Genomic DNA, 387622 nt, shown 5'->3' with positions numbered 1-387622 from the left:
CATCAAGGACCCGACGCAGAACATCGTGTGGGTCACGCCGGAAGGCGGCGGCGGGCCGAATTACCCGAACATGTAACGCAAACGCATCCCCGCGCCCGCAGGCGCGAACGAACCGGAGTGAAACGATGAGCAATGCAGCGAAGGAAGTCGTGGTGGTGAGCGGTGTCCGTACCGCGATCGGCGATTTCGGCGGGAGCCTGAAGGATTTCTCGCCGACCGATCTCGGTGCGAAGGTCGTGAGCGAAGTGCTGTCGCGTGCGAACGTTTCGGGTGACGCGGTCGGGCATGTCGTGTTCGGCCACGTCGTGAATACCGAGCCGAAGGACATGTATCTCGCGCGCGTCGCGGCGATCAACGGCGGTGTCGCGCAGCACACGCCGGCGCTGACCGTGAACCGTCTGTGCGGCTCGGGCCTGCAGGCGATCGTGTCGGCCGCGCAAACGATCATGCTCGGCGATGCCGACGTCGCAATTGGCGGCGGCTCCGAGAACATGAGCCGCGCGCCGTACACCGTGCCGGCCGCTCGCTTCGGCCAGCGCATGGGCGATGCGAAGCTCGTCGACATGATGCTCGGCGCGCTGCACGACCCGTTCCAGACGATCCACATGGGCGTGACGGCCGAGAACGTCGCACGCAAGTACGGCATTTCGCGTGATGCGCAGGATGCGCTCGCGCTCGAATCGCATCGTCGTGCGGCGCGCGCGATCGCGGAAGGCCGCTTCAAGGACCAGATCCTGCCGATCTCGATCCGCACGAAGAAGGGCGAGGTCGCGTTCGACACCGACGAGCACGTGCGTCACGACGCCGGCCCGGACGATTTCACGAAGCTGAAGCCGGTGTTCGTGAAGGAGGACGGCACGGTGACGGCCGGCAACGCGTCGGGGATCAACGATGCCGCCGCCGCGGTGCTGATGATGAGCGCGGACGCCGCGCGCGCGCAAGGCGTGAAGCCGCTCGCGCGTTTGGTCGCATACGCGCATGCGGGCGTCGATCCGGCGTACATGGGCATCGGCCCGGTGCCGGCTACGCAGAAGGCGCTCGAGCGCGCGGGCCTGAAGATCGCCGATCTCGACGTGATCGAGGCGAACGAAGCGTTCGCCGCGCAGGCATGCGCGGTCACGCAGGAGCTCGGCCTCGATCCGGCCAAGGTCAACCCGAACGGCTCGGGCATTTCGCTCGGTCACCCGATCGGCGCGACGGGCGCGTTGATCACGGTCAAGGCGCTGTACGAGCTGAAGCGCATCGGCGGGCGTTATGCGCTCGTGACGATGTGTATCGGCGGCGGCCAGGGGATTGCGGCGATCTTCGAGAACATCTGATAATCGAACGCTCAGCACCCGAACACACAGGAATCGTCATGGCCATCGAAACCGTCGGCGTCGTGGGCGCCGGAACCATGGGCAACGGCATTGCGCAGACCGCCGCCGTTGCAGGACTGAACGTCGTGATGATCGACGTCAGCGATGCGGCACTCGACAAGGGTGTCGCCGCACTGAAGGGCAGCCTCGAGCGGCTCGTGTCGAAGGAGAAGCTCGACGCCGCCGCACGCGATGCCGCGCTTGCGCGCATCACGACGTCGACCGATTACGCGAAGCTTGCCGCGGTCGACATCGTGATCGAAGCCGCGACCGAAAACGTCGAGCTGAAGAGCCGCATCCTGAAGCAGATCGAGTCGGTCGCGCGGCCGGACGCGATCATCGCGACCAACACGTCGTCGATCTCGATTACCGCGCTCGCGGCGCTGCTCGCCGATCCGTCGCGCTTCGTCGGCATGCACTTCTTCAACCCGGTGCCGCTGATGCCGCTCGTCGAGATCATCCGAGGGCTGCAGACGAGCGACGCGACCGCGTCCGCCGTGCGCGCGCTGACCGAGCGTTTCGACAAGTCGCCGATCGGCGTGCGCAATGCGCCGGGCTTCGTCGTGAACCGGATCCTCGTGCCGATGATCAACGAAGCGTTCTTCGTGCTGGCCGAAGGCATCGCGTCGGCCGAGGAGATTGACGCGGGGATGAAGCTCGGTGCGAACCATCCGATCGGGCCGCTCGCGCTGGCGGACCTCGTCGGGCTCGACGTGTGTCTCGCGGTGATGGACGTGTTCCTGAAGGACTTCGGCGACACGAAGTACCGTGCGTGCCCGCTGCTGCGCGAAATGGTGTCGGCGGGGCGGCTGGGGCGCAAGACGGGGCGAGGGGTGTACGACTACAGTAAGTAAGCGGTGCCGCATGGTCGCGGCGAATCGGGTGCCCGATCGTCGCGGCCATGCATGTTTCCTGACCGACGGTCGTCGGTGCCGGACAAGAAAATTCTAAATATCAATCCCGTTCCCGAGTCCTTTCAGCAGCGTTTGTTTGAGTATCGAACCGTTGCTGTGCCGCTTCCCGCGGTATTTCGATCACATAGCAAACAGGTATGGCGATTAGTGTCGCCATCTTTACAAATAGACGTGAACGAACGCGCGGCGTGCGATTTCGTCTATCCGCACGATGTATCTGGAGCAGATCATGTCGCGCGGTTTGTGCTCGACCTATTGGTTCGTTGACATATTCGCTAACGTATCAAGCGAGCCACGCGAACAGGGTGTGTCGTGTTGGCACATGCCGAATGCTCTCGAGTCCGTGGCGGGTCCTTCGAAAAGATAGGTGCGTGGGCGAAACGTGCAGATCTAATCTCGCAACTCCATCGGGGATTTTTTGAGATGGCCTTTGCGGATAGTATCTGGCGATGGAGTGGGGCGTAACGCAGAGCCGGACAAATTTTCGCCACGCTCCTCTTTCATCTCGTCTTTTGCGGGCGTTTACGTGTCTCGAAATAGTCCACGTTGTAAGAAGAAACAGTTTGTTCCGTCAGATATCCCGGTCGTTGATTCCTCGCGCGTCATTCGATTGCCTAAGCATATGTTGGGAATTCCTGTTGTTGATGGAATTCCCGATCTCTTAAGCACTCGATGCATTAATTTTGCCATGGCGTTATTTTGTCTAATTGGATTTTTGGGTGTCGCCGTTGCACTTGTAATGGACAATCGAATCCAGTGGACGGTAGAGCTGGGAATTGTAGTGGGTGTATTAATTTTATTAATGGCGGGTTCCGCTATTGCGCTGACGCGCGAGGGATTGAAGGCAGGAGCATGGTTCCGAATCGATGAAGTCGGATTATCGTATGGCACTGGAACGTTGTCTGAGGGTGACGTGTTGTCCACGGGAGAACGAATTAACTGGGATGAAATAGTCCACAAACCGAATGCTGGATGTGACGTGCGAACCGAATACCGGACATACAGATCATTCACAAAGAATTTCGTGTTATGGCGTCGCTTGGCGACAGGTGAAATCGTCGAGCATCGTATCCCGATGCGACTTACGTCCAATATTGAGCGATGCGTTCGGTTCAAGAATCACGATGCACTGACTGTCGCGATCCTACGTGGCCTTGCCAGTCAATCCAGTTTACGTTTTGACCTTGATGTGTTCGTTGATGCAGGTGTGAATCCGGAAACTTGGATGCCGATGAAGCGGCCGCGATGGATGGCGAAATGTTCGTACGCATTGAGTTCCTTATTGGGCGTTTTGTTTGTCATGCAATTCGTATTGACATTGTCAATTTGGATGACGATTGGTGGGATGCTTGCAGTATCCGCCATCGCGTCTTTACTAGGAAATGCGCTGTGGAAAGGCTGCTATCGTGACTTGACTGGTATTGTCCGATTTGATGGTCATGAGTGAACGATCATGTTATGCGATATTTATCGCATAATGAAGTTTGTTTGAAGCGGGTGCATTCGCAAATCGTGCTAACTCGCATGATCGCAGATAGACTGATTTCAAATATCAAGTATTCTCAGATCCCGAGGCAACGTCCGCTTGAACATCGCGAGCAGCTGCATGCTGCCTTCGGCTGCAACGTGATCGCATGCCGCGCGGCCGGAGCGATCTGAATCATCATCAGCTCCGCGAACGCGTTGCGTGCGCGTGGCGCTGGGTGCCACGTTGGCTAACGCGTCGGCGAGTAGACCGGCCAGAAGCTCCCCATCGGCTCGGTGAGCGCCTTCAGCGCACGGTCGGCCTTCGTCGCGCGCCAGCGGCTCGTCGACGAACATCCGGTAATTGCTGTCAGCGTTGCGCGCGAGCGCATCGTCCAGGTCACCCGAACCCGCGTGCGATGCGGGCCAATGACCGGTCAGAAGCCTGAAGCACTGACGTTTCGTGCCCCATCGATCCGCGCGGCCGATCCGCCCCGGCGCACGAGATTTCAGAACTGAAACTTCGATTCCATATCTGCGCCGCTACCGGCCCGCGCTTCGCATCCGATCCCCGTACATCAACGCCGTCCGTCTTGTAGCGGACGTGGCCTGGTTTTTGCGTTAACCGGACGACATGCTCGATGTCCTCCCGTCTGACCAGTCTTTCCTGACGAAACGACACGGACACATCGAGAGGCGACTCGCTTTTCAATCGTAAGGTGAATGCAATGACTGGCAGCGGTAAACGAAACACGGTACCGGGCAACGACGCGCGCCGCGTAGCGCCGGAGCGCGAGGCGGACGCAGATCGATCCGCGACGACGCGCGAATCGTCCAGTGAACGACGCCCCGATACCAACTGGGCATGGGCAAAGGGAACGGCGGGCTACGACTGGATGGATCACGCACCGCTGTTCGATCACCGCGATTGATCCTGTCGCGAACGTAGGTCGTGCCGCGGGATCGCCCCGCGGTTCGACCGACGACGATCGATGACCGGCCGGAGAGCCGGTCCCTTATTTCCCGCTGGTCGGCTGGATGCTATTCGTCGTCGCGATGTCGATAGCGGCCATCCGGCGATCTGGCGAACATGTCGACTGGCGAAAGCCAGGGACGATGCAACCTCGAATGACCGACGCGTGAATCCGCACGCCGCCCAGCGAAGCAGGCGGGTGGAGGACGGCGCGTCGGCGAGCTCAATTCAACCATTCACTTTCCATGGCCGCCGTGACGCCTAACCCCATCCAGTCCATCCTGATCGCGAACCGCTCGGAAATCTCGATTCGCGTGATGCGTGCCGCCGCCGAACTGAACATGCGTACGGTGGCGGTGTATTCGAAGGAAGACCGCCTTGCGCTGCACCGCTTCAAGGCGGACGAGAGCTACCTGATCGGCGAAGGCAAGAAGCCGCTCGCCGCGTATCTCGACATCGACGACATCCTGCGCGTCGCGCGGCAGGCGAAGGTCGACGCGATCCACCCCGGCTACGGCTTCCTGTCCGAGAACCCCGATTTCGCGCAGGCCGTGATCGACGCCGGCATTCGCTGGATCGGCCCGTCGCCCGACGTGATGCGCACGCTTGGCAACAAGGTGGCCGCGCGCAATGCGGCGATCGCGGCCGGCGTGCCCGTGATGCCCGCGACCGAGCCGCTGCCGCACGATCTCGACGCGTGCCGGGCGCTGGCCGCGGAAGTCGGCTATCCGCTGATGCTCAAGGCGAGCTGGGGCGGCGGCGGGCGCGGGATGCGCGTACTGGAAAACGCTCAGGACCTCGAAACCTTGCTGCCGGTCGCGCGGCGCGAGGCGCTTGCCGCGTTCGGCAACGACGAGGTGTACGTCGAGAAACTCGTGCGCAATGCGCGGCACGTCGAGGTACAGATACTCGGTGACCTGCACGGCACGGTCGTGCATTTGTACGAGCGCGACTGCACGGTGCAGCGGCGCAACCAGAAGGTCGTCGAGCGCGCGCCGGCGCCGTATCTCGACGCCGCGGGCCGACAGGCGCTGTGCGAATCGGCGCTGCGCCTGATGCGCGCGGTCGGCTACACGCATGCAGGCACCGTCGAATTCCTGATGGATGCCGACACCGGCCAGTTCTACTTCATCGAGGTGAACCCGCGCATCCAGGTCGAGCACACGGTGACCGAGATGATCACCGGCATCGACATCGTGAAGGCGCAGATTCGCATCACGGAAGGCGGCCGGATCGGGCTGGCGGAGGACGTCGTGAACGGCGACGGCGCGATCGTCGAACGTGCGGCCGGCGTGCCCGCTCAGCAGGCGATTCCGCTGAACGGCAACGCGTTGCAATGCCGGATCACGACCGAGGATCCGGAGAACGACTTCCTGCCCGACTACGGGCGGCTCACGGCGTATCGCAGCGCGGCGGGCTTCGGCGTGCGCCTCGACGCCGGCACCGCCTATGGCGGCGCGGTGATCACGCCTTACTACGACTCGTTGCTGGTCAAGGTGACGACCTGGGCGCCGACGGCCGCCGAATCGATCCACCGGATGGATCGCGCGCTGCGCGAGTTCCGGATCCGCGGCGTCACCTCGAACCTGCAGTTCCTCGAGAACGTGATCAATCACCCGGCCTTCATCGCGGGCGACGTGACGACGCGATTCATCGACAGGACGCCTGAATTGCTCGCATTCGCGAAGCGCGGCGATCGCGCGACGAAGCTGCTGCGCTATCTCGGCGAGCTGAACGTGAACGGCAATGCCGAGATGAACGGCCGCACGCTGCCGGCGCTGCCGTTGTCGAAACCCGTGCTGCCGAAGGTCGATACGGCGATGCCGATTCCGGCCGGCACGCGCGATCGCCTGCGCGAGCTCGGCCCCGAGAAGTTCGCGCGCTGGATGCTCGACCAGAAGCGGGTGCTGCTGACCGACACGACGATGCGCGACGCGCACCAGTCGCTGTTCGCGACGCGCATGCGCACGGCCGACATGCTGCCGATCGCGCCGTTCTACGCGCGCGAGCTGTCGCAGCTGTTCTCGCTCGAATGCTGGGGCGGCGCGACCTTCGACGTCGCGCTGCGCTTCCTGAAGGAAGACCCGTGGGAACGCCTTGCGCTGCTGCGCGAACGCGTGCCGAACATCCTGTTCCAGATGCTGCTGCGTGGCTCGAACGCGGTCGGCTACACGAACTACGCGGACAACGTCGTGCGCTTCTTCGTGCAGCAGGCCGCAAGCGCGGGCGTCGACGTGTTCCGCGTGTTCGATTCGCTGAACTGGGTGCGCAACATGCGCGTGGCGATCGATGCGGTCGGCGAGAGCGGGATGCTGTGCGAAGGCGCGATCTGCTACACCGGCGACCTGTTCGACACGTCGCGCTCGAAGTACGACCTCAAGTATTACGTCGGCATCGCGCGCGAATTGCAGCAAGCCGGCGTGCACGTGCTCGGCATCAAGGACATGGCCGGTATCTGCCGTCCGCAGGCGGTCGCCACACTTGTGAAGGCGCTCAAGGAAGAAACCGGGCTGCCCGTGCATTTCCATACGCACGACACGAGCGGGATCGCGGCGGCGTCGGTGCTCGCGGCGGTCGGTGCGGGCTGCGATGCGGTGGACGGCGCGCTCGATGCGATGAGCGGGCTCACGTCGCAACCGAACCTGTCGAGCATCGCGGCGGCGCTGGCCGGCGGCGAGCGCGATCCGGGGCTGGACCAGGACCGCCTGCACGAAGCCTCGATGTATTGGGAAGGCGTGCGCCGGTATTACGCGCCGTTCGAATCGGAGATTCGCGCGGGCACGGCCGACGTGTACCGCCACGAAATGCCCGGCGGCCAGTACACGAACCTGCGCGAGCAGGCGCGCTCGCTCGGCATCGATCATCGCTGGACCGAGGTGTCGCGCGCGTATGCGGACGTGAACCGCCTGTTCGGCGACATCGTGAAGGTCACGCCGACGTCGAAGGTGGTCGGCGACATGGCGCTGATGATGGTCGCGAACGACCTCGCCGTGGACGACGTGCGCAATCCGGACAAGGACATCGCATTCCCCGAGTCGGTCGTGTCGCTGTTCAAGGGCGAGCTGGGCTTCCCGCCCGACGGCTTCCCGGCGGACCTGTCGCGCAAGGTGCTCAAGAGCGAGCCGCCGGCGCCGTATCGTCCCGGCGACCAGATCCCGCCGGTCGACCTCGATGCGGTACGCAAGCAGGCCGAGGCCGCGTGCGAGCAGCCGCTCGACGACCGTCAACTCGCGTCGTACCTGATGTATCCGAAACAGACGGTCGACTATTACGCGCACGTGCGTGCATACAGCGACACGTCGGTCGTGCCGACGCCGGCGTTCCTGTACGGACTGCAGCCGCAGGAGGAAGTGGCCATCGACATCGAGCCGGGCAAGACGCTGCTCGTGTCGCTGCAGGGCCAGCATGCCGATGCGCAGGACGGCATCGTGAAGGTGCTGTTCGAGCTGAACGGTCAGTCGCGTTCGGTGCTGGTCGAGCAGAAGAGCGTCGTGCAGGCGGGCAAGGAGCGTCATGGCCTGCAGCGCGCCGATCCGGCGAATCCGCTGCACGTGGCCGCGCCGATGCCGGGCTCGGTCGTGACGGTGGCCGTGCAACCGGGGCAGCGTGTGTCGGCCGGCACGACGCTGATCGCGCTCGAGGCGATGAAGATGGAAACGCACATCGCGGCCGAGCGCGACTGCGAGATCGCGGCCGTGCATGTGAAGCCGGGTGATCGGGTCGCGGCGAAGGATCTGCTGATCGAGTTGAAAGACCCGACGCAATGAGGGGGGCCGCGATCGGTCGTGCGTGGTGACCGAGCGGTGCATCGCAACCGGCACGCCGCCTGGTGGGGGCGGCGTGCCGAACTGTCCGGCGTCGGCTGCCTGCGCGTCGTTACGTGCCGACGCGCAGGCAGCCGGTCCGCCATCGGTCAGTACGCCGCGTCGCTGCCGCCCTGGTCGGTGACGATCGCCACGCCCGAACTCGTGCCGAGCCGCGTCGCGCCGGCCTCGAGCATCGCAAGCGCGGTGGCGCGGTCGCGCACGCCGCCCGATGCCTTCACGCCGAGCACGGGGCCGACCGCGCGGCGCATCAGCGCGACGTCCTCGAGTGTCGCGCCGCCGTGACCGAAGCCGGTCGACGTCTTCACGAACGCGACGCCGAGGTCGCGGCACATCTCGCACACGCGCACCTTCTCGTCGTCGGTCAGCAACCCCGTTTCGAGGATCACCTTGAGGTGCACCGTGCCGCAGGCGCGGTGCACCGCGTCGATGTCGGCCTTCACGTCGTCGTCGCGGCCGCTCTTCAGCGCGCCGAGGTTGATCACCATGTCGATCTCGCGCGCGCCCGCCGCGATCGCGGCCGACGCTTCGAACGCCTTCGCGGCGGACAGGCCCGCGCCGAGCGGGAAGCCGACCACCGCGCACACGAGCACGCCGGTGTCGGCCAGCTCGCGCGCGGCGAGCGGCACGTTCGCCGAATTCACGCAGACCGAATAGAAGCGATGCTCGGCCGCCTGGCGGCAGAGTTCGCGGATCTGCGCGTCGCTCGCGTCGGGCGCGAGCAGCGTGTGATCGATGGTTTGGGCGAGCTGGGCGTTGGAAAGCGGCATGTGTCGAAACTCCACGGATCGTGTGCCGAAAAGGTACACGGAAAGTTGATGTTTTCACATCGGTTTGTGACGAACGCGACATCGCTGATGAGGGTGCTGCGAGGGCATCCGTCGTCCCCGACGACCGTGCCCAGGCCGAGGCTGACGCCGCATGAGGCGACGGTGTGAAAGATCGGGCGCGCCGCCGCTATACGTCGACGACTCCGCGCCCGAGTGCCACCACACGGCCGCCGACGCCGATCGCGCCGTGCTCGCTGACCGACAACCGAAGCAGGCAAGGCCGGCCGACGGCTTCGCCTTGTTCGACCTGAAACGCGGCGGGCAGCGGATGACCGGCTGCAAGCAGCCAGCCGCCGAGATTCGCGCAGGCCGAGCCGGTGCCCGGGTCTTCAAAAATCCCGCCGCCCTGTTTCGCAAAGAAATAGCGGGAGACCACTTTCCCGGGGCGATTCGCTTCGAACGCGAACACGTAGGCGGTCTTGCGGCCGAGGCTGCTGGTCGGCCAGATATCCAGGCAGGCGCTGTCGGGCCGGGCGCGGCGCACGGCGGCCGGGTCCTTGACCGCGACCAGCAACTGATCGGCGCCCGTATCGACCCAGCGCGGCGGCGCGAGCAAATCGTCCTGCGTCAGCCCCAGCATGGCGGCCGTTTCGGCATCGGACAATGCGCATGGTGCCGTTTTCGGCACGCCGGCGTGCGGCGCTATGAACGTCCACACGTCGCCGGTGGCCTTGACGTCGACCACGCAGGCCTTGAATTCGAGCGAAAAATCGTTGCCGGCATTCAGCAGATCGCGTAAGACATGCGCGGTGCCGAGCGTCGGATGGCCCGCGAACGCCATTTCATGGCCGGGCGTGAAGATGCGCACGCGTGCACGCGCACGCTCCGACGGCAGCACGAAGGTCGTTTCCGACAGGTTGAACTGCACGGCCAGTGCCTGCATGGTCGCGTCGTCCATGCCGCGCGCATCCTCGAACACGCAGAGCGGGTTGCCGCCGAACGTGGATTCGGCGAATACGTTGAGCAGGCGGAACGCGTACTGTGTCATCGGGATCTCGCGTGGGCGGGTCTTGCCGGTCGGGGCGCGTGAGCATCGACGGCGTGTCGGGCTGCTTCGGCGCGATCCCGTATTCTGCCGGACGCATTGCGCCGATCGATACGCGGCCGATCGGAATTTCAGTTTTCATGCATCATCGGGTCTGTCCGATTCGTCGACGGCGATCCGGCCCGGGCATTCCAAATTTCGCAATGATCGCGGATATTTTTTCGCCGGAGCGCGCGGTCGCCCGAGAATCCGTAATCATTCGATTCGATCACGCCGCCGCCGTGCCCATGCAACGCACGACGCTTGCCGAATCAGTCAGGCAGGAGGAAGACATGGCGCTGCTGAATCCCCGATCTGCCGCGGCAATTCCGTGACGGGGAACGCCCGGCCCCCGGTATGGGCGGCCCAGACGCAGGACATCCGGGGCATGACCGCGCTCATCCTGAAGTCGCTGGCGGATCTGGTGCGCGACGCCGCCAGCGGCTCAGCCAGTCAGTGCGACGACACGAACACCGCATCGTCGAACGCCGCCGGAATCGCGAACTGCGCACGCATGCGCTTCGTTTCTTGCGCGGGCGTCTGGCCGAACAGCCGTTTGAATTCCCGGCTGAACTGCGACGCGCTCGCATAACCGACCGCATGGCCGGCCGCCTCCGCGGTCAGGTCCTGGCGCACCATCAACAGGCGCGCCTGATGCAGCCGCGTCGACTTCAGGTACTGCATCGGCGACACCTGCGTGATCGCCTTGAAGTGGGCGTGGAAGCTCGGCACGCTCATGCCGGCTTCCGCGGCCAGTTGCGTCACGTCGAGCGATTGCGCGTAGTCGGCGTGGATCATGCGCAGCGAACGGCCGATCCGGCCGAACTGTCCACGCATCGCCAGCGCGTTCCTCATTGCGCCGCCCTGCGCGCCGGTGAGCACGCGGAAATACAGCTCGCGCAGCAACCCGGGGCCGAGCACCGCCGCTTCGAGCGGGCGTTGCATCGCCTCGACGAAACGCAGCACGGTCGCGTGCATCGCATCGTCCATCGGCGTCGACATCATGCTTTTCGGCGCCTGCACGGGTTCGGCGATTCCCTCGCGATCGATCCGCGCGGCCAGTTCGGCGGCCATCGGGAAATCGAGGTGCAGATACAGCGCGAGCAGCGGGCGCTCCGCCGTTGCGTCGGTTTCCATGCTGAACGGCACGGGCACCGATACGGCCAGGTAGTGATCCTCGTCGTACAGATAGCGTTCGCCGCCGAAATAGCCGCGCTTGCTCCCTTGGCACACGATCACGATGCCCGGGTCGTACAGCACCGGCGTGCGGGATAGCGCGCGGTTCGAACGCAGGATGCGCACGCTCGGCAGCGCGGTCAGGTTGTAGCCTTCGTCCGGCGCCAACGCATGCAGCAACGCGATCAGGCGTTTGCGGCCGCGCGCGGGCAGCGACGGCGAGCGGGGCGGGAAGGGTGCGGTGCTCATAGTTTCAGGCAAGAAATTCAGCGGAATCGGGCTTATTCGACGTGGTTCGTCAGACTAGCATGCATGCTTCGATCGACATTCGGGAGAAGTTCACATGGCATCCGGCAACATCATGCTCATCACCGGCGTCAGCAGCGGCTTCGGCCGTGCGCTCGCGCAAGCGGCCCTGGCCGCGGGTCATACGGTGGTCGGCACCGTGAGAAGCGAAGCGGCAAAACGGGCGTTCGAGGCGCTGTCCCCGCGTGCGGCCCTCGGGCGCGTGCTCGACGTGACCGACTTCGAGCGCATCGACGGTATCGTCGCGGAAATCGAGTCGAGCGTCGGCCCCGTCGACGTGCTGGTGAACAATGCCGGCTACGGGCACGAAGGCATCATGGAGGAGTCGCCGCTGTCGGAGATGCGTCGGCAGTTCGACGTGAACGTGTTCGGCGCCGTCGCGATGATGAAGGCCGTCGTGCCGTTCATGCGCGAACGCCGGCGCGGCCGCATCCTGAACATCACGTCGATGGGCGGCCACATCACGATGCCCGGCATTGCCTATTACTGCGGCAGCAAGTTCGCGCTGGAAGGGATTTCCGAGACGCTCGGCAAGGAGCTCGAGCCGTTCGGCATCGCGGTGACGGCGGTGGCGCCGGGCTCGTTCCGTACCGACTGGGCCGGTCGTTCGATGACGCGAACGCCGCGTTCGATCGCCGATTACGACGCGCTCTTCGATCCGATCCGCCAGGCGCGCGAGGAGAAAAACGGTCGCCAATCGGGCGATCCGGCGAAGGCGGCACGCGCGATGCTGGCGCTCATCGCGGCGGATCGTCCGCCGGCGCATCTGCTGCTCGGCAGCGATGCGCTTCGGCTCGTGCGCGCCAAATGGTCGGCGCTGGAAGACGAAATTCGTACGTGGGAGGCGGTGACCGTGTCGACGGACGGTTGACGCGCGATCGGCGGTACGTGACGCGTCACACGGCGGGTGGTGTTGAAAGTCACGCCTGCGGGCACCGTTGCGCGCAGGAGGCCCGATGCATGACGGTATGTAATTGGTTTCATGACACGGTCGCGGTTTTCCGCTACAACACTGGGGTGCTGCGTCGACCGACGCGGTGTGCCACCGCGCCGCAGTTCGTGACCGACACCCGCCCGGGTGGCCGGCCGGCACGTGATGTTCACCTACCTCAAAGGAGCCTGCAGCCATGCCGTACATCACCACGAAGGACAACGTCGACATCTTCTACAAGGATTGGGGCCCGAAGGATGCGCAGCCGATCATGTTCCACCATGGCTGGCCGCTGTCTTCCGACGACTGGGATGCCCAACTGCTGTTCTTCGTTCAGAAGGGCTACCGCGTGGTCGCGCACGATCGCCGCGGCCACGGCCGGTCGGCGCAGGTTTCCGACGGCCACGACATGGATCACTACGCGGCGGACGCGTTCGCGGTGGCCGAAGCGCTCGACCTGCGCAACGCGGTGCATATCGGTCACTCGACCGGCGGCGGCGAAGTCGCGCGCTACGTGGCCCGCCACGGCGAGCCGGCCGGACGCGTTGCGAAGGCGGTGCTGGTCAGCGCGGTGCCGCCGCTGATGCTGAAGACGGACGCGAACCCGGAAGGCCTGCCGCTCGAGGTTTTCGACGGTTTCCGCAAGGCGCTCGCCGACAATCGCGCGCAGTTCTTCCTGGACGTGCCGTCGGGCCCGTTCTACGGCTTCAACCGGCCGGGCGCAGTGGTGCACCAGGGCGTGATCCAGAACTGGTGGCGCCAGGGCATGATCGGCGGCGCGAAGGCGCACTACGAAGGCATCAAGGCGTTCTCGGAAACGGACCAGACCGAAGACCTGCGCTCGATCTCGGTGCCGACGCTCGTGCTGCACGGCGAAGACGACCAGATCGTGCCGATCGCGGACTCGGCGCTGAAGTCGGTCAAGCTGCTGAAGAACGGCACGCTGAAGACGTATCCGGGCTATTCGCACGGGATGCTGACGGTCAATGCCGACGTGCTGAACGCCGATCTGCTGGCCTTCATCCAGTCGTAATGCTAACGGCGCATGCCCGCTTTCGCGGGCTGCGCCGTGCTGGCCGGTCACGCCGGCCGCCTCGGCTCCGATTTGCTTCGGCATCCTGTGCGTTGTGCAGCGCGAGGACATCGCGTCGACTTGCCACCGAGCCGATGTGTCGGCTGCGTCGCGCGTGCGGCCGGACCGCGCCGCACGCGTCACGCATCACGCATCGTTTGCGGCGCTGTCGCCGACATCGCCTTCGATCGCGGCCATCAGATCGTCGACGCCCACCATCAGCGCTCGAACCTGGCGCAGCGATTCGTACTGATGCAGCACCGCGCGCCATGACGGCAGTTCCAGCAGCGCTTGCCAGACGACACCGAGGCCGTGCGGATCGGCATCCGCGTGCCGTGCCAGCGCGCTCGCGTATTCAAGACTCGCCGGCGCCGACAGCAGCTGCATCCGGCTCGCGGCACCCAGCAGGCGCGGCGCGGGATCTGCCGACGCATCGCAGCAATACAGCACCTCGCGCTGCAGTGCCGCGTCGTCGATCGTCAGCGCGTGCAGCGACGCGCCGTGCAGGCGTACCGCGCCTTCGCGCGTATCGAACGCATAGACGGTGTCCGGATCGGCTTGCGCGAGCAGGCTCAGGCCGCGCAGCAGGCGCGGCAGGTCGGTGGTCGCGGCATCCGCGGATGCTTTCGCTTCGACGAGAAACAGGACGTGCCACGCTGCGGACGGATCGTCGCCGCGCGCACGCTCGAGCAGCACCGCATCCCACTCGGTTTTCGCGCGGTCGTGCTTGCCGGGTATCGAGGCCGGCACGCGCATCGACGTGACCACGCGATACGTGCGGTGCGCGTCGCTCGCATCGAGCTGCGCGGCCAGGGCATCGAGCGCCTGCGCGGCCAGCGCTTCGACGGCCGCGCCCCGCTGTTGCGACGAGACGCCTTGTGCGACGGCGAGCGCGCTGCCTTCGAGCGGACCCTGGCGGCTCCACAGCGTGCGGTACCGCTGGACGTCCGGATCCGGCGACAGTGCATCGAGACGCTGCAGCCGGGCGAGCGCGGCGCTGTCCTTCAGTTTGGCGATGTCCTGTTCGAACGCGGTATCGGTCGCCATCTCCGGTTGCGCGAGCAGGTGCCGCAGCGTGGCATCGAGGTCGTCCCACGATGCGGCGGCCGCGGCCGCATGCAGCCGTGCGAGCGGCTCGCGTTGCCATGCCTGTGCACGCCGTTCGAGCCGGGCCGGATGCGCGATCGTGTTGACGGCCGAGCGCAGCGTGCGCCGATCCTGCTCGGCATGCGCGGCGAGCGACGCGTATTCGCGCACGGCCGCGGCACCATGTCGAAGCACCGCGGCCTGGAATGCGGGGTCGCCGGATTGTGCGTCCATCGCGTCGCCGATCATCCGCGCGAGCGCGTCGATGAAGCGGCGTTGCAATGCCGGGGCGGGCGTGAGGCCGTCGGCCTGCATCCGGCGTGCTTCCTCGATCACGATGGCGATGATGGTGGCCGGGTTCGCGGCGTCGGTCAGCGACGCTGCGCGCACGAACGGCGGCAGCCGGTAGCGGCGATCGACGGTTCTCAGGACTTCGTCCAGCAGGGCAGGCAACGGTGTCGGCGGCATGGCGAATGACGGGAGGGGCACGCGGTCCGCGCGTGACGGGCGATGTGCAACGGTATCACGCAGTGCCCGCATGCTGCAGCGTGTGCTGCGGTGAAGCTGCCGTTCGCGTGGCGCCCCACTGCGCGCGGACGACGAAACGCGCGGCGTTGCCCGTCGCCCGCCGCCGGACGTCAGGCCGTCAGCGTCACCGACAGGCTGCCGAGTTCGCCGAAGCGCACCGTCAGCGCATCGCCGAGCGGCACGTCGATCGCACCCGCATACGAACCGGTCGTCACGATCTGGCCGGCACGCGCGCCGTCGCCGCGCGATGCGAGGAAATTGACCAGCCACACGAGCGGCTTGAGCGGATCGCCGTCCGGATGACGGCCGTCGATCGTGCGATTCAGCGCGCCCTCGAACGACAGCGCGAGCGTCTCGAGCGGCGCGTTCAATCCGTCGGGCACGACGGGCCCCACGCACAATCCCTGGTTGAACTGTCCGTCGGCGAGCAGTTCGAACTTCGACGCGCGCGCGGGCTCCGCATAGCGGCAACCCAGCACCTCGAGCACGATGCGCACTTCGCGGATCGCGCCGCGCACGTCGTTCTCGTCGTATGGCTGCGCGCGGGCGGGCAGGTCGCGGTCGAGCACGAACGCGATCTCCGGCTCGATCCGCACGATCGGGCCGCCGACGACGCGATACGGCGCATCGGCTTCGCGGATCGTCGACGCGAAGATCGGCGCGACGATCACGCGGTCGGGCGGCGGCAGCGCACATTTCCATCCGCCGATGGCTTCGCCGAGCAGATCGGCGACGCGATGCTGGATCGCCAGCGCGGTATCGACGTTCTCGGGACGCAAGGCGTCGGGCAGCAGCGGGCCGGGCATGCCGGCATGGCGGGCGGCGACGAGATGCTGGGCGGCGCCGTCCACGCGTTCGGTAGTCGTTGTCATGTCGGTTGAGCGAGTTGAAAGTGGGCCGGCAAAAAAGGGCCGGACGAAGGTCGCAACGTCGATGATAGCGCCTTCGGCGCCATGGCCGCCCGGTTGCGCGGTGCGGCCGCGCGGACGGCGCGCCGTTTTTGCGCGTGGCGCTTTGCCGCACGCCGCGTTTTTGGTGGACCTTGATCGCCGTCAAGCTTCGAACCGGCTGTCCGCCGATGATGGGGACATGGCCGCACGCGACCGCGCGCGGCAACTCACCCCAGCGAGGTTCGCATGTACAAGAAGATCATGGTGGCCATCGACGGCAGCGCTTCGTCGAAACAGGCGCTTGCCGAGGCAGTGAAGGTGGCGGTGGCGGGCGATACGCACGTCAGCGTCGTGTACGTGGTCGACAAGTCGGTGCTGTTCACGTACGCGGGTCGTTTCGATCCGCACGCGCTCATCGAGGAAATCCGCGACGACGGGCGCAAGGTGCTGCGTGAAGCCGAACAGGTTCTCGCGCAGGCCGGCGCGAAGGGCGAGGCCGAACTCGTCGAAACCGAGAGCATCGGCGAGGACGTCGCGGAGCGCCTGCAGCGTTACGTGAAGGAGCGCGGGATCGACCTCGCGGTGGTCGGCACGCACGGGCGGCGCGGCATCCGGCGCGTGCTGCTCGGGAGCGTCGCCGAGCGCTTCGTGCGTGGCTCGAAGTGCCCGGTGCTGCTGATTCGCGGCGACGATACCGGCGAGCCGGCGTCCGCCGCGGCAGCCTGACGCGGCGGCGCGCGATGATACGTCGTCAATACCGGATCGTCGTCGCGGCGATTGCCGTATTCGTGTCGCTCGCCGGGATGATGGCCGTGGTGACGGGGCTGCTGTTCGACGAAACGATCGCGCTGCGTGGCGGCGCGGTCGCGTTGATCGTCGGCGTGGCCGGCTTCGTCATCATGCTCAACCCGGGGCCGAAGGGCGAGGGGTGACGCGCGGCACTTCTCCGATTTCATGCAGGACCGGAACCGCAGCAGCACCGCCGGTCCGGCTTTCCGCGTCTTTCCGTCCGTCATGTCCGGCGCATTCGCGCCATCCTGCCCGGCCGGCATCTCCCTGGCCGGCATCTCTCATCTCATCGATTCCGCATCGGGCAGCGCACGCTTCGATTGAATGACGCGCGTGCACGAGCACGCCGCTTCTTATCTCATCGCGGCGGTCGAGTCCTGTCCTCGCCGCTTTCCTTCGGCGGCATGCCCGTATTTGATCCGGCCTGACACGGCAGCCGGTCGCGCGCATGCGGCCGCGACTCGTGCGTGATTGCATCGCGGCGCGAAAACGCGTGACGTCGCAACACTGCGGCTCGCATGCATAAACGCGTGATCGAGCGCCGGCCTGTAACCCGTCAAACCCTGACGCGAAAGTCCGGTGCCGAGCATGCCATTGGCACGCCTGTATCCATCCCCATTTCGCAACGATGCGTGCAGGTGCAACGATATCGTGATTTGTATCAAGTCGTGATATGTCGATCCGAAAGAGAATTCATTCGACCCGGACGCAAGTGATGGAAGCGAACGCAACGAGCCGAATGCCGCCCGTCCTTCACATCCGGGATATCACCTCCTTAAATATTCAGGGTCTGCCAAAAGACCGGAAAAAACGAGATCCCCATGAGCCATTTCCTGGATAGATTGCGTTATTTCTCCACCACGAGGCCAACCTTCTCCGACGGACACGGCGCCGTCACGGACGAGGACCGCAAATGGGAAGACGGCTATCGGCTGCGCTGGCAGCACGACAAGATCGTCCGTTCGACCCACGGGGTGAACTGCACGGGTTCGTGTTCGTGGAAGGTCTATGTGAAAGGCGGAATCGTCACCTGGGAAACCCAGCAGACCGACTACCCGCGCACGCGCCCCGACATGCCGAACCACGAACCGCGCGGCTGCTCGCGCGGCGCTTCGTACTCCTGGTATCTGTATAGCGCGAACCGTCTCAAGCATCCGATGGTGCGCAGTGCGCTGGTGAAGCTGTGGCGCGAGCGTCGCCGCACGCTCGCGCCCGTCGACGCATGGCGCTCGATCGTCGAGGACGACGACGCGCGGCGCTCGTACCAGAGCCGGCGCGGGCTCGGCGGCTTCGTGCGCGCGAGCTGGGATGAGGTCAACGAGATCGTTGCGGCCGCAAACGTTTACACGGTCGAGCGGCACGGCCCCGATCGCGTCGTCGGGTTCTCGCCGATCCCGGCGATGTCGATGGTGTCGTATGCGGCAGGGTCGCGCTACCTGTCGCTGATCGGCGGCGTGTGCCTGAGCTTCTACGACTGGTATTGCGACCTGCCGCCCGCGTCGCCGCAGACCTGGGGCGAGCAGACCGACGTGCCGGAATCGGCCGACTGGTACAACTCGACGTTCATCATGATGTGGGGATCCAACGTCCCGCAGACCCGCACGCCCGACGCGCACTTCCTCGTCGAGGCGCGCTATCGCGGCACGAAGGTCGTGTCGGTGTTCCCCGATTACTCGGAAGGCGCGAAGTTCGGCGATCTGTGGTTGCATCCGAAGCAGGGCACCGACGCGGCGCTCGCGCTCGCGATGGGTCACGTGATCCTGAAGGAGTTCCACCTCGCGGGTAAGAGCGACTATTTCATCGACTACTGCAAGCGCTATACCGACATGCCGGCGCTCGTGCGCCTCGTGCCGCACGGCGACGGCTACGTGCCCGAGCGTCTCGTGCGTGCGTCCGATTTCGACGACGCGCTCGACGAGGCCGCGCATCCGGAGTGGAAGACCGTGATGATCGACGACGCGACCGGGGAGTTCGTCGTGCCGGTCGGCTCGATCGGCTTCCGCTGGGGGCAGCAGGCCAAGGACGGAGCGAGCGACAAGGGCAAGTGGAACCTGCGCGGCGAGACGTCGAAGGGTGCGGCGCTGTCGCCGCGGCTGTCGTGCACGGCCGAGCACGACGACGTGGTCGACGTGCTGTTTCCATACTTCGGCAACCAGCCGCACGCGCATTTCAACTCGACGCAGCACGGCTCCGAGCTGTCGCGCCGGATCGGCGTGCGGCGCGTCGCGACGCGCGACGGCGAGATGCTGGTCGCGACCGTCTACGACCTGTTCGTCGCGAACTACGGGCTCGACCAGGGGCTGGGCGGCCGCGACGTGGCCGCGAGCTACGACGACGATCTTCCGTATACGCCGGCGTGGCAGGAAACGATCACGGGCGTGAAGCGCGCGGACGTGATCTCGGTCGCGCGGCAGTTCGCGGAGAACGCGCACAAGACGCAAGGCAAGTCGATGGTGATCATCGGCGCGGGGATCAACCACTGGTTCCACATGGACATGTCGTACCGCGCGATCATCAACATGCTGATCATGTGCGGATGCGTCGGCAAGCCGGGCGGCGGCTGGTCGCATTACGTGGGCCAGGAGAAGCTGCGTCCGCAGACGGGCTGGACTGCGCTCGCGTTCGCGCTCGACTGGAACCGCCCGCCGCGGCACATGAACGCGACGTCGTTCTTCTACGCGCACACCGATCAGTGGCGCTACGACACGATGGATCCGGGCGCGCTGCTGTCGCCGCTCGCGGACAAGACGCAGTTCCACGGTTCGCCGATCGACTACAACGTGCGCGCCGAACGGATGGGCTGGCTGCCGTCCGCGCCGCAGCTCGCGGTGAATCCGCTGAAGGTCGGTGCAAGTCTCGGCGACCCCGCTCAGGCCGGCGCCGATGTCGCGCGGCAACTGAAGGCCGGCATGCTGCGGATGGCGTGCGAGGACCCGGATTCCCCCGACAACTTCCCGCGCAATCTGTTCGTGTGGCGTTCGAACCTGCTCGGTTCGTCGGGCAAGGGTCACGAGTATTTCCTGAAGCATCTGCTCGGCACGACCAACGGCGTGCAGGGCGACGACCTCGGCGCGACGGGCGGCGCGCGCCCCGAGGAAGTGAAGTGGCACGACGAAGCGCCGCGCGGCAAGCTCGACCTGCTCGTCACGCTCGACTTCCGGATGTCGACCACCTGCATGTATTCGGACGTCGTGCTGCCGACCGCGACGTGGTACGAGAAGGACGACATGAACACGTCCGACATGCACCCGTTCATCCATCCGCTGTCGGCGGCGGTCGATCCCGCGTGGGAATCGAAGAGCGACTGGGAGATTTTCAAGGGGATCGCGAAGCGCTTCTCCGAGCTGTGCGACGGGCATCTCGGTGTCGAACGCGACGTCGTGCTCGCGCCGATCGCGCACGATACGCCGGGCGAACTCGCGCAGCCGTTCGACGTGCAGGACTGGAAGCGCGGCGAATGCGAGCCGGTGCCGGGCCGCACGATGCCGGCGGTGATCGCCGTCGAGCGCGATTATCCGAACACCTATGCACGCTTCACGTCGCTCGGCCCGCTGATGGACAAGCTCGGCAACGCGGGCAAGGGCATCGGCTGGGACACGAAGGACGAAGTGAGGCTGCTGGGCGCACTCAACTACACAGTCGCTCATGGCGCCGCGCAAGGGCGCCCGCGCATCGACACCGCGCTCGACGCAGCCGAGGTGATTCTCGCGCTCGCGCCGGAAACCAACGGCGAAGTCGCGGTGAAAGCATGGCGCGCGCTGTCGGGCATCACCGGTATCGATCACACGCACCTGGCCGCCGCGCGCGCGGACGAGAAGATCCGCTTCCGCGACATCCAGGCGCAACCGCGCAAGATCATCTCGTCGCCGACGTGGAGCGGGATCGAATCCGAACACGTGTCGTACAACGCCGGTTACGTGAACGTGCACGAGCTGGTGCCGTGGCGCACGCTGACGGGCCGTCAGCAGCTGTACCAGGATCACGCGTGGATGCGCGCGTTCGGCGAGTCGCTGTGCGTGTACAAGCCACCGATCGACACGGGCAGCTACGCGCACATGGTCGGCAAGCGCTCGAACGGCAACCCCGAGCGTGTGCTGAACTTCCTGACACCGCATCAGAAGTGGGGGATTCACAGCACGTATACGGACAACCTGCTGATGCTGACGCTGTCGCGCGGCGGCCCGATCGTGTGGATGTCGGAGGACGACGCGAAGGCGATCGGCGCCGTCGATAACGACTGGATCGAGTGCTACAACTCGAACGGCGCATTGTGCGCGCGGGCGGTCGTGAGCCAGCGGATTCCGTCCGGGATGGTGATGATGTACCACGCGCAGGAAAAGATCGTGAACACGCCGGGCTCCGAGATTACCGGCACACGCGGCGGCATTCACAACTCGGTCACGCGCATCGCGCTGAAGCCGACCCACATGATCGGCGGCTACGCGCAGCTGTCGTACGGCTTCAACTATTACGGCACGGTCGGCTCGAATCGCGACGAGTTCCTGATCGTGCGGAAGATGAGCAAGATCGACTGGCTCGACGGCGAGGACACCGCGGTCGACCCGACAACACAGGCCGTACGGGATGGAGAAACGTCATGAAGGTACGCGCACAGATCGCGATGGTGCTGAACCTCGACAAGTGCATCGGGTGCCATACCTGCTCGGTGACCTGCAAGAACGTGTGGACCAGCCGCGAAGGGATGGAGTACGCATGGTTCAACAACGTCGAAACGAAGCCGGGCATCGGCTATCCGAAGGACTGGGAGAATCAGGAGCGCTGGCGCGGCGGCTGGCAGCGCCGTGCGGACGGCCGGATCGAGCCGCGTCTGGGCGGCAAGTGGCGGCTGCTCGCACAGATTTTCGCGAACCCGCACCTGCCCGAGATCGACGATTACTACGAGCCGTTCACGTTCGACTACGGCCATCTTCAGGAAGCGGGCAACACGCGCGCGATGCCGGTCGCGCGACCGCGTTCGCTGATCAGCGGCCAGCGGCTCGAGAAGATCGAGTGGGGGCCGAACTGGGAGGAAATCCTCGGCGGCGAGTTCGAGAAGCGTGCGAAGGACACCAACTTCGAGTCGGTGCAGAAGGAGATCTACGGGCAGTTCGAAAACACTTTCATGATGTACCTGCCGCGCCTATGCGAGCACTGCCTGAATCCGGCGTGCGTCGCGTCGTGCCCGTCGGGCTCGATCTACAAGCGCGAGGAAGACGGCATCGTGCTGATCGACCAGGACAAGTGCCGCGGCTGGCGCATGTGCGTGTCGGGTTGCCCGTACAAGAAGATCTACTACAACTGGCAGAGCGGCAAGGCCGAGAAGTGCATCTTCTGCTATCCGCGCATCGAGGCCGGCCAGCCGACCGTGTGTTCGGAAACCTGCGTGGGCCGCATTCGCTACCTCGGCGTGCTGCTGTACGACGCCGACAGGATCAGCGAAGCCGCGAGCGCGGAGAACGAGAAGGACCTGTACGAAGCGCAGCTGTCGCTGTTCCTCGATCCGGAGGACCCGGCCGTGATCGCGCAGGCCGAGCGCGACGGCGTGCCGGCCGCGTGGCTCGACGCCGCGCGCCGCTCGCCGACCTACAAGATGGCGATCGACTGGAAGATCGCGTTCCCGCTGCATCCGGAATACCGGACGTTGCCGATGGTCTGGTACGTGCCGCCGCTGTCGCCGATCAACTCGGCCGCGAACAGCGGCGCGCTCGGGATGAACGGCTACCTGCCGGACGTCGAATCGCTGCGCATTCCGCTGCGTTATCTGGCGAACCTGCTGACGGCCGGCGACGAGGCGCCCGTGAAGCGCGCGCTCGAACGGCTGCTCGCGATGCGTGCGTTCATGCGCGCGCGTCACGTCGACGGCATCGATGCGCGCGGGGTGCTCGATCAGGTCGGTCTGTCGCTCGCACAGGTCGAGGAGATGTACCGCTATCTCGCGATCGCGAACTACGAGGATCGCTTCGTGATCCCGACGACGCACCGCGAGTATGCGGAGAACGCATACGACCTGCGCGCGTCGTGCGGCTTCTCGTTCGGCAACGGCTGTTCCGACGGCCGTTCGGAGGGCAGCCTGTTCAGTCCGAAGAAGGGCACGAAAACCATTCCGATCCACGAGGCGTCCCGATGAGCACCGCATCCGATCCGACCTATGCAGCGTTCGCGGCGCTGCTCGACTATCCCGACGAAGCGCTCATCGACGTGCTCGATTCGATCGAAGCTCACCTGCGCGAAAACGTGCGCGTGCCGAAGGCGGTGCGCGCGGGCCTCGACCGCTTCTTCGCCTACGTGCGCGAGCGCGACCTGTTGACGCTGCAGGAGAACTACGTCGCGCTGTTCGATCGCGGCCGCGCGACGTCGCTGCATCTGTTCGAGCACGTGCACGGCGAATCGCGCGACCGCGGGCAGGCGATGGTCGACCTGCTGCAGATGTACGAGCGGCACGGGCTGACGTTGAACCCGGGCGAGCTGCCCGACTACCTGCCCGTGTTCCTCGAATACCTGTCGCGGCTGCCGGCGGCCGATGCGCGCAACCTGCTCGGCGAGACCGGCGAGATCCTGCGCGCGCTGGCCGGCCAGCTCGCGCAGCGCGGCAGTCATTACAGCTTCGTCGTCGGCGCGCTGCTGCCGATGGCCGGCCTCGCGCCGGTCGACGCGCCGGCGGCCGCGGACGACGACGTCGCCGCCGAACGGCCGAGTGCCGACGATTACCGCGCGCTCGACGCGTCGTATGCGGACGAGGCGGTGCGCTTCGTCGGCGCGGCAACGCCGGCCGAGCAGACGGTGCGGTTCCACGACAAGCGGCCGGCCCGCGGCGCGTAAGCGCGGGCCCAACTGGGGAAAGACATGAACGCTTATTTGCATCAGTTCCTGTTCGGGATCTATCCGTACATCTGTCTCGCGGTGCTGCTGGTCGGCAGCCTGATCCGCTTCGACCGCGAGCAGTACACGTGGAAGAGCGATTCGTCGCAGCTTTTGCGCCACGGGATGCTGCGGCTCGGCAGCAACCTGTTCCACTGGGGCGTGCTGGTCGTCGTGCTCGGGCACTTCGGCGGCTTCCTCGCGCCGCACTGGCTCGTGTCGCCGTTCCTGTCGGCGTCCGGGCACCAGCTCGTCGCGATGGTGGCGGGCGGTGCGGCCGGCGTCGCGGCGATCATCGGGCTGACGATCCTGATCTGGCGACGCCTAGGCGATCCGCGCATCCGCAAGAACAGCCGCAAGTCCGACATCGTGATCGTGCTGATGCTGTGGGTGCAGCTCGCGCTCGGGCTCGGCACCGTCGTGCTGTCGACGCGCCACATGGACGGCGTGATGTTCGAGCAGCTTACCGACTACGTGAAGGGCGTCGTCACGTTCCGGCCGGACATCGCGAGCCTGCTGGCCGGCGTGCCGCTGACGTACCGGCTGCATATCCTGCTGGGCTTCACGATCTTCCTCGTGTCGCCGTTCACGCGGATGGTGCACATCTGGAGCGGCATCGCGTCGGTCGCGTACCTGATCCGGCCGTACCAGCTCGTGCGCAAGCGCTGAGGAGGCCATATGAACGAGGTTCTCTCCGAAATCGCGAGCGCGCCGCTGACGATCAACGGCATTGCGATCGACGAAGCGGCCATCGCGACCGAGGCCACGCATCACGACGACGCGCCCGATCCGCTCGACGCGGCACGGCATGCGCTCGCGGTGCGCGAATTGCTGCGGCAGCGCGCGGTGTCGCTCGCGCTGATCGACGCAGGCGCGCCGCTCGACGATGCGGCAGTCGACGCATTGCTCGAACGCGAGCTGACGCACGTGCCCGAACCGGATCGCGCCGATTGCGAGCGCTATTACGCGCAGCATCCGGCGCGCTTTCGCCGCAACGACATCGTGTATGCAAGCCACGTGCTGTTCGCGGTGACCGACCGCGTGCCGCTCGCCCCGCTGCGGCAGCGCGCGGAACGTGCGCTCGCCGACGTGGTGGCCGCACCCGACACGTTCGAAGCGGTCGCGCGCGCGTCGTCGAACTGTCCGTCGGCGCAAGTCGGCGGCAGCCTCGGACAACTTCTGCGCGGCGACACCGTGCCGGAATTCGAGGCCGCGCTGTTCGACACGGACGGGCTCGGCGTGCTGCCGAAGCTCGTCAACACCCGCTTCGGCTTCCACATCGTGCGCATCGAGCGCCGCGTGCCGGGCGACGTGGTGCCGTTCGACGAGGCCGCCGGCCAGATCGCCGCGCACCTGTCGGAACGCGTGCGGCAGCGGGCGATGCGGCAGTACGTGGCGATACTCGCGGGCGGCGCGCGGGTCGAAGGCGTGACCTTCGACGGCGCGAGCGGGCCGCTTGTCCAATGAAACGAGGTTTTGCGTATGGCAACTCAACAAGGTAACGTCGGCCCGGCCGCGGACACGCAGGCCGTCCCGTTGCGTGCGTGGTCGGTGCTGGCCGCGAGCACGCTCGCGTTCATGGTGTGTTTCGTCGTGTGGATGATGTTCGGCGTGCTCGGCGTGCAACTGCGCACCGATCTTGGCCTGAACAGCACGGAATTCGGGCTGCTCACGTCGACGCCCGTGCTGACCGGCGCGCTGATGCGCTTGCCGCTCGGCACGTGGACCGACCGCTTCGGCGGCCGCATCGTGATGACGGTGCTGCTCGTCGTGTGCGCGATTCCCGTCTACATCGTCAGCTATGCGACGCAGCTCTGGCAGTTCCTCGTGATCGGGCTGTTCCTCGGCTGCGTCGGCGCGTCGTTCGCGGTCGGCACGCCGTACGTCGCGCGCTTCTTCCCGCCGAAGCGGCGCGGGCTCGCGATGGGCGTGTTCGGTGCGGGCACGTGCGGCGCGGCGGTCAATCTGTTCGTCACGCCGCTGCTGCTGTCCGCGTATGGCTGGCGTCTCGTGCCGCGCGTCTACGCGGTTGCATTGCTCGTCACGGCCGCGATCTTCTGGGTCGCGTCGGCGCCCGATCCGGGGGCGGGCAAACGAGGCGGATCGATGCTCGACGCGTTCAAGGTGCTGCGCGATCCGCGCGTGTGGCGGCTCTGCCAGTACTACTCGATCACGTTCGGCGGCTTCACCGCGCTGTCGCTGTGGATCCCGCAGTACCTGAAGAGCGAATACGGGATGTCGCTCGTGATGGCCTCCGCGTTCGCGGCCGGCTTCTCGCTGCCGGGCTCCGTGCTGCGCGCGCTCGGCGGCGCGCTGTCCGACCGCTTCGGCGCGCATGCGGTCACATGGTGGGGGCTGTGGGTCGCGTGGATCTGCCTGTTCCTGCTGTCGTATCCGGCGACCGACTTCGTGATTCACACGATCGACGGCACCGCGTCGCTGAATCTGTCGATGCCGGTGGCAGGCTTCGTCGCGCTGACCTTCGTGCTCGGTGCGGTGTTCGCGTTCGGGATGGCGTCGACCTTCAAGTACGTCGCCGACGATTTCCCGGACAACATGGGCGTCGTCACGGGCATCGTCGGCCTCGCGGGCGGGCTCGGCGGCTTCCTGCTGCCGATCCTGTTCGGCTTGCTGCTCGACCTGCTGCGCGTGCGCACGACCTGCTTCATGTTCCTGTACGGGATCGTGTGGGTGTCGCTGATCCTGATCTATCTGTCCGAGGTGCGGCGCACGCCCGTGACGGGCTGAGCGTTCGTGCGCGATGCCGGTAGCCGCCGGCGTCGCGCATCCATCTTGCGGCACGCCGGGCGTTTTCGAGCGTCCGCAGTTCTGTCAAACTGGCGCCCATGACACCGCGCCTCGCCTTACCGCCTTCCTCCGATTCCTCACCTGCGCCCGCAGGCTATCCCGACGCCGACGAACTGGCCGCGCTGCGCGCGTGGTACGCGGGCATGACCGTGCGTCAGGCGGTCGAACGCTATCTGCCCGACCGGCTCGGCGAACGGCGGTCGGCGCGCGGCGTGATCGGCGGGATTCGTCGCCGCCTCGCGCGCGTCGCGCGGCAGGTCGGGCGGCCCGATCTCGCCGAGCAGCTCGCGCATGCCGACAGCGCGCGCGTCCAGATGGCGAAGGCCGCGACCGATGCGATCGGCCTGCTGCGCCATGCGCGTGCGCCGGTGCCGCAAATCAGCGATGACATCGGCTTGTGGCTGCCCGCACGCGCGGTCGTCGCGTTGCGTGCGCACGGGATCGCGACGCTCGCCGACCTGACCGTGCGGATTCCGCGGCGGCGTCAGTGGTGGCGCGCAATAGCGGGGCTCGGCATGGCGAGCGCGCGGCATATCGAGACGTTCTTTTCCGCGCATTCGGACCTGACCGAGCGGGCGCGCGCGCTGATCGCGGCGACGCCGCGCAGCGCCATCGTGCCGTGGGAGCAACTGAAGCTGCCGCACGAGGTCGACGGGTCGGCCGGCACGTTCCGCGCGCCGCGCGCGACCAGCACGCTCGACGCGGACAACGATTACGCGGCCGTGCACGCTTGGCTGTCGCTGCACGAATCGGCCGCGACGCGCCGCGCGTACCGGAAGGAGGCCGAGCGGCTGATCCTGTGGGCGATCGTCGAGCGCGGGCGTGCGCTGTCGTCGCTGACCACCGAGGATGCGGTCGCGTATCGCGCGTTCCTGCGCAACCCGACGCCGCACGAACGCTGGATCGGCCCGGTGCGGCCGCGCGGCGCGCCGGACTGGCGGCCGTTTTCGGGCGGATTGTCCGCGCGTTCGGCCGCGTACACGCTGTCGGTTCTCGGCGCGCTGTTCCGCTGGCTGATCGAGCAGCGCTATCTGCTCGCGAATCCGTTCGCGGGCGTCAAGGTGCGCGATACGCGCGGCGCGAATGCGCTGGACACGTCTCATGCGTTCACCGAAGGCGAGTGGTTGCTCGTGCGCACGATCGCGGACGGGCTCGAGTTTCGCAAGGACAAGCCGTCCGGCGCATCGCAGTCCGGCTGGACGCCGGCGGCCGCGCAACGGCTGCGCTTCATTCTCGATTTCGGCTATGCGACCGGGCTGCGTGCGAGCGAACTGGTCGGCGCGACGCTCGGCGACATCGAAACGGACGCGCACGGTGATGCGTGGCTGAAGGTGATCGGCAAGGGCAGCAAGGCCGCGCGCGTCGCGCTGCCGCCGCTCGCGCGCACGGCGCTCGATCGTCATCTGGTCGCGCGGCGGCTGCCGGTAACGCCGGTGCGCTGGCGTCCCGATACGCCGCTGATTCCGAGCCTTGCGGAAGACGGGGCGGCCGGGATCACGAGCGTGCGGCTGTGGAAGGTGATGCAGCGTTTCTTCACGCAGACGGCCGCGCTCGTCGACGACGACAACCCGGCGCTCGCGCAGAAGTTGCGCCAGGCGAGCCCGCACTGGATGCGTCATACGCATGCGACACATGCGCTCGCGCGCGGCGCGGAGCTGATGACGGTGCGCGACAACCTGCGGCATGCGTCGATCTCGACGACGTCGATTTATCTGCACGGCGACGATGTGAAGCGGGCGCGGCAGATGTCGAGTGCGTTTTCGGCTGACAAATGAGCAGGACGCACGCGTGATCGCGTGGGATTCGAACGGAACGGCACCGCGTCGGTGACGGTCAGAAGGGTTATTCGGTAACGGAGCGGATGGATGGCATCGAGTCAGGGAACCGTCGATTTCGTCGTCGAGCAGATGGCTGCGGTGGGCGCCGTGTCGGCGCGCAAGATGTTCGGCGAATACGGCATCTACTGCGACGGCAAGATGGTCGCGCTGGTGTGCGACGACCGGTTGTTCGTCAAGCCGACGCCTGACGGGCGTGCGTTTCTCGGCACCTGCGACGAAGCGCCACCGTATCCGACCGCGAAGCCGCATCTCGTCATCGGAGGCGAGCGCTGGGACGACCGCGAATGGCTGTCGACACTGATCCGGATCACTGCCGCGCAACTGCCGGTGCCGGTGAAGCGGAGTCGATAGCGGTCGGCGTATTCTGTGAACCATGTGCGCGACCACCGCGCCCCCGCTGGAGCACAAGAATGGAGACATCCCAACATCCGCAAGCACCGCGCTACGCGCGCCGCGCATGGCATGCGCTCGTCGCGGCCGTGTGCCTCGGCTGGAGCGCGCTGTCGTTCGGCGCGGACGGCGCGGCGGCGCTGCTCGACCGCTATCACAGCCTCGGCGAGCAACTGAAGAACAACTCGTTCCATCGCCCGCTGTACCTCGAATCGTCCGAGGCGTCTTCGTCGCTGAAGGGCGACATCTATGCCGTCGTCGACTATCCGTTCTCCGTCGTGAACGGCAAGCTCAACGATCCCGCGCAAGGCCCCGCGAACTGGTGCGCGGTGCTGATCCTGCACCTGAACACGAAGTACTGTCGTGCGTCGACCGGCAGCGACGGCCCGGTGCTCGACGTGAACCTCGGCCGCAAGATCGAGCAGAAGCTGTCGGATACCTATCGCGTGCAGTTCCGCTACCGCGTGGCCGCCGCGACACCCGACTATTTCCAGGTCGACCTGGCCGCCGACAGCGGCCCGATGGGCACGAAGGACTACCGGATCGTGCTGGAAGCGGTGCCGGTCGGCGGATCGCGCACGTTCCTGCACCTCACGTATTCATACGGCTTCGGCGCGGTCGGCCGCATGGCGATGAAGACCTACCTTTCGACGGTCGGCAGCGACAAGGTCGGGTTCACGGCAGCCAGCGGCGCATCGGCGGCGCAGCCGCAGTACATCGGCGGCGTGCGCGGATTGCTGGAGCGCAACACGATGCGCTACTACCTCGCGATCGACACGTATCTCGCGACGCTCGACAAGCCGCTCGACCAGCGCCTTGCGCGCTGGTTCGACGCGACCGAGCAGTATCCGAAGCAACTGCACGAAGTCGAGCGCGGCGCGTATCTGCAGATGAAAGCGCAGGAGGTGCAGCGGCAACAGGCGGAGCGATGACGCCGCCCGTTGCCGGGCTGCCCGGCGTCGATCAGTTCGACGCGCCGCCGACCGTGCGAATGCTGTGCCACTGCCCCTGTTCGACGCGGAACAGCGTGTAGGGCGGCTTGATCAGGTCGCCGCGCTCGTCGAACGAGATCTTCCCCGTCACGCCCGTGACCGACACGCCCGGCAGGCTCGCGACGATCTTGCCGCGGTCGACCGAATCCGCCTTGCGGATCGCCGCGATCATCGCGAGCGCCGCGTCGTACGCGAACGGCGCATACAGCTCGATCTTGCCGGATGCCGCAGACGCGACCGCGAGCTGCGCGACCACACGGTACCGCCTTCGAATCCCCGGCCACCGCATCCATTTCCCAGCCCCTGCGTCAAATCGTAAGACGTACAGTTCGCCCGAAGTCGCGAATTCGCGCCGAACTGTACTCTTGTGTGCATATCCGATGTGTGTACTCCGCATTAACTGTTCTGCTCTTACGATTCCATCATCAAGTGCACAGTGCCGCAGGCCCAGACATCACGGGCTTGACGGCGCATCTTCAAAAGCGAGCCACGACGATGGAAAAGGCAAAACCGGAGGGAGCAATCAGGCATCACGACAGCCCGGTCGGCGGGCGGCACATGCACGGATCGGGCGTGCGCGGGGCGGCGGGGAGCACGCGATGAAGCTCTACGAAAAACTCGCGGACGACATCGAACGCCTGATCCGCCAAGGCGTGTACCGGCACGGCGACCGGATTCCGTCGGTGCGGCAGGCGAGCCAGCAGCACCGGATCAGCATCACGACCGTGCTGCACGCATATCTGCTGCTCGAAAGCCGCGGACTGCTGGAAAGCCGTCCGCAGTCGGGCTACTTCGTGAACCTGCGTCGCGACGACAACCACGCGCCGGTGCGCGAACTGCGGCCGTCGAAGCCGATCGCAATTTCGTCGTCGGTCGACATGAGCCGGCTCGTGCTGTCGACGCTGCGCTCGATCGGCACCGACGACGCGGTGCCGCTCGGTTCGCCGTATCCGGACCCGAGCCTCTTTCCGTTCGAGAAGCTGAACCGCTACGCGTATGCGGCCGGCCGGGACAAGTCGCTGTGGGGCGTGACCGACGGGCTGCCGCCCGGCCATCCGCGTCTGATCCGGCAGATCGCACGACGCTACCTGGAAAACGGGATGTCGGTCGATCCGAACGAGATCATCGTGACGGTCGGTGCGACCGAGGCGATCAACCTGTGCCTGCAGGCGGTCGCGAAACCGGGCGACACGATCGCGGTCGAGTCGCCGACGTTCTACGCGATGCTGCACGCGATCGAGCGGATGGGGATGAAGGCGATCGAGGTCGCGACGCATCCGGAATACGGGATCGATATCGCCGCGCTGGCGGCGATCGCAAAGTCGCAGTCGATCGCCGCGTGCATGGTGATGCCGAATTTCCAGAATCCGCTGGGCTTCCAGATGCCCGACGAGCGCAAGCGCGAACTGGTGGAATTCGCGACCCGCGTCGACATGCCGCTCATCGAGAACGGTGTGTATAACGAACTGTATTTCGGCGAGTCGCATCCGAGCACGCTGAAGTCCTGCGATCGCAACGGGATCGTGCTGCATTGCGCATCGTTCTCGAAGAGCCTGACGGCGGCTTACCGGGTTGGCTGGGCGTTGCCGGGCCGCTATCGCGATCAGGTCGAGAAACTGAAGTTCCTGAACACGCTGGCCACGCCGTCGCTGCCGCAGCTCGCGATCGCCGAGTTTCTCGAACGCGACAGCTACGAGCATCACCTGCGACGCTTGCGCAAGGCGTATGCGCAGCAGGCGAACCTGATGCGCGCGATGGTGTCGCGATTCTTCCCGGAAGGCACGCGCATCTCGAGCCCGGCCGGCGGCTACGTGCTGTGGGTCGAGTTGCCGGTTCAGGTCGACGCGATGCGGCTGTATCAGCTCGCGCTGGAGCAGGGAATCACGATCGGCCCCGGCTACATGTTCTCGATCACCGACAACTACCGGAACTTCATCCGGCTGAACTACAGCAGCGCGTGGTCGCCGGAGATCGAGCAGGCGGTGATCGCGGTCGGGAAGCTCGCGGCGTCGTGCATGCGCTAAGGCTGGCGGCGTCGGTGGCGTGGGTCGCATTGCGCTCGGCGCGTCCATGGCGCGCGGCGTTGAGCGTCGCCGCCGCCGCGAACGTGTTGCAGGAAGAAATCGCGTGCGGCCGGCTTTGTGGGGAAGCGGTGAGCGCGCTGCTGAGGGAGGGCGCATCCGCCGTCACGCGTGTCGCGAGTCGCGCGCCGCATGACGGCCCGCGCCTGTCCGCGCGGGAAATCGACGTGCTGCGCGCGATTTCGCGCCCTGCATCACGGCCGGTTGCGTTCGGTGCCGAACGTCGCTCGGGCGTGGGGACGGGCAGCGGGGCGCCCCGCGGGTGTCCGCCCGAGCGAGATGCCCAATCCCGCGCCGATGCTCAGGAAGAACGCGATACCGAGAATCGCGACGATGAACGCGTGCGCGATCGCAGCGGGATCCTGACGCGAGCCGAGGACCGTATAGAAAATTCCGCCGATGATCGCGACGCTGAGCGACGTGCTGACCTGCAGGGTCGAACTGGCGATGCCGGCGATCATGCCCGACAGCGCCGGTGCGACACGGCCTGTGACCATTCGCATCAGCGTCGGCAGCGCGAGCCCTTGCCCGAAACCGATGATGAACAGAACGGCGGCAAGCGGGATCGTGGCGAGCGGCATGCCGAGCGGTGTCGCGGCGATCAACCAGGCCAGGCTGACGAGGCCGACGACCTCGAGGCCCATGCCGAACGGATTGACGTACGCGCCGAGAACGCGTGAGCAGTGCGGCGTCGACAGCGGCCCCAGCAGAAAGCCCACGCCGAACGGCAGGAACACGAGGCCCGCGCTCAGCGCATCGACGTGCAACGCGCTTTGCAGATAGATCGAAAACAGCAGGAAGAACGCGCCGATCGAGTACAGCAACAGCGCGATCAGCAGCGCGCGGCCCAGCCCCGGCGCGCGCAGCGCGGCCGGATCGAGCAGCGGGGCGCCGCCGCTGCGGGCGAGCCGGCTCTCGTAGCGCCAGAACAACCATGCGAGCGCCGGTACCGCCATCAGCGACATCCAGGCCAATAGCGGCCAGCCTGCGTCACGCCCTTCGATCAACGGCACGACCAGCGCGCCGAGCGTTGCCATCGACAGCGCCGTGCCGCCGAGGTCGAGCTTGCGTGCATGCTGCGCGCGCGTTTCCTTCAGCAGCGGGATGCCGAACAGCACGACCAGGATCGCCAGCGGCAGGTTGACGAGGAAGATCGTCCGCCAGCCGAGATTGAACAGATTCAGCGAAATCAGGATGCCGCCCAGTGCCTGCCCGACGACCGCGGCGAGCCCGAAGACCGCGCCATAAAGGCTGAGCGCGAGCGGCTTTTCCGATTCGGGGAAGATCGCCTGGATCGACGCGAGCGCCTGCGGCGCCATGACGGCCGCCGTCAGCCCCTGCAACGCCCGGCCCGCGATCAGTGTCCACGGCGAACTCGCGAGGCCGCATAGCGCAGATGCCGTCGCGAATCCGATCAGTCCGAGAAAGAACATGCGCCCCCGCCCGAACAGGTCTCCCAGCCGCCCGCCGGTAATCAGCGTTACGGCGTACAGGCCGGCGTACGACGAGATGACGAATTGCTCGGCCGAAGACGACGCGCCCAATTCCCCCCGGATCGACGGCAGCGCGACATTGACGATGAAGAAGTCCAGCGGAGGCAGGAATGCGCCGACGAGCAGGACCGAGAACATTGCCCAGCGGCGCGGGTCCGGCGAGACGGAATCGTTGCGGGTCATGGGTGAGCCTCCATATGGGACCAATCAGTTCCAAATTGGCCAAAAAAATTAATCGAGAACGCGCATCGTGTTGTCGACGAGCGCGAGCATGTCCGCTTCCGATACGCCGGTTTTGCCCAGCACGCGCATTCCCTCGACCTGGCAGAGCAGGAAACGCGCGAGCGCCTGTTCGTCGCGTTCGGCCATCTCGCCGCTTGCCTGCCCGCGCACGATCGCGCCGGCATAAAGCTGCTGCAAACGCCGGAACATGCGTGCCGTGCGTTCCGCGACATCCGGATCGCGGGCCGCCATTTCGGTAGTCATCGCGATCGCGAGACATCCGCGTCGGCCTGCCTCGCCGACGGAAAGGCGCGCATAGCGCAGCAGCGAATCGCGAATGGCGTCCTTCACCGTGCCCGGCTGCGACAGGATGTCGGCGGTTGCCTTCAACCCGTCGGCCATATACAGGTCCAGGGCCGCCAGCAGCAGCCCTTTCTTGTCGCCGAACGCCTTGTAGAGGCTGCCGCGCGACAAGCCGGTGCCGGCAATCAGATCCGGCAGCGACGCGCCTTCGTAGCCGCGGTCCCAGAAGACTTGCATCGCGTCGCGCGCGGCATCGTCCAGTTCGAATTCGCGCGGACGTCCAAGACCGGTCGGATGTGCCATGGGTGAGATCTCCTGCAATTTGGCGTCAGTATATGGACCAATCGGTTCCTATGTCAACGCGTGGATCCGGCCGGGGAGGGGGATGAACGCCTTCGGACGATCATGCGGGCAACCATCCCAGACCGAACCGGGACGGGCAAAAAAGGCTCTTCGTGGATTTTCGTGGTCGTCGCTTGTCGACCCGAAGCGGTCCTTCAGATTCATCCAAAGCGGCCAATCGTTGTGACCTGCGGCGGGATTTTGTAGCCACGCTCGATGAGTATCTTGGCCTCGGCGCGACTGCGGAATCATTCCCGATTAAATCGCTTCTCGCGCAGCGTGCCGTTGGAACCTTCAACGGAGTCGTTCTGCCAAGGGCGGCAAGAACGGACACAGCGTGTACGATCTGGTCTTCAAGAAAACCATCCAAGGAGAGTGGAATGAATCCGGAACAGGCCCGAGCCGAAGAAACCCAGGCGATGGAGCGCATGGTGGCCGCCACGCTGCGCGTGCAGAGTACGTTCGCCTCGATGCAGAAGCAATTTCCGCCGCAAGGCAGCGGCGAGCCTTCGCCGTTCGCGCTGCAAACCTTTGATGCCGCCCTGCAGGAACTTGAAGACGCACAGGCCGCGTTCGATGCGCTGCTGAACGATCTGATCGACGGTAACCGCTAAAGGCTACGCCCTTATCTGCACCGATTGTCGACGATCTAAAAAGCTGTGTCGAACGGCCGTTTCTGGCCGGCAATTGCCCGAAACTGCCTACCGTGACCGACTTGCAAAGAAGCTGGGCCGACACCTATGCATCGATCACGTGCGGTCCAAATACGCGACCTGACGCTCATACCAAGCTTGCGGATATGGGAGAAGATCGCCGTCGGCTTGGGACGTGTACTTTTCATAGCCGACGAATTCGTAATAAACGCACATCGCCTCCGCATGTGACGATGCCCAAAACGTCCATATCCATTCGCTACCCGGCTCATTGAGAGCCCTGGCAGCATCTCCGTCCGGTCCATGGGCAATGCATGCGGGAAGAGCGTTGCCGAACTCGTCCGGGCAGAGCCAAACCTCGTGCAGGTAGCCCAGTGTCTTCCTCATCCGGTACGATCTCCAAGGACATTCCTATACCGCCCCGAATTGTCGACGATTTTCTTCGGAAGGTCGAATGGCTGAAACTGGCCGCCCGTCACCTGCGGAGGAGGCTGTGATCGGCCCCTCGCCCGAAAAACACTTGACCTTGTCATAGTGACAAGGTGTCCACTGTCGGGCGAGGAGGCATTCATGATCCGTCACTATCCCCCGACTTCCCGTCACGCATTGACCACGGCACTCGAGCATCCGGACGCTTCGCTCCGTCTTGCGGCTGCGCTTGGTGCCGGCACGGCTCCCGATCCAGGCCAGATCACGCTACTGGTGAAGCGTTGCGGTGTCGAACCGGATTTCTTCGTTCGCGACATGCTCACCTGGGCGCTCACCCGGCACACGCAGGATCTGACCTTGCCATTGCTGCTTGACGAGCTGCGCTCGCCGCTGGCGCAAGCGCGTAGCCAGGCGCTACATACGCTCTCGAAGATCGGCGACCCTGCAACCTGGTCAGCGATCACAAGCGGGCATCTGCATGACCCCGATCCGGAGGTGGCACGAACTGCGTGGCGCACCGCAGCGGGGTTGGTGCCGACCTGGCAACGAGCCGCCTTGGCACGCGAACTGATTCGCGAGCTAGGCCGCGGCGACAAGGACCTCAAGCGGAGTCTGAGCCGGGCATTACTCATGCTTGGAGACGACGCCATGGCCCCGCTCGTTGCGGCGGCGGCCCGACACACGGACCCGGCGGTTCGCATTCATGCCTGCGCGAGCCTCAGGCTCATCGCCGACCCGGAGAGTGCGTTCGTGCTCGATCCAGCCGATGCGTGGCGCGCAGGTGCACCGTTGCCCGACGCCGATGAACAGGCGGGTTGACGGCGATCGATGTGATGAGCCACGTGTTGGCCGAGGTGATGGAAGCCGTTGGCGGTTTGTTAGAATTTTCGAGGCTCGATTGGAGCCAAGGCCGAGACACAGGGCGGCGTGAACCAGATGACACCGGAGACAAGTGATGCGCATCAGCGAGTTGGCCAATCGTTCCGGCGTCAGCGCGCGCATGCTGCGGCACTACGACGCGATCGGACTGGTCAGCCCGTCGGGACGTACGGAAGCGGGATACCGCGAGTATTCGCAAGCCGATGCCTTGCGCCTGTTCCAAGTGGAGAGTCTGCGTTCGCTGGGCCTTGGGCTGGCCGAGGTGCGTCAGGCGCTCAGCCAGCAAGCGCCTCACCCCGATGTGCTCATTGACGCGCTGATGGTTCGCAGCCGCGAGCGGCTGGCCGCAGAGCAAGCGTTGCTTTGCCGGCTGACTGCTGTGTCCGCCACCTCTCCCGATGATTGGTCAGCTGTGCTTGATGTCGTGCATCTGCTGAAAGGACTGGAGTCGACGCATGCACCTGAGAGACAGCGTGCTGCGTTTGACGCCGCGTCCAGCGATGCCCCGCTTGCAGCACTCATCGCCCACGCACTGCTCCAGGAACAGGAGCCGAATGTCGCAGGTGCGCTGCACTGGGCGCTGGGAAGAACCGTAGGCAGCGGCACCAGCGTACTTGGCGCGGCGCTTCAACAGCCCGATCCGGCAGTACGCGAACGGGCCGTGCTCGCGCTGGCGAAACTCGGCGGTTCCGATGCGGTGGAGACCTTGCGCGGCTCGCTCCTCGACCCCGCGGAGCGCGTGCGGTATCGCGCTGCGCGGGTGCTTGGCGGATGGGGGATACGCGACGCCATTCCCCTGCTGATCGAGCAGGTTCTTGGCGGGATTCACGATGTCGAGGCGGCCGATGCGTTAGCCGATTTGGCGGAAGACCCTGCGATCGCAAAGCAAATTGTGGAGCGCTTTGAAGCAGCGATCTCAGACGGTCCAGCCGATGTCCAGACCCGTGTACGGATTTGTCAGGCGCTCGCCGAATTCAATGGCACGGCGTCGGCCCTGCTTGCCCGGCTGGCCGCCGATCCAGACCCGTCCGTGGCGCGCAATGCTCGTTACGTGATGTGCATTCGCAACGACGCGCTAACGTAGTCGAGTTTGAGTTTGATAGCAGGCCTCTTCCTTGGAGGCGAATGCCCTCGTTTCCTGTCTCTCCTGGATCCGTCGGTGGGGAAATAGTCTGCTCGCTTGCTCGGCAGCAGGCGTGCGCTTGTCCGAGAGCGGCTTATATCAGGAGCGACCGGAGATAGCCGAGAAGCCAGCATTTTCGACTTCAGACGCCAAATGTCAGCTAGTGGCCGAGCGCCGACGTTCCTCGCCGGCGTCCTCCCACCACGGAAATCCACGAAGAACCAAAAAAAAGCGCCGCGGGCATTCAGCCCGCGGCGCCTTCGCGTGTCGCCACGACGGGCACAGCCCGCCGCAGCTCGACCGCATGCTTAGATCTGCACGGTGTCCGCGACTTCCTTGAAATCTTCGATCTGGTCGAAGTTCATGTACTTGTAGATCTTGTCGCCGTTGGCATTGAGCACGCCCATGTCGGCCATGTACTCGTCCTTGGTCGGGATCTTGCCGAGACGCGAGCAGATTGCCGCCAGTTCCGCCGAGCCGAGGTACACGTTCGTGTTCTTGCCCAGACGGTTCGGGAAGTTTCGGGTCGACGTCGACATCACCGTCGCGCCTTCGCGCACCTGTGCCTGGTTGCCCATGCACAGCGAGCAGCCCGGCATTTCGGTGCGGGCGCCGGCCGTGCCGAACACGCCGTAGTGGCCTTCTTCCGTCAGTTGCTTCTGGTCCATCTTGGTCGGCGGCGCGACCCACAGCTTGACCGGGATGTCGCGCTTGCCTTCCAGCAGCTTCGACGCGGCACGGAAGTGACCGATGTTGGTCATGCACGAACCGATGAACACTTCGTCGATCTTCGCGCCGGCGACGTCGGACAGCGTCTTCACGTCGTCCGGATCGTTCGGACACGCAACGATCGGTTCATGGATGTCGGCCAGGTCGATCTCGATGACGGCCGCGTATTCGGCGTCGGCATCCGGCGACAGCAGTTGCGGGTCGGCCAGCCACTGCTCCATCGCCGCGATACGGCGCTGCAGGCTGCGCGGATCCTGATAGCCCTGCGCGATCATCCACTTCAGCAGCGTGATGTTGCTGTTCAGGTACTCGATGATCGGTTCCTTGTTCAGGTGCACCGTGCAACCGGCTGCCGAACGCTCGGCCGACGCATCCGACAGTTCGAACGCTTGCTCGACCTTCAGATCGGGCAGGCCTTCGATTTCGAGGATGCGGCCCGAGAAGATGTTCTTCTTGCCTTGCTTGGCGACGGTCAGCATGCCCTGCTTGATGGCATACAGCGGAATCGCGTTGACGAGGTCGCGCAGCGTGACGCCCGGCTGCATCTTGCCCTTGAAGCGGACCAGCACCGATTCCGGCATGTCCAGCGGCATCGTGCCGGTGGCGGCCGCGAACGCGACCAGGCCCGAGCCTGCCGGGAAGCTGATGCCGATCGGGAAGCGCGTGTGCGAGTCGCCGCCGGTGCCGACGGTGTCGGGCAGCAGCATGCGGTTCAGCCACGAGTGGATCACGCCGTCGCCCGGGCGCAGCGCGATGCCGCCACGGGTGCTGATGAAGTTCGGCAGCGTCTGGTGCGTCTTGACGTCGACCGGCTTCGGATAAGCGGCGGTGTGGCAGAACGACTGCATCACGAGGTCGGCCGAGAAGCCGAGGCAGGCCAGATCCTTCAGTTCGTCGCGGGTCATCGGGCCCGTGGTGTCCTGCGAGCCGACCGAGGTCATCTTCGGTTCGCAGTACGTGCCCGGACGCACGCCCTGGCCTTCCGGCAGACCGCATGCGCGGCCGACCATCTTCTGCGCGAGCGAGAAGCCCTTGCCGCTGTCGGCCGGCTGGTGCGGCAGGCGGAACAGCGTCGACGGCGCGAGGCCGAGCGCTTCACGCGCCTTCGCGGTCAGGCCGCGGCCGATGATCAGCGGAATGCGGCCGCCGGCGCGCACTTCGTCGAACAGCACGTCGGACTTGACCTGGAATTCGGCGATCACGTTGCCGTCCTTCAGCGCCTTGCCTTCGTACGGGCGCAGTTCGACGACGTCGCCCATGTTCATCTGCGACACGTCGAGTTCGATCGGCAGCGCGCCGGCGTCTTCCATCGTGTTGTAGAAGATCGGGGCGATCTTGCCGCCGAGGCACACGCCGCCGAAACGCTTGTTCGGGACGAACGGGATGTCTTCGCCGGTGAACCACAGCACCGAGTTGGTGGCCGACTTGCGCGAGGAGCCGGTGCCGACCACGTCGCCGACGTAGGCGACCAGGTGACCCTTGTCCTTCAGCGATTCGATGAACTTGACCGGGCCGCGCTTGCCGTCTTCTTCCGGCGTGATGCCGGGGCGCGCGTTCTTCAGCATCGCCAGCGCGTGCATCGGGATGTCCGGGCGGGTGGTGGCGTCCGGGGCCGGCGACAGGTCGTCGGTGTTGGTTTCGCCCGTGACCTTGAACACGGTGATGGTCAGGCTTTCCGGCACTTCCGGACGGCTCGTGAACCATTCGGCGTCGGCCCAGCTCTGCAGCACGGCCTTCGCGTGCGCGTTGCCCTTGTCGGCGAGTTCCTTCACGTCATGGAACTGGTCGAACATCAGCAGGGTTTTCTTCAGTGCGTCGGCAGCGACGGCCGCGACTGCTTCGTCGGACAGCAGCTCGATCAGCGGCTGGATGTTGTAGCCGCCCAGCATCGTGCCGAGCAGTTCGGTCGCGCGCTCGCGCGAGATCAACGGGCAGGCCGTCTCGCCCTTCGCGACGGCGGCCAGGAAGCCGGCCTTCACGCGCGCGGCTTCGTCGACGCCGGCGGGGACGCGGTGGGTGATCAGGTCGAGCAGCGTCTGCTCTTCGCCGGCGGGCGGGTTCGCCAGCAGTTCCACCAGTTCGGCGGTTTGCTGAGCCGTCAGCGGCAGGGGAGGAATACCGAGCGCGGCGCGGGCGGCCACGTGAGCACGAAAGTTTTCAAGCATGGGGGGACCTGCTGAGATTGCGTTTCAGGGGAAGGGCTTTCCAGGCACGCCGAGGCTGCTGTTCCGGACACTGCTTCACTGCTTGGACGGGATTCTAGTCGCAATATGGTCAGGCGTCAAATGTCTTATGTCTTATATAAGAGTTGCGTGTGGGGCATATGGCCGGTCGCAGATGCGGCGTTCGTCCGACCGACGCGATTTCATCATGTGGAAAATTCGGGGCAAACCGTTCGAGGCCGGTCGCCCGAGGCGGCGCAATATCGGCGCCGCCGCGCGCGCCGTCCGCATGGGCAAAACGCCAATCGAAAAAGGCGAGGCGTTGCGAATTTGCGAAAAATGGGGCGAATGAAAGCAGAAATGCCGACATCCTGCGCAACGAAGCCTCAAGATCCCAACGCAAGATAGGCAAGATGAAGACATCGACACCGATCCAGGCGATCTCGACGGGCAGTGTCTTCGAGGAATGCGCCCATCACGACGGAGTGCGCGGTGAAGACGGTGAATGCAAGCAGTTTCGCTCCGATCACGCCGCGAATGTTGGCGCGTCGTCGATCATCGGCGGCGCGGGTGAATACAGCGCCTTCGTCGCCGCAACCTCGTCGGTCAATCGAACCACGAGTTCCCGCGGCCCGAGCACTTTCAACTCCGCACCATATCCAAGCAGCTTGCGCGCACCGTGCTCGATCGATTCGATCGGCATCAGGAATTCCTTCCATCCTGGCGGGACCGCGCTACTGCCGGCGCTATCCGAGACGGGCGCGACCTTGACGCGCGCATTGATCAGCCAGCTCTCTGCGCGCGCCGACACCGCGACGTGCGCGCTCAACCGGTAAAGCTCCGCTTCATACCGGCTCATCGCATCACGCCAGTGCCGGGCCAGATCGAACCGCGCGGGCCGCTTGAATCGGCGGCGCGACGCTGCGAGTTCCCGAATGTTCGCGAGCCGAAAAGTCAGCGCATCGCGCTTGCCGGCGACCTTCGCCACCACGTACCACGCACCGCCCTTGAGCACCAGCCCGAGCGGATCGAGTGCGCGGCGCGACACACCGCGCCAGCTCTCGTATGTCACCTCGATTCGCTGCGACTGCCACACGGCATCGGCGACTTCACGCAGAAACGCCGGCGTTTCCTGCGCCCGATACCAATCCACGGTATCGACATGCAGCCGGCTCGCGACACGATCGGCATGTTCGCGCGAGTCCGGCGGCAGGCTCGCGATCATCTTCAGCCGCGCGGACGCAGCCATCCCGTCGAGCCCGAGTTCTCCCGCCGGCCCCGGCAGGCCGGCCAGAATCAACGCATGTGCCTCCTGCTCGGTCAGCCCCGTGAGATCGGTACGCCAGCCGTCCTGCAACTGAAAGCCGCCGTTGCGTCCGCGATCGCCCCAGATCGGCACGCCGGCCGTCGACAGTTGGTCGATATCGCGCAGGATAGTCCGCTCGGACACTTCCAGCGCGGCGGCCAGCGCCGGCGCGGTCATGCGGCCGCGCGCCTGCAGCATCATCATGATCGACAACAGCCGGCTGGCTTTCATGAGTGGCACCTCATCCGGAATACATGACACGGGATGTCATGTTATCGGATCCATAATTCGACACATCCGCGCTCGGCTGGCGCGCAACGGAGTCGGGCGCGGGCTTGCCGACGCGCGGGCGGTGTTCATGTGAGAGCCACTGCGCGAAACCCGACGAGGAGAGCGATACATGAAAATCATGACCGGTCCGCTGAGCATGTTCGGCGCGAAAGTCGAGATCGCGGCGCACGAGAAGGGCATCGCCTTCGAGCGCGTGCTGGTGCCGTTCAGCCAGCAGCGCGGCTACGACCCGAAGCATCCGGACGTCTTGCGCATCAATCCGAAGCGTCAGGTGCCGGTGCTGATCGACGGCGACCTGGAGATTTTCGATTCCACGCAGATCTTCGAGTACCTGGAAGACTTGAAGCCCGATCCCGCGCTATGGCCCGCGCAGCCGAAAGCGCGCGCGGTGGCGCGTCAGCTCGAGCACTGCAGCGACGAGGTTTATTTTCCGCACGTGATCCGGCTGATGGGCCTCGAAGAGACGCCCGATCACCCCGCGGCACAGGCCGCACGCGACGAAGCGCGGCAATACTATCGACGCATGGAACGCGTGCTGGCGGACCGTGAATTCCTTGCCGACACTTATTCGTACGCCGACATCGCGTTCTACATGGCGCAGTTGTTCGGCGCACGCAAGGGCGCACCGATGACGGCGGAGACGCCGAACCTGCTCGCCTGGCGCGAACGGATGACCGCGCGTCCGGCCGTGCGGAAAGTGGCAGGTGCGATGGCGGGTTATCTTGCTTCGATCGACCATCCGGTTCCGGATTTTCTTCGCGGGCTCCATTAGCCAACCCGTCGCGCGTCGAACGGCTACGATCCGTCAGTCGCTGCCGGATGTGAACGCATCACCCGCCGGTCACCGGCGGAAAGAACGCCACCTCGCTATCCTCCCGCACGACGAATCCGCCGGGCACCATCTCGAGGTTCACGGCCGCGCGCACGGGTCGATCCAGCCGCAGCGCTTCGCCACTGCGCGCGTCGCGTGCGGCGAGCGCGGCGCGCAGCGCGTCGACGGTGAGCTCATGCGCATCGATCTCGACGACTTCCTCGTCGGTATGCAATTGTTCGCGAATGCTCGCAAAGTATTTGATCGTCAGTTTCATTACGATGTCCTGAGCGAAATCGGTGCAATCGGCGGGATCGGAAAGGCGTTGGCCGGCACGTTCATCCCCAGCGGCGCATCGCCTGATCGTCATGCGCCTTCGGCTCGACCCAGCCGACCACGCCGTCGTGCCGGATCTCCTTCTTCCAGAACGGCGCATGCGTCTTCAGGAAGTCCATGATGAATTCGCACGCATCGAACGCCGACGCGCGATGCGCGGCGGCCACGACGACGATCACGACCGCATGGCCCAGCGGAATGCGCCCGACGCGATGCACGACCTTGGCCGCCTCGAGTCGCCACCGCGCGCTGGCCTCCTCGACGATGCTCCAGAGCGCCTGCTCGGTCATCGTCGGATAGTGCTCGACTTCCAGCGCGATCACGTCGTCGACGTCGCCTTCGTTGCGCACGACACCGAGGAAATTCACGACCGCACCGACATTCGGATTGCGAACGATCGGCGCGATCTCGGCGCCGGCGTCGATCGCCGTGTACTGCACACGCACCTCGAAACCGGCTGCGATCGCCGGCGGCGGCTCGTTTGATGACGCGGCACGGGATTCGGTGAAACTGGTCATGACGGTTCTCCAGTAGGCGGTTCGCTCCGCTTCGCGCGGCTGCCGCCCATCAGCCGCCGACGAGCGACATGCGCACGGTCGGGTAGGTCTTGCCGGACGGCCTGGCCGCGTTCGTGGCCCGCCGTTCGGAATAGCGGTCGTCGCGTAGCGTCCATCGTGCGCGCACGACGTGGGCCAGGCCGTCGATCGATGCGGCGTCATCGAGCCACGGCCGCAGGTCGGTGCCCTGCATCGCGAACAGGCACGTATAGAGCTGGCCATCGGCCGACACGCGGGCGCGCGAGCACGTGCCGCAGAACGGATGCGACACGCTCGCGATGAAACCGACCTCGCCCGCGCCGTCGATGTGCCGGCAGCGGATCGCGGTGGCATCGTGTCCCGGTTCGCCGACGAGCATGAGCGGATAGCTCGCTTCGATGAGCTCGCGCATCCGCGCGGCCGGCACGACCTTGTCGCCGGACCACGCGCTCGCGCCGCCGACGTCCATGTATTCGATGAAGCGAACGGCCACGCCGCTATGACGGAAGTGACGCACGAGCGGCAGGATCTGGTCGTCGTTCGCGCCGCGCTCGATCACCGCGTTGACCTTCACGGGCGCGAGCCCGGCCACCTGCGCGGCCTCGATGCCGGCCAGCACGCGCGCCACCGGCACGTCGGTGTCGGTCATCCGGCGGAATACGATGTCGTCGATCGCGTCGAGACTCACGGTCACGCGCGACAAGCCTGCATCGCGCAGCGTGCGGGCCTTGGCGGCGAGCAGCGAACCGTTGGTCGTCAGCGCGATTTCGACGGGCTTGCCGTTGACGGTCGTCAGCATCGCGAGCCGTTCGATCAGCGCTTCGAGGTTGCGGCGCAGCAGCGGCTCGCCGCCGGTGAGGCGGATCTTTTCGACGCCGAGCGAGACGAACGCGCGCGCGATCTTCTCGAGTTGCGCGAACGACAGCCGCTCGGACGACGGCATGAACGCATAGTCGGGCCCGAAGCTGTCGCGCGGCATGCAGTAGCCGCAGCGGAAATTGCACTGGTCGATGACGGACAGCCGGAGGTCGCGCAGCGGCCGCGCAAGCGTGTCGAACGGGCGGGAGAAGATGCGGGGCGATGCGCCGCCGGTTGCGGCGGCGACCGGCGCGGAAGCGATGGCATTCACGATGGGTTCGGCTGCCTGCATGAAGTGATCGGAACGGCATCGCCGATCGACCGTGCATGCGCAGAGGTGTCGGCGCACGGGTCGTGACGAGCCTCGTCGTGAGGATAGGCCGCTGGATTCCATCGGCAGAGACACAATCCCGCCCGAAATGCAGGAATACAGTTCGTCGTCCTGGATGCGCGAAAGGCGGGCATGATGCGCCAATCCATGCTCATGTTCGTGCTCACGCGAGCCAGTGCGCGAAATCGTAATACGGCACGGCGCCGTCGCGATCGCACCAGGCGGCCGCATGGATGCCGCCAGGTCGCTGGGCTGCATGCTGTTTTCTCCTGGGGCATCGCCCGGCGCGTGGGCCGAGCGATGGGCGCGAATTCGGCGTCGAGGCGGTGCGCGGTGTCGCGCCAACTCGCCACAGGCAGGCCACGAGCCGATGGTACGTTCGGCCGTGCCGCGGATGCACAGCGTCGCAGTGCGGAAAGCAGTACAGCCGACAGCCTCGCGGCCCCGCAACGGGTTTTCCGTACACACATCTTCGGCCCCGGAGAAAGCACAGTTTCCGCGCACGTTCGCGCGATTGCGAGTATCGTCGCAAACGCGATATCGTCATTCACGCTTCGTTGCCGCGCCCCGCGTCCGTTCTTGTCCGCACGTGCCGTCGCGAAGCCGTCGCGCGATTTCATGCTTCGAGCTGACGTCCTCACAATCACGAGCAAATTACGGTCATGGAAATCTTCGATGCGTTCCATCTCGCCCGATTGCAATTCGCGTTCACGGTGTCGTTCCACATCGTGTTTCCGGCGATCAGCATCGGCATGGCGAGCTTCCTGGCGGTGCTGGAATGGCGCTATCTCGTCACCGGCGACGCCGCCTATAAATCCATGTTCCAGTTCTGGTCGAAGATCTTCGCGATCGGCTTCGGGATGGGCGTCGTCTCCGGCGTCGTGATGGCGTACGAGTTCGGCACGAACTGGGCGGGCTTCTCGCGCGTCGCGGGCAACATCACCGGCCCGCTGCTTACTTACGAAGTCCTGACGGCCTTCTTCCTCGAGGCCGGCTTTCTCGGCGTGATGCTGTTCGGCTGGCAGCGTGTCAGCCCGCGTGCGCATTTCTTCGCGACGCTGATGGTCGCGGTCGGCACGCTGATCTCGACGTTCTGGATCCTCGCGTCGAACAGCTTCATGCAGACGCCGCAGGGCTACAGGATCGAGAACGGTCTCGTCGTGCCGGTCGACTGGTTCAAGGTCATCTTCAACCCGTCGTTCCCGTATCGCCTCGTGCACATGACGATCGCCGCGTTCATCGTCGCGGGCTTCATCGTCGCCGCGTGCGGTGCGTGGCACCTGCTGAAGGGGCGCCGCGACGAGCCGGTGAAGCGCAGCTTCTCGATGGCGCTGTGGATGTTGCTGCTGCTCGCGCCGGTCCAGATCGTCGTCGGCGATGCGCACGGGTTGAACACGCGCGAATACCAGCCGGCGAAGATCGCGGCGATCGAGGGGCTGTGGGAAACCGAGAAGGGCGGCACCGCGCTGAACCTCGTCGGTCTGCCCGACATGCAGGCAGAGACGACGCGCTATGCGATCCAGGTGCCGCACCTCGGCAGCCTGATCCTCACGCACAGCTGGGACGGCGAGATTCGCGGGCTGAAGGAATTCCCGGCGCAGGATCGCCCGTATTCGCCGATCGTGTTCTGGACCTTCCGGATCATGGCCGGCCTCGGGATGCTGATGCTGCTCACCGCGCTGCTCGGCTTGCTGCTGAGAAAAGGCGGACGCCTGTATGAAACGCGCTGGTTCCAGTGGTTCGTCGTGTGCATGGGGCCGTCGGGCATCGTCGCGCTGCTGGCCGGATGGATCACGACCGAGGTCGGGCGGCAGCCGTGGACCGTGTATGGCGTGCTGCGCACCGTCGATTCGGTCGCGCCGCTCAGCGCGCAGCAGGTCGGCGTGTCGCTGCTGATCTTCGTGGTCGTGTATTTCCTGGTGTTCGGAACGGGGATCTACTACATGATGCAATTGATGAAGCGCGGGCCGGCCGCCCAGGCCGGATACATCGAGCTGCACCGGCATCCGGGGCTGCGCAAGAGCGCGCTGTCCACGCCGCTGAACGTCACCGAAGCGGAGTAAGTGATGCACATCGATCTTCCTGTCGTGTGGGCCGCGATCATCGGCCTCGGCGTGTTCATCTACGTGATGCTCGACGGCTTCGATCTCGGCATCGGCCTGCTGTTTCCGTTCTTCGACGCGAAGGCCGAACGCGAAGTCATGCTGAATACCGTCGCGCCGGTATGGGACGGCAACGAGACCTTTCTCGTGCTCGGCGGCGCGGGCCTGTACGGCGCGTTTCCGGTCGTCTACTCGACGCTGCTGCCGGCGAACTACCTGCCGCTGATCCTGATGGTGGTCGGGCTGATCTTCCGCGGCGCCGCGTTCGAATTGCGTGCGAAGGCGAACCGCACGCAGCACCTGTGGGATCTCGCGTTCATCGGCGGCTCCGCGCTGGCCGCGTTCTGCCAGGGGATCACGCTCGGCTCGCTGCTGCAGGGCATCCGGATCGTGAACAACCAGTTCGCGGGCGGGCCGTTCGACTGGCTGTCGCCGTTCAGCCTGTTCTGCGGGATCGGCGTGCTCGTCACCTATGCGACGCTCGGCTGCGGCTGGCTGATCCTGAAAGTCGACGGCGAGCTGCAGCGCAAGATGCGCCTGCTGATGAAGCCGCTCGCGGGCGTGCTGCTCGCGGTGATGGGCGTGGTCAGCCTGTGGACCGTGATCGGGCTGCCGGCCGTTGCGCATCGCTGGTTCGGCAGCGGCAATCTCGGCTGGTTCCTGCCGGTGCCGATCCTCGTCGTCGCGTGCGTGTGGGGCATCTTCCGCACGGTGAAGCGCGAGCACGAGGCGACGCCGTTCCTGCTGACGCTCGCGCTCGTGTTCCTCGGCTACACCGGCCTCGTGATCAGCATCTGGCCGAACATCGTGCCGCCGTCGCTGACGATCTGGGACGCGTCGTCGAGCCATTCGAGCCAGTTGTTCGCGCTCGTCGGCACCGTGATCGTGCTGCCGATCATCCTCGTGTACAACGCGATGCAGTACCGCGTGTTCCGCGGCAAGGTGCGCGAGGGCGACGCCGGTTATCACTGACCGGCGCGCCCCGGTGACGGGGCAGGGCGTGCGCGGGCGTATCATCATTCGCAAGCGCGGTGAAGCGCGTCACCCGGCCCGCCACGCGCGGGCCGTTGCACATCGGGCGGCGGCGATCCGCATGGCGTATTTCATCGGCAGTCGAGACAACACCATGATCGTCAGACCACGACAAAACTGGCTCAGAATGCTGTTCATATGGAACGGCTCCGTGCTGCAGTCGATCATTCCGCAACTCGTGTTCATGGCGATCGTCAGCACGCTGGCGGTCTTCACGAACGGGCGCATCTTCGGCGAGAAGATTCCGCTGAACACCGCGCCGTTCACGCTGTTCGGGCTGGCCCTCGCGATCTTTCTCGCGTTTCGCAACAACGCGAGCTTCGAGCGTTTCAAGGAGGCGCGGCTTCTGTGGGGCAACCTGCTGATCGCGGCGCGCACCGTCACGTCGCAACTGCGGCGCTATTTGCCCGACAGCGTCGGCGATACGGAGCGCGACCGGCTCGCCGATCTGCTGATCGCGTTCACGTATGCGTTGAAGCATCAGCTGCGTCATACCGATCCGGCGCAGGACCTGCAGCGCATCCTCGGCGCGGAGCGCGCCGCCGCGTTCGCGCACAAGTGCTACCAGCCCGTCGCGATTCTCGATGAACTGCGCGGCGGAATCGTCCGCGTGCTGGGTCGCGCGCCCGGCAGCGAAGCAACGTGCTGGATGTTCGATGCGCAACTGGCCGAGTTGGGCAAGGCCGTGGGCGGCTGCGAGCGCATCCTGACGACGCCGATCCCGTTCTCGTACAGCGTGCTGCTGCATCGCACCGTCTATGCTTATTGCGTGCTGTTGCCGTTCGGCCTCGTCGATTCGACGGAATTCTTCACGCCGCTGATTTGCGTGTTCATCTCGTACACGCTGATCGCGCTCGAAGCGATCGCGAACGAGGTGGCCGAGCCTTTCGGCCTCGCGCCGAACGCGCTGGCGCTCGATGCGATGGCGCGCACGATCGAGCGGTCGGTGCTCGAGCTGGGCGAGCGCGCGATGCCGGAGGAGTTCGTGCCGGCATCGACGTATCAGATCACGTAAGCGGCGACGCGCGTCGCGGCGCGCACGATTGGGAGAACTTCGCATGCGCATCTACGTGACGAGTATTTTTGTCGACGATCAGGACAAGGCGCTCGCGTTCTATACCGACATCCTCGGCTTCCGGTTGAAGAACAACGTGCCGGTGGGCGCGTACCGCTGGCTGACGGTCGTGTCGAAGGATCAGCCCGACGGCACCGAGCTGATGCTCGAACCGAGTCATCATCGCGCGGTCGGCCCTTATCGTCAGGCGCTGTACGAGGACGGCATCCCGGCGGCGTCGTTTCAGGTCGACGATCTCGACGCCGAGTACGCGCGGCTCGACGCGCTCGGCGTGCACTTCACGCTGGCGCCGATGGACGCGGGGCCCGTGCGGGTCGCGGTGCTCGACGATACGTGCGGCAACCTCGTGCAGCTCATGCAGATGAAGTGACGCGTTGTCCGCGAGGAGCCGCTCGGGTTCGTTTCAGTCGCGCCGGTCGATCATTTTGTGGGGCGTCATGATGGCGTGAAAGGGCGCAGGCGCGACATCGGCGGAGTCGACCAAGGAAGTTTGTGTAGACTCGTGCTCGTTCAATGGAGCCAACATCATGCAACTTCTTGACCACGTGTCCATCGGCGTTCCGGATATCGATCAGGCACGCCCCTTCTACGACGGTGTCATGGCCGCGCTGGGCGCGACCAAGGTTTATGACCGCGGCACCGCGCTCGGTTACGGTGAACGTTGCAGTGCCACCGACACCGCATCGACCTTCCTGGCGATTTATCTGGATCCCGCCGAAGTCGGGACGAGCAAGCGACACTGGTGCTTCAAGGCGGCTTCCCGCCAGCAGGTGCACGCATTTTTCGAGGCGGGGCTGTCCGCGGGCGGGCGGCCCGACGGCGACCCCGGCTTGAGGCCGCACTATCACGCCGACTACTACGCGGCCTTTGTCGTCGATCCGGCCGGCAACCGGATCGAGGCCGTGTGCCACGGCGCGCCACCGGCGCACGAGCGGCCGTGACGACACTCGCCGACGACTGATCGCCCGCGGCACGGTGTCGTGCCGTCGGGTCGCGGACAAGCGCGGCGCTAGTCTCGTTTGCTGCGCGCGGCTCAATCGAAGTACGTCAGCCCCATCGCGCCCTTCACCTCGGCCAGCGTCGCGCCGGCCACCTCGCGCGCATGCATCGTGCCGCGCTTCAGGATCGCCATCACCTCCACCTTGTCCGCTTCGAATTCGCGACGGCGCGCACGGATCGGCTCGATCAGCGCCTGCAGCCGCTCGTTCAGCACGCGCTTGACGACGCTGTCGCCGAGGCCGCCACGGCGATAGTGCGCCTTCAGTTCGTCGACTTTCTGCACGTCGGGCTCGAACGCGTCGAGGAACGTGAACACGACGTTGCCCTCGACCTGACCGGGATCGTTCACGCGCAGGTGGTTCGGATCCGTGTACATGTCCTTCACCGCTTGCGCGATTTCGTCGGGCGTCGAGCCGAGCGTGATCGCGTTGCCGAGCGACTTGCTCATCTTCGCCTTGCCGTCGATGCCGGGCAGCCGCGTGACCGCCGACAGCACGGCCTCGCATTCCACCAGCACGGGCTTGTCGACCGTCGCGTTGAAGCGGCGCACGAGTTCGTTGGTCTGCTCGATCATCGGCAGCTGGTCGTCGCCGACCGGCACGTGCGTCGCCTTGAACGCGGTGATGTCGGCGGCCTGGCTGACGGGGTAGGTCAGGAAGCCGGCCGGGATGTCGCGCTCGAAGCCGCGCAGGCGGATCTCTTCCTTGATGGTCGGATTGCGCTCGAGGCGCGCGACCGTCACGAGGTTGAGCAGGTATTGCGACAGCTCGGCGAGCTCGGGCACCTGCGACTGGACGACGATCGTCGAGATCGCCGGATCGATGCCGACGGCCAGGTAGTCGAGCGCGACCTCGATCACGTTCTCGGTGACGCGCTGGCGGCGGCCCATGTTGTCGGTCAGCGCCTGCGTGTCGGCGAGCAGCAGGAACTGCGTCGCTTCGTGCTGCATCTGCACGCGCGCGCGCAGCGAGCCGATGTAATGGCCGAGATGCAGCGGGCCGGTCGTGCGGTCGCCGGTGAGAATGATCGGTCGGGTCGGGTGCGTCATGGTGTGGATTGGCTCCAGGTTATCGAAGCCACCAGCCATGACGTGAGCGCAGAAACGACAATGCCGCCATGGCTGGCGGCATCACGTTCGGGACATGCAAAAGGAAACGGGCCGCCTGGGTCAGGCGCGCCACCAGCAATGCACGTTCGGCGAGGCAGGTTTGGTTTCCATTGCGCGAGTATAGCGTAGCGGCGGCGAGCCGTGCGTCAGCGTACGACCGATTCCAGCGCGAGGTGCGCGACTTCGGCGGACGGCCATAGCAGGTATAGCAGGCCGACCATCAGCAGCAGCGCGCAGACGCGCACCGCCGGCGTACGGTCGATCTCGCTCAGGGTGCGGATGTGCTGCTTCAGTTTCTTCATGCTTGGAGGCGCGACGTGCGCCACTTCAACGGTTGCTGCAACGGGGCCGGGGGGGAGCGGCGCCGGGGGCTACGGGTTCAACGAGGGGCCGGGCGGGCGCGGTACGGAGTTCGCGCGAAGCTCGCGTGCGGACAGATAAAGGGCTCGATCATGAGGCCGGTGGCGCATTGCATGAGGTGAGGCGACGCGCATCCTACCAGTTCGGGAGAGCGCACACCGTCAAGAATTGTCCGGCAGCGGGCGGGTGGAGGCGCAGTTGCACGTTGAGGTAAGGGGAATAGTCAATAAAATCAAAGGTCTGATTCATTTATTTTTGCCGTGATTTCGTGCCGAATGATGCGTCGCTCCGGAGATATTCGGTGTGCCGTCAGTCAGTCGCGATTATCTCGACGAGATTATTTTTGTGTGAACGTTGCATTTAAAATCAACGGCTAAACAATTAAGTGACGCGCGCAGGCGACGTGGCGATCTAAGCGCGCCGTCGCCGAATACCAATCGACACGTGAACGTGACCGAAAGGCGAGCGGGGCGCGTCTCGACTACGATCTCTATCCGGCACTGCTCTCGCCGGCGGCGCAAAGCTCCAAGGATCTCGGCGATAAGGCGTCACTTGCAGAATCGCTGAATCAAATGGGTATTCGGACGCTTGTCGGTAGCCTCTGGACCTTTGACCGAAATTGGCGCAGTTCCAAGTTGAGCACGGAGATGGCGAGCCAGCAGGCTCGCTGGGACGAATATGTAAACAAGCAGCAAGCCAAGGGCGAGTTGCCGGATCCGGATCTGGCGCCGATGCTGCCGTTGCCAACGCAGGCGATTGCAGCGCGGTACCGGGAAATCTACATCCACAGTAAATTGCTGCTGATCGATGACAGTTTCTTTACGCTGGGCAGTGCCAACCTGAATTTGCGAAGCATGGCGGTGGACGCGGAGATCAACGTAGGCAGCGATGATCGTGCCAAGAGCACCGATTTGAGGAAGCGGATCTGGAAGTTGCATACCGGCGGCAAGCATGATGGTAGCGACGGCAGCCCTATCGCGATCAAGGAAACGTTCATGAAATGGCAGAAACTCATGGATACCAACGCCATTCAGAGGAAGCGTGGGCTCGAACCGGCGGGCTTTCTGATGCCATTTCACGACGAACGCACATCCAGTGTTCGGCTGGCATAGTGCGCATTCAGATCATGCGAGTTCCGATGACTTCGACAATATCCAAATGTATGCGCCTGGCAGGCGTGTTTTCTCTCTTTCTGTTCTTTGCTTGTACAGCTTGCTCAATGAACGACTCCCTTCCGCGAAACATGTCCCTCGACGCTTTCAATCCGCATCGCGAGACGTTTGTTTGCGTGCATGAAGCATCGGTGGTTCCGGCAGTTGATCCAGAGGCGGATCGCTGGAATCAGCAGGCGCTGTCCATGACAAGCGCGTCGTTGTGGCCAAATCAGCGTGACTACGCCGGCGCTGTCGCGTTGTGGAGCAAGGCCGCCGAACGCAAGCACTGGAAGGCAATGGTGAATCTCGCGAATGCTTACGCCCAGGGGTTGGGCGTGGATCGCAATACCGAGCGCGCCGTGCAAATCACGGAGCAAGCCATGAAGTTGGGCATCCCGGCTGCGTACGATCTGATGGGTACGTATTACATGAACGGGACCGGGGTAAAGCAGGACGCCAGTCGTGCATTCGCATTCTGGCAACTTGCGGCGGACAAGGGAAGTCCGAGCTCCATGGCCTATTTGGGCAGCAAGCTCGATGCGGCCTATGATGATCCGAAAGCCGGTTTTTGGGGCAACCGCAAGGTTGCACTCAAAATGCTCGAGTGCGGATTTGCCCAAGGTAACGGCGATGCCGCATATGCACTCGGAACGACACTTGTTGGTTCCGACAAGTCGCTTGGCGAAGACAACGAGCGGGCTCTCAAAATCCTGCATGAAGGCGTGAAGTACGGGAGCGCCAAGAGTGCAGGTTATTTGTTCGGTGCGTTCGATGACGGCGATCCTGTAGCAGGCAATGTGAAGGATCGGGCGCGTGCCGAGCGTTACAGCGTGCTCGCCGACCGCCTCGAACGCGATCCGGACCTTCGCCTCCCCAATCTGGACAAGGTGGTGCCATTGCCGCCGTCCAAATTGCCCAAGTGGGACGGCAACAAGGAGACGCTGATCAATGCGGCAAAGGCCGTGATGTCGGCATCGACGACGCCGTCCAAATCCGCCGCTCATCCGGTCTCGCTACGTACTGGTCGCGCACATGTGCCCGATGGTTATACGTTGCCGGAGAAGCCGCCTGTCACCGTTTCTCCGCAGGCGGAAACCACCGCGGCGCCGGTGGGCGGCTATTGGCTCGCGCAACTCAAGTATCCGACTGCCGAACGTCATTTCGCCTGGAATCCGGCGCAGGTGCCGATGCATTACAGCAAGGACGAGCTATTCGATCGCAGTCGCCCCGGCCTTGTTCCGGAAGATGGGCGCATCTTCTTCCATTACGTCGGCGACGCGATTCCGGTGGCAGTACAACAACCTGCATCGGAACCTCGCGTGACACAGGGTATCGCGCGCGCCGCTGAATTTCCCGATCCGGCGATCCGGTGTCGGGGCACACGCACGTGCCCGGCGACGGGCGTCTGGCAGGCCAGTGTGCCCGAGGACCATCCTCGGGCACCGACGTTCAACCAGTGGTATCGCCAGGCCTATGTCGCGCAGGGCGATACGTTCCCCGACCCGCGGGACGTGCATCTGGATGTATCGCCGGCGGACGTGACCTGGACGTGGTGGAACGAAGCCAATCGCCTCGGATTCGCGAAACTGCCGGAAGTCAGTGTAGGCAACGCGTCCGGTGACGCCTGACGGAGCCAAGTATGCGCAAGTCGACAATAGCCGCGATCGTCGTGGTCGGCGGCCTGATACTGGTTGCCTGGGGTGTCATCGCATCCGTGGGCGCGGTGTCCCAGATCAGTGGAGGCAGCTACGGTTCGCATGATGTCAGCGATTTTGCGATCGAGAATTTCCTGTTCCTGGGCCTGATGATTGCACTGGGCGGCCTGGTCGCCTGGCTCGCCAGCCGCGACTCGGCGGCGCCCGACGACGACGAACAGATGGCCGGCAATGGCGAAGGTGAATCGTCTGCTTCCACGCATCGAGACTCACACTCATGAGCAGTTCTGAAATCATCTATAAGCACGACCTGTGGCGCAAGGGTGCGGGTGGTATGCCGGCAGGGCTGTCTGGTCAGACCGACAGTTCAGCCTATGCTGGGCTGGATCTGGGACTTTCGCAATTCGCCGGCAGCAGCTTCAGCGGCAGCAGTTTCAGCGGCACGTCATTCCGGCAGGCCGGCTGGACAGGCTGCCGGTTCTCCGCCTGTACGTTTGCCCGTTGCGACTTTTCGGGGATCGCAATTTCCGGATGCACGTTCGTCGATTGCACCTTCGACGAAGCCGCCTTTCAGGGCAGCACGTTCAATAGCGTGAAATTTCTCGGGTGCAAGTGGAACGGCGTTCGGTTCGACGGCAACACGTGGCATTCGGTGCAAGTGCTGGACTGCACGGGAAGCACGGTCGAAGCGCATGGACTCAAGGGGCTGGACGTGGATTTCACAGGCACCCATTTCGAGCATCTGGCATTCGAGGACACGGAAATCAACGGCGGGCATTGACTCGAGCGCGTGACCTTACGGCCTCCCGCCGGAATGCGCGACGCGAACATCGGGCAGGCGTCGCACCCCCCAGCTTTTTTCTCGTCAACAACCACAAAAAACATCATTTCGCCCACGCGGGCCTGTCAGCAGAATGTCTCCATTCCCACTCGCGCAACGACACGAGCGTCGCAGCGAGCCGCACTTCAAGGAGACAGCCGTGGCAGTGGAAACAACCTCAATCGATACGCTGGTCGTCGGAGCCGGGCAGGCCGGCGTGGCCATGAGCGAGCACCTGGGCAAGCTCGGCGTGCCGCATCTCGTGCTGGAGCGCGACCGCATCGCCGAGCGCTGGCGCACCGGGCGCTGGGATTCGCTGGTCGCGAACGGCCCCGCGTGGCACGACCGTTTTCCGGGGCTCGAATTCGACGGCCTCGATCCCGATGCGTTCGCATCGAAGGACCAGGTCGCCGATTACTTCGAAGCCTATGCGCGCAAGTTCAATGCGCCGATCCGCACCGGCGTCGAAGTGAAGAACGTCGTGCGCAACACGGGCAAGCCGGGTTTCATCGTCGACACCTCGGACGGCACGATCGAGGCGAACCGCGTGGTCGTCGCGACGGGCCCGTTCCAGCGCCCGGTCATCCCGCCGATCGCGCCGGACGATGCCGGCCTCATGCAAATCCACTCGGCCGATTATCGCAACCCGGCGCAATTGCCCGACGGCGCGGTGCTGGTGGTCGGCGCGGGTTCGTCGGGCGTGCAGATCGCCGACGAGCTGCAGCGCGCGGGCCGGCAGGTCTATCTGTCGGTCGGCCCGCATGACCGCCCGCCGCGCGCGTATCGCGGCCGTGACTTCTGCTGGTGGCTCGGCGTGCTCGGCGAATGGGACAAGGAAGTCGCGACGCCCGGACGCGAACACGTGACGATTGCGGTGAGCGGCGCGCGCGGAGGCCACACGGTCGATTTCCGCGCCCTCGCGCACCAAGGCGTGACGCTGGTGGGGCTGACGAAGGCGTTCGACGGCGGCGTCGCGGTGTTCGAGCGCGATCTCGCGATCAATCTCGCCCGCGGCGACGAGAACTACCTGGCGCTGCTCGATGCGGCCGACGCGTACGCGGCGCGCAACGGCCTCGACCTGCCCGAAGAGCCTGAAGCCCGCCGCATCCTGCCGAATCCGGATTGCGTCACGCAGCCGATCCTCGCGCTCGACCTGGCCGGCGCCGGCGTCACGTCGATCGTCTGGGCGACGGGCTACGCGGTCGACTACGGCTGGCTGAACGTCGACGCGTTCGCCGCGAACGGCAAGCCGCAGCACCAGCGCGGCGTGTCGAAGGAGCCGGGCATCTATTTCCTCGGTCTGCCGTGGCTGTCGCGGCGCGGCTCCAGCTTCATCTGGGGCGTGTGGCACGACGCGAAACACATCGCCGACCACATCGTCACGCAGCGCAAGTACCTCGACTATCACGACGCGTCGCAACGCCGCGCGCAAACGCGCACCGGGCACGACGACACGTCGCATGCGGGGCAGGCCGATGCGCGCCCGCTGGTCGACGCGATCGACTGATAAGCGCTCGCGCCACGTGCCGCGCCCGGCAAGGCGCCCGGACGCGGCGACCCCGCTACAACCGGAACCCGCCGCGACCGCTCCCGGCGCGGCGGGCGAACACACCGTCAATCGAAGGACCTCGATGAGCCAGCCTACCCACACCCGTATCCGCATGTTCAATACGAAGGATACCTACCCGAACCAGACGCTCGACAACGACCTGTGCCAGGCCGTGCGCGCCGGCAACACCGTCTACGTGCGCGGCCAGGTCGGCACCGATTTCGACGGCAACCTGATCGGCCTCGGCGATCCGCGCGCGCAGGCCGAGCAGGCGATGAAGAACGTGAAGCAGTTGCTCGAGGAAGCCGGCAGCGACATCACGCATATCGTGAAGACGACGACCTACCTGATCGACCCGCGCTATCGCGAGCCCGTGTACCAGGAAGTCGGCAAGTGGCTGAAAGGCGTCTACCCGATTTCGACGGGACTCGTCGTCTCGGCGCTCGGCCAGCCGCAGTGGCTGATGGAGATCGACGTGATCGCGGTGATCCCGGACAACTGGCAACCGATCCGCGCATAGGAGGCGACATGACTTTCTCCATCGTCGGGCGATGCCCGGAAACGGGGCAGCTCGGGATCGCGATCAGTTCGTCGAGCATCGCGGTGGGCGCGCGCTGCCCGTGGGTGCGCGCGGGCGTCGGCGCGGTCGCCACGCAGAACGTCACGCTGCCGGCGCTCGGCCCGCAGATACTCGACCTGATCGAGCACCGGCAGCTCGCGCCGGCGGCCGCGCTCGACCGCGCGCTCAACGCGAACGGCTGGAGCCAGTACCGGCAGGTCACGGTGATCGACGGGCAGGGGCAGACCGCGTGCTTCACCGGGAAGGAGGCGCTCGGCACGCACCATGCGGTTGAGGGCGAGCAATGCGTGGCGGCGGGCAACCTGCTGGCCGCGCCGGGCGTGATCGACGCGATGGCGCGTGCGTTCGAGCAGTCGCCCGGGCTGCTGGCCGACCGCCTGCTGGCCGCGATGCACGCGGCGATCGCGGCGGGCGGTGAGGCCGGGCCGGTGCATTCGGCCGCGCTGAAGGTGGTCGGCGACGTGACCTGGCCGATCGTCGACCTGCGCGTCGACTGGGCCGATGCCGATCCGATCGGGCAACTGGATGCGCTGTGGCAAGCGTATCGCCCGCAGATGCAGGATTACCAGACACGCGCGCTGAACCCGACCGCCGCGCCGAGCTACGGAGTGCCGGGCGATGAGTGACACGTCGAGCCGCGCATTGCTCGAACGGTTGATCGGCTTCGCGACGGTCAGCCGCGATTCGAATCTCGCGATGATCGAATTCATCCGCCATTACCTCGACGGCCTCGGCGTCCCGAGCGAGCTGTTCTACAACGCGGAACGCACGAAGGCGAGCCTGTACGCGACGATCGGGCCACGCGATCGCGGCGGCATCGCGCTGTCGGGCCATACCGACGTGGTGCCGGTCGACGGGCAGGCGTGGACGGTCGAGCCGTTCCGGCTGACCGAGCGCGACGGCCGGCTGTACGGGCGCGGCACGGCCGACATGAAGGGCTTCATCGCGTCGGTGCTCGCGGCCGTGCCGGCGTTCGTCGCGCGGCCGCTGCGCCTGCCGGTGCATCTCGCGTTTTCGTATGACGAGGAAGTCGGCTGTCTCGGTGTGCGGCCGATGCTCGATGCGCTGGCCGCGCGCGAGCACCGGCCGCGCCTGTGCCTGATCGGCGAGCCGACCGAACTGAAGCCGGTGCTCGGTCACAAGGGCAAGCTCGCAATGCGCTGCCACGTGAAGGGCGCCGCGTGTCACTCGGCATACGCGCCGCTCGGCGTCAACGCGATCGATTACGCGGCGAAGCTGATCGGTCGGCTCGGCGAGATCGGCGCGGCGCTCGCGCGGCCCGAGCATCACGACAGCCGCTTCGATCCGCCGTTCTCGACCGTGCAGGCCGGGTTGATCAAGGGCGGCCGCGCGCTGAACATCGTGCCGGCCGAATGCGAATTCGATTTCGAAGTGCGGGCGCTGCCGGCGTTCGACGCACATGACGTGCCGAGAAAGCTGCAGGATTATGCGGAATCCGAACTGTTGCCGAAGATGCGCGCGGTGCAACCCGATACCGATATCCGACTGCAACCGCTCGGTGCGTATCCGGGGCTCGCGACGTCGCCGGACAGCGAGGCCGCGCGGCTGCTCGCGATGCTGAGCGGCTCCGACGCATTCGGCACGGTCGCGTTCGGCACCGAGGGCGGGCTGTTCGGGCAGGCCGGCATTCCGACCGTGGTGTGCGGGCCGGGCAGCATGGATCAGGGGCACAAGCCCGACGAGTTCGTCGCGGTCGAGCAGCTGCACGGATGCGACGCGATGCTGGGCCGTCTCGCGGCGTATCTCGCTTCGGATGACTGATCAGGCCGCGGAGCCGCATGCCGCATCTCGAACGCTGCCGCTTCGCGGCGCGTGCGGTTTCCTTGTTGCTATCGCGCCGATTCCGCGACGATCTGCGCCAGCCGCTCGCGGCAGAACTCAACGAACGACTGCGCCTGCTTCGTCAGCTGACCGCGCTTCAGCCGCGCGCTCACGAGCCCCGACGGGCTCACCGTTTCGCTGAGGGCGATCGTCACGACGCGCCGGCCGTCGTACGTGTATTCGGAGTGCGGCCGCGTGACGAGCAGCGAGAAGCCGAATCCCTGGCCGACCATGCCGCGCACCATTTCGATCGACGGCGAAGCGAACACGATGTTCGGCGTGAGACCGAGCTCGCGAAACAGGCTGACGAAGTATGTGCGGCTCGGCAGCACGTCGAGGAGAATCATCGGCTCGACGCTGAGGTCGTGCAGCGATACGTGCGACTGGCCCGCGAACCGGTGGTTCTCCGGCAGCAGCACGTATGGCTGCTGCGGCGGCATCAGCGGCTCGGTTTCGATCGTGCCGTCGAGATCGTGGTCGTAAAGGAACGCGAGATCGAAGGTGCCGGCCGTCAGGCCCTGCACGAGCTCCTGCTGGTCGCCGTCGCGCAGCCGGATGTTGACGCCCGGATAGCGCTCCCGAAAACCCGCGATCAATTGCGGCAGATAGAGCGGCGCGACGGTCTCGAAGCAGCCGATGTCGATCTGCCCGGTGATCACGTCGTTGTCGGCGAGCGCGTTCTGTTCGAATTCGTGCGCGATGCGCAGCAGTTCCTGCGCCTTCCGGTAGAAACGCGTGCCGGATGGCGTCAGCGACACGCCCTGCGCGTGATGACGGATGAACAGCTTCACGCCGAAGCTTTCCTCGAGCCCCTTGATCGCGCTGGAGATCGACGGCTGCGCGATGAAGAGCTGGCGCGACGCCTCGGCGACGCTGCCGGATTCCACCGTCGTCACGAAATATTTCAGTTGCCGCAAAGTGTAGTGAGCCACAGGCACCTCTGATACTCGGCCCCGGCGCACATGCGTCGCCGGAGCGCGTAATCGGTCCATCGTTTCGGGTAGCACCTTACCTGAAGAAAATCGGCGCCGACATTTCCGCTGCAGAGCTTTTTCGTATGTCTCGGAAATATTTTTAGTATTTTCCGGGCGCCGCATGCGTGGCGCACCATCGTCTCCAATCCGGATCGCGACAAAAGCGCGCATGCGCGCGGCGAACTGCCGCCAGCGTATCCGGACCCGATTGCAGGCGCGCGCTTCGGCGCGCGCCGGCTGACACGGCACGCGCGCATCGCCGCGCAGGACAGGAGACTTCGCCATGACGACCGCGGACCGCAACGCGTCCCCCATGATAGAGAAACACACGATCGGCTACGTGCCGCCCGCAGAACGCCACGGCAAGGTGCGCGACCTGTTCACGCTCTGGTTCGGCGGCAACATCGCGCCGCTGCCGATCGTGACCGGCGCGCTCGGCGTGCAGCTCTTTCACCTGAACCTGATGTGGGCGATCGTCGCGATCGTCGTCGGCCAGGCGGTCGGCGGCGTGCTGATGGCGCTGCATTCGGCGCAGGGGCCGCAGATGGGCATCCCGCAGATGATCCAGAGCCGCGCGCAGTTCGGCTCGTGGGGCGCGCTGCTGGTCACGGTGATCGCGGCGGTGATGTACGTCGGCTTCTTCGCATCGAACATCGTGCTGGCCGGCAAGTCGGTGCACGGCATCGCGTCGACGGTGCCGGTGCCCGTCGGCATCGTGATCGGCGCGGTGGGATCCGGGCTGATCGGGATCGTCGGCTACCGGTTCATCCATATCCTGAACCGGATCGGCACGTGGGTGCTCGGCATCGGCATCGTGGTCGGCTTCTGGATGATCCTGTCGCACGTGAGCACCGCCGATTTCCTCACGCGCGGCGGCTTCGACTTCGCCGGGTGGCTGGCGACGGTGTCGCTGTCCGCGTTGTGGCAGATCGCGTTCGCGCCGTACGTGTCTGACTATTCGCGTTACCTGCCGGAGGACGTCGGCGTCGCGTCGACGTTCTGGGCGACCTATCTCGGCTGCACGATCGGCTCGACGCTCGCGTTCATCTTCGGCGCGGTCGCGGTGCTCGCGGTGCCGGCCGGCGCGGACACGATGGATGCGGTCAAGCAGGCGACCGGCCCGCTCGGCCCGCTGATGCTTGTGCTGTTCCTGCTGAGCGTGATCAGCCACAACGCGCTGAACCTGTATGGCGCGGTGCTCGCCGTCATCACGTCGGTGCAGACCTTCGCGTACAAGTGGATTCCGACCGCGAAGACGCGCGCGGTGGTGTCGGTGGTGATCTTCATCGCATGCTGCTACGCGGCGATCGGCGCGTCGACGAACTTCGTCGGCAATCTCGTCGATCTCGTGCTCGCGCTGCTCGTCGTGCTGGTGCCATGGACGGCGATCAACCTGATCGACTTCTACGTGATCCACAAGGGCAAGTACGACATTCAGTCGATCTTCATGGCGGACGGCGGCGTATACGGCCGCTTCAATCCGCAGGCGTTGCTCGCGTATGCGATCGGGATCGCCGTGCAGATTCCGTTCATGAACACGCCGATGTATGCGGGCCCGATTCCCGCGCATCTCGGCGGCGCAGACCTGTCGTGGCTCGTCGGGCTGGCGCTGACGTCGCCGCTGTACTACTGGCTCGCGACACGCGACAGCGCTTACCGGCGCCGCCAGACGGGCGCGCAGCTGCCGTCGTCGGCGGCGCGGTAAGCGGATCGTCTCTCGACGTGACGAAAGGAAGCGGCCGCCGCATCGGATGCGACGCGGTGGCCGGGAGACGGGGAAGAGGGGCGGCGAGCCGGTTCAGGCGCGCGGCATGTCGTACCGGACGTCGCAACCTCGCCCGCGCCGCGAATCACACACCCACGGAACGCGCGACCCGCACCGGCACCGACTTGTACGACGGCGTGCCGCTTTCCTTGTCGATGTAGTCGAGCGGCACGAGCACGTTCGCTTCCGGGTAATACGCGCCGACCGACCCCGGCGCGATGTCGTACTCGATCGCGGTGATCTTCTCGAGACGCAGCGTGCGGCCGGATGCGGTGATCGTCTCGACGTCGACGAGGTCGCCGTGTTCGAGCCCGTACTTCGCGAGATCGGCCGCGTTCATGAACAGCACGTCGCGTCGCCCGAACACGCCGCGATAGCGGTCGTCGAGCCCGTAGATCGTCGTGTTGTACTGATCGTGGCTGCGCAGCGTGATCAGCCGCAGCACCTGCTCGGCGCCGAGCACGTCGGCGTCTTCCTTCACGCCCTTGTAGACCGAGAATGTCGCCTTGCCGGTCGGCGTGGGCCACACGCGCTCGGTGGGCGGCAGCGGCAGGCGGAAGCCGCCCGGCGTGCGGATCCGTTCGTTGAACGCCTCGAAGCCGGGCACCGTGCGATCGATCAGGTCGCGGATGCGGTCGTAGTCGGCGATCAGGTCGAGCCATGCGACCTTGCTGTTCGGCAGCGTCGCATGCGCGATTCCGGCGACGATCGCGGGCTCCGAGCGCAACTGGTCGGACGCCGGCTTGAGCTTGCCGGCCGATGCATGGACCATCGACATCGAATCCTCGACGGTGATCGACTGCCGGCCGCTCGCCTGCATGTCGAGCTCGGTGCGGCCGAGCACGGGCAGGACGTAGGTTTCCTTCGCCACCAGCAGATGCGAGCGGTTCAGCTTCGTGCCGAGATGCACGCTCAGATCGAGCTTCGCCATCGCGGGGAACGACAGCTCGGGATCGGGCAGCGCGACCGCGAAGTTGCCGCCGAGGCACAGCAGCGCCTTGGCCTGGTCGTCGATCATGGCCTGCATCGCCTGCACCGCGTCGTGCCCGTGATGCGCGGGCGGCTTGAAGCCGCACACGTCCTCGATCTTCTGCAGGAATTCGGCCGACGGCTTCTCGGTGATGCCGACGGTGCGGTTGCCCTGCACGTTGGAGTGGCCGCGCAGCGGGCATATGCCTGCACCGGGCTTGCCGAAGTTGCCGCGCATCAGCAGCAGGTCGGCGATCAGGCGCACGGTCGCGGTGCCCTTGTTGTGCTGCGTGACGCCCATCCCGTACGTGACGATCGTCGCGTTCGACTTCGCGTAGGCGAGCGCGACCTGTTCGAGCTGAGCCTGGCTCAGGCCGCTCGCGCGCTCGATGTCGTCCCACGACGCCGCCTGCAGGTCGGCGGAGAACGCGTCGAAGCCGTCGGTGTGCTGCGCGATGAAGTCGCGGTCGAGCACGTCGCCGCGCTCGGTCTCGAGCTGCAGCATTGCCTTCATGATGCCTTTCAGCGCAGCGGCGTCGCCGCCCGCGTCGACCTGATAGTACGTCGAAGCAATGCGCGTCGAGCCGAACGACGCCATCTCGATCATGTCCTGCGGATCCGCGAAGCGTTCGAGCGCGCGCTCGCGCAGCGGATTGAACACGATGATCGGCACGTTGCGGCGCGAGCACTCGTGCAGCGTGCCCATCATTCGCGGGTGGTTCGTGCCGGGATTGTGGCCGATGGAGATGATCAGCTCGCAGTGGTCGAAATCCTCCAGCGACACCGTGCCCTTGCCGATTCCGATCGACTGCGGTAGGCCGACGCTGGTCGGCTCGTGGCACATGTTCGAGCAGTCGGGGAAATTGTTGGTGCCGAGCTCGCGCGCGAAGAGCTGATACAGGTACGCGGCTTCGTTCGACGCGCGGCCCGACGTATAGAACTCGACCTGCTCGGGCGGCAGCGCGCGCAGCACCTCGCCGATGCGCGCGAATGCGTCGTCCCATTCGACCGCGCGGAACGTGTCGGTCGCGCGATCGTAGACGAGCGGATGCGTGAGCCGGCCCTCGTTCTCCAGCTCGTAGTCTGACAGTCGCAGCAGCGACGACACCGTGTTCGCCGCGAAGAACTCGGGCGTCACGCGCTTGGTCGTCGCTTCCCACGTGACGGCCTTCGCGCCGTTCTCGCAGAACTGGAACGTCGACTTGTGTTCCTTGTCGGGCCATGCGCAGCCGGGGCAGTCGAAGCCGTCGGGCTGGTTGGTCCGCATCAGCACGATCGGCGCCTCGATGGTTTCCATCTGCGTGCGCACGGCCTCGGCCGTCGCGCGAAGCGCGCCCCAACCGCCGGCGGGCCCATCGTACTTTCTGATGCTCGGCACTTCGCGTCGATTTGTCATGTGAATCTCCATGAGCCGGACCCGCTGCGGGGTGGCTCGGGTTGCGCCGCGTCGCGGCATGGGGCGGTTCCGGCCCGCGGACGGAGCCGGTCATGCGGGCCCGTGCATCCGGACCCGTCGGGTTTCAGTGCGCGTCCATCCTCGCACCGGACGACGTCTTGCCGAATGCCTTCGCGACCGGTCGCGCGCATGCCGAGGCCGTGCCCTCGTGCAGCACGCACCGGCCGGCGACCGGTCGCGTTCGACGCCAGCAACGCCGGCGCTTCGCGGAGCCCGCGGCATTGCTTCGACTGCGTTCAAAATAGCGAATCGGACCGGGGCCTCCAAGACACAGTTCCGCATCGGCGCGGCCGCGAATTGCACCCTCACATGCATGTGCTCGGGAGATGCAAGGAGTACAGACGAGCGCGCACGCGGGTGCGGCGTGCGGGATACGAAAAGGTGGCGGCGCGCGATGCGCGCGCGTGGGTGCGCATCGCGGCGAAGCGGCGTCAGTCGGAGAGCGTCATCGCAAGTCGCTGTCGTGCGATCTGCTTCACGGCGGATGACAGGGCTGCATCCTGCAGATCGTTGGCCCAGACGGAGAATGAATCCTCGATCAGGTTGCGGGTGTCGGGCGGCAGCTCGGCCAGCATCAGCGCCACCACGGTGAAGAGCACGGCGGTGTCGCCGGCGTGGCGGCTCGCGTTCGCGTCGACGGCCTGCTTCAGGCTGTCGACCGACGCTTGCAGCGCCTGTAATGCGTCATTCGATTCGCTCATTTCACGCCTCCATTCAGGATGGTGCGGCGACGACGAACGTGCGGCCGGCAACGCGGCCGGTGCACGCGATGTCCGGCAGGCATCGCGCGCGGGCGGGACGTCAGGTCGCCGCGGTGGCCTGCGGCGCCACGGCCACCGATGCCTCGCTCGTCAGCATCAGGAACGTGAACGTTTCGCGCAGGTACAGGCGAACGACCTTGTCGGTGTGACTCGTGTAGCCGATCGACACGTCTTCGCCGAGGTGCAGTTCATAGTCGCCGCCGCGGGTGGACAGCACGCAGCCGCCGCTGATCGCCGGCGCCCAGATGATCTCGCCGCTGACGATGCGCTTGATGTGGCCGAGGACCGGGTAGCCCTGGTCGCGCGCTTCGCTCAGCGCCGTGTAGGCGTCCGAACCGAGCACGACCGAGTACGGGCCGTCGACGCCGGCGAGCCGCAGTGCTTCCAGCGCATCGCTGATCGCGTCCGGGTACGCGCCGACGTCGGCCGGCAGCGTGAGCTTGCGGTTCGACGTGCCTTCGCGGATGCCGACGATGTCCGCGGCCAGGTAGCCGTCGAAGATCGCGCCGTCTTCCGCGAATGCGAGCCGTTGCGCGGCGTCCTTCGCCGGCTGCCAGTCGGCGTCGCGCGCGCCGCGCTCGACGCTGTCGATCGCATCGCGACTCAATTCGAACGGCACCGTGAGCTCGACGATCGTACGCGCTTCGCGTAACCGTGCGCTCACCTGCTCGCGCGGCGCGGCGACCTCGCGCAGATGCCCGGTGCCGACGGCCGACAGTGCGGGGCCGGCCGGGCCCTCGACGTCGACCACGCGGCGCCCGGCCACCGAGCGCTTGAAGGTGCGTGCCACTTCCTCCTCGATCTGTTCCCAGGCGGCGGAGGAAACGGGCGCGAGTTCGCGGTGCAGGTTATTCATGGGCTTTGGCTCCTTTCAGCGATCCGATGTTCAGCGAGCCGTCACGACGCGACTCGGGCGAGGTGGGGGCCGGCTGCGAGGCGGTGGCGGCGTCGGCGGCCGGTGAGGCGCGATCGGCGAGCGCTTCGAGCAGGTCGGCCGACGGCACGAAGAACAGCGAGCCGGTGACCGCGCGGCTGTAGTCGAGCAGCCGGTCGTAGTTGCCGGGCGGGCGGCCGACGAACATGTTCTCGAGCATCTGTTCGATCGGCGCCGGCGAGCGCGCGTAGCCGATGAAATAGGTGCCGAATTCACCGTAGCCGGGGCGCCCGAACGGCATGTTGTCGCGCAGGATCTTCACTTCCTTGCCGTCTTCGTCGAGCGTGGTCAGCGAGCTGTGCGAGCACGACGGTTTCACGTCCGGCGCGAGCTCGATGTCGGACAGCTTGGTGCGCCCGATGATGCGCTCCTGCGTCTCGACCGCGAGCGCGTTCCAGCCGGCCATGTCGTGCAGGTACTTCTGCACGATCACGTAGCTGCCGCCCGCGAATGCCGAATCCTCACCGCCGATCACCGTGAAGTCGACCGCCTCGCGGCCTTCCGGGTTCTCGGTGCCGTCGACGAAACCGATCATCGCGCGCTGGTCGAAGTTGCGGAAGCCGTGCACCTCGTCGACGACCGTGACCGCGTCGCCGAGCGCGCCGAGCAGTTGGGTGGCGAGTTCGAAGCACAGGTCCATCGCCTCGGCGCGGATGTGCAGCAGGATGTCGCCCGGCGTCGCGACCGCGACACGCTGGCCGGCGCCGAATTCGCGGAACGGATGCAGCGACGCGGGGCGCGGATCGCCGAACAGCGCATCCCATGCGTCGGCGCCGAAGCCGCACACGCAGGACAGATTGCCGCCCGGCACGCGCTTGCCGACCGAGCGCACGAGCGCGGCGATGTCGCCGCACCACGCGCGGATCGTGTCGGCGCGGTCGGCGCCCGGGTTGACGGTTGCGACGAGGAAGATCGCGCTGCGCGTGATCGGACTGTGAACGGCCTGGGAGAGCGGGGGAAGGGTTTGCATCGCGGCCTGCCGGTCAGTCATGTCGGGACGGACGGGCCGCGAATGCCGCGGCGCGCGAAGACGAACGGTTGGACTGTGTCATGCGACTGTTCTCTTTGTGACATGCGGATGAAGGACGTTCGTTGCGCATGCGTCGCGCAACGGGCCACGGCGGCGGCCTGCCGCCCGGGCGCAACGGGTGGCAGGGGTGGCCGCGCATTCGCCCGGCGCGTGACCTTGCCGCACCGCGTGACGGCGTCGAGCATGCAATCTAGCAGCTTCGGCGGGTCTTTGGAACACGTATCGGCGAACTGTCATTCGAATGGATTGATCGGGGTCCGATTTCGCGCAGCGGGCGTGCAGCTGTACTCCTGAAGCGCGCGGCGCTGTGCTCTTGAGCGGACGTGGCGCGTGCAGTAGATTGGATTCGCTCCGCCCGCCGACGAGAACCATCATGATGAACCTTCTGGAAGAGACGCGTATTTTCGGTGCAGTGATCGAGCATGGCGGGGCGTCCAACCTGATGGTGGGCAACGCGCAGGTGAACGCGCGGCTCGATCGCCTCGAACGGTATCCCGGCTGCCGGTTGTTGCCGGACCGAACGGGCGACGAGATGCCGGCGTCGCGTTCCATGAGTGCTATCGCCCGGATAGATGCGTGCGCAACCGTTCATCCTCGCGAAACCATCCGCCGTGTCGATGGAGTATCGATCGCGGCGCCTAAGCCATTGCACGGGTCATCGTTTTGAATACGTCCACCGTTTCCGCCGATACGGCCGCCGAGCGCATCCGCCGCCGTTTCGGACACTTCCTCCATGCGGCCGAGCTGGCCGGGCTGATCGTGATCGGTCTCGCGACCGCGTTCGCGATGACGCAGGAAGCGTGGAAGGTCGTGCTCGCGGGCGAGGTGTCGCTGACCGACCTGCTGTTGATGTTCCTGTATCTCGAAGTGCTCGCGATGGACGTGCGCTACCTGCGGCTCGGCCGGCTGCCGGTGCGCTTTCCGCTGTTCATCGCGATGACGTCGCTTGCGCGCGACCTGATCCTGCGCGGCGCCACCGACAGCCCCGAACGAATGCTGATGACCACGTTCGGGATCGTGCTGCTCGCGGTGGGCGTACTGATCCTCAGTTTCGGTCAGCATCGTTTTCCGGCGGAAGTCGACGATGTCGAGGAAGATGCGCACACGCGTCGGTAGCGCCGCCCGCGTGCGCGTGGCCGGCGCTGTCGGCGAAGAACGAAGGATTCCACATCGATGGCGGGGTCATCGTTGAAATGGCGGCAACCGGGAAGCTCGCCGTGTCCGGCGCGGATTGGCCGTTCAAGAGCGGCCCGCCCGGGATGCTCGCCAGACCGCACACCGCGCACGGCATGCGGATTGCTTCGCCCGCTTGACACCCGCGCACGCGTATCCAGCGTGTTGCGCCGCAACGTCGATGACGTTCCGCGCCGGTTGCGGATCGCGTACGAGCCACGGTTCGCGTTTGCGTGCGCCGCGGGGTCGTCCGCCCCTGCTCTTTTCAGGAAGGACGCCGATAATGGGATCGTTACCTCAGCCGGGAGCCGCGCCATGTCCGGAAGCGACGCATCGTCTTCACGCCCCGATCTTGCGCAGGGCATTTCGCTCGATGACATCGCCGACGGCGCGATGATCGAGGGCCGGGTCGGCGACGACGCGGTGCTGCTGGTGCGCCGCGCCGACGCCCTGTTTGCCGTCGGCGCGCAATGCCCTCACTACGGCGCACCGCTGGCCGACGGGCTGCTGGTCGGCGACACGATTCGCTGCCCGTGGCATCACGCGGCGTTCTGCCTGCGCACCGGCGAACGGCTGCGTGCGCCGGCGCTCGACGGCCTGACGTGCTGGCGCGTCGAACGTCGAGACGGCCGCGCGGTCGTGCTCGGCGCGCAGCCTGCCGCGTCGCCGCCCGTGTCGAATGCGCCCGGATTGCCCGAATCGATGGTGATCGTCGGCGGTGGGGCGGCCGCGATCTCGGCGGCCGTGACGCTACGGCAGGAAGGCTATCCGCACGCGATCACGCTGCTGAGCGCGGACAGCGAGCCGCCGTACGATCGACCGAACCTGTCGAAGGACTATCTGGCCGGCACGGCCGAAGCCGACTGGCTGCCGCTGCGCGGCGCGTCGTTCTATACCGACCAGCGCATCGACGTGCGCTGCGGCACGCGCGTCGCGCGGATCGACTCCGCGCAACACGCGGTCGAGCTCGCGGACGGCAGCCGCGTCGGCTACGGCGCGCTGTTGCTCGCCACCGGCGCCGAGCCGAACCGCCTGACCGTACCGGGCGCCGATCTTCCGCACGTGTGCGTGCTGCGTTCGCGTGCCGATTGCGATGCGCTGATCGGCAAGCTGAAGACCGCGCGGCGCTGCGTCGTGGTCGGTGCGAGCTTCATCGGCCTCGAAGCGACCGCCGCGCTACGCACGCGCGGGCTCGACGTAGACGTGGTCGCGCCCGATGCGCGGCCGATGGCGCGCGTGCTCGGCGACGCGCTCGGCGATACGATCCGCGCGCTGCACGAGTCGCACGGCGTGGCGTTCCATCTCGGCGCGACGCCCGCGCAGATCGCGCCGGATCGCGTCACGCTGTCGAACGGCGACGTGCTGCCGGCGGATGTCGTGCTGGTCGGCATCGGCGTGCATCCGAACGTCGCGCTTGCGCAGGACGCGGGGCTGGCCGTCGATCGCGGCGTGACGGTCGACCGTTTCCTGCAGACGAGCGCGCCGGACATCTACGCGGCCGGCGACATCGCACGCTGGCCCGATCCGCTGACGGGCGAACGCATTCGCGTCGAGCACTGGGTCGTCGCGGAGCGGCAGGGGATCGTCGCGGCGCGCAACATGCTCGGCCGGCAGCAGCCGTTCGACGCCGTGCCGTTCTTCTGGAGCCAGCACTACGACCTGACGGTGCGCTATGTCGGACACGCGGAGCAATGGGATCGCGTCGAGATCGACGGCGACCTGCGCGCGCACGACGGTTCGGTGACGTACTGGCGCGGCAACGCACGGCTCGCGGTCGCGACGATCGGTCGCGATCTCGATTGCCTGCGCGCGGAAGCGGCGCTCGAGCAGCAGGGCGCGACGCACGCGTGAGCGGGCTGGCGACCGTGCGTTGACGGATGCACGCTCCGGTCAACGCGTTGCGTATGCAACGGTCGTTGCAGCGTCGCGACAAGCACTGAGGCCGGTGTACCGCGACTCCGGTTGCGCCGTCGACGCGTTTGCGACGCTGTTCGCGACGACGAACCAAAACGCGAACCGCCCGGTATTCCCCTCGCCGACGGGCGCGCGCCTTGCTCGAACAGCACGACGGTATCCACACCGTTTCCGCTTTCGACAAGGAGGGCCTGACATGAAAGCAGTCGTATTTCACGGCATCGGCGATATTCGCATCGATACGGTACCCGACCCGGAAGTCGCCGACGTGACCGATGCGGTCGTGCGCCTCACGGCCAGCGCGATCTGCGGCACCGACCTGCACATGGTGCGCGGCACGCTCGGCGGGATGAAGCCGGGCACGATCCTCGGCCATGAGGGCGTCGGCATCGTCGAAACGGTCGGGCGCGACGTGCGCAACCTGAAGCGCGGCGATCGCGTGCTGATTCCATCGACGATCGCGTGCGGCAGCTGCGTGTACTGCCGCGCGGGCTACACCGCGCAATGCGACGTCGCGAACCCGGGCGGGCCGCGCGCGGGCACCGCGTTCTACGGCGGACCGGCCGACACGGGGCCGTTCGACGGGCTGCAGGCCGAATACGCGCGCACGCCGCTCGCGAACGCGAGCCTGATCCGGCTGCCCGACGCGATCGACGACGACCGTGCGATCCTGATGTCCGACATTTTCCCGACCGGCTACTTCGGCGCGCAGCTCGCGGAGGTCAAGCCCGGCGACACGGTGGCCGTATTCGGCGCCGGGCCGGTCGGTCAGTTCGCGATCGCGAGCGCGAAGCTGATGGGCGCCGGTCGCGTGATCGCGATCGACCGCATCGCGTCGCGGCTCGAGATGGCATGCGCGCAAGGCGCCGAGACCATCGACTTCTCCGAGGAGGACCCCGTCGACACGGTGCTGCGGCTCACCGGCGGGATCGGTGTCGATCGTGCGATCGACGCGGTCGGCGTCGACGCGATGCGCGCCACGCACGGTCCGGCCACCGCCGATCGCGACGCGGCGCGCGCGTTCGATGCGGAAGTCGACGCCGTCGCACCGCGCCGCAAGCCGGACGGCCGCTACTGGATACCCGGCGACGGGCCGTCGCAGGTGCTGCAATGGGCGGTGCGCGTGGTCGCGAAGGCCGGCACGGTCGCGATCATCGGCGTGTATCCGCCGCAGGCGCGCGTGTTCCCGGTCGGCGAGGCGATGAACCGGAACCTGACGATCAAGATGGGCAACTGCAATCACCGGACCATCACGCCGCGGCTGATCGAGCTCGTGCGCAGCGGGGCGTTCGACCCGGCGTCCGTGCTGACACGCTGCGAGCCGCTGACGAACGCGATCGACGCGTATCGCGCGTTCGACGTGCGCGAGCCTGGCTGGATGAAGGTGAAGCTGACGCCATGACGATGCGAACCGGAAGGAGGAGGGCAGTGATGAACGAGATCGACGATCGCTACGACAACTGCATGGCCGCATGCGACGCGTGCGCGCATGCGTGCGACGCTTGTATCGCGGGATGCCTGGCGGAACCCGAGGCGCACACCCTGACCGCCTGCATCGCGCTCGACATCGAGTGCGCGCAGCTGTGCCGCCTTGCATCGGGCGCGATGGCGCGCGCCAGCGTGCTCGCGCCCCAGGTGTGCGCGCTTTGCGCGCTTGCATGCGATCTGTGTGCGGCCGAATGCCTGCAGCACGCGCACGACCATTGCCGGCGCTGCGCGCTGGCATGCGATACCTGCGCCGCGATGTGCCGCGCGATGGCCTGAACGGTCAGCGCGTGTCGTGAACCTGGCGGGCGACGCGCTGCAGCAGCGCGTCGAGCACCGCCATCTCGACGGGCTTGACGAGGTGATCGTCGAAGCCCGCGCTCGCGGTGCGTGCGAGGTCGGCCGGGCTCGCATGGCCGGACAACGCGACGCAGGTCGTGTCGGCCAGCACGTCGATCGCACGCAGTTCGCGCAGCAGCGTGAAGCCGTCGACGTCGGGCATCGAGAGGTCGACGAGCATCAGGTGCGGAACGACCTCGCTCGCGAGCGCCAGCGCGTCGCTCGCGTTGTACGCGACGTGCGGCGCGTGACCCTTGACCTGCAGCAGTACGGCGAGCGTGTCGGCGGAGTCGCGGTTGTCGTCGACGATGACGATGCGCAGCGGCGCACCGGCCGGCTGCTCGGCTGCGCGCGGTGCGGGCGCGTCGCCGGGCGCCGCGCGCGTCGCGTGCTCGATCGGCAGCCGCACCGTGAACGTTGCGCCATGGCCGGGGCCGCTGCTTTCAGCGGCGATCATCCCGCCGTGCAGCTCGACGAACGACCGGCAGATCGCGAGGCCGAGCCCGAAGCCGTCCGACGGGCGCCGGCCCGACGCGCCTTCCTGTTCGAACAGGTCGAAGATCGATTCGAGCGCGCCCGGCGCGATGCCGACGCCGTGATCGGTTACGCGGATCGCGACGGTCGGCCCTTCGGCGCGCGCGCAGACGTCGATGCGCCCGCCCTGCGGCGAGAATTTCGACGCGTTGTCGAGCAGGTTGTGCAGCACCTGGACGAGCCGCGCCACATCGCCGCGCACCACCAGCGGATCGGCCGGCAGGTCGACGCGAATGTGCTGCTCGCGCACGGCCAGCTTCGGCTGGATGCTTTCCACGCCGCGGCAGACGAGGTCGCGCACGGTCACCGGCGCGTCGTCGAGTTCGACCTTGCCGGCGGTGATGCGCCCGACGTCGAGCAGGTCGTCGACCAGCCGCGTCAACTGTCCGACCTGGCGGTGCACGGCGTCGCGGCATTGCGCGAGCGCGGGCGCCGGATCCGGCAGGCTCTGCAGCACGCCGACCGAATGGCGCAGCGGCGCGAGATGGTTGCGCAATTCGTGCGCGAGCATCGCGATGAACACGCTGAGCCGGTGCGTCGACACTTCGAGCTCGGCGAGCCGCTTGCGCTCGGTCATGTCGCGCGTGATCTTGATGAAGCCGGCCAGCTGGCCCGCGTGGTCGCGCACGGCCGTGATCGTCACGCTGGCCCAGAACAGCGAACCGTCCTTGCGCACGCGCCAGCCTTCGTCCTCGAAGCGACCGTGCGCGACGGCTTCCCGGAGCGCGAATGCGGGCCGCCCGGTGGCGATCGCGTCGGGCGGATAGAAGCGCGAGAAATGGTGGCCGACGATGTCGGCCGTGCGATAGCCCTTGATGCGCTCGGCGCCCGCGTTCCACGTCGCGACGTTGCCATGCGTGTCGAGCATGAACACCGCGTAGTCGGTGATCGCACCGACGACGGTCTCGAAGCGAAACTCGGCGAAGCGGTGCAGCAGATCGCGCGCGTCGTTGGGTCCGAGCGGCGGGGGCGGATCGGAAATGGTGTCGTTTGTCTTCATCGTCACGGCAAGTCGGATGCGGGCGGAAGAACGCCGCCCCGCCGCAGCCGGCCCGGCCGGCGGCGGCCATTCAAATCGGATTGACACGCCCGAAAGCATAAGGGAGGTCAATTCACCTGATCAATGGGGGCGCATGGCCTGTGCCGCGCGGCGCGCGCGGCGCGAAATCCTGCCGGCGGACGGCCGGGCGGTGGCGGTGCGGCATGGCGATTGCATCGCCGTCCGGTCCGCACGCCGCGACGGGACGGGCGCGAGAGCCCCGGCCGGGAGCGGTGCGACGCTTTGCGGCTACACGAGGGCATCGACATGAACAGCACATTGAACCCCGACAACGAACCGGCCGGCCCGGACGACGACAACGCGCGGCGCGGGCGCGACGGCCGCGCGCTGGGGCCGAGCGACTCGTCCGACAGCGGCAGCGACACGGCGGGCGCGCGGCGCCATCCGTTCGACGTCGATTCGCCGCTCGACGAACACGCGCTGGAGCGCGGCGACGCGGCCCTCGACAGCGATACGGACCGCGCGGGCACCGGCGAGCGCGCGTCCGCGGATGGCGACGCGGGGCTCGAGGAAGGCGCCGACATCGAGCCGGATCGCACGGAACGGCTGAGCGAGCCCGGCCGCGTCGACGATCCGGACGCGCCTGAGGAACCCGGCACGGGCGACGTATAGGGTCGTTGCACGGCGACCGGCCGCGCAAAAACTGCAATCCCGTTGCAGATAGGGAGGCTCGGCAAGGGGCGTTCGGCAACGAGTGACCGGTCAGCGTCGCCCGTCCGTGGGCATCGGGCGCGAGATACGGCGATCACGGCGTGGACTGGACTATTGACGTCGGCGCGCCGCCTCTGCGCGACGGCCGGCCACGCGGCACGTGACTTGCAACCGGTTGACCGACGCGCGCCGCGACGCGACATGGGGCCGAGCGCGGCACAGCCGCGAACAAGGAGAGACACGATGCAACGACGATATCCCGGACGGCAAGCCGAACGGAGCGGCCCGCCCGACTGGCAGGAGCGCAGCGCACGCGCGTACCGGGACACCGGCGAGCGCGATCTGCGCGGCGACGAATCCCGACGGCAGGATGCCGACTACGAATCCGCGTACCGGCGCTTCGCGAGCGAGGACGTCGGCCCGGAAGACTGGGGCAGCGAATGGAGCGAGCGCTCGGCACGCTCGTCGGCCGAACAGCGCGGCGCGAGCGGTGACTGGCGCGACGCACCGGGCGACGCGCGCGATCCGGCATGGGAAGCCGAACGCGGCTATGGCGACCGAGGCCGTCGCCCGGAAGACGGCCTCGGTCGTCCCCGCCGCTACGGCGGCGACCAGCAGGGATTCCGTGGCCATCACCGGATGGCCTGGTATGGCGGCGAACGCGATTACGATTCTCGCGATCCGTCGCGCTTCGGCAGCGATGCGCAACGCGACGCCATGCGCCACCGTCGCGGCCCGAAAGGCTATACGCGCTCGGACGAGCGGATTCGCGAGGACGTTTGCGAGCGACTCGCGCATGCGCTCGACATCGACGTGAGCGATGTTTCCGTGCAGGTGCGCGACGGCCGCGTCGAACTCGACGGGACCGTGCCGTCACGCTGGATGAGGCACGACATCGAGGACATCGCCGACAGCTGCATGTGCGTGCGCGACGTCGAAAATCGTGTGCGCGTGCAACGCAACAACGGCGACCACGATACGGGCATGGTGCTGCATCCGTCCCAGCGCACGGTCACCCCGACGCAGCCTGCGGTGCGTGAGCCGGAACCGGGCAGCGGCGCCGGCCGCGATCGCGACACGCGCCGTTAAAGCGCCGTTGACCGCCGATACGAGGATGATTCAACCGCGGACACAGGCATCGCGCGCATGACGACCGGCACTGACGACCGGCCACGTGACGATCGCGACGCACGCGGCCTTCGCGTGCGCTTCGCGGCGAACGCGCCGAACGAAGTGGGCGACATGGCTTTCGTGCAGGTCACGCAGCGCACGGCCGCATCGTTTACGGTGCGCACGTTCGGCCATCTGCACAGGCTGGGGCGCGCGCTTTCATTCGCGGCACGATGACGATCGATGATCTCGTGCTGATCAACGCGTACATCATTCAGATCAACCTGCCGCTGAACGCGCTCGGCTTCGTGTTCCGCGACGCTCCGTGCGCTCGCGTTTTCCTCTGGAGATATCCATGCCGAACTTTCCGAACCCGGCGACATCCGAAGCCCTGACCGAGCGTCGCGCCGGTAGCGCATTCGCCAACCGCCAGGCCGCGGTCGCGGCCGTCGAACTGCTGTTGCCGACGTTGTCGGCCGCGCTGCAGAGCGACTTCGTCGGCGACAGCGGTTGCCTGCACATCGTGATCATGGATCCGGCGCTCGGGCCGCGCGACGCGGCGTTCGAGGACGCGATCCTCTACGAGTTCTCGCTGCCCGACCCGAAGGACTGGGACGCCGACTATCGCGCCTATGCGCGCGCGAAGGCGCGACTGTCGTGGGAAACCGGTCGAGACGGCCACGTCGTGCAGGCGCTGGAGCCGTACCGGCTGCGCGCGGGCGACACGAACCTGTGGGGCGGCGTCGCGCAGCACGGGATCGTGGTCGGCGTGTCGGGCGCGCAGCCGTGGTTCGACGAGGCGTTCGCGGGCTGCATCGCGCACTGCCTGCGCGCGCTCGCGAAGCACCGCGCGCAGGCGACGCCGGACGGGCTCGCGATCTGAGCGCCGCGGGCCGCGCCGGTTTTTACAGCAGCTTATAAAAAAGCCCGTCGGCGGGCGCGGCGGCCCGATGCGGCGCGGCCGTGCGCAGTCTGGCACGGTTCTCGCTGTACCTCCTGCACCGGCGCTTGTCGCGGCAAGCGTCACGGCCACGATTCTTCGAACACTCGCAGGAGGTGCATGTTGAACGCGACTCACGATCCAGCCCGAACGCCGCTCGCCGGCCGCACCGCGCTCGTGACGGGCGGCGGCCGCGGCCTGGGCGAAGCCATCTGCGAGGAACTCGCGCAACATGGCGCGCACGTGATCGTCGCCGATCTCGACGGCGATCGCGCGGCGGCCGTCGCGCAGCGCCTCGAGCGGCATGGCGGCCAGGCGGTCGGAAGGCCGCTCGACGTGCGGGACGAGGCGTCGGTGCTGCAGGTCGTGCACGACGCGCGCGAGGCGCTCGGCGATCTCGACGTGATCGTCAACAACGCGGCGATCGACGTGACCGCGCCGATCGACGACGTCAGCGTCGCCGCCTGGCAACAGGTGCTGTTGACCAACTTGTTCGGCCCGTACCTGATGTGCCACGCGGTCGTGCCGATGATGAAGGCGCGCGGCGCGGGGCACATCGTCAACATCGCGTCCACCGCATCGAAACGCGCATGGCCGAATGCGTCCGCGTATCACGCGACGAAGTGGGGGCTGCTCGGGCTGTCGCATGCGCTGCATGCGGAGTTGCGGCCGGCCGGCGTGAGCGTGTCCGCGATCGTCGCGGGCGGGATGCGCACGCCGTTCCTGCTCGACCGCTTCCCCGACATCGACGAGGACACGCTCCAGCCGCCGGAGCACGTCGCGGCCGCCGTGCGGTTCGTGCTGACGCAGCCGCCGGGCACCGTCGTGCCGGAACTGATGGTGTTGCCGATGAAGGAGACGTCATGGCCCTGAGGCGTGAGCGACGGCTGCCCGGCGCGGTGCTGCTCGACAAGGACGGCACGTTGCTGGAGAACGTGCCGTACAACGTCGACCCCGCGCGGATGCGGCTCGCGCCGGGCGCCGCGCGCGCGTTGCGCACGCTCGGCGCGACGGGCATGCCGATCGCGGTCGTGTCGAACCAGCCGGGCGTCGCGCTCGGCTACTTTGACGAATCGAAGCTTGGCGCGGTCCGTCAGCGTCTCGCCGAATTGTTCGAAGCGAACGGCGCGACCCTGGCGGATTTTTTTTATTGCCCGCATCACCCGGCCGGCAGCGTGCCGCGCTATACGTGCGACTGCGTCTGCCGCAAGCCGCGCCCCGCGATGGTGCGCCGCGCGATCGCCACGTTCGGCGCGGTCGCGGAATGGAGCTGGATGATCGGCGACATTCTCGACGACGTCGAGGCCGGCCGCGCCGCGCGCTGCAGCACGATACTCGTCGACTGCGGCAACGAGACCGAATGGCGGCTCGATGCCGCGCGCACGCCGCACCATGTGGTCGACCGTCTCGATCTCGCCGCCGACATCGTCGTACGCGAGGCCGTGCGCCGTCACGGCTCGTGGGTGCGGCGATGAGCGCCGCCTGGGAGCGCGCCCGACGCATCCTGTGCGTGCGGCTCGACAGCCTCGGCGACGTGCTGATGACGACGCCCGCACTGCGCGCGCTGAAGGAGAGCGGGCATGGCCGCCGGCTCACGCTGCTGACGTCGCGTACCGGCGCCGCGCTGACGAAACACCTGCCGATGGTCGACGACGTGTGGACGTATGACGCGCCATGGGTCAAACATCCGGACGTGCACGGCGATCCGGTGACCGATCTCGACATGATCGACCGGCTGCTGGCCGGCCGCTTCGACGCGGCGGTGATCTTCACCGTGTACAGCCAGAGCCCGCTGCCCGCCGCGATGATGTGCTGGCTCGCCGGCATCCCGCTGAGGCTCGCGCATTGCCGCGAGAATCCGTACGAACTACTGACCGATCGCGTGCCCGAAACCGAGCCGGATTCCCACGTGCGTCACGAGGTCGCGCGCCAGCTTGCGCTGGTGCGCGCCGTCGGCGCGAAAACCTCCGACTGGCGGATGGCGTTCGAGCCGGGCGATGCGGCGCGACGCGCGTTGCACCAGCGGTTGCGCGCCGCGTTGCAGCGGATCGGCGGTCCGCGCCGGCCGGGCCCGTCGCGCGCGCGCTGGCTGGTCGTGCATCCGGGCGCGAGCGCGGCGTCGCGCCGCTGGCCCGCCGAGCGCTTCGGCGCCGCGGCCGCGCGGCTTGCGCCGCTGTTCGACGGCATCGCGGTGACGGGCAGCGCCGACGAGCGTGAGCTCGTCGATGCCGTGTGCGAACGCGCGGGACCGCGCGCCGTGGCGCTCGCGGGCACGCTGCCGCTCGGCGAACTCGGCGCGCTGATCGAGACGGCGGACCTGCTGCTGTCGAACAACAGCGGCCCGGTGCATCTCGCGGCCGCACTCGGCACGCCGGTCGTCGACCTGTACGCGCTGACCAATCCGCAGCACACGCCATGGCGTGTGCCGCACCGCGCGTTGAACGTCGACGTGCCGTGCCGCAACTGCTACCGCAGCGTATGCGACCAGCCCGGCCATCCGTGCCTGCTCGGCGTGAGCGTCGACGACGTCGTCGAGGCGACCCACGCGCTGTTGCGCGGCAGCGCGCGCCATGCGCAACGCGCGGCCGCGCTGGCCGCCGTGCGCGGTGCCGAGCCCGCCGCGGCGAACGCGTCGAACGTGATTCCGTTCGCGCACGTCACCACGAGGAACTGACGCATGCCCGCTCCGACCTATACGCTCGGCATCAACGCCGCCTTTCACGACAGCGCCGCCTGCCTCGTGCGCGACGGCATGGTGATCGCGGCGGCCGAGGAAGAACGCTTCACGCACGTGAAGCACGCGAAGCGGCCGGTGCCGTTCTCGACGTGGGAGCTGCCGTATCACGCGATCGATTACTGTCTCGCGGAAGCGGACATCGCGCTCGCGGATGTCGACCACGTCGCATATTCGTACGATCCGTGGCTCGAGCTCGATCGTCATGGCACCGAGACGGCGCTGACGCTGCCGCTCGCGCCGTCCGCGCATGCGCCGCGCGCCGACGGCGTGTCGCCGTGGCATCCGTTGTTCCTGTCGTCGATCGTGAACGCGCCGCGTCAGCTCGCCGGCGGCGCGCCGCACCACCTGCAGCGACGGTTTCGCGGCGTCGCGCACGACGGGCCGTTCCGCTGGCACTTCATCGAGCATCATCTCGCGCACGAGGCCAGCGCGTTTCTCGCGGCGCCGTACGAGCATTGCGCGGTGATGACGATGGACGGGCGCGGCGAACGCGCGACGACGAGTTACGGCGCGTTCGACGGCCAGTCGTACCGGCGGCTCGGTCAGGTCAATCTGCCGCATTCGCTCGGCCTGCTGTACGAGCGCGTGACGCGCTACCTCGGCTTCCTGCATTCGTCCGACGAGTACAAGGTGATGGCGCTCGCGTCGTACGGCAAGCCGGTGTTCGCCGACGAGATGCGCAAGCTGGTGAGCTACCGCGGCGACGGACGCTACGAGATCGTCGATGCCGATCTCGTCGCGCTGTTCGGCGCATCGCGTGCACGCGGCGGACCGATCGAGCCGCATCATTGCGACATCGCGCACGCGCTGCAGCTGGTGCTCGAGGAGACGACGCTGCAGGCGGTCGACTGGCTCGCCGCCGAGACCGGCGAGCGGCAGCTCGCGATGGCGGGCGGCGTCGCGCTGAATTGCGTGATGAACGCGAAGATTCGCGATCGCGGCCCGTTCGACGACGTGTGGGTGCAACCGGCCGCCGGCGACGCGGGCACCGCGCTCGGCGCCGCGCTGTGGACCGACTTCCGGATGCGCGGGATGCGCGGCGAGTGGCGGATGGATCACGCGTATCTCGGGCCGTCGTACAGCGACGACGCGATCGAGGCCTTTCTGACGGAAGCGCAACTGCCGTATCGGCGGCTCGCGGACGTCGCCGCCCAGACCGCCGCGCTGCTCGCGGCGAACCGTGTGATCGGCTGGTTCCAGGGCCGCATGGAGTTCGGGCCGCGCGCGCTCGGCGCCCGTTCGATTCTCGCGTCGCCGATCGATCCGGGCATGCAGCGCAAGCTGAACCGGATCAAGGATCGCGAGGACTTCCGGCCGGTCGCGCCGGTCGTGCTCGAAAGCAAGGCGCATCAGTGGTTCAACGGCGGCCGGCGTATGCCGCTGCGTGCGCCGTTCATGCTGTTCGTGTACGACGTTGCGCCGGGGGCGGAAGCGACGATTCCGGCGGTGCGCCACATCGACGGCACCGCGCGCGTGCAGACCGTCGATGAAGACCAGCATCCGCTGCTGCATGCGCTGTTGACCGAGTTCGACGCGCTGACCGGCGTGCCGGTGCTCGTCAACACGTCGTTCAACACGCGCGGCGAGCCGATCGTCTGTTCGCCGCGCGACGCGATCGAGTGCTTCTGGACTTCACCGCTCGACGCGCTCGTGATCGGCTCGTTCCTGCTGGAGAAGCCGAGATGAATATGCGCGACGTGCAACTGCCGCCGGTCGTGTCGGTCGTCGTGCCGACGTATCGGCGGCCCGACCTGCTCGAGCGCTGCCTTGAAGCGCTGTGCGTGCAGGTGTTCGATCCGACCACCTACGAGATCGTCGTCGTCGACGACGACCCGGCCGGCAGCGCATGGGAGACCGTCGACGCATGTCGCGCACGCGTGAACGACGTGCCGGTGATCCGGTACATGACCGCGCCCGATACGCAGGGGCCGGCGGGCGCGCGCAATATCGGCTGGCGCAGCGCGCGCGGCGCACTGATCGCGTTCACCGACGACGACACGATTCCCGATCCGACCTGGCTGCGTCATGGCGCGGCCGCGCTGCTGGCCGAACCGGCGGCGGTGGCCGCGGCGGGGCGGATCGACGTGCCGCTGCGCGCGCGTCCGACCGACTACGAGCGCGACGCGGCCGGCCTCGCGCATGCGGAATTCGCGACGGCGAACTGTTTCGTGCGGCGCACGGCGCTCGAGTGCGTCGGCGGGTTCGACGAGCGCTTCACGCGTGCATGGCGCGAAGACGCCGACCTGATGTTCGCGCTGCGCGAGCACGCGGGACCGATCGTCGGCGTCGACGCCGCGCGGATCGTGCATCCGGTGCGCCCCGCACGCTGGGGCGCGAGCATCGGCCAGCAATCGAAGGTGTATTTCGACGCGCTGCTGTACAAGAAGCATCGCGCGACCTACCGGCGTCATATCCGTGCGATGCCGCCTTGGAATTACTACGCGGCCGTGCTGTTCGTGCTCGGCGCGATCGGCTGCTTCGCGGCCGGATGGCGCGCGCCGGGCATTGCGTGCGCGGTGGCCTGGGCCGTGATCACGGCCGCGTTCTGCGTAAAGCGGCTGCGCGGCACGCGGCTCACGCCGTCGCATGTTGCCGAGATGATCGTCACGTCGATCGCGATTCCGCCCGTGTCGTTGTATTGGCGCGTGCGCGGCGCACTTCACTTCCGGGTGTTTTTCCTATGATGCTCGAATCCGATTCATCGTCCGGCCCGGCACGCATCGCGGTATTCCGTGCGCTGCAGCTCGGAGACATGCTGTGCGCGGTGCCGGCGCTGCGCGCGCTGCGGCGCGGCGAGCCGCACGCGCGCATCACGCTGATCGGCTTGCCGTGGGCGCGCGAGTTCGCGTCGCGCTTCTCCGATTACGTCGACAACTTCATCGCGTTTCCCGGTGCGCCGGGCCTGGGCGAGCAGCCGGACGCCGATCCGGCCGCGCGCGAGGCGTTCGTCGCGGAATGCCGTGCGCGCGACTTCGATCTGGCGATCCAGTTGCACGGCAGCGGCGCGCAGACCAACGCGATCGTCGCGTCGCTCGGTGCCACGCGCACCGCCGGCTTCGTGCCGCCCGACGGCGGCACGACCGCGCTCGACTGCTCGGTCGTCTGGCGCGACGGCGAACCCGAGGTCACGCGCTACCTGGCGCTGACGCGCAAGCTCGGTTATCCGGACTGGGGCGATTACCTGGAATTTCCGCTCGGCGGCCTCGACTATGCGCTATGGCATGTGCTGTGCGACGAACATGCGCTCGATGCGGGCCGCTACGTGATCGTTCATCCGGGCGCGCGGATGGCGTCGCGGCGCTGGCCCGTCGAGCGCTTCGCGAGCGTGGCACGGCAGCTCGCGGACGATGGCTGGCAGATCGTGCTGACCGGCACGCGCGCGGAACTTGCGCTGGCCGGTGCGTTCGTCGAACATCTCGCGCGGCCGTGCGTGAACCTGTGCGGGCGCACGCCGCTCGGCGCGCTGGCCGCGCTGGTCGGCCGCGCGCGTCTCGTGCTGTGCAACGACACGGGCGTGTCGCATGTCGCGGCGGCGTTCGGCACGCCGAGCATCGTCGTCGCCTGCGGCAGCGATACGGGACGCTGGGCGCCGCTCGACGCGGAACGCCATCGCGTGCTCGCGAACTATCCGGCCTGCCGGCCGTGCATGTTCGACACGTGCCCGTACGGGCACGAGTGCGCGACGGCGATCGGCGTCGACGACGTGATGGAACGAGCGGGCGAACTGCTCGCGGAGGAGAGACGTCATGTCACGTAAGCGGTTGCGCGTGCTCACCTGGCACGTGCATGGCAACTATCTGTATTACCTGTCGCAGGCGCCGCACGATTTCTACATCGTGACGAAGCCGCAGCATCCGCCCGGTTACGCGGGGCGGGTCGGGCACCTGCCGTGGGGCGACAACGTGTATGAGGTGCCCGTCGAGTGCGTGCGCGACACCGAGTTCGACTGCGTGCTGTACCAGCATCACAATCACTACGCGCACGACCGGTTGCGGCTCCTGAGCGACGCGCAGCGTGCGTTGCCGGCGCTGTTCGTCGAACACGATCCGCCGCGCGAGCATCCGACCGACACGCTGCACCCGGTGCAGGACCCGAACGTGTTGCTGGTGCACGTGACGCCGTTCAACGCGCTGATGTGGGACAGCGGCGTCACGCCGACGCGCGTGATCGAACATGGCGTGCTGATTCCGGACGGCGTCGAGTATCGGGGCACGCTGCCGAAGGGCGTGACGGTCGTGAACAACATCGCGCGGCGCGGGCGGCGTCTCGGCGCGGACCTGTTCGAGTCCGTGCGTCACAGCGTGCCGCTCGATCTGGTGGGCATGGGCTCGACCGCGCTCGGCGGCATCGGCGAGGTGCCGAACCCGGCGTTGCCGCAATTCCTGTCGCACTACCGGTTCTTCTTCAATCCGATCCGCTACACGAGCCTCGGGCTCGCGGTGATCGAGGCGATGATGATCGGGCTGCCGATCGTTGCGCTCGCAACGACGGAGATGGCGCAGCTCGTCAAGAGCGGCAGCAACGGCGTCGCCGATACGCGGCCGGCAGTATTGATCGACGCGATGCGCATGCTGATCCGCGATCCGGATCTCGCGCGCGAGTGGGGCGCGGCCGCGAAGCGCGATGCGTGCGAGCGGTTCGGGATCGAGCGGTTCGTGCGTGAGTGGGATAGCGCGTTGTGCGACGTCGCGTCGTGAGCGGTTCAGCCGCCGGGGCGGTGTGCTTACGGGTTCGTTGCATTCGGTGGCGTGCCCGCGCTCGCGGTGCCGCCGCCGCCACTTGCACCACTTGCACTGCTCGTGCCCGACGCCGGCGCTGCCGCGCCGTTCGCCGCGTTGCGCTCGTGTTCGGACAATAGCGCGAGGCGGTTGTACAGCGTCTTCAGGCTGATGCCGAGGGCCTTCGCGGTGCGCGGCTTGTCGCCGTTGAAATGACGCAGCGACGCGACGATGAAGCGCTGCTGCGTATGCGCGAGCGTCGTGCCGATATGCAGCGTCATCGCGTTGTGTCGGACTTCGTCGCGCGGCAGTTGCCGGCGCGGCAACTGCAGTTCGATCTGTTCGTCCGCGAGGATGAACGCGCGCTCCAGCGCGTTGCGCAGCTCGCGCACGTTGCCGGGCCACGTGTACGCGCGCAGCGCCTTCATCGCCTGCATCGACAGCCGCTTGCGCGTGCGGTGCCGGGCGTTCAGCCGGTCGACGATCTGCAGCGCGATGTCGCCGACGTCGTCCTCGCGCTGCCGCAGCGCGGGCACGTGCAGCGCGATCGTCGCGATCCGGTAGAAGAGATCCTCGCGCAGCCGGCCGCTGCGCACGGCCTCCACGGGGTCGTGATGGGTGGCCGCGACGATCCGCACGTCAAGCGGAATCGCTTCGTGACCGCCGACGCGCATGATCGTGTTCGACTCGAGCGTGCGCAGCAATTTCACCTGCAATTCCGCCGGCATTTCCGCGATTTCGTCGAGAAACAGCGTCCCGCCGCGCGCGGCTTCGAACATGCCCACATGTTGTGCAACGGCGCCGGTGAAGCTGCCTTTTTCATGTCCGAACAAATGGGATTCCGCGATGTCCTTCGGGATCGCGCCGCAATTGACGGGCACGAACGGCCCGCGCCGGCGCGGGCTCATGTCGTGGATGAGCCGCGCGACGATGTCCTTGCCGGCGCCGCTTTCGCCGACCACCAGCACGCTGACGCGCGTAGCGGCGACGCGCGATACCTTCAACAGCAGATTCTGGATCGTTTGCGAGCGGCCGAACAATCGCGTGCCGTCATCGTCGGATTTCGACATGAGTGATATCGCGTTGGGAAGTATTGACCGAAATCGTCGAGGGCTGGATGAAAAAATGACCGTCATGCGTCGTTTTTTTCATGTGGAAATCATACCTTTTATGCTCGAATTGCCGGATTGAATCTGGCAATGCGACCGTGGTCGAGGGATAGATTTATTCGATGAGCGGCGATCGCGCGACGTGCTTCTTCTATACTGCTAAGCACTCGTTTGTCATTGCAGGACAGCTAGTCTGCTCATTCGCGTGCAATGCGGACGTGGCGCCAGAGGGCGGCGTCGTACCCCGCATCGCATGACCGCCGCGGTTTCGGCGATCTTGGCGCCCGAGCCGCACCACCAAGGAGCTTCGATGCCTTATGTCCTGATCGTCGAAGACGATGCCGATACGCGCACGATGCTCGCGACGCTCGCACAGGCGCAGCAACTCGCCTGCGACACGGCCGCGACGCTCGAAGAAGCGCGCACGCTCGTTTCAACGCATACCCCCGATCTCGTGCTGTGCGATCTCGTGCTGCCGGACGGCAACGGGATGGATCTGTTCGACGCATTGCCCAAGCACGCGCATTGCGAAATGGTGCTGACCACCGGTCACGCAAGCCTCGAAACCGCGATCGACGCATTGCGGCGCGGTGCGACCGACTACCTGGTGAAACCGCTCAACATGCAGCGGCTGAACAGCATCTTCGCGCGCGTGCCGCGCACCACCGCCCTGCACGAGGAAATCGCCGAACTGCGCTCCGAGCTGAAGCGTCTCGGCCGCTTCGGCCGGATGCTCGGCAGCTCGCCCGCGATGCAGGCCGTCTACGATGCGATCGGCCGCGTCGCGCGAACCGAAGCGTCGGTGCTGCTCACCGGCGAGTCGGGCACGGGCAAGGAGCTCGCCGCGCAGACGGTTCACGATTTGAGCCTGCGCCGACGCGGCCCGTTCCTCGCGGTGAACTGCGGCGCGATCGCGGCGAACCTCGTCGAGAGCGAGATGTTCGGCCACGACCGCGGCAGCTTCACCGGCGCCGAGCGGCAGCACAAGGGCTTCTTCGAACGCGCGGACGGCGGCACGCTGTTCCTCGACGAAATCACCGAGATGCCGGTCGAATCGCAGGTCAAGCTGCTGCGCGTGCTGGAAACCGGGCGACTCACGCGGCTCGGCTCGACGCGCGAGATCGACGTCGACGTGCGCATCGTCGCGGCCACCAACCGCGATCCGGAAGGTGCGATGGCTGAGGGCAAGCTGCGGCCCGACCTCTATCACCGGATCAACGTGTTTCCGATTCCGCTGCCGTCGCTGAGCGAGCGCGGCGACGACATCCCGATGCTCGCCGATGCGTTCCTGCAGCGCTACAACGAGGAAAGCGGCCGCAACCTGCGCTTCGCGCCCGCCGCGCGCGAAGCGCTGAAGACTTACGCGTGGCCCGGCAACGTGCGCGAGCTGCGCAACTTCGTGCAGCGCGCGAGCATCTTCAGCGACGCGGACGTGATCGACACGCTGCCGCCGCCGATCATGGAAGAACTGTCGAACATGGTCGACTCGAACGAGGAGCGCGTGACGGTGCCGTTCGGCACGCCGCTCGAGGAAGTCGACCGCAAGCTGATTCTCGGCACGATCGCGCAATGCGGCGGCGTGAAGGCGCAGGCGGCGGAGGTGCTCGACGTCAGCCTGAAGACGATCTACAACCGGCTCGCGCAACTGGAAGACGAAGTGGAGAAACCGGATTCCTGATGTCGTGCCCGACAGGCTCATGCGCGCGCGCCCGCACGGCGGCGCGCATCGTCGTCGAGGCGGCGACGCATGCGCTCGACATGCGGCGGCAGCGCGCGCCGCTCGCGCAAGATCCACGGCACGCCCGCGAACGCGGGCGCGATGCCGCGTTCGCGCCACAGGCGCGGCAGCATGTGCAACGTATGCGCGAGCGCCGCGCCGGCCGGCCACCTGAGCCACGCGGTCCATACCGCGTTGCGTGCGGCGACGCTCGCGCGCGCGTGCACGTCGCGTTGCATCGAAGGGTGATGATGAACCGTCAGATGCGGTGCATAGACGAGCCACGCGCCCGCGCGATACAGGTCGAGCGCGAGCAGCGCTTCCTCGCCGCCGAGGAAGTAGCGCGGGTGATATCCGCCCGCGGCGAGGAACGCGTCGCGCCGGAACGCGGTCGCACCGGCCAGCAGCCCGAGGATCGGCCGGCCCGGCAGCGCGACGGGCGCATCGAGCGGGCTGTCGGCCATCAGCCGGCAGGTCGGGTCCTCGCGCTGCTCCGGCCCGACGAGCACGCGCGCGGTGACGGCCGCGACGTGCGGATACGCATCGAGCAGGTTCGCTGCTTCGGCGAGCGAGCCGGGCGCCCACCAGGTGTCGTCGTCGCAGAACGCCACGTGGCGCGTGCGCGCGACGGCCGCGCCGAGGTTGCGGCCGGACGCGCCGAGATTGACCGGCGCATGCACCAGCGTCGCGTGCGGAAAGCGGTTGCGTACGAGCGCCGCGGTTGCATCGTCCGATCCGTTGTCGACGACGACGATCGCCGGCCGGTCGGGCAGGCTGGAGAGTCGTGCGAGCGTGCGCGCGAGTTCCGTCGGGCGCCGCCAGGTCAGCACGACCGCGGTCACGCGCGCTTCGCGTGGCGGCAGCACGACATGCGCGGGCGTTATGCGGACGAGCCGTCGCATTCGAGCCGCCAGAATGTTTCGGGTTCCTGGAGATCGGCACGCATATGAGGCTCGAACAGCGCAATCTGGCTCGCATACGCGTCCACGGCGGCGGCCTTTGCTGCCGCGCCGTCCATGCGGCTGCCGGTCGGCGCGCCGACCGGATGGCCGGTCCAGCCGCGTTCGCGCCAGCCGATCACGCGCCTGGCCATCAGCCCGTCGATCCGCCGGTATGGCACGTCCTCGTAGAAGCGCCACATGCGCGATGCATCGCCCGACCGACCGTCGTCGCGCAGCAGCGTCAGCATGGCCTGCTGCACCTGCACGTGATCGCGATGGAACAGGCCGGCCGGCGCGAGCACGCCGAAGCCCGGGTGCGCGTCGATGGCCGCGGCCACGCGCGCGGCGATCGCCGTCGACGCGGCCGGCATGCCGTACTGGTCGTCGAGGAAATCGAGCCACACCGCCTGCGCGTCGAGCGTCTCGAGCGCGTGCCGATCCTCGTCGCGGCGCGCGCGCATGGCTTCGTCCGCCGTGCGGAAACCTGCGCGCCGGTCCCACGGCGGCGCGGCCGTCCCGCGGGCCGGTATCCCCGCGAAGACCGTGACGACGACCGAGCCGGGCGACTGCGCGAGCAATTCGCCGCAACTGAAGACGGCGTCGTCGAGATGCGGCGAGATGGCGAGCCAGCGTGTCGGAATGGTCATGGCGTGAAGGTCTCCCGGGTCGGCGTAAGCGGCCGAGCATGTGACGTGCCCATCCGTTCACGCGTGGCCCGCCGCCGCCGGTTCGCCGGCAGGAGCGTGTCGGATGATTGATTTTGCACGGCCGCCGGCCGGAAATTACGCCACCGCCGTGATGCTCGTCGCGATCGCGACCGTGCTGCAGGCGCTGGCGATCCGCTTCGGCGGCGTCAACCTGTCGCTCGTCCTGTACTACCCGATGCTGGCCGGCGCCGCGTGGGCGACGTCGTTCGTGTTCGGGATCGCGTCGACCGCGGCGAGCGGGCTGCTGGTCTGGACGCTGTTCCTGTCCGATCCCGGCGCCTATACCGAACCATTGCCGGCCCGCCTCGTGCGGCTCGGCACCTTCTTGCTGGTCGGCGCGCTGGTGTGCGCGGTCGCGGCGATGCTGCGCCACGCGCGCCTCACGAACGAGCTCGCGCGCCAGCGGGAAGCCGACTCGCGGCGGCAGCTCGATGCCGTGCTGCAGGCGCTGCCGCACGGCGTGATCGCGACCGATGCGAAAGGCCGGGTGACTTACCTGAATGCGGCGGCGGCCGAACTGGCCGGCTGCGGCCTGGACGAGGCGGCAGGTCGACCCGTGCGCGACGTGCTGCGCGAGTTCGATCACGACGGCCGGCGCGTGCAGACGACGCCGCTCGACCGTGCGCTCGGCGGCGCGCATGCGTTGTCCGACCGGCACTGGCTGCACGGCGCCGACGACAGCCGGCCGGTGCCGATCGTCGAGGCGGCGTCGCCGATCGCCGATGCGGACGGCAACATCGACGGCGCGGTGCTGCTGTTGCGCGATGGCGGCATGGCACGCGTGCTCGCCGACAAGTCGCGGCTGCAGCTCGCGGTCGTCGAGGCATCGCCGGACGCGATCGTCGGGATCGACGGCCATGGCCGCATCGTGAGCTGGAACCCGGCTGCGCAGCGGATCTTCGGGTACGACGAGGACGACGCGTGCGGGCGGCCGCTCGAAACGCTGATCGCGATGCGCTGGCTGGCGCGCAACCCGCTGGCCGAGACGTTCGACGCGTTGCGCGAACCGGTCGGCCCGCTCGAGCTGCTGTGCGTGCGCCGCGACGGCCGGCGCTTTCGCGCGACGGTATCCGCATGCCCGGTGAAAGGCGACGCGCGCAGCTGCGTCGCGCTGTCGCTGACGCTGCGCGAGACCGGCGCGCAGCGCCGCCGCGACCTGCGCGCGCACCGTTCGCTGCAAGGCGCGCGCGACGCGCGCGATCAGGCCGACACGTCGAACCGTCTGAAGGACGAACTGCTCGCGACCGTATCGCACGAACTGCGCACGCCGCTGAACGTGATCTACGGCTGGGTCGAGGTGCTGCGCAATTCGCGCGACGACGCATTGCAGCAGCAGGCGATCGACGCGATCGACCGCAGCGCGCGTTCGCTCACGCGCATGGTCGGCGACATCCTCGACGCATCGTCGCTCGCGACCGGCAAGCTGCGGATCGAAGCGATGCCGGTGGACGTGGTGCGGCTGTTCGCCGATGCGACGAACGCATTCCAGACGGCCGCGTCGTCGGCCGGCATCGCGCTCGGATTCGACTGCGCCGCGCCGGCATGCGTGGTGTCGGGCGACGCCGAGCGCTTGCGGCAAATGCTGTCGAATCTCGTGTCGAACGCGCTGAAGTTCACGCCGGCGGGCGGTGCGGTGACGGTCACGCTGTCGCGCGACGCCGCGCACGCGACGCTGACCGTCTCCGACGACGGGCAAGGCATCGCGCCGGAGTTCATCCCGTACGTGTTCGACATGTTCCGCCGCGCGGACGATTCGCCCGCGTCGTCGCGGCGCGGGCTCGGGCTCGGCCTGTCGATCGTGCGGCATATCGCCGAGCTGCACGGCGGCACGGTCCGCGTCGAAAGCGCGGGCCGCGATCGCGGCGCCACGTTCACCGTGACGTTGCCGGCCGGCTGGCAGCCGGTGGGGGCAATGGCGTGGGGCGTCGCGCAGCACGACGGGCTGCTCGATCCGCTGATGCTCGACTCGCAGCGCATCCTGATCGTCGACGACGACGCCACCACGCGCGCGAGCCTGACCGCCGCGCTGAGCACGCTCGGCGCGACCGTCGCCATCGCGTCGTCGGGCCGCGACGCGCTTGCGATCGTCGCGGACGTGAAGCCGACCGTCGTGCTGTCCGATCTCGCGATGTCCGACGGCGACGGCTTCTGGCTGCTCGACGCGTTGCGCAGCGGCGCCGCGGACGGCGGCACCTCGCCCGATATGCGCGTGCTCGCCGTGACCGCGCACGCCGGCCTCGCCGACGAGCGCCGCGCGCTCGAAGCGGGCTTCGACGGCTATCTGTGCAAGCCGGTCGACGTTCGCGAGCTGGCGCACAAGATCGCGCGCGTGACGACGCCCGACCGCTGACGTGCGACGGGCACCGGCCGTCGCGCGTCACGCCGTCCCGCTCAGGTCGCCGTCGGCCGGTTCCGTGTGCTGATCTGCGCGAGCATGTGCGATGCGATCTGCGTGCTGCGCACGAGATCGCCCGGCGTGTGATGCACGACCTGCCGATGGATGAAATACCGCGCGGTATGCGCGAGCCCGCTCGCGAGCGGTGTCGTCGCGCGCCAGCCGAGGCGCCGGCGCGCGGCGTCGAGATCGGGCCGCCGCTGGCGCGGATCGTCGGACGGCAGCGGACAGAACTCGATCGCGACCGTCGTGCCGACGATCCTCACGACCTCGCGCGCGATGTCGATCATCGCGATCTCGTCGTCGCTGCCGAGGTTCACGGGCTCGCATGCGTCGCCCGGTTCGTCCATCAACCGGACCAGCGCATCGACCATGTCGTCGACATAGCAGAACGAGCGCGTCTGCTTGCCGTCGCCGTAGACGGTCAGCGGCTCGCCGGCCAGCGCCTGCGTGATGAAGTTGGAGACGACGCGTCCGTCGGCCGGATGCATGCGCGGGCCGTACGTGTTGAAGATCCGCGCGATCCGGACGTCGACGCCGTACTGGCGGTGATAGTCCATGAACAGCGTTTCCGCGCAGCGCTTGCCTTCGTCGTAGCACGCGCGCACGCCGATCGGGTTCACGCGGCCGCAGTAGCGCTCGTCCTGCGGATGCACGTCGGGGTCGCCGTACACTTCGCTCGTCGACGCCTGCAGGATGCGCGCCTTCACGCGCTTCGCGAGGCCGAGCAGGTTGATCGCGCCGTGCACGCTGGTCTTGGTCGTCTGCACCGGGTCGCGCTGATAGTGCACGGGCGATGCCGGGCATGCGAGGTTGTAGATTTCGTCGACCTCGACGTACAGCGGAAACGTCACGTCGTGCCGCATCAGCTCGAAGTTCGGCGCATCGAGCAGGTGCGCGATGTTGTCCTTCGTCCCGGTGTAGAAATTGTCGACGCACAGCACGTCGTGTCCGGCCGTCACGAGGCGCTCGCAGAGATGCGAACCGAGAAACCCGGCGCCGCCGGTGACGAGCACCCGTTTGCGATCGTAGCCCTTCATCATGCGTTCTCCTTGCGGTTCGCGAGTACGCCCGGCGTGGTCGCGACGGGCGTTCGGCGGCTGCTGGCCGCCGTGCCGGCGCGTTGCGGATGCGCGACGTCGCGGTAGATGTCGACGAGGCGGTCGGTCACGCCGCGCCACGTATAGAAGCGGTGCGCGCGCAGATAACCGGCCCGGCCGAGCGCATCGCACAGGTCCGGTCGTGCGCGCAGCTGCACGAGACGCTCGGCGAGCGTGGCCGGATCGCGCGGCGGCACCAGGTAGCCGGTCACGCCGTCGTCCACCGTCGTGCGGATGCCGCCGACGTCGCTGCCGATCACCGGCGCGGCACATGCCATCGCCTCGACCGGCGTGATGCCGAACGGCTCGTACCACGGCGTCGTCACGAAAACGTCCGCCGCGCTGTAGTACAGGTGCAGCGTGTCGCGCTCGCGCCGGCCCACGAAGGTCACGTGCTCCGCGATGCCGGTGTCGCGCGCGAGCGCGGCAAGGCGCGCGAGTTCCGGATCGCGCGCCGGGTCGGGCGTCGCCTGGCTGCCGCCGACGATGTAGAGCCGCGTCGGCCGGTTCGGGTCACGCGGCATTCGCGCGAGCGCGTCGATCACGGTGTCGATTCCCTTGCGCGGCACCAGCCGCCCGAGCTGCAGCACGACGAATGCATCGTGCGGCCAGCCGAGCCGCGCACGCGCGTCGACACGCGGCACGGGCCGGAATTCCCGCGCATCGAATCCGCAGGGCACGATCTCGATGCGCGCGGCATCGGCGCGGTAGTGCGTGGTGAGGTCGAGCGCATCCTGCGGGCACTCGGCGATCAGCCGGTCCGCGCGGCGCGCGAGCGTGTCCTCGATCGTGAAGCGTTCGTCGGGGAAGCCGTCGGCCGCGCCCTGATGCAGCCGGCGCACGCGGCCGAGCGCATGGAAGGTCATGACGAGCGGAATCCCGAGACGCTTCTTCACGCGCAACGCGGCCTCGCCCGACATGAAGAAGTTCGCATGCATCACGTCGACCGGGTCGGGCTCGCGCCGCATGCGTGCCGTCATGTAGTCCGCGAACGCGCCCATGTAAGGCAGCAGCCGTTCCTTCGGGATATCGGCGGGCGGCCCGACCGGCACGTGGATCACCCGCATGCGCGGACCGATCCGCACGACTTCCGGCAGGTGCGGATTGTCGCAGCGCGTGTAGACGTCGACGTCGAGGCCGCGCTCCGCCAACTGCTTCGCGACGTTCGCGACGTAGATGTTCTGCCCGCCCGCATCCACGCCGCCGATCACCCCCAGCGGCGACGCATGTTCACTGATCAACGCAATTCTTTGCATGGTGTTGCTCCCGAGGTCGGGGCCGCGCCGGCGAGCCCCGTTGCGTCCCTCTCCGGCAATCGCCATACCCGGCACTTCGCGGGGCGCGTGCCCCGCCCATGTGCCGCAAAAATTACAACGCGTTGGATGAAAGGGCGTCCGATCAGCGTGCCGCGCGTGCACGCGGCGTGTTGCGCGCGGCACGCGATTTGCGCCACCCGGATGTCCGCCGGCCATGCCGGCATCACACGACAGGAGGTCACGATGAAGATATTCCCGCTGCAAGCCCGCGCCCCGCGATTCCGCCGTCGCGCGGCGAAGCGTCTCGGCATGGCGGTCGCGATCGCCGCGGCCACCGCCTGTATCGCCGTCGCGCCGAACGTGTTCGCCGCCGGAGACGACGGTGGATCGTCATCCTCATCCATGTCGTCGTCGACGCATTCGAGCACCGGCACGAAGATCCGCGACGCGACCATCACGACCAAGGCGAAAGCCGAATTGGTCGGCACGAACGGCCTGTCGGCCGGCGACATTCACGTGAAGACGCGCCACGGCGTCGTGATGCTGACCGGCAGCGTGCCGGACGACCAGCAGCGCATGCAGGCCGCCAGCGTCGTCAAGCAGATCGACGGCGTGCAGGACGTGCGCAACCAGTTGACCATCCGCCCGAAATAACCTCGGCCCCGTAGAAGGAGTCCAGTGATGAACTGCATGCTCAAACCGGTCGGCGAGCAGACGATCGTGATCACGGGCGCCACGAGCGGCATCGGCCTCGTCACCGCGCGCAAGGCGGCACGGCGCGGTGCGAAGCTGGTGCTGTTCGCGCGCAACGAGAACGCGCTGAACACGCTCTGCGAGGAAATCCGCCAGCACGGCGGCCTCGCGGTGCCGGTCGCCGGCGACGTCGGCATTCTCGAGGACGTGCAACGCGCGGCCGCGATGGCGGCCGACACCTATGGCGGCTTCGATACGTGGGTCAACAACGCGGGCGTGTCGATCTTCGGCACGGCGGCGTCGGTGCCGCTCGAGGATCAGCGCCGGCTGTTCGACACCAACTACTGGGGTGTCGTGCACGGCTCGCTGGTCGCGTCGGATCATTTCCGGCGCAAGAGCGATTTCCACGGCGGCGCGATCATCAACATGGGCAGCGAGGCGTCCGATGCGCCGGTGCCGCTGCAAAGCGCGTATGCGGCGTCGAAGCACGCGGTCAAGGGCTTCACCGATTCGCTGCGTCTCGAGATCGAGTCGGATCACCTGCCCGTGTCCGTCACGCTCATCAAGCCGGCCGCGATCGACACGATGTTCGTGATGCACGCGAAGAACTACATGAACGTCGAGGCGAAGCTGGCGCCGCCGATCTACGACCCGGACCTCGTCGCCGACGCGATCCTGTTCGCCGCCGCGCACCCGCGCCGCGCGCTGTTCGTCGGCGGCGCCGCGAAGCTGGCGTCGGCCAGCGCGTATCACGCGCCGCGCCTGTTCGATCGCGTCGCGGCCACGCTGTTCTCGCGCGGCCAGCGCACGGTGCGCCCCGCGCGCCCGCGCGACGACAACGCGTTGTACGAGTCCCGCCACGCGCTGCACGAGCGCGAAGGAATGGACGGGCCCGTGCTGCGCGGCTGTGCGTACAACGCGGTGGTGCAGCAGCCGAAGGTCGCGGGTGCGGTCGCGCTCGGCGCGGCGGCGCTGGTGGTCGCCGCGCTGGCACGCGCGCGGCGCGCGTCGTCGTAATCGCGTTCCTTTCCGGTTCCCCGTTTCTCATTCGAAGGAGGTTTCCATGTCATCCCGACAACATACGGGCCACGAATACAGCCATTCTCGCGCGCACGAAGGCGAGCGCATGCAGCAGGACCACGACAAGGGCGGCCACCAGACGGGGCACGGCAAGGCGCCGAGCCCCGTCGACGTGCAGAAGGCGCTGAAGGGGATGGACTATCCGGCGAGCAAGGCGGACGTCGTCCAGTGCGCGGAGCGGTCGCATGCCGATCCGCGCGTGCTCGACATGCTCAGGCAGATTCCCGATCGCGAATACGGCACGCCGGCATCGGTGTCGAAGGAGCTCGGGCGGCTGATGTGAGCGCCGCCACGTCGCGTCGCGTACGCCGTCGCGTGCGCGGCGCCTTACGGTCACGAGGAGCACGAACATGGCGATGATCGTCGCAGGACGCTTCACGACGTTCGATGAAGCGGAAGGTGGCGCGCGCCACCTTTACGAGCGCGCGTTCGGCCCGGACGACGTGTCGATCTTCTTCCTGAACCCGGGCGGTCAGCACGCGCGCTTTCCGATCGGCGGCGACGTGTATGCCGATACGGCCGCGAAGCCGGGCGGTCGCGGCGCGATGGTCGGCGCGCTGCGCGGGCTGCTGATCGGCGCGATCGTCGGACTGATCGTCTATGCGCTCGGCGTGCACTACTGGTTCGTGCCGGCAGCGGGCGCGCTCGCCGGTGCGTATCTCGGCGCGTTCGGCGGCGCGCTCGGCCGGATGCGCGGCGAGCAGGCCGAAGGCAAGGGCACGCTTGCGCATACCGAAACCGGCGTGATCCTGGCCGCGCGCGTGACGGCGACGACCGCGGCCGCCGCGGAAGACGTGCTGCGCGCGACCGGCGCGCAGTCGATCGAGCGCGTCGAAGGCGACTGGCAGGACGGCGAGTGGCGCGACTTCGATCCGGTGCGCCGGCCGGACGGCACCACGCAGGGCAGTCCGCGCTGAACGAGTCGTTTCCGCATGCGCGTGCCACTCGGCGTGCGGCTACGCGGTACACGGCACGCCGTTTGCGATGCCTTCGCGACACCCGTTCAAGGAGGAAACCATGACCACCGCCAGGACACCGCCGCCGCAGACGCAGACGCAACAGCCGGGCCGCGAGCGGGAGATGCATCCGAAGCCGCACGACGAAGCGGCCGATTACGTCGGCAGCGGCAAGCTGGCCGGCAAGGTCGCGCTCGTGACGGGCGGCGACAGCGGGATCGGCCGCGCGGTCGCGATCGGTTTCGCGAAGGAGGGCGCGGATGTCGCGATCGTCTATCTGAAGGAATCGGACGATGCCGCGCACACGAAGCGCCTGATCGAGCAGGCGGGGCGGCGCTGCGAGGCGATCGCATGCGACGTCGGCGACCGCCGGCAGGCGCGCGACGCCGTCGCGCGCACGGTCGAGCGACTGGGGCGGCTCGACGTGCTCGTCAACAACGCGGGCGAACAGCATCCGCAGCCGGGCATCGAGGACGTGACCGAGGAACAGCTCGAGCGCACGTTCCGCACGAACGTGTACGGAATGATGTTCTGCACGCAGGCCGCGTTGCCGCACATGAAGGCGGGCGGCCGCATCGTCAATACGGCGTCGGTGACCGCGTATCACGGCAGCCCGAAGCTGCCCGACTACTCGGCGACCAAGGGCGCGATCGTCGCGTTCACGCGCTCGCTGTCGATCGAGCTGGCCGAGCGCGATATTCGCGTGAACGCCGTCGCACCGGGGCCGATCTGGACGCCGCTGATTCCGTCGACCTTCACCGCCGAACAGGTATCGAAGTTCGGCGCGAACGTGCCGCTCAAGCGGCCGGGGCAACCGGACGAGCTGATCGGCTGCTACGTGCTGCTCGCGTCCGAAGGCGCGAGCTACATGACGGGACAGACCTTGCATCCGAACGGCGGCTCGATCGTCGGCGGGTGACGATGCTGTCCACACCAGGAGAAAGCGCATGAAACAACCCAACTGGACGATCGCGGCGCTCGCCGCGGGCGTGCTCGCCGTGTCGGGATTCGCGCGTGCACAGATGCCGAGCGAGCCGCCCGCATCGAATTCGCATGTGCCGGGCGGCGTGATCAACCCGACGTCGGGGGCCGGGGCGGGCGATGCCGGCATCGCGAAGGCGCCGCAGGGCGTCGATGCGGAATTCGTCGACAAGGCCGCGCTGGCCGGCAAGGCCGAAGTGCAGGCGGGCCAGCTCGCGTTGCAGCAGGCGCAGTCCGCGGACGTGCGCGCGTTCGCGAAACGGATGGTGACCGACCACGGCAAGGCGAGCATGAAGCTCGACGAGATCGCCGCGCGCAAGGGCATGAAACCGCAGGTCGACCAGATCCAGGATCCGGACGTCGAGGCGCTGCGCGGCAAGCGCGGGCACGACTTCGACACCGCCTATGTCGCCGCGGTCGGCCCGGACGCGCACAAGAAGGCGGTCGCGCTGTTCGAAGACGAGGCGCGCGACGGCAAGGACACGCAACTGCGTGCGTTCGCGACATCCACGCTGCCGACGCTCAGGCATCACCTGAGCATGGCGGAGGCGCTCCAGCGCAAGGTGGGCGCGCAGTAACGCGCGCCCGTTTCAACCCCAGGGCCGCGCGGGCGGCCCGTTGTTTCGGAGAAGCAGTCATGGCCCAACGGCAATCGAAGCATGCAGGCATCCTCGAACTGCTCTGCCAGGCATACGAGACCGAGCTTGGCGGCGCGAAGATCTACGAGGCCGCGCTCCAGTGCGCGACCGACGAGGACCTGCACAAGGAATGGGAGAAGTACCACCGCGAGACGATGCATCACCAGGACGTGCTGCGTCAGGTATTCGACACGCTCGGCCTCGATCCGGATACGAAGTCGCCGGGCCGCGCCGCCGTGGAGGCGACCGGCAAGTCGCTCGTCCAGGTGATCGAGCAGGCGAGGAAGCAGGCCGACCCTGCGGTCGCGCAGGTCGTCGCGGCCGAATGCGTGGTGCTGGCCGAAACCAAGGATCACCTGAACTGGGAGCTGATCGGCTACGCGGCCGACCAGTTGCGCGACGGCGACGCGGCGAAGGCGCTGAAGGCCGCGCACGATGAAGTCGAGGCCGACGAGGACCATCACCTGTATCACACCCGTGGCTGGGCGCGCGAGATGTGGATCGACTCGATGGGCTTCAAGGCGGTGCTGCCGCCGCCTGAGGAAGTGAAGAAGGTCGAATCGGCGGCCGATGCGGCGCGTGCCGAAAAGTCGCGCGGCAAGATGATGTAACCCTGCCTCTCGGACAACCGGGCCGCGCCGCTCGCGCGGCCGCCCGGCTGTCCGATATCGTTGCTTCGCCGGTCCGGTCCTTCCTCCCTGGCTGAACGGTTGCGAACGCAACCACACCACGGTTCCGGTCAGGTCAGCATGTCCACGACCATCACGACCACCGACCCCGCCATCAGCACGACCGCCAGCCACCCGAACGCCTTCGACGCGATGCCGCTGCCCGGCTGGCCGGCCGCATCGCGTCGCCGCGACAACAGCATCACGAGCACCAGCATCGGCACCGCCGCGACGCCGTTGAGCACTGCGCTCCAGTAAAGCGCCTTGATCGGATCGACGGGACTGAAACAGATCGCGATGCCGACGAGCACGCAAGCCGCCAGCACCGCATAGAATGCCGGCGCGCGCCGCACCGGCTCGTTCAGGCCTTCCCGAAAGCGCCACGCCTCCGCGCAGCCGTACGCGGCGCTGCCCGCGAACGCGGGAATCGCGAGCAGCCCGCAGCCGACGATGCCGAACGCGAACACGACGAACGCCGCTTCGCCGGCGATCGGGCGCAGCGCCTCGGCAGCCTGCGCGGTGGAGCCGATGTCATGCCTGCCGTTCGTGAAGAACACGGCCGCGCCGATCACCATGATGCAGAACGACACCGCGTTGGTCACGATCATGCCGGTCCAGGTGTCGAACGTGATGCGACGCTCGGTCTCGCGGCGCGCGCCGGGCGCGCATGCGGTGTCGCCGTTGCGGCGCTCGGCCTGGGTTTCCTCGACTTCGAGCGCGGCCTGCCACACGAACAGGTACGGGCTCAGCGTCGTGCCGAGCACCGCGACCGCCGTCGTCGCATAGTCGTGCGTGAACGCGATGTGCGGCAGCACGATCGCCTGCAGCAGGCTGCGCCAGTCGATGTGCACGAAGCCGAGTTCGAGCACGTACGCGAGCAGGCCGAGCGTCATCCATTTGAGCCAGCGTGCGTAGCGTTCGTAGGACAGCAGGACCTGCAGCGCGAGCGACGCGATGCCGTAGACGGGCGCATACCAGTAGCTGCGGCCGCCGACGACGAGCGCGGTCGCGTCGCCCATCGCGGCGAGGTCGGCGCCGACGTTCACGACGTTGACGATCACGACCGTCACGATCAGGGCCTTGGCGAGGCGGCTGGAGAACTGCTCGCGGATGGCCGCCACGAGGCCTTCGCGGTTGGCGCGCCCGATGAATGCCGACGCGAGCTGTACGGCCACCATCATCGGCAGCGTGATCACGGTCATCCACAGCATGTGGAAGCCGAACTGGCTGCCGGCCTGCGCATAGACGGCGACGTTGCTCGGATCGGCGTCGGACGCGCCCGCGAGCAGGCCGGGGCCGAGCCGTCGGTACCACGGCCGGGCGGGGGATGCGGCGCTCGCGGGGTCGCGCACCGCGTCGTCGCCGCGCAGGTCGCTCATTCGGCGTCTCCCGGTGCGCCGCGCGCGAGGCGCGCCGCAGTGCGCAGCGCGTCCACGAGCGTCCGGTATGCGTGCTCGCGCGAATCGGCGCCGCGCGTGCGCAGCACGTAGGACGGGTGATAGGTCGCGACGACGAGACAGCCGTCGGGCGAGCGCACCGGCTTGCGCGTGCGCTCGAGCGTTACTTCGTTGTCCTGCAGCACCGCGCGCAGCGCCGTCGCGCCGAGCGCGACGACCACGCGCGGGCGCATCGCATCGAGTTCGCGTTCGAGCCAGTAGCGGCACGCGGCGACCTCGCGTTGCGCGGGCGTCTTGTGCAGCCGTCGTTTGCCGCGCGGCTCCCACTTGAAGTGCTTGACCGCGTTGGTCAGATAGACGGACGTGCGCTCGATCCCGGCCTCGTCGAGCGCGCGGTCGAGCATGCGGCCCGCCGCGCCGACGAACGGGATGCCCGCGCGGTCTTCCTGGTCGCCCGGCTGCTCGCCGACCAGCATGATGCGCGCATCGGCAGGCCCCGCACCGGGCACCGGCTGCGTCGCGTGTTCCCACAGTCCGCAGCGGCGGCAGGCGTCGAGCGTGGCAGGCGCATCGTCGTCGGCGGCAATCGAAACCGCCGCGCGCTTTGCGGGGGCTTGGCGCGTCACGGGGTGCTTCCTGTACCCATCTGCGCCGCGCGCGCGTCGACGTGCGCACGACGGCGGATGGCAAGCGGGGGGAAGATCCGGGCGAGTCGGATCATCAGCGGCTCCCATATCGATGCTGTGCAATGTGTGCAGCAACCGGCATGCCGCATGCAGTCGACATGCGGGCACAGTTTGCGTCGGGACGGCATCCGGCTACAGGCGAGAGCCGCCGCGGGCGATCGAGCGTAGCCAATCGCGGGCCTTACACGGCGCTTGTAAAACGGTATCGGGCGCCATCACGCCGCGCGCATTCGCCCGCCGCACGCGGCATGACGGCGCGCCCGGAGCGTCGCGGTCGGGCATGTCCCGGCTGGGTGTGCTTCTCCGAATCGTGCACAATACGCGGCATTCGAGATGCGGAGACCAGACCCGTGGGAATCAACTTCGATTTGACCGACTTGCAGGCGTTTCGCGCGGTGGTGGAGCTGGGAAGCTTCCGCAAGGCCGCCGAGGCGATCAGCATTTCGCAGCCCGCGTTGAGTCGCCGGATTGACAAACTGGAGGAAGCGCTCGGCGTGCGTCTGTTCGAGCGCACGACGCGCAGCGTCACGCTGACGACGGTCGGCCGCGTGTTCGCGCCGAGCGCCGAGCAACTGCTGGACGATCTCGACGCGGCGCTGCTCGGCATCCGCGACGTTTCGTCGAGCCGCCTCGGTCACGTGACGATCGCGTGCGTGCCGTCGGTGGCCTACTATTTTCTGCCGAACGTGATCGCCAGCTATCATCGCCGCTTTCCGCGCATCAGGGTCAAGCTGCTGGATGCGAGCGCGAACGAGGTGCTGAGCGCCGTCATCAGCGGCGAGGCCGATTTCGGCGTGAGCTTCATGGGCAGCCAGGAGTCCGAGGTCGAGTTCAAGCTGCTGCTGCAGGAGCGATTCGTTGCCGCGTGCCGGCGCGATCATCCGCTCGCGCGCAAGAAGCGCGTGACTTGGAACGAGCTTTACGAATACGAGTACGTGTCCGTGGACAAGACGTCCGGCAACCGCCTGTTGCTCGACCAGGCACTGACGAGCGTCGCGCCGCGCGCGCCGAGCGTGTGCGAGACGCGCCACGTGACGACCATGCTCGGGCTGGTCGAAGCGGGGCTCGGCGTCGCCGCGGTGCCGTCGATGGCGATGCCCGGACACGACCATCCGCTGCTCACGAGCGTGCCCCTCGTCGAACCTTCGGTCAAGCGCCGGGTGGGCATCGTGAAACGGCGCGGACGCCCGCTGACGCCCGCCGCGGAGGAATTTCATCGGGCGGTGATCGACGCCAGGCGCGGCGGTGCGCCGCGCAGCGATGCATCGAAGTAATGCTCGTGACGAATACGACCGGAACATCGAGGAAGACCGCAGCATGAGGCTGGCAAGACCGCTTCGTTCGCTTTACGTGCAGGTTCTGCTGGCGATGGCGCTCGGCGTGAGCGTCGGCCACTTCTGGCCGTCGGCCGGCGCGGCGCTCAAACCGCTCAGCGATGCATTCGTCGGTCTCGTGCGGATGATGATCGCGCCGATCGTGTTCTGCACGATCGTCTCCGGCATCACGTCGCTGGCGAACGGGCAGGCCATCGGACGCACGATCGTCCGCGCGCTGGTGCTGTTCTATCTGCTGACCGCCGCCGCGCTCGTATTCGGGCTCGTCACGGCGTTCGTGCTGCGGCCCGGCGCCGGCATGCACGTCGACGTGCGCCATCTCGACGCGAGCGTCCTGGCGCAATACGCGCAGCATGCGCAACCGCGCGGCCTCGTCGCGTTCGCGCTGAGTGTGATCCCGGATACGATGCTCGGCGCGTTCCAGCAGGGCGAGGTGCTGCCCGTGCTGCTGCTGTCGCTGCTGTTCGGTTTTTCGCTGAACGCGTATCCGCAGGCCGGGCGGCCCGTGCTGGCGCTGATCGACGGTGTCGCGCAGATCGTGTTTCGCGTGCTCGCGATGATCATGCGGCTCGCCCCGCTCGGCGCATTCGGCGCGATGGCCTTCACGGTGGGGCGCTTCGGCATCGGCTCGGTCGGCTCGCTCGCGTGGCTGATGGCGTCGTTCTACGTGGCCTGCGCACTGTTCGTCGCGCTGGTGCTCGCGCCGCTCGCGCGATTGCACGGCTTCGCGTTGTGGCGGCTGTTGCGCTACATCCGCGAGGAGTTGCTGATCGTCCTCGCGACTTCGTCGACGGAGCCGGTATTGCCGCGGCTGATCGTCAAGCTGGAGGCGCTCGGTTGCGACAAGGGCGTCGTGGGGCTTGTGCTGCCGGCCGGTTACTCGTTCAACCTGGACGGCACCGCGATCTATCTGACGCTCGCCGCGTTGTTCATCGCCCAGGCGTGCGATGTGCCGCTTTCCGCGCCGCAGATCGCCGCGATGCTGGCCGTCATGCTGCTGACGTCGAAGGGCGCGGCCGGCGTGTCGGGCAGCGGGCTCGTCGCGCTCGTCGCGACGCTCGCCGTGATGCCCGACCTGCCGGTTGCCGGCGTCGCGCTTCTGGTCGGCATCGATCGCTTCATGTCCGAGGCGCGTGCGCTGACGAGCGTGATCAGCAACGCGTGCGCGGTGATCTTCGTTTCGATGCGGGAAGGGGCGTGCGATCGCGCGCGTCTCGCGCGGATGCTGAACGGGACCGGACCGGCTGGCCCGAATGGCGCCGATGACGCGGAGGCCGGCGCCGGGCCCGACGGGAAGGCGGTCTGACGCGCACCTTCCCGTCGGTCGTGCTCAGTGTGCGGAGACGGAATCCAGCCCGGTCGATTTCACTTCGGCCTGCACGTCGGGCGACGCGAGATAGTCGAGAAGCGCCTTCGCTTCCTGCGGGTGCTGCGCGCCGACGGGGATGCCGGCCGCGAAGCGCGTGACCGACTGCAGCGATTCGGGAATCTTCCCGACGAAGGTCGCGCCCTTCACGGGCAGCAGTTCGCTCACCTGCTGAAAGCCGATGTCGTAGTCGCCGTTCGCGACCACGGATGCGACCGGGATCCGCGGGATCATGGCCGCCTTCGATTTCACCTGGTCCTCGATGCCGAGCTTTTTGAACAACTCGCGCTCGATGTAGACGCCGCTGGCGCTGTCCGAGTAGGCGATCGACTTCGCATGCAGCAGAACCTGCTTGAGGCCTTCGGCCGTGCTGATGTCGGGTTTCGCCGCGCCGTCGCGCACGACCATGCCGATGCGCGAATCGGCCAGCTCGACGCGCGATCCGGCGATGACCTTGCCTTGCTTGATCAGATCGTCGAGCGCATAGCCGACCATGATCACGACGTCCGCCGGTTCGCCGCGCGCGAGCCGGTTCGGAATCGCTTCAGGCGACTTGCCCATCGACGGGCCGAGCGCGGTTTCGAGCGTGTTGCCCGAGCGGGACGCGAACTGCGGGCCGAGCAGCTTGTAGGCGGCGGTGAAGCCGCCCGAGCTCATCACGTGCAGGTCGGCGGCCTGCACGTTCGCGGCGACCGCCGAGGTGGCGACGAGCGCGGTCGCGCAGAGTTTCAGGAGCAGGTTCTTCATGGTCGTGGTCTTGGACGTGTGGAGTCGGGACGGGTCGTTCGGCGTGAGGCTTCAGTGCGCCGGCGTCAGCGTGGCCGTCTGCCGGCGATACAGGGCGAACGTCGCGAGCAGCGCGCACACCGCGGCGAGGCTCATCCAGTAGCCGGGCGCGGCCTTGTCGCCGGTCATGTGAATGAGCGCCGTCGAGATGGCCGGCGTAAAGCCGCCGAACACGGCCGTGGCGAGGCTGTAGGCGAGCGAGAAACCCGCCACGCGCACCTCGACGGGCATCACTTCCGTCAGGGCGACGACCATCGCACCGTTGTAGATCCCGTACATGAACGACAGCCACAGAAGCACGAGCAGCATGTTGACGAACGACGGCGCATGGGCGAGCAGGGACAGCGCCGGGTACGCGGTGGCGATCGCGAGCAGCGTCATGCCGACGAGCAGCGGCCGGCGGCCGATGCGATCGGACAGGGCGCCGCCGATCGGCAGCCACACGAAGTTCGACACGCCGACGCACAGCGTGACGAGCAGGCTGTCGGCCGTGCTCAGGTGCAGGACCGTCTTGCCGAAGGTCGGCGCGTAGACCGTGATGAGGTAGAAGCTCGTGGTGGTCATCGCGACCAGCATCATGCCGGCGATCACGACGCCCCAGTTCCGCGCCAGCGTCCCGAACACTTCCTTCATGCCCGGACGATGCTTGCGGGCCTTGAACGCCTGCGTTTCCTCGAGGTTGCGGCGCAGCATGAAGATGAACGGCACGATCATGCAGCCGACGAAGAACGGCACGCGCCAGCCCCACGAGGCGATGGCCGACGTGCTCAGCCATTGATTGAGCGCGAAGCCGAGGCCGGCCGCGACGACGATCGCGACCTGCTGGCTGGCGGACTGCCAGCTCGTGTAGAAGCCCTTGCGGCCGGGCGTGGCCATCTCGGCGAGATAGACCGACACGCCGCCGAGCTCGGCACCCGCCGAAAAGCCCTGCAGCAGGCGCCCGACCAGCACGAGCACGGGCGCGAGCAGGCCGATCGTCGCGTAGCCCGGCACGAACGCGATCAGGATCGTGCCGCTCGCCATGATCGCCAGCGTGACGATCAGGCCCTTGCGGCGGCCCACGTCGTCGATGTACGCACCCAGCACGATTGCGCCCAGCGGCCGCATCAGGAAGCCGGCGCCGAAGACGGCGAAGGTCATCATCAGCGACGCGAACTCGCTCGCGGCGGGAAAGAATACGGCGGAGATCTGGGTTGCGTAGAAGCCGAACAGGAAGAAGTCGAACTGCTCGAGGAAGTTGCCGGCCGTCACGCGGAATACCGCGGCGGCCTTCGACCGTGCGGTCGGAAGGCTGGGCGAGGGGTGCATCAGGGTGTCTCCAGGAAATCGGGAAGCATGCGCCGGGGAGCGGTCGATTGTCGTTTCGCCAATATTCGCCCGGAGACGGACAAACGATAAGTGCGATTTTTGGAAGGATTGATGTCGTATGGTTATCAATCAGGCGGCGCGGCGCGCCGGACGCATGCACGGACGGTGGTCGGCGAGGCCAGCCTCGGTGGATCGGGCCGGCGCCGGGATCCGTCAAAAAGCCAAAAAAAGCCCCGCATTCGCGGGGCCTGTTGCCTGAACCACCGGCAAATCACGAACGGTCAGTGCCGCCCGCGCGTGCGAGGATCGTTCAGTTCCTCGGTCGGATCGGTGAGCCCGAGCTCGTCGCCCGCGCTCCAGTACGGCGCGCTGCCGTAGAACTCGTGCAGCGGCTCGGCCCATTGCGGGTCGGCCATCGCCGGCCAGTGATCCTTGTCGAAGCCCGGCGCGTTGCGGATCCGCTCCGACGACACCGACAGCAGGAAACACTTGCGTTCGGTATCGAGCGTGAGCGCGCTCCACGGGATCGCGAGCAGCTTGTCGCCGATGCCGAGCACGCCGCCGCTCGACAGCACGGCGTACGCGACGCGGCCCGAGCGCACGTCGAGCATGATGTCCTTGATCTTGCCGACGTCGTCGCCGTCGGTCGTGTAGACCTTGTCGCCTTCCAGCGTGTCGGCCGCCATCACGTCGGGGCCCGGGCCGGCCGCCGTCGCGGCGCCCTTGCCGATGATGCGCGTCTGTCCTCGATCAGAAGTCTGCATGGTTGTCCTCCTGGTTGCGTGGAGCGCGACCGTGCCCGGGATGGGCCCTGCGGGTCGCGCGGGGTTGTCGGGCGGGGCGAGGATCGCCCCGTCACGTACGCTTCGGTTGCGACACGCCTTCGAGCGTGTTCGCGACGTCGTCGCGCGCGGGGCCGGCCGTGCGTGTCGCGATGTCCGCGAGCGACAGCATGCCGACGAGGCGCTTGTCGTGATCGACGACGGGCAGGCGGCGCAGTTGCGCGTCGGCCATGTAGTGCTGGATCTCGTCCAGCGAATCGTCCTCGAAACACCATTCGATCGGGCCCGACGCAACTTCGTGGATCCGCGTCTCCGGCGGCTTGCCGGCCGAGATCGCGCGCACCGCGAGGTCGCGGTCCGTGACCATGCCGATCAGCCGGTTGTTGTCGCACACGGGCAGCGCGCCGATGTCGTAGCGCTCCATCAGTTGCGCCGCATGACGGATCGAGTCGGTCGGCGCGATGCGCACGACGTCCTGCGACATGATTTCGTTGACGCGATGCATGAAGTCCTCCTTGCAGGTTTGAGTCCGGGCCGTACGAGTCAGCAAGCGGCGTGCCGTTCGGCACGCGTGTTCGTCGAATCGCCGACGGTCATTCGTCGCGGCGCTTGGCCGGGTCCTGCCACGGGCCGTCGTCGTGCGTGCCCGGCGGCGTGTCGGGCTCGATGCGCGTGACGCCGCCGGTCGCCGGCGGATCGCTCGCGGGGAACGTGTCCTCCAGCTGCTTGTCGATATGCCGCTCGGAGTGGCGCGTTTTCGTGTGGTCCTGGTCCTTCAGCGGCGGCGACGGATCGGGATGCGGTTCGTGCGTCGGCGCGTCGCGGCCGGAACGGGTCGAATCCTTCATGGCATGCCTCCGTGTCGGTGACGTCGAGGCGCACATCGCGCAACGGCCGTGCCCGCTGCATCGCGGCGGCACGCGACTTGCCATGTCGGTAGCAACGACGACGACACGCGGCGCCACGCGCCGCATGCACACGCACATCGAACGGGAGGGCACGATGACGATTCCGAAACGGCGGCCGGGAGTGCGCTATGAAGTCAACGTCTGCGGCGGAGGGTTCGAGTCGGTGAAGAGCCACTTCATCACGTGGAAACAGGAGCCGCTGATTTACCGGCCCGATCGCCGCATGTTCGAAGGCAAGGCCGACGTGCGGCCGCTCGACGAGACCTTCGGCTCGACCGAGCCGGCGCGCTTCGCGCTGCAGCGCGCGTGCGAGCCGGCCGATTCGTATGCGCTCGCCGCGCGGGTGCGCGACGACGACCACGAGTTGTGGCTCGTGATGGCCGCGTACGACGGGTAACGCGATGGCCTTGAAAGAATTGCAGCGCGCGGTGTAGCGAATGCACGTCGCGCCGCGCGGCGGGTTGCATGTCAGCTTGCGGGGCGGCGCGTCGACAAGCGAAAAGCGGCACGAATGACCGGCACGCCGCTTGCGGCCACCGAGTGCGTAGCGCATCGAGCGGCGAACGTGCCGCAATCCGATGCCGTCACGACAGCACAACGAACGAATGCCCATGAACCGAGATGTCGTCCGAAATCCCGCTCAGTCGCTGCATCGGCCCGAGCCGGTGATTCCCGACGTCGAGCCCGACCCCGAACCGCCCCCGCCGGACGACCTGCCGCCCGGCACACCCGAGCCGTATCACGATCCGGAAGGCGATCCGCCGGAGCGGCCGCCACCGGAACGCGAGCCGCCGACGCGGGAGCCGCCGATCCACGCGCCGCCGACGGGCGTGCCGCCGGTGGCGTTCACCCGATTCAAGGAGGGGCCACGATGAGCATTCGCGTGAAACCCGGCATGCTGCGCGACGTGGCCGAGACGCTCGGCCGCCATTTCGAGGCGCGCGCGATGCCGTTCCATGTCGAGGAGCAGCCGGCCGGCGCACTGCATTTCGGCTTTCGTGTCGATGGCCATCCGGCGTCGCTGACCGTCACCTTCGACGCCGATGCATTCACGGCGCTCGAGCAGGCCGGTACCGAGCGGCAACGCGGCGCGCTGGCCCGTGTCGCCGCCGAATTCGACATGATGATGGCGCGCCGCGCGCCCACCGCGTATGCCGGCGATTTTCATTTCAACCGGCTCTGAGCCGTGTCGCCACGGCCGGCCCCTGCCGCCGACTCAACGGAGGATTCCGATGAAACCGATCCAGACGATGCGTATCGGCGCCTGTGCGTTCGCCGCCGCGTGCGCGCTGGGCGCATGCACGCAACCGCAGGGCCCCTATGGCGCGCACGGCGCGCCGCCGGCGCCGCCGGACGGCCATGGTGCGTCACCGACCACGACGATGCCGGACGCGAATACGCGCTACGACACGCGTCCGTCGCCGTACAACACGCTGCCGGCGGGCGCGGCGGGCGGTGAGCCGGCCGACGTGCCGCCGCCGGGGCCGAACGGTGTGCAGGGCGACCGGACGATGCCGGGCACGCCGCCGCCGATGCAGTACTGACGCGCGGAACGTCGCGCGGTGGCCGCACGCGGATAAGCCGGCGCGCTGCCGGTGTGTCCGCCCGGCGCGAATTCCGTGCCCCTAACTTGCCGGCGCTTGTAAAAAAGTCGGCACCCGGAGCCGCCGCGGCCGGGGTGCGAACCCGCGAGAGCCGCGCCGGACGGTGCTTCGCCGCCTTGGCATGGAAGCTGCGTGAATGCGTGTGAACGCAATTCCGTACACCGTCAGGAGGGCATCGATGTCCGTCACGCTTGCGCTCCAGATGCGACAGCATCTGGCACTCACGCCGAGGCTTCAGCAGTCGCTTCGCCTGCTGCAGTTGTCTTCGCTCGAATTCCAGCAGGAATTGCGGCAGGCGCTCGACTCGAATCCGTTTCTCGAAGATGGCCAGGGCGACGACGAAGCCGCCGCCGACGCGCCCGAACCCACCGCCGAAGCCGCGCCGCCCGAGCCGCCGCCCGAGCGCGAGGACGTGCGTCCGCCTGACGGCGAGGTGTCGTATACGGCCGCTCCGGCGCCGCGCGGCACGAGCCGTCAGGCCGACGACGCGAGCGACCTGTCGCCCGGCGAGTGGATGGCGGCCGAGCCGTCGCTGCACCAGCAATTGCACGATGCACTGCGCCTTTATCCGCTGAACAAGCGCGACCGCGAGGCCGCGCGCATCGTGATCGATGCGCTCGACGAGGACGGCTACCTGCGTCAGGAGCTGGCCGAGCTGCTGGTCGCGGCCGATCCGGCGCTGCTGCTGTCGGAACAGGATCTCGCGGTCGCGCTGCGGCTCGTGCAGATGCTGGACCGCCCCGGCATCGCCGCGCGTTCGGTGTCCGAATGCCTGGTGCTGCAACTCGACGCGATTCCGGCCGGCACGCCGGCGCTCGCGGAGGCGAAGGCGATCGCGCGCGAGCACCTCGAACGGCTCGCGCGGCGCGAGACGGCGGAAATCCAGCGACGCCTGGGCTGCAGCCAGCCGACGATGCAGGCCGCGTGCGCGCTGGTGCGCACGCTCGATCCGCGTCCCGGCAATCACTACGGCAGCACGCGCGGCGACTACGTGATACCCGACGTGATCGTGCGCCAGGTGCGCGACGAATGGATCGTGACGATCAATCCGGCCGTGCTGCCGCGCGCGCGCTTGCACGAGCGCTACGCCACCTTGTTCGCGCAGTCGAGCGGCGAGCGCGATTCGCCGCTCGGCCAGCAGTTGCAGGAAGCGCGCTGGCTGATCCGCAACGTGCAGAAGCGCTTCGACACGATCCAGCGCGTCGGCGAATGCATCGTCGCGCGCCAGCGCGATTTCTTCCGCTACGGCGAGATCGCGATGAAGCCGCTCGTGCTGCGTGACATCGCCGAGGAACTCGACCTGCACGAATCGACCGTGTCGCGCGCGACGGGCAACAAATACATGGCCACGCCGCACGGCACGTTCGAGTTCAAGCATTTCTTCCCGCGCAAGCTGGAAGCGGCCGGCAAGGGCGTGTGCTCGGCGTCGGCCGCGAAGGTGCTGATCCGCGACATGATCGCGGCCGAGCGCCATACCGATCCGCTGTCGGACGTCGCGCTCGCGCAGAATCTCGCGGGGCGCGGCATCCTTCTTGCGCGTCGCACGGTGACCAAGTATCGCCAGGCGATGAAGATTCCGCCCGCTGAACTGCGCCGGCGCGACGCCGCGTGACGATACCGTCCGAACCGCGCGCGGCCCGCGACCCGCGGTGCCCGCGCGCATCACCGAGAGGAGAACAGCCATGCCAGCCAAGTCCCAGGCCCAGCAGCGCGCCGCGGGGGCCGCCTTGTCGGCCAAGCGCGGTGACACGAAGATGAAGGACCTGAAGCCGCCTGCGAAGTCGATGGCCAAGTCGATGAGCGAGAAGGAACTCGAAAAAATGGCTTCGACGCCGGCCCACGGCAAACCCCGGCACAAGCACGATTCTTGATCGTGCGGCGACACGCGTCGACGATTCGTTATTCAGGACTGCAGGAGGCATTCATGCTTCGATACGCCATCATCTTCTTCATCATCGCGCTCGTCGCCGCCTTGTTCGGCTTCGGCGGCATCGCGGCCGGCGCGGCCGAGATCGCGAAGATCCTGTTCTACATCTTCGTCGTGATCTTCCTGGTCACGCTGCTGCTGGGAGTCGTGCGCCGATGACGATCGCCCCCGACCGTTCGCAGCGCATCGCGGAACTCGAACATGCGCTCGCGAACGGCTTTCCGTCGCAGTCGACGGTCGTCGTGCATGCGGACGACGCGTCGGGGCGGCTGACGATCCAGGTGTCGTGGGTGCGCGTGCCGTCCGATGACGACGCACGTCAATGGCGCTGCGCGGTCGACCTGCGTTTCGATCCCGACGTGCTCACGCGCTATGCATCGCTCGGTACGGCCGACCGGTTGCGCGTCCGGACGCATGTGTGCGACATGGCGCGGCGCGCGGTGGACGAACAGAAACCGCGCGTCGAGGACGCCGAGATCGAATGCAGCGTCGCGCTCGACGTGACGCGCGACGAACTGGATCGCGCGCTGCGCGCGCCCTGACGGCGCGGCTACCGCCCGTCGCGACACCGTAGCGGGCCGCCGCGGCACGCGCCGCGCGGCGCGTCCGTTTCCCGTGATGGCTGCGTGTGCGCCGCGACACGGCCACGCACGCCGCCGTCCATCACCGAACCGATGCGAGGATGCGCATGACGAATCTCCCCGATCCGGCAATCGACCGCAACCCGACGGCGCGCAATCGCGCCGCCTCGCGGAACGTCGCGCGGGGGAGCCGGTTCGCCGCGCGGGCGTGCAAGCGGCAAGGAGGACAGGCATGGCACCGCGGATGATCTGGAAAGGCGCGATCAGCTTCGGGCTCGTTCACGTGCCCGTGCAGCTGTTTCCCGCGACGCGCACCGTGAAGCCGTCGTTCCGGCTGCTCGACAAGCGCTCGATGGATCCGGTCGGCTACCGGCAGATCAACAAGCGCACCGGCAAGGAAGTCACGCGCGAGGACATCGTGCGCGGCTACGAATACGAGAAGGAACGCTACGTCGTGCTGACCGACGACGAAATCCGCGCGGCGAACCCCGAATCGACGCAGACCGTCGACATCCTGACCTTCGTCGACGAGGACGCCGTGTCGTTCCTCTATCTCGACACGCCGTACTACCTCGTGCCGGACCGCAAGGGCGAGAAGGTCTATGCGCTGCTGCGCGATGCATTGAAGGACAGCGGCAAGATCGGCATCGCGCTGGTCGTGATGCGCGACCGACAGCATCTCGGCGCGCTGATTCCGGTCGGGCCGCTGCTCGCGCTCGACACGCTGCGCTGGCAGGAGGAGTTGCGGCCGCTCGACGAACTGTCGGTGCCGGCCGACGACGCAAAGGGCGCGGGCGTGACCGCGCGCGAGCTCGCCATGGCGAAGAAGCTGATCGACGACATGGCCGGCAAGTGGACGCCCGACGAGTATCACGACACGTTCCGCGACGACATCCTCGAGCTGGTCGAGCGCAAGGTGCGCGCGGGCAAGATCGAGGAGATCGAGGAACGGCCGGCGCAGACGAGCCGCGCGGCGACCAACGTGGTCGACCTCACCGAGTTGCTGAAACGCAGCCTGAAGGGCGGCGGCGGAGCGCGTGCGGCGGATTTGCGCGACGCGGGCGACGACGAGGACGCGAATACGGAAGGGGCATCTTCGTCGTCGCGCGGCGGCGGGCGCCACAAACCGGCTTCGAAAACCGCGGTGAAGGGCGCGGCTACGAAAACCGCGGCGGCGAAACGGCCGGCCGCGAAACGTGCCGCGCACGGCGAGCATGCGGTGAAGAAAGCCACCGCGCGCCGCAAGCACGCCGCATGACGCCGCGCGAATCGAGGTGATGCGATGCCCGGCAAGCTCGATCCCTATCGCCGCAAACGCCACTTCGGCGCGACGCCGGAACCGGAGGGCGCGCACGGGCGTCGGCGCGCGAAGGCGGATGCGACACCTTCCCGGCGCACGCGCGCGGGCACCGGCCATCCGCTGCGCTTCGTGATCCAGGAGCATCATGCGCGGCGCTTGCACTACGATTTCAGGCTCGAACTCGACGGCACGCTGAAGTCGTGGGCCGTGCCGAAGGGGCCGAGCTTCGATCCGTCGGTGAAGCGTCTCGCCGTGCATGTCGAGGACCATCCGCTCGAATATGCGTCGTTCGAAGGCGAGATTCCGGCCGGGCATTACGGCGCGGGGTCGGTCGTCGTATGGGACGAAGGCACGTGGACACCCGACGGCGGCCTCGCGCAGGCACGCGACGGCTATCGCGCGGGCAAGCTCACGTTCCGGCTCGACGGCGAAAAGCTGCACGGCGGCTGGGCGCTCGTGCGCAGCGGGCGCCAGCAAGGGCGACAGGAGCAGTGGCTGCTGATCAAGGAGCGCGACGACGACGCGCGCGACGCGGACGAATTCGACGTCGTCGGCGAGCGGCCGGGGAGTGTGCATGATGGCGCGGCGTCTGCGACGCGCGCGGATTCGGCCGACGGCGCGAAGCATGCGCGCCGGACGCCGCGCGGCCGCGGCGACAAGGCCGCGAAACGCGATGCACGTGGCGCGCGGCACGACGAACACGACGAGCGTGAACGCCCGCCGGCCGATCCGTCCGGGATCGAAGGCGCGGTGCGCGCGCCGCTGCCCGAGCGCGTCGCGCCGCAACTCGCGACGCTGGTCGACGGCCCGCCCACGCAGGGCGACTGGCGCTACGAACTGAAGTTCGACGGCTACCGGATCCTCGCGCGTATCGCGGGCAAGGGCACACGCCGGCATGTGAAGCTGATGACGCGCGAAGGCCGCGACTGGACCGCGAAGCTGCGCGCGCAACGCGATGCGCTCGCCGCGCTCGCTGTCGACGACGCATGGCTCGACGGCGAGGCCGTCGTGCTCGGCGCGCACGGCCTCCCCGATTTCCAGGCGCTGCAGAACGCCCTCGGCGCGGGGCGCTCGGATGCGGTCACGCTGTTCGTATTCGATTTGCCCTTCCTTGACGGTTACGACCTGCGCGACGCGCCGCTCATCGCACGCCGCGCGCTGCTCGAACCGCTGCTGGCCGACAGCGACCCCGCGCGACTGCGCTTTTCGCCCGATCTCGGCGACGACGTCGCGTCGCTGATCGCAAGCGCATGCGATACGGGCCTGGAAGGGCTGATCGGCAAGCGCGCGGACTCGCGCTATCGGGCCGGACGTTCGCCTGCATGGATCAAGCTCAAATGCCGACGCCGGCAGGAGTTCGTGATCGGCGGCTATACCGAGCCGTCGGGCAGCCGCCACGGCTTCGGCGCGCTGCTGCTCGGCGTGCACGAACCGGCGCCGGCCGGCAAGCGGCGACGCGGGCCGACACCGCTGCGCTATGTCGGCCGGGTCGGCACCGGCTTCGACGCACGCATGCTCGACCGGCTTGCCGCGATCCTGCGCAAGCACGAGCGCGACACGCCGCCGTTCGATCCGCCGCCGCGCGAACGCTCGCGCACGCGCGTGCACTGGATCGAACCGACGCTCGTCGCCGAATGCGAATTCGCGGAGTGGACCGGCGACGGCATCGTGCGGCAGGCCGCGTTCGTCGCGCTGCGAGAAGACAAGCCGGCCACGCAGATCGTCCGCGAAGTGCCGAAACAGACGGAAAATGCGGAAACGGAGATGACGATGGATCGACAGCGAACCACGCACGACGACAAACATCCCCGCAAGCACGCGTCGCACGCGGCTCATGAAGCGAATGGCCGCGAACACCACGCGCGTTCACGGTCATCCACCCGCACGGCCGGCGACGATGCCGGCCCGGATCAGCTCGGCCGCGTGCGCATCACCCATCCCGACCGCGTGCTCGACCCGCAAAGCGGCACGCGCAAGATCGATCTCGCGCATTACTGGCAATGGGTCGCGCCGTGGCTGTTGCCGGACCTGAAGGGGCGACCCGTGTCGCTCGTGCGTGCGCCCGGCGACATCGCCGGCGAGCTGTTCTTCCAGAAGCACGCGGAACGCCGCGAGATTCCGTTCGTCACGCAACATGCCGGGCTCGATCCGGGACACGGTCCGCTGCTGTCGCTCGACAGCGTCGACGCGCTGCTCGGCGCCGCGCAGATGGGCACGATCGAACTGCATACGTGGAACGCGCACGCGTCGAACATCGAGCGGCCCGACCGGATCGTGTTCGACCTCGATCCTGATCCCGCGCTGCCGTGGAGCGCGATGATCGAGGCCGCGCAACTCGTGCGCGGGCTGCTCGACGAGCTGGGGCTCGCGTCGTTCTGCAAGACGAGCGGCGGCAAGGGGCTGCATGTGGTCGTGCCGATCACGCGACACCTCGGATGGGACGACGTGAAGGACTTCTCGCGCGCCGTCGCGCAACACGTCGCGAGCGCGCTGCCCGACCGTTTCACCGCGACGATGGGCCCGCGTCATCGTCGCGGCAAGATCTTCATCGATTACCTGCGCAACGGCCGCGGTGCGAGCACGATCGCGGCGTACTCGGCGCGTGCGCGGCCCGGGATGGGCGTGTCGGTGCCGCTGCGCTGGGACGAGGTGCCCGACACGACGGGCGGCGCGCAATGGACGATCGACACGCTGCACGAACGGCTCGACCGGCTCGCGCGCGATCCGTGGGAAGGCTACGACGAGACGCGGCAGCGCATCTCCGCGCAGATGCGCGCGCGGCTCGATGGGTCGTGACGTCGCCGGCGCGGTCAGCGGCGGCGCTGCTGCAGGCGGTAATACCAGTCCATCAGCGGCGTCGCGGAGATGCCGTGCGCGATCACCGACGCCGACACGACGGCCAGCACCGGCGCCGCCAGCGGGCGCACCGCGCTGGACGGTCCGTGTTCGAGCGCGAACAGCAGGTAATAGAACGAGCCGATTCCGCGTATCCCGAACCACGCCATCAGCCGCCGCTGCGCGTGGGTCGCGTGCGAGCCGGTCAGCGACAGCAGCACGGCGAGCGGCCGCACGGCCACGAACAGCACGAGGGCGAGCGCGATAGCGCCCCACGTGATGAGCGGCGCCGACAGCGTCGTGAGCACGCTGCCGATCATCGTCATGATGAGCGCCTCGGCGATCCGTTCGAGCTCGATCGTGAAGTCCAGCACCGATTCGGTCATGAACGCGTGCACCTTCTCCGGATGCTTCTCGGTCGCGACCACGTCTTCCGAATCGATCCGGCCGATCACTTCGCGCGGACGCCGGTCGCCGCTCGCGCGATGCTCGACGCGGCGCATCGCGACGCCCGCGGCGAACGTCGCGATGAAACCGAACGTATTCGCGAGCTGCGCGGCGCCGAACGACAGCACGATCAGCGCGAGTGCGAAGAAGCCTTCGAAGCCGAGCGCCTGCGCGTGGCGGGTGCGCAGCCAGCCGATCGCCTTGGTGGCGGCTGCGCCGAGCACGCCGCCGATCGCAGCCGCGCCCGCGATGCCCCACAGCGCGGCCAGCGCGAATGCGCCCGTCAGCGCCGGCCGCGCGTGCGGCGTGTCGGCCGCGCCGCAGAGCGCGAGGCCGGCGAGCGCGAACGGCAGCGCGATGCCGTCGTTCAGCCCGCCTTCGCCGGACAGCGCGAAGCGCACCAGGTCGCGGTCGCCGGGATCGTGCACCTGCACGTCGTGCGCGAGCACCGGGTCGGTCGGCGCGAGGATCGCCGCGAGCAGCAGCGCGGGGCCCCAGCCGAGCCCGAGCGTCAGCACCGCGCAGCCGGCGAGCAGCGGCACGGTGACGCTCATCGCGAGCAGGCCGAGCCGGCAGGGCACGAGCCACAACGGGTCGGACAGCGGCACGCGCAGCCGCAGCCCGATCGCGAACAGCGACACCAGCAGCGCGACCTCGACGATCTCGCGCAACAGCGACGCGTCGCGTTCGATGTCGAGATGCAGGAGGCCGGCGCCGGACGGGCCGAGCGCGACGCCGAGCGCGAGATAGATCATCGCGCTGCTGCAGGGCAGGTGACGCAGCGCCGATGTCGCGACGCCCATGCCCATCAGCACCGCGCCGACGATCAGATACCACAGCGTTTCATGCATGCGTGCAGGCGGAGCAGGTCGATACGGAGCGGGCGGGGGGCGTCACGGCTTGCGGCCGAACGCCTCGCGCAGTTTCCGCTTCGCGCGTTCGAGCGTCGCGCGGCGTGTTTTCGGCAGGTTGCGGCCCGCGCGGTTCAGATAGAAGTTGAGCATCGACATCGCCGACTGGAACGGCGGCGCCTTGCGGCGGCGGCTGTGTTCGGCCGAGCGCTTGAGCGACGCCGCGATCTCGCCCGGGTCGTCGGACTTGAAGATCGCGGGTTCGATGTCCAGCGCATCGCTCTTTTTCATGACGTCGGCGGACCAGCGCTTGCGATGATGCGGATCGTTGCTGCGCGCGCGGCCGGGGCGGCGCGTCACGCGTTTGCCGTGCGGATGGGAAGCGGAAGCTGAAGGCATGACAGGGCTCCGTACGGGATCGGGATGGGCTGGTCGTGGGACGCGCAAATCGCGTGCCGCGCGTCGCCGACGGCACGCGCCTTGCTGAACCAGGGATGCAGGAAATTCCACGACAGCCATTCCATTGAGGGAGAACGTTCCATGAAGCCAGTATTCGAATCGAAATCTGCCGTGCGCCGGATCCTTGCGTGCGCGGCCGTCGCACTCGTCGCGGCCGCACCGGCCGCGTGGGCACAGAATTCGCAGCGCTCCGACGAGGGCACCGGCGCGCCGATCCTCTCGCCGCCGGACACATCGGCACAAGGCGCCGGCGACAGCATGTCGAACGGCAATACGGCGGCGCCGCCGCCCGCGACCCGCATGCAGGAGCCGCGCGCCATGCGTTCGCACGCGCGGCCGCATGTGCACACCAAGCCAGGCGGCCCGAGCGGCGCCGGCACCGGCGGCAGCGGCAGCACGGGCGGCTCCAATGGCGGCGGCAGCGCGGGGGCGGGCGCGACGGGCGCGGGCGGCGGCGCGGGTTCCAGCGGCTATTGACGATCACGGTGTCGCGCCGGCGACCGGCGCGGTGCGATGGCGGGCGTCGGCCGCGGGGCCGGCACACCGCCACCACGCAGGAGGACATCATGCAATCGAATTCACGGATCTCGATCGACCACGACGAACTGGACACCGACACGGTCGATACCGACGATCTCGATACGACGGTGCATCTCGACGTCGAGACCGGCAGGATCACGTTTCATGCGGCCTGGGCGCTGGCGCCCGATGCGCCGCCCGATACCGCGCGGCACGCCGTGGTGCTCGCACTCGACTGCGACACGATGGAGCGCTATGCGGATCTCGACGACGGCGCGCGGATGCGCGTGCACGCGATGCTGCACGATGCCGTGCAGGCCACGCTCGACACGCTGCCCGACGTTACCGAGGACCTGACGCTGACGGTCGAGCTGACCGACGCGATGCTCGATGCGGCGCGTCACTTGCAGTGAGCGTGTCGGGCCGATAGCGACCCGCGCACGGGCGCGGCCTTGCATGACGGCGCCGGGCGGCAGTCGCCGCCAGTCGCGTTACATCCCGTTGAAATCTTTGCAGACGCGGCACGGCGCGGCGTGACTCAGGCCCCCACGCGTCACGCGGGGGCGCGCGTGCGTGAGGCCGCCCAGCGATTGCGGGTCGCGCCCCACCGACGCGATCGTGCGCGCGGCACGCAAATTGCTGCGCGACGGGCATGGCACGACGGGTGCCGCAACATCAACAGGGAGGCGCTCCATGATCGGCAAGTTGGACCATTGCAAGGTGGCGATACTCGCGGTCGACGGTTTCGAGGAAGCCGAGCTCGTCGAGCCGCAGCGCGCGCTCGAGGCCGAAGGCGCGCAGGTCGACGTGATTTCGCAGAAGCGCGGCGAGATCCAGGGGCTCAGGCACGTCGACAAGGGCGATCGCGTGAAGGTCGACCGTACGTTCGACGACGCGCGCGAAGGCGACTACGACGCGGTCGTGCTGCCGGGTGGCGTCGTCAACGGCGACGCGATCCGGATGCTGCCGGCCGCGCGCGAATTCGTGACGGCGGCGGTCGGTGCGGGCAAGCCGATCGCCGCGATCTGTCACGGCGGCTGGCTGCTCGTATCGTCCGGGCTGGTGGACGGCCGCACGATGACGAGCTGGCCGAGCCTGCAGGACGACATCCGCAACGCGGGCGGCAAGTGGGTCGACCAGGAGGTCGTGCGCGACGGCAACCTGATCACGAGCCGCAAGCCCGACGATCTGCCCGCATTCAACGGCACGCTGGTGCAGTGTCTCGCGTCGCGGGGAGGCTGAGCGATGCCGGCCGATTCCGTCCATCACGTGACGCTGACCGACGCGCCGCCCGAGTTCGACGGTGCGGCGCTGCAGATGCGCTTCGTCGTCGAGGTCGACGGGAAACCGCTCACGTGCGCGATCACGGTCGAGGCGCTCGAGGACCATTTCGGCGCGCGCTCCGCGCTCGAAGCGGACCTGCGCGACGCGTTCGAGCGCGGCCGTGCGCGCATCGAGGCCGCGTGCGAGGAAGTGCTCGCGGACGGCAAGGGCGGCGTGGAGCTGCATAGCGGCTATTTCCGCGTGCGCGACAAGGCGGCGGGCAAAACGGCGCGGGCCGGGCTGTTTCGTTCGAGGAAGTCGTGAGCCGCGCGGCTGCGGAATGCCGGCGCGGGCCGGCCGGCGCACCGTGCGCGTGCTCGCTTACACACCATTGAAAACTTTGCAGCGGCCATCACGCGGTTTGCGGTGACACATCGCGCCGCGCGCCGGTCGCGCACGGGGCGGCCGCGTCCCACAATCTGGCACGCTCCCTGCATGCTTCTGTCGTCGCCGGCGCACGTTTCGCGCCGTGCGTCGCCGCGATGCCGCCGCTGCATCGTGCGAAGCCTTCAACGGGGAAACAAGCATGCTGACCGCCCATGAATTCGCCGCGCTGTTCCTGGTGCATCGCGCACCGGAACAGATCCAGACCGACCGCGAGGACATCGTCGCGCTGGTCGAACGACAGTTGATCGTGATGTGCCCGGATGCGTCGGGCACGAGTCGCCCGGCTTTGACCGCCGACGGGTTGACCGTCGTCCGGTGCGTGCAGCGGCACGACGGCCGCGACGCCGGCGATCTCGACGCGTGACACGCGATGCATGATGCATGACACCCGCACGCGTGGCCGACGCGCGGTTCAGCGTGCGATCGCGACCGGCGCGTTGACCTGCACGACCGGTGTATCGCCGTCGAACGGCGGCGCGAACGGGAAGCGGTCGATCACGCCGGTCTCGAACAGCAGGCAGCAGGTCGAGCCGCCGTACTGGAAATAGCCGATCTCGTCACCCTTGTCGACGCGCTGCCCCGGCACGACTTCGACGATGCAGGACGAGACGTCGCCCATGCCGACGAACACGGCCGCGACGGTTCCAATCCCGGGATCGTCGCAGTCGATCGCGACGATCGCGCGCGCGGCGACGGCCGTCATGTAGCCCTGCGAATCGTTGAGGCCGGCCGGGTCCGGGCCTTCCGCCTCGGCGACCGAATAGTAGGTGCCGTCGACCCGGTACGCATGCGTGACGGTGCCGCGCACCGGCGCGTGCCAGCGATGATAGTTGTACGCGCTCAGATACGCCTGGTACAGATCGCCGCCGACGAACCGTTCGGCGAGCGGCAGCCGCGCGGGCGTGAAGATGTCGCGCAGCGAGTAAGGCTGGCCCTTGACCCAGAACGTGTCGCGGATCTTCACGTTCGATGCGGTGTGATACGGCGCGGCCTCGCATGCGCTGACGATCACGTGCGCATCGTCCGGCGCCGCGACCGGCCGCGCGCCCGCGCGAAAGCGTCGCGTGAAGAAGTCGTTCCACGAGTCGAAGCCCCAGTGCGGCTGGTCCTCGCGATACTGGAACTGCGACAGGCCGAGACGCTTGCGCGCTTCGTCGCAGAACCAGCCGTCGGGCGGCGACGTGTCGAGATGCGCGCGCGAATGCGGGCCGCCGAGGAAATCGCACCACACGTTCAGCACCTGCTTCAGGTGCGCGTTGACCGCCGCGTCGCGAAACACCGCGTGGCCCGACGGCATGCACATCGGCCAGTCGAGGAACGCGTTCAGCGGGCACACGATCAGGCTCGTTTCGCTGAATGGCGGCGTATAGGTCATCAGGTGATCGATCACCGTCATCAGTTCGCCGATCGAGGTGTAGCCGAGCGTGCGGCCCGCTTCGCGTGCCTCGTCGATCGCGCGGGTCAGGCTCATGCGCAGCACCGCGTCGTCGTCGAACAGCCGCGCGAGTTCCTGCACGGCCGGCGTGCGCAGCCGTTCGCCCGCATGCGCGCGTGCGTCGTTCGCGATGCCCTCGCGGTATGCGGCCATGTGCGATTCCTCGCGGGCCATCCATTCGCCGAGGCGATGGCGCGTGGCGGGCGACGTGCTGGGATCGGTCGGCATGCTCACCTCCGGCAAGGATTGCGATACGAACGCAGGTAGCAAGGCGCTTGCCCGGTGCGCGGCACCGAAATTGCTGCGCTCGGGCGACGGATGCTTTCACCGACACAGGAGAGGACACATGAGCGCAGCTTCGAATGTGCGACAGACGAACGATGCGGCGTCGACCGACGAGCGCCGCAGCGGTGAACAGCGGACCGTGGCGCCGACCCGCACGCGGGCACGGGTGCGCGCGTCGACGTCGCATAACGATGCGCGGCGGGCCGAACGCGGTGGCGGGAACGGCCCGGTGGCGCCGAGCCGCGGTCACGAGACCGGCGAGCCGCATTGGGAGGATGACGGCGGCGCGATGCCGCCGGAAGAGTGGTCGTGACTTCGAGCGCCTGCTGTTCGCCCGTCGGTCGCTCGGGGCCATAGGTTCGATCGCGGGTAACCATGGATGCGGCGCCGATTTCTTCATTTCCATATTTCGAGTATTATCGAAATATGGAAATGAACCAGACCATCGCCGCCCTGTCGGCCCTCGCGCACGAGTCGCGCCTCGCCGTATTCCGCGCGCTCGTGCAGGCCGGCCCGTCAGGCTTGCCTGCCGGGCAAATCGCGACGCTGCTCGACGTGCCGCCGTCGTCGCTGTCGTTTCATCTGAAGGAACTGGCCCACGCGCAACTCGTCACGAGCCGCCAGGAAGGCCGCTTCGTGTTCTATTGCGCGAACTTCGCGACGATGAACGGGCTGATCGGCTACCTGACCGAGAACTGCTGCGGCGGCAATCCGTGCACGCCGGCCACCGCCTGTTCGACCTCCTGCTCCGATCCAACGTAAGCACACGTCCACGCACCCGCCGATGACCACCAACGTCCTGATCCTCTGCACCCACAACTCCGCCCGCAGCGTGCTCGCGGAGGGCATGCTCAATCACTGGGCCGCGAAACTCGGCCGCGACGTGCGCGCCTACAGCGCCGGCAGCGCGCCGAGCGGCCGGCTCAATCCGTTCGCGCTGGACGCGTTGACGCGCGCGGGCGTCAACGTCACCGGCTACCGCAGCAAGAGTTGGGGCGAATTCGTCGGCGACGGCGCGCCGCGGATGCGCATCGTCATCACGGTATGCGACAGCGCGGCCGCGGAGGCTTGCCCGTACTGGCCCGGCAGCCCGGTGAAAGTGCACTGGGGCTACGCCGATCCGTCGAACGCCGAGGGTGGCGATGCAGGCAAGCGGCTCGCGTTCGAACTAACGCGCGAGGCGATCGGTTACCGGATGCTGCAACTGCTGGCGTTGCCGCTCGACCGGTTGAGCGACGCCGAACTCCAGGCGGCGTTGATCGACATCTCGCGGAACTGAGCGCCCGCACGGGGCACGCGCGAACTCGTGTGCCCCGTGCGTTTTTCCAGCATCGAATCCTGTCCGATGAATACGTCCAACACCATCCCGCCTTGCAACGCCGCCGCGAAGCCGGCGATCAACTTCTTCGAACGCTATCTGACGGTCTGGGTCGCGCTGTGCATCGTCGCCGGCATCGCGCTCGGCCAGGTGCTGCCCGGCCTGTTCCAGCGGATCGGCCGCATCGAGTACGCGCAGGTGAACCTGCCGGTCGGATTGCTGATCTGGGTGATGATCATCCCGATGCTTGTGAAGGTCGACTTCGGCGCATTGCATGAAGTGCGGCAGCACGTGAAGGGGATCGGCGTCACGCTCGCCGTGAACTGGCTCGTCAAGCCGTTCTCGATGGCTTTCCTCGGCTGGCTGTTCATCCGCCAGCTGTTCGCGCCGATGCTGCCGGCGGACCAGCTCGACAGCTACGTCGCCGGCCTGATCCTGCTGGCCGCCGCGCCGTGCACGGCGATGGTGTTCGTGTGGAGCCGGCTCACGGGCGGCGATCCGCTGTTCACGCTGTCGCAGGTCGCGCTGAACGACAGCATCATGGTGATCGCGTTCGCGCCGCTGGTCGGGCTGCTGCTGGGGATGTCCGCGATTACCGTGCCGTGGGCGACGCTGCTCACGTCGGTGCTGCTCTACATCGTGATTCCGGTCATCCTCGCCCAGCTCTGGCGCAAGCGGCTGCTGCGGAGCGGGCAGGCGGCGTTCGATGCCGCGATGGCGAGGATTGGCCCGTGGTCGATCGCCGCGCTGCTCGCGACGCTCGTGCTGCTGTTCGCGTTCCAGGGCGAGGCGATCCTCAAGCAGCCGCTGGTGATCGCGCTGCTCGCGGTGCCGATCCTGATCCAGGTGTTCTTCAACGCGGCGCTCGCATACTGGCTCAACCGCGCGGTGGGCGAGAAGCACAACGTCGCGTGCCCGTCCGCGCTGATCGGCGCATCCAATTTCTTCGAGCTCGCCGTCGCGGCCGCGATCAGCCTGTTCGGTTTTCACTCCGGTGCGGCGCTTGCGACCGTCGTCGGCGTGTTGATCGAGGTGCCGGTCATGCTGCTGGTGGTGCGCATCGTGAACCGGTCGAAGGGCTGGTACGAGCGCGCCTGAGCCAACCACGGAATCCATTCATGACCGACCGATTGACCGACCTGCCGCAACTCGACCCCGAACTCTTCCGCGTGCCGGACGCGAGCCGCTTGCGGCCGGCGTCGCCGTCCACGCATCCGCCGCGTTTCCTGCTGCTGTACGGTTCGCTGCGCGAGCGTTCGTTCAGCCGCCTGCTGGTCGAGGAGGCCGAGCGCCTGCTCACGGCGATGGGTGCCGAGGTGCGCGTGTTCAATCCGAGCGGTCTGCCGTTGCCCGACGATGCGCCCGAGAGCCACCCGAAGGTCGTCGAGCTGCGCGAACTGGTGCTGTGGTCGGAAGGGATGGTGTGGTGCTCGCCGGAACGACACGGCGCGATGACCGGCATCATGAAGTCGCAGATCGACTGGATTCCGCTGTCGGTCGGCGCCGTGCGGCCGACGCAGGGCAAGACGCTCGCGGTGATGCAGGTCAGCGGCGGCTCGCAGTCGTTCAACGCGGTGAACCAGATGCGCGTGCTCGGGCGCTGGATGCGCATGCTGACGATCCCGAACCAGTCGTCGGTGGCGAAGGCGTTCATGGAATTCGACGAAGCGGGGCGGATGAAGCCGTCGGCCTATTTCGATCGCGTGGTCGACGTGATGGAGGAACTGGTGAAGTTCACGCTGCTGACGCGCGACATCGGTCCGTATCTGGTCGACCGGTACAGCGAGCGCAAGGAGAGCGCGGAGGCATTGTCGAAGCGGGTGAATCAGCGGGCGATTTGAAGTCGCGGTGTGTGCGTCGTCTCGCAAGTCGCAATCGATATCGGCAGCGCGGCGAGCACGATCCATACCGATCCGGACCGACTCAATCCCGAACGCGTGCCGCGACCAGCACCGCAACCGGCAACGCGGCCAGACAGCGATCGAGCCGAATCACGCCGCCCGGCGCCGCGACTTCGCTACCGTCGCTCAGCCAGTCGATCCACCGCTCGCCGGCGGCGCGCGGCACGACCACGGCCGTATCGCCCCATTCCCGTGGTTCCACGCGCGGCAGCGCCGGCGCTTCGCCGAGCAGCCGGCACGCGAGCCGTGTCACCGCGACCACGACCGTCGCCGCTTCGTCGCAGCGCGCGAACGCCACCGCATGCCGCCCGAGTTTTCCGCGCACGCGCAGCGGCACGTACGCGCCGTCCGCGAACGTGGTCGGCCAGCGCGCGCGCAACGCGAGCATCCGCTCGACGAGCGCGCGCTTCACCCGCGCGTCGGGCCAGTCGCGCAGGTACGCGGCGACCGGCTCGTCGACCCGCTCGGCCGCCAGCTTCGCAAACGGCACGTCGCGCCGGTTGTCCGGATCGACGAGCGAGTGATCCCATGACTCGGTACCTTGATACAGATCGGGCACGCCCGGCGACGCCATCCGCAACGCCGCCTGCGCGAGACTGTTGACGACGCCGGCCGGCGCGAGCCGCGCGACGAATGCATGCAGGCGATGCACGAAATCGCCCGTGCCGTGCGGCGTCAGGATCGCGCGGACGAACGCCTCGCAAGCGCGCTCGTAGTCCGCGTCCGGCACGAGCCAGTCCGTGTGCCGTTTCGCCTCGCGCAGCGCCTTCGTCTGCCACCGCACCACGCGCTCCGTGAGCGCCGCGAGTCCGGCCGCATCGTCCGGCGCGAGCCCCGGCGGCCAGCAGCCGACGAGCGTCTGGTACAGCATCGCCTCCGCGGAAGGCCCGGGCGTCCAGGCAAGATCGCGATGTGCGCCGCCGCGCCGAGGCTGGTTCAACGCGGACCAGTCGAGCGACACCGTGCGCCACAGGTCCGGCACTTCGCTCAGCACCGCGAGCCGCGCGCGCGCATCTTCGCCGCGCTTGTGATCGTGCGTCGCCGTCGCGACGAGCGTATGCGGCGCGGTGCGCGCGCGTCGCCGGTTGCGTGCATGGAACGCGCCGCGCGACAGGCCGAACTCGCCGGCATCAGCGCCGACCTCGTTGCGCGACAGCAGCCGTCCGTAGCGATAGTTGGCCGTGTCCTCGACGCCCTTCGCGGCTAACGGCGCGGTGAGCTGCGCGAACGCGACACGCGCCGCGTGCAGCGCCGCGGCATCCGCGCGCGGCACACGCGTGCCGGGCAGCCCGAGCCAGCCGGCGACGCGATCGAGCGCGTAGCGATCGGACGGATCGATCGTGGCGCACGCCGCGTCGTACGCGCGCGCCAGCACGCGGCGATCGGAGGCGGTCGCCTCTTCGCCGAGGGTCGGGTACATCCGGTACACGGGCAGATGCACGGCGAGCTCGCCCAGCACCCGATGGATCGCAATCCTGCTGATGTCGCGCGTCGCGGGTGCGGCGCGGGCGACGCGGTGCAACGCCCGCGCGACGCGTTCATGCTCGCCCGCAAGCTGCCGTGTCAGCACGCGCCGCTTGCCGGCCACCGCTTCCCGAGCGAACGAGCGCGACGATCCCGACACGGCTGCCCAGTGCGCGGCGAGCGGCGCGGCGCCGGCCGGGTCGTGCAGCAGCGCGGCGACGTCGTTCATGAAGTCGTAGCCGGTCGTGCCGTCGACGCGCCAGTCCTCGCGCAGCGTCTCGCCCGGCGCGAGGATCTTCTCGACGACGACATACGGCCGCTCGTCGCGCTGCGCGGCGAGCCGCGCATGCAGGCGCCGGCAGTACGCGCGCGGGTCGGCGAGGCCGTCGACGTGATCGACGCGCAGGCCGTCGATGAAGCCGGCCGCATGCAGTTCCAATGGCAGCGCGTGCACCGCGTCGAACACCGCATCGTCTTCGACGCGCACGGCCGCGAGCGTCGCGATGTCGAAGAAGCGCCGCCAGTTCAGTTCGTCGGCGGCCGTGCGCCACCATGCGAGCCGGTAATGCTGGCGTTCGAGCAGCCGGTGCAGGCACGCGCGCGAGCGCGCGCGGCGTGGATCGGCGCCGCGCAGAATCGCGTCGAACGCATGCGGGCCGTGGGTGGCGGCATAGTCGCGCAGCGCCGTGTGCGCATCCGCGAGGCGCGCGCTGCCGCGAATCGCCGCGGCAGCGAAACGTTCGGCGAGGGCGTTCAGGTCCGCACGATTGGTGATGCGCAGGATTTCCGCATAAGTGGCGGCGGCGACCGGCAACCTCCTGCCCGGGCATGCGATGAAGAAGCATCCGGCCGCAGCATCGGCGCCCAGCGTGATGTCGCCGGCCGCGAGCGCGTCGCCGTACGGCGCGCCGAGGCAGGGCAGCAGCACCTTGCCGTCGAGTGCCGCATCGGGCGAATGCCAGTCGATGTCGAAGTAGTGCGCGTACGGGCTGGCCGGCCCCCATTCGAGCACGTCGTTCCACCAGCCGTTCGATGCGCCGCCGACGCCCATGTGGTTCGGCACGATATCGACGATCACGCCGAGGCCGCGCGCACGCAGCGCGTCGACGAGGCGGCGGAAGCCGGCTTCGCCGCCGAGTTCCGCGTTGATCGCGCGATGGTCGACGGTGTCGTAGCCGTGCGTCGAGCCGGGCTCGGCCGTCGTGATCGGCGACAGGTACAGGTGGCTCACGCCGAGCCGCGCGAAATAGTCCGCATGCGCGGCCGCGTCGTCGAACGTGAAGCCTGCATGCAGTTGCAACCGGAGGGTCGCGCGCGGGGTCATGCTTCGTCCTCCGGTGCGTCGCGCGCGCGCTCGATCGCCGCGATGCGTGTGCGCACGTCGGCGTCGAACAGCGCGTCGACCGTGCGCGGCAGCCGGCGCAGCCAGTTCGGATGGCCGCATGGCGGGCCGGGCAGGTTCGGCTGTTCGGGCAGTGCGAGCAGATCCTCGAGCGGCACGATCGCGAGCGGCGACGGGCTGCGCGCGACGTACGCGAGGACGGCGCCGACGGGCGGCGCATCGGCGGGCGGGATCGGATCGCTCGCCGGTGCGCAGCCCGCGTGCTGCAACGCGCGCCACAGCATCGCGCGGTCGGTGGCACGTTCGGCCCGGGCGGCCGCGAGGTGCGGGGCGGGCGACGGTGTGTCCGGTGCGGAGGGCGCGCCGTGGCTGCCATCCGTGGCCGGCGTATCGTCACGCATGACCGATTCGTTCCGTTCATCGCGGCCCGAGCCGCGTGCGGCCGCGGCGCGACCGATGTCGTCGCCGGCATCGTGTGCACGCGCGACGCGCTGCACGTGGCCGCTCCGGTCCGCCGCGCCTGCATGATTGGCCGAATCGGCATCGGCCACGACCCGCCGCCATTCGAGATCGACACCACGCCACCAGCCGGCCAGGGTCGGCAGATCATGCGTCGACGTCATCGCGATCGTGTCGCGATCCCACGCCGACGGCGGCCGAAACGCGCGATCGGCTTCACGTTCGAACCACAGCACGCGCATCCCCGCGATACCCTGCGCACCGAGCCGCTCGCGGAATCCTTCCGGCACCGTGCCGAGATCCTCGCCGATCGCGACCGCGCGATGCCGTGCCGCCTCCAGCGCGACGAGCCGCACGAGATCGTCGAACGGGTAGCGCAGGTACGCGCCGTCGCGCGGCGACCGGCCCTCCGGCACGATCCACATCCGCGCGAAGCCGAGCACGTGATCGATGCGGATCCCGCCCGCATGCGCGAAGGCCGCGCGCAGCAGCTCGACGAACGGCGCGAAGCCGTTCGCGCGCAGCGCGGCGGGCGTCCACGTCGTCACGCCCCATGCCTGGCCGTCCGCATTGAACAGGTCGGGCGGCGCGCCGACCGACACGCCGCGCAGCAACGTCGCGCCGTGCGCCCACGCATCGCTGCCGGCCTGATCGGAGCCGACCGCGAGATCGGCGATCAGCCCGATCGTCATCCCCGCATCGCGCGCCGCGTGCTGTGCGTTGTCGAGCGCGTCCGACGCGCACCATTGCAGGAACGTATGGAACGCGATCGTCTCGGCGTGCGCATGCGCGAAGGCGTCGACCTCGGACGACGCCGGCGTCCGCCACTGCGCGGGCCATTGCCGCCAGTCCGCGCCGATCCCGTGTTCGATGCAGAACGCCTGCAGCGCGTCGAAGCGCGCATGCGCGTCGAGCGCCGCGCCGCCGGCCGCGCGGAACCGCTCGAACGCGTCGCGCGACGGCTCGCCGTTCGCGCGCCACGCGTCGAAGCACGCGCGCAGCCGGCGCAGCTTCAGCGGCAGCACGTGCGGCCAGTCGATCAGCGGCGCGTCGCCCGCGTTGGCGATGTCCGGCGCCGCACCGCGCATTCGCCGCACGATGTCGGCCCCCGGCACCGCATCGCAGTCGAGATACGCGACGTTGTGCCAGCGCCGCGACGACGGCGAATACGGACTGTCGTGTTCGGGCAGCGCCGGATACCCGGCATGCGTCGGACTGATCGCGACCGCGTGCGCGCCGTGCCGCGCCGCGCGCGTGGCGAGGCCGGCGAGCGCGGTGTAGTCGCCCGCGCCGTCGTCGCCCGCGCGGCGCAGGCTGTAAATCTGAGCCGCGATGCCCCAGCGACGCTGCGCGTCCGGCGCGCCGTCGCGGGCGTCGAACGGCCGGGTCCGCGGCGGCGCGATCGCAAGGCCGATCCGTTGCTCGCCGATGTCGAGCGCGTGATAACCGGGCAGCGCGAGCGGCGGCAGCGTGCCGTGTTCGCCCGCGCCGGTCACGCGCCCGTCGACGTGTCCGCCCGTTTCAAGTGAAATCCGGAAGCGCGCGCCGGGCGGTGCGACATCGCGCGGCAGCGTGAGCGGCACGCCGGCGTCGCCGGTCACGACGCGCGGCGTCGCGTCGTGCGCGTCGGCGAGCGCCGCCGCGCTGTCGACCCGCTCGATCGGCGTGCCGCACGGCCAGCCGAGCGCATCGACGAGCGCGATGAGCGCGTCGTCGTCCACTCGCCGGGCGACGCCGCCCGAATCGACCCAGTCGGGCTCCAGCCCGGCCGCACGCGCGAGATCGGCGATCGCGACGTCGGTCGTCATGGCCGCGTATGCCCGTTCGAGCGGTGGCTCAGCGCATCGTGGTTCACCGCGCCGTCGCGCCACGCGATGCAGGTGCGCGCGGGCAGCCGCGCGTCGGCCAGCCGGTCGCGCGCGCGCGGCGGCGTCTCGAACACGATCTTGCCGACCGGCAGCGCGGGCAGCATCGCGTCGTGCGAGCCGGGATTGAACGCGATCGTCAGCGTGCTGCCGTCGCCGAGCCGCCAGCGTGCGACGAGCGCCTCCGCGGCGCCGTCGCCGTTGCAGGCCAGCAGCTCGACGCCGAGCGCGCGGGCGCCCGGCAGGTGCGGCGTCACGAGCGCCGCGCGCACGGTCAGCGCGCTGCGATAGAAGCGCCGCCACGCGTCGGCGTCGGGCCATGCGTCCTCACCCGCATGGCCGGGCGACGAGCGCACGAAGGTGCCGACGTCGTTCGGATCGGGAATCGCGTCGCGATGCGCGGGATCGGCGAACGCGGGAAACGCGGCGAACTCGCGGCGCCGGCCTTCGCGCACGGCGTCGGCGAGCGCGCCGCGATAGTCGGTGAAGAACTGGAACGGCTGCGTGCTGCCGTCTTCCTCGCCCATGAACAGCAGCGGAATCTGCGGCGCGAGCAACATCAGGGCGGTGGCCGCGCGCACCGCGTCGTCGTTCGCGAGCGCGCGCAGCCGTTCGCCGAACGCGCGGTTGCCGATCTGATCGTGATTCTGCAGGAACGTGACGAACGCGGTCGGCGGCAAATGCGCGCTCGACTCGCCGCGCGGCGCGCCGCCGTGCAGCGGCGATGGCTCGCCCTGGTACGCGAACCCTTCGCCGAGCGTGCGCGCGAGATGGCGCAGCGGCGCATCGGCGTACGCGCGGTAATAGCCGTCGCGCTCGCCGGTCAGCAGCACGTGCGCGCTGTTGTGGAAATCGTCGTTCCACTGCGCGTCGAAGCCGTCGGGCCCGAGCAGGCTCGCCGCATTGCGTTCGTTCTCGAGCACCAGGTGCACGTGACGCGCGTCACCCGCATACGCGCGCACGCGGCGCGCGAGCGTGAGCAGCCACGCGTCGTCGTCGATCGCATGCGCGGCGTCGATGCGCAGGCCGTCGAAACGGAATTCGTCGAGCCAGTACAGCGCGTTGTCGATGAAGAACGCGCTCGTCTGCGCGCGCGAGAAGTCGATCGCGGGCCCCCATGCGGTCTGCCGGTCCGTGCGGAAGAATTCCGGCGCATAGCGTGGCAGCAGGTTGCCCTCGGGGCCGAAATGGTTGTACACGACGTCGAGCAACACCTGCAGCCCGAGCCCGTGCGCCGCGTCGACGAGCGCCTTCAGTTCCTCGGGCCGTCCGTACGACGCGTCGGGTGCGAACGGCAGCACGCCGTCGTACCCCCAATTGCGCGTGCCGGGAAACGCGTTGACGGGCATCAGCTCGATCGCGGTCACGCCGAGCGCGGCGATCTCCCGCAGGCGCCGCTCGACGTTCGCATAGCCGCCGCACGCACCGACGTGCAGTTCGTACAGCACCGTCTCGTGCCAGGGCCGGCCGCGCCACGCGTCGTTGCGCCAGCGGTACGCGGCGGGATCGACGACCTGGCTCGGGCCATGCACGCCGTTGGGCTGAAAGCGCGACGCGGGATCGGGCACGGCGAGGCCGTCGTCGAGCAGGAAGCGGTACAGCGTGCCGGGGCCATACGGCGCGACGACCTCGAACCAGCCGTCGCCGGCGGCCGGCATCGGGATTCGCTGCTCGCCATGCAGTTCGACCGTGGCCGTGCGGCTCGCGGGTGCCCACAGGCGAAAGCGCGTGTGTGCTGCGTCGATGCAGGTCGCGCCGAACGACGACGCGAACGCGTGCGTGCCGGGCGGATGGGCGGTACGTGACGTCATGGCGGTACCTCACGAGGGCGGGGATGGCGGCACGGCCGCGACCGCGATCACGGCGGCGTGCGCGGCGACGTCGAGGCCGGCCTCCGGCCACGAGCGCGGGCCGGCGTCGGGTGTCGCGGTGTCGAGCAGCACGCGGTAGTCGAGCACCGGCGCGGGCAGCTTGAACGTAATGGCATGGGTCGACGCATTCAGCATCACGAGCAACGCCTCGGTGCGCCCGGTGCGGCCCGTGCCGACCCGACGCATCGTCAGCGCGCGGCGCTCGCCGTCCTCCCACGCAGGCACGCTCATCGCGCCGCCGCGTTCGTCGAACCAGTCGATCTCGTGCATCCCGGGCGCGCCGTCGCGGTCGCCCGACGGATAGCGCGGCGCGGACATCACCGGATACATGCGCCGCAGCGCGGCGAGCCGCGACACGAAGCGCATCATCTGCTCGCCTTCGTCGCTGTGCGCAAGGTCCCAGTCGAGCCACGACAGTTCGTTGTCCTGGCAATACGCATTGTTGTTGCCATGCTGCGTGCGGCCGAATTCGTCGCCGGCGACGATCATCGGCGTGCCGAGCGCGGTGAACAGCGTCGCCAGCATCGAGCGCGCGACGCGCGCGCGCAGGTCGCGGATCGACGCGTCGTCGGTCGCGCCCTCGACGCCCCAGTTCGCGCTGCAGTTGTCGTCGCGGCCGTCGCGATTGTCCTCGCCGTTCGCGTCGTTGTGCTTGTGCGCATACGACACGAGATCGGCGAGCGTGAAGCCGTCGTGCGCGGTGACGAAGTTCACCGACGCCCACGTATGGCGCCGTTGATGATTGAACAGGTCGGCCGAGCCCGCGAGGCGCGCGGCGAGTTCGGGGCGCTGCCTGGCGTCGCCGCGCCAGAAGCGCCGCACGGTGTCGCGAAAGCGGTCGTTCCATTCGGCGAAGCCGGGCGGGTGGCGGCCGAGCTGATAGCCGCCGGGGCCGAGGTCCCACGGCTCGGTGATCAGCTTGCGCTGCGCGAGCACCGGGTCCTGCCGCAGCGCGTCGAAGAACCCCGCGCCCGGCTCGAAGCCGTGATCCTCGCGGCCGAGCGTCACGCCGAGATCGAAACGGAAGCCGTCGATGTTGAACGCGGTGGCCCAGTAGCGCAGCGAGTCCATCACCATCTGCACGACGCGCGGGTGCGACATGTTCAAGGTGTTGCCGCAGCCGGTCTCGTCGACGTGGTAACGCGGGTCGTCCGGCCGCAGCCGGTAGTAGCTCGCGTTGTCGAGGCCGCGCCACGACAGCGTCGGGCCGAGCTCGTTGCCTTCGCACGTGTGGTTGTAGACGACGTCGAGCACGACCTCGATGCCGGCCGCATGCAGCTGCCGGATCGCGATGCGCATTTCGTCGAGCCGCCGCGTCGACAGATACGACGGCTCCGGCGCGAAGAACGCGGCCGTGTCGTAGCCCCAGTAGTTGCGCAGCCCGCGGTTCACGAGCGCGCGCTGTTGCAGGAACGCGTGCACGGGCAGCAGCTCCACCGTGGTCACGCCGATCGACAACAGGTGATCGATGAACGCCGGATGCGCGAGCGACGCGAAGGTGCCGCGTTCCGGCGCACGCAGCCCGGCGCGCCGCATCGACGCGCCGCGCACGTGGGCCTCGTAGATCACGGTGCTGCGCCACGGCACGTCCGGGCGCCGGTCGGTGCGCCAGTCGAACGCCTCGTCGACGACCACGGCCTTCGGCATCGCGGGCGCCGAGTCGCGGCGGTCCATCGACAGGTCCGCGCGGTTCGAATGCACGCGATAGCCGAACAGCGCGTCGGACCAGCGGAAATGACCGACCAGCTTGCGTGCGTACGGGTCGAGCAGCAGCTTGGTCGGATTGAAGCGATGGCCATGCTGCGGCTGGTACGGGCCGTCCGCGCGAAAGCCGTACACGGTGCCCGGATGCGCGTTCGGCAGGTAGCCGTGCCACACCTCGTCGGTGCATTCGGGCAGGTCGAGCCGCGCGAGTTCCTTGCGGCCGGTCGGATCGAACACGCACAGCTGGATGCGCTGCGCATGTGCGGAAAACACCGCGAAGTTGGTGCCGAGACCGTCCCAGGTCGCACCGAGCGGATAGGCGCGGCCGGGATCGAGTCGGGATGGCAAGGCGGTCGGCATGGGGAGGGTCTCCGTGTCGAGGTCGCCGGGTGTCAGGCCGGACTCAGCCATACGGTCGCGAGCGGCGGCAGGCGCAACGCGGCCGACCACGATTCGCCGTGCGCGGGCACGGCTTCCGCCCATACGGCGCCGTCGTTGCCGGCATTGGTGCCGCCGTACACGGCCGCATCGGTGTTCATCAGTTCGCGCCACTGGCCGGGCGCGGGCAGCCCGATGCGATAGCCGGCGCGCGGCACCGGCGTGAAGTTGCTGACCGCGACCACGAGGCGGCCGACGTCGTCGCGGCGCGCGAACGCGAATACGCTGTTGTCGCGATCGTCGCCGATCAGCCACGCGAAGCCTTCCGCGTGGCAGTCGAGCGCATGCAGCGCCGGTTCGGCCGCGTACACGCGGTTCAGGTCGCGCACGAGCCGTTGCACGCCGCGATGCGGGGGCGCGTCGAGCAGGTCCCAGTGCGGCGTTGCGTCGTGCGCGAACTCGGCCCATTGCGCGAATTCGCTGCCCATGAACAGCAGCTTCTTGCCGGGATGCGCCCACATGAAGCCGAAGTACGCGCGCAGCGTCGCGAGCCGCTGCCACGCGTCGCCGGGCATCTTCGCGGCGAGCGAGCCCTTGCCGTGCACGACCTCGTCGTGCGACAGCGGCAGCACGAAGCGCTCGGAGAACGCATAGACGAGCCCGAACGTCATCCGGTCGTGGTGATAGCGGCGATGGATCGGATCCTCGCGCAGATACGCGAGCGTGTCGTGCATCCAGCCCATGTTCCACTTGAAGTCGAAGCCGAGCCCGCCGTCGCCGGTCGACGCGGTGACGCCCGGCCACGCCGTCGATTCCTCCGCGAAGGTGACGACGCCCTGCGGCGCGAGCGCGCCGTGCAGCGTGTCGTTCAGCGTGCGCAGGAATGCGACGGATTCGAGATTCTCGCGTCCGCCGTGCACGTTCGGCACCCATTCGCCTTCCTTGCGCGAATAGTCGCGGTACAGCATCGACGCGACCGCGTCGACGCGGATTCCGTCGACGTGATAGCGCCGTGCCCACGCGAGCGCCGACGCGACGAGGAACGCGCCGACCTCGTTGCGCCCGAGGTTGAACACGCAGGTGTTCCAGTCGGGATGCATGCCTTCGCGCGGATCGGCATGCTCGTACAGCGCGCTGCCGTCGAACTGCGCGAGACCGTGCGGGTCGTTCGGGAAGTGCGCGGGCACCCAGTCGACGATCACGCCGATGCCGGCCGCATGCGCGCGGTCGACGAAGCGCGCGAAGCCGTCGACCGGCCCGAAGCGCGCGGACGGCGCGAACTGCGCGAGCGGCTGGTAGCCCCACGAGCCGCCGAACGGATACTCGGAAATCGGCATGAATTCGACGTGCGTGAAGCCCATGCCGTGCACGTACGGGATCAGCCGCTCGGCGAGCTCGTCCCAGGTCGCGCTGCGGTCCATTTCCTCGGGCACGCGCTGCCACGATTCCGCGTGCACCTCGTAGATCGACCACGGGATGCGGAAGCGGCGGTCCGCGTGCGGCCGCGCGTGCAGCCAGCCGTCGTCGTGCCACGCGAACGCGTCGAGCGCCGCCGTGTCGGCGACGATGGACGCGGTGCGCGGCGGCGCCTCGGTCGCGCGCGCGCACGGATCGGCCTTGTGCGGCAGCACGCGTCCGTCGCTCGCGCACAGCTCGTATTTGTAATGCTCGCCGGCGCCGATGCCCGGCACGAACAGCTCCCAGACGCCCCACGGCCGCCGCAGCCGCATCGGATGCCGGCGGCCGTCCCATGTGTTGAAGTCGCCGACCACCGACACGCGTTGCGCGTTCGGCGCCCATACCGCGAAGCGCACGCCGTCGACGCCGTCGATGCGCGCGGGCGTCGCGCCGAGGCAGTCGAGCACGGCGGCCGGGTCGCCGGCCGCGAAACGCGCGAGCGCCGCATCGTCGAGCAGCATGCCGAACGCATAGGCGTCGTCGGTCACCTGGCGAGTGTCGGGCCAGTCGATCGCGAGCCGGTAATGGCCGTCGTGCGCGAGCGTCCCCGCGAAACAGCCGGCGTCGTTGACGCACGCGAGCGTGCCGAGTTCGTCGCCGTCGGGCGTCACCGCACGCACGCGCCGCGCGCCGGGCAGCAGCGCACGCACGACGATCCGCCCGGCATCCCCGTGCGGGCCGAGGCACGCGAACGGGTCGGGGTGGCGGCCGGCGAGCAGCGCATCGATATCGCGGCGGTCGAACAGCGTGTCGGTCATCGGGTGCCTCCGTTGTCGGGTGTGCGGTCCGCGTCGAGCAGGCGTTCGACGAGCGCGGCGAGCCCGCCGACCGGCACGCCGAGCCAGTCGGGGCGGTTCGCGGCCTCGTAGCAGAGTTCGTACGAGGCCTTGTCGATCAGGAACAGCGCGAGCAGGCGATCGGCGTAGCGCGGGTCGACGAAGCGATCGGGCGCCTGGTCGGCGGCCGCGCGATAGCATTCGACGAAGCGGTCGGCGGCGGCCTGCCCGAAGCGGTCGAACAGCGCGCGCTTGCGGCCAGCCGCCTGCGGCGGCGCCTTTTCGATCGCGAACTGAGCGGTCGCGCTCACGTACGACAGCGAGCGCAGGAAGCCGGCCACGTCGCGCAGCGGATGCGACTTCGCGCGGCGCCGCTCGAGCGGCCGTGCGGGCTCGCCTTCGAAGTCGATCAGCAGCGCGTCGCCCTGCACGTCGAGCACCTGGCCGAGATGGAAATCGCCGTGAATCCGCGTGCATTGCGCGTCGAGCGTGCGCGGCACCAGTTCGCCGAGCGCCTGCACGGCCGCGTCGCGCGACGCGAGCAGCGTGTCGGCGGCGGCGCGCATGGCCGGATCGAGCGCATCGAGCCGCGTGCCCAGCACGTCGAGCGCGTGCCTGAACGACGCGATCGCGTCGAGGCACCAGCCGTCGACGTGCTCGGGCGTCGCGCGCTCCGGCGTGAAGGCCGGGTCGTCGGACGGCTGCGCGAGCGCGACGTGCAGCTGGCCCAGCCGCGTGCCGACGATGCCCGCGAACGCCGCGTAGCCGAGCAGCGCGTCCGGTTCCTCGTCGGGCTCGGCCGCTTCGCCGTCGGCGACGGCGGGCAGCGCGAGCTCGTCGACCGCGCGTTTCAGGAAGTCGAACGAACGCGTCCACGCGTCGCCCTGGTTGTCGACGTAGCGCTGCAGGATCGCGACCGTATGCGGCGAGCCGTCCGGATCGACGTGCACGACTTCGCCGGCGAGCGTCGCGGTGTTCGCATAGCCGATCCGCGTCAGGTGGCGGCTCATCTCCGCTTCCGGATGGATGCCGTGCGCGACCTTGCGCACGAGCTTCAGCACGATCTCGTCGCCGATCACGAGCGAGCTGTTGCTCTGCTCGGCCGCGAGCCAGCGCACCTCGGCGTCGTCGCCGGGGTCGAGCGCGGCGAGCGCATGTTCGGGCAGGAAGTCGAGGCGGCCGCCGTCGGACGTCGGCACCGTCGCGCCGTCGCGCAGCTTGCGCAGCATCCCGCGCGCGAACGCGGGCAGCGCGAACGCGTCGGTCAGGTAGCCGACCGTGTGGCCGCGCCGCACCCGCGCGAGCGCGAGCTGCGCGAACAGCGGATGCGACGTCTCGCCGCCCCACGCGGCGGCCAGCGGCACGACGTAACGCTCGACGCCACCGTCGCTCGCGGACACCCATGCCTCCGCATACTGGAACGGTTCGTCCGGCATCGGCGTGACGACATTCAGCCACGCATCGCCAATCTTGCGGTCCTTCGACGCGAACCAGCGCCGCCGCGCGAGCCACGACGCGAGCGCATCGTGCGCGAGCGTATGCAGCTGCCCGACGTCGGGCCGCACGTCGCCGCGCCGCATCACGATCGTCACGTATTCGGGCAGCGGCTCCGCGTGCGGCTGCCGCCACGACGGCTCGCGGCCGTGCTCGGACAGCACGAACCAGAGGAATCCGTACGGCGGAAAGGTGAGCAGGTAAGTGAGCTGCCCGATCGGCGGAAACGCCGAGTCCGACGTCATCTCGATCGGCACGCGGCCCGCGAATTCGGACAGGTCGAGTTCGACCGCCTGCGACGAGCGCGACAGGTTCGCGACGCACAGCACCGTCTCGTGGCCTTCGAGTTCGCGCAGGTACGCGAGCACCTTGCGGTTCTCCGGGCGCAGGAAACGGATCGTGCCGCGCCCGAACGACTGCGTCGCGCGGCGCGTCGACAGGATGCGGCGCGTCCAGTTCAGCAGCGAATGCGGGTCGCGCGTCTGCGCCTCGACGTTGACCGCGTCATAGCCGTACAGCGAGCCCATCACGGGCGGCAGCACCAGCAGTTCCGGGTCCGCGCGCGAGAAGCCGCCGTTGCGGTCCGACGACCATTGCATCGGCGTGCGCACGCCGTCGCGGTCGCCGAGATGGATGTTGTCGCCCATCCCGAGTTCGTCGCCGTAATAGATCACCGGCGTGCCGGGCATCGACAGCAGCAGCGAGTTGATCAGCTCGATGCGGCGCCGGTCGCGCTCCATCAGCGGCGCGAGGCGGCGCCGGATGCCGAGGTTGATCCGCGCGCGCCGGTCGGACGCGTAGGTCTGCCAAAGAAGGTCGCGCTCGGAATCGGTCACCATCTCGAGCGTCAGCTCGTCGTGATTGCGCAGGAACACGGCCCACTGGTTGCTCGGCGCGAGCGCCGGCGTCTGCCGCATGATGTCGACGATCGGGAAGCGGTCCTCGCTCGCGATCGACATGTAGATGCGCGGCATCAGCGGGAAGTGGAACGCCATGTGGCATTCGTCCTCGCGGCCGAAGTATTCCTGCACGTCCTCCGGCCACTGGTTCGCTTCCGCGAGCAGCATGCGGTTTGGATACTCGGCGTCGATCGTCGCGCGGATGCGCTTCAGGATCGCGTGCGTCTCCGGCAGGTTCTCGTTGTTGGTGCCTTCGCGCTCGACCAGGTACGGCACCGCATCGAGCCGCAGCCCGTCGATGCCGAGATCGAGCCAGAAACGCATCACCTGGAGCACCTCGCGCACGACGGCCGGATTGTCGAAGTTCAGGTCCGGCTGGTGCGAGTAGAAGCGGTGCCAGTAATACTGGCCGGCGATCGGGTCGTGCGTCCAGTTCGACGTTTCGGTATCCAGAAAGATGATCCGCGTGCCGGCGTATTTCGTGTCGGTATCGGACCACACGTAGTAGTCGCGATGCATCGAGCCGGGCTTCGCGCGCCGCGCGCGCTGGAACCACGGATGCTGGTCCGACGTGTGATTGATCACCAGTTCGGTGATCACGCGGATGCCGCGCGCGTGCGCTTCGCGAATGAAGCGCCGCACGTCGGCCAGCGTGCCGTAGTCGGGATGCACGTCGCGATAATCCGCGATGTCGTAGCCGTCGTCGCGGCGCGGCGACGGGTAGAACGGCAGCAGCCAGATCGTGTCGACGCCCAGCTCGGCGATGTAGTCGAGCTTCATGATCAGGCCGGGGAAGTCGCCGATCCCGTCGTTGTTCGAGTCGTAGAACGACTTCACGTGCACCTGATAGATGATCGCGTCCTTGTACCACAGCGGATCGTCCGCGCAGAGCGCGGGCGCGCGGCGCCGCGACCGGCGCCGGCGCGGCGTGCCGGCCGGCGCGAGCGACGGAAACTGCGCGCGGCGCACGTCGTCGAGGGAGTCTTCGCGTTTCATCATGCGTGTGCTCCGGAAGGGTGTCGGGCGTCGCCCGGCTCGGGCGCCGCCGCTCGCGCGGCGCCGGGGGACGGCGAGAGCCGCCAGATCGCATATGGTCGGACGTGCGGGTCGAGCGACACGTACTGGCGATGCCCGCGCCAGGTTTCGGCATGCGCGGCGTCCTGTTCGAGCGCGTCGAGCGGTTCGCCGTCGACGAGCCCGAAGCCGCGCCACAGCGACGCATCGAGCGTGAAATTCGCGGCCTGCGGATGCCACGGGTCGAGGCTGATCGCGATCGCGACGACGCTGTCGTGCGCGGGCGTCGCCTTCACGAACACGAGCACCTGGTCGTTGTCCGCGTCGGCGAACGTGAGGCCGAGGTGGGTCTGCAGCGCCGGATGCTCGCGCCGCGCGCGGTTCAAACGTGCGATTTCGGCGCCGATGTGCGCGGCCTTGTTCCAGTCGCGCGTGCGCAGTTCGTATTTCTCCGCATCCGCGTATTCCTCGCTGTCGGGCAGCGGCGCCGATTCGCCGATCTCGAAGCCCGAATACAGGCCCCACGACCCGGCGAGCGTGGCCGCGAGCGCCGCGCGGATCACGAACTGCGAGCGCGGCGCGTTCTGCAGGTGGCGCGGATTGATGTCGGGCGTGTTCACGAAGAAGTTTGGCCGGAAGAACTCGCGGGGCGGGCCGGCCGTCAGCTCGGTCAGGTAATCGATGAACTCGCGCTTCGTCTCGCGCCACGTGAAATACGTGTACGACTGCGAGAAGCCGACCTTCGCGAGCCGGTACATCATGCCCGGCCGCGTGAACGCCTCCGACAGGAACACGACGTCCGGGTGCTTGCCGCGCACGTCGGCGATCATCCATGCCCAGAACGGCAGCGGCTTCGTGTGCGGATTGTCGACGCGGAAAATCCGCACGCCCGCGTCGACCCAGAACAGCACCGCGTCGCGCAGCGCGAGCCACAGGTCGGGCTGCGCATCCGGCGCGTAGAAGTCGGGATTCACGATGTCCTGGTAGCGCTTCGGCGGATTTTCCGCGAAGCGCAGCGAGCCGTCGGGCCGCCATGCGAACCAGCCCGGATGCGCGGCGAGCCACGGATGGTCGGGCGAGCACTGGATCGCGAAGTCCAGCGCGATCTCGAGCCCTTGCGCGCGCGCCGCATCGACCAGCGTGCGGAACGACGCGAGCGTGCCGAGCTGCGGATGGACGGCCGTGTGGCCGCCGTCGGGCGAGCCGATCGCGTACGGGCTGCCGACGTCGTCCGGGCCGGCCTTCAATGTGTTGTTGCGGCCCTTGCGCGCGGTCGTGCCGATCGGATGGATCGGCGGGAAATACAGTACGTCGAAGCCCATGTCGCGGATGCGCGGCAACTGCGCGATCACGTCGTCGAACGTGCCGTGCCGGTGCGGATCGTTGCTCGCCGAGCGCGGGAACATCTCGTACCAGCTCGAGAAGCGCGCGGCACGGCGCTCGACCTCGACCGGATAGACGGTCTTGTCGTGCGTGGCGAACGGGCGGTAGCGCAGCGCCGCGTATGCGTCGGCCAGCGCGGGGTCGCCGATCAGTGCAAGCCGGTGTTCGTGCGACGCGTCCTTGAAGTCGGCTGCCAGATGCTCCATCTGCCGGACCGCGCGCGGATCGGCGGGCGCGGCGCACTTCAGCGCGGTCGCGAGCAGCAGCTCCGCTTCGCGCACTTCCAGCGTCACGTCCTGGCCGGCCGCGTGTTTCTTCGCGATGTCGGTTGCGAGCGACGCCCAGTCGTCGCGCCACGCGATCACGCGGAACGCATGGCGGCCGAGCCGGTCGAGCGCGATGCGCGCGTGCCAGCGATCGTTCGGCTCCGCGACGAACGGCACTTCGCGCCAGTCGTCCTCGTCGTCCGCGCGCCATTGCAGCGCGGCCGCGAGATGCGCGTGGCCGTCCGAGAAGATCGATGCGTGCACAACCAGTGTTTCGCCGATCACGCGCTTGATCGCGAAGCGGCCGCCGTCCACGGCCGGCTCGACGCGCTCGATCGCGATCCGGTCGGCCGCGAGCGCGGCGGACAGCGCGGTGCGCTCGTCGGCGGCATCGGCGCGCGAGGTCGCGGGCGGCGCGTGCGACGCGTCGAGCAACGCATGACCGCCGGGTTCGAGCGTGAAGGCGGGCAGCGCGACGAGCGCGTGCCGATGCGGTCCGTCCGGTGTCGCGACGTGCGTGAAGCCGCCCGGCACGCCGGGCAGGATCGCGGCGGGATCGACCGGCGCATCGGCATCGAGATCGGGATTCAGCACGATCAGCAGTGCCGCGTCGTCGTGTTCGAGCGACGGGCCGGTGCCGCGCAACAGCGCGGTCGCGGCTGCGCCGGGCGCGCTCAGTTGCGCGATTTCGCCGCGCTCGGCCGCGAGCGGCGTCGCACGGCGCCATGCGTTCGCGTCGGCGATTGCGCCGGACAGGTCGAAGCGCGCATCGTCGAACGCGGCGCGATAGCGCGTGGCGTCCGCATCGCGCGCCATCAGCGGCAGCGTGACGCCGCGCTCGAAGCCCATCGGCACGAGCCACCCGGTGCCGAGCGCCGCCGCGGTCCACAACGCGCGGCGATACGCGCGGGCGAGCGTTTCGTTCGGCGCGTCGTGCCAGTCGTCGGCGAGACGCGGGCCGTCGTAGGCGTCGGGAAACGCGATCGGCGAGCCGATGCGCCGCAGCAGCCGGTGTTCGTCCGCGAACCACGGCGAGCGCAGATCCCACCAGCGTGCCGACGAGAACACCGCGTCGAAGCCGGCCGCCTCGAATTGCGCGAGCGCGTCGCGCGCATGGCCGGGCACGCCGGCCAGCACGGCGACGTCCGGGCGCGCGCGACGCAGCGCCGCGCGCCAGCCGGGCCACCACGCGGCCGGCAGATGATGCGGCGCGTCGATCAGGAAGCCGGCCGCGCCGGCGTCCGCGAACGCGGCGAGATGCGCGCACCACCATGCGGCGAGCGCGTCGTGTGCCGCGTCCTCGCCGACCTGTGCATGCGCGACGTCGAGTTCATGCGCGGCGCGACGCGGATCGATCAGCGCGTCGTCGTGCGAGCGCTCGACGTACCAGTCCGGATGCTCGGCGCGCAGCGGGTTGTCGCGCGCGATGCGGTCCGGTATCACTTCGAGCATGACGCGCAGCCCGTGGCCGTGCGCGATCTGCGCGAGCCGCGAGAACGTCTCGAGCGCGCCGGCGCGCGTCGCGAACGTCGCGGCCGGCCGGTGGAAGTCGGCGACGTGACGCGGAAAACCCGCGACGCTGGCGGCCCAGAAGCCGCCGATCAGCACGTGATCGAAGCCCATGCCCGCGATGTGGGCGAAGGTGTCGGGCCATACGTCGAGCGGACCGACGAGGCGGGCGTCGCAAAAGTAGAGATGTGGGGCGAAGGGTGGCGTGACGTTCATGGAGTGGCGTGAGCGGGCGGCGGCGAACGGTAACGGCCGTGCGCCGCAACCCGCGTGCCTGCGGCGCGGCGCCCCGAGCGGCAACGTGCGTGCGGGACGCCGGATACGGAACCCCTGTCGTTTTTACATGAGCGCTGTACGGTCGCTGCATTGCGCGCCGGGCGGCGCCGGCGCGTTCGGCGCCGTCACATGCGCGGAATCGAGCGGATGTCCGAACGGTCGCCGGTGGCCGGATCGGCGTCCGCGTCGGGAAGCGGCGCTCCGGGGTCGTAACGCACCGGCGTCCCGCGCTCGATCCGGTGCGCGAACGACGGCGGAGGATCGACGTCGTCGCCGAAGCGCGCCCGCACGAATGCGCGCAGCAGCGCGGTTCGTCCATCGGGCGCGCGCGCCGCGCAGGTCGACGGGCCGTCGATGAAGCTTGCGTCGCATTCGACGCCGTCGCCGCGTCGTGCGATCCGCAGGTCGCCGACGCGATCGAGCACCGCTCCCGCGTCGGCCCACGACGCCGACGGCGCGAAATGCGCGTCGAGGCGCCGCAACGCGTCGCACGCGGCGGTCACGATCAGTTGCGGCTCGACGGCCGTGAAGCACAGCGTGTCTTCGTCGTCCGCGCACAACGCGCGCGCGCACCAGTAGTCGAGGGCCGTTCCGGCGAGTTCGTCGGTTCGCATGGGCAAGCTCCGTCAGGGTTCGTCAACGCGGTGGGGCGCGTGTGCAAGCGGCGTGCCAGGCTAGGGCCTGTTCACGCTAATAACGGGCTTGCGAACGTGCCTTGCCGGTCGTAGTGCAAGGAGCACGGAGCGCCGTTTGGCCGAGCCAAACAAGCGACGTGCGACGCCGCAATGCGGCCGGCAAGGCTCGTTCCCCTGTTCCGAAAAAATTCATTCGTGGGGCTGGCCCCCAGAAGGGCCGATCGCTGCGTCATGCTCCTTGCGAATACGTCGAGTATTCGCTTCGTCGCATTCCTTGCGCTCGGCCCTTCTGGGAGCCAGCGCAAGCCCATTATTAGCGTGAACAGGCCCTAGGACGTCAAGCGCATTCGCGCGACGAGCGGGTAATGATCCGACGCGTGCCGGGCCAGCATGCTGCGATGCACGTTCACGTCGACCAGCAATTCGCCCGGATGAATCCAGATGCGGTCGAGCGAGAACACCGGGCACAGCGTCGGGAACGTGCGCGGCGCCGGCGCGCGGCGAAACCGCGTGACCAGCGTCTGCAGCGCGCGGCCGCGCACGAACCATTCGTTGATGTCGCCCATCAGGATCACCGGCATCGCGCCGGTGTCGAACGCGGCGAGCAGCCGCTGCACCTGCGCGCTGCGTTCGTTCGCCGACAGCCCGAGATGGGTCGCGACCACGCGCAGCGTGCCCGCGCCGCAGTCGATGTCCGCATCGAGCGCGCCACGCGGCTCGCGCTGGTGGAACGACAGGTCGAGCGTGCGCGCCGCGCGGATCGGGCAGCGCGACAGCACGGCGTTGCCGTAGCGGCGCTCCGGCGTATCGATGGTCGGACCGGCCGCCGCGTGCATGCCGGTCGCGTCGCGCAGGTGCGCGAGCACGTCGGGCGCGCGCGACCCGCCGAGCGGCACCTCCTGCAGCGCGATCACGTCCGCGTCGAGTTCGTGGATGACTGCCGCGATCCGGTCGGCCGCGCGCGCGGGCCATGCGCCGTAGCCGCCGCGGATGTTGTACGTCGCGATCCGCAGGTCGCGCCCGCCGGGCGCGGCGGCGGGCGAGGCGTCCGACGTGACGATGTCCGGCGGCGGGGCCGGTTGCCGGCTCAGCGCCATCGCCGCAGCACCCTGACGAGCAGCACCGACACGCCGACCAACGCGACGCCGATCGCCGCGAGCCACGCGAACGCGCGGGGCCCGGGATGGCTGAACGCGGCGGTCAGCTGGTGCGCGAACGTGACGGTCAGCACGATGCCGGGCAGCATGCCGATCGCGGTGCCGACCAGGAAGTCGCGCAGGCCGATGTGCGATGCGCCGGCAACCAGGTTCACGATCGTAAACGGCGCGACCGGCAGCAGCCGCAGCACGGCCATCGCGACCACGCCGCGCCGGCCGATGTGTTCGCTGAGCCGGTTCGCGCGCGCGCCGGCGAGCCGGCGCACCGCGTCGCGTCCGAGCCAGCGGCCGATTCCATAGGTCACGGCGGCGGCCGCCATCGTGTCGGCGGACGCATACGCGAAACCCGGCCACGCGCCGAACACGAGGCCCGTGACGGTGATCAGCAGCGTGATCGGCACCGACAGCGTCGCCGCGACCACGTAGCCGGCCAGCAGCAGCGCGGGTGCGCCCGGCAGTTGCGCGGCGTGGGTGGCCGCTTGCGCGAGCGACGCGACGTTCAGCGCCTTGCCGAGCGGCGAGAAGCGCCACGCGAGCGCGAGGGCGGCGATCAGCAGCACGGCCGCGCCGAGCACGAAAAAGCGCGCGGTCAGCGAGCGGTGCTGTTCGCGCGGCACGAACTCGCGGACGAACCGGTCCGGCTCGATCGGCTGTTCGGGGTCGAGCCGCGCGCTGACCGGCACCAGCGCGTCGAGCTGCGGCGCCACGGCCGGGTCGAGCGTGCGCAGCGTGCGGCCCGGTTTCGCGCGCAACAGGTCGAGCGCGGCGTTCGGCCGGCCGGCTTCCGCGAACGCGGCGGCCACTGCCGCCGGCGTCGTGCCGAGATGTTCGGCCAGCAGGCGGTCGCGCAGCCCGGCGATCGCGGCACGGATGCGCGTCTCGCCGGCCGCGACGAGCGCGATGCAGCATTCGGTGTCGAGCACCATCGACCGGTTGTTCAGGTTCGCGCTGCCGATCACGATGCATTCGTCGTCGACGATCTGGATCTTGCTGTGCACGTTCACGCACGTGTCGCCGAGGCCGTCGACATGCGGATACAGCAGCCGGTAGCGGTCGAAGCGGTCGGCGGCTTGGAGCGTCGCGTGCAGCCGCGCGCGCAGCACGCCCATCGTCGCTTCCTGCAGCCAGCCGCTCTGCACGCGCGGCGCGACGACCGTCACGTCCGGCCCGTGCGCGTCGGCCAGCCGCGCGGACAGCGTCTCGCGCACCACCGTCGCCGTGAAATACTGGTTTTCGATGTACAGGTGGCGGCGCGCGGCGCGGATCGTATCCTCGACCAGCGCGCGCACCTGCCGCACGGGCTCGCGACCGCGGTGGCCCGGCGCCGTATACGCGATGCCGAGCCGCACGTTGCGCATGTCGACGCGCGCGCCGGGCGGCCACGGATCGACGTCTTCGTCACGCTCGAGATGCCGCTGCGCGCGGATCGCGATCGGACGCCCGCAAGCATTGAGCCAGCGCGAGCGTGCCTGCTCGCCGATCGCGGCGGCCGCGTCGCCGTCGAACATCGCCTGCACGTCGTGAAACGGCCCGTACGGCATCCCGCGTGCATCGCGACGGCGCGGGTCGTCGGCCGCGTGCGCGGGCGTATCCCAGCGTTCGCGCGTCAGGTCGAGCCCGCCGACGAACGCGAGCCGGTCGTCGATCACGACGAGCTTCTGGTGATGCGACGCGCCGCGCGGATGCGTGTCGTCGAGCCGGAAGCGGATGCCGCGGTGCGCACGCCACGCGGCGCGATAGACGGGGGGCCAGTCGCGCTCCAGCGCGTAGATCATCGCGAAGTCCCACGCGAGCACGTAGATGCGCAGGTTGTGCCGCGCGGCCGCGAGCGCGTGCAGGAATGCGGCGAGCGTGCCGGGCAGGCCGTCGCCGGCGTCGGCGGGCGACAGATGCATCTGGCTGTCGACGTCCCAGCCGACGATGAAGACGGTGTGGCGCGCCCGCCGCAGCGCGGCGCGCAGCGTCGCGAAATATGCGTCGCCGTCCACCAGCATCGCGAAGCGGTCCGCATCGCGGATCGTGTCGCAGTTGCGACCGCATTCGAGCAGCCCGTGTCTTGCCGGCTCGTCCGTGTGCGAGGGGGCGGCAACCGCGTCGTCGGGGCCTGCCGTCGCGAATGCGGTGCGCGGCATGCGGTCCGGCACGATCATCGGGCATCGACGTCCGGGTCGCCGTCGATGCGTTGCAGCAGCGCGTCGCAACGCGCGCGCAGCGCCAGCAGTTCCGGCGAATCGGCGTCGATCCGGATGCGTTCGCCGCTGTCGGGATCGCCGTAAGCGGCCGCGATCTCGTAGATGCCTTGCGCGATCGTGGTGGACGCGTTCGCGATCCGGATCCGGTCGAGCCAGCCGCATTCGGCGTGACGGCACGCGAGCCATGCGCGCAGCGCGCCGACCACCTGGCTGGTCGTGAGCCATGTGCCGCTGCGCATGCGCGCGGCCAGCTGACTCGTCACGAGGTAGGAGAGCAGTTCGGTCTGGGTCACGCGAAACTCCTTGACGAGGTGTCGGGACTGCAGGTCCGCACGCCGGCGATGCCTTGCAGCGCTTCGCAGATCGCCGCAAATTCCGCGCCGCTCGTGCGCGAGAACGACACCGAGATGTCGTCGGTATCCGGATCGTCGTCGGACTGCTGGACGATGAACCGCTTCACGCGCACGCGGCCGGTGCCGAGCGTGTCGTGCAGCGTGCCGAGCGTCAGGCCGCCGCGCTCGACGACGAGCCGCAGCGTGCGCTGCTGCCGCTGCGCGATGAAGCGACGCTCGATCGGCTTCACGCCCGCGAGGATCGCGAGCACGATCGCCGTCGCGCCGATCGACCCGACATACATGCCGCCGCCGGCCGCGAGGCCGACGCCGGCCACCGCCCAGAGGCTCGCGGCCGTCGTCAGTCCGCGCACGACTTCGCCGCGCAGCAGGATCGAGCCGGCGCCGAGAAAGCCGATGCCCGAGACCACCTGCGCCGCGACCCGCGACGGATCGAGCACGACGCCGTTTTGCCCGCGCACGTCTTCGAAGCCGAAGGTGGAGACGAGCATCACGAGCGCCGAGCCGACGCACACCAGCATGTGCGTGCGCAGGCCGGCGGCCCAGTTGAGCCGTTCGCGTTCGAGCCCGACCACGCTGCCGAGCAGCGCGGCGAGCAGCAGGCGTCCGAGGAGTTCCAAATGGCCGATCATCGTGGCCTCCCTTTTTTGTCTGGCGTTCCGGAGCAGTCCGTGCGCAAGAGGGACGCAAGGTGCGTGCCGGGCGGCCGGACAGCGGGCACGGCTTGTGCGCGGGGGGCCGACGGCGCGCGCGGCGATCGTGCGGCGCGCATTTTTTGCATCGCCATCGCAGATAAGCACAGGGGGCCAGCATGCAGCATCAACAGGACGCACAGGTGCGCGACCCGTATCGCGGCCACGAGATTCGCGTCTGGGCGCGGCGCAACGCGCGCGGCGCGTGGGATGACGAAGTGCAGGTGTATGTCGACGGCGCGCGCATCGAGCTCTACGTGCCGGAGCCGGACGGCCTGGAATGGAAGACGGAGGACGAGGCGCTGCGCGCGGGCGTCGAGCGCGGGCGTTATCTGGTCGACAAGCGCGTCGACGACGATTGATCCGACCCGACCGGCGCGGCCGGATGCGTGCACGCGGGGCGACGCGCCGACGAAGGCGACGCCGGAGGGCCGGCGCCGCGGGTCAGGCGGACGATTCGGGCCTCACGGCCGCGCCGCGATCTCGTCGAGGTGCCACAGCAAATCCGCCGGATCGTCGTACACGCGCAGCGCGCCCGCGCGTTCCAGCTCGTCGCTGCCGTAACCGCCCGACAGCAGCCCGACGCCCAGCGCGCGGCAGCGGCTCGCGGCGAGCATGTCCCAGATGCTGTCGCCGACCACCACCGTATGCTCGATCGGCACGTTCAGCTTCGCGGCGGCCGTCAGGAACAGATCGGGATCCGGCTTCGCATACTTGACCTGATCGCGCGTGACGACCACGTTCTTCGCCGGATCGACGCCGAGCGCCTCGAGGTTGATGGCGGCCGTTTCCATCCGCCCGCTGGTCGCGATCGCCCAGCGGATGCCCGCGTTCGACAGCGCGGCCAGCAGCTCGCGCGCGCCCGGCAGCGGCCGGACCTGCGCGCGCAGCCGCTGGTAAGCGGCCGCATGCAGCCGCGCGAGCCGTTCGACGCGCTCGGCGTCGATGTCTCCGGCCGTCTCGCGCAGCAACTGGTTCAGGAACAGGCCGCCGCTCATCCCGATCTTGCGGTGGATGCGCCACACCGACAGCTCGATGCCCTCGGCATCGAGCGCTTCCTTCCATGCGAGCACGTGCTGGTAGACGCTGTCGACGAGCGTGCCGTCGAGATCGAACAGAAACGACGTTTCAATGCGCATGTGAATCTCCTGGCCCGATGAAATTCGGGCGAATCGTCCGCGAAAAGGCCTTCGACGCATTATCGGCGCGCGGCCGTGTCATCGCCATGTCCCGGCGGCGACGTGTCATTTGCCGCTGGTACAATCGCGCCGATGCGCCGGGCGCCGATGCGCCGGGCCGCCTGCCCGCGCCGCACGCGCCCCCAACCCTCGTCGAATTCCCGTATGGCAACTCCGGACGCCGTCAGTTCCGAACAGTCGTGGTGGGGCGTCCTGGCCCTGGCACTCACTGCCTTCATCTTCAACACCACCGAATTCGTGCCCGTCGCGCTGCTGAGCGCGATCGGCGACAGCCTGCGGATGCAGCCGACCGACGTCGGCCTGATGCTGACGATCTACGCGTGGGCCGTCGCGGTCGTGTCGCTGCCGTTGACGTTCGTCACGCGCCACGTCGAGCGGCGCAAGCTGCTGAGCTGCGCGCTGCTGGTGTTCATCGGCAGCCACGTCGTCACCGGCGTCGCGTGGAATTTCACGGTGCTGATGATCGGCCGGCTCGGCATCGCGTGCGCGCATGCGGTGTTCTGGTCGATTTCCGTCCCGCTGGCCGTGCGGCTCGCGCCGAGCGACCGCAAGAGCCGCGCGTTGAGCCTGCTCGCGATGGGCACGGCGATCGCGATGGTCGCCGGCATTCCGCTCGGGCGCGTGATCGGCGAGGCGCTCGGCTGGCGCGTGACGTTCCTCGTGATCGGCGGCGCGGCGGCCGTCGCGCTGCTGATGCTGCGCATGACGCTGCCGGCGCTGCCGAGCCAGGGCGCCGGATCGCTGTCCAGCATCGGCATGTTTCTCAGGAAGCCGGTGCTGGTATCGCTGTATGCGATCACCGTGCTGGTCGTGTCCGCGCATTTCACGTCGTACACGTACATCGAGCCGTTCGTGCAGAGCGTCAATCATGCGAGCAGCAGCCGGATCACCTACGTGCTGATCCTGTTCGGCGTCGCCGGCATGCCGGCCGCGGTCTGCTTCAACCGCGTGTTTCCCGAGCGGCCGGCCGATTTCCTGCTCGCGTCGATCATCGCGCTGTCGGCGTGTCTGCTGATCCTGTTCCCGAGCGCGCTGAACATCGTCACGCTGTCGGTTCACACGCTGGTGTGGGGCGGCGCGATCGTCTGCTTCGGGCTCGCGATGCAGGCGTGGGTGCTGAAGCTCGCGCCCGAGGCGACCGATCTCGCAGTGTCGATCTTTTCCGGGCTGTACAACGTCGGCATCGGCGCCGGCGCGCTGCTCGGCAACCATATCGCCGGGGATTTCGGCCTGCCGTGGATCGGCACGTTCGGCGGGGTGGTCGGGATCGCCTCCGCCGGGATCGCGTGGGCCGCGTTGCGGCTGCATGAGCGGCGGGCGGTGGCGTAATCCGCCGTCGGTGCGGCCCGTCGCGCGGATTCCCGCCGCATCGCGCTGCCGCGGTTTCGCGTCCCGACGCGCACGCATGGCCGCCGGCACGACCGATCGGGTGTAGCCTGAAACAAGGACACGCACCTCGGAGGCGCCATGGAACGGGAGTTGAAACTGCGGATTTCCGCAAAGGATCTCGACAAGCTGCGTCGCGCGCCGTTGCTCGCGCAATCCGGGCGCGCCAGCGCATCGCAACTGCTGACGAGCACCTATTTCGATACACCCGCGCTCGGCGTGCACCGGTGCGCGGCTTCGCTGCGGGTGCGCGCGACCGGCGACGAGAGGGTCCAGACGCTGAAGCTGGACGGGGCGTCGCAGGCCGGACTGTTCGACAGGAACGAGTTCGAAACGCCCGTCGATGACGACGTCCCCGATCTCGCGCCGCTGCGGGAACGCATACCCGACGACAGCGATTGCGGCAGGCTCGTCCGCGACGAGGCGACGGCCGGCCAGCTCGAGCCGGTGTTCGTCACGCGGATCAGGCGGTCGGTCTTTCCGCTGCGCCTGCCGTCCGGAGACGAGCTCGAGGTCGCGCTCGACAAAGGTACCGTGGAAGCGGAGTCGGGTTCGGTCCCGATCGCCGCCGTCGAACTGGAGCTGAAGCACGGCGAGCCGGAAAGCCTGTACGGCGTCGCGCTGGCCATGCTCGACATCGTGCCATTGCGAATCGATCGCGAGAGCAAGGCCGATCTCGGCTACGGGCTCCTCGTCGGCGAGCACCGCGCGGCCGTCAAGGCGCGGCCGGTGCAACTGAAGAAACGCGATTCGATCGAAGACGCGTTCTGCCGTATCGCGCGCAACTGTCTGGACCAGGTCAACGCGAACGAACGTGGCGTCGCGTCCGGTCACGACCCGTCGAGCGTGCATCAGATGCGTGTGGGGCTGCGTCGTTTGCGCTCCGCGCTCGACCTGTTCGGGAAAGCGGTTCCCGCGTTTCCCGGCCTTGACGACGAACTGCGCTGGATCGCGTCGGAGCTGGGCACCGCGCGGGACTGGGAAGTGCTCGCGGGAACGACGCTCGAACAGGCCGGCGCGAACGGCCATCCGGACGAGGTTCGTGCGGCCCGCGACGCGTGCGAGCAGATTGCGGTCAGGAACCGGCAGCGCGCGGCCGCCGCGGTCGAATCGGTTCGCTACACGCGGCTCGCGCTGCAACTCGCGTCGTGGTTGAGCCGACAGGGTTGGCGAGCGGGGATGTCCGACGAACAGCGCGCGGCGATCGGTCGTCCGGCGAGGCGGTTTGCCACGGATGTCCTGCGTCGGCGGCATCGCAAGCTGATCGAACGTGGCAAGGGGCTGGCCGATCTCGACGATCGCCGTCGTCATCGTGCGCGCATCGCGGCAAAGAAAGTCCGATACGCGACGGAATTCTTCGCGTCGCTCTGTTCCAGGCGGACCGTCCGGCCCTACGTCGACGCGCTGACCGCGCTTCAGGACGATCTGGGCTGGCGCAACGATGCCGTGGTCGCGGAGCAGCTTCTGAAGGCGCTGCCTCGCACGGCGCCCGCCGCCGCGCCGGGCGCGGCCTTTGCGCGCGGTTTCCTGGCCGCCCGCGTGGCGGCCGATCGTCCGACCATGAAGAAGTTGTGGAAGCGCTTCAGGCGTCTTTCGCCACCGCACTGATCCGGCCACGGGGACGTGGCCTGATCGCGGCGCCTTCGTGCGGAATACGGGCGGCCGGCCACGCCGCATTCGCATCAGGAAAACCCTGATCCGCCCACCCCGGACCTCGATTTCCGTCGACGTCGCCCGTCGCCCGCCCCGCGCATTTCATCGCTCGCAAAGCCGCGCCCCAGAAACCCGTTTCGCGCCTCCCATCAAGCCTTTCCGCCACGCCAACCAGACAAAACGGGTATGGCGCAGTGCAATATTTCGTGAATCGTAGCGAATTACGATACCTGTCAGGTATGAAAAAGCGAGGTCAAAAGTATTGGACGGTCCATTTCGCCGCCGCGTATAAATCCGTTCCATGAACTCCCCACAAGCAGCGTGCCCCATGTCTCCCGTCACCATCGAACGCATTGAAACCCGCCTCGTCGACCTGCCGACGATCCGTCCGCACAAGCTGTCGGTCGCCACGATGCACGGCCAGACGCTGATGCTGGTGAAGGTGACCTGCAGCGACGGCGTGACGGGCACCGGCGAAGGCACGACGATCGCCGGAATGGCCTACGGCCCGGAAAGCCCGGAAGCGATGAAACTCGCGATCGACGCATACCTCGCGCCGGCCATCATCGGCAAGGATGCGACGCGCATCCAGACGCTGATGGCGTTCCTCGGCAAGCTCGCGAAGGTCAATCACTTCGCGAAGAGCGCGCTCGAAACCGCGCTGCTCGATGCGCACGGCAAGCGCCTCGGCGTGCCGGTCAGCGAGCTGCTCGGCGGCCGCCGGCGCGATCGTCTGCCGGTCGCGTGGACGCTCGCATCGGGCGACACGGCGACCGATATCGCCGAAGCCGAGCGGATGCTCGACCTGCGCCGCCACAACGTGTTCAAGCTGAAGATCGGCGCGAAGGCGCTCGACGCGGACATCCGGCACGTGGCCGAGATCAAGCGGGCGGTCGGCGAGCGCGCATCGGTGCGCGTCGACGTGAACATGGCGTGGAGCGAAACGCAGGCCGCGCGCGCGATTCCGGCGCTCGCCGATGCCGGCTGCGAACTGGTCGAGCAGCCGGTCGCGTCGGCCGCGGCGCTCGCACGGCTGATGCGCCGCTTCCCGGTCGCGCTGATGGCCGATGAAATCCTGCAGGGCCCGGACAGCGCGTTCGAGATCGCGAAGCATCACGGCGCGGACGTGTTCGCGATCAAGATCGAGCAGAGCGGCGGCCTCTTCGCGGCGCAGCGCGTCGCGGCGATCGCGGACGCGGCCGGCATCGAGCTGTACGGCGGCACGATGCTCGAAGGCGCGTTCAGCACGGTCGCGTCCGCGCATCTGTTCGCGAGCTTCGCGAACCTGCAGTGGGGCACCGAACTGTTCGGACCGCTACTGATTACCGAAGAGATTCTCGCGACCCCGCTCGACTACAGCGATTTCGAACTGACCGTGCCGAGCGGCCCGGGCCTCGGCATCGAGCTCGACGAAGCGAAGGTCGCGCGCTTCACCCGCGACGGGCTGACGAAAGTCTCCCGCTGACCCGCGACAAACCGCGACAACCCGATCACGCACCAGGACATCACGATGCTTTTCCACGTACGCATGGACGTCAATCTCCCGGCCGACATGCCGGCCGGCGTGGCCGACGAGATCAAGACCCGCGAGAAGGCGTATTCGCAGGACCTGCAGCGCAGCGGCAAGTGGCGCCACATCTGGCGCATCGCCGGCGAATACGCGAACTACAGCGTGTTCGACGTGTCCGGCAACGCCGAGCTGCACGAGATCCTGACCGGCCTGCCGCTGTTCCCGTACATGAAGATTTCGGTGACGCCGTTGTGTCGCCACCCGTCGTCGGTACACGACGGCGACGTTTGAGCCACGGAGCCGCCTCTTCCGCAACGGCGGGCACCGGGTCACCTTTCCCCAAAATACACGTGGAGACACCATCATGAGCGTCAAAGTATTCGAAACCAAGGAAGTGCAGGATCTGCTGAAGGCCGCGTCGAACGCGGGCGGCACCGGCACCAACGGCGGCGACGCGCGCACGCGGCAGGTCGTGCTGCGGCTGCTCGGCGACCTGTTCAAGGCGATCGACGATCTCGACATCACGCCCGACGAAGTGTGGGCAGGCGTGAACTATCTGAACAAGCTCGGTCAGGACGGCGAGGCGGCGCTGCTCGCGGCCGGCCTTGGTCTCGAGAAGTATCTCGACATCCGGATGGACGCGGAGGACGAGGCGATCGGACTCGACGGCGGCACGCCGCGCACGATCGAAGGCCCGCTGTACGTCGGCGGCGCGCCGGTGCGCGACGGCGTCGCGAAGATCGACATCGACGCCGACGAAGGCGCGGGCCCGCTCGTGATCCACGGCACGGTCACGGGGCTCGACGGCAAGCCGGTGGCCGGCGCGCTGGTCGAGTGCTGGCACGCGAACTCGCACGGCTTCTACTCGCACTTCGACCCGACCGGCGCGCAGAGCGATTTCAACCTGCGCGGCGCGGTGAAGACGGGCGCGGACGGCAAGTACGAATTCCGCACGCTGATGCCGGTCGGCTACGGCTGCCCGCCGCAGGGCGCGACGCAGCAGCTGCTCGACCGCCTCGGCCGTCACGGCAACCGCCCGGCGCACGTGCACTTCTTCGTGACCAGCGACGGCCATCGCAAGCTGACGACGCAGTTCAACATCGACGGCGACCCGCTGATCTGGGACGACTTCGCGTATGCGACGCGCGAGGAGCTGATTCCGCCCGTCACCGGCAAGACCGGCGGCGTCGCGCTCGGGCTGAAGGCCGACGCCTACCAGGACATCGAGTTCAACTTCGTCCTGACGCCGCGCGTCGAGGGCAAGGACAACCAGATCGTCGAACGCCTGCGCGTTTCCGCCACGGCATAACCGCCCGACGGCACGGCGGCGCGCCTGCGCCGCCGCCGGCCGGATCCCCGCGAGATCCAATCGATACCGATGCGAGCGTGCTTGCAGGACCCGGCACGCGCACAGGAGGAACCAACATGTCCGCCACGATCGACCACACCACCGAACTGGACCACCTGCTCGCCACCGCCGTGCAGGACGACAAGGAGGCCGGCGTTTTCCGCTGCCGCCGCGACATCTTCACGAACGAGGCGCTGTACGAGCTCGAGATGAAGCACATCTTCGAGGGCAACTGGGTGTACCTCGCGCACGAAAGCCAGATCCCGAACAACAACGATTACTACACGACGTGGATCGGCCGCCAGCCGATCGTCATCACGCGCGACAAGACCGGCGAGCTGCACGCGGTGATCAATGCGTGCGCGCACAAGGGCGCGATGCTGTGCCGCCGCAAGCACGGCAACAAGGGCAGCTTCACGTGCCCGTTCCACGGCTGGACCTTCTCGAACACCGGCAAGCTGCTGAAGGTGAAGGACGAGAAGACGACCGAGTATCCGGTGCAGTTCAACACGCACGGCTCGCACGACCTGAAGAAGGTCGCGCGTTTCCAGAACTATCGCGGCTTCCTGTTCGGCAGCCTCCGCGACGACGTGCTGCCGCTCGAGGACTATCTCGGCGAGGCGCGCGTGATCATCGACCAGATCGTCGACCAGGCGCCGAACGGGCTCGAAGTGCTGCGCGGCAATTCCTCCTACATCTACGAAGGCAACTGGAAGATGCAGATGGAGAACGGCTGCGACGGCTATCACGTGAGCACCGTGCACTGGAACTACGCGGCGACGATGGGCCGCCGCAAGGAAGACGGCACCAAGGCCGTCGACGCGAACAGCTGGAGCAAGTCGGTCGCGGGCGTGTACGGCTTCGACAACGGCCACATCCTGCTGTGGACCAAGACGATGAACCCCGAGGTGCGGCCCGTGTACCAGCACCGCGACGAGATCAAGGCGCGCGTCGGCGACGTGCAGGCCGACTTCATCGTGAACCAGACGCGCAACCTGTGCGTGTACCCGAACGTGTTCCTGATGGACCAGTTCAGCACGCAGATCCGCGTGGTGCGTCCGCTCGGCGTCGACAAGACCGAAGTCAGCATCTTCTGTTTCGCGCCGAAGGGCGAGAGCGAGGCCGACCGCACGACGCGCATTCGCCAGTACGAGGACTTCTTCAACGTGACCGGAATGGGCACGGCCGACGACCTCGAGGAGTTCCGCGCGTGCCAGGCCGGCTATGCGGGCATCACGGCGATGTGGAACGACCTGTCGCGCGGCGCGCCGCTGTGGATCGACGGGCCGGACGAGAACGCGAAAAGGATGGGGCTGAACCCGCGCATGTCGGGCGAGCGCAGCGAGGACGAAGGGCTGTTCGTGTGTCAGCACGAACACTGGGTGCACGTGATGCGCGATGCACTGAAGAAGGAACGCGGGGAGGTGCAAGCATGAACATCGATTACCGGACCATCTGCGCGACGCTGTATCGCGAAGCGCGCCTGCTCGACGACCGCGAGTGGGACGAGTGGCTGACCTGCTACACGGAAGACGTCACGTACTGGATGCCCGCGTGGGACGACGACGACCGGACGACCGACGATCCGCGCAGCCAGATCTCGCTGATGTACTACGCGGATCGCGGCGGCCTCGAGGATCGCGTGTTCCGGATCAAGACCGAGCGCAGCGGCGCGTCGACGCCCGAGCCGCGCACCAGCCACAACGTGACGAACGTCGAGGTGCTGGCCGAGCGCGACGGCGAGGTGGACTTGCGCTACAACTTCCACACGCTGAACCACCGCTACCGCGTGACCGATCACTTCTTCGGCACGATGTTCGTCACGTTGCGCCGATCGGGCGACGCGTGGCTGATCTCGAACAAGAAGATCGTGCTGAAGAACGACTACATCCGGCAGGTGCTCGACGTGTACCACGTCTGACGCCGATCGATTCGACACGTAACACAGGGAGACGAGGTCATGTCCACCTACAAGATTGCACTGAACTTCGAGGACGGGGTCACCCGCTTCATCGACTGCAAGGCCGGCGAGAAGGTGCTCGACGCCGCGTTCCGCGCGAAGATCAACCTGCCGATGGACTGTTCCGACGGCGTGTGCGGCACCTGCAAGTGCCGCGCGGAGAGCGGCAGCTATGACCTCGGCGACGATTACATCGACGACGCGCTCACCGAGGACGAGAAGGACGGCGGCCTCGTGCTGACGTGCCAGATGGTGCCGCAAAGCGATTGCGTGATCGCGGTGCCGAGTTCGTCGGTCGCGTGCAAGACGGGCCACGGCGCGTTCGCCGCGACGGTCGCGAAGGTCGAGCCGCACCACGACGCGGCGATCGTGCTCGAACTCGACGTCGATGCGGCCGCTCCCGTGTTCCTGTCCGGCCAGTACGTGAACATCGGCGTGCCGGGCAGCGGCCAGCACCGGTCGTATTCGTTCTCGTCCGCGCCGGGCGACACGAAGATCGGATTCCTGATCAAGAAGATTCCCGGCGGCGTGATGAGCACGTGGCTCGAATCGGCGAAACCCGGCGACACGCTCGAACTGAACGGGCCGCTCGGCAGCTTCTACCTGCGCGGTGTGGCGCGGCCGCTGCTGTTCCTCGCGGGCGGCACGGGCCTCGCGCCGTTCCTGTCGATGCTCGAGGTGCTCGCACGCAACGGCTCGCGGCAGAAGGTGCATCTGGTCTACGGCGTGACGCGCGATCTAGACCTGGTGCTGGTCGACGCGATCGAAGCGTATGCGGCGAAGCTGCCGAACTTCAGCTTTGCGACGGTCGTTGCCGATGCGGCGTCGAACCATCCGCGCAAGGGCTGGGTCACGCAGCACATTCCGGCCGATGCGCTGAACGACGGCGACGTGGACGTCTACCTGTGCGGACCGCCGCCGATGGTCGACGCGGTGCGCCAGTACTTCGACGACGCAGGCGTGAAGCCGAACAGCTTCCACTACGAGAAGTTCACCCCGAACGTGACGGCAAAGGCGGCATGATCATGCAACGATTCTCCGGAAAGGTCGTCGTCGTCACCGGCGCGGCGCAGGGCATCGGCCGCGGCGTCGCGCTGCGCGCGGCGGCCGAGGGCGGCCGCGTGCTGTTCGTCGATCGCGCGGACTTCGTGGCGGAGGTGGCCGCCGAGGCGCCGGGCGGCAACACGGCCGGATTCGTCGCGGATCTCGAAACCTACGACGGCGCGCGCGCGGCGATGGCGTGCGCGGTCGCGACGTTCGGCCGGATCGACGTGCTGATCAACGGCGTCGGCGGTGCGATCCGGATGCGGCCGTTCGCCGAGTTCGAGCCCGAGCAGATCGACGCGGAAATCCGCCGCTCGCTGATGCCGACGCTCTACAGTTGCCACGCCGTGCTGCCGCATTTGCTGGCCGGGGGCGGCGGCACGATCGTGAACGTGTCGTCGAACGCGACGCGCGGCATTCGTCGCGTGCCGTATTCGGCCGCGAAGGGCGGTGTCAACGCGCTGACGGCGGCGCTCGCGATGGAATACGCGGAGCACGGCATCCGCGTGGTCGCGACCGCGCCGGGCGGCACCACGGCGCCGCCGCGCCGGGTGCCGCGCAATGCGGCCGGCGACAACGCGCAGGAACAGGCGTGGATGGCCGAAGCAGTGCGGCAGGTGACCGATTCGACGTTCTTCAAGCGTTACGGCACGCTCGACGAGCAGATCGCGCCGATCCTGTTCCTCGCGTCGGACGAAGCGAGTTACATCACCGGCACGGTGCTGCCGGTCGCGGGCGGCGACACGGGTTGAGCGGCGGGTGGCCTGTTCGCCCGCAGCTTCAGACATGCGCGCGCTCCGGTCAGGCGTGCGCGATGACCATCGAACAACCGGCCGGTGCGGACAGCCCGGCCACGGAGACACTCATGCGCCAACGCGAAGCGATCATCCCCGCCGGAATGGAAGCCGTGTACGAAAAAATCGGCTATGCGCCGGCGATCAAGGTCGGCGATACCGTGTACGTGTCCGGCCAGATCGGCCGCGACGCGGCGATGCAACTGGTCGAAGAACGCGAAGCGCAGATCGTGCAGGCGTTCGAGAACCTCAAGGTCGTGCTGGAGGCGGCCGGCGCATCGCTCGACGACGTGGTCGACCTGACGACCTTCCATACCGACATGCGCGACCTGCCGCTGTTCATGACGGTGCGCGACCGTTATCTCCATGCGCATCCGCGGCCGGCGTGGACCGCGGTCGGCGCGCACATGCTCGGCGGGGCGCCTGGTTATATCGTCGAAATCAAGGCGGTTGCCGTGCTGCAGGGATAGTCGCGGCCGCTGCTGGCGAGACGACACGGTCCGACCGCTTGCGGCGCGCATCGGATGCCGACGTCCGGTCCGTCTACCGCCGGATTGCCGCTCGCAACCGCCTCACGTCCTGCTCCGACACCGGCGCGGCGCGATTTCCCCACGCGCCGCGCACATAGCTGACCACTGCGGCGATCTCGCCGCTCGTCAGCGCGCCGCGCATCGCCGGCATCCGCTGCACCGGCCCGTGCGTGCCGGGCGCCGGCCGAGCCCCTTCGACGACGATCCGGATCGCGCTGGTCGGATCGGCCGCGAGCGCGGCCGAGTTGCCGGCGAGCGGCGGCCCGCGATCGGGCACGCCCGCGCCTTCCGCGCCGTGGCAGCGCGCACAGAATCCCGCATATACGCCGGCCCCCGGCGCCTGCTGGCCGCCCTCCGGGCGCGGCCCCGCCGCGGTCAGCCGCGGGACGCCGACGCCGAGCGGATTTGTCGCGGCGGTCGGTTGCGCGGGCAACGATTTGAGGTACACGGCGATCGCGTGACGATCCGCATCCGTCAGCAGCGCGGTGCTTTCGCCGACGACGGGCGCCATCGCGCCGAACACCGCGCCGCGCACCGCATGGCCGCTGCGCAGGAATGCGGCGAGATCGTCGGCGGTCCAGCGGCCGAGGCCGTCCGCGTCCGCGCCGGTGAGGTTCGGTGCGAACCAGTGATCGTTGATGCCGCCGGTGAGAAACGCGGGGCTGCGTTCGTCGTAGCCGCGCTCGTTGTAGGCCGGGCCGCGCGGCGTGTGGCATGCGCCGCAGTGGCCGAGCCCCTGCACGAGATACGCGCCGCGATTCCATTCCGCCGATCGCGACGACTGCGGCACGAACCGGTCGCGGTTCGCGAACGCCAGGCTCCACAGCCCGAGCGCCCAGCGCTGGTTGAACGGAAACGGCAGCCGCGTGATTTTTACCGCGTTCGCCGACGGCGCGACACCACGTATGAAATACGCATACAACGCGCGCACGTCGTCGTCGGACAGGCGCGCGAACGACGGGTAGGGCATCGCAGGATACAGCCGGCTGCCGTCCGCGCGCACGCCGCGCCGCAACGCATCGTCGAACTGGCGCAGCGTGTCGTTGCCGATCCCGTGCACGGGATCCGGCGTGATGTTCGGTGCATAGATCGGCCCGAACGGCGAATTGACCGGCTGGCCGCCGGCGTACGGCGTGTGGTCGGCGGCATCGTGGCAGGCGGCGCAGTCGCCGGCGAGCGCGAGATAGCGGCCGCGCGCGATCGTCGCGGCATCGGCGCTCGCGGCCGCGGCGGCAATCACCGGGCGGCGGGCGGCGGAAGCGGCCGATGCGGACGATGCGGGTGAGGTGGACGACGCCGATGCCGGGGGCGAAGCCGATGAAGCGTCCGACGGCGCAGCCGAAGCCTGGGCGGACGCCGTGTCTCGCCGCTGCGCCAGCCGCGGATCGCGGTTCACCCGGTCCGACATCGACGCGCCGGCGTCGGCTGCCGACGCGCGTATCCGCACGAAACGCCAGCCCGACGCGGGCTCGGGCGCCTCCGCCGGAGACGCGGCTTCGGCCGGATCGCCGGCGGGCGCCGCGTGGTCGTCCTGCTGCATGTCGCATGCGCACAGCGCGGCGCACACGGCGAGCGCGACGCACGCGCGGCGACGCCGACCGACGCGCTCGGCACACGAAACACACGAAGCGAACGAGATCAACGCCATGGACTGCACGGCCCCACGAAAGCGGTGACGATTCCCGTGAACACGAGACCGATCACGAACCCGAGCGCGGCGAGCATCCCGCAGCGTGCGAGGAATCGCGTGCTGTCGTCGCGCGTCGCGGCCTGCACGTTCGCGTCGTGCCGGCGTTGCCACGTGCGCACGAGCCAGGCGGCGAACGCCGTCGCCAGCGCGAACGCGCATGCGGCGATCAGCGCGAGCCACACGCCGACGTGCGCCCAACGCGGCACGGCCTGCGCGACGCCGAGCGGATAGCATGCGGTCGACGCGAGCGTCTCGGATGCCAGCATCTGCGCGAACCACAGCGCGGGCGCGCCGATCAGGCCGGCCGCGATCGCGAGCAGGGGTGTCCATGAGCGTCGCGCGCCGTTCATCCCGCGCTCCTGAGCCAGTACGGCGATACGTACAACGCGGTGAAGATGAACAGCCAGACGATGTCGACGAAGTGCCAGTAGAGCCCGCCGACCGTCAGCGCGACGCGCCGTTCGCGGCCGAAGAAGCCGGCGGCGGTCCACCCGGCGAGCAGCGCGAGGATGACGAGGCCGGCCGCCACGTGCGCGAGGTGAAAGCCCGTGATCGTGAAGTACAGGCTGCCGTACAGGTGCGCGGTCGGTCCGTACGGATGGTCGCGCCACTCGTGCAGCTGAATCAGTGCGAACGCGACGCCGAGCAGCAGCGCGACGGCGAGCGCGGCCGCCGCGCGCAGGCGCCGGTCGGCCCGCACCGCGCGCTCGGCGAGCCACACGAACACGCTGCTCGACAGCAGCACGACGGTGTTGCCGGCCGCGAGGCCGATCTTCGGCATCCCGTCGGGCGGCCAGGGCGCGTCCGATTGCGACTGCAGGTAGAAATAGCAGAACAGCAGGTAGCCGAACAGGCCGGCCTCGGTCACGATCAGCGTGATGACGCCCCACCAGCCGCCCGCGCGTTCGCCGCAACTGCCGACCGGCAGCGGTTCGACGCACGCGACCGGCGCACCGGACGGCGCGGTCGCCGAGCGCGGTTCGGCCGGATGCAGGCCGGCCGCTGCAGGCGCCTGGGTGGCGTCGCGGGCCGGAAGGTGCGCACGCTGTCCGAGCGTGCGGCGCGGCCACAGCCACACGGCGGTCCCGATCGCGCAACCGGCGACGGCCGCGCACACGAGCGTCGGCGAGCGCGCCAGCATCGCAGCGAACACGGCGGTCGCGAGCAGCGCGAGCACGAACGGCACGCAGCTGTCCTCGGGCATCTTCAGGATCGCGCTCGGTTTTGCCGCGAGCGGCGTGACCGCGAGCGCCTCGCGCCCGTCGGCGAGCCGGTAGCCGACGCGCATGCTGGTGCGCATCGGATCCTCGCGCGTTTCCCACAGCGGGTGCCGCGACGCGACGAGCGGCAGCACCGCGAAGTTGTAGACGGGCGTCGGCGACGCGACCGACCATTCGAGCCCGGCGGCGCCCCACGGATTCTCGCCGGCGCGCGCGCCGCGCCGCGCGCTGACGAGCGCGTTGACGACGAACATCACGATTCCGATGCCGAACACGAACGAGCCGATCGTCGTCAGCAGGTTCGACGTGTCCCAGCCCATCCCGGACGGGTAGGTGTAGATGCGGCGCGGCATCCCGAGCAACCCGGAGACGTGCATCGGGAAGAAGCCGAGGTTGAAGCCGACCAGCACGATCCAGAACGTCAGCTTGCCGAAGCGTTCGTTCATCATCCGCCCGGTGAACTTTGGGAACCAGTACGTGACACCGCCGAGCACGGGGAAGACGTTGATGCCGAGCAGCACGTAGTGCAGGTGCGCGACGACGAAATACGTATCGGTCAGCTGCCAGTCGAGCGGCACCGCGGCCGTCATCACGCCGGATACGCCGCCGATCACGAACATCAGCACGAAGCCCGCGAAATACAGGAACGGCGTGCGGAACACCGGACGGCCCGTCCAGATCGTCGCGAGCCACGCGAACACCGCGACCGCGCTCGGGATCGAGATCAGCATGCTCGCCGCGCCGAAAAACGCGAGCGCGAGCGGCGCGATGCCGGTCGCGAACATGTGGTGGACCCATACTTCGAAGCCGATCAGCATCGTCGCGACCGTCGATACCGCGACGGCCTCGTACGCGACGAGCGGCCGCCGACAGAAAGTCGGCAGCGCGTCCGACACGATTCCCATCGCGGGCAGCACGACCACGTAGACCCACGGGTGCGCGAACATCCAGAACAGGTGTTGCCACAACAGCGGCCGCCCGCCGTTCGCGACGTCGAAGAAGTGCGTGCTGGCATTGCGATCGAGCCACAGCAGCAGGAACGCGAGGCTGACGGACGGCACCGCGACGAGGTTCGCCACCGACGCGGTGAGCGTGCCCCACACGATGATCGGCAGCCGGTCGATCGACATCCCGTGCGCGCGCATCCGCAGCAGCGTGACGACGAAGTTCGCGGCGCCGCCGGTCGTCGAGATGCCGAGCAGGATCATGCCGAGCGCATAGATGTCGATGTTCGCACCGGCGCTGTAATCGAGCGACGTGAGCGGCACGTAGTTGAACCAGCCGCCGTCCGGCACGGCGCCGAGCGGAAAGCTCGCATACAGGAACAGCCCGGCGAACAGGAATGCCCAGTACGAGAATGCGTTCAGCCTCGGGAACGCCATGTCGCGCGAGCCGAGCATCAGCGGCCACAGGTAGTTCGCGAAGCCGGACAGCACTGGCAGCGCGTACAGGAAGATCATCGTGACGCCGTGCATCGTGAACAGCGAGTCGTACTGCGCGGGCGTGAGCACCGTCGCATTCGGCCGCGCGAGCTGGATGCGCATCGCGAGCGCCTCGACGCCGCCGAGCAGCAGGAACGCGAACGCGGTGACGATGTAGCGCAGCCCGATGCGCTTGTGGTCGACCGTGCCGAGCCAGCCGCGCCAGCCGGGTTCCGATTCCCACAGCGCGGCCAGTTCGCGCTCGTGCGTGGAGCCCGGCGGCGCTTCGCCGAGGTCGGGCACGCGGCTGAGCGGAGCGGGCGTGTCGCGGGCAACGGCCATCGTCATTCTCCGTTCAGTGCAGCGTTGCGAGATAGGCGGCGAGATCGTCGGCGTCGCGCGGCGCGAGCGCGAACGACGGCATCAGCGTCTGCGGCTTGATCTGCTGCGCATGCGCGATCCAGCGCCGCAGGTTGTCGGGCGTGTTGTCGAGCGTGCCGGCCGCGAGCAGCCGGCGCGACCCGAGATGCGACAGGTCGGGGCCCGCGTCGCCGGCCGCGTCGGTGCCGCGCACGGTGTGGCAATCCGCGCAGCGCGCGTCGAACACGTGGCGGCCGCGCCGCTCGGCGTCGACGGCGGGCGCGGGCGCCGGCTGCCGCTGCGCGGCGAGCCACGCGCGAAATGCGTCGGGCGGCTCGGCCACGACCTCGAATGCCATGTGCGCGTGCTGCGCGCCGCAATACTGCGAGCACTGTCCGCGGTACACGCCCGGCCGGTCGGCCTGCAGCCACTGATGATTCGTCTGGCCGGGAATCGTCTGCGTCTTGCCGGCCAGTTGCGGGACCCAGAACGCATGGATCACGTCCGCGCTTTTCAGTTCGACCGCGACGGGTTCGCCGACCGGGATGTGGAGTTCGTTCGCGGTGACGAACGCGGTGCCGCCCGCGTCGTCCGGATAGCGGACGGCCCACCACCAGTCGTGTGCGGTCACGACGATCGTGAGCGCGGGTGGATGCGGCGGCGACGCCACCGCGCCCAGCACGCGCAGCATGTACACGAGCGCGCCGAACAGCAGCACGATCGAGATCGCGGAGCCGACCGTGACGATCGCCAGCCCGCTGTCGTGGCCGCTGCCCGCATGCGTGCGGCGGCGAAACATCGCAATCAGCAGCAGCACCGCGATCGCGATGCACACGAACGTGCACAGCGCCAGCAGCGCCCAGCCAAGCACGAACACCGGCCGGGCAGCCGGGCCTGCCGCATGCGCGACGTAAGCGAGCGGTAGCGGCCCGGCCGGTGCGTCGGGCTCGCTGGCGGCGCGCGCGGCGGCCATGGGAGCGGCGAGGCACGCTGTCGCGGCGAGGCGAACGATACGGCGCGCTTTCTCGGGTGGCGGGACGGGCAACAGGGCTCCTTTTCGGATTCGGCGGCGTGACGACAACCGTTCGACAACCGTTCGCGGCGGAGCAATTTCCGTGCGTGCGCCGTGTCGGCATCGCGGCCCGGGCGTTGTCCGTGCAACGGGCTGCGCGTTACAGCCGGCTTGTAAATTTGGCGACCGTTCACGGCGTGCTCGGAGCACGGTGTGCGGCACATTGCTTGCTACCCCGATCGTGTTCTGGCAGGCCGCTCGGGGTAGGTCCCGGCTGCGTGCCGCCCACCGCGAGAAAAACCGGAGGAATCGACCGTGAAGACCGCCGCGATCACCGGTGCGAGCGCCGGCGTCGGCCGCGCGACCGCCCATGCGTTTGCGCGGCGCGGCGCGAACGTCGCGCTCCTCGCGGCGGGTTTCGTCGCCGCGCGCAAGCTGAACCGGTGAGCGCGATGAGGATCGAGGATTACGCACTGATCGGCGATGGCCGCAGCGCCGCGCTCGTCGCGCTCGACGGCAGCATCGACTGGCTGTGCTGGCCGGACTTCGACTCGCCGCCATGCTTTGCCGCACTCGTCGGCACGCCCGACAATGGCCGTTTCCGTATCGCGCCGCGCGAGCCGGATGTGCGCGCGACGCGCCGCTACCTGCCCGGCACGGCGGTGCTCGAAACGACGTTCGAGACGTCGTCGGGTTGTGTGGTCATGATCGACTGGATGAGCTGGGATGCGCGCGACCCGTGCGTCATCCGCAGCGTGCGCGGCGAGCGCGGCACAGTCGAGCTCGACGTCGATCTCGGCGTGCGCTTCGACTACGGCCACGCGTTGCCGTGGTGCCGCCGTCTCGGCCGGCGCTGGCGGATGATGACGGGCGGCGACGCGATGTGGCTCGATACCGACGTGCACCTCGACGTGCGGGGCGACCGGCTCGTCGGCGCGCCGCGAATCGCCGCGGGCGCGCGCGCGGATTTCTGCATCAGCTACGCGCGTTCGTACGACCGGCCGCCGTCGTTGCCGGATCCGTACGCGTCGTTGCGCGACACGCAGGCGTTCTGGCGCGTCTGGTCGAAGTGCAATGCGGCGCAAGGCCCGTATCGCGATGCGATCGAGCGCGCCCTGATCACGGTGAAGCTGCTGTCGAGCGTGCGCACCGGCGGCATCGTCGCGGCGCCGACGAGCTCGCTGCCCGAACGCTTCGGCGGCGTGCGCAACTGGGATTACCGGTTCTGCTGGCTGCGCGACGCGAGCTTCACGCTGCGCGCGCTGGTGCGCTGCGGCTACCGCGAGGAGGCCGCGCGCTGGCGAGACTGGCTGGTGCGCGCGATCGCCGATCACCCGGCGCAATTGCAGGTGCTGTACGCGGCCGACGGCGGCCGGCGCGCGGACGAATGGTCGGCAGCGCACCTGGCCGGTTACGAAGGCGCGCGGCCGGTGCGCTTCGGCAACGCGGCGGCCGAGCAACTGCAGCTGGACGTCTACGGCGAGGTGCTGGCCGCGCTGTACCAGGCGCGCCGGCACGGGCTGCCGCCCGACGACGATGCGTGGACGCTCGAGCGGCGGCTGCTCGACCATCTCGCGACGATCTGGCGCGAGCCGGACGAGGGGATCTGGGAGGTGCGCAGCGGCCGGCACCCGTTTACGTCGTCGAAGGTGATGGTGTGGGCGGCCGTCGAAAGTGCGTATCGTTCCGCGCGCGCGTTCGGCCATCACGCGCCACTCGAGGAGTGGCGGCGTTGGGCCGACACCGTGCACGCGGATGTGCTCGCCCGTGGCTATCACCCGAAACTCGGCCGCTTCGTCGACCGCTACGACGGCGACGGGCTCGACGTGAGCCTGCTGCTGATTCCGCTGACGGGGATGCTCGATGCGTCGGATCCGCGCGTCGCGGCGACGGTCGCCGCGATCGAGCGCGAACTGGTCGAGGATGGCCTGCCGTTCCGTTACCGGCCGCCGCGTTTCAAGGATGGTTGCGAAGGCAACGAGGGTGCGTTCGTCGCGGCCGGCTTCTGGCTCGCGCAGGTTTACCAGATGCAGGGCCGCGACGCCGACGCGCACGCGCTGTTCGAGCGGCTGCTGGGTCTGCGCAATGACGTCGGGCTGCTGTCGGAAGAGTACGACGTGAAGGAGCGGCGCATGTGCGGGAATTTTCCGTTTACGCTTGCGCAGGTCGGGCTGGTCAACGCGGCGCTCGCGCTGGAGGGCGACTGGCGCGACGACGTCGATACAGGCTGACGTGCCGCACCGCACCGCACGCGACGGGGCAGCCCGGCACGACGCACGCTTCGTGTCGTCCCGCCCGTCATGTGCTACGACTCGTGTCTACCTCCCTTGCCGCCGTGCTCGCCGTTGCCCGGCAGCACGGCCGACAATACCTGCCGCGCGGTCTCGACGATCACGTTCGCTTCGCGCGGGTCGCCCTTCACCAACGTTTCGGCAAAATGCTTCGCCTGCTGCAGCGTCACGTGCGGCGGCAGCGGCGGCACTTCCGGATCGCTCTTGACCTCGAGCACGACCGGACGGTCCGACGCGAGCGCCTCGTCCCATGCGGCGCCGAGCTGTTCCGGATCGTCGACGTAGATGCCCTTCAGCCCGAGCAGCGTCGCGAAGCGGTAGTACGGCACGTTCGGAATCTGCTGCGACGCGTCGAGCTTCGGATCGCCTTCCATCACGCGCTGTTCCCACGTCACCTGGTTCAGATCCTCGTTGTTGAGCACCATGCAGATCCAGCGCGGGTCGGGCCATTGCCGCCAGTACTTCGCGACCGTGATCAGCTCGGCCATGTTGTTCATCTGCATCGCGCCGTCGCCGACCATCGCGATCACCGGGCGCACCGGGTACGCGAACTTCGCGGCGATCGCGTACGGCACGGCCGCGCCCATCGACGCGAGCCCGCCCGACAGCGAACCCATCATCCCGCGTCGCATCGTCACGTCGCGCGCATACCAGTTCGCGCAGGAGCCCGAATCACTCGTCAGGATCACGTCGTCGGGCAACCGTGGCGACAGCTCGGTGAATGCGCGCTGAGGATTCACGCCGCGCCCGGCGCTCGCCTTCGCGGCCGCGCGCGCGGCCAGCGTCTCGTGCCAGTCCGCGTTCCATTTCGCGATCTGATCGCGCCAACTCGTGTCGTGCCGTTCCTTCAACAGCGGCAGCAGCGCGCGCAACGTCTCGGCGCTGTCGCCGACGAGATTGACCTCCATCGGGTAGCGCAGGCTCAGCATGTCGGCCTTCAGGTCGATCTGCACGCCGCGCGCCTGGCCTTCCTTCGGCAGGAATTCCGAGTACGGGAAGCCCGAGCCGACGACGAGCAGCGTGTCGCATTCGGTCATCAGTTCGTAGCTCGGCTTCGTGCCGAGCAGCCCGATGGAGCCCGTGACCCACGGCAGGTCGTCCGGCAGCGCGGCCTTGCCGAGCAGTGCTTTCGCGGCGCCCGCGCCGAGCCGGTCGGCCACCGCGATCACCTCGTCGGTCGCGCGCAGCGCGCCCGCGCCGACCAGCATCGCGACCTTCTTGCCGGCATTGAGCACGTCGGCCGCGCGCTGCAGGTCGTCGGCATACGGCACCACCTTCGGCGCTGTGTAGCCGACCCCCGAGTGCACGGTGCCGTGCACGCGCTTCGGCGGTGCGTAGTCGAGCTCCTGCAGGTCGTTCGGCAGCACCAGCGCGGTCACCGTGCGCGCGCCGAGCGCGATGCGCACCGCGCGGTCGACCAGATGGCGCACCTGGCCCGGCACGACGGCAAGCTGGACGAATGCGCCCGCAACGTCCTTGAACAGCGCCGGCAGGTCGACTTCCTGCTGATAGTGGCCGCCGAGCGCCGCGCGCGCCTGCTGACCGACGATCGCGAGCACCGGCATGTGGTCGAGCCGCGCGTCGTACAGGCCGGTCACGAGGTGCGAGGCGCCGGGGCCCGAGGTCGCGACGCATACGCCGAGCTCGCCTGTAAATTTTGCATGTGCCGACGCCATGAAGGCCGCCATCTCCTCGTGGCGCGCCTGGATGAATTCGATCTTGCCCTCCGCCCGGCCGAGCGCGCCGAAGAAGCCGTTGATGCCGTCGCCCGGGTAGCCGTACACGCGGCGCACGCCCCAGTCGTACAGCCGTTCGACGATGAAATCCGCCACTGTCGCCATGCCGTTTCTCCTTGGTTCGGGAAGAGCCGATGAGCCGCGCAGGCGATCGTCGTGCGCGGCGCTGGCGGGCGTCGCGCAAGGCATGTGCCGCGCGCCGCATCGGGCACGGGTGGTGAACGCAGGCGCTGCGGGCAAAGGCAGGCAATCCGGCGCGCAACGATGGCGCTTTTCGCGGTATCGGCGATCGACGACGTGCGAGACCCGGACGCGCGATCTCTAGATCGCAACTAACGGTCAATCCCGCTCCCGCCCGCCACACGATGCGCCCGCGACGCAACGGCGCCGTGTTGGCCGACGCTCATGCATCAACTGCGCTTGCAGGGGAAGGCCGGGCCCCGTACCGCGTCGTTCCGGGCACGTCAACGACGCTCGCACCGGCTTTCACGCCCGGCGTCCCCGTTGCCGACGGCGCTCGCCGAACGCGGAATTTTCAAGCGCTTGTCATTTCGATCGCACGGTTGCGGAGGGGCACGCGCTTCGGATGCCGCGCGGGCGGGCGCGCACCGCCGCGGCGGCAGCGTCGCTGTAAGGAACGGCACATGCTGCCCGTGTCGACGAAGCCCGGCGGTTCCGGGTATCGACTACGGTGTTCCCATGACTTCCAGAACTCGCTCGATCAATCCGTTGTTGAATCTCGCGGTGGCCGTCGCATGCGGCGCGGCGGCGATGTACTTTTTCGATCCGGCATCGGGCCGGCGGCGGCGCGCGTACGTGCGGGACAAGGCCGCCGCGGGCCGGCACGGCGTGGTCGACTACGCGAATACGCAGGCGAAGCGCGCGGCCGACCATGCGCGCGGCGCGATCGCGGGACTGCGCGCCGACTGGCTCGCGGGCGACGCGAACGACGCCCAGGTCACCGAACGCGTGCGTGCCGCGCTGGGTCATCTGGTCGGGCATCCGCGCGACGTCGACGTGACCGTCGAGCACGGGCACGTGCGCCTGAGCGGGCAGGTGGAAGAAGCGGAACGGCACGCCGTCGTCGACGGTGTGGCCGCGCTGCGCGGCGTGCAGACCGTCGAGGACGCGATGGGCGCGCGTAGCGAATACAAGGCGCCGCCCGGCGGCCCGATGCACTGACGCCGCCATCGGCCGCGCGCCGGCGGGTGCGGCAAACGCGGTAAACGAGGCACGACGCGCATTCGGCGCGCGCGTGGCTGCCGCAACGTCGGCCACGCCGCGCCCCATCCGGAGAACAGCTGATGACCGATCGCCCGATTTCCGCAACGACGCCTCCCGCACCGGAGCCCGATGCGCACCACGCGCTCGAAAGCCTGCTGGGCAGCCTCCACCGACATGGCTTCTTGCGTTTCGCGAACGAAGTCGTCAGCGCGAATGCGCAGATGGCCGAGACGTTCGTCGATGCGTTCGACAAGCCCGGCATGCAGAGCGGCGTGCAGAATCTCGCCGCGCTACTGATGGCGCTGTCGCGGATTCCGCCGGAGCAGTTCGGCAGGGCCGTGTTCGCGGCCGCCGACGCGCTGCATCACGTCGGCGCGTGGAAGCCGGACGAGCACGAGCACGTCGCGCCCGGCGTGCGCGGCGCGTACCGGCTGCTGCACGACGAAGCGCTGTGGGATGCGCTGACGCCGCTGCTCGAAGGGCTGAAGGTGTTCGCGCAAGGGCTCGCGCGCGAGCCGCGCAATCCGGCGAGCCCATCGGTCAGCGAGCGGCCGACGGGCGCGTGATCGCGGCGAGCGCAGGCAAGTCGCGTTGCCCGCACAGCGCCGAGAGCTGATGCACGATGCGCTGCGTCGGCGTGCTCGCCGGCCACCGCGCGACCGCGTCGAAGCCGACCCAGCGGCACAGCGCGATCTCGCGCCCGGGGCACGCGTGCCGGCCGGGCGGCATGCGCGCGACGAAGACGTGATGACGCTTCACGCTGCCGTCCACGAAGAAGCAATACGCAAGCTCGAGATCGGCGAGTCCCGTTTCCTCCTGTAATTCGCGACGCGCGGCGTCGAGCGCCGATTCGCCGCGCCGAATCACGCCGCCCGGCAGTGTCCAGCGCGACGAGGGACGGCGCGCGACCAGCAATACGCGATCGTTGCGATGGCACACGATCGTCGCGCGCTCCTTCGCAAGCGGCGCGAGCGGCACCGCGCGCACCGGGAAGGCGGTCGGATCGGGGAGTGTCATGTCCAGCGGGCGACGGGTAAGGGCACGGTCCATGATCCCATCGGGCAACGGGCGTGCCCGCGCCGCGTCGCCGCATCCTGGCGGATGCGACGCGGGCGACCCGATGCGCACGCCGCGAACATGCGGGTGCTGCTTAGCGTTTCGGCGGCGCGGCGTTGCCCGGCGACGCCGCCGCCGTGCTGTCGCGCGGTGCACCTGCGCCGAGCTCGGCTCCCGTCACGGGATCGCAGCGCGGGTCGGACGCGAGTCGCCGCGTCATCGCTTCGAGCGCCTGCGACTGCTGCGGCTCGACCGCGCCCTTCGCGGCGCCGTCGCCGCCGTCGACCGCCGGCTCGCCGCGCCGAAACGCGAGCGAGTCGCCGCGATTCCACGGGCCCGGCACCGGCTCGCCATCTTGCATCCGGAAGTACACGCGGTCGTACGGGGGCTTCGGCGGCAGCTTGCCCGGCGGGAAATTGCCGGTGATCGCGTACAGCGCCTTCTCGAACGACACCTGGTGCGAGACCTCGCGCGTCATCAGAAAACCCAGTGCGTCGCGGATGCCCGGATCGTCGGTCACGTTGATGAGCCGCTCGTAGATGATCTTCGCGCGCGCTTCGGCCGCGATGTTCGAGCGCAGGTCGGCCGTCGGTTCGCCGATCGTGTCGATGTATGCGGCCGACCAGGGCACGCCGCCCGAATTGGTCAGCGGCGCGCCTGCGCCGTACAGCACCTGCGTGACGTGACTGTCGTTACCCGCGCCGTGCAGCTTGCGGTAGAGCTCGGCCTGTTCGTCGACGGCTTCGGCGAGCTCGCTCTTCGCGCCCCGGTTCAGCATCGCGGCCATCGAGCCGATGACTTCGAGATGGCTCAGTTCCTCGGTCGCGATGTCGAGCAGCATGTCCTTGCGGCCGGGATCCTCTTCGGTGATCGCCTGCGTGAAATAGCGCATCGCGGCGGCGAGTTCGCCCTGCGGTCCGCCGAACTGTTCCAGCAGCAGGTTGGCGAGCCCCGGATTCGGCGCACCGACGCGCACCGTGTACTGAAGCCGTGTGTTGTGAATGAACATGAAACCTCCGTGTCGGGAAATGAACGGCAACTGCGACGGAGGCCGAGCACGGGGCGCGCCCATGGCGGTGCGGCGAAGCGAGACCGACGTGCCGCGCGGAGCGAGGCCCGATGCTCGCGGGCGCGTGGCGACATCGCTGCCGCGCATCGGTCTTGTCGGGTGTCGTGTCGGGCGCGACGCATGCGCCCGCGATTTTTCAACGCGTTGTCATTTCTGCCGCGGCGGCTCGGCATGGACGATGCCCGGCTGGCGCGTGTCGCGGCGTGCGCGCGTGCGGGGTGCCGGCGCGTCGGGCAACTACGCCGGCCGGCGTTCATCGGGCGCTTGAGGCTTGCCTTCGGCAGGATCGCGCGCGCTGCGTGGTGGTGGCGTGTCCGTGCCGTGTCGCTTTCCCTCCGGGCCGGGCGTGCTGTCGCCGCGGTCCTGTCCGTGCGAATCGGTGTCGAGCGAAGATGATCGCTTCACCGGGGCGCCTGTCGTGGTGATCGGATCGCGATTGCCGCGCATCGCTCGTGCCGGCGGCATCCGGCAAGCGGCGCGCGTGCCGGGTGCGCCGCTTGCTTGCCCGGACGCTTGAGGCCGGCGCGTGCAATACCGCACGCGGCCGCCGCCCGGAGCGATATTTCATGCCCGATGCGACCCTGTTCCCGTTGCCCGTCCGTGAGCGATTGCGCGTCGCGTTCCGGCGCACGTTCGCGCCGGAACGACACGGCAGTCGGACGGGGCTGGCGCGGTCGTCGATGCAATGCTCGCCCTCGGCCGCGACGTGGGCCACGGAGGGCGTGTCGACCGCGTTTGCACCTCCGACCGTCTACCGCGCGGGCGACGGCAATGCCGACGCCGGCAACGGCGGCAGCGCCGGGCAGCATCGCCATGACGAGCGAGACACCGATGCACCGGGCGGCGGCGGAGGCGACGGCCATCCGCACGACGATCGCGGCGGCCGCACCGGCGGCGATGGCGACGGCGACAACGGCGAAGGCGCGCGCAAGCGGCCCGGCAGGAAACCGCTGATCATCCTCGGCGCGGTGCTGCTCGTGCTGGTGATCGCGGGGATCGTGTGGTGGCTCGTGACGCGCGACCAGGAAAGCACCGACGACGCGTACACCGACGGCAACGCGGTGGCCATTGCACCGCATGTGTCCGGCTACGTGACACGGCTCGCGGTCGACGACAACACGTTCGTGCATCGCGGCGACGTGCTCGTCGAGATCGATCCGCGCGACTACCGCGCGCAAGTCGATGCGGCACGCGCGCAGCTCGGACTGGCACAGGCCCAGCTCGACGCGGCGCGCGTGCAGCTCGACATCGCGCATGTGCAGTTTCCGGCGCAGTACCGGCAGGCCCGCGCGCAGATCGAATCGGCGGAAGCCGCGTACCGTCAGGCGCTCGCCGCGCAGGAACGGCAGCGCGCGGTCGATGCGCGTGCGACGTCGCAGCAGGCGATCGACGCGGCCGACGCCCAGCGTGCGAGCGCCGACGCGAACGTCGCGATGGCCCAGGCGCAGGCACGTACCGCGAGCCTCGTGCCGCAGCAGATCCGGCAGGCCGAAACGGCCGTCGAGGAGCGCCGCCAGCAGGTGCTCCAGGCGCGTGCGCAACTCGATACGGCCGATCTGAATCTGTCGTACTGCGAACTGCGTGCGTCGTCCGACGGGTGGGTCACACGCAGGAACGTGCAACTGGGCTCATACCTGCAGGCGGGTGCGTCGATCTTCTCGATCGTCACGCCGCGTGTCTGGATCACCGCGAACTTCAAGGAGTCGCAACTGGAGCGGATGCGTATCGGCGATCGCGTCGACGTGTCGGTCGACGCGTATCCCGATCTCGATCTGCACGGCCACGTCGACAGCATCCAGCTCGGCAGTGGCGCGCATTTCTCCGCATTCCCGGCCGAGAATGCGACCGGCAACTTCGTGAAGATCGTGCAGCGCGTGCCCGTGAAGATCGTGCTCGACGGTCCGCTGCCGCGCAATCCGCCGCTCGGTCTCGGCTTGTCGGCCGAACCGACCGTGCACCTGAAATGACCGGCCGCCGCGCGATGGCCCGCCATCACCGGAGCGATCCGATGCACGACATCCATACGCCCGCCTCGTCACGCGGGGCCCGCCGATGAACCGGCCGCCCGACCGGCCGGCATCGTCCGGCGGCGGCACCTGGCGGCCGGCCGCGAACCCGTGGATCGTCGCGATCGTCGTCACGCTCGCCGCGTTCATGGAAGTGCTCGACACGACGATCGTGAACGTCGCGCTGCCGCATATCGCGGGCACGATGTCCGCGAGCTACGACGAGGCGACCTGGACGCTCACGTCATATCTTGTCGCGAACGGCATCGTGCTGCCGATTTCGGGCTTCTTCGGGCGCCTGCTCGGCCGCAAGCGCTACTTCGTGCTGTGCATCGCCGCGTTCACGGTGTGCTCGTTCCTGTGCGGCGTCGCGACCAATCTCGGCGAACTGATCGTGTTCCGCGTGCTGCAGGGGCTGTTCGGCGGCGGGCTGCAGCCGAACCAGCAATCGATCATCCTCGACACGTTTCCTCCCGAACAGCGCAACCGCGCGTTCTCGATCTCGGCGATCGCGATCGTCGTCGCGCCGGTGCTCGGGCCGACGCTCGGCGGCTGGATCACCGATCATTTCTCGTGGCGTTGGGTGTTCCTGCTCAACGTGCCGATCGGCGCGCTGACCGTGCTCGCGGTGATGCAGCTCGTCGAGGATCCGCCGTGGCGGCGTGGCGCCGAGCGCGGGATTTCCGTCGATTACATCGGCATCGGGCTGATCGCAATCGGGCTCGGCTGCCTGCAGGTCATGCTCGATCGCGGCGAGGACGACGACTGGTTCGGCTCGAACTTCATCCGCATCTTCGCGGCGCTGTCCGCGCTCGGGTTGATCGGCGCGACGATGTGGCTGCTGCGCGCGAGGAAACCGGTGGTCGACCTGTCGTGCCTGCGCGACCGCAACTTCGCACTCGGCTGCGTGACGATCGCGACGTTCGCGGCCGTGCTGTACGGCAGCGCGGTGATCGTGCCGCAACTCGCGCAGCAGCACCTCGGCTATACGGCGACGCTCGCGGGCCTCGTGCTGTCGCCCGGCGCGCTGCTGATCACGATGGAAATCCCGATCGTGAGCCGCCTGATGCCGCACGTGCAGACGCGCTATCTGGTCGGCTTCGGTTTCGTGCTGCTGTCGGGCGCGCTGATCTATTCACGGATGCTGGTGCCGGACATCGACTACAAGCACCTGGTGATGATCCGCTGTGCGCAGTCGCTGGCGATCGGCTTCCTGTTCGTGCCGATCACGACGCTCGCGTATCTGACCGTGCCGCAGCGGCTCAACGACGACGCGTCCGCGCTGTTCACGATGTTCCGCAACGTCGCGGGGTCCATCGGCATTTCGGTGTCGACCGCGCTGATCCGGGAGCGCACGCAGGCGCGCTTGGCGCACCTGTCCACGCATATGTCGCCGCTGTCGCAGAACTTTCAGGAGTCGCTGCAAGAGCATGCCCGCACGATCGGCGCGCTGTCGGGCGCGCCGCCGCCGGTCGCGCTCCAGACCGCCACCGGCCGGCTGTACGAGACGTTCATCTCGCAGGCGACGATCCTCGCGTATATCGACGTGTTCGCGATCCTCGCGGTGTTCTGCGCGTTCAGCATTCCGTTGACGTTCCTGTTCTCGCCGGTGAAGGCCGCACGCGGCGCGGGAGGGCATTGAGGATGACGAATCATCGACAGCGAGGTCGCCGCCGACATTCGCCGCGAGCGCGTGGTATCGCGGCGGTGCTCGCGGCCTGCGCGGCACTCGCGGGCTGCACCGTCGGGCCGGACTTCAAGCCGCCACATGCGGAGGTGCCGGCGAACTGGCACGACCTGAAGGCACCGGCATCGGCCGCTTCGGGCGCATCGGCTGCTTCGACGCCCGGCGCATCCGCGTCGTCGTCGCCGCTGACCAGCGCCGATCCCGACCCGCGCTGGTGGCGTGCGTTCGGCGACCCGCTGCTCGACCGGCTGGTCGAGCGCGCCGCGCGTGACAACCTCGGCGTGCAGGCCGCCGTGCTGCGCATCGCGCAGGCGCGGGCGCAGGTGCGCGCGGCGGCTGCGCAGGGCTTGCCCAACGTGCGCGCGAGCGCGAGCTACCAGCGCGAGCAGTTGGGCCTGAAGGGCATCATCGAGGAACAGGGCATCGACCAGCGCGTCGACCGCCTCGGTGCGCCGGGTTCGCCGCTCGACCGGTACGGCCCGGGCACCGGCGCGAGCGTGCAGCAGGGCGCACGGAGCGCGATCGATGCCCTCGAGGCGCCGGTCAACCTGTGGCAGGCCGGATTCGACGCATCGTGGGAACTCGACCTGTTCGGGCGCGTGCGCCGCTCGGTCGAATCGGCCGGCGCGCAGGCAAGCGCCGCTGTCGCGAGCCGCGACGACGCGTTGCTGTCGCTCGAGGCCGAAGTCGCGCAGACCTATCTGCAACTGCGCGGCGCCGAAGCGCAGCGCGCGCTGGCCGACGACCTCCAACGCGCGCAGCGCGACCTGCTCGACCTCACGCGCGAGCAGGCCGCGCACGGCCTTGCGAGCGATCTGGACGTACGCAGCGCCGACGCGCGGCTCGCACAGATCCGCGCGCAACTGCCGCAGTTCGACCAGCAGATCGCGCTGCTGCGCAATGGTCTCGCGTATCTGGTCGGAGGGCCGCCGGGTGCGCTCGACGACTGGCTCGACGTGCCGCGCGCATTGCCGGGCGTGCCGCCCGCCGTGCCGGTCGGACTGCCGTCGACGCTCGCGCGCCGGCGGCCCGACATCCGCCGCGCGGAGGCCGACCTGCATGCGGCGACTGCGGACGTCGGCGTCGCCGTCGCGCAGTTCTATCCGGACATCTCCCTGACGGGGCAGGTCGGCCTGCGTGCGTCGCACGTTCGCGAACTCGCGCACTGGTCCCATCTGTTTTATGCGTTCGGGCCGGCCGTGTCGCTGCCGGTTTTTGCGGGTGGGCAACTGGTGTCGAATCTGCGGCTGTCGCAGGCGCGGCAGGCCGAAGCGGCGCTTGCGTACCGGCAGGCGGTGCTCGTCGCACTGCGCGACGTCGACAACGCGCTGGCCGTGTATCGCACCGACCAGACGCGCGCAGCCGCGCTCGACGATGCGGAGAAGGCCGAACGGAGCGCGCTGGACCTCGCGCGCGATCGTTACCGGAAGGGGTTGTCGCCGTTTCTCGACGTGCTCGACGCCGAGCGGCAATGGTCGGAGGGGCGGCAGCAGGCGGTGCAGGGCGCGTTGCAGACGACGACCGATCTGGTCGCGCTCTACAAGGCGCTGGGCGGCGGATGGCAGACGGCCGGCCCGGCGCCGGAAGCGGCTACGCTCGGGGCGACATCGTCGCCGGCGCAGACGGCCCACGCACCTTGGTCGCGATGAAGCGGCCGCTGCGCGACATCGCGCTTACCGGCACGCACGCGAAAACAGCAGCGAATCGGCGTCGTTGAAGCGAATCCGCACAGGATCGGCATACCCGGCCTTCTGCGCGACGCGGATCGACGCGACGTTGGTCGGCGCGATCAGGCACACGCTGCGCTCGAACCGGTGCTGCGCATCGAGCCAGCCGAGCGCATGCGACAACGCCTCGGTCGCGTAGCCCTTGCCGTGCGCCCAGCTCGCGAGCGCCCAGCCGGCTTCCGGCACGCCGCGAATCGACGGCTCGACCGCGCGATGGAAGTCGGCGAAACCGAGATCGCCGACGTAGCGGCCCGACGTCTTCTCGCGAATCGCCCAGTAGCCGTAGCCGAGCAGCGGCCACAGCCCGCGATACGCGAGCAGCCGCATCCACGAATCGCGCGGCGCCGACGGCTTGCCGTTGAAGATGTGCGCGACGACGGTCGGCTCGGTCCACATCGCGGCGAGTGCGTCGAAGTCGCCGAGCGGGTGGCCTTCGAGAATCAGGCGGGGGGTGTCGAGAACCGGCGGGGACGTGACGGGCGGCAGGGCGCTGAGTGTCATCGGGCGTTCCATGAGGAAAGGAAGGCAGCGCGGTGCGTCGCGCTTGGGCCCCGTACGATACCGCGGAAACCGCGGCGCGGCCGCAAATCCCCGTGTGTGGCGGGGAATGCGATCGCATCGTCCGGCTCGCCGTCGTCCGATGATTGCGGCACGGGCTGGCGGCCGCATGGCGGCATCGCGCCCGTGCCGGGCGGTTTCTACTTGCGGCTTTTCAGGAAGCTGCGCCCGTGCGCGGTGATCGACGCACCGGATCGGCCGTTCGCGGCATGGCTGACGAAGCCCGCGCCGACGAGTTCCTGTTCGACCGACCAGCCAAGCGCCGGCGCATCGCGGCCGTAGCGCACATCGGCGAGGCGCTCGAGCGCCCAGATCGCGGAGGCCGACAGGTTGGGGGTGTTGGACGTGACGTTGTCGTTCATCGCTTCCTCGGAGAGTGGTGATTCAGGGTGAACGGCACGAGGCCGTGGGATCGGGCGACGCAGCGTCAGCCCGCCTGCAGCAACGGCAACAGCGCCTGGAGCGCGGCGTCCTCGTCGGGGCCGGTGGCGAGCACCTGCGCGGACGTGCCGCCATGCATCTGTAGCGCCGCGATGGCCGTCGCGTCCTTCGCGCTGCCGCTGAGCCCGTTGGCGAGCAGCAGGATGTCGCTTTCGAAGCGGTGTGCCGCCGCGACGATCGCATCACGCGCCGCGATCGCACGGTTGCGGTTCCAGGCGGGGCCGATTTCAACGTAGACGACGGTTGCCACGATGCGGATCAGCCTTGGGGAAAGTTGCCGGAACGCCGTGCAACGGCCGGCCGGCGGCACGGCGGGACCGCGCTGAGCGCGGTTTCCCGACGGGGCGCAGGGTGTTGTACACCAGGCATCGGTGCATCATTCATCTCGAACATGTCGACATCCTCAGCGAAACCGCCATCAAGTCCGGCGAACGATCGAAAGTTGACGATTATAATACGGCAACGTGTTTATGTGTATTGCATTATAATGTCGTGTGCGCGACGTGCTGCACGGTCGATTTGTCGACGGGGCCGTACGGCGCGCGGTCCGGCCACGCGCTTGCGTGTCCGGTATTTTTTTATCGATTGACCTGAACTCCCACCGAATGGAAGCTGCAATGAACGCCGCCCCCGCCTGCCCGCAATGCGCGATGGAAAACACCTACCCGGATGGCACGCTGACCGTGTGCGCGGACTGCGGCCATGAATGGTCGGCCGGCGCCGGCGCCGAAGCGGGCGACGAACCGGCGGGCGACGTCGTCAAGGACGCGAATGGCAACGTGCTGTCGGACGGCGATTCGGTCGTGCTGATCAAGGACTTGCGCGTGAAGGGTTCGTCGATCACGCTGAAGATGGGCACCAAGGTGAAGAGCATCCGTCTCGTCGGCGGCGATCACGAAGTCGATTGCAAGACCGACATGGGCGGCTTCATGCTGAAGGCCTGCTACCTGAAGAAGGTATGACCGCACGCGGTACGAGCGACTTTCCGATCAACCGGGCCTGTCGAGCATGAGCGAGGATCGAATTTCCTATGACGCGTTCCTGCAGTTCCTGGCGGCGCCGTTGAACGACGGCCGTCCGTTCGTGCTCGAGACCAAGCACGCGGTGTCGCTGCACTTCGACCACTTCGGCACGCAGAGCTTCATGTCGCTGAAGGATCCGGTGAGGCTCGAACTCGGCTATACGCGCGTGATGATGGGTTTCCTGCTGCTGCAGCCGGCGCCCGCGCGTATCTGCATGATCGGGCTCGGCGGTGGATCGCTGGCGAAGTACTGCTATCGGCACTTGCCCGACACGGCGATCGACGCGATCGAGATCAATCCGGACGTGATCGCGCTGCGCGACGTGTTCAGGATTCCAGAAGACGACGCGCGCTTCGCGGTGATCTGCGCGGACGGCGCCGACTACGTCGAAAGGCCGGACGTCCAGGCGGACGTGATCCTGCACGACGCATTCGTCGCCGACGGCATGCCGGGCCGCTGCACGGGCACCGCGTTTCTCGATGCGTGCCGTGCGCGGCTGAGCGAAACGGGCGTGCTCGCGATCAACTTCATGGACGACGATCCGGCGTTGCCGAGGCATCTCGAGCAACTGCGCGCGGTGTTCGACGATTCGTGTGCGCTGGTGCCGTGCGGCGATGACAACAACTTCATTGCGTTCGCGTGGAAGAACGGCAACCCGCTGCCGTCGCTGCGCATCCTGCTCGAGCGCGCGCTGGGATTCGGCTCGGCGGGCGCGCTCAAGCTGTCGTCCACCGCTCGGCGCATGAAGGCGGGGGAGCGCATCGATCCCGCGCGGCTCGTCTGGCGCGCGCGCGAACATTCACGATGGGAAATCTGCGCCTGACGGCGCCGCAGGTTTGACCGCGCCTACTTCATCCCTTACTTCACTCGCTTGCCGAGCGCGCTCTTGGTCTTGTACGTGACGCCGTGTTTGTCGAGATACTCGCGGATCAACTGACGCACGACTTGCGACGGTGTGAGGTCCTGCTCGGCGCAGAGCATTTCGAATGCTTCTTTCTTGGCGGGATCGATCAGGACGGTCAGGCGGGCGGTTTTCGTTTCCATCGGGATGGGAGGGGTGGTCGATATGTTAATCAAATTATAATCCATCCGCTTTCGGCGCCATGTCCGAATGTGTCATGCCGGGTCGTGCACCGGTTCAACGCCGGTGTACGAGCCACGTGAACAGGTCGTTGAACTCGGTTACGATGCCGGTCGCCGGTGCGAGGTGGCCGCGCGGGCCGCACGCCCGGAAGCCTCGAATTGCTCGAATCATATGGCAAAGATGATAACAAGATTATCATGCGCTGTTGGTCGTATTGGGCTTTAAGTACAATATCGCCCGGGGCTGCCGGCTCCGGCTTGCCCGAGCGGCTCCGTCGTCCGCGCGGCCGATGATCCGGCTGCTTCCGTTTCCACGCGGCGTGCGAGCACCGTTACTGCGGCGCTGCCCGGTCGTCACTTCGTCTTTACTGCACAGCCCACTTCGCTATTCGCCTCATGACCCCGATCAAGTTCGTTCTCCGCTACACGGCGATTCCTTTCGCAGCCATCGTGGCCGTCGTGATGTGGGCGGTCGTGCCGTCGTCGAAAGAGGTCGACGCACGCCAATATGCGGCGCTGTCGCGCGGATACGCGAGCTTTCCGCTACCGTTTCGACATGAAATCGCGGAAGCGATGGAGCAGGGCCGTATCAGCGACCGGCGTTACCAGACGCTCGTACGCGATTCGCTGGGTAATGGCGTGGCGCTGGACTGGCCGGCGTCGGGTGTTGCCGACGTCGCTGCCGAGCGGCAAAGACTGGCAGCACTGCTGAAGGCCGATTCCGGCCTGGAGGAACATCAACAATGAAGATTGCGCTGGTTTCGGTGGCTTTCGTGATGATTATCGGAAGCCTGGTTTTCGCGCTGTATTTCATGAATCACGACCGGGGCGGCAGCAAGCGGATGGCGTGGTCGCTCGCGGCGCGCGTCGGGCTGTCGATCACGCTGTTCCTGTCGCTGCTGATCGCATACCGGCTCGGGTGGATCGAGCCGACCGGGCTGCCGATCGGGCGGTGATGCGCGGCATTCGCCCTCGCCGCCGCAGCGCACGAGCTATCGCCGACTGAAGGATTGCCACTGGCATCCGTTTCAGTCTCCGCGTGATCGGCAGGCCGTCAAAATGCCACGCAGCAGATCGACCGGCGGCGGCGGACATCCAGGAATCGTCACATCGACGGGCAGCACCGACGAAACGGGGCCGCACACCGCATAGCTGTCGGCAAAGATGCCGCCCGTGCACGCGCACTCGCCGGCTGCGACGACCAGCTTCGGCGCCGGCGTCGCCTCGTACGCGGCAAGCACGGCTGCCTTCATGTTCAGCGTGACGGGGCCGGTCACAAGCAGCAGGTCCGCATGGCGCGGGCTGGCGACGAATTTGATCCCGAGCCCTTCGATGTTGTAGTACGGGTTGTTCAGCGCATGGATCTCCAGTTCGCAGCCGTTGCATGAACCCGCGTCGATCTGCCGGATGCACAACGCGCGGCCGAGGAGGTCGAGAATGTCCTGACGAATCTGCTGCGCCTCGTGTCGCCAGGCGGCTTCGGCGGTCGGCACGGGCTCGTCGGGAAATTCAGTGCGCGCGAATTGACGGATGAGTTGCCACATCAGAGATCGTGCCCCGCGTAGTTCAGGTTGAACGATTTATTGATCAACGGGAAATCGGGAACGATGTTGCCGATGATCGCGTGCTCGAGCGCCGGCCAGTTCTGCCAGGACGGATCGTGGCAATGGCAGCGCGCGATGGCATCGCCCGGCGCCGTCTCGAGCGCGACGAACACGTCGCCGCGCCAACCCTCCACCCAGCCGATTCCCCTGGACGGCGCCGCCGCGGGCGTGACGGTGGCGGCGATCGGCCCGTCCGGGAGAATCGCCAGCAGTTCGCCCATCAGGCGCAACGATTCGTCGATTTCGGCAAACCGCACGGCGACCCGCGCGGCCACGTCGCCGCGCGGGTCGCTTGCCGCCTTGACGGCCAGGTTGCCGTAAGGGGCCGGTCGCAGGTTCGCGCGCACGTCGAATGTCTCGCCGCTGGCGCGGGCGGCCATGCCGCGCACGCCGAAATGCGCGACGACGTCGGCATTCAATCGGCCGGTACCGAGAAACCGGTCCTGCAGCCCGGACTGGTCCTCGTAGATCTTCCGCATCACGTGTACTTCGCGTGCGATGCGTTCGCATTGTTCGGTGAGCGCCGCCGCGTCCTCGGGATAAATGTCGACGGCCAGCCCGCCCGGCACGATTCGATCCATCAGGTATCGATGCCCGAAGATCCCGTCGTTGGTCCGTACCCAGTTCTCCTTGAGCCGCGAGAACTGCGCGAGACCGAACGCGAATCCGGCGTCGTTGCCGAGCGCGCCGAGGTCGCCGAGGTGATTGGCGATGCGCTCGCGTTCGAGCAGGAGGGCGCGCAGAACCAGCGCACGCGCCGGCACGGCCGTGCCGCACGCCTGCTCGAGTGCCATGCAGTAGGCCCACGAGAACGCAACGGTCGAATCGCCGGCGACCCGGCCCGCAACGCGATGGCCGTTCGACGCGGCCGTCCGTTCGAACAACCGTTCGACGCCGCGATGCACATAGCCGAGCCGCTCCTCGAGCCGCAGCACTTTCTCGCCGACGACCGAAAACCGGAAATGGCCCGGCTCGATGATGCCGGCGTGAATCGGCCCGACCGCGATTTCGTGCACGCCGTCGCCGGCAACCTGCACGAACGGATAATCCGCTTCGTTCGATTCGAACCGCTCGATTCCGGTCGCCCGCTTCTGCAGCGGAAAGTAGTCGCCGGGCCAGTTGCCGTGATTGAGCCACGGGCGCGTGTCGCGCGCATCGCGCTCGCGCAGCCCGGTCAGGTCGAAAATCGCGCGCTGCATGCGCGTTGCGGCGGGAAACACGCCCGCCAGATCGGGATAGTCGCCGTCGGCACGCGGTTCCGGCCCGGTCGCGAGACGCACCCACATGACGCCGTCGTCGCATTCGTAAGCCGCGTTGACCGAAAATACGCGCTCGGGCGTTTCGCCGCTCCACATCGCGACGAGGCGGCTTCGCTCCATCCGCGCGGTATGCGCGATGTCGAGCCATCGCGCTTCGTCGACGTCAACCACGGTAGCCGGAACCTGGCCAGCTTCGTGCCCGAGGCGAGTCGAGCCGTCCGCCTGAATCATGTCGAGTCGCATCGCTTATCCCGCCAGCATCGTTGCAGCCTGGCGATACCACATCGCCAGATAAGGCGGCACGTACAGACCCAGCATCAGGCCGAGCCCCAGATGCACGAACACCGGCAGCAGCGCCGGCCGGTGTTCGAGCGGCGTCGCCGTCGTCGTTTCGCCGAACACCATCCGCTGCACGCGCGCGAAGATCGCCGCGAACGCGACGGCGAGCCCGAGCAGCAGCAACGGCGCGGTCCACGGGAGCGCGTTCATCGCCGTCGTCAGGATCAGGAATTCGCTCGCGAACACGCCGAACGGCGGCAGCCCGAGAATGGCAAGTGCGCCAAGCATCAATGCCCAGCCGACCGTCGGGCTGACCTGCAGCAGCCCGCGAATGCCGTCGATCGCCTGCGTGCCGGCCTTCTGCGCGGCATGACCGACCGCGAAGAAGATCGCCGACTTGACGAGGGAATGGACCGTCATGTGCAGCAACCCGGCGAACGTCGCGATCGGTCCGCCGAGCCCGAACGCGAACGTCATCAAACCCATGTGCTCGATCGACGAGTACGAGAACAGGCGCTTCACGTCCTTCTGCCGGAACAGCGAGAACGACGCGATCAGGACCGACACGAGCCCGAACCCGACCAGCAATCGCCCAGGCAGGCCGTTGCCGAGCGCGCCGTCGGCCAGCACCTTGCAGCGCAGCACCGCATACAGCGCGACGTTCAGCAGCAGGCCGGACAGCACCGCCGAAATCGGCGTCGGACCTTCGGCGTGCGCGTCCGGCAGCCAGCTATGCATCGGCACGAGGCCGACCTTGGTGCCGTAGCCGACCAGCAGAAACACGAAGGCGATCGACACGATCGTCGGATCGAGCTGGGTCCTGATCGCGGCAAGGCTCGTCCACAACAGCGCGTCGCCGTCGGTCAGTTGCCGGCTCGCGGCAAGATACAGCAGGATCGTGCCGAACAGCGCCTGGGCGATGCCGACGCCGCACAGGATGAAGTATTTCCATGCGGCTTCGAGGCTCGCGGCGGTGCGGTAGACGCTGACGAGCAACACGGTGGCGAGCGTTGCGGCTTCCATCGCGACCCACAGCACGCCGACGTTGTCGGTCAGCAGCGCGAGCAGCATCGCGAACATGAAGAGCTGATACATGCTGTGATAGAGCCGCATGCGTGCGGCGGTCATCCGGCCGCGGGCTTCCTCGATCTGCATGTAGGGCCGGGAAAACAGCGATGTCGTCCAGCCGACGAACGCCGTGAGTGCCACGAGATAGACGTTGAGCGGATCGACGAAAAACGCGCGTCCGCATGCGAACGACGGGCCGTGCTCGACGGTGCGCGCGGCAAGCACCACCGTTGCCGCGAACGTCAGGAAGCTGAAGCCGACGTTCAGCTGGCGCGCGACCCGGCTCGGCCGCACGCAGGCGAGGCACGCCGCTCCCGCGAGCGGCAGGCCGAGCACGGCGAGCACGACGTGGGCGTCATTCATCTTTGAGTTTCTCGAGGTGATGGATGTCCAGGCTGTCGAACTGCTCGCGAATCTGGAACATGAAGACGCCCAGGATCAGGATCCCGATCAGCACGTCGAGCCCGATGCCGAGCTCGACGATCATCGGCATGCCGTTGGTCGCGGCCGCCGCCGCGAAGAACAACCCGTTTTCCATCGACAGAAAGCCGATCACCTGCGGAATGGCCTTCGCGCGCGTGATCATCGCCATGAACGACAGCAGCACGCATGCGAGCGCAATGCCGAGCGTGCCGCGTGCGACCGATGTCGCGAGCTGGCTGATCGGCGCCGCGACATTGAACGCAACGATGACGAGCACGATGCCGATCAGCAGCGTGGTCGGGATATTGATGAGCGGCTCGACGTCGGTCTTGACGTCGAGCCTGCGAACGAGCCGGTACAGGAACCACGGAATCACGCCGACCTTCAGCACGAGCGTCAGCGCGGCGGACACGTACAGGTGCACGTCGTCCGTGACGAAGCCGAGGATCAGGTTCGCCGACACGAGCGCGACACCCTGCAGCGTATAGAGATGGATCAGGGACAGGATCCTGCGCTGGCTCAGCATCGCGAACGACAGCATCAGCAGCACGGCCGCGAGAAAATTGATCAGTTGTGTCGCGTAGGCGTGCATTCATGCTCCCAGCAGCAGATGGACGAGCATGCCGATCACGGCCAGCAGGAAGGCGGTCGCCAGGAATTCCGGTACCCGGAAGATGCGCATCTTCGCGTTGGCCGTTTCGACCACGGCGAGCGTCACGCCGCCTGCCGCCAGTTTGACGAAGAGCACCGGCACGGCCAGCAGCAGCGCAACCGGATCGCCCGCGTTCGCGATGCCCCAGGGCACGAACAACGCGAGACCGATGCACGAATACGCGAACAGCTTGAGGCTTGCCGCCCACTCCATCAAGGCAAGGTGCCGTCCCGAATATTCGAGGATCAGCGCCTCGTGGATCATCGTGAGTTCGAGGTGAGTGGTCGGATTGTCGACCGGCAGCCGCGCATTTTCGGCCAGCGCGACCAGCGTGAACGCGATGCCGGCGAACGCCAGACTTGGATAGATCGTGAGCTCGCCGCGGCCGAGTGTCGCGACGATGCTCGTCAGCAGCGTCGACTGCGTAATCAGTGAGGCAGACAGGAGCACCATCAGCAGTGCCGGCTCCGCGAGGAAGCCGATCAGCATTTCGCGGCGGGCGCCGAGCGTGCCGAACGCCGTGCCGACGTCCATCGCCGCGAGCGACAGCGTGACGCGCGCGAGCGCAAACAGGCCGACGAGCGCGATTGCATCGGCGGCGGGCGACAGCGGCAACTCGGTCGACAGGGTTGGCACGATCGCGCACGCGAGCGTCATGGCGGCCCAGACGACATAGGGCGCGCCGCGGAACACGGGGCTTGCGCCGTGCGCGATGACCGATTCCTTGTTGAACAGCTTGTGGAGCATCCGGTACGGTTGCCAGATGGACGGCGCACGCCGGTTCTGAAGCCAGGCGCGACATTGGTTGACCCAGCCCGTGAGCAATGGCGCGGCCGCGATCGCTATCACGATTTCGAGAGTCTGCGAGATGACGCCGGACAGGGTTACCATCGTCTCACCAGCATCAGAAGCACGATCAGCACGACGAAACTGTATGTCAGGTAAACCGCGATCTTGCCCGTCTGCAGCCGGCCCGCCCAGTCGGCGATGCGTTGCGTCAGTGCCGCGATGCGCAAGTAGAACGCGGACCAGGTCCGATCGGTCACCGACACCCGATAGGCCGGCTGCGCGTCGAATGGCGACGGCAATTGCCGCTCGATGTGCAGCAGCGGTGCGAAGATTTCGCGGATCGGTTGGCCAAATCCTTCCGCCGTATCCTGCATTCGCGCGGTCGTGAACGGGAAGCCGCAGCCCCACGGCGCCGCGCGTCGCAGCCGGCCGTGATAGAAACGCCGCACCAGCACCCACGCGAGTCCGCAGCATGCGATGAAGAACAGCATGAAAGCCGCGGGCATGTAGCTCGTGCGAGCGGCCGATATGGGCGCGAACAACAGCCAGCCGTGATTGTCCGCGCCGACGCCGGCGCCGACCAGCGTGTGCGTGACGCGATCCAGCAGCTTGACGAACTGCGCCGGCATCAGCCCGAGCAGCACGCTGGCGGTCGCGAACCAGCAGAACGCGAGCCGTTCCCACGTGTTCGCATCGCGGGCGCGGTTCAGCTTCGCTTCTCTCGGTTGCCCGAGGAACACGATGCCGAAGAACTTGACCATCGTGTAGCCGGCCAGCGCGGCCGACATGGCGATCAGCGCGGCGGCGATCGGCACGGTCATGGCGAGCACCGAATCCGGCAAGCCTGGCGCGAACAGGAAACTCTGCAGCAACAGCCATTCGGCCGCGAAACCGCTGAGCGGCGGCAAGCCCGCGCTCGCCGCGACACCCGCGAGCACCGCCCATGCGGTCCAGGGCATGAAGCGAATCAGCCCGCCGAGCTTGCCGAGGTTGCGCTCGCCGGTGGCGTGGAGCACGGCGCCCGTGCCCAGGAACAGCAAGCTCTTGAATGCCGCGTGCGCGACGATCTGGTAGAGCATCGCGGTCAGCGCGAGCGCGGACAGGCTCGTCATCCCGTATGCGCGAAACAGCACGGCAAGACCGAGCGCGACGATCATCAGGCCGACGTTGTCGATCGACGAATAGGCCAGCAGGCGTTTCATGTCGGTCTGGATGGTGCTGAACACCACGCCCAGCAGCGCGGTGCCGATGCCAAGCACGAGCAGCAGCACGCCCCACCATGCGATCTGCACGTGCAACAGGTCGAACAGGGTGCGCAGCAGGCCGTACAGACCCACTTTCAACACGAATCCGCTGAGGAGCGCCGAGACGGGTGACGGTGCCGCGGGATGGGCCTCCGGCAGCCACACATGCAGCGGGAAGATGCCGGCCTTCGCGCCGAACCCGACGAGCGCGAACAGGAAGGCGAACGATGCGGAGAAGGTATCCAGCGACTGCGCGCGCAGGTTGGCGAACGTGTAGTCGCCGGTACGCGCCTGCAGAATGCCGAAGCAGAGCAGCAGCGCGAGCGCGCCGACGTGCGAGATCAGGAAATACAGATATCCCGCACGGCGGATCTCGCCGATCCGGTGGTTGGTCATCACGAGAAACGTCGCGGACAGCGTCAGCGTCTCCCAGGCGACCATGAACACGTATGCGTCGTCCGCGATCAACACCAGTGCGATGCTTGCGACGCAGACGTGGTATTCGAAGCAGATCAACCCGGGCGCGGATCCTTCGCCTTTGCGGAAATAACCGGCTGAAAAGGCGCCGATCCCCGTGCTGACGAGGCCCAGCACGAACAGGAAATAGCCGGACAAGCGGTCGAGACGCAGATGAAAGGGCAGGCCGGGAAGCCCGATCGGCAGCACGGCGGTAGACGGTTCGGCAAAGATGCCGGCGAGGCCTGCCGCGGCGGCGAACAGTCCGACCAACGCGCCGAGCGGAAAGAGGCCGTGGGCCACGAGCCGCGTGCGACGCAGCACCCCGAGCCCCAGCGTGCCGACCGCGAGCCACGCGGCCACGGCCAGCAGGACGAAGTGGACGACCGGCACGGGTGCCATCCGGAATGTCTCCAGTACGCTCGGGTTGGACGAGGTGGTTGGAATGGCCGCTTCTCCCGCGACGTATTCCTGCCCGCATTATGACACCGAAAGGCCAATCCGGATAACAAGGTATGATAATGTCGTTATCATTAAAGTCTCATGAATCCTCGGATGGAGCGGGCGCACGTGGCGGTTTGTCGCGGCGTTCCGGGCTCCGCCCAGGGCGTCGTTGCCCCCGATCCGGGCGAATGAGGGAAGATCCTATGCCAGCGCAGTACTTCCGAGGCCTGACGGGAAAACACCGTAGCGCGGCCGCGAACCGCCAGCTCGGGTTTTCGCTTGCCTTTGTTGCCGGAGCAACCAATGCCGGCGGTTTCCTCGCGGTCAAGCAATACACGTCCCACATGAGCGGGATCGTGTCGGCGATTGCGGATCAGACGGCGCTCGGCGACATCCGGCTCGTGCTGGCCGGAGTGGGTTCGCTCGCGTCGTTTCTGGTGGGCGCCGGCTGCTCGGCGATGCTCGTCAACTGGGGGCGCCGCCGCGGCCTGCAGAGTCAGTATGTGCTGCCGTTGCTGGTCGAAGCCGCGCTGCTGCTCCTGTTCGGGCTGCTCGGCAGCCATCTCGCGCTGTGGGAAGCGTTCTTCATGCCGGTCACGGTCATCTTGCTGTGCTTCATCATGGGGCTGCAAAACGCGATGATCACAAAGCTGTCGGGAGCGGAAATCCGCACGACGCACATGACGGGCATCGTGACGGACCTCGGCATCGAACTCGGCAAACTCTTTTACTGGAACCGCTCGAATGCAGACGTGCACGCGCAGGCGGTGATCGCGAACCGCGCGAAGCTCAGGATTCACGGAACGATGCTGGCGTCGTTCTTCGTCGGGGGGCTGGCCGGCGCAATCGGCTTCAAGCATGTCGGCTACGTGTCGACCGTGCCGCTTGCCGCGGTGCTCGTCACGCTGGCGATCGTGCCCGTTGTCGACGACGTGCTTGAATATCTCTATCGGCTCGACCGCAGGTCGTGAGCCGGTCGCCGAGCGGATCAACGCGTGTGTGACGAATGTTTTCCGGTACTGGCGGCAAGGGCCGGTGCATTATAATTGGATTAGCATATTCGCCGACTCTGTCCTGTAATGGAAACGAAAACCGCACGCTTGACCATCCTGATCGATCCCGCCAAGAAAGAAGCGTTCGACATGCTCTGCGCGGAGCAGGACCTCACACCGTCGCAAGTCGTGCGGCAGTTGATTCGCGAGTATCTCGAGGAACACGGCGTGAGCTACAAGACGAAAAGCACGCTCGGCAAGCGGGTGAAGCGAAGCGCGGGCTGAGTTCGCAAGTCGGCTAGACGTCGATTTCCCAGTGTGCATGCCCCTGCGCATGCCAGATCAACCGCTTTGGATCGAGGCGTTCTCCTTCCTTCATGCGCCGAGCGGTTGACGACAGCTTGAGTTCGCCGGCAAACGCGAACGAGCGCGCGCGTTCGGACAGCACTCGCCTCGATGGCAAACGAAGCGGCCCTTTCCAGGCGAAAGCGACGTAATTGCTGTCGTCGTCGCAGCGGACAACCGCATACGAAGGGCCGAACACGCAGCCCAGGCGCGCGATGTGAGCGGGCAGCGACGGGTCGTCGTCCGCCAGATTGATCGCGAGCACTCCGGAATCGCTCAATCGCTCGCGACAGGCGGTAAAGAACGCGATATCCGCACACCGGCTCGGCATGCCTTCCGCGACGAAGGCATCCAGCAGGATCACGTCGGTGTGGACATCCTCCCGGGTCACGTACTCCGCGCCATCTGCACAGATCACCTTGAATCGAGAGTCGTCCGCAGGAATCCTGAACACGTCGCGTAGCGCGATGACTTCCGGATTGATTTCGACCGCATCGATGGTCACGCCGGGCAGATGCCGATAACAATACTTTGCCAAGGAGCCGCCGCCGAGCCCGATCATGCATATATGTCCGGCGGCTGGGTGCAGCAGCAAACATCCCATCATGGTTCGCGTATAGCCGAGCGCCAGTTTGTCGGGCGTGCGCAGCGACATGAAGCTTTGGGTGGTCTGGTGATCGAAGTGCAGCGAGATCGCGTGCTGCGTCTCCAGCACGTACGGTCGCCCGTCATTCAGCGGGGTCGACAGAAATTCGACGAGCGCATCGTAGGATGTTCGGTCATGCTCCATGCTCGATCGATCCGGGTAGGCAAGTTGTTGGGGGTGCGTGCAGCGAACGGCAACGACAAGTGGGTTCGCCGTTGTGATCGCCGCCGACGAGACGGATGCTCTTGACCTCGGGGCCCATCTTCAACGCGATCGACGAACCCTTCACGCACAAGTCCTCGATCAGCACGACGGAATCGCCGTCCGACAGGACTGTGCCGTAAACATCCTCGACCACCCGCTCGACGGATTCGTCAGTCGATTTGATGCCGGCGCCGGCCGCCCATTCGTGACTGCAGTCCACGCATACGATCAGCGCGCCGTCCGAGGCAGAGTTCATCGCGACTTTCATTTGTCGGATTCGGGAGAGGCAAGGGGAAAACGGGCGTGCACTTTCATCACCGACGTTGCCATCGTGCCGTCGGCCCGCGGGTGCGTCCAGCTCAAAGTTCGATGTGCGCCGCATTATAATGCGATACACATTTGTTTATTGCTGTCTTATAATCGCATCTTGCCGCCGATCACCGGAGTTGCGGGCGGATTCGCGGAGGTAGTCGACATGTTCGATCTGGATGGGGTGCTACTGCTGCCCGATCGGCGGCCCGTATTCCTGCCGGAGGTCGCGGGAAGCCGAGGGCTTATCGTTGTGGGTGTCGGACGCGGTGGCGAGCGCGGCTTCCAGATGGTTCACCGCTTCCATGATGCGGCCGAACGGCTCGCGGCTGCCGGTATCCATCTGGCCTTCGTTTATCCGAGGGAATCGGCTCGGCATGTGATGGATCCGATCTCGGTGGCCAGTGCGCGGTTCCGGCACCACCCGCGTCTGCTTCTCGATGCAGATGGCTGCTGTTTTGCGCAGGGTGTGCCTCCTCGATTGCTCAATGCCGTGTATCTGAGCAGCGAGATGAAGCGTCTCGCCGGTTTCGAGATCGACGTGCGCAATGCTGCATGGGAAATCGAGTTCCAGGCGTTTCTGATGGCCTGCCAGGTCGCCTCGTCCCACTGAATACCAGGATCTGTTTCACGGCACGCGCGAGGAACATGGCAACCGTCGTCCATTTCGAAATGGGTCCCGCATGGTGCCTGGACGATGTGAACTCCGTCCGTGATGTGCTCGTGGACATGGCGCGTCGCAGCATGTCCGCACAAGTTCTTTCCTGCATTTGCAAGCGACTTCGTCTCGCTGGGCTTTGAAGGCTGTGAGATGTCCTCCGTACACACCGAGGTCGGTGTCAGATGCGACTGGACACGCCTGAGTGCGTGTCTTGCCACATTTGAGCTCGAGACATGCAGCACCCTTGACCATGGTCAAATCTTTGGAGACGCCATGAGCGACAACGAAACTTCGACGGTTCAAACTATCTCGGCCTCCGCGATCTGGGCGCTCGAGCGCCTTGCCGATATTCGTTATGGTCGCGATACGCCCGCGCTTGGCTGGTCCATTACCCGAGAACTCATTGGCGCTGGATTCGTGCGCTACCCGACGAACGGTCGAGGAAGCGTTTCGATTACGGCAGCTGGGCAGACGTTCCTGAAAAATCGGAAATAGTGCTTGTCGACGTCGCTCGGGAATCGCACGGTCGCGTTGATTCAAACATCCAAGCGGAGTCGTTCATGTTGTGCGCGGTTGCGTCTGATATGGAAAGCGCCAACGTGGCAGTGCGCGGCTGCGGATTGCTGTCGCGCGCCAAGATGAAGAACGTATCGCTGCGGACATGACAAAAGGCTGAACGTGCTTTCCTTCCTGCGGTCCCTTTTTGTTCGGCGCAAATTTCGTCGGCTTCCGGTGGTTCGTTTTCAATCCAGACCGATCGATCTGGGCATCGACGGTGCTCTGCATTCGGGCTGGGAAGTCGCGATCCTGGAGGCGTCCGGCGGTACCGTCGGCGCGGCGACATACAGTCTGGCGCCACGGACCGATCGGGTCTACGTTCATCGGCTGGAAATTCTCGCGTCAATGAGACGCCGCGGCTATGGTCTGGCCTTCCTGTCGTATTTGCATCGAACGTACCAGTTGCCTATCACCGCCATCGACGATCTACCGGAAGTCCGACCGTTCTGGCGCGCGGCGAGAATCTTTCAATCCGGAACATTGCGGGTAACGGCCGGGCAATCATCCGATGAGTTCCGCGACGAGCTGCTTCAATGGCGGCATCGGCAGGCAGTCATGCTCGCGTTGCGCCCCCAATCAAAAAAATTATCGGATTCCTAGACAAACGCGCATGCCGACCCTCGCGTAAGCGGCCTTGCTCGCCGGTCATGCGCGACATAGATTGTCTTCATCGAGGTCCGATTTTCTGGAGGGGCCATGGAACTGTTCGTCGAACGCGTTGACGTTTGGGCGGCCACCATCGAGGACAAGCCGGGCGGTCTTGCGCACGTTTTGAACGCGTTGCGGGATGCTGGCGCGGATTTGCAATTCGTTGTCGCCCGGCGCGCACCGGAAGCACCAGGCAAAGGGGTCGTATTTGTCGCGCCGCTGCAGGGCGACAAGGAGATCCGCGCTGCCACGCAGGCGGGATTCAATGCCACTTCGGGCCTTCACTCCATCCGTGTGATGGGACTGGACCAAGCGGGGATCATCGCGGAGCTGACCCAGAAACTGTCGGACGGCGGGATCAATCTCCGCGGCGTATCCGCTGCCGTGCTGGGCTCGCAGTTCATCGCTTATCTCGCGCTCGACTCGCTGGCCGACGCCGAGCGGGCGATGGATATCTTGCAAAGGGCTTGACTAGCCGTTGTCTCCCGCTGCCTTTGCGTGCCTTCGCGCTTCGTCGTGCCATGTGCGGCAAGTACAGTGCGAGGGCAGGAGGGATTGAATAGCTCGACGGTAATCATTCGAGGTTGAGTTTTGAATGAAAGTCGACGCATTGTGATAAGAATACTTATCCTGTCTTATTTGTCCGGCGTCGCCCATCCCTCCCGCTTGTCGCTTTCGTTCGCTGGTCACCGCAGGCCGGATCTTGCGGCCGTGATTCTCCGTGACGTTGCCCGTTGACATATGACACCCCCTGAATAGCCTTGCGCCCAACGCGATCCCGGCAATGCGGGCGCGGCCGCACCATGCGTCGCCTCGGCAGCGGCCATCGCGTTTCGCTGGCGATCAGAAGCAATTTGTTACAAAGAGCTGTTTTCACGCCCTCTTGAAGCGCGCGATGGGCGCCTCTATTTCGCAATCCGCCAGACATTGGCTCCGCTGCACTGCGGCGTTCCACGCGCCCCGGTACCCGCAGCCGGACTCCCTTATTGGCGATCCTTTAATCGCTCGGGAGGTGGAAATGCAGATTCGTCCTCTCTACGATCGGGCGCTCGTCGATGGGGACTTTTTGCATAGTTAACCTAACAGATATCGATCGTGCGACTCACGGTCTGCGTCGGCTCCGATTTTGGCACGGTCAACGTAAGTACACCGTTATCGAACTTTGCCAACGTGCGATCGGGGGCGGCGTATTCCGGCATCGGGATCGTGCGCACGAAGCTTCCATGGGCGCGCTCCAGCCGGTAACAGCCATTTTCCTCGCTGCGTACGTCCTGCTTTTTCTCTCCGCGCAGCACGATTGCCCCGTCCTCGATGCTCACCTTCAGATCTTCGCGCTTCATTCCAGGCAGTTCGGCGGTCACGCGCAGCACCGGTCCTTCATCGACGACGTCGATGCGCGGCTGGAAGCGTGATGAACTGAAGTCGCCGAACCATCGCTCGAGCGCGCCACGGCCTGCGAACGGGTCATGAAAGAACTCTTCCACCGTACGCCACGGCTCACGTGAGAACAATCGCGGCATGTCGGGCCACGCGGCCCGCCACTGTTCGCTCGTCGGCGGATTTTCCGGGCCTTCTCCGTCGGACTTGCGGGCAGTTCCACGAAGGAACTTGAAGGGGTTCCACTTTTTCAGATCGGTATTCATGGCGTCCTCCGATTCAGCTTCAATCCGTTTCGAGCGTGGCGGCCAGTCCGTCAGGTAGCAGGCGTGCCCCGAGCTTCGACTGCTCCGGGCACGCCGCGATCGATCGGTTTCACCGCGTACCCGAGCGCACCGCACCGCGCTTCGGCCCTGCTTGTCCAGTGCTCGCCGAAACGCGTCAGATGCCAATCGGCCGACACCTCATCATTCCGTTCGATCCGGACGATGGCGATGTGGCCATCCGGTGTGGGCATGCGTGTCGCGATCTGTCGAACGGGGACGATGCGGACGCATGCCCTTTACAGGACTCCTGAGCGGCATCGGACACCGGTTCCTGCCGCGCCTGGTTCGCGACGGGCGGCGGCGCTTTCCCCGCCGCCCGTGTTCCCGACCCGCCGTTGCCGAAGGGTCAGCCGGTCCTGACTTCAATGCGCCGTGGGCGAGCTTCGTCGCGACGCGGGATCGTCAGCTTCAACACCCCGTCCTGGAGGTTTGCCTCGATCTTCGACGTATCGAAGTCCGGTGACAGCGTGAACGTCCTGGCGAAGTGCGGCTCGCGGACCTCGGCATGCTGCAGGCGCAGGTTTGCCGGCGTCGGCACCACCGCCTCGGCCTCGATCGAGAGGCTGCTGTCGTGAACCTTGACGTCCAGTTTGTCCTTCGTCACGCCGGGTAGATCCGCCCACAGTGTGACGCCCTGATTGCCCTCGTATATGTCGACGGCAGGGGTGAGGGTGATCCGGCGCGTGGCCTGTTCCGTGTCGCGACGCGTGACTGCGGACGGGGCGCGTTCAGCCAGTTGGGTCATGTCGTTCATGATCGGCTCCTGGAGTTACTGGACAGTGATTGCGCGTGGCTTGGACGACTCGCGCTTGCCGATACTGATCGACAGGCAGCCATTTTCGTAGCGCGCCTGGACTTTGTCGGGATCGGCAGTGTCGGGCAGCTCGATGACGCGCCGGAAGGTGCCGACAAAGCGCTCCTGCGCATACGTACGCGTCTCGCTTCCAGTGTCGGGTTGTGCCGATTTGCGTTCGCCGCTGATGGTCAGCAAGCCCTTGTCGATCGATACGTCGAGTTCGGTGGCGTCGATGCCCGGGGCGAAGGCAACGATCTCGATCGACTCGTCCGTCGCGCCGACGTTGATCTGAGGAAATGCGCCCAGCCGGCTGGCGCGGATGCTGGACGGGAAGCCGCCGAAGAGTTGCGCCATCTGCTGTTGCAGGCGGTCGAACTCGCTGAAGAGGTCGGTTCCGAAGTAAAGATCGCTCATGATCGTATCCTCCTTGATGGCAATCGGGAGGCGAACGGGCCTACGCGCTCCAGTTCGCCTGCCGGACTGCCGGCAAACAAATCGAAACACGCAGCGCGCGGGATGAAACGGTTCGCGCGTCTGCCTGAGCGAAACTCAAGATAGGCATTCTGCGGAAAATTTCAAGGGGCGTCGCCGGATTTTTGGACTTGAAATTTCGGCGCTGGAACCTATCATCGCACCGGCTTGGAACTGCATGCGGAGGACGCCATGGAATTCGATACGGACTGGCTTACGCTGGGCAGGCATCGTATCCGGCTGCGCTCGACGAAGGGCTTTCCGACCGAGACGATGCGTACGGTGACCGAGGTCGTCAGGCTGGCGATCGACAACAACATGAGCGCGCGGGCGCGACTCGTCGAGATCGTCTGCCGCCAGGAAAAGACCTACGATGTGCTGGTCGGCACGACGATGGCGGAGGACAAGGCTTGTGCACCGCAACTTGAAGCCGCGGTCGCGGTCGTGCTGGGCCTGTTGCCTGACCAGATCAACATCACGGTCACACCCGTCACGCAAAAGGAGGTCGATCTGCACTTTGGCGTGTACGAGCGGATGCTGTCGGAGAAGCTGAGTACGACGCCGCCGCTCCGCTGACCGATCTGCCTGAACCGGCGCGCTTTTTTCGATATCCGTACTCAATCACCCGTCGACCGAAGCGCGCGCCCCATCTCGGCGATCGGCATCGCCGCGATCGAATTCAGCAACCGCGTCTCCCCGGCGTCCGGGCGGGCGATTGCGCGCACGTCATCGAGCGTCTGCGCGACGTGGCGATCGAGCGGTTCGAGAAAACGCCGCAGCTCGCTGGCCGCCGCCTTGTCCCTGAGCCCGAGTGCCTGTCCGAACGCGATCAGCGCATCCGCATCGATATCGACGAACCGCGTCGCGGTGCCGAGCGGCATCGTCAGTTCGCAGTGCGGCCAGTGATCGCCGCGATGGTCGGGCCGGTGCGTCGGCGTGTGATACACGACCGTGCTGACGATGTCGTAGAACGGCGCGAGCCGGTAACCGCGCGCGTCGACGAAGAACGACAGGTTCTTCAGGTGCGCATCGGCATTGCCGACCACCACGTTGAACACGGTCCAGCGGAACACCGACAGACGCGCCAGCGCGCGCGTGCTGGTGCGGTCGATCGCGCGGGCAAGCTCCTGCGCGTTCGCGCGCTGGTACTTGAAGCCGCGGTCGTAGTTGAGCAGTTGCATCGCGTCGATCGTATGCACGCGCCCGGCCGGCGCCGACGCGACGTCGCGGTCGAACCGGTCGATCACGTAGCACGCCGACGGCGCGCGCAGGAAGTGCACGTCGGGCACGTCGAGCCCCATCTTCTTCGCGAGCTTCATGCAGAAGAATTCGTTGATCGCCGAGTGCGGGTAGCCGGCCGCGCGCATGTCCGGCTTGAGCAGGTGCATCGACGGCTCGCTGCCGACCGGCTCGTACAGCGCGTAGTCGGGTGCGTCGCCGCGCAGCACCACCAGCAGCTTCTGCTGCGCGCCGGCCGCCGACATGCGCTTGGGCGCGGTGGCCGTCAGCGCGCGCTCGGGCATCGCCTGGATCCGGCGTTCGAGCTCGTCGAGCGGCAGCGGCTGCAGGCTGCCGGGTGCTTCCTGTTCACCGTCGGCCAGCAGCGTCAGCGCGCCGGCCGATTCGCGCCCGAAGTACGCGAGCAGGCCCCACGCGTCGGCGGCATCGACCTTTGCCTCGCGCGCGAGCGACGTGCGCATGCCTTCCTCCGGCAGCAGGTTGTCGAAGAACCACTGGACCGGGCGATCGGTCGACGTATCGGTGAAGGTGCCCGCGCGTAGCGCGAACGCCGGCGACAGCGGATAGGCGGTCGGGGATGCGAGCCATTGCGGGTCGTACGCGAACGACCAGATGCCTTTGTCGTCGGTCAGCGTGCCCATGCGCTCGCCGTTGGCGGAGGCGATCAGCGTTCTAGCCGCCATGGCTGCTCCTGCGGCGTTGCGCGGCCTTCAGCGCGGTGGCTTCCGAAATCTCGACCGACGACTCGGCGTACAGGCGCACGCCCAGTTCGCCGAGCAGCATCATGACCTTGCCGATTTGCGCGGTCGGCTTTGCGGCTTCCACCTGGCTGATGAATTTCGGCGACAGCCCGGTCGCGTTCGCGAGTTCGTCGCGCGTGAACCCCTGCTGGAGCCGCGCCGCGCGGATGAGGTGGGCGAGCGCGCCGATCGTGTCGACGGACTGGGATTCCGACATGACGTTCTCCGTGCTTCGTATCTGATCGGGAACAGTATTGCACAACTGGTCGGCTGAGGCATCATTTCGTATCCGTGCAGGAACGGAGATGCGGGAAAATGACTTGAGACGTCATTTCGTATCCGCTCGGGAACAGAAGCCGCTGGAGCTGCCTGTTGAAATCGTCTCCGTGTCCGATCGAATACGAAAAAGACGGTTCGGCGTTGCGCTGATCGCATGCGCAGGTGACCGGCCGGGCCGGCGAGGGTGCATGGAGCCGGCGGCGATCACGGTCAGCGAGCCAACGTTCGTTGTCGACGGCCGGCGCCGCGCGCGGCCGTCGTTCCGCAACCAGATCGGGCCCGAACCTTGCGCCCCGCAAGCGCCGTCCGCGGCCGCACCGCGACGCGTCACGCATGACGGATTTGAATGGAGGCGCGCATGGAGCCCATGCCGGTCGTACTTCAGTGGGATGCGGTCCTCGTCAGGATCGCCCTCGCGCTGGTCGCGGGCGGGCTGATCGGCCTCGATCGCAGCGAATCCGGCAAGACGGCCGGGCTGCGCACGACGATCCTCGTCTGCCTTGCCGCGTGCCTGTCGATGCTTCAGGTCAATGCATTGCTGCTGCAGGCCGGCAAGCCGGAGGGCGCGTTCTCGGTGCTCGACCTGATGCGCCTGCCGCTCGGCATCCTGACCGGGATGGGCTTCATCGGCGGCGGCGCGATCCTCCATCGCGACGGCCTCGTATCCGGCGTCACCACGGCCGCGACGCTGTGGTTCGTGACGGTGGTCGGTCTGTGCATCGGCGGCGGCCAGTTGTCGCTTGGCGCGCTCGGGCTCGCGCTCGGACTCCTGGTCGTGTGGCCGCTGCGGTTGGTCGAGCAGCGCGTGCGGAGCGTCAGGACGGCACTGCTCACGATCGAATACGAACTCGGCTCGCCGACGCGCGACCGCCTGACGATCGGGCTGCGGGACGCAGGTTTCGCGTGCCGCACGCGCGGTTTTCGCGAAACGGCCGCGCGCGCCGTGCGCGAGGAGGAACTGCTCGTAACGTGGCGCGAACCGACCAACGCCGATGCGATGCTGCCTCAATTGATCCGGATCGCCGAATTGGCAGACCTGACTTCGATCCGCTGTTCCGTGGAGAACTGAGCCGCACGGTGCTTTCCGGGCGTCGGCTGGTCGCGTGCCCCGTTCAGCGTCCGGCTTCCGGCTCGGCGCCGTCGTGCGCATCGCCGTTCGTTCCGGGCGGGCTCATCGCGAGATGAAGCGCTGCCGGGTCGACCGGTTTCACGAAATGCTGCAGAAACCCGGTCGCGAGACAACGTTCGCGATCCGCGTTGCGGCCATAGCCGGTCAGCGCGAGAAAGATGCACGGCGTGACTTCGTTGATCGCTTTCAGCCGCCTCAGCAGCTCGTAGCCGTCCATCACCGGCAGCCCGATGTCGAGGATCGCGACGTCGGGACGGTAAGCGCGGTACGCGGCCAGCGCGGTCACCGGGTCGTGCACGACGGCGACTTCGTGGCCTGCCTCGCGCAGCCATTGCGCGAGCGTCGACGCGGCATCCTCGTTGTCGTCGACCAGCATCACGCGCCGGCCGGTGCGGCCCGGCGCCATGTCGCGGATGCCGATCGGCGGCTGCGGCGCGGCGATCGCCAAGGCTTTCGGCCGGTACTCGGGCAGCGAGATCGTAAACGTGCTGCCGCAGCCGGGGCCGGCGCTGTCCGCGCGCACCGTGCCGCCGTGCAGGGTCACGAGACTGCGCACGAGCGCGAGGCCGATACCGAGGCCGCCGTGCGCCTGCTTCGCGTCGCCGTCGAGCCGGTAGAACGGCTCGAAGATGCTGTCGAGGCGGTCGCGCGGAATGCCGGCGCCGTTGTCGCATACCTCGACGAGCGCGGTGCCGTCCGAACCGTGGGCCGCGCGCACCGTGATGTCGCCGCCCGGCAGCGTGTATTTCGCCGCGTTGGTCAGCAGGTTCGCGATGACCTGCGACAGCCGCACCGGGTCGCCGTGGCAGCGTGCGTCCGGATCGGCGTCGACATGCAGGCGGTGACGGCGCTGCTCGAGCAGCGGGCTCGCGACCTCGACCGCATGGTCGACGATGTCGGCGAGCTGCACGACTTCCTTCTTCAGCGTGATCTTGCCGCGCGTGATGCGCGACACGTCGAGCAGGTCGTCGATCAGCCGGACCATGTGATCGAGCTGCCGCTGGATGATCGCGATCTCGTTCGGCGTCGCGTGGCCGTCGCGGTTGCGGATCAGCTCCAGCGCGAGCGAGATCGGCGTCAGCGGATTGCGCAGCTCATGGCCGAGCACCGCGAGAAACTGGTCCTTCGCCTGATTCGCGTCGCGCAGTTCGCCGAGCAGCCGGTCGCGTTCGGCATTCGCGGCGACGAGCTTCTCGCGCGCGGCGACGTGCTCGGTCACCTCGACCGCGCTGACGATCACGCCAAGCCCGTCGGCAAGCGGCTGCGGATTGAAATGCAGCCGATACACGCGGGCCCCGTCCGGCTCGGGACGGTCGCGGTGCTCGGCGATCGTCGTCGAGCGGCCCTGCGCGCGGGCGGTTTCGAGCGCGCGCACGATCGCCGGCGTATCGCCGCCGGGCAGCACGGCCGTCAGCGGCTGGTCGACGATGTCGGTCCGGCCGCACAGTGCCGAGAAGCGGTGATTCGCGAGCACGATCCGGTGCGCGGCGCCCGACAGCAGCGCGATCGGCAACGGCGCGTGCATCAGAACGCCGTTGCGTTGCTGTTCGGCGTCCTCGCGACGGCGGATTTCATCGCTCAGCGCGCGCGAGCGCTGTTGCGACAGCGCCAGCGTAAGGTGCAACTCGTTCTCGTCGTGGCGCAGCGATGCGGCGGGCAGGATGCGGCGATGCAGCGCGCAGACATGGCGGAACGTCTCCGACTGCTCGGTGCTGGGAAACACGTCGACCGGATAGCCGCAGTAAAGCGAGAAGCGGTGTTGCTCGACCAGTTCGTTCCATAGCGCTTCGAGCCGCAGCGCACCGGCGTACCGCTGCTGCGCGCACAGCAGCGCGACCATTTCGCCGAACGCATGCACGGGGCGGCCGGCGCGGACCGCTGCTTCGACGATCGTGCCGATCGAGCGGCGAAAGCGCGCGGGGTCGGGGAGGTTGCCGTCCATGAAGCTGTCGAGCAGCGTCTGCGCGCTCGACATGAAGATGCGCTCGCGGGCCGCGTCGCCGATCGACGCATCGAGCGTACGCAGGCGTTCGTGCACCGCCGCAAGGCAATCGGGTCGCGCGATCACGATCGCGCTGCCGCCCACGCGCAGCGCCTCGGCCGCGAACTCTGCGACTTCCGACACGAGCTGCGCGTCGGACTCGTAGAACTGGACGAAGTGATCGGCCCGCATCGGTGCCGATTCCAGCAGGGGAGGCGCAGTTTTCATAGCTCACGACCAGGCAATGCCGTTGGCGGCCGGCGATTCCGTGCCGCGGCCATATCCGGGCCGATGCGAGCAAGCCGCGTGCCGCGCGCGCCCCCAGGCCCGACGGCCGTGCGGCGTGAGCCCGGCACGCGTGGGCGGCGCCGGGTGACGCTGCGTTTGTAAATTCTGCCGCGGATTGCAGGACGGATGCGCGATCGGGGTGGCGCGGGGGAGGGGGCTCGACGGGACGCGTTACGCGCGAAAGCCTGTCGTCAGGAAAACGTCGTCGCGACCATGATGCCGAACACGAGGCCGAGCGCGATGCCGGTCAGCCGGCCGTAGATGGATGCGCGCACATTGTCGTCCAGTTCGAACGGCGAGCGCTTGTGCTTCCATACCGTGCTGAATGCCACCGGACGGGTCAGCAGCACGGTGCATGCGATCAGCACCGGTGTCGCGACGAGCATCGCGATACGCGGCCCGTTCCAGTCGACGCCATGCATCATCAGCGAAACGAGCACGGCGAGCGGCACCTCGACGCACAGGCCGAGCAGCGATCCGATGCGATCCTGTCGTTCGAAGTCTTCGAGCATCATCCGGATTCCCGAAGCCTGTTCGCCGACATCATCCGGTACAGGGGGCCTGCCGGCGCACTGCTGTTTCAGACGTCCCTGATCACGCCGGAAATCCTTGCGCGCGGGATCGAGCAATGGTGGTATTGCGTGCCGCGCAACGGGCATATTTCGTTCTACACGAGCCAGGCGCTGACGCTGCTGGCGACGCGGCATGGGCTCGAATTCGGCTCGTTCAGCCCGGAATTGCATGTGGTTTTCGATAGTGCGGCGGCGCCGGGGTGGCTTTCGAAGTTCTTTCAGTGAGGCAGGGGGCTCGGTCACCCGCGTCATCGACCGCCAGGATTCCGTGACGCCATTGTTCCGGTAGCGAACCCTCGTCGCGAGCCGGATACCCCGTTCGCGCGTCGGCCGCCGTTCTTGATGCAGGTCACGAGAGAGGCCGTGGTGTCGGGCCACGATGACCGTGTTCGGCCGACCGCGCCGGCCAATGCCGGACCGCGCCTGTCGCATGTCACTCGGCCGCGACCATCGGAGGGTTCGTCATGGATCACGGGAAAGCACACGTCGTCTGGTTCGACGACCTGCGGCGAGGCGACGTGTCACGCGTCGGCGGCAAGAACGCATCGCTGGGCGAATTGATCGGCAACCTGTCTGCACACGGCGTAAGCGTGCCACCCGGGTTCGCGTCGACCGCGGATGCGTACTGGCGATTCATCGATGCGAACGGATTGAGGCAAGTCATCGGCAGCACGCTCGAGGCGCTCGGCGCACGCAAGATGGCGCTCGCCGACGCCGGTGCGTCGATCCGGCAGGCGATCCTCCAAGGAGACTGGCCCGACGACATCGCCGACGCGATCCGGGATGCGTATCGGCAACTGTGCCGACAGGCCGGCGGAGACGACGTCGATGTCGCCGTGCGCTCGAGCGCGACCGCCGAGGATCTTCCCGACGCGAGCTTCGCGGGTCAGCAGGAAACCTACCTGAACGTGCGCGGCGAACATGCGCTGCTCGCGGCGTGCCGCCGGTGCTATGCGTCGCTGTTCACCGACCGCGCGATCGCCTACCGCGAAGAAAAGGGTTTCGATCACCTGCGCGTCGCGCTGTCGGTCGGCGTGCAGCGGATGGTGCGTTCGGACCTCGGTGCGGCCGGCGTGATGTTTTCGCTCGACACGGAAACCGGATTCGACAAGGTGGTGCTGATCAGCGCGGCGTGGGGGCTTGGCGAGAATGTCGTGCAGGGCACCGTCGACCCCGACGAATACGAGGTGTTCAAGCCATTGCTCGGCGATCCGGCGTGCACGCCCGTCATCGGCAAGACGCTCGGCGGCAAGGCATGCAAGCTGATCTATGCGCGCGACGAGCATGCACCGACCCGCAACGTGCCGACCTCGAAAGCCGAGCGTGCCACCTTCGTGCTGCCGGACCGCGACATCCTGGCGCTTGCGAAGTGGGCCTGCGCGATCGAGGCGCATTATGGCCAGCCGATGGATATCGAGTGGGCAAAGGACGGCATAAGCGGCGAACTGTTCGTCGTGCAGGCACGTCCCGAAACGGTGCAGTCCCGGCGCGAAGCCAGCGCCATCAAGACCTACCGACTTGGTCAGACCGGCCGCAAGCTGCTCACCGGCGTCAGTGTCGGCGAGGCGATCGCGGCCGGCAACGTGTGCGTGATCGACAGTCCGCACGACATGGGGCGATTCGTCGACGGCGCGGTACTCGTGACGCACACGACCGATCCCGACTGGCTGCCGGTGATGCGCCGCGCCGCCGCGATCATCACCGATCACGGCGGCCGCACCTCGCATGCCGCGATCGTGAGCCGCGAGCTGGGATTGCCGGCCATCGTCGGCACCGGCAACGCGACCCGCGTGCTGCACGATCAGCAGGAAGTGACGGTATCGTGCGCGGAGGGCGAGGCCGGGTTCGTGTACGAAGGCATCGCGCAATACCACGTGGAGGCGATCGACCTGACCGACCTGCCGGCCACCCGCACGCAGGTCATGCTGAATCTCGCGAATCCGGCCGCGGCGTTCAGATGGTGGCGACTGCCCGTCGACGGAATCGGGCTCGCGCGCATGGAGTTCGTGATCAGCAACCATATCAAGGTTCACCCGATGGCGCTTGCCCACTACGATGCGCTGACCGACGCGCATGCGAAGCGCGAGATCGCTGCGCTGACGTCGGGGTACGACGACCCGTCGAACTATTTCGTCGACCGGCTGGCGCATGGCCTCGCGCGTATCGCGGCGGTCTGTCATCCCGCGCCGGCGATCGTGCGCATGAGCGACTTCAAGACGAACGAGTACGCGCATCTGGTCGGCGGCGCGCAGTTCGAACCGAGGGAGGAAAATCCGATGCTCGGATTTCGCGGCGCGTCACGCTACTATTCGCCGCGCTACCGTGACGGATTCGCGCTCGAATGCCGGGCGATCGCGCGGCTGCGAAACGACATGGGATTCAGGAACGTGGTCGTGATGATCCCGTTCTGCCGGACGCTCGACGAGGCGGACCGCGTGCTCGAGGTCCTGGCCGCCAACGGCCTGAAGCGCGGCGAAGACGGATTGCAGATCTACGTGATGTGCGAAATCCCGTCGAACGTCATTCTGGCGAGCCAGTTTGCGCAGCGCTTCGACGGCTTCTCGATCGGAAGCAACGATCTGACCCAATTGACGCTCGGCGTCGATCGCGATTCGGCGGAACTGGCCGGGTTGTTCGACGAACAGAACGAAGCCGTGAAGTGGATGATCGCCCGCGTGATCGAATCCGCGCGCAACGCGGGGGCGAAAGTCGGCCTGTGCGGCCAGGCGCCGAGCGATCATCCGCCATTCGCCGATTTTCTCGTCGCGTGCGGCATCGACTCGATTTCCGTCAGCCCCGACAGCTTCATCGCGGTCAAGCGGCGCGTGGCCGCCGCGGAAAACGCTGCGCCGGGCGAGCGTGCGTCGCCGGAATGAACGGTGTCGGATGATTGCACGACGACCATACCGGGCCGGGCGGACGGCGCATCACGCCGCGCACGAGCGCGCCCGGCCGTGTTCGGCGCGGGCGAACGCCGCCTGCAGTACAGGATGCACGTCGGTGCGCCAGTGATCGCCGGTAAAGAGTCCGTAGTGGTCGCAATCGTCGATGTCGACGCGTTGCCGCGCATTCGCTGCGAGACCGCTGCACATCGCCAGCGCGGCATGGGTCTGGCCGGCACCGGTGACGGCATCGCATTTGCCTTCGACGGTCAGCAACCCGATCGAGCGCAATGCGGCGGGCTCGACCCGCTGGCCGTGGACGTGCCACGTTCGATTTGCCAGGCATGCGCGCTGGAAAACGATGTCGACCGTATCGAGGAAGTATTCGGCCGGCATGTCGAGAAGCGTCAGGTATTCGCGTAGCGCCCGGCGGGCGGTTGCGAGTGCGTCGGCGTCGCCGCTCGACACCGCTTGCCGATAGCCATTGACGAGCGCCATGTAGTGTTGCGGGTAGGTGAGCGCGATCTCGGCGCGCTGCAGATAGGCCGGAAAGACCTGTCGCCCGCATCCGGCGAAGCCATGCGGCACCGTATCGATCAGCGTGGCGCGACACCAGTCGAGCGAATGCGAGCGGGCCGCGGTTCCGAGCGCGCTCGGATTGATGCGGGCATCGAGCGGGCCGCCGATCAACGTCAGGCTTGCTGGCAATGCAGCGTCGCGTTGCGCGCGTAGCGCGATGGCGCCAAGCGACGGAAACGTCGCCTGGCAGACCGCGACGACGTGCACCGGACGCGCGTCCGCCAGCAGGGTATCGATGAAGCGGTCGAGCATCGACACATATTCGTCGAGGCCGAATCGGCCCGCGTCGCACGGCACATCGCGCGCATCGATCCAGTCGGTGATGCACACGTCGCCGTCGACAAGCAGTGTCTCGACCGTCTCCCGCATCATCACGGCCGCATGGCCGGCCAGCGGCACGCAAAGCAGGATCACGCGTCGCGCACCCGCGTGCGAGAAGCGGCGCAGCGTGCAAAACGGCGTGCGCGCGACGATCGTTTCGTCGACGTCGATGCGACGGCCGTCCACGTCGACCGAATCGATGGCGAACCGTGGCGCATCGGCATGCAGGTCGAGCAGGGGTTCGCACAGGTCGGCGTAGCACGACGACGCGGCATCGGGCCAGAGACCGCACGTGAAGCGCGCCGCCGCGTCCCACGTTCGCAACCATTGCCGTTGCTGTTCGATCAGGTCATACCACATGGCGCATGGGCGGAAAATCGCGGGAAATTCGAACAAGCCTACTGTCGCCCGATCGTGCCGCGACGGTTTGACCTGCATCAGCGTCGCCCCGATCGGCGGTGCATAAGCTGGTCTACGGATCCCGGACGGATGCACGGAGCGGAACATGGACACGTCTCGACGCATGCTCGTCGTTTTCTACTCGCGCAGTGAAACGACGGCGGCGATTGCGCGCCGGCTTGCCACGGAGCTCGACGCGGATTGCGAACGGCTACAGGAAGTCGACGATCGGCGGCGGGCGGGGGCCGTCGGCTTCCTGCGTTCGCTCGCCGACGTGATTCGCGATCGTGCCGCGGACCTCCGGCCGACGGCCTGTTCGCCGTCCGCATACGATGTGGTCGTGATAGGCACGCCGGTCTGGGCGGGTCGTGCATCGACGCCGGTTTCGACTTGGCTCGCGCGGCACGGGAGCGAACTGCGCGCGACCGCATTCTTCTGCACGATGGGCCAGCGCGGCGACCTGACAGCATTCCGGCAGATGCAGGCGCTGGCACGGCAGGCGCCGATCGCGACGTGCGCGATTTCCGGACGCGATATCGGTCGCGGCCTGGCCGCCGGGAAGCTCGCCCATTTCGCACGGTCGATCGCTCACAGGCTTGCCGACCGCGAACGGCGCATGAGCGGGGAGCGGGCAACGTGACGGCGCAGTCTGGGGGCAAGCGCGACTACGATCATGTGCTGGTCGGAGGCGGCATTGCCAGCGTGTCCGCGGCGCATGCGTTGCGGCGCGAAGATCCGTCCGCTCGCATCGCGATCCTGTGCGGCGAACACGTGCTGCCGTATCAGAGACAGCCGCTGACAAAGGAATTTCTCGCAGGAAACCTCGCTCCGGCGGCAATCGCGATACACCCGGCGGGGTTCTACGAGATGCGCAGGATCGACCTGCTTCTGGGAGCGAGGGTCGCGTCGGTAGACTGCGGCGCGCATGTCGTCAGGCTGGAGGATGGCTCCGCGGTACAGTACGGCAAGCTGCTGATCGCGACCGGTGCGTCGCCACGCGGTCTGGCGGTGCCGGGGGCAACGCTGGCGGGCATCGGTCACCTTCACGACCTCGACGACGCGCTCGTGCTTCGCGACAACGCCGCCCGGCGACGACGCCTGCTTGTCGTGGGCGGAGGCTTCACAGGTTTCGAGGCGGCGGCCACGCTGCGCGAGCGCGGTCTGGATGTCACGCTCGTCGAACGCTGCGAGCGGCTGTTGCCGCAGCTGAATTCCGTTCGGCTGTCCGTTCACTTTGCCGGGTTGTGTGCGACGCGTGGCGTCGACGTTCGAACCGGAACGACGGTGGAGCGCTTCATCGGAAAGCAATCGATCGAGGCGGCCGTGCTTGCCGACGGTTGCGTCATCGAATGCGACCTCGTCGTGATTGCCGTGGGCGTCGAGCCGAACTGCGGGTTTCTCGCGGGCAGTGGCATTGCGACAGTGGATGGCGTGCTTGTCGACGAATGCCTGCAATCGTCGGATCCGGACGTCCATGCGGCCGGCGACGTCGCGCGGTTTCGCGACCCGGTATTCGGCGTGCAGAGGCGTATCGAGCACTGGGACAATGCGGTGCGTCAGGGGCGCCTGGCCGCCAGGAACATGCGCGGTGCGCGCTTGCCTTATCGGGATGTATCGATTTTCTACGGAAATGTATTCGATGTACCGTACAACTTCCTCGGCAACGCTGCCGATGCGACCGAAGTCGTCGAACAGGGCCGATTCCCGCATGCTCCGTACTCGTTGCTCTATCTGAGACATCATGTCCTGCGTGCGATGTTCTCGATCGGTGTCCGCGCGGATGAAATGACCGCCGCCGAGGAGACGATCCGCCATCGGGTCAATCTCGGCGCGCAAGTCGGGGCTGCGACGCACGACGTATTGCGGCTGTGCGAACTGCCCGCACAAACGGTCCTGATCCTGCAGGGTGGCGGTGCGCTCGGCGCATTCGAAAGCGGCGCGATCACCGCGCTCGAGGCGCGGGGCGTCCGTCCGGATGTGATCGCGGCCGTGTCGATCGGCGCGTTCAACGGCGCGATCGCCGCGAGCCATCCGGGGCATGCGGCCGAAGCACTCGACGCATTCTGGCGCGAACTGTCGATCAGGAGTCCAGTGGGCGTGCCATCGTCCGCCTATGCGGGACATGCGTTGCTCGCGTGGCATATCGCGCTATTCGGCGTTCCGAATTTCCTTCGGCCGCACTGGTGGCCTGACGGGATTCCGCCGTCCGGCCTCCCTCCGTGGTGGACGAGCTGCTACGACACGCAACCAATGCTCGCGCTACTGCGCCGCCATGTCGATTTCGACGCCCTGGCGGGCAGCGCGACGCGCCTGCTGCTTGGAGCAGTGGACGTGGAAAGCGGGGAACGGCGCATCTTCGACAGCTATGTCGATCGCATCACGCCCGAGCACCTGCTCGCCAGCGGCAGCCTGCCGCCCGCGATGCCGTGGACGCGCATCGACGGCCGCGCTTACTGGGACGGCGGCATCATCAGCAACTCGCCGCTCGATCTCGTGATCGAACGGTGCGGGCGGATAGCAGGGCGCGTGTTTGTTGTCGATTTGTTTTCCGGGTCGCGCCCGTTGCCGTCGAACCTGATCGAGGTCATGCTGCGGCGCGACGAGATCGTCTATGCCGATCGGGTTCGTAACGACCTGCGGTTCGAGGAAAACGAGAACGACTTTCGCGATCTCGTCGAACGTATAACCAGCCAGCTTGATCCGGAAACGGCAGCACGCATGCGACAACTCCCGGAATACATCCGACTGATGGGGAGTCGTGCGCCCGTACGGGTCTTCAGGATCGCGCTGGATGGCCTCGCCGGAGCGAGGGACACTTTCGCGCGCGACTTCGATTTTTCCGATACATCGATTGCAGCGCTGTTTGAACTCGGCCGCAGCGCGGCGCTCGCAGCGCTCGAGTCCAATGCAACGGAACCGCTCGGGGGCGCAGCCGGCCGGCCTAGTCGAGCGAGGTCACCAACGCCTTGAACACTTTCCACTCCACGGCGGGGAAGATTTCGACGCTCGCGTGGCCCAGTGTGCGCATGCCGGCGGAAATTCTGAAGGCGGTGTCCAGATCGGGGGCGGTAAAAATGTCGAGATAATCATAGCGGCCCATCAATGCGAAATTGTGCAGCCATTCGATCTGACCGCACGTCTTCTGCAATCGGTGGACGGCGTGATGCTCGAGCTCGGCCAGTTTCTCCGGCGTCTTGACTGCGTCCGGCGACACGCGTGTAAGCATGACAAAGGTAGGCATGACGAATCCCCAGGGTGTCGCCCCGTGACGGAGCCAGGAATGGACGGTCGATCACACGATCGGCGATGTGCGAGTCGGTCGCCGGGCGGACGACGATGACGGTCCCAAGCCTTGCCCGAACCATGGAATCTCGGGACGGAGCGACGCGACATACCGAGCCCAGCCTCCCGGGTTGTCGGAGAACAGCCAAGCGCATACGGGCTCCGCGAGGGCATCGCGATCGAGCGGCTCGTCGAGCAACAGCTGCGGCCACAGGCAGTATGCGTGGAGGACGGTGCGCGTGAATTCACGCACGGTCGTGTGCGCGAACACATGATTCAGCAGTGGAATGTCCGTGAGCATCGGCTGTGCGGCCAGCAGCGAATCGAGCGTCATGTCATCCGGCTCGTATTCGAGCACGCAACTGAGCGTTCGCAGAATGCTGCCCAGATGCACGAGCAAGGCGCGGCGAGCTTCGGTTTCGTTTGGCATGGGTGGCGTCCGGAATGGCGGAACGGATTGCTCCGCGTGTTCCCTTGCAATCTATGAGCGATGTCGCGCGCGAACGTTGATGGAGGTCAACCGCAGCAGTCAGGACCGTTCGGCATATCAGCCGCGGTGGCCTCGGCAGCGCGCGCCTGCCTGCCATTCTGTCAGCGGGGCACCGTGTCCTCTCCGGTCCGCGACCGGCACGCCGCTGCCAGTATCGCGACGGCCTCGTCGTCGTCCACCTGAGAAAACGAGCGATAGAACGCGCCGACCGAGAAGGCTTCGTCGGACTGCTCGATGCACACCACCTCGTCGGCATAGGGGCGGACTTCATCGAGGCCGCGCGCGCAGGCCACCGGTACCGCGCAGACGAGCAGTCGCGGGCGACCCATGCGCGCTGCGTGTAGCGCGGCAATCATGGTCGCGCCGGTCGCGATGCCGTCGTCGACCACGATCGTGATGCGATCTTCCCGGACGACGGGCGGGCGGAAACGCGCATAGTGCGTCCTGCGTGCCGCAAGCACGGCAAGTTGCTCGTGCTGTTCCGCTTCCAGGTAGCGTGACGGAATCGCCATACGCACGGCGTCGCGCGACAAATAGCACCAGCCGGATTCGTCGATCGCGCCAATCGCGAGTTCCGGGTGCCATGGCGCGCGCAACTTTCGCACCAGCACGACGTCGAGGTCGCCATGGAGGCGCGTTGCGAGGATGCTCCCCAGTATCAATGCGCCGCGTGGTATCGCAAGAACCAGGGGGCGTTCGCCACGGTAGGCCTGAAGCACGGACGCAAGCTGATTGGCAGCGTCCCGGCGGTCGTCGAAGATCATTTCACCTCCTGTTGGCGCCGGGGGCGTGCGTTGCTGCGCGCTGGCGCGAAATTCCGTTGTCGAAGCCAGGGCACGGTCGGGCCCGCGGTCGCCCCGATCGCCGTCGAACTACACGTAGCGATCAAAGCCGTTCGAGCCGTGCGAGGATCTCATCGGTCCGCCGCAGCAGCGTCCTGTTCCGCTCGGCCGTCTGTCTGACGGTATTCAGTCTTGTGCGCCAGTACGCGGGGGCGGTGATGGATGTCTGCTTGTGAAAGCAGGATCGGGTCTGCTCCAGCAGACGAATGGATCCTTCGATATGTGACAGCTCGCGTTCGACGTCGCAGTACCAGTTCATGCGTGGTCTCCGTTGCATTGACATGACCCATGTTGGATTTCCGATATCGGGCGCGTCTTGATTTCACTCAATGCATCGAATTCATCCGATTTTTCGGTAACTGAAAAGTGATTGGCAGTACGAGGTGACGAGACGTTCAATGCGAAGGCCAGGGCAAGCAACCCCGCCCGGTTTTGCGAGGCGTGCGCATCGGCGCTTCGATGGTTGCATCAGACGAATCGGGGGGCGTTTCGATCGCTCGCGTCTACCGGATGACCTGCATCAATAACGCTTGCCCGGCAGGAGCGAATATTGACGCTCTCGCATGTCGCTCTCGACCGCTATCGACATGTTCCGTGCCGTCTGCGCCTTCACGTTCATGATACGGACACCATCATGCCCGCCTTGCTTACGAACACGCCGAATCGCCAGATCATTTCCCGTTGCGAAGCTTCGGCACTGAGCGTGTCGGCTGCCACGCGTCACAAACACCACCCGATCGGCGCCGATGGCGACCGGCTGCTGAGTCCCCACGAAATCGCGATCCTGATGGTGCTCGCCAGCGAGCCGCGGCGCCAGCAGGGCGACCCCGCCGATCTGCGCTGCCTCGTCGATCGCGGTCTCGTTCGACTGGATGCAGCGTCGCTTGCCGAGGCGCCCGCTCGCCTGTCGGCCGACGGGCGCCAGATGGTGTTGCGACTCGTCAGACGCGATCGCGCCAGGCAAGGGAGCAACGTCGACGTCACGACTGCGTTTCGCGCGATCGCGGCGGAAACATCGGTTGCGATCGCGCACCACGCCGCGCGCTGACCTGTATCAATTCCACGCGGGGCAGCGGGAATTACCGTTGTTTTCATCGATTGCGGACAGGAGTCGATGGCCATGAAAAGCGACAGCGAACTGAAGAAGGACGTCGAGCAGGAACTCGAGTGGGACCCGTCGATCGATGCGGTTCGCATTGGCGTGGAAGTGCACGAACGCATCGTGACGTTGACCGGGCACGTCGCCAGCTATCTGGAGAAGGTCGCGGTGCGCAAGGCCGTCGAGCGTATCGAAGGCGTGCGCGGCATCGTGCTGGAACTCGAGGTGCAAACGGACGACGGCAAGCGTCGCTCGGACGAGGACTTGGCCATCGCAGCGCGCTCGCTCCTGATGTGGGATGCGGGGCTTGGCGAGCAGGCCGTGCACGTGACAGTCGAGAACGGATGCGTGACGCTGTCGGGCGAGGTGATGTGGAGCTACCAGATGCAGGAGGCGGAGCGGGCTGTCGAGCGGCTGCGCGGCGTCACCCGGATCATCAACGAGATTCATGTCCGGCCGCATCCGACGCAATCCGACATCGCGGGCAAGATCCAGGCGGCCTTGATTCGGCATGCAACGGAAGAGGCCGCACACGTCGGCATTACCGTTCAGGACGGTTGCGTGACGTTGACCGGCCAGGTCGGCTCGCTGGGCGAACGGCGGCTTGCCTTCGATGCCGCATGGTCGGCGCCGGGCGTGCGCGACGTGGTCGATCAACTTACCGTTGCATGATGGTTCGGGCGGCGGCAGCCATCGATCGAGGGTCCGCCTCGCCCCGGCCGGGAGAACGAACATGAATGCCGCGATGCTCTGTACCCGCGATGTTGCCACGTGTTCGGCACAAGCAACCGTCGTCGAGGCGGCTGAAATGATGCGCGACGCGCACGCCGGCGATCTGATCGTCGTGCGCGAACAGGAGGGGCGATGCGTGCCGGTCGGTGTGGTGACCGATCGCGACATCGTGCTGACGGTGGTCAGCCCCGATGCGCAGGCCGGCTCGCTGTTCGTCGGTGACATCATGTCGGCGCCCGTCGCGACCGCGAACGTCGACGACGACATCTGGCTGCTCGCGAAGCGGATGCGCCAGCACGGCGTCCGTCGATTGCCGGTCGTCGGCGGCGACGGCGAACTGGTCGGCATCGTCTCGCTCGACGATCTGCTGCGCGCGGCCGCGGCGCTGCTCGACGAGTTGCGGCTCGTGGCGGCCCGCCAGCCGTATTTCGAGGAGAAGCAGCGTGGCTGATCCGGTCGGTTCCCGCTTCCGTCGCGCCGCGCATGGCGCAGCGGCGGTCTCGATGCCGGTGCGACGCGCCCTCCGGACGCGCGCGAATCCATGACACGCGGCCGGCATACCGACCCGCGCAACCGGATGCGCCGGTGGCTCGGCGCAATCGGTCTCTGCCTGCTGCTGGCGAGCGCGACGACGTGGCTCGGCGCGATCCACGACCATCCGGTAAGCACCGGTGTCGTGGCCGGCATGACCGCGCCGGAATGCGGGCGCGTGGGTGCCCGGCCGGCCGGATCGATGCTGACGACACCGATCCCCGAACAGGACGTGTGCCTGCCGCTGTTCGTTTATCGCGCGTCGTATCCGGATGCCGCGAGCGACGTCGCGTCGTACCGCACGTGGATCCTGCAGCAGCGGGTCGGCGAATTCTGGCAATTGTTCGGCTACGTGCTTCTGCTGTGGGCGGCGATCCTGGGCCTCGTCGCCGGCCCGATATGGCTCTTCAGGCGGCGGGCCGGATATCGCCATCGCGACTCGCGGCGTGGCGCGACTGATGATGGGAGCGCCATGCGCTCGCACGGCGAGGAAAGAGGTAATCATGACGATTTCCGGTGAATTGAACGAGGCGGACTGGACCGTGGCGATCGAAACGGTTGGCGTTGAGACCGGCGGGTACCGCTGCCGTGTCCACGTGACGGTCCGCTCGCCCGACTGCAAGTGCGAGCATGTGTTCCCGCATCACCGGGTATTCGCGACCGAGCGCGAGGCAGCGCTGGAGGGGCTGCGCAGCGGGATGACGTGGGTCGAGATGAAGAAATCGGACACGTTCACGTACTGACGGACGGCGTTGTTCACCGTCATCCACGCCGCATGCGAACCGGCGACCACGGCATGACCTGAAGCCTGCCAATACCGCGTCGCCGGCGTCCCGCCGGGCCGCGGGCATGCGTTGATCCCGGTCAAAGCTGCGCGGCGCGGCCTCAATACGATGGATCGCATCTCCGCGAAGAATGACGACCATGAACAGGCTCGAACGCACATGCCGCTTGCTCGTCGTGTGCGCGGCCGCGTGCTGCGTGCCGACGCAGCCCGCACATGCGCAGCATGCGCGCCATGTGCCCCGCCACGATTTCCGCGGTCGTGATTTCCACGGCCGGGACTTTCGCCATTTCGCGCCGAGGGAGCGTACGCTATGGCAGCGTGGTCGATGGGTCCAGGACTGGCACGGCGGGCGCTACGCGTGGTGGTGGGTCGTCGACGGCTACTGGTACATCTATCCTGAACCGATGTATCCGTATCCGACCTACATTCCGCCCGCGATCGTCGTTCAGCGGCCGCCGCCGACCCCGACCGGACTGCCGCCTGCGCGCGCGTGGTACTACTGCAACGACCCGCGCGGATACTATCCGTATGTCGCGTCGTGCAATGGCGTGTGGACCGCGGTTCCGTCGACCCCGGGCCCCGCGCCGCAATGACGGAAGCGACGCTTGTCCGCATCGCAGTGGCCGGCTACAGGCTGCACGAATGCGCGCGAGCGGCGCGGGAGGGCGCATGATGAACGGATCCTGGCCGGACGCTGACGTCGACGACGTGCTGCTGACGGATTGGTATGAACTGACGATGATGCAGGCCGCGTTCGATGCCGGAATGAACGACACGGCCAGCTTCGAGTTCTTCGTACGGGCGCTGCCCGAGCATCGGGCATTCCTGATGGCGGCGGGACTGGCGCCCGTCCTCGACTATCTGGCGGGCCTGCGCTTTACGGCCGCCGCCCTCGAGCGACTGGCCGCGACCGGGCGCTTGCGCGCCGATTTCCTCGCGTCGCTCGCCGGCTTCCGCTTTACGGGCACCGTCGACGCGATGCCGGAAGGCACGGTGTTTTTCGCTGACGAACCGATCCTGCGGATCACGGCGCCGTTTCGCGAGGCGCAGTTCATCGAGAGCCGCGTGATGAACCTGCTCCATTACGCGACGCTGGTTGCCAGCAAGGCCGCACGCGTCACGCTCGTCGCGCATGGCAGGTTGCTGGTCGACTTCGGCATGCGGCGCGCGCATGGCGCGGAGGCGGCGATGCTGTCCGCGCGGGCCAGCTACCTGGCGGGATTCTGCGGCACGGCGACGCTGCTCGCGGGGTTGCGCTACGACATTCCCGTGTACGGCACGATGGCACATTCATACGTCCAGGCGCACGACGACGAAGCGCTCGCGTTCGAGCATTTCGCGCGATCGCAACCGGACAACGCGTTGCTGCTGATCGACACGTACGATACGGAGCACGCGGCACACAAGGTCGTCGAACTGGCGCGGCGGCTTGCGCCCGACAACGTGCGCATCAAGGGCGTCCGGATCGACAGCGGCGATCTGGCGGCGCACGCTCGCAACGTGCGCGCGATTCTCGACCACGGCGGCCTGACGGACGCGACGATTTTCGCGAGCGGCAATCTCGACGAAATCCGGCTGCGGGAGCTCGTCCACCAGCATGCGCCGATCGACGGTTTCGGAATCGGCACGCAGATGAGCACGTCGGCGGACGCACCGTGCCTCGACTGCGCGTACAAGCTCGTCGAGTATGCGGGCCGGGCGCGCTGCAAACGCTCGGAGGGCAAGGCGACGCTGCCCGGCCGCAAGCAGGTGTTTCGGCAATACGGCCCGGACGGACGAATCGCCGCCGACAGCCTCGGACTCGACGGCGAGCATCTCGACGGCACCCCGCTGTTGCAGCCGGTCATGATCGCAGGGGCGCGACTCGCGGCCCCCACGCTCGGCGAGAGCCGCATTCACGCAATGCGCGAACTGTCCACGCTGCCCGATCCGATGCAGGCGCTGGCGCCCGTCATGCCGCTGCAGCCGGCGATTTCTCCGGCGCTGGCGGCACTCGTCGCGCAGGAGAATGCGAGGCTGGACGCGCACGCGGGGCAGCAAGCGGCATGAACGATGCACGAATCCCGGCCGGCCGCGCGATCACGCTGAGCGACAAGGTGGCGGCGTTGCGGGAGCGCGCAGCCTGGCCAGACGGCACGAGATCGGTCGAGGCCGTGGAGACGCACATGTCATGGGTATTCCTGACGGATCGGTACGCGTGGAAGCTCAAGAAGCCCGTGCGCGCGCCGCAACTCGATTTTCGAACGCTGGCCGCGCGCCATCGCTTCTGTTGCGAGGAGGTGCGTTTGAACCGTCGGCTTGCGGCCGACGTGTATCTCGATGTGGTGCCGCTCGTCGTCGACGCCCGCGGTTGCCTGCATGCGGACGGACCCGGCGAGATCGTCGACTGGCTGGTCAGAATGCGGCGCCTGCCGGCCGCACGCATGCTCGACCGCGTGTTGTCGCGCGGCATGGCTACGGCAGGCGATGCGTGTCGCATCGCGGCTCGCCTGAGCGCCTTCTACCATACCCTGGCACCCGCGCGAATCGACGGTGCGACGTATCGCGAAGCGCTGCGTTGCACGATCGACACCAATGAACGCGCGTTGTGCAAGCCGCTTGCGAGCCAGTCCACCGATGTCGTGTGGACGCTCTGTGCGCGGCAGCGCTCGTTGCTCGGGTGTGAAGCCGCGCGCTTCGACCTGCGTGTGCGGCAGGGGCATGTCGTCGAAGGGCACGGCGATCTGCGTCCCGAACACGTCTGCATCGACGATCCGGTTGCGATCATCGATTGCCTCGAATTCTGCAGACGACTGCGAGTCCAGGATGCGGCCGACGAGGTCGGCTTTCTCGCGCTCGAATGCGAGCGTCTCGGCGCACCGGGTTTCGCAGACGCGCTCGTCAATGCCTATCGCTCGGCGAGCGGCGACGATGTCGACGACGGATGCGTGCATTTCTACCAGAGCTGCCGGGCCATGACGCGCGCGCGGCTCGCCGTGTGGCACCTGCGCGAGCCCGCATTCAGGGCGACGCCGGTCTGGCGCGATCGCGCGAGCACGTACATCGGGCTCGCCCGGCGGCACGCCGACGACTGCGAGCGCACGTGGGTGGCAAGCCACGTCAGCGCCGCAGCAGGTCCGTGAGCGAGCCGCCGCGATGGATACGCGCAATCGCCTCGGCAAACAGCGGCGCACTGTCGAGTATCGCGAGCTTGTCCTTGAGCGGTCCGGCCGGCACGCGCCAGGGCGGCACCGTGTCGGTCACGGCGATGCCGGCGAGCGCGTCGCCGCCGAGCAGTTCGGCCGCGTCATCGAAGAACATCCCATGCGTCGCGACCGCGTAGACGGATTGCGCGCCGAGCGTGCGGCAATCCTCGGCCGTGCGGGCCAATGTCGTCCCGGTGCCGATCAGGTCGTCGACGATGACGGCACAACGGCCGGCGACCTCGCCCACGATCGGCTTGGGTGTCACGATGCCGCCGCTGCGCAGCTTGCCGGCGAACGCCGCGTCGACCGCGCGCCCGATGCGCGCTTCGAGCCGGACACGGAAATCCTCGGCTCGCCGCACGCCCCCCGCGTCGGGCGATACGACCACGACCGGCCGTTCGCCAGCTTGCGCGGCGAACCACTCGACCAGCATGCCGTTCGCCTCGAGATGCTCGGTCGGACAGCGAAACGCGTTCTGGAACGCCGCGATGTTGTGGATGTCGATCGTGACAACACGATCGACGCCCACCGCTTCGAGCAACGTGGCGACATAGCGCGTGGATACCGGATCGCGCGGCTGAGACCGGCGGTCCTTGCGCGAGTAGCACAGGTAGGGCGTCACCGCACAGACGCGTGCGGCCGACGCGTCCTTCAACGCGCCGATGAACAGCAGCAACCGGCACAGCTTGTCGTTGACGGAACTGCCTGGCTCGCCGTGCAGCGACTGCACGACGTAGACATCATGTCCGCGCACGCTGACAAGCGCACGCGTCTTGTGTTCGCCGTCCTCGAACGGACGTTCCTCGTGCGCGGCGAGCGTGACGCCGAGACGGGCCGCGATTCGTTCGCCGAAGGCGCGACACGAGTCGAACGCGAACAGGCTGAAAGGGAGTTGTTCCATGGCATGGCTACCTCGATTCATGCAGCTATCGGGCGTCGCGAATCATGACGCGCTTTGACGTGTTCAACGGCGATGCGGACGGCGTCTGTTCGCTTCAGCAGCTCCGGCTCGAGGCGCCGGCCGAGTCGGTGCTCGTGACGGGCCCCAAGCGCGACATCGCGCTGCTCGCGCGCGTGCCGGCCGTCGGAGGCGACATCGTCACCGTCCTGGACGTTTCGCTCGACGCGAACCGCGCGGCACTCGATGCGCTGCTGGCGCGCGGGGTCGACGTCGACTATTTCGATCACCACATGCCCGGCGCCGTGCCCGAACATCCGCACCTTCGAGCGCATATCGACACGGCGCCGGACACCTGTACGAGCGTCATCGTCGACCGGTATCTGGCGGGCCGGCAGCGCCTCTGGGCGGTGGTCGGCGCCTATGGCGACAATCTCGTCGGCGTGGCCGGCAGGCTCGCCGCCGCCTGCGGCCTGACGGATGCCGACGCCTACCGGCTGCAGGTGCTCGGCGAATCCGTCAACTACAACGGTTACGGCGATTACCCGGACGATCTCTTCATGGCGCCGCTGGCCGTGTATGCGGCGGTGCGGCACTATGCGAACCCGCTCGAGTTCGCGAGTTCGCCCCTCGCGCGGCGGCTCGACGCCAACCGACGACGCGATATCGCGCGTGCGGAGCGACAGCGCGCGAACATCGCGCTGCCGGGGGCGGACGTCTATATCCTCCCCGACGCGCGCTGGGCGCGTCGCGTGCGCGGCGTTTTCGCGAATCGGCTCGCGCGTGGTGACGCGGCGCGCGCTCACGCGGTGCTGACGTTGTCGCCCTTCGGTGGGTACACCGTCAGCGTTCGCGCGCCCGTCGCCGCACCGTACGGCGCCGATCGTCTTTGTCGCGCATTTCCGGAGGGCGGCGGCCGGGAAGGGGCGGCCGGCATCAACCGGCTCGCGCCGGAGCGCCTCGACGCGTTCGTCGAGGCGCTCGCGAACGCGTACCCCGCCGCGTGAGCCGACGCAGGCGCGCTCGTCGGTGCGGTACGGCGTGGCCGGAACGGGTGTCATCGGGATGCTCCTGAACGGTGGCCGTTGCGCGGCAGGACTCGCTGCAATCGTGGCGCCACGCATTGCAGGGCTGTTGACGCAGGTCAAGCGTGCCGGCCGTCCCGCCCGGGAAGATGAACCGCCATCATCGGCGGGAGAGGCGTCGTGGAGCACCATGCGGAGGTATTGCGGGGCGGGCGCTGGACGCTGCCCGTGCCGGGCTGGCGGGATCTCGCCGCGATGCTGATCGTGGTCGGTTTCCTGTTGCTGGCCGGCATCTCGGCGCATCAGATGGCCGGCCCGCTCGCGGTGGCGCATCCCCCGGCCATTTCGCTGTCGCCCGCGGCGCTGCCCGGCTACACGCTGCGCACCGTCGCGCGCATGTTCGCGGCACTGCTCGCGTCGATCGTCTTCACGTTCGTCTACGCGACCGCGGCGGCGCGCAGCCGTCGCGCCGAGCGCGTGCTGATCCCGCTGCTCGACGTGTTGCAGTCGGTGCCGATCCTCGGCTACCTGTCGTTTACGGTGCTGTTCTTCCTGTCGCTGTTTCCCGGGCGGATCCTCGGCGCCGAGTGCGCGGCGATCTTCGCGATCTTCACCAGCCAGGCCTGGAACATGACGTTCAGCTTCTATCAGGCGCTGCGCACGGTGCCGCTCGATCTCGACGAGGCCAGCCGCAGCTTCCGGCTGTCCGCGTGGCAGCGCTTCTGGCGCCTCGACGTGCCGTTCGCGATGCCGGGGCTCGTCTGGAACGCGATGATGTCGATGTCGGGCGGCTGGTTTTTCGTGGTCGCGTCCGAGGCGATCGCGGTCGGCAACCTGCACGTCGACCTGCCGGGCGTCGGCGCCTACGTCGCGCAGGCGATCGCGAATCGCGACCTCGCTGCCGTGGGCTGGGCGATCGTCGCGATGAGCGTCGCGATCGTCCTGTACGACCAGTTGCTGTTCAGGCCGCTGGTCGCATGGTCGGAACGGTTCCGCTATGGCGATGCCGCGCCCACGGTCGCGTCGCGCAGCTGGATGCTCGACCTGTTCCACCGGTCGCGATGGATCGGCCGTGCAGCCGGCCCGATCCGCGCGGTGCTGCGACGAGCGGCGCGCGCGCGGCTGCGCGGGTTCATGTCGGGATGGCGCGACCGGGTCGCGCTGCCGCGACACACGGGCGACGTGCTCTGGTTCGCACTGTGCGGCGCGGGATGCGCGTATGCGGCGTACGAACTGTTCCGGCTCGGACGCGCGACGCTCACCTGGACGGACCTGCGCGTCGTCGCAAGCGAAGGCGGGCTCACGTTCGTGCGCGTGACCGTGCTGGTCGCGCTCGCGTCGGCGATCTGGGTGCCGATCGGCATCGCGATCGGCCTCCGGCCGCGCGTGGCCGCCCGCATCCAGCCCGTCACGCAGTTCCTCGCCGCGTTTCCGGCCAACCTGCTGTTTCCGGTCGCGGTGTTCGCGATCGTGCGGCTGCGACTCGAACCCGACATCTGGCTGTGCCCGCTGATGATATTGGGCGCGCAATGGTATGTCCTGTTCAACGTGATCGCCGGTGCGAGCGCGTTCCCGGCCGACCTGCGCGAAGCGGCCGCATGCTTTCGCGTGCGGCCGGCGACCTGGTGGCGACACGTCATGTTGCCGGGCGTCCTGCCGTACTTCGTGACGGGCGCGATTACCGCGTCGGGCGGCGCATGGAACGCGAGCATCGTCGCCGAGGCCGTGAGCTGGGGCAGCACGCGCCTGGATGCCGGCGGACTCGGCGCCTACATCGCGCGGATGACCGACGCCGGCGACTATCCGCGCATCGCGCTCGGCGTCGCCGTGATGTCGCTGCTCGTGATCGCGACCAATCGGCTCGTGTGGCGCCCGATGTACGCGTTCGCCGAGCGCCGCACGCGGCTCGATTGAGCCCTCAACCGATCATTTACTCACGGGAGACCCGTGTGCCGAACCTCAGCGAATACACGGAAGGGCATGTCGCGAGCGCGGCCGCACCGCCTTCGGACCCGGCGGCGGTCGTGCTCGAAATGCGGGCCGTATGCAAATCGTTCACGAAGCCGTCCGGCGAGCCGCTGCACGTGCTGGCCGATATCGATCTCGCGCTGCACGAAGGCGAGATCCTCGGGCTGCTCGGCCGCTCCGGCTCGGGCAAGTCCACGCTGCTGAGGATCGCGGGCGGGCTCGTCAAGCCGTCGTCCGGCGCGGTGACGTATCGCGGTGCGCCGCTCGCCGGTCCGACCGACGGCATCGCGGTGGTGTTCCAGACCTTCGCGCTGTACCCGTGGCTGACCGTCATCGAGAACGTCGAGCTCGGCCTCGACGCGCTGGGTCTGGCGCCAAGCGATGCACGCGCCCGCGCGGCCGCCGCGATCGAGCTGATCGGGCTCGACGGGTTCGAATCGGCGTTTCCCCGCGAACTGTCGGGCGGCATGCGTCAGCGGGTCGGTTTCGCCCGCGCGCTCGTCAGCGAACCCGTGCTGATGTTGATGGACGAACCGTTCTCGGCGCTCGACGTGCTGACCGCGGAAACGCTGCGCACGGATTTTCTCGACCTGTGGGACGCGCACCAGCTGTCGATCCGGTCGGTGCTGATGGTGACGCACAACATCGAGGAAGCCGTGCTGATGTGCGATCGCATCCTGGTGCTCGGCGCCGGTCCGGCGCACATCGAGGCGACGCTGAGCGTGCCGCTGCCGCGTCCGCGCAGTCGGCACGATCCGGCCGTCCAGGCGATCGTCGGCCGGATCTATGCGACGCTGACCGCACGCATCACCGACGCGGCGGCAGGCCGGGAAGCGACCGGCAGTGCGCTGGCCATGAAACTGCCCGACGTGTCGAGCCACCATCTCGCCGGATTCGTCGACACGCTCGCGGCCGCGCCATACGACGGTCATGCGGAGCTCGGCACGATTGCATCGGCGCTCGCGCTCCGGACCGACGCGCTGTATTCGACGGCGGCCGCGCTTCATCTGCTCGCGTTTGCCGAATGGCACGACCGGAGCATCCGGCTGAGTGCCGCGGGCCACGTGTTCGCGCAAAGCGACGACGATGCCCGGCGGCGTCTGTTTCGCGAGCATGTCGTCCGGTTCGTGCCGCTCGCCGAACATATCGACGAAGTGCTGGGCGAACGCGAAGGGCATCGCGCGCCGCGCGCGCGTTTCGAGCTCGAACTCGAGGATCATCTCGATCCGCGCAGCGCGGAGCAGGCGCTGCGGGTCGTGACCGACTGGGGCCGCTACGCGGGACTGTTCGACTACGACGACCATACCCGCACGTTCGGCCGCTGACCATTCGCGGCGCATGTCGATCGCGTGCTTGATCGGCATCAAGCGTCGCGCGGCGGGGCGTGCGACGCTGGACGAACCGTCGACGCAACCGCGTCGATCCGGCAGATACGCTCCGCAACTCGACGTCAATGACCGTTCACGGGAGGACTGACCATGAACTGGCTTTCCGAATACTTCGCCCAGCGCACGAGCCCGCTGTCGCTTTCGCTCTGGGCTCATCCGCCGCTCGCGCTCGGGCCCGACGGCCCGATCTGTCGCGAGCCTTACCGTTTGCCGTACCCGGGGGTGGAACTCGTGTTCACGCCGGCGGAAGCGGTCGAGCGTGGCGGGAAGATCTACACGCTGCCGGCGCGCTATGACTCCAGGGGGCTGCTTGCCGCGCGCAGCACGGCGCACGACGAGGCCGCGTCGTTCTTCCACGAAGTGACGATTTTCGCGCCGTCGCAGTTCAATCGCGACTTCGTCGTGACGGTCAACGGCGAATTCTCCTTCGTGCCGTCGTTCTGGCAGGACGGATCGCCCGGTTTCTCGGGCGTCTGCGTGCCCGCCGCGAGCGGTCGCGCGACAGGCGAGCGAACCGGGCCGCCGTGGCTGTTCCAGGGATATCTCAGCATCTAGGGACCGTGCCCGCCATCGGCGGGACCGGGCGTCACGCGCGCTCGTCCGCGCGTTGTCGGCCACGACGGCGAGCAGCAGGTTGATGTGCGTCAACCCTGCCCGGGACGCCGCGCTTACCCTGAACTCGGGAAACATGCGTCGCCGCAGGGCGGTGCGCATGCGTATCGTCCACGCGAAGGGCAACGGGAGCTTCATCATGCACATCGGAAGAATCAGTACCCAGCCGGTCGAATCGTGCACGGCCGAATGCAGTGCGTTTGAACTCGCCGATCGCATGCGGCACGCGCATGTCGGCGACATCGTCGTGATCGAGTACCGCAACGGCGAAGCCATTCCGATCGGCCTGGTGACCGACCGCGACCTGGTGATCGAGGTGATGGCCCGCGGCGACGATCCGGGCGACGTGACGGCCGGCCAGATCATGTCGAGGGGCCTTGTCGTCGTGTCCGACACGGACGAGATCGGCGTCGCGCTCGAGGAAATGCGCCGCTCGGGCATCCGGAGACTGCCGGTCGTCGACGATGCAGGCCGCCTCGCCGGCATCGTGACGCTCGACGATATCGTCGAGCATCTCGCGGGGTTGCTGGGCGGCGTCGTGGAAGTCGGCAAGCTGCAGCAGGTCGAGGAGCAGCGTTTCCGCGCGTGACGTTGCGGGGCCGGCGCCCGGCGCGGCGGCCCGCTTGCCGGAGGCATGCGCCCCGCGCGCTTACGTGCGCAGCGTGGCGAGCAACGGCGCCCAGAACGCGCGGCTTTCGTACGCCGAGGCATCGCAATCGGTGTCGAAACGAATCGCGATCGCCATTTCGGCTTCGGTCAGCGGGTCGGCATGCTCGATCTGTCGGGCCAGGACGGCGGTGTCGGCATCGGAGGCATCGCGTCCGTGTGCCGCCCGGGCCGCGACACGCGCGGCGAGCGTTGCCGGACTCGCGGTGAAATCGAGCATCGCGACGCGTACGCCGAGCCGTGCGGCGAGGGCGATGAACGCCGTCCGGTTGTGCTGGCGCAGGAACGTCGCATCGACGATCGCCGTGTAGCCGCTGTCGAGAACCACGCGAGCCTCCGAAAGCAGCGTTGCGTAGATCTCGTCGATCGCGGTGTCCGAATAGGCGCCGGGGGACAGGCGGGTGTCGGTCGATGTGCCGGCCAGGCGCTTGCGCTCGACGTCGCTGGACAACCGGATCGCACCGAGTTGCGCGGCCAGCGCACGGCTGGCCACCGATTTGCCCGACCCGGACACCCCGTGACACAGGAGCAACGCCGGTGGCGCATCGCGTCGCGCATCGGCCATCGCCGACGCGACGCGCAGATAGCCGGCACGCGCCGCTTCGTCGCCGCGCAGCCGGGCGGTCAGCGCGCGCACCAGCGCACGGTAGACGAAGTAGCACGGCAGCACGCCCAGTGCCGCATGATCGCCCGTGCGTGCCAGCCAGCCGGAAAGGAGGCGGTGGGCGCAATCCGCGCGTCCGTGAGCGGAGAAATCCATCAGCGCGAACGCGAGATCGCTCACCACGTCGATCCAGCGCAGCGCGTCGTCGAATTCGATGCAGTCGAACATCAGGATCCGGTTCCGCCAGCGCACGACGTTCTCGAGATGCAGGTCGCCGTGACACGCGCGCACGAAACCGCGCGCATGCCGATCGGCGAACAGCGGTGCGATGCGGGTCAGTTCGGCGTCGTACCACGCGCGCAGCGCGGCTTCGTCCGGCACCGTGACGTCGAGCGTGTCGAGCAACGGCCGGCACTGGGCCGCGACGCTCGCCGCGCTGCCGGGATGGCCGCGCGGCGCCCGGCGCGGCGCGTGCAGATGATGGCGGGCCAGCGTATCGGCGAGGGCATCGGCATCCGCCAGACCGTCGTCGCGCGATGCGCTGCGCACCGACAACATCGCCCGCGCGTCGAATCGGCGCATGCGCACCACGTACTCGCCCGACGCGGTCTGCTGCCGGCGCCGGCGCCCGCCGGTCGGCACCGGTGCGGCGAACGCGCATCGCCGGCCGTGCGCGACGAGCGGCCAGACACCCAGGTACAACGGGCCGGCGAACGGCCGATTGAGCGTGCACTCCGCGAGCGCGCAGCGGCGCCGCTCTTCAGGCCGCATCAGATCGACGAAGGCGAAGTGCACCGGCTTGATGCGCTTGTACGCATAGCGCCCGGCCAGATAAACGACGGACAGATGGGTTTCGATCCGCTCGATCCGGCCCGCGGGGTGGGGATAGGTGGCGGGTCGGCGCATTGCGCGATCGAATTGCGTCGACTTTCGTCGTGCATTTCCGCGATTCAGCGCGAACGGGACATGCGGCGCTCGGGACATGATGAACGGATCGGTTATACGGGGCGCGCATACGAAAGCGTTGTCGCACCCGGCGGGTTGGATTCGAGACGAGCGTGCACGTTCTCGTCTGCCCGATGTTGCCTGATCCGGCTGGCAGGCCGGGAATGGCCGACTCGACGGATCTTATTGCAACCGACCAAGGCGTTTTCCGAGTTGATGCCAGTCAAGCGCGCCGCGCGAGAGGGCGCTTGATGCAGGTCAACCGCATTCGCCGGGGCGGCAATACAGTCGATTGCAGCGTCGGCGCGAAGCCGCGCGTAACCATGTGCGGCATTCACGGCCTGGCGAGGCATTGACGATGAAACAACGGGCGTTGGCGATGAGCGTGCTCCTCGCGCTGGGCGCATGTGCCGGGGCAGAGCGAACCGAGACCTTCAGGGCGATGGAAACGCGCCTGCTTGCGATGCGTCAGGCCGCAACGCTGCAGTGCTCGACGCCGTCCGACTGCGACCGGGCATGGAGCCGCACGCGGCGCTATGTCCAGGATCATTCGTCGACCCGAATCACGCGACTGGGCACGGACCGGATCGAAACGGCGCAGCCGTATCTGGCCGGAGAAGTCTATCTCTGGGCGTCACGCACGGAATCGGGCGGCGGCGGCTCGGTGATCCGGCTCAAGGCGATGTGCAAGGGCATGTATGACAGCAACGGCGGCCCGGGATGGCAATACGATGTGTGCGCCCGGAAGATCCTCGATATCGAGCAAGGTTTCCGGTCGGACGAGAAGTCGCCGGGCTAGCGGCGAATGCCGTCAGTTCTCGGCAATGCGGCGTCTCGTTTCGCGGTCGTCCGGATGCCGGCCAACGGCCGCCGGTTTCTTCTCGTGCCGGTTTCGTAGCGGCCCCGAACCGTTGACTTCCGTCAACGCCTGCTCGCGGCAAGCACCGATGATGGAAGCGAATCCGAACGCCGCCGGCGCGTCGGTTCATCAGCGAGGTTCGCATGTACACGAATATCATGGTTGCCACGGACGGGAGTCCTTCGGCGAATCGGGCGCTCGACGAAGGTCTCAGGATGGCCAGGTTATGCGGCGCCCGCCTGTTTGCCGTGTTCGTCGTCGACAAATCCACGCTGTTCGTCTACGGCGGCCGCATGGAGCCGGAAGCCTTGCTCGACGAGATCCGGCGCCATGGCGCCGCGATCCTGCGAGACGCCGACCGGACGATCTCGCGCGCCGCCGTCAACGGCGAGACGGAAGTCATCGAGACCGAATTCGGCCAGGACGTCGCGGAGCGCCTGCAGCGCTACGTCGTCGATCATGCGATCGATCTGGCCGTGATCGGCACGCACGGTCGGCGCGGTGTCCGGCGGCTGGTGCTCGGCAGCGTCGCCGAACGCTTCCTTCGCGCATCGAGTTGCCCGGTCCTGCTCGTGCGCGGCGAGGATACCTCACCCGCCACGGTCGCGGTGGCCTAGGGCCTGTTCATCATCCGCCCAGGTGATCATCATGCAGATATCGTTTCCTTCCGAACATCCGACGTATTGCGACCTCGATTCCGCGCTGAGCTTTCCGGCGCTCGTCGAAGGGCGCCGCGTGCGCTGCGCGATCACCTCGGCGGCGCTGGAAGATCACTTCCGCGCGGCGTCGCCTCGCGAGCAGGATCTCGTCGACGCCTTCGCGCGCCATCGTCCCGCCATCGAGCGCGCGGCCCGCTCCTTGCTCGAGGAAATCGGCGGACGGCCGATCCTGCTGCACAGCGGCCATTTCCGGTTCTGTACGTGATCGGCCGCCGCCCTTGACGCGCATCAAGCGCGTGCCGGGGCGTGCGGGTACGCTGGATTCCTAAAGATCATTCGTCCCATGCGCGGCATGTGGTGTCGCGCCATCCGATCTTCATTGCGGCCGATGCTGTCGGGACGAAAGCGCCGGTCGTCTGTCACCGTATGAGGAGTACGAACCATGAGCAACATGACGCGTTACGATCCGTTTTCGATCGAACCCGTATCCGACCTGTTCCAGGGGCTGTTCAGGCCGCTGCGCGGCATGGCGCTGGCAGACGAGCCCGATCTTGCGTCGATGAAGATCGACGTCACCGAAAACGACAAGGCGTACACCGTCAACGCGGAACTGCCGGGCGTCGCAAAGGACGACATCGACGTCCAGGTGACGGGGAATACCGTATCGATCAACGCGAAGATCGAGCGCAAAAGCGAACAGAAGGACGGCGAGCGCGTGATCCGGCGCGAGCGCTACAGCGGTGCGATCAGCCGCTCGTTCTCGCTGTCCGGCGACATCGACGATGCCAACGCGACGGCGACGTATCAGGATGGCGTGTTGTCGCTGACGCTGCCCAAGAAGGCGCCGGTCGGGCAGAAGAAACTCACGATCAGCTGATCGGACGGCGGGCAACGGGCGATGCAGGCACGCATCGCCCATCGGGAGGATCCGGCGCGCGGAGCGATCCGCGCGCCATGTCGTTGGCGCGATCGAATCTGCGCGTCACGCATGCAATGGCGTACTGCCGGGCCGATAGCCGACCGTCTGCGCGAGGATCGGCAACTCGTCCTCGTTCAGTCGCAACGCGTCGGCGAGCGTGCGGTGATTGATCCAGCCGCGCACGACCGTTCCGAGGCCGGCCGCCGCGCAATACAGCGAAACGTTCTGCGCGATGGCGCCCGCCGCGATCGCCGAGAACACGTCGCGCTGCTGCGGCGGCATGTCGAGTATCGCGGCCGTCCGGACGACGTAGACGAGATCCAGCGGCGCGCGGCCGACGAAATCCTGATAGCCCGTGAGGTTGCGCGCATCGACCGCGTGTTTCAGCACGAGCCGGTGCGCGGGCGCATCGTAGCGATAGACGCCGTAGGGCAGCGCGACGTAGATGTCGATTTCATTGAATGCGTGCGCGGACGGCGCCGTCCGGCCGCCGCTCGCCGGGCGGTTGATGCCGTCGGCCGCCCACAGCATCGTGCCGAGCGTCATCGGCGGGAGCGGTGTGGCGGCGAATTCGCGGGAGCTCATTCGGGTCGCGAGCGCCGCCATCAGCGGCACGTCGTTGTCGAGCATCGGGCGCGGCAGGTCGACGATCGCCGGCGACTCGCCCTCGGGCGACGCCGGCTGCATCACGGGCGCCGGCGAATAGGTCAACAGCTGCTGTTCGGTCATTCGAGTCTCCTTGAAGCGTGATTGCGCGTGCCGGGAGCGTCGCGCATCGGCGATTTCACGATAAGACGGCCGGTCCGTCGCGGCTTGACTTCCGTCAAGCGGCGCACCGGACGGCCACGACGTGCGGCGCGCGGCATCCGTTGACCTGCATCAGCGCCCGGACGCCGCGCGTGTGCAAATCTGGCTATGTGCGGCGGACAGGCACGCCGCGGCTCACAGGAGAGCAGACGATGAAAACCGACAAGCAGTTGAAGCAGGATGTCCAGGACGAACTGGAGTCCGACCCGTCGATCGATTCGACGCGCATCGGCGTCGAGGTGACCGACCGGATCGTGACGCTTTCGGGGCACCCGCCGAGCTACGCGGAGAAGCTGGCGATCGAGCGCGCGGCGAACCGCGTGGCCGGTGTCAAGGCGCTCGTCGTGGACATGACCGTGCATCTGCCGGACGACGACGTGCGCACCGACGAAGACATCGCCAAAGCGGTGCGCTCGGTGCTGCACTGGACGGTCGGGCTGCATGACGACGCGGTCAAGGTGCAGGTCGAACGCGGCTGGATCACGTTGTCCGGCAAGGTCGACTGGGCGTACCAGAGCCACCTGGCCGTGCGCGCGATCTCGCAGATGCGCAGCGTGACGGGCGTGACCGACCACATCGCGGTGCAGGGGACGGTCGGTGCGGACGACATCGGCGGGAACATCAAGCGCGCGATCATGCGTCACGCGGAGCGCGAGGCGAAGCACATCGCGATCGACGTGCACGACGGCACCGTGCGGCTGTCCGGCAAGGTCGGCTCGTTCTCCGAGCGCAAGGCCGTGCGCGGTGCCGCGTGGTCCGCGCGCGGCGTGCGTGCCGTCGTCGACGACCTGGTGGTCGAGTAAGTCCGGCAGCCGGATGGGCGGTCCAAGGAGACCCAGGAGGGCAGTCGGATGACACTTTCGGGCGAACTTCACGAAGCGGACTGGTCGGTCGCGATCGAGACGATCGCGGCCGAATCCGGCGGCTTCCACTGCCGGATCCACGTCACGCTCAAATCGCCGGACGGCATTTGCGAGCGGACGTTTTCGCACTGCAGGACACATGCAACCGAGCGCGAAGCCGCGATCGACGCGCTGCGCGCCGGGATGACGTGGATCGAGATGAAGAAGTCGAATACCTTCACGGTCTGAACCGGTTGACGGGGCAGACCGGCGAAGGCACCGGTTCCGTCGCGCGATGCGCGGTACGGCGATCGCCGCGCCGATGCGTGCCGCGGTCGTCTACCGCGTCTTGTGCGAGACGCGCCAACGCCGCGCACGCTTTTTCTTGCACGCACGCGCATGTTGTTCCGGCCGCCGAACGTGACGGGCAACCGCGTCGGTCACGGTCGGAAAGAAGCTGGCCGCGCCGAACACGTCGAACAAACCGTAGGCGCGCAGGCGATCCTTCACCGGCCCCTTCATCTCCGCGAAATTCATCGCGATGCCGCGTTCCCCGAGTTCCTCGTGCAGCGCCACGAGCCGATCCGCGGCGCTGACGTCGATGTCGGTGACGGGCTCGGCGGCGACCACGACGCGCGTGACCGGGCCCGCCGCGCGTGCGATCGCGGCGTCCAGATGCTCGCAGAAGATCTCGACGTTCGCGTAGAAGAGCGGCGCGTCCCAGCGAAACAGCACGAGCCCCGGTGTTTGCTCGGCTTCAGGATGCCGCGCGACGTCGTGATAGCCGCGCACGCCCGTCAGCCGGCCCAGCACCGCGTCGTACGGATGCCAGGCCCGCCAGACGAACGACAGCAGCGACAGCGCGCTGGCCAGCAGGATGCCGGGCACGACGCCCATGGCGATCACGCCGGCGAAACACAGCATCGAAATCAGGCATTCGCCGCGGCGCATCCGGTATAGCCGCACGACGCCGCGCACGTCGGCGATGCCGAACGCCGCATAGATCACGACAGCGGCCAGTGCCGTGCGCGGGACGAACGTGAGCAGCATCGGCGCCGCAACGAGCAGAATCGCGATGCACGCGGCCGCGACGACATTCGTGACCTGGCTTTGCGCGCCCGCGGCGATCGCGACCGGCGTGCGGGACGCGCTGCTGCTGACCGCGCAGCCCTGCGTCACGCCGGCGAGCAGATTGGCCGCGCCCAGTGCGATCAGTTCCTGGTTGCGGTCCGGCGCGTCGCCCGCCCGTGCGGAAAGCGCGCGCGACAGCATGCTGATGTCGGCGAACGACACCAGCGCCACCGCGATCGCGCCGGATGCGAGTGCGCCCACGTCGGCCAGCGAGACGGCCGGCAGGCGCGGGACAGGCAAGCCGGCCGGCAACGCGCCGACCGTCGCGACGCCGTGCAACGGCGACAGGCGAGCGACGAGCGTGGCCGCCAGCACGGCGATCAATATCGCGGGCCAGCGCGGCGTCACGCGTTTGATCAGGAATATGGACGCCAGCACCGCGACGCCGAGCAGACCGGCCGAGAGGGAAAAACGGCCGTCGACGAAGGCATGCGCGATGCGCGTCACGCTGGAAAACACGTCGTTGCCCGACACCGGCATGCCGAACAGTTCGGGCAGCCGACCGACCACGAGCGCGATGGCGATGCCGTTCAGGTAACCGTACTGGATCGGGCGCGACAGCAAATCGGTGACGAAGCCGAGGCCAAGCGCGCCGAGCAGGATGCAGATCGCGCCGGCGGACAGCGCCAGCGCGCCGGAAAGCGCGATTGCGCGCTGCGGATCATGGGCGGCGAGCGGGGCGATGGCGCCCGCGATCAGGGCTGCCAGCGCGGAATCCGGGCCGAGAACGAGGATCCGGCTCGGGCCGAGCAGCGCATAGGCGAGCAATGCCGCGATCGACGCATAGAGGCCCGTGATGGCGGGCAGCCCGGCCGCCTGCGCATAACTCATGCCGACCGGCACCAGGACGGCGGAAAGCGCGAGCCCCGCGTAGAGGTCGCGAGAAAGCCACGCGTGCCGATAGTGCGTGAGCAGCGCGACGCCCGGGAGCATGCGGACGATCCGTCCGGATAGCGGGCGGTTCATCGCGGCTTCATCGCTGAAAGGTCGGGGCGAAAGGGTTGCCGTGCCCCGACAGGCAGGCGCTCATCGGAATGTGGCCACCCCCGCATGGATGCGCGAAACCGCGCAGCGACAGGGGCCGTCGCGCCGGCGACGGCTACCGAGGCTCGACGCCACCACGCCAGGCATCACGCGACCTTGACCGTGGAAAGCTGCAACGCCTGGGCGAAGCGGGCCAGCGTGGCGATCGATCCGGTCACGCTTTCGTACCGCTCGCGCCCGATCTGCCCGTCGAGTATCACCAGCATGCCGGCGTCTCGGGCGAGCGCGACGAGTGCCACCGTGTCGAGCGCGGCGGGGTCGGACGTGTCGGATGTGGCGGCCCGCATCCCCGAATCGGAACGATAGTCGGCGTGTGACATGACGTCTCTCCTGGTTGTTGTGCGATCGGTGTGCCGGTGGGCCGGTATCCGTGATTCCAGTATCGTTGCCGCGCGCCCCCGATTCAATCAGCCGGCCCCGAAGTCGCGGTAGGAATCGCGCCCGCTTCGTCGGCGGATTCCTACACCGTGCGTGGCTTTGCCGGCGCCTTGCAGCGCGCCGGCGCGCGTTCCCGGCGCCGCGCATACCAGCTTCCGATCGCGTGCCAGATCGCCGCGGCCGATTCGCAATACGTGAACAGTTCCAGATCGCGGCGGTCGATCATCCCTTCGTCCGCGAGAAACGCCAGGTCGACCGCGCGGCGCCAGTACGCCTCGCCGACGAGGATGACCGGCAGCGGCGCGATCTTGCGCGTCTGCAGCAGGGTCAGCACCTCGAACAACTCGTCGAACGTGCCGTAGCCGCCGGGGAAGAAGACGGCCGCTTTCGCGCGTTCGAGCAGATGCAGCTTGCGGATCGCGAAATAGTGGAACCGGAAGTGGAGATCCGGCGTGATGTACGGATTCGGCGCCTGTTCGCGCGGCAGTTCGATATTGAAGCCGATGCTCGGGGCGCCGCGCTCGTAGGCGCCGCGGTTGGCGGCTTCCATGATGCCGGGGCCGCCGCCGGTGACGATAGCGAGCCGCGCGGTGCGTGTGCACCGGTCGGCATGGGCGACGATGCGGCCGAACTCGCGCGCGACGCGGTAATACACGCTGTATTCGACGAGCCGGCTGGCGATCGTGACGGCGCGCCGCCGGCTCGGGTCGTACGGACGCTCCGCGAGCAGGCGATTGGCCTCATCCAGCCGCGCGTTGGCGACCGATGGCGCGACGATGCGCGTGCTGCCGTAAATCACGACCGCATGGCCGATCCGTTCGTTCTGCAGGCGCTCCTCGGCTTTCCAGTAATCGAATTGCAGCCGGATGCCGCGCATGCCGGAACCCCGCAGAAGGGCCGCGTCGTCGTCGGCCGGGGGGCGGTTCGGGCTTTGGGTGACGCGCCGCGCACGGCGCGGGATGGCCTTGACGCCGTCCTTGCGGACGATGGCATCGGGCCGCGTGCGCAGCCGTTTGCCGCGCGCCTTCGCGATCGTCGCGACGGGGGCGGGACGGCGGCGTGCGGTGCCTTTTGCCGTGCCCGCGGAAGCGCGTTTGATGGGTGTCGACATCAAAGGAAGCGCCGCGCGACGGTCACTGGCTCAACACCCATTGCACGAGCAGATGCGCGTCGTCGCGAGACAGCGGCCCGCCGCGATCGATGGCCGACGGCATCGGCGTGTCGCCCCAGTGCACGCGGCCGCCGACGCGCAGCTTGCGTTCCAGCTCCGCGGCGGCATGCGGATCGCCGCGATAGCGCTCGGCGATCTCGTGAAACGACGGCCCGAGGAACGTCATGTCCGGCGTATGACAGAACATGCAGTGCTGCGCGTTGACGAGTTCGGTCGGCTCGGGCACGGTCGTCTGCGCGGCGGCCGTGCCGGCTGTCAGCGCAATCGCGCAGAGGGCGGCGCAACGCATGATGCTCATGTTCGTTTCCTTGTCGAGATCAGGAGAAGGAGACCACTTCGTCGAGCGGGCGACGCGGCGAATGCGGCGTATGCGGACCGCGCCCGACGCGCAGCAGCAACTGCGGCTCGCCGCGCAGCCCGAGCATGTGGCGCAAATGCGCGCGCAACCCGGCCGTCTCGATCGGCTGGTTCAGGTACGACGCGGTGTAGCCCGCGCGCGTCGCGACGAGCAGGATGCGCTCCAGCGCCTGGCCGGCGGCGAGCCACGCTTCGCGATCGTCGCGCACGGTCCCGATGCACACGATCAACGGCGATGCGCCGACGAGCTGGTGATGCAGCGCGGCCAGCCCGTTGCCGAGATCGAAGGTCCGTACCGCCATCGTCACGACGGGCGCGGCGAAGTCCAGCAAGGTCGGCACGCCGGCCGCGAAGGCGGGCATGCCGTCGACATGCCGGCGCGGATCGATCCAGCTCGCCAGCTCGCGCCGGAAGCGCGGGTCCGAGAACTGCTGGCGGTCGGCCTCGGCGACCAGCTCCGCGACACGTGCGCGATGCGCGATCGAGTCGACGCACGCGACGTCGGCGCCTTCCGCGACGCCGGCCGCGATCAGTTCATGCTGGATTTCCTCGGGCACGGCCGTCGATTCGAACGGGGCGCGCGTCGTGACGCGGTCCGGAATCGCATCGAACAGCGCGCCGAGCGACGCATCGGAATAGCCGTCGTCGCAGACCCGGACCGTCGCAAGGAGATCGGGGTCGACTTCGGAAGGAAACGTGCTGATCGTATGCGCGAGCCCGGCGTGATCGAGCGCGACGCGCAGGTTGAGCAACGCCGCGCCGCAGCTGATGATCAGCTCGCGATCGAACGGATCGACGACGGGCAATGCGCGAACGCGGTCCGCGCACACGGAAATCGTTGCGCCGTTGACCAGGAAGCGCCACGGCTGGGAATTGTGGCTGGACGGAGCCAGCACCGCGTAGCCCAGCAACTCCCTCAACTGCTGGTCGGGATGGGCGCTTGCGGCAAGCGGGGGAACGGATATCATCGATCATCTCCAGGTTGCCGCGCGGGCGGCGTCTCGCCACTTCATCGTGTCAGCAACCGTTCGGCGGCCGTTGACGCACGTCAAGCGCCCGTCATCGGGCCAACCGCGGGCGGGGCCGGGCGACTAGCCTTGGAAGCGAAGCGCGCGACACCCGTCGCGCAGGGAGACGAGCATGCTTGCGATGATGTTTGACGGCACGACACCGCAATTGCGCGAAGCCCGCGTGCCGGATCCGTCGCCCGCGGCGGGCCAGCTGCTGATCGACGTACACGCATGCGGCGTATGCCGGACCGATCTGCACGTCGTCGACGGCGAGCTCGCGCACCCGAAGCTGCCGCTGATTCCAGGGCACGAAATCGTCGGAACGGTGCGCCGGCTGGGCGAAGGCGTGACGGGCTTCGCCGTGGGCGACCGGGTGGGCGTGCCCTGGCTGGGCTCGACGTGCGGGCATTGCGCGTACTGCGCGTCCGGTCGCGAGAACCTGTGCGACAGCCCCGGATTCACCGGCTATACGATCGACGGCGGCTACGCCGAGTGCGCGGTCGCCGATCACCGCTATTGCGTGCATCTGCCGCAACGCTATTCCGACCTGGAAGCCGCGCCGCTCCTGTGCGCCGGCCTGATCGGCTATCGAACCTTGCGCATGGCGGGCGACGCGCGTCGCATCGGCATCTACGGTTTCGGCGCGGCGGCCCATCTCGTCGCGCAGGTCGCGCATTTCGAAGGACGCAAGGTGTTCGCGCTGACGAAGCCCGGCGACACGGCGGCGCAGCAGCTCGCGCTGTCGCTGGGCGCCGCGTGGGCAGGGGGCAGCGACGAAGCACCGCCGGAGCCGCTCGATGCCGCGCTGATTTTCGCGCCGGTGGGCGCACTGGTGCCGGCCGCCCTGCGCGCGGTCGACAAAGGCGGGATCGTCGTGTGCGGCGGCATTCACATGAGCGACATCCCGGGCTTTCCGTACGCGTGGCTGTGGGGCGAGCGCCGCATCGCGTCGGTGGCCAACCTGACGCGTGCGGACGCGGTCGAATTCATGCGGATCGCTGCCGCGACGCCGCTGCGGGTCGAGGCGGTGCGCTACGCGCTGACCGATGCGAACCGCGCACTCGACGACCTGCGCGGCGGGCGCATATCGGGCGCCGCCGTGCTGGGCATGCGCGGTTGATCCGCTCGACGGCTTCGCGGCGCGCTCAGATCTGTCGCAGGCCGTCCGAATCGACGATCCGGATCTGCTTGCCTTGCGCCGCGACGAGCCCCTTGTGCTGGAACTTCGACAGCATGCGACTGACCGTTTCGAGCTTCATGCCGAGATATTCGCCGATCTCGTCGCGCGTCATCCGCAGCACGAATTCCGCGGCCGAGTAGCCGCGCGCCTTGAAGCGCGCGGAAAGATTCAGCAGGAACGCGGCCACGCGCTGCTCGGCGCTCATCGTGCCGAGCAGCAGCATCTGGGACGATTCGCGCACGATCTCGCCGCTCATCATCTGATACACGTGATGCTGCATCGGCCGCACTTCGCGGCACATCTGCTCGAGCTGGCCGAACGGGATGATGCAGACCGTGCTGTCCTCGAGCGCGATCGCGTCGCCGTTGTGGTGCCCGGTGTGCACGCCATCGAGCCCGAGCGATTCGCCGACGATCTGGAAGCCGGTGATCTGCTCGTCGCCGTCGCGATGCATCACGATGGTCTTGAACGATCCGGTTCTCACTGCATAGATGCTGTTGAATGCGTCGCCCGCCCGAAACAGCGTTTCGCCGCGCCGGACGTGACGCGTCGTGCAGATCATCGCGTCGACGCGTGCGAAATCGTCGGGCGAAAGATCGGGCGGCAGGCAGACGGTACGCAATGCACACGTCGAACAGCGGGACGCGGCGCGCTTGGGCTGATCCGTCGGTTCGACGGGATGCAGCGGGATGAACGTGCGCAACGGCATGGTCGTCGAGACTTCGGCACTGCTGTGCATGATCGGCTCCAGTTCGGGGGCAGCTGCGGTTCGCCGTCGGGCGGGGTCGCGCTGACCGTTGTACCGGCGGCCTTGGTGTCTGCCGCCTTCCTGTCGGGAAAGCCCCATCGGACGCGCCGGGAGACCGATACACCGGTCTCGTCGATGATGCTGCCTTGGCTCCGGGAGGCGCGTTTGTTCGTTTTTCTTGATGTGCAGTATGGATGTTGCGCAACGTCAAGAAAATCAGCCGGAATTGAAGTTGGAGTAGGTGAGAGGGAAGTCTTGTAGGAGGTTTCCTACAGAGGCGCGGCACCTTGTCGCGAGCGTCGCCGGCTTACGCCTGCCGCCGAGGGCGGGCGCCGCGTCGCCGCGCCCGCCTGGCCGTCGTCAGCGATACTGTCGGGACATCAAGTCCGGGACGCGACGCTGCCCGATGCCGCCGTCAAAGCTCGTCCGGGTCCTCGAACAGCTTGTGGCGCATCGCGTAGCGCACGAGTGCCGTGTCGTTCGGCAACTGCATCTTCTCGAGGATCCGCGTCTTGTACGTGCTGACGGTCTTGACGCTGACGCAGAGCGCCTGCGCGATTTCGGAGATCGACTCGCCGGTGGTGACGCGCCGGAAGACGTCGAATTCGCGGTCGGACAGGCGCTGGTGCGGGAGAAGATCGGTCGGCTCGTTCAGACTCTGCGCGAACTGCTCGGCCATGGTCAGGCTGACGTAGACGCCGCCGGCCGCGATCTTGGTCAATGCGGCGACCAGTTCGGCGCTGGCACTTTCCTTGGTCATGTAGCCCGACGCGCCCGCGCGGAATGCGCGCACCGCATACTGCTGCTCGGCATGCATCGTCAGCACGAGGATATGCAATCCCGGCTTCTCGTCCTTGATCTGCTTGATGAGTTCGACACCGTTGCGGCCGGGCATCGACAGATCGAGCACCAGCAGGTTGGCGTCGGTGTCGCGTATGAGCGCGATCGTCGAGGCGCTGTCCTGCGCTTCCCCGACGACCTCGAAACCGCTCGCGCTCTTCAGGATGTGTCGAAGACCGTCCCTGACGAGTGCGTGATCGTCGGCGATGAGTACCTTGATCATGAAAGCACATCTCCTTGCTGGATGGCGTGAAGCGGCAGCGCCACGGTGATCGTGAATCCCGCGCCCGGCCGGTTGTCGATCGTCACCGTACCTTCGAGCATGTGCGCGCGCTCGCGGATGCCGATCAGGCCGAACGACGGGCGGTCCTGCACATTGCCGGCGTGCTCGGGCGCGCCGTGACCGTTGTCCGCGATGCGCAGCATGCAATATCCGTCTTCCACTTTCAATGCCAGCGTCACGTTCGTCGCGTCCGAGTGTCGCGCGACGTTGGTCAGCGCCTCTTGCACGATGCGGAACAGCGTGGTCGCGCCGGTGCCGGTGAACGCGGTGTCGACGGGCGCGATGTCCCGGTCGACCGTGATCCGGTAGCGGCGCGTGAAATCGTTTGCAAGCCATTCGATCGCCGGGACGAGGCCCAGGTCGTCGAGCATCACCGGCCGCAGATCGGCCGCGATGCGCCGGACGGACGCAACGATCGAATCGATCAGGCGATGCATGCCACCCAGCTGCTCGCGCACGCCGGTGTTGGGGGCGACGACACCACGGAGCCCCAGCTCGACGGCGGAGAGATCCATCTTGAGCGCGGTGAGTTGCTGGCCGAGGTCGTCGTGCAACTCGCGGGCGATGCGCGTCTTCTCTTCCTCGCGCACGTTCTGCAGGTTGGCGGACAGGTCGCGCAGTTCCTCGCGCGACTGCTTGAGGGCGTTTTCCGCGCGCATCCGCTCGGTCACGTCGCGCAGCATGACCGTGTACAGCTTGCCGGTGCCGTCGCGAATCTGCGAGATCGACGCCTCGATCGGAAATTCGGTGCCGTCGCCGCGCAAGCCGAACAGCACGCGTTGCCGCCCCATCTGGCGCTCCGACACGCCCGTCACGCCGAATTGCTCGACGTGTCGCGCATGCGCGGCGCGGAAGCGCTCGGGGATGAAGCGGGACAGCGGCGCGCCGACCGCCTCCATCGCGGAGACGCCGAACACGTGCTCGGCGGCCGGGTTGAAGATCACGATCGTCTGGCTTTCGTCGACGGTGATGATGGCCTCCATCGACGACCGGATGATGCCCATCATCCGCGCCTCGGTGGGCTGGCTGTCGCCGGCGGGCGTATCGGCGAGCCCGCGTTTCGCGACGGCCTGCCGCACGAGCGCGGCCAGCATCAGCGAAAGCACGGTGCCGGCCAGCAGGACGGCCAGCATGACGCCGGAGGTGTCGGCGCGCGGTGCGCTGTAGCGCAGCGAGAGCGGCGTGCCGCCGAACGTCAGCGAATCGGTGCGCTGGAGCATGTCGCCGGCTGCGGTCGAGTCGCCGGCGCGCAAGCCGCCGGAATACACCGGCGCGGCCGGATTGTCGGCCGTGATTTCCAGGTGCAACCGATCGAGAACGGACGCATCGACGAGGCGGTCCGGATTCAGCGTGGCATAAACGTACCCGGTGGCCGTCGCGTGCCGCGACCCGGACGAAGCAATGTCTTCAGCGTTCGCATAAATCGGCAGGTACAGCGTCAGCTCCGTCCGGGCAATTGCGGCATCGGTGCTGTCCTGGAACGCGTTCGCGGCGAGCGTGACCTTGCCGGTTTCCGCCGCGCGCTGAAGTGCCTGCCGGGTCGATTGATTGTCCTCCGCCGCGCTCGGCTCGATTCTCCCGATACTGCGGACCGGCGATTGCAATCCGTCCAGATTGAGACTGGCGAGATAGCGGCGCCACGCAGCCCCGGATTGCGGCGCGGGCAGCGTCGACGCGAAGCCGTGCGCGCCGCGCAAAACGGCAGCCGCGCCGAGGAGCGTGCGCCGAAGGTCGGCCGTCGCGAGCGTCGCGGTTTGCTCGAACCTCGCCTGCGCGGCGTGCTGTGCCCCGTTCTGCAGTGCCCGGGACGCCGCAACCGTTGCAGTCAGGCCAAGCGCCAGCGTCAGCAGCGCGGCCATGGCTGCATATCGCGCGGGCCGGATCCGGTGCGATGCCGGCCCGGCCCTGGAGGGGGGCGAATTCGTTGTCATTGCCGTTCATCCTGACGGACTTCGTCGGTGGCTGGCTGGCGGCGGGCCGGACGCGAGGCACGAACAGCGGGGCGGGCCGCAACTGCAATATCGCCCTGATTGTGCGCGGTTTACCGACGTTCGCCAATCGGGACCGACGCGCACGGGCGGCGCCGTGCGTGTTTGACCCGTGTCAACGGAAAGGCGCCCGCCGGGATCAGACTGGTTTCACGAACCGATCGAACCGGGACGACGGCAGGGAGGCGCCATGTACCAAAGGATTTTTGCGGCACTCGACGGCAGCCGCGGTGCGCGGCTCGCGCTCGACGAGGCGATTTCGCTCGCCCGCGAGTCGGGCAGCCTGGTCATCGCCATGTGCGTGGTATCGGATGCGCCGCGGCTGGCCGACGTCGACAGCGGCTATATCGACCAGCGCGACCCGGCAGGCCTGGACGCGGACAAGGCCGCGATCGCGGTCTCGGACGCGGAAACCGCGTTCCAGCTGTCCGGCGTATGCGGCGTTGCGCAAACGATCGACGCGTGCGGAGAGGACATCTCGGACGTGCTCGCGCGAGCCGCCGCCGAATGCGATGCGGACCTGATCGTGATGGGCACGCACGGCCGGCGCGGCGTGCGCCGTGCGTTGCTCGGCAGCGTCGCCGAATCGCTGGTGCGCATCGCGGACCGGCCGGTGCTGGTCGTACGCGAAGGGCCGGGCGCGTGTGCCGGCGTGCTGTGAGAGGGTGACCAGAGGCGGGCAGCCGCAAGCGGCTGCCCGTTTTCGCTCGCTCAGTGAGACAGCAGGACCGGCACCGTCATCGTTTCGAGGATCGTGCGGGTGGCACCGCCGAGCACGCGTTCGTGCATGCGCGCATGGCTGTACAGGCCCATCACCAGCAGATCCGCGTGCAGGTCGGTCACCCGGTTCAGCAGCGTCGCACCCACGCTCACCGACCGTTGGCGCGGCGTGGTCGAGAACGACGCGCGAATGCCGTGCCGTTCGAGATACGCGGCGACGTCAACGCCCGCCGGCGTCTTGTCCGGATCGGGTTGCCCGCGGCTGACCGTCTCGACGTTGACGAAGCGCGCGCGGGCGAGCAGCGGCAGGGCGTCGGCCATCACGCGGGCGGCTTCGCGACCGCCGTCCCAGCCGATCAGCACGTTCTCGCCGAGCGTTCGCACGTCGCCCGCGTAGGGCACGACGAGCGCCGGGCGTCCGCTGCCCATCACGACGTCCTCGACGAAATGACGTGCGACGTAGGTCAGGCGGTCGTCGGGATTTTCCTGGCCGAGCACCAGCAGATCGGCGTGGCGTGCATGCAGGACCGCGGCCTCGGTGGCGTTGCCGGTCGGCGCCTGCCATTCGACGCTGCGCCCGGCGCGCTCGGCGGCGATCAGGAATTTTTCTTCCGCTTCCTTGCGCCGCTGGTCGCACAGGCGTTCGTAGACGGCCAGCTTCAGCGGTTCGTCGGGCCGACGCAACGGCTCGAAGAGGTCCTGGCAAACCACGTAGAGGCCGATCAGATGGGCGTTCCAGCGTCCCGCGAGTTCGAGCGCGAGGTCGACGCGCGTCGCACAGCGCTCGCTGTCGTCGAGATGGACGAGCAGGGTCTTGTAGCTCATGACGGCTCCTTTTCGGTTGATGCCGCGGTGGTCTCGGCGGCCGCCTTCGCGGCGCAGCTCGCCGGAATCATCAGGACCGGGCACGTGGCCTGACGCAGCACGCGCTCGGCCACGCTGCCGAGGAAGAGGCGCTGGAAGCCGCGCCGGCCGTGCGTGCCCATTACGATCAGGTCGGCGTTGATCTCGCCAGCGAGACCGACGATGCGCTGGGGGACGTCTTCGCGCGACGGCGCGACATTGGAGATCTGCGGCGTGCCGGACACGCCCCGCGCCTTCATGCGTTTCGCCGCGTCCTCCGTGACGCGCAGCCCTTCCTCGCGGAACGCGTCGATCAGGATCGACGGGTCGTATCCGTACGTGTCGTAGGCCGGCACCAGGAAATCGACGACATAGACGGGGGTCAGCCGTGCACCCGTCTCCGACGCGAGATTCAGCGCGGCGTCGAGTGCGCGGGACGACGTATCGCTGCCGTCGAGCGCAACCAGAATGTTCGAGTACATGACGATTCCCTTGAACGGATGTTGATGCAATCATCATCGGCGCGCGCACGCCGAGTGCGCTGATCTGGATCAACCGTCGCGGTTGCCGCGCAGCACGCGCACCGCGGCGCGCGCCGCGACCCACGCTTCGTTGGTCGGCTCGACGACCACCGTGACCGCGCTCGACGCGCACGACACCACATGCGCATGGGCCGCATTCGCGCGCGCGTCGAGCGCGACGCCGAGCCAGCCGAGCGCCGCGCAGATCCGCGCGCGCAATTCCGCCGAGTGTTCGCCGATGCCGGCGGTGAAGACGAGCATGTCGAGGCCGCCGAGCAGCGCGGTCAGCGCGCCGGTCTCGCGCACGATGCGATGGACGTACAGCGCCAGCGCGTCGCGGGCCGGCGCGTCGCCGGCCGCTTCGCGCGCGAGCAGCACGCGCGGATCGCCGGATGCCCCCGACACGCCCTTGAGACCGGACTCGTGATACAGCATGTGTCCCAGTGCGTCGCCGGACAGCTTGTCGACGTCGAGCAGGTGCAGGACGACGCCGGGGTCGAGCGTTCCGCAGCGGGTGCTCATCATCAATCCGTCGAGCGCGGAGAAGCCCATGGTCGTCGCGACGCTGCGGCAGTCGCGCAGCGCGCACAGGCTCGCGCCGCTGCCGAGATGGGCGGCGATCACGCGGCCATGCGCACGCTCGCCGAACGATTCGGCGAGCGCGACGGACAGGTATTCGTACGACAGGCCATGGAACCCGTAGCGGCGCACGCCCTGGTCGAACCACGTGTGCGGCAACGGCAGCAGCTGCTCGACGCGCGGCAGCGTGCGATGAAACGCCGTGTCGAACACGGCGATCTGCGGGACGTCCGGAAACGCGTCGCGCAGCGCGTCGATCGCATCCAGGCTGTGCGGCTGATGCAACGGCGCCAGCGGCGTCAGCGTGCGCAGCGCGTCCAGCACGTCGTCGTCGACGACCACCGGCTCCACGTATCGCGCGCCGCCGTGCACGACGCGGTGCGCGATCGCGCCCAGCGCGACATGCGGCAACTTCACGCGGATCCATGTCGCGATCTGCGCGAGCACGGCGCGGTAGGGATCGTCGTCCGTGCCGAGCGGCAGCGAAGCGTCCGGCTCGGCGTCGAAGCGGATCGACACGCTGTTGCCGGCCGCGACCGCTTCGCCGTCGTGCAACGGCCGCCGCACGGGATCGCCGTGCGGCGGATACGCGAAGATCGAGAACTTGACGCTCGATGAACCGGCATTGACGACGAGCAGCGCGAGCGTACGCATCGGCCGGCTCAGTGCGACATCAGCACGGGCAGCGTCATCGACGCCAGCACCGTGCGCGTGGCGCCGCCCATCACCAGCTCGCGCCAGCGCGGATGGCCGTAGGCGCCCATCACGAGCAGATCGGAACCCGTTTCATAAGCGCGCGACAGCAACGTGTCGCCGATCGCCGAGCCGGCGCCGGCATCGATGTCGAGCACGTTCACGTCGCGTGCATGGCGCGCCAGCATCAGCGCGGCATCGGCGGCCGGAATGCGCGTGGTTGCCGCTTCCGAATCGCCGTCGATCACGGCGGCGACCGTCGTGCGCTTCGCGTGTTCGAGGAAGGGGATCGCGTCGTGCGCGGCGCGCGCCGCTTCCCGGCTGCCGTCCCACGCGACGAACACCCGTTCGCCGATCGACGGGAATTCGCCGGTGTACGGCATGAACAGCACCGGGCGACCGGCGGACAGCACGAGGTTTTCCGGAAACTGGTCGTCGATGAAGGTCTCGGGATCGTTCGGGTCGCTCTGGCCCGCGATCACGAGGTCCGCCAGGCGGGCGGCGCGCGGCACGGCCAGGTTCGCGCGGTCGTCGGCACACACCCATGCGGCCTGCACTTTCGCGCGGGCCGTCTCCGCATGGAACAGGCGCTCCAGGGCCGCGAGCCGTTCGTCGCGCTGTTCGCGGTGCTCACGGAAGTAATCGGCGGATCCGGCCATCACGTAGAACGAATGCGGTTCCGGCGTGTAGACCGCGTACAGGCCGGTCAGATGCGCACCGAAGCGCCGGGCGAGACGCAACGCGAATTCGAGCCGCGAATGCGCGCGGGCGCTCGAATCGAGGTGCACGACTATGCTCTTGTAGCTCATCGGAATCGCTCCATCGACGGGGGAACCGCCAGTGCAATCCAGTCTACGGAGCAGGGTTTCCGCGTACTTGACTCAGATCAACGGCCCCCTTGCGCGATGCCCGCACAGTGAAGCGGTCGCGATGCCGATCCCGGGCAGGCGGCATGAGGCGGAATGCCAACCCATTGACCGGATCGAAAGAGGAAAGCCGATGAGTACGTACGCTTTGACGACACCGAATGACGTTTGCCGCGCGGGCTGCGATCTCGCGTTGCGCATGGCCGCGCTGAACCGCGACTGGCAGCACGAATGGCATGCGCTGGCGGGGCGGCGCATCGAGCGCGACCGCGACGCGGTCCGTCACCTGCAGCAGGCGCTCGCGGATACGAAGGAGTGGACGGCCTTCGGCGAGGCGACCCGGCAGGTGATGCGCGACTACGCGATGGCGAGCGTCGCGATCTGGCAGGATGCGACCGAGCTGTGCATGCGTGCGCAATACGAGAGTGCCGGCGCATGGCGCACCTGGGCGCGCGAATACGGCGCAGGCGCGCTGTCGCGTTATCAGACCGACTGGCTGCCCGATCTGGAGCGACTGGCCGTGGTCAACGAAGCCAGCATGCCGTGGGCGGAATGGATGACGGCACTGGAGCACGGGATCGAGGACGCGAGCGAAGGGGCGCCGGTTTCCCCCCGCCGCCTGAATGGCACGACCGGCGCACGGGAGAACGACCATGTGCGCTGACCGCGTCGCGTTCGTCACGGGCGGAATGGGCGGCCTGGGCGTCGCGATCAGCCGGCGCCTGCACGATGCAGGCATGACGGTGGCGGTGTCGCACACGGAAGGCAACGACCACGTCGCGACGTGGCTGACGCACGAACGCGAGGCGGGCAGGACGTTCCACGCGTTCGAGGTCGACGTCGCCGACTACGATTCGTGCCAGCACTGCGCGGCGCGCGTGCTGGCCGAATTCGGGCATGTCGACGTGCTCGTCAACAACGCCGGGATCACGCACGACGCCACCTTCGTGAAGATGACCAAGAGCATGTGGGATGCGGTGCTGCGCACCAACCTCGACGGCATGTTCAACATGACGAAGCCGTTCGTGCCCGGCATGATCGCGGCCGGCTTCGGGCGGATCGTAAACGTCGGCTCGGTGAACGGTACGCGCGGCGCCTACGGGCAGGCGAATTACGCGGCCGCGAAGGCCGGCATCCATGGCTTCACGAAGACACTGGCGCTCGAGCTCGCGCGCCACGGCATCACGGTCAACACCGTTGCGCCCGGCTACTTGGCGACCGCGATGCTCGAGACGGTGCCGAAGGAAGTGCTCGACACGAAGATCCTGCCGCAGATTCCGGTCGGCCGCCTCGGCAATCCCGGCGAAATCGCCGAACTCGTCGCGTTCCTGTGTTCCGACGCGGGGGCGTTCGCGACCGGCGCGGAATTCGACGTCAACGGCGGCATGCACATGCGATGAAAGCATCCGTCATGCGCTTGCCGATCGGGCACGAAACGATGCGGCCAACGAGTACGAGCGAACCGGCGTCGCGCTCGGCCGAATGCACGCCGGCCCGTACGTCGCCCGCCGAACAATGGAACCGCGCCGCGCATGCGAACGTGGCCGCGATGACCTTCGGGCTGTCGCCCGTGTCGATGGCGCTGGCCGTGCTCGACTGGGGCGCGCATCTCGCCGTGTCGCCGGGAAAATGCTTCGAGCTCGCGACGCAGGCGTGGCTGGCTGCCGCCGCACCGGCCGCCAGCCAGGGCGAGAGCGAGGGCGAGCCCAACGCGGCCGACACGAGCGGCCTGGCCGTGCACGCGGGGCAGGCCGATCCGCGCTTCGCCGCGCCCGCGTGGTCCGGCTGGCCGTTTCGCGCGTATCGCGACGGCTTCCTGTCGATCCAGCGCTGGTGGCGCGACGCGACGCGCGACGTGCCGGGCGTCGAACGGCACCACGAGGAGCTGGTCGGATTCATCGCGCGACAGTGGCTCGACGCGTGCTCGCCGGGCAATTTCCTGGCGACCAACCCGGTCGTGCTCGACGCGACGATGCGGAGCGGCGGCGCGAATCTCGCGGCAGGCTTCCGGAACTGGCTGGACGACGCGAGCGCGTTGCTCGATCGCACGAGCGGCACGCGCGCCCGCGAGACGCACGGCTATCTGCCGGGACGCGACGTGGCGATCACGCCGGGCCGCGTCGTATGGCGCAACGCGTTGTGCGAGCTGCTGCAATACGACCCGGCGACGCCCGCCGTGGCACGCGAGCCGATCCTGATCGTGCCGTCGTGGATCATGAAGTACTACATCCTCGACCTGCAGCCGCACGATTCGCTGATCCGCTTCCTGGTCGATGCCGGCTACACGGTGTTTGCCGTGTCGTGGCGCAATCCGGGCGCGGAGGCGCGCGAGCTCGGGCTCGACGATTACCTGCGCGACGGGTGCATGGCGGCGCTCGACGCCGTCCGGTCGATCTGCGGCGAAGCCGTCCACGCGGTCGGCTACTGCCTCGGCGGCACGCTGCTGGCGATCGGCGCGGCGGCGCTCGCGCGCGACGGGCGGCAGCACGACGCGTTGCGGTCCGTCACGTTGCTGGCGGCCCAGACCGATTTCAGCGAACCCGGCGAACTCGGCCTCTTCATCGACGCGAGCGAACTGTCCGCGCTCGATGCGCTGATGTGGCGGCAGGGCTACCTGGACGGCGCGCAGATGTCCGCCGCGTTCCAGCTGCTGAACGCGCGCGACCTGATCTGGTCGCGCATGATGAGCGAATACCTGCTCGGCACGCGCACCAAGCCGAACGACCTGATGTCGTGGAACGAGGACACCACGCGCATGCCGTACCGGATGCATACGGAATACCTGACGCGGCTTTTCCTCGACAACGATCTCGCGGCCGGCCGCTACTGCGTCGACGGGCGACCGGTCGCGCTGTCGGATATCGACGTGCCGACGTTCGTGGTCGGAACCGAACGCGATCACGTGTCGCCCTGGCGTTCCGTCTACAAGCTGCATCTGCTCACGCACCACGCGCTGACGTTCGTGCTGACTTCCGGCGGCCACAATGCCGGCATCGTGTCCGAGCCCGGGCATCCGGGGCGCCACTATCGCTGCGCGACGCGCGAGCACGGCGCGCCTTACCGGAGCCGGCACGACTTCGTGAGCGAAACGCCCGCGGTCGACGGATCGTGGTGGACGTGCTGGCGCGACTGGTTGCGCGCGCATTCGTCGGGCGACGTGCCGGCACGCGTGCCGGCCGCCGGCTTCGGCGCGGCACCCGGCACCTACGTGCTCGAGACATGAACATGAACCTGCATCCGGATGTGTCCGTCGGCGCGCGCCTGCCCGGCCTGTTGCCGCGCGCGGACGGCGAACTGCCTGAGCTGATCGCGCGTGCGCGTCATGCGCCACCGCTGACGATGGCCGTCGTGCATCCGTGCGACGCGGCCAGTCTCGTCGCGCTTGCCGCGCTGGATGCGTCGCCGCTGGGCGCGTCGATCGAGCCGCTGATCGTCGCGCCGCGCGCGAAGGTGTCGCGCGTGGCGGACGAGGCGGGCGTTGATCTGGCGAAATGGACGATCGAGGACGTGCCGCACAGCCACGCGGCGGCGGCCCGGGCGGTGGAGCTCGCGGCGTCGGGCCGCGCCGGCGCGCTGATGAAGGGCAGCCTGCATACCGACGAGCTGATGGGGGCGGTCGTCGCCGCGGAATCGGGCCTGCGCACGGACAAGCGCATGTCTCACTGTTTCCTGATCGAGGCGCCCGCCTATCCGCGCCCGTTCCTGCTGACCGACGCGGCCGTCAATATCGCGCCGGATCTCGCGCAGAAGGCGGCCATCACGCAGAACGCGATCGACGTCGCGCATGCGCTGGGCGTTGCGTGCCCGCGCGTGGCCGTGCTGTGCGCGGTCGAGACCGTCAATCCGGCGATGCGTTCGACGCTCGACGCGGCGGCCCTGGCGAAGATGGCCGAGCGCGGGCAGATCACGGGAGCGGTCGTCGACGGCCCGCTCGCGTTCGACAACGCGATATCGCAGCGCGCCGCGCGCGAGAAGGGGATCGATTCGCCGGTCGCCGGCCGTGCCGACATCCTGGTCGTGCCCGATATCGAAGCGGGCAACATGCTCGCGAAGCAACTCGAATACCTGGGCGGCGCCGCGAACGCGGGCGTCGTCGTGGGCGCGCGCGTGCCGATCGTGCTGACGAGCCGCGCCGACGGCGTCGCCGTCCGCGTCGCCTCCTGTGCGCTCGCGGTGTTGCTGGCGCAGGTCCGGCATGACACCGCCCCGATGCCTGAACAGGCCCCCCTTTCGATGGAGGAATCGCGATGAAAGCACTCGTTTACCACGGCCCCGGGCGCAAGGCGCTCGAACGGCGACCCAAACCGGAATTGCAGTCGCCCACCGACGCGATCGTCCGCGTGACGCGCACGACGATCTGCGGCACCGATCTGCACATCCTCAAGGGCGACGTGCCGACGTGCGAACCGGGCCGCATTCTCGGCCATGAAGGCGTGGGGATCGTCGAGCAGGTCGGCGCCGCGGTCGATTCGCTGAAGCCGGGCGATCACGTGTTGATTTCGTGCATCTCGTCGTGCGGCCGCTGCGAATACTGCCGCCGCGGAATCTATTCGCATTGCACGACGGGCGGCTGGATCCTCGGCAACCGGATCGACGGCACGCAGGCCGAGTTCGTGCGCGTCCCGCATGCGCCGACCAGCCTGTACCGGATTCCGGCCGGCGCGGACGAGGACGCGCTCGTGATGCTGTCCGACATCCTGCCGACCGGATTCGAATGCGGCGTGCTGAACGGCAAGGTGCAGCCGGGCTGCTCGGTCGCGATCGTCGGCGCCGGCCCGATCGGGCTGGCCGCGTTGCTGACCGCGCAGTTCTATTCGCCCGCGCGGATCATCATGATCGATCCGGACAGCAACCGGCTCGAGGTCGCGCGGCGCTTCGGCGCGACCGACTGCTTCGACGGTCGCGATGGCGACCCGGTGGCGGAAGTCATGAAGCTGACCGACGGCGTGGGTGTGGATTGCGCGATCGAAGCGGTCGGCATTCCGGCGACGTTCGAGATGTGCACGTCGCTCGTGGCGCCCGGCGGGGTCGTCGCGAACGTCGGCGTGCACGGCGTCAAGGCCGACCTGCACCTCGAGAAGCTGTGGGATCGCAACATCTCGATCACGACGCGGCTCGTCGACACGGTCAGCACGCCGATGCTGCTGAAAACCGTCGGCGCCGGGCGCCTCGATCCGGCGCGCCTGATCACGCACCGGTTCTCGCTCGACGACGTGGAACGCGCGTACGACACGTTCGGGCGCGCCGCGCAAACCAACGCGTTGAAGGTCATCATCGAAGTCGGCTGATCGCCGGGCCGCGCGTGACGGGAATCGGGAGCCGCCGCCTCCCGTCACGCGCGGCGGGCGTTTCGCCCGCAGTCAGGACGACAGCGCGGCAGGTTCCTGCGTGTTGTTCGATTCAACCTCGTCCAGATCGACGCACTGCTCGTAGGTCGGCACCTCGCACCGCCAGTGCAGACGCTCGGCGATGCGCCGGCGCATCGCATCCGCGGCAGCGGGTTCGCCATGCGTGACGAACGTCCGCGCGGGCGGGCACTGCATCGTGCCGAGCCACTTCAGAATCTCTTCGTAGTCGCCATGGGCCGACAGCGTCGTGATCATCTCGACCTGAGCGCGCACGCGGACGTACTCGCCGTGAATCTTCACCGTCGGCTCGTGCGCGGCCAGTGCCGCCCCGCGCGTGCCGGCGGCCTGGTAGCCGACCAGCGCGATCGTGTTGCGCGCATCGGGCGCATAGCGGGTCAGGTGATGCAGCACGCGCCCGCCCGTCGCCATGCCGCTGCCGGCGATGATGACCATCGGGCCGTGGTGGTCGGCGATCGCCTTCGACTGGTCCACCGACCGGATCATCGTCGCCGCGTGGCCGAGCGCGTTCGCCTCCGAGACGGTCAGGCGGTGCTCGAGGATATGGTGACGATAGATCTCGGTCACGTCGGTTGCCATCGGGCTGTCGAGGAACACCGGGACGCGCGCCATGCGGCCGGACGCCTTCAGCCGCGCGATGTAATGCAGGATTTCTTGCGCGCGGCCGACGGTGAAGCAGGGCATCACGACGACACCGCCACGCGCGAAGGTCTTGTCGAACATCGCGGCCAGTTCGGCTTCGGGATCCGACGCCGGATGCAGCCGGTCGCCGTATGTCGATTCCACGACCAGATAGTCCGCATGCGCGGGCGGGCGCGGCGGCTGCATGATCGGGTCGTGATACCGGCCGAGGTCGCCCGAGAACGCGAGCACCTTGTGATCCCAGTGCATCACGACGCTCGCCGCGCCGAGGATGTGCCCGGCCGGCAGCAGGCGGAACGACAGGTTGCCGCCCAGCGCCGTGCATTCGTCGAAGGCGACCGGCTTCAGCAGGCGCAGCGCGCGCTGGGCGTCGTCCAGCGTGTAGAGCGGTTGCGCCGGATGATGCTTCGAGTAACCGTGCCGGTTCGCGAAATCGGCTTCCTCCTCCTGCAGCCGCGCGCTGTCGCGCAGCATGATGTCGCAGAGTTCGGCCGTGGCCGCCGTGCAGTACACCGGCCCGCGATAGCCTTCGCGCACCAGCACCGGAAGATAGCCGGTGTGATCGACATGCGCGTGCGTGAGCACGACCGCGTCCAGCGTGTCGGGCGCGAACGGCAGCGCTCGCCAGTTGCGCAGCCGCAGGTTCTTGGTCCCCTGGAACAGGCCGCAATCGACCAGGACGCGCCGGCTGCCGTGCTCGATCAGATACTTCGAGCCGGTCACCGTTTCGGTCGCGCCGAGAAATGTCAGTTTCATGAATTGCCTCATCGGGAGTCGACGGAACAGTAGGTCGATTACATCCCGAACGCGCAAGCGGCGGTTGACCGAAATCAGGGATTGCAGGATCGCCATGCCGGCCGGGCGAGATTCCCGGACGGCGTGCGGTTTGACGACGATCAACCTCGGGCCCCGGCGGCGGCGGGATAGTGATTTCGTGCGCGCTTGCGGCGTCGTGATCCCGTTATCCGCGCATGCCGTGCGCGCCGCGCGTAGCGGCATCAGTCTTTCGGGATAAACCCATCATGACGTTGATCGCCAATCTGGATGGTGCCGGGCACCTTTACCGGCTGTGCTTCGTCCGCTCGCCCTGGGCGTGGTTTACCTGCTTGCCGCTCGACGAGCAATGCGGCGAGCGCTGGGCGGACGTGCCGTACCAGAATGCCGCGAAACCGCCGTACAGCGATTCGCGCGCGCAATTGCTGCGGGTCGCGTTCGACGCGCCGGGTCTGTTGCCGCCCGAGGCCGGGCGGCACGGGCACGCGTGGAGCGTCCAGCAGATCAACCACGGCGCGGCGCCATGGCTGCGCAGCGAGGATTTCGTCGACGCGCTGACGCTGACCGTGCCGGCCGGGGCGACGCTCGCCACGTTCGTCGAACGGATCGAGGCCGCCGGCGGCACCGTCTACGGGCCGCTCGGCTGGGCTGAATTGCCGCCGTGGCAGCGGCCCGACGTTGCGGCGCAGACGGGCTGAACGGGGCTAAACGGCGCTGAATGCCCGTGCGGTGCGGTTTGTCAGCCCGCGTCGCCCCAGCCGCCGCCGAGCGCGACGTAGAACGCGACCGTGTCCTGCAGCCGCTGCGCGACCGTCTGCAGCCATGCAATCCGCGCCTGATGGTATTGCACGTCGGCGACCAGCAACTGGACGTAGCCGGCGATCCCCGCGTCGTAGCCGGCCTGCGTGAGCGTCAGCGCGTCACGCGCCGCGGCCATCGCGCGCGCCTGCGCATCGAGCGCCGCCGCGTCGTTGGCGAGCGCGCGCAACGTGTCGGCCACCTGCGAGAACGCCGACAGGACGACCTGGCGATAGGTCGCATCGGCTTCGTCGTACGCATCCTGCGCGGCGCGCCGCTGGTTCAGCAGCGTGCCGCCGTGAAAGATCGGCGCGGCGAGCCCGGCGCCGACACTCCATGCGCGGCCGGCCGGCGCGAACAGCTTGCCGGCGACGACGCTTTCGAACCCGCCCGACGCGGACAGCGTGAGGTTCGGATAGAGCGCGGCCGTCGCGACGCCGACCTGCGCGCTGGCCACGTGCAGCTGGGCTTCGGCCTGCAGGATGTCGGGGCGGCGGCGCACCAGCGACGACGGCGCCGTGTCGGGCAGGCTGGCGGGCAATTCGATCCCGTCGAGCGACAGGTCCGGCGTGCGCCAGTCGACCGGGTAGCGGCCGGCCAGCAGCGCGAGCAGATCGTCGGCCTGCGCGCGTTTCTGGTCGAGCGCGGGCAGCGTCGCCTCGAACGACGCCCGCTGCGCTTCCAGCGTCAGCACCGCGACGTAGGCCGCCGCGCCGGCCGTCACCTGCGCGCGCGTCAGGCGAATCTGCTCGTCGAGCAGGCCGATCATTTCGCGGGTCGCCGCGGCTTCGTCGCGATAAGCCGCGCGCGCGACCATCGTATTGACGACGTTCGCGGTCAGCATCAGATAGGCGCCCGCCAGCGCTTGCCGTTGCGCATCGACGTCGGCCGCGAGCGCTTCGACCTGGCGCCGTTCGCCGCCCCACAGGTCGAGCGTGTAGCTGACCGTCGCCGACAGCGTGAACAGGTTGAAGATCGACGCCGGCAACGCCTGGCCGGTGCGCAGCGGCGTGGCGCGCTGGCGCGACGCACCGGCCTGGGCATCCACCTGCGGAAAGAAGATGCCCTGGCCGGCCCGCAGCGCGTGCTCGCTGCGCCGCAGCGTCGCTTCGGCGAGATCGAGCGTCGGGCTGCCGGTCAGCGCTTCGGCGACGGTCGAGTCGATCGCGCGGCTGCCGAAGCGCGTCCACCAGTCGCGCGTGAGCGCCGCCTCCGCCGACAACGCCTGTGTCCTGCCACCGCCGCGCCAGGAGCCGGACGCCGCGCCCGGATCGTCGGGCGGCACGAAGTGCGCGACGCGCGGCGCGGGCGGCGGGACGAAATTCGGCCCGACCGTGCATCCGGTGAGCAGCCCGGCGACGGCCAGCGCGCCGGTTCCGCGGCGCAGCGCGTGCGCGCAACGGGCGCCGTTATTTGCCTGCGACGTAGACATCGACGATCTGCCCGGGAAACAGCCGCACATTCCTGTTCGGCACGATACGGAAAATGACCGGCAGCACGCGCACGTCGACGCGCTCGGTGCGCTGGTCGGACAGCTCGATCTTCGGCGTGACGTACGGCTGCACGCGCACGAACTGAAGATCGGCCTCGACCGACGTGCCGCGCACGAACATGTGCGCCTTCAACGCATGCAGATCGGGGAGCTGGTGGATCAGGATTTCGTCGATGTAGCAGCGCACCTGCAACCGGTCGACCGGTGTGCCGAGCACCACGACCGGCGTGCTGCCGCGCGTATAGGTGTCGTACAGCCCCTGCGAGGTCAGGTAGGCCCCGACGGCCGCGTTCATCGCCAGAACGGTGCCGTCGGCCGGCGCGCGCAGCGTGTAGCGGGCGAGCAGGGCGGCCGCCGCATCGGCCGCGCGCCGCAGCGCGATGGCCTGTGCTTGCTGGTTGCGTATGTCGTAGCTCCACGCGCCGGCCTTGGTCAGACGATACTGCCGCGTCACGACCTCCAGATTGGCCGCCGCGACGCGCACTGCGTTCGCGGCGGTGTCGAGCGCGTCGCGGCTGACGGCTTTCGGATCGATGTCGTATGCGTGCCGCTGCTTGTCGTACTGATCCTGCGCGAGCTTCAGGCTCGCCTGTGCGGCCGTGGTCTGCGCACTGGCCACGTCAAGCACCTCGCGGCGCGGCTGCGCCTTCAGCTCGTCGAGGAGCGCGGCTGCCGCGTCGGCCTGCGCCGCGAGCTGGGCGGCGGTCGCGCGTTGCACCGAGTCGTCGATCGTCAGCAGCGCGTCGCCGGCCTTCACCGGATCGCCGTCGTGCACGAGGATGCGCGTCACGGCGCCGGAGACGTCCGGATAGACGTTCACGTTCGCGCCGGCCGGCTGCTCGCTCTCGACGATGCCGTTTGCATAGACGCCGCGTGCGTATGGATTGGCGGCCGGCTTGAATACCGGCGGCTGCGGCGGCTCCTGGCGGCTGTAGACCCACGCAGCGACGACGCTTGCCAGGAAGCCGAGCAGGGCCGCCACGAACACGAGCCGGTGTTTCATCGCGCACCTCCGCGCTCGATGCCGTTCAGCTTGCCGTCTTCCATTCGCAGGACGCGATCCGCGTACTCGAAGATCCGCGCGTCGTGCGTGACGATCACGATGCAGCGCGTGTCGTTGAGCACCTCGTGCTTGACGAAGTCGATGATCATGCGGCCCGTGTCGCCGTCGAGCGACGCGGTCGGTTCGTCGAGGATCAGCAGGTCGGGCTGGCTGACGATCGCGCGCGCGATCGCGACGCGCTGCTGTTCGCCGCCGGACAGCTTCACGGGCGGCAATTGCGCGCGGTTCGCGAGGCCGACCACGTCCAGATACGCGTGCGCTTCCTTGATCGCGTCATCCCATGGGCGGCGCCTCAGGATCAGCGGGATCGCGACGTTCTCGGCGGTCGTGAGCCGCGGGAACAGGTGATAGTCCTGGAACACGAAGCCGATCCGGTTCAGCCGGAAATCGGCGATCGCGTCGTTCGGCTGCGCCCACAGGTCGACGCCGTCGATCGACACCGAACCGCCGTCCGGCCGGAGGATGCCCGAGATCACGCTGAGCAGCGTCGTCTTGCCGCTGCCGGAAGGCCCGACGATCAGCAGCATCTCGCCGAAGTTCGCCTGCATCGACACGTCGCGCAATGCCTGCGTGCGCGCGTCGCCTTCGCCGAACCACTTGCTGACGCCGCGCGCGTCGATCGCGATGCCGGCCATCGTCAGCCCCGGAAGATGTCAAACGGCTCGATGCGCAGTACGCGCCGCACGCCGAGATAGCTCGAGATCGTCGCGATCACGACCACCATCCCGAACGCGAGCAACAGGTTGCCGTACGTAACGAGCGCCGCATAGTCTGGAATCCGTAGTTTCGCGAGGCTGATCAACAGCACGCACAGCCCGACGCCGATGCCGTAGCCGGTCAGCGCGGTGAACGTGGCTTGGAACAAAATCATCGCGACCAGCTCGCGGCTTTTCGCGCCGATCGCCTTCAGCGCGCCGAATTTGTCGAGGTTCTCGAGGATGAACGCATAGAACGTCTGCCCTGAAATCGACAGGCCGATGATGAAGCTGATGATCGTCATCAGCATGATGTTGGTGCCGAGCCCTGTCTCGTACTTGTAAAAACGCGAGATCTGCGCGATGAATTCGTCGCGCGTGTACGCGCGATAGCCGAGCGATTGCACGACGGCCTTGATGTGGGCGATGTCCGCATCCGACTTCGGCTCGACGAGGATGTACGAGGTCGTGAAGCGCGGCGACGGAATGTAGCGGATCGCGCGGGCGTACGTGGTGTAAAGCGTCGGCGTGCCGAACAGGCCGCTCGCGGCGACCTTCGCGATGCCGACGATCACGCCGCGATGATCGTTCAACTCGAAATCGGTGCCGACGGACGGATTCTCGAGCTTCCGGAACTCGGGGTCCTGAATCGCGATGAAGCCGTTTTCCGCGTAAATGTCCTCGATGCGGCCCTGCAGCATCGTCGGGCGGCCGAGCAGGCTGGCGTCGTCGAGGCCGACGACCGTCACGGCCTGGTAGGTGCCGGAGCGCAGCTTGACGAGCGCGCCGCCGGAATAGAGCGGCACCGCATACTTGACGCCGTCGATGCTGCGCACGGCGTCGAGCACGTAGTCGGGCATGCCGATGCTGTTCGCGATCGTCTTCACGGCCGGGTCCATCACCCAGACCTTCGCGCCGATGTTGATGACCGACGCCGACGACTTGTTCAGGATGCCGGCGAACAGCGACGTCATCTCGATCATCAGCAGCACCGAGAACGTGATGCCGACGGTCAGCGCGGTGAATTTCGCGCTGTCGTTGACGAGCAGCTTGAACGCGAGACGCAGAATGCCGTTCATGATCGCGAAGCCAGCGCGTCCGGTCCGTGCCGCTATCGCCGGGAGGCCGCCGGATCCAGTTGCGCGACGAACGCGACGATGCCCGACACCAGCGCGATGATCGCGTACGGAACGACCGGCGCGTCGATCAGCATCGCGTGCACGACGCCCAGCAGCGAGGCGAGCGCGATGAACACGCAGAGCGTCGCGAGCGCGCTTCGGTATGGCAGACCCATCATGACGTTCTCCCGGGAAGCGGCCGCCGTGGACGGCGTTGCCGTCGACGTCGCTGCCGCTGGTTGCGCAAGACATGGCGTCATGATCGCGTGCCGCGCTCCGGCACGATTGATCTGTATCAACGGACAAATCCCGGCGTCACGGGCGCGACGCGCCGGTCAAGTCATCTGACCAATCGTCTTGCGGAATCGCGTCAGCGACAGCAGGAACAGCACGCAGCCGATCGCGAACAGCGCGGCGAACTGGGCCCACACCGCGTCGAGCCCGGCGCCGCGATACAGGATGCGCTGCGCGAGTTCGACGAAATGGGTGGTCGGCGCGGCCAGCATGATGTCCTGCACGACGGGCGGCATGCTTTCGCGCGGCGTCAGCCCGCCCGACAGCAGTTGCAGCGGCAGCAGCACGAGGACGAGCAGCATGCCGAACTGCGGCATGCTGCGCACGAGCGTCGCGAGAAAGATCCCCATCGACGTCGTCGCGAACAGGTGCAACGCCATGCCGGCCACGAACAGCGGCACGGACCCCGGAATCGGCACGTGCAGCGCGCCGCCCACGACGAACGTCAGCGACGCGACGGCCGCCGCCGCGACGACGAGCCCCATCGACCAGACCTTCGCGAGCATGATTTCCGCGGCGGTCACCGGCATGACGAGCAGATGCTCGATCGTGCCGTGCTCGCGCTCGCGAATCAGCGCGGCCCCGGTGAGGATCATCGACAGCATCGTCACGTTGTTGATCAGCTCCATCAGCGCGCCGAACCAGACTTCGTCGAGATTCGGGTTGAAGCGCATCCGCATCGCGAGATCGACGGGCGGCAACGACGTGCCGCGATGGCGCCGCACGAAGGCGTCGATCTCGCCCGCCACGATCTGCTGGATGTAACCGCCGCCGGTGAACGCCTGCGTCATGCGGGTCGCGTCGACGTTGAGCTGGACCGTCGCGTGGCGGCCGGCGAGCACGTCGCGCTGGAAATCGGGCGGAATGTCGAGCGAGAACGTGTAGTCGCCGTCGTCGAGCCCGCGATCGGCCGCGCCGGCGTCGACGATCGGCGGCGGCGCGAACTGCGGCGGGAAGAACGCCGCCGCGATGCGCGCCGACAGCGGCGACGCATCCTCGTCGACGATCGCGATCGGCACCTTGTGCAGCGTTTCCGGGCGGGCGGTGGCGGCGACGTAGATCGACGCGCTGAACGTATAGACGATGAGCGCGAGCAGGATCGGGTCGCGAGCGAGGCTCCACAGTTCCTTGACCCCGAGCCGGAAAATGACGAGCAGGCGCGACATGGTCAGCGCTCCTGCTTGCGCAGCAGCACGCCGGTCATGACCAGGATGACCGGCACGGCCGCGAGCATCGGCCAGAACTGCGACGACAGGTCGGCCAACCCGAGCGCCTTGTTGTAGACGCCGCGGCTGATCGCGAGCATGTAGGTGGCCGGATAGACGGTGCCGACCCACTTGCCGCTGCCCTCGAGCGACGACAGCGGCGTGAGCAGGCCCGAGAACTGCACGACGGGAATCAGCGTGCCGACGATCGTCATGAAGATCGCGGCGATCTGGCTGCGGGTAAACGTCGACGCGAACAGCCCGATGCCGGTGGCCACGACGTTGAATATCAGCACCGCGGCCGCCAGCGTCGCGAAACTGCCCTTGATCCGCACGCCGAACACGACGTCGGCCAGCACGACCATCAGCAGGAAGTTCAGCATCGCCAGCATGACGTATGGCGCCTGCTTGCCGAGCAGGAATTCGGCCCGCGTGACGGGCGTCACGTACAGGTTGACGATCGACCCGAGCTCGCGTTCCCGCACGACGGCGAGCGCCGTCAGCATCGCGGGCAGCATCAGCAGCAGCATCGGCATGATCGCCGGAATCATCGCCGGCAGGCTCTTGACGTCGGGGTTGTAGCGATAGCGGATCGCGATGTCCACGGCCGGGACGAGCGACACGCCGAGCCGGCGCTTCGCCTGGTCGCGCAGCCAGTTTTCGTGCATGCCGGCCACGTAGCCGCGGATCGTCTCCGCGCGCATCGGCATCGCGCCGTCGACCCATGCACCGATCTCCACGCGCCGGCCGCGCGCCACGTCGCGCGCGAAGCCGGGCGGGATCTCGAGCGCGAGCGACAGCTGGCCGTTGCGCATGCGGCGCTCGATGTCGCGGTCATCCGCGAGCGGCGCGCGCGGCACGAAATAGCGGGAACCGGCGAGATTCTGCGCATAGTCCTGGCTCAGGATCGACTGATCGCGATCGAGCACCGCGAACGTCAGGTTGTCGACGTCGAGGCTGATGCCGATGCTGATCACGCACATCAGCACGAGCGAGCCGAACAGCGCCAGCGTCGCGCGCAACGGGTCGCGTCGCAGTTCCAGCACCTCGCGCCACAGATAGCTGCCGGCGCGCGCCGGGCTGAACCATGCGGCCGCATGGCCGGCGCCGGCCGCGGCGGGCGGCGCGGCGAGCCAGCCGGCGTCGGACGGCGCATCGGCCGTCGCGCCGTCCGTGCCGCCCGCGTCGTCCGCTTTCTGCGCGTCGGTCAGGTAGCCGATGAACGCGTCCTCGAGCGTGGCCGCGCCGCGCAGGCGCATCAGTTCCTCGGGCGCGGCGCTCGCGAGCACGCGGCCCGCATGCATCAGCGAGATGCGGTCGCACCGCGCGGCCTCGTTCATGAAGTGCGTCGAAATGAAGATGGTGACGCGATCGTTGCGCGCAAGCTCGATCATCAGCCGCCAGAAGTCGTCGCGCGCGACCGGATCCACGCCCGAGGTCGGCTCGTCCAGGATCAGCAGCTCGGGCTTGTGCACCATCGCCACCGCGAGCGACAGCCGTTGCCGCATCCCGAGCGGCAGGCGCTCGGGCAGCGCGTCGAGGGCGTCCGCGAGCCCGAAGCGCGCGACCATTTCGGTCACTCGGGCGGGCACATCCGGTTCCGGTACGCCGAACAGGCGCGCGTGCAGCACGAGGTTCTGCCGGACGGTCAATTCGCCGTAGAGCGAAAACCCCTGCGACATGTAGCCGACGCGCCTGCGCGTGTCGATGTCGTTCGCGGCGATCGGCCGGCCGAACAGCGTCGCCGTGCCTTCCGACGCGGGCAGCAGGCCGGTGAGCATCTTCATGGTCGTCGACTTGCCGCAGCCGTTCGAGCCGAGAAAGCCGAAGATTTCGCCGCGGCGGATCTGCAGGCTCACATGGTCGACCGCGACGAAATCGCCGAACCGCATCGTCAGCCCGTCGGCCTCGATCGCGTAGCCGGCCACCTGGTCGGGCTGAAACGGCGCGATCGCGACCGGCTGGTGCCCGCGCCGGCGGGCCTCCGGCAGCAACGCGATGAACGCGGCTTCCAGCGTGTCGCAGCCGGTGCGTTCGAGCAGCTCGTCGGGGCTGCCGGTTGCCAGCACGCGGCCCGCGTCCATCGCGATCAGGCGGTCGAATCGGCGGGCCTCGTCCATGTACGCGGTGGCGACCAGCACGCTCATCGCCGGGCGGGCGGTGCGAATGCGTCCGATCAGCTCCCAGAACTGCGCGCGCGACAGCGGATCGACGCCGGTCGTCGGTTCGTCCAGGATCAGCAGGTCGGGGTCGTGGATCAGCGCACAGCACAGGCCGAGCTTCTGCTTCATGCCGCCGGACAGCTTGCCGGCCGGGCGATCCAGGAACGGCTGCAGGCCGGTGCTGCGCGTCAGCGCGTCGATCCGGCGGCGGCGCTCCGCGGCATCGTGGCCGAACAGTCTCGCGAAGAACTGCAGGTTTTCCTCGACCGACAGCGTCGCGTAGAGGTTCCGGCCGAGGCCTTGCGGCATGTAGGCGATGCGCCGGCATACGCGCGCGCGATGGCGGCGCGACGACAGGTCGCCGTCGAGCGTCCATACGCGGCCCTGCTGGATCGCGCGCGCGCCGGACACGAGCGCGAGCAGGCTCGACTTGCCGACGCCGTCCGGCCCGATCAGCCCGATCATGCGGCCGGCGGGGATGTCGAGGGTCACGTCGTCGAGCGCGTACTTGTCGCCGTAGCGCAGCGAGACGCCCGACAGCCGGGCGACCATGCGCGGATCGCCCGACACCGGCGAACCGTCGATCGATCCGGCGTCGGTCTCGACGGGCGTCGTCGCATTCATTGCGGCACCCTGATCGCGAGGCGATCCGGCCAGCCCGCGTGCGGGTCGGTCTTCAGCCACGCGACGCCCGGCAACCCGGTCTTCACGAGTTTCAGGTGGCGCTGCAGCAGATCGCGATCGATGCGCGCCTTGACCCGGAACATCAGTTTCTGCCGCTCGGTGGCCGTCTCGACCGTCTTCGGCGTGAACTGCGCGGTGCTCGACACATAGGACACGCGCGCCGGAATCACGAATTCCGGCGCCGCATCGAGCACGATCCGCACGTCGGCGCCGAGCGGGACCCGGCCGACGACCGCTTCGGGCAGGAAGAACGTCATGTAGACATCGGACAGGTCGACGACGTTGAGCACCTTGCCGCCCGCCGGCAGGACTTCGCCCGACTCGGCAATCCGGTACTGGACGCGCCCGTCGCGCGGCGACGTCAGTTCGCTGTCCGAGATGTCGGCCCGCACGCGCGCCACGGTCGCCTGCGCGGCCGTCACGGCCGAGCGCGCCGCGACGAGCTGGGCCCGCGTTGCGTCGACGGCGGCCTGGGCCGCTTCCACCTGGGCGCGCGCGGCGTTCACGGTCGCGCGCAGGCTGCCGGCGCGCGCGCGATCGTCGTCCAGCTCCTGCATCGACGACGCACCGTCGCGCGACAGCGTTTCGGACCGCGCGAGCCGCCGCGTGGCCGCGTCCAGCTCGCTTTCCCGTTGCACGACGACGGCCGCGGCCGCGGCCTTGTCGCTGCGGCGCTGCGCGACCTGCGCGTCGATGCTCGCCGCGGTGTTCACCGCCTGTTGCTCCCGCGCCTGTGCTTCGTCGAGCTGCGCCTGCAGGACGACGACGTCCATGCGTGCGAGCGGCTGGCCGGCCGTCACGAAGTCGCCTTCGTCGACGAGCATGGCGGTCACGCGCCCCGGCAGCTTGGTCGCGACGTCGATTTCGGTCGCCTCGATGCGGCCGTTGCCGCTGACGAGCCCCGCATCCGTCTGGCCGTCGCGCCAGCGCGTCCACCCGTAGTACGCGAGGCCGATCGCGAGCACGGCCGCACCGGCACCGATCAGAAGAGGGCGCGGGATGGTTTTCATGGTGTGTTGTCCGAGTCTGTCGAAAGGGGAGCCGTTGCGGCGGCAGTCTTGCCGGTGTCGATCACGCCGCCGCCGAGCGCGCCGTACAGCGCGACGCGGCTCGACAGCAGCGCACGGCGCGTCATGACCCATTGCTGCTCGGCGTTCATCAGGTCCCGTTGCGCATCGAGCACTTCGAGGAAGCGGGTCGCCCCGCTGTCGTAGCGCAGCTTCGCGAGGCGTGCCCGCTCGGCCTGCGACGCCAGCGTGGCGCGCTCGATGGCGACCTGGTCGGCGAGCCAGTGGCGCGCCGCGAGCGCATCGGACACGTCGCGGAACGCGCGCTGCAGCGTCTTCTCGTACTGCGCGAGCGCTTCGTCGCGTTGCGCGTGCGAGAGCGCGAGATTCGACCGGTTGCGGCCGCCGTCGACGAGCGGCAGCGTGACGTTGGGAATCACCGACCACACGCCCGTGCCGGACGACAGCAGGTCATGCAGCGCGGTGCTGCCCGAGCCGATCGCGCTCGTCAATGCGATGCGCGGAAAGAATGCCGCGCGCGCCGCGCCGATGTTCGCGCGGGTCGCCTGCAGTTCATGCTCGGCCGCGATCACGTCCGGACGCCGGGTCAGCAGCGACGACGGCAGGCCGGGGGCGAGCGACGGCAGCACCGCGCCGTCGTCGAGCGCGAGCGGCGTGGCGGCCAGCGCCGGCGGCGCGCCGACGAGCAACGCCAGCGCATCGGCCGCCGTCGCGCGGGCCTGCTGCAACTGGACGCCGAGCGATTCCGCCTGCTGCAGCAGGATTTCCGATTGCGTCAGGTCGAGGCGCGAGATCGCGCCGGCCGCGTGACGAAGCCGGAAAATCCGCAGCGATTCGCGGCGTGTGTCGATCGTCGCGCGGGTGAGCGCGATGCGTTCGTCGATCTCGCACAGGGTCAGATAGGCATCGGCTACGCCGGTGACGACACTCAACGTCACCGCCTGCCGGGCCGCGTCGCTCGCGAGGTAGCGCTGGAGCGCCGCCGCTTTCAGGTTGCGCACGCGGCCCCAGAAATCGATCTCCCATTGCGTCTCGGCCAGCTGCACTTCGTAAATCTGGCCGATGACGGGCGTCGGAGTGAGGAAGCCGCCCGGCGTGCGAAACCGTGCATAGGCCGCGCCCGCACCGATCGTCGGCCATTGATCCGCGCTGCGGATGCCGTAGACCGCGCGCGCCTGCTCGACGCGTGCCACCGCCGCGCGCAGATCCCGGTTGTTGGCGAGCGCCTGCCCGATCAACGCGCGCAGGCGTGCGTCGACGAAGTAGGCCTGCCACTCGGGCACGGGCGCCGCCGGTGTCGCGTCGGCGGAAGGATCCGGAAAGGATGCGGGAATCGGTGCGGCGGGACGCTCGTCCGGCGGCGCAAGCGACAGGCAGCCCGACAGCAGCACCATGCCCGCCGCGAGCGCGACGGCACGCATGCGCCGCACGACGGCAGGATGAAAGCGAACGGGAGGCGCGGCAGCGCGCATGGGATGCCTCGTCGAATACGGGAATGCGGGAATACGGGATGGCGCCGCCCGCCAGGCGTCGCCGCTTCGGATTCACTTATATCCGACGATTACAGGGTTTCCCCTTGATCTGTATCACTCGGGCGGGAATGCGTTTCGAGCGGCCCCTCGCTTGACGCGCGTGTCGCAGCGTGCCTCGGCCGGCCTCGTGACGGCTTCGTGACGGCTTCGTGACGGCGTGCCGGACCGAACCGCGCGGGGCCCGTCACGGCCGGTCGCCCGGCCCGGGATTGAGCAGCACGACGAACGCGAGGATGCTGGAGATCAGCGTGACGATCGAGTACCTGAACACCTCCTCGTCGAACAGCATCCCGTGAACGATGCCGACCAGCGACGCAATCGCGATGAACACGCTGAGCGTCGCGAGCACGATGCGGTACTGCTTGTGGATCATGACGGTCTCCCGGAAAGCGGTGGACGTCGACGGTCGTACGAATGCGAAACGTCCCGGTTGCCGCGGTTTTCACGACGTCTGCCGATTCATGATCGCGTCGCGCCTGGTCGCGCGGTTGATCTGCGTCAACGGACAAAATCGGCCGTCGCCGGCCCGTCGGCCGCCGCCATCGGCCCGCCTTTGATTGATCCTCGTCAAGCCGCCGGCGCGGCCGTGCGCGATGCTGAACAGGGTGCCGCACGCATCGCTCGCCAGCTTTGCGGCCGGCACGGGCCGACGGGAGACCGACATGAAGTCCGATGCAGTACTCAAGCAGGATGTCGAGCAGGCGTTGTTCTGGAATCCGGCGATCGATGCGCGCCGGATCGACGTCGAGGTGCGCGACCGGATCGTGACATTGCGCGGCACGGTCGACAGCTGGGCCCAGAAGCTCGAGGCGCAGAAAACGGCGCTGCACGTCGCCGATGCGCGCGCGCTGGTGCTCGAACTGAATGTCGCGCCGCCGGAGAACGCGTGCGCGGACCAGGAACTGGCGATCGCGATCACGTTCGCGCTCGGATGGCAGGAGGCGTTGCGCGATCACAAGATCGGCGTCGAGGTCGATCACGGCTGCGTGACGCTCGACGGCGAAGTCGATCATGCGTATCAGAGCCGCGCGGCGGAAGCGATGGTGAGCCGGATGATCGGCGTCGTGGGCGTGGCGAACCGCATCCGGGTGCGCGCCGACCATACGGTGCCGGACGTCGGCGCCCGGATCGCCGAGGCGCTCGCGCGCCGCGCGCAGCGCGAAACCGCGGGAATCTCGATCGACGCCACCGACGGCATCGTCACGCTGACGGGCACGGTCGCGTCGCTGGCCGAACGGCGCGCCGCATGCGGCGCGGCGGGGTCGGTGAGGGGCGTCAGGCAGGTCGTCGACCGGCTGACCGTTGCCTGACCGGCTTGCACGTGCTGTCTACTATCAGGAGAAACAGCGATGAACCGTCCGCATACCGGCTCCGGCCGAAACCATCTGCGCCGCGACAAGCGCATGCAGCCGCATACGAAAGACAGTTACCGTGATCCGAAGCGGCCGACGGGCGACCGCATCTGCGAAGGCTGCGGCGCGGTCTGCGAAGCGGGCCGCTGGACCTGGTCCGCGACCGCGCTCGACCGGCGCCAGCTCGAATGCCCGGCCTGCAAGCGCATGCGGGAAAACGTGCCGGCGGGCGAACTGGTGTTGCGCGGCGAGTATCTGCGCGCGCACCGCTCGACGATTCTCGAGCTGCTCGAGCGTCAGGCCGATCTCGAAACCAGCGAGCACGCGCTCGAACGCATCATGGACATCGAGAAATCCGCCGATTCGCTGATCGTTCGAACGACGGGCGTGCATATGGTCCGCCGCCTCGGCGAAGCGTTGCTGCATGCGCACCACGGCGATCTCGCGATCAACTATCGCGACGGCGAGGACGTGCTGCGAGCGCACTGGAAGCGCGACGACGCGTGAGCGGCGGCGGTCCGCCGGGCAGGTTCGATCCCATGAAAAAATCATTCGACTACTCCGGGTTGCTGATCCCGATCGCGTTCGCCGTGCTGGTCGCGGTTCAACTGCTGGCGCGCCAGCCGGCGGCGACGTCGATTTCCTACAGCGATTTCCACCATCTGGTGGACGCACGGCTCGTCGACGATCTCGAGATCGGCCAAACGTCGATCTCGGGCACGCTGCGCATGCCGCAGGCCGGCGCCGCGCTGCCCGCGTCCGACGCGGCCGAGGTGAAGGAGATCGGCCCGCCGTGGCGCTTCACGACGAACCGGGTGAGCGACGAAGGTTTGGTCGCCGCGCTGACGGCCGCCGGAATTCGCTACCGCGGCGCGACGGATACGGGCTGGATCGGGACGCTCGCGTCATGGATCTTCCCGTTGATCGGCTTCGTCGTGATCTGGAGTTTCATGATGCGACGGCCGGGCGGGATGCGGGACCTGAGCGGCATGGGCAAAAGCCGCGCCCGCGTGTACATGCAGAAGGAAACCGGCATCACGTTCGACGATATCGCGGGCATCGACGAGGCAAAGGCCGAGTTGCAGCAGATCGTCGCGTTCCTGCGCAACCCCGAACGCTACCAGCGGCTCGGCGGCAAGATCCCGAAGGGCGTGCTGATCGTCGGTGCGCCCGGCACCGGCAAGACGCTGCTGGCCCGTGCGGTCGCCGGCGAGGCCGCGGTGCCGTTCTTCACGATCAGCGGCTCGGCGTTTGTCGAGATGTTCGTCGGCGTCGGCGCGGCGCGTGTGCGCGATCTCTTCGAGCAGGCGCAGCAGAGCGCGCCGTGCATCGTGTTCATCGACGAGCTCGACGCGCTCGGCAAGGCGCGCGGCGTCGGCCTGATGTCGGGCAACGACGAGCGCGAGCAGACGCTCAACCAGTTGCTCGTCGAGATGGACGGCTTTCAGGCCAATTCGGGGGTCATCATCATGGCCGCGACCAACCGGCCGGAGATCCTGGATCCCGCGCTGCTGCGCCCCGGGCGTTTCGACCGTCACATCGCGATCGACCGGCCGGACCTGACCGGACGCAAGCAGATCCTGGCCGTGCATACGAAGCGCGTGAAGCTCGCGCCGGAAGTCGACCTGGCCGAGCTGGCGCAGCGCACGCCGGGCTTCGTCGGCGCCGATCTCGCGAATGTCGTCAACGAAGCCGCGTTGCATGCGGCCGAACTCGGCAAGCCCGCGATCGGGATGGCCGATTTCGACGAAGCCATCGATCGCGCGATGACCGGCATGGAGCGCAAGAGCCGCGTGATGAACGAACAGGAAAAGCGGACCATCGCGTATCACGAGTCGGGGCATGCGCTCGTCGCGCAAAGCCGCGCGCACTGCGACCCCGTGAAGAAGGTGTCGATCATCCCGCGCGGAATCGCGGCGCTCGGTTACACGCAGCAGGTGCCGACCGAGGATCGCTACGTGCTGCGCAGGAGCGAATTGCTCGACCGGCTCGACGTGTTGCTCGGCGGGCGGGTGGCCGAGGAAATCGCGTTCGGCGACGTGTCGACGGGCGCGCAGAACGATCTCGAACGCGCGACCGCGCTGGCGCGCCACATGGTGATGCAGTACGGGATGAGCGAGAAGATCGGCCTCGCGACGCTCGACGACGGCGCACGCCAGGGCGGGGCGCCGGGCGTATGGACGCCGGGCGACGGTCACTGCAGCGAGCACACGGCGCAACTGATCGACGAAGAGGTGCGCGCGCTGCTCGAGGATGCGCATGCGCGGGTCGCGGCGACGCTCGGCGCGCACCGCGATGCGCTTGAACGGATCGCGAGCAGCTTGCTGCAACACGAATCGATCGATCACGACATGCTGGTGGCGCTCATCGCGCCGCCGGACGATGCCGGCGACACGCCCCGGCCGGCGGAAGCCGACTCGGAAACGACCACGGGCGTCTCCGCCTGAAGCAACGACCGCCGCGATCGCGCCGGACGCCTGCCGCCGGCCATCGCATCGTTCAACAGCCGATGCAGACCGGGCCGTCGCGCCGCGCGCGCGCCGCGTCGTCGGTCACGACCGACGCGAGCCGCGGATCGGGCCGGAAAACCGTGATGCCCTTGAGCCCGTCGCGCCACGCCTGGAAGAACAACGCGTCGACCTCCGCGAGCGAACACTGGCCGGGCATCGTCACGGTCTTCGAGATGCCGGCGTCGACGCACGGCTGCAGCGCCGCGAGCATCGCGACATGATCCGCCGGCGCGATTTCCGCGGCCGTGACGAAATAGCCCGGCAGCTTGACGGTCTCGCCATGCAGCGCGCGGAACAGCCGGTAAGCGTGATTCTCCGCACGAAACGGCCGGACCTGCCCGTCGGCGGTGCGGACCATGCGACGCTGCGTCCAGCCGACGGCCGGCTCGATCCCGTTCGAACAGTTGTCGCAGAACGCGAGGCTCACGCTGCCGGCCGGCGCGAACGACAGCAGATGGCTGTTGCGCAGCCCGTGCCGCGCGATCGCGTGATGCACCTTCAGCGGCAACAGCGTGCGAGACGCGGGGCCGGTCAGATAGGCGTCCGGGTCGTAGGCCGGAAACGCGCCGCGCTCGGCGGCAAGCGCGGCCGATGCGGCAAACGCATGCTCGCGCATCGTCAGCACGATCCCGCGTGCGAGCGTGCGTGCTTCCGCGCTGTCGTAGCGCAGCCGCAGCATCGTCAGCGCGTCGGCCAGCCCGGTCACGCCGACCCCGATGCGCCGTGTCCGCCGCGCCTCATATTCGTGCGCGGCGAGCGGCCACGCGGTCAGGTCGAGCACGTTGTCGAGCATGCGGACCTGGATGCGCACCGCGTCGGCGAGCGTCGCGACATCGAAGCGCGGCTTCCCGTCGACGCCGAACGGGTAAAGAACGAACCGCGACAGGTCGATCGGCCCGAGCACGCAACTGCCGTACGGCGGCAGCGGTTGTTCGCCGCACGGGTTCGTCGCGTCGATTCGCTCGTGCTCGCGCAGCGGATTCGCATCGCGGATCGTGTCGAGGAACAGCAGGCCGGGTTCGGCGCTGTCGCGCGCGGCGTTGACGATCTCGTGCCAGAGCGTGCGGGCCGGCACCGTCGCGTAAAGGTAACGTCCGTCCGGCCGCCGGGGCGTTGCGGCGGAAGCGGAGGCGGGCGGCGCATGATGAACGAGCGCCCACGGCAGGTCGTGCCGGACCGCCTCCATGAACGCGTCCGTGACGCCGACCGACAGGTTGAACGTCGGCCAGCGCGAGCGTCCGCGCTTGGCCGCGACGAATGCGACGAGGTCCGGATGATCGCAGCGCAGCACACCCATTTGCGCGCCCCGGCGCGGGCCGGTGAACGGCAGCGCCCGGCACATCGCATCGAAGCGGTCGATCGCCGCGCAGGCGCCGCGCCCGGATGACAGGCGCCGTTCGTAAGCGTCGGCGGGTGGCACCGGCGAGAAGTCGTAGCCGATTCCACCGCCCATCAGCAGCGTGACCCGTGCGTCGTCGAGCGCCTGCGCGAGCGCCGTGTCGACGGCCTGCACGGGGGTGTCGCCAGGAATCGCGAGCGGATGGACGAAGCAGTTGACCATCGTTCCGCCGTTGTCCGCGCCGGCATTCGCGAGGATGCGGCCCGCGCCGATCGCGCCACGCTGCAGGTTCACGAAGAACGCGCGCTCCACCTGCGCGCGGCGCTCGGCCGGCTCGGCGAGCGACAGCGCACGGGCGACGCGATGGAAGACGGCCGCGCGAGACGTTTCGCCGGGTTGCGCATAGCGCTCGGCGAACACGGTGGTGCAAAGCGGCTGCTCATCCATGGCGGGGCTCGGCAACGATGAATGATTCACTGTAAGAGCCTGCCCGAACGTGTCGTTGATCGAGCGCAACCGTGCACCTTCGCGACATCGCTTGACGGCGGTCAACGCCGCGACCGGCGTCGAACGTAAGGTGGAGCCACGGCCGGCACGCAGCGGTTGCCGCGAATCGCCGCGCCGGCGTCCGTCGCGCCAGCCATCGACTGCGAACCACGCACCATGACCGATATCGTTACCGTTACCTTGAATCCGGCCGTCGATGTCGCGACGTCCGTCGAGCACATCGTCGATACGCACAAGCTGCGCTGCGCACGGCCGCGGCGCGACCCCGGCGGCGGCGGGATCAACGTCGCCCGAACCATTCACCGCCTCGGCGGCGACTGCGTCGCGCTGTACCTGGCCGGCGGGCCGACCGGCGACGTGCTGACGCTGCTGCTCGAAGCCGAGCGCCTGCCGGCGGTGCGCATCCGGATCGCCGGCGAGACGCGCGAGAACGTGTGCGTGACCGAGACCGCGACCGGGCGCGAATACCGGTTCCTGATGCCGGGGCCGATGGTCACCGAGGCCGAGTGGCGCGACTGCGCAGCCCGTATCGACGCCATGCAACCGGCGCCGCGCTACCTCGTGCTGAGCGGCAGCCTGCCGCCCGGCGCGCCCGACGACCTGTATGCGACGCTCGCGCGGACCGCCCGGGCACGGGGCAGCCGGGTGGTCGTCGATGCGGCGGGCAGGGCGCTGCAAGCGGCCCTCGAGGCCGGCGTTCATCTCGTGAAGCCCAGTCTCGGCGAACTGAGCGCGCTGGCCGGCGAACCGCTCGACGACACGTCGGCATGCCGGAAGGCCAGCGAACTCGTCGCGCGAGGGCAAGCCGACATCGTCGCGTTGACGCTCGGCGCGCGCGGCGCATGGGTCGTCACGCGCGACGGCGCGCTGCGCCTGCCCGGCAGGCCGGCAGCGGTATGCAGCACGGTCGGCGCCGGCGACAGTTTCGTCGGCGGCATGGTCTGGGCGCTGGCACGCGGCGTGCCGTTCGACGAAGCGTGCCGCTATGCGCTGGCGGCATCGGCCGCGTCGGTCGAGCACCCGGGGACCGCGCTGTGCACGCGCGACGACGTCGAACGGATTCATGCCGAACTGGTTGCGCAGGCAAGCTGACGACCACGCGGCGTGACGCGTGCACGATCGCGTCGACGCACGATCGATCGTTGATCTGGCTCAGCGGTTTTCGCGCTGCGATCGAGAAAAATGGGGCAGCCATTCCACGAGACCCGCCATGGCCTTTCGCCTGATCGCCTGCCTGCTCCTGTTGTCGTGTATGCCGCCGGCTTCGTCCGCCGACGTCGCGACCGTCGATTCGCCATCGCAGCGTGTGCTGATCCTGGCCTACCACCGGTTCGCCAGCGCGCAACTGGATTCGATGACGGTCCGTACCGAGACGTTCCGCCACCAGCTGCAGGCAATCGAGGCGAACGGCTACCGCATCGTGCCGCTCGCCGACGTCGTGCGCTGGCATGACGGTCAGGCCGATGCCGTGCCGGCGCGCGCGGTCGCGATCACCGTCGACGACGGTCATCGCTCCGTCTACGACGTGCTGCGCCCGTTGCTGGCCGCCCATCCGATGCCGGTCACGCTGTTCATCTATCCGTCGGCCATCTCCAACGCCAGCTATGCGATGACATGGGACCAGTTGCGCACGCTCGGGCAGTCCGGCGGCGTCGACATCGAGTCCCACACGTACTGGCATCCGAATTTCCGCACCGAACGCGCCCGACTCACGCCGGACGACTACCTGCGCTTCGTGTCGTTCCAGTTGAGCCGGTCCCGCGAACGGCTCGAGTCCGAAACCGGCCAGCCGGTCCGGATGCTGGCCTGGCCGTTCGGCGTCCATGATGCGCAGACCGATCAGCTGGCCGCTCGCGAGGGCTACGTGGCGGCCTTCACGCTCGATGCGCGCCCCGTTCGTGTCACCGACCCGGCCATGGCGCTGCCGCGCTATCTGATGACGGACGCCTGCGACACACGATGCATGAATGGATTGTTGAGAACCGCCGGGGGGAAGCCGTGATTGCACGTCTGATCGTCTGTCTGCTCGTGTCGCTCGGCGGATTCGCCGCCCGGGCGGCGCCCGTCACGATCACCGTCGTCGATGCGACGAACGGGCACCCGCTTGCCGGCGCGATCGGCCACGCGTCGGGCGCGAACCGCACCGCGGATCGCGACGGCGCGTTTTCACTCGAGATCGACGCGGCGGGGGCACGCCTCAGCGTGCGTGCGCCCGGCTATGCGCGAACCGAAGTCACGCTGGCACCCGCCGGCGGCGCACAGACGATCCGCATGACGCCGGTGCGGCCGAAAGCCGTCTATCTGTCCGCTTACGGCGTCGCGGACCGCACGCTGCGCGAGGCGGCGCTGTCCCTCCAGGACAAGACGGCGATCAACGCGCTCGTCATCGACGTGAAGGGCGACAGCGGCGTGACGCCGTATCGCAGCCTGGCGCGTGAGATCTCCGGCGCCGCGAACAATGTCGCCGGCGCCATCGTTCGTGCGCCCGATCTGCCGGAGCTGTTGCGGACGTTCCACGCGCGCGGTCTTTACCTGATCGCCCGCATCGTCGTGTTCAAGGACGACCCGCTGGCGCGCGCTCATCCCGAGTGGGCCGTGCGCGATGCAACCGGCGAGATCTGGCAGGACCGCGAGCATCAGCGCTGGATCGACCCGACCTCGCGCGCGGCCTGGCAACACAATTACGACGTCGCCGAAGAGGCGGCCCGCATGGGTTTCGACGAAATCCAGTTCGACTACCTGCGTTTTCCCGACGCCAACGGCCTCCGGTTCGCCGAGGCCAATACCGAGGCGAACCGGGTCGCGGCAATCTCGGGATTCCTGACCGGCGCGCGGGAACGGCTGCGGCCGTACAACCTCTACATGTCGGCCGACATCTTCGGGTACGTCTGCTGGAACACCGACGACACCGCGATCGGACAGCGGCTCGACGCGCTCGGGCCGGTCGTCGACTACGTGTCGCCGATGCTGTATCCGTCCAGCTTCACGTGGGGCCTGCCCGGTTGCCGGAAGCCGACCGAGCATCCGGGCGAGATCGTTTCGCGGTCGCTGGCCGAGGCGAAGCGCCGGACCGGAATGGACGGGGTCCGGTTTCGGCCGTGGCTCCAGGCGTTTCGCGACTATGCGTTCGACCACCGGCCGTTCGATGCCGACGAGATCCGCGCACAGGTCGACGCGGCCGAGGCGGCGGGCACGGACGGCTGGATGCTGTGGAACCCGCGCAATCGCTACGATCCTGCCGATTTGCCGCGCTGAGCGGCAGGTGCGGACCGGCGAGAACATGTAGGCGTCCGATCGATCATGCCGTGGAATGACGCGCGTTATCCGCCTTCGATGCGGAATCTGCCGCCGCCGGTTCGCGCCAAGGCGATCGAGATTGCCAACGCGCTGCTGCGTCAGGGGCGCACCGAGGGCAGCGCGATCCGCATCGCGATTGCGCAGGCGAAACGGTGGGGGCGTGCGCATGCCGTTTTTCGTGGCCGCGGGTGACGGTTAGGTTGACGAATGACCGAACGAAGGCGCCGCCGTAGAAGCTAGGCCACCCACCGCGCCGGACATTCGTGCACGGCCATCGCCGGATGCAGTCGCGCGGCCAGAACGCACGCCATCAGCATGACGGCGACCGCGATGCCGTGCACCGGGTTGCGCAGACACGACGCGACCTGCTCGCTCCTCGCCACACCGAACAGGCACCACAGACAGAAATGCTCGCAGTTGTTCGTGAGCAGCCGGTATTGGCATTCGCCAAGGCGCGATGCCGCGCGGCGCGCTGCTTCCGTTCCATCGTACAGCGTGCGCGCGTGACGAATGACCGCGAGCCCGAACCCGGCACGGAAGCCGTCCAGCGTGACGACCTCGACCGGACCGCCGCTCGCATGGCGCGACCATCCCGCGTAGTGAATCACGTTGCCGTCGCCGATGTAGATCCCGTGATGCAGATAGCCGCGGCGGCGGGTCACGAGGTGGGCACCGACCGGCGGTTCGCCATCCAGCATGGCGTCGTCGGCGTGCGCTGCGGTCGGATCAATCATCGCCAGCTCCTCGATCCTGCGGCGGCGGGGCGGAAGGGCCGTGCGCCGGCCGCGAAACACGTTGCGTCCTGTCACGTCTCCAGTATTGGCAGTGGAGACGCGCGGAACAATCAGCGTGGCCTGAGCTTGCTGTCCGATGTCGGGCCGCCGTGTCGGAATTTTCCGACGGGCCGTGCAATATCGGCTGACAGCCGTCACGGACGATTGCGCCGCCCGTATCCCGCTCCCCCGTGTTTTCAGGCGTGCCGTGGCATTCGGGCAGATGGGGCGCGATGACTGTCTCGCAGGGCCCGTCCGGCGTCGCTCGGCTTCGACAGGCGTGCACTTGACTTGAGTCAACGGGAAATCGACGTTCCGCGCGACGCTGACGTCGTCGTCGACGCGAATGCGCGACGCCGCCGCACGCAGCCCGTTCCGCGAACGGACGAGCGGCATCGCAGCCGTGCGGGCTCAATCAGGAGAGTGAAGATGTGGACCGGAACCGTGAAGATGCTGCTGGCGGCAGCCTGCCTGCTGAACATCGCTGCGAACGCACTGGCTGACCCGTCGACCGAGCCGGTCGTGCACAACGGTGTCACTTACATCACCGGCGGAATCGGCCAGGACGAGATCACGGCATTTCGCGATGTCGCGCCTCGCTACAACCTGCGGATCACGTTCGCATCGAAGCGGGGCCAGTATCTGTCCGATGTCGATGTCACGCTGTCGTCCGGCAAGTCGACGATTCTCGACGCGCACACGAACGGCCCGTTCCTGTTTGCCCGCGTGCCGCCGGGGCGATATACCGTGTCCGCGCACGACAGGGCCATTCAGGAAGTCAGGCACGTCGTCGTACCGGCGCGCGGCGCGGTCGATGTGCGCTTCTACTGGCACGACCCGGACCGGCACGGCGCGATACGTCTGTGCGCCGATTGTTCCGCATCGCCGCAGTAACCGGGCCGCTAGCCGCGCGTTCGTTCAGGGCCGGCGTGGCGCGAGAAGCGACGATGCGTCGGCCGGTCCCGGATCCTCCCCACGCAGCTCGACTCCGCCGATGTGACCGGCACGAAGAAATGAACGCAGTGAAACAGGCTCGTTCGCGACGATACCGCTGCGCTGCTGCGCTGACCGGCGCGCTGCTGTTCACGCTTGCGTCAGCCGGTGCGCGCGCGGAACCCGATACGGCCGCAGCGCAGCAGCAGACCACCGCGATCGACGAAGCGATCGCCGCCGAGATCGCCGACGGCCATCTTGCCGGCGCCGTGGTCGTGACGGGCGACGCGGACGGCGTGCGGGTGCGCGTCGCGCGCGGCCTGCGCGTGACGGGCGAGCACGTCGAGGCGATGACGGCCGATACCGTCTTCGATCTTGCGTCGCTGACCAAGCCGGTCGCGACGGCGGTCGCGATCATGCAGCTCGCGGAGCGCGGCATGCTGCGCCTCGACGCGCCGGCCGCGCGCTACTGGCCCGCGTTCGGCGCGCACGGCAAGGCCGGCATCACGATCCGCCAGTTGCTCGCGCATGTGTCGGGGCTGCCGGCCGGCGTGTCGTCGTCCCGCGCACTGCGCAGCCGCGCCGCCGTGCTGGCCGACATCGTCGCGATGACCCCCGGCACACCGGCCGGCACGCAGGTGCGCTACAGCGACGTCAACTACGTGGTGCTTGGCGAGATCGTCGAGCGCGTGTCGCACCGGCCGCTCGACGCGTGGTGCGCCGCACATGTGTTCGCGCCGCTCGGGATGGCGAGCACCGCGTTCCGGCCATCGGCGTCGCTGTTCGCGCGCGTGGCGCCCACCACCGTTCGCGATGGCCGTTTGCTGCGCGGGCGCGTCCACGATCCCGTCGCGGCCGCGATGGGCGGCGTCGCCGGCAATGCGGGCCTGTTCGCGAGTGCGGACGATCTGGCGCGCTTCGCGCGCATGCTGCTGAACGGCGGCGCGCTCGGCCCGGTGCGCGTGCTGGCGCGCCGCAGCGTCGCCGCGCTCGAAACGCCTGCCACGCTCGACGCGGCAGGCGACCTGCACACGCCCGGCTGGGCGGTCGGGCCGCCGCTCGTCGCGAACCGCTACCGGCTGCCGCCGCTCGGCGCGCTGCAACACCTCGGCTACACGGGCACGGCGCTGTGGATCGATCCGGTGACGCGCCGCTTCGCGATCGTGCTCACCAGCCGGCTGTATCCCGACGAAACCGGCACGGCGATGCCACTGCGCTCGCTCGTGCTCGGCATCGTGTCGAGCGAGGCCGCGGCCGTGACGTCGTCGCGGATTGCGACGCGCGTGCCCGCGATGGCGGCGGCCGTCGCGCAAGCCGCCCGGTTGCCGGTATCGCGCGGGCCGGTGCTGGCCGGCATCGACGTGCTCGCGGCGAGCGGCTTCGCGGCCGTCGCGGGCAAGCGCATTGCGCTCGTCACGAACCGCAGCGGCTTCGACCGGTTCGGCCGGCGCACGGTCGACCTGCTCGCGCAGGCGCCGGGCGCGCGGCTCGTCGCGCTGTTCGCGCCCGAGCACGGGCTCGGCACCGACGTCGACGAGACATTCGGCGACACGCTCGACACTGCGACCGGTGTGGTCGTTCACAGCCTCTACGGCGACCGCCGCAGGATCGCGCCCGCGCTGCTCGCCGATGTCGACGTGCTGGTGTTCGACCTGCAGGACGCGGGCGTACGCTTCTTCACGTATCTGGCCACCCTCGGCTACGCGCTCGAGGCCGCCGCCGCCGCGCATCGCCCGGTGCTCGTGCTCGACCGCCCGGACCCGCTGGGCGGCGATGTGTCCGGCGGCCCCGTGGCCGATGCCGGGCCGGCCACGTTCACCGGTTATTACCCGTTGCCGCTCCAGCCCGGCATGACGCTTGGCGAACTGGCGCGACTGTTCAACGACCGTCTGCATATCGGCGCGGCGCTGACCGTGGTGCCGATGGCGAACTACGTGCGCGCGATGCGCTTCGACGATACCGGGCTCGGCCGGGTGCCGCCATCGCCGAACCTGCGCGATGGCGCCGCGTTGTCGCTGTACCCGGAGACGGGGCTCATCGAGGGCGCGGCGATCAGTGTCGGGCGCGGTACCGCGACACCGTTCGGCGTGGTCGGCGCGCCGTGGATCGACGCGCGCGTCCTTGCGGACGATCTTCGCGCGATGCGGCTGGACGCGACGTTCTCGCCGGTTCGCTTCGTGCCCACGGAGGGGCCGTATCGCGGCAGGGTGTGCGAAGGGGTGCGCATCGACCGGCCGCCCGGCGCGGCACGGCCGGGCGAGATCGGGCTGGCACTCGCACTGGCGCTGCACCGGCGTTATCCGGCGCGGTTCCGGATCGATGCGATCCGTGCATCGGTCGGTTCGCGCGAGGTGGCGGACATGCTGGAGGCGGGGCGGTCGCTCGACGAGATCGAGCGCGTGGTCGTTGCGCAGGAGGCGGCGTTCGCGCCCGAGAGAGCAGCATTTCTGCTGTACTGAGCGGATGCAAAGGCGTCGGCAAGCGTGACGCCGATACGAGATCAGCCGCGACTTCGCCGACACGGCTCGGTCGATCCGTCTCGACGATTCGATGGGCGATCGCATATCGGATCGACGCGGCATCGCTTCGCAACTCGCGCTGGTCGAGCGCGCACGTTGCCCGACTGCCGACGGGCGCACGCACGCGCAAAAGCGCGCTATTCGTGCGCCTCCGATCGCGTGGCAGGAGCGGCCGAACGTTCATCGTGCCGTTTGCCGCGGCCTCGCTGCTTCCGTCCCGTGTCTTCGAGCATTCTCGTGACGTTGCTGAAGGCATTGCGCAGCGCGACGTAGACATCCTCGTCGCGCTCCTTGCTGGATACCAGTTGATGTCCGGGAATCGTGACTTCGATCCGGATATTGAACGGTTTCCCCTGATGATCGTGCTTCTCGTCCAGCACGACGTTGATCCGGCAATGCGAGATGTCCTGCCGGAATCGATCGAGTCTGGATGCATGCCGGGCGGCTGCCGCCTCGAGCGCGTCCGAGCGCGGCATGCCTTGAAATACCAGTTCGTAAGGTGGCTTCATTGCTTGATCCGTTGATGGCTGATGAATGCCGGTCGTGCCCCGTCGTGCCGGCGCCCCTGAGACTCCGGTTCAGAACGTGGCGATCTGAAGGACGACATCGAACGCGATGACCAGTGCCGAGCACAGAACGCCGAGCGCCAGGTTCGCGAGCCGATGCTCGACGTCCGGATGCTTGCCTACCCATGCCGTCATGAAGAACAACCCGTCGAGAATCACCTGCAGTGCAAATACGAACAACATCAGCGTGAACTCGTAGCCAGCCTGCGGCAGTTGCGCGAAATTCCAGCCATGCCGGCTTACCCAATAGCCGATCCGGTAGACCTCGTAGCCGGCCAGCAGCAGAGGAAACACGTAGGAAACGAAATACGTCGGCACGGTCGCATGCCGAAACTCAGGTAGGAAATGATGTCCGGTCTGCATGGTTGCCTCCCAGCCTGGACGCGTGCGTCAGGACGACTGTCGTTCACGTTTCCAGCCTAGGCTGTCGGGGCAGCCGCCACTTGACACGCATCAACGGCGGCTTTTATGGAACGCGCCGGCCCGTGGAAACGAGACGATTCCATCGAGAGCGTGTCCGGCCACGCGGACGACAAGGTGTGACCAGCATCAACGGCTGATCGGCTGGAAGGGTGAAATTCCGATCGTGCCATCGACGCGAATCGCAAACACGATATCGAACGGGAACCGCCCCGGGATCCGGCATCCGGGGCGAGAATGGCTGCCCTGGGGCAACTGTGGCACCGGCCGCTCCGTGGCCGACATGAATTCCGCGTATCCCCGCTGGCAAGTCGTACAAGAGCCACCGGCGGCACACTGATGGATCAGCCGAGTTCGTCGCCCCAGTTTCCCGATTCCGCGACGCCCGGTGATGCGGCCGTGCGTGGGCGATGCGCGATCATGCAATCGGTCGTGAGCAGCAGCGACGCGACCGAGATCGCGTTCTGTAGCGCCGAACGCGCGACCTTGACCGGGTCGACGATTCCGGCAGCAATCATGTCCCCATATGTCGCCGTTGCCGCGTCATAGCCGAACGGTCCGGTCGCGGCATCGACTGCGTGTACGACGGCCTGCGCGTCCGCTCCGGCGTTTTCGGCGATCTGACGCAGCGGGGATGCCAGCGCGTCGTGCACGATTCGCGCGCCGGTGCGCTGCGCGTCCGTCAAGTCCGTGCGATTGCCTTCGAGCGCGCGCCGTGCACGCAGCAGTGCGACGCCACCGCCCGGCACAATGCCTTCCTCCATCGCGGCGCGCGTCGCATGCAAGGCGTCCTCGAAGCGATTCTTGCGCTCGCGCAGCGCGGTTTCCGTCGCGGCGCCGACGCGAATCACCGCGACGCCGCCCGCGAGTTTCGTCAACCGGCGCGTGAGTGCGTCGCGCTCGTATCCGGCCGGTGTCGCCGCGATACGCGTACGCAGCGCCTGGACGCGGTCGTCGATGTGCTGGCGTTCGCCTCGCCCGGCGATGACGGTCGTCGTCTCGCGCGTGATCTCCACGCGCCGCGCGGCACCGAGATCGTCCAGCGTCGTGCGCTCGAGTGTTCGTCCGGCCTGAACGGAAATGACCGTTGCGCCAGTCAGCGCGGCGAGGTCGGCGAGCTGCTCGGTACGCGCCTCGCCGAATCCGGGCGAGCGGATCGCGCACGATTTCAGCGTGCCGCGCAGGTGGTTGACGACAAGGGTCGCCAGCGCTTCGCCTTCCACTTCGTTCGCGACGACGAGAAGCGGCTTGCCGGTGCTGCTGAGCGCCTCGAGTACCGGCAGCAGCTGTGCGATCGCGCTGATGTTCATGTCGCAGAGCAGGATGCGCGGCTCGTCAAGGACGATGCGATGATTGTCCGAATCGACGAACAGTGGCGACAGATAGCCGCGATCGATCAGCGAGCCGTCCACCGTCTCGAGTTCGTCGTCGAGCTTCGTGCCGTCCTCGATGCTGATCGCGCCGTCCCTGCCCACACGCTCGACGGCCTGTGCGACGAGCGCGCCGATCGTGCTGTCGCCGCTGGCGGAAATCGTCGCGATCTGGCGCATTTCGTCCGCGCTGGCGCACGGTTTCGACACGCGGTGCAGTTCGGCGACCACGTCGCGGCCGGCCGCTTCGATCGCGCGCTTGAGCGCCATCGGATCGTGCCCGGCAGTGACGCACTTGATGCCTTCCGCAACGATGGCCTGTGCCAGGGTGGTGGCAGTGGTCGTGCCGTCGCCGGCGACTTCGCTGGTGCGGGTCGCCACTTCGCGCAACAACCGTGCGCCCATTTCCTCGAACGGGTCGGGCAAGTCCACAGCGCTGGCGACGACGACGCCAGAGTTCGCGACCAGCGGCGCCGTGCCGGCCCGCTCGACGATCACGTTGCGCCCGCCCGGGCCGAGCGTGAGCTTGACTGCCTCGGCCATCGCGTTGACGCCTTTGAGCAGTCGTTGGCGAGCATCCTGATGAAAGACAAGCGATTTTGCGGGCACGATACACCTCCTGTGCGACGAAGCCGGGCACGATGCGCCTCGGGGCCGGCGACCGATACGCATATTCCACCTGCCGGCGCGTCGTGCCGATTGACCTGGGTCAACGAGCGCCACGCGTTTCGCACCGCCATGTGCTCGCCCAGGAGCCTTCGGTGTCCCCATCCTGAGCGTTGATCTCCGTCAATTGCCGCGGTCATCGCCAATCGAGAATAAACGCATCACTGACGAGAAGGAGGCACGACATGAAAGAATCGTCCACGAAACTGCCGGTCAACAAGCCGCAGGAGAGTGCGGAGCATGCGCCGATGGGGGCGCCGTACTGGCATCCGATCGAAACGCTGCGCCATGAGATGGACCGTCTCTTCGACGATTTCAATCGCAGCGCGGGCATGCCGTCGGTGCGGCGACCGATTTTCAACCTCCAGCCATTCTGGCGCCGCGATCACGAATGGAGCGCAGAGCCCGCGGTCGACTTCGCGGAAACCGACAAGTCATACGAAATCACAGCTGAATTGCCCGGGCTGGACGAGAAGGACATCGAAGTCAAGCTCGCGAACGGCGGCTTGTCGATCCGCGGCGAAAAGCAGGAAGAAAAGGAGGAGCAGCACAAGGACTATTACGTCCACGAGCGCCGCTTCGGCTCGTTCGAGCGCTACTTTCGCATGCCCGACGGGGTCGACAGAAACAAGATCGAGGCGTCGTTCCAGAAAGGCGTTCTGACGGTCACGCTGCCGAAGACGCAGGAAGCTCGCAAGGCCGAGAAGAAGATCGAGGTCAAGGCAGGCTGAAACTGGTGGGGGCATCCGCCGACGCATGCCGGCGGATGCCGGTGCACATGCTTTCCGTTTGCTTCTCGATCGCTGGATCATGTCGTGACACACCGACATTCGGGCGGTCGACGAAAGGCGGTCCTGCATGCGCCATGCATGGAGAGCCGATAACCGGGATATCGGCGACGCCGCACTTGAGCCAGTCGTTGCACCGTCGCGTGCAATCGGCACACACCCGGACCGATTTTCTCCGGATCGCCCGCGCTTCGTGGCGAATGAATTCAACGGACGCACGCGCCGCCCGACCAGCGTGCATGAGGGAGGTCGTCATGTATGCCGGCAAGGTTCTCGTCGTGTTCTATTCGCGCACCGGCACGACCCGCCGGGCCGCATCGGCGCTGGCCGAGATGCTCGACGCCGACGTCGAGGAAATCGTCGTCACGCGCGATCGTGCCGGCCCGTTCGGCTATCTGCGTTCGCTCGTCGAAGCAATCAACCAGAAGCCGGCGGAGATCGTCGCGGCGAAGCGCGACCCGTCCACGTACGATCTCGTGGTGATCGGCTCCCCGGTCTGGGCAGGCTGCGTATCGTCGCCGGTGCGGGCGTATCTCGTCGCGAATCAGCGACGCCTGCCGCGTGTCGCATTCTTTTGCAGCTTCGCGCAACGTGGTGCGGACTCCGCACTCACGCAAATGCGGACGCTGGCACGCAAGTCGCCGCTCGCCGAATGTCGCGTGACGCCGCGCGAAACGTTGCATGGCGATGCCAGCCCGATTTTGACGGCATTTGCCGAACAGGCCGCGCGCAGGCTGGCGGAAGCGGTCGCGACGACTGCGGCGCGTTGAAGCAAGCGCGGGCGAGCGAGCGGGGCAATGGACGGCACTGCTCTCGGGCACCGGCGCGCGAGACCGCGCGCCGTCGCGCGACGGAGTGGCACACGCTCCGACGCCGGCGCAATCGCTCGCTTGCGCGATGGACCGGCGTCAAGACACCGGTCGATGAGCGTCTGCGGCCGCGAGATAGCCGACGATATCGTCGAGCGTAACCAGACGACCGTAGTCGCGCTCCGGGATCTCCACCTTCAGCCGCGCATGAAGGCCAGTCAGAACATTGAGCCAGTCCATCGAATCGAGATCGACTTGACTGCGCAACGGACGATCCGCGCGCAGCGTCGACGGATCGAGTTCCGGCGCGACGGATGCAAGGGTTTCCAGTACGACCGAAAGGATGTCTGCATTGTTCATCGGTTCAACTCCTCGGGGTGCTGCAGCAATTCACCCAGTTCAACCAGGAACAGCGCGCCGCGATGGCCGTCGGATACGCGGTGGTCTGCCGAGAGGCTGGCGGTCGTCACCGGCATGATCTTCAGCCCGCCGTCTTCGGCCCACGGCCGCTCAATGATTCGCCCGAACCCGACGAGCGCGACCTGGGGAGGATAGATGATGCCGAACACCTCGGCGGCACCGCGATCGCCGAGATTCGTCACGGTAATCGTCGATTCCGACAACTCCGAACTCCGCAGCGAGCCCGCGCGACATCGCTGCGTCAGGTCGAGCAGTTCGCGCATCAGTTGGTTCAGGGGCTTGGCATCCGCATCGAGCAACGCGGGCGCCACCAGCCCGCCCTGGCGCAGCGAGATTGCCACGCCGAGATGCACGGCGCCGGCCGGCTGGAAGACGCCCTCCCGATGGAACCCGTTCAGCTCCGGAAATCGACGCAGCGTGAGCGCGACCGCCTTGAGCAGGAGCGCTGCCGGAAGCAGCCTGTCGGTCACGGAACGCATCGCGTTCTCGGCCGCGAGCCATGCCAGCGCCTTTCCCAGCGGAATCGTCTCGGACACGTAGTAGTGCGGAATCTCGCGCTTCGAACGCTCCATCGCGGCCGCGATCACCCGTCTCATTTCCGGAAAGCGCTCGCCGGGCGTGCCGGGCGCGGGCGAACCCGCCGCCGCGATCGTCCGTTCGACGTCGGCAAGCGTCACCGAGCCCGCCGGGCCGGTGCCCGTGACACTGTCGGGATCGACCCGGTGCTGCTGCGCCAGCTTGCGCGCGGCCGGCGAGATCTTGCGGCGAGGTGCCGCGCCGGTGGCCGCGGCGGGTGCCGCCGGTTGGCGCGTATGCCGCGCCGCCGGCGGTGCTTCTCCGGGCTCGAGCAGCGTGGCCATCGGTGTGCCGACGGGGATCCGTTCGCCCGGGTTCACGAACAATTCGTCGACCGTTCCCTCGTGCCAGCTCTCGACATCCACGGCCGCCTTGCTCGTGTCGACGATCGCGACAACCTGGCCTTTCTTGACCACGTCGCCAGGCTTGACCTTCCATTCGAGGAGCGTCCCCTCGTCCATGTCCGCTCCCATGGAAGGCAACGTGAATTCGATCATGCGTCCCCCTTCGGAGTTTGTCAGCAATCACGAAAACAATTGTTTCACCGCGGTGACGATCTTGTCGACTTGGGGTAATGCCGCGTCTTCCATGTGCCGGGCGTAAGGAATCGGCACATCTTCGGCGCACACGCGTGCCGGCGGTGCATCGAGCTCATAGAACGCCTGCTCGACGATGCGCGCGATGATCTCCGCGGCGACGCTGGCGCTGCGCCAGCATTCGTCGACGACGACCACGCGCCGGCACTTCGCTACCGACGCGATGATCGTCGCGTCGTCGAGCGGCCGCAGTACGCGCAGGTCGATCACTTCGGCGGAGATGCCGGCGGCGGCGAGCGTCTCGGCAGCATCGAGCGCCTTCGGCAGCGAGCCGCCGTACGCGAGGATGGCGACGTCCTTGCCCGCGCGGCGCACTTTCGCGGTGCGAATGTCGACACCGTCGAGGTCCGGCAGGTCTCCTTCCATGTTGTAGAGGCCCGCGTGTTCGAAGATCAGCACCGGGTCCGGATCGGCCAATGCCGGCGCCAGCATGTGGCGCGCATCCTCGACGGTCGCCGGCGCGAGCACCTTGATGCCCGGGATGCCCGCGTACCAGCCTTCGAAACTGTGCGAGTGCTGCGCGGCGACCTGGCGGCCGGCGCCCGTCGCCATTCGGACGACCAGCGGCACCGAGAATTGCCCGCCGGACATGTGGTGGTAGAGCGCTGCGGTATTGACGATCTGGTCGAGCGCAAGCAGGCTGAAGTTCACCGTCATGATCTCGACGATCGGCCGCATGCCGCCCAGCGCAGCGCCGATGCCGGCCCCCGTGAACGCGAGTTCCGACAGTGGCGTGTCGCGGATGCGCTCGGGCCCGAACGCGTCGAGCAACCCGGCCGACACTGCATAGGTGCCGCCGTAGCATCCGACGTCCTCGCCCATCAGGAACACGCGTGAATCGTTCGACAGCGCCTCGCGCAGTGCCTCGCGCAGCGCTTCGCGATAAGTGAGACGGCGGCTCATCGCGGGCCTCCCGCCGTCGTGTAGACGTCCTCTGCGAGCGCTTCGACGGGCTCCCATGCGGCGGCATCGGCAAACGCGACCGCGCGGGCGACTTCGGCTTCGACATCGGCATCGAGCGCGACGAACGCGTCCTCCGTGAGTTTGCCTTCGGCCTTGAGGCGCGCGGTGAACGTGTGGATCGGGCCGCGGGTTTTCCATGCGTCGACCTCTGCCTTCTGCCGGTAGAGTTCGGCGTCGTACATCGAATGCGCGCGGAAACGATACGTCCGCAGTTCCAGGAACATCGGGCCGGCGCCGCTTCGCACATAGGCGACCGCATCCTTCGCCGCGTCGTGTACGGCCACGATATCCATACCGTCGGTCGAGTTCGCCCGCATGTCATAGGCGGCAGCTTTCGTGCACAGGTCCGTCTGGGATTCGTGGCGCTCGACGGCAGTGCCCATCGCATACAGGTTGTTTTCGCAGCAGAACAGCACCGGAAGCCGCCAGAGCGCCGCGAGATTCATCGACTCGTGAAATGCCCCTTCGGCAACCGCGCCGTCACCGAAGAAACATGCGGTGACGCGCGTGCTCGACTGCATCTTTTCGGCGAGCGCGAGACCGACCGCCAGCGGCAGACCGCCACCAACGATCGCGTTTCCGCCGAACAGCCGGCTGCTTCGGTCGAACAGGTGCATCGAGCCGCCGCGCCCGCGAGCGCAGCCTTCGCGCTTGCCATACATTTCGGCCATCAGCACGCCCATGTCCATGCCGCGAACCAGCGCATGCGCATGCTCGCGGTAGGTCGCGACGACGTTGTCGTCGGGTGTCAGCGCATGCAGGGCGCCGATGCCGGAGGCTTCCTCGCCGATATACAGATGAAGAAAGCCGCGTATCTTTCCCGCGCCGTAGAGTTCGGCACATTTCTCTTCGAGGCGGCGCACGCGCAACATGTCGCGCAACAGCGCGAGCGCCAGATCCGCTGGATACGGCACGGGCCCTGACGGCGGAGGCGGAGGCGGGTGGTCGACGGGAGTCATGCGCCGCTCTCGAGTGTCGATGTGTCGCCTTCCACCATCCCCAACTCGCGGGCCTTGAGCAGGCGCCGCATGATCTTGCCGCTGCGAGTGTGCGGAAGCTGGCCGACGAACACGATTTCCTTGGGCGCGACCGCCGCACCCAGGCGCTTTCGCGCGTGGGCGAGCAGCGCCATCCTGAGTGCATCGTCGGGGCATTGGCCCTGGTTCAGCGCCACAAATGCCTTGATCGATTCGCCGACGACCGGGTCAGGCTTGCCGATCACCGCCGCCTCCGCGACCGCCGGATGCGCCATCAACACGCTTTCGACCTCGAACGGCCCGATCAGGTGGCCGGCCGACTTGATGACGTCGTCGGCGCGCCCGACGAACCAGTAGTAGCCATCGGCGTCCCGCCTCGCGAGATCACCGGTCAGATACCAGTCGCCGGCGAAGCATTTGCGATAGCGTGCGTCTTCGTTCAGGTAGCCGCGAAACATGGACGGCCAGCCGCGCCGGAGCGCGAGTTCGCCCTCGATGCCCGGCTCGTCGACGAGTTGCACGCCGCCACCGGCGTCGCGCTGCACGATCGCCGCATCCACGCCCGGCAGTGGCCTTCCCATCGAGCCGGGCTTGATGTCGAACGCGGGTGTATTCGCGATCATGATCCCGCCGGTCTCCGTTTGCCACCAGTTGTCGTGAATCGGTAGCCCCAGCACTGCCTTTCCCCACCAGACGGCTTCCGGGTTCAACGGCTCACCGACGCTGGCGATGAAACGCAGGTGCGGGAACGCGTGCTGCGAAGCGATCCCGGAGCCGGCTCGCATCAGCATGCGCACGGCGGTCGGCGCCGTGTACCACACGGATACGTGCTCGTCCTCGAGGAGGCCGTACCAGCGCTCCGCATCGAATTCCTCGCGGTCGACGATGGAGGTCACGCCATGGAGCAGCGGCGCGATGATCCCGTACGAGGTACCCGTGACCCAGCCGGGGTCGGCGGTGCACCAGTAGATGTCGTCCGCATGCAGGTCCAGCGCATACCGTCCGGTGACCCAGTGCGTGAGCGCCGCCGCATGCACGTGGACGGCGCCCTTCGGCGTGCCCGTGGTGCCGCTCGTGAAGTGCAGCAGCGCCATGTCTTCCGGGGACGTCGGTTCGTAGCGGCATGTGTCCGCCGCACTGGCCATCAGCGATGCGAGGTCATGGGTGCCGGGAACGGCCGTCGCCGTGCCGGGTGCGTCCGCGACGAGCAGAACGTGCTTCAGCCCCGGCATGCGTTCGCGCCACGGGGCGATCTTGCGTTCGAAGATCGTATCGGTCGTGAGCAGCACCGTTCCCGCGCCGAGATTCACGCGTGTGGCAATCGGCTCCGGCCCGAATGCGGAGAAGAGGGGGGAGACGACCGTGCCGTTCTTGAGTGCGCCGAGCACGCCGACATACATTTCGGGGATGCGTCCGGCGACGATGAACAGGCGGTCGCCCTTGCCGATACCCAGGCCACGCAGCACATTGCAGAAGCGGTCAGTCAGCGTCGCGAGTTCGGCGTAGCTGATTGCGCGGGATGGCGCATTCCGTGCGAGGAAGCGCAGGGCAATCCTGTCGCGTCCGGGGCCGGCACAATGACGGTCGACTGCCTGCCATCCGATGTTGATGCCGCCGCCCGGTTCGATGGCGAGTTCCCGCGCCGCAGCCTCCCACGAGAAACGGTGCCGTTCGCCGTCGTAGTCGACGAGATTCGGCACGACGCGCAGGTCGGCAGGTGTTTTGGCGATGATCGCTGGGACATTCATTCGGACACCATCCGGTCGGGTCGGACGTGATTCATTCTGGTCGCCGCACCCGCTTTTCCGTTGACGTGCGTCAACGCGCCGCGGTTGCCGAATCGGGCCCGACCGCGCCGCGGTGATGATGGACCACAGGATTCGGATCCACGTTGCCACGGAAGATGCCGACCGAACACGATACTGTTCGAATGGCCATATGGCGACATCCGTGTACGATCTCCCGTCTTTGATATCGGTCAAATTCGCCCGGTGTTTCTGGGTGAAGCATTCATCTTGCAGGCTGGTCGAGCTGGCTGAGCGCGTGCAGCGTCCGCCGCAGACTAGCCGGTGAAGCGCCAGTGCGTCGAAGGAGAAACCTCATGTGGGCACGTGACGTGATGACAACCTCGGTCATTTCCGCGACGCCGGAGATGAGCGTGCAGGAGGTCGCCAAGCTGCTCGCCGAGCACGCGATCAGCGCGGTTCCGGTAACGGATGCAGATGGCAGGCTGATCGGTATCGTCAGCGAAGGCGATCTTGTGCGCCGCGTCGAACTCGGCACCGGTGTCAGGCGTCGCTCCTGGTGGCTGGAGCTTCTTGCATCCAGCACTGAGCTGGCCAGCGAGTACGTAAGGGAGCATGCGCAGAAGGTGAAGGACCTGATGAGTGTCGACGTCGTCACTGTCCACGAGGACACTCCGCTGTCTGAAGTTGCGGATCTGCTGGAGCGGTACCGCATCAAGCGCGTGCCGGTCGTCAAGGATGACGAGGTGACGGGTCTGGTGAGCCGCGCCGATCTCGTGCGTGCGCTGGCCAGCGATACGCACAACCAACAGTCGCCGGTCCCACCTGCCGACGTGGAGATACGCGAGGCGATACTGAAGGCGATGTCTGGCCAACGCTGGGCGCTATCTCGGGGTCAGGTCATCGTCAAGAACGGACAGGTGCATCTCTGGGGCGTGATCTTCAGCGAGGAGGAGCGCAAAGCAGTGTGCGTCGCCGCCTAGACCGTCCCGGGGGTGAAACAGGTAATCAGTCACCTTGTCTATCCGCTGACGCTTCCGTCGATGTAAAAACAGACGATAAGTCGCGTCGTCGGCAGCATGTCAGCGGAGCACCAGGAAAAGACCGATGACCGCACCGTATTGCCTGAAAATCTTTGCCCATCCGCACGGAAAGCATCACGTCCCCATTGAGTCTTCGCCAGGAATCACGTTCAGCGTTGCTCCGGCTCCCGTGACACGGCGTTCGTTTGCCCCGGCACTTGTATGCCCGGCGCACGAGCGCGGGCAGACGCGATTTTCGTGGGGGCGGTCGTTGACACGGATCAATCGACGAATCAGGTGAATCGCTAACGTGGTCTGCACACTTGATCGTTCGTCTTGAGTGCGCAATGGAGACCGTCCTTTCCATTCAGACAGTCAGCAAGATCTATCCGATGGGAAGCGTCAGCGTCCATGCGCTGAAGGACGTCACGCTCGGATTCGAGGCTGGCGAGTTCGTGGTGCTGCTCGGCATATCGGGGAGTGGCAAATCGACTCTGCTCAATCTGATGGGCGGGCTCGACACACCCACGAGCGGCATCATCGATTACCGCGACCATCGTCTCTCGACCGCGACCGAGCGCGAATTGACCCGGTTCAGGCGCGAGCATGTCGGTTTCGTGTTCCAGTTCTACAACCTCATACCTGGCTTGACCGCTCGCGAGAACGTCGCGCTCGTGACCGATATCGCCGAGCGTCCTCCGCTGGATCCCGATGATGCGTTGCGAATGGTCGGCATCGACTCGCTGGCCGGGCACTTTCCTTCGCAGATGTCGGGCGGCGAGCAGCAACGTGTCGCGATCGCCCGAGCGGTTGCCAAGCGCCCGGACGTCCTGCTGTGCGACGAGCCGACCGGGGCGCTGGATTTTCGCACCGGGCGACTCGTACTGGATGTGCTGCAGCGGGTCAACCGCGAGTTCGGCACGCTCACCATAGTCGTGACCCACAACGCCGTCATCGCGGACATGGCGAGTCGGGTCGTGCGCATGAGCGGCGGCACGGTCGTCGAAGAACATCGCAATGCGCGACGTTCGGATGCTCGGGACCTCACATGGTGAGCACCTTGACACGCCTGTCGTGGCGCGATCTTTGGCGCATGCGGGCCCAGGCGATGGCGGCAGTCCTTGTCGTTGCATGCGGCGTGGCGTCGTTCGTCGCGATGCGCAGCACATACCTGGTCCTGCTGCGGGCACAGCAGGATTACTATGCGTCTCACCGGTTCGCCGACCTTTTCGTGCACCTGAAACGCGCGCCACTCGCGGTCGCGACGCGCATCGCGGCATTGCCCGGAGTTGCCGCAGTCGACGCGCGCGTGGTTGCCGATGTGACGCTCGACGTGCCGGGCCTCGCGGAACCCGCTACCGGCCATGTCGTCTCGGTCCCCGAACGGGGCGGGCCGTCGCTCGATCTGCTGCACGTTCAGCGCGGCCGGTACGTCACGCCAGGTCGTGACGACGAAGTGCTGATCAGCGCGGCGTTCGCCGACGCGAATCACCTGCGCACGGGGCAGCGCATCGGTGCCGTACTGAACGGACGCTGGAAGCGACTTCAGATCGTCGGCATCGCGATTTCACCGGAATACGTGTACGAGACCGGAGCCGGCTCCATCTTTCCCGACAATCGCCATTACGGTGTGCTCTGGATGGGTACCGAAGCGGTATCGGCCGCCTTCCGCATGGACGGTGCGTTCAACGACCTGGTGCTTTCGGTCGATGGCGGTGCGATCGTGCCACGGGTCGTTGCGCAGGTCGATCGCGAACTGGCCGCCTACGGCGGACTCGGGACGATTACGCGAGAAGATCAGGTTTCGAACCGGTTCATCTCGGACGAGATCGCGCAGAACCGTATCACGGCCACCTATGTTCCGGCCATCTTCTTCTGTGTCACCATGTTTCTGCTTCAGAACGTCCTGAACCGGGTGGTCGATACCCAGCGCACGCAGATCGGTCTGATGAAAGCGTTCGGATACGGAAACGCCCGCGTCGCATTGCATTACCTTCAGTTCGCGTGCCTGATAGCAGCGGCGGGGGCCGCCGTTGGTTATGCCGCCGGTCTGGCGTTGGGCTCGTCGCTGACCGCGCTGTACGCGCGGTACTACCGATTCGCACAACTTGAATACCATGTCGACGCGCATGTCGCGATCCTCGCTGCCATCGTGAGTTTCGCCACCGCGCTGGTCGGGACGGCCGCCGGTGTGGCGAAGGCCGCCGGGCTGATGCCCGTGGAGGCAATGCGAGCGCCGCTGCCGCCCGCATTCGCGGCCGGATGGCTTGAAAGGTTCGGGCTGTATCGTCATCTCGGCGTAACGTGGCGGATGATCGCCCGCAACATCACGCGGCAACCGCTCAAATCGCTGCTGTCGTGCGTTGCGATGGCATGCGCAAGCGCGATTCTCGTAACGGGCGGCTTCTTTTTCGACGCAATCGATTATCTGTTCGACGTTCAGTTTCAGCGTATCGAACGGCAGGACGTGACCGTCGCATTCGCACAACCTTTGTCCCATCGAGCGATATATGCGCTCCAGAGCCTGCCAGGCGTGCTGCGCGTTGAGCCATTCCGTGACGTTCCCGTCCGGATCTCCGCCGGATATCGATCGCGCCGCTTGTCGCTGAGCGGGATCGCGCCGACAGCGCAGATGCATCGACTGGTCGATGAGCGGAGCCTGCCGTTGCGCGTGCCGCCGGACGGCATCGTGATTTCGTCGCAACTCGCCGACACCCTCGGCGTGCACGCGGGCGACCGGGTCACCGTGGAGGTGCTGGAAGGCAAGCGCCAGTCGCGGCAGGTCACGCTTGCGGGACGCGTCGGGGAACTGGTCGGCGTTCGAGCCTATATGGACCAGCAGGCACTCGCGCGTCTTCTCGGAGAAGGCGGCAACTGGTCCGGCGCCTGGCTGCAGATCGACGCGCGCGCGGCCGATCGTCTGTACGCCATGCTCAAGCGCATGCCCGCCGTCAACGCGGTGGCCATCCGGCAGTCGGTGATCGACAGCTTTCGCAAGATCATGAATGAAAGCGTCCGGCTTTCGACCTCCATCAATTTCACGTTCGCCTGTGTCATTGCATTCGGTGTCGCGTTCAACGGAATGCGTATCGCCTATTCCGAGCGCCTGCAACAGCTGGCCTCGCTGCGCGTGCTCGGATTCACGCGCACGGAGATTGCATGGATACTGCTTGGTGAACAGTTCCTCCTCGCCGTGATTGCGACGCCCGCCGGTCTGTTGCTGGGCTATGCCGTATGCGCGTTCCTGGCGGATCGGCTTGCAACGGATCTGTATCGCCTGCCGCTCGTGGTGCGGCCTGCTACATTCGCGCAGGCATTTCTGGTGACCGCGAGCGCTGTGGCGGCGTCGGGTTGGCTGGTGGCACGGAAGATCGGCAGTCTCGACATCGTCGCCGTGCTCAAGGCGAGGGAATCATGACGCGCGCCGGCAAGGGCCAGCTCCTCTTCTTCGCGTCTGGAGCGTTCGCTGTCGCGCTCGCGCTCGTCTATGCGTTTTGGCCGGCACCGACGGCCGTCGATACGGCGAAGGTGACGACGGGCCCGCTCCGGGTCACGATCGACGAGGATGGCGAAATTCGTGCGCATGATCGCTACGTGGCCACGGCGCCGATCACAGGCCGCTTGCTGCGCGTGATGCTGCGCGAGGGAGATCGTGTACAAGCCGGAGACGTGATCGCGGTGCTCGTGCCCGTGCCGATGACGCCCGGTGAAAACGCCGAAGAGCACGCCCGCGTGGAAGCCGCGGAGGCGTCGCTGCGCGAGGCGCAGGCGCGTGTGGAGCATACCCGTGCCGATCTCGCGCAGGCGCGCCGGGAACGCGAGCGAGGCCAGACTCTGGTCGATGCAGGCGCAATCTCGAGGCAAAGCATGGAGCAGTTGCGCGCCATCGAGGCAACAGGCAGGAGCGATCTCGATGCAGCGTCCGCACGCGAGAAGTCCGCAGCCGCCGAAGTTCGGGCCGCCACGGCGAATCTCAAGGCACTTGAGGCCGGGCAGCCCGTCAAGGTTCGCGCGCCGGTCGACGCGGTGTTGCTGCGTGTCGACGAAAAGAGCGAGCGTGTCGTACCAGCGGGCACAGCGCTCATGCTGCTAGCCGATCCTTCACGCTACGAAGTCGTCATCGACGTGCTATCGACCGATGCGGTAAAGATCAGTCCGGGCATGCGCGTTTCCGTGGAAGATTGGGGGGGCACCGTGCCAATCGACGCGACGGTCCGTGTTGTCGAGCCGGGTGCGTTCACGAAGATTTCGGCTCTCGGCGTGGAAGAACAACGGGTGCATGTGGTTGCCGACCTGCGTGCCGTGCCCGGACGTTTGAGCGATGGCTATCGCGTACAGGGCCGGATCGTTATCTGGGAGCGGGCGAACGTGCTGAACGTTCCGGTCGGAGCATTGTTCAGGTGTGGAGAGCAGTGGTGCGCGTTCGAGGTCGAACACGGGCGGGCGATACGGCGGGTCGTTCAGGTTGGACGGCGCAATGCCGAGGCGGCTCAAGTGCTCGACGGCCTCCGGGACGGAAAAACCGTCGTCGTGTATCCACCGACCACACTTGTGGAAAACATGCCGATTCGGATGCGCTAGACGCGGTCTCAAAACGTCGACCCGGCTCAACGCAATGCCCGCCTCTTCGTTGCTTCCGCCGTCGACAGATCAACCCTTTGGTCGGGGCTTTTCGACGATTGGGCAAGCAGTCGGACGTCCCGCAGCCAGGCGCGCGATTCAGTCGCCTGCCGCACCATTCTTTCCTGAAACCACGGGCAGCCGAACGACATCGACATGCCCCGGCAGATCGCCCGCCAGATCGCTCTCGGTGAACGAGAAATACAACACAACGAGACGTCGCATATCCAGGATTCGAAAGATGTGTATCGACCTGAAAACCGGGTCGATCGATTCGTCAAACACCTGGGCTTGTTGCGGCACATGCGCCGTGGTCGAGAGCGTTCCGACTTGATGGCAGGACACCGAGGTTGTGACACCTGCGGCACGCCGGTCACCCCCCGTATGAGGTCCGGAAATAAAGCACGTCACTCCCTTGAGCAGCGGATCGTCGTAGGCGGAAATTCCGATGTGGGTGCCGTAACGCTGCGAATGCGTAGGGATGCGCGCCAATTCTTCGGCGTCGGACATTGAAGCGGCAAGGAGTGAAAAAGCAGCGGCCGCAATATACCCGCTTGCTCGAGGATGGATCATCATGGGAATCGGCAGCGCTACGCTGACTTCGCAATTCGAGGTCGATTGATGACCAGACTAGATTCTGCGTCGGCTGATCGCTTGATTTGAGTCAAGAACGAATGACCGCGCAGCGGGATCCTGATTAAAAGTTCAACGAGATTCCCCCACGGCATTTCCGCGGTCGCTTTATCTGTTGCGTAGCCGGATTTATCGGGAAGATCCCGATTTTCATGATGTTGCAGACCAGTGCACGGGCTGCGCAACGACAGGGCGGCACAGGGCGAGATGACACCGGACGATCTGTCTGACTGGCCCGTTCTCCACCGATGTTTGGCGAAATGGGAATCGTTTTTCGACCGTTCGCAGCGATTCTGACCACCGAACACCATGACCTTAAGAATGCGGTAAGGAACCGGCCCGAACATGAACGCATCGCCCAGGAGAAACACGATGCGGATATCCCGTTCCGTTCGCACGCTTCGTTACCCGTGCCTTGCTGTATCGATGCTGTTTGCCGCCGTTGCGTGCGCGCGCGCCGAAACGCCTGCCCGGCTGCTGGACGGCTATACGACGCAGGCGGGCACGAGCGCCTCGCCGTCGCGGGGACAGCAGTTCTTCACGTCCCGGCATGGACGCGACTGGAGTTGCGCGAGCTGTCATGGAAGCCCGCCGACCGGCCCGGGGCGGCACGTCGTCACCGGCAAGACCATCGAGCCGCTGGCGCCCGCGTTCAATCCCGCGCGGTTCACGGACGAGGCGCGGACCGAAAAATGGTTCCGCCGAAACTGCAAGGACGTCGTCGGGCGTGAATGCTCGGCAGCCGAGAAGGCGGATGTCCTGAGCTGGCTCATGACCTTGAAACCTTGATGACGAACGATCATGACCAACGTTGACACGACAACCTCCCCGCGCAGGATCGTTCCGCCGCGATATGTAGCGGCAAGCGTGCTCACGATGCTGTTGATGTCGCTGCTGCCGCGCGCGGCGCTGGCCGAGGACGAAATGCGGGGCCTCGCGATTCCGTTGCTCCCCAAGTACAAGCAGGAGTGCGCGACCTGCCACGTCGCCTATCCGCCCGGGGCGCTGCCCGCCGAGTCGTGGCGCCGCATTCTGAACGGTCTCGATCACCACTTCGGCACCGATGCGACGCTGGATCCGACGACCATCGGGCAACTGGAAAGCTGGCTGACGGCACACGCGGCAACGGGCGTCGCGGCTCGCCGTCCGCCGGAAGACCGGATTACCCGATCGGCATGGTTCGCCGCCACGCACGACGAGGTTCCCGCGTCCGTGTGGCGCAGCCCCGCAGTGAAGCGGCCGTCGAATTGCGCCGCATGTCATACGCAAGCAGACAAAGGAAATTTCGATGAACGATTCGTCCGCATCCCGGGCTCACGGTGAACCGGCGCACTCGCGTCCCGCACGGATACTGGTGTGGGACGCGCCGCTTCGTGCATTCCACTGGCTGACGGTCGTTGCCTTTGCCGGCGCGTGGCTGACTGCCGAGAGCGAGCGGTGGCGGCTCATGCACGTCGCGTTCGGGTACACGATGCTGGCGCTCGTCGCGTTTCGCGTCGTGTGGGGCGTGGCCGGCACGCGTCATGCGCGGTTCACGTCGTTCGTACGTTCGCCGGCGGCCGTTGTCCGCTACGTGCTGAGCCTTGCGAAAGGCAAGCCGGAACACCATGTCGGCCACAACCCGGCCGGTGCGGTCGCGATCGTCGCCATGCTGGCGATGACGGTCGTCACCGGCGTTACCGGCTGGGCGGCCTACACCGGAAACGGCGAATCGTTCGGCGATCTTCATGAAGGCGCTGCGAACGTGATGCTCGCGCTCGTTGCGGTGCATGTCGCCGCCGTGCTCGTCAGCAGCGTCGCGCATCGGGAGAATCTGGCCGGCGCGATGGTGACCGGTTACAAGCGCGGTGCGGCGACCGACGGCATCCGGCGTGCCTGGTGGGGGATTGCCGTCGTCATGACGGCGGCGGCGATCGGCTGGTGGTGGACGCAATGGCATGCGGCGCCGCAGCCCGTTCAAACGGACCGGCCCGTCGTGACGGACACTGGCCGCCCCGCGAACGGGGCGGGCCGGGACGACGATTGACGACCCGGACGGAGTGCTCGATCGTGCGCATCCTGCTCGTGGAAGACGACGTCCTGCTCGGCGACGGGATCCGCGCCGGATTGCGCCAGCAAGGATTCCAGGTCGACTGGGTGCGCGACGGCGACGCGGCCCAGCGCGAGCTGCGCGCGCATGCGCATGCCGCGGCGGTCCTCGATCTCGGGTTGCCGCTCGTGGATGGCATGGATGTCCTGCAGCGCATTCGTCGCGACGGCATTGCGTTGCCGATCCTGATCCTGACCGCGCGCGATGCCGTGCCCGACCGCATCAAGGCGCTCGACGTGGGCGCCGACGACTACGTGATCAAGCCCGTCGACCTGTACGAGCTCGGCGCGCGTTTGAGAGCGCTGGTCCGGCGCGCCCACGGCCGGCCGACGGAGCGGCTCCAGGCGCAGGACGTCGAGCTGGAGCCCGCGTCGCGCACCGCGCGCCGCGCCGGCGTGGCCGTCGCGCTGTCCACGCGCGAGTTCGACCTGCTGCACATCCTGATGCTGAATGCCGGCCGGGTCCTGTCGCGCGAGCAGATCGAGCAATATCTGTACAGCTGGGGGCAGGAGGTGGAGAGCAATGCCGTCGAGGTGCACATTCATCGCTTGCGTGCGAAGCTCGGCAGCGAGCTGATCCGGACGGTGCGCGGCGTGGGTTACGTGCTGATGCGGGACGCTGCATGAAAGCCGTGCTGCCCGCGCGCTCGCTGCATGGCCGGCTGCTGACGCTCGTGCCGGCCGTGGTCCTCGGTGTCTGGCTATCGACGCTGATGCTGACCTGGCTCGATGCGCGGCGCGAGATCGATCGGCTGCTCGACGGCCACCTCGCGCAGGCGGCGGCACTGCTCGTCGCGCAGCAGGCGCGCGGGACGGATGACGACGACAACGCGATCGACGCGCCGATCCTGCATCCATACGGGCCCCGCGTGGCCTTTCAGGTGTTTCATGAAGGCCGGCTCGGCCTGCATTCCGAAAACGCGCCGTCCAGGCCGATGGTGGCACCCGAGCTGACCGGGCGCGACCGGGCCTCCGGATTCTGGACCGTCGAAATCGACGGGAATGCGTGGCGGGTATTCGTCGTGCACGGCGTACGCGACGATGTTCAGGTGTTCGTGGGCGAACGAATCGATTCACGCCAGTCGATCCTGGGCGCCGTCATGCGCAGCGCGTTCTGGCCGATGGCGGCGGCCTTGCCATTGCTCGTGCTGGCCATCGGCTGGGCGGTTCGCCGCGGCACGGCACCGCTGCGCGATTTCGGGCGAGCGCTGGCGAAGCGGAATCCGCAGGCGCTCGACACGATCCGGCTGGAACGGACGCCGCTCGAGATGCGGCCGATGCTGGATGCGCTGAACGGCCTCTTCGAGCGGATTCGTGCCGTGATGGACGCGGAGCGCCGATTCACGGCCGATGCCGCGCACGAGTTGCGCACGCCGATCGCGGCCGTCAAGGCACAGGCGCAGGTTGCATTGGCCGAGCACGATGACGAGCGACGCCGCCATGCGTTGCGGGGTGTTCTCGAAGGGTGCGATCGCGCGGCACGTCTGGTCGACCAGCTGCTGTTGCTGTCCCGTCTCGATGCGGGCGCACTGGCGGACCGCGCACCGGTCGACGTGTCTGCCCTGGCGAAAGGCGTGGTCGCGGAGGCCGCGCCACAGTCGATCGGGAAACAGCAGAAGCTGGAACTCGACGCGCCATCGCCATGCATTGTCGGCGGCAACGAAGCCTTGCTCGCGGCGATGGTGCGCAATCTGGTCGACAACGCGATCCGCTACAGCCCGCCGCGCGCGCGCATCACCGTTTCGGTCGGCCAACGGGACCAGCGCATCGTGCTGCGTGTCGAAGACAGCGGCCCGGGCATCGGCGACGACGATCTGCGCAGACTGGGCGAACGCTTCTTTCGTCCGGCCGGCACCCGGCCGGGCGGGAGCGGCCTCGGCTGGTCGATCGTGCGGCGAATCGCAGCGGCGCACGAGGCCGACATCCAGGTGGATCGATCGCCCGCGTTTGGCGGACTGCGCGTGGCCATTTCGTGGCCGGCTGCCGATGAAGCCGGTGCGGCCGGGCGCTAGTCGATCATGTACGTCACCGATCAGGCTGCACGAGCCCGATGCGTGGCCGGAGGTCACGGGAGCGATCGATCGCGGCCGGAATGGCGCGTTCGTCACCGAACACGCCGAACCGCGCGATCACTGGCCGGCAGCGCCGCTTGCAGGGCCGTCAGGCTGACCGTGCATGTAGCCCGGCCCCATGCCCATTCCCATGCCTTGTCCCCGATGCATGCCCCTCATGGGGGGAGCATCAGGCAGCGTGATGCCGCGCGCCTTCGCACGCTTCTGCATCTCGGCGTGGTGCTGCGCGCGAATTTTCTCGCGCTCGGCATCCGATTTCGCGGCGAGCATGCGGGTGTGGTATTCGTTCCGCTCGGCAGGCGTCATCAGCTGGCTGCCGTACATCATGCCGCGCCACTCGACGGCGGGATCGCCAGCCGGTTGGCGCGGCTGGGCATCGGCCAGACCGGACGTGATCGCGAGCGCGGCGCCGATCAGACACGAAACGGTGAACCTGTTTGCTCTGGACATGACGGTCTCCTGATCGTTTGCATGGGTTCAACCGTACGCAAAACGGGGGGGCGATCCTTTGCCTCAGATCAAGTGCCACGGAGTGACCGCCAATACCATCGAATACATGCCGCAGACATGCAGCTGTCAGACGTGCAACGCATCATTCCACGACGCCGTGTCGACGCGTCGGGCGCGCGCGTGCCACGCGGATCGGCCAGGGTGCCTGCGACTTCCCGAACCTGATCGATCCTTCAACCCTGAAACGTGACCTGAATCGTGACGCCAACCAACCCCGACACCGTTTCGGAAACCGTCGCCGCAGCGACGCCCGCGATGGCCGCGGCGGCCACCCGAAGCACCTGGGTGAGCGTCGCGGTCAACCTCGCACTGAGCATCGGCCAGGTGGTGATCGGCATCCTGTCCCGATCGCAGGGCCTCGTGGCGGACGGTATTCATTCGTTGTCCGACCTGATCGCGGATTTCGTCGTGCTGCTGGCCGGTCACCATAGCCGAAAACCTGTCGACGAAAAGCATCCATACGGACATCAGCGCTTCGAAACCGGTGCATCGCTGGCACTTGCGGCAATCCTGCTGCTGGTCGGCGGCGGCATGCTCTGGTCCGCCGTCCAGAAACTCGAGCATCCGGAAACGATCGCGCGCGTCCACGTCGCGGCACTATGGGTCGCGCTCGTCGCGCTCGCCGCGAAGGAAAGCCTGTTCCGCTACATGCTTGCCGTGGCAACACGCGTGAAGTCGAGCATGCTGGTGGCCAACGCATGGCATGCACGTTCGGACGCCGCATCGTCTCTCGTGGTCGCCTGCGGCATCGTCGGCAACCTGTTCGGCTATCCGCTGCTCGATCCTGTCGCCGCGCTGATCGTCGGCGGGATGATCGTGAAAATGGGCGCCACGTTCGGCTGGAACGCATTGCATGATTTGATGGACCGCGCCGCGGACGCCGAAGACGTGCAGGCGATCCGCGCGACGCTGCACGCGACGCCGGGTGTGCTGGACGTGCACGACCTGCGCACGCGAAAGACCGGCGATCTGATCCTCGTGGACGTGCATCTCGACATCGACGCCGATCTCACGGTAGCGCAAGGTCACGACATCGCCGTGGATGCGCGCGCTCGCGTGATGAAGCATCACCGCGTCCTGAACGTGATGACGCACGTCGATCCGCGTAAGCGGGAATGCGTCGTTGAAGTCACGTCCGGGATGCGTGGTCGATAGGAAGCTACGTTGGGCCAACGCGGCCGTTCAGCACGTCGCGCACGCCTGTGTCATTCGGAACCGCGCGGATGATGGCCGCGCCGGAACGTCAATCGACGTTCGTTGAAGAGCGCGCGCCAGTCGAGCTTCGTCAACATGAACACGACGCCGAGCAACACCAGTTGGGTGACGATGAAGTATCCGCCGAGGTAAGTGCCTTCGAGCCCGGATTCCAGGTCCAGTCGGGTCGATGCAAAGCGGCCGAGGTGCGCCCAGATCGCATAGGTGGTTGCGCGGCCGACGAAGAAGGCCGCCGCGATGATCCTCAGCGGCAACCCGGACAGTCCGTACGCGATGAACAGATAGTTCGACGGCAGCGGGCTCAATGCGTAGAAGAAGAACGCACCGGCGGTGAGCGTCCGGTGCTTGCGCAGCCAGCGTGTGGCGACGTCGATATTCTCGCGATCCGATTCCCGCATCCAGCGGGAACGGACGAGCGATCTTGCGAAGGTCGCCAGAATGACGCGGCCAATCGTTGCGGCGCCTGCCGCCACGACGGCAAAGATCAACGGATTGCCGTCGGGCATGTTGAACCCGACCCACGACATCGCCATCCAGGTGGGCGGGGCGAACGCCGGCATGAGATTCAGCAGAAGAATCAGCAGAAAGAGTAAAGCCAGCGTCAGCACGATATCGACTCCAGGGCGTCCGGTGTCACCTTTCAATTTTGCTGAGGAAAGGGGCCGGCGGCTTGACTCACGTCAAGCAAGGCGCCGTGCCGGCATGTCGCGCGAGGCGCGTCGCGCTGACCCATGTCAACGGCCGAGCCGCGACGTTTCCTAGACTGATGCCACGCTGTCTGCAACCGGAACCGGATGCAGTGAACGCCTCCCTGCACGGCAATCGGAACAATCGTCATGTCGCGAATCCCCTGGTCGATCGATCTCGCGTTGCTGGTTCTGGCGGCCGTCACGCTCGCCGGAGGGGGCGTGTGCGCGGCGTTTGGCCTGCCTTCAATCGCGCGGCTCGTCTGGTTGCTCGGCACGCTGCCGGTCCTGCTGGCGTTGACGGTATCGCTCGCCAAGGCCGTGGCGAAACGGCGGGCAGGCATCGATGTGCTCGCGTGGCTGGCCATCGCGCTGGCGATCGCGCTCGACGAGACGCTCACGGCAGCTGTCATCGCATTGATGCTGGCGAGCGGGCGGACGCTGGAGCGATATGCGCAAGACCGCGCGCAACGCGAGATGACCGCGCTGCTCGCCCGCGCCCCTCGGCAGGCCACGCGGTTCGAGAACGGTGAATGGCGTTCCGTTGCCGTGGAAACGCTCGTTCCCGGTGACAGGCTGCTCGTGCGAAGCGGCGAGTTCGTGCCGGTCGACGGCACGTTGACCGATGACGCGGAACTCGACGAATCCATGCTGACGGGCGAGTCGTCCACCCAGCGGCGGCGCGCCGGCGAAAGCGCATGCAGCGGCGTGGTCAACGCCGGCGCGCCGTTCGAAATGGTTGCCCGCACGACGGCAGGCGACAGCACGTTTGCCGGCATCGTCCGCATGGTCGAGCGCGCGCAGCGCGAGCGAAGTCCGTCCGTGCGTCTCGCGGATCGCTACGCGGCATGCTTCGTGCTCGCTTCGCTGCTCGTCGCGGGCATCGCGTGGCTGCTGACCGGCGACGTCGCGCGTGCGCTCGCCGTGCTCGTCGTGGCCACGCCTTGTCCGTTGATCCTCGCCGTGCCGGTCGCCATCGTGTCCGGCATGTCGCGTTGTTCGAAACGCGGCATCCTCGTCAAGGGCGGGGGCGCGCTGGAACGTCTTGCACAAGCGACGATCCTGTTCTTCGACAAGACCGGAACACTGACCGGAGGGCGGGCACGCATCGTCGCGATCGATTGCGGCACGGACGTCGGTACGGACGACGTGCTGCGTTTCGCCGCGTCATTGGCCCAGGCTTCGGGCCACGTCATCTCGGATGCGCTGACGGTCGCCGCGCGGGAACGCGGGATCGACCTGTCGCCGCCGTCCTTCGTGATGGAAACGGCGGGTGAGGGCGTGACGGGCCGGGTCGACAACCGGACCGTCGCGATCGGCCAGTTCGAATACGTCTCCGCCTGCTCGACGGTCGCCCCCTGGAGCGACGCGTTCCTGAAGCGGGTCGGCAACGAGGGCGGGGCTGCCGTGTTCGTCGGCGTCGATGGCGTCATGATCGGCGCGATTCAGATGGCCGACCAGGTGCGGCTGGAAACACCGCGGGCATTGCGGCTGTTGAAACGAGAAGGCGTCGAGCGCCTCGTCATGCTTACCGGCGACCGGCGAGACATCGCCCAGGCCGTCGGTGAGTTGCTGGGTGTGACCGACGTACGCGCCGAGCAGACGCCGACGGACAAGCTCGCCGCGATTCAGGCCGCGCGCAAGGAAGGCGTGACGATCATGGTCGGCGACGGTGTGAACGACGCACCCGCGCTGGCGGCGGCCGACGTCGGTATCGCGATGGGCGCGCGCGGGGCGGCCGCGTCATCCGAAGCGGCCGACGTGGTACTGCTGGTGGACCGGCTCGATCGGCTCGTGGATGCGATACGTATCGCACGACGGTCGCGCCGGATTGCGCTCGAGAGCGTGGTGGCCGGCATGTCGCTGTCGGTCGTCGCCATGGCGGTCGCAGCGGCCGGATTCCTGCAGCCGATCGCCGGTGCGGTGATTCAGGAAGTCATCGACGTCGTCGTCATCGTCAATGCGTTACGCGTGTTGCTGGTTCGCCCGCGGCCGACGGACGCCCGGCTGGCCGATGTCGACGTCGAGCAACTCAGACGCGAGCACACGGCATTGTCACCGTTGCTGGACCAGATCAGGGACCTCGCGGATCGCATGCCGCAACTATCGGGGGTAGCCATCGCCGGCGAGCTTGGTCACATGATCGATTCGCTGGACGAACGGCTGCTGCCGCACGAACGCGCCGACGATCGGGACGTCTACGCGCGTCTCGCCCCGCTTCTCGGCGGCGAGGACCCGCTCGCGGCGATGAGCGGCGCACACCGGGAGATCTTCAAGATGGTCCGGTCGCTCAGGCAGATGGTCGCGGACCTGCCGCGCGACGGAACGAACGCCATGCAGGTGCAGGCGATACAGCGTTTGCTGTACGGGCTGGAGGCCATCGTACGCCTGCATTGCGCTCAGGAAGAGGAACTGTTCCACGCCGTCGGGGCGGATGCGTGACGACGACACGCATCACGCATGCGGCGCACTGACCAGAAGAACCGGCGTTTTCGCGATGCGCGCAACGCGTCCGGCCACGCTGCCGACGAGCCAGCCCGTGACGCCGCGCCGCCCATGGGTGCCCATGACGATCATGTCCGCGTTCCATTCGATGGCGTCTCGCACGATCACGTGAGGCACGTCTTCGCCAGTGCGGTCCGTTTGAATCAGTTGCGACAGCGAGCGTCCGGCGGGGATGCCGTCGAGCAGGGCCATAGCCTTTTGCAATACGTGATTGCCTTCGCTGGTCAACGCCTGCTCCAGCGTGTCGACGGGGACGAAATCACCCAGCGATGTGGGGCGATCGAGCACGTGAATCGCCCGAAATTCGGTGTCGGGCCGCGAGAATTTCAACCCCATGCGCAATGCGTGGAGCGCAATCGGGCTGCCGTCGACCGCGAACAGCATCCGCCGCGGCAGGTGCTCGGCGACTGACGCGAAGCCTTCCGGAACGATTAGCAGCGGGCAACCGACCAGCTTGCCGAGCGGGCCGGAAACCGTTCCTTCGATCCATCCGAGCACGCCATGATGCTGACGTGCGCCGACGATCAGGAGTTCGGCCTGCCAGGCTTGCGCGCTGTCGGCGAGCGCATGCACGACATCCCCGCCGTGCGTGGACAGGTCGATGACTTCCGTGTCGATGGCGATGTCGTCGCGCGGAATCGAGCTTTGGGCGCGCGACAGCGCGTCGGATGCGTCTCGCAGCAATTCGTCGCGGGCCGATTCGAGAAATGCCGCGGATCTCGATCCGCGCGGGACGAGCGTTCGCGGATTGTCTGCAACGCTGACGATATGCACCGCAACATTCGATGGAAGGAAAGCTTTGGCATACGCGAGTGCATGCGCGGATGCGGTGGAACCGTCGATGGCGATCAGCACCCGTTGGAGAGTGGATGCCGCTTGGAAAGATGAAGTGCTGGCGCTCATGAATGTCTCCCGGTGTCATCCCGCGATCGTGCATACGCAATTTTTCGCACGTGCGGTCTTCACAGGGTTGACCTTCGTCAAGCGTCTTTCTCCGTGGTGCCGGGGCCGGACGCCATCACATCGATCTACTCGGTCAATCGCGATGGCGATGCGATATGTCTGGCTTATGGCGTCGCCCGGGCGCAGGCCGGGTTGTCCGCGAATTCCGCATCCGATGCGTTCGAGAATGCGAAGTTAACATTGCCTTCAGCTTCAGCGAGCATGCTGTCCTCAAGGCAGAAGAGATCTTCTCGGATGCCGACCCTGTTCACTGGAGGTCGAGATCATGAAATTCGCTATCCGTACCATCACGCTGGCGGCGGCCATCATTCCCGCATTCGCATCGGCAGCGCAATCAGGCAGCGCCCTGACCCGGGCGGAAGTCCGCGACCAGATCACGCAGGTCGAGCAGGCCGGTTACAACCCGGCCCGAAAGGACATTCATTATCCGCAATCGATCCAGCAGGCCGAGGCACGCATTCAGTCCTCCGAATCGACGCCGCAGGCCGATGCGTCGGGCTATGGGCCTGCATACGGGGCAGGGGCTGACTCGGGAGCAGCGGTCCAGAGTCACGCCGCGGCGCCTCGGTTGTACACGCATCATTGACGGCACGCACGCACGCACGCGTCGGGGCTGCGGCGCTCAGTACGACTTGCCGGCAACGGTCGCCGACTCGAGCTCGCGCGTGATGATCTGGGTGCCGCCGACATCGGCGACCGACTTGACCAGACCGACGCCTGGCGCGAGCCAGTCGTCGGCGACCGTCGTGCTGGTCAGCGCCGGATTGGAGAACGTCTCGGTGATGTGATAGTGACACGCGTTTTCGAACACCTTGCCGTTCTTCAGGCTGACCGTTTCGCGCGCGACGTACGCGCGCTGGATCGATACCGCCGTCTGGGCGCCGCCTGACGGAATGACGGGTGTATCCACGTAGTTCGCCGTCTCGCTTCCCGACAGTCCGATCGTCTCGACATACGGCGGCGAGTTGACGTTCCGCAACACGAGGGCGCCCGAACTGTAAACCTCGCCGCCGTAGTTCGCGCGCGCGCCGTTGCCGACGAGATAATAATGATTCGTCTGGATCGTCGAGCCGGTCGATGTTTCGGCTTGCTGAGTAAGCGCGACGCCTTCGAACGTTGCCGGCCCGTAGGTGCGCGTGTACAGGCCATTGTCGATGGCCGGACTTTGCGACGTCGCCTGCGTGTACATGTGCAGCTTCACGGTATCGCCTTGCTGATAGACCGGATCGCACTCGAGGTTCGAGGTCGTGGTCGCGCCGGACCCGCCGCTCGGCGCGCCCGGCGGCGGCGTCGTGCCTGCCGTGTCGCTCGACGTACCCTGGGCGGCCGGGGCAGGAGAATCGTTGCCGCCACAACCGGCCAACGTCAGACCGATCAATACGGCGATCGGAAACCACACGCATTGCCTGTTCTTCATCTTTGTTCTCTCAGGTCGGTTGAACACCATGCTCATCGAAGGTTTCTATCGTTTCGCCGATCGGTGACGCGTGCGGCTGCGGGAAGGGCGCAATCGCGCGCCCTCCGGTCGATGCGAACACCGGAGTGACGCAGCGCCGGTGTCGCGTCATCGCTCAGTTGACCTGCAACTGACCACCGCGGCCGAGGCCGCCCTTGACGTCCTGCGCCTTGTAGCTGCGCAGCGCGACGACCATCTTGTTCCACGCGTCGATGAACGCGACGACCGTCGCCTTGCCTTCCGGCGTCGTCGAGAAGCCGGCGAGACCACCGCCCACGCCACCGCCCAGGCCGCCCAGCGCCGCGCCGTAGTTGGTCGCCGTCGAGCTGCCTTCCGATGCCGCGATCTGCACGGCCGAGCGCACGTCGAACAGCGTCAGCGTCACGACCGACGCCTTCGTCTGCAGGTGGCCTGCCACCGCCGCCACCGCGCTGTTGCCGATCAGCCCGCCGATCATGCTGCCGATGCCGGCGATCGGCGAATCGTTGATCACGATCTGCGGTTCCATGTAGTAATCGGCCGCGACACGCTGACCCTTCTGCTGCTTCGAACCCGCACGGTATTCGCCCGAGCTGCGTTGCAGCTGCGTGATGCGCGACAGGCGCGCGTCGCTCTTCTGGTTGCCGATCGACGTGATCACGAAGCAGTTCGACTGCTGGACGGCCAGGCGCAACAGCGGGTCGATGCTCGTCACCTTGGTCGCGCTGCCGAACGGGCCCCACCAGTCGGCGTTGCGGCCGTCGTCGACGGCGATCGTGCCGAGCGGCGATGCGCAGCGCTGCAGCTGCGAATCCGCGCCGGCGCTCGCGCCGCCCGCGGCAGCGCCCGTGACGCCGGCGTTCTGGCCGCCGGGCGTCACCATGCCGCCGCAGCCGGCGACGGACGCGCAAAGCGCTGCAACCAGCGCACCTTGAGTGAAACGTTGGGAAAGGATGGTCTTCATGTCGTTGTCGCTCGATAGAGTCGTTGTTCGGCTTATGTGTTCGTGCGAACTTCGATAAGCCCCCCGGCGTGGCGCGCGATGGTGGTCTCCCCGCAGCCGCCCCCGTTGCTTTCGGTCCGGTCAGTAGTACCAGTACGTCTGATGCCAGACGCCGTAGTACGGATAGCCCGAGTACCAGTAGCCGTAATAGACGTCACGCCATTGCGTGCGCCATTTCCAGTCTTCCTCGTCTTCCTTCTTCGCCTTGCGGGCGAGCTCGAGCAGCTTTTTCGATTCCTTGTCGCCGCGGCCCGCGGCGATCGACAGCCACTTGTCCGCTTCGCGCGGATCGGAGCCCATCTCCTCGAGGCCGAACAGGTAGAAACCGCCGAGCGCCTTCTGCGCGTTCAGGTCGCCGCGCTCGGCGGCATCGCGCATCCACTTGAGGGCCTGGTAGCTGTCCTGCCGCACGCCATCGCCGCGGAAATAGCGCAGGCCGAGGTCGTAGGCGGCCTTCGGCTGGGTCTTCGCGGCCTGCTTCAGCGAAACGATGCGCGGATCTTCGCGATCGTCGGAATCGTCCCTTTTTTGATAGGAGACCTGATCTTTAGGGCGATCAAAACACCCGGTGTCGTCGCAGATCCGTACCGTGTTGCCGGTGACGGACGGATCATGCGCGCACGCGGCCAACAGCAGCAGCCCCGGTGCCAGTAAACGGCGAACCATTTTTACTTTCCCCACGTTTTATTTGCGCCGCACTGCTTCGCGCGATCTCACCCCCCGCGAGCGCGCACCCGGCTTGCGCGCGGCCCGGTGAACACAGCTTCACCCACACCAGCGCACCGCCAAGGCTCTCTCAGGTTCTCTTTTCGGCTTGCCACATCACTGCAACATCTGACGCCGACAAAGGCAGGGCAGGCAGATGCCGCCGCCCACGGCCTTTGCTCGATTCCGCCGCCGTGCCGATACCGCGCAATCCGGCGGAAAAGGCTCGGCCCATGTTTCGGCTTTCGGCAGCGGAAAATATCGATCCTTATTTTCCCGGATCAAATGATACATATCGGTCTATCTAATAGTCAAGGCGACTTACACGTCCGGATTTCGGCCCAACGGTGGGGGAGTCGGCCCTTCACACTTCGGGCCGAGCGCCCAGAGGCAGCTGATTCGGCGATGCTAGAATAATCCGTCTACATGGAATGAAACCTCGAGGAGGAGGGCACGGTCGTGAGAGCCAACAAACGCCAGGTGGTGGTAGACAAAGCTACCGAACTGTTCTCCCGGCACGGTTTTCATCCGGTCGGCGTCGACTGGATCATCGACGATTCCGGCGTTGCGCGAATGACGCTCTACCGGCATTTTCCGAGCAAGGACGAACTCATTCGCGAAGTGCTGGTTCAGCGCTACGACCTGATCATCGGCAGCATCGAAGCGCAACTGCGGGACGTTCGCGATCCGGTCGAGCGAGTCAAGACGATCTTCGACTGGTACGAAGCCTGGTTCAATACGCCGGAGTTTGCCGGCTGCCTGTTCGAGCGCGCGTTGGCCGAATTCGGAACCGCGTACGCGCCGATCTCCGACGTCGCAATCCGCTACCGCCGCAAAATGGTCGAATGGATCGCCGAATTGCTCGCGCCGCTCGTGTTGCCCGAAACGGCACAACGGCTGGCCGGCGTCTACATGATGCTGCTGGATGGCGCGACGGTCGACGCGCGGGCGTTCAACGATTCCGCATCCGCCGGGCGCGCATGGCAGGCCGCGAAGGCCCTGCTTGAACAGGCGATGAGCGCCGCGAATCGGCCGGCAACAGACACCGATCGCGCGACGGAGCGTGCATAGCGGGCCAGCCTGATACGCCGCCGCCAGATCGCCTGATCCTCGGGGGCGGCGGCTTTCGTCGAGCCGGGTACCGCCCTCGGTTTGCGCGCGGTTTCAGTCGTTCCCCTGCTCGAGCACGTTCTGCGTGAGCGTGACCGACGGAATCGTCGGCTTGAGCAACGCGCGGCGCGCGCGGCTGCTCAGCCACTTCCAGCCTGCCACGAGCAATAATGCGACCAGCGGGATCGACGCGATCGTCCACGTCCCGTTCGGGTAGTCGAATGCCATCAGGACCAGCACACCGAGCAGGAACAGCAGCGTGAGCCACGATGTGACGGGCGCGCCCGGCATCCTGAACGACACGTCTTCCACCTCGCCGCGCCTCACCGCGGCACGAAACTTCATCTGGCACACGACGATGAAGCCCCACGTGCTGATGATGCCGAGCGACGCGATGTTCAGCACGATCTCGAACACGCTCGACGGCACGAGATAGTTGAGCAGCACGCCGACCACGTAGATCGCGACCGTCACGAGAATGCCCGCGTACGGCACGGATTGCGCGCTCATTCGCGACAGGAAGGCGGGGGCCGAGCCGCCCATCGACAGCGAACGCAACACGTGCCCGGTCGAATAGAGGCCCGAGTTGAGGCTCGACAGCGCCGCCGTCAGCACCACCAGGTTCATCACCGAACCGATGCCCGGCACGCCGAGCGCGCCGAAGAACGTGACGAACGGGCTCTGGCCCGCCTTGTATGCGCTCCACGGCAGCAGGCAAACCAGCAGAACGACCGACGCGACGTAGAAGATCGCGATTCGCCAGATCACGTTGTTGATCGCGCGCGGCAGCACCTTGCGCGCGTCCTTGCATTCGCCGGCGGCCGTGCCGACCAGTTCGACGCCCGCGAACGCGAACACCACGCCCTGCACCAGCACCAGCGCGGGCATCAGTCCGTGCGGAAAGAACCCGCCGTTGTCGGTGATCAGATGCATGCCCGTGTCATGGCCGGCGACCGGCACACCCGTGCCGAGGATCAGCGAACCGATCGCGAGAAACAACACGATCGCGGCGACCTTGATCAGCGCGAACCAGAACTCCATCTCGGCGAACCACCTCACGCCGATCAGGTTCATCGTCGCGACGATGCAGAGCGCGACGAGCGCGAAAATCCACTGCGGCACACCCGCGAACGGCGCCCAGTAATGCATGTAGAGCGCGACGGCGGTGATGTCGACGATGCCGGTCATCGCCCAGTTCAGGAAGTACATCCAGCCTGCGACGAACGATGCCTTCTCGCCGAGGAATTCGCGTGCGTACGACACGAAGCTGCCGCTGCTGGGGCGATGCATCACGAGTTCGCCGAGCGCGCGCAGGATCAGGAACGAGAACGCGCCGCACACCAGATAGACGATCGCGAGCGACGGCCCGGCGGCCTGCAGCCGGGCGCCGGCCCCGAGGAACAGCCCCGTGCCGATTGCCCCGCCGATCGCGATCATCTGCACCTGTCGATTGCCGAGGGTCTTGTGATAGCCGGCTTCGTGCGATTCGAGCCAGCTGCGTTTGTCGGTTTCGCCGGTTGTCGACGGTTCGGGAATCGATGCCATGACTGTATCCTCGCGCGCGGATGTGATTGGAATCATCCCGATCGCGAGACGATCGGGAGCCACCAGTACCGGAGGATCGGGGCGCGAAATCAAGCGCCCCGGTCCTGATTGCGGCTCGCCGATCATGGCGAAAGGCACGGTACCTCGCGAACGTATTCAGCCGTAATTCCGGTCACAAACAGAATGCAAATTTCGACTGAACCTGTTCGAATCCGCGCATATGGGCCTCGGTGACGACGCCGCAAGGCGGACACGCCGGCGTCCGAATCCCCCGGGTGTACCAGTCAGGTAATTTGGTGCGTCGGCGCGCACTGCGGGGGCAACCGCCGCCGCGTGCGCCGATTCGTGCACCGAAATGAGGAATCCGGTTCACCGGAATTTCCGTATCGTGCCGGTGCGGCAAGCATTTCACGGCGATGGCCCGGTTTTTGCTGGAGGTGTCCGGCCGCGCAACGGTTGCGCGCTGCCCGACGACATACCAGACAAGGAAGATTCACCGTGAGCCCGACGACTCGACCGTTCCCCCGACGCACCTGGCTGGCTGCGTTGATCGCAGCCCCCGTGATGGCGCTGTTCGCTGCCGCGCCGGCGCATGCCGATGCGCTCGACACCATCGCGAAAAGCGGCGCGCTGCGCGTCGCGGTGCCTGAAGACTATCCGCCGTTCGGCTCGGTCGGCACGGACATGCAGCCGCAGGGCTACGACATCGACATGGCCGAACTGCTCGCCAAATCGCTCGGCGTGAAGCTGAAACTGGTGCCCGTGAACAGCGCGAACCGGATTCCGTATCTGACGACCAACAAGGTCGACATGGTGATCTCGTCGCTCGGCAAGACGCCGGAGCGCGAGAAGGTCATCGACTTCTCGACCGCGTACGCGCCGTATTTCCAGGGTGTGTTCGGCCCGGCGGACGTGAAGGTGGGCGCGCCCGCCGATCTGACCGGCAAGACGGTCGGCGCCACGCGCGGCGCGCTCGAGGAGATCGCGCTGTCGCAGCTCGCACCGAATGCGACGATCAAGCGCTTCGAGGACAACAACGCGACGATCCAGGCGTTCCTGTCGGGGCAAGTGCAGCTGATCGCCGCCGGCAACATCGTCGCGGCGGCGATTCTCGCGAAGAATCCGCCGCGTCGGCCCGAGGTCAAGTTCGTGATCAAGAATTCGCCGTGCTTCGTCGGCGTCAACAAGAACGAACCGCGCCTGCTCGCGAAGATCGACGATGCGATCGCGCACGCGAAGCAGGACGGCACGCTGGGCGCGATGTCGAAGAAGTGGCTCGGCCAGCCGTTGCCGGCCGGCCTGTGACGGATCGCCGTGTCGTCTGATACATCGCCGCGGCCGGCATCGCCGGCGCGGCGGGTGTCGTTGTCCGAACCCGAATTCATTCAATCGTCATGAGCTATCAGCTTCAATTCGGCGAGCTCGCCGAATACGCCGGCGTGTTCGCCAGCGGCGCGGCGATCACGCTTGCGCTGACCGCGGTCGCGACCGTGCTCGGCGTGGCGATCGGCGTGCTCGGCGCGGCCGCGTACAGCGCCGACGCGCCCGCGGCCGTGCGGCTGCGCCCGCTGATCGGCGCGTACGTCGAGGCGATCCGCAATACGCCGTTCGTCGTCCAGCTGTTCTTCATCTTCTTCGGATTGCCCGCGCTCGGCGTGCACATCGACGAATACACGGCCGCGATTCTCGCGATGACGCTCAATCTCGGCGCGTATTCGGTCGAGATCGTGCGCGCGGGCGTCGCCGCCGTCCCGAACGGGCATCTGGAGGCGGCATCCGCGCTCGCGATGTCGCGCGCGCAGATGCTGCGCCACGTCGTGCTGCCGCAGGCGCTCGCCAAGGTGTTTCCCGCGCTCTCGAGCCAGATCGTGATCACGATGCTCGGTTCGGCGGTCGTGTCGCAGATCTCGGTGGCCGATCTGACCTACGCGGCGGGCTACATCCAGTCGCGCAACTTCCGCGCATTCGAGACGTATTTCGTCATCACGCTCGCGTATCTGGCGATGGCGCTGCTGCTGCGTGGCGCGCTCGGCACGATGGGGCGCCGCCTGTTCTCCCGCCGCGTGCGAGGTGCGCGATGACCGATTTCACCTTCGGGCAGATTCTCGCGAACCTGCTGCTGGCCGCGCGCTGGACGATCGTGCTGTCGATCGTGTCGTTCGTGTCCGGCGGCCTCGTCGGCCTCGGGCTGCTCGTGATGCGCGTGTCGAGTTCGACGGCGTTGCGCGGCATCGCGAAGCTGTACATCGAAGTGTTTCAGGGCACGCCGTTGCTGATGCAACTATTCATCGTGTTCTTCGGCCTGCCGCTCGTCGGGCTCGACGTGCCGCCCTGGGTCGCGGCCACGGCAGGGCTCACGTTCTTCACCAGCGCGTATCTCGCGGAAGTCTGGCGCGGGTGCGTCGAGGCCGTGCCGAAAGGGCAGTGGGAGGCGTCGTCGAGCCTGGCCATGAGCTACGTCGAGCAGTTGCGTCACGTGATCCTCCCGCAGGCCGCCCGCATCGCGATCGCGCCGACGGTCGGCTTCGGCGTGCAGGCCGTGAAGGACACGGCATTGGTATCGATCATCGGCTTCACCGAGCTGACGAAGGTCGGCATCGCGATCTCGAACGCGACGTTCCGCCCGTTCGTCGTGTACGGCCTCGTCGCGTTGATCTATTTCGCGCTGTGTTATCCGCTTACCCGTTATGCGCGCACGTTGCAAAGGAGATGGCATGCCGCTCGTTGAAACCCGTGGTCTCGAAAAGAACTTCGGCACCCATCATGTGCTCAAGGGCATCGATTTTTCCGTCGAGCGCGGGCAGGTCGTATCGATCATCGGCCGCAGCGGTTCAGGCAAGAGCACGCTGCTGCGCACGCTCAACGGGCTCGAGAGCATCGACGCAGGCACGATCACGGTCGATGGCGAACGCGTCGATGCGCGGCACGCCGACCTGCGTGCGTTGCGGCTCAAGGTCGGAATGGTGTTTCAGCAGTACAACCTGTTTCCGCATCTGAGCGCCGGGCAAAACGTGATGCTCGCGCAGTCGGTCGTGAAGAACACGCATCGCCAGCAGGCGCGCGCGATCGCGGAGCTGATGCTCGAACGCGTCGGCCTCGGCGACAAGTTCGACGCGTTCCCGGAGCAGTTGTCGGGTGGCCAGCAGCAGCGCGTCGCGATCGCGCGTGCGCTCGCGATGAAGCCGAGCGTGCTGCTGTGCGACGAAATCACGTCCGCGCTCGATCCCGAGCTCGTCGGCGAGGTGCTGGGCGTCGTCGAGCAACTCGCGCGCGAGGACATGACGCTGATCATGGTCACGCACGAGATGAACTTCGCGCGTGCGGTGAGCGACAGGATCGTCTTCATGCACCAGGGCAGGGTGTGGGAGAGCGGGACGGCCGAAGACATCTTCGAGCGGCCGCAGACGGTGGAATTGACGCGGTTTCTGGGCAGCGTCCGGAACACGGAAGCCGTGGCGCGCTGATCGGCCATGCCTGCGCGGTGCTGACATCGTCGCCCGGATCGCCGACAATCCGGCGTGTGCGCCGCGCCCGCGCGCGCCGAGCCGCCCGAGAGAGTCCTCCATGTCCGGAATATCCATCAGGTCCGCCAGCCTCGACGATGCGCAGGCGATCGCCGATTTTCACGTCAAGGTCTGGCGGCATACCTATCGCGATCTCGCGCCGGCGCACGCGCATGCCGTCCTCGACGAGCAGTATCGCGGCGGAAAATGGCGGGAGAAGCTGGCGACGAACGCGCGCGATCAGCTGGTGCTCGTGGCGCAATCCGATGGCACGATCGTCGGCATCGGAGCGGCCGGTGCGCCGTCGGAGCCGATTTTCGGCGGCCGTGGCGAAATCAAGTTCCTTTATGTCGATCCCGACTTCAAGCGTCGCGGCATCGGCCGCATGCTGCTTGCGCAACTCGCCGCGCATCTGCAAGCGTTGCGGTATTCGGGCGCCGCGTTGAGCGTGGTCAAGGGAAACGCGGCCGCGATCGCGTTTTACGAGGCGTTGAACGGCCGGTTCGCGGGCGAGTACGTCGATGCGGGGCCGATCTGGCGATCGCGGAACATCGTCATGGTGTGGGACGACTTCGCGAGTCTCGTTGCCTGATATCCAGCGCGCGTCACGCGAGGCGCGCGCGCAGCCACGACGTGAACGCGGTCACGAGCGGCGTTTCGGTCAGCTCGTGACGCGTGACGAGATAGTACGCGTGACGTGACGGCACCGTTTCGCTGAAAGGCCGCACGAGCGTGCCGTCGATCAGGTCGTCGCGCACCGACAGGCTGTCGCCGAGCGCGACGCCCTGGCCGTGCGCCGCGGCTTCGACACCGATGTGCGCGTTGCCGATCTCGAGGATGCGGATGCCCGGCAGCCGGTCGGCCTTCGCTTCGGCCAGCCAGCGCATCCACGAGCCCGCGTGCTCGCAGAACAGCGTGCGCCCCGCGAGATCCTGCACCTTGCGGATCGCATCGCGCCCGTTCATCAGCGCGGGGCTCACGACCGGAAACAGCGCCGGATGCTCGAGCAGCTCGACGTGCCGGTTGCGCCAGTTGCCTTCCCCGTAGCGGATGCAGACGTCGACATCCGGCGAATGGATTTCGCGCTCGTCGTTCGACGGAATCACCTTCAGATGGATGCCCGGATAGCGCTCGAGAAAATCGCCGATGTGCCGGGCGAGCCAGCGCGACGTCAGCGACAACGGCGTCGACACGACGAGATCGCCGACGGCAGCCGGCGAATCGAGCCGGACGGTGGCGTTCGCGATGATGTCGAACGCGGTGCCGACCGGTTCCAGCAGCGCTTCGCCCTCGGGCGTCAGCTTCACGCGCGCCTTTGATCTGACGAATAAGGCGACGCCGAGCGTGCTTTCGAGAATCCGGATCTGGTGGCTCACCGCGCTCGCGGTCACGTGCAGTTCGTCGGCGGCGGCCGACACGCTGCCGCGCCGGGCGGCGGCCTCGAACGCGCGAAGCGGGTTCAACGGGGGGAGGCGATTGCGCATCGGCGGGGGTGTCGGCAGCGACGGTGCTGAGAAAAATTTCATTTAAGCGGATTCAATTTCTCGCTACAACAAAAAAAATTGAATGCCTACAGTGGGGGCACTCCAACCGAGACAAGGTCGACCGCAATGAGCCTTACCGAACCGATCGAGCGCCTGTGGGGCGGTCGCTTCCAGTCCGAACCGTCCGACGCGCTGCAGAACCTGTCGCGCTCCGATCCGAGTTTCTACCGACTCGTCCCGTACGACCTGGCAGGCTCCCGCGCGCATGCACGCGAGTTGAACCGCGCCGGCATCGTGAACGACGACGAGCTCGCGCAACTGCTGGCCGCGATGGACGGCATCGCACGCGACTACGCGGCCGGCGCGATCGCGCCGTCGCTCGCCGACGAGGATGTGCACACGTTCCTCGAACGCGTGCTCACGCAGCGGCTGCCGGCGCTCGGCGGCAAGCTGCGCGCGGGGCGCTCGCGCAACGACCAGGCGGCGAACGACCTGCGCCTGTATCTGCGCGACAAGGCGCGCCAGCTCGTGCGCGGCGTGCTCGACCTGCAGGATGCGCTGATCAGCCAAGCCAGCCGGCACATCGATACGGTCACCGCCGGCTTCACCCACCTGCAGCCCGCGCAGCCGATCGTGTTCGGCCATCAGTTGCTCGCGCATGCGCAGTCGCTGTATCGCGATGCCGACCGCCTGGTCGACTGGGACCGCCGCACCGCACGCTCGCCGCTCGGCGCGGCCGCGCTGGCCGGCTCGGCGATCTGCGTGCGGCCCGATCTTTCCGCGCGGGAGCTCGGTTACGACGCGCCGTGCGAGAACTCGATCGACGCGGTGGCCGCGCGCGATCACGTCGCCGAATTCGCGTTCGTCACGAGCATGCTGGCGGTGGATCTGTCTCGCCTGTCGGAAGAAGTGATCCTGTGGACGTCGCGGCAATTCCGCTGGGTGGAACTCGACGACGGCTACGCGACAGGCAGCTCGATCATGCCGCAGAAGAAGAACCCGGACATCGCGGAACTCACGCGCGGCAAGGCGGGGCGCCTGATCGGCAACCTGACGGGCCTGCTCACGACGCTCAAGTCGCTGCCGCTCGCGTACAACCGCGATCTCGCGGAAGACAAGATCGCCGCGTTCGATTCGATCGACACGCTCGAACTCGTGCTGCCGGCGATGGCGGGAATGATCCGCACGATGCGCGTGAACGTCGACGAGATGCGCCGCCAGGCGCCGCTCGGCTTCACGCTCGCGACCGAGGTCGCCGACTGGCTGGCGCTGTCGGGCGTGCCGTTCAGCGAGGCGCACGAGATCACCGGCGCGCTCGTGCGCGCGTGCGAACGCGACGGCATCGAGCTCGCGGATGCCAGCGCGGAGCAACTGCAGGCCGTCGACCCGCGCCTCGCGCCGGCGGTGCGCGCGCATCTGACGCTCGACGCGGCCGTCGCCGCGCGCGGCGGCGCCGGCGGCACGTCGCCCGCGCGCGTGCGCGAGCAGATCGGCCGCCTGAGCATCGCGATCGAACGCCAGGCCGCGTGGGCGGCCGACTACCGGGGGCCGTCATGCTGAGCGCATCCGATTCGCACCGTCTCGACGGCGCACCGGCCGCGGCCGTCGCCGCGGACGACACCGCCGCACTCGTGCGCGTGCGCCGGCGCTACTGGGGCCGCTATGTCGCGTCGATCGCGATCATCGCCGCGCTCGCCTACGTGGCGCTCGCGTTCGCGCGTGGGCAGATCGAATGGCGCGTCGTCGGCCAGTTCCTGACCGCGCGGTCGATTCTCACCGGCCTCGGCAACACGATCGTGATGACTGTCCTCGCGATGACGCTCGGCATCGTGCTCGGGGTCGTCACCGCGGTGATGCGGCTGTCGTCGAACCCGGTGCTCGGCGCGATCGCGCAGGGCTACATCTGGCTGTTCCGCGGCACGCCGGTGATCCTCCAGCTGCTGCTGTGGTTCAACCTCGCGCTGGTGTTTCCGACGCTCGGCATTCCCGGAATCGCCGAGTTCAGGACCGTCGACATGATGACGCCGTTCCTCGCGGCGGTGCTCGGGCTCGGCATCAACCAGGGTGCGTATACGTCGGAAGTCGTGCGCGCGGGGCTGCTGTCGGTCGACACCGGCCAGTACGAGGCCGCGAAATCGATCGGCATGGCGCGCCTGCAGGCACTGCGCCGAATCATCCTGCCACAGGCGATGCGCGTGATCGTGCCGCCGATCGGCAACGAGCTGATCGGCATGGTCAAGCTGACGTCGCTCGCGAGCGTCGTGCAGTACGCGGAGATGCTGCACAACGCGCAGAACATTTATTACGCGAATGCGCGCGTGATCGAGCTGCTGATCGTCGCGGGCATCTGGTATCTCGCGGTCGTCACCGTGCTGTCGTTCGCGCAGGCTCGCGTCGAACGGCGCTTCGCACGCGGCGCAGGCCGCGCGGCGGGCCGTAAATGAGCGGCGCGACTCACAATCGTAAGGAGAACGTCATGACGAACGCAGTCGTTCGCGCGGTCGACGTGCGCAAGGCGTACGGCGATTTCCAGGCGCTGCACGGCATCACGCTCGACGTCGCGCAGGGCGAAGTGCTGTGCATCATCGGGCCATCCGGCTCGGGCAAGAGCACGTTCCTGCGCTGCATCAACCAGCTCGAGACGATCAGCGCGGGTGCGCTGTGGGTCAACGGCGAGCTGGCCGGTTACCGGCGCACGGGCAACCGGCTCCACGAGCTGTCGGAGCGTCAGGTCGCGCGCCAGCGGCTCGCGACGAGCATGGTGTTCCAGCGCTTCAACCTGTTCCCGCACAAGACCGCGCTCGAAAACGTGATCGAGGGGCCCGTGCAGGTGCTCAAGCGCCGCCGTGCGCAAGCGGAAGAGGAGGCCCGCGCGCTGCTCGCGCGCGTCGGCCTTGCGCACAAGTGCGACGCGTTTCCGGTCGAGCTGTCGGGCGGTCAGCAGCAGCGCGTCGCGATCGCGCGGGCGCTCGCGATGCATCCGCAACTGATCCTGTTCGACGAACCGACGTCGGCGCTGGACCCGGAGCTCGTCGGCGAAGTGCTGGCCGTGATGCGCGATCTCGCGAAGAGCGGAATGACGATGATCGTCGTCACGCACGAGCTCGGCTTCGCGCGCGAGGTCGCCGATCGCGTCGTGTTCATGGACGGTGGCCGGATCGTCGAGAGCGGGCCGCCCGACCAGGTGCTCTCCGCACCGACACATGCGCGCACCCGCGACTTCATCTCGGCCGTGATTGCCTGAGCGGATCGCGCCGCCAACGAGACGTGCAACGCAGCACCGCGGTACCCCTTACACCACCACGACAAGGCGACACCCCCATGAAAGCATCCGTCCTGACCCGCACGCTGGCCGCTGTCGCATTCGGCGCGCTCGCACTTCACGCCTCCTTCGCGCTCGCGCAGGCCGCGAACGTCAAGCGCACGCTGAACGTCGCGATCGTGCCGAACTATCCGCCGTTCGAATACAAGGACCCGGCGACCGACAAGCTCGCGGGCTTCGACGTCGACCTCGGCGAGGCGCTCGCCGCGAAGATGGGCGTGAAGCTGAACTGGGTCGAGACGAGCTTCGACCAGATGATGAGCGCGGTCGCGACGCAGCGCGTCGACATGATCCTGTCCGGCATGACCGACCTGCCGACGCGCCGCGACGCCGTGACGTTCGTCGACTACATCGAGACGGGGCCGCAGTTCTACGTGCTGAAGACGCGCGCGGGCGAGTTCGCGCAGATGGGCGCGCTGTGCGGCAAGCGCGTCGGGTCGAGCCGGCGCACGTCGTTCCCGGACAACACGACCGCGTGGAGCGCGGAGAACTGCGTGAAGGCCGGCAAGCCGGCGATCGTGGTGGTCGGCACCGACGGCTCGTCGGATGCGCGCATGCAGCTGCGCCAGAACCGCATCGACGCGGCCGTGCAGGGCGGCGAGACGCTGCCGTACCAGAACAGCCTCGAGCAGAACGCCTACGCGCCGGTCGGCAAGCCGTTCCTGTCGCAATACACGGGCATCGGCGTCGCGAAGAGCAACACCGCGCTGAGCAGCGCGCTGACGACGGCGCTCAACCAGATGATCGCGGACGGGTCGTATCACAAGCTGCTCGCGAAATGGGGGCTGCAGGAGCACGCGGTGGCGAAGGCGATGGTCAACGGCACGCACTGAGCGCGCGATGACGGCCCTGGCTCCCCGCTGGCCGGACGCGAAGCGCGCGTGCGTCGCGCTCGCGTTCGATCTCGACGGCCCGACCGGCGACGCGATGCTGAACGGGTCGATCTGGCGCAACCCCGCGTATTTCACGCTCGGCAGCTACGGGCCATGGCGCGCGCTCGGCCGGCTGCTCGACGTGCTCGCGTCGTTCGACCTGCCCGCGACGTTCTTCGTGCCCGCGTGGGTTGCGCGGACCTGGCCCGCGCAATGCGCGGCGATCGTCGAGCGCGGACACGAGATCGGTTATCACGGCTACCGGCACGAAGCGTTCTGGACGCTCGAACCCGAACGGCAGCGCGAGATCATGGCGCAGTCGGCCGAGGTGCTCTACCGCACGCTCGGTGTGCGGCCGGTCGGCTTCCGCACGCCGTCCGGCGACTGGAGCGCGGCGACGGTGGGCGTGCTGCGCGAAGCCGGTGTGCGCTATTCGAGTTCGATGCGCGGCGACGATCGTCCCTATCTGCTGCCCGGCGTCGACGGCGAGCCGTCACTTGTCGAGATTCCCGGCCGCTGGGAGACCGACGATTACGCGTCGCTCGCGTATCACCGCAATCCCGACTATCCGGCCGGGCTCGACCGGATCGCCGGCTACGATGCGACGCTCGACAACTGGACGCGCGAGTTCGACGGCATATACCGCGAAGGGCTGTGCCTGACGACGCTGCTGCATCCGAAAGTCTGCGGCAAGCCCGGTCGCCTCGCACTGCTCGAAGCGTGGTTCGAACACATGTGCGAGCGGGACGGCGTCTGGTTCGCGCGTTGTCGCGAAGTGGCCGACTGGTGGCTCGCGCAGCACGCGCACAACACGCAACCGACGCAACGGAGCAGCCCGTGACGACACTTCCAGCCTGGCCGGACGGCGCGCGCTGCGCGGTCGCGATCACGGTCGACTTCAACGACATACACGGTATCCAGACACGCGAGCCGCGCATCGTCGGCCGCGAGAAATCGCTGTCTGTATGGCGTTACGGCGCGATGCGCGGCGTCGACCGGCTGCTCGAGGCGTTCGATGCGTCCGGTGTGCCCGCGAGCTGGTTCGTCCCGGGCATCGTCGCCGAAACGCATGCGGACGCCGTACGCGAGATCGCCGCTGCCGGCCATGAACTCGGCGTGAGCGGCTATCGCTGCGAAGACTTCGACGCGCTGCCGCTCGCCGCGCAGATCGACGCGTGCCGCACCGGGCGCGCGGCGCTTGCGGACACGATCGGCCGCGACGTGGAAGGTTTTCGCTCGTTCACCGGAAACTGGGCCGACGGCTTCGCGGACTGGCTCGTCGCGGCAGGCTTCACGTGGTCGTCGTCGTGGCGCGGAGACGATCTGCCGTACGTGCATCCGCGCGGCGACGACCGCGCGGACGGCGCGCGGCTCGTCGAGCTGCCGCTGCACTACGAGCTCGAGGACGAGCCGTACTTCGAGTTCAACCTGTCGCCGCCGGTGCCGGCCGGCCAGCCGCGCATCGCGGCGTACCGCGACGTACTCGACAACTGGCGGCGAGACGTCGACGCGTTTCGCCGCTTCGGGCTGTGCTGCGTGCTGCGCCTGCATCCCGAGATCATCGGCACCGCGGGGCGCATCGACTTGCTGCGCGCGTTGCTCGCTCATCTGCGCGACGCGGGCGACGTATGGTTCGCGACCGGGCGCGACATCGCGCGCTGGTGGCGTGCCCGGATGCCCGTCAATCCGCCGGGCCATCCGGTCGACGTGTTCGCGCATTGTCTGGCGGACGAATCGGCGCGATGAAGACGGGGACGCAAACGCGCGCCACGCGGCTCGCGGCGTTCGTCGCGCAGACGGCCGCCGATGCGTTGCCGGACGACGTCGTCGCGAAGGCCAAGCGTCATGTGCTCGATACGTTCGGCGCGGCGCTGGCGGGTACGTTCGCGGTCGAGACGCGCAGTGCGCGGGCGCTGACCGGCACGGTCGAGCGTGGCGGCACAACGCTGTGGGGTACACGACGGGCCGCGGGTGCGCGCGATGCGGCGTTCGTGAACGGAATCGCCGCGCACGCGCTCGAACTCGACGATTCCGGCGGCTGCGATCATTCGGGCGCGGTCGTGATGCCGGCCGTGCTCGCCGCGCTGTCGTGTGCGCAACGCCCCGTGACCGGCCGGGAATGCGTGGCCGCGATCGTGCTCGGCTACGACGTCGGCCGGCGCGTGCTCGAGGCGGCTGGCGGCTACGCGGCGCACAACGGGGCCGGCTGGCACTCGACGCTCAGTTGCGGCGTGTTCGGCGCGGCGGCGGCAAGCGCACGCGTGCTCGGGCTCGACGCCGCGCGCACGCGCGACGCGCTCGGCCATGCGGCGAGTTTCTCCGGTGGCTTGTGGGGCTTCATCCATGACGGATCGCAGACGAAGCGGCTGCATGCCGGCCGCGCGGCGGAAGGGGGCGTGCTCGCGGCGCTGCTCGCACGCGAAGGCGTGAGCGGCCCGGCCAGCGTGTTCGACGACGTTTGGGGCGGCTTCTTCAACACCTTCGCCGCGCAATCGCATGCGCCCGACGCATTGACCGACGGCCTCGGCGTGCACTGGAAACTGATGCGCTGCTCGATCAAGCCGCACGCGTCGTGCCGCAGCGCGCATGCGGCGGTCGACGCGGCGCTGCAGCTTGCCGAAGGTCGCACGTTCGAGGCCGGTGAAATCGAGCGGGTGGTCGTGCGGACGAGCGCATTCGTCGCCCGGATGTGCGGCGGCCGTGACCTGTCGACACTGTCGTCGTCGCAGATGAGCCTGCCGTACGCGGTTGCGGCCGCGCTTGCGTTCGGCGACACGGGGATCGGTGCCTATCGCGACGACAGGCGCACGGACTCGCGCGTCACGGCGCTGCTCGCGCGCATCGCGATCGAGGTCGATCCGGCGCTCGGCGATCTCGACGAGCCGACCGTGATCCTGCATCGCACGGACGGGCGGCGGGAATCGCGTCACGTGCCGATCGCGCTCGGCGATCCGCGCAATCCGCTGTCCGATGCGGCGCTGCTGGCGAAGTTTCGTGCGCTGGCGGGCGTCGCGCTCGCCCCGGCACAGGCCGATGCGTTGAGCGACGCATGCCTGTCGCTGGAGCGGTTGTCGGACGCGCGGGTATTGAACGCGTTGCTCGCGGCCGATGACGGCGATTCACCTAACACGCCGAAATTCCGCCCATAACTCGCCGTTTCCGGAAACGTTCCTTGTCGGTTCCGCACTAATTCACGCGCCGCTCCGGTCGTTATCGAGGCATCGGTCTCGCACGTGCCGCCTTCGATCGACTGGACACGCATGCGTCGCATGCAACGGTTTCGTGCTCAACGCTTCCCTCATCATGATCAGGAATTTCAGCATTCGCGTCCGGCTGGCGCTGGCGATGGGCTTTCTCGGCGTGCTGCTCGTCATCGGCGGCATCATCGGCGTGATTGGCGTGGCGATAAGCAACGACGATGTGAAGACGCTGTATTCCGACCGGCTCGCATCGTCGGAGGCGCTTGGGCAGGCAAATGTCGCGCTGTCGAGAACCCGTCTATGGCTGTATCGCATCGCGCTCGATCCGGACAGCCCCGACGTGCCGCAGGAAACCGCGACATCCCGTGAACTACTCGCCGCGTCGAAAAAGGCGTGGGACGCGTATCGCGCGTTGCGGCTCTCCGGCCCCGAAGAAGCGCGCCGCGCGGCCGACGCGAACACGAAGTTCAACGCGCTCGTCGAGAAGGGCCTCGAACCGATGTTCGGCGCCATTGCGGCGCGCGATCCCGCGAAAATCCCCGACGTCTGGCGGCACATACCGCCGTCGCTGTTCATCGACGTCTCCGACGCGATGGACGCGCTCGGCCGCATCCAGATCACGGCCTCGCGGGTGACGTTCGATGCCGCGCAGGCTCGTTTCCACTGGTTCGTCGGCATCGCGATCGCCGGCATCCTGGTCGCGCTCGGCGCAGCCGTACTCACGTGGTGGTCGCTTCAGCGCGCGATCGGTGCGCCGCTTGCGCACGCACTCGATCATTTCAGCGCGATTGCCGGCGGCGACCTGACGACGCGGATCGACGTCGATTCGACCGACGAGATGGGGCAACTGATGACCGGCTTGCGGGCGATGCAAGGCAAGCTGCTGCAGACGATTCGCGTGGTGCGGGAAGGTTCGCACTCCATCGAGACGGCCGCGCACGAGATCACGGCCGGCAACATGGACCTGTCGCAACGGACCGAAGAGCAGGCCGCGTCGCTGGAGGAAACCGCCGCCTCGATGGAGCAACTGACTTCGACGGTGCGCCAGAATGCCGAGAACGCGAAGCAGGCGAATCAGGTGGTGCACGACGCGGCGTTGCTGACCGAAGAGGGTAATCAGGCGGCGCAGGAAGTCGTCAGCACGATGCGCGGTCTGTCGGAAGCGTCGGGCAAGATCGCCGAAATCATCTCCGTCATCGAAGGTATCGCATTCCAGACCAACATCCTGTCGTTGAATGCGGCCGTCGAAGCGGCGCGGGCAGGCGAGCAGGGACGCGGATTCGCGGTCGTCGCAGGCGAAGTGCGATCGCTCGCGCAACGCAGCGCCACGGCGTCCCGGGAGATCAAGGAACTCATCACGGATTCGCTGAGACGCGTCGAGACCGGTGCGCGACAGGTCGATCGCGCGACCGGGACGATGTCGGAGATCCTGACGTCGGTGCAACGCGTGCACGTGCTGATGGGCGAGATTGCCGCCGCGTCCGACGAGCAGTCCAGAGGCATCGAACAGGTGAATCAGGCGGTGACGCAAATGGATCAGGTGACGCAGCAGAACGCGGCGCTGGTTCAGCAGGCGTCGGCGGCCGCGCTGTCGCTGAGGGAGCAGGCGGGCCAGTTGGAGGCGACCGTCTCGGTCTTTCGGATCGGTGCCACGCAGGCTGTTGCGTAAACCCGGGCGACCGGTTACCTGAGGCAGCCTATAATCGTTACCAGCTTGTCCAGGAAATCGCGGTTACCAGGGTGAGGGGTGTCCAAATGGGACAGTGCCGTCGCATCTATTCGCGCTTCGTGCTCACAAGCTGGATCGCCGGTCTGGCGATTCTGGCCGGCCCAGGCCACGTGCACGCCGAGGACAGTCCGTCGACCTTGCCGACCGATGTCAAGCAATCTGAAAGAAAGCTCAACGTCTATGCCGTGTATGGCGACGGACGCGCGACCGAGGGTGGCGACATGCATTGGCGCGCCTACGAAGTCGGCTTCGGCGACGTCCTGAATAACTACCTCTCGGTCTACCTCGCGTACGTGAACGAGGGGCATCCCGTGGATCACCACCGTGACGGCTTCGCCGCCCTGGGTTCGTTTCGTTGGCCGCTCGGCAGTCGCGTGGCGCTCGAATTCTCGGCGGGACCGTATTTCAGCATGGACACGACGCATGTCGACAACGAGGTGCGTAACGAAAAGCGATGGGGGGTGCGTGCGTCAGCAGCGGTGCGGTATTACGTCGTTCCCAACCGCTTCTTCCTCAAGGTCCAGTACAACCACGTCCAGATGATTGGCGGATTCAATTCCGACGCGGTGCTCTTCGGCATCGGCTCGGATTTCGGCGGCGATCCCGGCCCCGCGCTTTCGGACGGCAAGACGCAGGTTAGCGTTTGGGCCGGCACGTCGCAGACGAACCGTCCTCAAGTGCCGATCGAGAAAGGGTATATGGTCGAAGTCAAGCGGCCGCTCGGCAATGCGTGGGCCTATTCGGCGAGCTTCGTCTACGAGGGCAATAATGGCGTCGCCGGTCGAAGAGGTGTGGCGGCGCAACTCTGGTACGTCGCGCCGATCAGGAGCAAATGGACGCTTTCGGCCGGCGTAGGTCCGTATCTCTCGCGTGACCGGGACGAAGCCTCGAGCAAGACGAGACTCAATGCCTTGCTCAGCGCGCAGGTGACGTATCAGGTCACGAATGACTGGGCTGCGAGCTTGCGCTTCAATCGTGTCGCAACCGGCAACGACAAGGATCAGGACATGTTCATGGTCGGCGTGACGCGGAATTTCTAGGCGCTGTGAATGCAGGTTCGCTGTGTTGCGATTTGAGTTGACATAATGCTGATGATCAGCGGTTTGGATGTGGTAGCTTTTTTAGAAATGTCGCATTTGGACCTCGGTAAGCCTATTCAGGCCGTGGCGGATTTGGGCCTGAAGCCTGACCGCACGGCAGAACGGCTGGCCGTCGTGTCATGCATCGCGCATGACGCCCATCCACCTTCCACCGCTTCACGCCGACGCCACCAACGCATTGAACGACGTATCCCAGAACGGCGCGACATTCGCCGGACCATCCAGCACGCCGATCCGCGCGAACACGTCCGCGACCTGCTGATGCTGCGCGACCACGTCGGACGTCACGGGCAGCAGCGCGTAGTCGTCGCTGCGCTGGGCGAACATCGCGGAGAGATCGGCGACCGGCACACGCGTCTCGCCGTTCTGCACGCGCGCATACGCATCGAAGTGCCCGTTCGCCCATGCATAAGCACGCTGGAACCGCAGCAACAGATCGCCAGTCGCCGCGCGCCGGCGCGGATCGTCGAGCGTGCGCGGATTCGCATAGACCGGGAAATTGCCGGACAGATAGCCCTTGCCCGTCTTCAGCACGCGGGCGCCATACCGATTGCGCGCGAGCTGGCCGTTGTAGCCGTAGATGGCCCACGCATCGAGATCGCCGCGATCGTACGCGGACAGCCCGTCGGTCGGCGACAAGTTGATCGGATGGATGTCGTCGAACCCGAGACCGGCCTCCGCGAGCTGCCGGTACAGGAAATAGTGCGACGTCGTCGCGCGCACGTACCCGACGCGCTTGCCCTTCAAGTCCGCGATGCTGCGGATCGGCGTTTCCTTGCGCGCGAGCGTGACCTGGTTGTTCAGGTCTTCGCGCGTGCGCGAGATGAACCGGACGCTGGCCTTCTGCCGCGCGGCGAATACCGCAGGAATCTCGCTGCCCGAGCCGATGTCGAGCGCATCCGCGTTCAGCGCCTCGATGTGCAGCACGCCGTTGTTGAGCTCGCGCCACTCGATCCGGTACGGCGTGTCGCTTAGCCCGGCCGCTTGCAGCAACGCACGCCAGCCGCCCTTGTAGGTCGCGACACGCAACGTGGTGCCGGCCAGATCGGTGCTGGCGGCCGGCGCGGCAAGCGCGGCCCGCGCGATTACAGGTGACGTCGCGAGCGCGGCGCCGGCGAACAGCAGGCGGCGGCGCGCCGCCGAAGTTGGCGCCATCGAATGCTCCTGTCGATTCAAGGAAAATGGAAAAAGGAAGCCGCCGCGCGCGACGGCCGACGTGCGTCAATGCACCGCCGGGAAGCCGTGGCGCTCGGCCAGCAGGTCGAGAATCCGGCGCGGATCGGTGACGAAGCGCACCGCGCCGAGCGTTTGCGCATCGTCCGGGGCCGGTTGCGCGCTGCCGAGCACGAGCACCGGCAGGCCCTGATGCGCGTCGTCGAGCGCGTCGATCACCGCGTGCCGCGGCCGTTCGAAACCGACGCGGCGCACGTCGACACGGTCGGCCCGATCGGGTGCGCTCGCGAGCAGCCCTTCGATCGCCAGCCCATGCGGACAGACAAAGTGTCGCCCCGGATACTTCGGATCGGCAAAGCCCGGTTCCAGCAGAAACAGCACATCCCGACTCATTTCACACGGCTCCCATGTTCACGGTTCGGCCGGCATGCACGCACACTGCATGCATGGCGCCCGGCGCAGGCCGGATCACGGCCGGATGCCCGACTCTACCGCCTCGCATCGTGCGGCCCTACGAACATTTTGCGGAATCGATATGCCGGCGCGCATACCGCATCTGCCGTGCGCCTCACAGTGCCGCGTTGCGTAAACACATCGTCAGCGAGACGAACTTCGGCGCGGCATCGAACGATTTCATCGATCGATATGGGCGCGAGCGCACGTTGCGGTCGCCCGGCGTTTGCCATCGATACCAATGCGTTCGCCGCAGCAAGCGAGCCGGACGCGATCGTGGCGCGTGCGCCGGGCGGGCATCGACGCGCATTGCAATCCGTTCGCGCAGCGAATTGCAAAGTACGGAACGAGTGTTCGCCGACCACGCCGAAGTCAATAGCATCGTGATCCTCGCAGACGTACCCATAAAAACAGAGGATATTCATGATCAAGAAATCGGTAGTCCTGGGTTTGGTTTCGATCGGTTCCATCGGCGCGCATGCGCAGAGTTCCGTCACGTTGTACGGCGTCGTCGACGCCGGGCTCGCCTATACGAACAACCAGGGCGGCGCGAGCAACATCCAACAGACGAGCGGCAAGCTGAGCGGCAGCCGCTGGGGCCTCAAAGGCAGCGAGGATCTCGGCGGCGGCCTGCAGGCGGTGTTCACGCTTGAAGGCGGATTCCGGCCGAGCGACGGCGGGCTCGGTCAGGGCGGCCGCCTGTTCGGCCGCTCCGCGTACGTCGGCCTGAACCAGGCCGGCCTCGGCACGCTGACGTTCGGCCGCCAGTACGAGCCGATCACCGACCTCGTCGCGCCGTACTCGGGTTCCGGCTTCTGGTCGCCGGCAACCCACGTCGGCGACAACGACAACCTGAACCAGAGCTTCCGCATCAACAACGCGGTGAAGTTCCGCAGCGCTACGATCGCCGGCTTCACGGCCGATGTGCTCTACGCCTTCAGCAACCAGGCGAACGGTGGCGCAGGCACCGGCTTCTCGAACAACAACGCATGGGGCGTGTCGGCGAACTACGTGAACGGCCCGTTCTCGGCCGGCGCGGGCTACGTGCGGCTGAATCACCCGAACGCGACGTCGAACACGAGTGGCGCGGTGGGCGGCGCGACCACGACGACCGGCAACGACTACAGCGGCGCATTCTTCTACGGGCTGAACGGCGGCGTGCGCAAGCAACAGATCGGCGTCGCGGGCGCGAACTACGCGCTGGGCCGCGCGACGCTCGGCTTCGCGTGGAGCCACACGCAACTCGATTATGTCGACGGCTCGTCGCGCAAGTTCAACAACTACGATGTAAACGGGCGCTACCAGATCACGCCGGCGGCGACGCTCATCGGCGTCTACACGTTCACCGACGGACGCGCGAGCGGCTTGCCGGGCACCGGCGGCCAGACGCTGAAGCCGCGCTGGCACCAATTCACGCTCGGGTTCGACTATGCGCTGTCGAAGCGCACCGACATCTATCTGTCCGGCATCTACCAGCTCGCGGCTGGCGATGCGAGCACCGCGACGTCGGGCGGCTATCGCAAGATCGCGGCGATCTCGAACATCGGCAGCGCGTCGTCGACGAACCGTCAGGTCGCGGTCGTCAGCGGGTTGCGCGTGAAGTTCTGAACGTGCGTCCAACATGACACGCGCGCGGCGCGATAAGCAAAGCGGGAATCGTTGTTTGTCGCGCCGCGCCCGGTTGCCGACAATGTCCGTTTTTCCGGATGCTGCCGCGCCGCGCGCGGCATGGCTTCGCCGATGACCGATAACGCTTCCCGCCCACACCGCACTGGGCGCCGCACGGCACTGCGCCAGCTCGCCGGTGGCTGGGCCGCCGCGCTGCTGCCGGCAGGCGGCGCGCTCGCGAGCCAGACGCTCGCGCCGCTCGACATCCCGTCGTGGACGCGCACGCCGGGCGCACCATTGCTGTCGCCGCCGTACGGCGTGCCGGGCGAGCACGAACGCGACGTGATCCGCCGCAGCGCGCGCTCGCCTGCCCTGCCCGGCTCCGGCTCGTCGATGACGCCGCTCGCCGACCTGTTCGGCGACATCACGCCGAACGGCCTCGTGTACGAACGCCACCATGCGGGCGTGCCCGATATCGACGCGCAGCGCCATCGCGTGGTCGTGCACGGGCTCGTGCGCGAGCCGCGCGTCTTTACGGTCGACGACCTGCTGCGCTTTCCGTCCGAATCGCGCATCCACTTCCTCGAATGCTCGGGCAACACCGGCAGCGAATGGAACGGCCCGAGCGGGCTGCCGGTCCAGTTCACGCACGGGCTGCTGTCATGCTGCGAATGGACCGGCGTGCGGCTGTCGACGTTGCTCGACGAAACCGGCATCGACCCGGCCGCGCAATGGCTGCTCGCGGAAGGCGCGGACGGCGCGGCGATGACGCGCAGCCTGCCGCTCGAACGCATTCTCGAGCGCGCGCTCGTCGTCTATGCGCAGAACGGCGAGCGGCTGCGCCCCGAGAACGGTTATCCGGTGCGGCTGATCGTGCCGGGCTTCGAAGGCAACACGAACATCAAGTGGCTGCGGCGGTTGAAGCTGGTACGCGCGCCGGAGATGACCCGCGAGGAAACGTCGAAGTACACGAGCCTGCTGCCAAACGGATGCGCGCGCCAGTTCGTGTTCGAGATGGACGCGAAATCGGTGATCACGCGGCCGTCGGCCGGCCACCGGCTCGCGTCGCATGGCTACTACCCGATCAGCGGCTATGCATGGTCGGGGCGCGGCCGGATTCGCGCGGTCGACGTGTCGATCGACGGCGGCCGCACGTGGCGCGCCGCGCGGCTCGCCGGCGACGTGCGCGATCGCGCGCTGACGCGCTTCGAGGCCGACTGGGTCTGGAACGGCGAGCCGGCCGACCTGCAAAGCCGCGCAATCGACGAAACGGGCTACGTGCAGCCGACCCGCGACGCGCTCGTCGCCGCACGCGGCGTCAATTCGCAATACCACTACAACGGCATCCAGAACTGGCGTGTCGGCGCGGACGGCGAGGTGCGCAATGCGTAGGCCGCTTGCACGTCTGCTCGCGTCGTACGCCGTCGTGTCGGCCGCGATCGCCACGATCGCGTTGCCGGCCCTCGGCGCCGGCTTCGGTCTCGGTCAGCCGATCGACCGCGCGGCGGTCGCGGCCTGGGACATCGACGTCGCGCCCGACGGCAGCGGCCTGCCGCGCGGCGCGGGCACCGTCGCGCGCGGCGCGCACGTGTTCGCGGACAAATGCGCGATGTGTCACGGCGCCGGCGGCCAGGGCGGCGTCGGTGATCCGCTCGTCGGCGGCAGCGGTTCGCTCGCCGGCGCCAAGCCGAAGAAAACGGTCGGCAGCTATTGGCCTTATGCGACGACGCTGTTCGATTACGTCCGCCGCGCGATGCCGTACAACGCGCCGCAATCGCTGAGCGCAGACGACGTCTATGCGGTCACCGCATACGTGCTGCACCTGAACGGCATCGTGCCCGACGACGCGACGCTCGACGCGCGCACGCTGCCGCGCATCCAGATGCCGAACCGCGACGGCTTCGTGCCCGACCCGCGGCCGGGGCGGCTGTGACGCGACACGACGTATGTGCCGGCATGCCGGAAACCAGTGCGTGCCGACTGCCGACACGGTACGCGCAATGCTTTCGCTCGACGCCGGCGCGCGTCGCATGGAGCCCATCTTGACCGACACTTCCGACCTCACCCGGGCCGACGCCGGGTTCACGCCAACGCCGTTCGTCGACGTCCGCTCACCGGCCGATTTCCCCGATAGCCCCGCGTCGCGCGTGCTCGCGCAGCCGCTGATGCTCGGCCTGTTCCTGCCGATCCAGGCCGGCGGCTGGAGCGCATCGACGCTGCCGCGCACGACCGACTGGACGTTCGATTACAACGCCGCGCTCGTCGCACGCGCCGAGGCGCTGGGCTTCGATCTCGTGTTCGCGCTGTCGCAGTGGCTGCCGAAAGGCGGCTACGGCGGCGTATTCGACGGCCACGCGCTGGACTCGTTCATGACGCTGGCCGCGCTCACCGCGCGCACCGAGCGGATCATCCTCGTCGCGACGAGCCACGTGCTGTACGGTCCGTGGCATCCGCTGCATTTCGCGAAGTTCACGGCGACGCTCGACCACATCTCGCGCGGGCGCTGGGGCATCAACGTCGTGACCGGCCACCGGGCGATCGAACACGAAATGTTCGGCTGGAACCGGATCGAGCACGACCGACGCTACGAAATGGCTGCCGAATTCGTCGGTGCGGTCAGTCAGTTGTGGGCGCAACCGGACAATTTCAGCTACGCGCCCGCGCTGTCGAGCTGGCGGCTCTCCGGCGCGTTCGTCACGCCGAAGCCGCAATACGGCCGCCCGCTGCTGATCAACGCGACGGGCTCCGATGCGGGCATCGATTTCGCGGCCCGCTATTCGGACATCGTGTTCGTCACGAGCCCCGCCGGCCCGGACGTCGATCTCGCGCTCGACGCACTGCCCGCGCATACGGCCCGCGTGAAGGCGGCCGCGGCCGCGCGCGGCCGGACGATCCGCACGCTGCTCAACCCGCTCGTGATCTGCCGCGAAACGGCGGCGGAAGCGCGCGCGTATCGCGATGCGATCGTCGCGCATGCGGACGAAGGGAGTTTTCACCGCTTCGACAGCGATGCCCATGCGTGGCGAGGCGGCTTCGCGCACCGCTCGCAGGCGGCCGCGCGCGCGATCGGCGGCAACATCTCGATCACGGGCTCGCCCGACGAAGTCGCCGATTACATCGTGCGGCTGCATCGGGCCGGCATCGACGGCATTCAGCTGAGCTTCTACGACTTCGAGCCGGATCTCGATTTCTTCGGCGCGCGCGTGCTGCCGCTGCTGCGCGAAGCGGGCCTGAGGCGCTGAGTTCAGGCAACCGGGACCCTCGAATCCGCAGACGCCGCCACCGCCGGGGAAGTAGCGAACGCGCGCCGCGCTGGCCGCCGCAGCCCGAGATGATCGCGCAGCGTGCGGCCCGCGTAGTCGCTGCGAAACAGCCCGCGCCGACGCAGCTCCGGCAGCACGAGTTCGATGAAATCGTCGAGGCCGCCGGGCAACGTCGGTGCCATCACGTTGTAGCCGTCCGCGCCGTACTGCACGAAGCGCTCCTCGAGCGCATCGACGATCTGCTTCGGTGTGCCGACGAGTTGCCAATGACCGCGCGCACCCGCGACCCGCAGATAGAGTTCGCGTATCGTCAGGTTCTCGCGGCGCGCGAGGTCCAGCGTCAGCGTCTGCCGGCTCTTGCTCGCATTGGTTTCCGGCAACGGCGGGATCGGGCCGTCGAGCGGATAGCCGGACAGATCGACGCCGCCCGTCAGCCCCGACACGAGCGCGAGCCCGACCTTCGGGTCGATCAGTGCCTGCAGCGCGTCGAATTTTTCCTTCGCTTCGCTTTCGGTGCGGCCAACCACCGGAAAGACGCCGGGCATGATCTTCAGCGAGTCGGGGTCGCGCCCGAACGCGGCAAGTTGCCCTTTCACGTCCGCGTAGAACGCGATCGCGTCGTCGAGCGTCTGCTGCGCGGTGAAGATCACCTCGGCCGTGCGCGCGGCCAGCCGCGTGCCGGCCGACGACGACCCGGCCTGCACGACGACCGGATGGCCCTGCGGCGCGCGTGCAACGTTCAGCGGCCCGCGCACCTGGAAGAACCGGCCGCGATGATCGAGCACGTGGCGCTTGTCGGGATCGAAGAAACGGCCACTCGCGCGATCGCGCACGAATGCGTCGTCGTCCCAGCTGTCCCACAGCCCGCGCACGACGTCGGCGAATTCCTCCGCGCGCGCATAGCGTTCGCCATGCTCGAAATGCGCATCGCGGTTGAAGTTGCGCGCCTCGTGCACGCTCGACGACGTGACGAGGTTCCAGCCCGCACGGCCGCCGCTGATGTGGTCGAGTGACGCGAACTTGCGCGCGATATGGAACGGCTCGTTGAAGCTCGTCGACGCGGTGCCGACGAGGCCGATCCGTTCGGTGACGGCCGCGAGCGCCGACAGCAGCGTCAACGGCTCAAACTGCGCGACGTAGCTGTGCGCGGTGCGGCTCAGGAACTCGACGTCGTCGCCGCGCGTGCCGACGCCGTCCGCGAGGAACACGAGATCGAACTTCGCGGCCTCCGCCGCCTGCGCAAGCCTGACGTAGTGACGAAAATCGACGCCGGCGTCCGCGTGCGAATCCGGATGGCGCCATGCGGCGATGTGATGGCCTGTCGGATACAGGAACGCGCCGAGGTGCAGATGGCCGGTGCGGGTCGTCATCGTGAGGTTTCCCGAAAGTGGGCCGCGGATGCGGCGGAATCAGAACACGCGTCCTTCGGTCAGATGCGTGGTCACGCCGTTCAGGTCGTAGTCGCCGATCACGCGCGCCTTGTGCAGCAGCGGGTTGTGGCTGAAGATCGTGCGCAGGTTGCGCCAGTGGCGATCGAGGTTGTGCACGCGTGCGGTCGCCGATGCGCCGCCGACCTCGAACAGCCGCTCGGCCGCATGCAGCGCGAGCTTGCCGACGATCAGCTGCGTGCGCGCGGTCGCCAGCGCGCTGTCGAGCACGCGTTCGTGCGCATCGGCGTCGTCGGCCTCGATCGCATCGGCGGAGCGGTCGAGCGCCGCCGCGTTGTCGCGCACGAGCGCATCGATCGCGTGGCTGTGCGCGGACAGTTCGCCGACGATCTGCTGAATGAAGTGATCGTCGCGCGCGCTCGGCGCCGGGCTGTGCAGCACCGGCCGGCCGTGCGTCAGCACGTAGCTGCGTGCATCGGCCACCACGTTGCGCACAATGCCCGCGGCCGTCGCGACGAGATGCAGCTGCCGCAGCGCGCCGCAATGGCGGCCGACGAGCGTCGAGCCGTCTCGCGCCGCGACTTCATTCGCGAACACTTGCACGTCGTGCAGCAGCAGGCTGCCGCTCGCGGTCATGCGCTGGCCCATGCCGTCCCAGTCGTCGAGCACCTGCACGCCGTCGCGCGCGACCGGGATGATCACGGCGAGCGCGTCGCCCTGCTCGTTCTCGACGTTGATGCGCGCGAAATCGGCAAACGCGGTGCCCGTCGAATAGTATTTGCGGCCCGTTAGGCGGTAGTGATCTCCGTCACGCCGCAGCACGGTCGTGTTCTCGCCCGGGCGCGACGTGCCGCGCTCGGTCGACGCGCCGCCGAAGATCGCGCCACCGAGCACGCGCTCGAGCTGCACGTCGTTGAACGCCGTGCGCGGCGACAACCGCAGCGTCTCGGTCTGGTCGTAGTGGATGCGCAGCGCGTGCGCGAGATTCGAATCGGCGGCCGCCAGCGTCGCGATCGTATCGAACAGGTCGACCAGCGTGCCGCCCAGCCCGCCGCGCTCGACCGGAATCCGCAGCGCGCCCAGCGCCGAGCGCCGGAAGATCGCGAAGCCTTCGAACGGCAGTTCGCGGCGCGCCTCGCGCTGTGCGGCATCCTGCCCGATCGCGGTCGCAAGATCGGGCAGCGCGGCGAGCGCGTCGCGCAATGCGTCGCGCGGATCGACGGCGTCACGGGCAGTCATTCGGCAGGTCCTTGTTCGGGTCGTTCGGGGAACGTCGCGGCAACGCGCGACGCGGCATCCGTTACACGGCGTACGTTACGCGCCGTCCGCAAGTATAGGGACCCACCCGCTGCGCGTGAAAAGCCGATTTCAGCTTACGTTATGCACGCGCCGGGATTGATCGCGTCCGGGCGCCTCAGTGCTGAATGCCCCAGCGCCGCACGGTCGCGCGTTCGAGCGTATCGAACACCAGGTTCTCGACCAGCAGCCCGATCACGATGACGGCCGCGAGGCCCGCGAACACGCGATCCGTATACAGCTCGTTGCGGTTCTGGAAGATGTACCAGCCGAGCCCGCCCTGCCCCGCGCTCGCGCCGAACACGAGCTCGGCCGCGATCAGCGTGCGCCACGCGAAAGCCCAGCCGACACGCAGCCCCGCCAGGATCGACGGCAGGGCGGCCGGCACGAGGATCAGCGCGATCTGGCGCAGACCCGTGAGCCCGTAGTTGCGCCCGGCCATTTTCAGCGTGGCGGGCACGCCGGCGAAGCCGGTGTACATGCTAAGCGCGAGCGGCCACAACACCGCATGCACGAGCACGAACAGCAGGCTGCCGGTGCCGAGCCCGAACCACAGCAGCGCGATCGGCAGCAATGCAATGGACGGCAACGGATTGAACATCGACGTGAGCATCGTCAGCAGATCGCGACCGATGCGCGTGGACACCGCGAGCGACGTCAGCGCGAACGCCAGCAGCACGCCCAGCGCATAGCCGCGCAGCAGCACCGACATCGAGATGCCGGTCTTGACCAGCAGTTCGCCCGACTCGATGCCTTGCACGAATGCGGCCAGCGTCGCGCCGAAGGTCGGCACGAGCAGGTCGTTCGCGACGATGCGCGCGACGATCTCCCATACGGCGATCAGCACGAGCGCGATGACGCCGCGGCGAAACCACGCGGCACCGGCGATGCGGTGCAGCAGCGGCGCCGGCGCCGCGCGCTCGGCGTCAGGCGGCATCTCGAGCGTGCGTGTATATTCGGCGCGCACGGGCGGCAACGGCGGCAAGACCGGGTCGATCGTACTCATGATGCAGCGTCCTCCGTCGTCGGTACGTGCGGTGCGGTGTCGAACAGCAGGCGATGAATTCGCGCGACGTTGTCGCGGAAGTCGCCGGTGTCGACGTTCTCGAGCGAATGTTCGTGACTGTTGAGCTCCGCGCGCACGCGGCCCGGATGCGGCGACAGCAGCAGAATCCGGTTGCCGACCACGAGCGCCTCCTCGATCGAGTGCGTGACGAACAGCAGCGTGAAGCGGAATTCGTCCCACAGCCGCAGCAGTTCCTCCTGCATCTTGCGGCGCGTGAGCGCGTCGAGCGCGGCGAACGGTTCATCCATCAGCAGGACGCGCGGCTGCATCGCCAGCGCCCGCGCAATCGCGACGCGCTGTTTCATGCCGCCCGACAGCGTATGCGGATACGCATCGGCAAACGTGCTCAGCCCGACCTTGTCGAGATAGTGCAGCGCGCGCTCGCGTGCTTCGGCACGCGACAGCTTCGCGGCAACGCGCAACGGAAACGCGACGTTCTCGACCACTGTCTTCCACGGCGGCAACTGGTCGAATTCCTGGAACACGACGACGCGGTCGGGGCCCGGCCCGCGCACGGGCCGGCCGTCGAGCGCGATCGACCCCGCGACGGGCTCGATGAAGCCGGCGATCGCCTTCAGCAGCGTCGACTTCCCGCACCCCGACGGGCCGAGCAGCACGAAGCGGTCGCTGCCGTACACGTCGAAGCTCACTTGATGCGTCGCGCGAACGATCCGCGCGCCGCTGCGGTATTCGAGGCTGACCTGGTCGATGGCCAGCAGGCGTTCGCTGTGCGCGCCGGCCGGCGCGGAGTGCGTGGCCGAGCGGTCCTCCGCACGTGTATCGGGCACGACGGACGCGGCCGGCGACGCGCTGCCACGTGCCGCATACGGCGGCAACCAGGTTCGGGGAGAAGTGGCGTTCACGATCGAATCTCTTGCGGGAAAAGCATCAACATACGGCCGCGTATCGTGCGGACCAACCATCGATTGCGCATATCGAAACCGCGCCGACGCATAAGCGTCGATCGCGACGTCGCAACATCGGCGCCGCTCAACTGCCGCCGGCCGTCGCGGGATCGTCGAAGAAATAGTCGCGCCACGACTTCGGTTCGTTGCGGATCGCGCCGGTGCGATGCATGAACTGCGCGAGCGGCAACGTGTTCTGCGGCGCGGTCTTGAACTGCACCTGCGGATTACGCAGGATCTTCAGCAGCAGCGCGCGATCGATCTTCGATCCGTTCACGCGAATATAGGTATCGGCCGCGCGCTCCGGATCGGCCGCGATCTGCCGTGCGGCGTCGGCCAGCGCGGCGACGAACGCGCGATAGGTCTTCGGATTGTCGTTGCGGAATTTCTCGGTCGCGTACAGCACGGTCGCCGAGCTCGGGCCGCCCAGCACGTCATACGAATTCAGCACGATATGCGCGTTCGGATTGCCGGCAAGTTCCTGCTCCTGGAACGGCGGATTGCCAAAGTGGCCGGTGATCACGTTGCTGTTCGCGAGAATCGCGGCCGTCGCGTCGGGATGCGGAATCGCCTGCGTGAGCGCGTCGAGCTTGTCGAACTGCTTGTCGCCCCACTGCTTCGCAACGGCATACTGCAACACGCGCGACTGCACCGACACGCCGACCGCCGGCACCGCGATGCGGTCCTTCTCGCTCAGGTCGGCGATCGTCTTCACGTTCGGGTTGCTGCTCACGAGGTAGTACGGAAAATTGCCGAGCGACGCGACGCCCTTCACGTTCTGCCGACCGCGCGTGCGGTCCCACACGGTCAAGAGCGGCCCGACGCCCGCGCCCGCGATGTCGACCGCGCCGGACAGCAGCGCGTCGTTCACGGCCGCGCCGCCGGACAGCCGCACCCAGTCAACCTTGATGTCGAGGCCGGCCTTGCGCCCTTCCTTCTCGATCAGTTGCTGGTCGCGCGCGACGTTCAGCATCAGGTAGACGACGCCGAATTGCTCGGCGATGCGGATGCGGCCCTCCGCGTGCGCGGCTTGCGGGATCACCACACCCGCGAAGGCGAGCGCGGCGGTGAGCGTGGCCGCCAGCGCGCGGCGCGCCGGCAAAAACGAAAACGACATCGGAACTCCAGTCGGGAAGGGGCTGATATGAAGGACGTGCGTGCAACTCAGAAAGGCGCGTCACCTTCGATCGTCGTGCGGTACAGCTTGCGGCGCAGGTGGTCGGGCGTGCCGGCGGCCAGATGCATCAGTGAGCGGTTGTCCCAGAACACGAGATCGTGGTCGCGCCATGCGTGTCGATACAGGTGCTCGGCGCGCACGCTGTGCGCGAACAACTCGTCGAGCAGTGCGCGGCTTTCGTCGTCGGGCAGCCCGACGATCCGCGTCGTGAAATGTTCGCTGACGAACAGCGCCTTGCGGCCGGTTTCCGGATGCGTGCGCACGACCGGGTGAACGACCGCCGCGACCTGCGCGATCTGCTCGGGCGACAGGTTCGGCCGCCACGGGCTGCGCGCCTGCAGTTCCGCATAGCGCGCGAGATACGTATGCTCGGCGCGCCGCCCTTCGACCGCACGGCGTAAGTGGGCCGGCAGCGTGTCCCACGCGAGATGCATGTTGGCGAACAACGTGTCGCCGCCTTCCGCCGGCAGTTCCTGCGCGTGCAGCAGCGAGCCGAGGCTCGGTTTTTCCTTGTACGACAGGTCGGAATGCCAGAAATGGCCGGCATCGCCGAGCCCGACCGGTTTGCCGTTCTCGACGATGTTCGACACGATCAGCACTTCCGGATGGCCGGCAAGCGCGAACTGGTGCAGTACGTGAATCTGCAGCGGGCCGAAGCGACGGCTGAACGCGATGTGCTCGTCCGGCGTGATGATCTGGTCGCGAAACACCAGCACGTGGTGATCGAGATGGGCACGATGGATGCGCGCGAAATCGTCGGCGTCGAGCGGTCGCGACAGGTCGAGGCCGATCACTTCGGCGCCGAGCGGCGCGTCGAACGGCACGATGTCGAAGTGCTGGGCCGCACCGCCCGGCCGCAAGGCGGGATGCCCGGCGGAAAGCGTTGCGGCGTCGCGGATGGCGGTAGTCGTCACGGCACGGGCCCCTGGTAAGGTCAAAACGCGAATCTACGAGGGCGTGCCGGACTGCGTCAACGAAGCGATTCGGATACGTTTATCTGCTGCGGTGATAAAGATCGCTGCTCGTGCATACGGCGCCGGCCGGCGGCGGCATCGCCCGGCTCGTCACCGTCCGTCGGATACGGATTGCCGGAACGACGCGCCATGCGCAGTGTCCGGCAGGCGGTCGCGGCCGCTCAGCCGCGAACGGAAGGTACCGGCCGGTGACGTCGTCCGATACAGGCCGCGTTTTCTCAGTTCCGGCACGATCAGCTCGGCGAAATCGTCGAGCGTGCCCGGGCTGACCAGCGGATTGAGCATGTAGCCGCTCGTCGTCGACTGCCGCGCATGCTCGGCGAGCTGATCGGCGACCTCGTCGGGCGAGCCCACGAGGATCAGATCGGTGCCGCGCGTGACGCTCGCAAACTTGCGCCGCACGTCCCCAGCGGTGAGCGGCTTGCCGCTGCCGTCGGGCCGCACGACGTAGGACGTCAACCCTTCCGTCTGCGTCGTTAACGGTTCGTCGTCCGCATAGCGGTCGATGTCGATGCCGGTGTCGCCCGCATAGCTGACGAGTTGCGCGTGCTGGTGGTAGTGCTGCTGCAGCGTGTGGTATTTCTCCTTCGCGTCGCTCGACGAGCGCGCGGTCACGATCCGCAGCACGGTCAGCGACTTCACGTCGTCCGCCGCGCGGCCGCGCTCCGTCGCGAGCCGGCGAATCTCGTCGAGGCCCGCACGAATCTCGTGCGGATTCGACTTCGCGACGAACACCACCTCCGCGTGCTTCGCCGCGAATTCGCGCCCACGCCCGGACCAGCCGGCCTGGATCAGCACGGGCGAGCGTTGCGGCGACGGCGCACAGACGTGCGGCCCCTGCACGCGGTAGTGCGTGCCTTCGTGCGCGATCGGCCGCACGCGGTCGCCGCGCGCATAGCGCGGCACGTGCTTGTCGGCGACCACCGCATCGTCCGCCCAGCTCCCTTCCCACAGTTTGTACACGACGTCGAGGAACTCCTCGGCGCGCGCGTAGCGTTCGTCGTGGCCGATCATCCGGTCGAGCCCGAAGTTGCGCGCCGCGCTCGTCAGGTAGGACGTCACGATGTTCCAGCCGATCCGGCCGTTGCTCAGGTGATCGAGCGTGCTGAAGCGGCGCGCGAGCGCGAACGGATGCTCGTAGGTCGTGCTCGCGGTCACGCCGAACGCGAGCCGCTCGGTCTGCGCGACAAGTGCCGGAATCAGCATCATCGGATCGTTCGCGGGCGCCTCGACCGCCCACTGGACCGCTGCGTCGGCCGATCCGCCATAGACGTCGTACAGGCCGAGCACGTCCGCGAAGAACAGCATGTCGAGATCGGCCTGCTCGGCCGTGCGCGCGAGGTTCGACCAGAACGGGAGCGTATTCGCGCGCAGCCGTTCGTCGGCGGGATGGGTCCACAGGCTCGGCGCGCCGCCGCAGCCGACGCTGGCTTGTTCATACAGGGAAAACAGCAAGGGGCGAGGATCGGACATCGTCGGGTTCGTTACCAGGGCAGGAATCAGTTGGGTGCCGCCCACGCGCCCGGCGACGCGCGGCGGCGGCGTACAGGCACGCGAGCGTCGGGGGCGCGCGTCAGATGGCGATTGACACGCTGCTCGAAGCGAGCGGCCGGGATGGTGAGCAGCGCGACCAGCACGACATAGACGACAGCCGCGCCGGCCAGCGGTTCGTACACGCGCAACGTCTCGAAGCGCAGCGTATTGGCCGTTCCCATCACGTCGAACACCGTCACGGTCGACGCGAGGACGGTCGATTTCAGCAGCAGGATCGCCTCGCCGGTGAGCGCGGGCAGCGCGAGCCGCCACGCGCGCGGGCCGACGATGCGGCGCAGCACCTGAATGCGCGTCATTCCGTATGCGTGCCCGGCTTCGACCTCGCCGGCCGGCACGCCGGCGATCGCGCCGCGCAGGATCGTCGCGACATACGCGCTCTCGTTCACGCTCAACGCGACGATTGCGTACCAGAACGCGTCGCGCAGCAGCGGCGATGCCCAGCTGTCGCGCATCCATTCGCGCGGCACGATCTGACCGAATCCGTAGTACAGCAAATAAAGCTGAACGAGCAGCGGCGTGCCGCGAATCAACATGATCCAGCCGCGCGCGGACCAGCGCAGCGGCGCATGGCGCGCGCCGGCGGCGAGCGCGAGCGGTACGCCCAGCAGCACGCTGGCCGCACCCGACAAAAACGTCAGCGCGAGCGTCGTCGGCACTGCGGCGAGCAGCTTCGGCATCACCGTATCGAACAGGAACGGCAGCGAGAACATCATGCGGTTGCGGGCCTCGTGCCACGGTTCGCGTGCCGCTCGAGCGCCGCGAAAATACCCGTCGACGCGATGCTCAGCAGCAAGAACAGCGCAGCCGTGACCAGATAGAAGAATACGTAGTGCCGCGTCGCGCCGGCCGCGAGCTGGCTTGCCTTCAGCAGATCCGTGAACGAGCCGAGCACGCTGACGAACGAGGCATCCTTGGTCGCGTTCAGCCACACGTTGCCGACGCCCGGCAACGCAAGCCGCGCGGCGGCCGGAAGCCGGATGCGCGTGAACGTCTGCCACGGCGTCATCCCGTATGCGTGCGCGGCTTCGACCTGGCCGGTCGGCACGTTGACGAGCGCCGCGCGGAAGATGTCCGTCAGATACGCTCCCTGGATGAAACCGAGCGACAGCGCAGCGACCAGGAACGGCGGGAACGCGAAGCCGTCGGGCACCAGACCGCCGCGGTGCAACGCGACTTCGACGGCAGGTGCAAGGGCATAGAACGCGAGCAGCAGGCACAACAGCTCGGGCAGCGCGCGCACCAGCGTCGTGTAGAGCCGCGCCAGCCACGCGAGCGGCACGTGGCGCGACAGCTTGCCGAGCGCGCCGGCGATGCCCAGCAGCACGCCGGTGCAGAACGACGCTGCCGCGACGCCGAACGTCAGCGCGAACGCGCTCGCGAACACGCGGCCGTACCCGCCGTCGCCGAATGCGAGCAACGCGAGCAGCGAATCGTCCGCGGCCATCGCGTCAGCGGCCCTTCTCGATCGTGCCCTTCAGGTTCGGATAGCGGGCGGTGATCGCATCCCACGTGCCATCCTGCTGCAGTTGCGCGATCGCGGTCGACAGCTTGCCGCGCAGCGCATCGCCTTGGCGCACGCCCGCGCCGATGCCGAGGCCCAGCACCGGATTGTCCGCGCAGGTCGCCTTGACCTCGAAGTCCTTGCCGTCGCGCGACGCGAGGAATGCCGTAAACAGCCCCTTGCCTTCCTGCACGTAGTCGACCCGGCCGGACACCAGATCCGCGAGCGCGTTGTCGAACTTGTCGAACGCCTTGATCTGCGCATCCGGCTTGAAGCGGGAATCGAGGAACGCCGAGAAGTTCGTACCGGCCTCGACGCCGATCACGCGACCCTTGAAGCTCGCAGGCACCGCGCAGTCGACGCGGCGCCGGTCGCTTTTCGCGCCGACGAACACCGTCGGCGATTCGTAATACGCGCGACTGAAATCGATTGCCTTCTGCCGTTCGCCGGTGATCGTCATCGACGACCAGATCACGTCGATCTTGCGGTTCTGCAACGCCGGAATCAGGCCGTCCCATGCAATGTCGGTGAGTTCGCACCGCACGTTCAGCTTACCGCACGCGGCATCGAGCACGTCGATTTCCCAGCCCTTCCACTTGCCGGCCGCGTCCTTCGAAAAGAACGGCGGATACGACTCGGCGTCGATGCCGACGCGCAACGTCGGCTGAGCCGCATGGGAAGCCGGCACGAGGCCGAGCACGAACAGCGCGGCCGCGGCACGGCGGACCCTGGAACGCATCAAACGATTCATGTGGCGAAATTCTGAAATAACGTCGGAACGACCGGCTTCGCAGCCGGCATGAGGCGAAACTGTAAAGCGCGCCGAAGCGTGTACCAAATGGTTATTTTTTCGATGGATATCTGATCGCGCGATATGGCGGAACGGCGCACCGTCGAACGTGAAGCACGGTGCATCGTTCGACCGCTCACGCCTGTGCAGTTGCGCGCCGCACCGACGGCAGCTCCAGATTTCGGGCCGACATTGGCTTGCGATAAGCTCTGGGGCCGGCAGGCCGAGGTCGATCAAGGCGCAATCGTGGACCACAAGCGCCTGAGTCACGCGCTGCGAGTGGCGCAAGCGTTTCAAGCGCAGCGCGACAGCCGGCGGATCGGGATCGCGCCGTCGCGAACGCATCGAGGGCTTCCGGTGCGGGTGAACGAAGCGCAACCCGGCACCAGGAAACCGCGCCGATTCACGGCGGCTGACATGGAGACGGCGATTCTGGAGATCGCATCAAAAGCAGGAACTGAGCGGCGGTCCGCGAAGGCCCGCGGGTGAGCGTAAGCGCCCTGCTGCTTCAGGCCTGTTCCTTCAACGCTGAATGACGGGAAACCGATGAAACGTGCGACATCGGTATGTAGCCGGCGCTACGACATCCGAATCCAGGTATGCCATGGATATAGGTCCCAAGTTCAGATGCCGCATCCGGGAGAAGTTGAAATCTGCGGTATCGCGTTTCGGCAGGCCTGCTCCGCGAAAACGCGATGAAATCAGGGCGCCGGTATGTCGTGGCTCCTCAGCGCATCGAGCGCGTCGGTCAGTTCGCCGCGCAACGCAGGCCACAATTCAACGAACACGCCGAGACCTTCGTCATGCACGACTTGTTGCAGCCCACCGCACAGCTCCGCCAGCACGCCATGCCCGACCGCCAGGAAACCACCGCTCAGCGCATGTAACTCACGTACGACCGTATCGGTATCGCGTCCTGCCAGCGCGCGCTCGATCGATTCGAACGAAGCCAGCGTGACCTGGCGCATCGCGGCCATCACGGTTTTCGGCATTGCCGGGCGGTCCTCCGCCGAGTGCACAAATCCGACGCGACCTTGCGCGCGAAGCGCCCGCGCCAGCGCACGCAACGAGACGGGCTTCGGCAGCAGTACACGAATCGCGACAGCCGCACAGCGCTGCTCTTCCCGCGGACCGGCGTGTGCCGTCATCGCAACGACGCGAACTTGCACATCGCGCTCACGAATCGCGGCCGCAAGCGTCCAGCCGTCCATGTCAGGCAGGCCGAGATCGGTCAGCACGACGTCGAAGCGGCCGCGCTCGAGCGCCGCCAGCGCCTGTCCGCCGCTTTCGACGATCGTCGCGTCGGCGCCGAGCTCACGGAACTGGTCCGCCAGCAGCAGCCGGCTCGCCGGATGATCCTCGACGGCGAGCACGCGCAGCGGCATGTCCCCGTCTCCCGCGAGCGAGACCGCATCGGGAGAATCGCCGACCGCATCGTCGTAGAGATCGCCGGCCGGCACGTCATCGGCCATCGGCAGCGGGATGCGAACGCTAAACGCGCTGCCCTCGCCCGGCGCGCTGCGCACCACGATCTCGCCCCCCATCGCATTGACGAGCCGCCGGCATAGCGCAAGACCCAGGCCCGTGCCGCCGTACTGGCGATGGATCGAATCGTCGGCCTGCTGGTACAGCTCGAAGATCGTCGATTGCGCCGGCAGCGCAATGCCTATCCCCGTATCGACGACACGTATCTCGACGTCGTCGTGCCCGCCCGCGAAGAGCATGACGCTGCCCGCCTCCGTAAACTTGATTGCATTGCCGAGCAGATTCGCGACGACCTGGCGGATCCGGATTGGATCGCCGACCCGGTATCGCGCCATGTCTGCCGCGATGTCGAAGCCGAGGTGCAGCCCCTTCGCCGTCGCAAGCGGCCGGAATGATTCCACGACGTCGCGCAACAACGCCGCGCAGTCGAACGGCACGGCATCGACCCGCAGTTGCCCGGCCTCGACCTTCGACAGGTCGAGCACGTCGTTGAGGATGTGCATCAGCGCGGACGATGACGAATCGACGATCTCGAGCCGGCGGCGCTGCGTATCGGCGAGCGGCCCGCGCTTCATTAGCTCGAGATTGCCCATCACCGCATTGAGCGGCGTGCGGATTTCGTGGCTCATCGTGGCAAGAAACACCGACTTCGCGCGATTCGCCTGGTCGGCTGCGTGCCGGGCCTCGACGAGCGACTGCTCGGCCAGCTTGCGCGCGGTGATGTCGTTGACGGTCGCGAGCAGCGCTTGCGCGCCGCGATACCGGACGCGTGCGATGTTGACGAGCAGATGCGTGTCGTCCGCGCCGTCGCCCGCCCCCGCGAGCGCGATCTCTCGGCCGACGATGGCGCGTCGCCGCCCCGACGCGCGCGGATCGGGTGATTGTGCGAACGTCCGCCAGATCCGCCGCGACAGCGGTTCGCCTGCCGCGGCGGTCTCGTAGCGCGCCATCGCTGCGTTTCTCAGCAGCATCGTGCCGTTCGCTTCGCCGATCAGCGCGAGGCCGATCGGCGCCGTGCGGATCAGCGTGCGGTTGAGTTGCTCGCTTTCCTTCAGACGCGACGCACTGCGGTAGGACGGCGCGAGAATGCGCCGGTTGATCAGCACGATCCCGCACCACAGGAACGCCAAACCGAATAGCGCGACGCCGGCAATCTCCAACATACGAGCCGCGACGCCGCGCATCACGGTTCGTATCGAATAGACGTAGACCAATGTCCAATCGGTACCGGGAATCGCATCGCGAATCTCGAAGCGCCCGTCGCGAAACAGTTGTTCGATGTCGTTCACACGGTCGCCGGCCAGTGCGTGCGCAACGTTCGCCGCATCGGCGTGCCGTGCCGCCGACAGCAGGATGTTCCCGGCATGATCGACCACCGCGAACGCGCCACCGCGCGATTCGTCGTCTAGTTCGTTCAAAAGGCGCTCGGGACGTATCGTCTGAACGATCAGCACAATCGGTCGGTCACGGCCATCGAACGCCCAGGATGCAACGCGCACGCGCTGCTCCCCCGTAATGACACCCGCGCGCGGCGGCAGCCAGATCACGCCATCGGGCACGTGCTCCGGGTCGGACGCCGCGGTGCGCACCATCGCCGCGACATCCGGCCACGCCTGTGGCAGCAGCGACGGCAGTTGTGCGGCCTGCGCCTGCGGCAACGCCGAGGGGGACGTAACGTAGAGCGACAGCGTGACGAAACGGCCGTCGGCGCCGATCATGTAGACCGCGTTCGACAGCGGCTGCGCCCTCTTCACCCACCGGCCGCTCTCGAAGACCCGTTCGCTCAAAGCGAGCAGCGGCCCATAAACGCTCGCCGGATGAGCGGAATCGATGATGGCCTTCAGCGCGTATGCCCGGTCCAATTCGTAGGCGTCGTGCATCATCAACCCATCCTGATCGACAAACGCCTGCTCGGTCAGCCGGGTCGGACGCGCTCGCTCATTCCATCCGCCTTGTACCGTCGCCACTTGTTGCTTCAGCAGCGCGCCGTTTTCCGACATGCGAACCAGCAGTTGCGACTTCACGGTGAGGAAGTGCGTACGCAACGCAGCCTGGTAGTCGCCGAACTCGCCTCGCGCGACAGCGGCTGCGCACACCAGCATGAAGATGCCGAGCGCCGCGCCACCGCCGTACAGCAACCGGCGCTGATACGCGCGCATCCAGTCCGGATCGAATTGCCTGCGGCTCGCAGGACGACTCAGGCGGGACAGCCATCCGCGGAACCTGTACATGCCGGCACGGATCAGTCGTTCGACCGAAGGTCGATGTTTTCAGACGGCTCGAGCTCGCCCTCATACTTGATCAGATCGGCGTCGCGTGTGATGCCGAGCTTGCGCATTGCGGCCAGCTTTTGCGCGCTGATGGTTTTCTTGCTTCGATTCAGTCGATCGGCGATTTCGGTCACCTTGTAGCCTTCACGGAACAGCCGGACGATTTCCGACTCCCGTTTCGACAGTGCGGTGCTGACGCCGGTATCCGCCTGCGCGAGAAGCGACGCAATCGTGGGCGACAGATAGGTGCCGTTCGAGTAAGCCGCGTGCACGGCGGCGACCATGTGCGAGATTGCATCGGATTTGCTTGCGATGCAGTGCACGCCAAGTTGCTGCAGCGCGCGAAAAACCGCCGGGGAATTGAGCATGGTCACCGTCACGATGCGCAATTGCGGATAGCGCCGAGTCAGGAATGAAACCAGCGTCTGGCCGTCGCCGTATTGCCCGGCCGGCATCACGTAGTCGAGAACGAGGACGTCGCACGATGTCGTGTCCAGCCGGTCGATCAGTGCGGCCGTGTCCGACACGACCGCGACGACCTCGATCGTAGGCATGCTGCCCAAACCCTGCGCGATGCCGTACCCCGACACCGGATGGTCGTCCGCGACAATCACTCGCACCGAAAATTCGTCCATCATGCACCCGCGCTCTGGAATGAGGCGCGCACTAGCGCCATGTTGTACTTATTCGAAACCCATTTCGTGCGGATTATATCTCGATAAGTTGGCTTGGCCTGGAATTGCCGGTCGTCGAATAGCGGTACGCGGCAAGCGTCACGTCAGTCTGCGTCTTGGCGATCGATTTCGCGCAGCTGATCCGCGCGCTGGTGCCGCTGAAGCGCTTCACACCGCCACTTCCGCATCGACGCTGTACAGTCCCGGCAGAACGACGTTGCCATTCTCGAACCGGGACAAGTCCGTCTGGCGGCCTCCGCTGCTTATTCGACCTGCATGCCGCTGGCGCTCGCGTGCCAGCCCGCAACGGCCGACAGTCCCCTCGCATTAAGCCGCCAAGCGCCTCGTGCTTGACGACGGCATCACTGAACTTCGAACCGACTCGCACTCTCCTCGTCGATCAAATCGAGACACGTCGCGCAACGGACCAGTTCAATGTCATTCTTTACCCCCAACTTCTTCATCGCGTTGGTCTTCTGGGCGCTGATTGTCTGTTTGCCTTTCTTCATGTACTCCGCGATCTGGGTAATCGTCATTCCTGACAAGTAACACCGGATCACCTCGATTTCGCGCGGAGACAGCTTCGATACACGCTGATTACTACTGCACTCGACCAGCTCGAGCGAACGCTTGATCAGCGGCGACAGATAACTGCCGCTCCCAAAGCATGAATGGATCGCGGTGACGATATGGCCGACGTCGTCGAACTTGCTGACGACGCTCGCTACATCCCGATCGAGAATCGATCGGAGGATCACGGGATTCTCATGCGTGACCAGTGCGACGATCCCGACCTTCGGATAGGTGCGTCTCAGATATCCGAGCAAAGCGAGTCCTTCAATTTGCCCGTTGCCACGCATCGCAAAATCGATGACCACGACATCGCAATGCATGCGAGACATCGACTCGATCAAATTCTGTGGTGTCCTGCATATGGCAATCAAATCGATCGCGTTGGTATTCCTCGCGACATATTCCATTCCGGCAAGCGTCAACGGCCTATCGTTCGCGAAGATGGTTTTTACGCCAAATTTTCTCATTTGAAATTCCGACCTGAACTCAAACTGTCGTCACACATTGAAAATATGGAATCCCACCGGCATCTCGAGCTCAAGGTCGCCATGCGAAATCTCTTGATCGGTATCTTATAAAATCCTTACAAAGCGAGATATGGGACCAACGCCTGATCCGAGGCCCGCCACATCAGACAAGTCCTATGGATGACATGTTTTTACTTTGCGGCGACGTGCGCATCCTGCCTGTCACACCTTGTAGGCGAAGCGATGCCATTTCCGGGAAGGCGTCGCTGTCCAGAATTTCGTCCGTGTCATGCGCACCACCCTGACTTCGCTCAAGAGATACCGTGAATCCGATTGATGATAGCGGTGCGTTCTACGACGATTCCCTCACGAACCCGCGCTTTCCTCGACATGCGCGTCCGCGTCTTGAGTTGGTCGATCGCTATATCAGGACTTCTTATTGAAAGGATTGAACGCGCCGTAATCCATTCATGACTTGCACTTGCCGGAACCCATCGCCGGGCGTATGGTTGATTTCTGAGTCGCCCTTTTCCGGGAGATATCAAAATGGCTGCCATGCAATCCGCGGCCACGCCCCTCTCCGACGAGGAAGCCCGGCGCCAGTTGCGCCGCGCCGTCATCGCCAGCACGATTGGCACCACGATCGAATGGTATGACTTTTTCCTCTACAGCACGGTCACCGGCCTGGTCTTCGCAAAGCTGTATTTCCCCCAGTCCCACCCGCTCGTCGGCACGCTGCAGGCATTCCTGATCTATGCCGTCGGCTTTGTCGCGCGGCCGGTCGGCGCAGCGATCTTCGGCCACTACGGCGACCGCATCGGACGCAAGGCCACGCTGATCGTGACCCTGTTGCTGATGGGGCTCGCCACGTTCGCCGTGGCCTTCGTTCCGACCTATGCAACGATCGGCATCTGGGGCGCCGTTTTTCTCACGGTGCTGCGCTTCATCCAGGGCGTCGGCGTCGGCGGTGAATGGGGCGGCTCGGTCCTGATGTCGATGGAGTGGGCGCGCACCAATGCGCATCGCGGCTTCGTCGCGTCGTGGCCGCAGTTCGGCGTGCCGGCGGGACTGTTCCTTGCCAACCTCGCCGTGCTGGCCATGAGCTGGCTTTCCGGCAGCAGTTTCCTCACGTGGGGCTGGCGCGTTCCGTTTTTCCTCAGCATCGTACTGGTCGCGATCGGGCTCTACATCCGCCTGAATATCCTCGAGACGCCGATCTTCGCGAAACTGCTGGCCGAGCGCCGGATCGAGAAAACGCCGATGCTCGAAGTGCTGCGCAAGCAGCCGAGGGATATCGTGCTGTCGGCGTTTGCGCGAATGGCCGAACAGGCGCCGTTCTATATCTTTACCGCGTTCGTGTTCACTTACGGGATCACGGCGTTGGGCGCCACGCGCGAGTTGCTGCTGACGGCGGTGCTGGTGGCGTCCGTGGTCGAATTCTTCACCATCCCGCTGTTCGGACACGTGTCGGATCTGATCGGGCGCCGGCGAATGTACATGATCGGCGCGGCCACCGTCGGCGTGTTCGGATTTCTCTACTTCGCGATGGTCGATAGCCGGAATCCGATATGGATCTTCGCGGCCATCGTGCTGTCCCTGGTCCCGCATTCGATGATGTATGGGCCGCAGGCGGCATTGATTGCCGAGTCGTTTACCGGGCGGTTGCGGTATAGCGGTGCGTCGATGGGTTATCAGCTCGCTTCGGTCATTGCAGGCGGCCCGGCACCGCTGATCGCGACGGCCCTGTTTGCCTACTACCATTCGGGGTATGCGATCGCGGTGTATGTGCTGGCGTGCGCGGTGCTGAGCCTGGTTGCCGCATCGAAGCTCGGGGACTACACGAACAAGGATATTTCGCGGGAATACGACGACGCGCGAAATCTGGAGGATCATGGGCACGCGCCACCGCTGACCTGACGGGCGTCACCCTCACTGCTTGTTGTCCGCTCGAACGGCGCCCAGCGCTTGGAGCAACGGTCGGAGCGCATCGAGTTCCGCGCCGAAGCCGGCCCAATCCCCCGCCTTCAGCCGCTCGATCGCACGATCGTAATGGGCGAGCGCGTCACGGGCGCGCACATCCGCTGCGCTGCCCGCCGGCGCCGCCGCCGGTTCCGGCCTCGTCTCCTTGAAGAGCGCCGCGAGCGCCTCGCCCAGGTTTTCCTCCATCACGACGCGATCGCCATAGGCGGCGATCACCCGTTTCAGTTCGGGCAATTGGCCCGACGCCGCGCGCAAATAGAGCGGCGACACGTAGAGGATCGAGTGCTCGATCGGAACGACCACGAGATGTCCGCGGATTACGCGTGAACCCATCTGGTTCCACAGCGAGATCTGCTGCGAGATTTCCGTGCTCTGCTGGATGCGCGCCTCGATCTGGTATGGCCCGTAGATCAGCTTTTCCTTGGGGAACGCGTAGACGATCAGCTTGCCGTACCCGGGCGGATCGCAACGCGCGGCGAGCCACGCGATCATGTTCTCGCGCTGGCTCGGCACCATCGGCAGCATGAGCACGAAGCCGGCCTGCGCGTCGCCAGGCAGCCTCATGATCGTGTAGTACGGCGCCATCTGCCGGTTCGCGGCGTCGCCCCCGTCGATATCGCCCAGCGCGCGAGGAAACTGCCAGAGGTCCTCGCGGTTATAGAACACTTCCGGCGCATCCATGTGATAAGCGCGGTAGAGATTCGCCTGGATCAGGAACAGATCCTCGGGGTAGCGGATGTGCCGTTGAAGATCCTGCGGCATCGCGTCGAACGGCTTGAACATGCCGGGGAAGATGCGCGCGTAAGTCCGCACCAGCGGATCGGAAGGATCGCTGACGTAGAAGTCGACCGTGCCGTTGTACGCGTCGACCACCACCTTGACCGCGTTGCGAATGTAGTTGGCGCCATCGCCGACGCCGGGCGGCGCATACGGAAACCAGCGGCTGGTCGTATAGGCGTCCTGCATCCAGAACAGGCGTCCGTTGCTCGCCACGACATAGGGGTCGTGGTCGAGCGCGAGAAACGGTGCAATCGTGCGTATCCGGTCCCGGATGTTGCGGTGAAGGAGGATCCTGCTCTCGTTCGTGATGTAGTGCGTCAGCAGGATATTGGGATCGCCGAACTGCCATGCGAACAGGCTCCGTCGTATCGCTCCGCCGATCGCGACACCGTCGCGCCCGCTGTAGGACGTGTAGACGTTGCTATCACCCTTCGGGTAGTCGAATTCGGGCACACTGCCCTTCACGATCACATAGCCCTGCCCGCCTTCACCGAAGTAGATGCGCGGTTCGTTGATCGCCGGTCCGCCATCGGCGACAGGCGGAATGTCGCGCAGATAGAGCGACGGCAAGCCTTCCGTGGATTTCTCCGTGACCGGCGACATCACGATGCCGTTGCCGTGGGTGAACAGAAGATGCAGGTTCACCCAGGTTCGGGCGTTCTCCGGCAGCATCGTATGCTCCAGTTCGCGCGCCGACAGCATGACCTGCCGGTAGCCGGAGTCGAGACGGTAGCGATCGATATCCACGGAAAAGAACTTGTAGTAAGTCCTGATTTCCTGCAACTGCGCATAGGTATCCATCAGCGGCTGCACATCCCACAGGCGGATGTTGTCGACGGTCGCGCGATTGGCCTGCAGCGACGCAAGATTCAGGCCTTGCTCGGCCGCGAACGGTTTGACCTCGATCTGCGCGAGACCGTAAGCCTGCCTCGTCAACGCGATGTTGTGCCGGATATAGGGCGTCTCGAGCTGCAGTTCGCTCGGCTTGACGTAGAAACGCTGGAACAGCGCGGGATAGACGATGCCGAGCGCAAACGAAGTGCCGAACACGAGCAGCATCGCAGCGGCCGGCAACTGATAGCCGGGCCGGCGCATGTTGACCACCATCGCAACGGCCGCCCCAATGGCCAGGCCGACGAGCAGCCACAACACCGGCAGCATCACGTGGACATCCGTATAACCGGCGCCGACCACGACACCGTTGTTGTCGTATAGCAGCAGGAAGCGTTCGAGCCACCAGGACCAGGCTTTCACCAGGAAGAAGAGTGCCAGCAGCGCCGACCCGTGAACCGCGGCGGCCGACGAAAGCCCCTTCGGCGGGCGCAGCATGATGTCGCCGCGCAGCCAGTAGACGCAGCCTGCGACGATCGCGCAGCAGACGACCACTTGCAGCAGCAGGTTCTTCAGCACGATCCAGACGGGGAGCGCGAACAGATAGAAACCGATGTCCTTGCCGAAGATCGGATCGTGCGCGCCGAACGGCACCCGATGCAAAAAACGAAGCGCAACATCCCAGCTCGACATCGCACCGGCGGCGATCGCAAGCGCGAGAATGACGGCGCCCGCAGCGATGACCGCGCGCCAGGGAATGCGCGACGCGACCTCCCCTGCCAGCGCTCGCAGGACATCATCCGCCCGCGTCGACGAAGTGTCCGCTACCTGCCAGACATCGACGGGCCTGGCATAACGATGCGCGAGCCACCCCGACGCGCCGATCGCGACCGCCGACACGGCGAACACGGAGACGAACAGCAGCACTCTTGCGGACAGGATCGTCCAGAAGACGCCGGCATAGCCGATCGACGAAAACCAGAGCCAATCGACCAGGAGACCGGTGATGCGCCCGACGACGATCAGGCAGGCGATGACGATCGCAGCCGCGATCCCATAGCGTCTCAGGCGTGGGACGGACGTTGCTTGCGAGCGCATCGAAGCTTCCTTTGCCGGGCCGTCATGCGTGGCCGGCCGCGACCGGACGGGGGTGTGCCGCCGATCCGTCAGCGAGAATCGCGGCCGGCCGCATGTCTGAATGCTACGCCCGTTGCCGACGCATCGCCATCCGGCGGCATGCGCGACGTCGCCGGCAACGATCGAACGCGGTGCAGTGCACTGCAGCAAATTCGATCTCGCCGCCGCGGGACGCGATGCGCAGCCCACGGAGCGCACGGTCAAGGTGGCGTTTGCACGCCATCCGGGTCGCGCTCACAATAGCTATTTCGGCGGCTTTCCGCGCCGGAACGGACGGAGGGCGAAATGGACGATCCCCATGATCTTCAGCGCTTTGTCGACGCACAGGATTCGGTGTATGCGCAGGTCTGCGACGAGCTCAGGCACGGACACAAGCGAAGTCACTGGATGTGGTTCGTGTTTCCGCAGATCGAAGGGCTTGGCGACAGCGCGATGGCGCAACGATACGCGATCTCGACACTGGCCGAAGCCGTCGCGTATCTTCAGCATCCGCTGCTCGGCGAAAGGCTGCGGGAATGCACACGACTGGTCAATCAGGTCGAAGGCAAGTCGATCCAGACGATCTTCGGGTATCCCGATTACCTGAAATTCCGGTCGTCGGTCACGTTGTTCGCGCATGCGACTCCCGACAACGCGGTGTTCGTGGAGGCGCTCGAGAAATATTTCGGCGGCGAGGCCGATCACGACACGCTTGCACGAATCTAGGCGATGTCGGCCTCGCGCCGCGCTAGAATAGCGCCCCTTCTCATGGGAGACGACAATGTCCTGGTTCGTTTATGAAGTGCCCGAATACCACGAAGACGCTCCGCGCATCGAACCCTACAGCGACCTGCGCAGCCGTGTACTGAAAGTCGGTGGCCTGGCCATGGCTGACGAACTGGAAAGCGTTCGCGAAAACGCCGCGGCGACAGCGGACACGCCCGAGCGCCCCCTGCGGACGCCGGAAAATCCGCAGGTTTTTCCGATTCCCTACGCCGACTCCATGATCCTGGTCGGGTTCATCTTCGATTTGAAGCGAGACTTCCGGCAACTGGTCGTGTCGCCGGTAGAAATGCCCTGGTTGAACGACGCGTAAACGGTAGTCGGACCGGAAACGGACGGGGGCGTTGCGCCTGTTCTGAAGCCGGGTCCGACTGGCAAGGTGTCCGTCATCCACGGTGTTCTACAACAACGATAACTGGGCCGGCGTGCTGGTGCGAACTGCTTGATCGCCCTCTCGTGGCGTCATGCTCGGCCTGTCCGTGGACTGAGAACGCCCGTCGTCCGGTCGATACCTTCGCACCCAATCCGCGCCAAGCACATCGGATGAGAACACAACGCCGGGCGCAATCTGAACAAGTTCGCTCATCCGCGGATTTTCCTAAGCGGGCCGAACGTCGAAGTGAGCTGCGGCGTATCGCGCGCTGCAGTTCCACACTTCGACGCCGTCACGGGTGAAGGAAGCCCAACCATCCTTGACGATCACGTCTGCACCGGGAAATACGTCGCCGTATCCGTTTGCCGTGGCAGCGAAGACCGTCCGCTCGCGACACGTCGCCCAGTATTTCCCATCGGCAAGCGTTAGCGGTTTTGTGCTCAACCGGCAACTCGACTCACTATTTGATCAAGAACCGGTCGCGGTTCTTTGCTCCCGCAATCCATTGAGGGGCCCGGCCACGACCGCTCCATGTTGCGCCAGTCTTCGGGTCGCGATACTTCGGCGCAACCGGCGCACTCATGTTCGTCGCAACCGCACGGCGCCGCCCGAAAAGCTGCTCCGGCGTGATGCCATACTCGGCGATCTGTTCACGGATCGTCGTGATGATGCTGTCCAGTTCAGCAAGTCGAACTTCTTCGGCTTTCTGTGCCAGCGCTTCGGCTTGGGCTTTCAACTCGAGATAGGTAGCCATGTATGTGCAGGGACTCCGATTTAGAAGATTGACCGGTGGTTGAAATGGCCTTGGGCTTGAGCGAAGACCCGTCGACCTCGACAGACACATTATATTCATGGTTTAGCAAGAACCAAATGGCTCGACGCCGCATGACACTATCGTCGTGGTCATATTCGTGAATCTCGCAAACGCTGCTGACGCTCAGCGAATGGTACTCCGCACGTAGAGTTCACGCTTCGGATTACCGATTTAAATTCACACAAATACAAATGTCCGGTTCTCGCCAAGTTCAGATGTCCGATTTTCGACCGATCGCAAGCTGACCGGCCGCTGGCAATCCCGCGCCGGAAGCTGCGATAGCTGCAATGGAGCGGATCGCGATGGCGATGCGTGAAATGTGACCGGAGTTGATTCAGTTCTTCTCGATCAAGTTGCGGACAGCGAACAATTCGGCATCGTTGCGGATACCGAGTTTACGATATGCGGATTGCTTTTGCGCGCTGATCGTCTTGGGACTTCGGAAGAATTTCGACGCGATCTCGGACACGGACATACCGGCAAGAAAGCACCGCAACACTTCATGCTCGCGCGGGCTGAGCAGAAAATCCGCCGCCGGCCCAGAATCGGACGACGGTGAATCGTCGCCGCTAGCGGTCCTCGGTTCGGCCCCACGTGAATCTGTCGTCGTGCCCCACGTGATCCGGTGCGAGAGTTCGGCGCTTATGAATGATTGACCACTTGCCACGAGGCGGATCGCGCGGGCGAGTTCGCCGAGATCCTCGCTCTTGCCGAAGAAACCGAGCGCACCTGCGCGCATCGTCATGTTGACGGTCGCTGACGAATCGCTGCTCGACATCATCAGCATCCGACAATCGGGGAAGCGCGTATTGATGAGCTTGACGAGATCGAGGCCATCGATCTCGTCGGGACCGAGCGTGTAGTCGAGCAGCACCACATCGGCGCGGTTCGATTCGAGCCAGCGAATCAGGTCGCGCGACTTCGCGAAGCTCGCTACCAGCTCGATGGAGTTCTTCTCGGTCAGGTAACTTGCAATCCCGAGTTGGACGATGGCATGGTCGTCCAGAATCACGACGCGGATCGGCTGGTGCCCAGGCCTCATAGTTACACCTATCGTTGTTGTATACGGCGCGAAACGGCTAGCCCCGTTATTGTCGCGGGATGCCATCCATGATTATTTCGACTAGCTTACCGGCTTTTGGGGCAATTTTTAACCCTGGTGACCAAATCTGAAGGTGATGTGGCCGCAGTGCCGCATTGCGTTTCCGCAACGCGCGACCTATGATGTCGGTCTCGTTTTACGGTTTTTACCTGCGGCCATCTCAGCGCCCGATACTCGTCTGAGGACCGTCCATGGCAAACCGGCCAACAATCTGGTTGAACAACGTGAGCAAGCTGAGTTTGAAACGATGTGCCGTATTAATGAGCGCACTCGTCTGGCTGACGCCCACGTTCGGATGGGCAAGCAATTCGCCGCAGTTCACAACTGAAGAGAAGGCGTGGATTGCCGCGCATCCGGTGGTGCGCACCACAATCGATCCACACTGGCGCCCATTCGAATTTCGCGACCACGGGAAGGTAGTCGGCATCGTGCCGTCGTACCTCGATGCGATTTCGCGCGTGAGCGGATTGCGCTTCGAGTATGTCGACGGCCTGTCATGGGCGGACTCGCACGACGCCTTGATCTCCGGAAAGATCGATGTGGTGCCCGACGTATCGAAAAGCGCGGATGTGTCGATGTATCGCGACGGCATCATTGTCGGCCGACCGTACTTCGTCGGCACGATGGTCGTGGTCGCGCCGGAACACCTGAACCTGTTCGTCGATTCCCGCAACCTGGCCGGCAAACGGATCGCGATCAAGGGCAACGGCGGGCTGGAGTATGCGATTCGCCAGAGCGGCCTGCCCGTGACGCTGCTGACCTATGACGACGAACAGGACGCGCTCGCGGCCGTCCTCGACGGCACAGCAGATGTGGCTGTCGGCCCGGACAAGTCAATCCTGCCGTTGCTACGCCGGCAGTTCCTGGGTCAGCTGTTCCTGGCGGGCGGCCTGCCGGAGCGGCCATATGCGCTGGCCCTGGCAACCCGCAGCGACATGCCCGTGCTCGCATCCATTCTCGATAAGTCGTTGGCCGCGATTCCCGCTCGCACGGGCGAGGAGATTGTGCGCCAATGGATGGAATTGACCGACTACGGCGAACCGACGCTGCGCTCAATCCTTTACTACCGACGCTGGCAGGTCGTTGCGGCCGGCGCCACCGTGTTCGCGCTGGCGGCCATCGCGTTCCTTTCGTGGCGCGCACGCACCACCGCGGTTCGCAGCGAGCGCGAAAAGGCAATGTTCCTCGCGTTCATCAGCCACGAGATCCGCACGCCGATGCACACGATCCTTTCGTCGCTCGAGCTGCTGCAGCAGTCGCAGCTCACGCCGAAACAGGCGGGCCGAGCGGATGCAGCCGTTGCCGCCTCGGAATCGCTGCTGACGCTGCTCGATGACGTGCTCGAATACTCGCGACTCGAATCGCACAACGTCACACTCACGCCCGAACCAACGCAAATTGACGCGTGGTTGCGGCGCAGCGCCGACATGGTGCGCTGGAGGGTCGACGAGAAAGGACTGAACCTTGCGATTGAACTCGCCTGTCCTGCCGATTTGACCTTGCTGATCGATCAGGTCCGCACGCGGCAGATCGTGCTGAACCTGCTCGTCAATGCAATCAAGTTTACGTCGGAGGGGTCGATCTGGCTGCGTGTCGACTACCTGGAAGGCAAGCCGAACACTGCCGGTTCACTTGTGATCGAGGTCCGCGATACCGGGATCGGCATCCCGCCCGCGCGTCAGAGCCGCATCTTCGAGCCCTATCAGCGCGTCGAGGAGCCGGGCAGCCGTCGCGTGAACGGCAGCGGCCTGGGTCTGTCGATCTGCCGCGAACTGGTTGGGCTCATGAACGGCGTGATTACCGTCAGCAGCAGCCCCGACAAGGGCACGATCTTTACCGTGATCCTGCCTGCGCAACGTACCCCCTGGGTAGCCGGCCGGGATGCGGCCGCGCCGGAGGCCCCGTCACCCGAAGTCGACACGACCGCTACCCGGGCTTCCCAGCGAGTCGACGAAGGTCCGATGATTCTGGTGGTCGACGATCACGAAGCCGTTCAACATGCGATCCAGCATCAACTTGATGCGCTCGCGTGCCGTTCGGCCATCGCCGGCAACGGCGCGCAAGCGCTCGATCGGTTCGAGCGCGCTCAGTACGACATGGTGCTGCTCGATTGCGACCTGCCGGACTTCGACGGCTATACGGTCGCACAGCGCATGCGCGCCAGCGAGCAGCAACGCGGGCAGGCGCGCACACCGATTATCGCGATTTCGGCGTCGACGGAAGATGCACATCGTGAGCGCTGCTTCGACAGCGGCATGGATGGTGTGCTCGGCAAGCCGCTTCGGCTCGAAGCGTTGCGGCAGATGATCGATCTTTGGTGCCCGGCAAGCAAGCTTGACAGGCATCAGCCGTCTGTCGAACCAACACCCATAGCAGGTCGGGAATTCTCCGAGATCTACCGTCGAAGTATCGACGCGGATCTGGCATCTCTGAGCACCGCGCTCTCGGCCGGCGATGCTGAGAAGGCGCGCTATATGGCGCACAGAATCAAAGGGGCGGCCGCGATTGCCGGGCATGCCGGGACGAGTAACCTGGCAGCCGAGCTCGAGCGGATGCTGGAAGCGGTATCCGACGGGATTCCGAGCAATGTCGGCCCGCTTCATGATGATTTGTTGCGCCAGCATCGCGCCGAAACGGCGACACCGGATTCAGGCGAATCGAAGCCCTGCAGCACGCGCGCATAAGCCTATGAGGCTGCCGCCTGATCCAGTGCAATACCCGCATACGCAGGACACCACATCGCGATCATCTGCCGCAATGCTTCGAGCCGCAGCGGCTTGCCGAGCACACCATCCATGCCGCTCTCGAAGCAGCGCACCTTGTGCGCGTCGCCGGTGATTGCCGATATGGCGATGATCGGAACGTGTCGCCCCTTTCCTGCAGACTCGCGTTGACGGATCGCGCGTGCGAGCGCGTAGCCATCTACGTCCGGGAGATTGCAATCCAGCAGCACCATGTCGACATGCGTGCGCGCGAGTTGCTGCAACGCGGTCTCCCCCGTGTCAGCGATGATGCCGACGCAGCCAAGCGCTTCACATTGATCCTGCAGCGAGGCCCGGACGGCTTCGTGATCATCGACGATCAGGATGTACGGCACTTCCCGGCATGATTGGGCGGCGGATGCTGGTGCGCGCACAGGCGTCCAGGCGGTTAGCCGGACCGACGACGTGCGATCCGTGACTGCGACCGGCAGCTTGACCGAGAAGACGGTCTCGACACGCGGTGTACTGCTGACCGTGATCGTTCCACCCATTAACTCGACGAGTTCACGGCAGATCGCGAGGCCGAGCCCGCTGCCGGCGCCGTCGGAACGTGCGGCGCGATCATTTTGCCAATACCCATCGAACAGATGCTTGAATTGATCGGCAGCAATGCCGACCCCGGTGTCGCGAACATCCAGTAGCAGCGTGCTGCTTCGCCCTCGGCGGGTCGTGGCAATTCGAACACGCAACGTCACGCTGCCGCCGTCCGTAAAGTGAATTGCGTTGACCAGTAGGTTCAGCACGATCTGGCGCACGCGGACCGGATCAATCTCGACATGCAGCGCCGGCGGGATCTCAATGTCCAACGCCATCGCGATTCCCTTGGGTTCGGCACGCCAGCGCACCATATCGACAGTTTCCCGGGCCCACGACTCGAGTTCGACTACCTGCGCGTCGAACGTCACCTTGCTCGACTCGAGGCGGGAGTATTCCAGGATGTCGTCCAGCAGCGTCAAGAGCGTTTCCGACGCGGACACGGCCGCATCCACGCGATCGGCCTGTCGTGGCGGCAACCGCGAGCGCCGCAGAAAATCCAGCGACGACAGAACAGTCTGCATCGGCGTTCGGATTTCGTGGCTCACGAACGCGAGAAACATCGCCTTGTCCCGCTTGCTGCGAATCGCCGCCGCGCGGGATTTCCAGGAGAGATAGGCGAACACCGCGAATATCAGCAACGTCGCGGCAATCGCGACCACCTGCGGCGCGCGATAATGCAGGATTGAGCGTAGTGTCGGCTTGCCGTAGTCGCCGAGTTCAACCCAGTCCCGCGTGATCGCAGCGGCTTCGCTCGCCGGAATCGCCGCGAGCGACTTGTCGATGATCGACGCCAGAATCGGCAGATCGGCGCGCGTGAGCATGGCCAGCGACACGGAGCGATCTGCCAGCATGCCGGACATGTAAAGCTGCCCCGGAAATTGCCGGCGAACGAGCGGCAGGATCGTGACGTCGATGCCAAGCGCGGCATCGGCTTCGCCGTTGGCCACCGCGGCAAGTGCGAGTTCCTCGGTGTCGAACGTCAGTACGTCGAGCGCGACACCGCTATGACGGGTGAAGTATTCAACCGCGCCGCGCCCCTTGATCGCGACGCGTCGGCCTTCGAGCCGCTTCAGACTGAAAACCATCGCGGAATTGTCACGTGTCACGGCAGTCAGCCGACCGACCAGATAAGGCGAACTGACGAGCGCGCCGCTGCCGACACGGTCGGATACCAACTCTCGCCAGACGCCTGGCAGCAAATCCACCTTGCCGGTAGCGAGCGCGTCGTATGCACGACCCCATTCCGTCCCGGGTACCGTGTCGAACGTGAGCCCGGTCATTTTCGAAATCGCGCTCAGGTAACCGGCGACAAGACCAGCATGCTGTCCGTTGTGGAGATATTCGATTGGACTCCAGTTCGCCTCGACGGCTATATGAACGACCGGGTGTGCGTCGATCCATCGCAGCTCTTCATCGGTGAAGACCGGTTTCTGCCAAAGCGTCGACGCAACCGCGCCCGGCAGCGAGACCACGCAGACGGCCAGAAGCAATGCACGACAGAGCGAACACCATTGGGTCCAGCGCGAAGCGTGTATATTTTTCATGATGGATGCAGCTTAGAAATGTGACGACGCTGACGGAATGAATCGCGAGGCGCCGCCGCGTCGCGAACATAACCTTGACTCACTCGATGCATCACACAAAGCCCGACAATTCGCCTCTCGTTCAAGTGTCGCCGTCGGAATCCCGCAGGATATCCGTCGGGTCACCACGCTGCTGCCGGTCTCAGGTGTTACGTATGGAAGGCCCTGAGAATGCAACACCTGCATAAAGAAGGCATGAGAGGTGTGTCGCGCACGAACTTGTCAGCGGTCGATCGCGTTGTTGCGCACGTTGTTTGGTCGGAATTCTGTATTACAAATTGATGCCGCAATATAAGACTTGTCCTAAAAATGAAAAGCGCCGTCATCGGCGCCATGACTTCACGAAGGACTGTTAGCAATCAATGAATAACTCTGATCTGCTTTAATAAGTCTGGGCACAAGTGAGTGTTAGTGTTTCGCAGGCTGAACCACTTGGATTTCTTTTGCAGTGCCGAGAATTGGTGTTCTGTTTTTCGCCCTCCCTGTTCTACTGGACACAAGCTCGGAGGCCCCGGCCGCCCATGGCATCGCACCAGATCATCTACGATGTCAATTGGAAACCGATACACCGAATCAGAAATGCGTCGCGGACCTTACCTACATCTGGGCCGCCGAAGGCTGGCCGTTCGTCGCCGCGGTCATGGTTTTGCACCCTGCCGTATCGTCGATTGGTCGATGAGTGACAGGACGCACGCGAAGACGGCTCCAGACACTTCGCTGATGGCACCCTGGCGACTCGGCCCGCCGAACTTATACAACGTCGCTTTTCACCGCGGCATTGTCCTCAGGAATCGCCTCGATGGCTGATGCCAAAGGCAATGCCCTCTTGCCAGAGTCGAGCACTTCTACAAGTCGCACCACCGGCGCTCAATGCTCGATTTCGTTAGGTTTAGCTCGAGCATCGTATTTCGGGCCAGTGAACCCATCCGGGAGAACAGTGGAAGGCCGATTTGCGAATGAGACGACACGGTCAAATTGATTCACCGGCACCACTTTTACTTCATGCGTGTCCGTCCCGTTTGCCAAGACGACCCTGACTGGGCTGCCAACTGGACTCAGCCCGACCAGATCGAGCGATTCGCCAGGCGACAAATAGCGGTCTCGCATGCAAACGGTCGAAAGCGTACATTCGCCATGCGCGGTTGCTAGCATGACCGTGTTTCCTGTATTAACGAATGCCGTCCCGTCGACCCGATAAGCCTGCCTTGGCGACCTGGGCTGCACGACTAGAATTGTCTGCAACTCCAGACGCGGTTTCACCTTGACTGCATCCGTATCGATCGAAACAGCGCGCTCCTCCCGGAACGTTACGCGAAAATAGCGTGGCGAGTCGTCACTGACACCTTTGAAATAAAGACGCAACCAGCCACTCATGTTCGGGCGCAACACGAGTTGCTTCGGCGCGTACATCAAGTCGCCGCCTTTGGGCTTCCAGGTCGCGACGTCGCCATACGGTGGAGCGCTTTCCTCCACTGACACGCCGTACACGCGCGTCTGGTCGCTGTCGTTCACGACCTCGCGAACGAGATAGTCTTTCCCGGACCCCATGAAATAGGTCATGTCGCCAACGGACAATGCCTGCGCGGTGCAGGACCAGGCCAACATCACGAACGCTGCGAATTGCCTCAATCGATTCCTCACTGGTTACTGGTCCGCGCATGCGCATCTCACCCGCTTCAATTCAGCCAGTCGGCCCGGCATCGCGCGTTACCCGACAAAAATGGATGCGCGACCGACTACGTCGGCCGCGCACATGAACATACCTCCTTCTTTTGCTTCGGCATCAGCCTTCGCGGCGCCGAACCGGACCCGCATCGGCCACGCTTTTTGGTTTGCATTCGACCTGATCAACCCAGAGCGCGCCTTGCGCCTTGCTGAGGTCAACGTCGATCTCACACGTTCCGCCGGCATCGGTCTCGTATTGAATGACCGGATAGGCGGTATCGACGTCGATCACGAAACCGCCGTCGGCCGCGGTCGTAGCCTTGCCGATGTGGTTGCGAATTTCCGTGTTCGGCTTCACCAAGCCGTTTTCGGTCAGCACGCCGAACACCGTTACCAGCCGGCGGACCTTCGGCGTCATCGACGCGACGTTGCCGGGATACAGCACGAGCTTGGCGTCGCCTTCCTGGATATCGAAATTTTCCGGCGTGTCACGACGCGTGCGAATCTTCACGCGGTGCTCGCGGTATCCCGTCAGAGGAACGAACGTGGAACGTGAATCGAGCGCCAATGCCCCGTTCGTGGACACCATCTCGAGGTTGCCGCGTGCCGACTTGTCCACACCGACGATCACACCGCTTTCGCCCTTCTTGCTGTTGAACCCGATGCCGCGCGTGTTCCACCCGACACTGCCCTGCATCGCGGCCGTGCCGCTGGCATCGCCTGTGTCGTCGATGTTCACGTTGCCCTGCCAGCCGAACCAGCGGTTGTGGCCCTGCGCGCCGAGATGCGCCTGGGTGCTCGTCGGGTTGCCATAATCGCTCGACAGTGAACGCGAGCGGTTGACCCCTGCCGACAGATAGTCGACGCCAGCAATACGCTCCGGCCGCCAGCCGACGTGCGCACCGATCTGCTCGGTATCGAGCGAGCGCGAATAGTCGATGCCCGCGTCGCCGAACGAGAACGTCGCATTCAGGCCGACGTAGAACGCGTTGTTCCACTTACGGCCCATGCCGCCGGTATTCCTGCTGAACATCTGGCCGCCATTGAGCATCACGCGCATCCATTTGTTCGCGTAAATGTCCTGGCTCCAGTCGATTCGATAGTCCTGACCGCCGCCTTGGTATACGCTACCGCTCACGTTGAGCGTCGCGTTGTTGGCCCAACCGAACATTCGCGAAACACTAACGTTCGAGCCGAAACTCAGTGTGCGCTGATTGTATACGCCGTTCTTCGCGGTGCTGCCGGTCGTCAGCATGTAGTTCGCCCATGCGCCGACCGGCCCAATGTTAGCCGCGGCATTCGCATTCAAGCGCAATCCGCCGTCGCTCGTCGCTCCCGTGTCGATGCCGACGTTACCGTACTTGAAACTCCGCTGATAACGCAGTTCGGCGGCGGCCATGCCGTCAAAATAATAGGCACTACCGTGAAACGTACCGAGCCGAGTTGCCATCTTGCCGCTCGCGCCGACTAGCTGCCGGCTGATCGAACCACGTCCCCCGACGTTGTTCGCAACATACTGGCCGACATAGAACTGATACTGCGTGTCCGCACCCGTACCGCCGTTACTCGGCTTGTAAACCTGCTCATTCCGGGACGACACCACGCGACCGTTGACAACGACGTCCACGCGAATCGGATAACTCCCGACTGGCAACTGACGCGTATCGATTTCCTGGTTGCCGAGGGGAAGATGCTGAACGTTGATCAGCTTGCCGTCGCGGTGGATCTGCACTTCGCCCGATGCGGGCATGAACGCGAAGATCGGCGTGCGCGCCAGCGAGCCGTCGTTCAACTCCGAGCGGCTCGCGGTGCCCGCGCTGACGCCAAGGAAGCGCCCGCCCGGAAGGAACGTCGTCTGTCCCAGCGCGTTCATCGACCAAGTGCTCAGATAGCCGGCCGTGATCGCTACACCGCGGTAGTCACGTTCCAGCCGCGCTTCATACAGGTTGAAATCGTCGCCGCTGCGAATGTCGCCTTCAACATACGCGTGATTGACACCAATAGCACTGACCGACTGCACGTGGAGGTAGCCGTTCGCATCGGCACGGGCGTTCTTCACGACCGACATGTCGTAGTTCAGCACACCGCTCGGATGCTTCTCGGTACTGTCGGGCAGCATATGCAGGCGCGGCGCGCCTTCGCTTGCATAGGCATCCCTCGGCAGTTCCGCGACCAGTTCGAACGTCCGCAGATTGAATTCCAGCTCGACGTCCGATGCGTCCTGGCGTGCGGTCGACGTTTCCGCGACCACGCGCAGCGGCTTACCGTAGTGATCCGCAACCCTCTGCTTCGCGGCATCCGTGATGGCGATCTTCGCGAGGTTGAAGTCGACCAGCGTCAGCGTGCGACCATCGTACTTGACGGTCGCACGGCCCGCTTCCTCCGAACCGCTGTCGGTCTTGAGCCGCACGGGCACTTCGACACCCTGCTCGAGTGCGCCGAGCAGGTTGTCAGGGAAAGTGTACTGACCGGCAGACAATGTGCCATCGACATGTGTACCATCAGCAGGATCAGGTGCGTACTCGGCATTCTCCGGATGCAACAAGTGAGCGTCGCTGCCCGGTTCCGTGTTCGACTCAGGCGCGGACGCCGATGCGTGTTCCGAGGCCGTGATCGCGTCGACGTTGACGGCGTGTACAGACGCGTAGCGACGCCGGTCAGCGTCGGGATTCTCGACTTCCCGCGCGCCCCGATCGAACATCACCGAATGATCCGCCGCAAGCACAGCCGACGACACCCATCCTCCCGCTAGGGATATGGCGACGTTAAGCGCTGTCATTGTCGACTTTTTCATTCGCAGTCCAAATTGAATCTCTGTTGAGTCACGTAACGAAACCGTGATTTGCTTACTTTGCTACGACCTTCGACGGCGCAGCATTCATCGGAAAATACTGGTATTCGCTGCCTTTCCAGACGCCAATACCTTGAAGGGATACCAGGCCCTTTTCCTTGCGCATGTCTCCCGACTCACCCGGAAGCAGGAAAGTGGATCGGCTGCACGCCTTCGGTTCAGTCGCTCCCTTTTCTTCGCACTTCCCCGTGGCCGTGACATGGACGAAGGTATTTCCGATGTTCTTCACGCGCCCATTGCCGTCGTTTTCGAATTTGAAGTGGATCGTGCGTGGGCGCACGACGAGGATCGAGCTCAACCGAATGCGCTGCTTTGCGGATAAGCTGACACCATCACTGATGTTCGCTTGCGACGACACGGCTTGTTCAACGAACGACAACTGGTAGTAACGCTCCTTGTCGTCACGCTTGCCCTGGTAGTAGATTTTGACGTCCGCCGTTCGATGCGGCGGTAGAAACACCGTCGCGGGCGAGATGAGTACATCTTTTTTCTGCTCCTGCAGCACCGTCAATTGCCGCGGATTGGTAATCTCCTGGACTTCCGTCGACACGAATTTGGCTATCGAGTCGTCGTTCTTGATCTGCTTGACGACGTAGAACTCGTTTTCCTGCATTTCGGTCGTCAACGATCCGATGCCGATCGCCGATGCGTGCTGCGCGCCCATCAGCGCGGCCGCCAGCGCCAAAAGTTTGAGTGGCTTCATCGTGTCCTCCGAAAGAAAAGAAAAAGAAAATGCCGGACCCCTGGACCCCGAGATCCGGCATTGCCGGAGTCAAGCCTGCTTCGACCGAATCTATGCAGGCATTCGGCGAAACTTACGCGCTCGGCGTTTCCCAGCTCGCGACGAAACGCACTTCGACGTCGCCGTTGTATCGGCCATCGGAGACGCCCGACAGACCCGCGCCAGTCAGAGGGTTGCCGTCCTTGTCGGTGCCTTCCGCGATCGAGAATTTCACCGGCACGCCATTCGCTTGGTGGTACGAACCGTTCGGCGTCTTGTTCGGGCCGACCTTTGCCAGATTCATGTTCTGCAGGCCATTTGCCGCGATCGACGGCGCCGCGTCACCGCCCGTGCCCGACAGGATGTCGGTGAGGTTTTGGCTCAGCTCGATGCCGCCGAGATCAACGCCGACCTTCAGCGAATCCTTCACGCCACCAGCAACGGCATTCAACGTGTTCTGCGTGAGTTGTGCCTGGATCTTGTAGCCCGTGCCGCCTTCATAACCCGCCGCGAGAACGGTCAGCGTGCGGTCCTGCGTCGAGAATGCTTCGCTCGACGGGTTCCACTCGAAATCGAGCGTCGTGCTACCTTCAGCGAAGACGCTCAGTGTCACGTCGGACTTCTTAACAACCGATGCCGTCCACTTCACCCGGGCTTCTTCCGGGCCCACGGTTGCGGCGATGGCCGGAACCGCGAACGCGACTGCGAGTGCGGATGCCACTGCGAGGCGGATTGCAGTTTTCTTCATATCGATCTCTCAAAGGGTTTCATCAATTGACTTGGAATGACCGGACGACAGCCCCATACCCGGGGATATGCTTCTGGACCACCTGTCCTACCAACCGCCGATTCAATGGATTTGCCAGATCACGGCGGCGAAACAAATTATTTCAAATGAAAGGTAAATGAAATATAAGAATCGGCCTAAAAAGTCCGTGATCCGCTTCGAGCGGGCACGGGTTCACTCCGTAGAGCGCCCGTGCTGATGAGTGACGGTCGCGCCCAAGCGCATTGATCTCCAGCGAGTCGAAGGTCAGCGGAAGAAGGTTTGCCGAGGACGAGATGGGTTGGACGCGCAGGTCCGGTGGGCGCGCCGGAACCGAAGACAACGCGCATCACGACCACAATTGCCGGTGCGTTTCGCGGCGCACCTGCGATGCACTGCCCAATCACGTCTGCTTGAGTTCTCACATGCGCTGAATGGGCCATACCGCGATTGGTTCGATACATCTTGACCGGTCCAACCATGCGTCGCGCGAGCGCAGACAAGATGCCGGCATGCAGCGTGAGGTCCGCGGCGTGTCCGCCGTTTCGGCGGATCGTTAAGCGAGCAGAGATGCCCATCGCCGACTATCGCCGGCGCGGGGCATTAAACAACGGCCGGCCAGCTCACTTCCGGGCGCGAACGAACGCGACGCGGCAGTCCGCGCGAGAACATCCACACCGCCCTCGCGCTCGATCGCGGACCGATACATCGTGACAGGCGCCCCAGCAGAGTGACCGCAGTAGGTGTACGCCTCGTGCATTCCCTGTCAAAGAGACATCGGCGATCGCAGAGACCTCCCGAGCCTCCACCGGCAAGCCGTGTGGGAATTGCCCGGATATCTGCGCTGCGGGATGCATTTAGGACGGTTCTCATATTCTGATCGCGCGGCCCTCCATTAGCATACGAAAGCCATCTTGCGTGTGACTAACAGAACGACTCGGTTATCCGGTCCTCATTGCAGCCCCCTCCGCTCCATCGCTCAATGTCGAGCATGCGTTGCCCGTCGACCTGAATCCGGAATGGCGGCCGAAAAGTCATATGCACTCCACCGACTGTGTCTATTCCTCGCCTCACCATTGAAATGTCAAATCTCAAACCACTTTTTCTACGCGCCGGGATTCGCCTTTGCCTGAGCGGCGTGCTGGCGCTTGGCCATGCTGTCACTGCCCATGCTGCGGCCGATGACCCGCTTGCCATTACGTGCAGCCGTGCTCCCACGACTTCCAGTCATTCCTATGCGCCAATAGTGATTGAGATGGGCGATTATCTTTATTTGCCCGACATTCCCGCTGGCACCACGGGCGCACTCGTTGGGCGCATTCACAAGTCGAATCCCCAACTGACGCAGTTGGCCATCATCTTCAAGGAGGCTACCACTTGGGACTATTTCCCGGACGTCGCCGTCAGCGCATGGGTGTCGGCGGGCGGTGCATCGCGCTCGATCGTTGTTCCGGATAGCCAGGATGTGCGCTTCCCCAACCTTCCCTTTTCCGCCAAGAGCGCACAGAATCGTGTCGGCGCGGACTACATCGTCAACGGCATGCAAATCGCGTCAATTTTTATGTTTACGCAGCAAACCGCGAACTCGCTGGGGCAGTTCGTTCGCGGGCCGGGTACTCAAGTGCAGGATCCGGTCGCCAGAAAGATGGTAGCGGACGCCTTTCTAAACCAGTCACCGATGACGTTCGGTGCGCGTATGTTCTACTCCCCCCTTCTCGATGGAGATCGTGGTAAGCAGCTTGCTGATTGGTGGGTACAAGGAGATTCCTGGAGCCTTTGTGGATACGCCAACGAGTACGTTTATGGAACGACGGTGACGCCGAGCGCCAGCAATATGTTCAAGCTGTCACCGATCAGCGGCACCATCAGCGTGTCGAATGGCAAAATGCTCGTATCGGTTCCACCCGTCTGCCGTATCACGGACGGCAATATGGAATGCCCGATATCCACCAACGCCACGGCCACGATGGAGAACGTATCATTCGTCGTTCCACCTTCTCAGCAGTCCGACATATGGTTCATGACGGCAAGCGGGCAGAAGGTATCAAAGGTCACTGCGACTGCCTTGGGCACATCGAAGTTGGTGGTATCGGCGAATCTGCTGGATTCGCTGCTGGGCGACGCCGAGACGAAACCGCTCGACGATGCCATCGGCGCGATCGTGCAGACTACCGGTGGAACGGCCGTCGACATGCAAGTGTCCTTTTTCGATGACACGGAACTGAAACGTCTTACATTCGGCGTCGCGATCGACGAGCGCGACCCCGCTGCGATGGGCAAATATTCCGGTTCGATCGGCCAGGATCCCGAGATCGTCGTGCCGCTCACGATCCGGCAGTACGGTGCGTCGAAGGCGACGAAAGTGTCGGTAGACGTGCTCGCGCCCAGTGTGCAAACCGCAGACGGGCCACGTTGCAAATTCGTCGACCAAAGCGGGGCAACCGTGGTTGCAGTGCCGTCAATCGTCCGCTTTTATGACGGCACCGGGCTCGACGATCGCCCGGACAATTGCGCCGGTACCGTGTATGACGTCGCCATGCTAAAGTGGCGCGAGACCCTCGGCGGCGCATTCGCGTACGAAGGGGCCCTCGATATGGACCTGCGCTTCCCGCTCGATCCAAAGCAACTGGCGACCGACACGACAGGTACGCCCTGGTTTGGTACCGTTTCGGCCAGCGGCGAAGTGCGTGTCCGTGCTGATTGGCTCTGAGCGACTGCGGCCTTGGCAGTGCTCCGCACGCTAATATTTGACATTGCGCAAATAAATCCTTCGATTCCGCACCGCTTCGCCAGCACGGTGAGTGACGGTTTCGTCTGCGACTGTCTCAGGCCCCCAACGGCGATCGATATGCGGCGCTGCAACCGCATGACCGGCTTCCGATCCTGACGCCCGATCGCCGTCTGGAGCACCTCGCAATTTGATTCTGCCAAGTTAAATCTTTCGTAGATGTGCTAATTTTTCACCACACGTCAAGATCCTGTCGGATTTGAAGTCGTCTAATCGAATAGCAGTCGTCCTTTTCTTGAAAAATCCGGACGCGTCGCGCGCTTTACACCAGCACTCGAGCCTGTCATTGTCCATCTTTAACTTTTTTTCAGACATATCTGATTGTTCCGGTCAGTCGATTCCACGACGATAGGTTCGCGTGGGAGGCGTCGGTCCGGTAACCCGACTTCTTCCGTGCGAACCATTCACTCAGATTTTTTGGGACCGTTCAGAACAATGAAAAAAATAACCCTGTCTCTTCTCTTGATGGCGCTCACCGCGCCCGCCTTCGCAGGCCAATGCAATAGCTACGGCTATCAGAAGAAGCTGCACAGACTTGAAGTCAAAGCCGAAATCGCGAGCAGATACGGCGACAGGATCAAGGCGCAGAAGCTCCGGGAGAAGCGCCAGTATTTGATGTCCCGTTGTCAGCTGACGCACACCCTTGGCGGAGCGGCCGCGAACTACGCGCCGTACCAATATCATTAATTTTCCGTAAGCGCGGGCGCGCAGTGTCCGGATAAATTCGCCGTCCCCGCTGGGAAGTACGCAGGCCCTCGATCACGAGGGCCTGGCGCTTACAAAACACAACGCCGGTCGCAATCTGAACAAATTCGCTCATCTGCGAATTTCCCCACGAAGTCTGAACGTCGACGTGCGCGGCCGCCAGTTCGGTGTCTTCCACGTCGGGCTCTACTGCCGCTTCTTGAATCGCTCCTTTGCATCGCCGAAGGATGCTTGTGTCTTGCCGACGATCTGTTCGGCCTTGCCCGTCAGTCTGCTTGTTCGATTTCCCACGACCCTGCCAACCATCTCCTTCAGTTTTCCCTTTGCTTCCGTGATGCGACCTCTTATCTGATCCTTGTTCATGACATTGCTCCTTGAAACCGACGAATGCTCGAACTGCGGTCCGGCACGCCAAGCGGAATCGCGATGAAACGTCGGTCCAGGCACGGCGATTGCGCGGGTCGAAGCGTTCGCGCTTGTGGACAACAGCGAGTTGATGGCCGAAAGCTTGACGCTCGCCAGGCTCGCGTCTCTGTAACGGGTGCCGGAGGCAAAGCAGGCTGCGGCCACTCGTTTTCAATCTTGCGGAGGAAGCATGAACACGCTCACTAGCGCCGGCCCGCTGGTTTCGCTGATCGCCGGCATTCTCATCCTCGTGGTGCCCCGCCTCCTGAATTACATCGTTGCGCTCTACCTGATCGTCATCGGGCTGCTCGGCCTGTTCGGAGGACGTCTCCATTGAATTGATATGACCACGAGATAGCCGTTCACGAACGCGCATCAGTTACGTCGTGGTGCCATGCGTGGGTCCGGTGGTGGCGAACACCGCCAGTGCAATGAGCAATAGATATACCGGCTGCATGTGGGTGAGTGAATGATCGATCAACGACATCGCGCGTCTTCCTTGATGAGATGACTCGCCTCCCCTGCGCCGGCCGCATGATGCGGGGGCCGTGATACCGCAGGGCCGATCCTCTCGCAATGCGGTGAAGGGGCCTCCCCTTCGGATGCGAAGCGATATTCGACCCGACATCGGCGGAAGGGGATGGGTAATTTTCACTCTCTTGGTCACACATCGAGTCCCGCTACGTCAGACTTTTACCGCTTTTCCTCCGTTTTCATTTCAATTCAATGTAAGTGTTGCTTTGTCGGACCTGAACGCATATCCCGATAGCATTGTGAATCGCGTCCGCGTGCACTTTCGCTTCCGCCTCTCGCCATCATGATATGCATTCCTTCACATTATTAGACATGTCGTGCCGTGCAGCGATGATGACATCGTGCGTTCGACCATTGGATCGGCACGGCTGACAAGAGACGCGGACCGCGTGATCGCAATAGCGAGCGAAGCGTCCGCCGCTCCGTATGGGAACGAATCGTGCTCGTTCGTTGTCAGGCACTGAATGGAGGACAGCACGATGAAGCCCATGACACTCTCAAACCGCCGAATTCTGGCGACACTCGTGGCGGGCAGCGCACTCGTGGCGGCCAGCGCGGCCGTCGCGCAAGTCTACGTTGAACCGCCACCGCGGTACGAAGAGCCCGCCCCGGCGCCGGGTGTGTCGATCACAATCGGCATGCACGGCGACCGCTACTGGGACGGCCATCGCTACTGGGAGCACGACGCGTGGATGCATCGTCATCCGCGTGAACACGACCCGTGGCGGGAGCACGAGCGCGAGCGCATGCGCGAACACGACTATCGTGAATAGTGCAGACCCGCCGCGAGATACCAGGGGAAACCGCTCCTGCTCAACAGTCTCGTACGTGGCGCACGGGCCGTGCCATATTTATTCGGATCACGAACATATATACGTCAAGGCGCAGCCATAAGCGCCTGGATCAGATTGGCGGCGATCGGGCGCCCGAGGCCGGTCACGTAGTCGTACCCGACCGCCGTGGTACAAAGCGTGCCGCATGTGCCGTTCGATCCGCTGACGATATCGTGGAAGTTTGCCGCGTAGGCACTCGACGCGAGTCCGTAAAGCACGCTCTGAATCGCGCTCACCGCGTTCAGCGTCGTCTTGCCGTGCGCGATGCGCAAGCTGTTTGCGATCGCGACCAAAGCGGACCATTGCGGTGCGCCCGCGCTCGTGCCGCCGACGACGAACCAGCCGCGTTGCCCCGCATAGCCGTACGAATCGTAGACCGCGAAGCCTGACGCCGGGTCGCTGTCGTAAGCGACGTCGGGCACGCCGCGCAGCCCGAGGCTATCCGATGGCATCCCGAAGTTCGACTGATACGTCGGCTCCGGCTCGACGGCGCTCTGTCCGCCGCCGCTTCCGGCCCACGCCGTTTCGCCGGCGTAGGCACCGCTTGCATCGATCGCGATCGACGTGCCGCCGACGCTCAACACGTACGGCGACGCGGCCGGGTAGTCGACGCCATTGCCGCCGTCGCCGGACGCAGCGACGAACGACACGCCGTTCGCGCTGGCGAGCTGCCCGTCGTATTGCGTCTCGGCCAGAAATTCGGCGGTCCCCCAGCTGATCGACACGACCTTCGCGCCGACGCCGCCCGGCGCAGGACGCGTCGCGAGCGCGATTGCGCTCATCAGGTCATCCAGCGAACTCGATGCGGCTTCGACCAGCACGATCCGCGCATTCGGTGCGATCGCGTGCGCCCACTGCACATCCAGCGAACTCTCGAGCGCCCAAAGCGCATCGGGCGGAGGCGGCCGCTTGTCCGGCGTCGCGTACACCTTCGTGAAACAGCGCGGGGACGCGCACGGCGACAACCCGAACGTACTGCTGAACAATCTCAGATCCGCTTCGACATTCGGATTGTCGTATGCATCGACGATCGCGATGACCTGATCGTCGCCGCCATAGCCGCGCGCCGGCAATTGATCGAACCCGTAGAAGCGGCGGATTTGCTGCGGCGACAGGCCGACCGGGTTCCGCTTCGCCGATCCGTGCAGATGGAGCGGCGGTCGTGCAAACGCGCGCGGCGCTCGCGACGCGGACTGCGCGAACGACACACCGAGCGTGAGCGCGACGCTCGCCGATACGACGACGAGCGTGCGCAACACACGCGTGAACGAAGCTCGCTTCATGATGCTCCCCCGTTGGCAGACGAACTGACGGGCGTCAGTGCACCTTCGCGCTCGTAAACGACAGCGATTTGCCCGTGCCCGCGATGACCAGCCAGTTGTTCGGATCGGTGGTGACGATCGTCGCGCTCCCGCTTTTCACGCTCGGCATCTGATACGTGCTTTTCGGCAGCAGCCAAGTCATGTCCTGCAGGCTCGTCGGCTGCGTCGCGCTGAATGTCCAGCTGGTTCCCGTATCGGTCGCCGTCCAGTTCACCAGCAGACGGCGCCGGTCGAACTGCGTGAGCTGGTCCATCGTGAACCACTTGAACTGGCCGGTCGTCGCGAGCGACGCCGCGTAGCTGAGAAACGTCGTCACGACGTTCGGATACCATGACGCGCCCAGCGGGTGCATGTAGACCAGCCGGCTCGTTCGGTTCGCGACGACGAAGTCCATCAGCGACAGATACCAGTTCTGGACATCCGTCGTCGGCACCGCGAACTCCTGGAACTCCTCGAACGTCGCATACTTGCCGAACGGCATCACCGGAAACGCCCAGATGCCCGGATTCAGCAGCGAACCATTGCGATACGCACGCGTTTGTGCGTTGCCGGTATGGCCGGTGAAGTAGTACCCGGAATAGCCGTTCGACTCGAGCCAGTTCACCGCCCACGTCGGCGTGTTGCCTTCCGGCGCCGCCCATTCGACGTCCGGCCTGCCCGTCACCGACTGGACCGCATTGTGGTTCAGCACCAGATATTGCGTGAACGTGCTCGCGTTCGTTTCACTGGCGTTCGCCCCCCAGTAGTCATGCGCCCACCCGCCGTGGCTGCCGATTTTGTGCCCGCGCTTGAGCAGGAACGCGACCAGTTGCTTCGCCTGCGTATTGTTCGTCAGGTTGATCCCGAGACCGTCGCCGATCGTCACGTCGTCCGGGCCGGCCGTCATCACGATCGAGTACGGGCCGCTGTTCCAGATACCGAAGTTCTTCAGGTACTGCGCCGGCTGGATCTGATCTTCCGCGCAGAAGTGCCAGTTCAGGACCATCCCGGCCTGCGCGCGCGGCTGCAGCGACAGGTGCGGCATCGACAGGATGTTCGTCGTGAAGTAACGCAGGAAGCCGTGAATCGGCATGCTGTCGGTTTGTCCGTCGAGATACGCGAGCGGCAGGTTGACGAACATCACGCCGCCGTTTCCATACGCCTGATACCCGGCGACGAGACCGAAGTTCGGCGACGTCAGCAGCGTCGTGCCGGTATACGTGCCCTGCGTGACGTAGCTCGGATACGTGAGGAAGCCGTATACGTAGCCGGAAATGCCTTCGAGCACGTCCGTCGTCGCCGACGGCGTCGCAGTCGCGAGCGACGTCGCGCCACTCACCGCGGTCGATACCGACGACAGCATCGTCGACGTCGGCGAATACGTTCCGGATCTGACCTTGCGCCCCGTCGACACGCGCCCAAGATTCAGCGGCACGCCGGTCATGCGCCGGTTTTCCATCTTGTACGTGAAGTACGTCTGATGGTTGTACCCGGCAAGCCCGCCCGGGTTCGATGTGCTCGGCTGCAGGAACAGCAGCTGATTCGTCGTCGAGCCGGTCGAAGAAGTCGACGTGGTGGCAGCCAACGTCGTCGCGGCCGTCGTCGAACCGGACCATGTCATGGACTTCCCGGGCGGAACCTGCAGCGCGCGCAGCGTACTGCCCATCCCGGTCACGGGGCCGAGGCCGATCATGCTTCCGCCGAGCGTATCGTAGAGCACGTAGTTGACGCCGGCCATCGAGCTGAATCGCGATTGCCCGGCCGGATAAAAGCCAGTCGCATTCAGCACACCGAAATCATAGACGAGCATCACGCGCCCGCCGTTCAGTGCGTAGTTCTGGATAGCGGTCACGAGCGTATCGTCGGCGACCGTATGCACCTGGTCCGGCAGGATGAGCCCCTGATACTGCTGCAGCGACGTGCCGCCCTGCTTGAATTGCGTGTCGCTGATGAGCGAGATTTGCAACCCCTCCTCCGCCGCCGAATCGAGCCAAGCGGACACACGCGGATCCGGCAGCGTAAAGTTGTCCGGCAGCAGCAACAGCAACTGGTTCGACAGCGCATTCGCCGGCCCGGCTGCGAACGTCATCAGGCAAACGGAAAAGACGATCAGAAGGGCCCGTAGGGTCCGAATTGACTTGGCCAACATTGTTCTCTCCCGACGGAGGTGGGATGACTGCCGATGCCCGACACGTCGCTGCCGCCGCGCTCAACCCATCGAGATCGGGCGAGCGGTGGCCGGGCCGTGTGGCGCCATCGGCTGAGGGGGAGAGCGAACGTGCCGCGTTTCGGACACGTCTCGGCAACGCAAGTACATCGATTCGTCGGACGATCGCAAACGCGCGGCAGCTGTCGTTCCCACCACAACCGATGAAGCTAACAACGTGCCAGTCTCGCAATCACGCCGCCGCAACGGCCACCGGCCATGGGAAGCATACGGAACGGGAAAATCGCGCCAAAAACGTTACAGCGTCGATACGGTGTACGTGGCGGCGCAATGTGACGAAGCAGACGGGAAGCGTCGCGATGGACGATTTGAGGCATCTGGCGCGGCGTCGCGTGGGAATCGCAGTCGCTATCGCCCTGGTTGGCCATCAGCACGCGCCCGAAATCAACGGAAAATGATTCTGTCGAGTAACACCGGCGCTGCACGCGTGCACTGCGTGACCTTTTCCGAGTCATGCCTGATGCAGTGACAAGAAAGATTTCACGCAAGAAAGTCGTTCAGGAAGTGGCGCACGCCGACTCGCCACGCCATGACGCAAAAGGGGCTGGCGGGATCAAAATTCACCCCGCCAGCCCCATTCTCAACGGGCGTATCTGCCCGACCTCCGTCACTTGTCGTATTCGAAGGACTCGGTAAAGACCGTGTCGATCGTGTCGGACCAGCCCAGGTTCACGAACGAGAAATCGGTGCCGCCCGTCCAGCCGGCCACCGACGGGAACGCGACGCCCTGATCGCCCGTCACGTTGAGCGTCACCGCCGCTCCCGGCAGGACCGGCGACGCCTGTGCCGAACCGTTGACGAACGTCGGCACCGTCTGCCCCGACGCGGTTGCGCGAATCTGCACGTTGCCGCGCTTGACGAACGGCAGCCCCGCCTTCGACGTCCAGCTCAGCGGGAACGTCGCGCCGCCCGCGAACGTGCTGGCGGTGCCGGGCGTCAGGCTGTCGCGCGTGGACTGCGCCAGATCGTGCCACGCATACTGGCGCAGCGCGTCGGGCAATGGCGACGGCGTACGCAGCCGGACCGTATAGTGCCGGGCCGGCGCCGACGTGTCACCGTTCTGGTAGATGTCGATCGTATAAGCGCTGAACGGCTTGATGTCGGCCAGCTCGGCGGCGCTCAATTGCGGCTTCGCCCACGCGGTATTGTTGCGCGGCGCATCGCCGGGCCACGTGAACAGCCCCTGACTGGCAGGGTCCTGCGCGACGCCGGCCAGACGGAAATTGTTGCGGCACAGCGCATTCTTCGTCAGCGCGGCGAGCTGGGCCGGCGTCTGCCCGCTCGCGATTTGCGCGCGGATGTTCAGCGTGTCGCACGTACCGCTCGACGGCTGGAGGAACACGCCGTTGCGCAATCCCGGGCCGGTGACGATCGCGAAATCCACCGCGGTGCCCGATGCATCGACGGTGCCCACCTGCAGGTTGAGCGAATCGACGAACGCGTTGGTCCCCGTCGACGGATTGGCCGGATTCAGCCAGTCCCATTTCTGCGCGTTCGCGGTCACCTTGCTCAGCACCGCGCGCTGATTGCCGACCACGCGCCAGCCGGTATCGCCGCTCGCGAGGCTGCTCGCCTGCACCGCGAGTTGCACATGCTGCTGCATGCCGTCGCGAATGCCGTCGGTGCGCGTCCACGCGAGCTTGACCCACATCGTGTCGCTGGCGACGACGCGGATGACTTCCGGCAAGCTGAAGCTGGCATTGTTCATCGCATCGTCGGCCACGATGCCCGGCGCGCCGCCGGCATGCGCGCCGAATTCCTGGTCGGCCGACATGCCGTTGTTGAGATAGGCAGCGGGCACGCCTGCGTTCAGTGCGCCCGACGCGACGCCGTCGACGAAGATCCGGCCGCACGCCGACACGTTGCCCGCCGCGCGCGCCGCGCCGGTCGAACCGGCGAAACACTGATTGAGCGCGCTCTGCAATCCCGCCAGGTCGCTCGCGCTCGGCAGGTTCGACATCACCGTGCCGTTGATGGTCGCGGCGGCCGGCAGGCTGGCCTTGTCGCTCGGCTGCGGCGCGACACCGGGCGCGAGCTGAAGCTGCACCGGCGTATCGCCGGACGCGCCCGCCACCGAGCTGATCTGCACGCCGCCATCCGGCAACACGTTGATCTTCACCTGGTCGAGCAGCCGGTCGAGGCCCGGCCCGCCGGCGGTCAGCGGGCCGGAAATCAGGTCGACGCCCGTATTGCCGGTTGCGGTCAGCAGGTCGACCAGCGCCGACGCATACGCCTGCACAGTGTTGGCGACCGCCTGGGCGGTGACCTTGCTCTGCAGCAGCCCGGTGTCGGCCAGCAACTTCGTCGGGTTGTCGCCGATGATCGTGGCGGCGATCGCATTCGTGATCGGCGTGATGTTGATCGTCTGTGTGCCGGCCGTGGCACTGAGTGCGATCAGCGTGGCTTGAGAATCCGCGACGTTGCCGTAAGCGGACAACGCGAAAGGCGCGGTCAGCCCGGTCACGGTGCAATGAAACGCGCCGGTCGTGGCGTCGGCGGGACAGTCGACCGATTTGCCGGTCGCATCCATGAGTTTGACCGTCGCGGCCTGCATGGCCGCGCCCGCGGCCGCGACGCCGCTGACCGTCTGTGCAGCGGGTTCGGACGGTGACGAAGATGAGTTGCCGCCGCCTCCGCAAGCGGAGACCACCAGCGCTGCGATACCCCACACGACAGGTTTGAGTTTCATTGTTTTTCCCCTGTGATTCTTCTGGTTATCAAGTGCGATACGCGACGCGCATGCACGCTGATCGGAATTCTCGCAAAGGCGATTTTTGCAATCATCATTCAGGTGAATGAAAATCCGGAAACAATGCGGTACTGAAGGAAAATAACCTGTGTTAGCCTGAAACAAATTCGGTATTCGAATCAATATTCGTCAGATAAAACATACATACAAAATCATTACGCGGCGGGGGCAACATGCAACGGGACCAGCTCATCGGGGACCTCTACGAGGCCGCCCTGTACCCGGATGGTTTTCTCGAAGTCTTCCATCGGGTATCCGAATCGCTCGGCGCAAACATCTTTCATATGTTCAGCTGGGACGCCGCGCGCAATGCCCCGAAATTCTCGATCTATTCGCCGCGTGCCGAACTCGACTCGATCGTCGCACTCTACGACCAGTATTACGGCGCACTCGATCCGCGCCGCGGCTTCGTCCAGAACGCCCCGCTCGGCGAATTCGTTTGCTGCCAGGATCATCTGACCGACCGCGATGTCGAGCGCAGCGAATTCTTTCAGGATTATCAGATTCCGTCGGGCATTCGCTACCTGATGGGGATGCGCTTCGCGCGCCCGGGCAGCGACGACATCCTGCTCGGCTTGCTGAGAGCGCACGGCCGGCCGCCTTATTCGTCAGAGGAACGCGCGAACCTGACGGGTATGGCCGGGCATCTGCAACGCGCGATCAACCTCTGGCAGGACGCGAACGTGCTGCGTCGGGACGCTGCCCTCGGCAATGAACTGATGGCGGAACTGGGTTTGTCCGTCTTCACGCTCGACCGGCATTCGCGCGTCGTATTTGTCAACCGGGCAGCAGAATCGATGCTGCGTGCCACCACTTGCCTCAAGCTCGAGCACGGCCATCTGAGCGCGACGAGCGCGCCGCAGAACGATGCGCTCAAGGCGGCCGTGGCACGTGTCGCGCAGACCCGCAAAAGCGAGAACCTTGCCCTGTCCGGGACCGTGAGCGCCGCGCACGAAATCTTTCTCGGCATCGCTTCGCTGTCCGGACAGGCACGCCATGGCGCACTCGGCGACGCGGCGATACTGATCACCGCCAGACGTCGCAGCGCCGCTCCGCTCGTCGTCGCGCAGCAACTGCGGCAGGCATTCGGCTTGACGAGCGCCGAAGCGGCCATCGCCGAAGCATTGATCGGCGGCAAGACGCCGGAGGAATGCGCGGCCATCGCCGGCGTGTCGCTCTCGACCGTTCGCACGCAGTTGCGCGCGATCTACGAGAAGACGCATTCCCGAAATCAGGCCGAGGCGGTCGGGCGGATGCTGTGGGTGCTCCCGCAGCACGTGCGTGACGGGTGATCGCGCGAAACCGCGAGCCACCGACGTATCGAAAAACAGCGGTCGCGACTACCAGTTGTATTTCGCGCTCGCCAGCACCGTTCGCTCGTTGCCGAACACGCATACCGCGTACGACTGGCAGCCGCTGACGTAGCGCCGGTCGAACAGGTTCGCGACATTCACCGCAAGCCGCCAGTGACGCAGGTCGTAGTGCATCGCCAGGTCGTACAGCGTGGTGCTCGGCACCGTCAGCGAATTGTCCGGCGCACCGGCCAACGCGCTCTGGTAGCGCACGCCGGCACCGATCCCGACGCCCGCCAGCGCGCCGCCGTGCCAGGTCCAGTCCGCCCACAGCGACGCCATCTGTCGCGGCAGCGGCACCGACACCGGCCAGTTGTTCAGCGACGCATCGTTCGCCTGCACGTTCTTGACGTCCTGGTACGCGTACGACGCGACGATCGACAATTCGCGCGTCACCTTCCCGACCGCGCTCAGCTCGACGCCGCGCGAACGCACCTTGCCGGTCTGCACGGACGACGTGCCGGTGGGATCGAGACTCTGCGGCGCAGGCGTCACGACGTTGGTCTGATCGATCCGATAAACAGCCGCCGTGAGCATCAGGTTCCGGCCGGGCGGCTGCCAGCGCAGCCCGGCCTCGGTCTGCTTGCCGCGCGTCGGTTTCGGCAAGCCGCCGCCGTACATGCGCACGCCGATCACCGGATCGAACGACGTCGAGTAGCTGACATAGGGCGCCAGCCCCGCATCGCCCTGCCAGGTGAGCCCGATGCGTCCGGAAAATGCACTGACGTCCTGCTGCGTGCCGGTGCCGGCCGCGCGGTCGTCGAAGCGCGCGCTCACGCGATCCTCGCGGCCGCCGAGCGTGAGCGTCCAGCGATTCCAGCGGATCTGGTCCTGCGCGTACGCGCCGAGCGTGTTCATCGCCGTGTACTGATCGAAACGCCCGAGCGACGTCCGGCCGGAGAAGATCGCGGCCGTCACCGGACGATAGACCGGGTGGTACAGGTTGAGCGACGGCGCCAGCGCGAGCCACACGCTGTTGGTCGTGGTCTGCCGGTCGAACTGCAGGCCGAGCAGCAGCGTGTGTTCGAGCGGGCCGGTGGCAAAGCGCGCCTGCGCGCGATTGTCGATGTCCAGCCGGCTGTAGTTCAACTGGAACAGCCCGGCGGTGCGCATCATGTTGGTCGTGCTGCCGGGTACGAGCCCGTTGCCGAATACCGTCGCGTCGTCGAGCGACAGCCGCGACCAGCGCACATCCTGTTGCAGCGTCCATATCGAATCGACGCGATGCTCGAGCGCGTAGCCGAGCGACCATTGTTTCTTTCGATAGTCGTTGAACGCCGCGTCGCCCATGTAGATGTCCTGCGACAGGCGGCCGTTCGGGTTCGGCAGCACCGTGCCCGACGCCGGCAGGAAGTTCGACGAGATGTCGCCGTGATCCTGCAGGAACGAGGCGGACACCGTCAGCGACGTGTCGGCCGTCGGCCGCCAGCGGAACGACGGCGCCACCGCGACGCGCCGGTCGGCGTTCGGGCCGGTCGCCGCGTTGCCGTCGCGCGCGACGCCGACGAAGCGATACGCATACTTGCCGTCCGGATCGAGCGTGTCGCCGACGTCGAGCATGGTCTCCTTGCGCGCATCGTTGCCGATCCGCACGCCGGCTTCGCGAATGCGCTCGCCGTCCGCTAGCTTGGTGTGCGCATCGACGATCGCGCCGGGCTCGCCCGCACCGTACAGCACCGACGCTGGCCCGCGCAGCACGGCGATCGAGTCGATCGTGTAAGGATCGACGCGCCAGTTCGCGATGACCGCCGTGTTCGGCGCCGGCACGCCGTCGACATACAGCGTCGGCGTGAAGCCGCGCAGGGCCGCGTACCAGTCGGTCCGGCTGTCGGCGCCGAACGTCGCGAAACCCGGCACGTAGCGCAATGCCTGGTTCAGGTCGGTCGCGCCCGTCATCTCGATCTGCTGCGCGGTCACGAGGTTGGTCGTCTGCGGGATCTCGGCGACGGGCGTGTCGGTCCTGGTCGCGGTGGCCGTGCGCAACCCGACCAGCCCGAGCGACGCGCGGCCGGCCGCGCCTGTCACGTCGATCTTCGGCAGCAGCGCCGCCGCGTCGGCTGGCGGCGCCGTCGCCGTATCCGATGCCTGTGCGTGTGCGCTACCTGCGGCCGCCGCGCACAACGTTCCCCCGGCCGCGATCGCGATTGCGCGTCGCACCGAACCTGTCGCCTTTCCCATCGTTTCGATACTCTCCGTCGTGCCGTCGCGGCCCCGCCGCCGCGTGTGCTGCCCGCCGCGCACGAATCGGTGCGCGTCAATCGATTGGGGCGTTTTCGCGCGCGTGAATGATATCGGCCGCGGAGTGCGCGCTTCTTATGAAAAGGCACATGAACGCGATCCCGGTATCGCGGGCGCAGGAACGTTCACGATGTACCGTTCCCTCGCCTGTGCCGCGTCCTCGCGCCGCCCTCCGGTTCTTTTCATTCGTTGCGCGGTGCCGACGCCGTTTCACCAGCATGCGCTAGCCGCAGCCCGTTGGCCCTGAAACGATCTGAAACCCGCAACATGTCATACGTTGTACGACAACACGATGAAATAGTGGGAATCTATCGCTTTGGGTACCTGAAAAGCTTGCCTCTCGCCGGCCGGCGACGATCATATCTCGCAAACGTTTCAATCGCCATTCATTTCCGTATTCTTAGTATGTTAATCAACAAATTCATCACAATCCGCATCTCGAAAATATACCGCCCTCAGCGCCAGCTCGTGCTCGAAAACGTCGACGCTTCCAGTACAATCCGCATCGTCATGCGATGACTGATTTCAAATGACGCTGCCACTTTTCAGCTGAGTCCCGTCAAGGAAGGACGCACACCACATGAACGACTCGCAGCTTCGGCTTGAATCCGGCGCACACATTTCCCGGCGCACCTTCCTTTACAGCATCGGCGCACTCGCGCTCTCCGCTTGCGGCGGCACGGGAGCGAGCGAAAGCGTCGCCGGCACCGTGGCCGGCAACCGTGCGCTCGCGCGCGTGGCCACAGGCACGCCGGCCATCGCCACGAACCACGCGTTCGCGCACCCCGGCCTGCTGCACACCCAAGCCGATTTCGAACGGATCGCACAGAAAGTGGCGGCCGCCGCATCGCCCTGGCGCGACGGCTGGAACACGTTGATCGCGAACGGGCATGCGCAGTTGTCGTGGTCGCCGCGCCCGCAGGCCGTCGTCACGCGCGGCGGCACCGGCTCGCAAAACTACCCGGTGCTGTACAAGGACATCGCGGCCGCGTATGCGTGTGCGCTGCGCTGGAAGATCTCGGGCGACACCGCATATGCGGACAAGGCCGTGCAGATCATGAATGCGTGGTCGTCGACGCTGCAGCATCTCGCCGGCGATTCGAACGTCGATCTGGCGGCCGGCATCTACGGCTACGAATTCGCGAACGCCGGCGAGATCATGCGCACTTACCGCGGCTGGGCCGCCGCCGACTTCGCCGCGTTCCAGGCGATGATGGCGACCAGGTTCTACCCGATCAACGCCGATTTCCTGAACCGCCACAACAACACCGACATCACGCACTACTGGGCGAACTGGGATCTGTGCAACATCGCGTCGATCATGGCGATCGGCGTGCTGTGCGACGACCACGCGAAGTTCGACGACGCCGTCAACTACTTCATCGACGGGCCCGGCAACGGCGCGATCGCGCAGGCCGTCTATTACCTGCATCCCGGTCATCTCGGCCAATGGCAGGAGTCGGGCCGCGACCAGGGGCACAACACGCTTGGCATCGCGCTCGGCGGTGCGATCTGCGAAATGGCGTGGAACCAGGGCGTCGACCTGTACGGGCACGACAACAACCGATTCCTCGCGGGCGCCGAGTACGTCGCGAAGGCGAACCTCGTGCAGCCGGACGGCACGTTCCTTCCGGTGCCGTACGCGCCATATGCGAACGTCGATGTCACGCAGGCGCAATTTTCGACCGCCGGCCAGGGAGTGATCCGCCCGTGCTGGGCGCTCGTCTACAACCACTACGTGAACCGCAAGGGGCTGTCCGCGCCGTGGTCCGCGAAGTTCGCGCGCGCGATCCAGCCCGAGGGCGGCGGCGGCAACTACGGCGAGGCGAGCGGTGGATACGATCAGCTCGGCTACGGCACGCTGACATGCACGCGCGACCCCGTTGCGCCCGCAACCGCACCGAGCGGGCTGACCGCGTGGCCGGCCGCCGAGCGGGTCGTGCTGTCGTGGTGGGGCATCGCGAACGCCGCGAGCTACGACGTGAAGCGTGCGTCCGTCTCCGGCGGCCCGTATACGACCGTTGCCAGCGGCATCGTCGATCCGCTGACGTACACGGACACGCCCACGGAAGGCGCCTGGTACTACGTGATCAGTGCGCGGACCGCGGCGGGTGAATCCGCGAATTCGCCGGAAGTCGCCGCGTCGACGGCGCTGCAACTGCATACGCTGCTGACCTTCGACGAGACGGGCGGCACGATTTCGGCGGATGCAAGCGGCAACGGCCATGCGGCCACGCTCGCCGGCGGCGCATCGCACGTCGCGGGAAAGCGCGGCAACGCGGTGTCGCTCGACGGCTCCAGCGGCTACGTCGCGCTGCCGAACGACATCGTCGCCGACGTGTCGGACTTCACGATCGCGGCGTGGGTCAACTGGCGCGGCGGGCAGACGTGGTCGCGCATCTTCGATTTCGGTTCGGGCACCGGACGCTATCTGTTCGTCACGCCGAAAAGCGCACACGGGACGATGCGCTTCGCGATCACGACCAATGGCGGGCATGGCGAGCGCACGATCGACGGCAACGCCGCACTGCCGGCCGAGCAATGGGCGCACGTCGCGGTCACGCTGTCGGACACGACCGCGACGCTCTACCTGAACGGCAATGCGATCGGCTCGGCGAGCGACGTCGTCTTCGCGCCGTGGCGCATCGGCAAAACCGCGCAGAACTGGATCGGACGCTCGCAGTATCCGGGCGACCCGTTCTTCAACGGCGCGATCGACGAATTCCGCATCCATCGCGGTGCGATGTCGGCCGCGCAGGTGAAGGCGCTCGCTCAAGGCGCGTGATGCGTGCCCAGGTTCCGGATGTGCGTCGCGGCGAGCGGCGCCTCCGCGGCCCGCCGCTGCGACATCGCGCATGCACTCACGGCGATCGCCTGAAGTAATGCTGCGCCAGCGCGACCCAATACCGGACCCCGGCCGGAATGATGTCGTCGTTGAAATCGTATTTCGGGTGATGCAGCGCCGGTGCGGCCGTTCCGGCCGGCGCGTTGCCGATCAGCACATAAGCGCCGGGGCGCTCCTCGAGCATGAAGCCGAAGTCTTCGGACGTCATGTTCGGCGGCACGTTGGCGTCAAGGCGTGCGTCGCCGAAGGTGTCGCGAATCACCGCTTCGCAAAGCGCGGTCTCGGCCGGCGTGTTGACCGTCGCCGGGTAGTACTGAAAGAACTCGACATCGACTTGCGCGCCATGAGCGTGCGCGAGCGCCTCGCACATGAGCCGCACGTCGCGCTGCAATTGTTGCTGCAAGGCCGACGACAGCGTGCGAATCGTCCCGCGCAGCTCGGCGCTGTCCGGAATGACGTTGTCCGTCGTTCCCGCATGGAACATGCAGACTGAAATGACGGCCGGATCCACGGGATCCTTGTGCCGCGCGGCGATGGTCTGACACTGCAGCACCATCGAACAGGCGAGCGGGACGGGATCGATGCCCAGGTGCGGCTGCGCCGCATGCGCGCCCTTGCCGGTCACCGTGATCCTGAACCGGCAGCCCGCGGCCATGATCGGCCCCGTGCGCAACCCGAAATGCCCGGCCGGCAAACCGGGCCAGTTGTGCATGCCGAATACCGCCTCCGTCGGGCATTGCTCGAACAGCCCGTCGTCGATCATCTTCCGCGCGCCCGCGCCGCCCTCTTCGCCGGGCTGAAACACGAAATGAACCGAGCCCGGCAACTGCGGCAGGTCCTTCAGCACGCGCGCGGCGCCGAGCAACATGACGGTATGCCCGTCATGCCCGCACGCATGCATGATTCCCTGCGCGCCGGACGCGTGCGCGAAATCATTGGCTTCCTGGATCGGCAGCGCATCCAGATCCGCGCGGAGCACGATTCCGCGGCGCGGGTCCGTACCGGGCAGGCTCGCGACCACGCCCGTGCCGCCCAGCCCGCGTGTCACCGCATAGCCGAGATCGTCAAGCTCGCGTGCAACGATATCGGCCGTCCGGTGTTCCTCGAATCGCAACTCGGGATGCGCATGCAGGTCGCGACGCAAGGTCGCCCAGTGCGCGTGATGCGCTGTCAACGACGTCTCGGGAATGATGGGGTTTTCCAATTTCGACACCCTCGCAAGACAAACCGGTTCAAGTCGGGACTGCGGCCGCGTCAATCATGAAACCCCAGGATCGACTTGACCTCCATGTACTCTTCCATCCCTTCGATCCCGTATTCTCGGCCGTTTCCCGACTGCTTGTATCCGCCGAACGGCGCCTGAGGGTCCCACGCCGGGTAGTTCACGTGCACCTGCCCCGAGCGGATGCGCGCGGCCACCTCGCGCACGCGCTCCTTGTCCGTGCCCTGCACGTGTGCGCCGAGTCCGTAGACCGTGTCGTTCGCGATGGCGACGGCTTCGTCGACGGTGTCGTAAGGCAGGATCGCGAGGACCGGGCCGAAGATCTCCTGCTGCGCGATCGTCATGTCGGTGCGGACATCCGAAAAGATCGTCGGACGCGCATAGAACCCGCGGTCGAATCCCGCCGGCCGCCCGGGGCCGCCGGCGATCAGCTTCGCCCGTTCGTCGATGCCCGCGTCGATCATTTGCGCGACACGGCCGAACTGCGCGCGATTGGCCAGCGGGCCATGCGTCGTCGCCTCGGCGAACGGATCGCCGACGACCATGCGTTCCATTGCCGCGACGGCCAGCGCCTCGACGCTGCCCAGCACGCCGCGCGGCACGATCAGCCGGGTCGGCGCGCTGCACGACTGGCCCATGTTCCGGAACGCGGCGGCAACGCCCGGCGCGATGGCGCGCGACAGGTCCGCATCGGGCAACACGATGTTCGGCGACTTGCCGCCCAGCTCCTGCGCGACGCGCTTGACGGTCGGCGCCGCCGCCTGCGCAACCAGCACGCCTGCGCGCGTCGATCCGGTGATCGACACCATGTCGACCTCCGGGTGCGACGCGAGCGACGCGCCCACTTCCGTGCCGCTGCCGCTCACCAGGTTGAACACGCCCGCCGGCACGCCCGCATCGGCGATCACTTCCGCGAACAGCAACGCGCTGAGCGGCGACAGCTCGCTGGGTTTCAGCACCACCGTGCAGCCCGCCGCGAGCGCCGGGCCGACCTTCGCCGTGATCTGATAGATCGGCCAGTTCCACGGCGTGATCAGCGCGCAGACGCCGATCGGCTCGCGCACGATCGCGGTCGTCCCGCGCCGGGTCCGGAACGGATAGCCGGCCAGATTGTCGCGCGCGACCCGGATATGTTCGGCCGCGAGCGGCACGTGAGCGCTGCGTGCATAGCCGATCGGCGCGCCCATTTCCATCGCGAGCGCCATGGCCAACCGTTCGGCACGCTCCAGGATCAACGCGTGAATGCGGTCGAGCAGCGCGGCGCGTTCTTGCGGCGACGTCGCCGACCAGCGTTCGAACGCCTTGCGCGCGGCCCGCACCGCACGGTCGGCGTCGCGCGCGTTGCCGAGCGGGATGTCGCACAGCACGTCTTCGGTGGACGGGCAGACGACCGCGAACCGCTCGCCGCCGTCAGGCAAAACCCAGTCGCCGTCGATGAAGAAGCGATCGAGCCTGCCGGCTTCCATCAGGTGACGAACCGGTGAAGCGATGGGTGAATTCATTGGAGGATGTCCTTGAGTCGATGACATGGGCTCGCGAACGGCCGAAGCCGCGGTTTGCCGACTAGAAATCGGCCACCTTGCCCCACGCGGAATCGCCGAACCGGCTCGGCCGATACGGTACCGGGTCCACGATCGGTTGCGCCCCCGTGGCGAGATCCGCGATCAAGTGACCGGCGCCGGGGCCAATGCCGAAGCCGTGACCGGAGAAGCCTGCCGCCAGGATCAATCCCGGCACGCCCGGCACCTCGCCGATCCCCGGCACGCCGTCCGGCGTGCTGTCGACGAACCCGGCCCATGCGTGCGTGATCGTCGATTCGCGAAGTTCGGGCAGCAATTCGACGGCGCGTCGATACGTTTCGGCGACCGTCGGCATGTCGGGCTTCGGATCCAGGATGCGCACCGCCTCCATCGGCGTCGGCGCATCGAGCCGCCACCGCTTCAGCGTTTCGTGGCCGCCGCGCATCCCTTCGAGGCCGCCCGGCAGAAGATTGCGCCAACGCTTCGCGAACATCGGCACGAACTGCGGCGCGAAGCGCAGAAACTGCGGCGTCACGTCCACGCGTGCGCGGCCGCTGATGGCCAGTGCGTAGCGTCCGTCGCCGCGACGCGTCACGGACACGCCCGAGGTGTACAGCGCATCGGGCAAGCGCTGTTCGATGGGCGACACGCTCAGGATCGACTGGCGGATCGACGCCTGCGGAAACCGGATGTCGAGCTGACGGCAAAACGACGACGCCCACGCGCCACCGGCAAGCACGACCGTCCGGGTCCTGATCACGCCGGCCTCCGTGACGACGCCGCTGACGCGCCCGCCCTCCAGCTCGATGCCGCGCGCCGCGCAGTGCTGGTTGACGCTGCCGCCGAGCTTCATGAACGCGGCCGCCACGGCCGGTGCGGCCTTCCCCGGGTCGGCCGTGCCGTCGCTCGGCGAGAACACGCCGCCCTTCCATGGCCGGCCGGTCGCGTGCCCGCGTTCGCCGGCCTGCTTGCTGTCGAGCATGTAGGTCGTCACGCCCGCGGTCTTCGCGAAATCGCCCCAGCTGGCCCAGCGCGACAACTCGGCCTCGTCGTTGCTCAGATACAGCAGCCCGCAGCGATGAAAGCCCGTGTCTTCGCCGGATTCGGCGGCGAAGCGTTCCCACAGATCGATGCTCTTGCTTGCCATCGGCAATTCGCGCTCGTCGCGGTTCTGCTGCCGGCACCAGCCCCAGTTGCGGCTCGACTGCTCGGCCCCGATTCGGCCCTTCTCGACCAGCGCGACCGACACCCCGCGCCGGGCCAGGTAGTACGCGGTGAAGACGCCGATGATGCCGCCGCCGATCACGACGACATCGGCCGAAGCCGGCGGCGTGGACGGCGTTTCGATTTGGCGCAACGGAGGGGACATGTTCAGTCTCGTTCGGTTGATACGTGGACGTTCTGCACGACGTAGAATTTCGCCACGCGTTCGCGGCTTTCCCATCCGATCGATGCGCCGCGCGGCACGAAGAGCGCGTCGCCGGCGCCGAGCGACAGCATGCTGCCGTCGGGCGCGGCGAACCGTACGCTGCCGGCAAGCAGAAGCATGAACTCGTTCACGCGATGCGGGCGAACGATCCGGTGATAGGGCGTCGAATCCCACGTGCCCGCGCAGTATTCGGCGCCGTCGTCGATGAACACGTTGTCGCTGCGGCATTGCGGTGCGGGGCCGAGCAGCACCTCGGCCGGCAGCGATGCGGACGGCTTGAAGCTGGCGTCGGCACGCAGCGGGAACACGCCGCGCTTCGTCGGTTCCGCGCATGCAGCCGCGCAGAACATGACGAGCACGTGCGATTCCGCGATGACGCGCAGCGCCGTGCCGCCGCCGATGACCGCCCCCTCCCCCGGCCCCAGCACCAACGGTGCGGCGCCCGCCGCTTCGAGCGTCAGCTCGCCTTCGACGACGACGAGGGTCTCGATGTGCGGATAACGCGAGACGTCAAGCTCGCCGACGAAACGGATACGCCCCGCGGCCATCGCGTCGGGCCCTTCCCACGCGATCTCCCGATGTCGCGCGAAAGGATCGCGCTCCCCGAATGCCTGCTTGCGGAAGGCGGTTGTATTGGTCATGCCGTCGGCACGATGCAACACGAAAACTGCGGTCATTTCTGCTCCTGCCCAGTGCGCGGCGATGTTGTCGAGAACGCGTCGCGCGGTATCGGAAATCGTTGTTCGCGGACGTCGCCCGCCGCGCGCCTATGCAACGTGACACGACGCTTCGCCGCGTTCGACGCGTGTGCGAGTCGACGAGGTTCGCGCCGGCGCGTCACCCGGCCGGGCGACCACGTAATCGCGCGGCGTGATCCCGAGCACCCGCCGGAAATGCCGGCACAGATGGCTCTGATCGAAGAAGCCGACCTCGGTCGCGACGACCGACGGCGCCAGACCGGCGCGCAGCAAATCCTGCGCACGCCGTACGCGCACCAGACACAGATACCGGTGCGGCGACAAGCCGACTTCGCCGCGAAAGCGCGCGGTGAAACGCGATACGCTCAATCCGGCCACCGCCGCGAGCGTGTCGAGATTCAGCGCTTGCGCGAACGATGCATCGATCGTACGCAGCACGTCGCCGATCGCCGGCGAGACGGGCTGCGGAACACGCGGTGCACGTGTTGGCGCGCCGTCAAGCGAATCGTGGAACAGGGTGACCATGCTTGCCGCCCTCATGCGATCGTCTTGACGGCTGCGCCTTGCGCGGCGAAATGCGCGATCGAGCACGGCTCGATCGACGCGGCCATCGTGTCACCGACGCCCGTCCCGTCGTGGCGGCCTTCGCCCAAGGCAAGCAGGCAAACAAATCGTGCGGTCATATCGAATCCTCCCGGAGCAGCCGCTTCAATGCAGGAAATCCTGCATCCGGTAATACGCGCCGACGAACGGCAAAAACCACGCTTGCCCGAAATGGCCGGGCAT

General features: G+C 67.0%; 367 protein-coding genes and 3 pseudogenes (1 of these 370 running past the window's edge). 203 read left to right on the top strand and 167 right to left on the bottom strand.

Annotated elements, in window-relative coordinates; translation table 11 throughout:
- The 4 genes from WS49_RS36605 to WS49_RS35475 form a co-directional block, all read left to right on the top strand.
- A partial coding sequence (locus tag WS49_RS36605; RefSeq protein ID WP_133168007.1) for a 4Fe-4S dicluster domain-containing protein occupies nt 1-76 on the top strand: 76 nt, incomplete at its 5' end.
- A gap of 49 nt (nt 77-125) precedes the next feature.
- Nucleotides 126-1319: a beta-ketothiolase BktB gene (gene bktB / locus WS49_RS32225; protein ID WP_059537306.1), complete on the top strand. Its 1194-nt coding sequence runs from the start codon at nt 126-128 to the stop codon at nt 1317-1319.
- 38 nt (nt 1320-1357) lie between these two features.
- Entirely contained in the window at nt 1358-2212 is an 855-nt protein-coding gene (locus WS49_RS32220; protein WP_059537302.1) for a 3-hydroxybutyryl-CoA dehydrogenase, read from the top strand.
- A 514-nt stretch (nt 2213-2726) separates the two neighbouring features.
- The gene (locus tag WS49_RS35475) at nt 2727-3719 is read left to right on the top strand and encodes a hypothetical protein (RefSeq protein WP_156441486.1); all 993 of its coding nucleotides are present in this window, start codon (nt 2727-2729) and stop codon (nt 3717-3719) included.
- A 98-nt stretch (nt 3720-3817) separates the two neighbouring features.
- Here the strand turns inward: WS49_RS35475 and WS49_RS35470 are convergent, their stop codons facing one another.
- Nucleotides 3818-4093 carry a hypothetical protein gene (locus WS49_RS35470; RefSeq protein ID WP_257127634.1) on the bottom strand — a complete coding sequence of 92 codons (276 nt, stop codon included), beginning with the start codon at nt 4091-4093 and terminating at the stop codon, nt 3818-3820.
- A 371-nt stretch (nt 4094-4464) separates the two neighbouring features.
- Here WS49_RS35470 and WS49_RS35465 point away from each other — a divergent pair, with 371 nt between their 5' ends.
- Nucleotides 4465-4668 (top strand): hypothetical protein, encoded by a 204-nt coding sequence (locus tag WS49_RS35465; protein ID WP_156441485.1) that lies wholly within the window; start codon nt 4465-4467, stop codon nt 4666-4668.
- A gap of 286 nt (nt 4669-4954) precedes the next feature.
- Nucleotides 4955-8476 carry a pyruvate carboxylase gene (locus tag WS49_RS32215; RefSeq protein WP_059537298.1) on the top strand — a complete coding sequence of 1174 codons (3522 nt, stop codon included), beginning with the start codon at nt 4955-4957 and terminating at the stop codon, nt 8474-8476.
- 146 nt (nt 8477-8622) lie between these two features.
- Here WS49_RS32215 and deoC read toward each other — a convergent pair whose 3' ends face one another.
- Together deoC and WS49_RS32205 are read right to left on the bottom strand one after the other, a co-directional pair.
- The gene (deoC, locus tag WS49_RS32210; protein ID WP_059537295.1) at nt 8623-9303 is read right to left on the bottom strand and encodes a deoxyribose-phosphate aldolase; all 681 of its coding nucleotides are present in this window, start codon (nt 9301-9303) and stop codon (nt 8623-8625) included.
- Nucleotides 9304-9490: 187 nt separating this feature from the next.
- Entirely contained in the window at nt 9491-10351 is an 861-nt protein-coding gene (locus WS49_RS32205; protein WP_059537293.1) for a PhzF family phenazine biosynthesis protein, read from the bottom strand.
- Between the two features lie 38 nt (nt 10352-10389).
- Between WS49_RS32205 and WS49_RS35460 the strand changes: the two genes are divergently transcribed.
- A complete protein-coding gene (locus WS49_RS35460) occupies nt 10390-10722 on the top strand; it encodes a hypothetical protein (RefSeq protein WP_156441484.1) in 333 nt (110 codons plus the stop codon).
- Between the two features lie 118 nt (nt 10723-10840).
- Here WS49_RS35460 and WS49_RS32200 read toward each other — a convergent pair whose 3' ends face one another.
- Nucleotides 10841-11812, bottom strand: coding sequence for an AraC family transcriptional regulator (locus tag WS49_RS32200; RefSeq protein ID WP_059537288.1), 972 nt, complete (start codon nt 11810-11812; stop codon nt 10841-10843).
- 94 nt (nt 11813-11906) lie between these two features.
- Here WS49_RS32200 and WS49_RS32195 point away from each other — a divergent pair, with 94 nt between their 5' ends.
- Both WS49_RS32195 and WS49_RS32190 read left to right on the top strand, forming a co-directional pair.
- The gene (locus tag WS49_RS32195) at nt 11907-12740 is read left to right on the top strand and encodes an oxidoreductase (protein ID WP_059537285.1); all 834 of its coding nucleotides are present in this window, start codon (nt 11907-11909) and stop codon (nt 12738-12740) included.
- Nucleotides 12741-12996: 256 nt separating this feature from the next.
- Nucleotides 12997-13833, top strand: a complete 837-nt coding sequence (locus WS49_RS32190; RefSeq protein WP_059537282.1) for an alpha/beta fold hydrolase — start codon at nt 12997-12999, stop codon at nt 13831-13833.
- Between the two features lie 186 nt (nt 13834-14019).
- Here the strand turns inward: WS49_RS32190 and WS49_RS32185 are convergent, their stop codons facing one another.
- On the bottom strand, nt 14020-15426 hold the full coding sequence (locus tag WS49_RS32185) for a hypothetical protein (protein WP_059537279.1): 1407 nt from the start codon (nt 15424-15426) through the stop codon (nt 14020-14022).
- A gap of 170 nt (nt 15427-15596) precedes the next feature.
- On the bottom strand, nt 15597-16358 hold the full coding sequence (locus WS49_RS32180; RefSeq protein ID WP_059537276.1) for a 2-keto-4-pentenoate hydratase: 762 nt from the start codon (nt 16356-16358) through the stop codon (nt 15597-15599).
- A 264-nt stretch (nt 16359-16622) separates the two neighbouring features.
- Between WS49_RS32180 and WS49_RS32175 the strand changes: the two genes are divergently transcribed.
- The 11 genes from WS49_RS32175 to WS49_RS32125 all read left to right on the top strand — a co-directional run bounded on the left by WS49_RS32175 (nt 16623) and on the right by WS49_RS32125 (nt 29991).
- Nucleotides 16623-17102: a universal stress protein gene (locus WS49_RS32175; RefSeq protein ID WP_059537273.1), complete on the top strand. Its 480-nt coding sequence runs from the start codon at nt 16623-16625 to the stop codon at nt 17100-17102.
- Nucleotides 17103-17116: 14 nt separating this feature from the next.
- The gene (locus WS49_RS32170) at nt 17117-17308 is read left to right on the top strand and encodes a DUF2964 family protein (RefSeq protein WP_059537270.1); all 192 of its coding nucleotides are present in this window, start codon (nt 17117-17119) and stop codon (nt 17306-17308) included.
- A gap of 678 nt (nt 17309-17986) precedes the next feature.
- Nucleotides 17987-21766: a nitrate reductase subunit alpha gene (locus WS49_RS32165; protein WP_059537267.1), complete on the top strand. Its 3780-nt coding sequence runs from the start codon at nt 17987-17989 to the stop codon at nt 21764-21766.
- Nucleotides 21763-23292 (top strand): nitrate reductase subunit beta, encoded by a 1530-nt coding sequence (narH, locus tag WS49_RS32160; protein WP_059537264.1) that lies wholly within the window; start codon nt 21763-21765, stop codon nt 23290-23292. The genes WS49_RS32165 and narH overlap by 4 nt, the downstream gene beginning before the upstream one ends.
- Nucleotides 23289-23984, top strand: a complete 696-nt coding sequence (gene narJ / locus WS49_RS32155; RefSeq protein ID WP_059537260.1) for a nitrate reductase molybdenum cofactor assembly chaperone — start codon at nt 23289-23291, stop codon at nt 23982-23984. The genes narH and narJ overlap by 4 nt, the downstream gene beginning before the upstream one ends.
- A 24-nt stretch (nt 23985-24008) precedes the next feature.
- Nucleotides 24009-24692, top strand: coding sequence for a respiratory nitrate reductase subunit gamma (gene narI, locus WS49_RS32150; protein ID WP_059537257.1), 684 nt, complete (start codon nt 24009-24011; stop codon nt 24690-24692).
- A 9-nt stretch (nt 24693-24701) separates the two neighbouring features.
- Nucleotides 24702-25490 carry a peptidylprolyl isomerase gene (locus WS49_RS32145; protein ID WP_059537255.1) on the top strand — a complete coding sequence of 263 codons (789 nt, stop codon included), beginning with the start codon at nt 24702-24704 and terminating at the stop codon, nt 25488-25490.
- A gap of 15 nt (nt 25491-25505) precedes the next feature.
- Complete coding sequence (locus tag WS49_RS32140) at nt 25506-26771, top strand: MFS transporter (RefSeq protein WP_059537252.1); 1266 nt, start codon at nt 25506-25508, stop codon at nt 26769-26771.
- Between the two features lie 98 nt (nt 26772-26869).
- Nucleotides 26870-28606, top strand: a complete 1737-nt coding sequence (locus WS49_RS32135) for a site-specific integrase (protein WP_059537249.1) — start codon at nt 26870-26872, stop codon at nt 28604-28606.
- Between the two features lie 90 nt (nt 28607-28696).
- Entirely contained in the window at nt 28697-29020 is a 324-nt protein-coding gene (locus tag WS49_RS32130) for a TfoX/Sxy family protein (RefSeq protein ID WP_059537245.1), read from the top strand.
- 59 nt (nt 29021-29079) lie between these two features.
- Nucleotides 29080-29991: a hypothetical protein gene (locus WS49_RS32125; RefSeq protein WP_059537241.1), complete on the top strand. Its 912-nt coding sequence runs from the start codon at nt 29080-29082 to the stop codon at nt 29989-29991.
- 31 nt (nt 29992-30022) lie between these two features.
- Here WS49_RS32125 and WS49_RS32120 read toward each other — a convergent pair.
- A pseudogene (locus WS49_RS32120) lies at nt 30023-30265 on the bottom strand (branched-chain amino acid ABC transporter substrate-binding protein); the annotation flags it as partial.
- 385 nt (nt 30266-30650) lie between these two features.
- On the opposite strand from WS49_RS32120, the gene WS49_RS32115 reads away from it, so the two are divergent.
- On the top strand, nt 30651-32075 hold the full coding sequence (locus WS49_RS32115) for an aminotransferase-like domain-containing protein (RefSeq protein ID WP_059537234.1): 1425 nt from the start codon (nt 30651-30653) through the stop codon (nt 32073-32075).
- A gap of 251 nt (nt 32076-32326) precedes the next feature.
- Here the strand turns inward: WS49_RS32115 and WS49_RS32110 are convergent, their stop codons facing one another.
- Together WS49_RS32110 and WS49_RS32105 are read right to left on the bottom strand one after the other, a co-directional pair.
- The gene (locus WS49_RS32110; protein WP_059537231.1) at nt 32327-33808 is read right to left on the bottom strand and encodes an MFS transporter; all 1482 of its coding nucleotides are present in this window, start codon (nt 33806-33808) and stop codon (nt 32327-32329) included.
- A 48-nt stretch (nt 33809-33856) separates the two neighbouring features.
- On the bottom strand, nt 33857-34453 hold the full coding sequence (locus tag WS49_RS32105; protein ID WP_059537226.1) for a TetR/AcrR family transcriptional regulator: 597 nt from the start codon (nt 34451-34453) through the stop codon (nt 33857-33859).
- A 419-nt stretch (nt 34454-34872) separates the two neighbouring features.
- Here WS49_RS32105 and WS49_RS32100 point away from each other — a divergent pair, with 419 nt between their 5' ends.
- Nucleotides 34873-35106 carry a hypothetical protein gene (locus WS49_RS32100; protein ID WP_011549124.1) on the top strand — a complete coding sequence of 78 codons (234 nt, stop codon included), beginning with the start codon at nt 34873-34875 and terminating at the stop codon, nt 35104-35106.
- A gap of 135 nt (nt 35107-35241) precedes the next feature.
- Here WS49_RS32100 and WS49_RS32095 read toward each other — a convergent pair whose 3' ends face one another.
- Nucleotides 35242-35532 (bottom strand): hypothetical protein, encoded by a 291-nt coding sequence (locus WS49_RS32095; RefSeq protein ID WP_059537222.1) that lies wholly within the window; start codon nt 35530-35532, stop codon nt 35242-35244.
- Between the two features lie 183 nt (nt 35533-35715).
- On the opposite strand from WS49_RS32095, the gene WS49_RS32090 reads away from it, so the two are divergent.
- Nucleotides 35716-36393 carry a HEAT repeat domain-containing protein gene (locus WS49_RS32090; RefSeq protein WP_059537219.1) on the top strand — a complete coding sequence of 226 codons (678 nt, stop codon included), beginning with the start codon at nt 35716-35718 and terminating at the stop codon, nt 36391-36393.
- A gap of 136 nt (nt 36394-36529) precedes the next feature.
- The gene (locus WS49_RS32085; RefSeq protein ID WP_063888569.1) at nt 36530-37537 is read left to right on the top strand and encodes a HEAT repeat domain-containing protein; all 1008 of its coding nucleotides are present in this window, start codon (nt 36530-36532) and stop codon (nt 37535-37537) included.
- Between the two features lie 347 nt (nt 37538-37884).
- On the opposite strand, the gene acnB is transcribed toward WS49_RS32085, so the two are convergent.
- Nucleotides 37885-40470, bottom strand: a complete 2586-nt coding sequence (gene acnB, locus WS49_RS32080; RefSeq protein WP_059537212.1) for a bifunctional aconitate hydratase 2/2-methylisocitrate dehydratase — start codon at nt 40468-40470, stop codon at nt 37885-37887.
- Between the two features lie 205 nt (nt 40471-40675).
- Between acnB and WS49_RS35455 the strand changes: the two genes are divergently transcribed.
- Entirely contained in the window at nt 40676-40819 is a 144-nt protein-coding gene (locus WS49_RS35455; RefSeq protein ID WP_156441483.1) for a hypothetical protein, read from the top strand.
- Between the two features lie 174 nt (nt 40820-40993).
- Here the strand turns inward: WS49_RS35455 and WS49_RS32075 are convergent, their stop codons facing one another.
- Nucleotides 40994-42004, bottom strand: coding sequence for a helix-turn-helix transcriptional regulator (locus tag WS49_RS32075; RefSeq protein ID WP_059537209.1), 1011 nt, complete (start codon nt 42002-42004; stop codon nt 40994-40996).
- Between the two features lie 169 nt (nt 42005-42173).
- Between WS49_RS32075 and WS49_RS32070 the strand changes: the two genes are divergently transcribed.
- The gene (locus WS49_RS32070; RefSeq protein ID WP_059537206.1) at nt 42174-42836 is read left to right on the top strand and encodes a glutathione S-transferase family protein; all 663 of its coding nucleotides are present in this window, start codon (nt 42174-42176) and stop codon (nt 42834-42836) included.
- A gap of 58 nt (nt 42837-42894) precedes the next feature.
- Here WS49_RS32070 and moaD read toward each other — a convergent pair whose 3' ends face one another.
- From moaD to moaA, 3 genes are all read right to left on the bottom strand, one after another.
- On the bottom strand, nt 42895-43152 hold the full coding sequence (gene moaD, locus WS49_RS32065; protein WP_059537203.1) for a molybdopterin converting factor subunit 1: 258 nt from the start codon (nt 43150-43152) through the stop codon (nt 42895-42897).
- Between the two features lie 61 nt (nt 43153-43213).
- A complete protein-coding gene (locus WS49_RS32060; RefSeq protein ID WP_059537198.1) occupies nt 43214-43729 on the bottom strand; it encodes a molybdenum cofactor biosynthesis protein MoaE in 516 nt (171 codons plus the stop codon).
- Nucleotides 43730-43778: 49 nt separating this feature from the next.
- Nucleotides 43779-44897 (bottom strand): GTP 3',8-cyclase MoaA, encoded by a 1119-nt coding sequence (gene moaA / locus WS49_RS32055; protein ID WP_059537194.1) that lies wholly within the window; start codon nt 44895-44897, stop codon nt 43779-43781.
- A gap of 701 nt (nt 44898-45598) precedes the next feature.
- On the opposite strand from moaA, the gene WS49_RS32050 reads away from it, so the two are divergent.
- Together WS49_RS32050 and cydB are read left to right on the top strand one after the other, a co-directional pair.
- Nucleotides 45599-46999: a cytochrome ubiquinol oxidase subunit I gene (locus tag WS49_RS32050; RefSeq protein WP_059537191.1), complete on the top strand. Its 1401-nt coding sequence runs from the start codon at nt 45599-45601 to the stop codon at nt 46997-46999.
- Between the two features lie 3 nt (nt 47000-47002).
- Nucleotides 47003-48010, top strand: a complete 1008-nt coding sequence (gene cydB, locus WS49_RS32045) for a cytochrome d ubiquinol oxidase subunit II (protein WP_059537186.1) — start codon at nt 47003-47005, stop codon at nt 48008-48010.
- A 69-nt stretch (nt 48011-48079) separates the two neighbouring features.
- Here cydB and WS49_RS36310 read toward each other — a convergent pair whose 3' ends face one another.
- The gene (locus WS49_RS36310) at nt 48080-48208 is read right to left on the bottom strand and encodes a hypothetical protein (protein WP_257127638.1); all 129 of its coding nucleotides are present in this window, start codon (nt 48206-48208) and stop codon (nt 48080-48082) included.
- On the opposite strand from WS49_RS36310, the gene WS49_RS32040 reads away from it, so the two are divergent.
- The 3 genes from WS49_RS32040 to WS49_RS32030 all read left to right on the top strand — a co-directional run bounded on the left by WS49_RS32040 (nt 48165) and on the right by WS49_RS32030 (nt 50086).
- Nucleotides 48165-49085, top strand: coding sequence for a bestrophin family protein (locus WS49_RS32040; protein WP_059537448.1), 921 nt, complete (start codon nt 48165-48167; stop codon nt 49083-49085). The genes WS49_RS36310 and WS49_RS32040 overlap by 44 nt on opposite strands.
- 43 nt (nt 49086-49128) lie before the next feature.
- Entirely contained in the window at nt 49129-49515 is a 387-nt protein-coding gene (locus WS49_RS32035) for a VOC family protein (protein WP_059537183.1), read from the top strand.
- Nucleotides 49516-49672: 157 nt separating this feature from the next.
- A complete protein-coding gene (locus tag WS49_RS32030) occupies nt 49673-50086 on the top strand; it encodes a VOC family protein (RefSeq protein WP_059537180.1) in 414 nt (137 codons plus the stop codon).
- A gap of 92 nt (nt 50087-50178) precedes the next feature.
- On the opposite strand, the gene trpS is transcribed toward WS49_RS32030, so the two are convergent.
- On the bottom strand, nt 50179-51192 hold the full coding sequence (trpS, locus tag WS49_RS32025; RefSeq protein ID WP_059537176.1) for a tryptophan--tRNA ligase: 1014 nt from the start codon (nt 51190-51192) through the stop codon (nt 50179-50181).
- Between the two features lie 206 nt (nt 51193-51398).
- Nucleotides 51399-51554 carry a hypothetical protein gene (locus WS49_RS35800; protein ID WP_179949237.1) on the bottom strand — a complete coding sequence of 52 codons (156 nt, stop codon included), beginning with the start codon at nt 51552-51554 and terminating at the stop codon, nt 51399-51401.
- 705 nt (nt 51555-52259) lie between these two features.
- On the opposite strand from WS49_RS35800, the gene WS49_RS32020 reads away from it, so the two are divergent.
- The 8 genes from WS49_RS32020 (at nt 52260) to argE (ending at nt 59152) form a co-directional block, all read left to right on the top strand.
- The gene (locus tag WS49_RS32020) at nt 52260-52724 is read left to right on the top strand and encodes a phospholipase D-like domain-containing protein (RefSeq protein WP_257127632.1); all 465 of its coding nucleotides are present in this window, start codon (nt 52260-52262) and stop codon (nt 52722-52724) included.
- Between the two features lie 131 nt (nt 52725-52855).
- Nucleotides 52856-54394 carry a tetratricopeptide repeat protein gene (locus WS49_RS32015; RefSeq protein ID WP_257127631.1) on the top strand — a complete coding sequence of 513 codons (1539 nt, stop codon included), beginning with the start codon at nt 52856-52858 and terminating at the stop codon, nt 54392-54394.
- A gap of 11 nt (nt 54395-54405) precedes the next feature.
- Nucleotides 54406-54702 carry a hypothetical protein gene (locus tag WS49_RS32010; RefSeq protein ID WP_059537165.1) on the top strand — a complete coding sequence of 99 codons (297 nt, stop codon included), beginning with the start codon at nt 54406-54408 and terminating at the stop codon, nt 54700-54702.
- Nucleotides 54699-55202, top strand: coding sequence for a pentapeptide repeat-containing protein (locus tag WS49_RS32005; protein ID WP_059537162.1), 504 nt, complete (start codon nt 54699-54701; stop codon nt 55200-55202). Before WS49_RS32010 ends, WS49_RS32005 begins: the two co-directional genes overlap by 4 nt.
- Nucleotides 55203-55401: 199 nt before the next feature.
- A complete protein-coding gene (locus WS49_RS32000) occupies nt 55402-56748 on the top strand; it encodes a flavin-containing monooxygenase (protein ID WP_059537159.1) in 1347 nt (448 codons plus the stop codon).
- Nucleotides 56749-56872: 124 nt separating this feature from the next.
- Nucleotides 56873-57310 carry a RidA family protein gene (locus tag WS49_RS31995; RefSeq protein WP_059537155.1) on the top strand — a complete coding sequence of 146 codons (438 nt, stop codon included), beginning with the start codon at nt 56873-56875 and terminating at the stop codon, nt 57308-57310.
- Between the two features lie 8 nt (nt 57311-57318).
- Nucleotides 57319-57996, top strand: a complete 678-nt coding sequence (locus tag WS49_RS31990) for a DUF1028 domain-containing protein (protein WP_059537152.1) — start codon at nt 57319-57321, stop codon at nt 57994-57996.
- Complete coding sequence (argE, locus tag WS49_RS31985; protein ID WP_059537148.1) at nt 57989-59152, top strand: acetylornithine deacetylase; 1164 nt, start codon at nt 57989-57991, stop codon at nt 59150-59152. Before WS49_RS31990 ends, argE begins: the two co-directional genes overlap by 8 nt.
- Before the next feature lie 68 nt (nt 59153-59220).
- On the opposite strand, the gene WS49_RS31980 is transcribed toward argE, so the two are convergent.
- Nucleotides 59221-60144, bottom strand: a complete 924-nt coding sequence (locus WS49_RS31980) for a LysR family transcriptional regulator (protein WP_059537143.1) — start codon at nt 60142-60144, stop codon at nt 59221-59223.
- Between the two features lie 325 nt (nt 60145-60469).
- On the opposite strand from WS49_RS31980, the gene WS49_RS31975 reads away from it, so the two are divergent.
- Complete coding sequence (locus WS49_RS31975) at nt 60470-61891, top strand: purine-cytosine permease family protein (protein ID WP_059537140.1); 1422 nt, start codon at nt 60470-60472, stop codon at nt 61889-61891.
- A gap of 145 nt (nt 61892-62036) precedes the next feature.
- Here WS49_RS31975 and WS49_RS31970 read toward each other — a convergent pair whose 3' ends face one another.
- The 4 genes from WS49_RS31970 to WS49_RS31955 form a co-directional block, all read right to left on the bottom strand.
- Complete coding sequence (locus WS49_RS31970) at nt 62037-64316, bottom strand: FdhF/YdeP family oxidoreductase (protein WP_059537138.1); 2280 nt, start codon at nt 64314-64316, stop codon at nt 62037-62039.
- Nucleotides 64317-64807: 491 nt separating this feature from the next.
- Nucleotides 64808-65077 (bottom strand): hypothetical protein, encoded by a 270-nt coding sequence (locus tag WS49_RS31965; RefSeq protein WP_059537134.1) that lies wholly within the window; start codon nt 65075-65077, stop codon nt 64808-64810.
- Between the two features lie 100 nt (nt 65078-65177).
- Entirely contained in the window at nt 65178-65993 is an 816-nt protein-coding gene (locus WS49_RS31960) for a family 1 encapsulin nanocompartment shell protein (RefSeq protein ID WP_059537130.1), read from the bottom strand.
- Complete coding sequence (locus WS49_RS31955) at nt 65986-67062, bottom strand: Dyp-type peroxidase (protein WP_059537126.1); 1077 nt, start codon at nt 67060-67062, stop codon at nt 65986-65988. Before WS49_RS31955 ends, WS49_RS31960 begins: the two co-directional genes overlap by 8 nt.
- A 412-nt stretch (nt 67063-67474) precedes the next feature.
- Between WS49_RS31955 and WS49_RS31950 the strand changes: the two genes are divergently transcribed.
- The 5 genes from WS49_RS31950 (at nt 67475) to WS49_RS31930 (ending at nt 71952) form a co-directional block, all read left to right on the top strand.
- A complete protein-coding gene (locus tag WS49_RS31950) occupies nt 67475-67768 on the top strand; it encodes a hypothetical protein (RefSeq protein ID WP_059537123.1) in 294 nt (97 codons plus the stop codon).
- Nucleotides 67765-68217: a phosphate-starvation-inducible protein PsiE gene (locus tag WS49_RS31945; protein WP_059537117.1), complete on the top strand. Its 453-nt coding sequence runs from the start codon at nt 67765-67767 to the stop codon at nt 68215-68217. Before WS49_RS31950 ends, WS49_RS31945 begins: the two co-directional genes overlap by 4 nt.
- 372 nt (nt 68218-68589) lie before the next feature.
- Nucleotides 68590-70125, top strand: a complete 1536-nt coding sequence (locus WS49_RS31940; RefSeq protein ID WP_059537113.1) for an FAD-dependent oxidoreductase — start codon at nt 68590-68592, stop codon at nt 70123-70125.
- 259 nt (nt 70126-70384) lie between these two features.
- Nucleotides 70385-71590 carry a zinc-dependent alcohol dehydrogenase gene (locus tag WS49_RS31935; RefSeq protein WP_059537109.1) on the top strand — a complete coding sequence of 402 codons (1206 nt, stop codon included), beginning with the start codon at nt 70385-70387 and terminating at the stop codon, nt 71588-71590.
- 29 nt (nt 71591-71619) lie between these two features.
- The gene (locus WS49_RS31930; protein WP_059537105.1) at nt 71620-71952 is read left to right on the top strand and encodes a four-helix bundle copper-binding protein; all 333 of its coding nucleotides are present in this window, start codon (nt 71620-71622) and stop codon (nt 71950-71952) included.
- A gap of 4 nt (nt 71953-71956) precedes the next feature.
- Here the strand turns inward: WS49_RS31930 and WS49_RS31925 are convergent, their stop codons facing one another.
- Nucleotides 71957-73546, bottom strand: coding sequence for a PAS domain-containing hybrid sensor histidine kinase/response regulator (locus WS49_RS31925; RefSeq protein ID WP_059537446.1), 1590 nt, complete (start codon nt 73544-73546; stop codon nt 71957-71959).
- A gap of 306 nt (nt 73547-73852) precedes the next feature.
- Here WS49_RS31925 and WS49_RS31920 point away from each other — a divergent pair, with 306 nt between their 5' ends.
- From WS49_RS31920 to WS49_RS31870, 11 genes are all read left to right on the top strand, one after another.
- Complete coding sequence (locus tag WS49_RS31920) at nt 73853-74218, top strand: hypothetical protein (protein ID WP_059537100.1); 366 nt, start codon at nt 73853-73855, stop codon at nt 74216-74218.
- Nucleotides 74219-74500: 282 nt separating this feature from the next.
- Complete coding sequence (locus tag WS49_RS31915) at nt 74501-75346, top strand: BON domain-containing protein (protein WP_059537097.1); 846 nt, start codon at nt 74501-74503, stop codon at nt 75344-75346.
- A gap of 57 nt (nt 75347-75403) precedes the next feature.
- The gene (locus WS49_RS35450) at nt 75404-75604 is read left to right on the top strand and encodes a hypothetical protein (RefSeq protein ID WP_059537092.1); all 201 of its coding nucleotides are present in this window, start codon (nt 75404-75406) and stop codon (nt 75602-75604) included.
- A gap of 118 nt (nt 75605-75722) precedes the next feature.
- On the top strand, nt 75723-76250 hold the full coding sequence (locus WS49_RS31905; RefSeq protein ID WP_059537087.1) for a hypothetical protein: 528 nt from the start codon (nt 75723-75725) through the stop codon (nt 76248-76250).
- 177 nt (nt 76251-76427) lie between these two features.
- The gene (locus tag WS49_RS31900; RefSeq protein ID WP_156441481.1) at nt 76428-77180 is read left to right on the top strand and encodes an SDR family oxidoreductase; all 753 of its coding nucleotides are present in this window, start codon (nt 76428-76430) and stop codon (nt 77178-77180) included.
- Complete coding sequence (locus tag WS49_RS31895; RefSeq protein WP_059537084.1) at nt 77171-77782, top strand: D-glycero-alpha-D-manno-heptose-1,7-bisphosphate 7-phosphatase; 612 nt, start codon at nt 77171-77173, stop codon at nt 77780-77782. Before WS49_RS31900 ends, WS49_RS31895 begins: the two co-directional genes overlap by 10 nt.
- Entirely contained in the window at nt 77779-78981 is a 1203-nt protein-coding gene (locus tag WS49_RS31890) for a glycosyltransferase family 9 protein (protein WP_059537443.1), read from the top strand. Before WS49_RS31895 ends, WS49_RS31890 begins: the two co-directional genes overlap by 4 nt.
- Before the next feature lie 3 nt (nt 78982-78984).
- Nucleotides 78985-80730 carry a carbamoyltransferase family protein gene (locus WS49_RS31885; RefSeq protein ID WP_059537082.1) on the top strand — a complete coding sequence of 582 codons (1746 nt, stop codon included), beginning with the start codon at nt 78985-78987 and terminating at the stop codon, nt 80728-80730.
- The gene (locus WS49_RS31880; protein ID WP_059537079.1) at nt 80727-81728 is read left to right on the top strand and encodes a glycosyltransferase family 2 protein; all 1002 of its coding nucleotides are present in this window, start codon (nt 80727-80729) and stop codon (nt 81726-81728) included. Before WS49_RS31885 ends, WS49_RS31880 begins: the two co-directional genes overlap by 4 nt.
- Nucleotides 81725-82801: a glycosyltransferase family 9 protein gene (locus WS49_RS31875; protein WP_059537076.1), complete on the top strand. Its 1077-nt coding sequence runs from the start codon at nt 81725-81727 to the stop codon at nt 82799-82801. The genes WS49_RS31880 and WS49_RS31875 overlap by 4 nt, the downstream gene beginning before the upstream one ends.
- Nucleotides 82791-83741, top strand: coding sequence for a glycosyltransferase (locus tag WS49_RS31870; protein ID WP_059537072.1), 951 nt, complete (start codon nt 82791-82793; stop codon nt 83739-83741). The genes WS49_RS31875 and WS49_RS31870 overlap by 11 nt, the downstream gene beginning before the upstream one ends.
- Nucleotides 83742-83767: 26 nt before the next feature.
- Here WS49_RS31870 and WS49_RS31865 read toward each other — a convergent pair whose 3' ends face one another.
- Nucleotides 83768-84832, bottom strand: coding sequence for a sigma-54 interaction domain-containing protein (locus tag WS49_RS31865; protein WP_059537069.1), 1065 nt, complete (start codon nt 84830-84832; stop codon nt 83768-83770).
- Here WS49_RS31865 and WS49_RS36305 point away from each other — a divergent pair.
- Nucleotides 84831-84953: a hypothetical protein gene (locus WS49_RS36305; protein WP_257127630.1), complete on the top strand. Its 123-nt coding sequence runs from the start codon at nt 84831-84833 to the stop codon at nt 84951-84953. The two genes, WS49_RS31865 and WS49_RS36305, sit on opposite strands and share 2 nt — an antisense overlap.
- Before the next feature lie 228 nt (nt 84954-85181).
- Entirely contained in the window at nt 85182-86549 is a 1368-nt protein-coding gene (locus tag WS49_RS31860) for a sigma-54-dependent transcriptional regulator (RefSeq protein WP_059537437.1), read from the top strand.
- A gap of 17 nt (nt 86550-86566) precedes the next feature.
- Here WS49_RS31860 and WS49_RS31855 read toward each other — a convergent pair whose 3' ends face one another.
- Both WS49_RS31855 and WS49_RS31850 read right to left on the bottom strand, forming a co-directional pair.
- Complete coding sequence (locus tag WS49_RS31855; RefSeq protein WP_059537065.1) at nt 86567-87490, bottom strand: glycosyltransferase family 2 protein; 924 nt, start codon at nt 87488-87490, stop codon at nt 86567-86569.
- Nucleotides 87469-88176 (bottom strand): PIG-L family deacetylase, encoded by a 708-nt coding sequence (locus WS49_RS31850; protein WP_059537060.1) that lies wholly within the window; start codon nt 88174-88176, stop codon nt 87469-87471. Before WS49_RS31850 ends, WS49_RS31855 begins: the two co-directional genes overlap by 22 nt.
- Nucleotides 88177-88279: 103 nt before the next feature.
- Here WS49_RS31850 and WS49_RS31845 point away from each other — a divergent pair, with 103 nt between their 5' ends.
- Complete coding sequence (locus WS49_RS31845; protein WP_059537056.1) at nt 88280-90586, top strand: hybrid sensor histidine kinase/response regulator; 2307 nt, start codon at nt 88280-88282, stop codon at nt 90584-90586.
- A 41-nt stretch (nt 90587-90627) separates the two neighbouring features.
- On the opposite strand, the gene WS49_RS31840 is transcribed toward WS49_RS31845, so the two are convergent.
- Entirely contained in the window at nt 90628-91671 is a 1044-nt protein-coding gene (locus WS49_RS31840) for a UDP-glucuronic acid decarboxylase family protein (RefSeq protein ID WP_059537429.1), read from the bottom strand.
- Nucleotides 91671-92987 (bottom strand): glycosyltransferase family 4 protein, encoded by a 1317-nt coding sequence (locus tag WS49_RS31835; protein ID WP_059537052.1) that lies wholly within the window; start codon nt 92985-92987, stop codon nt 91671-91673. The genes WS49_RS31840 and WS49_RS31835 overlap by 1 nt, the downstream gene beginning before the upstream one ends.
- A gap of 243 nt (nt 92988-93230) precedes the next feature.
- Between WS49_RS31835 and WS49_RS31830 the strand changes: the two genes are divergently transcribed.
- From WS49_RS31830 to WS49_RS31800, 7 genes are all read left to right on the top strand, one after another.
- Nucleotides 93231-93641: a BON domain-containing protein gene (locus tag WS49_RS31830; RefSeq protein ID WP_059537433.1), complete on the top strand. Its 411-nt coding sequence runs from the start codon at nt 93231-93233 to the stop codon at nt 93639-93641.
- A 27-nt stretch (nt 93642-93668) separates the two neighbouring features.
- Nucleotides 93669-94697: an SDR family oxidoreductase gene (locus tag WS49_RS31825; RefSeq protein ID WP_059537048.1), complete on the top strand. Its 1029-nt coding sequence runs from the start codon at nt 93669-93671 to the stop codon at nt 94695-94697.
- 46 nt (nt 94698-94743) lie between these two features.
- A complete protein-coding gene (locus WS49_RS31820; protein WP_059537044.1) occupies nt 94744-95043 on the top strand; it encodes a DUF2795 domain-containing protein in 300 nt (99 codons plus the stop codon).
- Nucleotides 95044-95110: 67 nt separating this feature from the next.
- Nucleotides 95111-95677 (top strand): hypothetical protein, encoded by a 567-nt coding sequence (locus WS49_RS31815; protein ID WP_059511596.1) that lies wholly within the window; start codon nt 95111-95113, stop codon nt 95675-95677.
- Between the two features lie 100 nt (nt 95678-95777).
- Nucleotides 95778-96635, top strand: coding sequence for an SDR family oxidoreductase (locus WS49_RS31810; RefSeq protein WP_059537040.1), 858 nt, complete (start codon nt 95778-95780; stop codon nt 96633-96635).
- Nucleotides 96636-96663: 28 nt separating this feature from the next.
- Nucleotides 96664-97275 carry a DUF4142 domain-containing protein gene (locus tag WS49_RS31805; protein ID WP_059537035.1) on the top strand — a complete coding sequence of 204 codons (612 nt, stop codon included), beginning with the start codon at nt 96664-96666 and terminating at the stop codon, nt 97273-97275.
- Nucleotides 97276-97334: 59 nt separating this feature from the next.
- Nucleotides 97335-97946, top strand: coding sequence for a hypothetical protein (locus WS49_RS31800; protein WP_059537032.1), 612 nt, complete (start codon nt 97335-97337; stop codon nt 97944-97946).
- A 128-nt stretch (nt 97947-98074) separates the two neighbouring features.
- Here WS49_RS31800 and WS49_RS31795 read toward each other — a convergent pair whose 3' ends face one another.
- Together WS49_RS31795 and WS49_RS31790 are read right to left on the bottom strand one after the other, a co-directional pair.
- Nucleotides 98075-99382, bottom strand: a complete 1308-nt coding sequence (locus WS49_RS31795; protein ID WP_059537027.1) for an NRAMP family divalent metal transporter — start codon at nt 99380-99382, stop codon at nt 98075-98077.
- Nucleotides 99379-100026 carry a UdgX family uracil-DNA binding protein gene (locus tag WS49_RS31790; protein WP_059537024.1) on the bottom strand — a complete coding sequence of 216 codons (648 nt, stop codon included), beginning with the start codon at nt 100024-100026 and terminating at the stop codon, nt 99379-99381. Before WS49_RS31790 ends, WS49_RS31795 begins: the two co-directional genes overlap by 4 nt.
- Before the next feature lie 410 nt (nt 100027-100436).
- Between WS49_RS31790 and WS49_RS31785 the strand changes: the two genes are divergently transcribed.
- Together WS49_RS31785 and dctA are read left to right on the top strand one after the other, a co-directional pair.
- Complete coding sequence (locus WS49_RS31785) at nt 100437-101360, top strand: LysR family transcriptional regulator (protein WP_059537020.1); 924 nt, start codon at nt 100437-100439, stop codon at nt 101358-101360.
- Between the two features lie 43 nt (nt 101361-101403).
- Nucleotides 101404-102726, top strand: coding sequence for a C4-dicarboxylate transporter DctA (gene dctA, locus WS49_RS31780; protein ID WP_059537016.1), 1323 nt, complete (start codon nt 101404-101406; stop codon nt 102724-102726).
- 24 nt (nt 102727-102750) lie between these two features.
- Here the strand turns inward: dctA and WS49_RS31775 are convergent, their stop codons facing one another.
- The 5 genes from WS49_RS31775 to WS49_RS31755 form a co-directional block, all read right to left on the bottom strand.
- Nucleotides 102751-103533 (bottom strand): substrate-binding domain-containing protein, encoded by a 783-nt coding sequence (locus tag WS49_RS31775; RefSeq protein ID WP_059537012.1) that lies wholly within the window; start codon nt 103531-103533, stop codon nt 102751-102753.
- Between the two features lie 51 nt (nt 103534-103584).
- Nucleotides 103585-104880 (bottom strand): MFS transporter, encoded by a 1296-nt coding sequence (locus WS49_RS31770; RefSeq protein ID WP_059537009.1) that lies wholly within the window; start codon nt 104878-104880, stop codon nt 103585-103587.
- Nucleotides 104881-105161: 281 nt separating this feature from the next.
- A complete protein-coding gene (locus WS49_RS31765; RefSeq protein ID WP_059537005.1) occupies nt 105162-105644 on the bottom strand; it encodes a PRC-barrel domain-containing protein in 483 nt (160 codons plus the stop codon).
- Between the two features lie 91 nt (nt 105645-105735).
- Nucleotides 105736-106167, bottom strand: coding sequence for a CBS domain-containing protein (locus WS49_RS31760; RefSeq protein ID WP_059537001.1), 432 nt, complete (start codon nt 106165-106167; stop codon nt 105736-105738).
- A gap of 88 nt (nt 106168-106255) precedes the next feature.
- Complete coding sequence (locus WS49_RS31755; RefSeq protein ID WP_059536998.1) at nt 106256-106510, bottom strand: hypothetical protein; 255 nt, start codon at nt 106508-106510, stop codon at nt 106256-106258.
- A gap of 154 nt (nt 106511-106664) precedes the next feature.
- Here WS49_RS31755 and WS49_RS31750 point away from each other — a divergent pair, with 154 nt between their 5' ends.
- From WS49_RS31750 to ligD, 10 genes are all read left to right on the top strand, one after another.
- Nucleotides 106665-106967 (top strand): hypothetical protein, encoded by a 303-nt coding sequence (locus tag WS49_RS31750; protein WP_059537426.1) that lies wholly within the window; start codon nt 106665-106667, stop codon nt 106965-106967.
- 208 nt (nt 106968-107175) lie between these two features.
- Complete coding sequence (locus WS49_RS31745) at nt 107176-107445, top strand: hypothetical protein (protein WP_082725428.1); 270 nt, start codon at nt 107176-107178, stop codon at nt 107443-107445.
- Nucleotides 107442-107753, top strand: coding sequence for a hypothetical protein (locus tag WS49_RS31740; protein WP_059536992.1), 312 nt, complete (start codon nt 107442-107444; stop codon nt 107751-107753). Before WS49_RS31745 ends, WS49_RS31740 begins: the two co-directional genes overlap by 4 nt.
- A gap of 49 nt (nt 107754-107802) precedes the next feature.
- Nucleotides 107803-108114 carry a hypothetical protein gene (locus WS49_RS31735; protein ID WP_059536989.1) on the top strand — a complete coding sequence of 104 codons (312 nt, stop codon included), beginning with the start codon at nt 107803-107805 and terminating at the stop codon, nt 108112-108114.
- A 238-nt stretch (nt 108115-108352) separates the two neighbouring features.
- Nucleotides 108353-109786 carry an RNA polymerase factor sigma-54 gene (locus WS49_RS31730; RefSeq protein ID WP_059536986.1) on the top strand — a complete coding sequence of 478 codons (1434 nt, stop codon included), beginning with the start codon at nt 108353-108355 and terminating at the stop codon, nt 109784-109786.
- A gap of 70 nt (nt 109787-109856) precedes the next feature.
- On the top strand, nt 109857-110045 hold the full coding sequence (locus WS49_RS31725) for a DUF3008 family protein (RefSeq protein WP_059536983.1): 189 nt from the start codon (nt 109857-109859) through the stop codon (nt 110043-110045).
- A gap of 53 nt (nt 110046-110098) precedes the next feature.
- Nucleotides 110099-110260: a DUF1328 domain-containing protein gene (locus WS49_RS34600; RefSeq protein WP_081052496.1), complete on the top strand. Its 162-nt coding sequence runs from the start codon at nt 110099-110101 to the stop codon at nt 110258-110260.
- Nucleotides 110257-110643 carry a DUF3022 domain-containing protein gene (locus tag WS49_RS31720; RefSeq protein ID WP_059536979.1) on the top strand — a complete coding sequence of 129 codons (387 nt, stop codon included), beginning with the start codon at nt 110257-110259 and terminating at the stop codon, nt 110641-110643. The genes WS49_RS34600 and WS49_RS31720 overlap by 4 nt, the downstream gene beginning before the upstream one ends.
- Before the next feature lie 271 nt (nt 110644-110914).
- A complete protein-coding gene (gene ku, locus WS49_RS31715; protein WP_059536974.1) occupies nt 110915-111940 on the top strand; it encodes a non-homologous end joining protein Ku in 1026 nt (341 codons plus the stop codon).
- A gap of 24 nt (nt 111941-111964) precedes the next feature.
- Nucleotides 111965-114778: a DNA ligase D gene (gene ligD / locus WS49_RS31710; protein ID WP_059536969.1), complete on the top strand. Its 2814-nt coding sequence runs from the start codon at nt 111965-111967 to the stop codon at nt 114776-114778.
- Between the two features lie 14 nt (nt 114779-114792).
- On the opposite strand, the gene WS49_RS31705 is transcribed toward ligD, so the two are convergent.
- On the bottom strand, nt 114793-116115 hold the full coding sequence (locus tag WS49_RS31705; protein WP_059536966.1) for a cation:proton antiporter: 1323 nt from the start codon (nt 116113-116115) through the stop codon (nt 114793-114795).
- A 42-nt stretch (nt 116116-116157) separates the two neighbouring features.
- A complete protein-coding gene (locus WS49_RS31700; protein ID WP_059536961.1) occupies nt 116158-116514 on the bottom strand; it encodes a DUF3175 domain-containing protein in 357 nt (118 codons plus the stop codon).
- A 141-nt stretch (nt 116515-116655) separates the two neighbouring features.
- On the opposite strand from WS49_RS31700, the gene WS49_RS31695 reads away from it, so the two are divergent.
- The 5 genes from WS49_RS31695 (at nt 116656) to WS49_RS31675 (ending at nt 119167) form a co-directional block, all read left to right on the top strand.
- Nucleotides 116656-117051, top strand: a complete 396-nt coding sequence (locus WS49_RS31695; RefSeq protein ID WP_059536958.1) for a hypothetical protein — start codon at nt 116656-116658, stop codon at nt 117049-117051.
- 89 nt (nt 117052-117140) lie between these two features.
- Nucleotides 117141-117506 (top strand): DUF3022 domain-containing protein, encoded by a 366-nt coding sequence (locus WS49_RS31690; RefSeq protein ID WP_059537421.1) that lies wholly within the window; start codon nt 117141-117143, stop codon nt 117504-117506.
- 280 nt (nt 117507-117786) lie between these two features.
- Nucleotides 117787-118335 (top strand): type 1 glutamine amidotransferase domain-containing protein, encoded by a 549-nt coding sequence (locus WS49_RS31685; protein WP_059536953.1) that lies wholly within the window; start codon nt 117787-117789, stop codon nt 118333-118335.
- Between the two features lie 3 nt (nt 118336-118338).
- On the top strand, nt 118339-118680 hold the full coding sequence (locus WS49_RS31680; protein WP_059536951.1) for a DUF1488 domain-containing protein: 342 nt from the start codon (nt 118339-118341) through the stop codon (nt 118678-118680).
- A gap of 262 nt (nt 118681-118942) precedes the next feature.
- Entirely contained in the window at nt 118943-119167 is a 225-nt protein-coding gene (locus WS49_RS31675) for a hypothetical protein (protein ID WP_059536949.1), read from the top strand.
- Between the two features lie 48 nt (nt 119168-119215).
- Here WS49_RS31675 and WS49_RS31670 read toward each other — a convergent pair whose 3' ends face one another.
- Complete coding sequence (locus tag WS49_RS31670) at nt 119216-120466, bottom strand: phosphatidylserine decarboxylase family protein (RefSeq protein WP_059536947.1); 1251 nt, start codon at nt 120464-120466, stop codon at nt 119216-119218.
- On the opposite strand from WS49_RS31670, the gene WS49_RS31665 reads away from it, so the two are divergent.
- From WS49_RS31665 to arsH, 5 genes are all read left to right on the top strand, one after another.
- The gene (locus tag WS49_RS31665) at nt 120465-120836 is read left to right on the top strand and encodes a hypothetical protein (protein ID WP_257127629.1); all 372 of its coding nucleotides are present in this window, start codon (nt 120465-120467) and stop codon (nt 120834-120836) included. The genes WS49_RS31670 and WS49_RS31665 overlap by 2 nt on opposite strands.
- Nucleotides 120837-120949: 113 nt before the next feature.
- A complete protein-coding gene (locus tag WS49_RS31660; RefSeq protein ID WP_059536942.1) occupies nt 120950-121285 on the top strand; it encodes an ArsR/SmtB family transcription factor in 336 nt (111 codons plus the stop codon).
- A 22-nt stretch (nt 121286-121307) separates the two neighbouring features.
- Nucleotides 121308-121802, top strand: a complete 495-nt coding sequence (locus WS49_RS31655; protein ID WP_059536940.1) for an arsenate reductase ArsC — start codon at nt 121308-121310, stop codon at nt 121800-121802.
- 66 nt (nt 121803-121868) lie between these two features.
- The gene (gene arsB, locus WS49_RS31650; RefSeq protein WP_059536938.1) at nt 121869-122939 is read left to right on the top strand and encodes an ACR3 family arsenite efflux transporter; all 1071 of its coding nucleotides are present in this window, start codon (nt 121869-121871) and stop codon (nt 122937-122939) included.
- A 20-nt stretch (nt 122940-122959) separates the two neighbouring features.
- Nucleotides 122960-123682 carry an arsenical resistance protein ArsH gene (arsH, locus tag WS49_RS31645; RefSeq protein WP_059536933.1) on the top strand — a complete coding sequence of 241 codons (723 nt, stop codon included), beginning with the start codon at nt 122960-122962 and terminating at the stop codon, nt 123680-123682.
- An 82-nt stretch (nt 123683-123764) separates the two neighbouring features.
- Here arsH and treY read toward each other — a convergent pair whose 3' ends face one another.
- From treY to WS49_RS31585, 12 genes are all read right to left on the bottom strand, one after another.
- Nucleotides 123765-126530, bottom strand: a complete 2766-nt coding sequence (treY, locus tag WS49_RS31640) for a malto-oligosyltrehalose synthase (RefSeq protein WP_059536930.1) — start codon at nt 126528-126530, stop codon at nt 123765-123767.
- A complete protein-coding gene (gene malQ, locus WS49_RS31635) occupies nt 126527-128815 on the bottom strand; it encodes a 4-alpha-glucanotransferase (protein ID WP_059536925.1) in 2289 nt (762 codons plus the stop codon). Before malQ ends, treY begins: the two co-directional genes overlap by 4 nt.
- Nucleotides 128812-130683 (bottom strand): malto-oligosyltrehalose trehalohydrolase, encoded by a 1872-nt coding sequence (gene treZ, locus WS49_RS31630; protein ID WP_059536921.1) that lies wholly within the window; start codon nt 130681-130683, stop codon nt 128812-128814. The genes malQ and treZ overlap by 4 nt, the downstream gene beginning before the upstream one ends.
- Nucleotides 130684-130692: 9 nt before the next feature.
- Complete coding sequence (glgX, locus tag WS49_RS31625) at nt 130693-132807, bottom strand: glycogen debranching protein GlgX (RefSeq protein WP_059536917.1); 2115 nt, start codon at nt 132805-132807, stop codon at nt 130693-130695.
- A 32-nt stretch (nt 132808-132839) separates the two neighbouring features.
- Nucleotides 132840-135041, bottom strand: a complete 2202-nt coding sequence (gene glgB / locus WS49_RS31620; RefSeq protein ID WP_059536913.1) for a 1,4-alpha-glucan branching protein GlgB — start codon at nt 135039-135041, stop codon at nt 132840-132842.
- Nucleotides 135038-138448, bottom strand: a complete 3411-nt coding sequence (gene treS / locus WS49_RS31615; RefSeq protein ID WP_059537417.1) for a maltose alpha-D-glucosyltransferase — start codon at nt 138446-138448, stop codon at nt 135038-135040. The genes glgB and treS overlap by 4 nt, the downstream gene beginning before the upstream one ends.
- Complete coding sequence (locus tag WS49_RS31610) at nt 138448-141840, bottom strand: maltotransferase domain-containing protein (RefSeq protein WP_059536909.1); 3393 nt, start codon at nt 141838-141840, stop codon at nt 138448-138450. Before WS49_RS31610 ends, treS begins: the two co-directional genes overlap by 1 nt.
- A 185-nt stretch (nt 141841-142025) precedes the next feature.
- Nucleotides 142026-142514, bottom strand: a complete 489-nt coding sequence (locus WS49_RS31605; RefSeq protein ID WP_059536905.1) for a phage protein NinX family protein — start codon at nt 142512-142514, stop codon at nt 142026-142028.
- Between the two features lie 350 nt (nt 142515-142864).
- On the bottom strand, nt 142865-143632 hold the full coding sequence (locus tag WS49_RS31600; protein ID WP_059536901.1) for an endonuclease/exonuclease/phosphatase family protein: 768 nt from the start codon (nt 143630-143632) through the stop codon (nt 142865-142867).
- Complete coding sequence (locus WS49_RS31595) at nt 143623-145842, bottom strand: VTT domain-containing protein (RefSeq protein WP_059536898.1); 2220 nt, start codon at nt 145840-145842, stop codon at nt 143623-143625. Before WS49_RS31595 ends, WS49_RS31600 begins: the two co-directional genes overlap by 10 nt.
- On the bottom strand, nt 145839-146177 hold the full coding sequence (locus tag WS49_RS31590; RefSeq protein WP_059536895.1) for a hypothetical protein: 339 nt from the start codon (nt 146175-146177) through the stop codon (nt 145839-145841). Before WS49_RS31590 ends, WS49_RS31595 begins: the two co-directional genes overlap by 4 nt.
- Nucleotides 146174-146869, bottom strand: a complete 696-nt coding sequence (locus WS49_RS31585; protein WP_059536892.1) for an MgtC/SapB family protein — start codon at nt 146867-146869, stop codon at nt 146174-146176. Before WS49_RS31585 ends, WS49_RS31590 begins: the two co-directional genes overlap by 4 nt.
- A gap of 179 nt (nt 146870-147048) precedes the next feature.
- On the opposite strand from WS49_RS31585, the gene WS49_RS31580 reads away from it, so the two are divergent.
- Nucleotides 147049-147291 (top strand): DUF6566 family protein, encoded by a 243-nt coding sequence (locus WS49_RS31580; RefSeq protein ID WP_059536889.1) that lies wholly within the window; start codon nt 147049-147051, stop codon nt 147289-147291.
- 102 nt (nt 147292-147393) lie between these two features.
- On the opposite strand, the gene WS49_RS31575 is transcribed toward WS49_RS31580, so the two are convergent.
- Entirely contained in the window at nt 147394-148068 is a 675-nt protein-coding gene (locus WS49_RS31575; RefSeq protein ID WP_044843419.1) for an HAD family hydrolase, read from the bottom strand.
- Between the two features lie 204 nt (nt 148069-148272).
- Between WS49_RS31575 and WS49_RS31570 the strand changes: the two genes are divergently transcribed.
- The 10 genes from WS49_RS31570 to WS49_RS31525 all read left to right on the top strand — a co-directional run bounded on the left by WS49_RS31570 (nt 148273) and on the right by WS49_RS31525 (nt 158293).
- Complete coding sequence (locus WS49_RS31570; RefSeq protein WP_059536887.1) at nt 148273-149457, top strand: sugar transporter; 1185 nt, start codon at nt 148273-148275, stop codon at nt 149455-149457.
- 138 nt (nt 149458-149595) lie between these two features.
- The gene (locus tag WS49_RS31565; RefSeq protein ID WP_059536883.1) at nt 149596-151122 is read left to right on the top strand and encodes a CYTH and CHAD domain-containing protein; all 1527 of its coding nucleotides are present in this window, start codon (nt 149596-149598) and stop codon (nt 151120-151122) included.
- A 373-nt stretch (nt 151123-151495) separates the two neighbouring features.
- Entirely contained in the window at nt 151496-152632 is a 1137-nt protein-coding gene (locus WS49_RS31560) for a muconate/chloromuconate family cycloisomerase (protein ID WP_059536880.1), read from the top strand.
- A 45-nt stretch (nt 152633-152677) separates the two neighbouring features.
- Nucleotides 152678-152968 carry a muconolactone Delta-isomerase gene (catC, locus tag WS49_RS31555; protein ID WP_059536876.1) on the top strand — a complete coding sequence of 97 codons (291 nt, stop codon included), beginning with the start codon at nt 152678-152680 and terminating at the stop codon, nt 152966-152968.
- Between the two features lie 73 nt (nt 152969-153041).
- Entirely contained in the window at nt 153042-153986 is a 945-nt protein-coding gene (gene catA / locus WS49_RS31550) for a catechol 1,2-dioxygenase (protein WP_059536872.1), read from the top strand.
- A gap of 116 nt (nt 153987-154102) precedes the next feature.
- On the top strand, nt 154103-155461 hold the full coding sequence (locus tag WS49_RS31545) for a Rieske 2Fe-2S domain-containing protein (protein WP_059536868.1): 1359 nt from the start codon (nt 154103-154105) through the stop codon (nt 155459-155461).
- Nucleotides 155458-155946, top strand: a complete 489-nt coding sequence (benB, locus tag WS49_RS31540; protein WP_059536865.1) for a benzoate 1,2-dioxygenase small subunit — start codon at nt 155458-155460, stop codon at nt 155944-155946. The genes WS49_RS31545 and benB overlap by 4 nt, the downstream gene beginning before the upstream one ends.
- Before the next feature lie 39 nt (nt 155947-155985).
- Complete coding sequence (gene benC, locus WS49_RS31535; RefSeq protein WP_059536859.1) at nt 155986-157008, top strand: benzoate 1,2-dioxygenase electron transfer component BenC; 1023 nt, start codon at nt 155986-155988, stop codon at nt 157006-157008.
- Nucleotides 157005-157781, top strand: a complete 777-nt coding sequence (gene benD / locus WS49_RS31530) for a benzoate diol dehydrogenase BenD (RefSeq protein WP_059536856.1) — start codon at nt 157005-157007, stop codon at nt 157779-157781. The genes benC and benD overlap by 4 nt, the downstream gene beginning before the upstream one ends.
- A gap of 113 nt (nt 157782-157894) precedes the next feature.
- Nucleotides 157895-158293, top strand: coding sequence for a RidA family protein (locus WS49_RS31525; protein WP_059537413.1), 399 nt, complete (start codon nt 157895-157897; stop codon nt 158291-158293).
- A gap of 73 nt (nt 158294-158366) precedes the next feature.
- Here WS49_RS31525 and WS49_RS31520 read toward each other — a convergent pair whose 3' ends face one another.
- From WS49_RS31520 to coxB, 4 genes are read right to left on the bottom strand one after another with little or no spacing between them, the layout of a single operon-like run.
- Entirely contained in the window at nt 158367-160001 is a 1635-nt protein-coding gene (locus tag WS49_RS31520; RefSeq protein WP_059536851.1) for a c-type cytochrome, read from the bottom strand.
- The gene (locus WS49_RS31515; RefSeq protein WP_059536848.1) at nt 159992-160393 is read right to left on the bottom strand and encodes a hypothetical protein; all 402 of its coding nucleotides are present in this window, start codon (nt 160391-160393) and stop codon (nt 159992-159994) included. Before WS49_RS31515 ends, WS49_RS31520 begins: the two co-directional genes overlap by 10 nt.
- Nucleotides 160390-163026, bottom strand: a complete 2637-nt coding sequence (gene ctaD / locus WS49_RS31510) for a cytochrome c oxidase subunit I (RefSeq protein WP_059537410.1) — start codon at nt 163024-163026, stop codon at nt 160390-160392. Before ctaD ends, WS49_RS31515 begins: the two co-directional genes overlap by 4 nt.
- Nucleotides 163027-163039: 13 nt before the next feature.
- Nucleotides 163040-164125: a cytochrome c oxidase subunit II gene (coxB, locus tag WS49_RS31505; protein ID WP_373557214.1), complete on the bottom strand. Its 1086-nt coding sequence runs from the start codon at nt 164123-164125 to the stop codon at nt 163040-163042.
- A gap of 246 nt (nt 164126-164371) precedes the next feature.
- Between coxB and WS49_RS35445 the strand changes: the two are divergent.
- Together WS49_RS35445 and WS49_RS31500 are read left to right on the top strand one after the other, a co-directional pair.
- A pseudogene (locus tag WS49_RS35445) lies at nt 164372-164467 on the top strand (SDR family NAD(P)-dependent oxidoreductase); the annotation flags it as partial.
- A gap of 41 nt (nt 164468-164508) precedes the next feature.
- Nucleotides 164509-166287: a glycoside hydrolase family 15 protein gene (locus WS49_RS31500; protein WP_059537406.1), complete on the top strand. Its 1779-nt coding sequence runs from the start codon at nt 164509-164511 to the stop codon at nt 166285-166287.
- Between the two features lie 74 nt (nt 166288-166361).
- On the opposite strand, the gene WS49_RS31495 is transcribed toward WS49_RS31500, so the two are convergent.
- Nucleotides 166362-168188, bottom strand: coding sequence for a thiamine pyrophosphate-requiring protein (locus tag WS49_RS31495; RefSeq protein ID WP_059536841.1), 1827 nt, complete (start codon nt 168186-168188; stop codon nt 166362-166364).
- Nucleotides 168189-168782: 594 nt separating this feature from the next.
- On the opposite strand from WS49_RS31495, the gene WS49_RS31490 reads away from it, so the two are divergent.
- Both WS49_RS31490 and WS49_RS31485 read left to right on the top strand, forming a co-directional pair.
- Complete coding sequence (locus WS49_RS31490; RefSeq protein ID WP_059536836.1) at nt 168783-169265, top strand: BON domain-containing protein; 483 nt, start codon at nt 168783-168785, stop codon at nt 169263-169265.
- Nucleotides 169266-169387: 122 nt separating this feature from the next.
- Nucleotides 169388-169873 (top strand): hypothetical protein, encoded by a 486-nt coding sequence (locus WS49_RS31485; RefSeq protein WP_059536832.1) that lies wholly within the window; start codon nt 169388-169390, stop codon nt 169871-169873.
- On the opposite strand, the gene WS49_RS31480 is transcribed toward WS49_RS31485, so the two are convergent.
- On the bottom strand, nt 169848-170324 hold the full coding sequence (locus WS49_RS31480; RefSeq protein WP_059536828.1) for an NUDIX hydrolase: 477 nt from the start codon (nt 170322-170324) through the stop codon (nt 169848-169850). The two genes, WS49_RS31485 and WS49_RS31480, sit on opposite strands and share 26 nt — an antisense overlap.
- Nucleotides 170325-170457: 133 nt before the next feature.
- Nucleotides 170458-171372, bottom strand: a complete 915-nt coding sequence (locus WS49_RS31475; protein WP_059536823.1) for a manganese catalase family protein — start codon at nt 171370-171372, stop codon at nt 170458-170460.
- A gap of 740 nt (nt 171373-172112) precedes the next feature.
- On the opposite strand from WS49_RS31475, the gene WS49_RS31465 reads away from it, so the two are divergent.
- The 3 genes from WS49_RS31465 to WS49_RS31455 all read left to right on the top strand — a co-directional run bounded on the left by WS49_RS31465 (nt 172113) and on the right by WS49_RS31455 (nt 176774).
- On the top strand, nt 172113-173399 hold the full coding sequence (locus WS49_RS31465; protein WP_373557215.1) for an HlyD family secretion protein: 1287 nt from the start codon (nt 172113-172115) through the stop codon (nt 173397-173399).
- Between the two features lie 85 nt (nt 173400-173484).
- On the top strand, nt 173485-175080 hold the full coding sequence (locus WS49_RS31460) for a DHA2 family efflux MFS transporter permease subunit (protein WP_059536811.1): 1596 nt from the start codon (nt 173485-173487) through the stop codon (nt 175078-175080).
- Nucleotides 175081-175082: 2 nt separating this feature from the next.
- The gene (locus tag WS49_RS31455; RefSeq protein WP_059536804.1) at nt 175083-176774 is read left to right on the top strand and encodes an efflux transporter outer membrane subunit; all 1692 of its coding nucleotides are present in this window, start codon (nt 175083-175085) and stop codon (nt 176772-176774) included.
- A 24-nt stretch (nt 176775-176798) separates the two neighbouring features.
- Here WS49_RS31455 and WS49_RS31450 read toward each other — a convergent pair whose 3' ends face one another.
- From WS49_RS31450 to WS49_RS31440, 3 genes are all read right to left on the bottom strand, one after another.
- A complete protein-coding gene (locus tag WS49_RS31450) occupies nt 176799-177353 on the bottom strand; it encodes a GNAT family N-acetyltransferase (protein WP_257127628.1) in 555 nt (184 codons plus the stop codon).
- A gap of 197 nt (nt 177354-177550) precedes the next feature.
- Nucleotides 177551-177772 carry a hypothetical protein gene (locus WS49_RS31445; protein WP_059536799.1) on the bottom strand — a complete coding sequence of 74 codons (222 nt, stop codon included), beginning with the start codon at nt 177770-177772 and terminating at the stop codon, nt 177551-177553.
- Nucleotides 177773-177837: 65 nt separating this feature from the next.
- Entirely contained in the window at nt 177838-178101 is a 264-nt protein-coding gene (locus WS49_RS31440; RefSeq protein ID WP_059536796.1) for an HPr family phosphocarrier protein, read from the bottom strand.
- Between the two features lie 367 nt (nt 178102-178468).
- On the opposite strand from WS49_RS31440, the gene WS49_RS31435 reads away from it, so the two are divergent.
- Both WS49_RS31435 and WS49_RS31430 read left to right on the top strand, forming a co-directional pair.
- Complete coding sequence (locus tag WS49_RS31435) at nt 178469-178813, top strand: zinc ribbon domain-containing protein YjdM (RefSeq protein ID WP_031401187.1); 345 nt, start codon at nt 178469-178471, stop codon at nt 178811-178813.
- 46 nt (nt 178814-178859) lie between these two features.
- On the top strand, nt 178860-179696 hold the full coding sequence (locus WS49_RS31430) for a hypothetical protein (protein WP_059536793.1): 837 nt from the start codon (nt 178860-178862) through the stop codon (nt 179694-179696).
- A gap of 35 nt (nt 179697-179731) precedes the next feature.
- Here the strand turns inward: WS49_RS31430 and WS49_RS31425 are convergent, their stop codons facing one another.
- A complete protein-coding gene (locus WS49_RS31425; protein ID WP_059452402.1) occupies nt 179732-179917 on the bottom strand; it encodes a ribbon-helix-helix protein, CopG family in 186 nt (61 codons plus the stop codon).
- Nucleotides 179918-180352: 435 nt separating this feature from the next.
- Here WS49_RS31425 and WS49_RS31420 point away from each other — a divergent pair, with 435 nt between their 5' ends.
- Nucleotides 180353-180703, top strand: a complete 351-nt coding sequence (locus tag WS49_RS31420; RefSeq protein WP_059536789.1) for a hypothetical protein — start codon at nt 180353-180355, stop codon at nt 180701-180703.
- Nucleotides 180700-180912, top strand: coding sequence for a DUF2909 domain-containing protein (locus WS49_RS31415; RefSeq protein ID WP_059511443.1), 213 nt, complete (start codon nt 180700-180702; stop codon nt 180910-180912). Before WS49_RS31420 ends, WS49_RS31415 begins: the two co-directional genes overlap by 4 nt.
- Nucleotides 180913-180984: 72 nt before the next feature.
- On the opposite strand, the gene WS49_RS31410 is transcribed toward WS49_RS31415, so the two are convergent.
- Genes WS49_RS31410 through hyfB form a run of 6 tightly spaced genes read right to left on the bottom strand, consistent with a single transcriptional unit; the run spans nt 180985 to nt 188132 of the window.
- Nucleotides 180985-181500 (bottom strand): NADH-quinone oxidoreductase subunit B family protein, encoded by a 516-nt coding sequence (locus WS49_RS31410; RefSeq protein WP_059536785.1) that lies wholly within the window; start codon nt 181498-181500, stop codon nt 180985-180987.
- On the bottom strand, nt 181500-183062 hold the full coding sequence (locus WS49_RS31405; RefSeq protein WP_059536782.1) for a hydrogenase large subunit: 1563 nt from the start codon (nt 183060-183062) through the stop codon (nt 181500-181502). The genes WS49_RS31410 and WS49_RS31405 overlap by 1 nt, the downstream gene beginning before the upstream one ends.
- A 3-nt stretch (nt 183063-183065) precedes the next feature.
- Complete coding sequence (locus WS49_RS31400) at nt 183066-184529, bottom strand: hydrogenase 4 subunit F (RefSeq protein WP_059536777.1); 1464 nt, start codon at nt 184527-184529, stop codon at nt 183066-183068.
- The gene (locus WS49_RS31395; RefSeq protein ID WP_059536774.1) at nt 184522-185181 is read right to left on the bottom strand and encodes a hypothetical protein; all 660 of its coding nucleotides are present in this window, start codon (nt 185179-185181) and stop codon (nt 184522-184524) included. The genes WS49_RS31400 and WS49_RS31395 overlap by 8 nt, the downstream gene beginning before the upstream one ends.
- A complete protein-coding gene (locus WS49_RS31390) occupies nt 185182-186132 on the bottom strand; it encodes a respiratory chain complex I subunit 1 family protein (RefSeq protein WP_059536771.1) in 951 nt (316 codons plus the stop codon).
- Nucleotides 186126-188132, bottom strand: a complete 2007-nt coding sequence (gene hyfB, locus WS49_RS31385) for a hydrogenase 4 subunit B (protein ID WP_059536767.1) — start codon at nt 188130-188132, stop codon at nt 186126-186128. Before hyfB ends, WS49_RS31390 begins: the two co-directional genes overlap by 7 nt.
- 245 nt (nt 188133-188377) lie before the next feature.
- Here hyfB and WS49_RS31380 point away from each other — a divergent pair, with 245 nt between their 5' ends.
- Together WS49_RS31380 and WS49_RS31375 are read left to right on the top strand one after the other, a co-directional pair.
- The gene (locus WS49_RS31380; protein ID WP_059536764.1) at nt 188378-189145 is read left to right on the top strand and encodes a YoaK family protein; all 768 of its coding nucleotides are present in this window, start codon (nt 188378-188380) and stop codon (nt 189143-189145) included.
- Between the two features lie 108 nt (nt 189146-189253).
- A complete protein-coding gene (locus WS49_RS31375) occupies nt 189254-189451 on the top strand; it encodes a ribbon-helix-helix protein, CopG family (protein ID WP_059536760.1) in 198 nt (65 codons plus the stop codon).
- Nucleotides 189452-189464: 13 nt separating this feature from the next.
- Here WS49_RS31375 and WS49_RS31370 read toward each other — a convergent pair whose 3' ends face one another.
- Together WS49_RS31370 and WS49_RS31365 are read right to left on the bottom strand one after the other, a co-directional pair.
- On the bottom strand, nt 189465-190301 hold the full coding sequence (locus WS49_RS31370; RefSeq protein WP_059536757.1) for a hypothetical protein: 837 nt from the start codon (nt 190299-190301) through the stop codon (nt 189465-189467).
- Nucleotides 190291-190629, bottom strand: a complete 339-nt coding sequence (locus WS49_RS31365; RefSeq protein WP_063888568.1) for an alkylphosphonate utilization protein — start codon at nt 190627-190629, stop codon at nt 190291-190293. The genes WS49_RS31370 and WS49_RS31365 overlap by 11 nt, the downstream gene beginning before the upstream one ends.
- Before the next feature lie 207 nt (nt 190630-190836).
- On the opposite strand from WS49_RS31365, the gene WS49_RS34585 reads away from it, so the two are divergent.
- The 4 genes from WS49_RS34585 to WS49_RS31355 all read left to right on the top strand — a co-directional run bounded on the left by WS49_RS34585 (nt 190837) and on the right by WS49_RS31355 (nt 193008).
- Nucleotides 190837-191283 (top strand): hypothetical protein, encoded by a 447-nt coding sequence (locus WS49_RS34585; RefSeq protein WP_082725618.1) that lies wholly within the window; start codon nt 190837-190839, stop codon nt 191281-191283.
- A 321-nt stretch (nt 191284-191604) separates the two neighbouring features.
- Nucleotides 191605-191826: a hypothetical protein gene (locus WS49_RS34580; RefSeq protein ID WP_082721967.1), complete on the top strand. Its 222-nt coding sequence runs from the start codon at nt 191605-191607 to the stop codon at nt 191824-191826.
- Between the two features lie 183 nt (nt 191827-192009).
- On the top strand, nt 192010-192489 hold the full coding sequence (locus WS49_RS36300; RefSeq protein ID WP_257127627.1) for a hypothetical protein: 480 nt from the start codon (nt 192010-192012) through the stop codon (nt 192487-192489).
- A 96-nt stretch (nt 192490-192585) separates the two neighbouring features.
- On the top strand, nt 192586-193008 hold the full coding sequence (locus WS49_RS31355; protein ID WP_059536754.1) for an amino acid-binding protein: 423 nt from the start codon (nt 192586-192588) through the stop codon (nt 193006-193008).
- Between the two features lie 608 nt (nt 193009-193616).
- Here WS49_RS31355 and WS49_RS31345 read toward each other — a convergent pair.
- The 4 genes from WS49_RS31345 to WS49_RS31335 all read right to left on the bottom strand — a co-directional run bounded on the left by WS49_RS31345 (nt 193617) and on the right by WS49_RS31335 (nt 195450).
- Nucleotides 193617-194180: an Hsp20/alpha crystallin family protein gene (locus tag WS49_RS31345; RefSeq protein ID WP_059536746.1), complete on the bottom strand. Its 564-nt coding sequence runs from the start codon at nt 194178-194180 to the stop codon at nt 193617-193619.
- A 50-nt stretch (nt 194181-194230) separates the two neighbouring features.
- Nucleotides 194231-194431, bottom strand: a complete 201-nt coding sequence (locus WS49_RS34575) for a hypothetical protein (RefSeq protein ID WP_257127626.1) — start codon at nt 194429-194431, stop codon at nt 194231-194233.
- Nucleotides 194432-194586: 155 nt separating this feature from the next.
- A complete protein-coding gene (locus tag WS49_RS31340; RefSeq protein WP_059536744.1) occupies nt 194587-194994 on the bottom strand; it encodes an Hsp20/alpha crystallin family protein in 408 nt (135 codons plus the stop codon).
- A gap of 15 nt (nt 194995-195009) precedes the next feature.
- On the bottom strand, nt 195010-195450 hold the full coding sequence (locus tag WS49_RS31335) for an Hsp20/alpha crystallin family protein (protein ID WP_059536740.1): 441 nt from the start codon (nt 195448-195450) through the stop codon (nt 195010-195012).
- A 249-nt stretch (nt 195451-195699) separates the two neighbouring features.
- Here WS49_RS31335 and WS49_RS31330 point away from each other — a divergent pair, with 249 nt between their 5' ends.
- The gene (locus tag WS49_RS31330; RefSeq protein ID WP_059537393.1) at nt 195700-196083 is read left to right on the top strand and encodes a hypothetical protein; all 384 of its coding nucleotides are present in this window, start codon (nt 195700-195702) and stop codon (nt 196081-196083) included.
- Between the two features lie 41 nt (nt 196084-196124).
- Here the strand turns inward: WS49_RS31330 and WS49_RS31325 are convergent, their stop codons facing one another.
- Nucleotides 196125-197429 (bottom strand): HipA domain-containing protein, encoded by a 1305-nt coding sequence (locus tag WS49_RS31325; RefSeq protein WP_059536737.1) that lies wholly within the window; start codon nt 197427-197429, stop codon nt 196125-196127.
- Nucleotides 197419-197703 (bottom strand): helix-turn-helix domain-containing protein, encoded by a 285-nt coding sequence (locus WS49_RS31320; protein WP_059536734.1) that lies wholly within the window; start codon nt 197701-197703, stop codon nt 197419-197421. Before WS49_RS31320 ends, WS49_RS31325 begins: the two co-directional genes overlap by 11 nt.
- A gap of 420 nt (nt 197704-198123) precedes the next feature.
- Between WS49_RS31320 and WS49_RS31315 the strand changes: the two genes are divergently transcribed.
- Entirely contained in the window at nt 198124-198834 is a 711-nt protein-coding gene (locus WS49_RS31315) for an MgtC/SapB family protein (protein ID WP_059537389.1), read from the top strand.
- 43 nt (nt 198835-198877) lie between these two features.
- Here WS49_RS31315 and WS49_RS31310 read toward each other — a convergent pair whose 3' ends face one another.
- Both WS49_RS31310 and WS49_RS31305 read right to left on the bottom strand, forming a co-directional pair.
- Complete coding sequence (locus tag WS49_RS31310; protein WP_059536731.1) at nt 198878-201067, bottom strand: hybrid sensor histidine kinase/response regulator; 2190 nt, start codon at nt 201065-201067, stop codon at nt 198878-198880.
- 287 nt (nt 201068-201354) lie between these two features.
- Complete coding sequence (locus WS49_RS31305) at nt 201355-201588, bottom strand: hypothetical protein (RefSeq protein WP_230939777.1); 234 nt, start codon at nt 201586-201588, stop codon at nt 201355-201357.
- On the opposite strand from WS49_RS31305, the gene WS49_RS31300 reads away from it, so the two are divergent.
- Entirely contained in the window at nt 201580-201960 is a 381-nt protein-coding gene (locus tag WS49_RS31300) for a class I SAM-dependent methyltransferase (protein WP_257127625.1), read from the top strand. The genes WS49_RS31305 and WS49_RS31300 overlap by 9 nt on opposite strands.
- Nucleotides 201961-202199: 239 nt before the next feature.
- The gene (ppsA, locus tag WS49_RS31295) at nt 202200-204611 is read left to right on the top strand and encodes a phosphoenolpyruvate synthase (protein WP_059536728.1); all 2412 of its coding nucleotides are present in this window, start codon (nt 202200-202202) and stop codon (nt 204609-204611) included.
- A 51-nt stretch (nt 204612-204662) separates the two neighbouring features.
- Here ppsA and phaZ read toward each other — a convergent pair whose 3' ends face one another.
- Nucleotides 204663-205877: a polyhydroxyalkanoate depolymerase gene (phaZ, locus tag WS49_RS31290; RefSeq protein ID WP_059536725.1), complete on the bottom strand. Its 1215-nt coding sequence runs from the start codon at nt 205875-205877 to the stop codon at nt 204663-204665.
- Nucleotides 205878-206022: 145 nt separating this feature from the next.
- Here phaZ and WS49_RS31285 point away from each other — a divergent pair, with 145 nt between their 5' ends.
- Both WS49_RS31285 and WS49_RS31280 read left to right on the top strand, forming a co-directional pair.
- Complete coding sequence (locus WS49_RS31285; protein WP_059536722.1) at nt 206023-206556, top strand: flavodoxin family protein; 534 nt, start codon at nt 206023-206025, stop codon at nt 206554-206556.
- Nucleotides 206553-208886, top strand: coding sequence for an FAD-dependent oxidoreductase (locus WS49_RS31280; RefSeq protein WP_059536719.1), 2334 nt, complete (start codon nt 206553-206555; stop codon nt 208884-208886). The genes WS49_RS31285 and WS49_RS31280 overlap by 4 nt, the downstream gene beginning before the upstream one ends.
- Here the strand turns inward: WS49_RS31280 and WS49_RS31275 are convergent.
- The 4 genes from WS49_RS31275 to WS49_RS31260 all read right to left on the bottom strand — a co-directional run bounded on the left by WS49_RS31275 (nt 208858) and on the right by WS49_RS31260 (nt 210789).
- Nucleotides 208858-209157 (bottom strand): GYD domain-containing protein, encoded by a 300-nt coding sequence (locus tag WS49_RS31275; RefSeq protein ID WP_059536716.1) that lies wholly within the window; start codon nt 209155-209157, stop codon nt 208858-208860. The genes WS49_RS31280 and WS49_RS31275 overlap by 29 nt on opposite strands.
- A gap of 51 nt (nt 209158-209208) precedes the next feature.
- Entirely contained in the window at nt 209209-209628 is a 420-nt protein-coding gene (locus WS49_RS31270; protein ID WP_059536713.1) for a hypothetical protein, read from the bottom strand.
- A 161-nt stretch (nt 209629-209789) separates the two neighbouring features.
- Nucleotides 209790-210452 carry a phosphoribosyltransferase gene (locus WS49_RS31265; RefSeq protein WP_059536709.1) on the bottom strand — a complete coding sequence of 221 codons (663 nt, stop codon included), beginning with the start codon at nt 210450-210452 and terminating at the stop codon, nt 209790-209792.
- 121 nt (nt 210453-210573) lie between these two features.
- Nucleotides 210574-210789 carry a hypothetical protein gene (locus tag WS49_RS31260; protein ID WP_059536706.1) on the bottom strand — a complete coding sequence of 72 codons (216 nt, stop codon included), beginning with the start codon at nt 210787-210789 and terminating at the stop codon, nt 210574-210576.
- Between the two features lie 375 nt (nt 210790-211164).
- On the opposite strand from WS49_RS31260, the gene WS49_RS31255 reads away from it, so the two are divergent.
- The 8 genes from WS49_RS31255 to WS49_RS31220 all read left to right on the top strand — a co-directional run bounded on the left by WS49_RS31255 (nt 211165) and on the right by WS49_RS31220 (nt 216801).
- Complete coding sequence (locus tag WS49_RS31255; protein WP_059536703.1) at nt 211165-211578, top strand: hypothetical protein; 414 nt, start codon at nt 211165-211167, stop codon at nt 211576-211578.
- 72 nt (nt 211579-211650) lie between these two features.
- A complete protein-coding gene (locus WS49_RS31250) occupies nt 211651-212301 on the top strand; it encodes a BON domain-containing protein (protein WP_059537382.1) in 651 nt (216 codons plus the stop codon).
- Nucleotides 212302-212362: 61 nt separating this feature from the next.
- Entirely contained in the window at nt 212363-212812 is a 450-nt protein-coding gene (locus WS49_RS31245) for a CBS domain-containing protein (protein WP_059536698.1), read from the top strand.
- Nucleotides 212813-212902: 90 nt separating this feature from the next.
- Nucleotides 212903-213412 carry a hypothetical protein gene (locus WS49_RS31240; protein ID WP_257127624.1) on the top strand — a complete coding sequence of 170 codons (510 nt, stop codon included), beginning with the start codon at nt 212903-212905 and terminating at the stop codon, nt 213410-213412.
- Nucleotides 213396-213635, top strand: coding sequence for a hypothetical protein (locus tag WS49_RS31235; RefSeq protein ID WP_059452422.1), 240 nt, complete (start codon nt 213396-213398; stop codon nt 213633-213635). The genes WS49_RS31240 and WS49_RS31235 overlap by 17 nt, the downstream gene beginning before the upstream one ends.
- 181 nt (nt 213636-213816) lie before the next feature.
- The gene (locus tag WS49_RS31230; RefSeq protein ID WP_059537379.1) at nt 213817-214272 is read left to right on the top strand and encodes a hypothetical protein; all 456 of its coding nucleotides are present in this window, start codon (nt 213817-213819) and stop codon (nt 214270-214272) included.
- 79 nt (nt 214273-214351) lie between these two features.
- Nucleotides 214352-215728 carry a nicotinate phosphoribosyltransferase gene (locus tag WS49_RS31225; protein WP_059537375.1) on the top strand — a complete coding sequence of 459 codons (1377 nt, stop codon included), beginning with the start codon at nt 214352-214354 and terminating at the stop codon, nt 215726-215728.
- Nucleotides 215725-216801 (top strand): hypothetical protein, encoded by a 1077-nt coding sequence (locus tag WS49_RS31220; protein WP_059536694.1) that lies wholly within the window; start codon nt 215725-215727, stop codon nt 216799-216801. Before WS49_RS31225 ends, WS49_RS31220 begins: the two co-directional genes overlap by 4 nt.
- Here the strand turns inward: WS49_RS31220 and WS49_RS31215 are convergent.
- A complete protein-coding gene (locus WS49_RS31215; RefSeq protein ID WP_059536690.1) occupies nt 216779-217765 on the bottom strand; it encodes a ribose-phosphate diphosphokinase in 987 nt (328 codons plus the stop codon). The genes WS49_RS31220 and WS49_RS31215 overlap by 23 nt on opposite strands.
- A gap of 44 nt (nt 217766-217809) precedes the next feature.
- Here WS49_RS31215 and WS49_RS31210 point away from each other — a divergent pair, with 44 nt between their 5' ends.
- From WS49_RS31210 to WS49_RS31190, 5 genes are all read left to right on the top strand, one after another.
- Nucleotides 217810-218769 carry a hypothetical protein gene (locus WS49_RS31210; protein ID WP_059536687.1) on the top strand — a complete coding sequence of 320 codons (960 nt, stop codon included), beginning with the start codon at nt 217810-217812 and terminating at the stop codon, nt 218767-218769.
- A 198-nt stretch (nt 218770-218967) separates the two neighbouring features.
- The gene (locus tag WS49_RS31205; RefSeq protein WP_059536684.1) at nt 218968-220701 is read left to right on the top strand and encodes an ABC transporter permease; all 1734 of its coding nucleotides are present in this window, start codon (nt 218968-218970) and stop codon (nt 220699-220701) included.
- A gap of 119 nt (nt 220702-220820) precedes the next feature.
- Nucleotides 220821-222080: an ABC transporter ATP-binding protein gene (locus tag WS49_RS31200; RefSeq protein WP_059452514.1), complete on the top strand. Its 1260-nt coding sequence runs from the start codon at nt 220821-220823 to the stop codon at nt 222078-222080.
- Nucleotides 222081-222233: 153 nt separating this feature from the next.
- A complete protein-coding gene (locus WS49_RS31195) occupies nt 222234-222698 on the top strand; it encodes a hypothetical protein (protein ID WP_059452427.1) in 465 nt (154 codons plus the stop codon).
- A 196-nt stretch (nt 222699-222894) separates the two neighbouring features.
- Nucleotides 222895-223344: a CBS domain-containing protein gene (locus tag WS49_RS31190; protein ID WP_059452515.1), complete on the top strand. Its 450-nt coding sequence runs from the start codon at nt 222895-222897 to the stop codon at nt 223342-223344.
- A gap of 60 nt (nt 223345-223404) precedes the next feature.
- Here WS49_RS31190 and WS49_RS31185 read toward each other — a convergent pair whose 3' ends face one another.
- Nucleotides 223405-225009: a bifunctional aminoglycoside phosphotransferase/ATP-binding protein gene (locus tag WS49_RS31185; RefSeq protein WP_059536679.1), complete on the bottom strand. Its 1605-nt coding sequence runs from the start codon at nt 225007-225009 to the stop codon at nt 223405-223407.
- A gap of 319 nt (nt 225010-225328) precedes the next feature.
- On the opposite strand from WS49_RS31185, the gene WS49_RS31175 reads away from it, so the two are divergent.
- The 4 genes from WS49_RS31175 (at nt 225329) to WS49_RS31160 (ending at nt 227365) form a co-directional block, all read left to right on the top strand.
- Nucleotides 225329-225769 (top strand): hypothetical protein, encoded by a 441-nt coding sequence (locus WS49_RS31175; protein WP_059536673.1) that lies wholly within the window; start codon nt 225329-225331, stop codon nt 225767-225769.
- A 203-nt stretch (nt 225770-225972) separates the two neighbouring features.
- Nucleotides 225973-226446: a universal stress protein gene (locus WS49_RS31170; protein WP_059536668.1), complete on the top strand. Its 474-nt coding sequence runs from the start codon at nt 225973-225975 to the stop codon at nt 226444-226446.
- 31 nt (nt 226447-226477) lie between these two features.
- A complete protein-coding gene (locus tag WS49_RS31165; protein ID WP_059452516.1) occupies nt 226478-226753 on the top strand; it encodes a DUF1488 domain-containing protein in 276 nt (91 codons plus the stop codon).
- A gap of 177 nt (nt 226754-226930) precedes the next feature.
- On the top strand, nt 226931-227365 hold the full coding sequence (locus WS49_RS31160) for an Hsp20/alpha crystallin family protein (protein ID WP_059452431.1): 435 nt from the start codon (nt 226931-226933) through the stop codon (nt 227363-227365).
- Nucleotides 227366-227470: 105 nt separating this feature from the next.
- Here the strand turns inward: WS49_RS31160 and WS49_RS31155 are convergent, their stop codons facing one another.
- Nucleotides 227471-228136, bottom strand: coding sequence for a nitroreductase family protein (locus tag WS49_RS31155; RefSeq protein ID WP_059536665.1), 666 nt, complete (start codon nt 228134-228136; stop codon nt 227471-227473).
- A 230-nt stretch (nt 228137-228366) separates the two neighbouring features.
- Between WS49_RS31155 and WS49_RS31150 the strand changes: the two genes are divergently transcribed.
- Both WS49_RS31150 and WS49_RS31145 read left to right on the top strand, forming a co-directional pair.
- Nucleotides 228367-229017, top strand: a complete 651-nt coding sequence (locus WS49_RS31150; RefSeq protein ID WP_059452433.1) for a BON domain-containing protein — start codon at nt 228367-228369, stop codon at nt 229015-229017.
- Nucleotides 229018-229065: 48 nt separating this feature from the next.
- Complete coding sequence (locus tag WS49_RS31145) at nt 229066-229305, top strand: hypothetical protein (RefSeq protein ID WP_059536661.1); 240 nt, start codon at nt 229066-229068, stop codon at nt 229303-229305.
- Nucleotides 229306-229395: 90 nt separating this feature from the next.
- Here WS49_RS31145 and WS49_RS31140 read toward each other — a convergent pair whose 3' ends face one another.
- From WS49_RS31140 to WS49_RS31120, 5 genes are all read right to left on the bottom strand, one after another.
- A complete protein-coding gene (locus tag WS49_RS31140) occupies nt 229396-231153 on the bottom strand; it encodes a SulP family inorganic anion transporter (protein WP_059536658.1) in 1758 nt (585 codons plus the stop codon).
- Between the two features lie 164 nt (nt 231154-231317).
- Complete coding sequence (locus tag WS49_RS31135) at nt 231318-231551, bottom strand: hypothetical protein (protein ID WP_059536654.1); 234 nt, start codon at nt 231549-231551, stop codon at nt 231318-231320.
- Between the two features lie 140 nt (nt 231552-231691).
- Nucleotides 231692-232720, bottom strand: coding sequence for an LOG family protein (locus tag WS49_RS31130; RefSeq protein ID WP_059536650.1), 1029 nt, complete (start codon nt 232718-232720; stop codon nt 231692-231694).
- Nucleotides 232721-232742: 22 nt separating this feature from the next.
- Nucleotides 232743-233078, bottom strand: coding sequence for a c-type cytochrome (locus WS49_RS31125; RefSeq protein ID WP_059536646.1), 336 nt, complete (start codon nt 233076-233078; stop codon nt 232743-232745).
- 19 nt (nt 233079-233097) lie between these two features.
- On the bottom strand, nt 233098-234105 hold the full coding sequence (locus tag WS49_RS31120) for an Acg family FMN-binding oxidoreductase (protein WP_059536641.1): 1008 nt from the start codon (nt 234103-234105) through the stop codon (nt 233098-233100).
- Between the two features lie 172 nt (nt 234106-234277).
- On the opposite strand from WS49_RS31120, the gene WS49_RS31115 reads away from it, so the two are divergent.
- Nucleotides 234278-235267: a zinc-dependent alcohol dehydrogenase family protein gene (locus WS49_RS31115; protein WP_059452440.1), complete on the top strand. Its 990-nt coding sequence runs from the start codon at nt 234278-234280 to the stop codon at nt 235265-235267.
- A gap of 25 nt (nt 235268-235292) precedes the next feature.
- Here WS49_RS31115 and fnr read toward each other — a convergent pair whose 3' ends face one another.
- From fnr to WS49_RS31100, 3 genes are all read right to left on the bottom strand, one after another.
- Nucleotides 235293-236066 (bottom strand): fumarate/nitrate reduction transcriptional regulator Fnr, encoded by a 774-nt coding sequence (fnr, locus tag WS49_RS31110; protein WP_059536637.1) that lies wholly within the window; start codon nt 236064-236066, stop codon nt 235293-235295.
- A 424-nt stretch (nt 236067-236490) separates the two neighbouring features.
- Nucleotides 236491-237138, bottom strand: coding sequence for a response regulator (locus WS49_RS31105; protein ID WP_059536634.1), 648 nt, complete (start codon nt 237136-237138; stop codon nt 236491-236493).
- Nucleotides 237135-239129 carry a PAS domain S-box protein gene (locus WS49_RS31100; protein WP_059536630.1) on the bottom strand — a complete coding sequence of 665 codons (1995 nt, stop codon included), beginning with the start codon at nt 239127-239129 and terminating at the stop codon, nt 237135-237137. The genes WS49_RS31105 and WS49_RS31100 overlap by 4 nt, the downstream gene beginning before the upstream one ends.
- Nucleotides 239130-239376: 247 nt before the next feature.
- On the opposite strand from WS49_RS31100, the gene WS49_RS31095 reads away from it, so the two are divergent.
- Nucleotides 239377-239847 carry a universal stress protein gene (locus WS49_RS31095; RefSeq protein ID WP_059536627.1) on the top strand — a complete coding sequence of 157 codons (471 nt, stop codon included), beginning with the start codon at nt 239377-239379 and terminating at the stop codon, nt 239845-239847.
- 50 nt (nt 239848-239897) lie between these two features.
- Here the strand turns inward: WS49_RS31095 and WS49_RS31090 are convergent, their stop codons facing one another.
- The 4 genes from WS49_RS31090 to WS49_RS31075 all read right to left on the bottom strand — a co-directional run bounded on the left by WS49_RS31090 (nt 239898) and on the right by WS49_RS31075 (nt 243351).
- Complete coding sequence (locus WS49_RS31090) at nt 239898-240731, bottom strand: universal stress protein (protein WP_059536623.1); 834 nt, start codon at nt 240729-240731, stop codon at nt 239898-239900.
- Nucleotides 240728-241231: a universal stress protein gene (locus WS49_RS31085; protein ID WP_059452517.1), complete on the bottom strand. Its 504-nt coding sequence runs from the start codon at nt 241229-241231 to the stop codon at nt 240728-240730. The genes WS49_RS31090 and WS49_RS31085 overlap by 4 nt, the downstream gene beginning before the upstream one ends.
- A gap of 69 nt (nt 241232-241300) precedes the next feature.
- A complete protein-coding gene (locus WS49_RS31080; RefSeq protein WP_059536617.1) occupies nt 241301-242503 on the bottom strand; it encodes an acetate/propionate family kinase in 1203 nt (400 codons plus the stop codon).
- Nucleotides 242504-242511: 8 nt separating this feature from the next.
- On the bottom strand, nt 242512-243351 hold the full coding sequence (locus WS49_RS31075; protein WP_059536613.1) for a universal stress protein: 840 nt from the start codon (nt 243349-243351) through the stop codon (nt 242512-242514).
- Between the two features lie 190 nt (nt 243352-243541).
- Between WS49_RS31075 and WS49_RS31070 the strand changes: the two genes are divergently transcribed.
- The 5 genes from WS49_RS31070 to WS49_RS31050 are packed head-to-tail and all read left to right on the top strand — an operon-like array spanning nt 243542 to nt 248696.
- The gene (locus WS49_RS31070) at nt 243542-244072 is read left to right on the top strand and encodes a hypothetical protein (RefSeq protein ID WP_059452448.1); all 531 of its coding nucleotides are present in this window, start codon (nt 243542-243544) and stop codon (nt 244070-244072) included.
- A complete protein-coding gene (locus tag WS49_RS31065) occupies nt 244062-244808 on the top strand; it encodes a beta-ketoacyl-ACP reductase (protein ID WP_059536609.1) in 747 nt (248 codons plus the stop codon). Before WS49_RS31070 ends, WS49_RS31065 begins: the two co-directional genes overlap by 11 nt.
- The gene (locus tag WS49_RS31060) at nt 244805-246631 is read left to right on the top strand and encodes a PHA/PHB synthase family protein (RefSeq protein ID WP_059536605.1); all 1827 of its coding nucleotides are present in this window, start codon (nt 244805-244807) and stop codon (nt 246629-246631) included. Before WS49_RS31065 ends, WS49_RS31060 begins: the two co-directional genes overlap by 4 nt.
- Nucleotides 246628-247659 carry a bifunctional enoyl-CoA hydratase/phosphate acetyltransferase gene (locus WS49_RS31055; RefSeq protein WP_059536601.1) on the top strand — a complete coding sequence of 344 codons (1032 nt, stop codon included), beginning with the start codon at nt 246628-246630 and terminating at the stop codon, nt 247657-247659. The genes WS49_RS31060 and WS49_RS31055 overlap by 4 nt, the downstream gene beginning before the upstream one ends.
- Entirely contained in the window at nt 247656-248696 is a 1041-nt protein-coding gene (locus WS49_RS31050) for a zinc-dependent alcohol dehydrogenase family protein (protein WP_059536597.1), read from the top strand. Before WS49_RS31055 ends, WS49_RS31050 begins: the two co-directional genes overlap by 4 nt.
- Before the next feature lie 72 nt (nt 248697-248768).
- Here WS49_RS31050 and WS49_RS31045 read toward each other — a convergent pair whose 3' ends face one another.
- The gene (locus WS49_RS31045; RefSeq protein ID WP_059536592.1) at nt 248769-250172 is read right to left on the bottom strand and encodes an MBL fold metallo-hydrolase RNA specificity domain-containing protein; all 1404 of its coding nucleotides are present in this window, start codon (nt 250170-250172) and stop codon (nt 248769-248771) included.
- Between the two features lie 266 nt (nt 250173-250438).
- Here WS49_RS31045 and WS49_RS31040 point away from each other — a divergent pair, with 266 nt between their 5' ends.
- The gene (locus WS49_RS31040) at nt 250439-250888 is read left to right on the top strand and encodes a hypothetical protein (protein ID WP_059536589.1); all 450 of its coding nucleotides are present in this window, start codon (nt 250439-250441) and stop codon (nt 250886-250888) included.
- A gap of 41 nt (nt 250889-250929) precedes the next feature.
- Here the strand turns inward: WS49_RS31040 and WS49_RS31035 are convergent, their stop codons facing one another.
- The 10 genes from WS49_RS31035 to WS49_RS30990 form a co-directional block, all read right to left on the bottom strand.
- The gene (locus WS49_RS31035) at nt 250930-252420 is read right to left on the bottom strand and encodes an efflux transporter outer membrane subunit (protein WP_059536586.1); all 1491 of its coding nucleotides are present in this window, start codon (nt 252418-252420) and stop codon (nt 250930-250932) included.
- Nucleotides 252398-253483 carry an HlyD family secretion protein gene (locus WS49_RS31030; protein ID WP_059536582.1) on the bottom strand — a complete coding sequence of 362 codons (1086 nt, stop codon included), beginning with the start codon at nt 253481-253483 and terminating at the stop codon, nt 252398-252400. The genes WS49_RS31035 and WS49_RS31030 overlap by 23 nt, the downstream gene beginning before the upstream one ends.
- Nucleotides 253480-254184 (bottom strand): ABC transporter ATP-binding protein, encoded by a 705-nt coding sequence (locus tag WS49_RS31025; protein WP_179949240.1) that lies wholly within the window; start codon nt 254182-254184, stop codon nt 253480-253482. Before WS49_RS31025 ends, WS49_RS31030 begins: the two co-directional genes overlap by 4 nt.
- The gene (locus WS49_RS31020) at nt 254181-255317 is read right to left on the bottom strand and encodes an ABC transporter permease (protein WP_059452458.1); all 1137 of its coding nucleotides are present in this window, start codon (nt 255315-255317) and stop codon (nt 254181-254183) included. Before WS49_RS31020 ends, WS49_RS31025 begins: the two co-directional genes overlap by 4 nt.
- A 32-nt stretch (nt 255318-255349) precedes the next feature.
- Entirely contained in the window at nt 255350-255535 is a 186-nt protein-coding gene (locus tag WS49_RS31015; protein WP_059536579.1) for a DUF2964 family protein, read from the bottom strand.
- Between the two features lie 156 nt (nt 255536-255691).
- A complete protein-coding gene (locus WS49_RS31010) occupies nt 255692-256816 on the bottom strand; it encodes an ABC transporter permease (protein WP_059536576.1) in 1125 nt (374 codons plus the stop codon).
- 2 nt (nt 256817-256818) lie between these two features.
- Nucleotides 256819-259641: a ribosome-associated ATPase/putative transporter RbbA gene (gene rbbA, locus WS49_RS31005; protein WP_059536573.1), complete on the bottom strand. Its 2823-nt coding sequence runs from the start codon at nt 259639-259641 to the stop codon at nt 256819-256821.
- Nucleotides 259638-260711, bottom strand: a complete 1074-nt coding sequence (locus WS49_RS31000; RefSeq protein ID WP_059536569.1) for an HlyD family secretion protein — start codon at nt 260709-260711, stop codon at nt 259638-259640. The genes rbbA and WS49_RS31000 overlap by 4 nt, the downstream gene beginning before the upstream one ends.
- Nucleotides 260708-262201: an efflux transporter outer membrane subunit gene (locus WS49_RS30995; RefSeq protein ID WP_059536566.1), complete on the bottom strand. Its 1494-nt coding sequence runs from the start codon at nt 262199-262201 to the stop codon at nt 260708-260710. Before WS49_RS30995 ends, WS49_RS31000 begins: the two co-directional genes overlap by 4 nt.
- Nucleotides 262202-262445: 244 nt before the next feature.
- Complete coding sequence (locus WS49_RS30990; RefSeq protein WP_012464867.1) at nt 262446-262634, bottom strand: DUF2964 family protein; 189 nt, start codon at nt 262632-262634, stop codon at nt 262446-262448.
- A 289-nt stretch (nt 262635-262923) separates the two neighbouring features.
- Here WS49_RS30990 and WS49_RS30985 point away from each other — a divergent pair, with 289 nt between their 5' ends.
- Genes WS49_RS30985 through ftsH form a run of 3 tightly spaced genes read left to right on the top strand, consistent with a single transcriptional unit; the run spans nt 262924 to nt 266060 of the window.
- Entirely contained in the window at nt 262924-263571 is a 648-nt protein-coding gene (locus tag WS49_RS30985) for a BON domain-containing protein (protein WP_059537371.1), read from the top strand.
- Between the two features lie 39 nt (nt 263572-263610).
- Entirely contained in the window at nt 263611-264120 is a 510-nt protein-coding gene (locus WS49_RS30980; protein WP_059536561.1) for a BCAM0308 family protein, read from the top strand.
- 32 nt (nt 264121-264152) lie between these two features.
- The gene (gene ftsH, locus WS49_RS30975) at nt 264153-266060 is read left to right on the top strand and encodes an ATP-dependent zinc metalloprotease FtsH (RefSeq protein WP_059536553.1); all 1908 of its coding nucleotides are present in this window, start codon (nt 264153-264155) and stop codon (nt 266058-266060) included.
- 52 nt (nt 266061-266112) lie between these two features.
- On the opposite strand, the gene WS49_RS30970 is transcribed toward ftsH, so the two are convergent.
- Nucleotides 266113-267909 carry an adenosylcobalamin-dependent ribonucleoside-diphosphate reductase gene (locus WS49_RS30970; protein WP_059536550.1) on the bottom strand — a complete coding sequence of 599 codons (1797 nt, stop codon included), beginning with the start codon at nt 267907-267909 and terminating at the stop codon, nt 266113-266115.
- Between the two features lie 216 nt (nt 267910-268125).
- Here WS49_RS30970 and WS49_RS30965 point away from each other — a divergent pair, with 216 nt between their 5' ends.
- The 4 genes from WS49_RS30965 (at nt 268126) to WS49_RS30950 (ending at nt 271458) form a co-directional block, all read left to right on the top strand.
- Nucleotides 268126-269061, top strand: a complete 936-nt coding sequence (locus WS49_RS30965) for a 1-phosphofructokinase family hexose kinase (protein ID WP_059536547.1) — start codon at nt 268126-268128, stop codon at nt 269059-269061.
- 118 nt (nt 269062-269179) lie between these two features.
- Entirely contained in the window at nt 269180-269971 is a 792-nt protein-coding gene (locus WS49_RS30960) for a polysaccharide deacetylase family protein (RefSeq protein WP_059536543.1), read from the top strand.
- Entirely contained in the window at nt 269968-271224 is a 1257-nt protein-coding gene (locus tag WS49_RS30955) for a putative glycoside hydrolase (protein ID WP_059536540.1), read from the top strand. The genes WS49_RS30960 and WS49_RS30955 overlap by 4 nt, the downstream gene beginning before the upstream one ends.
- 45 nt (nt 271225-271269) lie before the next feature.
- Nucleotides 271270-271458, top strand: a complete 189-nt coding sequence (locus tag WS49_RS30950) for a hypothetical protein (RefSeq protein WP_059536535.1) — start codon at nt 271270-271272, stop codon at nt 271456-271458.
- Between the two features lie 44 nt (nt 271459-271502).
- Here WS49_RS30950 and WS49_RS30945 read toward each other — a convergent pair whose 3' ends face one another.
- Nucleotides 271503-272000, bottom strand: coding sequence for a lecithin retinol acyltransferase family protein (locus WS49_RS30945; RefSeq protein ID WP_059536531.1), 498 nt, complete (start codon nt 271998-272000; stop codon nt 271503-271505).
- A 468-nt stretch (nt 272001-272468) separates the two neighbouring features.
- Here WS49_RS30945 and WS49_RS30940 point away from each other — a divergent pair, with 468 nt between their 5' ends.
- Nucleotides 272469-272933 carry a carboxypeptidase regulatory-like domain-containing protein gene (locus WS49_RS30940; RefSeq protein WP_059536525.1) on the top strand — a complete coding sequence of 155 codons (465 nt, stop codon included), beginning with the start codon at nt 272469-272471 and terminating at the stop codon, nt 272931-272933.
- A gap of 119 nt (nt 272934-273052) precedes the next feature.
- Nucleotides 273053-275431 carry an exo-beta-N-acetylmuramidase NamZ domain-containing protein gene (locus WS49_RS30935; protein ID WP_156441480.1) on the top strand — a complete coding sequence of 793 codons (2379 nt, stop codon included), beginning with the start codon at nt 273053-273055 and terminating at the stop codon, nt 275429-275431.
- Between the two features lie 197 nt (nt 275432-275628).
- Here the strand turns inward: WS49_RS30935 and WS49_RS30930 are convergent, their stop codons facing one another.
- The 3 genes from WS49_RS30930 to groL form a co-directional block, all read right to left on the bottom strand.
- A complete protein-coding gene (locus WS49_RS30930) occupies nt 275629-276000 on the bottom strand; it encodes an HPF/RaiA family ribosome-associated protein (protein WP_059536522.1) in 372 nt (123 codons plus the stop codon).
- Nucleotides 276001-276069: 69 nt separating this feature from the next.
- Nucleotides 276070-276420 carry a hypothetical protein gene (locus WS49_RS30925; protein ID WP_059536517.1) on the bottom strand — a complete coding sequence of 117 codons (351 nt, stop codon included), beginning with the start codon at nt 276418-276420 and terminating at the stop codon, nt 276070-276072.
- Nucleotides 276421-276821: 401 nt separating this feature from the next.
- The gene (gene groL / locus WS49_RS30920) at nt 276822-278456 is read right to left on the bottom strand and encodes a chaperonin GroEL (RefSeq protein ID WP_059536513.1); all 1635 of its coding nucleotides are present in this window, start codon (nt 278454-278456) and stop codon (nt 276822-276824) included.
- Between the two features lie 242 nt (nt 278457-278698).
- On the opposite strand from groL, the gene WS49_RS30915 reads away from it, so the two are divergent.
- The gene (locus WS49_RS30915; protein WP_059536503.1) at nt 278699-279244 is read left to right on the top strand and encodes an Hsp20/alpha crystallin family protein; all 546 of its coding nucleotides are present in this window, start codon (nt 278699-278701) and stop codon (nt 279242-279244) included.
- A gap of 47 nt (nt 279245-279291) precedes the next feature.
- Nucleotides 279292-280071, top strand: a complete 780-nt coding sequence (locus WS49_RS30910) for a flavodoxin family protein (RefSeq protein WP_257127619.1) — start codon at nt 279292-279294, stop codon at nt 280069-280071.
- Nucleotides 280072-280209: 138 nt separating this feature from the next.
- Here the strand turns inward: WS49_RS30910 and WS49_RS30905 are convergent, their stop codons facing one another.
- From WS49_RS30905 to acsA, 5 genes are all read right to left on the bottom strand, one after another.
- Entirely contained in the window at nt 280210-280470 is a 261-nt protein-coding gene (locus WS49_RS30905; protein ID WP_059536499.1) for an acyl carrier protein, read from the bottom strand.
- A complete protein-coding gene (locus WS49_RS30900) occupies nt 280467-281603 on the bottom strand; it encodes a dihydrolipoamide acetyltransferase family protein (RefSeq protein ID WP_059536495.1) in 1137 nt (378 codons plus the stop codon). Before WS49_RS30900 ends, WS49_RS30905 begins: the two co-directional genes overlap by 4 nt.
- A 27-nt stretch (nt 281604-281630) precedes the next feature.
- Nucleotides 281631-282605: an alpha-ketoacid dehydrogenase subunit beta gene (locus tag WS49_RS30895; protein WP_059536491.1), complete on the bottom strand. Its 975-nt coding sequence runs from the start codon at nt 282603-282605 to the stop codon at nt 281631-281633.
- Nucleotides 282602-283537, bottom strand: a complete 936-nt coding sequence (gene pdhA / locus WS49_RS30890) for a pyruvate dehydrogenase (acetyl-transferring) E1 component subunit alpha (RefSeq protein WP_257127637.1) — start codon at nt 283535-283537, stop codon at nt 282602-282604. Before pdhA ends, WS49_RS30895 begins: the two co-directional genes overlap by 4 nt.
- An 83-nt stretch (nt 283538-283620) precedes the next feature.
- A complete protein-coding gene (gene acsA, locus WS49_RS30885) occupies nt 283621-285390 on the bottom strand; it encodes an acetate--CoA ligase (protein WP_059536481.1) in 1770 nt (589 codons plus the stop codon).
- Between the two features lie 353 nt (nt 285391-285743).
- Between acsA and WS49_RS30880 the strand changes: the two genes are divergently transcribed.
- From WS49_RS30880 to WS49_RS30865, 4 genes are all read left to right on the top strand, one after another.
- The gene (locus WS49_RS30880; RefSeq protein ID WP_059536477.1) at nt 285744-286370 is read left to right on the top strand and encodes a CBS domain-containing protein; all 627 of its coding nucleotides are present in this window, start codon (nt 285744-285746) and stop codon (nt 286368-286370) included.
- A gap of 386 nt (nt 286371-286756) precedes the next feature.
- Nucleotides 286757-287464, top strand: coding sequence for an ABC transporter ATP-binding protein (locus tag WS49_RS30875; protein ID WP_059536474.1), 708 nt, complete (start codon nt 286757-286759; stop codon nt 287462-287464).
- Nucleotides 287458-289827 (top strand): ABC transporter permease, encoded by a 2370-nt coding sequence (locus tag WS49_RS30870; protein ID WP_059536471.1) that lies wholly within the window; start codon nt 287458-287460, stop codon nt 289825-289827. Before WS49_RS30875 ends, WS49_RS30870 begins: the two co-directional genes overlap by 7 nt.
- Nucleotides 289824-290990, top strand: a complete 1167-nt coding sequence (locus tag WS49_RS30865; protein WP_059536468.1) for an efflux RND transporter periplasmic adaptor subunit — start codon at nt 289824-289826, stop codon at nt 290988-290990. The genes WS49_RS30870 and WS49_RS30865 overlap by 4 nt, the downstream gene beginning before the upstream one ends.
- A 138-nt stretch (nt 290991-291128) precedes the next feature.
- Here the strand turns inward: WS49_RS30865 and WS49_RS30860 are convergent, their stop codons facing one another.
- Complete coding sequence (locus WS49_RS30860) at nt 291129-291602, bottom strand: CreA family protein (RefSeq protein WP_059537358.1); 474 nt, start codon at nt 291600-291602, stop codon at nt 291129-291131.
- Nucleotides 291603-291619: 17 nt separating this feature from the next.
- Nucleotides 291620-292033 carry a hypothetical protein gene (locus tag WS49_RS35440; RefSeq protein WP_156441479.1) on the bottom strand — a complete coding sequence of 138 codons (414 nt, stop codon included), beginning with the start codon at nt 292031-292033 and terminating at the stop codon, nt 291620-291622.
- 1 nt (nt 292034) lies between these two features.
- Here WS49_RS35440 and WS49_RS30855 point away from each other — a divergent pair, with 1 nt between their 5' ends.
- The 5 genes from WS49_RS30855 (at nt 292035) to WS49_RS30835 (ending at nt 295762) form a co-directional block, all read left to right on the top strand.
- Nucleotides 292035-292451 (top strand): DUF1924 domain-containing protein, encoded by a 417-nt coding sequence (locus WS49_RS30855; protein WP_059536466.1) that lies wholly within the window; start codon nt 292035-292037, stop codon nt 292449-292451.
- A gap of 87 nt (nt 292452-292538) precedes the next feature.
- Entirely contained in the window at nt 292539-292985 is a 447-nt protein-coding gene (locus WS49_RS30850; RefSeq protein ID WP_257127635.1) for a diheme cytochrome c, read from the top strand.
- Nucleotides 292951-293688 carry a cytochrome b/b6 domain-containing protein gene (locus WS49_RS30845; RefSeq protein ID WP_059536461.1) on the top strand — a complete coding sequence of 246 codons (738 nt, stop codon included), beginning with the start codon at nt 292951-292953 and terminating at the stop codon, nt 293686-293688. The genes WS49_RS30850 and WS49_RS30845 overlap by 35 nt, the downstream gene beginning before the upstream one ends.
- 23 nt (nt 293689-293711) lie before the next feature.
- A complete protein-coding gene (locus WS49_RS30840; protein ID WP_059536458.1) occupies nt 293712-294377 on the top strand; it encodes a response regulator in 666 nt (221 codons plus the stop codon).
- Nucleotides 294374-295762, top strand: coding sequence for an ATP-binding protein (locus WS49_RS30835; RefSeq protein WP_059536454.1), 1389 nt, complete (start codon nt 294374-294376; stop codon nt 295760-295762). The genes WS49_RS30840 and WS49_RS30835 overlap by 4 nt, the downstream gene beginning before the upstream one ends.
- A 117-nt stretch (nt 295763-295879) precedes the next feature.
- On the opposite strand, the gene WS49_RS30830 is transcribed toward WS49_RS30835, so the two are convergent.
- A complete protein-coding gene (locus WS49_RS30830; RefSeq protein WP_059536451.1) occupies nt 295880-296272 on the bottom strand; it encodes a hypothetical protein in 393 nt (130 codons plus the stop codon).
- Between the two features lie 258 nt (nt 296273-296530).
- On the opposite strand from WS49_RS30830, the gene WS49_RS30825 reads away from it, so the two are divergent.
- Nucleotides 296531-297487: a cation diffusion facilitator family transporter gene (locus WS49_RS30825; protein ID WP_373557213.1), complete on the top strand. Its 957-nt coding sequence runs from the start codon at nt 296531-296533 to the stop codon at nt 297485-297487.
- A 50-nt stretch (nt 297488-297537) separates the two neighbouring features.
- On the opposite strand, the gene WS49_RS30820 is transcribed toward WS49_RS30825, so the two are convergent.
- On the bottom strand, nt 297538-298155 hold the full coding sequence (locus WS49_RS30820) for a VTT domain-containing protein (protein WP_059536446.1): 618 nt from the start codon (nt 298153-298155) through the stop codon (nt 297538-297540).
- Between the two features lie 228 nt (nt 298156-298383).
- Here WS49_RS30820 and WS49_RS30815 point away from each other — a divergent pair, with 228 nt between their 5' ends.
- Entirely contained in the window at nt 298384-300675 is a 2292-nt protein-coding gene (locus WS49_RS30815; protein WP_059536441.1) for a heavy metal translocating P-type ATPase, read from the top strand.
- Nucleotides 300676-300687: 12 nt separating this feature from the next.
- Here WS49_RS30815 and WS49_RS30810 read toward each other — a convergent pair whose 3' ends face one another.
- Nucleotides 300688-301641, bottom strand: a complete 954-nt coding sequence (locus tag WS49_RS30810) for a universal stress protein (RefSeq protein WP_059536436.1) — start codon at nt 301639-301641, stop codon at nt 300688-300690.
- Nucleotides 301642-301966: 325 nt separating this feature from the next.
- Here WS49_RS30810 and WS49_RS30805 point away from each other — a divergent pair, with 325 nt between their 5' ends.
- Nucleotides 301967-302287 carry a DUF4148 domain-containing protein gene (locus WS49_RS30805; protein ID WP_059536433.1) on the top strand — a complete coding sequence of 107 codons (321 nt, stop codon included), beginning with the start codon at nt 301967-301969 and terminating at the stop codon, nt 302285-302287.
- Between the two features lie 36 nt (nt 302288-302323).
- On the opposite strand, the gene WS49_RS30800 is transcribed toward WS49_RS30805, so the two are convergent.
- From WS49_RS30800 to WS49_RS30790, 3 genes are all read right to left on the bottom strand, one after another.
- A complete protein-coding gene (locus WS49_RS30800; protein WP_257127617.1) occupies nt 302324-303118 on the bottom strand; it encodes a hypothetical protein in 795 nt (264 codons plus the stop codon).
- Nucleotides 303119-303272: 154 nt separating this feature from the next.
- Nucleotides 303273-304100: a hypothetical protein gene (locus WS49_RS30795; RefSeq protein WP_059536430.1), complete on the bottom strand. Its 828-nt coding sequence runs from the start codon at nt 304098-304100 to the stop codon at nt 303273-303275.
- Between the two features lie 120 nt (nt 304101-304220).
- Entirely contained in the window at nt 304221-304805 is a 585-nt protein-coding gene (locus tag WS49_RS30790) for a tetratricopeptide repeat protein (RefSeq protein ID WP_059536425.1), read from the bottom strand.
- 498 nt (nt 304806-305303) lie between these two features.
- Here WS49_RS30790 and WS49_RS30785 point away from each other — a divergent pair, with 498 nt between their 5' ends.
- Complete coding sequence (locus WS49_RS30785; protein WP_059536421.1) at nt 305304-305915, top strand: TetR/AcrR family transcriptional regulator; 612 nt, start codon at nt 305304-305306, stop codon at nt 305913-305915.
- Between the two features lie 93 nt (nt 305916-306008).
- Here WS49_RS30785 and ansP read toward each other — a convergent pair whose 3' ends face one another.
- Nucleotides 306009-307499: an L-asparagine permease gene (ansP, locus tag WS49_RS30780; protein ID WP_059536418.1), complete on the bottom strand. Its 1491-nt coding sequence runs from the start codon at nt 307497-307499 to the stop codon at nt 306009-306011.
- Nucleotides 307500-307997: 498 nt separating this feature from the next.
- Here ansP and WS49_RS30775 point away from each other — a divergent pair, with 498 nt between their 5' ends.
- The 5 genes from WS49_RS30775 to WS49_RS30755 all read left to right on the top strand — a co-directional run bounded on the left by WS49_RS30775 (nt 307998) and on the right by WS49_RS30755 (nt 311594).
- A complete protein-coding gene (locus WS49_RS30775; RefSeq protein WP_059536415.1) occupies nt 307998-308804 on the top strand; it encodes a transporter substrate-binding domain-containing protein in 807 nt (268 codons plus the stop codon).
- Between the two features lie 89 nt (nt 308805-308893).
- Nucleotides 308894-309580 (top strand): amino acid ABC transporter permease, encoded by a 687-nt coding sequence (locus WS49_RS30770; RefSeq protein WP_059536410.1) that lies wholly within the window; start codon nt 308894-308896, stop codon nt 309578-309580.
- The gene (locus tag WS49_RS30765) at nt 309577-310227 is read left to right on the top strand and encodes an amino acid ABC transporter permease (protein ID WP_059536407.1); all 651 of its coding nucleotides are present in this window, start codon (nt 309577-309579) and stop codon (nt 310225-310227) included. Before WS49_RS30770 ends, WS49_RS30765 begins: the two co-directional genes overlap by 4 nt.
- The gene (locus WS49_RS30760) at nt 310214-310963 is read left to right on the top strand and encodes an amino acid ABC transporter ATP-binding protein (RefSeq protein WP_059536403.1); all 750 of its coding nucleotides are present in this window, start codon (nt 310214-310216) and stop codon (nt 310961-310963) included. Before WS49_RS30765 ends, WS49_RS30760 begins: the two co-directional genes overlap by 14 nt.
- 100 nt (nt 310964-311063) lie before the next feature.
- Nucleotides 311064-311594, top strand: a complete 531-nt coding sequence (locus WS49_RS30755; RefSeq protein WP_059536399.1) for a GNAT family N-acetyltransferase — start codon at nt 311064-311066, stop codon at nt 311592-311594.
- Nucleotides 311595-311607: 13 nt separating this feature from the next.
- On the opposite strand, the gene WS49_RS30750 is transcribed toward WS49_RS30755, so the two are convergent.
- Complete coding sequence (locus tag WS49_RS30750; protein WP_059536395.1) at nt 311608-312486, bottom strand: LysR substrate-binding domain-containing protein; 879 nt, start codon at nt 312484-312486, stop codon at nt 311608-311610.
- Nucleotides 312487-312612: 126 nt separating this feature from the next.
- Here WS49_RS30750 and argH point away from each other — a divergent pair, with 126 nt between their 5' ends.
- The 9 genes from argH (at nt 312613) to WS49_RS30705 (ending at nt 322649) form a co-directional block, all read left to right on the top strand.
- Nucleotides 312613-314046, top strand: a complete 1434-nt coding sequence (argH, locus tag WS49_RS30745) for an argininosuccinate lyase (protein ID WP_059536391.1) — start codon at nt 312613-312615, stop codon at nt 314044-314046.
- Nucleotides 314040-314930: an amino acid ABC transporter permease gene (locus WS49_RS30740; protein WP_059537348.1), complete on the top strand. Its 891-nt coding sequence runs from the start codon at nt 314040-314042 to the stop codon at nt 314928-314930. The genes argH and WS49_RS30740 overlap by 7 nt, the downstream gene beginning before the upstream one ends.
- A gap of 32 nt (nt 314931-314962) precedes the next feature.
- On the top strand, nt 314963-315730 hold the full coding sequence (locus WS49_RS30735; RefSeq protein WP_059536387.1) for an amino acid ABC transporter ATP-binding protein: 768 nt from the start codon (nt 314963-314965) through the stop codon (nt 315728-315730).
- Nucleotides 315731-315807: 77 nt separating this feature from the next.
- Nucleotides 315808-316641 (top strand): ABC transporter substrate-binding protein, encoded by an 834-nt coding sequence (locus tag WS49_RS30730; RefSeq protein ID WP_059536384.1) that lies wholly within the window; start codon nt 315808-315810, stop codon nt 316639-316641.
- A 7-nt stretch (nt 316642-316648) separates the two neighbouring features.
- Nucleotides 316649-317521 carry a polysaccharide deacetylase family protein gene (locus tag WS49_RS30725; protein WP_059536380.1) on the top strand — a complete coding sequence of 291 codons (873 nt, stop codon included), beginning with the start codon at nt 316649-316651 and terminating at the stop codon, nt 317519-317521.
- Complete coding sequence (locus WS49_RS30720) at nt 317518-318426, top strand: polysaccharide deacetylase family protein (RefSeq protein ID WP_059536378.1); 909 nt, start codon at nt 317518-317520, stop codon at nt 318424-318426. The genes WS49_RS30725 and WS49_RS30720 overlap by 4 nt, the downstream gene beginning before the upstream one ends.
- On the top strand, nt 318423-319829 hold the full coding sequence (locus WS49_RS30715) for an MmgE/PrpD family protein (protein WP_059536375.1): 1407 nt from the start codon (nt 318423-318425) through the stop codon (nt 319827-319829). Before WS49_RS30720 ends, WS49_RS30715 begins: the two co-directional genes overlap by 4 nt.
- A gap of 154 nt (nt 319830-319983) precedes the next feature.
- Nucleotides 319984-321549: a methyl-accepting chemotaxis protein gene (locus WS49_RS30710; RefSeq protein ID WP_059536372.1), complete on the top strand. Its 1566-nt coding sequence runs from the start codon at nt 319984-319986 to the stop codon at nt 321547-321549.
- Between the two features lie 86 nt (nt 321550-321635).
- The gene (locus tag WS49_RS30705) at nt 321636-322649 is read left to right on the top strand and encodes a hypothetical protein (RefSeq protein WP_059536370.1); all 1014 of its coding nucleotides are present in this window, start codon (nt 321636-321638) and stop codon (nt 322647-322649) included.
- Nucleotides 322650-322865: 216 nt separating this feature from the next.
- Here the strand turns inward: WS49_RS30705 and WS49_RS30700 are convergent, their stop codons facing one another.
- The 3 genes from WS49_RS30700 to WS49_RS35435 form a co-directional block, all read right to left on the bottom strand.
- On the bottom strand, nt 322866-323864 hold the full coding sequence (locus WS49_RS30700) for an ABC transporter substrate-binding protein (RefSeq protein ID WP_059536367.1): 999 nt from the start codon (nt 323862-323864) through the stop codon (nt 322866-322868).
- A 66-nt stretch (nt 323865-323930) separates the two neighbouring features.
- A complete protein-coding gene (locus tag WS49_RS30695) occupies nt 323931-324275 on the bottom strand; it encodes a DUF3088 domain-containing protein (protein WP_059536364.1) in 345 nt (114 codons plus the stop codon).
- 95 nt (nt 324276-324370) lie between these two features.
- On the bottom strand, nt 324371-324760 hold the full coding sequence (locus tag WS49_RS35435; RefSeq protein WP_156437207.1) for a hypothetical protein: 390 nt from the start codon (nt 324758-324760) through the stop codon (nt 324371-324373).
- On the opposite strand from WS49_RS35435, the gene WS49_RS30685 reads away from it, so the two are divergent.
- The 4 genes from WS49_RS30685 to WS49_RS30670 all read left to right on the top strand — a co-directional run bounded on the left by WS49_RS30685 (nt 324759) and on the right by WS49_RS30670 (nt 329185).
- Nucleotides 324759-325943, top strand: coding sequence for a porin (locus WS49_RS30685; RefSeq protein WP_059536358.1), 1185 nt, complete (start codon nt 324759-324761; stop codon nt 325941-325943). The two genes, WS49_RS35435 and WS49_RS30685, sit on opposite strands and share 2 nt — an antisense overlap.
- 132 nt (nt 325944-326075) lie before the next feature.
- The gene (gene soxC, locus WS49_RS30680) at nt 326076-327335 is read left to right on the top strand and encodes a sulfite dehydrogenase (RefSeq protein WP_059537345.1); all 1260 of its coding nucleotides are present in this window, start codon (nt 326076-326078) and stop codon (nt 327333-327335) included.
- Nucleotides 327328-327876: a c-type cytochrome gene (locus WS49_RS30675; protein WP_059536353.1), complete on the top strand. Its 549-nt coding sequence runs from the start codon at nt 327328-327330 to the stop codon at nt 327874-327876. Before soxC ends, WS49_RS30675 begins: the two co-directional genes overlap by 8 nt.
- A gap of 97 nt (nt 327877-327973) precedes the next feature.
- Nucleotides 327974-329185 (top strand): LLM class flavin-dependent oxidoreductase, encoded by a 1212-nt coding sequence (locus WS49_RS30670; protein ID WP_059536349.1) that lies wholly within the window; start codon nt 327974-327976, stop codon nt 329183-329185.
- A 2-nt stretch (nt 329186-329187) separates the two neighbouring features.
- On the opposite strand, the gene WS49_RS30665 is transcribed toward WS49_RS30670, so the two are convergent.
- From WS49_RS30665 to WS49_RS30620, 10 genes are all read right to left on the bottom strand, one after another.
- Nucleotides 329188-330576: an LLM class flavin-dependent oxidoreductase gene (locus tag WS49_RS30665; protein WP_059536346.1), complete on the bottom strand. Its 1389-nt coding sequence runs from the start codon at nt 330574-330576 to the stop codon at nt 329188-329190.
- 39 nt (nt 330577-330615) lie between these two features.
- On the bottom strand, nt 330616-331833 hold the full coding sequence (locus WS49_RS30660) for an acyl-CoA dehydrogenase family protein (protein WP_059536343.1): 1218 nt from the start codon (nt 331831-331833) through the stop codon (nt 330616-330618).
- 175 nt (nt 331834-332008) lie between these two features.
- Nucleotides 332009-332896 (bottom strand): ABC transporter permease, encoded by an 888-nt coding sequence (locus tag WS49_RS30655; protein WP_059536340.1) that lies wholly within the window; start codon nt 332894-332896, stop codon nt 332009-332011.
- A complete protein-coding gene (locus WS49_RS30650) occupies nt 332893-333879 on the bottom strand; it encodes an ABC transporter ATP-binding protein (RefSeq protein ID WP_059536337.1) in 987 nt (328 codons plus the stop codon). The genes WS49_RS30655 and WS49_RS30650 overlap by 4 nt, the downstream gene beginning before the upstream one ends.
- A 67-nt stretch (nt 333880-333946) precedes the next feature.
- A complete protein-coding gene (locus tag WS49_RS30645; RefSeq protein WP_059536333.1) occupies nt 333947-334978 on the bottom strand; it encodes an ABC transporter substrate-binding protein in 1032 nt (343 codons plus the stop codon).
- 47 nt (nt 334979-335025) lie between these two features.
- Nucleotides 335026-335952, bottom strand: a complete 927-nt coding sequence (locus WS49_RS30640; protein ID WP_059536331.1) for a TauD/TfdA dioxygenase family protein — start codon at nt 335950-335952, stop codon at nt 335026-335028.
- A 150-nt stretch (nt 335953-336102) separates the two neighbouring features.
- Nucleotides 336103-337485 (bottom strand): LLM class flavin-dependent oxidoreductase, encoded by a 1383-nt coding sequence (locus WS49_RS30635; RefSeq protein ID WP_059536327.1) that lies wholly within the window; start codon nt 337483-337485, stop codon nt 336103-336105.
- A gap of 26 nt (nt 337486-337511) precedes the next feature.
- On the bottom strand, nt 337512-338279 hold the full coding sequence (locus WS49_RS30630) for an ABC transporter permease subunit (RefSeq protein WP_059536322.1): 768 nt from the start codon (nt 338277-338279) through the stop codon (nt 337512-337514).
- Nucleotides 338276-339010, bottom strand: a complete 735-nt coding sequence (locus WS49_RS30625) for an ABC transporter permease (RefSeq protein ID WP_059536318.1) — start codon at nt 339008-339010, stop codon at nt 338276-338278. The genes WS49_RS30630 and WS49_RS30625 overlap by 4 nt, the downstream gene beginning before the upstream one ends.
- Before the next feature lie 4 nt (nt 339011-339014).
- Nucleotides 339015-339818, bottom strand: coding sequence for a transporter substrate-binding domain-containing protein (locus WS49_RS30620; protein ID WP_059536313.1), 804 nt, complete (start codon nt 339816-339818; stop codon nt 339015-339017).
- A gap of 123 nt (nt 339819-339941) precedes the next feature.
- Here WS49_RS30620 and WS49_RS30615 point away from each other — a divergent pair, with 123 nt between their 5' ends.
- Nucleotides 339942-340346 carry a hypothetical protein gene (locus WS49_RS30615; RefSeq protein ID WP_059536309.1) on the top strand — a complete coding sequence of 135 codons (405 nt, stop codon included), beginning with the start codon at nt 339942-339944 and terminating at the stop codon, nt 340344-340346.
- A 212-nt stretch (nt 340347-340558) separates the two neighbouring features.
- Here WS49_RS30615 and WS49_RS30610 read toward each other — a convergent pair whose 3' ends face one another.
- From WS49_RS30610 to WS49_RS30600, 4 genes are all read right to left on the bottom strand, one after another.
- Nucleotides 340559-343501 (bottom strand): sensor histidine kinase, encoded by a 2943-nt coding sequence (locus WS49_RS30610; RefSeq protein ID WP_082725612.1) that lies wholly within the window; start codon nt 343499-343501, stop codon nt 340559-340561.
- Between the two features lie 83 nt (nt 343502-343584).
- Nucleotides 343585-344247: a response regulator gene (locus WS49_RS30605; RefSeq protein WP_059536302.1), complete on the bottom strand. Its 663-nt coding sequence runs from the start codon at nt 344245-344247 to the stop codon at nt 343585-343587.
- 73 nt (nt 344248-344320) lie between these two features.
- A complete protein-coding gene (locus WS49_RS35795; RefSeq protein WP_107938233.1) occupies nt 344321-344458 on the bottom strand; it encodes a fimbria/pilus outer membrane usher protein in 138 nt (45 codons plus the stop codon).
- A 190-nt stretch (nt 344459-344648) separates the two neighbouring features.
- The gene (locus WS49_RS30600; RefSeq protein ID WP_059536295.1) at nt 344649-345326 is read right to left on the bottom strand and encodes a response regulator transcription factor; all 678 of its coding nucleotides are present in this window, start codon (nt 345324-345326) and stop codon (nt 344649-344651) included.
- A 546-nt stretch (nt 345327-345872) separates the two neighbouring features.
- Here WS49_RS30600 and WS49_RS30595 point away from each other — a divergent pair.
- Entirely contained in the window at nt 345873-347243 is a 1371-nt protein-coding gene (locus tag WS49_RS30595) for an MFS transporter (protein ID WP_059536292.1), read from the top strand.
- Nucleotides 347244-347255: 12 nt separating this feature from the next.
- Here WS49_RS30595 and WS49_RS30590 read toward each other — a convergent pair whose 3' ends face one another.
- Entirely contained in the window at nt 347256-350015 is a 2760-nt protein-coding gene (locus WS49_RS30590; protein ID WP_059537342.1) for a UPF0182 family membrane protein, read from the bottom strand.
- A gap of 324 nt (nt 350016-350339) precedes the next feature.
- Here WS49_RS30590 and WS49_RS30585 point away from each other — a divergent pair, with 324 nt between their 5' ends.
- Both WS49_RS30585 and WS49_RS30580 read left to right on the top strand, forming a co-directional pair.
- Entirely contained in the window at nt 350340-350759 is a 420-nt protein-coding gene (locus WS49_RS30585; protein ID WP_059536288.1) for a DUF1810 domain-containing protein, read from the top strand.
- Nucleotides 350760-350814: 55 nt separating this feature from the next.
- Nucleotides 350815-351129, top strand: coding sequence for a hypothetical protein (locus tag WS49_RS30580; protein WP_059536285.1), 315 nt, complete (start codon nt 350815-350817; stop codon nt 351127-351129).
- Between the two features lie 520 nt (nt 351130-351649).
- On the opposite strand, the gene WS49_RS30575 is transcribed toward WS49_RS30580, so the two are convergent.
- Nucleotides 351650-351943 (bottom strand): H-NS histone family protein, encoded by a 294-nt coding sequence (locus tag WS49_RS30575; RefSeq protein ID WP_059536282.1) that lies wholly within the window; start codon nt 351941-351943, stop codon nt 351650-351652.
- A gap of 394 nt (nt 351944-352337) precedes the next feature.
- A complete protein-coding gene (locus WS49_RS30570; RefSeq protein ID WP_306453744.1) occupies nt 352338-353015 on the bottom strand; it encodes a response regulator transcription factor in 678 nt (225 codons plus the stop codon).
- A gap of 350 nt (nt 353016-353365) precedes the next feature.
- Between WS49_RS30570 and WS49_RS30565 the strand changes: the two genes are divergently transcribed.
- Nucleotides 353366-355789 (top strand): ATP-binding protein, encoded by a 2424-nt coding sequence (locus WS49_RS30565; protein WP_059536273.1) that lies wholly within the window; start codon nt 353366-353368, stop codon nt 355787-355789.
- 2 nt (nt 355790-355791) lie between these two features.
- On the opposite strand, the gene WS49_RS30560 is transcribed toward WS49_RS30565, so the two are convergent.
- Nucleotides 355792-357948, bottom strand: coding sequence for an ATP-binding protein (locus WS49_RS30560; RefSeq protein WP_059536268.1), 2157 nt, complete (start codon nt 357946-357948; stop codon nt 355792-355794).
- A 538-nt stretch (nt 357949-358486) separates the two neighbouring features.
- Between WS49_RS30560 and WS49_RS36655 the strand changes: the two are divergent.
- Nucleotides 358487-358734: pseudogene (locus WS49_RS36655) on the top strand (IS3 family transposase); the annotation flags it as partial.
- Nucleotides 358735-358854: 120 nt separating this feature from the next.
- Here WS49_RS36655 and WS49_RS30555 read toward each other — a convergent pair.
- The 4 genes from WS49_RS30555 to WS49_RS30540 form a co-directional block, all read right to left on the bottom strand.
- Complete coding sequence (locus WS49_RS30555; protein ID WP_059536264.1) at nt 358855-359592, bottom strand: hypothetical protein; 738 nt, start codon at nt 359590-359592, stop codon at nt 358855-358857.
- Nucleotides 359593-359770: 178 nt separating this feature from the next.
- On the bottom strand, nt 359771-362446 hold the full coding sequence (locus WS49_RS30550; RefSeq protein ID WP_082725609.1) for a TcfC E-set like domain-containing protein: 2676 nt from the start codon (nt 362444-362446) through the stop codon (nt 359771-359773).
- Between the two features lie 52 nt (nt 362447-362498).
- Entirely contained in the window at nt 362499-363206 is a 708-nt protein-coding gene (locus tag WS49_RS30545) for a fimbria/pilus periplasmic chaperone (protein ID WP_059536256.1), read from the bottom strand.
- Between the two features lie 112 nt (nt 363207-363318).
- Complete coding sequence (locus tag WS49_RS30540) at nt 363319-363972, bottom strand: common pilus major fimbrillin subunit EcpA (protein WP_059536252.1); 654 nt, start codon at nt 363970-363972, stop codon at nt 363319-363321.
- Between the two features lie 1072 nt (nt 363973-365044).
- Between WS49_RS30540 and WS49_RS30535 the strand changes: the two genes are divergently transcribed.
- Together WS49_RS30535 and WS49_RS30530 are read left to right on the top strand one after the other, a co-directional pair.
- Complete coding sequence (locus tag WS49_RS30535; protein WP_156441478.1) at nt 365045-366700, top strand: hypothetical protein; 1656 nt, start codon at nt 365045-365047, stop codon at nt 366698-366700.
- A 513-nt stretch (nt 366701-367213) separates the two neighbouring features.
- Entirely contained in the window at nt 367214-367465 is a 252-nt protein-coding gene (locus tag WS49_RS30530; protein WP_059536244.1) for a hypothetical protein, read from the top strand.
- A gap of 204 nt (nt 367466-367669) precedes the next feature.
- Here WS49_RS30530 and WS49_RS30525 read toward each other — a convergent pair whose 3' ends face one another.
- Complete coding sequence (locus WS49_RS30525; RefSeq protein ID WP_059536240.1) at nt 367670-367846, bottom strand: CsbD family protein; 177 nt, start codon at nt 367844-367846, stop codon at nt 367670-367672.
- Between the two features lie 232 nt (nt 367847-368078).
- Here WS49_RS30525 and WS49_RS34555 point away from each other — a divergent pair, with 232 nt between their 5' ends.
- Nucleotides 368079-368225, top strand: coding sequence for a DUF3096 domain-containing protein (locus WS49_RS34555; RefSeq protein ID WP_081053095.1), 147 nt, complete (start codon nt 368079-368081; stop codon nt 368223-368225).
- 817 nt (nt 368226-369042) lie between these two features.
- Nucleotides 369043-369195 (top strand): hypothetical protein, encoded by a 153-nt coding sequence (locus WS49_RS36600; protein WP_373557212.1) that lies wholly within the window; start codon nt 369043-369045, stop codon nt 369193-369195.
- 104 nt (nt 369196-369299) lie between these two features.
- Here WS49_RS36600 and WS49_RS30515 read toward each other — a convergent pair whose 3' ends face one another.
- From WS49_RS30515 to WS49_RS30505, 3 genes are all read right to left on the bottom strand, one after another.
- Complete coding sequence (locus tag WS49_RS30515) at nt 369300-370538, bottom strand: S53 family peptidase (protein WP_059536236.1); 1239 nt, start codon at nt 370536-370538, stop codon at nt 369300-369302.
- 34 nt (nt 370539-370572) lie between these two features.
- Nucleotides 370573-372705, bottom strand: coding sequence for a polysaccharide deacetylase family protein (locus tag WS49_RS30510; RefSeq protein ID WP_059536233.1), 2133 nt, complete (start codon nt 372703-372705; stop codon nt 370573-370575).
- Nucleotides 372706-373390: 685 nt separating this feature from the next.
- Nucleotides 373391-375472 carry a hypothetical protein gene (locus WS49_RS30505; protein ID WP_059536229.1) on the bottom strand — a complete coding sequence of 694 codons (2082 nt, stop codon included), beginning with the start codon at nt 375470-375472 and terminating at the stop codon, nt 373391-373393.
- 233 nt (nt 375473-375705) lie between these two features.
- Here WS49_RS30505 and WS49_RS30500 point away from each other — a divergent pair, with 233 nt between their 5' ends.
- Nucleotides 375706-376824, top strand: coding sequence for a helix-turn-helix transcriptional regulator (locus WS49_RS30500; protein ID WP_059536227.1), 1119 nt, complete (start codon nt 375706-375708; stop codon nt 376822-376824).
- A 48-nt stretch (nt 376825-376872) separates the two neighbouring features.
- On the opposite strand, the gene WS49_RS30495 is transcribed toward WS49_RS30500, so the two are convergent.
- Nucleotides 376873-379062 (bottom strand): TonB-dependent siderophore receptor, encoded by a 2190-nt coding sequence (locus WS49_RS30495; protein WP_059537334.1) that lies wholly within the window; start codon nt 379060-379062, stop codon nt 376873-376875.
- A 640-nt stretch (nt 379063-379702) separates the two neighbouring features.
- Between WS49_RS30495 and WS49_RS30490 the strand changes: the two genes are divergently transcribed.
- Nucleotides 379703-381907, top strand: coding sequence for a LamG-like jellyroll fold domain-containing protein (locus tag WS49_RS30490; protein WP_059536224.1), 2205 nt, complete (start codon nt 379703-379705; stop codon nt 381905-381907).
- A gap of 76 nt (nt 381908-381983) precedes the next feature.
- Here the strand turns inward: WS49_RS30490 and WS49_RS30485 are convergent, their stop codons facing one another.
- The 7 genes from WS49_RS30485 to WS49_RS30460 form a co-directional block, all read right to left on the bottom strand.
- Nucleotides 381984-383171, bottom strand: coding sequence for a M20 aminoacylase family protein (locus tag WS49_RS30485; RefSeq protein ID WP_059536220.1), 1188 nt, complete (start codon nt 383169-383171; stop codon nt 381984-381986).
- Nucleotides 383172-383221: 50 nt separating this feature from the next.
- Nucleotides 383222-384691, bottom strand: a complete 1470-nt coding sequence (locus WS49_RS30480; protein WP_059536216.1) for an aldehyde dehydrogenase family protein — start codon at nt 384689-384691, stop codon at nt 383222-383224.
- A gap of 61 nt (nt 384692-384752) precedes the next feature.
- Complete coding sequence (locus WS49_RS30475) at nt 384753-386078, bottom strand: NAD(P)/FAD-dependent oxidoreductase (protein WP_059536213.1); 1326 nt, start codon at nt 386076-386078, stop codon at nt 384753-384755.
- Between the two features lie 2 nt (nt 386079-386080).
- Nucleotides 386081-386815, bottom strand: coding sequence for a cupin domain-containing protein (locus tag WS49_RS30470; RefSeq protein ID WP_059536209.1), 735 nt, complete (start codon nt 386813-386815; stop codon nt 386081-386083).
- 90 nt (nt 386816-386905) lie between these two features.
- Nucleotides 386906-387361: a helix-turn-helix domain-containing protein gene (locus WS49_RS30465; protein ID WP_059536206.1), complete on the bottom strand. Its 456-nt coding sequence runs from the start codon at nt 387359-387361 to the stop codon at nt 386906-386908.
- A gap of 11 nt (nt 387362-387372) precedes the next feature.
- A complete protein-coding gene (locus WS49_RS35425) occupies nt 387373-387519 on the bottom strand; it encodes a hypothetical protein (protein WP_156441477.1) in 147 nt (48 codons plus the stop codon).
- A gap of 25 nt (nt 387520-387544) precedes the next feature.
- A protein-coding gene (locus WS49_RS30460; RefSeq protein WP_059537331.1) for an NAD(P)/FAD-dependent oxidoreductase crosses the window boundary here: on the bottom strand, nt 387545-387622 show its end. Its footprint extends 1200 nt past the window's final position; only the last 78 of its 1278 coding nucleotides appear in the window; its start codon lies off the right edge, out of view; its stop codon occupies nt 387545-387547.

Origin of the sequence: Burkholderia sp. RF7-non_BP4, assembly GCF_001521935.1 — a bacterium.
GTDB lineage: Bacteria > Pseudomonadota > Gammaproteobacteria > Burkholderiales > Burkholderiaceae > Burkholderia > Burkholderia diffusa.
Note: the sequence above shows the minus strand (reverse complement) of the source record. Positions and strands in the feature narration are given on the sequence as shown.

Coding starts and splice junctions, on each gene's coding strand:
- bktB (WP_059537306.1), top strand. CDS start 126: ATGAGCAATGCAGCGAAGGAAGTCGTGGTGGTGAGCGGTGTCCGTACC.
- WS49_RS32220 (WP_059537302.1), top strand. CDS start 1,358: ATGGCCATCGAAACCGTCGGCGTCGTGGGCGCCGGAACCATGGGCAAC.
- WS49_RS35470 (WP_257127634.1), bottom strand. CDS start 4,093: ATGTTCGTCGACGAGCCGCTGGCGCGCGACGAAGGCCGACCGTGCGCT.
- WS49_RS35465 (WP_156441485.1), top strand. CDS start 4,465: ATGACTGGCAGCGGTAAACGAAACACGGTACCGGGCAACGACGCGCGC.
- WS49_RS32215 (WP_059537298.1), top strand. CDS start 4,955: ATGGCCGCCGTGACGCCTAACCCCATCCAGTCCATCCTGATCGCGAAC.
- deoC (WP_059537295.1), bottom strand. CDS start 9,303: ATGCCGCTTTCCAACGCCCAGCTCGCCCAAACCATCGATCACACGCTG.
- WS49_RS32205 (WP_059537293.1), bottom strand. CDS start 10,351: ATGACACAGTACGCGTTCCGCCTGCTCAACGTATTCGCCGAATCCACG.
- WS49_RS32200 (WP_059537288.1), bottom strand. CDS start 11,812: ATGAGCACCGCACCCTTCCCGCCCCGCTCGCCGTCGCTGCCCGCGCGC.
- WS49_RS32195 (WP_059537285.1), top strand. CDS start 11,907: ATGGCATCCGGCAACATCATGCTCATCACCGGCGTCAGCAGCGGCTTC.
- WS49_RS32190 (WP_059537282.1), top strand. CDS start 12,997: ATGCCGTACATCACCACGAAGGACAACGTCGACATCTTCTACAAGGAT.
- WS49_RS32185 (WP_059537279.1), bottom strand. CDS start 15,426: ATGCCGCCGACACCGTTGCCTGCCCTGCTGGACGAAGTCCTGAGAACC.
- WS49_RS32180 (WP_059537276.1), bottom strand. CDS start 16,358: ATGACAACGACTACCGAACGCGTGGACGGCGCCGCCCAGCATCTCGTC.
- WS49_RS32175 (WP_059537273.1), top strand. CDS start 16,623: ATGTACAAGAAGATCATGGTGGCCATCGACGGCAGCGCTTCGTCGAAA.
- WS49_RS32170 (WP_059537270.1), top strand. CDS start 17,117: ATGATACGTCGTCAATACCGGATCGTCGTCGCGGCGATTGCCGTATTC.
- WS49_RS32165 (WP_059537267.1), top strand. CDS start 17,987: ATGAGCCATTTCCTGGATAGATTGCGTTATTTCTCCACCACGAGGCCA.
- narH (WP_059537264.1), top strand. CDS start 21,763: ATGAAGGTACGCGCACAGATCGCGATGGTGCTGAACCTCGACAAGTGC.
- narJ (WP_059537260.1), top strand. CDS start 23,289: ATGAGCACCGCATCCGATCCGACCTATGCAGCGTTCGCGGCGCTGCTC.
- narI (WP_059537257.1), top strand. CDS start 24,009: ATGAACGCTTATTTGCATCAGTTCCTGTTCGGGATCTATCCGTACATC.
- WS49_RS32145 (WP_059537255.1), top strand. CDS start 24,702: ATGAACGAGGTTCTCTCCGAAATCGCGAGCGCGCCGCTGACGATCAAC.
- WS49_RS32140 (WP_059537252.1), top strand. CDS start 25,506: ATGGCAACTCAACAAGGTAACGTCGGCCCGGCCGCGGACACGCAGGCC.
- WS49_RS32135 (WP_059537249.1), top strand. CDS start 26,870: ATGACACCGCGCCTCGCCTTACCGCCTTCCTCCGATTCCTCACCTGCG.
- WS49_RS32130 (WP_059537245.1), top strand. CDS start 28,697: ATGGCATCGAGTCAGGGAACCGTCGATTTCGTCGTCGAGCAGATGGCT.
- WS49_RS32125 (WP_059537241.1), top strand. CDS start 29,080: ATGGAGACATCCCAACATCCGCAAGCACCGCGCTACGCGCGCCGCGCA.
- WS49_RS32115 (WP_059537234.1), top strand. CDS start 30,651: ATGAAGCTCTACGAAAAACTCGCGGACGACATCGAACGCCTGATCCGC.
- WS49_RS32110 (WP_059537231.1), bottom strand. CDS start 33,808: ATGACCCGCAACGATTCCGTCTCGCCGGACCCGCGCCGCTGGGCAATG.
- WS49_RS32105 (WP_059537226.1), bottom strand. CDS start 34,453: ATGGCACATCCGACCGGTCTTGGACGTCCGCGCGAATTCGAACTGGAC.
- WS49_RS32100 (WP_011549124.1), top strand. CDS start 34,873: ATGAATCCGGAACAGGCCCGAGCCGAAGAAACCCAGGCGATGGAGCGC.
- WS49_RS32095 (WP_059537222.1), bottom strand. CDS start 35,532: ATGAGGAAGACACTGGGCTACCTGCACGAGGTTTGGCTCTGCCCGGAC.
- WS49_RS32090 (WP_059537219.1), top strand. CDS start 35,716: ATGATCCGTCACTATCCCCCGACTTCCCGTCACGCATTGACCACGGCA.
- WS49_RS32085 (WP_063888569.1), top strand. CDS start 36,530: ATGCGCATCAGCGAGTTGGCCAATCGTTCCGGCGTCAGCGCGCGCATG.
- acnB (WP_059537212.1), bottom strand. CDS start 40,470: ATGCTTGAAAACTTTCGTGCTCACGTGGCCGCCCGCGCCGCGCTCGGT.
- WS49_RS35455 (WP_156441483.1), top strand. CDS start 40,676: ATGTGGAAAATTCGGGGCAAACCGTTCGAGGCCGGTCGCCCGAGGCGG.
- WS49_RS32075 (WP_059537209.1), bottom strand. CDS start 42,004: ATGAAAGCCAGCCGGCTGTTGTCGATCATGATGATGCTGCAGGCGCGC.
- WS49_RS32070 (WP_059537206.1), top strand. CDS start 42,174: ATGAAAATCATGACCGGTCCGCTGAGCATGTTCGGCGCGAAAGTCGAG.
- moaD (WP_059537203.1), bottom strand. CDS start 43,152: ATGAAACTGACGATCAAATACTTTGCGAGCATTCGCGAACAATTGCAT.
- WS49_RS32060 (WP_059537198.1), bottom strand. CDS start 43,729: ATGACCAGTTTCACCGAATCCCGTGCCGCGTCATCAAACGAGCCGCCG.
- moaA (WP_059537194.1), bottom strand. CDS start 44,897: ATGCAGGCAGCCGAACCCATCGTGAATGCCATCGCTTCCGCGCCGGTC.
- WS49_RS32050 (WP_059537191.1), top strand. CDS start 45,599: ATGGAAATCTTCGATGCGTTCCATCTCGCCCGATTGCAATTCGCGTTC.
- cydB (WP_059537186.1), top strand. CDS start 47,003: ATGCACATCGATCTTCCTGTCGTGTGGGCCGCGATCATCGGCCTCGGC.
- WS49_RS32040 (WP_059537448.1), top strand. CDS start 48,165: ATGATCGTCAGACCACGACAAAACTGGCTCAGAATGCTGTTCATATGG.
- WS49_RS36310 (WP_257127638.1), bottom strand. CDS start 48,208: ATGAACAGCATTCTGAGCCAGTTTTGTCGTGGTCTGACGATCATGGTG.
- WS49_RS32035 (WP_059537183.1), top strand. CDS start 49,129: ATGCGCATCTACGTGACGAGTATTTTTGTCGACGATCAGGACAAGGCG.
- WS49_RS32030 (WP_059537180.1), top strand. CDS start 49,673: ATGCAACTTCTTGACCACGTGTCCATCGGCGTTCCGGATATCGATCAG.
- trpS (WP_059537176.1), bottom strand. CDS start 51,192: ATGACGCACCCGACCCGACCGATCATTCTCACCGGCGACCGCACGACC.
- WS49_RS35800 (WP_179949237.1), bottom strand. CDS start 51,554: ATGAAGAAACTGAAGCAGCACATCCGCACCCTGAGCGAGATCGACCGT.
- WS49_RS32020 (WP_257127632.1), top strand. CDS start 52,260: ATGGCGAGCCAGCAGGCTCGCTGGGACGAATATGTAAACAAGCAGCAA.
- WS49_RS32015 (WP_257127631.1), top strand. CDS start 52,856: ATGTCCCTCGACGCTTTCAATCCGCATCGCGAGACGTTTGTTTGCGTG.
- WS49_RS32010 (WP_059537165.1), top strand. CDS start 54,406: ATGCGCAAGTCGACAATAGCCGCGATCGTCGTGGTCGGCGGCCTGATA.
- WS49_RS32005 (WP_059537162.1), top strand. CDS start 54,699: ATGAGCAGTTCTGAAATCATCTATAAGCACGACCTGTGGCGCAAGGGT.
- WS49_RS31995 (WP_059537155.1), top strand. CDS start 56,873: ATGAGCCAGCCTACCCACACCCGTATCCGCATGTTCAATACGAAGGAT.
- WS49_RS31990 (WP_059537152.1), top strand. CDS start 57,319: ATGACTTTCTCCATCGTCGGGCGATGCCCGGAAACGGGGCAGCTCGGG.
- argE (WP_059537148.1), top strand. CDS start 57,989: ATGAGTGACACGTCGAGCCGCGCATTGCTCGAACGGTTGATCGGCTTC.
- WS49_RS31975 (WP_059537140.1), top strand. CDS start 60,470: ATGACGACCGCGGACCGCAACGCGTCCCCCATGATAGAGAAACACACG.
- WS49_RS31970 (WP_059537138.1), bottom strand. CDS start 64,316: ATGACAAATCGACGCGAAGTGCCGAGCATCAGAAAGTACGATGGGCCC.
- WS49_RS31965 (WP_059537134.1), bottom strand. CDS start 65,077: ATGAGCGAATCGAATGACGCATTACAGGCGCTGCAAGCGTCGGTCGAC.
- WS49_RS31960 (WP_059537130.1), bottom strand. CDS start 65,993: ATGAATAACCTGCACCGCGAACTCGCGCCCGTTTCCTCCGCCGCCTGG.
- WS49_RS31955 (WP_059537126.1), bottom strand. CDS start 67,062: ATGACTGACCGGCAGGCCGCGATGCAAACCCTTCCCCCGCTCTCCCAG.
- WS49_RS31950 (WP_059537123.1), top strand. CDS start 67,475: ATGATGAACCTTCTGGAAGAGACGCGTATTTTCGGTGCAGTGATCGAG.
- WS49_RS31940 (WP_059537113.1), top strand. CDS start 68,590: ATGTCCGGAAGCGACGCATCGTCTTCACGCCCCGATCTTGCGCAGGGC.
- WS49_RS31935 (WP_059537109.1), top strand. CDS start 70,385: ATGAAAGCAGTCGTATTTCACGGCATCGGCGATATTCGCATCGATACG.
- WS49_RS31930 (WP_059537105.1), top strand. CDS start 71,620: ATGAACGAGATCGACGATCGCTACGACAACTGCATGGCCGCATGCGAC.
- WS49_RS31925 (WP_059537446.1), bottom strand. CDS start 73,546: ATGAAGACAAACGACACCATTTCCGATCCGCCCCCGCCGCTCGGACCC.
- WS49_RS31920 (WP_059537100.1), top strand. CDS start 73,853: ATGAACAGCACATTGAACCCCGACAACGAACCGGCCGGCCCGGACGAC.
- WS49_RS31915 (WP_059537097.1), top strand. CDS start 74,501: ATGCAACGACGATATCCCGGACGGCAAGCCGAACGGAGCGGCCCGCCC.
- WS49_RS35450 (WP_059537092.1), top strand. CDS start 75,404: ATGACGACCGGCACTGACGACCGGCCACGTGACGATCGCGACGCACGC.
- WS49_RS31905 (WP_059537087.1), top strand. CDS start 75,723: ATGCCGAACTTTCCGAACCCGGCGACATCCGAAGCCCTGACCGAGCGT.
- WS49_RS31900 (WP_156441481.1), top strand. CDS start 76,428: ATGTTGAACGCGACTCACGATCCAGCCCGAACGCCGCTCGCCGGCCGC.
- WS49_RS31895 (WP_059537084.1), top strand. CDS start 77,171: ATGGCCCTGAGGCGTGAGCGACGGCTGCCCGGCGCGGTGCTGCTCGAC.
- WS49_RS31890 (WP_059537443.1), top strand. CDS start 77,779: ATGAGCGCCGCCTGGGAGCGCGCCCGACGCATCCTGTGCGTGCGGCTC.
- WS49_RS31885 (WP_059537082.1), top strand. CDS start 78,985: ATGCCCGCTCCGACCTATACGCTCGGCATCAACGCCGCCTTTCACGAC.
- WS49_RS31880 (WP_059537079.1), top strand. CDS start 80,727: ATGAATATGCGCGACGTGCAACTGCCGCCGGTCGTGTCGGTCGTCGTG.
- WS49_RS31875 (WP_059537076.1), top strand. CDS start 81,725: ATGATGCTCGAATCCGATTCATCGTCCGGCCCGGCACGCATCGCGGTA.
- WS49_RS31870 (WP_059537072.1), top strand. CDS start 82,791: ATGTCACGTAAGCGGTTGCGCGTGCTCACCTGGCACGTGCATGGCAAC.
- WS49_RS36305 (WP_257127630.1), top strand. CDS start 84,831: ATGAGTGATATCGCGTTGGGAAGTATTGACCGAAATCGTCGAGGGCTG.
- WS49_RS31865 (WP_059537069.1), bottom strand. CDS start 84,832: ATGTCGAAATCCGACGATGACGGCACGCGATTGTTCGGCCGCTCGCAA.
- WS49_RS31860 (WP_059537437.1), top strand. CDS start 85,182: ATGCCTTATGTCCTGATCGTCGAAGACGATGCCGATACGCGCACGATG.
- WS49_RS31855 (WP_059537065.1), bottom strand. CDS start 87,490: ATGCGACGGCTCGTCCGCATAACGCCCGCGCATGTCGTGCTGCCGCCA.
- WS49_RS31850 (WP_059537060.1), bottom strand. CDS start 88,176: ATGACCATTCCGACACGCTGGCTCGCCATCTCGCCGCATCTCGACGAC.
- WS49_RS31845 (WP_059537056.1), top strand. CDS start 88,280: ATGATTGATTTTGCACGGCCGCCGGCCGGAAATTACGCCACCGCCGTG.
- WS49_RS31840 (WP_059537429.1), bottom strand. CDS start 91,671: ATGAAGGGCTACGATCGCAAACGGGTGCTCGTCACCGGCGGCGCCGGG.
- WS49_RS31835 (WP_059537052.1), bottom strand. CDS start 92,987: ATGCAAAGAATTGCGTTGATCAGTGAACATGCGTCGCCGCTGGGGGTG.
- WS49_RS31830 (WP_059537433.1), top strand. CDS start 93,231: ATGAAGATATTCCCGCTGCAAGCCCGCGCCCCGCGATTCCGCCGTCGC.
- WS49_RS31825 (WP_059537048.1), top strand. CDS start 93,669: ATGAACTGCATGCTCAAACCGGTCGGCGAGCAGACGATCGTGATCACG.
- WS49_RS31820 (WP_059537044.1), top strand. CDS start 94,744: ATGTCATCCCGACAACATACGGGCCACGAATACAGCCATTCTCGCGCG.
- WS49_RS31815 (WP_059511596.1), top strand. CDS start 95,111: ATGGCGATGATCGTCGCAGGACGCTTCACGACGTTCGATGAAGCGGAA.
- WS49_RS31810 (WP_059537040.1), top strand. CDS start 95,778: ATGACCACCGCCAGGACACCGCCGCCGCAGACGCAGACGCAACAGCCG.
- WS49_RS31805 (WP_059537035.1), top strand. CDS start 96,664: ATGAAACAACCCAACTGGACGATCGCGGCGCTCGCCGCGGGCGTGCTC.
- WS49_RS31800 (WP_059537032.1), top strand. CDS start 97,335: ATGGCCCAACGGCAATCGAAGCATGCAGGCATCCTCGAACTGCTCTGC.
- WS49_RS31795 (WP_059537027.1), bottom strand. CDS start 99,382: ATGAGCGACCTGCGCGGCGACGACGCGGTGCGCGACCCCGCGAGCGCC.
- dctA (WP_059537016.1), top strand. CDS start 101,404: ATGAGGCTGGCAAGACCGCTTCGTTCGCTTTACGTGCAGGTTCTGCTG.
- WS49_RS31775 (WP_059537012.1), bottom strand. CDS start 103,533: ATGAAGAACCTGCTCCTGAAACTCTGCGCGACCGCGCTCGTCGCCACC.
- WS49_RS31770 (WP_059537009.1), bottom strand. CDS start 104,880: ATGCACCCCTCGCCCAGCCTTCCGACCGCACGGTCGAAGGCCGCCGCG.
- WS49_RS31765 (WP_059537005.1), bottom strand. CDS start 105,644: ATGCAGACTTCTGATCGAGGACAGACGCGCATCATCGGCAAGGGCGCC.
- WS49_RS31760 (WP_059537001.1), bottom strand. CDS start 106,167: ATGCATCGCGTCAACGAAATCATGTCGCAGGACGTCGTGCGCATCGCG.
- WS49_RS31755 (WP_059536998.1), bottom strand. CDS start 106,510: ATGAAGGATTCGACCCGTTCCGGCCGCGACGCGCCGACGCACGAACCG.
- WS49_RS31750 (WP_059537426.1), top strand. CDS start 106,665: ATGACGATTCCGAAACGGCGGCCGGGAGTGCGCTATGAAGTCAACGTC.
- WS49_RS31745 (WP_082725428.1), top strand. CDS start 107,176: ATGCCCATGAACCGAGATGTCGTCCGAAATCCCGCTCAGTCGCTGCAT.
- WS49_RS31740 (WP_059536992.1), top strand. CDS start 107,442: ATGAGCATTCGCGTGAAACCCGGCATGCTGCGCGACGTGGCCGAGACG.
- WS49_RS31735 (WP_059536989.1), top strand. CDS start 107,803: ATGAAACCGATCCAGACGATGCGTATCGGCGCCTGTGCGTTCGCCGCC.
- WS49_RS31730 (WP_059536986.1), top strand. CDS start 108,353: ATGTCCGTCACGCTTGCGCTCCAGATGCGACAGCATCTGGCACTCACG.
- WS49_RS31725 (WP_059536983.1), top strand. CDS start 109,857: ATGCCAGCCAAGTCCCAGGCCCAGCAGCGCGCCGCGGGGGCCGCCTTG.
- WS49_RS34600 (WP_081052496.1), top strand. CDS start 110,099: ATGCTTCGATACGCCATCATCTTCTTCATCATCGCGCTCGTCGCCGCC.
- WS49_RS31720 (WP_059536979.1), top strand. CDS start 110,257: ATGACGATCGCCCCCGACCGTTCGCAGCGCATCGCGGAACTCGAACAT.
- ku (WP_059536974.1), top strand. CDS start 110,915: ATGGCACCGCGGATGATCTGGAAAGGCGCGATCAGCTTCGGGCTCGTT.
- ligD (WP_059536969.1), top strand. CDS start 111,965: ATGCCCGGCAAGCTCGATCCCTATCGCCGCAAACGCCACTTCGGCGCG.
- WS49_RS31705 (WP_059536966.1), bottom strand. CDS start 116,115: ATGCATGAAACGCTGTGGTATCTGATCGTCGGCGCGGTGCTGATGGGC.
- WS49_RS31700 (WP_059536961.1), bottom strand. CDS start 116,514: ATGCCTTCAGCTTCCGCTTCCCATCCGCACGGCAAACGCGTGACGCGC.
- WS49_RS31695 (WP_059536958.1), top strand. CDS start 116,656: ATGAAGCCAGTATTCGAATCGAAATCTGCCGTGCGCCGGATCCTTGCG.
- WS49_RS31690 (WP_059537421.1), top strand. CDS start 117,141: ATGCAATCGAATTCACGGATCTCGATCGACCACGACGAACTGGACACC.
- WS49_RS31685 (WP_059536953.1), top strand. CDS start 117,787: ATGATCGGCAAGTTGGACCATTGCAAGGTGGCGATACTCGCGGTCGAC.
- WS49_RS31680 (WP_059536951.1), top strand. CDS start 118,339: ATGCCGGCCGATTCCGTCCATCACGTGACGCTGACCGACGCGCCGCCC.
- WS49_RS31675 (WP_059536949.1), top strand. CDS start 118,943: ATGCTGACCGCCCATGAATTCGCCGCGCTGTTCCTGGTGCATCGCGCA.
- WS49_RS31665 (WP_257127629.1), top strand. CDS start 120,465: ATGCTCACCTCCGGCAAGGATTGCGATACGAACGCAGGTAGCAAGGCG.
- WS49_RS31670 (WP_059536947.1), bottom strand. CDS start 120,466: ATGCCGACCGATCCCAGCACGTCGCCCGCCACGCGCCATCGCCTCGGC.
- WS49_RS31660 (WP_059536942.1), top strand. CDS start 120,950: ATGGAAATGAACCAGACCATCGCCGCCCTGTCGGCCCTCGCGCACGAG.
- WS49_RS31655 (WP_059536940.1), top strand. CDS start 121,308: ATGACCACCAACGTCCTGATCCTCTGCACCCACAACTCCGCCCGCAGC.
- arsB (WP_059536938.1), top strand. CDS start 121,869: ATGAATACGTCCAACACCATCCCGCCTTGCAACGCCGCCGCGAAGCCG.
- arsH (WP_059536933.1), top strand. CDS start 122,960: ATGACCGACCGATTGACCGACCTGCCGCAACTCGACCCCGAACTCTTC.
- treY (WP_059536930.1), bottom strand. CDS start 126,530: ATGACCCCGCGCGCGACCCTCCGGTTGCAACTGCATGCAGGCTTCACG.
- malQ (WP_059536925.1), bottom strand. CDS start 128,815: ATGACGACCGACGTCGCGATCGCCGATCTCGCGCGTGCGGCCGGGCTG.
- treZ (WP_059536921.1), bottom strand. CDS start 130,683: ATGACGTCACGTACCGCCCATCCGCCCGGCACGCACGCGTTCGCGTCG.
- glgX (WP_059536917.1), bottom strand. CDS start 132,807: ATGCCGACCGCCTTGCCATCCCGACTCGATCCCGGCCGCGCCTATCCG.
- glgB (WP_059536913.1), bottom strand. CDS start 135,041: ATGACCGACACGCTGTTCGACCGCCGCGATATCGATGCGCTGCTCGCC.
- treS (WP_059537417.1), bottom strand. CDS start 138,448: ATGAAACGCGAAGACTCCCTCGACGACGTGCGCCGCGCGCAGTTTCCG.
- WS49_RS31610 (WP_059536909.1), bottom strand. CDS start 141,840: ATGAACGTCACGCCACCCTTCGCCCCACATCTCTACTTTTGCGACGCC.
- WS49_RS31605 (WP_059536905.1), bottom strand. CDS start 142,514: ATGCGAACCGACGAACTCGCCGGAACGGCCCTCGACTACTGGTGCGCG.
- WS49_RS31600 (WP_059536901.1), bottom strand. CDS start 143,632: ATGGCGCTGAGCCGGCAACCGGCCCCGCCGCCGGACATCGTCACGTCG.
- WS49_RS31595 (WP_059536898.1), bottom strand. CDS start 145,842: ATGATCGTGCCGGACCGCATGCCGCGCACCGCATTCGCGACGGCAGGC.
- WS49_RS31585 (WP_059536892.1), bottom strand. CDS start 146,869: ATGATCGGCCATTTGGAACTCCTCGGACGCCTGCTGCTCGCCGCGCTG.
- WS49_RS31580 (WP_059536889.1), top strand. CDS start 147,049: ATGCAGCATCAACAGGACGCACAGGTGCGCGACCCGTATCGCGGCCAC.
- WS49_RS31575 (WP_044843419.1), bottom strand. CDS start 148,068: ATGCGCATTGAAACGTCGTTTCTGTTCGATCTCGACGGCACGCTCGTC.
- WS49_RS31570 (WP_059536887.1), top strand. CDS start 148,273: ATGGCAACTCCGGACGCCGTCAGTTCCGAACAGTCGTGGTGGGGCGTC.
- WS49_RS31565 (WP_059536883.1), top strand. CDS start 149,596: ATGGAACGGGAGTTGAAACTGCGGATTTCCGCAAAGGATCTCGACAAG.
- WS49_RS31560 (WP_059536880.1), top strand. CDS start 151,496: ATGTCTCCCGTCACCATCGAACGCATTGAAACCCGCCTCGTCGACCTG.
- catC (WP_059536876.1), top strand. CDS start 152,678: ATGCTTTTCCACGTACGCATGGACGTCAATCTCCCGGCCGACATGCCG.
- catA (WP_059536872.1), top strand. CDS start 153,042: ATGAGCGTCAAAGTATTCGAAACCAAGGAAGTGCAGGATCTGCTGAAG.
- WS49_RS31545 (WP_059536868.1), top strand. CDS start 154,103: ATGTCCGCCACGATCGACCACACCACCGAACTGGACCACCTGCTCGCC.
- benB (WP_059536865.1), top strand. CDS start 155,458: ATGAACATCGATTACCGGACCATCTGCGCGACGCTGTATCGCGAAGCG.
- benC (WP_059536859.1), top strand. CDS start 155,986: ATGTCCACCTACAAGATTGCACTGAACTTCGAGGACGGGGTCACCCGC.
- benD (WP_059536856.1), top strand. CDS start 157,005: ATGATCATGCAACGATTCTCCGGAAAGGTCGTCGTCGTCACCGGCGCG.
- WS49_RS31525 (WP_059537413.1), top strand. CDS start 157,895: ATGCGCCAACGCGAAGCGATCATCCCCGCCGGAATGGAAGCCGTGTAC.
- WS49_RS31520 (WP_059536851.1), bottom strand. CDS start 160,001: ATGGCGTTGATCTCGTTCGCTTCGTGTGTTTCGTGTGCCGAGCGCGTC.
- WS49_RS31515 (WP_059536848.1), bottom strand. CDS start 160,393: ATGAACGGCGCGCGACGCTCATGGACACCCCTGCTCGCGATCGCGGCC.
- ctaD (WP_059537410.1), bottom strand. CDS start 163,026: ATGGCCGTTGCCCGCGACACGCCCGCTCCGCTCAGCCGCGTGCCCGAC.
- WS49_RS31500 (WP_059537406.1), top strand. CDS start 164,509: ATGAGGATCGAGGATTACGCACTGATCGGCGATGGCCGCAGCGCCGCG.
- WS49_RS31495 (WP_059536841.1), bottom strand. CDS start 168,188: ATGGCGACAGTGGCGGATTTCATCGTCGAACGGCTGTACGACTGGGGC.
- WS49_RS31490 (WP_059536836.1), top strand. CDS start 168,783: ATGACTTCCAGAACTCGCTCGATCAATCCGTTGTTGAATCTCGCGGTG.
- WS49_RS31485 (WP_059536832.1), top strand. CDS start 169,388: ATGACCGATCGCCCGATTTCCGCAACGACGCCTCCCGCACCGGAGCCC.
- WS49_RS31480 (WP_059536828.1), bottom strand. CDS start 170,324: ATGACACTCCCCGATCCGACCGCCTTCCCGGTGCGCGCGGTGCCGCTC.
- WS49_RS31475 (WP_059536823.1), bottom strand. CDS start 171,372: ATGTTCATTCACAACACACGGCTTCAGTACACGGTGCGCGTCGGTGCG.
- WS49_RS31465 (WP_373557215.1), top strand. CDS start 172,113: ATGCAATGCTCGCCCTCGGCCGCGACGTGGGCCACGGAGGGCGTGTCG.
- WS49_RS31460 (WP_059536811.1), top strand. CDS start 173,485: ATGAACCGGCCGCCCGACCGGCCGGCATCGTCCGGCGGCGGCACCTGG.
- WS49_RS31455 (WP_059536804.1), top strand. CDS start 175,083: ATGACGAATCATCGACAGCGAGGTCGCCGCCGACATTCGCCGCGAGCG.
- WS49_RS31450 (WP_257127628.1), bottom strand. CDS start 177,353: ATGACACTCAGCGCCCTGCCGCCCGTCACGTCCCCGCCGGTTCTCGAC.
- WS49_RS31445 (WP_059536799.1), bottom strand. CDS start 177,772: ATGAACGACAACGTCACGTCCAACACCCCCAACCTGTCGGCCTCCGCG.
- WS49_RS31435 (WP_031401187.1), top strand. CDS start 178,469: ATGAACGCCGCCCCCGCCTGCCCGCAATGCGCGATGGAAAACACCTAC.
- WS49_RS31430 (WP_059536793.1), top strand. CDS start 178,860: ATGAGCGAGGATCGAATTTCCTATGACGCGTTCCTGCAGTTCCTGGCG.
- WS49_RS31425 (WP_059452402.1), bottom strand. CDS start 179,917: ATGGAAACGAAAACCGCCCGCCTGACCGTCCTGATCGATCCCGCCAAG.
- WS49_RS31420 (WP_059536789.1), top strand. CDS start 180,353: ATGACCCCGATCAAGTTCGTTCTCCGCTACACGGCGATTCCTTTCGCA.
- WS49_RS31415 (WP_059511443.1), top strand. CDS start 180,700: ATGAAGATTGCGCTGGTTTCGGTGGCTTTCGTGATGATTATCGGAAGC.
- WS49_RS31410 (WP_059536785.1), bottom strand. CDS start 181,500: ATGTGGCAACTCATCCGTCAATTCGCGCGCACTGAATTTCCCGACGAG.
- WS49_RS31405 (WP_059536782.1), bottom strand. CDS start 183,062: ATGCGACTCGACATGATTCAGGCGGACGGCTCGACTCGCCTCGGGCAC.
- WS49_RS31400 (WP_059536777.1), bottom strand. CDS start 184,529: ATGAATGACGCCCACGTCGTGCTCGCCGTGCTCGGCCTGCCGCTCGCG.
- WS49_RS31395 (WP_059536774.1), bottom strand. CDS start 185,181: ATGCACGCCTACGCGACACAACTGATCAATTTTCTCGCGGCCGTGCTG.
- WS49_RS31390 (WP_059536771.1), bottom strand. CDS start 186,132: ATGGTAACCCTGTCCGGCGTCATCTCGCAGACTCTCGAAATCGTGATA.
- hyfB (WP_059536767.1), bottom strand. CDS start 188,132: ATGGCACCCGTGCCGGTCGTCCACTTCGTCCTGCTGGCCGTGGCCGCG.
- WS49_RS31380 (WP_059536764.1), top strand. CDS start 188,378: ATGCCAGCGCAGTACTTCCGAGGCCTGACGGGAAAACACCGTAGCGCG.
- WS49_RS31375 (WP_059536760.1), top strand. CDS start 189,254: ATGGAAACGAAAACCGCACGCTTGACCATCCTGATCGATCCCGCCAAG.
- WS49_RS31370 (WP_059536757.1), bottom strand. CDS start 190,301: ATGGAGCATGACCGAACATCCTACGATGCGCTCGTCGAATTTCTGTCG.
- WS49_RS31365 (WP_063888568.1), bottom strand. CDS start 190,629: ATGAAAGTCGCGATGAACTCTGCCTCGGACGGCGCGCTGATCGTATGC.
- WS49_RS34585 (WP_082725618.1), top strand. CDS start 190,837: ATGTTCGATCTGGATGGGGTGCTACTGCTGCCCGATCGGCGGCCCGTA.
- WS49_RS34580 (WP_082721967.1), top strand. CDS start 191,605: ATGAGCGACAACGAAACTTCGACGGTTCAAACTATCTCGGCCTCCGCG.
- WS49_RS31355 (WP_059536754.1), top strand. CDS start 192,586: ATGGAACTGTTCGTCGAACGCGTTGACGTTTGGGCGGCCACCATCGAG.
- WS49_RS31345 (WP_059536746.1), bottom strand. CDS start 194,180: ATGAATACCGATCTGAAAAAGTGGAACCCCTTCAAGTTCCTTCGTGGA.
- WS49_RS34575 (WP_257127626.1), bottom strand. CDS start 194,431: ATGCCCACACCGGATGGCCACATCGCCATCGTCCGGATCGAACGGAAT.
- WS49_RS31340 (WP_059536744.1), bottom strand. CDS start 194,994: ATGAACGACATGACCCAACTGGCTGAACGCGCCCCGTCCGCAGTCACG.
- WS49_RS31335 (WP_059536740.1), bottom strand. CDS start 195,450: ATGAGCGATCTTTACTTCGGAACCGACCTCTTCAGCGAGTTCGACCGC.
- WS49_RS31330 (WP_059537393.1), top strand. CDS start 195,700: ATGGAATTCGATACGGACTGGCTTACGCTGGGCAGGCATCGTATCCGG.
- WS49_RS31325 (WP_059536737.1), bottom strand. CDS start 197,429: ATGGCGGCTAGAACGCTGATCGCCTCCGCCAACGGCGAGCGCATGGGC.
- WS49_RS31320 (WP_059536734.1), bottom strand. CDS start 197,703: ATGTCGGAATCCCAGTCCGTCGACACGATCGGCGCGCTCGCCCACCTC.
- WS49_RS31315 (WP_059537389.1), top strand. CDS start 198,124: ATGGAGCCCATGCCGGTCGTACTTCAGTGGGATGCGGTCCTCGTCAGG.
- WS49_RS31310 (WP_059536731.1), bottom strand. CDS start 201,067: ATGCGGGCCGATCACTTCGTCCAGTTCTACGAGTCCGACGCGCAGCTC.
- WS49_RS31300 (WP_257127625.1), top strand. CDS start 201,580: ATGCATCATCAGCGAAACGAGCACGGCGAGCGGCACCTCGACGCACAG.
- WS49_RS31305 (WP_230939777.1), bottom strand. CDS start 201,588: ATGATGCATGGCGTCGACTGGAACGGGCCGCGTATCGCGATGCTCGTC.
- ppsA (WP_059536728.1), top strand. CDS start 202,200: ATGGATCACGGGAAAGCACACGTCGTCTGGTTCGACGACCTGCGGCGA.
- phaZ (WP_059536725.1), bottom strand. CDS start 205,877: ATGTGGTATGACCTGATCGAACAGCAACGGCAATGGTTGCGAACGTGG.
- WS49_RS31285 (WP_059536722.1), top strand. CDS start 206,023: ATGGACACGTCTCGACGCATGCTCGTCGTTTTCTACTCGCGCAGTGAA.
- WS49_RS31275 (WP_059536716.1), bottom strand. CDS start 209,157: ATGCCTACCTTTGTCATGCTTACACGCGTGTCGCCGGACGCAGTCAAG.
- WS49_RS31270 (WP_059536713.1), bottom strand. CDS start 209,628: ATGCCAAACGAAACCGAAGCTCGCCGCGCCTTGCTCGTGCATCTGGGC.
- WS49_RS31265 (WP_059536709.1), bottom strand. CDS start 210,452: ATGATCTTCGACGACCGCCGGGACGCTGCCAATCAGCTTGCGTCCGTG.
- WS49_RS31260 (WP_059536706.1), bottom strand. CDS start 210,789: ATGAACTGGTACTGCGACGTCGAACGCGAGCTGTCACATATCGAAGGA.
- WS49_RS31255 (WP_059536703.1), top strand. CDS start 211,165: ATGCCCGCCTTGCTTACGAACACGCCGAATCGCCAGATCATTTCCCGT.
- WS49_RS31250 (WP_059537382.1), top strand. CDS start 211,651: ATGAAAAGCGACAGCGAACTGAAGAAGGACGTCGAGCAGGAACTCGAG.
- WS49_RS31245 (WP_059536698.1), top strand. CDS start 212,363: ATGAATGCCGCGATGCTCTGTACCCGCGATGTTGCCACGTGTTCGGCA.
- WS49_RS31240 (WP_257127624.1), top strand. CDS start 212,903: ATGACACGCGGCCGGCATACCGACCCGCGCAACCGGATGCGCCGGTGG.
- WS49_RS31235 (WP_059452422.1), top strand. CDS start 213,396: ATGACGATTTCCGGTGAATTGAACGAGGCGGACTGGACCGTGGCGATC.
- WS49_RS31230 (WP_059537379.1), top strand. CDS start 213,817: ATGAACAGGCTCGAACGCACATGCCGCTTGCTCGTCGTGTGCGCGGCC.
- WS49_RS31225 (WP_059537375.1), top strand. CDS start 214,352: ATGAACGGATCCTGGCCGGACGCTGACGTCGACGACGTGCTGCTGACG.
- WS49_RS31220 (WP_059536694.1), top strand. CDS start 215,725: ATGAACGATGCACGAATCCCGGCCGGCCGCGCGATCACGCTGAGCGAC.
- WS49_RS31215 (WP_059536690.1), bottom strand. CDS start 217,765: ATGGAACAACTCCCTTTCAGCCTGTTCGCGTTCGACTCGTGTCGCGCC.
- WS49_RS31210 (WP_059536687.1), top strand. CDS start 217,810: ATGACGCGCTTTGACGTGTTCAACGGCGATGCGGACGGCGTCTGTTCG.
- WS49_RS31200 (WP_059452514.1), top strand. CDS start 220,821: ATGCGGGCCGTATGCAAATCGTTCACGAAGCCGTCCGGCGAGCCGCTG.
- WS49_RS31195 (WP_059452427.1), top strand. CDS start 222,234: ATGAACTGGCTTTCCGAATACTTCGCCCAGCGCACGAGCCCGCTGTCG.
- WS49_RS31190 (WP_059452515.1), top strand. CDS start 222,895: ATGCACATCGGAAGAATCAGTACCCAGCCGGTCGAATCGTGCACGGCC.
- WS49_RS31185 (WP_059536679.1), bottom strand. CDS start 225,009: ATGTCCCGAGCGCCGCATGTCCCGTTCGCGCTGAATCGCGGAAATGCA.
- WS49_RS31175 (WP_059536673.1), top strand. CDS start 225,329: ATGAAACAACGGGCGTTGGCGATGAGCGTGCTCCTCGCGCTGGGCGCA.
- WS49_RS31170 (WP_059536668.1), top strand. CDS start 225,973: ATGTACACGAATATCATGGTTGCCACGGACGGGAGTCCTTCGGCGAAT.
- WS49_RS31165 (WP_059452516.1), top strand. CDS start 226,478: ATGCAGATATCGTTTCCTTCCGAACATCCGACGTATTGCGACCTCGAT.
- WS49_RS31160 (WP_059452431.1), top strand. CDS start 226,931: ATGAGCAACATGACGCGTTACGATCCGTTTTCGATCGAACCCGTATCC.
- WS49_RS31155 (WP_059536665.1), bottom strand. CDS start 228,136: ATGACCGAACAGCAGCTGTTGACCTATTCGCCGGCGCCCGTGATGCAG.
- WS49_RS31150 (WP_059452433.1), top strand. CDS start 228,367: ATGAAAACCGACAAGCAGTTGAAGCAGGATGTCCAGGACGAACTGGAG.
- WS49_RS31145 (WP_059536661.1), top strand. CDS start 229,066: ATGACACTTTCGGGCGAACTTCACGAAGCGGACTGGTCGGTCGCGATC.
- WS49_RS31140 (WP_059536658.1), bottom strand. CDS start 231,153: ATGAACCGCCCGCTATCCGGACGGATCGTCCGCATGCTCCCGGGCGTC.
- WS49_RS31135 (WP_059536654.1), bottom strand. CDS start 231,551: ATGTCACACGCCGACTATCGTTCCGATTCGGGGATGCGGGCCGCCACA.
- WS49_RS31130 (WP_059536650.1), bottom strand. CDS start 232,720: ATGTCGACACCCATCAAACGCGCTTCCGCGGGCACGGCAAAAGGCACC.
- WS49_RS31125 (WP_059536646.1), bottom strand. CDS start 233,078: ATGAGCATCATGCGTTGCGCCGCCCTCTGCGCGATTGCGCTGACAGCC.
- WS49_RS31120 (WP_059536641.1), bottom strand. CDS start 234,105: ATGATATCCGTTCCCCCGCTTGCCGCAAGCGCCCATCCCGACCAGCAG.
- WS49_RS31115 (WP_059452440.1), top strand. CDS start 234,278: ATGCTTGCGATGATGTTTGACGGCACGACACCGCAATTGCGCGAAGCC.
- fnr (WP_059536637.1), bottom strand. CDS start 236,066: ATGCACAGCAGTGCCGAAGTCTCGACGACCATGCCGTTGCGCACGTTC.
- WS49_RS31105 (WP_059536634.1), bottom strand. CDS start 237,138: ATGATCAAGGTACTCATCGCCGACGATCACGCACTCGTCAGGGACGGT.
- WS49_RS31100 (WP_059536630.1), bottom strand. CDS start 239,129: ATGACAACGAATTCGCCCCCCTCCAGGGCCGGGCCGGCATCGCACCGG.
- WS49_RS31095 (WP_059536627.1), top strand. CDS start 239,377: ATGTACCAAAGGATTTTTGCGGCACTCGACGGCAGCCGCGGTGCGCGG.
- WS49_RS31090 (WP_059536623.1), bottom strand. CDS start 240,731: ATGAGCTACAAGACCCTGCTCGTCCATCTCGACGACAGCGAGCGCTGT.
- WS49_RS31085 (WP_059452517.1), bottom strand. CDS start 241,231: ATGTACTCGAACATTCTGGTTGCGCTCGACGGCAGCGATACGTCGTCC.
- WS49_RS31080 (WP_059536617.1), bottom strand. CDS start 242,503: ATGCGTACGCTCGCGCTGCTCGTCGTCAATGCCGGTTCATCGAGCGTC.
- WS49_RS31075 (WP_059536613.1), bottom strand. CDS start 243,351: ATGAGCTACAAGAGCATAGTCGTGCACCTCGATTCGAGCGCCCGCGCG.
- WS49_RS31070 (WP_059452448.1), top strand. CDS start 243,542: ATGAGTACGTACGCTTTGACGACACCGAATGACGTTTGCCGCGCGGGC.
- WS49_RS31065 (WP_059536609.1), top strand. CDS start 244,062: ATGTGCGCTGACCGCGTCGCGTTCGTCACGGGCGGAATGGGCGGCCTG.
- WS49_RS31060 (WP_059536605.1), top strand. CDS start 244,805: ATGAAAGCATCCGTCATGCGCTTGCCGATCGGGCACGAAACGATGCGG.
- WS49_RS31055 (WP_059536601.1), top strand. CDS start 246,628: ATGAACATGAACCTGCATCCGGATGTGTCCGTCGGCGCGCGCCTGCCC.
- WS49_RS31050 (WP_059536597.1), top strand. CDS start 247,656: ATGAAAGCACTCGTTTACCACGGCCCCGGGCGCAAGGCGCTCGAACGG.
- WS49_RS31045 (WP_059536592.1), bottom strand. CDS start 250,172: ATGAAACTGACATTTCTCGGCGCGACCGAAACGGTGACCGGCTCGAAG.
- WS49_RS31040 (WP_059536589.1), top strand. CDS start 250,439: ATGACGTTGATCGCCAATCTGGATGGTGCCGGGCACCTTTACCGGCTG.
- WS49_RS31035 (WP_059536586.1), bottom strand. CDS start 252,420: ATGTCTACGTCGCAGGCAAATAACGGCGCCCGTTGCGCGCACGCGCTG.
- WS49_RS31030 (WP_059536582.1), bottom strand. CDS start 253,483: ATGAAACACCGGCTCGTGTTCGTGGCGGCCCTGCTCGGCTTCCTGGCA.
- WS49_RS31020 (WP_059452458.1), bottom strand. CDS start 255,317: ATGAACGGCATTCTGCGTCTCGCGTTCAAGCTGCTCGTCAACGACAGC.
- WS49_RS31015 (WP_059536579.1), bottom strand. CDS start 255,535: ATGATGGGTCTGCCATACCGAAGCGCGCTCGCGACGCTCTGCGTGTTC.
- WS49_RS31010 (WP_059536576.1), bottom strand. CDS start 256,816: ATGTCGCGCCTGCTCGTCATTTTCCGGCTCGGGGTCAAGGAACTGTGG.
- rbbA (WP_059536573.1), bottom strand. CDS start 259,641: ATGAATGCGACGACGCCCGTCGAGACCGACGCCGGATCGATCGACGGT.
- WS49_RS31000 (WP_059536569.1), bottom strand. CDS start 260,711: ATGAAAACCATCCCGCGCCCTCTTCTGATCGGTGCCGGTGCGGCCGTG.
- WS49_RS30995 (WP_059536566.1), bottom strand. CDS start 262,201: ATGCGCGCTGCCGCGCCTCCCGTTCGCTTTCATCCTGCCGTCGTGCGG.
- WS49_RS30990 (WP_012464867.1), bottom strand. CDS start 262,634: ATGATCCACAAGCAGTACCGCATCGTGCTCGCGACGCTCAGCGTGTTC.
- WS49_RS30985 (WP_059537371.1), top strand. CDS start 262,924: ATGAAGTCCGATGCAGTACTCAAGCAGGATGTCGAGCAGGCGTTGTTC.
- WS49_RS30980 (WP_059536561.1), top strand. CDS start 263,611: ATGAACCGTCCGCATACCGGCTCCGGCCGAAACCATCTGCGCCGCGAC.
- ftsH (WP_059536553.1), top strand. CDS start 264,153: ATGAAAAAATCATTCGACTACTCCGGGTTGCTGATCCCGATCGCGTTC.
- WS49_RS30970 (WP_059536550.1), bottom strand. CDS start 267,909: ATGGATGAGCAGCCGCTTTGCACCACCGTGTTCGCCGAGCGCTATGCG.
- WS49_RS30965 (WP_059536547.1), top strand. CDS start 268,126: ATGACCGATATCGTTACCGTTACCTTGAATCCGGCCGTCGATGTCGCG.
- WS49_RS30960 (WP_059536543.1), top strand. CDS start 269,180: ATGGCCTTTCGCCTGATCGCCTGCCTGCTCCTGTTGTCGTGTATGCCG.
- WS49_RS30950 (WP_059536535.1), top strand. CDS start 271,270: ATGCCGTGGAATGACGCGCGTTATCCGCCTTCGATGCGGAATCTGCCG.
- WS49_RS30945 (WP_059536531.1), bottom strand. CDS start 272,000: ATGATTGATCCGACCGCAGCGCACGCCGACGACGCCATGCTGGATGGC.
- WS49_RS30940 (WP_059536525.1), top strand. CDS start 272,469: ATGTGGACCGGAACCGTGAAGATGCTGCTGGCGGCAGCCTGCCTGCTG.
- WS49_RS30935 (WP_156441480.1), top strand. CDS start 273,053: ATGAACGCAGTGAAACAGGCTCGTTCGCGACGATACCGCTGCGCTGCT.
- WS49_RS30930 (WP_059536522.1), bottom strand. CDS start 276,000: ATGAAGCCACCTTACGAACTGGTATTTCAAGGCATGCCGCGCTCGGAC.
- WS49_RS30925 (WP_059536517.1), bottom strand. CDS start 276,420: ATGCAGACCGGACATCATTTCCTACCTGAGTTTCGGCATGCGACCGTG.
- WS49_RS30915 (WP_059536503.1), top strand. CDS start 278,699: ATGAAAGAATCGTCCACGAAACTGCCGGTCAACAAGCCGCAGGAGAGT.
- WS49_RS30910 (WP_257127619.1), top strand. CDS start 279,292: ATGCTTTCCGTTTGCTTCTCGATCGCTGGATCATGTCGTGACACACCG.
- WS49_RS30905 (WP_059536499.1), bottom strand. CDS start 280,470: ATGAACAATGCAGACATCCTTTCGGTCGTACTGGAAACCCTTGCATCC.
- WS49_RS30900 (WP_059536495.1), bottom strand. CDS start 281,603: ATGATCGAATTCACGTTGCCTTCCATGGGAGCGGACATGGACGAGGGG.
- WS49_RS30895 (WP_059536491.1), bottom strand. CDS start 282,605: ATGAGCCGCCGTCTCACTTATCGCGAAGCGCTGCGCGAGGCACTGCGC.
- pdhA (WP_257127637.1), bottom strand. CDS start 283,537: ATGTTGCGCGTGCGCCGCCTCGAAGAGAAATGTGCCGAACTCTACGGC.
- acsA (WP_059536481.1), bottom strand. CDS start 285,390: ATGAATGTCCCAGCGATCATCGCCAAAACACCTGCCGACCTGCGCGTC.
- WS49_RS30880 (WP_059536477.1), top strand. CDS start 285,744: ATGTGGGCACGTGACGTGATGACAACCTCGGTCATTTCCGCGACGCCG.
- WS49_RS30875 (WP_059536474.1), top strand. CDS start 286,757: ATGGAGACCGTCCTTTCCATTCAGACAGTCAGCAAGATCTATCCGATG.
- WS49_RS30870 (WP_059536471.1), top strand. CDS start 287,458: ATGGTGAGCACCTTGACACGCCTGTCGTGGCGCGATCTTTGGCGCATG.
- WS49_RS30865 (WP_059536468.1), top strand. CDS start 289,824: ATGACGCGCGCCGGCAAGGGCCAGCTCCTCTTCTTCGCGTCTGGAGCG.
- WS49_RS30860 (WP_059537358.1), bottom strand. CDS start 291,602: ATGATCCATCCTCGAGCAAGCGGGTATATTGCGGCCGCTGCTTTTTCA.
- WS49_RS30855 (WP_059536466.1), top strand. CDS start 292,035: ATGCGGATATCCCGTTCCGTTCGCACGCTTCGTTACCCGTGCCTTGCT.
- WS49_RS30850 (WP_257127635.1), top strand. CDS start 292,539: ATGCTGTTGATGTCGCTGCTGCCGCGCGCGGCGCTGGCCGAGGACGAA.
- WS49_RS30845 (WP_059536461.1), top strand. CDS start 292,951: ATGAACGATTCGTCCGCATCCCGGGCTCACGGTGAACCGGCGCACTCG.
- WS49_RS30835 (WP_059536454.1), top strand. CDS start 294,374: ATGAAAGCCGTGCTGCCCGCGCGCTCGCTGCATGGCCGGCTGCTGACG.
- WS49_RS30830 (WP_059536451.1), bottom strand. CDS start 296,272: ATGTCCAGAGCAAACAGGTTCACCGTTTCGTGTCTGATCGGCGCCGCG.
- WS49_RS30815 (WP_059536441.1), top strand. CDS start 298,384: ATGTCGCGAATCCCCTGGTCGATCGATCTCGCGTTGCTGGTTCTGGCG.
- WS49_RS30810 (WP_059536436.1), bottom strand. CDS start 301,641: ATGAGCGCCAGCACTTCATCTTTCCAAGCGGCATCCACTCTCCAACGG.
- WS49_RS30805 (WP_059536433.1), top strand. CDS start 301,967: ATGAAATTCGCTATCCGTACCATCACGCTGGCGGCGGCCATCATTCCC.
- WS49_RS30800 (WP_257127617.1), bottom strand. CDS start 303,118: ATGAAGAACAGGCAATGCGTGTGGTTTCCGATCGCCGTATTGATCGGT.
- WS49_RS30795 (WP_059536430.1), bottom strand. CDS start 304,100: ATGAAGACCATCCTTTCCCAACGTTTCACTCAAGGTGCGCTGGTTGCA.
- WS49_RS30790 (WP_059536425.1), bottom strand. CDS start 304,805: ATGGTTCGCCGTTTACTGGCACCGGGGCTGCTGCTGTTGGCCGCGTGC.
- ansP (WP_059536418.1), bottom strand. CDS start 307,499: ATGGCATCGATTCCCGAACCGTCGACAACCGGCGAAACCGACAAACGC.
- WS49_RS30770 (WP_059536410.1), top strand. CDS start 308,894: ATGAGCTATCAGCTTCAATTCGGCGAGCTCGCCGAATACGCCGGCGTG.
- WS49_RS30765 (WP_059536407.1), top strand. CDS start 309,577: ATGACCGATTTCACCTTCGGGCAGATTCTCGCGAACCTGCTGCTGGCC.
- WS49_RS30760 (WP_059536403.1), top strand. CDS start 310,214: ATGCCGCTCGTTGAAACCCGTGGTCTCGAAAAGAACTTCGGCACCCAT.
- WS49_RS30755 (WP_059536399.1), top strand. CDS start 311,064: ATGTCCGGAATATCCATCAGGTCCGCCAGCCTCGACGATGCGCAGGCG.
- WS49_RS30750 (WP_059536395.1), bottom strand. CDS start 312,486: ATGCGCAATCGCCTCCCCCCGTTGAACCCGCTTCGCGCGTTCGAGGCC.
- argH (WP_059536391.1), top strand. CDS start 312,613: ATGAGCCTTACCGAACCGATCGAGCGCCTGTGGGGCGGTCGCTTCCAG.
- WS49_RS30740 (WP_059537348.1), top strand. CDS start 314,040: ATGCTGAGCGCATCCGATTCGCACCGTCTCGACGGCGCACCGGCCGCG.
- WS49_RS30735 (WP_059536387.1), top strand. CDS start 314,963: ATGACGAACGCAGTCGTTCGCGCGGTCGACGTGCGCAAGGCGTACGGC.
- WS49_RS30730 (WP_059536384.1), top strand. CDS start 315,808: ATGAAAGCATCCGTCCTGACCCGCACGCTGGCCGCTGTCGCATTCGGC.
- WS49_RS30725 (WP_059536380.1), top strand. CDS start 316,649: ATGACGGCCCTGGCTCCCCGCTGGCCGGACGCGAAGCGCGCGTGCGTC.
- WS49_RS30715 (WP_059536375.1), top strand. CDS start 318,423: ATGAAGACGGGGACGCAAACGCGCGCCACGCGGCTCGCGGCGTTCGTC.
- WS49_RS30710 (WP_059536372.1), top strand. CDS start 319,984: ATGATCAGGAATTTCAGCATTCGCGTCCGGCTGGCGCTGGCGATGGGC.
- WS49_RS30705 (WP_059536370.1), top strand. CDS start 321,636: ATGGGACAGTGCCGTCGCATCTATTCGCGCTTCGTGCTCACAAGCTGG.
- WS49_RS30700 (WP_059536367.1), bottom strand. CDS start 323,864: ATGGCGCCAACTTCGGCGGCGCGCCGCCGCCTGCTGTTCGCCGGCGCC.
- WS49_RS30695 (WP_059536364.1), bottom strand. CDS start 324,275: ATGAGTCGGGATGTGCTGTTTCTGCTGGAACCGGGCTTTGCCGATCCG.
- WS49_RS30685 (WP_059536358.1), top strand. CDS start 324,759: ATGATCAAGAAATCGGTAGTCCTGGGTTTGGTTTCGATCGGTTCCATC.
- WS49_RS35435 (WP_156437207.1), bottom strand. CDS start 324,760: ATGAATATCCTCTGTTTTTATGGGTACGTCTGCGAGGATCACGATGCT.
- soxC (WP_059537345.1), top strand. CDS start 326,076: ATGACCGATAACGCTTCCCGCCCACACCGCACTGGGCGCCGCACGGCA.
- WS49_RS30675 (WP_059536353.1), top strand. CDS start 327,328: ATGCGTAGGCCGCTTGCACGTCTGCTCGCGTCGTACGCCGTCGTGTCG.
- WS49_RS30670 (WP_059536349.1), top strand. CDS start 327,974: ATGGAGCCCATCTTGACCGACACTTCCGACCTCACCCGGGCCGACGCC.
- WS49_RS30665 (WP_059536346.1), bottom strand. CDS start 330,576: ATGACGACCCGCACCGGCCATCTGCACCTCGGCGCGTTCCTGTATCCG.
- WS49_RS30660 (WP_059536343.1), bottom strand. CDS start 331,833: ATGACTGCCCGTGACGCCGTCGATCCGCGCGACGCATTGCGCGACGCG.
- WS49_RS30655 (WP_059536340.1), bottom strand. CDS start 332,896: ATGAGTACGATCGACCCGGTCTTGCCGCCGTTGCCGCCCGTGCGCGCC.
- WS49_RS30650 (WP_059536337.1), bottom strand. CDS start 333,879: ATGGTTGGTCCGCACGATACGCGGCCGTATGTTGATGCTTTTCCCGCA.
- WS49_RS30645 (WP_059536333.1), bottom strand. CDS start 334,978: ATGTCGTTTTCGTTTTTGCCGGCGCGCCGCGCGCTGGCGGCCACGCTC.
- WS49_RS30635 (WP_059536327.1), bottom strand. CDS start 337,485: ATGTCCGATCCTCGCCCCTTGCTGTTTTCCCTGTATGAACAAGCCAGC.
- WS49_RS30630 (WP_059536322.1), bottom strand. CDS start 338,279: ATGATGTTCTCGCTGCCGTTCCTGTTCGATACGGTGATGCCGAAGCTG.
- WS49_RS30625 (WP_059536318.1), bottom strand. CDS start 339,010: ATGGCCGCGGACGATTCGCTGCTCGCGTTGCTCGCATTCGGCGACGGC.
- WS49_RS30620 (WP_059536313.1), bottom strand. CDS start 339,818: ATGAATCGTTTGATGCGTTCCAGGGTCCGCCGTGCCGCGGCCGCGCTG.
- WS49_RS30615 (WP_059536309.1), top strand. CDS start 339,942: ATGGCGGAACGGCGCACCGTCGAACGTGAAGCACGGTGCATCGTTCGA.
- WS49_RS30610 (WP_082725612.1), bottom strand. CDS start 343,501: ATGCGCGCGTATCAGCGCCGGTTGCTGTACGGCGGTGGCGCGGCGCTC.
- WS49_RS30605 (WP_059536302.1), bottom strand. CDS start 344,247: ATGGACGAATTTTCGGTGCGAGTGATTGTCGCGGACGACCATCCGGTG.
- WS49_RS30600 (WP_059536295.1), bottom strand. CDS start 345,326: ATGAGAAAATTTGGCGTAAAAACCATCTTCGCGAACGATAGGCCGTTG.
- WS49_RS30595 (WP_059536292.1), top strand. CDS start 345,873: ATGGCTGCCATGCAATCCGCGGCCACGCCCCTCTCCGACGAGGAAGCC.
- WS49_RS30590 (WP_059537342.1), bottom strand. CDS start 350,015: ATGCGCTCGCAAGCAACGTCCGTCCCACGCCTGAGACGCTATGGGATC.
- WS49_RS30585 (WP_059536288.1), top strand. CDS start 350,340: ATGGACGATCCCCATGATCTTCAGCGCTTTGTCGACGCACAGGATTCG.
- WS49_RS30580 (WP_059536285.1), top strand. CDS start 350,815: ATGTCCTGGTTCGTTTATGAAGTGCCCGAATACCACGAAGACGCTCCG.
- WS49_RS30575 (WP_059536282.1), bottom strand. CDS start 351,943: ATGGCTACCTATCTCGAGTTGAAAGCCCAAGCCGAAGCGCTGGCACAG.
- WS49_RS30565 (WP_059536273.1), top strand. CDS start 353,366: ATGAGCGCACTCGTCTGGCTGACGCCCACGTTCGGATGGGCAAGCAAT.
- WS49_RS30560 (WP_059536268.1), bottom strand. CDS start 357,948: ATGAAAAATATACACGCTTCGCGCTGGACCCAATGGTGTTCGCTCTGT.
- WS49_RS30555 (WP_059536264.1), bottom strand. CDS start 359,592: ATGTTGGCCTGGTCCTGCACCGCGCAGGCATTGTCCGTTGGCGACATG.
- WS49_RS30550 (WP_082725609.1), bottom strand. CDS start 362,446: ATGAAAAAGTCGACAATGACAGCGCTTAACGTCGCCATATCCCTAGCG.
- WS49_RS30545 (WP_059536256.1), bottom strand. CDS start 363,206: ATGAAGCCACTCAAACTTTTGGCGCTGGCGGCCGCGCTGATGGGCGCG.
- WS49_RS30540 (WP_059536252.1), bottom strand. CDS start 363,972: ATGAAGAAAACTGCAATCCGCCTCGCAGTGGCATCCGCACTCGCAGTC.
- WS49_RS30530 (WP_059536244.1), top strand. CDS start 367,214: ATGAAAAAAATAACCCTGTCTCTTCTCTTGATGGCGCTCACCGCGCCC.
- WS49_RS30525 (WP_059536240.1), bottom strand. CDS start 367,846: ATGAACAAGGATCAGATAAGAGGTCGCATCACGGAAGCAAAGGGAAAA.
- WS49_RS34555 (WP_081053095.1), top strand. CDS start 368,079: ATGAACACGCTCACTAGCGCCGGCCCGCTGGTTTCGCTGATCGCCGGC.
- WS49_RS30515 (WP_059536236.1), bottom strand. CDS start 370,538: ATGAAGCGAGCTTCGTTCACGCGTGTGTTGCGCACGCTCGTCGTCGTA.
- WS49_RS30510 (WP_059536233.1), bottom strand. CDS start 372,705: ATGTTGGCCAAGTCAATTCGGACCCTACGGGCCCTTCTGATCGTCTTT.
- WS49_RS30505 (WP_059536229.1), bottom strand. CDS start 375,472: ATGAAACTCAAACCTGTCGTGTGGGGTATCGCAGCGCTGGTGGTCTCC.
- WS49_RS30500 (WP_059536227.1), top strand. CDS start 375,706: ATGCAACGGGACCAGCTCATCGGGGACCTCTACGAGGCCGCCCTGTAC.
- WS49_RS30495 (WP_059537334.1), bottom strand. CDS start 379,062: ATGGGAAAGGCGACAGGTTCGGTGCGACGCGCAATCGCGATCGCGGCC.
- WS49_RS30490 (WP_059536224.1), top strand. CDS start 379,703: ATGAACGACTCGCAGCTTCGGCTTGAATCCGGCGCACACATTTCCCGG.
- WS49_RS30480 (WP_059536216.1), bottom strand. CDS start 384,691: ATGAATTCACCCATCGCTTCACCGGTTCGTCACCTGATGGAAGCCGGC.
- WS49_RS30475 (WP_059536213.1), bottom strand. CDS start 386,078: ATGTCCCCTCCGTTGCGCCAAATCGAAACGCCGTCCACGCCGCCGGCT.
- WS49_RS30470 (WP_059536209.1), bottom strand. CDS start 386,815: ATGACCGCAGTTTTCGTGTTGCATCGTGCCGACGGCATGACCAATACA.
- WS49_RS30465 (WP_059536206.1), bottom strand. CDS start 387,361: ATGGTCACCCTGTTCCACGATTCGCTTGACGGCGCGCCAACACGTGCA.
- WS49_RS35425 (WP_156441477.1), bottom strand. CDS start 387,519: ATGACCGCACGATTTGTTTGCCTGCTTGCCTTGGGCGAAGGCCGCCAC.